Here is a 355,602-nt window from a genome sequence, read left to right on the forward strand (position 1 = left end):
ATTAATACTGGCAAAAATATTGTCAAAGATCCTTTAAATAAAATAGAAATTACAAAAAACAAAACTGATTTAACCAAATCTTTTTTGAATAAATAAAAAATAGAAATAAGTCCGAATAAATTTACAACCGAGTCAGTTTGCCCCCAAATTGCAGAGTTATAAAAACTAATTGGATTAAAAAGCCAAAGACAAGTCAAATATATTTTTTTTGTAAATTTGTAAATTAGAAAACCGATTCCCAAATCAGCAAAAATTCCAGGAAGTTTAAGTAAAATGACATTTCCATTTTGTTGCCAAAACCATATGAAAGCTGATGGGAAAAATCCAAAATGATTATTTAAATACCAGCTTAAATTATAAATTGTTTGATATATAAAAGACGTAAATCCAAAAAGTAAAATGTACAATGGCGGCTGATTGGGAATGGAATATGCAAAGCCTTTTCTTTCGTAAAACCCATTTAGACCTTTTAATGCCATCTGCCCCCAGGATAAGTTGTTATACAAATCTCCATGAAATGCTACAGAGATAAGTACCAACCTAATTATTAAAGCAAGTAAAAATATCAAGCTCAGCTTTTTAATCATATCTCTGATAAAATTGTATCACTAATGCTACGAAAAATTGGTATCTTTTTAATTTTAATTACTTGGCCACTCTTCTTATTTGTAAATAATACTTTCAAAGATTTTACTCATTATTTACTACCTCTTGATCCAAAATTCGCAATTTTGCCTCTTTTATTTGTATTAATATATTTCCAATTCAAAAAACCGAAACTACTTTTGATTTCTTTAATCCCTTTAATAATATTTTTTAGACCATTTTTCGGTCAGTCAATTTTTACTTTTGATTACCAAAGTCAGCAGAAGATTTTACAAGAACAAAAATTATATCCAAATATTTTTACAGCAAGATTATTCCAAAACAAACTACAAATTCCAGTCACAAAATTTGAAAATAACTTTTTTGCATTAATCGACCCAAATAATTATTTTTTTGGTTTCGCGCCAAGGCAAATATCATTAGACAATCAAAATCTAAAAAAATTTCCGTTTCTTTCATTGCTATTTTTATTAGTGGGATTATATTTCATAAAAAATTTTAAACACAAAAAAATACTACTCTCATTTTTATTTGCTGCAATTATTAATCTTAGTTTAGTAACAAATTTCGATAGAAACGATTTTATTTTATGGCTACCATTATCAATAATAATTATTTATGGATTAAGTGTTTTTGATAAAAATTTTAAATATGCAAAATATTACCAAATTATTTTCATTGTATTTGCCTGTTTTGAAATAACACGAATTATCTTACTTAAATGATAAAGAAATATTTACCATTCTTAATTTTTAGTCTCGCAATTTTACTTGCGTTTATTACAAGATTTTATTTATTAGGAAAAGCACCAGCAGGGCTTTATCTTGATGAGGCAGGTCAAGGCTACTCGGCATATTCTATTTTAAAAACAGGCAAAGATGAATTTGGCAGATCTTTTCCGATAGTTTTTAGAAGTTTCACAGATTTTAAAACTCCAGTTTATATATATTTAATAGTTCCATTAATCCCAATTTTTGGTTTAACAACTTTTACTGTCCGTTTTCCTTCCTTCTTTTTTAGTATGCTCACTTTTCCAGTTTTGTATTTGCTACTTGAAGAATTAATTCCACAAAAGGAAAAGAAAACTCATTTTTTGCTTTCATCAATTACTTGTTTGCTTTTAGCAATTTCTCCCTGGCACATTTTGTTTGGCCGCACCAATTTTGAATGCAATGTAGCATTATTTTTCTTTTTGACTGGCTGTTTATTTTTTTATCTTGCCATAGGCAAGACAAGCTCTGCTTACAAATCACATCGTCCCAAATTATTAATTTTATCAGCGCTTTTTTTCGCAATTGCGCTTCCTGCATATCATGCACAAAGAATCGTTACCCCTCTAATGATTTTAATTCTTATTATTCGTTTCAGAAAAACTTTGTTTTCTAAAAAATATTTTAAATATATAATAATTGCTGGAACTATTGGCTTCATTATTACCTTACCAACTTTATCCATCGCCACAACTCCTGGTTTTCTAGCAAGAGCGGGTGGTTTAAATATTTTTACTGTCAAAGAATCCGCAGGGTTTATTGAAAACTACAAAGGACCATTTGGCTTTATAATAAATTCCAAAATCTTTCTATCATTACAGGAATTTGGTTCTTTATATGTTTCTTATTTTTCTCCTCGAGAAATGTTTATTCTTGGTGATTCTGGCCCAAGGAGTTCTTTTCCAGAGCTTGCAACTTTTTTTGTCTGGCAATTTCCTTTTTATATTTATGGATTATATTTAATAGTAAAGAAAAAAGAATTAAAGGAACTAAGATTTTTTGTCATATCATTTTTATTAATCGCGCCAATCCCTGCTGCACTAACTCGAGATCCTTATTCAACAATCCGATCATTGCAAATGGTAATTCCATTAAATATTTTAATAGCACTAAGCATTGTAGAAATTTATAACAAAATAAGCAAAGCTTGCGGGACTTCGTCCGTGAAAAATAAAAATTATAAATTTATTTTTTGGCTAACTTTTATCTTTGTAATTATTTACTCTCTACTAAAATTATATAGTTCAGTAATTATCTTAAATGAACATTACAGAGGAGAAGATTGGGATTATGGATGGCAACAAGCAACAAATATCATCAAAACTTTTACATCGCAAAGCGATGGTTACTCTCAAAATTTACCAATAGTTGTAGATAATTCTCGAAACGAACCATATATTCAATTAGCATTTTTCTTAAAAGCAGATCCAGTAATTTATCAAAAAGAAAATTTCGAAGTACCATTAAACGAATATTATACAAATATGACAAGAAATAAAAACAAAATTATAGAAGTTCCAAATGGAAATAAAATAACAACTCGTCCGATTGATTGGCAACATGATTTATTAGTTAAACAATATCTAATTGGAGATGAACTTGCAATTTCCTTGCAACAAATCAAAGAACACAATTTAACTTTAATAAAACAAATAAACTATCCAGATGGAGATGTTGATTTAAGAATTGTAGAAACTAATCCAAAAACTCTTAAACACTAAATTTATCATCAAAAACACTAGGAGCTTTCACCACAATCATTTCAACACTTTCTTTAACCTCAAAATTACTCAAAATGGATTCCGGGTATACAATTAAGAATTCTCCTCTTACTAGCTCAACTTTTATTTTATTTACAACCATCGAACAACTGCCGTCAATAACTATATTAATTTCAACTCCGCCTTTATGATAATGGCCTTCAACATAACTATCTTCTGGTCCTAACTTTTTCCATGCAATTTCTACTTCATCTGTTTCCTGTAATGGAAATCCTTTATCATCCAAAAATCTCCCAACAAAATAACCTTTTACAGAATTATCTTTTATATTTCCTTTTACAAACTTATTTTTATTCCCCAATTTCATTTCCCAGTAAAAATGTAAAACGCAGGTTCTCCAGATGGATATGCAATTGCTTTTAGAAGTACTAAATCTTTCGGTACACGATTTGGTTCTTTTATAAAATCGACATTGCTTTCTTTTGCATCAGCAAGATATAAAGTTTGTGGACTAAGATCTTTACCAATGTTATAAATTCCAGAATCTTCTGGTGTTCCAAAATAAAACTTATCAATATGAGAAACTTTTCCAAAACCCTTTAATTCGACATCATTTCCAATTGGAAAATTCTTTTGCCAGTCTGCTGGCGGATAAGGATACCAAGCGGCAAAAAATATCCAAGGCGGTTCGTTCGCTGTCGAAATAACAACAGTTTTATAATTTTTTTGTAAATTTTTTACATCAGTTATCGCTTCTTGGTATCCAGCATGCCACCAAATCTCGCTATCCCAGGGATAATGCACGTAATAATTATGAATATACATTGCAAAACAAAGCAAAAAACCTCCTACATAAAAAATCAGAGCCAGTTTCTTGTAATTTCCTTTGAATAATTTAATGCCTTCAACAATTCCATAAGCAATTAAAAACGTTAATGGCGGCAAAATTAAAATAAGTCTTGTTGCATGATTTCCTCCGTCACGAGTTAATGCAGACGGAAGAACTCCAACAACTACCCAAAATCCAATTAACAGTTTTGCCTTTTTGTCTTTGTATAGCGCAAAAAATAAAACAATTCCTGCAATCATTGAAACTGCTTCAATTTTATAAAACTCCCCCATTCCAGTTGGCGACTGTCTCAAATTTGGATCTCCTTGGTTAAAGAAAAAATCAGCAGACAAAGTTTGTCCATAATGCTCTAGAACTTCTTTCCCCAAATATGTAAATTTATTTTCAAAAATCTTTGCAACAAAACTGCTTTCTCCCATCGCAAGATCTCGCTCTCTCAAAGTTCCGATATTTCCCTGCATTGTTGAATCACTAAAAACGCTGATATAATCAAATCTTTGTGGAGTTTTTAAAATTGAATAAGTAAGAGGCAATCCCATCAAAAGTCCTGCAATAATTGTATAAATAATATATTTTCGATTTAATTTAAAAATTTCTTTAAAATAAACAACAAATAAAAACACAAACAAAATCGGGATAAAAAGTTTTGCTGTACTATAAATCCAGGGACAAATAATAAAACAGATTACACTAATCCATAAATATTTCCCTTTGCCATTAATTGCCTTAAAGAAAAAGTAAAGTCCAATTATCAAAAAGAAAAGTAATTCTGTAACTTCAAAACCAGCTCTTGAATATTGTAAATCCCATGGAGAAAAAGTTAAGACTGCTGCAGCAACTAACGCTAGGTCTTCTCGTTTTGTTAATTCTTTAGTTAATAAATAAAGGGCCCAAATTCCCAGCAATCCAAAAATTACAGCCGGAAGTCTTACTCCAAGCGGAGAAATTCCAAAAATTGCAACTGTCGGCACAGCAGAATATAAATAAAGGGGCGTTCGATATTCAGCAATCGAATGAAATTGTAGAGGCCATGAGTTTCCATAATAATCTTTGCCAGTATGCAAGATTGAATATGCCTGATAACCCAAATCAAGTTCATCCCCAAAAAGACTTACAGGAACTTTATCTATTTGATAAATTCTTAAAATAAAAGCAATTATTAATACTCCAACTAAAATTAATTTTGAATTTTTAAATATTTTCATATTAATTCTAAAAGCTCTGGAAATTTATCTGTTTTCATATCCTCCAATGTAAAATGGCCTTTATCTTTAAATTCATGTATTTTCGCATTTATTAAGACTTTATTTATTATCTCAAATGATTTTAATATATCTTGATCATCGTCTTTAGAAAATAAAATATGAATTATATTTACACGATCGGTCATACCAAGATCTATATCAAAATTAAAAAAATCTTTTGACCATTTCTGGTTTGGATCTATCCAAGGTGCAACCAGAATTAACTTATCTATATATTTTTTATTTTCAGAAAGCCATCTAACTAAAAATCCTGCACCACAACTATGACCTATCAAAATAGAATTTTCATTTACGTCGAACTTCTCAAATACTTCTTTCCATTTTGAATAATCTAATTTCCAAGGCTCTAGCATTTCCGGAGTTTGGGTAAAAATATTTTTTATTAATAATTGTTTTTGCAGCCAAGGAAACCAATGAGAATTAGAAAGAGATGGATATTTTTCATTAAAATATTCTTCTTCGTCACAAACTCCATGAATAATTAGTGCATTTTTCATTTTCCTATCTTTTGTCCAATCCACATAATAAAAAACAAAATATAATATTTAACTAATCCATTATAAATTTTACTTGAAGGAATTAATCTTTTCCATTGCTGATCTTCATTAGCCAAACTTTTTCCGCTTGCACCTTTCAAATGAATTACTTCGGCATCAGGCAAATAGTAAACTTTAAGTCCGCTTTTCCAAATTTCCCTACAATAATCTAAATCCTCATAATAAAAAAAATATTTTTCATTTAATTTACCAACTTTCTCAAGTGCTTTTGGTGTAATTAAAAAGGCAGCACCAACAACTGCATCAACTTCAATTGGTTCATTAACTTTTGGAACATACAAACCAAATAGTCCTTTCTGGCCAAACCAAAATTCTTTTATTGCATTGACTATTGTTGGGAAATAAAAAACAGAATCTTGAACACTTCCGTCTTTATTTAAAAGTTTTGGAGCAATAACTCCGGCATCATCTTTTGTTTTTGCAAACTCTAGAAGTTTATCAATCGCATTTTTTTTAACAACAGTATCAGAGTTCAAAAGCAAAACATATTTCCCTTTTGCTTTATCAATTCCGATATTATTTGCCTTTGCAAACCCTTTATTATCAATACTGTTATCAATAACAATCACTTCATGTTTCACTTTTGTATTTTTTTTGATTGAGGCAACACAATCAGCAACCAATTTATCCGTTTTAAAATTAACAATAATTATGCTTAATTCCATTTTGCAAAAATTGCTTCATCACTAACCTTAGAATTTTTAAGTTCAATACTTCTTGATTTATGTAATTCCTTTCTTTTCGCCATTGCCATAAACACTATTCTTAAATATCCAGGATGCATAAATATTTTTTTCACCAAAGCAGTAAAATGTTTTCGTGATAAATTATTGCTCGTTATGTTTTTCCAGTTAAAAAGTAAATAATTTCTTTCGCGCATTCTCTTTACATAATTTTGATCCAATAATTTATAAGTTGATTCATGTTTATGTATCACATTGGTCTTTGAATCCCAGAGAATTTTATAACCTCTTTTTTGTGCTCTATAAGACAAGTCCAAATCTTCAAAATAAAATGGGAAAAGTTCTGAATCAAAACCATTAAGTTCGTCCCAAACATCTTTCCTAAAAACAGCGCTTCCTCCACTTGCCCAAAAACTTTCAAATACACCATTTCTTTCTGATTGACCTTCATGAATTATAAAACCATCTTTAAAAATTCCTTTTGCGTAGCCAAATCCTTTTTCATGTAAAGATACAGCAAAGACTTGATTATCTTCAAAATCTTTTTGAATAGTTTCCAAAAAATTTTTACCCACCACAACATCGCTATTCAACAAACAAACCAATTCTCTCTTTGCTTTTGTAACAGCATCGTTAACATTTGCTGCAAATCCGCCATTTTTTTCATGAGAAATTATTCTAACTTTTTTTTCATAATTTTTTTCTAAAAATTCGATGGAATCATCTGTTGAAGCATCATCAGAAATGATAATTTCTTTAATATTATTTTTCTTATTATTTTTAGCATCCAAAACAAAAGGTAAATTCTTAGAAAGCAATTCTTTTCCGTTAAAGTTTGGTATTACAATTGTAATATTCATTTATATACTTTTATTTATTAATTTTAACATTCCTATAACTTTCAAGGTAGAATTTTCAAGTTCTGTTTATCTCTTTCTTGTACCAAAATTGCGCCAAAACTTTTTTCGCCAACTATCTTTGAATAGGAATTCTCTTGACCCATAAATTCTGGCAAATACTGTGGCGGTATTCCGTCTTGCGGTTCAATAATTGAAAATCCCAGATTCCATTTGTTATTATCATCATTAAGTGCAATCACTTGTCCTTCCTGCCCTCTCCCGTGCCAAGTTGGAATGTAATTATACTTATCCTGCCCATACCATTTATATAAATATGACCAGACAATATTTACCCAAAGAGGAGATGTAAGAGTATTAACACTAAAAGGTTTTCCATTTGCATTACTATATGTATAATCAACTGCAGAAATTTCTTTATTTAAAACCATATCTTTTTGAATTGAAAAAAGTGTAGCAGCGTTTTTATTTTGAGAAATAGTCATCGAAATATTTCCATAGATTAAAATAATCAAAACAGCAAAAGCAAGTATGTAATATTTTTTATTTATCCATGTTCCAATAAAACTTGCAATCAAAATTGAAACAGCGGGACCAATTCCCACCATTAAAAATGGAGTAGAAGTTCCTCCAACTGTAACAACCGACAAATGAGAAAAAAGCCAAGTATCTAGAAATAATATTTTTCTATCATGTTTTATAATTCCTGTAATTGCCATTGCAATTACTAATACAAAACTCCATCCCACATTTCCCGGGTAGGAATTAAATGAAAATATTCTTCCAGTTTGATTCAAATATAGAATTAAATAATCACCAATCGATTTTTCATATGCCAAGTTTCCGTTATCTCCATTTGCCAAGCTTTTAACAGCGTTAATTGTTGGTACAATTCCAAATTTTAATTGCGCCAAAAACATAGTTAATAAAGTTAAAATTAAAACTCCGCCAAAAGTCATCAATTGCTTTCTTGTTACATTTTTTCGTCCAATATAAAGCCAAATCACTAAGGGAACGATATGATATGCCAGAAATATTTCTGATTGTATCGAGAGTCCTAATCCAAGGGCAGCAATAATAAGCCAATATTTTTCTTTACGATTAATCCATTCCCAAAGCCCCAGATACATTAATGGAACCGTTACAATCCCAAGTGTTGGATTTGAAAGCCAAGTTGCATATTGAGTGGCTTCAAAAGAAATTGCATAGAGAAAACCTGCAATCAAAGAAGTCTTAATGTTTTTAGTCATCAAAAATGTCAAATAAAAAACAATTAAAATTGTAAGTGAATTTATAAGAGCAATTCCGTAAGCTGCAACGATAGGACTTCCTCTTCCAATTAAATAAAATGGAGCTAAAACATAATAATAAAATACGCCATGAAAAAGACCTGGTTGGCTTGCCGGCGGTCCAAAAATCTTCAAGTGTCCGTGTGCAATCTCCAAAGCATTGACAGCATCTCGCGCCTGGTCATAACCAAAAGTTAAAATGTTATTATGCAAAAACATTATACGAAGGAAATATCCAAAAATAAAAATTAAAAAAAGTAAAACTAAAACACTCCGTTTCATAACTACTCAAGTATAAATCCCAAAAGTTAGTGAAGCAATATAAATTTATATCAATTGTTTAAACTTTTCCTCAAACTCTTCATAAGAAAAATTTTGTGCTGTTTTACTTGCAAAAAGAGCCATTTGTTTTCTTAAACTTTCATCATCCAAAATTTTTTTAGTATATCTATAAAGCTCATGAGCATCATCCCACAAAAAACCATTTACGGTATTTTGAACAATTTCCCGATGTCCTCCATCATTAAAAATAACAGGAACACAAGAAGCAGCCATTGCTTCAACAACAGTAATTCCAAAATGCTCTTTCTTTTGCGGAGTATCGCTGCCAAATCCGCTAGCAGACCAGAAAATTTTTGCCTTTGAATATAAATCTTTAAGTGTTTTAAAGTCTGGGCTTTTAATTATTTCAATAGGATAATCTTTAATTTGAAGTGTAAGTTCTTTTACATATTCTTCTGCGCCAACTTCAATTCCTCCAGCCAAAACAAGTTTATAACTTTCGTTCGCTTTACTAAAAGCTGCGAAAGTTTTTATTAAAACATCTTGTCTTTTGTTTTGCATTAAATTTGAAAATCTTGCAACATTTAAAATTATATTTTCTTTCTTTTTTCCTTTAAAATCATCGACAGCAACTGGAGGATATAAAACAAAGGAGTTTATTCCGAATTCCTTATCAATAATGTTTTTTGTAAAATTAGAATTTACAATTATTTTATTAATACGCATTAATTTAAATTTATTAAGAAGCGATTGTCCATTTACTCTTTGAAACGGTACTTGAAAATGAAGGAAATTCTTCCGTGCCCGAAGAGCTGGTACACTCCCATCAGAGACCCAAAAACAAATATCATACCCATCTCCTCTTTTAATATCTTTTACAAAATTAATTTTCTTTAAATCAATTCCAAATCTTTTTTCCAGCTTTTCTTTAATTTCGTTGTCTTTCCATTCAACATCAACAACATAATTATTTTTTAGAAGTGCAGTCGCAATCGCCATTGTATATCTCTCTCCTCCGCCAAGAGTATCTAAATAGGGATTAAAAATTGCAGCTTTCATTTGAACCTAAACCAAGCATAACATATAATACTGTTAACATGAAAGAATATTTGGAACATAAAATAGATTTTAAACCAGTACAAGTAATACGATTAACTAATAAAGTATCTGAGAGTTTGTTTACACTTGCATCAATAAGTTTAATCACAACATCTTATATTAGTAAAAATCCAAACCTGACCAGTTCCCAACAATTAGAATATTACAAACAAGAATGTTTATCTCTCGTTTTTGAAACATTTAGTTTAATATTAAGATTCCAAACTTTTTTAGCCGAATTAATCAACCAACACTGCTCTTAATTTGAAGTTCATAAAGTTTTGCATAACTCGTAAACTTACTAAATACCTGATAAATCGCGTAGATAATTCCTTCTGGCCCATCTAAAAACGCCATTTCCAAAATCATCCTTTTCCAAAATTCTCTCGCCATTGCTGTAAAAAATCTTGGCACATTCATTCTTGGATGTTTTGCATCATACATCAATTTCGCTTCTTTTTCAGACCAACTGTTTGTTTTAGCAACCATCTCGCTCAAAGTCATATTTTTTTTATGAATCATAGGATTTTCCATATGTCCTAATTCTCCTTCAAACTGAGGTTCTTCGTGAACATCTCCTGTCCACTTCTTAAAAGCACTTTTTCTAAAAATTCTCTTTTGATAATCTGGATATTGTCCGCTATGTTTAAACTCTTTTCCAAAAATAAAATTGCGCCTGGGAACTGCAAATCCGTTAAATCTTATATCAGAAAGTTTATCTAAGATTTCATTTTGAAGTTTATCAGCACATCTTTCATCAGCATCAATATAAAATACCCAGTCACTTTTTGCATTTTTAATTCCTAAGTTGCGCCATGCATCAAAACTTCCATTTCCCAAATATTTAATAATCTTTGTATGATATTTTTTTGCAATATCATTTGTTTTGTCAGTATTTCCAGTGTCAACTACAACAATTTCGTCACACCACCTAATTGATTTTAAACATTCTTCAATATGTTTCTCTTCATTTTTTGTAATTATAATTGCACTAATCATTCCCAACTCCCTTTTCTAAATTTTCTTAAATAAAAATCTCGTATTCCAACTCCCTGGAAGTGACGTCCCATTATAAATAATCTTAAAGATTCTCTGAATAATGCAAATTTTGCTCGCATCTTTGCATATTTAAATCCAAATAAAAGTCTGTTTCTGGAAATAAAATAATCATTTAGATCACTTCCTATTCCAGAGGATTGTGCTACTTTGTGCCACAAAAATGCCCTTGGCTCATAAATTATTTTGTAACCTTTTTTTCCTAGACGTACAGATAAATCTGCATCTTCTAAATACATAAAATATTTCTCATCAAAAAGACCAACCTCTTTTAAAGCTTTTATGTTAATCAACATACATGCTCCTGTTGCAAAATCGATTTCTTTCGATTTGTCGTATTGTTTTTTATCGATTTCATCAACTCCATTATTTGTCGCGTAAATATTCTTCCAATCAATTTTTCCTCCGGCGTACCAAATAACTTTCCCGAGTTCTGTTTTTTTGTATTTCTTATGAAATTCAAATCCCTTAGCAAAATAAATCTTAGGTGAGATTATCGCGTTATTTTTATTTTCTTCTGCTTTTTTTAGCAAATTCGTAAGCAAATTTGAGTCAACAATTACATCATTATTTACGAGAAGCACATAATCTGCATTTTTATCGATTGCATATTTCATTCCTAAATTATTTCCTGCAGCAAATCCTAAATTCCGCCCTGCTTCCATTATTTCCAAAGAAAATTTTCCCGGCTTTAACTTTCTAAATTCAGCAACAGAATTATCATTGCTTCCGTTATCAACAATTATAATTTTCACCTGAAATTCTTTTGTTACTTTTAGTTTTTGTAAACTCTGAAATGTCTCAATTGTTAATTTTGGCTGATTCCAATTCAAAACTATTATGAAGATCTTAGTCATACTTTAAATTTACGTCTTATCCTTGGAATTATACCGCCATTTTCTTTAATAATCACATCATTTTCCCAATAATTAAGTTCCCTTTTTTGTTTTGCAATTTCTCCTATCACATTACTGATTTGCATTTCTTCATCTTTAAATCCTTGCATTTGCCAAATTTTCAGATAAACAACAAGTTCAGAAAAAGCCTGCAAAGCAGATAATGCAAATCCAAAAATTCCATCTCTATATCCCTGTCCGGCAAAATATCTACTTAAAAATTCTGCTGAAGGTTTTGCAATTAAATCATGAGGACTAAAATTATAATCTTTTGCTTTTAGTTTCGCCTGAACGCTTGTGTACCTATTCATTCGTTCAATAAATTGTTCGATTGTTTCGTAGTGATGATGTGTTATTGCAAACTCGTTTTTTGCTTCCAAATCAATTCCGTTTCCTTCTGTCATTGGCACACTATGAATTACCTCGTCCCAAGTAACTTTTCCCTTTTTAAAAAATCTAATATTATAATCTGGCCACCAACGAGAATGATGAAGTATCTTTCCAAAAACAATATTTTCGCGCGGAATTCTTACGTAATCTGCTTCATTATTTTCTACAATCTCATTTAATCGCTCTTTTAATTCTTTTTTAATCTCTTCGTCTGGATCAAGTATTAAAATCCACTCTCCAGTTGCCTTAGATATTCCAAAATTTCGTACCGGTTCAACATAATTTACAAATTCATGAACAAAAATCTTAGCCTTATATTTTTTGGCAGCTTCAGTAATTTTCTTGCCTCCGCTCATATCAACAATAATTATTTCGCTTGCTATATTCTTAACCGAAGACAAACAAAGCGGCAAATACTTCTCCTCGCCGTCAACTGCAGTAATAACAACAGAAATCTTGCTTTTCACACTTAAATTGTAGCATTACTTAGCAGAAGCATCTATATCCTTATCAAGATCAATAAAATCATAAACAGAATAGGCCAAATTAAAAACATCTTCTCCATATTGATCTTCTAGTGCAATAGACAATTCATCAGCCTGAATGGCATCTTCCAAATCCTGTGCTTTTTTTAGTCTTCCAAATCTCTCATCAGACAATACTTCACCAACTTTTTCAAATACTCCAGAAAAATCATTAGTTCTAATTAGGTTAATCATATCGACAACATATTCTTCAGACTCTTCACCTGGTAAAAAAACTGTAGAATTAGGAAATAAATAACCACTACTTCGTGCAAGGTCAAATTCATCCGAAAGTGTTTGTCTGTATTGTTCTAAATCAATTGACACGATATATATTCACAATATTATTTTCAAAAATTTTTGTCAACCCTAGTTGTTTATCTCCCAACTTTGCCCTTTGTGGTTTTACCCAATAAATATATTTAATGTTATTTGTTTTCAAAAAGTTCACTGCAATTTTTTGATCAGTTGTATTATAAAATTGATTTTCTTCTGTAAGTCTATTTCTCCAATTAAAATTTGTAATATCAAGATTCACTTCATCTTCTAAAAAGGTTGTATGGTTTGAAAATGCAGAAACATAAGCAGTCGAGTCATATAAATATAAAGGTCGTGGCGGGTTGTTAATTGCTGCATTTGCAGCTTGTTGATCATACGGATAGGTTAAAACAATTCCATCAGATTGTTTACTCAAGAAATTTAATGCAGAAATTTCGTCGTTATCAATTTTTGCTGGAGGCCTTCCGGGAATATAAACTTGCATCAATGTAATCACTGTAGTTGGAATAGTTAGTAAAATAATTGTTATAGAAAAAATTATTTTAAAATTTTTCGATTTGCTTTTTAAAATTAAATTTATTCCAACTCCTCCCAAAATTGCTGAAAAAAATAAACTATAATAAAAAAATTGAATAGTATTCCATGGTGTTCCCTTTTGTACAAAAAACATTGGAATTGCTGCTCCTGAAATAACTATTGAAGTTACAAAAACATCAAGCGAAGAAATTGTTTTTGGATGCCTTAACCATCTTATTACTTCAAATTCTTTTAAAAGCCTTGTCCACATATTTCCAATCCAAAAAACAATGAATGCAATTATTAAAGCAGGCCCGAGTTTTATCCAGTTATGAGCCAAGTTATAATTTGTAATTGCACTTGCCAACTTTGGTATTAAAAAACGATCAAGATTAAATAAATTTTGCAAAAACCAAAACGGTTGAAAAATAAATAAATTTTCACTTCCGCGATTTAATAATAAAAATAAAATTAAAGTCAAAACAGAAGATCCAAAAAATATCTTAAAAATATCTATTTTTTTCTCTCGCAGATATTCCCAAGTTCCAACTAAAAACAAACTTCCTAAAATTAGGACACCAGCATAAGCTTTTGTCTCCAATAAGATCCCAAAAAACAATATTGGTAAGTATTTATTTTTCTTAAGTAAAAAATATAATCCCAAAAAGATAAATATTAAAGATAATGCAAACGGCGGATTAATTAATGTCGATATTCCTTGTTGCGCCCAAAATGTCGATTCCCCTTTTCCAAAAATCCATGAGATATCTCCTCCAAAGTAAATAAAAAATATTGCCCAAAACGATGCAACTTTTGATTTTGTCCACTGCATCATAAACAAATAACATGTAATGCCAATTAGAATGGCAAGTATTGGCGGTACAATTTGGAAATATAAATTCACAGTTGGAATTTGTGTAATTGTATGAATTGCTGCAAGCAATAAATCAAAACCAAGATGATAATTTTTAATTTGTTGGCCAGCAAAAACTGGCATTTCAAAACTTCCGCGAGCAAGAGAATTTATTAGCGCAATATGCCAAATTCCATCATGTCCATTAGCCCCCCAAAATCCCATTCCAAAAGAATAAATAATTCCCGATTTAATCATGGTAATAGACCAGGAAACAGTCCCTGCGATAAGAAGTAAAATTAAATAAATATTAGCGGTTAAATAATGTGTTAAACGATTTTTTCGCATCTTCAATTAAACTTTTACCAACTAAAAATAAAAGTAAAACAAAATAAAATAGACCACCGACAATAACCATTAATCCAATCGAATAAAAACTTGGCGTAAAAATACTTCGCAAAATTAAAAGTAAAATTGCCATTCCAGCACTTGCATATAGTGGTTTCAAAACACTTTCATTTAATGAAAAGTTTACATATTTTTTGGCTAAATATATTGCGATAATTGACGAAACTTCAACAATACAATATGCAAAAGCTGCTCCATCAATTCCAAATTTAGTGGCCAAAAGCGGCACAAAAATTAATGTGAGTACTGTCCACATAATCATTAAATATGATGTTATTTTAATTTTTCCAATTGCATTAAAAACATTTGTAATTTGCGTTGTAAAACTCGCGACTATTGAATTAAATCCAAAAAATATTAAAGGAATTATTGCTGGTGTCCATTTCACCCATTTAGGAACTACATGAATTAATTGTGGTGCCAAAATGATCATTCCTAAAACTGCCGGCATTACCAAAAAAGTTATAAAAAATATTGTTCTTGTAAGAGTTTTTGAAAGTTCACTTTTATCGTCCTGCATTCTTGCAAAAGCGGGAAAACTAACTCTTTGTACATTATCCATTACAATGCGAAGTGGTGCTTGTGCCCACCCTTGCGCCCAAGTTAAATAACCGACTCCTTCAAGCCCAACAATTTTTCCAAGTAAAAGTATTGGCGCTTGATCTTTAAGAAGAGCAATAAAAGTATTAGCTTGATATGGTATTCCAAATTTTAATAGATGTTTTAATGTTGGAAGTGAGAAACTTATTCCGATTTTCCAAGGTTGCATAAAATAAATAAGAATCACTCCAACTATCCCAGAAGCCAAAAACGAAACTGTATAAGATGTTATTCCAAGTCCTTTCCATGCCAAAAAAACTAAAATCAAATTGTAAATTAAATTTTCAATAATATTTACAAATGCTAGTCTTTCAAATTTTAAATGTCTTTCAAGAAGTACTGAAGGAATTGTTTTTAAAGATGAGAAAAAAAGCGAAATCCCAAGCGCATACATTAAATAAATTCCATCTTGTCCCAAATGATATGTATTTTTAATTACTGGAGTAATCAAAAATAAAATTATCAAAAGTAAAATAACCAGCCCCTGCTGGACTGTAAAAGCAGTTTGCAAATCTTTTGTTGTTAAATTTTCTTTTTTCTGAATAAGAGAAGCTGCGAGTCCTATATCAGAAAAATAACTCATGATAAGTTTTACAGTAGAAAGTATTCCAAAAATTCCAAATTCTGCAGGGCTTAGAAAAATAGTTAATGCCCCAGTTGTCAAAAAAGTTATTAAATACAAAACAAAATATTGAGAAGTTAAAGTCACAACTCCCTTAACCATTCTATCTTTCACAGTTTCCAGTGTTATCTCAGATGTAGGATCAAAATGCTCTTCTGGATGAATATCTTCCACGATTAAATTGTAACATTAAAAAGGCACCAAGTCCTATCCATGAGATAAGTGAAATAATATTTCCAATGGTTCTTATTGGTGTGTCATATAAATGAACTTGTACATGATGCGCCCCTACCGGAATCATGACATACATGCGCCCCCACTGCTCAGTCTTTGGCACAAAAGTTGGAATTTCTTTTCCATCAACGAAAACTTTCCAACCAGGAAATTCAAAAACGCCGAGACGAATAATCGCATTATCTGTCACGTTAATATCAAAACTATTATTATTTGTTCCTAAGTTTATATTGCTCGCTTTTGCATCTCCTCCAAGTACTTCTACAAAATTTGTCATTGGAGCTTTTGGCGCAGTTACAGCAGTAACAGGTAAATAATCATAAATTCCAGCAGTTCGCTGAAGGTCCCATGCAGCTCCTGTGAATTTTTGTGCATCAGTCAAAGGTCCAAGATGTCCAAACTCAGGGACAAAATAATTCCAGTTCATAATAAGAAGTCCTGCAACAGCAGCAAAAATTAAAAAGTAAAATTTATTTGGCAAAATTTTTGCCAAACTTCCAATAGCAAAAGAAAAACTAAAAACAACAATTGTTAAAAATCTCCAGGGAAATTGCACAAATCGAAGCGTATTGATATGTTCCCAAATTGGCGTTGATTTATTATGAATCATAAAAACCGCAACCCATCCAACAACAAAAAAGTATCCTACTATTAACATCCAATCTTGAATCTTTCTTTTTCTAATAAACCACAAAAATCCAATTCCCAAAATTATTATTGGTAGAATCCAGTACAAGTAACCTACTTGAAAAGTTAATCCATCATTTGCTCCCCAAACAGATGGCCCATATCCCCAAAATCTGGAAAATAAAAGTTGTTTTATCGTTGCAAAATGTGCCGAGAAATCATAATACCCTTCAATCAAAGTATTTGTTTGCACATATTTTTGTTCAAGCAAAACCGGAAGAGTAAAAAATGCTGCAAGCCCAAGTGACAAAATTCCAGCAGCTATAAAATTTAATACGGTCCTAATTGAATTTGTACCAAATATTTTTTTGTAATTATTTTTAATTAGCCAAATAGCACACCATCCAATAAATACAGGTGCAAAAATCATCGCTGTTAAATTATGAGAAAGCAAAATTCCAAACCAGGAAATTGCAAGCCAAATAATATTTCTTATTTTATTTTCTTTTTTTGTAATCAAATGATAGGAGCTTGCAAGTATTGAGGGTATCCATATCCAAGCCCAAGCTTCATCCATCGCTCCGCGAACATAAATGTCAACTGCATGGTATGGTGCCCAAACATAAAAAATGGATGAAACTATTCCTCCAAGTTTTCCCCAAAATTCTTTTGCAAGGTAATACATTGATATTCCGGAAAAAATAAAGGCTGAAATAAAAGTTAATTTAACTGTTTCAGTAAATGCAAAACCAAAAACTCTAAATATTTCTCCATATAAATACGGAAGTGGCGGATAAAAATTAAACAGAGGAAATCCAAATCCATACCCCATATCAGGTACCCAACGGCAAGGAATTTGCAAAGTCAAAAAACATTTTTCCATTTCAAGCTGCCTCATCATCTGCAAATCATCATGCATATTGAAATACCCCGAACCAATTAAACCTTTGCCTGCCAAAATCGCAAATAAAATTACAATTACCAGAGGCCAAAAATTAGAAGAATGATAAAGTTTTCTTAAAAAGCCCATATCCAAATCTTATCAAAATAAAGATTTTTAATCCACAAAAATGCTAAAATAAGTAATGAGTGATGAATCTTCAAAAGAAATTAACCAAGAAATTTCTGATTTAGAAGCACCAAAGTACTGGACAACTCTCTATCATGGTTCTAATCTCGGAAGAAAGGAGTGGGAAGGAAAAATTCAAACACTTGACCAGCCCACACTAAAACTTACACAAGGGCTGTCAACAATTACACAGCAAGACAAAGATTATTCTGGAAAAATCGGGTATTATGGAACAACAAAAACCTACCAAATTCCAACCAGGGGCACAACCAATCAACCACTAGAAATAAGAATTCTATTTCCAGATTTTCACAGCCGCTCCAAGTTATCCGATGAAGCGATTCCTTATTATGGTAATAAATATGGCAACGAAGAAGCAAAGAGAATTAAAGAACTATCAGATTCAGTACATTGGAGAAATATGCAAAAAGGCAGACACCCACTATTACCCAAAAATATGGAGTTAACCAAACTACAAGACAACAATTTAAATGGCATACGAATAGTTCAATACGTACCTACTGACTTATTGAAAATTTATAAACAGGAAATAAATTTAGAGTAATTATTTCTTATTTGGTTCTACAATTTGAAAAAATAATAACGCTTCCTGTGGTCCAAATCTTGCATATTCATCGCTATCCTTTTCTTTTATCATCGCTTTTGGATAGCTTGCAATTAATTTTAATCCCAATCTTTGATAATCTTCAGGCTTTATTAAAATTCTTGAAGTATTTACAACAAAAAATGTCTGATCGCCTGCTTTAAATGCAGCTTTTAACTGTTCTGGTACATCAGTAAAATTAAGCCCCGTCCCAACAACTGTAACTTTTGGATAATTATTAAGATACATTTCAAGTCCATCAGGAAGCGTTCCAAAAAATCCTTCTGTTCCAACTACAATTTGTGGAGCAGTCGGCAAACTTCTCAAATAGAAAGATATTTCCTTTATCCCTTGTCCTGCAGTCCATTCTTCCAAATATCCGCTTCGTTCGCTGTTTGGTAAATTTGCAGTTGCTGGATCAACAATTAAATCTTTATCAAAAAGCAAAGACTGTATTATAAAAACTACAAGAAGTGTTAGTGTTATTAGTTTCACCAATTGCTTTTTTGTATTCAAAAATGCAATTGAGATTAGAATTATAAAAAACGGAACTGTAAAAAGAATATATCTTACAGTTAAAACTTTTGCATACTCGCTTTGTACCAAAAGAGGAATTAAAAACCAGGCAAAAATAATTGCAACTTCTTTCCAATATTTTTTGTAATTTCTAAATATTCCAATTGCAGCTAAAATTAATCCAATTCCAGGCCCCATTTTAATAAGCCAGTCAGCAAAAACTTCAGTAATATAAGACGTAAACGGATCGCGCGGATTTGTCCAAATGTGAGAAATTGGATAAACATAATCCAAATTTCGCGATGCAATAAGTTCAAAATTTGGCCCAAGTCTTAAAATATTAAACATTCCAAAAGCAATTACATAAGTTACTAAAGTTAAGCCAATAAGTTTCAAAAGTTCTTTAAAATTACCCGCAAAAAGCCAAGTGACTGGAATTAATAAAATAAAAAATATAGCAGGAGATTTTGTAAGCCATGCAAAACCTAAACAAAATCCTGCAAGCATTGCTGTATCAAGTCTTTTAAATTTTGCGGTCAATAATGCAAAAAAGAATGTCCAAATACCAAACATACAAAGCATTGAATCAACTAATGCCATCCTGTCGAAGAAAAATGCTATCGGAACAATTGCCCACAAAAACGACGCAAGCAAAGAAATAATTTTATTTTTAAAAAGCAAATAAGAAGATGCAAAAATTCCAACTATAGTTCCTATTCCACAAATCACTGATTCCAATCTTCCAATCCACAACGGATCCTGAAAATGTCTAATTAAAAGCATCAAGATCCACATATAAAGCGGTTCTTTTCCGTCAGAAAGTGGCAAAAATCGCAGTGTTGACTCAGCTGCCATCACCTGGCTCCACCTTATATAAATTGCCTCATCAGCAAAAACAGGAAGAATTGTTAAATGAAGTATTCGAATTACAAAAGCAAAAATTAAAATTCCTATCAAAATTAGAATTTGCCAAAACCAATTCTTAATTAATTTCGTCATAATGTAATTATTACAAGCTTTGCTTATAATGGATATAAATTCCCGTCATATCTTAAAAATTTTCCATTAAATTCTTCTTTCCAGCTTTTCGTAATTGCGATTATTTTTTCTGCCTGTTCTGCCGGATCATCAGTTCCGTCTGGATTCATATCTGTTTTCATATCTCCCGGATGAACTGCAAAAGTTTTTACAGTATTCGGTAAGTCAGCAATGCTACAAAAAGTATACATATTTAAAGCCACCTTGCTTGCACGATATCCATAATTTCCAGTTTCACTTCCAAATTCGTCGTGAAAGGATGCACGATCAGACGAAATGTTAATTACAAAGCTTGGGTTTGAATTAAGAAGCGGCAAAAATTTTTTCAAAACAAAAAGCGGCGAAACTGCATTGGTATTAAACATTTTAATTAATATTTCTCTTTCCAGGTTTTCCAGTTTACAAGCAATATCCGGATTATTATTTGTTGCAGTATCTTTATTTATTCCAGCGTTATTAATCAACAAATCCAATACTTTGGTTTTTTTAGAAATCATCTTAAAAGCTTCATTAATTTGATCATCATCAGTCACATCAAGTGGAAAGTAATAAATGTTTGGAGGATTTTGTAATCTAAAATCAAGACTTCTTACACCAGCAAAAACAAAATAATTATTAGATAAATTTTTTACAAAAGCATCTCCAAGCCCGCGTGACGCCCCAGTTACAAATGCATATTTTGTCATGAATACAGCCCTTTCATATCATTCATTTTTACACGTATTATTTGCATTAGCATTTCCTCACTCTCCCGAAAATAACGCCCTGACCCATGCCCCTTAGTATTGCTGACATCACGGTCGTGCCACGAAACTTCAACTTCCTTAATTTTACATCCATTAATTTTCAAAATATGAAGTAGTTCCACATCATAAGATGTAACTTTCCACCCAGAAGTCCTCTGTTTTGTTTTAAAAAATTCAAGTTCTGGGAAAGCTTTCTCAATATCCGTTCTTTTAAATAGTTTAAATCCACATTGTGTATCTTTAATTTCTGGTAGTATTAAAATCCTTCTAAAAGTAAGAAATACAACCGATCCAATTCTTCGAAGTATTGAAAAATTATTTCGATTAAATCCTCGTGATCCAATTACAACTTCTGCATATTTTGTAAAAGGCAAAAGTTTATCAAGTTGATCAATTGGAGTTGACTGATCCATATCTGTAAACAGTACCCATTCACCTTTTGCTTGTTTTAATCCCGAAAGAAGAGCTGATGGTTTACCTCCATGTTCATTTTTTAATAACTTAAAATTCTTTAGAGTTTTAATTTGCTTTTCAATAATTTCTTTAGAATTATCTGTACTTCCATCATCGGAAATTATTACCTCAAAATTAAAATCCTTTTTAGATAAATATTTATAAACTTCGTCTAAAACTTTTCTTTGCAAATTTTTCTCTTCGTTATAACAAGGAATTATTACTGAAAGAAAAATTTTTTGCATATTAATTAGTAAATCCAAACATTGGATAAGTTAAATTATAATCTTTTCCTTCACAGGATGTATCAATTGTTTTCAGATTATACTTTTTATAGTCTGGCTTTATAAGTCCAAGTGCTCCATAACTTTTATCAAATCCATCAACGAGAGAGAGCGGGAAAACAATTGAGTAAACCGGAATATTATTTGATACTGGTTTTGTTTTTAAATTTTCCTCCCAAGTAAAATACCTGTATCCCAAATCATTTCCAGGTGTTGTTATAAAAGACAACGAAACACATGGATAATTATGAAGATCTGCATCTTCCTTTATTGCAGAAATTATTGCTTTTCTTTCTATATAACCATCAGCATTAACAGGTCTCGTAAAAAACTGGTATAAATTTAAAATTAAAAATATCCCAATTAATAAAAATCCAAAGTGTTTTCTTTTTTTATTTTTTATTAATTCATTAATTCCAATCGCAGCAAGTATTATATAAACAATATTCATACCGTTTAGATAATATTCTGAAACATTTAAAGATATTTTCGAAAAAAACAAAATATAAATTGAAAGCCAAATTAAAAAAATAACTCCTAAATTTTTTGAAATTATTTTTTTGTAAACAAAACAGAGAATTAAAACTACAAAAAACCAAAACATTATTCTTGTATCAAGATTTATTGTGTTTAATGCAAAAATATTCGTTGAATTTTTATAAACCAATTGCATGGTGCGGTCTAGTTTGGCAAAAAATCCCATCGAAGTGCCAGAAATATAATCTTTACTTGTAGTAAGAGATGCAAAAAGAGCCTTTGTTTGTTGAAATCCATGGCGGAGTTCAAAAGCAATAAAAGGAATATTCATCAAAAATGCAATTATTGATCCAACAATCAATTCTTTAAAATTAATTTGTTTTTTTGAAAATATTTGCGCCAAAATGACAAGTGGCATTAAAATAATAAGCTGCAAATTTAGACTCCAAACTAATCCAATTAAAATTCCCAAAATTATATAACCATACTTTTTACCTTTTAAAATTTGGTTTAATGAAAATAAAAACCATATTGTCCAAAGCATTACTGGCATCGTTGGAACAACTTCGCGATCCGTAAACACAACCAAAGACGATGTCGCATAAATTAAAGATCCAATTAATCCAACATTTTTGCTAAACATCTTTGTAAAAACAAAATAGACACTCCAAACAGAAAATATTCCCAAAATAATTGATAACAGTAATGTTCCTGCAGGATCCATTTTTGTTAAAAGAAAAAATGGAATTTGTAAATAATAAAAATATGGCCCGATAAAAATTCCATGTGACGAAGTTTCCTGTCCAATAAGCCTTAGATGATGATTAAACAAAATATCTCGCATAATCCATCCAGCAAGATCACTATCATGATCAAAATAAAAAAAAGTTAATGGCTTATAAACTCTTAAGAAGAGCCCCAAAATTAAAATTAAAAATAAAATTTTATTTTGTTTTAAATATTTAATCATTTCTAATCCTTCTCTGTACAGTTATTCCTCCAGTTGAATAAACTGCTTCTATTTTACCAATTCCATTTTGTCTCTTTAGCCAATCATTAAGAATACTCGGATGCTGATCGTCAACTTCATAAAGAGTATACAAAAGCGGAACATTTTCAGTTACATTATTTGGATTTGACCTCCAGGTAAGTATGTAATTATAAGCATATGGAATTTGCGGTGGTACATAAATATCTACATTAAACTTTTGCCCTGCAGAATTGTCATAAATCCAATTAATTGCTGTTTTTTCATTTGCAAAACAAATAGTTCCATTTCCCGTACAATTGTCATTTATTTTCGACCAGATAATTGGGAGGTTCCCGGAAAAAAATAAATATAAGAAATAAACTATAAATAATTTCCCAACAATATTAGCTTTCCAAATTTTCCCAAAAATAAGTCCGTAAAATAAAATAAAAATCAAATAATATCCTGTTAAATAATAATCATATAAAACTCCATAATTTCCTTGATAAAAATAAAGTCCTATTATTGGAGAAATTAATAGTAAAATTATTATTTTATATCCATCATTTTTAATTAGTTTTGGTAAATTAATTAAAAAGAAAATAGCAGCAATAACCATTACTATAATTTCAGGTTTTTCCCTCGCATCAAAAAGTTTATTTGTAAAAATGTCATAATACGATCTTGTTCTTTCAGCCATAAAACTTTGCGTTGGCAATTTAAAACTTCCGCCATCTCCTCCAAAAGTCGAAAACAAATTATGAAGCAAAATATGATCATGCTTTAAGTCAAATAAAACAAGTGGTGCAAATGTTAAAAAGAAAACAAAACCAGAAATTAATAAATATTTTAATGTGGGAAATTTCCTTCTTTGCCAAATTACAAAAATAAATAATGCAGGAAAATAAAAAAATTCCCCGGAAGATCCAAAATTAAATAAAGATAGTCCAGCAACAGCAGATATTATCGCCCACCAAATTTGCGCATCTTTTCTCTTATTTGTTTTAGCAATACGAAACATTGAATATACTAAAATCATAGATAAAATTAACATCGGCGTTGGGTTTGAAAGCCATCTCCCTGCAAGTACTATATAAAAAGAAAAACCGGCAATTACCGCAGCAATTATTCCAGAAGTTTTATCCTGTATCTTACTTGCGAGTAAATACATTAAATAAATTGCAATTACAGAAGTTAATGCAAGAAAATCAACAGGAACAACTGGGTTTCCGCCGCCCAAAAAATAAAATGGTGCAATTAAATAATAATAATAAGGTCCACGAAAAATTCCAGCAAGCCCTGTTGTCGGCCCAATTAAAAAAAACTTATGAAGATGAATCAAATCCCAAATTACCAAAGCATCTCTTCCTTGATCAAAATAAAACCCTAAAACTTGAGGTATTCTATAAACTCTTAAAAAAAGAGCTGCCACCAAAATTAAAATAATCAACCAATTTTTCTTAAGCACCTTATAAATTTTAACACAACTGATATTATCTCATCAGTATATCTGGGAAAATTATTTTAGTTACAGGCGGTGCAGGTTTTATCGGCTCTCATCTTTGTGAAATGTTGCTTGAACAAGGCAATGAAGTAATTGCTTTTGATAATTTATTTGCTAGAAGTAAAAGTAATTTAAAAAGTTTTTCAAAAAACAAGAACTTCAAATTTATAAAAGGTGATGTGCAAAATAAAACAGTACTTAAAAAATAATTAGAAATGTTGCAGAAATCGCATTAAGTGACAACAAAAAAATTCTTTTTACATCTTCATCTGAGGTTTATGGGAAAAGCACAAATTATTTCAAGATGGTCTTATGGTTTTGCGAAAGCTTTAGGAGAAGAATATTTATTTGGCCTTCACGATGAAGGTTTAAAATTTTCAATTGTTAGATATTTTAATTGCTATGGCCCAAGAGGAATTAATAAAAGATATCTAAATGTAATTCCTAAATTTATTTTACAAGCTCTTAAAGAAGAGTTCCTGATGTTTCAGTTTTACTCCAAAAACTTCTCTTGACGAAGAATTAACAGAAACTATTACTTGGACTCGTCAGCAAATTTCCTAGCTACTTCCAAAACCTTATTTACCGCTTCTTCAAATTTCATTCCTTCTATTTGTCCTCCGGCTGCCTTTTTATGACCTCCTCCGTTTAATTGTTCCGCCAGTTTTGAAACATCAATATTGCTTCGTGACCTAAAACTTATTTTTAATTTATTTTTCTCGTCTTCACACATAATTAATCCAAAATCAGATCCATCAACAATACTTGCATAATCAGTTGCAAAAACAGATGCAGCTTTTGGCGGAATTTTAAGTTTTAAATAATCTTCATAAGAAATAGCCGTCCATACAAATTTATGCTCCTTATCAAATTCCATTCGTGATAAAAACTCACCAAAAGACTTTATTAAGCTAAAAGGTTTTGTTCTAAAAAAATCATTTATAATTTTTTCTTTATTCGCTCCAAGTTCCATTAACTCTCCTGCAATTTTCATAACTTTACTGTCATTTGAAAAAGCAAAAACTCCACTATCTGCAATAATTCCAAACATTAATAAGCTTGCCATTTTACTATCTATAAAAAAATCCCAATCCTTAAATATAAGATAGATAATTTGTGAACAAGATACTGCAGATGAATCGATTAAATTAATTTTTCCAAATTTATCATTACTTGCATGATGATCGATAACAATAATTTTAATATCCAAAACTTTTATTTCCGGATTATCAACAATCTGCTGTAAGCTTCCGCTATCAGGACTTATAAATAAATCATATTTTGAAAAATCAATTTTTGAATAATCTACTAATTTAACTTTATCTGAATCATCAAACTTTTTAAGCTGATTAGATAATTCGCTTGTATTTGTTAAAACAATCGTAACGTCTTTATTTTGTGAAATTAAAAAATAATAAAGCGCAAAAGCGCAGGCATATGAATCAGGATCAGGCCCTCTGTGAAGATTAACTAAAATCTTTTTAGCTTTTTTAATCTCTTCTAAGATTTCGCCCGATTGAGGATAATTCATTTTATTTAATTTGTATGAGCAAGTTTGTATATTGTAACACCAAAAACATTATCATATTCTGCCACAATTTTAGTCCATCCAAATCCTGCAACTTCTGCTTTTGGATTATGCGTTGGATCACATTTATCTTTTTCTCTCTCACAAACAACAATTAATTGATCTGTAATTGTATCTTTAGTATCCTGGGGGTTTATATCAACTACTTTTGCATTATCCAAATCCATAAAATATCGATAAGCACTATCATAATTACTGTCAGCAATAAGGGCAAAATTAAATCTTTCTCCGTTTGCAATCTCTTCAACTTTTGTAGCAACAAATCTCGCTCGCTGCATTTGCATATTCGGAGCTGCGGCAAGAGGAGAATTTTGTATATCAACAAAAACAATTCCCAAAACTAAAATCGCAATTAATAAATATCCAATTTTGTATTTTAAATTATTTATTATTGCTCCAAGCATTATAAATGGAGTTACAAAAATAAATCCATAATAATGGTCATAAATATGTTGCTTATAAAGAGCAAGTCCAATAAGGCCAAAGAAAAGCCACATTGTTATTGTCAAAGTTACAGTTGTCTTTTTAAAATTATATTTTTCTCTTCTTATTAGATAAACAAATACAAAGGCAATTAAAATAAGTGCTGCAACAACAACTCCAACAATATTTGTTTTTGCTCCCACTAAATCTCCAGTAATATTTGCCAAAATCGGCCACATTCCTGGGATTGCTTTCCAAGGAAGTACTGAAACTGTCGTTTGACGGTCTGTAAAAAAGGCAAGAATTGCTTTGGAATTTATAAAGTTGTGTCTAAAATCAAAAATTGCAAGCGGCGACATAATGAGTAAAAACAAAAACAAACTAACAAATGAATAGCCCAAAAATTTCTTTTTTATAGGAGTTTTAATTAAAACCAAAAACCAGATTACTAAAATTGTAGGTGCTAAAAGTAAACCAAGATAATGAGATTGCAAACAACATGCATACGATATTCCTGTAATAATTAACCATTTAAAATTTTTCGTCACCCAAACTTTCCATATTGAATAAACTGTAAGAAGCGCAAAAAATGGCATTATATTTGGATTCCATGAACTTCGCGAATAAATAATAATGACAGGAGAAATTGCATACAAAAAACTCGCAACTAAAGCGCCGTAATTTATTTTTTTTGTAGGGAACCATTCTCTTATCACTTTCCATAAAAACAAAATTGTAATAAGACCAAGAATTGCAATAAATATTGCAGGCCCTACCGGATTAAAATTAAAAATTAAAAGCGGAAGCGCCATCATATAGTAATATGCTGGTCCTAAATACATATTTCCTATTGAAGTTCCAGGCCCAATTAAAGGCGGGTGAAGTTGTGTAAAAATTCTTCGGACAATTATTACATCACGTCCCTCATCACCCAAAAAGGTCATGTATTGGTCAATTTTATAAAGACGCGCAAATGCGCCAACCAATAAAACTGTTAATAATAAAACAAATTCTAATTTATTATTTACTATCCAAGATTTAATTTTGTCCATAATTTAAATAAATCAACAAAGCTTTTTATTATGACATTTATTTTTCGTCCAGTTGCTGCTCCTCCTTTTCTTGGATAATGAGTCACTGGAATTTCTACAATTTTAAATTTTTCTTTTTTAGCTTTTATAAGCAATTCGCTGGAGATAAACGCACCTCTTTCAGCAGTTAAATGTGGAATCTTTTCTATTACCTTTTTATTTATTAATTTAAAACCACAATCAATGTCAGTTACATGAAGTCCAAACAAAATAAAAACGGCAACTTCCCAAATTTTACTGGTCATAATTACAAAGTCCGATACTTGTCTTTTTTTATAATATCCAATTACAAGATCTGCTTTTGTAATTTTTTGTTCATTAATAAAATTATTTATTTCGCCAAAATCAAATTGTCCGTCAGAATCTGTAAAACTTATCCAATTGTATTTTGCATTATAAAGCCCAGTTTGAAGGGCTCCCCCATATCCTCTATTTTCCTGATCAATCACCTTAATTCTTTTATCTTCTTTGGCAAGTTTGTGTGCAATCTCTGAAGTATTATCTTTGCTTCCATCATTCACAATAATTATTTCCCATTTTTTTGCTGTTTTTTCTAAAACTTTTTTAGCTTTACTAACAGTTTCTTTTATATTTGCTTCTTCGTTATAACACGGAAAAAAGACAGAAAGTTCATCTATTAAATAACTCATGATATGATTATATCAATGAAAACTATCAAAAACATCTTCCCGCTTATTCTCCTAACTCTTATTCCTCCATTAATCATTTGGGGTATTTTTTATTTCAAAGTTCCGCAAATAGATAACATTCCACTTCCTCAAAACGGGCTTGAAACAATAGTTGCAAACTACGATGGCCCTCTTTATTTAGTTGTAGCAAAAACTTTATACAACACAAATCAAATTAAAAACAATTTTGAGTTTCCTTTGCCAGTTCAATATTATGCAGCCCATTTTCCGCTTTTTCCTTTATTGATTAGAGGTTTGGGATTAGTTACAAAAAATTTCCCTTATTCAATGCTCGCAATTACATTATTCACTTCTTTAATTGCTCTCTATTTTTTCAATAAATTAATGAAACTTTATGTAAACGAAATAGACGCATTATGGCTCACTGCAGTTTTTTCTATTTTTCCAGCTCGCTGGCTAATCGTCCGTTCTGTTGGATCTCCCGAACCATTATTTATCGGCGCAATAATTGCATCAATTTATTATTATGATCAAAAAAAATTCTGGGCTTCTGCAATTTGGGGAATTATTGCAACTCTGACAAAATCTCCAGGAATTTTGTTATTTGTTACCTATTTTGCAGCCACTTTTCTTCCAAGATTTAAATCTTTCGCAACAACAAAATTTGGTCCTTGGATCAAGTCCTTAAACCTCAAAAAATATCCATTAATTTTAATTCCAATTACCCTTCTGGTAATTTTTTATATTTATAAATTGCAATTTAACGATTTTTTTGCATATTTTCATTCAGGTGACAATATTCATTTGATGTTTCCTCCTTTTCAGATTTTTAATTACAGCGCCCCTTGGGTAGGCACATTTTGGTTGGAAGAAATTTTATTTATTTATTTATTTGCAAGCATTGCTTTTATGCGATTGATTAAACAAAAAGATTGGACTCTTGCATGTTTTGTTGGAATTTTTGGGTCAACTCTTTTATTTGTCGCTCATCGCGATTTAATGCGTTATGCTCTGCCAATCGTTCCTTTTATATATGCTGCATTTGCAAAGTACGCAAGTTCTAAAGAATTTAAAATAGCATTTCTTGTTTTAATTATTCCAACTTTTCTTTTTGCTTTAGCATTTATTAGTAACAATGCTATGCCAATCAGCAACTGGGGCCCACTCTTGTAAATGACCGATAATATTCCAGAACAGTTCACCGCTAACACTGCCACTGAAATATTGCTTCATTCTTTTAAACACTCACAGGGCGATCCATATCTTCAATCTCTTATGTTCGAATACATCCATTCTCTAAATCCATCTTGGAAAATAGACAAGCCAAACGAATTTAAAGAACAAACACAGCAAGTTATACATCGTTTCCTTTTTAGTCACATACCAACTAAACACAAAAGTATCTCCCCAAAAGATATTGACGATGCACTAAGACAGGAAAGACAAGAATTTACCTCATCGCTGATAAAAGATAGAGTTCAAAACAATCAATTACCATTCCTTATGGAAAAAATAATTAATCGGGACCACCATTTTATAATCTCAAAAGGTGGACGCCCTAGATCGACAAACACAATTTCTTACAACGATCCATATAAAAATCCTTTTATCAGTTACTTTTGTTATTATGGAATTGACAGTCATCCAACTGGCAATAAACTATTTGATGATATTTATAGAAACATTACTGAGTTACTAAAAGACAAACTACAGAACGATCAGGATATTAATCTTGATTTTCTAAATACGTTAATTCCAGTTATAGAACGGCATTATGAAAATTTTCCACACACAGAAAATGGCAACAAAATTTTAGAATTAGCAGAAAAAACTAGAAGAAATATTCTGTATTTGTAACCTCTGGTATAATAAGTTTCATGTCAGAAAGATTCCACAATCCTATCCACTGGCGATTAAATTCTCAAAGATATCGTCTCGAAGGAGTTCGTTACATAAACGGAGAAATAAGTCTTCAAACAAAATATAAATCTATCGATCAAAAACCAACACAAAAATTATCTAATTTAGTGACTTCGTCCTCCAAATAATTTTATTGTAAACAATATAATTTGTAATCATAACTATTACAATTGCACCCAAATAAAACGCATTAATAATTAATTTGTTTCCGTTTGCAACTCCTTCTCCAATTTTCAAAATTACAAATTGAATTCCAAGAGCTATAAAACTTGTTAAATTAAACTGTATAAACTTCCAAATTATTTTTACTCCTTTTACTTGATCAGACTTAAAAGTCCAAATATTATTTAAAGTAAAGTTGGAAATTACTGCAAGTTCTCCTCCAAGAAGAGTAGCAATTGATGGTGATAAAACTTTTGTAAAAACTCCCAAAACTTCAAAAACAACTGTTTGTATAACAAATCCAATTCCTCCAACAACAGCAAATTTTAAAAACTTTTGTTTATCTTTTATTCCAAGTATTATTGCAACGCGAAATGTGGAAATCATTTCTTTGTAATTAAATTTCGATTTTTCTTTTGTTCGTGATGCAAATTCAAGTGGCACTTCAACAGTTTTTTTAGATAATTTCAAAGATTGATAAAGCAAATCGACCTTATAAGCAAAACGGTTTAGTTCCATTAAATTATCTAAATCAATTTTATCTAAAATTCCTTTTACTTTTGAAAGTCTAAATCCAGTTGTAAGATCATGAATTTTGAAATTTAAAAGTGCCAAACGAATAAATAAATTTCCAAAAAAACTAGTTGCCTTTCTTGTTGTTTCCCATTCTTTTGGAACACTTCCGCCTGGGATATATCGCGATCCAATTACATAATCTGCTCCATTTAAATATGCCCCAACCATAGGCTTTACAAAGCGCGGAGGATGTTGAAAATCTGCATCCATTTCAAGAACGCCATCAGCTTTCATTTCACTCATTGCATGTTTAAATCCGCTAACGTATGCCCATCCAAGTCCTTTATTTTCTTGCTGAATTATTTTTACGTTTTTGTATTTTTTAGAATATTTTTCGACTGCCTCAGTCATTCCGTCAGTTGAATGATTATCAACAATTAGAAGTTGCATATCAGCTTTAATTGTTGGAAATTCTTTCTTAACCAAAGTCTCAATCATTTCCGAAATATTTCCTGCTTCGTTCCAGGCAGGCATAACAATTACGATTTTGTCCATAGTTCAAGTATAATATAGTATGGTTAAAATTGATATTCTAACTCTTTTCCCAAATATGTTTGTTGGTCCATTTGATGAATCAATGTTGCTTGCTGCAAAGAAAAAAGAATTAGTCGAAATAAATATTTATGATTTAAGAAAATGGGCAATTGACGCTCGTGGTAGTGTAGATGATAAAACATACGGCGGCGGTAAAGGAATGTTAATTAGAGTTGATGTAGTTGATGCTGCTCTAAAAGAAATTAAAAATAAAAATTCAAAAGTAATTTTGTTAGACGCGGCTGGTGTAAAGTTTACACAAAAAAAGGCAGTTAATTTATCAAAAGAAAAACATCTAATATTAATTTGTGGCCACTATGAAGGAATTGATCACAGAGTTCACGAAAATTTAGTTGATGAAATAATTTCCATTGGCGATTATGTTTTAACTGGCGGAGAAATCCCTGCAATGGTAATTACCGATGCAATTACCCGTTTAATTCCAGGAGTTCTTGAAATTGAAGCGACTCAAAAAGAAAGCCACACAATTGAAGGAGTTTTAGAATATCCACAATACACACGCCCCGATAATTACAACGGTTGGGTTGTTCCAGAAATTTTAAAATCTGGAAATCATGCAGAAATTGAAAAGTGGCGAATATCTAATCAGAAGAAAAATAGTTAGCTTTTTTGACTAGAAACTATTTCTACTCTCAAATCAAAAGTGTCACCATTATGAATTTCTACCAATCCATTTTCAGGATCATTAATAACAACTTTATTCCCGGGAAGAATCATCATCCCAAATTCTCTACCTTTTGAGTCACGAGCTTTCAAAACAAGATGACCGAAAGCTTCATCATCCATTTGTACAAAAAATTTACGATCACCCTCAATTGCCATAAAGTGGCCCATAATAACACTATGTGTGTTTATCTGCAACTGAGCTTGCTCCCCAACTGTATGGTTTCGTTTTTGCATTATATCCCATTCCATTCACCATTCCCACAAGTTCTTTAATCATTTCGCGTGTTTTCCCGTTTGGCCCAACATCAACATGAATTTCAAAATTATATTTATCTTTTTCAATTCTCTCACGAATCACTGGAACAATAATTGCAGCAGCTGAAAGGCTTCGTGCAGTTTCTTCATAAATTCTGTCTCTTAAAACTGGAGCTTTCTTAATAGTTTCTCTTTTCCAAAAATATCTTGCTCCATATCCATGACGGTGAACTACGATTGCAGTAACAAAGTCACATTCTGCGCCAGTTTTGCTGTGTTTTATTTGCGAATCAGATCCAATAATTACACTGTAAAGACTTTTCGAGTCGCTATCAACAAATTCTGCAATTTGTTCAACAATTTTACGAAAAGTTACAGATCCGTTTGTCGGACTATAAAAACCGTTTTTGTCCAGATCTGAAGTCATGATCTATAGATTATAGCAACTAAAGTTACAAATCCAATCAAAGAGAACATCGCATATTCAATCAAGATCTGCAAATTTAAATCTTTTTTAATAAAGTGATGTATTATTCCCCATACAAAATAAGAAAAGCTTGATGCTGTCACAACAGCAAGTTGAAAATCTTTATTATAAGAAAATGCAAAAAAACCAATAACTGTCGCAATTAGAATTCCTCCCAAACTAAAATAATCAGATAAGTGTTTTGTCACAAAATTCTCCCAACACCAATAAATATTAAAATAATTAATATCATTCCCAAAAATGCAATATGTGCTGGATAATGCCCTGCAACTCTAAAAATTTTACGTCTATTAATTAAAAATCCATCAACAGCAACAACTAGAATTAAAATCCCTACAAGTGAAAGAGAAATTATTTTTGTTAAATCAAAAGGCGTTACTTTACTTGACGCAACCAAAGTTTGAGGAATTAAACTCGCCACGGGAGTTACGACAGGAGTCGGAGTTGGCAAGACTGCCGCAATCACAGCCTGAGGCGTAGCGCCGGCTGACACAGTCGCTTTTGGTTTTGTTGTTGGGCTAGGTGTAAGTGTTGCTGCAGCAACTGGTTGAACTGGCAGCGCATCTCCCAATTTTGTTCCAAAAAATTGGACAATAATAGTTGTATCAACTCCGTTCAAATTTCCTTCAACAACCCCAATTCCAATATCTTTATAATTTGGACTAAGCATGTTTTCTCGATGTGTTGGCGAATTCATCCATGCAGTAACAGCGCTTTGTGCATCTGGAAAATCCCTCGCCAAATTTTCTCCAGCATACTGATAACTATATCCTTGCGCAACAAAAAAAGCCCAGGGTTGTGTGCCATCCGGTGCAACATGAGCCCAATATTGTTCTTTAAGCATATTCTGTCCTTTTGCAAGCGCTCCTGCATCAAGTTCAGGATTATCTGTCAAATCCCCTAAACCGTTTTGTTCTCTTTGAACATTTGTTAATCTTTCAACTTCAGATGGAGATATATTTGCAGCATAGCCTAAAACCTGACCGCTTTTATGACTTGTAATTTGTAAAGTAAATTGAAATATAAGAATTCCAAAAACAATTAATAAAAGAGATGAAGAATGTAGAATTTTTGCTTTGTGATTATTACTAACTCTCGGAACAAAAAGGTGGGCAAGTGCTTCCATTACTACTCAGCATACACTACCAGTCGCTTTTGATCAAAGCTGCCATCACAGGTATAAAGCGTTAAGCGGTTTTGTGTTCCAAGCACAGCATTTACATCCGTTGGCAAGACTGCATGTACCTGTGTAACTTTATAAATTATCCATTTGTTTGTATATATATCAATTTCATCTCCTGGTTTTAGATTTTTTAAATTAGCAAAAAGCCCAACTCTGTCATGTGCATACATAATTGTATTACCTTTTCCAGGAAGTGCTGAAGAACTAAGCCAAGCAACTCTGTCATCAAAAAGCTGCCACTCATTTCCCTTTAAAATCGCAGGTGATATTGCCAAATCCAAATTTATTTTAGAAATTTTTATATCAGTCGGGCTATTTGAGATAGTTGAAATAGTTGTTGGTTGCGGTTTGGTCCATTGCAAACTTGGATTAGTAAGTGCAAAAACAGCTGCTCCAATATAAACTGCAATTATTAATTTAAAGAGAATATTTTTTGATAACAAAGAAGGTAACTCCTGCAGCAATTATACCAAGAATAAATCTCGGCATTATTAAATCAGAATCTGTTGACGCTAAAACTGAAGTGCTAGCTCCTAAAACTTGTCCATTAGAGCTTGGTTGGCATCCATTTACAGAAAGTACATCAAAATAATATTTTAATTTCGGATTAAGTGAATTAATTGTATAACTTGTTACATTTCCAGTATCTGGCACTCCAAACTCTTCGCTACCAGGATCTGTTCCGTAAAAAATCACATAATGATTTGCCATATCAATTTTTGTCCAGGTTATTGTCGCTTTTGTTCCAATTTGTTTAACAGAAGTAATTATTGGCTTTGCAGGAACTGGATCTGTACAAACTGGTGCTCCAACATTTCCGTTTGGAGGAGTTGAATTATTTGGTGTGGAAGTTGGCTGTGTCGTTGGAGTTGGTGTTGGCACAAAAGTCGGCGTAGGAGTTGGTGTACTACATCCGCAAGTTATATCAAGCTCCACATCAGCTTTTACTATGTTTTTATTTGCAGCATGAACTGCAAGTATTGTAAGGAGGGCAGCTACCAAAATTAATGATAGCTTTCGCATAAAAGGATTATAAATGAACTAATAATTAATATCAAGCTCAAGAGCTTTTTTGTTCACAGGAATTTTCAATACATAAGCAAGGGTATTAGCAACAGCTACTCCAACTCTTATTCCAGTAAAACTTCCAGGCCCAGTTGCAACAGTTATTTCAGAAATATCTTTAATATCTTTCTTTTCTTTTTTTAATGTTTCTTCAATAAAAGGCAAAAGCTTCTGTGATGAATTTTCTCTTGCATTTGTCTCAAATTTTTTATCATCTAAACCGATAATTATTTTTTCTCTATCAGTTGTGTCAATAAATAGTTTCATTCTGTGATTGTAATTTTCCTTTCATTTTCATTAACATTCTCAAAATTAATAAATATAGTTTCTTTTGGTAAAATGCTTTTGACCTTCTCAGCCCACTCAATTGCAACAATATTATTTTTTTGTTTCCAGATATCAAAAAGTCCAAGTTCTTCAACTTGTCTTTCCACATTATTTTCGAGTCTATATAAATCCAAGTGATAAAAACTCCCATACCTTCTCATCAAAATAAAAGTTGGGGATTGTATTCTGTTTTTTATTCCAAGTCCTTTAGCCAAACCTTGCACAAAAACAGTCTTACCAGAACCAAGATCTCCAGAAAGCGCTATTGTTTGTGTTCCCGCCGACAGGCGAATTAAATCAGATCCAATTTTTTCGCCAAGTCTAAAAGTTTCTTCGGCATTTTTGGTAATAATTTCCATACTATTAAAACTCCGGCAGTCGCCCCTATTGTATCAATAAAAACATCGCGAAGGCGAGTCGTACGATGTGCTGTAAAGCTTTGATGAAATTCATCAGTAAATCCATAAAATCCTGCAATTAAAATTGCATAAATGACAGCTTCTGTAACATTTATTTTTTCCTGCCTCAAAGCTCTAAATAAAAGCACAGCAAGTATTGCATATTCAATTACATGTGCAGTTTTATGAGCTGCAAAATCCACTGTTACGTTATTTGTTACCGTCGGTGAGCTTACAGAAGATCCGGAAAAAATTGCAATCATCCAGATAATTATTGGCAAATAAAACCATAGAAATTTATTCTTACTAAGTTTAGCGAACATGTATTTTAGTATATATTAGATAAGCTCCCATTCCAATCAAAAATAAACCGATTGCAAAAATACTAGCTGCAAAAAATGGAAAATTATTTTTGGGAATTTCTTGAACGCTCTCAATACTTGGAATTGGAGTATTCGAAATTTGTTTTTGTGTTTCATCGGCTAAAATTTCAGGAGGGTTTGTCTTCAAAATTACTTCTTCTGGAATTGTAGTTGGGATAATTGTATCTAAAATAGTAGCAACTGGAGTTTGTGTTTGTGTTACTGCTGAAGGCGAAATACTTGGAGTTTGCAAAACATAATTAATATTTACAACTACGTTTTGCTCGCTATCATCAGCCGCGTTTCCCGATTGTGTATATCTTTTTATTTTCAAATCATAATTTCCAGGTCCTAAATAATTATTTGAATTATCTATCCTTCCTTGAATCATTGCAGAGGTGCTTGCAGACTTTATTTCAACGGGTAAATAAGATAGTCCATCAGTTCCCCCATACCAATCTTTGTTATTAAAAGTTTCTCCGAAATAATTATTTGTTCCATCCTTAAAGAGTTCGATTCTTAAATAATTTGTCCCGGATTTTGCGCCGTTTATTGTTACATCAACATTAAATGCATCAGAAGAAATAGTTTGCGGAAAACTATTAATGACTATCGAAGGCATTAATTTATACTAACACTATCAACTTCAAAAATTGAGGAAATGGAATAATGATCAGTAAAATTTAAATTTTTCCCGTTTGGTAAATATGGATCATTCATTACATAATTTCCATTACTTCCAGATTTTATAACCACAAAATGAGTTCCTCCATATGCATGAATTCCAACCACTACTGGGTTTCCTGTTGAAAGTGTTGAATCAATAGAAGAAACAGCACGAGTTGCTGTAACTCCATCAGCATGAATCACATAATTTAAATAAGCAGGGTAATAAGATGCAAAATTTGTTGGGTCAGAATTAATTGTTATTGGGGTAACGCTTTTATGCCCATAATGAGTCAGAATCATCGCCATCGAAGTAACCAAACATCCGTCAGATGCAATTGTGTATTGCGTTCCGTTTAATGGCAAAGATCCCCAGCTTGTATCACGCTGATTATAATAACATCCCCAGCTGTCAGAACAATCAGTTTGATTAGAAAGAAGTCCGCTCCCTCCAGCGCTTGCAGTAAATTTACTAAACGCTGCAAGTTGTGTTTGAGCTTGAGCAAGTAGTTTTTGATAATTCGCTTCGCTTCCTTGTGTTTGTGTCAAAAGCGCCTGTTTTTGAGACTTTTGTGTATTTAAACTATTTTCATCAGCTTGCAATTGTGTTTGTAAATCTTCAGATTGCTGTTTAGAATTTTCATAAGTTGTTTGTGCTGATTGCAATCTTGTAAGCAAAGTTTGGTCGCTAGCCTGTGCTTCTTGCAAATAATGAAACTTTGAGAGTGCATCATTTAAATCAGCTGACGATAAAATCAAATAAGTTGGTTCATTTGTTCGTGCCATTTCGTAAGTTGCAACAGCGCGCGCTGAAAATGCTTTCGTTAAATCATTCAAAGAACTTTGCACTTCTCCAATTCTTCCAGTTAATAAATTAATTTCATCTTCAGTTTGAGTAATTTTGAGTTCTGTCAAAGTAATTTGCGCATTAAATTGTGCAATTTGGTTCGATAATGTATTTGCTTGTCCGGCTAAAGTTGAAAGTTTTTGCTGATATTGTGTTATTTCATCTCGTATACATCCTTCGTCATTTGGATCACAATCTGCAAGTACAACGCTTTTTGTTGCAAAGAAAAATAAAGGCAAAATCAATAACAATAAAATCTTTTTCCGCATTACTTAGAAAGAGCTCGAGTTACTGCAGTAAATCCTCCCAAAAACGCAATAATAAAACCAATAAGAAGCTCGCCGCCAAACACAACTAAATTCAATTCAAAAAATTGCTGGGTATTATGTGGTAATACTGGAATTTGTGCAAAGTAGGAAATAATTGCAGGGCTGACATACAAAATCAAAATTAGTGCAAGGACCCAACCCAAAATAACTCCAATTGTTACATAAATAATTGCCTCAAGCATAATTGGAGTTCGTATAAAAGAGGAAGTTGCTCCCATTATTCTCAAAGTATCTATTTCCCCTTTTTTAGTAGCAATTCTCATACTTACAATCACCATCAAAACCAAAAATGAAGTGAACGCTAAAACAAACGCAAGTACTAATCCTCCAACTCTTATATAAAAAGTTATTTTAGTTAATCTGCTTATAACAGAACTCGCGCTTTCCCCTCCAATTGCAGCAGTAAATGAAACAGAGTCTACCGTCGGCTCTTTCTTTACTGAATTAATAATATTTTGCGCATCGCTTAAATCTTTTACAGAAAACTCCAAACTTGCAGGAAAAATAGAAGGAGAAACAAGCTGCCCAAGAAGCGGATTATCGCTTGTCGCATTTTTATAAATAGTAAGTGCATCTTCTTTGGAAACATATTTCAAATCTCTTATTCGCGAATCATTTCCAAGTTTAGTTTGTAAAGCGTTCACATCAGTATCTTTTGCATCAGTTTTCAAAAACACAATAATTTGCGGTTTTGTTTCAAAATAATTTAAAACTTGTGCAGAAGAATAAATTAAAATCGAAAATATTGTTGCAACAAAAAAAGTAACAGTCAAAACTAAAATCGCAGCAACCCCCTGGAAAGGTGATCGGCGTATATTTGATAGAGCAGTTTTTAAATACATCTATTTGCTTTCTACTTTCCCGTCAACTAATTTTATAGTTCTTTTCTTCATTTTTTTAATTATCGTTAAGTTGTGGCTTGTAACAATAATTGTTTTGCCGGCTTTATTAATCTTATCAAGAAGTTCCATTATAACTTCGCTTGTTTCCCAGTCAAGATTTCCAGTTGGTTCATCAGCAAAAATTATTTTTGGGTCCGTTGACATTGCTCGCGCAATAGCAACTCTCTGCAATTCTCCTCCTGATAACTGTGCTGGGAAAAGCTCACTGCGGTTTGCTAGCCCAACAAGTTTAAGTACTTCTTTTTTACGAGTTTCCCATTCAGATTTCGGAACTCCTTTGATAGCAAGCGCCATTTCAATGTTTTCCCCCACAGTTTTTTCTTTCAAAAGTTTAAAATCCTGAAATACAACTCCAATCGATTGGCGAAGAACTGGAATTTTGCTTTTGGAAAGTTTAGTTATATCAATTCCATCAAACATTATTTTTCCGCTTGTTGCCGGAAATTCTCTCAAAAGTAATCTTAAAACTGTCGTTTTTCCGCTTCCCGAAGGGCCAATAATAAAAACAAATTCTCCCTTTTCAATTTTAAAAGAAACATCATTAAGAGCGCTTATTCGTCCAAAATTTTTACTGACGTTTACAAATTCAACCATTCTCCTTAATGCTAACACATGAAGCAAACTACTGCACTACTTGTATTCGCACAACATCCATAAGCCACGGAGCGTAATGCGCTGAAAGTGTATCTCCCCAAACTTTCACTTTCTTCCCAACAAACTGGCTCATATCAACTGTAATTGAATTTAAATAAACCATGTGTTGTGGCCCATTTCCAGAATCCAAGTGGTATGTCCCTTCTCCTTTGATTCCCCCAGTCATCAAAATTCCAGTTGGCATTTTATTACTGTCATATTTTGAAACATCGGTAATTCCAGCTTCAGTCGGGGACACAGTTACACTTGAATTTTTGGTATTTGGATTAGGAGTCTTGGCATTTTTCTTAGAAACCAAAAATCCAACAGCAAGCCCTACTATTATTATAATGATGGCTCCGCCAATCATCATTGGCATTATATTTGAAGATTTAACAGGTTTAACTATATTGGAAGAACTATTGTTCTCCATAGCCCAATATACCACTATTTACAAAATTGTAAAATAAAAAAGATTATGTTAATATCGATTTATAAATGTCAAAACAAGAACGACCAATAAATACTGAAGTGGACGAAATATATAATCTTTTTTATCCAAACGATCAAACCCCAGTTGCTAGTTCTATACCCGAATTAAAAATAACAGAATTCTGTAGAAATTGTGATTGGTACAAAGCAGAAACAAATGGATGTCAAATCGTTGACAGTAACGACCAAGCAAGATACGCACTAAGAAGGTGGTGTGGATGGGCAAATGTAAACGGCAAACGCGGAGAAATGACAGAAGAAGGTTTTAAACCATACAAAGAATAAATTTATAACTTCAACTCAGCCTCTATAAATAGATCAATATCTCCATCCAAAACCGCTTCAGTATTTCCTGTTTCAATTTCTGTCCTTGTATCCTTCACCAATTTATAAGGATGGAGTACATAATTGCGAATCTGTGTTCCCCAAGTTGCTGGATGATAATCTCCTTTTAAATCTTTTTCATTTTTTGCTTCCTCTTCTTTTTTTCTCGCCCAAAGTCTTGAACGAAGCAAATTCATTGCAATTTTTCTATTTTGTTCCTGAAAACGTTCTGTTTGAGCAGTCACCACAATTCCAGTTGGTTTATGTGTTAGTCGCACAGCAGTAGAAACTTTATTAACATTTTGCCCTCCATGTCCTCCGCTTCTAAAAAATTGAATATCAAGGTCATCATCTTTTATTTCAATATCTGGCAAATCAACTTCTTCAAATTCAGGTAATACCTCAACCAACGAAAAAGAAGTTTGTCTTAATTTATCTGCATTAAAAGGCGATTGTCTTACAAGTCGGTGTGTCCCCGCTTCTCCTTTTAAATATCCATATGCATAATTTCCCATCACATTTATAACAATGCTTTTTATTCCCGCTTCTTCTCCATCAGTCTGGTCAATCACATCAGCCCTCCATCCCTTTCTCTCAAAAAATCTTAAATACATGCGAGTAAGCATAGAAGTCCAGTCCATGGCCTCAGTTCCCCCCTGCCCGGCATGAATTGAAAGTGTGGCATTTTTCTTATCATTTGGCCCGCTTAAATATTTTTTCAAAACTAATTTATCAAATCTCACTCGCACCTTCTTTAGTTCTTCGTTTACATCTTCTGAATTTGAAAGTTCATTTATAATTTTTATTTCTTCATCAAGATTTTTTACTTCATCAACTTCAGTTTTTAAATCAGAAATGTTTTGCATAAGAGTCTTAGCTTTACCCTGATCATTCCATAAATTTGGATCAAGTGATTCTTCAGTAAGTTTTTTTAAAGTTTCCTCTTTTTGAGAAAGATTATATGACTTCTTAAATTCATCAAATTCCTGTATTAATTCTTGCATGATTGAAGTATATCAAAATATATTTGTAAATAATTAAATTAATGCTATTATTCAAAAAATGTCAGCAAATGAACTAGACAGATTATCTATGCAAGAAGAACAAATCAAAAAAGTTCTTACCCAATTGCAAAACCAAAAACCACTCTCTCAAGCAGATTTCATATCAACAATATCTATAGTAAATGAACTTTTTGAATCAAGACAATCATTCTGTTATAAAACAATAGGAGCTTTTTCAGCAGCATCACTACTTGGAATGATAAAACCGGAACCAGACATAGAATTAGCAAAAAAATTAATATGGATAAAATCAAAGGCTCAAGCTTATTATGAAACAACACCAGGAATTCAAAAAACAGACCACTTATTAACAATGACAATGTGGAAATATTTAATTTCTGGAGCTTCACAACGACACTAATTTATTTAATCTTTGGCCAGCAAGCTTTTGGCACATTTAACTCCTCAAGAAACTGTGTATGTTCATATTGAAGCATATTTTTTATAATCGAATTCTTAGTTGTAATTGTTTTTCCATTTACTAGTAAAAATCCATCAGTAATTAAAATCATAATTAACCCAACAAAAAGTCCGCCTGCAAAAACAGGTATTGACCAGCTCAAAAAATTCCGAACAATGTAAGCAATAACCAGAATAAGTACAAAAAATAAAATAATAATTGCTGCTGCTTGCCATACATCCGGAGCAACCTTAATACTCTCAAGGTGAAGCTTCATAGCTTCAATATATCACAATTATGGAGTTGCAGTCGGTTCTGAAGTATCAGTTGGGCTTGCAGAAGCAGTATCGCCTTTTCGTGTTCCAGTTGTAATCTGAATATCAGTTCCTGATGGCAAGGCAGAACTATCAGTAGACACACTTGTATACATGTCATTTAATGTAGAATTAATTTCAGTAACAACATCCTGCGACACATTTGGCCCAAAGTCTACAGTTGTAGTTGTTGCATTTTGGCTATCTGCATTTCCAGTTGTCACGTTTGTATATCCAAGTGTTTTAAGTTTATCAGCTAAAATTCCTGCTTCCCCGGCAATTCCTGTTCCATTTAGTACTGAAACATTAAGAGCGGTTTTATCAGCTGGAGTTGGTGATGGCGTCGGTACTGGAGTACTAACTGTAGTTAAATCACTTGTTGGTTCTGGAGTTGGTTCGTCAGTCGAAGAACTTCTTGAGCTTTTGAAAACAAAAAATGTTACTCCACCAATAACAACTAAAAATAAAATTAAAATAACAAGCCATTTCCAATTTTTCTTATTTTCTTGTTGCTGAGGAACAGGAGTTGTTCCAGGAAAACCAACTGGTGGTGTTTGTGGATTATTCGTTTCTTCCATTTAAGAGCTAAGTATAAACATCTAATACAATAAATGTCAAATCTGATTAATGTCATTTTTTCTAGAACCACTTGATATTTTTGTTACTATATTTTACAGTGATTATAGAAAGATCTTTTCATCTTAAGGAGGTGATTTAAATGCCAGTTAAAAAACGAAAAACAGCAAAGAGAAAAACAACCCACAAGGTAACTCATAAAAGGAAGAAAGGTGGAGTTCATCGAAAGCGACGAAAGTAAGCCTGTCCTGCAAAAAACCTGTTACGATTTATTTCTTAGCAGGTTTTTTGTTGGTTAAAATAATTTGAGTTAAAATTCTTTTCTGGACATCAATTCCTCCAAACATTTTCTCTTCAATCAGTTTACTATTTTCATTTGCCCAATCAATCAAATTATTTTTATATTGCGGAGGAATTCTGTTTGTCGTATCCATTATTAAAAATAAAAATTTTTCGCTTCCGTTTGGTTTACTCAAAGTATTATACGGATAAAGTTGATCTCCCCCGGCAAAAGTTGGCAAATATTGATATTTATTTTTTCCATACCAATAATATTGATAACCCCAAACTGCATTTATATAAAGCGGGTTTGTTAGTGTATTAATTTCAAAATGTGCGCCATTTGCAGATTTATAAGTATAATCAACAACTTGAATTTGGTAATTCATGATGCTTGATAAATCAGGATCAAGTAAAGTTTGACCTTGTCCTTGAACATTCTCAATTGCATTCAAATTCATAAAAATAACTGCAATTAAAACTCCAGCAACAATAAATTTTGGTCGCACTTTAATAAGTACATAAGTAAACGCAAAAATAATTGCGATAGGTCTTCCAATTAAAAACCAGGGTTCATTAGAAGTTCCAAGTAAAAACATCAAAGCAGGCGACAAAAAATAAATTACTACAAATAAAATTTTGTCACGTTGTTTTTTTAATTTAAAATTTTTCACCAAATCAAAAATTAATACCAATAAAATTATTATTCCAATTATTTCTCCAATCTTTAAATTATTTGGAGAAAAATTATCTGAAAAAGAATTCCAGCTAACTAAAAAATTTCCAAAAAGTTTTACAAAAGGTTGATGTGATGCAGTTCCTCCTAAATATTTATTTGCAAAAAAAATACTTTTTATTCCCATGAAATGATTTTTAAATTCTGTTGCAACAAGTGTTGATGTTGTAATTAAAAAAATAATTATCGAAAGTAATAAATTCTTGGTTGTCGGCCATTTCATTTTTAAGAATAAAAATAATATTAAAAAAATTGGAATTAAATAAATAAAAAATAATTCAAACTCTATTGAAAAACCTAAAAATAAGACTGTAATAAATAAATAATTTTTCTTGGATGTATTGTAATATTTCCAAAGTGCATAAAAAAATATTGGTACAGTAAAAATCGTCGGCGAAGGATTTGAAAGCCATCCTCCATATTGAATAATTTGATAAGAAACTGCCGTTAAAATACTTGCAATAATTCCTGCATACTTATTTCTAAAAAAATCTTTTGCAAAAAAATAAACGACAATTATAGTTGATGCATTCACAAAAACATTTACAAAGACAACGCCCATCGGATTTCCTTTTGTAAAAATTAAAGGTGAAACCATGAAATACCACCAGGCGACACCATGATGCAGATAAGGATTATTTCCCGCAGTTGGTCCAATAATTGCCAAATGATGGTCGCGAAAAATCGAAGTTGCAGCAAAAAGGTCACGCGCCTGATCAAAACCAATTTCGGTATTATAAAAAGTTACCGACCATACTCTAATCAAAAATCCAAAAACAAAAATTACAAAAACTATTAAATACTCTTTTTTAATAATTGATTTTATGCCTCTCTTTACCATCTCTAATTAATTCTACCAAAGCTTTATACTGATCAATACTTTTAATTACAACTTTTGGATTATTTAACAAAATTAAATGTTTTACCCGATATGGAAGCTCACGCGAATTCAAAAAGTTTTTAGAGGCAAGAAAATTTCTCTCGTATACATAATAGCTACATAAATTATTTCTACATCTGATATTGTATTGCTTTGGATTTGCCTCTAAGATACCTGCCACAAAAGAAATATCACCATTTGTCGGATCTAAAAACCATTTGGGGAATGATTCTGATTTCTTGGTATCGCAAACTGTGAAGTTCTCCATGCTAAATCTTGGGCGTTTTCCGTTTGTCTAATTGATCCGCCTCTTCTTGCGTATTGGTAAGCTTTTTCGTTTGGAAAAGGATCAAGCCCATATATCCAATTAATATTATCTCGATCCCCAAAGATCCATATAGGGCCCTCACACAATATTAATCAAATACAAAAAGGTACTCTCCAAATTATTATTAGCTTCTCTAGCTAAAAGATCAAAAAATCGTACATTACTTGGTCCATATATTCTCTTGTAGAGAAAAACATAGAATTGTCTAGTCCGTACTGCAAACTTGTCCCAGCAGGCCCCTGCATCACTATTTTGCGATATTCTCTCTTCACATCGGAAACTGTATCTGCAATTGTTTTAATACGTGTCGCTACAAGTTCAAATGATTGCAGAGGTACACCTTTTGGTGTAGCAATAACTGGACGCCTCCCAAGCCGCAAAAAAGCAGCTTTTTCATCGAATGCATTTCTTCTAGCCTTGCCTAAATATGGAATAATAACATTATCCATTAACCAATCTTTGCCACTATCTGGCAATCCAAAGATTCCAACAACTCTTTGGACCTTAAGTAAACTTTGTTCTTCAAAATCAGATATCTCTTTATCAAAACTAAGAAGATCTTGAACTAAATTTAACGAATTACCTAAAAGGTCAGTAGTATATGGAAAAATTTGTAAACTAGAAGCTTTTTGCAATGCTAATTCTCTATTTGATAAATTAAACTGATTGTGTTCAACTCCTCCTATCATCTTTTTGGCAAAGTTATCACAACTGTAGTGCCTTTTCCAAGTTGAGATTTAACTTCAATCTCTCCTTTATGAGTTTTCATAATTTTTTTGGCCAGATATAGACCAAGCCCCATTCCGGTTTTTTTAGACGTACCTTTATAAAATCTACCAAAAATATTAGTCAAATTATTTTTCGATATCCCTTCTCCGTGATCAGTAACAGAAATATAAAATTTCCCATTTTTTTGTTTAGTCTCAATGTCTATTTCAGAAGCTTCTGGAGAAAACTTGATTGCATTATTTAGAACATTGATTAAAACTTCCCTTATTTTTTCTTGATCAATAAAAGTTTCAAACTCACGATTTTCGTTTAAATTATAATTAATATTTGGAGATAGTTTATCGTTTTTATACCATAACACAACAGACTTAATCAAATCATACAAATTAGTTCTATTAAATTTATAATGGAGCTCTCCTTTGTTATATGAATCAACTTCAAGAAATTCATTTACCAAATAATTAACTCTTTTTATTGCACTTTTTATCTTCTCAGCGTCTCTTTTTCCGCTTTCAGTTGAAACTTTCTTAGCCAAGCTGTCAGAGTACAAAGATATTACAGTAAGCGGAGTTTTAAGTTCATGTGAAGCAAGCGACATAAAAAGATTACGCGATTCAATAGCTTTTTTAAGATCTTCATTTAGAGTCATATTTCTTATCGCAAGTGTTGCAAGAGGTGCAAAAATCATTAATTTATCAAGTTCTTCTTCTTTTAGATTTTGTTTTTTTGATAAAATAGACAAAACCCCAACCGTCATTCCCCCATATAAAAGAGGAACAATTATCTCAGAACGTACTCCAAGAATCCGAAGCTCTGAATGGTCAGATTCTTTTGGTGAAGAAATCAAAACCGGAGTTCCATTTTTAAAGGCAGAATAGACTTTTCCTTTCGCTCTTGCTTCAACATTATATAAAGTCCTATACGAAGAAAAAACTCTTACAGGAACTTCTTTTTTTACCAGAAAAACAGATCCGTAATCTGCATCAACCAAATTAATTGCCTCTTTTACAACAAGATGATACATCTGTTCTTTGTCATGAATTGTTAAAAAATGAAGCGCCGAGTTATATATTCTCTCCCAAACACTATCCATAAATGTATTGATAGTATATATCCTAACCCAATATTTTTCCCAAAAGACGTGTGGACTTCTTAAATGCTTTTTCGATGTTTTCAATATCCCGCTTTCCAGTTTTTATCTGAATATTGAAAATATACGGATTATCAACTGCCCAGTTTGTCACTCCCTCATAAATCGCCTGTTTACATCCTGAATTAAGCTTAGTAATACAAAGATACTCAAGCATAATATGTTCAAACAAGTGTCCAAGCTCAGTTTGTCCACTCTCTTCTTTAAAATTTTTGTTTTCTTCATTAAAACATTCGCATTTAAAAATACTGGGTAAGTCAGAGCTTAAAACAGGAACAGTAGCAGGAATAGATTTGGTGTTAATGTACTTTTTATAATAAACCTCCATTATTAGATTCAATTTACCATATCTAATCTTGCCATCAATTGTGAATCTTCTATCCTGGAAGTTTAATAACATACTTATAGTAAGGCTTCTTACAGAAGTCTTACACAAGGCTTACATTAATCTTAATGAGTAAAAAAGTCAAGCTGAAGAATTTGATTTAGTCTAAACTTCGGAATATTCTTGAGAGCATTTCAAAATCTTAAAATATACAAAAGAAGCCCAATAATAATAAGAACAGCTGAATTTCTCCAAACGGGCTTGGCAGGCTGGTTATAAGCCAAACCACAATTACGAAAATAAGTAAATCCCCAAGAATTTTTATTCTCATAAAATTCTTACTATTTTTAATATAAGTTTCTGACTCATCTAGTAAAAAATAACTTTAGACTGGAGGTGAAAACAAGGTGGGAATAATTTTATGGATTATTTTTGGAGGAATTGCTGGCTGGATTGCCTCAGTCATTATGAAAAGCAGCCACGGAATGATTGCAGACATTGTAATCGGAATAATCGGTGCTCTTGTTGGTGGATTTTTAATGAGCATTCTAGGTTCATCTGGAGTTACAGGACTTAATTTATATAGCTTAATAGTAGCGGTAATCGGAGCTATCGTACTTATTTGGGTTTCAAGATTAATTTAAGTTAATTCTTGTAAGACTCTTACGTGAATTTCATTTCTTTATCACGAGAATAAATTAAAAAGAAATCATAAAAGAAAGGAGGTGAATAATTAATGGGAGACGACAACGATCAAAACCAAAATAGTTCTGGAAACAGTAATAAAGGTTTTGCTTCTATGGATCCTGACAAGCAAAGAAAAATTGCAAGTAAAGGTGGAAAGGCTGCCCATAAAAATGGCACAGCCCATGAATGGACGAGTGAAGAAGCAAAAGAAGCTGGCCGTGTAGGTGGCCAGAGGTAACTAAAGTAAGAAGGGCGGCCCGAAAGGGTCGCCTGTTTTATTGGTGCGCGGAATAGCCAAAACCGCGTACACTATGCAAAAGCTTTTTTGGATATTTATTATCAATTTTTTTGCGTAAATATCCAAAATATACATCAACCACTCGGCTTTCAACGTCAGCAGAATAACCCCAAATCCTATTCAAAATCATATCTCTGGAAAGAACAATTCCTTCATTATTCATCAAATATTCCAATAATTTAAATTCTTGTGGTGTAAGTTTAATTTCATTTCCGCCTCTTTTCACTTCAAACTTTTTAGGATCAAGTTCAAGGTCTCCAATTTTTAATTTATTTTCTCCAGGCACTTTTGCACGAAGCCTTGCCTTAATTCTCGCCAAAAGTTCCTCAACCTCAAAAGGCTTGGTAATATAATCATCAGCTCCAACATTGAAAAGTTTAACTTTATCCTGAGTATCTGTTTTTGCAGTAAGAACAATCACGGGAATATCTGGAAAAATTTTATACATTTCAGCACAAACACTTTCACCACTCATATCAGGAAGTCCTAAATCAAGAAGGACAAGGTCAGGTTCATGATTTTTAAAATACTCAAGTCCGGCAACTCCTTTGTCTGTTGTATATACATTAAAATCATTCTCTGTCAAAAAATCTTTAAGATATTCGTTAATGTCCTTATCATCCTCAATAACAAGAATGCTTGGAATCATGAAAGAAGTATATTAAAAACCTGGAAAATAATCCACTTTAACATTTTGTTTCGATAAACCAATGTTGTTTAGTTCTTTTTGAAAACCAGTAACCATTCCATGTGGGCCAGATAGATAAAAAATCCTATCTTTATAATCTGGAATCTCTTTTTTAATATCTGTTCCAATCATATGGCCCTGTTTTTCAGTTTCAAAATAAATTATCTTAAGCCCTATCTTTTTCTTTGCTTCTTTAAAAACATCTTTATAAACCATTTCTCTTTTATTTTTTTCAAAGTACACCAAAACAACATCACATTTTTCTTTTTTGTCAATTAAATATTTAATAATGCTGCGATACGGCGTCACTCCAATTCCCCCAGCAACAAAAACAAGTTTCCTTTCTGCATTTTCTTTTAATGTAAAATCTCCAGCTAAATTTCCAGCGATTATCTTATCTCCATTTTTCATTTCAAGAAGTTGTTTTTTATAACTGCTTAATACGCGTTTTGGAAATTTTATTCCAATCCTCAAATCATTTTCAGTAGGGCTGGAAGAAATTGTAAAATACCTTCTATTTCCTCGAGAATCGGTATTTTTATGTCCAAAAGTCCATTCCAGATATTGCCCAGCAGTGAAATTTATTTTCTTGTTTGACACAAACACAAAATCATAAATATCTGAAGTTAATTTTATCTTCTCTTTCAATTTAAGTGTCAATTTTTCTTTAGGACTTACCAAATAGGAGAAAACGTTTCCAATAGACAAAGCAATTTCAGGTGTAGTATAAAACCTTCCAAAGTAAAGTGGTGCAAATAAAAGTCCAACAAACACTCCATATAACGCCTGCAAGTTTGCAGTCGGCGGTGTTGTAAGTGGTTCTGTAAGCATCACAAATGCAAAAAATAATATTGGCGAATCCAAAAAAGTATTTTCAACTATCTTTAAGATTTCAAAATCTCCTCTACTAAAATAAACCATAAAAGTAGAAATCAATGCTCCTACAAAAAAATAAAATACTAGTGATTCTCTTCTTATTTTTCGCACAATCAAAAAACCAAGAAGCAAAAACGGAAACATCCATCTGGTTGCAATCCACCATGACGCAAAACCATTTATCGTAAAAGCAGTAATCACCAAAGCAATTGCTGCCGGGTTAAAAATATGCTTTCCCTTAATATTTAAAATATATTTTGCAAGCATTGATAAGATTGATGCAAAAATTAAAAATTCAATTTTTGAAACGGCAAGACCAGGAGTAATAATCAAAACAAGTATTAAAGCTGTAATCAAAAATGACTCATAATTCGTTTGTACTTTAAATAAATAGGCAAAAAATTTATTTGCCACATAACTAACTGCAACTAAAATAAAAGTTGAAACAATAAGCTCATTAGGGCCAAAGGGCAATACGTGAAAGATACTATATATAAAGGCTATAAAAAGAAGCCCAATCAAATAATAAAGTACCAGACGGTACATTGTTATTGAATTCAACAAATCATCAATTTTAGTTAACATATTTTTCAAACCCTTTTGTAAAAGTTGCAAATCCTTTCTTATCAATCATATAACCTTCCAAATGGTTTTTCTTTTCCAAAAATTTTATTCCCTCAAACCCCATTGCAAATAAAGGTGTAGCAAATCTATCAGCTTCATAAACATTTTTCCCAATCACCGTCAAACTTACAATTTCACTGTTAGATTTCCCAAGTGGATTATATATATGATTTCCTTTTTCATAATTTCCGCTGGTTGCAATTCCTTCTCCAGAAAGTTGCACAATTTTTATAATCTGATTTCTATTAAAAGGATTTTTAACCCCCACTTTCCATTTTTCGTGAGCCTCATTTAATCCATGGGTTTGTATATCCCCGCCTGCTTCAATATAAAAATCTTTATATTTCATTTCCTCAAGAATTTTAGATGCCTCCCAAATCGCCCAACCTTTTACTAATCCTGATGGGTCAAAAGTTCCCTCATAAAACACATCAAAATATCCATTTGTATCTTTTTTTGTTTGCGCGCATTGTTTTAAAATTTGTTTTAAATCTTTATCTTCAAAGTTAAGTTTGGTTACTTCACTATTTTGTTTGTAAGGGCTAAACTTCTCATCAACCCATCCAAAATACTCAAAAACTTTCTCAAAAGGTTTATTCTTTTTTTCACCAACAATTTCAACTATTACAGGCATTCCCATAATAAATCGCATCTGCTTCATAAGAAGTTAAATTTTTGCCTGATTAAGCGCATCCTGAAGAGATTGAATAAATCCTTGTGTATCTTGTGTTGCGCCGCTTACTATATTTACATTTGCACTTTGTGCTGCAATTGCTTCTTGCTTTAAAGCTGGCTGTGCCATTGCGGTAACTTCAGCTGTATGCCCTGGCCCGCTCGGAAAATCAACATACTGAATGTCAGTTATTTTTCCACCAGAAATAACAACTTTGACCTGTATATTTCCATATTGAGAAGCACTTCCAACTACTCCAGTATAAGTTCCGTCTTTATAACTTGCTGGCGTATTATTTGTTGTTTCTAAATTTGCAGAATTACTATTATCAGTTGTTGAAGGTTCATCTGATTTGTTCATTTTATAAAACAAAGCAAAACCTCCAATTACTGCCACGGCAACTAATGCAATAATTACTTTTTTCATAAGATTTATCCTAACTGAAGAAATATTATCTCGTCAACTCTGAAAAAATCCTGAAGTTACTTATTAGCCATCAATCTCTGATGTTCTTCAGTATTAAGAAGTCCGCACTTTTTAAACTTTTTACCACTTCCGCATGGGCAAGGATCATTTCTCCCAATTCTTGTTGATTTGATTTTTACTTGATTGTCTTTACTTGGCTTTTGTATTGCACCAGTTAATCCCATCATATCTGTTGTATCTGTATTAGTCATAGGATTCTGGGGAATTTCATTTGGCATTCGCCCGACATCAATTCTAAAAATTCTTCTTGAGAGTTCTTCATCAATTCTATCAATCAAAGTTTCAAAAAGATCGTATGCTTCGTTTTTAAATTCAACTACAGGATCGCGTTGTCCATAAGCCCGAAGCTCAATTCCCTGTCTAAGGTCTTCAATATGATCAATGTGATCTATCCAAAGATGGTCAATCGAAGATAAATATGCAAATCTTTCAATTTGCCTCATAATTTTTTCTCCAACTTGCTTTTCGCGTGCCGCGTGCGCTTGATGCACTGTATCTATCAAAAACTTCTGCATTTCTATCTTTTTGCTAATCCTTTTCGCCTGTGCTTCTATATTTTTCAAAGAGTTGTCATCAAATGGAACTATTTCGGCAAGCCCAGCAACTAATTCTTCAAAAATTCTGTCATCAGAATTTGTTATTCTTTTTGTCCTTTTATCATCGGGGTATTCAAACATAATCTTTTCAACTTGATGATCAAGTTTTTCTAAAACTTCTCTCTTCAAGTCTTCTGCTTCCAATATTCTTTTTCGCAGTTTATAAATAATATCTCGCTGTTGGTTAGCTACATCGTCATATTCAACAACACGTTTACGTGCATCAAAATGAAATCCCTCAACTTTTACTTGTGCCGATTCTATTGCTTTTGAAATTAAACGGTTTTCAATTGGTTGTCCTTCAGGAATTTTAAGTGTTTCCATTAAAGATCCGATTCTATCTCCTCCAAAAATTCTCATTAAATCATCCTCTACTGACAAATAAAATCTTGAAGACCCAGGATCTCCTTGTCGTCCAGACCTCCCTCGAAGTTGATTATCAATTCTTCGTGATTCATGTCGCTCTGTACCAACAACATGAAGTCCTCCCGATTTTACAACTTCTTCGTGATCTTTTTCCCATTTTTTAATTTCGCTTTTTTTCTCAGGCTTGCTTCCTCCCAAAATAATATCCACTCCTCTTCCTGCCATGTTTGTAGCAACGGTCACAGCTCCGCTTTTTCCAGCCTGTGCGATTATTTCAGCTTCCTTCTCGTGGTTTTTTGCATTCAAGAGTTGATGTGGAACTTTTCTTTTCTTTAAGAATTCAGAAATTATTTCATTTTTTTCAATTGACGTAGTTCCAATCAAAACTGGCTGTCCTTTTTTATGCATTTCAGCAACATCATCAGCGATTTGCTTATATTTTGCTTCAATTGTTTTATAGATTACATCAGCATGATCTTTTCGAATCATTGGCCTATGCGTTGGCACAACAACAACTTCAAGTTTATAAATTTTCTTAAATTCCCCAGCTTCTGTTGAAGCAGTTCCAGTCATTCCGGAAAGATGATCATACATTCTGAAATAATTTTGAAAGGAAATTGTGGCAAGAGTTTTGCTTTCTTGCTGAATCACAACTCCTTCTTTTGCCTCAACCGCCTGATGAAGTCCATCACTCCATCGTCTTCCAACCATAAGTCTTCCAGTAAATTCATCAACAATAATTACTTCGCCGTCTTTTACAACATATTCTCGATCTCTTAAATAAAGAGCTCTTGCTCGAAGTGCATTTTCAATATGATGAATTGCCTCAAAATCTTGTTCATAAAGATTATTTAATCCCAAAATTTTCTCAACTTGCTCAATTCCTTTCTCAGTTAAAGTTGCACTCTTATATTTTTCATCTATTGTGTAATGTGTTTCAGGATCAAGGTCCTTTATAATCTCAGCAAATTTATAATATTTATCAGTCGGGTCATTATCTGGAGCTGAAATAATAAGAGGAGTACGGGCCTCATCAATCAAAACTGAGTCAACTTCGTCTACAATTGCAAAATAATGCCCGCGTTGAGCCATTTCAGCAAGTGTTTGAACCATATTGTCCCTCAAATAATCAAATCCATATTCATTATTAGTTCCATAAGTAACATCAGCTTCATATGCGACTTTGCGTTCACATGGTTTAAGGTGATAAAGTCTTTCATCGCCGTGCGACTTATCAGTAAACTTTGGATCATAAATAAACGATTTGCTTTCTTGCACTATTACTCCCACTTTCATTCCAAGTAATGCAAACACAGGCCCATTCCATCCAGCTCCCAAGCGAGCCAAGTAGTCGTTAACTGTTACAAGGTGTACACCTTTTCCTGCAAGTGCTCGCAAATATAAAGGTGCAACAGCCGATAATGTTTTCCCTTCTCCAGTTTTTTGTTCCGCAACCCGTCCTTTAAAAAGTGCAATTCCAGCAACAAGCTGTACGTCATAAGGTTTTTGTCCTAAAACTCGAAAAGATGCCTCACGGGAAAGTGCGAATGCCTCAGGAAGTATTTCGTTTAAAGTCTTCTCAATATCGCTTGATGCTTGGATTTTTTTCTTAAATTCAGCAGTTTTTTTTGCAAAATCTGCTTCTTTCAGTTTTGCCATTTTTGGCTCAAGCTCATTTATTTTCTTAACTATTTTCTTAAACTCATCAAGCTCTCGTGCATTAACATCAAGTATCTTAGAAAATATATTCATATTAATTGAACCTAATTGTAGCAGACAAAGTCGACGTTTGCCATTGGGATTATATAATCTACTTTTTTAAAATATTTTTCAAGTACTCTTCCAAATTTCATAGATTGTGTGCGTCGATCAGCTCCATAAAGTCTATTAAAAACAACAATTCCTCCTTTTGTAAGCTTACTTTTAACACTTTTTATAAATTTTTCGCTTTCAAATTCTTCTGGAAATTTATCTCCATTATATAAATCAACCAAAATCAAATCATATTTTTTATCTGTGGTCAAAATAAATCCATATGCATCCTGAATTTGAATACCTATACTATTTTCATCAAGCTTCAAATATTTCTTCCCAAGCTCTACAATTTTTTTATTAATATCAACTCCAGTAATTTTTGAATTCACCCAGTATTGCGAAACAAGTTTTGCAGCACTTCCTCCTCCAAGTCCCAATATTAAAATATTTTCAGCTACAGGTTTAATATCAATTACTTTTTTCAAAGTTTCTTTCCAGATTTTAGTCACAATTCCTCCGCTTTGTGTAAGACCACCAGATTGGATATAAGTTCCCCAGGCAAAGTCTTTAATAACTTTCCATTTTTTATCTTGATATAAAACCCGTGTTCCTGAAAGAAGTTCGTTTACTTTCATAAATGATATTATACAATCATGCAAATTCCACTTCCTGAAAAAATGCGGCCAACAACTTTAGATAATTATGTTGGCCAAGAAAACGTTATTGGAACAATTAAAAAATTATTACTAGCAAAAAATTTCTTTCCATCATTAATTTTTTGGGGCCCGCCAGGATCAGGAAAAACAACTCTTGCTCGCATTATTGCTAAAGAATTAAAACGCGAATTTTACGAATTCTCAGCTGTAAGTACAAAAATAAAAGATATTGAAATTATTTTAAAATCAGCGACCAATCAACCAATAATTTTTATTGACGAAATTCATAGGTTTAATAAAGCTCAACAAGATAAATTGCTTCCGTATGTTGAAAAAGGATCAATCATTTTAATTGGAGCAACGACAGAAAATCCTTCATTTGAAATCATTTCAGCTCTTTTATCTCGCTGTAGAGTAATAGTACTCAAGGGACACAGCGAAGAAAACCTGAATGAAATTCTTACTCGAGGACTTAAATTGCTCAAAAAAGATATTAATAAAGATGCCAAACAATTTTTACTCGATTCCAGTAATGGTGACGCCAGAGTCTTACTTAATGTTCTAGAAATTGCATCCAATCTTTCAATAAACAAAACTTTAGATATAAAAGATATTGAAGAAGCACTTCAGCGAAAACAATTAACTTTCGACAAGCAAGGTGAAGAATTCTACAATGTTATTTCAGCATTTATAAAAAGTATGCGCGCAAGTAATGTTGATGCTGCTTTATATTATTTAGCCAGAATGATTGCAGCGGGGCAAGATCCTCTTTATATCGCAAGGAGAATGGTAATCTTTGCCTCAGAAGATATTGGTATGGCGCAGCCAACTGCATTAGTCGTTGCAAATGAAGTTTTTAGAGCATGCGAAACAATTGGGCTTCCAGAATGCCAGGAAAATCTAGCTCACGGAGTTGTCTACTTGGCGTTAGCAAAGAAAGACAGAAGAGCATATGAAGGTTATATGGAAGCTCTCCATGATGTAGAAAACTTTGGCAATCTTCCCGTGCCAATGATTATTAGAAACGCACCTACAAAATTAATGAAAAATTTAGGTTACGGTAAAAATTACGAAATGTATTCAAAAGAAAGCTTATTACCTGAAAAATTAAAGAATAAAAAATATTACAAATAACCATTTATTTGCTTCCATTTACATTCACATCAATTTGTTTTGGAACATTAATTTGAGCAGCAGGAGCTGGACTTGCAGCTCTTCTTAAAATTGGAACCAAAAAATATACAAAAAGAATAAAAAATAAAAGCATAAAGACAATTGCAACTAGTAAGTTCGCATTACTATTATTATCATTAGTTTGAGCAGGGACTTGGCTTGCCGTAGTTGGAGGGTTATTAATGATTGTTGCCATGATTGCAATTTAAACTCATGAGGTATGAACAATTTATGTTTCCTGTAAGAAAAATGCAAGAGCTTATCACAAAGTGACAAGCATTGCTTATTTGCTTATTTTATTTTTTCCCATCCACTTCTGAAGTACTTTAGGAATATCTACACTTCCATCCTCATTTTGATAATTTTCAAGTATTGCAACAGGAACTCGTGACGTCGCAATAGCAGTACCATTTAACATATGAATGTACTCGTTTTTATTTTGTTTTGTTCTATATTTAATATTTAAATTACGAGCTTGGTAATCTGTACAATTTGAAGTTGACGTAACTTCCCCATATTCTCCTCGTCCTGGCATCCACGCCTCAATATCATATTTGCGAGCTGCAATTGCGCCCAAATCTCCCGTACATTGTTTAAGAACTCGGTAGGGAATTCCTAAGCCCTGATAAATTTTTTCTTCCAACCCTAAAAGATAATCATGCATTTTATCTGAGTCTCCAGGCTTACAATATACAAACATCTCAGCCTTACTAAATTGATGTACTCGATAAAGCCCTCTGGAATATTTTCCATAAGCACCACCCTCCTGCCTAAAACAATGAGAATAACCAATATATTTAATTGGCAATTTATTCTCTGGAATAACTTCATCTGCATGACGCCCAGCAAGGGTTACCTCAGCAGTTGCAATTAATCCTAAATCTGAATCTTTTATTTCATAGGTCTGAGCTTCATCACCCTTTGGCAAATATCCAGTCCCCAAATAATATCTGGATTTCGCCAAATCTGGAGTAATTATTGGAGTAAACCCTTCTTTTGTTAAAATTTCAAAAGCATAATGAATAAGAGCAAGTTCAAGTAATGCTCCGTCTCCAATCAAATAATAAAATTGCGAACCTGTCACTTTAGCGCCACTTTCAAAATCTAAAATTCCTAAATTTGTTCCAAGAGTCAGATGATCTTTTGCTTCAAAATCAAATTTTTTAATGTCTCCCCATTTTTTAATTTCTTCATTTTCATCTTCACCTTTTCCAATTTTTACATCATCAGCTGGCAAATTTGGAACTTCATTTAGTTTTTGAGTAAATTCTTGATTTGCCTTTTCACTTTCTGGTTCTAATTTCTGAAGTTTTTCCTTTAAATCCTTACCTTTTTCAATATTCTTATTTTTTGCAGCATCATTTCGCTCAGCTCTTAGCTCTTCAATTTCAGTAAGAAGTTTTCTTCTATTTTCATCAAGTTTTAATACTTCATCAACAATCTTTGGATCAAAATTCTTGCTCGCAACTTTTTTCTTAACTTCTTCTGTATTTTCTCTAATATAATTAATATCAAGCATTTATAATCCAAGCTCCTCACTAATCCCTTGCATTGCTTTAAGTGCAATATCCATAAATTCCTCCAAAGGAATATTAAGCTCGTCTTCGCAAGTTGCAACTTGTTCGCGACTAACTCCTCCAGCAAAACTTTTTTCTTTCCATTTTTTCTGCATTGATTCAACTGTTACTTCAGCAAGAGTTTTATTTGGTCGAGTAAGAGCTACAGCTACGATAAATCCTGTAAGTTCATCACAGCAATACAAAGACCATTCCATTTTGTTATTTGGTTTTAGGTTTCCTTCAACAAATCCCCATCCATGAGCAAGTATTGCATTTTTAATATCATCCCCAGTATCATATTCTGCAAGCCATTCAATTACTTTTTTAGTATGGTCTTTCGTTGCAGTATCTTTTACTTTTTCATAATCAGCATCATGAAGTAGTCCTGCAATTCCCCAGGATTCAACGTCAGCATCAAATCTTTTTGCAAGTGCTCTCATAACTGCTTCAACTGCAAGGCAGTGCCTTCGCAAATTAGGCGACTGCATGTTTTTATATAACAAATCTAAAGCTTCTTCTCTTGTCATTTAATATTCTCCGGCCGTAGTAATGGAAATAAAACTGCTTCCCTTACTGGCAAATTTGCCAAAAAACTAAATAATCTTTCAGAAACTCCAAATCCAGTAACAGGAGGCATTCCATATTCAAGCGCTCGTACAAAGTCAGCATCCTGCATTTGTGCTTCTTCATCTCCTTTATCGCGCATTTCCTGTTGTTTAGCAAATCTTTCAGCTTGATCAATTGGATCATTAAGTTCGCTATATCCATTTCCCATTTCGCTTCCAGCAAGTATTATTTGATAACGCTCAACAAAATTATTACGATCTTCCATTCTCTTTGCAAGCGGTGACACTTCAACTGGGTGCCCTACTAAAAATACCGGTCCACTAATCTCTTTTCGCACTTGTTTCCAAATTAAATCAATCAATCGCCCTCGCTCATCATTCTTTTCAAAAGCCACTCTAAGTTCTTTAAGCCTATTTCTCAAATCCTCATCGCTTGCACTATTTATATCAATATTAAATTTACTTTTTATACTTTCTGTATAATCAATTCTCTTCCAAAACTTTCCCAAATCAACTTTATGTCCATTAATTTCAAATTTAAGTGTACCAAAAGCTTTCTCTGCAATGTATTTATAGAGTTCCTCAACAAGTTTCATAGAATCTTCATAGTTGTGATATGCCCAATAAAATTCCATCTGTGAATAATCCTGTAAATGTTCTCGGTCAATTCCTTCGTTTCTAAATTGCCTTCCAACTTCAAAAGTTTTATCAAATCCTGCTACCATAAGTCGCTTTTGCCAAAGCTCTCCCATAGAAATTCGAAGATATAAATCAATATCCAGAGCTTGATGATGTGTCACAAAAGGATTCGCATCAGCCCCTCCTGCAGTATTTTCAAGAGCTGGAGTTTCAACTTCAAGAAATCCTTTATCAATCATAAAATTGCGCATCGATTGCCAAAAAATTGCTTTTTTTCTAAATATTTCTTTTAAATTTTCATTCAAAATCAAATCAACATATCTTTGTCTGTATCTATCTTCTTCATCTTTTAGTCCAAACCATTCGCTTGGAAGTGGCCTAATAGATTTACTAAGTAATTGAAAATCATTTACCTCAACAGTTATCTCTCCAGCTTGTGTTTTCATTATTTTTCCAACAACTGCCAAAAAATCTCCAGCATCAATCAATTTTAAAATTGGATATTTCTCACTTAAATTTTTCTCGCTTGCCAAAAATTGAATTGTTCCCGTTTCGTCTCTAACATCTCCAAAAAGGATAGCTCCATGCCCGCGCATTCCCATAATTCGCCCAGCAACCATTACTTTTGACCCTTCTTTTTTACGGGCTTCATCAATCTCAATATGTTTTCCCTTTAAACTTATTTTTGATGGATAAGGATTAATATGAAGTTTTTTTAATTCTTCAAGCTTTTTAACTCTCTCTTCGCGAATACTATCTAAGCGTGTAGCCATAGTTGAAGTATAAACTCAGAATGAAAAATTAACAAGAAATTTCAAACATTCTTCATTGAAGATAATAATTTAATCAATATTTTAAAAAAGTTTTTTACTAAAAGGTGGTGATGGCAATTTAGACCAATTACTCTGAGTTTCTTGTTGCGGACTGGCAATTATTTCCCGCCGATTTTTTTCTTGTTCCTCAGTTAATACAACAAAAATCTCATCTTCAGTTTTAATCCACCCACACTCAACCATATAATGAGCAAGTTCAAAACTAGTAGTCTTGCTTTTAGGAAGGCGGGTCCAAGTATTTCGATCTGAATCTATCTGTTCTCTTGGCATAATTTATTCAATCTCAACAATCTCGTACATTACTTTTCCAGCTGGTGCTTCAACTTCAATTTTTTCTCCCTTTGATTTATCCATAAGCATTTGTCCAAGAGGAGAGCTTGGAGAAATTTTCTTATTTGCAGCATCCGCTTCCCATTCTCCAACAATTGTAAAAGTCTGCTCTTTTCCCCCAATTTTCACTGTAACTCTTGTCCCCATTCCCACTTTTCCAGTTTGTTTTGCATTGTCATTTGTTATTACAGCATTATTCACAACAACCGAAAGTTCATCAATACGCCCATCCAAAAACTCAAGTTCTTCTTTTGCATTATGATAGTCAGAATTCTCAGCAAGATCTCCCTCAGCCATAGCGTGAGACAATCTTTCAACCAATTTTGGTCTTTTTACATCTGTTAATTCTTTAAGCTCTTTTTGCAAATCTCCAAAAGCTTTTTCTGTTAATTGTACTGGTTTGTTTTGCATAAAACCTTTCAAAAAAATACCCCCAGGTATCTAAGTAAAGTGGTTTACCTTTTTAAAACTTCAGGTAGTTTATGACTTCCCACAATCGTTGTCAAGTGTACTAAATAAAATCAAACAACATCACTTTTGCCCCTTGACACGGGATAAAACATCCTTTTAATATAAATTATATTCAATGAAAAAAGCACTGCCTTGGCTTTTTGCAACATTTATTTTAACTGTTTTAATCTCATTCATTTCATCCCAAAATTCATCAGTTTTAGCTGAAACAGATCATGTTGATATTTATCAAATCCAAATAGCCGGAGCAGGAACAGGTCATTCTACCAATGAATTCATAGAACTTGCTAACCCTACAAACTCAGCAGTCGATCTATCTAATTGGAAACTCACTAGAAAAACAAAGGGCGGAACAGAAGGAGATTTAGTCGCAACTATGTCAGGAACAGTTCCAGCTAATGGTTTCTTCCTCATTACAAGCGATACATATCCAGGTCCTACAACCGGAGATCTAACATACGATGATGGATCGCCAACAGTTTCAACAAATAGCACAGTTTTACTTTATGGCAGCGACGGAACAACTGTTATCGACAAAGTTGGGATGGGAACAGCATCAGACTTCGAAGGAACTGCTACAGTCAATCCAGGCGACGGAAAAAGTATAGAAAGAATTAGCCCAAGTACGGATACAGATAATAACTCAAGTGATTTTGCTGTCCAAAACACTCCAGACCCAATGAATTCAACAGGGGGAACTTCAACGCCAACACCAACTGCCTCTCCAACTCCAACATCCACACCTACCGCAACTCCGACAGCTACAAGTACACCAACATCAACGCCTACCACGACACCAACACCCACTATGACTCCAACTTCAACACCAACAACTACACCAACTGTAAGTCCTATTGAAACACCAACAATGTCTCCAACGCCAACAAATTTTCCATTTCCTTTCCATCCATTAGTATTTACGTGCAGAGTAAATTACATAACTATTAACACAGGTTGGTTTATCCTCAGCGTTCCCCAAATCTTCTGTGGATTTAATTTATAACCGCAAATTTGGTAAAATATGATTATTGACCCCATCGTCTAGTGGCCTAGGACATCAGATTCTCATTCTGATAACTTGGATTCGAATTCCAATGGGGTCACAATTATTGGTAAGGTTTGATTACTTCAGTATCTGATAAAAGCGGAGTTAAACTTTCATATCTATTTCTTCCTGGAATTAAAATTGGAGGAAGGTTATCTTGAATTTTGTGATAGAAAAAGCCTAATATGGCTCCTTCCCAATTGTGGTGTGTGTATAAGATTGCGTTTTGAGCTTCCTGAGACAACTTACTTGGATTGGCGCCAATTTTAAACAGTGCATCTGATGTTAAAGGCATACGAGGTGATTTGTTGTCTATATGTAAATGTGAATTTTTTGCTTTATCTACATATTTACTGATAATGCCAACAGCTGGATCTGCAATACGCATCATTCTAATATGAACATTTATATCTTTTGCTCGGTCAAATAGTCTTCTTTCTGAATTCTTTCTAGCGTACCAGTCAAAAGCACCCAAGCAGCTTTCTAATTGTCTACCTGAATTGGCACTGTCATCACAAATAAAATAATGTATTCCATTTTTGCCTTGATTTTCTTTTGTATGAGTATTTATGTCAACACGTGTTGAAAGTAAACTTTCTACTCGATCTCTCAGATTTTCAGGTAATTTAGCTTTGATTTGATCGGATATGTATGGACCACTCCCACCCTCTTTGCCTAGACTTACGAAGTAAACTTTATCTTTTGTTTCTCTTTCTAATATAGATTGTATTTCTGAAGCTGTGTCTATGAAATATTTTTCTTCTTCTGATTTTGATACATAATCCATCGTTTGTAAAAGTTCGTTACCTAATCCTGGTATTCCAGATAGTTTATCTACGCCTGCCTTCCACTTTGGTATTTGTTCTTTAAGTTTTGCCGAAGAATTTGGATAATCTTCAGTAAGTTTGGTTAGAAAAGGGTAGTCTATTTTATCTGTTTTTTCTTCTTTAGCGATTAATATTTTGTCTGCTGGTTCCATATTAATATTATAAAGTAAAATTGTTAGTTTTTAAGATATTTTTGCCAAAATTAGTATAGCATTGGATGAGTTCAGGAATGACTTGATTCCGAATCGTATACAATAGGTTCACATTATACAGTAGCTACAGTTGGAGTTACAGTTTCCTTTTGTTTTATAGATTTCCATCCCTTTAGAGCAATTGGCGGAATTTCTTCATAATGATCTACAAAATAAAATTTTACATCGTCCTTGACGCTTTGCGGCACATCAACCATATCTTTTTCATTATCTTTCGGTGCAATAATTGTTTTTATTCCAGCACGGTGTGCTGCAATAACTTTTTCTTTTAATCCGCCAATTTCAAGCACGCGTCCTCGAAGCGTAATCTCTCCCGTCATTGCAACGTCTTTTCGAACAGGAATATGAGTCAATGCAGAAACCAAAGCTGTAGTCATAGAAACGCCAGCCGAAGGTCCATCTTTTGGAATTGCTCCTTCCGGAACATGTACATGGATATCCATATCCCTTGCAAAATTTTCAGGAAGACCTAGTTGTCTCCAATGAGATCTAGTCCAGGTATACGCAGCTTTAACCGATTCTTTCATTACACTACCTAATTGTCCAGTTAAAATTAACTTTCCAGTCCCAGGCATCAAAGAAACTTCTATAAATAAAATTTCCCCTCCAAAAGTAGTTACCGAAAGCCCAGTAACTATTCCTACATCATCCTTTTTCTCAGCAATTTGAGAGCTAAATTTTCTTGGTCCCAAAAACTTTACAACATCTTTCAAAGTAATGACTTTAGGATATTTCCCTTTCTCAGCAATTTCTCTCGCAACTTTTCTGCAAATTGTCGCTAAGTTTCGCTCTAAATTACGTACTCCAGCTTCTCTTGTATAACTTTCAATTATTTCTTTAAGCGCGCGTTTTTCAATTTTTATTTTCCTGTCATCAATTCCATGTAATTTCAAAACTTTTGGCCACAAAAATTTATCTCCAATTTCAAATTTTTCATCAGTTGTGTATCCAGCAAAGCGAATAACTTCCATACGATCAAGTAGTGGTCCAGGAATTGTGTCAGTCACGTTTCCTGTCGCAATAAATATTACTTTTGATAAATCAAATGGTACTTCTAAATAATGGTCAGAAAACTCTTTGTTTTGCTCAGGATCTAATATTTCAAGAAGCGCACTGCTTGGATCTCCTCTATAATCCATTCCCAATTTATCAATTTCATCAAGCATAAAAACAGGATTATTTGTACCAGCATTCTTCATTCCTTGAATAATGCGTCCAGGCATTGCTCCCACATAAGTTCTTCGGTGTCCTCTTATTTCAGCTTCATCGCGAATTCCTCCCAAAGAAACTCTGACAAATTTTCGCCCTAACGCTTTTGCAATAGATTTTCCAATCGATGTTTTACCGACTCCTGGAGGCCCGACAAAGCAAAGTATTGTTGGTTGTGAATCTTCAGCTTTCTTTGCTTTTTCTTTCATTTTCATGACAGAAAGATATTCCAAAATTCTCTCTTTAGTTTTATCAATTGCAAAATGTTCTTCATCAAGAATCTTGCCTGCCTTTTTGACTGAAACATTATTTGGAGAAGAATTGCTCCAAGGCATCTCAACAAGCCAGTCTAAATAATTTCTAACATATCCAGATTCTGGATTATTTGCAGACATCTGCTCAAGTCTTTTCAATTCCTTAAGAGCCTTGCTTTCAGTCTCCTTTGGCATTTTTGCTGCCTTAATTTTTTTCTTGTATTCTTTCAATTCGCTAAGATCGCTATCTTCATCTCCGCCTTCAAGCTCTTCTTCAATTACTCTTTTCTTCTCGCGAAGCATTGCTTTTTTCATCTGATCTTCCAATTTCTTTTGGGTTTTCATTGAAATTGTTTTTTCAAGATCAAGAACATTTACTTCATGCCCCATTAATTCAATAACTCTTTTAAATCGGTCTTTTACAGAGAGAATTTCTAATATTTTTTGTTTTTCAGCAGATTTCACATCAAGAAGAGATGAAACACTATCAACTAGTTCTATTGGCTCAATATTTCCAGAAAGAATCTTCATCACAGTTGTAATTTCTACTCCTTTTCCAAGATTTACAGCTCTTTTGAAAATGTCATAAAGTTGATTTGAAAGTGCAGTTACCTCATCTGTTTTAATATCTGTTTCGCTTAATTCTGAAACTTTTGCAATAAAATAAGGTTCCTCTGCAAGCACTTCATCAAGGCGAACTCTTGCTTGCCCTTTAATCATCGCATGAATTTCATCATCAGTGCTCATCATTTGAGTAACTGTCGCAATAGTTCCAATTTCGTATAAATCTTCAGGGGTTGGGTCAGTTACATTTGGATCTTTCTGATTAAAAATTGCAATTATTTTGTCATCTTGAAACGCAGCATTGACTGCATCAATTGATTTTGCTCGCCCAAAAGAAAGTATGGAATCAGTATGAGGAAAAACCACGCTATCACGAATCGCAACTACAGGGACAGTTCTTTGAAAACGAAGTTTATTAGTATCGTTTGCCATAAGTTGTTAGCAGTCTAACATTGCGATTGCTACCTTGTCAAGTGAATCTTTTCTATGAGAAGTGCGACAATACTTCCAATAATTGCTCCGCCCATTATATCTATTGGATAATGCACATTTGCAGCAACTCTCGCCCATCCAACTAAAATTGCCAAAATTATAAAGATCAAACCTACTTTATGATCATGCAACCAAATTGTAATCGAAAGCGCAAAAACGACCGTAGCATGTACCGACGGAAATCCAGGATCACTTGGAAGTGCAACAACTTCAGTTGCCAAATGGTTAACATCATATGGCCTTGGTGTATTAAAAACTCTCTTTAATATTTCAGCAATTGTAAAAGCAATAAAACTTGCAAGAAGAGCGTGTACAACTTGTTCTTTTTTAATTTTTCCGTCTATAAACCAAAGAACAACAAGAAGAGCAAACATAATCCAAATCAAAAAACTGGCAAGAAATGTAATCAATTCGTCCTGCATGATATATAATATTATCATGAGTGCCCGCCACAGTGGTTTAAAAAGTTTTGGTTATGCAGGAAATGGCATCAAAGAAGCTTTTCAAAACGAACCAAATTTCAGATTTCACACAATCGTTGGAATATTTGCTTTAATTTTAGGTTTTATTTTTAAGTTATCTGTTGAAAAATTCGCTTTGTTAATCCTGACAATTTTTCTTGTAATTATTTTAGAATTATTAAATACCGCAATTGAAAAAGTTGTTGACAAAATTAGCCCCAATTATTCACATTTAGCTAAAGTTGCAAAGGATGTTAGTGCGGCAGCTGTTCTTTTGTCTGCATTTGCTGCAGTTCTTGTAGGCTTATTGCTTTTTGGGCCGAATATTGTCCAATTTGCGTCCTCCTTAATTCATTAAGATAAGCTCCAGTTTTAAGTTTTTCTCCTAAATCTCTTGCAATGCTTCGTATATATGTTCCAGCAGAAACTTCACAAGTAATTTTAAGTACGGGATATTTGTAATCCTGTAATTTAATACTATATATAGTAACCTTTCTTGGTTCTAATTTCACATCTCCGCCCTGCCTTGCAAGCTCATAAGCTTTCTTGCCATTTACTCGGATTGCAGAATATTTTGGCGGCATTTGCATTTGCTCTCCTTCAAAATTTTTAAGTATTTGTTTGACTTCCTGTTCTTGTGGCTCAACAATTTGCTGTGCGAATTGAGTTAATTCACCATCAACATCATCTGTAGAAGAAATTTTACCCAAAACTATTTCAGCTTCATAAGTTTTAGTTGTGTTTTTTGTAAGCTCTCCTATTTTTTTAGTATCAGCTCCCGTTGCAACTATCAAAAGTCCTGTAGCATTTGGATCAAGCGTCCCCGCATGTCCCACTTTTTTCTCATGAAGAATGCCACGAACTTTCGCAACAACATCAAAACTCGTCCACCCCTTTGGTTTATCAATCAGTAAGATCATAACCATATTGTATAATAAATAGTGCCTAATGAACCAAAAAGAGAATCCAATTCTTCAACAACATCTTTCGAGACTATCGGTATAGAAAATAAATTTAATTTTATCCATAAAGATAGAAAGATAGAGTCTACGGACCTAATAGACTTAAATAATGAATTTTTAATCGGATGTATTAGAACTCCACAACGAGAAGGTTTTGGAAACTATTATTCAATAATTCTATTTGACCAAGAAGGGGTAGTTGGCCATGCGGATTTTCGTATTTTTTATGACGACCCAGCTGAAGCTCAAGCAACTTTTTCAATTTACTCAGGAATAGATCAAGATAATTTTGATAACTTACCCACACCAATTTCAAAAGGCATAAAAGAATTAAAATCAACAAATCCCATAAACGCATTTGAAATTTCAGACCAATATCAAGGCAAACATCTAGGAACACTATTGTGGGCAATTGGATGTGGTGTTATGGAAATGAATAATGTTAAAGAAATATACATAGGAGACACCACAAAACAAAAGACCGGAACAAGTTTTTACGAACATCAAGGCGCAGTACAAAAAGATAAAAAAATAACAGAAATGAAAATCGGAGAACCACTTAGAGAAAAAACAATAAAAGGATTATATCAACAAACCCATTTAACACTTCGCCAAGAAGACATAGTCAAAGCGGCTTTTGCTTAAAATATTCCGACACTTTTTCCCAATTCACAATATTCCACCAAGCCTTTATATAATCAGCTCGAACATTTTTATATTTCAAATAATATGCATGTTCCCAAACATCCAAGCCTAAAATCGCTCTCTCACTTTCCATTAATGGCGAATCCTGATTTGGAGTATCAACTATTGATAAATCAGTGAGTAGCCAAACCCAGCCGCTTCCAAACCTCCCAAGAGCCTTATTTGTAAATTCCTCCTGAAATTTTTCAAAACTTCCATACTTTTCATTAATTGCTTTTTTAAGTTCTCCATCAATATTCTTAAAATCTTTATTTGGGATTAATGTTTTCCAAAACATCGTATGGTTTGCATGTCCTCCTGCGTTATTTCGCACTTTTGTCCGAATATCCTCAGGTACCAGATCAAGTTTTATTAATAATTCTTTTACATCCATATTTAAAAATTCATCTTTTCCTTCAAGCGCTTTATTCAAATTATCAACATATGCTTGGTGATGCTTATCATGATGCAAATGCATTGTTTCCTCGTCAATAAAAGGTTCTAAAGCGCTATAATCATATGGAAGTTCAGGAAGCTTAAACATCATTTATTATAACACAAACTCTATTCAGCCTCTCTTCAGTATTCCATTTCATACTATACTTGAAATATGATAAATCGCATCAAAAACGTGATTCTTTCTCACAAGCGCATTGCTGTTGTTCTTGCTTTAATCATAATTGCAGTTTTCGTGTTCACACGCTCGCGAAGCGGCGCAAATAAAGTTACTTATGAAACAGCAACAGCAACTCGAGGTACGCTAATCTCAAGCGTCACAGCTTCAGGAACAATTGTTGCAACCAATAATATCGATGTCACATCAACCGCAAACGGCCAGGTAAATAAAGTTTATGTAAAAGAAGGAGATCAGGTTACAAAAGGCCAAAAATTATTCAATATCACTTTAGATGCAACTGGCCAGCAAAGAGAAGCCCAAGCTTACTCATCTTATTTATCAGCTCAAAATAGTGTAACTTCAGCAAACGCAAGTTACTACACACTACAAGCATCTGAATTTAGCGCAAATCAAAAATTTATAAACGATGCAGTCGCAAGAGGACTTGCAACAACTGATCCAACATATATTCAGGAAAATGATGCATGGCTTGCCGCCCAAAGCAATTTTAATAACGCCCAAAATTCAATTAGTTCTGCCCAAGCAAATTTAACTAATGCAAGTATTGCTTATCAACAAGCATCTTCCACAATTGTTGCTCCAGTCTCAGGAACTATTCAAAATATTACAGTTGTTCCGGGAATGGCAATTACCAATTCTACAACCACAAGTAGTTCAGGAAATTCCACAAGTTCGGTAACTGTTGCATCAGTTGAAACTCCAGGAAATCCTGTCGCTACTGTCTCAATAGCAGAAGCTGACGTTGATAAAGTGAAGGCAGGCCAAAAAGTAACTTTAACTTTTGATTCAATTGCAAACCAGACTTTTACAGGAGTTGTTGCCGGCATTAATAAATTAGGAACAACAAGCTCTGGGGTTACAAATTATCCTGCAACTATCCAATTTGATAGCGGATCAGATTCAATCTTGCCAAACATGACAGTTGAGGCAAGTATTATCACAGATATTAAAGATAATGTAATTACAGTTCCAACTTCTGCAATAACAACTCAAGGAGGAAATAAAGTTGTCAGGGAACTTAAAAACGGTCAACTCGACTTTGTACCAATAACAATTGGCGAAGCTTCCGACACTGATACTGAAATTGATAGCGGAGTAAACGAAGGCGACACAGTTGTCACAGCTATCATCAATCCATCTGCAAGTACAAGTACAGGAAACACAACTTCTCCATTTAGCGGCAACAGGGGTGGTGTAGGAGGATTTGGCGGAGCGGCTGGAGGCGGCAATGTCAGAGTCTTCACGAGAGGAGGTTAAATGGCAACATCTCCGATCATTCATCTCTCCAAAATTTCAAAAATCTACAACACAGGGGTAGTGGAAACTGTCGCTTTAGACAATATTTCCTTTGACATTCAAAAAGGAGAATTTGTCGCTATCATGGGTCCTTCAGGTTCTGGAAAATCAACATTAATGCATATTATTGGAGCGCTTGATACTCCGACATCAGGAAGCTATATCCTCGATGGCGAAGAAGTAAGTAAATTAACAGATGACGAATTGGCAAGCATTCGAAACCGCAAAATTGGTTTTATTTTCCAGGCCTTCAATTTACTTCCAAGGCGCACTACTTTACAAAATGTAATGTTGCCAATGTTTTATGCTGGCGTCGAAGATGAAAAAGCAAAAGAAATTGCAGCAAAATATCTTACTCTTGTTGGTCTTGGAAATAGGCTTAGTCATACAAGTAATCAATTATCGGGCGGTCAAATGCAGCGTGTCGCAATTGCTCGTTCTCTTGTAAATAATCCTGCAATTCTTCTTGCAGATGAGCCAACTGGAAACATTGCAAGTAATCAGGCAGAAGAAGTTATGGCAATTTTCCAAAAATTAAATAATGAAGGTCACACAGTCGTCATGATTACTCACGAGCCCGATATTGCAGAACATGCCAAAAGGGTAATCATGATTAAAGACGGAAAATTAATTTCAGATAAGAAAAATGCAAAACAAAAAATAGCCAAATTAAAAGTAGAAAACGATAGCATATAAATATGAAAAACAATTTCCAATTTAAACTTATAGAAGAAGCAATCGGCACACTATTTATAAATAAACTCCGAACAGGTCTTGCTATGCTTGGAATTGTTATTGGCATTGGTTCTGTTATTGCATTAGTTTCTTTGGGTCAGGCTTCTCAGGAAGCAATTCAGTCTCAAATCCAATCTCTTGGAGCTAATTTGCTTACAGTCCAGCCAGGAGCAGCAACAACTGGTTTTGTCCGTGGAGCTGCAGGCGGAAGTACCACTCTAACAAACGATGATGCAACTGCAATTGCAACAGATCCAACAGTCTTAGATGTACAGACAGTTTCTCCAGAATTATCAGGAAGGTCACAAGTTTCAACAGCTGGAAACAATAGCAACACTCAAATAATTGGAGTGACAGATACATATGCAGGAGTTCATAATATTCAAATTCAGGAAGGAAATTTTATTTCTTCAGACGAAGTTTCAAATCAAAGTAAAGATGCAGTTATCGGCCCAACTGCTGCAAGCAACATTTTTACAGATGGCAGCGATCCAGTTGGCCAAAAAATAAGAATCAAAGGCCAGATTTTTACCATTACAGGTGAAACAGTAAGTAAAGGTGGAACAGGTTTTAATAATCAGGATGATGTAATTTATATTCCCCTTTCAGTTGCCCAAAAAGAAATTTTCGGCGAAAATTATTTAAGCGCCATTTCTCTTCAGGCAAAATCAAGCGATGTCATGACAGCTGCGGAAAATGAAGTTGGTTATTTATTGCTTACTCGCCATAAAATTGATGATCCAACAAAAGCAGATTTTACAATTTTGTCACAAGCAGATATTTTAGGAACAGCTACAGCAGCTACAAGTACATTCACCACTCTTCTTGCCGGTATCGCAGCAATTTCATTAATTGTTGGTGGAATTGGAATTATGAATATCATGTTAGTAACAGTAACTGAAAGAACTCGAGAAATTGGTTTAAGAAAAGCTCTCGGCGCCAAAAAATCTATTATTATCCAACAATTCCTAATTGAATCAATTATTTTAACTTTCACAGGCGGAAGTTTAGGAATAGTTCTTGGAGTAATGGCATCTTTTCTCTATTCAAAAATAAACAATTCTGTCTTTTTCATTTCTCTTCCTTCGATTCTTATTGCTTTTGCAGTTTCAGCCTGCATTGGCGTTTTGTTTGGCTGGTATCCAGCGCGCCGTGCAGCGTCTCTGCAACCAATCGAAGCCTTAAGATACGAATAGACTACAGCCCTGAGCGTAGTCGAATGGGGGTGATAATTATGAAAAATAAAAATTTAATAATTGTTGGAGTAATAGCTTTAGTAATTGGAGGAGCAGCAGGTTTTTTCGGCGGTATGAAATATCAGGAAAGTAAAGCAACTACAGCAAGAAGTCAATTTGCAGCTAATTTCGGCGGCGGAGCCGAAGGAAACGGCGCAACCCGAAGGTTTGGAAGTGCAAATGGCGGAGCAAATGGTATGGCAGTACGCGGTCAAATCATAAGTGCAGATAATAATAGTATTACAGTCAAATTAAGCGACGGTAGTACAAAAATTATCATTCTTGGAAGTTCTGCAATGATTGCAAAAACAACAGCAGGAACTGCAGCTGACTTAACAACTGGCCAGGAAGTTACCATTTTTGGTACAACCAATTCAGACGGTTCAGTTACAGCAACTAATGTTCAAATTGGAAACGCGGGAATGTTTGGCGGACCTCGTCCATCAGGCACACCAGCAGCAAGTCCAGCAGGATACTAAATTTTACAAGTGGAGATTTGGAGGAGCTCTGCTCGCTCCAGTCTCCACAAAATTGATATACTTCAATCTATGTCTTTCAAATTTAAAAAGGATAGATATCAAAAAATCAGAGGAGGCAATTCAAAACTTTTAGATATTTACTGTTCCAGATGTAATAAACATATAGCTTATTATCAAAAAGACGGACCAGGAATTTTAAAAAGAATGTATTTAGACAGAACTATCAATGATCAGAATATTAATTTAAATTTAAAAGAGTTAATTTGTCCAAGTTGCAAACAAATTTTAGGTGTTCAAATAATTTATGAAAAAGAAAATAGACCAGCAATAAGACTATTTGCAGGCGCTGTTTCAAAAAAAATAGTTAAGAAAATTCCTACTTCTTTTTCTGAGGAAAAATAAATTCCAAAGCAGTAATTAAAATAAAAAGTCCAACTTCAGCAACTCAAAACTTTTGAAATTTTCACCCTTAAATTATACAATAGTTAAACATATGTCGGCAGAAAGAAACGAACCAGTTTTAGAGTTCACAAGTCTACAAGAAGCTACAAATCAGACATTAGACCATTTAGATAATATAGATGAATCAAGAATTAGAAAAATATTTAAAATAGAAAGTAAATATCAAAAAGCAAAAAGATTAATTGGCGATAATAATTGGACAGCTGCCCAAAATATTATTAAGCAGGAGTTAGAAAAATCAGCTAATGTTTTAGAATTAGCAAGAACATTCACAGCATTTCCTGATAAACATATTCCGATTGATACAAATTCATTTATTCTAAAAGAGGCAGCTTATTATGGAATTTTATCCTGGATGATAGACAAACATATAAAAACAAACAACTTACCAAGAAGACCTCAATTAATGGATAGTCTTTATCACTTATCAATACCAATTATTATACGAGAATATGGCGATAGCTTTATTAATTGGCCGACCGAAAGGTCTTTAAAAGAATTATCATCTCTATATAATGATATCTTTAAATAATGATAAATATTTTTCAAGCAATTATTTTAGGAAGTTTGCAAGGAATCACAGAGCTTTTCCCCATTTCAAGTCTCGGTCATAGCGTTGTATTACCCAAACTTTTAGGATGGAATATTAACCAAAACGATTCATATTTTTTAACTTTTCTGGTCGCAATCCATACCGCAACAGCTATCGTTTTATTTTTATTTTTTTGGAAAGACTGGTTAAAAATAATTCAAGGGTTTTTAAGAAGTTTATCTCGCCGAGAGATTAGAGATGACGACAAAGACGCTAAAATGGCATGGCTTTTAATTGTTGCAACCGTTCCCGCAGGAATTTTAGGTATCTTATTTCAGGATACTTTAAAAAATTTATTTGCAGCTCCAGCAATAGTTTCAATAGTTTTAATTTTAAACGGTCTCATGCTTCTTCTTGGAGATTATTTACAAAGAAAAGTTCATCAAATTCCTGCAAAACTAACCTGGGGAAAAGGTATTTTTGTCGGAGCTATGCAATGCCTTGCCTTAATTCCTGGTTTTTCAAGAACTGGCTCAACAATGACAGGAGGGCTTATAGCAGGTCTTGATCATGAAGACGCAGCTAGGTTTTCATTTTTACTTGCAACACCAATAATTGCAGGGGCAACTCTAGTAAAACTTCCAGACATCGCATCAATCAATTTGCCCATAAGCTTAGTTGGAGCATTTTTCGCAGGCCTTTGCGCATTCCTTTCAGTAAAATTTCTAACCAAATATTTTGAGACACAAAAGCTTTGGCCGTTTGGAATTTATTGTGTTATCGTTGGAGTTATTTTGTCTTTGGTTTTCCACTAAACCAGGCAAATGCAAAACAAAGAAGCCCCAAAAACAAACTTCCAATTCCGTGAGTAAAATGATGTCTCGTTAATAAAGCCGAATATCCAGGAATAAAATGCGGCAAATGATTCGCAGGAGTTATAAAATATAAAATCGAAATTAAAATAAACAAAACTCCCAAAACAATTCCCCCAAACATTAATAATTTGTTCATAAGATATAAAGTATTATTTCAAATATTTATCAAAAAAGCTAATGGTTCTCGCCATTGCAGTTTCAAAGCTCGGAGATGAAATATCATGATTTGCTCCCGGATATGAATAAAATTCCGTAGTTTTTCCCAAACTTTTTAAATCATTGTATAAATTCTCACCAAAGTCTGGAGGGACTTGATTATCGGCTGCTCCAACATGAATTTGTAAGGGGGTATTTATATAATTTAAATTCGTAGTTGGGTCAATTGAATTCCAAAAGCTTGGATTTTGTGTTGGAGTCCCATACATATTTACCAAATCCTCCGACCCTTGATTTCGAAGCCGTAAATCCTCCGCATCCGGTTGATAACTAACTCTATTTTGCCAGTTATACAAAATATCATTATAACTCCCCACAACTCCTCCCCAAATAACAGCAGCCTTAATATTTTTAGCTATTTCTAAGTCCATAAGTGTAATGTGCCCTCCCATAGAATGCCCCCAAATTCCAATTTTTCCGGGATTGACTTCATCAAACTTTTCTATACTCGCGATAGCATTAAGATCGTCAATATCATAATTCCTGGAAAAATACTCGCTGCCATAATCGCCTTGCGATTTTCCGTTTCCCCGATAATCCGGTTTAAAGACAACATATCCAGCTTTTGTTAAAGCATCAACATAAGCAACATAATTCCCGTCTGGTGTATAAAGTTGCGGAGTAATATATCCATGATTAAAAATAATTGCCGGAAATCCTCCGATTGGTTTTGTAGAATTTGGAACAGTTAAAAGTCCATAAATCTTTAAATTATCACTGTAATAATATGCAATATATCTTTTGTAATTACTTCCGGCTGATAAAGTTTGTGAAATAGTAATCGAGCTTCCTGGGTAATTTTGATCTCTCATATGTGCAATTTGTAATATGTTGCTTGGAGTGGGTTGTACTATATTATTAACAACTTCAGGAATTGTTTTCTGGTTTTTTGTAGCATATAAAAAAACAGCAAGCACTAAAAAAAGAACTATCAAAACAATAAAACCAATTCGTTTAAGCATCATTTCAGACTGTTATTTTATTATACATATATAAAGAAAAGAGGTGATTAATACGAATAAAAAATTAATACTACCGATCGTTCTTGTCGGGGCAACTGGAATTGTTGGATTAACAGTTTTGGGGGTGCCAAATGTAAACGCACAAACCACTAATCCCTTTTCCGGTCTCGCCCAGGCAATTGCCCAAAAATTTAATTTAAATCAAACTGATGTACAAGATGAAATTAATTCTTATATGCAAACTCAAAAGCAAAACATGCTAAAGGGAAGATTAGATAAATTAGTTTCAGCTGGCAAAATTACCAGTAATGAGGAAACTGCAATTTTAAATGAATTAGCAAACAAACCAAAACCGTCTGATTTTCAAGCTTGGCTTAAAAGCCAAAACATTGATCCAAAAACAATTGGTTTTGGAGGATTCAGAATGTGGCGAGGGCATTTTAAAGGAACAAAACCGTTAGTAAGCCCAACACCAACACCTACTCCATAAATGTTATAAAATGTTTTTATGGAAAGTATCTGCCCAAAATGTCATGTGGCGGTACGCCCCACAGATTATTTTTGTTTCAACTGTGGGGCGAGTATAAGACCAAAACCGCTTGAAACAACTTGGCAAAAACAACTCTTACTTTATTAAAGAAAAAACTAAAACTCATAAAATTATTGGAGTTATTTGTATTGTTTTAACAATTATTATTTTAAAAGATGTCGCAAGGCAGCTACAAACTTTAAACAATTACTGATTTAAGATCGCGAATTATTTCACTTGCATGTGTCAAAGGATTTACTTTTTCATATTTCTTATAAATCTCTCCTTTTGGATTAATCAAATAAGTAATTCTAAAAATTCCTTCATAAGTTTTTCCCAAAAATTTCTTTTCTCCCCAGGCATCATATGCTTTAATAACACTTAAACTTTCATCACTCAAAATTGGAAAATTTAAATTATATTTTTCAGCAAATTTCTTATGAGATTTTACGCTGTCTTTTGAAATTCCCAATATCTGTACTCCCATTTTCTGAATTTCACGAAAACTATCGCGAAAGCTACATGCTTCTTTAGTGCATCCAGGAGTATCATCTTTTGGATAAAAATAAAGAACAACCCATTTGCCTTTATAATCAGATAATTTATGGATTTCTCCATTTTGGTCGGCTAATTCAAAATCTTTCATATTACAATCTTACTCTATTTAAAAACGCAGCTAATTTTTCCGCTTCTCTCTCCATTTCTATACAAAATTAACCCTAAACCCTCTTTTCATAAAATGGATTTAATTGTATCATTAATTATGAAACTCCCTGCCAAATACCTTTTTCTCCTTTTAATCCCTTTACTCGCAATTTTTTACCTCTCAAAACCAGCTCCAGCAAATTCTTTTTGTGCTAATTCAGTAAGCTGCATTAAAAATTTAAACGTCAATGTAGAAAACAATGCTATTGGTACTTTCGATGGACAAAAAATTATTCCTCCAAAAATTGATTTAAGTACTGATAAAAAAGTCTTAGGTGATGAAACAGGCGTCGGCGAAAAACATATTTATGTCGATTTAACAACTCAAACTTTATATGCCTATCAAGGAAATAATCTTTTCATGCAAGCAGTTATTTCTTCAGGGAAATGGCATCCGACTCCAACAGGAGATTTTACAATTTGGGAAAAAGTTCGCGCGACTCGAATGACGGGCGGAGAAGGGGCAGATTATTATGATTTACCAAATGTTCCTTTCACTATGTTTTTTGCAGGCGGTGACGTCCCAGAAGGCGATGGGTTTGCGCTGCATGGAGCTTACTGGCATGACAATTTCGGTCATCCAATGAGCCATGGTTGTATAAACATGCGAACCGTTGATGCAGAAAAATTATACAATTGGGTGGAAGATCCGTCAGTTTCAAAAACGTTAGTGACTATTTATGGGCAAGCAAATATCTAAAATTTTAATTCTAACAATTATGATTACTTCAATTGGAGCAATCGCTTTGTATATTAAAGATTTCCAAAGCAGCAAAGTATTAGCAGATGTTTCTCTTCCAAGTAGTCCAGCGCCAATTATCATAACAACTTCCATGATTTCTCCAGACGGAAACGCAACACTAACAATGACTCAAAATAAAAATATATACATCTTTTCAAGTGACAAATTAAATTTCACAAAAGTAAGTTCCGGAAAATTTTCAATTCCTTTTAACACCTGGTCAATCGACGATAAACATGTTTTTATTAGAGAAGATACAGGAAGCATAATTAATTTTTATTTAGAACCGCAAGATTTAAATATTACTCAAAAATTCTCTGAGAAATTTCCGACTTATACTTTACAAGACGTAACCGGTTGGGCATCAGCAATTTATTTAATTGTAAATGCAAATACAGGAACCAAAGATGTTTCTTACTGGTTTGATATCACAACAAATAATTTTATTCCTTTAGCAACTCGTTTTAATTAGTTCGATTATTTAACCAAATAGTATAGTCTTCATTATCTACAATTCCGTCTCCGTTAAAATCACCAGTGTTTCTTCCAAGTGTTGTGTGTTGTCCGAAATGACTAAGCCAAATTACATAATCAGTTCCATCATAATTTTTTGCAAAAACAACTCCTTCTGCACTCCAAGGTGGAATATTTAATTAAAATTAGAATTTCCATTACTAAAATTTATATTTTGTGTAGAATTAACGCTTGCAGGATCATTATTTAAATTAGCAAGATAAATATTTGCAGTATAACTTCCGGAAAATCCTGTGTTATTCAAACTTATATTTAAGTTTTCATTATTCGCTGTACTATTTGAAAACATAAGCACTCTCTGACCACTATTATTGATGGCCGCAGTAGCATTTAAATTTGGAAAATTTGTCAAGGTTGTTTTATATACCTTACTGTTTCCATTTCCAAGCCCCAAATCTTTACTAAAAAGTTTAAAAATATGCGCTTCAGGCTCGCCAACCAAATCAATTCCAGTAAAATATCCTCCCGCAATCGCTCCCTGACTTTCTAAATCAATAAAATTTTTAGCATCCCAAGTAATTGATTCTTTCGTTCCAACGCTTCCGCTTCTGCCGCAACATGTATAGTTATATTCAGAAAGCACTATTGGAATGTCTGTTCTTGCCATCTGTGTTAATAAGTTTTTAATTGGGACAATTGAAGATGTTCCAGTTGGAAGTCCAAAAAATTGTGAACTTTCAATAATATATTCATGTACCTGGTCATAAAAATGATATGAAAGAAAATCTATTTTCTGATTGATTTGGGAATCACTTACATATATGTGATATTTGTCACAGCAGAATCAGGCTGATAATCAGCAGGTCCTCCTATTTTTCCGTTTGTATCAACTGCTTTTATCGCATTCCATGAATGTAAATAAAGCAAATCATATGCCTGATTTTTAGTCATTCCGCTATTTGTCACATCAAAAAATTGATCTTGGTAAGCGTCTCCTGGTTCATTCCAAATTTCATAATAGTCAGGAAGTGCATTTTGAGATTTAAAATAAGTAAGTGTATTTTTTACAATACTTTCCCAGGTTGTCCAGTTATTTGGCACTCCATTTGTTTGCCCGTTAAAAGAAAGCCATATTGGCGTGTAATCAATAATCATCATAGTTTTCATGTTGTGTGCTTTTGCCTGCAAAAATTTATTAGCAATATAATTCTCGCTTCCTTTATCCCAAGTGTTTGGATCAGCGCTTGTTACAAAAGTATCAAGGGAAAGATCTTGCCGTACAAATGTCACTCCGTCATTTTGTAAAATGCTCATACTGTTTGCATCGTCAGGAGTTTGCGTCACGCCAAAAATAGAAGAATATCCAGTCGCAATTTGCTGAGAGAAATCAACATTTACAGTGTCATTTACAGTTTGTGCAAATACAGAAAAATTTTTACTTAAAATTAAAAATAGAAACAAAAAAAATACAGCAAATATTTTTTCCACACTTCAGTATAACATCTGCTGCGGAACCTGGATTTGAACCAAGATACCATCCTCCAGAGGGATGTGTCCTACCATTAGACGATTCCGCATTATTCGGAATCGGATAATGTGCAAGCTTTGCTTACCATTAGACGATTCCGCAATATCTGTATTATATCAAAACCCTCTTGACTTTAAGTTATCTTTAAGCAAATACTTAAAATGTAAGGGGTTATAGCCCCAAGCATAGTCGGGGGTGATTTAGATGGCAAAAAGAAATTCAAGTAGTTCAGTAAAAATGGGTATGAAAATGGACACCTTAATGATGGTCTCCTGGGTATTAGTTACAGTAGGAGCCTTAAATTGGGGATTAGTCGGCCTTGCAAATGTAGATCTTGTTCAAATGCTTTTTGGCGCTTGGCCAGCACTTGTACAAATCATTTACATTCTTGTAGGACTTTCAGGTGTATATTCTCTTTGGGGAATGTTCATGATGAAAAAATAAAGTTTATTAACTCGGCGCCGAGTTTAACTTTTAATTTCACTTAATATTTCTTCTTCAACTTCGCTTAGAGTTGATTTCATTTTGTCTGTAATTTCTAGTCCGCATTTTTCTTCCAAATAGCTTATAGCTTCGCTCTCAAAATATTTCTTTTCAAACTTTGTCAAAAATTCTTCATGATGTTCGTTTGGTAAATTATCAAGCACACATCCCATTATTCTGTGATGAATTATCTCATCAACAATTTTCCAAAGCTCTTCTTTTTCTTCTTGAGAAAGAGCTGAATTTTTAATCAGATTTTCAATTTTAGATAGATTTAATTGCATAATTATTTATAACATTATTGTAATCTACTGGACCAAGAGGAATAGTGTTATCTGGATCATCAACAAAAAACAAAACTACAGGCCCCACTTTATATTTTGCACCGCCTAGTGAATTCATCACAGCAGGGCTTCCTCCAAAACTTTTCCCGGTCCAGCTTGCGGGCCCGCTATCTGCAATGTCCGCTACCACTGCATTTCCATTTAACGTATTAACAATTAAAACTTTTCGGTATTTATACCAATCCCTCAAATATACAGTTCTTTTATCCCAATCAGGCAAATAAAGTGTTTGTACGACTGCATACCATTTTTCATCTTCAACTAAGTCTGGTGTCAATTTATCTTTACTTGGCGCAAAATACCCCCAAGCTCCAAGTCCTGGCGCCATTCCTTCATCATACGGCCCAGTTGCATCAGCGTGCTGAGAAATTGTATCTCCAGGATAACGCCTCAAATGTTGTTCAGCTCCAATTAGTCCATATGTTGTATTCAAGTGTTCTCCTTCAAGATTCGCCTTTGCAGAAATCCCGATTACACTTTTAAACAAAGTTGCCAATTTATTTTCTTGGTCTGCAGTAAGAGGAGAAACTTTAGCAGGAAGTATAGCTTTTAAAGTCGAAAGTAAAACTTGATTTCCGCTTTCTGAAACAGCGCCATCTGCATGGGCTATTGGAATATCTGCAGGCGGCAAACTGGCAAATTTTCCGGCAGTTAAAAACAAAGTCGAAGCAATTGCAGCAGTTCCTAAAAATTTTGTAGCTTGTGGATGGCGTTCAAAAAGTTTTGCTCTTTCATTAATGGCTTTAAGCTTTAATTTATTTCTTACAAATTCAATATCAAGATCATGATATGTTTGTGAAGGCAGTTTCTTAGACATTTTATAAGGAAGATTTAAGTCTTTTTAAAGTTTCTTCTCTCCCTAAAATTATTATAGAGTCATTAATTGGCGGTGTAAATTTCTGCCCTGTAATAGCAATTCTAAGTGTCATAAAGAAATCTCCAGTTTTAAAATTATTTGTCTTTATTGCATCCATCAATTTATTATTAAGGTTTTCCAAATCAAAATCTTTAATATTTTCAATTACATTAATTGCCATTTTCAAATGCTCTTTGTAACTCTCTCCAAATAAATTTTTATCAATTTCAGGAGTCTCAAAAAAGAACTTTGCAAAATTATTTATATCTGTTAATTTCACAATTCTATCTTTAAGCAAACCAGTTATTGCTAATTGTTTATCTTCAGAAAGTTCTGCGAATTTTGAGTTTTGTATTTGCAGTTTTATTTTCAATTCATCATCTGAAAATTGACGAATATATTGTCCGTTAAACCAATCAAGTTTCTCACGATTAAAAACAGGATTAGATTTTTGCAATCCTTTTACGTCAAAAGCTTTAACAAATTCTTCAAGTGTAAATAATTCTTTATTATCTTTTGGTGCCCATCCAAGAAGCATAATAAAATTAAGTATTGCCCCAGGCAAATATCCTTCGGCAATTAATCCTTCGACAGACGTACTTCCTTTTCTTTTTGAAAGTTTCCCTCCTTCTGGATCTAAAATATCAGTCAAATGCCCAAGTTCTGGCATTTGTCCGCCCAAATATTTATAAACCAATAAATGAATTGGAGTCGAAGGCATCCAGTCATGTCCGCGAAGTACATGTGTTATTTTCATTTCCAAATCATCAGTCATTGCAGCAAGGTGATATGTCGGATATCCATCTGATTTCAAAAGTGTTGCATCCTGTACATCATTTGTATCCCAGGAAATATTTTTGTCCAAAACCAAATCGTGATAACTCACAGTTTCATTCTCAGGAACTTTTAATTTAATTGCTCCGCTTGTCTTATTTTTATCCCTGCATGGATCACGAAGTATTTTTGTAAATCCTTCAGTCTTTGCGTTTCGCGCTTTACAGTCACAATAAAATGCATGCCCTTCTTTTATTAATTTTTCTGCAGCTTTTTTATAAATATCTAATCTTTCGCTTTGTACATAATATTCATCCCAACTTATTCCAAAAAGTTTTAAGTTTTCGCCAATTTTCTCTTTGCTGCCGAGAACCTCTCTTTTTTTATCTGTATCTTCGATTCTCAAAATAAAATCTCCGCCATTACGTTTCGCTAAAGCATACGGATAAAGAGCTGACCTAAGTCCGCCAATGTGTAAATTTCCAGTTGGGCTTGGCGCAAATCTAGTTCTGACTTTCATAGCACAATTATATTATAATTAAGGTGAATATGGCATCTTTAACCCAAACTGCTATCCTCACAAGAAAAATTGTTCGTTACGGAATTTATTTAATTATTTTTCTTATTGTTGGCCGAGTTGTTCTCGGATTACTTATTGGTGTCGCTCAAAACCTTTTCCCAGCTCCTCCCCCTTCGCCCACAATTGCCTTTGGTAAATTGCCAAGTTTGCCTTTTCCAACCAATAAAGATATTCCATCATTAACCTATACGATTCAAACTCCAGACGGACAAATGCCATCAGTCGCAACCAAAGATTGGCTCAGTCAGGCAAAAGTTTATTACATGCCAAGTGAGCGTCCTGATTTATTAGATCTTGATAATACAAAATCTCTTGCTTCAAATATGGGCTTCTCAAGTAACCAGAATGAAATAACCCCAACAATTTACCAGTTTACAAATCCTTCAAATCCAAGTTCCATACAAATAAATATCGTCAACCAAACTTTTTCTATAGGCTACAACTTAAATTCTGATTCTTCTCCTCTTTCCGCCCGCCCGCCTGCAGCAGGAGACGCAGCTGGAACTGCAAAAAATTTCCTAAATTCATCTATTGGTCTTCCAGATGATCTTTCAGGCCCGGTTACACAGGAATATTTAAAAGTCCAAAATAAACAATTGGTAAGCGCCCTTTCGCTGTCGGATGCAAATTTAACAAAAATAAATTTATTCAGAAAAGATTACGACGACCTTCCTGCAGTAACACAGCAACCAGGAACTGCAAATGTCTGGTTTATAATAAGCGGCGATACTGATCAAGGTAAACAAATAATCGGAGCTCAATATTATTATTATCCAGTTGATACAACACAGTTCAGTACCTATCCGTTAATAACTTCTGATCAAGCTTTAAAAAATTTACAAAGCGGTCAGGGTTTCGTAGCCAATCTTGGTCAAAATCAAAACGGCAAAATTACAATCAGAAGAATTTATTTAGCCTACTTTGATCCGCAAAGTCCAACACAATTTTATCAGCCAGTTGCAGTTTTCGAAGGAGATAACGGTTTTGTAGCTTATGTCCCAGCAGTTACCTCAACATACTACGGACAATAGCTGCTTCACTAGACCATGCATAGCCATTATTCCTTGCAACAATCTTATTAGATAAACCATCATTAATAATATCTAATTTCCTGCGCACGCAATTAACTGTACTACGTACCTTAATCTCATTCGTGTCATCACTCCACAAGCTCCAACAAATATCCTGATTGTTAACTTTTACATCTAATTCTGACATTAGAACGTCCAAAAACAAACTTTCTCTTCTACTTAAGCTAGTTACATATAATCCCGAACTATCATAAATTTTAGAGTTATTATCATCTCTAAAAATATAATAACACTCATTTTCACAAACTATAAATGGAGTATAAATATTATTATTTAAATCTACTTTTCTATCTTTTGTCATTTTAATACCATCCCAATAGCTTTTTGCACATACCCTACATTCTGCCAGGAATAATTTCCATAAATCCAATTAATAAGTTCTGTTGTTTCCCCAAAACGGTCTTCGCTTCCAAGAAGTGCAATATAAACTCCATGCCCGTTTCTTTGCACTTCGCTAATTAAATTTTCGCGCGCACCTTCGGTCCATCCGGTTTTTATTCCAATAACTCCGGGAACTGTCCCAAGAAGTTCATTTACATTTTTTACATCATATGAAAATTTGCCGCTCATATCAGTCACTATTTTTTCTTTAGTTCCAACAATTTGGGAAAATATTGGATTTGTCATTGCAATTTGAGAAACTCTAACCATATCCCGGGCAGTTGTAACTTGTGATGGATCATCAAGCCCCACAGGGTTTGCAAAATGAGAATTAGTCAAATGAAGTGCATTAGCTTTAGCATTCATCGCATTTACAAACGCATCCCGTCCTCCAGGGTAATTGTCGGAAATTGTGACAGCTGCATCATTTGCACTATAAATCAAAAGTCCGTTTAACATATTTTGAAAAGTCATTTGTTCTCCAGCCATAAGTCCCATTTTTTGCCCATCAACTGTTGGATCAGCAGCTTGCACAGTCAAAACATCGTCCATTTTGTAGTAATCAAGCCCTACAAGTGCAGTAATTATTTTTGTAGTTGAAGCAGGATAAAGCGGTTCATCAGCATTTTTTTCAAAAAGGGTAACGTTTGACGAAGCATCTACCGCAATTATTCCTTCAGCAGAAAAGGTCGGAAAGTTAGCGCTTTGAGCCAACACTGGAAGCGAATTTGCTTCCCCTATATTATAAAGTTTCACATTTGTTTCCTCTGCAGAAACTTTCGCTCCCAGAAAAAAAGAGGCAATAAAAAAGGAGACAACAACTAAAACATAAAACACCTTAAAAGCAGTCGTTGTCAGGAGTTTCATAAATTATTTTTCTTTGGGTTGCAAAAGAGACAAGCGCATATCAACTCTTTCCATATCTCTTGGGAAAAGCGAAGCTTCGCGTACATTTGCAAGTTCCAAAAGTTTCATTGTAAGCCTCTCAAGTCCAAATGAAAATCCTCCTTCAGGCGGCATTCCATATTTAAATGCCATCAAATACATCTCAAAATCTGCTGGATTCATTCCTCGATTTTTAATTTCATCTGAGAGTTGTTGATAATCATTAATACGCTGGCTTCCGCTTAATATCTCAACACCCCTAAAAAGCAAATCATAAGAAAGTGAAAATTCCGGATCTTTTGGATCGGGCATTGTATAAAAAGATCTTTTCTTTGTTGGATAATGGGTTATTGTCACCAAATCAGAATCATGTTCTTCAAGTGCCCATCTGCAAATTTCTCTTTCATCTTCTGGCTCCAAATCTCGCTCTTTTCTATGATCTACTCCAGTTCTCTTAAAAATAATTTCCTGCGCCTCTCGCATTTTTAATCTTGGTATCTTTTTGGGAATCTTAAGAGCCGGAACTTTAAAAATTTTCATTTCTTTTGCACATTCTTTTTCTGCATATTTCAAAGCCGAACTTCCTACAAATTCAAGCGCATCCATGAGTTCCTCAAAAGTCACAAATGCCATTTCGCAGTCCATTTGTGTTGCCTCAGTTACATGTCTTGTTGTTATTGAAGGTTCAGCCCTGTAAGCTTTAGCAATTGTAAAAACTCTCTCAAAAACAGGGACAAGCATCTGTTTATAAAGTTGAGGGCTTTGAGTCATATATGCATTATAATCAAAATATTTAACTCTAAAAACTTCAGCTCCGCCTTCAGTTGCGGAAGCTGAAATCGTTGGCACAAAAATCTCAGTACAACCAAGTTCCGAAGAGCTTTGCCTAAAGCCTTCTGCAATTTTTGCCTGCACTTTAAAAATCGCCTGAACTCTTTTGTGGCGAAGAGTCAAACTTCTTAAATCAAGTAATGTAGGAAGCTCCACATCAAGTTCATCCTTACCCATATCAATTGGAAGTTCATGAGCTTTAGATAATATTTTTACTTCTTCAATCTGTAGTTCCACTTTTCCAGTTTCCAAATCCTTATTGATAAGTTTCTCAGGTCGTTCAACTACTTTTCCAAAAATCTCTACAACATCTTCACTGGAAAGTTTTGGTAAATTTGTCCCCACACATTGAATTAGTCCGGTGCGGTCGCGAAGATCAACAAAAGTAATTTTCCCATGGTCACGAACAATATTTACCCATCCTTGAAGCTCCACTTTCTCTCCTACTTTTTTCAGGGTCTCGTTCACCAAAGTTCTCTGCATGAGTGTATTGTACTTCATGTGTATTTTATTGACAAGAAAGCGCGTCAATTGCTAAAATACAGTCGAAATGTTAACAGTAAAAGTTTTCCCAACATTAATTAATCACCTCGCTTAAAGCGGGAGGTTAAGCGTGAATTTTAACCTCCTGAAAAGGAGGTTTTTTAATGGTTTTATGCCAAAAGAGACAATATCACCAACAACTATTAACGAAATTGAATACTTGTTACAAGCAAGAAGAAGAGCGTGTGAAGAATCATCCCTAGAGATAAATATAGATGTTCATCCTGACGGAACAAACACAATGGACATAAAAACAGAAACAAGTGGAATGAAAATTAGAAAAACAAAAGAAATCAAACCTGCTTCAAATCTCTAATTCTTAATTGTAAACTTTTTACTCCATTCCATTCATTTTCTTCAATGTTATAGCAAACATCTACCAGATCTCCTTTTTCTAAATTTGAAAAATCTTTCGCAATTCCAAATCCAATTGCATCAAAAAATTTACTATCCTTTGATAGTTTTAATTTCAAATGTGTTTTATCCTTCCCAAGTAATCTTTTATCAATAATTTTTACAGTTTGCGTTACAAAGCTTGGAGTTGGATTTCCGTTTCCAGTCGGTTCAAATTGTTTTATTTTCTTTACAAGTTCCCAATTAATCAATTTAAAATCAAGTAGAGAATCGATCTTTAATTTTCTCTGTAAAATTTCATCAGTTAAAAGTTTTTTGGCAGTTTTGTTTAATCTTTTTTGAAATTCCTCAATTTTCGAAGTTTTTATTGTAAATCCAGCAGCCATTGTGTGCCCTCCATGCGCTACAAGAATTTCAGCATGTTCCCGAATCATTTCAATAATATTTATCCCTTCAATGCTGCGGGCACTTCCTTTACTAAATTCGCGCCCCCGAGAGACAACAATTGCAGGTAAATAAAACTCTTCAACAAGTCGCCCTGCTGCAAGCCCTATTACTCCCTCATGATAATTTTTATCGCTTAAAAAAATTATCGAATCATTAAAGTTTTCCATCTTTCTTTGTGTACTTACTACTGTCTTTTCCACAATTTCTTGTCTTTGTGAATTTGTTTTAGAAATTAATTTTGCCAACTCTTTGGCACGCTTAGGATCCTTTACACAAAGAAGTCGTAGCGCTTCAATTGCATGTACAAGTCTTCCCATCGCATTGATTCGCGGCGCAATAATATAATTTATTTCATAAGTCGAAATATTTTCCATTTCTACTTTTGCGTCGTGGAGTAGTTCAATAAGTCCTGCTCTTTTAGTTTTCTTTAATGCTTCTATTCCATATTTTGCAAAAGATCTATTTGCAGCGGTCAGTGGCATTTGATCCGCAATTGTCCCAATTCCTGCAAGTTCAAGTCCAGTTGTTACTCCAAGTTCTCGTGCAACTATCCATGAGATTGCACTTCCGCAAATTTTTTTTGTATGAATTATTGCAAACGCTTTATCAGGATGACAAACTTGTTTATTTTTCTTTTTTTCCGCTTCGTGATGGTCTGTAACAATAATATCTATCCCAAGTTTTTCGGCAGCATCTATCGCTTCGTAAGCTACTATTCCGTTATCAACCGTGATTATAACTTTCAGGTTTTCGTTTTCCTGTTTTAACCGCGCAAGCGTTTTTTTATTAATTCCATATCCTTCAATAAATCTATCAGGAATATAAGGCATTGCATCAACTTTTAATTTATGAAGTGCTTCCCACATAATTGCAGTCGCAGTCACTCCATCAGCATCATAATCTCCATAAACAAAAACTTTTTCATTATTTTTTTTTGCCAAATTTATTCTTTTGATTGCTTTTTTAATTTCGCTTACATCAATTTCTAAATCTTTTAACTTGATGTCTTCTGGTTTAATTGGATCAAAAAAATCATCTTTCTCTTTTTTTGTTTTTAGATTACGGTTTTCAAGAAGTACATCAACAATATCTTTTTTTTCATCAGTGTTTAAAATCTGCCAGACTTTTTTAGGGTATAATTGAGATGCCATATGAATTTCAATATACCACAAGAAGTAAAAAATATTTTATCAAAATTTGAAAATGAAAATTTCGAGATTTATATTGTCGGCGGGGCAGTCCGTGATTTATTAACTGGAAAAATTCCCAACGATTGGGATTTCACAACCAATGCAACCCCTGATCAAATTTTAAAAACATTAGGGGAAGATGCATATTATGACAACAAATTTGGGACAGTTGGTTTCCCAAGTAATAGTAAAGATTTAGATCCTTTTGAAATTACAACTTTTCGTACAGAGTCTGGTTACAAAGATTCTCGCCACCCTGAAAAAGTTGAATGGGGAAAAACTTTGGAAGAAGATCTTGCAAGACGTGACTTTACAATTAACGCTCTCGCTTTAAAACAAAATAAAAACAATTACGAAGTAATTGATATTTATAATGGCCAAAAAGATTTAGATAGAAAAATAATAAAAGCAGTTGGTAATCCGGGAGATAGATTTACAGAAGACGCTCTTCGCATGATACGAGCAATTCGCATCGCTTCTCAATTAAATTTCAAAATAGAAAATAAAACTCTCGATGCAATAAAATCAAATGCAAATTTGATCACCAAAATTTCCAAAGAAAGAATAAAAGAAGAACTCTTCAAAATTTTATCTTCAAATCATTCATATGAGGGAATAATTTTGTTAAAAGATTCCATGTTACTTGAAATCATTTTGCCGGAAGTTTACAAAATGTTTGGCGTCGAACAAAAATCTCCTAATCGCCATCATATTTACGATGTTGGCACTCATTCTCTAATGGCATTAAAATCAAGTACTTCAAAAGATCCAGTCACCAATTTTGCCATTTTAATTCACGATATTGGAAAGCCTCAAACTTTTAAAAAATTAGAAAACGGCACTATCACTTTTTATAATCACGAAGTTGCCGGCACAAAAATCGCTTTTCAAATTGCAGATCGTTTGCGATTTTCCAAAAAAGAAACCGATAAATTAACAAAATTAGTAAGATGGCATCAATTTACTGTCAATGAATTTCAAACTGATTCTGCAATTAGAAGATTTATAAAAAATGTAACACCAGAGTATTTGGATGACATGTTAATTTTGCGCACTGCAGATCGAGTAGGAAGTGGAGCAAAGCTTACAAGTTGGCGAACAGAAGAATTTAAAAAGAGATTATTAGAAGTTCAAAAGCAGCCATTTTCAATTAAAGATTTAAAAATAAATGGTACTGATGTAATGAAAGAATTAAATCTAAAACCAAGCAAAAAAATCGGAGAGATTTTAGAAAGCTTGTTTAAAGAAGTTGAAGAAAAGAAATTAGAAAATACAAAAGAAGATTTATTAAAAAGAATTAAGACTCTCTAAGTTCAAAGAAAGGACAATTAATCTTTGCACACCAAACACCTGACTGTATTCTTTCCATTCTATAATCTCCACCAGCAACCATCTCAACTGCTTCAAAAACAACTTTACCAGATTTATTAGAGTAAGAATCAATCTTACGCCCGCTTTCCCTAGCAAGTTTAACAATATTCGGATCATCACAACTATAATCAGAATTAAACCCCTCTCTTGGTCCTTCACTCTGTCTTGGTTCTGAAAGAACATCTACTTGCGGAATTGCTTTTTTACAGTGAAGCCACATATCAATACCACTTCTTGGAGAGCCACCACCAGCTCTTTCTCTTTCAAATCTTCCTCGATCTGAATATTCTGATCCTTTTTCAATTTCTGACATATATTTTATCTAGCTAACTAAATCATCCTCATCACCAATAACCATAACTCTGCTCATTGAAAGTATTCCAGCAAGAAACGGATCACGTCGCTGTTTACGAAAAAGCAGTTCATCCCTTGTCATCACAGTATAATTAATTTCTCCTTTTCGCCTTGATTCTTCAGCTCTAATTAACGTTGCAAGCTCCGGAAGAGTAATATCTCCAACAACTAAAATATCAACATCATCATCTTTTTTGCGCTTCTTATGCCTTGCAAAACGTCCGCTAAACATAATATAAAGAGGTCTTCCAATTTTGCCTTTATTTGCAATTAAGTCTCTACCCAATCCTTTAGTTTTAGCTACCATAGAGATTAAATCTCCATACATTTCATAATCTTCTCTCAAAAAATAATAAACTCTATTTCCTCTCGCCTCTTTTTTAATAATTCCGGCGGATTCAAGTTTTGTAAGTTCTCGCCTTACTGCATTAATTTCTTCATTAATTTCGCGAACAATTCCTCGCACATGGTACATTTCTGTAGGATTGGAATAAAAAAGTTCCAAAATTTCAATTCTAACTTTTGAAGTAATAATATTCGAAAGATCTGCCATATGATAATTTAATTTACTCGATCATAACACAAAAGGGCAGACTTTACTAATTATAATTTACACTATTTCCTGATGGAATTTCCTCAACCCAGGTAACTCCTCTTACAAATGAAATTTCTTTTCCATTGCCGTCAGTAAACTTTGTTCTGCTTGTCCTGTCATTTTTGGTCCAGGTAATATTTGTAACTGTTCCGTTTTGGAAAAGTAGTGCTTTACCAGTTCCTATATTTTGCTCAATCATATGCTCCTCACTATCAACTGGCCCAGTTTCTTGTACTTGCATCACAATAATATTTTTTGCTGAAAGTTGTACATTATTATAATCTCCGTCAGTATGAGGCTGGCCTCCATCCCATCGAAGATAATCATTATTTTTAGCATCATATTTCCATTCAACGCTGTAATCAGGCTGACTGCTCCAAAAATCAAACTTAATGTCAGTTGCAGTAGGGCTGCTTGCTTTATTATCATCAACAAAATTATAAGGAACAAATCCTTTAGTCCAAGGAGTTCCGTCTTTTGCAGTATAGGCAAGTCCTCGTTTCTCGGCATCCTGATAAAGTGCATCAGTTGAAATTTCCATTGTGTGTTCAATAGCAATCGGATGTCCTAATCGTTCAAGATTCCTAAAAAATATTGGGTATCCCGCATCATAAGATGCATCATAATCATTTCCTCCAGGAATTCTCCAACCAATTTGTGTCAAAAGCCCAAGAGCATCAACTCTTGGATCAATTTCCCCGTTAGGCTTTGGCCCGCCATTTGCCCCGTAATCATTTGCCCCCCCTACGTGTACATAAAGCGGCCTATCTCCGTACTCAGAAGCGCTATTTATAAAGTAGACCCTGGAGCTACGAACTGGTGCAACAGTCACGTCTCCTGCAGCAGTTCCGCAATAAAATACAGCTCCAAATCTTGTAATTCCCCCTTCTGCTACGGCCTCATATACCCAGTCAGCCTTTGAAAGCCCGTTTGGTGGCCTTGAATCAACATGATTTTCAACCATTACAAATGCAGGACGTCGTCCATTCCAGATAGATTTTTCCTCAGAAGTATAAAGTTCACCATTAATAGGGCACGGTTCAGTTTTTGGAAGGCTTGCAATTTTGCTTCTTGCATCATTTACATTTGCACTGTTCACTCCAGGAGTATTTGCTTTAAATACAAATGAGAATAAAACCCATGAAAGTCCGACAGCAATCACAAAAAGAACAACAAAAAATCCAATCATTCCCCATTTTGTTTTCATTAATTTATTAAATTTCTGCATTATCTTTGTCTTATTCCTAAGCTTACCGCTGCTTGTTCTTCTTTAGATAGTTCAAATTTACTCTGTCCTTTTTCAATTTTTTTAGCATATATTCGAGTTTTATCTCTACTGTGGAGCCCTGTTATTACAATTCCGTTTGCTTCTCCATCAAGAAGTGAAATTGCAAAACTATTATCTCCTCCAGTTTCATTAAAGGGATTAAATCTTATCATACCAACTTTTTGAATATGAGTAAGTTCACGTCCTTCCAAATATCTTAATTTTTTATTAATATCAGAAACAATATCTTTATTTAAATCAAAATTAATTTGTTTTATTCCTTTATTAAACTCAGTTAACTGCTTAAAAATTTTGACTAAAAAAAACGTCAAACCGCCTAACCATAATAGTGTGACAAGAAATAAAATTATTATCAAGGGGTTAGTTTCCATCTAATAATTATACGGCCTGTCAAGTAGCATTTCAAAAATAAAATTTCATAAATTACAAATCGCGAATTTATTTGATCTTTCGGCAAATTTATTTTAATTGAAGCTGATAAAAACATATTTTTAAAAAAGTTAATTTCGTGCCTATCTTACTTCAGTGTTATACTGGTCTCATTCGAATGGGGGTGATTCATAAATGTCAATGTATTGCGTAAAGTGCAGAACAAAAAGAGAAGGAAAAGATGCACAAGAAGTTACCATGAAAAATGGTAAAAAGGCTACAAAAGCAGTTTGTGAAGTTTGTGGCACAACAATGTTTAAAATCGGAAGCAATAAATAATCTTTCATTTTAAAACACAAAAGTACTCCCGTTTATTCGGGATACTTTTGTTAGAGAAGGTTATGAATAATTACAAAGAAGTCTTTAAAATATTCAAAAAACATTACGTTTTAGTTCCCCTTGAAATTTTTACAGATCCCTACACTGCTTTAATTTCAACCCTGATGTCAGCAAGAACTCGCGATAGCGTAACAGTAAACGTCGCCAAAGATTTATTTAAAGTCGCCCCTGACTTAAAATCTTTAAAAAAATTAAGTCAAAATAAAATTGAAGAAATAATTAAACCAATTAGTTTCTATAAAACCAAAGCCAAACACATTTACGAATTAGCTCACACAATCGATAAAATTCCAGACACTCGTGAAGAATTAATGGAACTGCCAGGTGTAGGAAGAAAAACTGCTAATTTAGTTATTAATCGCGCCTTTAATACTCCCGCAATTGCAGTTGATACACATGTCTTTAAAATAAGCAACATGCTCGGCTGGGTTCACACCAAAACTCCAGAAGAAACAGAAATAAAATTAATGGAAGTTCTTCCAAAAAAATATTGGAGTGAAACAAACAAATTATTTGTCAGTATTGGCCAGCAATACCGAAGTGAAAGACTGGTCAAAGAATTTTTAAAAGAGAACAGGCTTATTTAGAAGCACTTTTCTTAACCGCATCTACTAACCACAAACCTTTGTGTTCTTCTTCCTGATCTCCAAAGAATAATGCACGATGAAACATGTTGTCAATTCCCAAATTAAATCCACTTTTAAGAGTTTCAAGATCAAGAGTTGAACTGACTAAAATAACTGGAAGATCAGGTTTTCTGATTTTAATTACACTAGCCAATTGCATACCTTCATGTCCATTTAACCAGCTATCAGAAAGATTATCTCCTTCAAAAACTACTACATCATACCGATCATCCGGCTTGGCAAGAAATTTTCTAAACTTCTTTGCGTTATACATTAATCTATCTGCTATATGAATATCACTATCGCGAACCAAAGAACGTCTAATCAAAATATCTGGAGTCTTACCGGCAACAAGAAGAACATTTACTTGTCCCTGCCTAATACTTTCAGGTGTTAATCTCTCATCTCTTAACATACAACAATTATATCATAATATATCATTTAGTTTTCTAAAACAATAGTCACTGGTCCATCAAGTTCAGTATCAATTTTCATATAATTTCCAAAGCTTCCAATTTCGCAATCAATTCCTAAATTCTTTATTATTTTTACAAAGTGTTCATAAATAACTTTTGCCTTATCAGGAGTTTCCGCATCCAAAAAACTTGGCCTGTTTCCATCTTTTGTGTTTGCATAAAGCGTAAACTGTGACACAGCCAGAATTTTTCCTTTTGCATCAACTAGGTTCAAATTCATTTTTTCGTTTTCGTCAGACATAATTCGCAGTTTAACAAGCTTATTTGCCAACTCTTCAGCTTGTTTTGTTGTATCTCCTTTTTTAACACCAACTAGTACAAATAGTCCTTTATCAATTTGTCCTGTCACCTCGGCAACTCTGATAACTTTGGCTCGATTTACTCGTTGAATAATTAATTTCATATAATTTGATTACAAATGATACCATATATCTGGTACTATCTTTATAAATGAAGAAGCTATTAGCCGTTTTTCTGGCCATATCCTTAATATTAATTCTCAAAGGTTCAGTGGAAGCTCAAGCCATAAAAGCTGACGCTAATCACGATGGCAAAGTAGATAGTGCTGATTACTCCCTCTGGCTATCAAACTTCAATAAATCAAATCTCACCGCCGGTGACTTTAATTCTGATGCTAAAATTGATGGCATTGACTACACTATCTGGTTAGCAGAATATGGTATGGTTGCACCAACTTCACCCCCATCACCCACTGCTGCACCAATTGGTACCTATATTCGTCCTTTTAATCCAAACAGTATCTGGAATAAACCAATAAATGAATCCAATCAATCAATTGCCGCAAATTCATCTCAGATGATTGCACTCCTTGCAAGCGAATCAGATAATCAAACAACTGCTCCTTTTGTCGTTTCGGGAACGGGCGAAAGCTGGTCAGTTCCTGTTTATTTTGCAGACTCCAATACTCCCAGGAAAAATGTTTGTGGATTACAAGACAATGGCTCTCTAATAAAATGTACTTTTGGGTTAATGCCCGTAGATAATAATTTTTATGCTTCATGGGATGGCGGAGGTGCTGGAGCAGATCACAAGATAGCAATCATAGATACTACTAACAACCATGGCTGGAGCGCTTGGTCCTTTAAAACAGCTAATCTAACATACCAAGGTCAGCATGTCGACTATACGGCAAACTATGCAGCTTACGGTTGGACAGATCTATCCCAAGTGGGAGATGGAATAACAATGCATGATGGCGGTGCCTGGGGCGGCCGTGCAAACGGTCTTTCTTATTTTGGAGGTCTAATTTGGCCAGAAGAAATTGCCGCAGGCCAAATAAATCATGCTCTTGCACTTAGTATCTCAGGGAGTGCTGTATCAAAAAACACTTATTGGTGGCCTTCAAGATCAGGCGACGGTTATTCTTCCAATCCGAATGCACTTCCATATGGAGCCCGTTTACAATTAGACCCGACATTTGATATAACCACTCTCCCTACAGGACCAGCAAGAATAGTCGCTAAAGCCCTTCAAGATTACGGTGCATGGCTTGTCGACACAGGTGGATCAGTTGGATTTTATGCTCGTGAGTTCATGGGAAGCGAAGGAACAAGTCTTGACACAACAGCATGGAAAAACGTTGGTGTATCTTCCTCTTACTTTTTGCGTAATTTAATTCCTTGGAGCAAATTCAGAATTCTCACTCAAGCAAGCTCTTCAAATTTCTATCTAAACCCTTAAAATTTGCTCTGAAGGCTAGTAAGCCAGGTTCTGTTTTAGGTAATCATCTGTCTATGCCTGCATCTTCGGAAACCGGTAAAGGCACCTTAAGTTCCATTCGTCAGTTGCAGCGAGGAGGATTGCCCGTTTCACCCGTTTTCAAGCTTTAGACTTGAATTCGACTCGTCTCTGTTGCTCTAACTAGTACTTACTTAGCCTTACGGCTAAATTCGTATCCCAGTTTACGCTGGGTCCTCTTCCTTTAAGCTGCCTGGACTTTCCTCTCTGAGCGACCTCTTGCGAAGTCGAACTGAGCGATCACCCTTCCTCCAGAGCATGACTATTATACCATTTATCAAGCCAAAAACCTTCTTTTTACAAGAATTTGAAGTGTAATAACAAGCGGAATAGAAATTAAAACTCCAACTATTCCTGCAAGTTTAAGTCCAATTGCAAGCGATAAAAGGGTTACAATCGGCGGAACTCCAACAGATTTCTGCATTATTTTTGGAGCAAGTATATAATTTTCAAGTTGTTGAATCAAAAACGCTAAAGCAGTAACAGCAACTCCCATAACTGGAGTTATTCCAAAACCAATCACAATTGCAGGGACTGCGCCAATAATAGGCCCTGCATAAGGAACTATTTCCATTAATCCCGCAAAAATTCCAAGCGGAAGTGCATAAGGTATTCCCAAAATTGTAAGCCCTATATAATTTAATATTCCTACAGCAAACATTAAAAGCACCTGCCCTCGAGCCCACCCACCAAGTTTTAATTCAAGTTCCTGTATAAAAAGAGCTATATCTTTTGCATGTTTTTCGCCAATAAAGTTAGTAAGTTGCAAATCAAGCTTATCAAGCGCCATCAAAAGATAAAAAGCGAAGGTTAAAATTGTAAGTATTGTAAATATATTTGACACAACACCAATTCCAATATTTAAAACACTGCTTGGGACATCCCCCAATCTCGCCAAAAATTGATTAGAAATCTGGGATGTAATTGCTGTAGAAATATGAAGATTCTCAATATAAGTAGGAAGTCCTGCAGCAAAATTTGTAGTTTGATCAATTAAGGCGGGAATAATTCCAGCAAGACAAACAATTAATATCCCAAAAAATGCAATATAAACTATAAAAACAGAAAGTGCTTTAGGAATTTTAAATTTAGATAATCTGCGCACAATTGGGTTTAATGTAACTGTAATCAAAATCGCCACAAACAAAATTACGATTATATCTCGAATAGTCCAGAGAAAAAGTATCGCCCCAATTACAAAAAAGGTAAATAAAATAGTTTTATGTGATATTTCAATTTTTCTAGGCATACCAGTTTCTTATCAAAATTTCTGCTTTATTTTGCCAGTTTTTATCCGAAATATCAAACCAGTTTATTCTTTCATCTTTTTTAAACCAAGTCACTTGTCGTTTTGCGTATTTTATTTCCTCAATTTCCCAGCGCTTTACATATGGCCAATCTTTGTACCCAATTGTTCGTGAAGGAGCATATCTCAAGTAATCCTTCTTTTTCAAAAACTCATATTCTTTCTCAAAACCATTTTTAATTCTCTCTTGGACTCTTTGTTTAATCCTTACTTCCAGTTTGTTTTTATCCAATTTCAAACCAATCCACAAAACACTGTCGAATTTTATTTTTTCAATATCTTTTCTAAGGTCTTTGTCTGCTTCTAAAACTTCAAGTAGTCTTATCAATCTTCGTGCGTTTTTTCTATCAGACTCATTCAGCTTTAAAGCTTCTTCAGGCTTAATCTTCATAATTAATGCATAAAGATCGTCAGCGGTTAAATTTTCAAGTTTTTTTCTGAGCTCTAAATTCTTTGGCACATGAACTCTATCTAAATTATCAACAACTGCTTTAATATAAAATCCAGTTCCACCAACAATTATTGGTAACTTTTTTTGGTTCTTTATTTTTTTAACCTCATTATCGGCAAACTTCACATAATCCGATACTGAAAATTCCTCATCCGGACAAACAAGATCATATCCAAGAATTTCACCGTATTTTTCAATATCTTTTCCTGTTCCAATATTCATGTACTTATATACCATTCGCGAATCAGCAGATATTAAAACTCCGTTATATTTAGATGCCAAATATGAAGCAAATTTAGTTTTCCCGGTCGCAGTTGGTCCACAAATTACGAGAAGTTTTGTGATAGTTTTTCCCATTGTTCTTTACGTAGCTTTAGGTCTGCATTTCCATCAATAATTTTCTTCGCTTCATCCAAATGTTTTCTTGCAAGATCTTTGTCTTCGTCTTTCAAAGCTTCAGCAAGCTTTATATGTGCACCACTCAACCAAACATCATAATTATACTTAGACACAGTTTCTTCGCCAGATTTTTGTAATTCTTCAATTGCAGATAAAACTTTTGGTAAAGCACTTTTGTCTCCAGCTTTATATTGGCAGGTAAACGCATGTATTTTCATATCAGCCAATACTCCAGGCCGATTATGATCCTGCGGTGGATTCTTCTGGAAAACTTCAAGTGCATCTTCATAAGTCTCAGCAGCTTCACCAACACTTCCCATTTCTTCTTGAACCTTTGCCAAATTATAAGTTGGTATAGCAACTGCATTTTCTAAGTTATTAAATTTAGCAATTTCTATTCCGCATTCTGCAGCGCTTTCTGCCAAAACCAAATAATTTTTATCCCCGGTTTGATTAAATAAATGCCTGTAGGTGAGAGAAATTGATCCCTCTAAATCAGAAAGTGAAGAATAATTTTTCTCATTTATATAAGCTGCGATGGCGTCATATGAAATTTTCAAAGCCTTCCAAAAGTGTCCATTTTCTCGAAGTTTCTCAACTTCCTCATGAAGTTCTTTTCCAGTTTTTGGAGTTTCGCTTTTATTTGCCATAAGGCAATTATATCATCACTTAGCTACTTGTCTTTTAAGTTTCTTCCCTGGAGTAAATCTTGGAGATCTATGAGATTTTATTGTTACAAATTTGTCAGTCTTTGGAATCCTCACAGTTTTTCCTTTCATAGAAATAACTCTGAAAGTTCCAAATCCGCTAAGTACTACTTTTTCTCCTTTTGCAAGAACGCGTCCAAGTTCATCTAAAAATACATCAACTGCTTCTTCTGCTCCTTTTTTTGTTAAGTGTGCTTTTCGTGCAACTTGTTCAACTAATTCTTTCTTTGTCATAATTTTTTAATTACAAGCTTCGCTTATCTTTGTAAGTTAGAGAATAATAAAATAATCTCAAAAAGTCAAGCTCTTTAATGTGCAGCAGTTGTATCGCTTGCGCGAACTTCTCGAATCACAGTTACTTTAATTTGCCCTGCATAGCTTGCTTCTCTCTCAAGTGCTTTTGCAATGTCATGAGCTAAAACTGTCATCCTGTCATCATCAACTTCGTCAGGGTTAACAACAACTCTCACATCGCGTCCTGCTTGAAATGCTATCGCTGAGGCAACTCCTTCAAATCTCCCGGCAACTTCTTCAATTTTAGTCATACGTTTTACATATTCTTCATGAGGTTCATATCGTGCTCCAGGTCGGCTTCCTGAAATGGCGTCCGCTGTCCAAACAATTACAGATTCAATTGAAGAAAATGGCTTATCTTCATGATGTTCTGCTACAGCATTCACTACTTCCTTTGGCATTCCAAATCTTTTCAAAGTTGCAACACCAGTTTGCACATGTGTTCCTTCCTCTTCTGTTACAACTTTTCCAATATCATGGAAAAGGCATCCAAGCCTTACGGTTTCCACATTTGCTCCAAGCTCTTCAGCAATATGTACCCCGATTTTTGTTTCTTCAATTGTATGAATTCCCAAGTTTTGTCCATAAGAAGTTCTAAATCTATATCTTCCAAGTAATTTAAGAAGCTCAACCGGTAAATTAAACACACCACATTCACTAGCAATTTTCTTACCTTCTTCAAGTAACACTTCTTCCATTTGAGAGCGAACTTGTGCTACAACTTCTTCAATTCTTGAAGGCTGGATTCTTGCATCTTTAATTAAAATCTCAAGAGCCCTTTTAGCAACTTCACGTCGAAGCGAATCAAACGAAGAAAGTCTAATTACATTTCCTTCATCCATTTCCACTTCAACTCCAGTTGTTGATTCAAAGCTGCGAATATTTCTTCCTTCACGTCCAATAATTTTTCCTTTAACTTCCTCGCTTGGAAGCGTTACTGTAGAAATAGAATATTCAGCACTGTAGCTTGTTGCTCCATGCTTCATTGCATCAACTATTACCTCTCGAGCTTTTTCGTTTGCTTCAGTTTTTATGCGTTCTTCTGCTTGCTTAATTTTCTTTGCAATTTCAGCAGTCAAATCTTTCTGGACTTCGTTAAGAAGTTCTCGCTTTGCCTCGTCGCGTGTCATTCCCGACACTTTTTCTAATTTTTCAATATATTCATCTTGTTTGTTTGCCATATTTTAAATTTGAAGACAGCAGAAATTATTTAATTTCGGTACTGAAGTTAAAACTAATCTTTAACTCATTCATCTTCGCCACTATTATATCTTTCTATGGTCTTTTTAGCAAGCTCAAAGGCAAATCCTCGGCCGGCCAAATAAGCAATCATTTTCTGTTTTCGTTTAGTTTTTTCAATATTTTCGAAGTGTATTTTTCTTTTTTGAAGTAAATTTAATGCCATTTTTTCTTCATCAATTTGAGTATTTTCAAGCATTTTATTCATTATTTCGTCATTTATTCCTTTCATTTTTAATTCCATCCTTAAAACTTTTTTTGGTTTTGCATTAAAACTGTTTCGTGATTCTATCCAAAATCTTGCAAATTCTTCATCATTAACTACTCCAAATTGGCTTAATTTTTCAAATAGATCTTTATATAAAACGTTAGGTACTTTTTTGCGTTTCAAATAATCTTTTATTTCTTTTTCGCTATGAGGTCTTGAAGTACTCCATTTAAAAACTCTATCAAACGTTTTCTGAAACTCAGCTTTTTTAATAATTTCCTCAATTTCTTGTTCATTTAACTCCTGATTTAGTTTTAAATTTAATAAAACAAAATTATCCAAATCAATTCCAAATCCAAATTTATTGTCCAAATAAACATTGACTCTGTTTTTATCTTCTTGTTGTTTTAGTTGGGTAATTATTGCCATAATTGCATTCTAACATCACAAGATTTATAATTCTCAAAATGATCACAGAAATTCGACCCACCACACAAAACGAGGCAGGCTTCAAGTTTAATCCAAATAAAACTAACACCTGGATAACTAACAATGACAACGAAGCTTTAGCTTTAGGACTTAGTTTAGGAAAATTACCAGGTGTAAAAATTGTAGAAGTAGTACGCGCTCAATTTCCTGAAACTGAAAGTAAAGTTATCTGCGAAACGAAATAGTTAACTATTCTTCCCCATCCTCTTTTTTCTCTTCCCCAATTTCTCTTGGAGTTTTGCCTGTTGTAGCTTTTTCGCGTATTTTCTTGTCAATTTCATCAGCAATATTTTTATTTTCTTTCAAATACGCCTTTGCTCCTTCTCGTCCTTGTGCAATAACAGCGCCGTTATAACTAAAAAAACTTCCTTTCTTTTCAATTATTCCAAGGTCCACTGCAACATCCATTAGTCCGCCTTCTCGACTTATTCCATCATTCATAATGTCAAACTCAGCAACACGAAGCGGCGGTGCTACTTTATTTTTAACAACTCTTACTCGTGTTCTGTTTCCAATTACATTATCTCCGTCTTTAATTGGCTCAATTCTTCTTACATCCAAACGAACAGATGCATAAAATTTCAAAGCCATTCCTCCAGTTGTTGTTTCTGGATTTCCAAACATCACTCCAATTTTTTGCCTTAATTGATTTGTAAAAATCAAAACTGTTTTAGATTTTGAAATTGCACCAGTAAGTTTTCGAAGTGCCTGCGACATTAAACGGGCTTGCATTCCCATCACAGCATCTCCCATAGCTCCTTCTATTTCGGCGCGGGGAACTAAAGCTGCAACAGAATCAACTACAATCACGTCAAGCGCTCCGCTTCTCACCAATGTCTCTACAATTTCCAAAGCTTGCTCTCCAGTATCAGGTTGTGAAAGTAGTAAATCATCCAAATTCACTCCAAGCTGTTCAGCGCGAACCGGGTCAAGTGCATGTTCTGCATCAACAAAAGCACATTGCCCGCCAAGTTTCTGTGCTTGTGCAATTGTAGAAAGAGCAAGTGTAGTTTTTCCAGAAGCTTCAGGCCCGTAAATTTCAATAATACGTCCTCGTGGAAATCCTCCGACTCCAAGTGCAAGGTCCAGTGCAATTACTCCAGTTGAAATAACTTCAATTTTCATTTTCCCGTCCATCTGCGCACCTAATCTCATAATCGAACCTTTGCCATATTGTTTTTCAATTTGGTCCATTGCAAGTTTAATAGCTTGTAATCTTTCGCTTGCACCCTCTTGTGGAACTGGAGCTTCTGTTAGGTCTTTCTTCGCCTTTGCCATACATCAAAATAACAATACTTATAGGAAATTACAAGAGGGAAATGTTTGTCGGGGTACCCAGAATTGAACTGGGATCACGTACACCCCATGCACGCATACTAGCCGTTATACTATACCCCGAGAATGATATATTCTAACAGAAATATGCTATAGTCGCATTGGCATGCAGTTCGTCAAAAAAAATAAATTCCTCTTCATAATATTTCTTCTTGCACTAATTATAAGGCTTTACAATTTAAACACTTTTCCTCTTGGCTTTCATGTTGACGAAGCAAAAGTTGCCTGGGAATCTTTATCAATTATAAAAACTCTAAAAGATGACCACGGAAATTTATTTTCTCTTTATTACAATTCTTTTGGAGATTATCGTCCCACAGGAATTTTTTATGCAAGCATTCCTTTTATAATTCTTTTTGGTAGAAATGTTTTTGCAGTTCGTTTTGCATCAAGTCTTTTTGGAGCACTAACAATTTTTCCTCTATATTTTTTAAGTTACCAAATTACCAAAAACAAAAAAATTTCTTTGCTTTCTTGTTTTCTTCTTTCAATAATTCCCTGGCATGTCGCAACTTCTCGTGCAACTTCTGAGGTCGTAATCTCTGGATTTCTAATCTTATCTTCTCTTGCATTATTAATCAGAAAACCAGTTCTCTCTTTTTTACTATTAGGGTTAAGTTTTTTGTTTTACCACTCAGCTCGAGTCATGAGCCCAATATTGATTTTCTTTTGGGTTTATTATTTACTCGCAAGTGAGTATAGAAAATTTCTTTACTCAAAAAAAACTTTTATCGGCTTATTTTTAGTAACTTTATTCTCTTCTTTTTTGCTATTTAGCCCACAAGGAGAAGCAAGGTTAAGTCAGGTAGCTCTCCCTAATCCCAATTTAAGAAATATAATAATAAATTACACCACCTATCTTGATCCAAACTTTTTTATTGGTGACATTGCGAAACCTTTCAGATATACAACTGCAAATGTGGGCATCATCTCAATTCCGATATTCGTATTATTCCTTTTAGGAATATATATCATTTTAAAAACAAATAAAAATAAAATCTTACTTTTGTTTTTTGCATTGGGCCCAATCCCAGCAAGTCTTACTTTAGAAGATTCCCCCAATCTTCACCGTGCTTTTTTTATGTTGCCATTTTTAATTATCATTGCAGCAATTGGCCTAAATTATTTTTACGAAAATCAAAAATTAATATTTAAAATTTTTCTCTTTTGTATCGCTTTCAGTTTTATAAGTTTTTGTATAAATTATTTTAATACTACAAATAATATTGCTTTTGAATATAGAGATCCCCAAACAAAATCTCTTTCAAATTATATTTATCAAAATAAAAATAACTACGATTTAATTTATGTAACTAATGACCCTGATAGCCCTTATCCTTGGTTTTATTTTTTCCATGGCTATAATCCAAAAGATGTTAATAAAGCTTTAGAAGCTGGATATAATGGCAAGTGGCAATACGAAAATATTGTTTGGGACAACACAAGATGCCCTCGAGCTAATGCTTTTGATGAAGCTTTAAAAAATAAAAATATAAAAAAGATTTTAGTAATTGATAACGGCCAGTGTACAACTGATCCGATTAAAACTCACGAAGATGCAAAAATAATTAAAGAGTTTAGTTATAATGGAACTGTTAATTACAGAGTCTGGGAATACAAACCAATAAGAATTTAATATAATTAATAAATGACAATCATAAATCCAAAATGGTCACAAAATACAAATCCGGTTTTAATTAACAATTTAAATATATTAAAACCTGGAACAGTATTAGATATTGGTGGTTCTGACGGAGTTAATGATTTATTCTTAGCAAAAAACAAATTTAAAGTTACAAACATTGATGTAGACAAAGAAGCGCTAGAAATTCTATCAAAAGAATCTAAGTTACAAAATTTAAAAATTGAAACAATAAACGCAGATCTAAATAATTTCCAAATAAATAATAATTACGACAACATTATCTGCTTTTATGTTTTACATTTTCTTGAAAAAGAAATTGCAATTAATTTAATTAAAGACATTAAAAATCACACAAACAAAAACGGAATTAATATAATTATCACCTTTACAAATAAAGGTGAATTTGAAATCAATAAAAAAAGATTTTATCCAACTTCAGAAGAATTTATCGAGTTTTACAAAGATTGGGAAATACTTTATAAAAATAATTTTATTGGTCAAACTAAATCAGGTAAAAACCAGCAAAGAATTATTTTAGTTGCAAAAAAGAATTAACGTTTTGGAGATTGCTTACGACGTCTCGCTTTTCCACCAGTGTTCATCTTTCTTCTTTCGCGTTCTCTTGAATCTCTTTTCAAGAGTCCTGCTTTTTTAAGAGGCTGACGGTGTTCTGTTTTTACTTTTGAAAGAGCTCTTGAAAGCCCATGAACTACTGCATCAAGTTGTCCTTCTTTTCCTCCTCCAGTAACTCTTGCTGTAAAGAAATATTTATCAGTTAACATCAGTAGTTCAAGCGGTTTGCTCCAGGAAACTCTTGCAGCATCTCCTGGAAAATATTTTCCGACAACTTGTCCGTTTACTGTATTTTCCTCGCTTCCTTTACCGGCATCGCCGTGCAAGCTTTGCTTATAAAGTCGCACTCTTGCAGAAGCGTTTTTTCGCTTACCTACTCCATAAGTGTAATTCTTTTTAGTTGCCATTATTTAAACATTTCCTTCTTTGGATTATTACTATCATTGCTTATAAAAAGTCTTGCCATTCTTTTATCTCTCAAACGATTTTCAGGTAACATTCTTTTTACAGCTAATTCAATTATTCTTTCTGGATGAGTTGCCTTCATATGAGCATAAGATATATCTTTAAATCCTCCAGGATATCCTGAATGTCCGTAATATCTCTTTTGTTCAGCTTTTTTGCCTGTTACAGTAATTTCTGCTGCATTAATTACAACCACATTATCTCCATTGTCCATATGTGGGCTGTAGGTAGCTTTAGTTTTACCCATAAGAGACATTGCTATTTGAGTTGCAAGTCTGCCAAGTACTTGATCTTTTGCATCAAATAGCTTCCAGTCTCTTTTTACTTCTTTTGCTTTAGGTTGGTATGAAACAAACAAATTCTTCATCATACAAATTCCATTCGCACCATTGGTGCATTATCTCCTCTTCTATTAGGAAGTACAGTAATTCTGGTAAATCCAGATTTCCTTTCTTCCGTTTTCTTTTTCAAAGAAAAGATCTTTTCCATAGCGACACTATCATTAGCAAGCTTTGATAAAACGAGTCTTCGATTTGCAACATTGTCTTTAGCTACAAGTGTAAATAGTTTATCTACATCAGCCTGAATAGCTTTCGCTTTAGTCTTTGTTGTCTCAATTTTTCCATTAAGAATCAAAGAGACAATCAAAGACCGAAAAAGAGCTTGTCTTGTATCAGTATCGCGGGAAAGTTTTTTCCCGTAAACTTTTTTATACATTAAACTCCACTCCTTTCTCCATTAATGCTGCGCGGATTATCTTCAAAGATTTCTCTCCAAGATTTCGTACATGCATTAAATCTTCGCGTTTGGCATTAACAAGTTTTTCAACTGTTTCATAACCGGCTTTTGCAAGAGCATTAGCTACTCTTGTTGGAAGTCCGATTTCTTCAACTGAAAGTTTTCCAACTTGTCCAAGTCCGGAAACTGTCTTTACTTCAGCATCAACTTTTTTGCTAACTTCTTTAGGGTTAACGATTTGATTAAAGCAAGAAACTAAAATATTTGATGCAGCTTTTACTGCTTCATTTGGTTTAATTGTTCCATCAGTCCAGACTTCCATTGAAAGTTTATCGTAATTGGTAATTCGTCCAACACGAGTTTCTTCAACTTTGTAGTTAACTCGAACAATTGGTGAAAAAAGCGCATCAAGAGCAATAACTCCAACGCCCTCTTTGACTCTTTCTTCAAATGGAGAATATCCAACTCCACTTTCAATAGTTAAGGCTGCTGATAATTTTGCTCCTTTTGAAAGGTTTGCCAAAACTAAATCAGGATTTGCTACTTTAACTCCTCCTGAGACTTTAATGTCGCCTGCTTTCACTTCACCGCTTGTTGTTACATCAAGTGTTGCTTTCGCAGTTTCGCTTACATTAGTAAATCTCACTTTTTTAAGATTAAGCAAAAAGTCTAAGACATCTTCTTTCATTCCTGTAAGGCTTGAAAATTGATGTTTAACTCCAGCAATCTTAACTTGAGTAATAGCTGATCCTTTAAGACTCGAAAGTAAAACCCTGCGAAGGGCTACTCCCAAAGTATTTCCATAACCATATGGAAGAGGAGAAATTATAAATTTAGAATAATTATCTCCTTGTTTTTCTTCTGTAATTTCAAACATTGGCTCCATAAAATTCACCTCTTTTCATCTAGAGTAAAACTCTATTATATCAGATTCATTAATTAATTCCTTAATATCGTCTCTTTTTACTGTTCTCTCGACTTTTCCAGCTCCTGCTTTTCTATTTAACCAGCCTGGAATTGTTGGTTCCTTATCAGCAAGTAACTTAGAAACATTAGGCACAGTCATTGCAGACTGATCAAGTGCAACTGTATCTCCAGGTTTCAATTGATATGATGGAATATTAACAGTTTTTCCGTTAACTAACACATGCCTATGTGATACAAGCTGGCGGGCCTGTGGGCGGGTCTTTGCAAATCCAAGTCTGTATACTACATTATCAAGTCTACTTTCAAGTAGCACGAAAAGTTCATTTGCAGAGTTTCCTTTAAATTTAAGTGCTGCCTCCATATATTTTGCAAATTGACGTTCCAATATTCCATACATTCTCTTTACTTTCTGTTTCTCGCGAAGTTGGCGTCCAAATTGAGATTGCGCTCTCATTTGTCCTTTTGGTCCGTGCATTCCAGGGGTCTGTGAAAGGCGAGTTAATTTAGCTCCCTTACTAAACAAATCGAAATTCTCTCGTCTGCTTAATCTGTCGAGTGGTCCTGTATAACGTGCCATATTACCCTCTTCTCCTTTTCTTTGGTCTCGGTCCGTCAAATGGCTGTGGTGTAAGATCAGCTATCATAGAAATTTTCATGTTAGCTGCTCGAATTGCTCGAAGTGCTGCATCTCGCCCTGGTCCAGGTCCTTTAATATAAACTTCAACTTCAGAAATTCCTTTATCTTTTGCTGTTTTTGTAACACTCTCAACTGCAGTTGTTGCTGCAAATGGTGTTGCTTTGCGTGTTCCTTTAAATCCGCTTTTACCGCTACTTCCCCAAGAAAGTGTTCTTCCTTCATCATCAGTAATAGTTACAAGTGTGTTATTAAACGAAGCATAAATATATGCTTTACCTTTATCTTGCGATAAACGCTTATCATTACTTCTTGGCATTTGCATCCTCCTTTGCGGTTGTGTCCATCTTTGTTAAAACTTCTTTCTTAAATGCTCCAACAGTCTTACGTTTTCCTCGCTTTGTACGTGCGTTTGTTCTTGTTCGCTGTCCTCGTACAGGAAGCGCTTTTGCATGTCTTGTTCCGCGGTACGTTCCAATTTCTCGAAGTCTTGCTATATTTCCTCTTATCTGTCTTACTAAATCTCCCTCAGTTGTATATTCATCAAGTTTTGTTGTAATTACAGAAAAATCATCAGGACCTAAATCTTTTAATCTTTTGCTTTCATCCATTTTTAAAGCTTTCATAATTTCCTCTGATTTGCTCCAGCCAATACCATTAATACGCGTTAACGCGTATGCGAGTCTCAAATTGTCGTTCATTTCTATTCCAGCTAGTCTTGCCATATTTTTTTAACCCTGTCTTTGTTTGTGCTTAGGATTTTTGCAAATCACATACAGAAATCCTTTACGTTTAACAATTTTACAATCTTTACACATTACTTTTATTGACGATTTAACTTTCATATATTTTCCTTTCTATCTCTTCCAAACTATACGTCCTCGATCTTTATCGTAAGGCGTCATTTCTACTTTCACTCTATCTCCCGGAAAAACTCTCACAAACCCTCTTCTCATTTTTCCAGTAAGTGTTGCCAGAATCACACGACCATCTGCCAAAACTATCCTAAACATTGTATTTGGCAGCGCTTCTCGTACTTCCCCTTCAAAAATTTCTGTATTAGTCGTTTTCATTCAGTTAACACAATAGGACCGCGGCTAGTTATCGCTACGGTCTCTTCCCAAAGTCCTGCTATTGTACCATCTTTTGTGCGTAGTGTCCACCCGTCTTTATCCTGCCGAATTTCGCCATCTCCAGGCGTATACATCACCTCAACTGCAAGCACCATTCCCTCTCCTATAACCAAATCCATAACAGGATCATCGCTAAAATAATTAGGAATAGAAGGCTCTTCGTGTAATTCATGCCCCACACCATGTCCTGTAAGTACCCAAATCGGCCTCAAATTATGTGCAATTAGTTCCTTCTCAATAGCTTTCGCTATATCTCCAATAGTTTTCCCTTTTTTCACTTGGGCAATCCCAGCTAAATCCGCCTTTCTTCCGTAAGCCAAAAAATCCTTTTTGCCCTGATCTTTACCTAAATATACAGTCAAAGCTGTGTCAGTATGAAATCCTTTATAATAAATTCCCACATCAACGCTCACAACATCTCCTTCTTTAAAAATAGTTGTTTCTTTTGGAATGCCATGAACAACTCCGTCATTTACATTAATACAAGTCACCCATTTATAGTGAGGTACTTTATCAAAGCTTCCCTTAGCCCCTTCTTCTTTAATAAGTTTGCGGGCTAGGTTTTCAATTTCCATGGCATTAACTCCAGGTTTTACTGCTTTACCCAATGCTTTTTTAACTCTTCCAAGTTTTTTGCCTCCTTCAAGCATTATTTGCATTTCTGCCTCTGTTTTTAAACTAATTTTTCGCATTTTCAATTATTCTTTCCAAATCTTTTTGTATTGCATCAACTGTTCTTTCTCCATCAACTTCAACAACTTTAGTATCTTTTCTTAATTCATCAATTAAAGGCACAGTCTGGTCATTATAAAGTTTTAATCTTTCTTTTATAGATTCTTCTGTATCATCTTCGCGCTTTCGCAAACTTAATCTATTAAGTGTTGTCTCTTCACTGATATTCAAAACTAAAACAAGATCTATTTTTACTTTTTTATCAGAAAGCCATCCCTTTACAAATTTATACTGTTCAAGCTGCCTTGGAAATCCATCAAAAAGAATATTGTCATAAACTTGTTTTTCATCCAAATATGCTTCAATATAAGCTACCAGCTCTTCGCTTGGGACCAATTTCCCTTCATCCATCATATTGCGAAGCACTTCATTATTTTCGGCTATCTGCCTTAGAAATTCTCCGCTCTCAAAATAAAAAAAACCAAATTTTTCAACAAGTAATTTTGCTTGTGTTCCTTTTCCGCTTCCTTGAGGTCCAAGTATTACTATATTCATAAAATTTATTCTGCCACAAATCTCTCATATTTCTTCATAGAAAGCTGCGCCTGAAGATCTCGAACCATTTCAAGAATTACTGAAACAACAATCAATACTCCAGTTCCTCCAATAACCAAATTGGAAATTTGTAATGTTGATTGAAGTATTGATGGTAAGATTGCAATAAATCCCAAAAATACCGCTCCAGCAAGAGTAACTCTGTTTACCACATATCCTAAATATTTCTGAGTCTGCATTCCAGGCCTTTTCCCGGGAATAAAAGCACCATTTCGCTGTAATCTTTCAGTAACTTTTTCAGGATTAAAAACAACTGTCGCAGTATAAAAATAAGTAAACCCAACCACCAAAAGAAAATAAAACACATTGTAAAGAATTGTATTTGGGTTCATATAAACCAGAAGCTGCGTAAAAAACTTCGAGACAGCTCCATGTGCAATTCCTCCAGCAAATTGAGCAATCAAAGAAGGCGCCGATACAAGTGCAATTGCAAAAATTATTGGAATTACTCCAGCTTGGTTTAGTTGTAATGGAATATAAGACGCCTGCGCAATTGGAGAAGAGCCGTTATTTCGTCTTGCATATTTAATCGGAATGCGCCTAACAGCTTCAGATACATAGACAACTAAAGTAATAATAAGAAGCGCAACTACTACAAATATTCCCACTTTTGTTAAGTCAGTTTTTGTAATTGTTCCAATTGAAGTTCCAAGTGCTACAGGAAGCCTTGAAATAATTCCTGCAAAAATAAGAAATGAAACTCCGTTTGTAACCCCGTATTCAGTAATAAGTTCCCCAAGCCAGACAGCAAACATTGTTCCAGCAACCAAAGTTAAAATAAATGCAAGCAACTGTACTGGTCCCAAAGTCCCAATAATTCCTTGTCCTTTAAGAAGCAAATAAGCACCCATTCCCTGAAGCGCAGCCAAGGGTACAGTTAAAAATCTTGTGTATTGATTAATTTTATCTTGTCCATACTCTCCTTCTTCTTGTAATTCTTCAATTGATGGAATCACATATCCAAGAAGTTGCAAGATAATCGAGGCATTAATATAAGGGTTAAGTCCAAGCGCCATAATAGAAAAATTTGCAAGTGTTCCTCCAGAAAAAACATCAAGAAGAGATAAAAGCGGGCTTCCATTAAAAAGTTGTTGAAGTGAAGTTCTATCAATTCCTGCAACAGGAACATGAGCTATAAAACGAAATACAACCAGAAGTAGGGCTGTTATAAAAATTTTCTTTCTGACGACGTCAGACTTTGCGCACTTTACAAAAAAATCTGCAATAGACTTAAGCATTTATTCGTTTAGCAACTGATTTAGACATCGGTAATTCTATTTTAAGTTTCTTCTTGAGTTCTCCTTTACCCAAAATTTTGACCCCAAATCGTTTTGCATCTTTAATGTCTACTATTCCAGCTTTTGCAAGCGTTTCAATTGTTACAGTTTCTCCATCTTTCATTAAATTAAGCACTTCTAAATTAATAATTAATGGCTTATCGTTAGCTTTAAATTTGCTTCTTCCTCTCTGCATTGGAAGACGACGAAGCAATGATTTCTTTACTTTATATCCTTCAAAAAGCACATTGATCGTTCTTCTTGTTTTTTGTCCTTTTTGTCCGCGCCCTGCAGTATGAAATCCCTTTCCACTTCCCCCTCCACGTCCAACTCTTTTATGGCGAGGCTTTACTAATTTTTGCAAATCATTTTGCATTTATGTTTTTCCTTTCTACAATATCACTTATTTTCTCAAGTGCCGAGATTGTCGCATATACATTACTAATTTTATTTTTTGTTCCCAAAATTTTTGCACTTGCGTCGCGCACTCCTGCGGCATCAAGTACAACTCGAATTGCTCCTCCTGCAATAATTCCGCTTCCTTGTGGTGCCGGCTTCAAAACTATTTTTGCTGCTCCATATTTCACATTAACTTCATAGGCAACTGTTGTTCCGCGAAGCGGAACTACAATCAATTTACGTTTTGCTGCAGTTATAGCTTTTTGGACTGCACTACGCACGTCTTTTGCTTTTGCAAGTCCGACTCCAACTTTTCCTTTTTTATCTCCAACAACTACAAGAGCTGCAAATCTCATTTGGTTTCCGCCTTTTGTTTTCTTGGAAATTCTATTTATTTGCACAACTGTCTCAGTAAATTCTTTTTCAGCCTGATAAAAATTATTATTTCTTCTATTGTTGTTTCGGTTATTGTTTTGCATATTAAAATTCTAATCCTTTCGCACGAGCTGCATCAGCCAAAGCTTTAACTTTTCCATGATATCTATATTTGCGTCTGTCATATGTAATCTTTTTAGCTTTTGCCTTAATTGCTTTTTCTGCAACTTCCTCTCCAACTTTTACTGCATCAGTTCCTTTTGCTGCTGCAATTGTATGTCCTTTAATATCATCAATCACTTGAGCATAAATAAATTTATTACTTCTAAATACACTAAGTCTAAATCTTTGTTCAGTTTTGTTAGTTTTTTTCATAGTATTAAATTTAAGCTGCTGTCTTTGCTGCCTGTTTTCCAGGTTTCAACTTCAAAACTTCTCCCAAATATCTTATTCCTTTTCCTTTGTATGGATCTGGTTCTTTTGCACGTCTTATATTTGCTGCAAGTTGTGTAACTGTATTAAGATCAATTCCTTCAACAGTAACAACATTTTTTTCTACTACAAATTTCACATTAGTTGGTGCAGTAAAAGTAACTGGGTGAGAAAATCCAATTGTCAAAACCAAATCATTTCCTCTTACTTCCGCGCGGTATCCTGTTCCTTGCAATTCAAGCTTTTTATTAAATCCATTAGTAACTCCCTCAATCATGTTAACTACATGGCTTTTTGTAGTTCCAAGTATGCTTCTTCCAAATTTAGTTTCTGTCTTTTCTTTTGAACCAAAACTTAATTCATTTTCTTTCATAGAAACCTGAACAGTTTCTGGAATTTCTCTTTCAAGATTTCCTTTTGCTCCGGTTACTTTAATCTTATTGGAATCCAATTGAATTTGAACTCCTGCTGGTATTGTTACTGGTCTTTTTGCAAATTTTGACATATTACCAAATCTCCGCGATTACTTCTCCACCAACATTCTCTTTAATTGCTTTTTTATTTGAAATAATTCCTTTTGGTGTCGTTAAAATTAATATTGACGATCCTTTCTTTCTAAGTTTTAGTTCATCGATATTGCGATAAACGCGTAGTCCTGGTTTTGAAATAAGTGTAAGATCCATCAAAACTGGTTTCTTATGAGAAATTGCAATTTTTGCTGTTAATTTTCCTTCATTTACAGAAACCTCGCTCAAAAATCCTTCAGTTTTTAAACATTCTGCAATTGCTTTTACAAGCTTTGTCGAATTAACTGTTAAATCAGTGCGATCAGCTCTTGCTGCATTCTTTACTCTAATTAAAAAATCTCCAACTGTATAATTTACCATATTACCAAGACGCCTTTCTAACTCCTGGAATTTCGCCTTTATTGGCAAGTTCCCTAAAACAAAGTCTGCAAATTCCGAATTTTCTCATATAACCACGGCTTCGGCCACAAAGCCTACATCGGTTTCTGTATTGAACCTTGTACTTTAATTTTTTATGTTCTCTTACTTCTTTAGCTGTTGTTGCCATAATTGTAATCAATTACAAGCAAATTCTTATTTGCTTATATTTCTCCTTTCAAGTTTTTCAAACGGCATTCCCATTAATTCCAATAATTTTCTCGATTGCTCTACATTTTTTACATTTGTTACAAAAGTGATTTCCATTCCTCGTGGATTTGTAACTTTTGCCAAATCAATTTCAGGAAAAACTGTATGCTCTACAATTCCCAAAGTATAATTTCCTGCCTGATCAAAACTTTTCAAAGGCACTCCTCTAAAATCTCTTAGTCTTGGAAGCACTATTTTAACCAATTTTTCGTAAAAATCATACATTCGCTTTCCGCGAAGTGTCACAACCATTCCCACATTCATTCCAAGTCTCAAATTAAATCCTGCAATCGAAACTCTTGCTTTAGTAATTTTTACTTTTTGCCCAGTAATTGTTGCTAAATCTTCTGCAATTTGTGTTGCAATTTCTTTACTCTTCAAAGCTTCTCCAGTTCCGCAGTTCACAACAATTTTAGTCAATTTTGGAATTGCCATCACATTTTTAATAGCAAATTCTTTAACTAACTCATCTTTAATTGTTTTTTTATAATCTTCTTGTAAACTCATATAGTTTTCCCGCACTTTCTACAAATTCGAACCTTCTTACCATCAACAATCTTTACTCCAACTCTTGTAATTTTTTTACAATTTGGGCAAATTAAAGCAATTTTTCCAAGTGTTAAAGGTCTGGAAAGTTCATAAACTCCACCTTTTCCGTCAGCTGTAAGCTGCGCTTTAACATGTTTCTTGTAAATATTTACTCCAGGAACTAAGACAGCAGATTTTTTTGGCATTACTTGTTCAATTTTTCCCGTCTTTCCTTTATCTTTTCCAGCTGTAATTTTAACTTCGTCTCCTTTTTTAAATTTAAACATTTAAATAACCTCCCTTGCTAAAGATGCAATTTTTGTATATCCAGCTTCTTTAACTTCTCTTGCAATAGGCCCCAAAATTCTAGTCCCTCTTGGTAATCCGTCTTTATCAATAACAACCCCTGCATTATCATCAAATCGTACATAAGTCCCATCAGCTCTTCTTGTTTCTTTGTGTGTTCGTACAATCACAACATTTACTTTTTCCTGATCAAGAACCACTCCGGCAGAATCAGCTCCATGGACAACACATTTCACAACTTGTCCTAAATGAGCTTTCTTTCCAAGTCTTCCAGGAACTCCCATTACCATTAATTTTTTAGCACCGCTATTGTCAGCTGGATTTAAAACTGTTCTTAGATATATCATTTCTTACCCTCCACATAAATTTCCCACTTTTTTGTCTTGCTATGTGGTTTACTCGCTATAAAATTCACAACATCCCCAACATTTACTCCAATTTCATCATGAACTTGGAAAGTTCGTGATCTTTTAATTTTCTTGTCATATATTGGATGCGTTACAAAACGTTCAACTTCAATAGTTGCCGTCTTTGCATTCTTAGTTGCTACTACTTTTCCTGTAAATATTTTCATACTTTATTTTTTCTTTACCTCCTTCATCTCTTTTGCAATTGTTAATAATTGTGCAATTTCTTTTCTCATATTTCTAGTTTTCTTTAAATTCTTTTCTTTTCCTGCATACATTTTTCCTGTTAAATTAATAAGTTCCATTTTTGCGCTCCTAACCATTTTCAATAATTCGCTTTTTTCTTTTGTTCTCAAATCTTTTAATTCTTTTGCTTTCATATCTTTAAAGTTCTCCCTTCGCAATAATTCTTGATTTAAAAGGCATTTTATAAGTTGCGCCTCTTAAAGCTTTGCGTGCTGTTAATTCATCAACTCCTGCAACTTCCAAAATCATTCTTCCTGGTCTTACAACCATAACATACCTGTCAATCTCTCCTTTTCCGCTTCCCATACGTTGTCCTGCAGCGCGTGCAGTAACTGGCTTATCAGGAAAGACTCTTAACCATACTCTTCCTTTTCTCTTCATATCTCCTGTTACAGTGCGCCTTACTGCTTCCATCTGTGCTGCACTCATCCAAGAATGTTCTAATGCTTTAATTCCAAATTCTCCAAAAGCAAGTGTCGATCCTCTTGAGGATAATCCTCTTCTTCTTCCTCTAAATGCTTTTCGATATTTACTTCTTTTTGGCTGTAACATTTATGTTTACACAAGCTTTCGCTTATTTTTCCTCCTTATAAATCCAAACCTTAACTCCTACATATCCTCTTTTCAAAAGCGCTGGCATTTCTGCATAATCAATTTCTTTTCTTAATGTTTGAGTTGGGACGCTTCCTACATGATAAGCTTCAGTACGTCCGATATCAGCTCCATTAACACGTCCTGCAAAAACTATTTTTACTCCCTTAGCTCCAGATTGCATTACTTTTTCCATCGCTTTTGTAGCAACTCTTCTTGATGGCATACGGCGTTCAAGATCTGAAATAACTCTGCCAGCTACTAAATAAGCGCTCAAATCTGGATTTTTGATTTCATTTACATGTAAATCAATTTTCGTTTGTACTGCTTTTCCGCCCCTTAATGTTCTCATCAAAGCAACAACTTGCTTTTTAATCTCTTCAATTCCGCTTCCGCCTCGTCCGATAACAACTCCAGGTCTTGCTACATAAAGAGTTATAACAATTGCCTTTGGCAATCTTTCAATTTCAACGGTTTCTATTCCAGCAAGCTTCAATTTTTCCATTAACATTTCGCGTAGTTTTACATCCTCAACCAAAAAGTTCTTATAATCAGTTCCCTCATCAAACCATCTTGATTTCCAGGATATAAATCTTCCTGTTCTAAATCCTATTGGATTAACTTTCTGTCCCATTTTATTTTTTTCCTTTCTTTACTGTTTTCTTAACTTCTTTCTTTGGCTCTTCAACTTTTTTCTCTTCCAATTTCTTAACTTCAACTGGCTTTGTTTGCAACACGACTCGAATATGGCTCATGCGTTTCATAATCGGATGATATCGTCCGCGAGGAGCTGCCATACCTCGCTTAAGTGTTGGCCCTTGTCCAATTTGTATCTCTTTAAAAACCAATTCCTCAACATTTGCTCCCTGCATTCGTGCATTGGCAATTGCTGTCTTTATAGTTTTTTGTACAGGCTCGCTTGCTCTTTTATTTACATAAAGCAAGACTTCAACAGCTTGGGTTGGTTTCATCTTTTTAACTGCATCAACTACTATCCTAATTTTCTTAGGACTCATTCTTAAAAATTTTTGTGTTGCTATATATTCTGCCATATTTCTCCTTATGTCTTATCCATTGTTCTCTTCACAATTTGTCCATGTCCATGGAATGTACGTGTTGGTGAAAATTCACCAAGGCGATGTCCTACCATATCTTCGCTTATAAATACTTCAATAAAAATATGACCATTATGTACTTGGAAATACTTTCCAACAAATGCTGGTGGGATTTGGCTATCACGGCTCCAAGTCTTAATTGCATTTCCTTTTGTTCCCATACCCTTGTCGACCTTCTTTAAAAGTCTATCGTCTACGTATGGTCCTTTTTTACTACTTCTGCTCATATTAATGATGTTTTCCTAACTTTCGTCCTGAAACAACAAGTTTATCAGAATATTTACCATGTCGTCTTGTTTTTCCAACAGCTGGCTTTCCCCAAGGGGTCTTTGGATATTTAAGTCCAACTCCGCTTCTTCCTTCTCCCCCTCCGTGTGGATGAGAATGAGGATCTTGAGCAACTCCTCTTACTGTCGGTCGTATTCCTCGTCTTATGTTAATTCCAGCTTTTCGAATTCTTTGGTTTGCAACCTCAATATTTCCAACCTGTCCAATGCTCGCCCATGACTGCGGATTAAATCTTTTAATTTCCCCGCTTGGCATTTTAACCAAGACATAATAATCTTCTTTTCCTTGTAAAATCGCAACTGATCCTGCTCCTCTTACAATCTGTCCGCCTTTATTTGGACTTATTTCAATATTGTGTATTTGTGTACCAATAATGATTTTAGAAAGGGCTGTTGCATTTCCTATTTCAAGAGATGCATTTTCGCTAGCCATTACTTTCTGCCCAATTTTAAGGCCATTAGGTGCAATTATATATCTTTTATCTCCGTCTGTATAATGGACAAGTGCTATCCTTGCATTTCGATTTGGATCAACCTCAATTGCAACTACAGTTCCCTGGACCCCTTCTTTAATATGCCTGTTAAAATCAATTTCTCTGAAAAATCTTTTGTTTCGTCCTCCTTGATGGCGAACAGTAACTTTTCCTTTAGATCTTCCGGAATGTTTCTTTAATACGAAGCGGCGCTTCGATAAACTCCCTATTATCATTTTGTACCTTCTTTCTTTGTTTTTGTTTTAGCTTTCTTTGTTACTTTCTTTTCCTCTTCAAAAAAATCAAGCTTTTGTCCTTCTTTCAAAACTACAATTGCTTTCTTGGCTGCTTTTACTTTCTGCTCTTGTCCTCTCATATTCCTGTGTTTGCGAGCTTTATAATTAACGGTTTTGATGTCAACTACTTCAACCTTAAAATTCTTAGCAATCAAATTTTTAATTTCTGTTTTGGTTAATGCTACAGGCATCCAAAAAGTATAAATATTATTTTTAGATAACTTCATTGATTTTTCTGTCATTATTGGCATTATTTTCATGATGTAATCGTCACAAGCAAATTCTTATTTGCTTATTTGTTTTCCTTTCTTTTCTTCTTTTCCAAAAATTGCTTTGTCCAAAACTATATTTCCTCCAAAATAAATATCATATGCATTAATGCTTGGAAAAACATTTACTCGTGCTTTTTCTATATTTCTTAAAAACTTTTCATTTTTAAAGTTATCTTTTGCAATTACAAAAGTAACCATCTTTGTATTTTTTCCTAAAACTTTTTCAATAAAATTATTTGCGTCTTTTGTCTTAGCAAAATTCATATCACTTACTATCACTCTTTTTTCTTTAACAGCCATTGTCATCGTTACAGCAATTGCTTTTCGCTTCAAAGCTGTCGATAAAGTTAATTCTCTTTTTACTGGTCGAGGTCCTAAAGCGACTCCTCCGCCAACAAATACAGGTGCTCTTCTTGATCCATGTCTTGCTCCTCCAGTTCCTTTCTGGCTGTAAAGTTTTTTACCAGTTCTTAAAACTTCAGCTCGAGTTTTTGCTTTACGAAGTCCAATATGATTTCGGTCATCGTAAACTCGAATTGCTTGTGCAAGTAAACTTTCGTTTGCTTCAGCTTCCCATTCTTTTGGCAAGTTTACCTGTGTTGTCCCTTTAATTCCTTTTGCTGAATATGAATCTACTTTAAGCATTTGCTTGTTCCTTTCTTTCTCCAATTCTTTCAAGAATTACTAAACCTCCGACTGTTCCTGGAATTGCTCCGCTTACAAGTATTTCATTCTTTTCTGCATCAACTGAAACTATTTTGAGTCCTTTAACTTTTATTTGTTCTACTCCCATGTGTCCTGCCATGTGTTTGCCTTTATAAACTCTTCCTGGAGTTGTTCCTTGTCCAATTGATCCTGGTGCTCTCCAACGGTCTGATTGTCCATGAGTCTTGCTTCCTCCTCTAAAGTGCCACCTTTTAACTCCTCCAGCAAACCCTTTTCCCTTAGAAACTCCAGTAACGCTAACCTTATCTCCAGAAACAAAAATGTCGGAAGCTTTTATTTCATTTCCGACTTTTTCCGTAGGTTCTTCTTGAGTTCTTATTTCTTTAATAAATCTTGGTAAATATTTTGGAGTTTCTTTTGCGTCTTTTGTTTTGAGAAGATGGCCTTTCATTGGTTTGGTAATATTCTTTGCTTTCTTGTGTCCTACACCAAGTTGGACTGACCAGTAGCCGTCACGGTCTTGTGTTTTGACTTCAGTCACAACACAATTTTCAATTGCAACTTTAGTCACAGGAACTCTTACTCCTTCGTTAAAAGTAGCTCCCATTTCTTTTTTAATTCCAAGGACTTTATTTATCATATTAGTCGTAACGCTAACATGCCTAGCTAGAGACAATAAAAAAGGTGTCTCGTCGACACCCAGTTACTGGTTTCAAATCAAGACTACCTCGAGGTTAGTTAGGCGGTTCCCCTCCTCATTTATTAAGTGAAATTATATCAAACTGAAGGCAAGCTTGCAAGCAAGGCTAAATGCTATGCGTTACAAAAAAATAAAATACTCTATTTAAACCTATAATAATAGAATTTAAGTTCGATTTATTGTATAATCATCAAATGTCTTCAGAAAAACTAGACAACACATCTTTCTGTCAAATATGCGGGGCATTTCTCCCAGCAGGAAGCGTCTGTCCAGATTGCAATAAAGTTGTAACTACCATGACAAAACCAAAAGAGGTTTTACCTTTTTGTGGCATAAAAGATACAAACAGTCCGGATGAATGCATATTAAGAGATTGTTGTAGATGTGGTAAATGCTGGAAATGTACTGCCAAAGAGTGGATAGAAGGACCATGCCCTCACTGTGGAGCAGTTGGTTTTGCAGGAATTAGACCAGAGAAATCAGAACAAAGCAAGTCTGGCTTTGGAAATCTAATTTCGGACCTAAATAAAGAACAATACACTCAAGAAATAGTCAATTTTCCAATCATTAAAGAAAAAATACTTAATAAAATTAAGAAGGATTTTAAGATATAAGCAATCTTACATCTTAATCTCAATGGAGACACCTGCTGGAAGATCTAAATTAGATAATGAATCAATTGTACGATCAGATGGATCCACAATGTCAATTAATCTTTTATGAACTAACATTTCATAATGATCTTGATGATTTTTAATTCCTCTTGAGGTTGATGGCACAATAGAAACTATACTTCTTTTTGTAGGTAAGGGGATTGGTCCAACGATTTTTGCGCCGGTTGCAATAGCAGTCTCAAGTATTTTACTTGCTGCTTCATCTAGAACGCGAGCATCATATGCTTTTAATTTGACTCTAAGTCTTCCAACTGGCATAAATCGTTTTAAAGTGCTTAGGCTATAATCTTGGTGATAACACCAGCGCCTACTGTTTTGCTTCCTTCTCGAATTGCAAAGCGTAGTCCCTCTTCCATAGCTACAGGGACTATTAATTTAACTTTCATTTTGGCATTATCTCCAGGCACTATCATTTCAACCCCTTCATTAAGTGTGACTTCTCCAGTTACATCAGCTGTTCTAATGTAAAATTGTGGTTTGTATCCTGTAAAGAATGGTGTATGGCGTCCGCCCTCTTCTTTACTAAGAATATAAACTTCAGCATCAAATTCTGTATGAGGTGTAATTGAGCCTGGCTTTGCCAAAACTTGTCCGCGTTCTATATCATCTTTTTCAATTCCTCGAAGTAAAAGTCCTGTGTTATCTCCAGCTTGTGCTTCATCAAGTGTTTTGCGGAACATTTCAATTCCCGTAACAACTGATTTTGCAGTTGCTTTAATTCCAACAATCTCAACTTCTTCATTTACTTTAAGCATTCCACGTTCAACGCGTCCGGTAACAACTGTTCCTCGCCCCTTTATAGAGAAGACATCTTCAACAGGCATTAAGAAAGGTTTATCTGTTTCTCGAACTGGATCTGGAATATATTCATCAACTGTATCCATTAATTTCATGATCTGCGCTTCAGCATCTTTATCTCCTTCAAGTGCTTTAAGAGCTGAAACTCTAACTATTGGAGTATCTTTTGGATATTGATATTTCTCAAGCAAGCTTCTGATATCATCTTCAACCAATTGTACAAGCTCTTCATCTTGAACCATATCAATTTTGTTAAGTGCTACAACAAGTGCTGGAACGTTGACTTGTCTTGCAAGGATTACGTGTTCTCTTGTTTGTGGCATTGCTCCATCTGGTGCTGAGACAACCAAGATTGCTCCGTCCATTTGAGCTGCACCTGTAATCATGTTCTTAATATAATCTGCATGTCCTGGAGCATCGATATGAGCATAATGTCTTTTCTTTGTTTCGTATTCGACGTGCGTAATGTTAATGGTGACGCCTCTTGCTTTTTCTTCAGGAGAAGAATCGATTTGGTCATAAGCCATAGCTTTTGATGTGTTTCCTGGTTGCTTTGATAAAACTGTAGCAATTGCTGAAGTTAAAGTTGTTTTTCCGTGATCAACGTGGCCAATAGTACCAATGTTGACATGTGGTTTGCTGCGATCAAAATGTTGTTTTACATCTCCTGCCATATTTATTTATTCTTGTATATTACCCTAATTCTAGGGAAAAGTAAATCCCGACATTTGCCGAGATAACTGTAGGTATTATATGAGGCTAGTTTAAGCCTGTCAACAGGCAATTAATCAACTTAATTTTCTTGGTGAAACCCAGTTATTAACAAACCCTCTGCCTTTTGTAGTCAAACGATATTCTTTAGCAGAAGGAATACCGGAAAGTATAACTCCACTATCCTTACCTGAAGGAACTAATAATCCATCTCTCAATAAATACATTAATAATATATCCAATCCTCCAACAACCCAAACAAATTCATCATTTGGACTTTCAGCAAAAAGTGTAAGTATTCTTTTCTCTAGGTCGCCATATCTATTATTAATTACCGAAAGATTAGCTTTATATCGAAGCATAGATTTCCTATCAATTTCATGTTTTTTATCATATCTATCATGACAATTTGGACAAAGAGCAATCAAATTTTCAAATCTATGCTCTTTCACTTTAAACCATGGATCTATATGAGCTATTTCTACGGGAGTTCTCTGACAAGTAGGAATCGCACATCTGTGACCAGCTTCAACTAGAACTTCACGTTCTAATTCCTTAGGAATTGAAGATCTTTTCATTTATTTTATGCTTTAGCTTTTCCACGTTAGAAATCTTCTTCAGAAAGACCTATAAATGAAGTTTTAACTGGTACGGCTGCCGTACCTCCGCCAAGATAAAAACCACTACCACCCTGATTCGCAAACCTCACCTTAATCATGGGATTACCTGGTTGTTTTTTTGAATCTTTACGATCCACAACCAAGACAACATAATTCATTGTCAATTGATCAACACTTCTTGGAACAATAGTAACTTCTTCGCCAATTTTGCGACTATCCAATCTAAATCCGACTCCTCTTCTAGAAATATTTTCCATATTTAGTTTATAGCTTTTCCGCTCTTCGCAACTATCTGTGCAGTAATATTTGCAGGAACTTCCTCGTAGTGAGAAGGCTCGATATAAGCTGAAGCTCTTCCTTGAGAAATTGATCTCAACTGTGTCGCATATCCGCTAAGTTCCATCAAAGGAGCTGTTCCATTAATTACAGTCATCATTCCTTTTTCTTCAGTTCCGCTAATTTGTCCACGTTTACTTGAAAGGCTTCCAATAATATCTCCCATAAACTCAGCTGGAGTTGAAACTTCAACTTTTACAATTGGTTCAAGAAGAATCATATCAGCCTTACGGCACGCAGCTTCAACTGCCATGCTTCCAGCAATCTTAAAAGCCATTTCTGAAGAGTCAACATCATGATAACTTCCGTCATAAACTGTAACTTTTATATCTACTAGTGGAAATCCTGCCAAAATTCCGTTTTCAAGCTTCTCTTTAACTCCTTTTTCAATTGGAGCAATAAACTCAGCTGGAATTGCTCCTCCTTTAATTGCATTAACAAACTCAAATCCTTCTCCTCTTCCCTTTGGCTCAACGCGAAGCAAACAGTGTCCATATTGTCCGCGGCCTCCAGTTTGCCTGACATATTTCCCTTCTCCTTCTCCTTCTTTCTTAATAGTTTCTTTGAAAGCTACTTGTGGAGCTCCGGTTGTCGCAACAACATTAAATTCACGTTTCATACGGTCAACCAAGACTTCAAGCTGAAGTTCTCCCATTCCTGAAATAATTGTTTGCCCAGTTTCAGGATTGCTTTTTATATGGAAAGTTGGATCTTCGTCAGAAAGTTTTGAAAGTGCAATTCCCATTTTCTCTTGATCTGATTTTGTAGCAGGTTCAATTGCCAAAGACACCACTGGCTCAGGAAAAGTAATTGATTCCAAATGAAGTGGATGTGCTGGGTTTGTTATTGAGTCTCCTGTGGTTGTATCTTTAATTCCAACAACAGCAACAATTTCTCCAGCATAAGCTTCGTTAATAAGTTCTCTCTGGTCTGCATGCATTAAAACCAATTTTCCAATTCTCTCTCCTCGAGATTTTGTAACATTATAAACTTCATCTCCAGGTTTCAAGGTTCCTGAATAAATACGGACATAAACAAGTCGTCCAACATGTGGATCTGTAATAACTTTAAATGCAAGCCCTGAAAAAGGTTCACTGTTTTCTGGCTTTCTTTCTTCTTCCAAACCAGTTTTTGGATTAATTCCTTTGACAGGAGGGACATCGTTTGGAGAAGGTAAGTATTCAACAACTGCATCAAGTAAAAGTTGGACAGTTGCCATACGATTGTCTCCGCCCAAAATTGGGAAGAATTTTCCTTGTACTGTTCCTTTTCGAATAGCTCGTTTTATTTCAACTTCTGTAAGTTCTTGTCCTTCCAAGTATTTAGAAAGTACTTCATCATCAAACTCCGCAACAGCTTCAATAAGTTTTGTTCTAAATTCTTTTGCTTTGTCCATTAAATCTCCTGGGATTTCTTCTTCGGTAAGATCTTTATCTTCAATTCCTTTGTATGTGTAAGCTTTCATTTTAATAAGATCAACTGCTCCACGAAGCTCGTGTTCATTGCCTATTGGAATATTAATTGGGCTTGCGTTTGCTCCAAGTCTTTCATGAATGGATTTTATGCTTCCTTCAAAGTCAGCTCCAATTAAATTTAATTTATTAAGAATACAAACACGCGGCACGTTATATTTATTAGCTTGCCTCCAAACAGTTTCTGATTGTGATTCAACTCCAGTTCGTCCATCAAAAACCATTACAGCTCCATCAAGTACACGAAGCGATCGCTCTACTTCAGCCGTAAAATCAATATGTCCTGGAGTATCGATAATATTAATTCTGTATTTACCGCCCTCTACTGCACTCTTGAAATCTTTAATTCGCTCGCTTGGATCCCAAAAAGTTGTGATAGCAGCAGAAACTATTGTAATTCCTCGTTCTCTCTCTTGAGGCATCCAGTCAGTTGCTGTTGTTCCGTCAGTTACATCTCCTTTTTTGTAAACTCTGCCTGTTTCAAAAAGAATTGTTTCAGTAGTTGTAGTTTTTCCAGCGTCAATATGGGCAATAATCCCGATATTTCGGATTTTTTCCATTGGAAGATTACGATCAGTAGTCGTACTCATCACCATCGCTGCCTTTTTCTTTGTTGCTTGTACCTGTGCCATATCAAATTCTTCCTTCTTTCACTTCTGTACCGTACACTTTATCTTGTCTAATACTTACATTAACAACTAAATATCTATTAGTAGAACTACCTCTATTTCCAAATATAACACCATAAACTTCATTCAAAATTAAAGGTTTAACCACCACATCGGAATCTGGATAATCATCTTGTAAACTATCTAATACTCTAGATACATTCGGTTCATTCATTTTAGCAACCCAACCTGCTGCTTCTTCTTCGTCAGGATTTAGTCTTAAATTCTCAGCCATATACTTACCACTTGAAGTGAGCAAATGCTCTATTTGCTTCTGCCATATTTTCAACGTCTTTCTTTTTCTTCATTGCCATTCCTTCACCTTTATATGCATCCATTAATTCTGAAGCCATCTTTTCTCCAAAACTATGAAATTCAGTGTTTGATTTTGTACGAGCTACAGTCACAAGCCATCTTATTGCAAGAGTTTCTCGTCTTGTTCCTCGTACACTCATTGGGACTTGATAAGCAGCTCCTCCAATTCTTCTTGGTCGCACTTCCATGTTTGGAGAAATATTTTCCATAGCAGCGTGGAAAATTTTCATTGGATCCTCTTTTGTTTGTTCTTTAATAATTTCAAAAGCTTTATAAATTTGAGTTTGGGCAACACTTTTCTTTCCATCGCGCATTGAACGATTAATAAGTTTACTTACTAAAACGTCATTATAAATTGGATCAGGGTTAAGCTGTCGCACTCGCGCTTGCTGTCTTCGCATTGGCGGATCCTCCTTCCCTCTTTGTACCATATCGGCTTCTTGCAGTCTTTCGTCCAACAACTCCTGTTGTATCGTTTTTGCCTCGTACTATATGATATTTAACTCCTGGTAAATCTTTGACACGGCCTCCGCGAACTAAAACAATTGCATGTTCTGCAAGCTCATGTCCTTCACCCATAATATAAGCTGTAACTTCTTGTTTATTTGAAAGTCGAACTCTTGCCACTTTTCTAAGAGCTGAATTTGGTTTCTTTGGAGTCATTGTACGCACAGATAGCACCACTCCTCTTTTGAAAGGAGAAGACTCTCTTTTAAATTTTCTGTCCTTTGCATTAAACCACCATTTTAAAGACGTTGCCTTTTGCTTTGTTGGTTTTTTGCTTCTTGGTTTTCTAATTAATTGTGCAATCGTTGGCATAGGCTAAATTATACAGCAGCAGGCTCAGCTTGTCCATGAAGAGCCGCTCTCTTTGGATCAATTGGAATTAGGCGGCCAATAATAACATTCTCTTTAAGTCCAAGTAAGCGATCTTTGCTTCCTTCTAGTGCTGACTCGGCCAAAACATCAGTTGTCTGTTCGAAAGATGCGCTAGATAGCCAGCTGTTTGTGTACAAAGCTCTCTTTGTGACTCCAAGTATAATTTGTCTTGCAGTTGCTGCTTCTCCGCCTGATGCGATAACTTTTTCAACTTCTTCTTCAAATGTTGATTTATCAGTAAGCTCTTCTGGCAAGAATCTGCTGTCTCCGCTTGTCAAAATGCGGACTGTATCACACATCTTGCGGACAATGATTTCAAAATGGCGATCATTAATTGAAATTCCCTGTGATTCATAAACTGCCTGTAATTCATTTACCAAATATTCTTGTGCTGCTCCAAGTCCTCGTACTTGTAATATTTCTTTAATATCAAGGTATCCGCTAGCTAGTTGTGTTCCTGCATCGATAAGTTGTCCATCCTCAACACTAATCTTGTTTGTCTTTGCGATAATATATTCTCGCTCTTCTTTTGGTTTGGTATTAACACTTGTGACTTTAACAACATTCCCGTCTTCGCTCTCTTTGATAGATACTTTTCCAGCTATTTCAGAAATTGGCGATACTGTTTTTGGAATACGAGATTCAAATAACTCTTCAACTCTTGGAAGTCCTTGTGTAACGTCAGCTCCAACAACTCCTCCGCTATGTTTGGTTCTAAGTGTAAGCTGAGTTCCAGGTTCTCCAATTGATTGTGCCGCAATAACTCCAATTGGCATTCCAAGTTCTACAACCTGTTTATTTGAAAGGTCCCATCCATAACACTTCTGGCAAACTCCAAATCTTGTCTTACATGTAAGAGGGGAACGAACTACAAATTCTGTAACATTTGCATCATCTGCCAGTTCTTTTGCTCGCTTTTCATCAATAAGTTCTCCGTTTGTATCAAATCTTCCAAAAATTCTCTTGTAGAAACTTCCTCCTCGTACTGATTTTTTAATAAGAATTCCGTCTTTTGTTCCGCAGTCTTCTTCACGAATTAATACATCATGAGTTACATCAACTAATCGACGTGTAAGATATCCTGCATCAGCTGTTTTCAAAGCTGTATCAGTAAGTCCTTTACGAGATCCGCGTCCTGATGCAACATATTCAAAAACTGAAAGCCCTTCTCTAAAGTTGCTTTTGACAGGAAGTTCAACGATTTTTCCAAGCGGATCAACGACCAAACCTCTCATTCCACCAAGCTGCTTAATCTGGTCACGGGAAGTGCGTCCCACTTTAGCATCAATAACTGTGCGAATTGGTGAATCAGCAGGTATTACATTCCAGGTTTTGTCAGCAATTTCTTCAGTTGTTTCAATCCAGATTTGTTGAATGCTTCTTTTCTTTTCTTCGTTTGTAATAAGACCTTGATGGAAACTTTTTTCAATTTCGTCGACTTTTTTATCTGCTTCCTTAATAATTTTTGCTTTTCCTTCAAATATTGCAGCATCCGACACCGCAAATGAAAGTCCTGAAATTGTTCCTCCAACAAATCCAAGGTTCTTAATATCATCAATAAGTTTTACAAGTCTCTCTTGAGATACTTTTGTATAAGCTTCAGTGACTAAATCTTTAATAATTCCAGAAGAAACGTTTTCGTTTACAAATCTAAATCCTTCTGGAAGTATTTCATTAAATAAAATGCGTCCAACAGTTGTTTCATTTACTTCATTATCAACTTTGACCTTGATTTGTTGTCTTAAAGCTACTTTTCCAATTTGATAAGCAAATATTGCTTCAGCTTTGTCAGCAAAAATTGTTTCAGAAGCTTTCATTCTTGTATCTAAACTTGTGAAATAATAAACTCCAAGCGCCATTTCCTTTGAAGCGGGCGTTGCAACAGGCGATCCGTCAGATGTCTTAAGTAAATTCTTATCAGACATCATAAGAGTCTTAGCTTCTTCGATTGCTTTCTTAGAAAGTGGGACATGTACTGCCATTTGATCTCCGTCAAAGTCAGCTCCAAACCCAGAACATACTGCTGGATGAAGTCTGATAGCGCTTCCTTCAATTAAAACTGGGTAAAATGCCAAAATTCCAAGTTTATGAAGTGTTGGTGCACGATTAAGTAACACTGGATGATCTTTTGTAATTTCTTCCAAAATATCAAACACTTCTGGTGGTCGGCGTTCAAGTAAATTCTTTGCAGATTTCACATTAGGTGCAATTTCTCGCTTAATAACTTCTCGAAGTACAAATGGCTTAAACATTTCCAGCGCCATTTCCTTTGGAAGTCCACATTGATTCAAATTAAGTTCAGGCCCAACAATAATAACTGAACGTCCGGAGTAATCCACACGCTTACCCAAAAGATTTGCTCTAAATCTTCCTTGCTTTCCTTTAAGCATGTCAGAAAGTGATCGAAGTGCAAGTCTTCCTCGTCCACGTCGCATAGCTTTTCGCTGAGATGCATCAATTAAAGAGTCAACAGCTTCCTGCAACATTCTTTTTTCATTCCTTAAAATAATATCTGGTGCACCAAGGCCAATAAGATGCTTAAGTCTGTTATTTCTATTTATTACGCGTCTATATAAATCATTCAAGTCAGAAGTTGCAAATCTTCCTCCAGCAAGTTGGACCATTGGTCGTAAATCTGGTGGAAGTATTGGGATTACTTTCAAAATAACGCTTGTTGGGCTTACTTTTGCCTCACGAAGTCCGTCAATAAGCTTAAGTCTTTTTGCAACTTTCAAATATCTTGCACCTTTTCCTTGCAATCCTTCAAGTTCTGCTCGCAAACTCTTTGAAAGTTCATCCAAATTAAGTTTGCTTAAGGCTATAAGAAGAGCTTCTGCTCCCATTTTTACTTCAAGAAAATCAGATACATCATAAGTTGAAAGCTGATCGTATTCATCCTCAGATAAAAATCCAAAAGGACTAATTTTCTTAACCAAATCAGTCATGCGATCAAAAAGTTCGGTTGTTTTCTCAATAGTTGCTTTTTCTTCTTCAACCAAAGTAGTTTCTTTCTTACGTACATCAAGATCAACTTCGCTGATTGCAAGAGCTGCTTGTTCTTTATCTTTGATTCTGTTTGCTATCTTTCCTTTACGATCTTCTCCGTCTTGTTTTATAAGTTCTCGGCGTTCTGCAGAAATCTCTCGAGTTTCTTTAATTTTTTCTTCTCGAGTCTTTATTAAGACATCAATTGCTTCTTTTCTCTTTTTATCATCAACGCTCATAACAATATATCTTGCAAAATAGACAACTTGCTCAATAGCGCGAGGAGGCAAATCAAGAAGTAAAGATACTTTGCTTGGTGCTCCTTTGAAAAACCATACATGAACTACAGGAGCTGCAAGTGCAATATGTCCCATTCTCTCTCGTCGAACTCTGCTTTCTGTAACTTCAACTCCACATTTATCGCAAATTACTCCCTTATAACGAATTCTTTTATACTTTCCACAGTAACATTCCCAGTCGCGTGTTGGACCAAATATTCTCTCATCAAAAAGTCCGTCTTTTTCAGGTTTAAGTGTTCTGTAGTTTATAGTCTCTGGTTTTGTAACTTCTCCTCGGCTCCAGGATCTTATTTCACCTTCGCTGGCAAGTTTAATTTGCAAAGATTTAAGATCTTCGAGTTCGCGAAGCTTTAAAAGTGGATCAGTAACTGGTTGTTTCTTTTCTTGGATTACTACTCCGTCATCAGTTGTGTGCTCTTCAGTAACTGCTGCCATTGTTCCATCAACATCAATTGCAAGTCCAAGTGCATTAAGTTCTCGAACCAATACTTTAAAGCTTTCAGGTATTTTAGCTTCAGGAATTTCCTGTCCTTTAACAATTGCTCCAAATGCTGCAGCGCGTCCTACAATATCATCAGATTTTATTGTCAACATTTCCTGCAAAGTATGAGCTGCTCTATGTGCTTCAAGTGCCCAGACTTCCATTTCTCCAAGTCTTTGTCCTCCCATTTGTGCTTTTCCTCCAAGTGGTTGTTGTGTAACAAGAGAATATGGACCAGTGCTACGTGCATGTGTCTTATCTTCAATCATGTGCTTAAGCTTCATGATGTATCCAATTCCAACAACTGTATCTTCAGAAAGTGCCTCTCCAGTTCTTCCATCAATAAGTCTTGTTTTTCCAGAAACTGGAAGTCCAGCCTCTTTAAGTTCATCGTGAATCTTGCTTTCTGGAATCTTATCAAAGACAGGTACGCTTGCTTTCGAATGATTCTTATCAAGTGCCCATCCCAAATGACATTCGAGTAATTGTCCAAGATTCATACGAGCAAGTACCGAAAGAGGTGATATAACCAAATCAACTGGAGTTCCATCTGGCAAGTAAGGCATATCAGCTTCAGGCATTATTTTTGAAATAACACCTTTGTTTCCATGTCGCCCTGCAATTTTGTCTCCTACAGTTACTTTACGAAGTTGTGCAACTTTAACAATTACAGAAGATATTACTCCAGGTGCAAGTTCATCTCCTTTTTCTTTGCTAAGTACTTGTACATCAATAACAATTCCTTCTTCTCCGTGTGGCACTCGAAGTGATGTATCTCGGACTTCTCTTGCTTTCTCTCCAAAGATAGCACGAAGAAGTCTTTCTTCTGCAGTAAGTTCCATTTCACCTTTTGGTGCAATTTTTCCGACCAAGATGTCATTTGGATGAACTTCAGCTCCGACAACAACAATTCCATCACTTGCCAAATTAGCTAATTGGTCTTCAGAAACGTTTGGAATATCTTTTGTAACAACTTCAGGTCCAAGTTTTGTTTCAACAACGTCAGCTGTATATTCACGAATGTTAATTGAAGTAAGTAGGTCATCCTTAACTATTCTGTCAGAAATCAAAATTGCATCTTCAAATCCGTATCCGGAAATTGATGCATAAGCTACAACTAAATTTTGACCCAGTGCAAGTTCTCCGTCTTCTGTAGCAGGTCCATCAATTATTAAGTCTCCAGGGTTTAATTTCTGTCCGAGAACTACTTTAGCTTTCTGGTTATAACAAGTTGATTGTGAAGTTCTCCAGAATTTAGTCAAATAATAAGTAATTGTTTTACCATCTCTAGACAAAACAGCATCGTCAGGCAATTTTTTATCAGCTTTAGCTGACAAGCTTTGCTTATCAAGTTTAATTTCAATTTTGTCTGCATCAACAAAAGAAACAGTTCCTGGATATTCAGCTTTTACAACTCTTCCCATTGAAGAGGCAACAGTCGCTTCCATTCCTGTTCCAACAACTGGTGAGCTTGGCGCAACAAGTGGAACAGCCTGACATTGCATGTTACTTCCCATAAGAGCACGGTTTCCTTCATCGTGGTCAAGGAAAGGAATTAAAGATGCAGATGCTCCAAATACCTGCCTTGGTGTCAAATCGATATATTGAACCAACTTTGAAGATCCTTCTGTAAAGTTTCCTGCATATCGGATAGCAACTCTGTCGTCTGTTATTTTTCCGCTGTCATCAATATTAATTCCGTTGTGAGTAATGTAATATTTCTCTTCATCGTCAGCAGTTAAATAAACAATTTCATTAGTAATTTTTCTATTATCAACTTTTTTGTAAGGTGTCTCAATAAATCCAAATTCGTTTACACGTGCATAAAGAGTTAAATAAGTAACAAGTCCAATGTTCATTCCTTCTGGAGACCTGACAGGATCAATTCTTCCATATTGAGAAGGATTAACGTCTCGGATTGAAAAGCTCGCACGTTCTCGATTAATTCCTCCAGGTCCTAAAACAGATACTCTTCGTAAATTATCTATTTCTGAAAGTGGATTTGTATTATCAAGTATTGTTGAAAGCTGATTGCTTCTGAAAAATTCATTCAAAGAAGCGATTAATGGTCTTGCGTTAATTAAAGCTGATGGATTTGGTTTTTCTTCTTGAGAAACCAAAGACATTTTCTCTTTTATAGATCTTTCAAGTCTTAAAAGTCCTGTACGAAATGCATGAGTTGCAACAAGTTCCCCGACACATCGAAGGCGTCTGTTTGAAAGATGGTCAATATCATCAACTCGTCCAATTCCATTTTGAAGTCCAATTAAATAATGAAGTGTTTGGACAATATCATCTTTTGTAAGTACCCAGTTTTGTTTATTATTTTCAACATTAAGTCCTAATCTCTTATTAATTTTATATCTTCCAACTTTTCCTAAGTCGTAATGGCGGTTATCAAAGAAAAGGTTATGGAAAAGTGTTTCTGCATTATCCAAAAGAGCTGGTTCTCCAGGTCGAAGTTTCTTGTAAATTTCAAGAAGTGCATCTTCTCTTGTTCTTGTTGGATCTTTTTCAATAGTCTTTTGTACATAATTATGATTTCCGTCTTTATTCACATCAGCAAAAATTCTTGTAATTTCATCATTTGAATAAATTCCAAGAGCGCGAAGTATGGTTGCGGCATTTACCTTTCGGCGTCGATCAATGCGAGCTGAAATAACATCGTTTCGTCCAGTTTCAAATTCAAGCCAGCTTCCGTGATGAAGTGGTCTTATTTCTGCTTTATAAAGCATACGGCCGCTTGCTGCATCCAAAGTTCCTGAGAAATATGCTCCTGGGCTTCGAACGATTTGGTTAATAACAGTTCTTTCAATTCCATTAATAATAAATGTTCCAACAGTTGTCATTTGTGGAATATTTCCAAAGAAAACTTCCTGTGTGACAGATGCTCCTGTTCTTTTATTTGTGAGTGTTGTTTCGACTTTAAATGGAGTTGAGTATGTTATTCCTTTTTCTCTTGCTTCTTTTGGGGTAACTTGAGAGGCTTCAAGAGTATGTTTACCAAAAGAAAGTTCCCAATTTTTTCCTGCAAAATCTTCAACTGGAGAAATATTTGTAAGTTCTTCCGAAATTCCTTCTTTTAAAAACCAATCCCAAGATTGTCTTTGAACCAAAGACAAATCAAGCTCAGGTAAATTGTTTTCTGTTCTGCCAAAATTGCGGCGATTTTGTTTATTTGCCATCAGACGAGAATTATGTCTACACTCCAAGTAGACCTAAGGTCGATTATACATGTATTTTGAAGTCTGTCAACACCCTATTGTAAATACTTCTGTATATTGGCATTATGCTCTTCCAAGGTTTGAGCAAAATGAAGTTTTCCATCAGAATCTGACAAATAATATAAATACGAAGTGTTCGGTGGGTTTGCTGCTGCTTCCAAAGCAACCAATCCTGGATTACTTATTGGTGTCGGCGGAAATCCGGCATTCGTTCTTGTATTGTAAGGCGAATCTAAAGCCAAATCGTCAACTGTTAGATCTTTTTTCCACCAGCCTCCGTCCGGTTGTTGTCCAAGTGCATATTCCAAGGTCACATCAGATCCAAGCGACATTCCAGAGTTGTAACGGTTCATTAGAACTGATGCAACTCCTCGCATATCCTCGGCAGTTATCGCTTCTCTCTGAACAATACTGGCCAAAATCACGATATCATTTTTAGAAAGGGGATTGGTTTTATTTTTTGCTGCCTCTGTGTATTGTTTATTAAAATTATCCGTCATTATCTTCACAATTGTGCTTGCTGTAGCATCTCTTGGAAGTAAATATGTATCAGGGAATAAATATCCCTCATCATTTTTAGTCAAATTTAAAAATTCCTGTTTATTAAATTTATCAAAGTCAGTAAACTTCTCAGCAATCTCTTCTTTACGAAGTCCTTCAGGAATTGTTACCCAAATTTCTGTCGGCCCATTTAAAAGCTTGGCAATTATTTGTGGCACCCACTGATTACTGCTCAAATCATAAGATCCAGGTTTAATTTTTCTGGCAGTTTGGGTAACTTGCGAATAAATTCTAAATGCCGTCGCGCTTTTTATTAAGTTATTTTTGGCTAAATCAATTCCTATTGCACTTGCTGTTTCTCCCTGATCAATCACAAATCTTTTTGTTTGCGAATTATTATCTTTTGGAGTAAGACCATTAACAAACCAGAAACCGGCAATAACAATTACAATTATAAAGGCCAAAAAAAGTAGAATTAACTTCTTCACGATAAGAGTATAAACTATTTAAACTTCAGAAAGAAGTGCTCGGCGATATTTGTTTGTTTTTGTTTCATGAACATAAATACGTCCACATTTCTTGCAAGTTACCTGCTCATTATCCCCTTTAAATTTTTTCTTTGAGCCTTCAGAAAGCGGAGTTCCGCATCCCACACATTTCCCTTGAGAAAGGAGCCATGCTTGTATTGGAGCAATTACATTCTTAAACATATTAATGTAGTTTAACAAATTGAAATCCTTATGCAACCATTAAACTTCTATGGGAATCTCTTAGACTCCCGAGCTTTTGCAAATAACTTTTGTCTCTCTTCTCTATTCATAGATAATGCCCAATCCCAAGCATCCGAATAATATTGAGGATTAATTTCTTTATCTCTTTCAACATGTTGCCTTGCAATCTCCTCATCACCGTTATAAAACTCACAAAAAATATCAAATAAAACCAAATCAAGAAGTTTGTGATTTACAAAACTCAAGTCTTCATCATTATCCGCTAGCACATCAATTTCATTATCATCCAAAATAATATGTCCTAATTCATGCATTAATGTTCTTTTTCTTCCCTTATCAATACCAAAACAAGAAAGTTGTAAAGGATGAGAATGACTAGTTGGCCCATCAATGATAGTAGCTTCTAAATGATCTTTTGAAAATTTAAGCCCAGTAACTTTTTCTATTGAAGAAATAATTCTATAACCATCTTTATTCCAAATGTCTTTATAGCTTTCAAATGCCTCAACAATTCTACGATCTTGAGATTTAGGTGTAAAGCTAATCTTCATAAGTTCAAATCAATAAAATTCTGTAGCATCACTGCTGCTGCATAAGCATCTTCCATTTCTTTTCTTTTTTTCCTCTTTAATCCCGCTGCAAGCGATAAATTCTGTGCATCTTGAGTTGAAAGTGTTTCATCTGAAAATCTCACCGGAATATTAAACACTTCAAAAATTTTATCTCCAAACTCTTTTGATTTCTCTTCCATTATTCCTTCAGATAAACCAACAACAACCGTTTCTGGTTTTTCCTTCTCTATTAGTTCTTTTAATTTTTTAAATAGCTCTTCCTGAGTTTCATATCTAATCACCACAAGCGGTTCTGCCAATTTCAAAGAGGCAATTGCAACTCCAACTTTTTTTAATCCAAAATCAAAAGCTATTATCATACTAATTCTCTCCTACTGGCATAATCCTTGCCTTAATTACTCCCCTATAAGTTGTAAGCCCGGGAGGTACACAAGTAACTAAAGTCAAAAACGAATCACTTTCATCCTGAGAAAGCACTTGCACGTCAGACGGATCCACTATATATTTTTGCTCAACGCTATATTTATAGGTTATTCCATCATAATTGACCGTTATAATATCTCCTTCATTAAGAGTTGGAATTGTAGAAAAAATTGTTAAATAATTTTTAGGGTTATAAAAAGCAGGCAAGACGCTATGCCCAAAAATTGTTGTATTACCTATTTGCCCGGGAAGCGCAGTCCCTGGGTATTGAATCAAAGATTGTGACAAATCCTCTCCTCCAATCGCAACTTTTGCATTAACTATTCCAAGTCTTTGTATTGTAATTGTATAAAAAGAAACAGGATCATTTGTAAATAAATTAGAAGCTTTAGTCGGAAACCAGGTGGCAGCATCAGTATCATTAATATTTGCATCTGTGTTTATTACACCGTCAGCTTGTGCAATCGGGGACAAAAAAGTCATTAATTTTGGTGCATTAATTTGATAAGCAACAATTGGGTAGAAAATCCATGCAATCACAATGAATCCCAAAAATCCGCAAACAGCTCCAATTATTTTAATTCTTTTTTTCTTAATCATTTCGCCACAAACTGAATTGTAATATGATCAACTACATGGGGCAAGAAGGGCAGCTGCAATAATTTTGGAGTCCCCGTTACTTGTACATCCTCAAGCCCTTGTATATTTCCCAAAACATTTTTCAAATCATTTATATTCTTTCCTAAAATTTCCTGTTTAATTTTGTTTGCATCAGTCACAGGCAGCAAGTTAATTATAAATTGTGTCGATGTTTTACCTGGCTGATAATCAATTGCGTCATCAGTTAATGTATAGCCGCTAGGAATTTCGCTTGCAAAAATTTGTTTTGCCAAATTATTCATATCGCTTTTTGTAAAAGTTGTTCCAGTAACTTTTGCACTTTCATTTAATTTTACAGTACTTGCCTGTGCTCCCACTTTGTTATCAAAAGTCGAAGAACTAATTGTCAAAGCTACAGAGTCAGGTATCAGTAAATTTCCTCCATTCAGTTGCGATTTCAAATTATTCGTTCCGTTTGTTGTCAGATCTTGTTTCAAATCGTTTTGAAGGCTAGTTGCATCATCGCTTGAAACAGCGGCAACTTCCTGGCTGCTTCCTCCTGCCAAATCATTTCCATTTTTTGCCTGAATAAGGCTTGATGAAAAATTTCCTACAGTAAAATAAGTTCCGCTTGCCAAATTTGAATCAGCACCAACTTGTTGGGCTGTTATATTTCCGTTTGCAGAAGAAGCCGCTGCCGCTCCCGAAGCGCTCGCTATTTGTACATCATTATCCAAACTAAAATTAAGGCTTGATGCAGAAAGAGTTGTCCCAGCAGAAATTGTTGTCGAACCTCCCACATTATAAAAAGTCACGCTTCCTTTAGATGGAGTTCCAACAACTGTCGTTCCAGTTGTGCTTTTTGTTTTTGAAGAACTGACAGAAGCTATTGCAATTTTCGCAGGAATTGTAAGTGTACTTGCATTAACTCCACTTGCATTAGTATCAAACTTCACCTGTTTTGTTTCATTTATTTTCTGTGGAGATATGAAAATTGTTACTGTTGCTTTTGGAACAAACCATACATAGCAAAATCCAATTACCAAAATAAAAAACAAAGCTATTACTCCTACAAACAAAAAGTTTTCTTTTAAAATTCTAGTGTTTTTAAATTTCGGCAATTTAAAGTCCTGCATTTTATTTTTAATTACTTGCGGTTCAAAATTCTGAATTGTATTTTGAATGTTTTCTTTTACTTCTTGTGGAGTTGTATTAAAGCCATTTCCAAATCCAAGCGATGCAGGATCAACACTGTCGAATTCGGATTCGAACAAACTCTTTTTACTTTCAGGCTCTGTCACATTATTGATGTCTTCGCTAAGCATCTCAGGCTTATTTTCTTTCGCAGTTTCCAGGGCTTGCTCAAAAACAATTTCAGTTGCAGTTCCTGTCTCGGCAGCTCCAGCAAGGCTTATTGCCGCCATTTTTGCAGTGGTATTAAAAATTTCCACTTGTGGGGTGTGTAAAAATTTAATATTTTCATTCGCACGCTCCCAGTCAGCTTTAATTAGCTCCTGTTTAAATTCTTCCAAATCCCCGTCATTACTTCCATAAACCAAAAATCTAGAAGGCAACGCATCTCCATTCTCAAATCTTGCAAGTCCTTCAGTAACATCGTCAGTAATACTCGTGCTTCTTGCAACATTGACAGAGCCTGTTAAATTTCCAAGGCGAAATATCGTGACGTCAATACTCTGCGCATAAACTCCCACCAAAATTGCCGAAAGCGGAGTTTTTTCCGTTGATTTTTCAAAATAAGAAATTGCCTCAGATAAAACTACAAATCCTGTTGGAGTTAAAGAAAGTTTATTGCAAATTAATTTTATTTTCTCAAGATGTGCTTTTTCAATTTGTCCATCAACAACCCAAGATGCTGAAACTCCAAAGACACATTTTGTCGGTTCTGCAATTTCCTCAGGAAGAAGTTGTACGCAGTTTGATAAAACTTCATCGGCAGCTTTCACCAAAGTCTCATCATCTTCATATACTACTGGATTTGAGGTACAAACAATCTGAGCACTGCCGTCTTTTACAGTCCAGATAGCAGCCTGAAGAGAGTTTATCTCCACACATAAAGACCAGAAGTACTCTTGCATTTAATTCATTGTAGCAGAACTTATTTAATTTTAAATTTATCCTCTGAAGATTTCCTTGAAAGCTCCTGATGTTCGCGAAGCATTTCTTCAAATTTATTTTTATCCAAATTAACTCCTTTTTTTCCAACCAACTCTTGTGTGATTTCAAATGGAAATCCCTCACTTTGCATCAAATCAAATGCAAATTTTTCATCTATATCTTTAATATCAGTTTTATTTATCCTTTTGACTCCGTTTTCCAAAGCTCTTCCAAACTTTTCAAGTTCAGAAGTTATTTCAGCTTGCACTTTTACCAAATCTTTTTTATCCAAATATAAAGAATAAATATCAAAAACTTTTTCTACAATAACAAACATTTCATTAAAATCTTTTTGAGACAAATCAATATTTAAATTTCTCATTTGAAGAGCCGCACGTCGCAGCAATCTTCTTAAAACATATCCTTGCAATTTATTACTTGGGGTGACCCCGTTTGCAATCAAAAATGTTGAAGCCTTAATGTGATCTGTAATAATTCTCATTGAAGATTGATAATCTTCATATTTCTTACCAGAAAGCTCTTCTATTTTTTCAATGACAGGCCAAAATAAATCTGACTTAAAAATATCAGGGTCATTACTTGTTGCAGCAGTTAATCTCTCAAGTCCTCCTCCAAAATCCACATTTTTATTTGGAAGCTCTACAAGTTTCCCGTCAACCTTTTTGTACTGGATAAAAACAGAATTCCCAATTTCCAAAAATCTACCACAGTCACAATTAGGATGACATTCTTTACCATATTTCGGATCGTGCTTTACGTTTTCAAACTCAAAAAAGATTTCACTATCAGGTCCTCCTACTTCTCCATCTCTCATATTTTCAGGTGGCCCTGAAATACTCCACCAATTTTTATTTTTATAATAATGAATTCTTTCATCAGAAATTCCCAATTCTCTCCACAATTTATATGTTTCCTCGTCTTTAGGTACGCTTTCATTTCCTTCATAAAGTGTTACATGAATATTTTCAGGATTAAGTCCAAGTTCTTTTATAATAAATTCCCAAATCCAGGGGATTTGCTCCTTTTTGAAATAATCTCCTAAACTCCAATTCCCAAGCATTTCAAACAACGTATCGTGTCGATTGTCACCAACCTCTTCAATATCTTGAGATCTAAAACAAGGTTGAGAATCTGTTAATCGTTTACCTTCATCATGAGCTTTACCCAAAAGATATGGAACTAATGGTTGCATTCCAGCTGACGTAAACAAAGTAGTTGGGTCGTCTTTCAAAACAAGCGGAGCAGGTTTAATTATTTTATGTCCTCGTTTTTCAAAAAACTCTAAATATTTTTTACGAACTTCGTTTCCAGTCATGAAGCTATTATAACACGCAGTGTTACAAGCTCAGCTTATACCTATCCTAAAATAATTAATCCAATCAGTCCAATAACTGCAAAGGCAAATATACAGGCTGCTGTATACATCACAGTTTCAATTGCTTGCGTTTTCTTACCGGCAAAAAACAATAAATAAGGTTTATAAAATACAATCAAAGCACATATAAGTGCAGATGCACAAAAAAGAGTTAAAACTACAATCGGAGTCAAAAACGAATCTTGTTTTGGCAAAAATTTATTTGCTTGTCCAAAGAAAAGTCCAACAGCTAAACAATATAAAGTTACGCCAGCAGCTTGAAGTAATCCTTGTTTCCTTGTATCCATTTAATATATTGTAAATCATATAAGCATCGGAGTAGTAGTTCTTTTAGTTGCAGTTTTCTAACTAGTCATATAACCTCAGAAAAACCACCAACTCAAACAAGTATCGAAACTAGTCCTAATACGCAAACAGACTCAAGCAATATTTACTTAACCAAAACTAATGCGTCATATGGAAATTACATGACAGATTTCGCAGGCATGACTCTTTATACTTATGCCAAAGATACAAACGGAGTTAGCAATTGCACAGGAGGTTGCTTGCAAGCTTGGCCAGCATATTCTTCAAAAGCAACAGCCCAAGGGAGTTTTCCAGACGGAATTACAGTCATAACAAGAAGTGATGATGATGGCAGCAAACAATTTGCGTGGCGTGGAATGCCTCTCTACTACTTTGCAAGTGATAAAAATCCAGGAGATATTACAGGCAACGGTGTCGATGGTTTCAATATAGTCAAACTTTAGAACTTCAATTTCGTCTATAATTAATTTATGAAAATAAATTTTACTATTCTTGTTTCTTTAATTCTTTCACTAATCTTCTATTATCTTTTTAAATCCACCTGGTCAAATTCTCTAATAACTATAGTAGGCGTTATTGCAACAGTTCCAGTAATAATTAGTGCGGCAGAATCCCTGAAGGACAAAAAAGTTTCTGTAGATTTACTAGCTTCAATTGCTTTGTTTGTTTCTCTTATTCATCAGGAATGGTCATCGGTTGCCTTTATTAATTTAATGATCACCAGTGCAAGAATTTTTGGAGATTACACGAGAAGCAAAGCAGATGATGCAGTTAAAAGTTTATTAAAGCTTCGCCCCGAAAAAGTAAAAATAAAAGTTGGCCGCGATATTAAAACTGTAGACATACAAAAAGTTCAAGTCGGAGATATTGTAGTTGTTGAAGCAGGAGATAGAATTCCAGTCGACGGAAAAATTATCGAAGGTGAAGGCAGTATTGATCAATCAAGCCTCACCGGAGAATCATTGCCAGTTACTAAAAGTGTTGGCCAGAAAGTTTTATCTTCCACTTTAAATTTATCAGGATCGCTTGAGATTAAAACAGAAAAAGTCGGCGCAGATACAACTTTTGAGAAAATCGTTTCCTTAATTAAAAATGCTCAAAACGAAAAACAGGGAATCCAGGGAGTTGCCGACAAATTCACAACTATTTATATAGTAGTAACCTTATCTCTTTCAATTATTATTTTCACGATCACTAAAAATATTGATTTAATTTTATCCATTCTTCTTGTAACATGTGCTGATGATATCGCAGTTTCTATTCCCATGGCTTTTTGGGGGGCTATCGCAAAAGCTGGGAAACAGGGAATAATTATCAAAGGTAGTGAATATCTTGAAGGTTTATCTAATTTAGAAACAGTTTTATTTGATAAAACAGGAACTCTTACCAAAGGCAATGTTAAAACAGAAAAAATAATTACCTTTAATAAATATAAAAGTCACGAAGCGCTCAAGCTTATCGCAGATCTTGAATCTGTTTCAGAACATCCAATAGCAAAAGCAATCATTGCTCACGCAAAAAACGATGGTCTAAAAATAGAATCTCCAGAAAAATTTGAAGAGTATGCAGGTTTTGGTATCAAAGCAAATTTTGGAAAGCGCGAGGTTATTGCTGGCAAACTTCAGTTTATGAAGAATGAAAAAGTAAAAATAACAAATGAAGAGATGAAAATTGCAAAAGAAAATCAAAGCCAGGGTTTCCAGGTCGTTTACCTGGCAGTTAATAAAAAATTAGCATCAATCCTCACTCTTGCAGATCAAATTCGTCCTGAAGCAAGAATTACTATCTCAGCTCTCAAAAATCAAGGTGTTAAAAATATTGTCATGATTACAGGAGATAATGACTTAGTCGCCGCTCGCGTTGCGAAAGTTGTAGGCATAGAAACATTTCATGCCAATCTTCTTCCTGAAGACAAATTAAATTACATCAAGTCCTACCTGAAATCCTCTAAAGGTAAGGTTGCCATGGTTGGCGATGGTGTCAATGACGCTGCAAGTCTTAAGCTTGCCGATATTGGAATAGCAATGGGAGCAATTGGAGCAGATAGCGCAATCGAGTCAGCAGATATTGCTCTAATGCAAGATAATTTGTTAAAACTCACGACTGCAATCAATTTAAGCAAATACACTAAAAACATTGCTCGCCAAAATTTCTTTTTATGGGGAGCAACAAACGCATTAGGGCTTGGGTTAGTTTTTGGAAATTTTATAGGTCCGCAAGGTGCTGCAGCTTATAATTTTGCAACTGACTTTCTTCCAATTTTTAACGCCTTAAGAGTTTTCAGATATAAAATAAATTAAATTTGCTGTCCGTGGCTGCCTGTTTCCCTTTTCTTTCTAAAAAACTCCAACACTCCAGTTAATTTATCAGGTCTTATTAATCCTCCACCCAAAATTGCATCTTCAAGTAAACTATTTAATCTTCTTATCGTGCGTCTTAAATCAAGTATGACTAAAGTCACTTGAACTCCCACAAAAATAAAAAGTATCGCTAAAGCTACAACGACAATTGTTAATAAAGTTTCTACTCCACTCATAATCTTATTGTAACAGGACCTTAATTGTACGCGCGACAGTGCTCACTTTTCCAGCCCTAGATTTTGCCGTAATATCAATTTCTTTTGTGTCAGTTGCAACATCAACTTGTGCCGCAAAGCTTCCGTCATCATTCACTATTACGCTTTGCCCATTAATAATGACAGTTGCATCAGGATCTGTCTTTCCATTTACATTCACTTCAGGTTGGTTAATTATTTCATTTTGTGTCGGATTGTTTACTATTAAATTTGGTGAACTATTAAATTTCCTATATTGAAATCCAAGGTATCCGACAACAATTAAAATAATAATTAAAACTCCAACAATAAAAGTCATACGCGGACCCCAGCTAAATCTCCGTCTTACTTCTTTAAAATTTTTTGGCTTATCAACTATTTTTATCAAAGATGGGGGATAGCTACGGCGAAAAATTGAAACTGCTTGATTCTCATCAATATCCAAAAAATGCGCAATTGATTTTACAAATCCATTTGTAATACTAAATGGCGGCAATTTCTCCCAGTTTGCTTCTTCAATTGCAGCAATAAATTCAGTACGTATATGAGTCATCTCTCCCAAATCGCTTCGAGATAGATTTTCTTTATAACGTGCCTGTTTTATTAAATCTCCAATAGTTTTCATGATGTCTCAGAAGTTATTCCGAAGCCGCTTGTCCGCCGCTTAAAAAGCTTTCTGCATCTTTTATTTTCACCTCGCGTGGTTTTGCTCCGTCAGCAGGTCCTACAACCCCAGCAGCTTCAAGTTGATCAAGTATACGTGCAGCTCTTGCATATCCAATTGAAAGTCTTCGCTGAAGTAACGAAGCAGAAGCTTTGTCATATTGGCAAATAAGTCTCACGCTCTCTGCAAATAAATCATCAGCATCAGCAGGTGCTCCAGGAACCGAAGAAGATGCTCCTCCAGGCCCAGCCTTAGACATCGATGTAACTTCTTCAGTATATTGTGTTGGCACTCCTTCATTTTTAATAAATGTCACCAAATCTGCAATTTCTTTATCAGAAACAAATGCTCCCTGAATACGTGCAGGCTTTGCAGATTCCGGTGGCAAATAAAGCATGTCTCCTTTACCCAATAATTTTTCAGCTCCTTGAGTGTCAAGAATAACTCTTGAATCAACTAAAGACGAAACAGCAAAAGCAATACGAGTTGGAACATTTGCTTTAATAAGCCCTGTAATAACATCAACTGAAGGTCTCTGAGTTGCAAGGACCATATGGATTCCCACAGCTCGTGACATTTGCGCAATACGAGTTATGGAGTCTTCAACTTCTACAGGTGAAAAAAGCATAATATCAGCCAACTCATCAATAAATAAAACTATATACGGAAGTGCTTGAAATCCGCTCATTTCATTATATCCGTCAATATTGCGCGCCCCAGCTTCAGCAAAAAGTTTATATCGCCTGTCCATTTCTGCCATCAGCCAACGAAGCGCCGAAACAACTTTTTCCGGCTCAACAATCACTGGCGTAAGCAAATGGGGAATATTATTATATCCAGTAAGCTCAACCCGTTTCGGATCAACAAGAATTAGTTTAAGTTCTGCTGGTGATGCTCTAAAAAGTAATGATGCCAAAAAAGTATTTATACAGACAGATTTTCCGCTTCCTGTTTGTCCAGCAATAAGTACATGTGGCATTTTTCCAATATCAGCAATTATTGGTTTTCCAGTCACATCAAATCCAAGAGCAACAGCAAGTTTGCTTTTAGCGTTTTGCATAGTCTCGCTATCCATCATTTTCTTCATTGGTACAAATTCAGCCATTCTGTTTGGAAGTTCAATACCCACTAAGTTTCGCCCGGGAATTGGCGCTTCAATTCTTATTGCTCCAGTTGGAGAAGATAGTGCTCTCGCCAAATCACGCTCAAGTCCTGTAATTTTTGCAAGTTTTGTTCCAAGAGCTACTTCAAGTGCATACTGAGTAACTGCAGGTCCCAAGTTTACTTCAACAACGCGCGCTGTCACTCCAAAAGATTCGAGTGTTTGCTCAATAATTTTTGCATTGCCTTTTATATCGCCTCGGTCAGCATGCCCTGCTTGAGTCTGAGTCAAAATAGATTTTGGAGGATACTTCCAAACTTTGGTTTCGCCAGGAACATTACTAATAATTTTCTGTTCCATTTCTGAAGTTTTTTGAGCAGGCGCTGTGTTCTGTTTTTGTGTTTGATTCTCTGTAGAAGAAGTGGCTCCTATGACTTTCAATTCACTTTTATCTTTCAAATTTATAGTCGCCAGAGTTTTATCTCCCAAAATATAACCCTTCAACTTTATTAGTCCTTTTGCAATCAAAGCAAGTATTGTATCAAGCGAAGTATCAAATAAAATGATTATTCCAATAATCATTACTCCCAGATACATTATAAATGCTCCAATATTTGTAAGAAGTGCAGCAACTGATCCAAAAGTAGTTTCCCCAATTTGGCCTCCTTGTACAATTGCATTTAATGAAATAAAAAAAAGCAAAAATCCTACAATCACATTTGGCTGTCCCAAAGGCCTTTTAAATTTCGATAGAAAGAAAGCGCAAGCAACAAAAATAAAAGGTAAAAAAATAGCAGTCCAGGAAAAAAACTGTAGAAGATAGTCGTTTAACTTAACAAGTATCAATCCTTCCCGAGAAAATGAAACAACAACAAGTCCTGCAAGTGCAAAAAAAAGTATCTGGGCAAGACTCTGAGCCGTCTCAGGCTTCATTTTCATTTTATAAGCGCGCTTATCCTTGCGCTTTTTTACGGGTTCACGAGCCATAATTCATTTTAGCACAAAGCTACATATTCAAATCATAATTTGTTATAATCCTTTCACAAATGTTAGAAAACGAACAACTACAACAAGCAGTTGAATTAGGAAAACTACAAGAGCAAAGCAAAACAAGAGGAAACGTTTTAATTATACAGGGAATAACACAACTCTCAGAATTTATGGCACTTTTATATAACAATCAATCTCACATTCCCACCTCTACATTTATCTATGAAACTGCTGTAATTACTTGGGGACTAAATACCACTTATGAAATAATAAATTTATTCATTCAAAACAGAATAAACAGTAAAGTAAACAAACTAAAACAATCATTAAACTATCAACCTGAAAAACCTAAACGAAAAAGTAGAGAAAAAATAAAATTAGGAGATGACGGAGAATTTCTTGAAGATTACGTTGACCCAAACAATAATATTTCTTCATACTTCCACAATCACAGGTAAAATCATTGGCCTTCTCTGCAGTTTCTCAAAGAAATATCTTTCAAGAAAATCAACGCTTGCATCCTTCGCCACCTTTCCATCCATCTGATTTTTCTTTTGTAAATTCTGCATCAGAGCCTTTCCTGCTTCCTGAAGTAGCCCAGTACTTTTTCCGCTGAATACAAATCCTCTTGAAATTATTTCCGGTGCATCTACAATCTTTTGCGTAGCAGAGTCTACTTGTATTATCGCAATTGCAACTCCTTCTCTCGCTAAAACATTGCGGTCTCGTAGTACTACATTTCCAACATCGCCAACTCCAAGTCCGTCAACTAAAACGCTTTTTACAGGAATATGTCCATTAATTTGTGCATTTTTGTTTATAAATTCTAAAACATCTCCTTCTTTTAATTGAAATACATTACGAATATCATTTCCCATATCTTCAGCTATTCGAGCATATTCTCTGTTATGTCTTATCGTTCCTCCAATTGGCACAAAATATTTTGGTTTAATTATTCCAAATAAAAATTTAATATCCTCAATACACCCGTGTCCTGATACATGAAGATCTTCCTGTAAATCATAATAATGCACATCAGCTCCGTCTTCGATAATATGATCTACTACAAAATCAACATTTGTTTTGCTCCCTGGCGGCGCAGGATCTGAAGAAAATATCACCACATCATCTTTAGCAATACTTAAAAATTCATGCTCATTTAAAGCAACACGATAAAGTGCACTTCCTGGCTGCCCATAACTTCCTGATATTATGTACATTATTTGATTATCACGAAGTGACAAGCTCCGCTTATCATTTAGCTTTCCTGCCTGCTTGGCACTTATAACTAAACCATTTGGATAACTCAAAAACCCTAAGTTCTTCGCAATATTTGCTTTTCGATCTATCGAACGTCCCACAAAAACAACTTTACGGTTTAGTTTTTGTGCCACATTAATTGCTTGCTGCATGCGCGATATGTTTGAAGAAATAGTTGTAAAAAATATTTGCCCTTTTGCTTTCTCAGCAATATTGTAAATTTTCCCCTCAAGCGAAGCTTCGCTTTCAGTATGGCCCGGGCTCGTCGCTCCAAGTGCATCAGATGCAAGCATTAAAGTATTTCCTCCCGCAGCCAAAATAGCAGCTCGTTGTACATCAAAAGGTCTTCCGTCAACTGGGGTCCAGTCAAATTTATAATCCGGTACATGGAAAGCTTTTCCTTCGGGAGTTTCTATACAAAAACCAACGCCGTCCGGAACGCTGTGTGAAATTCTAAAACTGCTTACTTTAAAAGGCCCTGCCGCAATCACATCTTTCTCCGGATCAATTATTGTGACTTTAGGAGCGGCAGTTTCATAGTCCTCAAATTTATCTTGAATAAAAGCTGCCACTAACTTAGTTGCATAAATCGGAGCTTGAACATCTTTAAGTAAAAAGGGGAGAGCACCAATATGATCTTCATGCCCATGAGTAATAAAAATTCCCTTCAATTTATTTTTATTTTCTTTTATATAAGTAAAGTCCGGAATAATTAAATCAACTCCGTACATTTCAGGTTCTGGAAAACCAACTCCGCAGTCAACTACAATCATTGAGTCACCTGACTCATAGACATAGCAGTTCTCAGTAACTCCAGTTGTTCCAGATATTGGTATAAATTTAAGACTCATATTAAACTATCTTGTTTCATTTCTTCTTTTGTATTCTCTTCAATAATTTTTGGTAATTTCAAAAAATCTTCTTTAAAGCTTGTCATCATATTTCCGTTTCGAAGTGCTGCTGCAGGATGATACATCGGCACCACAACTAAATTCAAGTTATGCCATTTTATTCTTTTTTCTTTTCCATGAACAGTGCTGATTTTTACTTCAGACAAAAATTTCCCCATACTAAATCTTCCCAAAGTCACAATCACCTTTGGTTTTATTATTTCAATAATTTTATCTAAATATTTTCCATAAGCACCAAGCTCTTCAGGAAGAGGATCGCGATTTTCCGGCGGCCGGTGATGCACCACATTTGTTACAAAGACATCTTTTCTATGTAGTCCTATAGATTCCAAAGTTTTATCAAGTAATTTTCCTGCCGCTCCCACAAACGGCAATCCTTGTTGATCTTCATTAAACCCTGGCCCCTCGCCAATAAAAAGTATTTTGCTGTTTGGTGTGCCGTTTCCAAAAACCAGATTCGTCGCGCCATTTTTAAGTGGAAGCAGATCATCCTTAAGCATTTCCTCTCGAAGTTTAGTAAGTTCTTCTCTTTTACTCATTGTGGTAAATAATTCTTGGCATTAGTAGGGGAGATCGTGACGCTTTGCGACTTTCCTTCCACAATTTCTCTCGCAACTTTACGGACAACTCCATCAATTGTTCTCTCAAGTGTACGAATTCCGCCGTCATAGCCAAGTGGTCTTACAATTTGCGGCCAAACATTTTCATCAAACGAAAGCTGTTGATCAGTTAATCCTGCTTCTTTCATTTTATGCGGAAGGACATATTGCCTTGCAATCATAATTTTTTCCTGATCTGTATAACTTGGCATTTGTAATGGCTCAAGGCGATCCAATACTGCTGTCGCAATATTTGTTGTATTATTTGCTGTTGCAATAAAAAGCACTTCAGACAAATCAAATGGGAAATCTATGTAATGATCAACAAATGCACTATTTTGTCCAGGATCAAGAAGTTCAACCAAAACTCCCATGATCGATGAACGTCCCTCAGCAGTTACACGATCAATTTCATCAAGAAGTATTACAGGATTCTTACTGCCGCAAGTGCGAAGTGCTTTTATAATTTTTCCCGGTTCTGCTTCAGGATGAAGTCTTGATTGTCCGCGAAGATCAAGCGGATCTCCCATTCCTCCAAAGGGAATTCTTGCAAACTTTCGTCCCATAGCTTCAGCAATGCTTAAAGCAATTGTCGTTTTTCCAGTTCCAACAAGTCCCACAAAGCAAAGAATTGGAGCTCTCGCTATATCTTTCGTATCGGCTCCTTTTAGTTTCATTACAGACAAATATTCAAAAATTCTGTCTTTAATTTCTCCAAGGCCATAATGATGTGAATCTAAAACTTTCTTTGCATAATCTAAATCTAAAATATCTTTCGTACGATTTTGCCAAGGTAGGGAAGTGATCCAATCAACATAACTGGTTAATCTGTCTACTTCAGTTAAAAATGCATCAGTTCCACTAAGTTTATCAAGTTGATTAAGTTTCACATTTACTTGAGATCTCAGTTCTTCAGGTAAATATGTTTTATTTATTTTATCTTCTAAATTATTTAAATCAGAATTATTGAGAGCCATATTCCAACTAAGCTTACCATAATTGATAAAACTTTATAATTAACTTATAATCTCATCTGTGGGAGAAAGAATACAATCAATAGGTAATGCCCAAAGTTCCCGTGTCAGAACTGAAGTTCAGCTTCCTTACGGTCAAGAAGATTCAATCGGCATAGACACAACTTATGCAACACAATTAATACATTTAGCAGGATTCCGACATTTAAAAATAGTAAGTAAAAATAATGGTGACGTATCTTCTGTCGAAGCTCAAATTATAGGCAGATCTGGAAACTCTGCAATTATGGGTGCAACTAAAGTAAACGAAGTTGCAATACAATCAAATGAATTGAATCCAGATAAACATATAAAGGGAAATAGTAAACATTACTCATGGCCAGAGTTACAAGTTAACTTAAACACAAGTGAAATAAGACAAAGAATAAACGACAAAGGTTTAGCAACCAAAAATTCCTCAGAATGGTCTAATCAAATTAATTTAGCTATAAAACAGGCAATTAGAAAACAAGGCACTGAACACTTACTTCTTAGTAAGACCACTCTAACTGACAAACTGGATGGATTTCAAATTGTATTATGTTTTGGAAGTATAATAGCCGGCGAAGCTTACCCTATATATCCTACCATAATAATTGGACTAACCCAGGGTGCAAGAATCGTGCGTTCTTTTGAAAACCTACAAGGACTTGAAAACTTCAAAGAAGGCCGTGGTTACAGACTTTCCTTAATTCCAGGAATTGAAATTGATAGATGGCTTCTTCTTCAAGCTTACTCCCGCGTTAAACCATTAGTTGCTCCTTTGAATAATAAATAAAATAGGGAAGTGGTAATAAATTTTTAAGGCTGAATAATTTTTTACAAAAATTTATGCAAATCTTCTGAAGTATTATGCCGAAGGCACAAGCTCTGCTTATTTGTTTTCTTCAACAAATCTGCTAGCTGGAAAATGAGGTCCGCCTTGTTCCCCATCATTTCTTCCTCGTGAAAATCCTCTATCGTTTCTGTGAAAATCTCTCCTCTGTCCGCCAAAACTTCTTCTTGGCCCTCGATCATCTCGTCTGCCAAAACCGCCCCGTCTGTCTCCTCCTCTGAAGCCTCCACGTCCTCCTCGATCTCCGCCGTTGCGGTCAGATTTTTGTTTATCAGTCGATGGATCCATTCTCATTGAAAGATTAATTCTGCCCATTTGATCAACTTCTTTTACTCTCACCTTTACTTTATCTCCTACTTTTACTTTGCTTTCAGCATTGTCGACAAATTCTTCTGGATTCTCGCTCATATCAGATACATGAACCATGCCGTCTTTGCCTGGAAGTATTTGTACAAAAGCTCCAAATGGCTGAATACGAACTACTTCTCCTTCATAAATTTCTCCAGGTTGTACTTCTTTTACAAGTCCTTCAATCCAATCTACTGCTTTCTGCATTGCCTCACTGTCAATTGCAGAAATATTTACGCTTCCATCATCTTCCACTTTTACATCAGCTCCAGTTTCTGCAACTATTTTCTTAATTGTTTTGCCTCCGCTGCCTACAACTTCGCCGATTTTTGCTGGATCAATTTTGATTGTCTTTATCTTTGGTGCATATTTTGAAACTGATTGCCTTGGTTCTGCAATTGCAGCTTTTATTTTATCCATAATTTCTTTTCTTGCTGCCTTTGATTGTTCAAGTGCTTCTCCCAAAATTTTAGGAGTTAATTGTAAAGTTTTTACATCAAGCTGAAGTGCAGTAATTCCTTTATCAGTCCCTGTAACTTTAAAATCCATGTCACCATTAAAATCTTCAAGTCCAATAATGTCAGTTAATACTGCATATTTTTTATCATCTTCAACAATTAAACCCATTGCAATTCCTGAAACTGGAGATTTTATTGGAACTCCGGCATCCATCAAAGCAAGTGTGCTTCCGCAGGTGCTTGCCATGGAAGTTGAACCATTTGAGCTCATGACTTCAGAATTTACTTGAATTGTATATGGAAAATCTTTCATAGAAGGAACAACTGGTTGCAATGCTCGCTCTGCAAGTGCCCCATGTCCAATTTCGCGTCTGTTTGGAGATCCTACTTTTCCGGTCTCTCCAGTTGTAAAAGGAGCCATTGTGTAGTAATGCATGTAATTTTTCTCTTCTTCTCCTTCTGCTGTTTCAAGCAGTTGTGATACTTGGCTTGTTCCAAGAGTTGCAATCGACAGGACCTGTGTTTGTCCTCTTGTAAATATTGCAGATCCGTGTGTTCGTGGAAGTACGCCAACTTCAATCCAAATTGGTCTTATTTCTGTGTGGCTTCGTCCGTCTGGTCGCTTTCCAGAAAGTAAAATTTCTCGTACTGCTTTCTTAAATAATTTTTCATAAACTTCAGCAGCTTCTATTTTTTCGCTATCTTTTTCAAAAGAATCAATTATTGCATTCTTAAGTTCAAAAAACATCCCCCCAGCCATTTCTTTTGTGGCCATTTCAGGAATAATTTCATCAAATTTGTTTCCAATTGCCTTTTTAACTTTCTCTTCAATTGTTTTATCGTATTTATGTTCAACTACAACTTGTTTTGTCTTCCCTACTTCTTTTGCAAATTCATTTATCAATTTTATTAAAACTTGTCCTTCATCCTGTGCAAAAGCAATTCCTTTTTGTACTTCTTCCTCGCTTACTTCTGCGGCGCCTGCTTCAACCATTACAACTGCTTTGTCAGTTGCAGAAACTACAAGATCAAGACTTGATTCTTGCATTTGAGAATCTGTTGGATTCAAAATGTATTGTCCATCTTTAAGTCCTACGCAGATTGGAGCAACTGGCCCCATCCAAGGAACAGTGCTCATCGCAAGTGCTGCAGAAACTGCAGTAGCTCCAACAATTTTTGGATCATTTTCTTTATCTACTGATAAAACTGTAACAATAACCTGTACTTCATTGCGGTATTCTTTTGGAAACAAAGGTCTAATGCTACGATCAATTACTCTTGAAGTTAAAATCTCTTCATCAGATGGTTTTCCGTCTCGTTTTACCCATCTGCTTCCTTTTATCCTTCCTCCAGCATAAAGTTTTTCCTGATAATCAACTGTTAGAGGTAAAAAGTCTACAACCATTTTTGGGGTTGCAGATACTACAGTCGCAAGCACTACTGTTTCGCCGTATGTAGCTAGAACTGCTCCATCAGCTTGTCCAGCTATTTTTCCTGTTTGAAGTGTAAGTTTTCGTCCGCCAAGATCAATGGACTTTTCTATCATGTTATCAGCTTTAGCTGACAAGCTCTGCTTATTTTTCTTCATTTTTATTTGATTTCTTTAATCCTAATCCTTGTGAGAGTTTATCAAATCTCTCTTTATCTCTTTTTTGGAGATAGCTTAAAAGTCTGCGTCGCTTTGCAACCATTGATAAAAGGCCGCGTCTTGAGTTTACATCTTTTCCATGTTCACCTAAATGTTTTACTAATTTCTCAATCTGAGAAGTAAGTAACGCAATTTGTACTTCAGGGCTTCCAGTATCGCCTTTTTCTCGAGCGTACTTTTTAATTATAGATTGTTTCTCGTCTATTTGTAATGCCATACATGTCATCAGTAACAAAGTAATGATATTTCAATCAAAACTGTGTTTACGATCTTAAGTAGTATATCACTACTTTGTTAAATCTGCAAAAGCCTTTGCTCTCTTCAAAAACAACTCTGTCTCTACTTTTTTGTGTAGTACTGTATGGCTTTGACCAAAACTGTTTAAGTCACCAAGTCTTTGTTTGTATTCAGGAAAAAGTATAGAAAGTCTTCCAACCAAAAAGTCCAAGCCATCTAATAATTCACCCATCCTTTCAATATTCATAGGCAGTACATTTCCAAAATCACGATAATATTCAGCAATAGCGAAAAATTCTTCATCATTATCTGCAATAAACTTCGCACCAGCTTCAATCAAAAACTCTGGATTGGTTAATCTCGAATTTAATTCTGCAGCTCCTAAATTTTGTTCGTTATCCGCTTTTGACATTTTAACTTACTGAAGTCCCTTTAAAAATCTTTGGTTCTGTCCATGAAGTTGGAACATCGCTTGGCATAGTTGGGATGGCTCCAGTTGGAAAATCTTCAGCTTGCACTTGTCCTTGATTCAATCTCTTCCCTCCGTCGCGCATTAATTCTGAAATAAGTGCAAATGTATCAGCAGTTACACCAGAATTTGCAAAATGGTTTGTTGTTTCTTCAATTCCCATAAGCAAGTTTGTTGCAATATCGTTTGTAATTTCGTATCCGCTTGCTTTAATTAAATTTGCTGTTAATTCTGAAATACTTGAAGCTTGTGATGCCAAAGATGCAATTGTTTTTCCGGTCAATGTTAATGGGTTAATTCCCACATGAGCAAGTGCTACACTTGCAAGCTCTTCTTTTTTCAAAACTGGGAAACTTTCATCTCCTTTTCCTCCAATTAAAATGACATAATCAGCTGCAATTCCTTCGTAGCCCACAATTACTTGATCCTGATTTGGCGGAGCAACATTCACTTTTGGAACTATTGTCAATTTAAATTGTCCATCGTCAATATCCCAGGAAACTTTCTCAATTCCTTGAGGATTATATCCTGAAAAACTTAAAGTAAGATTTTTATTTCCAAGTTCGCTTTTTATCTTATTTACGCCAATTAATCGGTTATATTCAACAATCATTGGGCTTGGGCAATATTCGTTTACCTCTTTATCTTTATCAGTTGTCATAGCTTGATAAAGAGCCGTAGCTGAAGCCACCTCATCAAAAGATGGATTCTCCGGTAATAAAATCAAAATAGATTTTGCTGTACTTATAACTGATTTAAGTGAATTTTGCATATTTCAACTTACGCGACCGATAGTAACATATCATGAGCCTCAAAATCAAGTTGCGGCAGCATTAAGATTCCACATTCTTCTCCCTGCTTTACTTCAAGCGCTTCTACTTTTTGTTTTCTTATCGAAGTGATCTTGACTCTCCCTAATTCTTTTTCTCCTCTCATTAGTTTCACGCTTGTTCCTTTAGTAATTTTCCCGCTTATAATTTTGCATCCGGCAACTCTTTTATCATTAAACGGAAAACTTGCAATTATTTCAGCCTTCCCTAAAATTTCTTCCTTTCCCTTTTCTAAAATTTCAGAAAGTTTATCAAGCAAATCGTAAATTACATCATATCTTTCTAATTTAACGCTTTCTGTTTCAGCAAGTTTCTTTATTTGATTTGAAAATTTTGATTCAAACAAATAAATATCAGCGTTTCCTGCTTTTGCAATAAAAATATCTGATTCAATAACATCGCCCACCCCTGACGCAACAACTTGAACCCCTGCTGGAACATTAGCAAGAAGTGCCTCAAGGCTTCCTGCCGTTTTTGCCTTCACAAATATTTTTAATTTAGCTTCTGTGTTATTAGAAATCTTATTTTCAACTTTCTTTTCTTCATGTACTTCAGAAGAAATAATACTACCTACTTTTGGAAGTTCATCAAATCCAAGCACCTGCGCTGGATACCCAGCAATCACTTCTTTAGTCGGTTTTTGATTGTCATCAAATAAACCTTTTACTTTTGCTTTTAAAGTATTTGCAAAAATTTCATCCCCTATTTTAATTTTTCCGCTCTTTAAAACAATTGATACAAGCTGTCCTCTTTTATCTTTTGCAGTTTCAATTACATATCCATTAAGTGGGTCATTTTCGTTCCCTTTTATTTCATTTACTTCACTTACTAAACTGATTAAATCCAAAAGTTCATTTATTCCTTCTCCAGTCTTCGAAGAAACGCCAATATAACTCACATCTCCTCCGCGTTTTTCAAAATAGACTCCTTCTTTTTCAAGCGATTGCAATGCTATTTCAATATTAGCTGTTGGTAAATCGATTTTTGTTACAGCAACCACAAATGGTGTTTGTGATTCTTGTAAAAGCTTTATTGCTTCTTTAGTTTGCGGTTGCGCTCCGTCATCCGCTGCAACAACCAAAATCGCAATATCTGCCATATTTACTCCCCGCGATCTCATGTTTGCAAAAAGTGCATGCCCTGGAGTATCAATAAAAGTTATTTTTGAATCGTTCGAAGTTGTAGCTACGCTTGCTCCAATTGATTGTGTAATTCCTCCAGCTTCCCTTTTTGTTACAGATGTTTTGCGTATTGCATCAAGCAGTGAAGTTTTTCCATGATCGACATGGCCGACTACAGTTACAATGGGAACTCTTGTATTCATAAATTGCGCCTATCATTTCTCTTGAGTTTCTTCTTTTGCTAAAAACTCTTCTTTTTTCTCATCGCTTTCTTTTGGTTTTTCTTCTTTTAGCTCTTCATGTACCTCTTCAGCTTTCTTCGTTTCGTCAGCTTTTATGTCTATCTCGTATCCAGTTAACTTCGATGCAAGGCGTACATTTTGCCCGTTTGCTCCAATTGCAATTGAAAGTGCATCGGCAGCTACTTCAACAGTAGCTTTTTTCTCTTTCTTCTCAAGTTTAATTGAAATTACTTCAACTGGAGAAAGTGATGCTTTTACAAAATCTTTTTCTTCATCAGTCCAAGCTATAATATCAATTCGCTCTCCTCCAAGTTCATTTGTAACAGCCTGTACACGCACTCCTTTTTGCCCAACACAGCTTCCAACTGGATCAACGCCGCTTTGATTTGAATAAACGGCGATTTTAGTACGAATTCCAGCTTCTCTTGAAATTGCTTTTATCTGTACATTGCCTGAGGAGATTTCAGGAACTTCTCGTTCAAATAATTTCTTTACAAACTCTTCAGAATTGCGCGATAATATTATTTCTTGTCCTCGTGGAGTTTCTTTTACTTCTTCAAATAAAAAAGTTAATCTTTGGTTAAGATTTAATCTTTCGTTTGGAATCCTTTTGTCATAAGGCATTATTCCTTCAGCTTTCCCAATTTCAACTCGCACATCTCCGCCATCAAAGCGAAGAACCATTCCTGAAACCAAAGTTCCCACTTTCCCTTCAAATTGTGCAATAACTGCTCCGTGTTCTGCTTCTCGAAGTTTCTGATGAATTACTTGTTTTGCAGTTTGTGCAGCAATACGTCCAAATCCAGGAGGAGTTACGTCTTCTTTGTTTTCTCCAGTTTCGACATCTGATGCAAAAATTCTCATTTCACCGCTTACTGGATGAATCTCGACATCATAATTTTTAATTTCTGTATCAATTCCTTCTTCTCTTGCATCTCGCTTATATGCAGCAATTATTGCTTGCTTTACTTGTTCAATAATTACATCTGCATCAAGCCCTGTTTGGGTAGCAACTGCTTTAAGTGCTTGTGCAAATTCTGTTCTAGCTGTTTGTGCTGGCATAATGTGTTAATAAAAAAGGCGGGAACTTTCCCACCTAACTAAAAGTAGTTTACGCTTATTACTTTTTGAAGTCAAACAAATGTTTTTTGTTTTATAATTAATTGTGTCAGAAACAGAAATCAATAACCGTGAACAGAGTTTTATATACTTTAAAGAGGGCCCAAAATTAAAACAAGTCCTCGACCATCCCGTTCCTCGAACCAATATGATCACATCAATTCCAGAAGGTGTTCCATTCAATCGAGGGTATGAAAATAAAATAACTGAAGCAGAAGGAATTAATCAAATTTCCAATTATATAAATGAGGTCAAAACAATTTCACAAAAAAATAGTAACAAAAATTCGCAGGAAACTCTCCAACTCGCAACATCGTTCGGAGAAAACTTAGTATTTCTTGGCGAACACGAACTCCAAGAAGCATCATATGGACTAGCACGACACATTATTGAAACCGCACAACAAGGAAAAACAGTCTACTTATATCCCTATCAAGACAGAAGCCCGCAATACATAACACTTAGAATTCTAGAAGAGATAGATTCACAAACAGAACAATTCCCTGAAATAAGAGGAAGGATTAAATTAGAAACAGACACTTCAGCAATAGCTAGGCGCTGTGCAATAGATCCAGACCATTCAAAGGTTCTCATACCAGACGATTTCATATTAAGTGGAACCAAACTAAAAGGAGCTATGGGTCAAGTTAACAGTGAACTTTTAAAAAAGGAGTTGGATCCTAAAAAAATAATTGAAGGAGTAGTTATAGCAAGCCCGATAAGAGATAACGAGAATCTTAAATCACTTACAGAATATGGCAATATTATCTCTTATTATGGAATTCCAGAAGTCAAAAATCCTTCAGGTGGATGGATGTTTGACTCAGGAGTTGCAATGACGGGAAGCTGGTGTTCTGTTGATTACGGATTCCAAACAACAATAAAGCGACTTCATGATTATCTGAGTAAACAAAACGATAATCTTCCAACACCAAAACTTTACAACATTCAAAGACCATACGAAAAAGATGAAAAAAGAACTACTGAATACAAAGATCTGGATTTACAACGAATGTGGGAAAAAGTGAAACGAAAGTATGCTCTTTATCCAGGCATTCATCCTTAATTTACTCATAAACCTTCTCTTTTCATCTCTTCCACAATTTGTTTCTGTTCCCTTGTTAAACGCGATGGAGTTTCAATATTTATTTTTATATATTCATCTCCTCGCCCTCGTCCGCTAATTCTCGGAGCTCCTTCTCCATGCAGTCTCATCATGGTACCAGCTTGTGTTCCATTTCTTATCTTTATTTTTATTTCCTTTTCAATTGTTGGCACTTTTATTTCTCCGCCTAAGATGGCCATCGAAAAAGGAATTTTTACATTCACCAAAATATCATCACCATCTCGTTCAAACATTTCATGTGGTTTAACATTCACTGTGACTCTAAAGTCGCGAAAATCAATTGTATTCCCATTATTAACTCCAGCAGGGATTTTAATTGTTCTCTTCTTTCCATCAATCTCTACATTTCTAGAAACTCCCTTCATTGCTTCCATAAAATCAATTGTTAATGAATAGCGAGGTTTTGCAGCTTGTCTTCCTCCAAACGGATTTCCCCCTCCAAAAAATTGAGAAAATATATCAAAAGGATCTCCAAAATCTCCAAAAGGGTTTTGCCCGTCAGCGGTACTATATGTATAACTATAGCTTCCGTTTCCCCCAAAAGGATTTCCCCCTGCAAAAGGATTGCCTCCTCCTCGTGCATTTGGGTCAGCTCCAGCATCAAACATTTGTTTCTTTTGTGGATTACTCAACACTTGATAAGCTTCATTTATTTCTTTAAATTTTTTCTCTGCAGCTTCTTTGTCATTCGGATGACGGTCAGGATGCCACTCCAAAGCAAGCTTACGGTAAGCCTTTTTTATTTCTTCTGCTGTTGCAGATTTTGATACCCCAAGTGTATCGTAATAATTAGCAGCCATATATTCCCAGTGCTAATTATACTACACAAACTATTCTTTTTCTGCAATAATAAAATTGATGAATTTAAAAACTGCCACATTTATTTCAATTCTAATTACATTGATAATTAGTGTTCTAACTCTTCCATATATAAATTACAAAAAACCAACTCTTCAAATAAATTACACTAAAATTGAGATCAACTCCTCAAATCCGCCAAAAGGTTGGGCAAAATACGATGCAGATGATTTTTCAATTTATTATCCTGCAGATAGAATCGAAAAACATGTCCAAGATGGCGAGGATCATGATGGTTTTGCTCTCTGTTTTGTAGGCGACGCTTCATGTAGTGTTAGTGAAGTTTCTGTATACCCAACAACTTTTAGCACTACAACAGATTGGCAAATAGCTTATGAAAAAGCAAATATAGATGCAACTTATCCACAAAAATATTTAATGATAATTTATCCAAATCTAAATTTCGACGGTAATCCAGGAATTGGAAGTATTTTTGGGCAAGCTTATAAATTTGATGGAATCCAAAATAAATTAGACACTGCAGTTATTGAAAATAAAAACAAAGTCTACGGAATCACTTATGATTCCACAAATCCTCTTGACATCCAAATCCTTTCTACTCTGAAGTTTAAATAATTATTTACCAATCAGCTTAATCTCAAGTTCTCTCATTCTGTTTACAGAGTTTTCATCAAAATCTATTGCACTGCATATATTTATACCGAGCAATAAATATTCTTTTGATTCGTCCGGTGTTAATTTCGGATATGGATTAAATCCTCCCTCTAAAAACTTAAGATTCCTTGCATAATACTGATCAAGATCTAATGATAAACCAACTGGGTGCGAAGTATGATGTTCTCTACTCATTCCACTACCTGTCCCTCTTCAGCTTTATCTTTTTCTGAAGCATTCTCATCTTTCTTTTCTTCTGTGTTCTCTTCTTTTTGTTCTCCAGAAGCTGGTTGTTGACCTTTATACATTGCCTGTCCTATTTCAGATAAAGTTTCAGACAAAGCTTTAGTTTTCTCTTCAATTTCATCTTTAGAGCCTTTTTCCATTACATCTTTAAGGTCTTTTATTTTGGCTTCAACTTTTTCTTTTACATCAGCTGGCACTTTATCTCCTCCATCTTTAAGTGCCTTCTCAGCGGTTGTAATCAAAGCATCAGCTTGATTTTTGAGCTTAATTTCTTCAGCTTTTTTCTCATCCTCTGCTTTATTTTTCTCAGCTTCTTCCTGCATTCGTTTTACTTCATCATCAGAAAGGCCTACAGCTCCAGTAATTTGAATATTTTGTGTCTTTCCAGTTGCTTTATCTTTTGCAGTCACCTTAAGAATTCCGCTGCTGTCCATATCAAAAGTAACTTCAACTTGAGGAACTCCTCTTGGTGCTGGTGGAATTCCATCAAGTGTAAATGTTCCCAAAGTTTTATTGTCATTACTGAGTGGTCTCTCTCCTTGAGTCACATGAATTTGTACCTGTGTTTGGTTATCGCTTGCCGTCGAAAAAGTTTCTGTCTTGCTTGTTGGAATAGTTGTATTTCTTGGAATCATTGGCGTTGCAACTCCTCCCATTGTTTCAATTGCCAAAGTAAGTGGTGTTACATCAAGTAACAAAATATCTTTTACTTCTCCTCCAAGAATTCCTCCTTGAATTGCAGCTCCAACAGCAACAACCTCATCTGGATTAACTGATTGGTTTGGATCTTTTCCAAAAAATTGCTTAACTGTTTCTACAACCTTTGGCATACGAGTCATTCCTCCAACCATAATCACTTCGTCAATATCTTTCGCGCTTAATTTAGAATCCTTCAAACACTCTTCGACTGGTTTAATTGTTTTTTGAATCAAATCATCAACTAATCCTTCAAGTTTGGCGCGTGTTAATTTCATTGTTAAATGAAGCGGCTGTCCGTCGTGTTGTGTAATATAAGGCTGATTAATTTCTACCTCTTCAGCAGCGCTTAATTCAATTTTTGCTTTTTCAGCTGCATCTCGAACTCTTTGAAGCGCTTGTGGATCTTTTTTAAGATCAACGCTCGTTTCTTTCTTAAATTCTTCACAAATATAATCAACTATCTTTGCATCAAAATCATCTCCTCCAAGGTGTGTATCTCCGTTTGTGGCTTTTACCTCAAAGACTCCGTCTCCAAGTTCAAGTACTGAAATATCAAAGGTTCCTCCTCCAAGATCGTAAACTGCGATTTTCTGATTTGCTTTCTTTTCCATTCCGTAAGCAAGAGCAGCAGCAGTTGGTTCGTTTATAATGCGTTCTACTTTAAGTCCTGCAATTTCTCCAGCTTGTTTTGTAGCTTGTCTTTGCGCATCATCAAAATATGCAGGGACTGTAATTACAGCGCGGTCTACAGTTTCCCCTAAATATTTCTCAGCATCTTTTTTGAGTTTCATCAAAACTCGTGATCCAATTTCCTGGGGAGTAAATGTTTTACCATCAACTTCAATATCAGCCATTTCATTTTTACCCTTAACAATTTTGTAAGGCACCATATCGATAGTTCTTTGTACTTCTTTGTCTTCAAATCGACGACCCATTAAACGTTTTGCAGAGTAAATTGTATTTTTTGGATTAAGAATCATTTGGCGCTTTGCAACGTCCCCTACAAGATTTTTAATTGGCTCAACCACAGAAGGTGTAGTATTTTTTCCAGTATCAACTCCAGGAATAACTTTTGGTCTTCCGGCTTCAAGTACAGCAACGCAGCTGTTTGTAGTCCCTAAATCAATTCCAATTATTTTCGACATATTTATTTAATAAAGCTCTATTAGCACTAATATATAACGACTGCCAATTCCTTGTCAAGAGGCTTTTTCAGCCTCATTTTTCTTAAAAACTTTTACTCTTGCATGCCTTACAACCATTCCGTCCATAAATTTCCATCCATTTGTTAAAACTTCAGCAATTTGATTATTCTTTTCTTTATCTTCAACTATTTCAATTGCCTCCATTGTATTTTCATCAAAAGTTTCATCAACTTTTGGATTTATCTCCTCAAGTCCTTCTTGTTTTAAAACATCCTTAAATTGTCCAACTGTTATTGCAAGCCCAGCATCTTTCAAATGTTTTTGTGCCATTTCAAAACCATCAAGCACAGGAAGTAGGTTTTGAATTAATTTTTCAGTTGCAAATTTTATCCATGTGATTTTTTCTTCTTGGGTTCTCTTTTGCAGATTATCATAATCAGCAAGAGTGCGAGCAAGTTGATTTTTAAGTATCTCAACTTCAATATTTTCTTTTTTATTTTCCTGTTTCTTTTGTTTCATATTTCTTTGCCGTATCTTTCTTTTAAAAGAAAGTACGAGTTATACTAATAATTCTTCAAGTAAAGTTCTAAAATACCGAACACTTGGAATCATATTTGGCGCCTGTCTAAATGGTCCAATTACTCCAATTGCACCGTGTCGTCCATTTATATCAAATCTTGTTGCAACAACTCCAAGGTCAGATAGCATTGGCCAAGAAAGCTCCTGTCCAAAAAGAATTTCAACCGGGCTCATTCCTGTAAGTCTCTCAAAAAAAAGTTCATGTACCAAATTCGCTTCTTCAATCATGGAAAAAATTCTCTGGCAAACTTCCAAAGTTTCAAATTCAGGATTATCAAAAACATTTTTCATTCCCGCTCTCCAAACATCTCCTTCGTCAGTTGCAGCTACAGCCAAGCTATGTGTTTTATTAGCTAGCGCTTGTGTTGCATTACTCATTAATTTATCAAAGTCATCCTTTGCACTTGCTACTTGTTCTTTTGCCTGCACTTCATCAACTACTCCCAGTTGTTTCTCTTCCATAAGTTGGTTTATATAAAATTTCATCGCCATTGGAGTAGGAATTCTTCCGCTTGAAGTATGAGGTTGCTTTAAATATTTCATAGCTGTCAAATTAACCATTTCAGCGCGGATTGTTGCAGGAGAAATTCCTAAATTATATTTTTTTTCAAGAGCATTTGACCCAACAGGAGTCGCAGTTGCAATAAACTCTTCAATAATCGATTTAAGTATCTGAGTTTGTCTCGAAGTTAAAGCACCAGTCATCTTAGCACTAATATAATACGACTGCTAGGACCTTGTCAAGCTCACGATACTCCGTTTTCAAGGTCTTCGGCTGGTTCTGTAGGTGTTCGCAAAATAAATCCTCTCTTCGACCAAATTGTCATCCATATGTCATTTAACTCCTGTGACTTCAAAACAAAAGACAATACTATATATATAACCATCCCAATAATTGCAACAAGCCCTGTAAGCACAATCAAATTAAGAGTATATCTTGTATCAATTACAAGCGTCTGAAATGCAATTGGTCTTGCTATTTTGATAGGATCCCATTTATCAAAAAACTTAAGTAAATAATACATTACTCCCCCTGAAACAATGCAAGCAAAGAATGTTTTTGACAATGGCAATATTACTTTGACCAAAGAAAAGTTTTTGATTTTACGTTTCAAAACAATCAGTAAAATTATTGTTTCAATGAAAGCGCCAATCGAATAAGCAAATCCAAGTGCCCAGGAAGACATGTGAAGGCTACTTACCAAAAATATACTTGATACAATCACAAACGAATCTCCAATTACAGAAATAATTACAGGAGTTTGCGTATCATGAAGTGCATAAAACCCTCTCGCAAGCATTGGCACAAAAGTCTGAAAGACGATCCCTACGCTAAATCCCGTTAATACCATCCCTGTCTCGACTGTTGCATCCCAATCAAATTTATAAGTTCCAAATAAAATTCTAACAATAGGAATACGAAGAACTATCAATAAAGTAACAACAGGAGCAACCAAAAAAAACATTTGGTAAATTGTCCTAAATAAAATATCGCGGAATTTTGGTAAGTTTTCATTTTCCCGAGTTAAAGTTGGCAGTGCTGCCTTTGCCAAACTTGTTCCAAAAAGCCGGACAGGCGCAGCCTGTAATGAATTGGCAAGGGTAAAATATCCATAAGAAGCAACAGAAATTAAAGATGCAAAATAAAGCACGACTGTATCAGCAATTTGTTGAAATCCCAAATCAACAAGCCTTGGAGCAGCAAGTTTTGCAATATCTTTCACTCCGTCGTTTGGTTTTATATTTTTTCCAAATCTAAATCCAAGCTGATAAGCAAGTGGTAATTGAATCAAAAAATGCGTTAATGCTCCAAGAACTACTCCAACAGCAGGTGCCATAAGCCCAAGTTGTTTATGAAGTAGCACTGTTCCAATTATTAATCCCAAATTATAAAATACAGGAGCAAGTGCAGGAATCAAAAATCTTCTCAAAGATTCAAGAACACTAGTTAATACATAACTAATCACAAAAATTCCTTGTGCAAAAAACATCACCCGTGCCAAGTTTGCAATTAAATGAATCTCAGCTCCTGTATATCCTGGTGCAATCAAAGAATAAAATTGGTCTGCAAAAATCCCAATCAGTATTGCAAAAAAGGCAAATGAAATTAAACAAATATTTACAGTGCGGCTTGCAGTCTCCCATGCTTCTTTATTCCCTCGTCGAAGTAATTTTGTAAAAATCGGTATAAAAGCAGAAGCAAACATTCCATAAACAAGAACAGAAAAAACAAGATCAGGCAATCTAAATGCTGCAGAAAAAAGCGAAAATTGGTCCTGATCAAAAAAGGTTAATATCACACGCTTTTGCAGCAATCCCAAAATAAGCGATGAAAATGTCATCACCATAATTACATTTGCAGCAGAAAGGATTGAAGTCTGCTCTGATAAAAATATTTTCTTGGACTTATTAAGAATTTGATTCATGCCTGAATTTATATTATACTTGAAGATATGCCAGTAACAGTATCAGCAAAAAGAGCGTTAAGAGGTTCCACAAAAAAAGGAATCATTAATTTATCTATTATAAAAAAGCTTGAGGCAGCAATTAGACAAGCAAAAAAATCAAAAAGCGATAAAGCAATTAAATCTGCAATGTCTCTTGCAGATCGTGCTGCTAAAAAGCACACTATTCATAAAAACAAAGCTGCAAGAATCAAATCCTCTCTCTCAAAGTTAAATAAAACTTCAAAGAAAAAATAAGCGAAGCTTGTCGCTTCGCGATAGTTCTTTCACATTCTTTCATATGGTATATTGAAATAACTATCCTGCCATGGCTAAAAAAATCAAAGAAAAACAAATTAATCTTCTTCCCCAAGAAGAATTTGAAGCTTCAACATTCGGCCGTACTCTAAAATGGGTCTTAACTACATTTCGTTATATTGTTATAGCTACAGAAATGATTGTTATGGCTGCCTTCTTGTCTCGTTTTGTCCTTGATGCCAAATCTTCGCAGTTGATAGACGATATAAACCAAAAAAAAACCATTGTCTCTTCATATTCCATTTTTGAAAATAAATTTCGTCAAACCCAGTCTCAAATTGCCCTCTTTGCAACTTATAATGTAGCATCCAATAATTTAAGCCCAATTCTAGACGAAATAAGCGGTAAAATTCCCTCAGATATTATTCTGACAGAAACAAATATTAACGGATCAAAACTAGAATTAACAGGCACCACCCAAAACCAAAACGACATTTCTTTATTTCTTCAAAGTTTAAATTCAGGAACAAATTTCACAAGCGCTGCCGTAACTTCAGTTAACGCAAAAGAAGGAAATCCTGATTTAACTTTCATGATAACTGCGACAATTAAAGGGAGGGCAAATGGCAACTAATAGTTTTCGAGAAGTTACTTATCAAAGATATTTTGCAAATATCTTTGCCTTGTATAGACAAAGACAGGATCTGAAATCTTATCTGGAAGTCCTTCTTTCTATCACTGCAGTTGCAATCTTTTTTGTGTTCGCAATTAAACCAACTCTTGTAACAATAAGCGATCTACTTACAAAAATACAAGCAGAACAGCAAACATCCGACGCTCTTGACACCAAAATTAAAAATTTAGGGATTGCCCAAAATCTCTTCAACCAAAACGAAGATAAAATCAAATTATTAGACCAGGCAGTTCCGTTTAATCCTGGTATACAAGATTACATTCGCCAAATTGTTGGTCTTGCGCAAAAAGAAAATGTTAGTATTCAAAGTATGCAAACATCAAATATTCCTTTAGTTGCATCATCAAGTGCAGCTCCTGCTGCTCAGTCCGCACAAATTACTTTCTTAGCTACAGGAGATTATTCAAGTCTTGAAAACATGATAAAAGATATTGAAAATTTAAGAAGACCGGCAAACTTTATCAAATTTGATCTTAGTATTCAAAATAATGTTTTGAATTTGACAATTACGCCACAAATTCCTTACATACAATAATATGAAAGCAAAAAAACCTGGAATATTAATAACAGCAATTCTTACACTAATAACAGTGATCTTTTGGACTGGATTTGAAGTTTATCACAGCCTTACAACCAAACCTGTCCCTCCTGTTCCCCAAGCAATAATTAATCCCCTTGATCCAACTCTTGATACAAAAAGTTTAGATGCAATACAAGCAAGAAACTATCTTACAGATGATCAAATAGGAAATACCGAAGCAGTATCAGAAACAGGAACACCAATTCCATCGCTTACGCCTTCTCCAACTCCAATATCAGTAAGTACGCCTTCAGCAAGTGTTACCCCGTCACCATCTGCAACACCATGAAAGCAAAAATTCCAAGTGTCCTAGCAATTTTTATTTTATTAACTGCTATTACTTCGTCTGTTTTTATAATCAACGAAGCAAAAGTTTTTACTTCAAATGCAGACACTCTCGACAATCCTCAAGATGTAAGAGTTACAAATATTGAAAGCAATTCTTTTACTGTCACTTGGCTGACAGATAATCCTTCAATTGGTTTTGTAGAATATTCAGGAAACGGCCAAACAAACGAAAGTGAAATCACAACCAAAACTCTAACTCATTTTGTAAAAATAACCAATCTGCAAAATAATACCAATTATTCATTTCGTATAAACTCAAGTGGTAGCTTTTTTGACAATTTGCCCGTTTCATCAGCGGTAACAAAAAATTCTTCAACAAATACTCAAATCATTTCTGGACAAGTCTTTGACAAAGATAATTTTCCAGCCAAAAACGCTTTGGTTTATATTGTCGAAGGAAATAGTAATTTTGCAAGTATTGTTACTCCAAGCGGAAATTGGATAGCAACAATTCCAAAAGTTGATGGTAATACTCTTTTACAAATCCTTGTTGAAAGCTCGGTAACTTCAATTGCATCCGCAAAAATTAATTTACAGGACGCAAATCCAGTTCCTTTAATAATTCTTGGAAACGCTTACGATTTCAGAAATCAAACTAATAACACAGGTTCAAATCAAGTTCCATCTGTACAGATAAATCTTCCCTAAACTGAAATTCTGCTTGACTCCACATAAGATACTGCAATATTATGAAATATATGGATAGTTCTGTTCCTCAAAACCCAACCGAGCAGGTAATTCCGCCAGTTTCTCAAATCGGCCCAACAGATCCAAATCCAGTTGTTACTTCATCTTCTACTCCAGGCCCAAAAAGTAATTTAAAAAGAGTCGTCGTAACTATGTTTAGCCTTCTACTTATGATTGGGGCATTAGTTGCAGGAGTCGCAGTTGTCAAAAATCAAAACAATAAACAATTAATTCCCCAGGAAGCAGCAGGAAATTGTTCCAATATCTGCAGTGATGCTGGATCTTGTGCGGGCAGAGGTGGATCGTGGTCTGCAGCATCAAGCAGTAATCATCCTGAATGCGCACCTCAAGGAGGGTTTTGTAATGGAGGAAACAATTGTGGCGGAGGCGGAGGAAGCGGTTCAAATTGGAATGCATCGGGAAGTTGTATTAATGTAACATCAGGCACAGTCCAGATCCAAAGATTCAGTGGTCCAAATTGTCCTACCTCTCAAAACAATCAAGGTACCCAAACAGTTGGTACTGGTACTTATTGTACAACCCCAGCTGCAGGTTCCTGTCAACAAATAGATGTTGTCGGTTCAGGCAATGGTGTTTGCAGTTGCGCCGCAGCTCAAACTCCAGCCCCAACACCAATACCAACTCCAGTTCCTCAATGTGGAAGTACTTGTACAACAAATGCTAACTGTGCAAATGGTATGACTTGCTCTGCAGGAGTTTGTCGAAATCCTTCTTGTATAACTTCCGCAACGTGTGTCTGTCAAACACCTACTCCAACACCATCAACAATTACTGCTTCCTGTTCAAATATACAAGCATATGACACAAACTGGGCACCTTTAACAATCGCCCAACTTTCTCAGCTTACTCCAGGTACAAACGTTAATCTTGCAGTAACCGGAACGACAACTGGTACTCTAGACATGGCAAGATTCACGATCAATGGCAGCCTCCAACCATCAGTTACATCAACAAAGCCGGGTGACGCTTCAACTTTTTATATGGTCTATACAATTCCATCAGGAGTTTCAAGTTTCAGTATTACAGCAGAAGTTCATGAAGCAAGCTTAAATCAATGGTTCTAATATGCAAGATTTTTTAAAGAAAAATATTATCACAATAATAATTGTCATCGCAACTCTTGTTTTAGCAGGAATTGCGGTCTTTACTGCTATCAAGCTTTATCAATCTCGCCAAACTGCAGTTGCACCAAATGCACCTGTCAGTGAGCCTCATGCAGCAACTCCAGCACCAGCTTGCACTGCCTTAACTTTCACTATTGCAACACCTACCCCAACAGCGTCAGCTAGCCCAACGCCAACAGTTTCTCCAACCCCCACCCCAACTCCAGTTCCCCAGTGTGGAACAACATGTTCAACCAATTCAGATTGTATATCAGGAATGGCTTGCTCAGGCGGAGTTTGTAGAAATCCATCATGTACTGATAGTACTTCCTGTGTTTGCCAAACAGCATCACCAACACCGTCACCAACGCCAACATCTACTGCAACAGCAACACCGTTTATCGCAACAGCGTCTCCAACCCCAGCCCCTCAATTGCCAAACTCTGGTACAGTTGAACCAACAATTATCGGTATTGGTGCAGGAGCTGTACTGTTAGTTATAAGCCTTGCATTAGTACTTTAATGCCAAACTTCATCAGTTACTCAGGTTTATTTGCAGCTCCTTTTTTAATCAAATTTTATTGGCTCCGGAATTTTATTTTCAACTTTCTGGGTTTTAAGTTTTTACCTTATTAAATAAAATTATATAATTCCAATATGGAATTGCCTTCTAATGTAAAAATCAAAACTTTTCCATGGACAGCTTTGCCACTTCTTGGCAAATATACAGCTCACGCAATTTATCCAAATATTTATATTCCAAAAAATATTTACGAAAACTTAAAGTCAAAAAATCCAAATCCAGAATACGTTTCAGTTTTATTACACGAACAAACTCACATCAAAAGACAAAAACAAGCTGGCTGGTTTATTTGGGGTTTAAAATACTGTTTCTCGAGAAACTTTCGTTTTAATGAAGAATTTGAAGCAATAAAAACGCAAATAAAATATCTAAAGAGTAAAAATATGAAATTCGATACAGCTCGCAGAGCAAAATATTTATCAGGCCCACTTTATCTTTGGTGTATTAGTTACAAAGAAGCAAAAGAAAAATTAGATTATCTCCAGCTTGGGAACCAGTAATATGAAGTATCAAGTTGCAATGGAATTTTAAGTCCCGCCCAGTGTGGATAAAAATAAATAAATAAAATTAGGGCAAGAACAAAAAATGGAATTCTCCATTCTTTAAATCTTCTTAAAACATATGCAATTAAAATCGCCATAAAGGGAATTGAGGGCAGATAGTGATACAAAAACATAATGCGCGGAGATAGTGCCCATGGCGTAAAGAAAACTAAATAAGAAAAAACAACCAGTCCTAGTTTTTTGTTACGTTCTTTAATTGCAAAATAAGATGTAACAACAACTGCAACTGCCCCTCCCCAAAAAACAATTGGATTTCCCATCATATAAATTCTTGACACTTGCCCATTTACTTCATCACTTGTATACAAATAGATTGGGCGTATTAGAAAAGGCCAGGTATACCACATAGATGAATAAGGATGAGTCGCTCGAAGGTTGGTATGATACCACCACATTTGTTTTTGTACATCAATCACCATATCCAAGGGAACTATTCCCGTCTTAAAATCGGTTCTTGTAGCATATCCAGTATTTTGAATATATTCAGTCTGTATTTGTTTGTTTGTAAAAATTGGAAAATAAGCAGATAAATAAATAATTGGCGGGATTATAAAAAAGAAAATATAAGTCCAGTTTAATTTTCGCTTATATACAAAATGAGCTACAAAAATAATTGGAGCAACCCAAAGCCCACTCCATTTAGAAACACATGCAAGTCCAAAAAATACTGCAGCCCAAAAATTTTTCTTTTTTAAGTAAGAATAGACCGATGCAAGGCTAAAAAACAATATATACGAATCATTCATTCCAATACGGCTTGTAACAAGCGCCAGCCCATCAAGAGAAATTACAGCTGATGCAATAAGCGCCAATAATTCATCGTCAAAAATTTCTTTTGCAATAAAAAAAGTAAGTATTACAGACCCCACTCCAAGAAGCGCTCCCGGAAATCTCCAACCAAAAGAATTCTCTCCCAAGAAAAGCATCCCGACAACCATTCCCTCTTTTGCCAATGGAGGATGTGTCCATTCGTATGCGAACCCCGAAGGGTTTGGATTCCACCATTCCCAGGCTTTTGTAATCCCATGCAACATATTTTGCGCGGTAAACGCATGATAAACTTCATCAAAATAATGAGTCTGAGGATAAGGCAAATTATAAAATCTCGTCACCGCCGCAAAAATGACCACCCCAATGAAAAGTATTTTTATTTTTTTACTTGAAATTTCTGGTTTTTCAAAAATAAATATACTTTCTTTTTTTTGCGAATTTCCAGCAAACGCCGCGACAGGCCAGGAGGTAATCCGACTCCGAAGAAGCAAGTTTGTGAAATTCGCAGTGTTATCTTTAATTTTTTCTGGAATCATAAATATTCCAAGTAATAAAACATTTATTAAACTTAAAAGCTTTACTACTCCATCTCCAAATACCTCCTGAAAATTATTCGTCACCCAATTCCAAGCCCAATAAAGATTAGCGATATAAACAAAAGAAAATCCAACAAGAGCAAGAATAAAAATTGGGTCAAGCGCAACAGCAATCGAAAGCGGAGCAAAAACAGGCAACATATGCCTCTCATGCATTCGCGTCATAAATAAAAAACTGGCCGCAAAAGTAAATGCAAGTAAAATATATTCACCACCTCTAATTTTTAAAAATCTAAACGCAAAAACAAAAAATAAGATAGCGAGTATTAATCCGCCCACTATATTTAAATACATGTCAGGCTTCCAGGTTCCAATTATCGCCCAAAAATTAAACGCGTTCACTGAAGTATACGGATATTGATTGAGGCTTACATTAAGTCGATCAATTATAAAATTAATAATATTACCCCCGTTTGCAAATGGAACAAATCCAAAAACAAAAATAACAGCTCCTTCCAAAATATAAGTGAATATTTTTTGTACTTTCCATTTTCGCTGAATCATTAAAATAAAAATAATTAAAGAAATGATTGCCATTTGCGGCTTTATTAAAGTCCCAAAGGCAAGTGCAGCGCTTGACAACCAAAAATTACTTTCTAGAGTATAAAAAGAAAACAAAGCAAAAAGCGAAGTTAATCCATCAACCTGTCCCCAAATTGTAGAATTAGCTATTACTGCCGGATTAAACAAATAAATAAAAGCAGCAATTCTTGCCCAAGTTTCGTCTTTTAAGTTTTTTGTAATTTTATAAATTAAATATCCAGTATCAATATCGCTTAATATTGCAGGCAATTTATAAATTGTTGTTTGTGGTGTTTGTGTTAATGAATTTGCGTTTGCAATTTGTGAAACAAATCGAAGTAAATATAAATATCCAGGCAAATAATCGCTCCATCCACCAAAATAAAATTTGGAAAATCCAACTGTTACAAGTCTATTTCCCCAAGCTATAAAAGTATTTTGATCAAGTGTAAGTGTCCCAAACGGTGATAAAATTAATCGTAAAATGAAAGCACTAAAGAGTAAAATTATAATATTCGGAATATTTTTAATTAGTTTCTGCATTTTTTATTTTAGTGGCAATGGTCCAACTCCTTACAACTATTTTACCCGTTTGGCGGATTCTTTTCTTCATGGAAGATATTATATTACAGATAATCCTCCTTGGCTAAGCGAATTAATTCTAATTGCGCGGGATAAATTTGCAGTTGTATATCCTCCTGCTCCAGCTATTTTATTAATACCTTTCCTTATTTTATTTGGCTCAAATTTTTCTCAAACTATTTTTGCAAATTTAATCGGAGCGGCAATTGTTTGTGTTTCTGCAATTCTTAGTTTTGAAATAACAAAAAATAAATTAAAAACTCTTTATATTATTCTTTTAACAGCTCTAGGAAACATTCTGTGGTTCATGTCATCAGTCGGATCTGTCTGGTTATTAGGCCAAACTGTCGCGATCTTATTCCTGCTTCTTGCAATACTGACTTTAGAAAAAAACAAAAATAGTGTTTTAGTTGGAATATTTTTAGGGATTGCTTTTTTGTCTCGAGTAGAAATAATTCTTGCTTTCCCATTTTTTTATTTTTTGCTTGAAAAGCACAAAACGAAATTTCTAATAGGCCTCTTCCCATCAATTTCGTTTTACTTATTTTATAATTTTCTTCGTTTCGGTAATTTTTTCCAAACAGGTTATTCTTTAATTCCAGGCGTTCTTCAAGAGCCATGGTATTCAAATGGAATTATTAGTCCTTTTTATATTTTAAGAAATTTGAAAATTATGTTTACTTCTTTACCAAGTTTCAAAAACACATTTCCTTTCATTGTTCCTTCTTGGGGAGGGTTATCTATTGCAATTACTTCTCCCGTTTTTATTTATGCATTTCTCAACAACTTAAAGAAAAAGGAAATATATCTTTCAATTATTTCAATAATTGCAATTCTATTTTTAGTTTTCATGCACGGGGAATCAGGTTATGCTCAGTTTGGATTTAGGTTTGCCGCAGATTTTTATCCATTTATTTTTTATTTAATTATTAAGTATCTGCAAAAAAACAATTTAAAATGGCATCACTGGCTGCTATTATTTTTTAGTATTTTAGTAAATTTCTGGGGAGTATTACTAATCAATAAACTAGGAATTGTCGCTCCGTAATATGCTGAATTTCTTACAAAATTTTGTCTCTCGTTGGGATGGCCACAGTTATTTATTTTTGGCACAAAATGGTTATGTAACAACCGGTGACGAAAAATATTTTATAGTTTTCCCCCCTCTTTATCCTTCGTTAATTAAAATTCTAAATTTATTAATTAACAATCCTTATTTATCAGCTTTTATAATTTCTCTTATTTCAATAATATTGGCCCTTTTCATTTTCTATAAATTGCTTTTACTTGATTACAATAAGTCAAAATCTATTTGGATAACATTAACTGTCGCAATCTTCCCGACAAGTTATTTCTTTTTAACAGCTTATCCTGAAAGTCTATTTTTTTTATTAATTGTTTTATCTTTATACTTTGCCCGCACCAATAAATTTAAATATTCAAGCATTGCTGCTTTTTTTGCGACTCTAACCCGTCCTTTTGGAATCTTAATCTGGCCAAGTATTTTAATAGAATGGTTCTTAAACAAAAAACGAAACTATTTAGATCTCATTTTAATTTTAAGTTTCTCATTTCTTGCAAGTTCAATTTATTTATCAATTAATTATTCTCTCTTTGGTAATCCTCTAATGTTTGAGGTTTTTCTAAAAACTCATTGGCAAAAATCATTTGCCTTCCCGTGGCAAGGAATTATTAGTAGTTGGCAAAGAGGGTTTAATACGCCGTCAACCAATCCAGAATATAAATATATTGTCGGATTCGCCGAAGCTTTTGCTTCAACAATTCCCTACACTTTTATTTTTTTAAATTTAATCTTTAAAAAAATTAGAATGCGTTTTTCCTATTTCGCTTATTTTATTTTGGCAACAATTATGATGACATCAACTTCCTTTCTCTTAAGTACTCCAAGATATTTATTATCTATTCCGCCTTTTTTTATAACTTTAGGAATCTTAACAAACAAAAAAATATTAAGAATTATTTGGGGAATTATTTCAATTAGTTTACTGATTTATTTTGGATACCTCTTTACAATTGGTCACTGGGCATTTTAATTTAAAACACTACTTACCCATTTTTGTATATCACTCCAGTCTTCGCTCCCGCTAATACTTTTTTTGTTATTTGGAATAAATACAAAAGCGTGAGTAAAAAACTGGTTGTGGTAAAGATATTCATTAGAAGGTGTATAAAGTAAATCATCAGGAATCGTATAACTTATTTTATTATTTTTTGCATCAATTATATATCTAGCAACACTCCCCGCATTTTTCAGTGTCATGTCAGTCAAAATATTATTTCGCAAAACATTAAACAATTTTTCATCTATTGAAGTATTTGTCAAAACTTGAGGTGTTACAATTTTTTTCAAAATTGCATCGATAATAAGTTGTTGTCTTGCTTCTCTTGCAATATCATTCCCTTCAACTCCGCTTGCATGTCGGCTTCGTACAAATTCAAGTGCCGTATCCCCATTCATTGTTTGCAAACCCTTCTGAAAACTTACAGTCATATAACGACAACTTATACACGGATTATTTTCTTGGCCGGCTACTGGATACTGTGTATCAGTAAAACTATTAGCTACATTAACTTGCACTCCTCCAATCGCATCAACTATATCTTTAAAGGAACTAAAATCAACGACAACTCCGTAATCAATCTGCTGTCCAGTAATTTCTTCAATAGTCGATTTGGCAAGTATTATTCCAGTTTGTGCCCCACCTTTCTGTTTCCCATACATATATGCGCTATTCACTTTATCCTTAAGGTCATCTACCCAAATATCCCGCGGTATGGAAATCAATGCCATTTTTTTGTTTTGAGTATTAATAGAAACTAAAATCATTGTGTCTGTTAAGTCTGGTCCGTCACCACTTTCTCCGCGTACACCCATAAGTAAAATATTTATTCGCTTATTTTGTGTATCAGGCAAAATAAAATTCTTTGCAGCAACAAGTTCCTCACCCAAAACGCTATTTGAAACAGTTTTAAAAAGAAACAAAAGAGAACCAATAATTAAAACAAAAAATGCCCCCAGTATTACAAATCTTGTAAGTTGAATGTGAGCGAAAATAAATCTTTTGAGTCTTTTAGTGTTAAAATTTTTCATATAGTATTGTTTCTATGGATATTTTAGCATCATTAAACGACAAACAATTAGAAGCAGTTACTTTTGAGGGGGATAAATTACTTGTCCTTGCTGGAGCAGGCTCAGGAAAAACAAAAGTCCTCACTCATCGCGCTGCTTGGTTTATTCAAGAAAAAAAAGTTTCCCCAAGTTCCGTAATTTTATTAACCTTCACAAATAAAGCTGCTTCCGAAATGAAAGAAAGAATCGGCAATCTAATTTCCGATATGCCTGGTTTTGCGGGAACTTTTCATTCTTTTTGTGTCAGAGTTTTGCGAATTGACGGCAAAAGTATTGGTATTGATAGCAATTTTATAATTTACGACGACTCAGATCAAAAAGAATTAGTAAAAGAGATAATCGAAGATTTTAATTTGCCTGATGATTCTTACAATCCAGGAAGTATTTTAAATGAAATAAGTAATTCCAAATCTCAAATGATAACAAGCCTTGAATATGGCGAAATTGCTCAAGGCGATTACCAGGAAAATATTTTTAAAATTTATGCTGCATATGAAAAAGAACTAAAAACAATTAATGCGCTCGACTTCGACGATATTTTAATGAAAGTTGTAGAAATTTTTCGCAATAATCCAGAAGTTTTATCTAAATGGCAAAAAAATCTAACTCATATTCTTGTAGATGAATGGCAAGATACAAATAAAATTCAATACAGTCTAACCAAATTATTAGTTGGCAAAACTGGAAATTTAACAGCTGTTGGCGATGCTTCTCAAAGTATCTATTCCTGGCGTGGTGCAGATTATAGAAATATAAATAATCTATCTTTGGATTATCCAAATTTAAAAACAATTAATTTGGAACAAAATTATCGTTCAACTAAAAAAATTCTTAGTGCAGCAAATTCTGTTATTAGTAAAAATACCAATCATCCAATTTTACAGCTCTGGACTAACAACGTTGACGGCGAAAAGATAAAATTATATGCCGCAAGAAACGGCCTTGATGAGGCAAGTTTCATTGTAAATACTTTGTACGAATTTAATCGCCCGTATAGCGACTATGCTATTCTTTATAGAACAAATGCTCAGTCTCGTGTTTTAGAAGAAGCTCTTCTTCATGCAGGAATTCCTTATGTTTTAGTCGGCGGCACAAAATTTTACGAAAGAAAAGAAATTAAAGATATTATTTCGTATTTGCGAGTTTTAGCCAATCCAAAAGATAAAATTTCTTATAAACGCCTAGAAAAGCTCGGAGTTCGCCGTCTTGCAAAATTTAATACTTTAAAAGATTCATTACAAAATCTGGATGAATTCTCAACATTAGATATTATGGATAAAGTTTTAAAAGAAAGCGGCTATCTGGATTTATTTAATAAAAATACTGAAGAAAATATGGCAAGATTAGAAAATATAAAAGAGCTTCGAAGTGTTGCAACTCAATTTCCTTTAATTAATGAATTTTTAGAAAACGTCGCGCTTGTTGAGCAGGAAGAAAGTTCTAAATTAAAGGGAGATGAAGGCAACCGTGTAACTCTAATGACTTTACATGCCGCAAAAGGTCTCGAATTTCCGGTTGTTTTTTTGGTTGGATTAGAAGAGGGAATATTCCCCCATTCACGATCTCTTTTTGATAGTGCGCAATTAGAAGAGGAGCGTCGTCTTGCTTATGTTGGAATAACTCGCGCTAAAGAAATTTTATTTCTAACATATGCTAATCAAAGATTGTTCTTTGGTCAAACAACAAGCAATCCTCCGAGCAGATTTATCATTGATATTCCAGAAAATTTATTAGAAGCAGCAGGTGTTAAATTAAAATACCAAAAAGAATATGTATTCGACGATGATAATGATGATATTAATTGGTAAATCTAAAAGTAGAAACTATTGTACTCAAAATATTCCATGTTGCTCCTTCATTTTGTCCAGTATCTATTTCAATAGAATCTTTCCCTTTAGGAAAAATATAATCAATTCCTAGAGAATTATACAACTCATGAGCCATCAAATTACCTACTACAACAGTTTTCTCATCAGCTCCAGGTGATTGACTTCTCAAAATATTAACAGTACTTTCCTCTGTTTGATTATTCCAGAAATTTATAATAAGCGGACTATCTAATACACCGCTGGTTGGAATTGGTTTAGGTGAAAAATGAACCCAAATTGGGGTACCACTACTTACCACAGAAAAATACCAGTTAGATGGATATTCTATAGAATATCCATAATCAGAGTTAATGTAATTTTTCCAGCCATCAGTTGACACAGAAGCAAAAATAGGAACAGGAGATGACTCTGTAACACTATTATTTTTACCAGGTCTCGCAACAAAATAAAAAGCCAGAATTGAAAAAGACACTACAATAAGAATTAGATAAACTTTTAAATTTAATTTCATGGCAAGCGAGTCTAAATAATTGTATTATATATTCATGCAAATAGTCCATCCACTTCAAACAAAAGAATGGGAAGAATTTAGAAGAGTTTGGGGCAACGAAGTTGTCCGCATTGATGGCAATCTTTTAACTCTCCATAAAATCCCTTTTTTAAATAAAAAATTAGGAATTTTTGAAAAAGGTCCTGCTCCAACCAAAGAAATGCTAGAAAACCTAAAAAAATTTGGACAAGAAAACAATTTAATTTTCATTAAATTAGAACCAAACGTTGAAAAATCAGATAAATTAATTTCTATATTAAAAAATTCTGGCGCAGTTTCTGGAAAAACAATATTTACACCATCCACCTTTGAAATCGATTTAACCAAAAGTGAAGATGAATTACTAAAAGGTTTTGAAAGCAAAACTCGATATAACATTCGCTTGGCAACTAAAAAAGGCGTTACAGTTCATGAAGACAATAGCGAAAAAGCTTTTGAAAAATACTTGGAACTCACAAAAGAAACCACTCAAAGAGATAAATTCTTTGCCCATAGCGAAAACTATCACAAACTAATGTGGAAATTCCTAAAAAATAAAATTGCTCACCTCTTAGTTGCAAAATATAATGGCGAAATTATTGTCACTTGGATTTTATTTGAATTCGATAAAGTCCTCTATTATCCTTACGGCGCCTCAACTCATAAATATAAAAATGTCATGGCTCCAAATTTAATGATGTGGAAAACTATAAAATTTGGTAAAAAATTAGGATGTACGAAATTTGATTTATGGGGACGTGAACCCGGAAAAGGATTCACCAAATTTAAAGAAGGTTACAAACCACGTGTTGTAGAATTTATTGGAACATGGGATTTAGTTATAGATAAAAATGCATATCAACTTTATAAATTTATGGATTTCATTCGCTGGCACACTTTAAGATTCAAATCTAAATTTATAAAACCCCAGTTTTAAATATGGCAGATCTTCGTCAATCCCCTGACTGGGCAAATTATCTAAAATCTATCAATTGGAAAATAGAAAAAATTAATAATATTTATATTTACATTAAGTATTTTCCAGTTCTCGGAAGTTTTGTCAAACTTCAACGCTCTGAAATTTTAAATCAAAAAATTATTACATTTATTGAAAATAAATACCATCCATTTCAATTCTCAATCGAACCTGGAGTGTACCCACGACATCCTGAGCGAGTTTTACGAGTCGAAGGATTTCATCCCTCAAACTCTCCATCCCTTCCAACCAAAACTTTAATTATTAATTTAAACAAATCAGAAAACGAACTACTAAAATCTTTCTCCCAAAAAGTTCGCTACAACATCACGCGCACATCCTTTTTAAAACGTGTTGAAATAGTTGAGAGTGACAACGTCTTAGACTTCACTAATTTTTGGAGAGAAAATTTCGAGAAAAATCGTTTTCCTTTTTTTAGTCAGCAAAAAAATATTATCGCTATGCAAAAATCCTTTGGAGAAAATTCAAAAATCCTTCTCGCTAAAAAAGATAACAAAATAATTGCAGTTCTATTTCTATTATTTTTTGATAAAGTCAGTTATTATATGTACGCCGCAGCAAATAATGAAGGCCGCAAAAATTTCGCCCCCACTCTTTTAACCTGGCATGCAATTTTACTGTCTAAAAAATTAGGAATGAAAACTTTCGATTTCGATGGCATTTACGACACAAGGTTTCCATTAGAGAGTTGGCAGGGCTTTACCAAATTCAAATCTGGTTTTAGTAAAACTGAAGTTAGTTATCCAGGCCTGTTTGTAAAATCCAAATTTAATATTAAAATATTCTAAATGAAAACAATTTATCCCTTTAGTCCCATCAAAAATGAAAAAGATTTAAACAAGGCTTTAGAATATATAACTTCAGAACTTGAAAAACTTTCATTAGAAATCTTTCAAGAGAAACTTCCCATTACAACCCTCAAAATATTTCCTCATTATTTTGATGAATATGATTATTTATATGATTTAATTTCCAAAAAAGGTCCAAGGGAACCGTTTAGTTCCGAAACTAGTTTATATATTAAAGTCCAAGAAAAAATACTAAATTATAATATTAATTATTTAGGTGTTCGAATCGTTGATCCATATCGTCTCCAAGTTGGTTGTGGTGATTATGAAATAGATAATTTTCAAGAATTCAAAAATAAATGGAAGGATAAATCACCATTCATTAGAAATTTCAAAGAAGACATGATTGAAATTTGGCACCCAGATTTCGATGTTTTGGGGTATGTTATCCCAAAACTATGAAAGCCATCTCTCTCAAACAGCCTTACGCTAATTTAATAAGAGATGGAATTAAAACAATTGAAACAAGGAAATGGAAAACAAATTATCGGGGAGACTTACTAATTTGCTCCTCACAAAATCCCAAAATAGAACCAGCTGGTTTTGCTCTTTGCATAGTCAATCTCTACGATATTCGAAGAATGAAAAAAAGTGATGAAAAAGCAGCATGCTTTAAATATTCTCCAAAATTATATGCTTGGTTAATTAGAAATTTAAGAGTAATAAAACCTTTTCCAGTCAAGGGTCAATTAAATATTTACGAAGTCGATAATCACTCTAAATCCGCCTGACAAAACATTTTGAACTCACAAAATTCACAAAGCATACTTCCACTACATTTAAACTCTGATTTCTCGATTTCTTTTTTTATTCTTAAAATCTCTTCTTTTGCTTTTATCAAATCGCTTTTTGTTCTCACTGTTGTAATTTTTTTTTGGTTCTCAAAATAGTACAAAGATAATTTAACCTTTTCTGGTTTTTTCTTAAACAAATCCTGTGCAGCAAGCGCATAAATAGTTAATTGCAAATTGCGATCTATCTCTTTTTGAGTTGGGACATTCATACCTGTTTTATAGTCCCAGATTTCAATAGTTCCATCAGGCAATTTATCAACACGATCAATTCTCCCTCCAACTTTCAAATCTTTGCTAATTGGTATAACAAAATCTTGTTCCAAAAATGTTGGCAATTTATTTTTATCAAATTGTAATTTGTAAAAATCTTTTAGATATTTTTTCCCTTTATCAAAAAATTCTTGGTTCTGTTTTTTATCCAAAAACCCTTCATGTATCCAGTTTTTCTTAAAAAGTTTAAGTAAATCTTTTTCAGCATTTTTTTTGCTTTCATAGAAATCACGAAGCGTATTGTGAATACTTGTTCCAAAGCTTGCTGCAGCAATTGGCTGTGTTGGAATTTTTAAAATATATTTTAATTTAAAATGAAGTGGACAAATCTCAAAAGTTTCAATTTGCGAATAAGACAAATAGTTAATTTTTAGCCTCGCATTATTCTCATCTTTTTTGTTTTCCGCAATTTCATTTTTGTTTGCAAAACTTAAAAAACTCAGTTGTTCTATTTTTGCGTTCTGCTTTACCGATGCGTCAGCATCGAGAGCTGATTTGCCCAGCGATTCGAATATAAAGGGTGACAACTTTTTTTCTCTTTTTGCCTCCCCGTAAAAATTGGCTGCGCTAAAATAAAGTTTATCTTTTGCACGTGTCATTCCCACATAAAAAAGCCTTCTCTCTTCTTGTTGGTGAAAATCTCCAGTTGGTAAAACTTCTTTTATGAGTGCATCAGGAATTGGAATCTGCTCGCGTCGCTCAATTGTTGGAAATCTTTGTGCCACCAAGTTAACTAAAAACACAACAGGAAATTCTAGTCCTTTAGAAGAATGCACCGTTAAAATATTTACAACGTTTATTTCATTCCAATCGCTGTCAGCGGCAAGCGGTGATTCCCCTACATCCATTGCAAGATTTATATAATCAACAACATCAAAAACACCTGTACTTCCTGGATGATCAACTTCATAAGTTTTTATTTTATCAAAAAATTTAGAAATATTATTTGCTCTCTTTGCAGCTTCAGCATTTTCTGGGTTTAATAAATCATTAAGTAATTTTGTCTCCTCCAAAAAATAATACAAAATTTGTCCCGCACTTTCTTTATTAACTAACCCCAAATGTTTGTGGACCATCTCAACAATTTTTTTAATTTTTTCTTTAGAGTCAATGCTTATGTTTATTTCACCTGCTTTTTCAGCTGCTTCAAAATAACTTAAGTTTTGCCTTCTTGCAAAATTACTAATCTTAGCCAAATCTCTTGAGTTAACACCAAACACTGATAAAGAAAAAATCCGAAACGCAGCCGTACTGTTATCAAAATCATAAAGAACTTGAAGATAAGAAATTAAATCAACTATTTCACTTTGCCGGAAAAGTTTTCCAGGTCCTAAAAATTGATAAGGAATTCCTTGTCTCTGTAATGCTCTAATGAATGGTTCTGCGTGATTATTCGCTCGCACCAAAATCGCAAAATCTCGATATTCATATCGATCCTGAGGGAGTTTTACGAGTCGAAGGATTTCTTTAGCAACCATTTCAGCTTCATTTTCAACCCGTCCTGTGTGAATAAATTCTATTTTCTCTCCATCTTTTTTGTTTGAAATTAATTTTTTGTTAACATTCTCAATTACTTCCAATCTATCTGGATTATTGTGTTGTATAAGTTCATATGCTCTATCCAATATCTCTTGTGTCGATCGATAGTTTTGAGTAAGAGTGACAACTTTTGTCTTAGGAAAATTTTTTCTAAATTGAATAATATTACTTATCGCCGCTCCCCGAAATCGATAAACGCTTTGATCATCATCACCCACTACTGTTATATTCTGTGTTTTGTTTTGTTTTGCCAAAATGAGCGCCAGCTCATTTTGAGAGAAATTCGTATCCTGAAATTCATCAATCAAAATATATTTAAATTGGCGTTTGTATTCTTTCAAAACATTTGGCCTGTCACGAAAAAGTTTTATAGTTTTTGTAATCAAATCTCCAAAATCCATAAAACCATTTGCAATTTTTAATTCCTCATATGTGCGATATGCATTGGCTAGTTCCAACCATTTTTTGTCCTCTTGTTTCCTTGCCCATTTTAAATATTCATCAGTTTTAATATCTTCATCTTGAAGTCTGGAAAAATGTTGTATCATCCCATCAATAAATTTATAAGGATTTCCAAGCGGTCGATAATAACTTAATTTAAATTTAAACAAATTTTGGCGAATCAACTGCACAGTCTCGCCCGTTGTCATCAATTTAAATCTTGGATCCATTCCAATCTGTAGCGCTTCCCTTCTTAAGATTCTCTCGCAAAATGCATGGAAAGTAAGAATCCACATATTGGTATATCCATATGGGAGTGCAATATCAATTCTCTCTTCCATTTCTCGAGCCGCCTTTTCTGTAAAGGTAAGTGCAAGTATCTCTTCGGGTTTTGCCAATTTTTTTTCAATTAAAAATTTAACTCGTTCAGTAATAACAGTAGTTTTCCCAGTTCCAGCTCCAGCAATTACAAGTAAGGGACCATTTTTATGTTTTATCGCCTGAAGTTGTTGTTTATTGAGAGTTTTCTCCACGAAGCCATTGTATCACTAGTTATTTAGTAACTTCATAATGAAGTTGTATTCCATTTTTTCCTACTTTTTTTGTTCCTATTAACTTCAAATTTAAGTTCATATCGGACTCTGCAAAGAGATTAATTCCTTTTCCAAAAATAAATGGTTCCACATCTAAAAATATTTCATCAATTTTTCCCGATTCCAAAGCAACTTTATTCATTTTTCCTCCACCTGCAATAAGCATGTTTTCAAACTTTTTTTCCTGAGAAACTTTAATTGCTTCATTAAAACTTTTTACAAAAATTGTATTTTTATTTCTTGGTTTGTCACCAGAAGTTGTTAAAACAACAATAAACGGATTTCTCAAATTATCAAAACCATTATCCTCAATAGTTAAATCATAAGTAGTTTTGCCAATTACTAAATTTCCAATTTCAATTACTTTGTTTTTATAACTTTCAAATTCATCATCACTCCATGGAGTGTCATGATCAGCTTTCGCAATCATTCCGTTTGCAGAAATAGCCATATATAAAATTATTTTCATAAACCAATTGTATCACGCTGTATAATTATCAAAGTAAGCCCATAAATTATGGAAGAATTTGTAATTTTTCTTTAAATAATAAAATCCATAATTTGAATTGGAAGGAGATTAATTGTCAGCCTCTCATTAAAAAGTCCGAAGAGTAAGATAAATTCGAACCGGTACTCCAATTCCTTACTAATCTAGATTTTTGTATCTTCTCCCAAATTCTTCGTTGCAGAAATTTTTCCACCTAACTTTCCAAATGAATTAAATACATCATTCATTTTATTAACTGCACTATTTAAATGTCTTTGCATAACATTTAAATCTTCTTCTGTCTTCTCATAATCTTGTTTTATCGCCCGAAGGGCGTTTAATATTTCTTTCGCTTTCGCTTCAATTTTTTGCCCTTCAAAACTCATCAGTATCGCTCGCATATATGCATAAAAAGTTGTTGGAGAAACCGGAAGTACTCTCATCTTTTGTGAATATTCAAACAAACTTACATTGTTTACAATTTCATAATAAATCGCTTCATTTGGAACATACATCAGTGCATAATCAATTGTTCCTTCATCAGTTAAAATATATTTTTTAGAAATATCATCAATATGATGTTTTACATCTCTCTCGAAATCTTTTTCAGCAATTCTTTTTTCAGTTTCTAATTTTGCACTATTTAATTTTCTGAAATTTTCTAATGGGAACTTGGAATCCACAGGAATTATTCCAGCAGAAGTTTTTATCGCAACGTCTACTTTCTGGCCATTTTTAAAGGCATACTGCAAATTAAAAGAAGATTTTGGCAAATTTTGCTCAAGTATTTCATTCAAAATATGTTCTCCAACATTTCCTCGCAGTTTTGGAGATTGTAAAAGTTCTTGAAAATCGCGCATACTGCGCCCTATTTCGCTCATCTCTCCGATGTTTTTTTGGACATCAGAAATTACGCGCGCTGCATTATCAAGTCTTTGATTAAAATCCATTCCTTGGCGATCTAATCTATTATTTGTAGATTTCAAATACTCGAGTAAATCGTTTGAAGTTTTTGGCTTTTGAATAAGCAAATAAATAACAATTCCAAATCCAATTATTAAAACTAATATCAGTAGTAATTCCATAGGTTATAATACATTATGCCTCCTTCTCGCCGAAGAAAACAAGAACAAAAAACCGAAACCAAGAAATTTAATTTCCCAATTTCAAAAATTCTAATTCCTCTTTTTTTCTGGTTAATTCTGGCGTTTATTATTTATTTTATAGACCCGAAAACTTTTGGCATTATTCCCTTTTTCTTTTTTGTATTTTTCTTATGCGTTTATTTTTCTATCAAAAACTTAATTATCACAATTGCCTTAACCATTTTTGTAATCTTGCGATATTTTGGTCTTGGTAATTTCGTAAACTTCTTTCTTTTAACGGCAATCGTGATTACAATACTCCTGTATGAATCCAACTCTAAAAAAGCAAATTGAAAAAACTTTAGCTCTTACCTTTTCGGACTTCAAAAACGAAGAAGAAACTCTAAATTTTTTAAAATCTTTTTTAACAGACAAAGAACTGGAAACTTTATCCAAAAGATTATCGGTTCTTTATTGGTTAAGTAAAAAAAGAACTCAGGAAAATATCAAAAATAATTTGCACGTAACTTCTAAATTTATTTCAGAAAACGAGAATTTATTAAATAAAAAAGAAGTCAAAGAAGTCGTAAAAAAAATTGACGCAGACGCCTGGGCAACAAAATGGAGCTCTCGTTTAAGAGAGCTCCTTAAAACTAAAAATTAGTTTTTTCCTGAGACTTATAACGCGACGTTTAATCCTGCAGCATTGGTAATATTAACAGTCGACGAACTATCTCCGCCTGTTACGCTAACATCGCCTGAGCCGGTATTTCCGTTTGCGCTATTATTGCTTCCTCCGTTTCCGGTGTTAACTGTATTATTTACAGTAGTAACATTTGTCTGGCTAACGGTTGTTACGCAGTTTGTCCAAACATTAACTCCGTTTGATGATTTTGCACCATTATTTTTAATGGTCACATCGCCTGTCGTGTTGCATGGGCAGCAAGAATTTGGATCAACGCTAACATTTACGCTTCCCAAATTTGTAATATTTACTTTGCTTGTTGAACTGCCTCCTGTAACTGTAACACTTCCTTTTCCGGTATTATTATTGGCACTGTTTTTTGTGCCTTTGTTTGATCCGGTAGTAACGTTATTCGTAAAAGTTGTTACATTAGTTTGGCTTGTCGACGAATAAGTCGAACTGCTTGTGTTCACATAATTGTGTGTGTCATAACCGTTTCCGCTTATTGTCACATTAGAAGCAAAAGCGCTTCCGGCAGTAAGCATAAGTCCGGCAAATGAAATAGCACCAGCTATTAAAAGTTTTTTCGTATTAATCACCCCCTTTTTAGCCCAAAAGGGTATGAATTTTGGGCAGATATTTATCATTGTTGTAGTTTTATTACAAGCTTTTCAAGTCCCCAAAATGTCTCATAATTAAGGCGTTTTGTATCTAGCGTTTGACAAGCAAATTAATTATTGTTTTAATATCAACTTAATATGCCAGAAAGAGAAATAAGATACAGCAAAGGAGACGGCTCAAAGGAAAATCCTTACACTTTCACACCTGGTTCTACAGCCATGGATGTTATTAAAGAAGGAGCAAAGTTCTCATGGAAAAATTGTCTTGAAAACAATGAATACATACACTTCGAAATAAATACAGCATCATTCCTCATTAGACGCTCAAACTATGATTCAAAAAAAGCAATATTTATCGCAGAATGGACAGATAAAGAAAATAGTGCAAACACAACAATAAGAGACTTAACTCTTTGGGGCAGTTATGCATCTTCTATTTTTACTTTAACCGCATTGTCAGCAAATTTCTGGGAACTGTCCGCAATGTTCGATCATCTTTCTTAAAATTCATAAAAATAGTCTTTTTTGCTTCAAAACTATATAATATGTGTTATGTCCGACAAAAATTTTTACATCACCACAGCTATTCCTTATGTAAACGGTAAACCTCATATCGGCCACACCTTTGAATATTTTATGGCTGATACAATCAGAAAATATCACCAGGCTTTAGGAGAAGATGTTTTATTGCTCTCTGGAGCTGACGAAAACGCTCTTAAAAATGTCCAGGCTGCAGAAAAAGAAGGCATTTCAACGAAAAAGTATTTAGATAAATATTCAAAAATTTGGCAGGAAACTTACGATGCAGTTGGTGTTCCTTTAGACGTTTTCCAAAGAGGGTCTGATGAAAAAAAACATTGGCCCGGAGTTCAGAAATTATGGGAATTGTGTAATAAAAACGGCGACATATATAAAAAATCTTACGAAGGTTGGTATTGTGTTGGCTGTGAATCTTTTAAAACAGAAAAAGAATTAGTTGACGGTCTTTGCCCTATTCACAATAAAAAACCGGATTACATAAAAGAAGAAAATTATTTTTTCAAATTATCCAAATACCAGGAAAAATTAATAGAATTAATTGAATCAGATATTTTGCAAATTATTCCTACAAACAAGCGGAATGAAACACTGTCATTCATCAAGGAAGGTCTAGAAGATTTCTCTATCTCAAGATCAAATGAAAGAGCGCAAGGAGTTGGTGTTCCAGTTCCAGGAGATGACACTCAAAAAATTTATGTATGGTTTGACGCTCTTGATATTTACATGACTGGTATTGGTTTCGGTTGGGATGAAGAAAAATGGAAAAAATATTGGCCAGCAAATATTCATGTAATAGGAAAAGACATCAACAGATTCCATACAGTTTATTGGCCTGCAATGCTTTTGTCGGCAAATCTTCCATTGCCAAAATTAATTTTGATTCACGGTTTCGTAAATATTGATGGCCAAAAAATAAGTAAGTCACTGGGAAATGTCATCGATCCAATAGAATTTATTAAAGAATTTGGCCTCGAGCCTTTAAGATACTATTTATTATCTCAAGTTTCTTTAGACGCCGACCACAATTTCACAATCGAAAGATTTAAAGAGGTTTACAATTCAGACCTTGCCAATGGTCTGGGCAATCTAATTGCCCGTGTCGCAGCTCTCTGCGAAAAATCTGGTTTTGAATTTCCTGTTTCAAAAAACTCTTTTGATATTGAATTAGAAATCCCTCTTAAAAAATATGAATTTAATAATTCTCTCAAAACAATTTGGGACAAAATAAGAGAACTGGATATTTTAATCAATCACAAAAAAGTCTGGACTTTAAGTGGTGAAGAACTTCAAAAGGTTTTAGAGTTTTTGGTTTCAGATATCAGGCAAATTGCAGTTGATTTAGAACCATTTTTGCCAGAAACTGCTCAAAAAATTCAAAAACAATTTAATACTGATAAAATTAAATCTGATAAACCATTATTCCCTCGCTTAAAATAATTTATGTTTAAAAAGTTTGCCCTCAAACATGCCCATGGAATCCAAAGAGCTCTTGAAATTCTTCCCGGGTTTGTAAGTTGGAATTTAATTTTATTTCCTTATTGGGGAATTTTTGTAATTCCAACTTTCGTCGCCTATTTTATTCTTCTTTTCAATATCTATTGGTTTTACCAAAGCTTTACTATTGGTATCACCATCATTATTTCCCATTTAAGAATTCAAGCTGCCATGAATTACGACTGGGTTGGTGATTTAAAATCTTTTCCCGACGCTGACAAGGTCAAACATGTAATTATTATTCCAACATACAAAGAGCCACTACATATCCTTCAAAGAACACTAAATTCTCTTAAAAACCAGGAATTAGATCGCAAACAATTAATCGTAGTTTTAGCGATGGAATTTAAAGAAGACGAAAAAGAGCGTCTTATAAAAGTTGATGCATTAAATAAAGAGTTTAAAAACATTTTTGGCGAATTATTAGTAACAGTTCACAAATTAACAGAAGGGGAGGTGGCAGGTAAAGCAAGCAATGAAAGATTTGCTGCAATTTGGGTAAGAGATAACTTCATCAAGAAAAATAAATTAAATATGGATTATTTCACAATTACAAGTTGTGATGCAGATCACGTTTATCACAAAAAACATTTCGCTTGTCTGACATATAAGTTTTTAGACAATCCAAAAAGATATAACTTTTTCTGGCAGCCAGGTGTCCTTTTTTACAACAACATTTGGGAAATTCCAGCAATTACAAGGGTGCAAAACACTTTAGGATCTATTTGGAATTTAAGTCAACTTCCCAGAAAGGACCGTTTAATAAATCAGCAAAACTATTCTTTATCTTTTAAGTTGGCAGACGAAGTTGATTATTGGGACGCAGATAAAATTCCAGAAGATTGGGGAATTTTCTTCAAGGCATATTTCAAAATGAAAGGCAAAGTCGAAGTCGAACCAATTTATCTTCCAATTTACGCTGACGCAGCTCAATCAACATCAACTATTAAAACTCTTAAAGTCCAATACGAACAACTAAAGCGTTGGGCTTGGGGAACTTCAGACGATCCATGGATTATAAAATATTACTTTTTAACTCCCGATGTTCCTTTTTGGGACAAAACCATGCGCTTGCTTTATATAATCCAATCTCATTTTTTATGGCCAGTTAACTGGTTTTTCATAACAATCGGATTAACCATTCCTACATTAATAAATCCTGCTTTTGGTCGTACAACTCTTGGCTTTTTAGTTCCTAAAATCTCCTCCACTATTCTAACAGTTGCCCTAGTCTTCTTAGTTTTAATGATTATTATTGATTATTTTTACAAGCCAAAACGCCCAGCAACTTTTCCTTTATGGCGTGCATTATTAACTCCGTTTGAGTTTGTATTAATGCCAGTTGCCGGCTTTTTCTTTTCGGCATTACCAGGAATTGATGCACACACTCGTTTAATGCTTGGAAAATACATTGAATACAAAGTCACAGAAAAAGTATAATAAATTATGTCAGAACCAAATTTTGATAAACCAGTAATGGGTAAACCCCGAATAATAAGAAATAGTGAACCTAGAATATCCCAACAAGAGACAATTTTAGTACAAGATAAAGATCTTAAATTCAAACCCATAGAAGAAATAAAAGATCCGAGAATAAAAACAAAAGCCGCAACACAAACATTTGAAGAAAAAACCAGTCGCCTTCAATACGATAAAACCCCAGAAATAATAGAAATTACAAAAAATAAATAAACTTATTGCTCCAAACAAAAATCCTTCATATAATGAAATATCTAATGCTCAAGAAAATAGATCGTTTTATCGCTAAAATCGAGCCACCAAATTGGGTCTTATTGATTTCAAGCTTTGTCTTTCTTCTTCGCATCCCTTCTCTTTTTGAGCCTTATTATTACGGTGACGAAATGATTTATTTAACTCTCGGAAATGCAGTTCGTAATGGTCTAACCCTTTACTCCCAAATCCACGATAACAAACCTCCTCTTATTTATATTCTGGCAGCAGTTGCTGGAAACCTAGCAATTTATAGAGCAATTCTTCTTTTTTGGATGTTGGTTACAATTGCTATTTTCTGGCATTTGACCAAAGTTCTCTTTGAAAAAAATGTTCGTGCCCAGCAAGTTGCAGTCACAATTTTCGCTTTTCTCACCACTCTTCCTTTACTGGAAGGCCAGATTGTAAACGCGGAAATTTTTTTAATTGGCCCGACAATTTTGGCAATTTTGCTTTTATTAAAAGATCCAACCAAAAAACACATAATTATTGCAGGGGTCGCTTTTGCTGTTGCAGCTCTCTTTAAAATTCCGGCAGTTTTTGATATTCCAGTTGTAATTATTTATTGGTTAATAAATGCAGTAAATTCTAAGGACATAAAAATTATTATTAAAAGAACTGTCACTTTATTTATCGCATTCATTATTCCCATCGCTCTTACATTTGTTTGGTACGCTCTCCATAATGCTGCCCTCGATTATTTCAAAGCTGCATTTTTAGAAAACATTGGATATCTTTCTTCCTGGAGTGGTAACAATCAAACATCTTTTGTTGTAAGAAATGCTCCGCTTTTTATAAAAGGAGGAATTGTTTTATTAGGTCTTATCATTTTGCGTATCAAGTCGTCAAAACTATCTAAAAGTTTTTTAATAGCGGCGATCTGGCTTTTAACAAGTCTCTTTGCAGCAACTCTTTCAGGTCGTCCATATCCTCATTACATGATCCAAGTTGTTCCAGCTTTTTCTCTTCTTATAGCAATTCTTGTTACTTCTCAAAAATTCGAGCAGGTCTTAGCAATTATTCCTCTGAGCTTAGTTCCATTAGCTCTTGTTTACTATCATTTTTGGTATTATCCAACCTTTCCTTACTATGAAAATTTCATTTCTTTTGCAACTGGTCAGGAAAGCAAATGGCAATATTTTAACAATATCGACAAAAGTACAGAAGATAATTACAATACTGCAAAATTAATAATGCTAACTTCTGCAAATAGCGATAAAGTTTTCGTTTGGGGTGAAGAAGCTCCTACAATTTACGCATTATCACATAGGTTACCTCCAATAAAATATGCAGCAGATTACCATATCACAGATTTTTCAAGCCTTCCTGCAACCGTTGATACATTATCTAATAATCCCCCAAAATTAATCGTCTTATTACATGGTTCACCCGAAATACCAGGATTAAATATATTACTAAATAAGGAATATGCGCAGATCTCAAACAGTGAAATAAATAGCCAAATTTGGAAACTCCTCAAAAACTAAGTAAAATTGTGTAAATGAGCAAAAGTTTCAAACTAGTAAGTATCACCTGCGCCTTTCTAAATGTTCTTAGTATTCTTTTTATTTTTATAAGTAAAAAAAGTCTTCCGCCAATAGTCCCTCTTCTTTATGGCCTTCCAGTAAGCCCAAATATTTTAGTTTCATCAACTTTTCTTTCAATCCCATCAATTGTCTCAATTATTTTAATAGTTATAAATACATCGGTAACTAAAATTTCAAAAGATAAGTTTTTAGAAAAAATATTATTAGGCCTTAATATCACGCTTACTGCTTTAAGTTTAATTACTATCATAAAAATAATTTTTCTCGTCGGCAGTTTCTAAATAAATGATTAATTTAATTATTGTACCGCTAATTATTTCCGCCATTATTTCCTTTTTATCAACTCCGCTTGTTATTAAGTTTGCGTGGATTTGCGGCCTCATAGATGATCCCAAAAAAAATAAACATCCCAAAGTTTTGCACACTCATCCAATTCCTCGCGGCGGCGGCTTAGCAATTTTCATTGCCATTTTAATTACAAGTCTGCTTTTTTTGCCATTAACTAAAGAATTCTCAGCAATTCTTATTGGTGCATCAATTATTTTAATAATGGGTTTATTAGACGATAAATATAATTTAAATCCCTATTTAAGATTAATCATTCAATTTATTTGTGCAGCTATTGTTGTCTTTTCAGGAACAACAATTAATTTTATTACAAATCCAGGAGGCGGAATTATAAATTTACCTTTTGCAATAGGAGCTGGAATCTCGGTTTTTTGGATAGTCTTTTTAATGAACGGTCTAAATTTTGGCGCCAAAGGTGTCGACGGTCAATTGTCAGGAGTTGTAGCAATAGCAGCTATTACAATTGTTCTTCTCACCTTAAAGCTTGGTGTAAACCTTACTCAAATCCCTGTTTTAATTTTAGGCAGTATTTTGGCAGGAAGTTTTTTAGGATTTCTTCCTTGGCATATTTATCCTCAAAAAATCATGCCAAGTTTCTCCGGGAGCAATTTAGCAGGTTTTTTTCTGGGGATCTTATCAATTCTCTCAACAGCAAAAGTCGGAACATTACTTGTGGTTCTAGCAATTCCCTTAATAGATACTGGTTATGTAATCATAAGGAGAATTATTTCCGGCAAGTCACCTTTTTGGGGGGATAGAGGTCATTTGCATCACAGATTATTGGATAGCGGCCATTTAACAATTCCGCAGGTGGCAATTTTTTATTGGGTAGGTACAGCTCTTTTAGGTTTAATTAGTTTAAGTTTGAATACCAGTACTAAGTTCTATACAATAATTGGGGCAGGAATATTTATTGGAGGTCTAATATTGTGGCTAACATACAAACCCAAATCATAAATGCAGTTAAGGTAACAAGACCAATCCAGTGGGTCAAAAATTTGAGTGTCTTCGCAAGTTTAGTTTTTGCAGGTGAACTTTACAATAAACCGCTTTTCATAAACGTATTCTGGACTTTTTGGATATTTTGTTTTGCAGCAAGTTCTACATACATTTTTAATGATATTTTCGATGCACCAAAAGATCGTTTGCATCCAATCAAAAAGAACCGTCCTATCGCAAGTGGAAAATTATCAGTTCCTGTGGCAATTTTAGAATGCATACTTTTAGCTGCAATTTCTTTAAGTCTTGCAAGCGCTATCTCAAGTCTTCTATTCATTTTGACCTTGACTTATTTAATAATCCAGGTTGCTTATTCTCTTTTCCTCAAAAAGTTGGCAATTATAGATATCATTATCATCGCTACAGGTTTTGTAATCAGAGTTTACGCTGGAGCTTTCGCAATCAACGCTCATTTATCTGTTTGGTTTTTGCTTTGTGTAATTTCAACAGCACTTTTTCTTGCATCAGGCAAACGTCTTGCAGAGTTGGGTAATCTTGGCAGAGATTCAAAAACTCGCGCAAGTCTTGGCCGTTATCCAAGAGGATTGTTAAGTTCATATGTGACAATGTTTGCAAATGCCGCTTGGATGTCCTGGGCGCTTTTTACTTTTTTCGAAACTCCAGCAGTTCCAAAAAATCTTTTACTTTTCCTTGCTGAGTTTAGTAAAACAACAACTATTTCCAAACTTCTGATGCTAACAATTCCTTTTGCTATCTTTGCTATTATGCGTTATCAGGGTCTTATTTTTGAAGGCCGCTCCGAAGCTCCTGAAAAAGTTTTACTGAAAGATATTTCTCTAATGGCCTCTGTTGGAATTTGGACACTTCTTGTCATTTGGATCCTCTACGGAGGAATCCAATTAGGTTTTAATCCTTAGTTTCTCCGGAACTCGTTGATGCATATACATTAGAAATCCATCCTGATTTGCTGGCCGTTAGTTGTATTTCAAACCATCCGCTTTTTTTGTCTATCGTGACAAGTGGAAATTTATCTCCTTGATGAACTCTCGCAATTTCGCTGCTTGCAGTATCTGGTTGGCTGCGTACTCTTAAAAATCCGTTTGGTGTTGATAATATTTCAACTTCAGCTTGAGTTAACTCTTGTTGCGTGACGTTTTGTAGCTGCGTCGTTACCTCAGGCGATAAATCTACCTGCAAAGTTAATTTATATCCATTGTACAAATTTATATTAAACTTTTTATCTTCATATCCTTGTAAATTTACCTCCAAACCATGACTTCCCTCCTTCAAATTATCAAGTTCGTAAGGCGTATTACCAATCACGTTTCCATCAAAACTAATAGACGCGCCTCCCGGATCAGTTATCACAACAAGTTGTGAATTATTTATTCCAGTTTTTTCAAAGGAAATAACGCTTCCAAAAGATTCTGATAAGTCATCATTGAAATCTCTCTGCACAATTGTTTTAATCATTGGTTGCAAGGTTACTTGTGTTTCATAACTTCCAATATCAAGCGTTATCTGTTTTGCAGCAATTATTTGCGTATAAGGAGTTTTCCCAACATTTTTCCCATCAATATAAACATCGACAGTTTTATTCGAATCAATTTCGATACTGGCAAGATCACTAACAAACACTCTTTTATAAAAAACAATTCCAACAACGACTAAAACAATAACTATAAAAATTAAAATAAAAATACGATTGCTTTTCATGGAATAGTCTAATTATATGCTAAAATACACTTGTTTAGTTGAGTCAAGGCCAGATGGCGAAGTGGAAACGCTGCGGTCTGCAAAACCGCCATGCGCGGGTTCGATTCCCGCTCTGGCCTCAGACTTTCGAAATAAAATATTTTCCTCCAATTTCGTTAACAATTCCTTTTATTGCCATCATTGTTAAAGTAGCGCTTATTTCAACAATATCCTTTCCAAGTTTCATAGAAATTTCATCAATCGACAAGTTTTCGTTTTCTATTATCGCATAAACTTCGGCTTCCAAACCGTCGAGTTTCAGCTGAATTTTTTCTTCAGTTTGTTTACTCAAAGATACAATATCAGCTGGACTAGTCGCCATTTTCGCTAGTCCTTTTTTGATAAGATAATTCGTTCCATTGCTCGACTTTGACGTTATTTGCCCAGGAATTGCCCATACATTTTTCTTCTGCTCGTAAGCTATCTTTGCAGTTATCATCGAGCCGCTATCAATATCTGCTTCTATTACTAAAACTCCAATTGTAGATAAAGCGCTCACAATTCTGTTGCGCGCTGGGTATGTCCAAAGTTGCGGTTTCATATCTTTTTCATACTCACTCATCACTATTCCCTTATTTTCCAAAATCTTCAGATACAATTTATCGTTTTCAGGAGGATAAACATAATCAAGCCCATTACCAAATATGGAGATCGTTCTACCTCCGTATTCCAAAGTTTTATTATGTACTTCAGTATCCACTCCATACATAAATCCAGAAATTGTTGTAACACCTTGAGAAACAAAGGCACTTACAAATTCATCAATCGCTTGCTTTCCGTAATTTGTCACTTGTCGTGTCCCAACAATTGCAATTGTTTTCTCCAAAATATTGTTGCTTAGCTCACCTCGATAAAAAATTTCCTTCGGCGGCTTCTTTATTTTAGATAAGTTTTTTGGATAACTTTTATCTCCAAACTTAATATTTTGAATCGAATAGTCAAGAAATGTTTTCATAATGATTTATTCTTATAATATTGTGATTTTCATCAGTTACAATACATATTGCATCTATTTGAAGTGATTCATAAAACTTCTCATATTCTGGATATTTTAATAAAAAGCTTTGTCCTGTCATCTCAATTTGTCTTATTTTATGTCTATTTATCATTTCCTCCGGAGTCCCAAAATCCTCCCCAACTTTTAATTTTACTTCAACAAAAATTAGTTTATTATTTTTAGAAAAAATTAAATCAATTTCGCCAAACCTTGTATGAAAATTTCTCGCAATCAATTTATAATTATTTTTCGTCAAGAAGTCCTCTGCAATTCTTTCCCCCAACTTCCCAGTTTCATAATTCTTCTGTTTCATTTATTAATTTATAATAATACAAATGCACGAGCACTTCGATGGAAATAAAACATATCAATATTCTAGTGACTTCATTTATTTAACATCAAGTTTCGAAACAGATATTGAAGATGTTTTTCTTGGTCGAAAAATGTTCAATGAATTAGTAAGTTTGTAGGAAAAAAGAACTGGACTATATCGACATATATGCTTCAAAGCGCATGGAACAGAAAGAAATAAAACCGAATGGACTTATATTGATAATGGAAATGAATTACCATTGCAAGAATGGGTGGACAGTCAAGATGGTAAGGGGTCAGTACTAATGTTAACTTGTTGTAATCCAAATGATTTTAATTTAACTTCAAAAAAATCTCTTCTAATCTATTTCAAAGACATTACCAGTTTATACAAAGCATCTCTGGGAGGTCACTTAAAATTATATATTCCAGAAATTGGATATTTCGATAAAAACTACAAAAATCTAAGAAAAGCAATTAATTCTCTACACGAATACGATACTGAAGTGCCTCAGCAACATGTTTATCCAAAATAGAATTTGCCATCTCAAGATCTGCAATAGTTTGGCTGACTTTTATTAATCTAAAATAAGTTCTTGCTGATAAATTATAAGCGTTTACTGCTTGCTTAAGAATTAAAAGGGCAGAAGGTTCTATCTTTAAATTCTTCACATGTTTATTCTTCATATGTGCATTCATAAAAATCTTCTCTTTTTTAAATCGATTCTGCTGAATTTTCCTGGCATTCATTACTTTCTCACGTATTTCTTTTGAAGTTTGCGTTTTTATATTTTGTTTTGTATCAATAAGTTTATCAACATCTACTGCCGGCACATTAATATGCAAATCAATACGGTCCATCAGAGGTCCAGAAAGTTTTGAAGTATATTTCATAATCATCCGTGGTGAGCATTTACATTCTCTTTTCGGATCACCTAAGTATCCACATGGACATGGGTTTGCCGCAGCAACTAGCATAAATTGAGCTGGATACGAAATACTTCCTGCAGCACGTGATATGTTTACAATTCCATCTTCCATTGGTTGCCTAAGCGCTTCCAAAGTTGATCTTGAAAATTCAGGAAATTCATCTAGAAATAAAACTCCCAAATGAGCAAGCGATATTTCCCCAGGATGAGGATTACTTCCTCCGCCAACTAGTCCAATTCTACTAGTTGTATGATGGCAGCTTCTAAAAGGTCTATCAAAAATAAGCGAAGAGCCGGATGGAATATTTCCGGTTACTGAATAAATTTTTGTAACTTCAAGACTTTCGTCAATAGAAAGTGGCGGAAGTATTCCAGAAAGCGCTCTTGCAAGCATTGTTTTGCCGCTTCCTGGCGGCCCTTGCATAAAAATATTATGTCCTCCAGCTGCAGCAATCATTAAAGCTCTCTTTGCCTGCTCCTGTCCAATAATTTCAGCAAAATCAAATTCAGGGTTAAGTGTTTTTGCACTTTCTTTTATTTTAATATTTTTAACAGGTTTTATTTGTTCTCCACCATTTAAATGAATTATTAATTGCTGAAGGGTTTCAACTGGATAAATATTCACACCGTTTACTGCAGATGCCTCATTGGAAGATTCTTTTGGAATAAAAACATTTTTAATATTGTTTTCTTTTGCACAAAGCGCGAGTAAAAAAGTTCCTTTCGTATGCCGAAGCGATCCGTCAAGCGAAAGTTCCCCAAAGAAATACGATTTTTCTTTCGGTAATTTTATCGCTTCCAAACTATTCAAAATTCCAATAGCAATTGCCAAATCAAAAGCACTTCCTTCTTTTGGAATATCAGCCGGCGCCAAGTTTACAATAATCTTTAAATTAGGAAAATCTACTCCAGAGTTTATTAATGCAGTTTTTACTCTCTCTTTAGCTTCTTCAATGCTTTTATTTGGAAGTCCAATAATTGTAAATCCAGGAAATCCTTTTTTGAAGACATTAACTTCCACTTCAATTGGAATAGTTTTTAGCCCAAAATTACTGGCAGAAAGTATCTTGGTTAACACGTATACTTTCATGTTAAACTTTCAATGTGACAGAAACAACATCTCAAATTGAAGAGCCAGAAACAACTTATTACTCAGGAATTTTGTATCACGGAGCAAAAGAGCCTTTTAATTTTGATCCAAAATATGATTACAATACAGCAACAACAGACGGAAGTTGGACTCTTGGTCCTGGTTTATATTCACTTCACACAGAAGAAGAGGCAAAAAAATACTCTCATGTAAGACAGGGTCATTATGACTATAGCACTCATAAAAAACCACCAACTCACGTTTATTCAGTCTATGCAAATGACTGCAAATTTCTAGATTTTAGAAACGAGGAAGGCGGAAATACATTTACTCCTCCAAACATAATCAAAAAATGGAAAAGTTATTTTGAAAAAAGATTTAATCAAGAAAAAGAAGAAAAGCCAGATTTAGGACCAGAAATAGCTCATGTTGAAGGTAAAAATGGAATAGGAAGAAGAATTATAAATAGAGCATATATCGATCGAGATAAAAAAGAAAAATATTTAAAATATCTAGAAGAAATAGAAGATAAATCTAATATTCACCTTCGAAAAATGTTAGGAACTCAGCCAATAATTAATTCACCATCAGGTTTCAACGGAAATAACTATGGAGTTCAATGGGGAAACTGGTTTGCAGATTTTGTGGTTAAAGATTTAGGATATGATGGAATAATTTACATAGAAGGAACAGAATACGAAAAAGGCGACGCATCAACTTTCATAATTTATAACCTAGATAGTATTAAAGTATCAGAAAAACCAATCCAATAATTTATCTATTATCCAAATTGCGCCATATATACCATGAAGCAACAGTTCTATAAGGCTTCCATCTCTCAGCAAATTTCTCCATTTCTTCAGGTTTCATTTCTTTTCCTGTTAACTTTTTAATTCCATTTTTAATTCCCAAATCGCCAGATGGAAATATGTCAGCTCGCCCTAAAGTAAACATCAAAAACATTTGTGCAGTCCATTTTCCTATTCCTTTTACTGCTGTAAGTTCTTTTTCGATGTTCTCATCGCTCAAATTTGATAAATTTTTTGTTTCCAAACTTCCCTCATGTGTTCTTTTTGCTAAATCTTTAATATATTTCACTTTTGCCCAAGACAATCCTGAATTTCTCAAAGCTTGATCCTCAACTTTCAAAATAGCTTCAGGTGTAATCTCTATCACAGTTTTCTTGAATTTTGCAAAAATAGCATCAGCCGCTTTTCCAGATAATTGCTGTCCAACAATTGCACTACAAAGATCTTCAAAATAATCGTCTTCTAACCTAACATTTATAGTACAATGCCCATACTTTTCTATCAGTTTTTTTAGGTATTTATCCTTAGACAATTCCTCCTCAGCTTGCTGCCACATTACTTGACATTATACCTTATTTTCCTTATACTTGTGCCTATCCCGATTAAAATCGGGATTTTTTGTGAGTTGAAGAGGCACGCAAGTAGGCGCCTCAACGATGATAAAAAAGACTGACATTTTGGGACGTGTAAAAACCTTTTTAGCAGGGAACCTTGCCTTTGCTTTAATCACTTTACCCATAGCTTCTCCTATAAATTCTATTTCAGGAAGCTCTCCAAGCATGGTAATTCCAGAGCAAAAGCTAGATATTGCCTTTAATATCGCAAATAAAACTGATACCCCTCAAATTCAAATTCCAGTCAATTTCTGGTACATTAGCCAATTTTTCACCAGTTATCATCCAGGGATTGATTTACCAAACGCTTATGGAAATCCTATTAAATCTATCGCATCAGGAACCGTTGAATTTGCGGGTTACACTACAGACGGTTATGGAAATGAAGTTTTAATAGATAATGGCAACGGTATGGAAAGTTTATATGCTCATTTATCAAAAATATTCGTTAAAAAGGGCGATACAGTTGATATGAATACTATTATTGGCCTTATTGGAGCAACAGGGCATGCAACAGGTCCTCATTTACATTTAGAAATTCATATAAACGGCAAAGCAGTAAATCCTTTGACTATTTTGCCGCCTTTTCCAAAAGCAGGTCCACACATGCTCACAGATAATATCACTACTTCGACCCAACAGTAATCACAATATCAAAATTACTATTTGCATCAAGTGGATCTCCCATAGCTACAGAATAATTTGCAGAGAGAGCGTTTTTAATTTTCTCAACTACATCGCTTGGGACAGTACTTTTTACTTGGACTAAGGTATCTGTAAAATTGAAATTATCAGCATTCCCAACATCCGTCACTGTAAATCCAGCTTTTTCAATCACAGCTTTTGCAGCAGTTGCTACACCAATTCCTCCATTACCGTTCAAAACTGAAATCTTGAAAGTTGAAAGATCTGCTGTCGGAGTAGGCGTCGGCGTAGGTTCAGTAATTGCCTCAGTTGTTGGAGTAGGAGTTGGACTAACACTTCCACCTTTTATCCCAGTCAAATAGACATAAATTCCTCCAGCAAGTAAAAATGCCAAAAGTGTAGCAAAAAAGGTGACAAAAAATATTTTTACAAAAGCTCCACGTTCTTCTTTTCTATTTAAATCAATATTTTGCGTCTCGCGTACTCCAAATCTCGGTTCGTCTTTACTCACTTCATCTACTGGTACCTCTTCAACTATTTTTGTTTCCTCTGGAGTTTCCATTTGCTTAACTTCTTCAATTTTCGCTTCAGGTTCCGCTGTTACTTCTTCAGTTACCACTCGAAGTTTTTTCTTGTATTCTTTTTCCTCTTTGGGCATAAAAAAATTATATCACCTTTTTCCAGAAGAATGCGATCTCAACATTGATCTTCTTACATCCTTACCAAGAGGTATATTATAAGCAAATAAATCATAAACTTCCTCCGACACATGTTTTAAATCTTTAGAATAATTCTTCCAAAACTTTCCTCTTGCAAAATGTCCGCCTTTATCAGAATAATGTCGGTTAAATTCAGCGGTCATAAAATATAGTAACTAAAAAAGGGATATTTATTCAAGAAGCAATTAATAATCCATTCCGCCCATTCCCGCAGGCATTGCAGGTTCTTTTTTCTCTTCAGGAAGGTCTGTTACCAAGCATTCTGTTGTAAGAACCATTTCAGCTACACTTGCTGCATTAGTTAATGCAGATTTTGTTACTTTATGTGGGTCCAGTATTCCCATTTTAAGCATTGATCCAAATTTTCCAGTCAAAACATCATATCCAAAATCCATTTCTTTAGATTCTTCAATCTTCTTAACTATATATCCATCATCTTCACCGGCATTTTTAATCAGCCACCTAAGCGGTTGGTCAAGCGCATCTCTTACAATTTGCACTCCCGTCTCTTCATCCTTGTTTTCTGTTCTCAGTGTAGCTAACGCGCTTTTAGCGCGAAGCAAAGCGACCCCACCACCCGGCACGATCCCTTCTTCAACTGCAGCCTTTGTTGCCCCAACTGCATCCTTCACTCTCTCTTTTTTCTCATTAAGTTCCACTTCGGTTGCAGCTCCGACATTAATAACAGCAACTCCCCCAACAAGCTTAGCAAGTCTTTCTTCCAACTTTTCTCGGTCAAAATCAGAGGTACTTTCTTTAATTTGGGTTCTAATATTATTTACTCTTGCATCAATAAGTTTTTTGCTTCCTTTTCCTCCAATAATTCTTGAATTATCCTTATCACACCAAACTTTCTCAGCTTGTCCTAAATCTTCGACTTCTACCGACTCAAACTTTCGTCCGGTATCTTCACTAATTACATTTCCGCCTGTTAGTATTGCAATGTCTTCAAGAAGTGATTTACGATTATCTCCAAATCCAGGAGCTTTGATAGCAAGAATATTTATCACTCCTTTAAGTTTATTAACAATTAAAGTTGCCAAAGCTTGTCCTTCAAAATCATCAGCAATAATTACCAAATTTTTAGAAACTTTTACAAATTTTTCCAAAAACGGCAATAGTTCTTCAATATTAGAAATTTTCTTATCAGTAATTAAAATGTATGGATTATCAATTTCGCTCTCCATCTTGTCAGCGTTCGTTGCAAAATAAGCTGAAGCATATCCTTTATCAAACTCCATTCCTTCTTTGTAATCTATTTCAATTTCAAATCCTTTTCCTTCTTCGACTGTAACAACGCCGTCTCGCCCCACTTTTTCAAGTGCTTCAGCAATTTTTGCTCCAATTTCATCATCTCCTGCAGAAATTTTAGCAACCTGTGCAATTTCTTCTTTTCCTTTTATTGGTTTTGCCATTTTACTTAAGGCGAGAACTGCAGCGTCAACTGCCTTTTCCATTCCCCGTTTCACAATCATTGGGTTTGCTCCAGCTGTAATATTTCTTAAGCCCTGTTGGCTCATTACATATGCAAGAAGTGTTGAAGTTGTTGTTCCGTCTCCTGCAGCATCGTTTGTTTTGCTCGCAGCTTCTTTTACTATTTGTGCACCCATATTTTCAAATGGATCGGGTAATTCAATATCTTTAGCAACAGAAACTCCATCATGAATAATTGTTGGAGCTCCCCATTTTTTATCAAGCGCAACGTTTCGCCCCTTTGGCCCAAGTGTAGTTACAACAGCTTTCGCCACAATTTCAATACCATTCAATAATGGTTTTCGTGCTTCATCTCCAAATTTTAATTGCTTCGCCATATTATTCTATCCCTTTCTCTCTTTTTTCTTTCCAATAATTAGCAAATGGAACAGATTGAGCTATTAAATATTCTCTTCGCAAACAATCTTCCCAAAAACTTATATCCTTAATACCTTTATCATAGGCTTCTCTTTCTGCACCTTGCATCACTCTAAAAGCAGCATTAGCACTAGCAACTGGACCAGAATAACCCAAATCTATAAATTTTTGCCTTTCAGGTACAAACTTTTCTCTAAATCCTTCTATTCTTGCCATAATTAATTACCAAACCTTTCTTTGGCTGCTCCCATTGCTCTAGAGTTCTCCACCAAATCTTTCCTTCTATCACATTCAGCAACAAATTCTCGATAAGAAATTCCAAAAACTTCATTAGCAATTCTTTTTTCTCCACCAATTTCAGAACCCATCAAACTCCAGAGTTGTCTAATTGCAGTTGGAAAAGCCAAGGCAGTTGCTTCTGCTCGCGTAAACCTACCATCCATTTCAACCATCAAGTCAGTAGTCTCATTCAAAATTTGTTTAAATCCATTTAATTTTTTCATATTACTTTATAATCGCTAGTATATCCTCAAACTTTATAAAAGTATATTCTTTTCCTTCATGTTTATATTCATTTCCTCCCCATTTTTTATAAACAACTTCGTCTCCTTTTTGAGCAGGAGATTCTTTTTTGCCGTCTTTTTCTCCAACTGCAAGTACTTTTCCTTTTTGTGGTTTTTCTGCGTTTACATTTTCTGCTAAATAAATTCCTCCAGAAGTTTTTGTTTGTACTTCCTGCGGTTCTATTAATAAATATCCTGGAGCAGGGGTGATATTCAATTTTGAAGTATTTGCTTTAGCCATATCTAGACTTGAAATTTATCAAATCAAATTAGCAAAGTCAATACCTAAGTGCTGCTATAGCCCTGAGTGTAGTCGAACGGATCAAGGAGTTGAAGACGGCACTGGAGCAACTAATCCATAAGAAGCAAGTATGAGCTGCAATGCTGTCTGCGCAGTTGCTATTGCACCATTTCCTCCAGAATTTCCATTTGCAGCATCAATTGCATCCGAATAGGCTTTAGCTACTTGTGAATTTATTCCGCTATCTCCGTCAAATGTTTTATCAGCAAGGTACCAGCTTTGTGCAAAGCTTGCTTGATAAGCAAATGCAGAAGCTGTCTGATCAGTTAATTGTACATTTTGCATATCAGCTCTCGGATAAATTATTCCATATCCCCTTGTTTGTTGTTCATTTTTATTAAGTTCTTGCAAAGTTTGCTGCGTAGTCAAAAATTGCAAGAATTTCCATGCCATAGAAGAATTCGCACTTTGTTTAGAAACTGCATCTGCAAAATAACTCGCATAAGAAACGCTTGGAATAGTCGATGCATCGCTTGGAAGTTGTGGAACTGGAACTATTTCAAAATGTAAATTTGGAAATTGTTTTCTTATCGTTTCAGCATCAGTATATTTCCCAAAATACATAGCAAGTTTCCCGTTTTCAAAATCAAGTGTTGATTGCGGCAAAGTATCATCCCAAACATGGTAAATATTAGAAAACTTAGTATAAAAAGTAAGTGCACTTTCTCCGTTCGTAGAATTTGGCTGATTAAGATTCACTCCATTTTGGAGTGCTAGTGTCGCAAATATATCCTGCCAATAATCAATATTACTTGTTGTCCCGATAGCAGCACCAGCTTGTGTAATATTCCCGCTTGCATCCCTTAGTGTTAAAGATTGCGCCAAATTTACAAAATCATCCCAAGTCTTGGGAGCAGTCTTTCCATAAGATTGTAAGATATCCTGATTTACAAAAAGGGCAATTCCATCATACGAAAGCGGTGCCGCATAAAATTTATTATTAACTTTAAAATTACTTCCAACTATTGCATAAAAATCATTACTAAAATCAGTATTTGAAGGACTCAAACTATTAATAAACATTGGCATCCAGCTATTATGTATTTCAAAAATGTCCGGTCCTTTCCCTTGCTGCAAAGCATTTGCAAGTCTTATTCGATAATCAGTTTGAGATTGTGATTCAAAATTAATGGTCACGTTCGGATTCTGCTGCTCAAATTCTTGAATAATTGGGTTAACTGCAGCTTGGTCTAAAGTCGTATTCCACCAGGTTAAAGTTACATTTTTGTTTTGGTTAACTTTTGTAAACAAAGCTTTTCCAATAAGTAAAATAATTAAAATTAAAACAACAGCTCCAAGTGCAATTAATATTTTCTTGCCTCCAAAACTTTTTGGCCCAGCAACATTTTGAATAATTCGATTCTTATCGTCCTGAGCCAGTCCACGAGTCGAAGGATCTTGCACATTTTGTCCAGAAGTAAAGATATTTTGATTTACTGGAACAGTAGGATTCGGTTGTTGAAGTGGTTGTGTTGGGTTTGGTTCATTCATATTCTGTATATATAATATCAAGTATGGCTAAAAAAAAGAAACCGAAGACAAAAATCCTTCTTCCAATTTTCTTAGGAGTTATCACCACTCTTATCATTCTTGTAATTAGTATTGTTATTTTTTTCTCAAATCGCATTTATCCAAACATTTATATAAATAGTGTCAATGTATCTGGAAAAACATTTAATGAAGTAAATAAAATTATTAATCCCAGTTTAAACATTCCCGTCTCGCTTACATTAACTTACAACGGGAAAGTTTATCAGATTGATACATCTTTATTAAATCTTACTATAGACAAAGAGTCAACCATAAATAAAGCATATAACGTCAGCAAACCTCAACATTTGATCAGCTTGTTGACACATAAAGTAAATTATCCTATAGAAATAAACTACGATCAAAATGTTTTGCAAAACAATCTAGATCAGATCGCCAATTCCATTAATATCTATCCTAAAAATGGCGTCTTCACAGTTTCAAATGGCAAGGTGACAGCATTTCAGGAAGATTCAAATGGTCAGGAAATGGATGTCAATAAACTCCAAACTGAAATTAATAATGCTCTTCAAAAAAACACAACTGATCCAATTGTTTTAGAAATTCCTGTAAATAAGATGAGTGCTCAAATAAAAACTTCAGACATCAATAATTTAGGTATCAAAGAATTAATAGGAAGCGGTACTTCTCATTTCGCTGGTTCCATTGCAACTCGCGTTTACAATATTGGTCTTGCTGCAAGCAGAATTAATAATACTTTGATAGCTCCAGGCGATATTTTTTCATTTGATAAAACAGTCGGTGATATTTCTTCCCTTTCAGGTTATAAACAAGCATATATTATTCAAAATGGTCAAACAGTCTTAGGTGATGGCGGCGGAGTTTGCCAGGTTAGTACCACTATGTTCCGCGCGGCCATGAATACTGGTCTCCCAATTACAGAGCGCCATGCACACGCTTATCAAGTTCATTATTACGAAGAAGATGCTCCAGCTGGATTAGACGCTACTATTTATAGTCCCACAGTAGATTTCAAATTCAAAAACGACACCGGAAATTACATTTTAATCGAATCAGATTTTGATGCCAAAAATGAAGTCTTAACTTTCAATTTCTACGGCACTTCAGATGGCCGTGTTGCAACAATCAGTAAACCAAAACTTTGGGGATATTCGCCTGCTCCGGATCCTTTATATACCGACGACCCAGATTTGCCAGTAGGAACTATTCAGCAAGTAGATTTTGCAGCAACAGGTCTAAAATCTCAGTTTGACTATACTGTCACCAAAGATGGAAATATAATTAATCAACAAACTTTTTACAGCAATTACCAGCCCTGGCAGGCAAAATATCTTCGTGGCACAAAAACTTCTTAATTTATAAAACTAATACGGGGCATACTCATCAAAATCATTTGGTTCTCCTCTAAGTTCTTTGTAATATTCAGCTCTATTTTCTTCAGCTATTTGAGCTCGTGATCTCATAAACCAAATATTGATTACATGCTGTACATCATCTGATCTTTTTTCGCCAACCGGACTCGTATCAATACTTCCGCAATATGCTCTTAATTCTTCAAGAGGCATTTCGTAAAGTTTCACATCTTCTTCTGAAAGTTGGTATTTATTTCTCTCGTCCGCCATTTATTTATAATATCATTCATGTCAAGGTATAATAAGCTATGAAAATCCTATCAATTGAAACCAGCTGTGATGAAACATCTGCAGCAATAATTGAAAAAGATAAAAATAATAATTTAAAAATTATTTCAAACATAATCGCAAGTTCTAGTGAAATGCACGCATTAACTGATGGAGTTATTCCTGAAAATGCGGCCCGCGAACAAATAAAAAGTATTATCCCTGTAATCGAAGAAGCAATGAAAAATCACTCTTCAAAAGATATCGATGCAATTGCAGTAACTGTTGGCCCTGGTTTAATTGGTTCTCTTTTAGTTGGCGTTGAAACAGCCAAAACTTTATCCATGCTTTGGAATAAGCCTCTTATTCCTGTGAATCATTTACTCGGCCATATCTACGCTAATTTTATAGACAATTCTCCCCAATTCCCTTTATTAGCTCTTGTTGTTTCAGGCGGTCATACTGATTTAGTTTTAATGAAATCTCACGACAATATTAAATTAATCGGATCCACTCGCGATGATGCAGCTGGCGAAGCTTTTGATAAAACTGCAAGATTACTCAATCTTCCTTACCCAGGTGGTCCTAATTTATCTAAACTCGCTGGAAAATTTATTGACAAAAATCCTGATGTAAAGTTAAATTTCTTTCCAAGACCAATGATTAACGAAAATAATTTTGACTGGTCTTTTTCAGGACTTAAAACTGCAGTTCTTCGCGAAGTACAAAAAGAAAAAAACATTGATAAAGAAAAATTAGCCGCCGAAGTCCAGGAAGCAATTGTCGATTCTCTTGTTATAAAAACTATGCATGCTGCAGAGAAATATAAAGTAAATTCTTTATTAATTGGCGGTGGTGTTTCAGCAAACTCACGACTAAGAAGCAAATTCAGTGAAGAATGCCTTCGGCATTCGGGTAAATTTAAAGACTTGCGTTTGTACGTTCCAGAAGTTGTTTTATGCACTGATAATGCCGCTGCAATAGGAGCCGCAGCATTTTTCCAAAATAAAAAAGTAAGTTGGGAAAATGTTTCAGCAAACCCTGAATTAATAATTACAGATTTGATATAATAGGCTCATAATGGACAAAACCTACAACCACAAAGATCACGAAGAAAAAATTTATTCTCTCTGGGAAAACTCAGGTGCTTTTAAAGAATCAAAAGCAGAAAAAAAATATACCATATTAATGCCTCCTCCAAATGCAAACGCTTCTCTTCACGCAGGCCACGCAATGTATACAGTTGATGATATTTTAGTTAGATGGCGTCGTATGCAAGGATTTTCTGCTCTTTGGATTCCAGGTCGTGATCATGCAGGTTTTGAAACTCAATTTGTTTACGAAAAAAATCTGGCAAAAGAAGGAAAAAGCAGAATGGATTATGACAGAAAAACTTTATACGAAAATATTTTCAAATTTGTCGAAGACAATTCTGGTTTAATTTTTAAACAAATGAAACGTCTTGGTTTCTCAGCCGATTGGGATAGAAGTGTTTTTACTTTAGATAAAAAAGTTGTCGATTACGTTTATCAAACCTTTATCAAAATGGAGTCTGAAGGTTTAGTTTACAGAGATGATTACATAGTTAACTTCTGCGTTTATGATGGAACATCTCTTGCAGAGCTTGAAGTAAAGCATGTAGACAGAATTGACCCTCTTTATTTTATTAAATATAAATTAGTGGATAGCAGTGGATTTATAACTGTAGCGACAACTCGCCCTGAACCAATTTTTGTCGACACTCACCTTGCAGTAAATCCTAAAGATAAGAAAAATTCTAAATTAATCGGTAAAAAAGTTTTAAATCCCTTAACGGATAAAGTCATGGAAATTATTAGTGATGATTTCGTAGATCCAGATTTCGGAACCGGAATTGTAAAGTTAACTCCAGCCCATGATGCAAACGATTATGCCGTCGCCAAAAAGCATGGTCTTCCAATAATCGCATGTATCGATACTTTTGGCCGCATCAAAGAAAATGGTGGCAAATATGCAGGGATGAAAGTTAAAGCGGCCCGTGAAGAAGTTTTAAAAGATTTAAAAGCAAAAGATCTAATTGATCATATCGATGAAAAATATAATCACAGTGTTTTAACTTGTTATAAATGTGGTCGTGATTTAGAACCCATGACTACTCCAAATTGGTTCATTAAAGTAGACAGTTTAAAATCAAAGGTTAAAGACATCGTCGAAAAAGAACAGGTAAAATTTCATCCAAAAAGATTCAAAACCCACATGCTCAATTGGCTTAATATTATGCACGACTGGCCAATCAGCCGCCAAATTGTTTGGGGAATTAGAATTCCAGTTTGGTATAAAGTTGATGAAAACCCAGAATTAGAAGTTACTTTTATAAATAAAAACGGCGAGAAAAAATTTGGCAAAGTAACAGATTTTGATTTTGAAGAAGTTGAAAAAGGTCTACAGTCAGTTCGTGCTAATGCAAATTCAAAATATGTAGTTAGTATAGATAAGCCAGAAGGAAAATATCTGCCAGAAACCGATACTTTTGACACTTGGTTCTCTTCAGGCCAATGGCCATTAGTCACCAATCCACCTGATTATCCAACAGATGTTTTAGGAACTTTATCAGACATTTTAAAATTCTGGGTTTCTCGTATGATTATGTTTAGCTTATATCTTAAAAATGAAATTCCTTTTAAAGATGTTTATATGTGGTCAATGGTCGCAGATGCCAAAGGCGTCAAAATGAGCAAATCAAAAGGCAATGTTATTAATCCGTTAGACCTTGTAGACAAATACGGAGCTGATGCGCTTCGCATGTCTTTAATGTATGGAACACCCGCAGGAAGCAAAGTTATTTTATCTGACGACAAGGTCCGCTCAATGAGAAATTTTTCCAATAAAGTTTGGAATGCCGGTCGATATCTTACAAGTGATTTTAAAAAAGATGATTCAGACACTAAAGATAAAGCATTCGCAAATACCAATAATCCAAAATCAGAGATTGAAATTAATAACAAAAAAGCAAAAGAAAAAATGCAAAAAAATATAAAAGAAATTACTGAATCTCTAGAGAGATTTAGATTAGATAAAGCGTCTGAGCAAGTATATGCAGAGTTCTGGCATTGGTTTTGCGATCAATTAATAGAACAAGAAAAGCAAAATTGGTTAAGCAAAGATATATTAAAAGAAATATATCTGGAATTTCTTAAGCTTCTTCATCCTTTCATGCCATTTGTTACAGAAAGTATTTATCAGGAGCTTTTTTCAAAAGGCAAGAAAGATTTACTTATAACCTCAAATTGGCCTAAATAATTTTAAATAAACAAGATCTAATCTATTTAGATTCTTCTCTATTCCATCCGGTACAAATAAATTTTGTCCCGAAGAATTTCTATTGTATGTCCCCCAAACTTTAACACCATTAAACTCATCAAAATACCAACCTTTACACAATTTTTCAGTAGTTCCTTGAATTGGTAAATATTTGTTATCTGAGATAATTCTTTCAACCATTTTCGTATTATACAACTAATCCCCTCTTGCATTTATTTTTCATGCCCGCTAAATTGGTAAATACAAATGCCCGCCAAAAAAACTAAAGTTAAAAGTAAAAAAAGCAAAAAAGTAAATTACAAAATCTATTTTATTCACTATAGCTATTGTCTAATAATTATTGTTTTACTTTTAGTAGCAGGATTTAATATTAATAATTTTTTAAATGATCAAAAAGTTCTTGGAGCATCAGTTGATGTTACACCACTTCAAAACGAAAAAAACTATTGGGAAAATTTAATTCACCAAAATCCTTCATATGTTGATGGTTATTTGCAAATTGCCAAAGTTGATGTTGAAATGTCAAACAAAAAAGAAGCCTATCTTTACATTCAAAAAGCTCTCGAATTAGATCCAAATTCCACTAAAATTCCTGAGGTTATAAAAGCATTAAGCCTTTGATTCTTCTGGTTTAGTTTCCTCTGCAGGAGCCGCTTCACCTTCGGCCGCTACTGGAGTTTCTCCTTCGGCTGGAGTTTCTGCAACTGGTGTTTCAATTACCTCTTCTTTCTGTGGTGGTTCTACTTTAACAACCATTGCCTCAGGATCTTCTTTAACTTCAACTTTTGTGCCATCAATTTTAAGACCTGAAACTTTTACAACTTGGTCAACTTGAGTCAACTCTTCAGCTTTGATTTCAAATTTCTCTGGAAGGTCAGTTGGAAGTGCTTCAACTTCAAGTTCCTGCAAAAGAAGAACTACTGTTCCCTCTCCGCTCTTTTCAACTGGGGATTCACCAGTAACTTCAACTGGAATTTGTGCAGTAACTTTTTCTTTCAAATTAACTTGCTTAAAATCGATATGAAGAATATCTCCGGTTGCAGGATGTGTTTGAATATTTGAAACCAAAACTGGTCTTTCATCCTTTTCGACCATCAAATAAACAATCGCAGTTTCTCCTGCTTTTTTAAATGTTTCTCTAAATTCCTTCTCATCAACTGTGATAGAAACGCTTTTTACGTCCTTTCCGTAGATGTTTGCTGGAACTTTTCCCGACTTTCGAAGGTTTCTGGCTTTTCGGCCAAGTTCTTTTCGCTTAGTTGCCGAAAGAGATATTTTTGTCATGTTGTAAGAATATATTATACCTTGTAGTATTATTAATTACAACCTGGATAGGAAAGTTATCAACTCCAGGCTGTTTCCTCAAATTTAAATTATTATTTTTAGGCAAACTCCAGCTGAAACTCAATTTTGTATTCTTTCCAGGATTTAATTGAAAATATTTCTCTTGTATATTATTTCCTTCAATTATTCTGACATCATCTTTATAAACTAAATCTTTTGAAAGGTTTGTATAATCAATCTCCAAACTGTAATTATTACTATTAGTATTTGTTTTAATATTTAGTACCGCATTCTCTTTAATCTGGTTATTTCCTGCGTTTCCTACATTAGCATCAATTATTCCAAAAGAATTTGCCAAAATTCCCCCGTCCCAATTAAGTTCTACTAGTGTTGTTTCATCGTCCGTTTTATTCATAAATACTTGTACATTTTTGCTATCTAAAAGAGAAATAATATTATCAAAATTAATATTATTAATATCCGTTGTTATTCCTATCACTCCATCAATATTTTGATTTGTTTCTTTATTAAAAAACCATTCTGCTTTTGCGGACGCTTGCGAAAAATCAGGATCCCAATTTGAATTTGCAAGGTTCCAGGAAGCAAGTCCTGCATAATTTTTTAATGCATCAGGTGGAGTTACAAATCCACGTAGTTGTGAATCAACATCATCGACATTAATTGCATTTTTGTTTATTAGTCTCCCATTATTAAAACTATAAACTATCAAATTAGTTATATATCCTCCAGTTGGTCGCAATTTATTTGGATCTTGCACAATAACCAAATAATTTTTCTGTCCGTTTATACCAAGTATGTTTGGTAAATCTTTTGCAAGTTTACGCAAACTCTGTAAATAAAAACTAATATTCGTAAGGTTTGTATCAGGTAAAAAATCTTTAGAATTACTGGAGGCAGATAAAAATGCAGTTTCGCTATAAAGACTATCAATATTTAAATAAAACTGGTTTGCTTGTGTCTTTAAATCATAATCGTTATTTCCGTTTACTTCATTAAAAATCCTCTGTCCTAATAAAATTGTTTTATAAGCTTGTATTCCAATTTCGTCATATTTCAAAATATCGCTAGCAATCTGTTTTCCGTTATTTGAAAACGTAAAACCAACACCAGCAATATTTGCAAACACCTTCGAAGTTTCAAAATAAATATTTGCTCCGTTTAAGTCCTTATTATTAATTTCATTAACACCGTTCTTTAATAAGAAAGATGATATAAACAAAGATAAAAATGGCGTAGCTATAATCCACAAAATAATTATTATTAATATTCCGAAAGATCTAATCTTATTTTGCTTTCTTCTTTTCCTTTGAACTTTAATTGGTTTATTCTCAGGAATCAAAATTTTTCTTATAACGATATCGGGTTGTGCTTCAATTAATTTTTCTTTAATTTCCTCAATTTTCTCAACTAATTTAAATCTATTTTCTCCAATTACAGTTTCGTTTTCTCCGTTATATCCAAAAAAACTATGCAATATTTTTTCAATCAATGCATCGTTAATTTCTGCTTCTCCTAAATAAATTATTTTAATTTTTAAGTTTCTTGCGTTCTCTTTTGCAAAATTTATCAATTCATTTTCAATTCCATACGGTAAAATAAGCACCGACTTTGGCTTCAAATTTTGGACATCTTCAAAAATGGCACGTAAGCGTGTCATGGTGAGCGAAGTCGAACCATCTCTAAAACCAACAATTAAAAAAAGATAAACAATATTATTTAAGTTTTCATCACGAAGTGACAAGCTCTGCTTATAAGAGGTGTGTAAGTGTTTGCGGGAAAGATTTTCAGAAAGTTTTTCTTGTAAATCTTTATAATCTGAAATAATTAACGCGAGTTGTAAATCATCTTTCATGGTGGGCTCTTATATCATATTAGAGCCTGAAAATTATATCCGCAAGCAGCTTGTGGTTTTGAAATATTATACACGCGCGTCTGTCTAAGTTTTCCCGTTCTAGTTGGCTCCGCGACGTGAAATTTCGTCCAACTTCACATTTACCATTTTATCCGCAATCGAATTCTCTTTTCGTGGAACATGAAGAAAAGTTATTTTTAATTTATTATCAGCAATTATTTTTTTAACTTCCATTGCTAGTGTTATCATGTTAACATCCTTGATTTTGTATTCCCCCTTTAGCTGTTTGACAACTAGTTCACTATCTAAGCGAAATTCTATTTCGCAATCCCGAGCGAAGTCGAGGGGCATTTTAATCAATGCTTCAAGTGCAAGTACTACACCATTATACTCAGCAACATTATTAGTAGTTATTCCAAGATATTCAGAATCTTTTTTTACAATTTCCTGACCAATATGAATTATATATGCACATGCAGCAGGTCCTGGGTTTCCCCTGCTCCCTCCATCTGAAAAAATAACTATTCTTGAAGAGTTCTCCACTTTATTTCTTTAACTTCGTGTTATGCCTTACAACTAAGTAGCGGTCAATTCCTTCTCCCTCAGAAACTGTCTCAATATCTTTTTCTTCAGCTAAAGTCATATGAATAATTCTTCTACTGTTTGCATTCAAGTTATAAAGTTTTTCTTCTCCAGTTTGTCGTGCGCGCTCTGCGGTTTGTTTTGCAAGTTCAACAAGTCTTTCATTTTGTTTTTCGCTCCAGTGAGCAACATCTAAAGATATCTTTACCCAATCCCCTGTTTTTTGTTTCATAGCTATAGTCAAAAATGATTGAATAGATGACAAAGTCATTCCGTGTGCACCAATAAGAAGTCCTGTACTCTCTCCTGGGTCAAGTTCTATTTTGTAAAGAGTTCCTTCTTCCTGTTTTTCCTCTGTGATTTCAGCTTTTACCTCAATACCAATAAGTTTAAATAACTCACTTAGAAGATTTTGTATTTCCTTTTGCGTTTCCATTCCCCGATTGTATCACACGAAGCGCTTTAATCCAAGATTTTAGGCCTCCAAGCCCAGTTGTTCTGTATTGTTGAAACGCCTGATAAATCGAAAATGTTACCCAATAAATGGCAACGCCAGAAGGAAAACGTCCTCCAACCAAAAGTGTCATAAGAGGTAGGGTATAAATCATTGAAGATTGCATAGCAACCATAGCATCATCCATTTCGCCTTTAGTCTTTTTTGCAATTTGTTCTTCTTTTTCAATATAAGGGCTGGCAATTTTTGCAGATATCATCTGTGAAACGCCGGCAAGAATTAGAAAAAGTCCCGGAATTGCAAAAGGAATTCCATGAATATTAAATGTATCAGGCTTAGTTAAATCTAAATATAAAAATTTTGTATTAATCATTTCGTGTGCGTCAAATTTAAGAGGTGAGTAGAGAATCGTATTAAATTTTGTAACGCTTGCATTTGAAAGGTATTGAATAAAAACTTCAACAAGTCCATAAAACACAACCAGCTGCAGAATAATAGGCAAACATCCTCCAAGTCCAGGGTTGACTCCATATTGTTTATAGAGCTCGCTTTGAGCTTGGGTTAATTTCATTCTATCGTTTTTATATTTCTTTTTTAACTTATCCAGTTGAGGTTGTATTTCGCGCATTTTTTTCATCGACTCCAATGATTTTTTAGTAAAGGGTCTAATAAGAAGTGCAAGTGCAATAGAAAAGCCAATAATAGCAAGTCCCATGTTATTTCCAAGTAAGCGATAGAAGATAACAAGCCCGTTTGCCAAAGGTTGTATTAAGTATGTAGTAAAAATATTCATATATTTTAAATTACCGGATCATAACCAGCTTTAGAAAGGGGATTACACCTCAAAATTCTCCAAGCACTCATAAACCCTCCTTTAACTATTCCATATTTCTGTATTGCCTGTGCAGCATATTCGCTGCAAGTTGGTGTAAATCGGCATGCATGTCCAAAATAAACCACAAAAATAGGGGATATATATTTTTTATAAAAATCTAAAAGCATTTTTCAACTCAGCCTCTATTCTACCATAATTAAGTCTAGTTATGCTGGGCTTGACAATAATTACATAGTCATACGATTTCTCCATCAGTTTATTAATACGAACCGCTTCTTTTATCTGTCTTCTTATTTTATTACGGGTTACTGCTTTTGTAGATATTTTTTTACTAACAATTACTCCAATTCTTGCTTCTTCCTCGTCGAGTCTATTCAAAAAATTAATTGTAAAGTAGGGGAATGTACGAAAATTTCCTTGCGATCGGACAACATCAAAGTCCTTTTTGTTCATTAATTAAATAGTAATTCTTTTGCGCCCAATAGAAGTTCTGCGCTTAATTACTTGGCGTCCGCTTTTAGTTTTATTGCGAGCCCTAAATCCATGAACGCGTTTCCTGTGAATTTTGCTTGGTTGATATGTTCTCTTCGTTGCCATACGAAAATTATATCAAAATATTTCTCTTTTTGCTAATATAATTTCCCCCTTGACCATTTGTGGATAACTCGTTAAAAGAAGTGGACAAGTATGAAGCAGGATAAAGTTCAAATCTGGCATGATGTTTTAGAATCTGTAAAAGTTTCAGTCTCCGCTGCAATCTTTTCAACTTGGATCTCTCAAACTGAATTAGGCAGTTTAAAAAAAGTAAATGACACTCGTTATCTTGCAACAATAGTTTGTAATTCTTATTTTGTTAAGCAAACAATTCAGGAAAGATATTTCGGCCTTCTTCAAGACTCTCTAATGAAAGCAGTTGATGCACCAGTCGATTTAGAATTCACAGTTGGAGCAGTCGCCTCAGTCGCTCCAAAAAAAGAAATTCCAATCGCGCCTCTTTTTGCCGAAGATGACAAAGATGAAGATCTAACTCAAAAACTAGTTTCAAGTAATATTCGTTTAGGTTTCACTTTCGAAAACTTCGCTGTCTCAGGAAGCAATCAAATGGCCTACGCCGCAGCCCAAAGCATTGCAGCAACTCCTGGTATTGCATACAACCCGCTTTTTATTTGGGGAGGAGTTGGAGTAGGCAAAACCCATTTAATGCAAGCAGTTGGATTTAAAATGATTAAATCAAATCCAAATGCAAAAGTATTATTGTGTTCTGCAGAAGAATTCACAAATGAAGTAGTGCAGGGAATTAGAAATAAAACAACGCAAGCAGTAAGAGATAAATACAGAAAGCTTCAAGGCTTGTTTGTTGACGATATTCAGTTTATAAGCGGCAAAGAAGGTGTCCAGGAAGAGTTCTTCCACACCTTTAATGCTGTAGTCGGTTCTGGTGGGCAAATTATATTAACTTCAGATACAGAACCTTCAAAAATTAAAAATCTCGAAGACAGATTAAAAAGCAGATTTGAAGCGGGCTTAACTGTTGATATAGGAAAAGCTGACTTCGAATTAAAATGTGCCATCATTCAAATTAAAGGAAAAGAAAAGGGAATTGAACTACCAATAGAACTTGTAAGTATTATTGCAGGCAATATCGAAGGGGCAAGACAAATTCAAGGTTTTCTGACTCGCCTCTTTTCAGAAAGTAAGATAAAAAATATTCCCATCGACGAAAATCTCGTAAAATCATTATTAAGTAAAGGAGGGGATGGTATAGAAAATTTAACTCCAAAAGAAAAAGTAAGCCCAGAAAAAGTTTTTGATGCAGTCTCAACTCATTTTTCTGTAAGCAAGAAAGCTTTATTAAGTCATGTCCGTTCTCAATCAGTCGCGCGTCCAAGGCAAATATTAATGTATCTTCTCAGGATTGAATTAGGTTTGCCTTTTGATGAAATCGGCCAAACAATTGGCGGCCGCGATCATAGCACTGTCATGCACGCTGTGGAAAAAGTAACTTCTCTAGCTTCAAGCGATGCCAAAACTCGTGAGGATATCATGGGGATAAAACAGATCCTTTGAGGTTGTCCTGTGGACAAACGCCAACAATTATCCACTTATCCACCATGAAAACTGCGTTATCCACAAAACTATCCACACCTCACCCGAAATTCACCTCAAAGCTATTATCCACATACCCACATTACTACTACTGCTTCTACTATTTAATTATATAAACTAACACTTTATTGACTAAAACTTATAAATTGCTATTATGTGGATTAAATGAAAGTCCAAGTACTTCAGGAAGATCTGAATAATAACTTACAAACAGCAATACGATTTATAGCGTCACGTACAACTCTCCCAATTCTTAGTAATTTCTTATTAGAAACAGATAAAACAAAACTAAAAATCTCAGCAACCAATCTTGAAATGTCAATTTCAACTTCGATTGGCGCTAAAGTCGAAGAGGAAGGAAATATTACAATTCCGGCAAAATATTTTGAGGAAATCATTTCTAATTTAAATAAAGGCCAAATAGATTTAATTGCACAAAATGAAAAAATGGAAATAGTTTCCCAAAATTCAGAAATTAATTTACCAGTAACACCTTCAAACGATTTTCCTAAAATCCCAAATGAAATAGATGATAAAAAAAGTTTTACTTTAGTTTTTGATGAATTAAAAGCTGCCTTAACTAAAATTCTTTTTGCAGTTGGAGCGGATGTTGCTCGCCCAGTTCTAACTGGTGTGTTATTTATATTTGAAAGTTCGAAATTAACTCTAGTAGCATCAGATGGCTTCCGTTTATCAAAAACCACAGTCAATTTATCCAAGGAAATATCCCTAAAGCCGGTTATAATTCCCAAAAACTCTCTTCTTGAGCTTTTAAAAATAGGAAACAATGCCAAAGAGATTTTAATTGAATCTAAAGAAACAGAAAATCAGCTTGTTATAAAAATAAACGATGTCTTTTTTACGACCCGTTTAATTGATGGTAACTTTCCTGATTTTGGAAAAATTATTCCCGTTTCATCAACTACTCTTGTAAGTGTTGATAAAAATGATCTTATTAAAAGTGTAAAGCTAGCAAGTATTTTTGCTAAAGACGTTGGCAATTTAATCAAAATGACCATAGGTCATCCTGAGCGAAATTCTGATGGAGTCGAAGGGTCTCTCACAGTAACAAGCGAAGGAAAGGCTGGCAATGAAAAAGGGAGTATTGAAGCAGAGATAAAAGGCCCGTCGCTTGAAGTCTTGTTTAATTATAAATTTGTAGAAGATTTCCTGAATAATGCAGAAGGGGATAGTGTTGAAATGAAATTAACAGATGCAGTTTCTCCTGTAATTTTTGTAGACAGTAAAAACGAAAACTTTCTTCATTTAATTATGCCAGTTAGAGTCCAAAGCTAATAATTTATTTACTAGGAACTACCCTGTAAGTATGTGTTGAAGGGTCAACTCCGTTTGTGCTTACCCATGTTTTTACTTGCGAAATTGCATCTTGTGAACTAATAGCACTTTTAAGATCTATTTCCAGTGTAAGTGGTGCACTGTAAACTACTTTAAAATCAGCAGTTTCGTAAGGTGTAAGTGATGCAAGGGGATAATCTTTATTAAGATCTGACTGTAATTGTTGTAATTGCCGCGGATCGTTTTGGTCTTGAGCTGTTTTAAAATTTAATATTCCAATAGAGACTCCGCTTTGATTAATTGAGAGTTGATATGATGTGTTTTCTTGAAGATAAAGTGTATGGTTAATTGTAATTGTGGCTGGTGAATTTTGAGAAATACTCCAGTTTTCGTTTGGAGTTGATGTAACACCAATCAAAGCAGGATTTATATTTTGATTAAAAGTTATTGTAATTGGATCAAAAACATTAACATTACTTGCTTGGTTGGAAGGTACTGAGCTTGTTATAGTAAGCGGTCCTTGAATTTGGTTTTTTTGAGTTGAAGTCAGAAAAGAAATAATTATAATAACTATAAAAATTACAACTCCAGCAATTATTATTTTCCATTTTCTACTCATATTCTATTGTTTTCTTAAATATCCAGTAATTTGTGATAACGCAAAACATCCATGAGCAACTCTCACCGCTCCAGGTCCAATATAATTAGCATCAGCACAGCTAATTAATGCTCCGTCAACTGATTCTACCACGCCAATATGCCCTGCTGTTCCAGAACTGCAATTTGGAGTTCCATCAATTATAAAAAAATCTCCTGCAGCAATTCCTGCGGTTCCGTGTATTGCTGTATAACCGCTTGGTGGTGTATAAAGATAACCGCAAGCTTTTGGGTGATTAAGTAAAAAGTTTTGACTATAAGCATAAGCGGCGCTTGCTGCAACCAGAGCTGTACATTGAAGATTAAAATTATTTGCAGTAACATCGTGAATTGGTTTTACTACAGGAGCTGGTAATGAACTTACAAAACCGCTCCAATTTGTGGATGTAAACATAGTCGAATTTAGAGGATTTAAATTAGATTGAATCAGGGCATCAACTATACAAACTGCAGCAGCAGCTGGATTTCCTGGAATAGAAGCAGTATCGCATGGCTCACTAATATTAACTCCTCCGCCTGTTCCTAGCGAAAAACCAGTCCCTTGAGGTACCACATAGGCTCCGCTATTTATAATAAATAAAATTAAAGCAACAATAACTGGAATTCCAATTAAAGCAGCAATAAATGGCCCAATAATTGCCGTCGCAAACGCTGTTCCAAGTGCTGCAATTCCTCCAGTAACTGTCGCTACAGCTCCTTCTATTGTTCCAGCTGTTAATCCTCCTGCAAGTCCTGCCCCAACTACTGCCCCTCCCAAAACTCCGAATCCTCCAAAAACAACTCCTCCAACTAATGCACCAATTCCGGCAAAAATAGGAACAATATATTTCTTAATTAAAGGTAGAATTTTACTAACCAAAAATCCTGTAATTAAAGCTCCAAGAGGTGTTGCAATAAATCCGGCAAGTGCGCCTAATGCTCCGGTGGCAGCTGTAGCAGCCCCAGCTGCAGTGGTTGCGGTAGCGGCTGCAGCTCCAGTTCCTGCAACTGCTAGTTCTGTTCCGCCAACTGCCGTAGCAGCAACTACTCCACCTTCTGCTCCAAGGCTTGCTGCAGTTGTTAATCCTTCAGCAAAAATTCCCGTTCCAAGCTCTGCTACACCACTTTCAGCGAGAGCTGCAACTGCTTGAGGAGCTCCCAAATAAAAAGTTGTTGCTCCTTCAGCAAGAAGTGTTGCTCCAGCCTGTCCTCCTGTAATAATAAAAACAGGTACCCCTTGCGCCCCTCCAAGTGATATGTACCCAGCAAGTTGTCCTACAACTCCTTCGCTTATCGTTACTCCTGTTGCACCAGGTAATGCAAAACTAGTTGATGGAAGCATTGCGTTTGAGATTTGCAGAAGTCGGGGATTAAAAACTTGTGTTGCTATTGCATTACTACTTGCTTCAGCTACAATTGACGATGCAATTGTAAATCCTGCATAAGATCCAATACTTGCATCAAAAATAAAAGGAATAATTTCAGGCTGCGCTAGTTGTATTGCAGTTTCAGCAGAAGTAATAATAGTTTCTTGGTTCCTAAAAAACTTTTGATATAAATCATATGCTTTATTAAAATCAAACTCATAACCTTTTTTATTTTCTTCTTCTTCAACTTCTTGAAATTTTTCAAGAGGATCTCCTCTCAAAGCAGTTATTATGTTTTTGTCATATTCTGCTGACAATCCATTTTCAATAAAATCTTCTTCAGTAGCAGCTCTTATTCTTAATTTCTCCATTTTCGCAGCTATAATTTGTGCATCTGGAATATTTTGATAGATAGACGATTTAGGGTCGGTTGCAGGTCCTAATATGGCAACTGGGTTAGCTGGTTTTTGTATTTGTGAAAGCAATACTTGTCTGTCTTCTATTGTTTTTCCTTCAACCTGCTTTGCTAAAGGTTCTAATTTTTCTGCATTGTCGCGAGAAATTTCTGTTGAAATCTGATTAACTTGTTTGGGAGTCAAATTTTTTACCAGCCCTGAATTTCTTAAGTTACTCGCAATTTTAGTTGCCTTATCTTCAATAAATTGTTCTCTGCTAGTTTGTAATTCTTGAAGATCGTTATCTAAAATTCTTACTTCTTCTTTATTTAAAACAACAGGCACAGTTTTTTGTTCTGGCGCTACAATAATTGGCTCAGCAAGCCTTACTCTTGCGACTACCTCATCGTTATCAATTTTTCTTCCCTCCTTAATAACTTCATCAACTAATTTATCTACTTTTTCTTGAGCTTCTGCTGTTAATTTTTCGCTTGCAGAACTAGTAACAGCCTGAATTATTTCCTCTCTTACTTCTTCTTTTGATTTAGGTTGATCTTCAAAAGCTTTTATTTTTCTTAAATCAGGAACAATTCCGCGATCAGTGTAATCATTTACAGCTTGTGTGATTCTTTCTTCTGTCTCTGCAGGAAGCACTTCATTTTTTACTGCAATACTTTTTCGCAGTTCTTCTGCAACTCTTGTTTTAAATTGAGGAGTTGTCTTATTTAAATTATTAATTCTTTGTTGAACTAACTCTTTTGCTTGTTCATTAGTTATTTTTTGTTGTTTTGCAGTTCGCTTTACAGTTTCCTGAATAAACCTTTGATCATCTTGACGGATCATTTGTCTGATTTGTGCTTCATCTTCAAGCTTCATTTGGTAAGCTTTTGCTTCCTCTTGTCTTTCAAAGCTGCCAACAAACTCATCGTAAAGTCTCGCTTGTTCTTTTTTGTCAGCAATATATTTATCAAGAGCTGCAACCAAATCTTTTGAATTAAGTGGAACTGTTACGCTTGGTTGCGGGGGAGGAGCTACAGGTTTATTTTCTTCAGCAAGTTTTTCTCTATAAAGCTTATTTAATACAGAAATTGCTTTATTAATATCTTCTTGATTGGTTACATCTAAGATAAAATCAATAAGTTCATCTTTTTTTATCTTCCCATAAGATATTTCTTGAGGATGTTGTGTAAAGTATGAAAAAGATTCTAAAGCAAGTCCTAAATTCTCTGAATTAATAAGTTCAAGCGGAACCATACCATATTATACCTTCTTGTCTATTACTTCGCTCGGCTTTGTAGTTATAAGTTTATATTCTTCAGGTGATGCAACCACGCGAATTGGTGCATGGTGTGGTCCTGCAAAAAATATTCCTTCGCCAACGTTTGCTGCCATGAGAAGTTGCCTTTCTCCTTGTGAAAGATAAAACAAATCTCCAACTTTATCAATTGCAGCAGGGGATTGTTTCAATAAAACACGAAGCGATGAATTTGTAACAATAGCTTTTCCAATATCTTGTCCCAAAAAATCTTCCACATCTTGAGTTATTGTAGTAAGCCCCAAAAAATATTTACGTGCCCGCTTCACAACGCTCCATAAAAACTGTGCCGTATCTGGATATCTCATCATAATCCAGGCTTCATCAACAATTAATAAGCGTTTCTTTTTATCTTTTTTCACTTTTGTCCATATAAAGTCTAATATTATAAACATTGCAATCGGTCGAAGTACTTCCTGAAGGTCTTGAATAGAAAATACAGTAAAAGGGTTTGTAATATCAATATTTGTTTGTTGATCAAAAATTCCAACAAATGATCCTTTTACATATTTTTCAATTCGTGCAGCAAGGTCAAGTGCTTCAGGTACTTCCATTCCAATCAATGTTTTATAAAGATCCTCAATAAGCGGCGGCTCTTTAGTTTGTGTCCCAGGGTCTTGTGTAATCCCTTTAGAGCGGTATGTCATTACAAGAGCGCGGTCAAGCATGGCATCCTGTGTTGCATTTAGTTCTCCCATAATAACTCTGAAAAGTGAATGCAGCGAAAGTATTTTAAGTCCAAGTTGGTTTTCTCCCTCTTCATAAATCTGCGACAAATCAAAAGGATTAATTTTAGCAGGACTATTAAAAGAAAAAGAAATATATTCTCCGCCCACTGCATCAGTTAAAGGTTTATATTCCGCCTCAGGGTCAATAATGATTATTTCGCTTCCAAGCATTAAAGATCGTACACTTTCAAGTTTCACAAAGAAAGATTTTCCAGCTCCAGAAGTAGCAAAGATTGTCATATTATAATTTTCCAAACTAAAGCGATCAAAAATAATAAATGATTCATTTTGAGGATTTATTCCATAAAGAATTCCTGTATCAGAAGACAATTCTGCAGATGTAAAAGGAAATGTTGTGGCAAGAGAAGTTGTATCCATGTTTCTCGTTATTGAAAGTCTGTCAAATCCAATCGGTCCTGTAGACAAAAACCCTCTCTCCATATCAAGAGAAGCTTTTTTGCCTACAATCAAAAGTGATCCAAGCGTTGATTCTACTTGTTTTGTTACATGGTTAAGTTCTTCCAAGGTTGCAGCAGGAATAGTTATATAAAATGAAAACTCAAAAAATCTTTCAGCTCCTTTCACAAGCTGCTCCTGAAGCGCTCGCGCATCTTCTAGTTTTGCCTCAGTTGATGGATTAACTATTTTCCCGCGCTGTATATCAGTTGATATTTCAGCTTCCATTTCTGTAATTTTTCTTTTCAAATCATCAAGTACATCTTTGCCTTCAACTGGATAAATATAAAAAGAAATATCCATTGAATGATTAAAATTAATAACAGGTTCAAGCCATCCTGGAGTTACAAATCTCGGATACCCTCCCACAAAAAGAGTTCGAAGATAAGTGTCTCCAATTTTTACATAATCAAAATCAATCTCAAATTCTTTTGGAGCAATAATATCTTGAACGCTCATTTCACCTTTTGCATATTCAATTAATGGATTCGAAATCTGTGGTTTAGAGTTTTTCATTTGATTCCTTTATCAGTAATTGCTGGCGGCGTCGGATTATAAAATTCATAAAATAATTCTATTAATTGGTTTGTATTTAATTGTGTTAATTTTATAGAAAGTCTTCCAGCCTGTCTTGTTAAATGATCTCGTTTTGGATAAAGCGCCACTTGTGCTTTTTTCAAAATATAACTTTTAGGAAAGGGAAGTGGCCCTCGTTTTGTGACTGTCGAAAAAGATTGTTTAGCTCCAAGTTCCAGTGGAGAAAATGGTACAACGATAAAAAATCGCTTTCCTAAAACATTTTTCTTTTTAACAATCTCAGCAATAAAAGTCCTATAAGAGTTCATAACAACCTGTAGTTTAGGATTGGAAATCTTGTTAGCAGCTTCAGCTAAATAAGTTAAATAATTGCTTATATCTTTTCGCTGAGATCTAACAAGTATTTGTATTGAAAAAGAAAGTGAATTAAGAAGTGCAGCATATGAATAAACTACGGCTTGTTGTTCTTTTTCAGATAACAATCCAAAGTTAAGTGAAGTAGTTTCCATGACCAAAGCTGCTCCTCCATCTTTAAATAAAACTAAATCGTCAGTTATATCAGCAATTGGAAGTTCATCCTGTGTTGTAGAAATAAGCGGTAAATCAGGAAGATTCAAAAAAGGAATCTTTCCAATCATGTTTTTTGCATTATCAACTGTTTTGTTGGGAGTTTTTTGTATTGGTTGAGACTGATTTTGTTGATTGTTGTTTTGCATTTTAATTTATTGCTTTTGCTCGAATAGCAATTGGCTGAATAATACCTCCGTTTACTTCAAATTCAATCGGTTCAAAATTATATCCTTCTTTTTCAAGTACGATATTATATTTTCCGTTAATTAGCGGTGTAACAATCAAAAAGTGTCCTGCCTTATTTGTGCGAAGTGCTCGTACAGCTCGTCCTTCAGCATCCTTTATTTCAAGTATAGCCCCTTCAATTATATGACTTGTTGAATCCATCACTTGACCAGAAATTGTATTAGGGATTGTAGGCAAAGAAGGTGGTGCAGCGTTCACTGAAAAGCTAGCTTGTTGTGCATCGCCAACTGCACCCCCAATAAGTGTTGGGTTTACAGCAGTTTGAGTGATATCAATCTTTTCAACAGGTCTTTTAATTTCTTGTACTACAATTTTTGGTCTCTCTTCAATTGTTGGTTCAACAGATATTGGTCCGCTTGTTGGAACAACAACTTCCTTGGGTTGTTGTACGGACGGCGTAGCTTGTATTGGAGTTTCTCCGCCTTGAATGTGTTCTGTCAAAATATCTCCTGAGCTATTTGTGTTAAAGCTTGCTGTGACATTTATTCTTGAATTGTCAGTGTTTGCGTTTATCTGTGGAATTGTTTGCGTGTTTGTAGTTTGTGTTTGTGTTGAATCGCTCTGCGAAGCAGAATTAATAGGGTTAGGATTAAAGCTTGGGTGATTGATCACTGTTTCGTTATGTGTTTGTATTTCTTGTTTTGTTTCTATAGCTGGAGTAGCGGTTTGTGAAACAGTTGGATTAAAAACCCCCGCAAGTTTAGATAGATACGAGCTCTCAGATGAATCGAGTTTATTCAAAAATGGAATATTTGAAACAGGGTTTGTTTTTGTATTTTGGGTTGATGCTCCAGTATTTTCAGTCGCGCTCTCATCTGCAAAATATTTAACGTCCTGTTTTTTATCCCAATGAAATTGAGTAGGCGAGTATACAGATCTAAAAAAGGCAAATATCCATTGTTCAAGTGGACGTTCCTCAAGTGGTACAAAAGCAAGTGCGGCGCCAAGTCCGCAAGATATTAAAATTAATGGAAGTTTAATTATCCCTGGAAGCCCAGTTGCATAAAATAAAACTGCAACCAAGACTCCTCCTCCAATTTCCAAAAACTGCTTCAGCGTCATGTCCCCCACAAGGTGAAACTGATAGCTACTAATATTTTGTGGTACTGGATGCTGTTCCATTTTAAAAAACTATGCCTTACTTTAACTTTACTCTGTGAAGCAGTTTAAGCAACCATTATAGCATTTTCACGCACAAAACACTCCTTGTTTTTAAAGAATGAAAGTTTAATATGAAAATTATCTTTGTGTTTAAGGAAGTAGGGTGTAATTCCCTCGCAGTGCCGCTACCGTATAGTCGGAAAACTAACAAGGGTTTAATTCCGAGCAGATATGGTAGATCGTCAAGAAAAAATAAATTCTCAATTTGACTTCACAGAAACAAAAAAAGTATTTGATACTGCAATCTATAAAAAATATTCTTTAAAAAAACGCAGCTGGGTTATTGCCCACGATCTTGCCGGCCTTGTCATTGAAGCAGGAGACAGAAACTTAGAAGAAAGAATTAATCCTTGGTATATTGCTATCACTCAAGAAGGTAAAATTATTAATCTAACCTCTCGCGAAGAAGTAGCTGTCAATTTTGGTAACAACAATGAATTATCATCTGCCGAGACTGCAGGCGCAATAGATTTTTATTATCAAAAAGCTAAGCAAGCAAAAGAAAATGAATTTATTATTTCTTTTAGTCCTTCAGGAGGTAATTCTCCCTATAAAGAATCAAGAATTAATATTGCTAAAGTAAGACATCTTTTGGGTATGAAAGTGCTGGAGTGTTACGGAATCCCTTCGAAATTGTCTCCCCAGGATTTATTATTACTTGCTGATAAATTATTAATTAAAGAAGGTAAAGATTTGATTTTTAATCCGGATGATTTGCGCCAAGCTGCCTTTTTAACCTCCAATTTAGATTTTTTAGATCTTGATTCGAAAGCGTTAGAAGAAATAAAAAAAGGCGCCCCAAGAAAAATTAAAAGTAGGGCAGTATGGGATGCCTTGCCAATTGCAAAGCAAATGAGTATTGAATTGGAATTTGCAGTTCACGAAAGAGATTATATCCGCTCCGGGGCGGCAGCAGAAAGGTTAATGCAGGAAAAAGGCTGGAAAATAAACACTTATGCTTGCCCAGGTTCGCTAAATCAGGAGCTTGAGTTTCGCTTTGGAAATTATGTCATGGACGGCATGGGCAATTTTAGACAAGCAAATTTAGGCGAGAAAAAAGCCAAATACGTCAAAGAATGCCCATATTGTCACAAAGTTATTGAAAAAAAGATTGAGCCAGGGTATCAATGTTCCTGTGGCCAGGTCTTTGAAGGTGTATGTTAAATTTTAACGGTAAGATAGAAAATTAACTAAACTTTGCTGAAGATTCTGCTTTGTACCACTCTCCGGAAAACTTACAGTTGTTCCGTTAAATTCAATTTTGTTTTCAAACAACCTTAGATTAAACACGTCGACATCTATATTTTCATCCCAACTGTCATTAATACCTGTTCCTGTTGTAGTTGTTATGCGCTTAGTAAGTTTTTGCATTGCAAAAACTTCCAAATATGTCGTCTTTCTTAACGAATCAAGTGTATAATTTTCCAAAAACTCCTTAATTTTAATATAGTCTCTGTGTGGACTAAACAATTTATACCCTGCGCTTGTAATTATATAGTCTCTATTAAAAGCAATCCCGAATTCAACATCAGAAACACTGTCAGCGTCCGGAAAAACATCTTTCAGTTCGTGTAATAAATTATTTACACCAAGAATTTGGCATCGCTCTCTTAATATATTTAGTCTTTTAGTTAAAGAGTATTTTGCTTCAATTTCTCCTCTAAACATATCCTTTTCTTTCGATTTAGCATTTTCTGAAGAAGTTTTGTTTAAAGTCTTTAGTTCAGCAACTTGTTGTAACCAGTCTGGTGTATCTATATTACTTTTTTGTTTGATATTATCTTTTGGTTTCTTTCCAAAAAGTCTTTCTATAAATCTCATGATCAGAATTATAATCCCATAATAAAAACTAGTCAATTTTTGCCAAAAATGGTAAAATACACTTATGCCCGATGGAGTTTCTCCAGATACAAACATGACACCAGAAAATATGGGTTTCAATCCTGATTTTGGAAAAAGGCCTGAAATGCCAAGGCCCAGTGGTCATCATGTTTTTGAAAGAGGCGGAAGTGGAGCAGAATCTAAACAAGAATTTCCTCGCCCTTTTAGCGAAGTCCAAAATGAATTAAAAACTTTAATTAACAATCCTGATCCACAAAAAGAAAAAACATTAAAAACAGAAAGAGCTCGTATTATTCGTTCTGCACAAGAACAAGGCGTCTTTAAACAACTTAAAAACGCATTAATAGATATCCAACTGAATAATGACTATAAAACTGCATACGGGAAAATAAACGCACTCAATGTTGAAGAATTAGAAGACTTTGAAAAAGGAGTAGAAGGCTGGAATGACGCTTATGATGGGATTCTAAGTGAATATAGAGATGTTGCTGTTTTAAATATGGCATTAGCTCTTGGAAGAGCAGGAGGAGCACCAGAAAACAGCCCCAAAATAGCACCTTTAAAAAGAGAAATCGGCGTTAGAGGTTGGGGTTTGCCACCACAAGCATTAGAAAGTCAGGCAAAATCATATCTTAATGAAGAACTTAAAAAACAACAACCTCCGAAACCAGATACTCAAGAACAATTAATGCAACAAATGATTGCTTATATACAAATGTTGCAGCAAGGTGGAGCGACAGGGCTTACAGCCGAAGATATTGCTCGTGGCTTTGCCATGGCCTCTGGAGAAGGTTCGCCGGAACAACAACTTGAAATATATGAAACAGTAGAAAGAGGTGCATATGCCCCAGTAGATATGACATTAAAAGTTCCAGCATTTTTACTTATTGGACATAATAATCCGAAAGAAAGAGAAATAATAACTAAAGAATGGAAAGCTCGTGCCTCTATATGGTCTTTTGCAGCTTATAAAAGAGCAGCAGTTTCATACGATAAACTAACAGACAACCAACTAGGATATCAGCTAGAGAATTCGACATTAGAAAATGGAATGAAAATAAATGGAGTATTTAACGCAGCGGCACTATACTCCACAGTCATCTCAGATGATAAGAGTATCAGATTTATACATATTCCAAATAATGACATGAATAACCCTGGCGAAATAAGGAGTGTTTTTGATATTAAAACAAACGAACAGTTTGACTCTTTTAGAAAGGGTATGTGGCAATTCCTAATGGATAAAACAGGAGTGAACGAAGAAGATGCTAAAAAAGCAGAAGCTGTCGCTTGGAACCTTATATATGCTACAAGTGTTCTTGAAGAATATGATAGTGTATATAACTACGATAATGAAGGCCACGTTGTAAAAAGAAATGATCGAAATAAACCAATTCCAAATGCAGCACCAAGTCATTTTAAAAGTCCAGCAATGTGGATGGTTATGCATCCACAAGAAAGGCTTTTTGCCAAAGCGACTGGTGGTACCCCTGAAGCTATGGGGCAAGCAGGTGAATGGTCATTACAATATAAAAATGTTAAAAATATCGATAAATTTCCTGTAGTTCTCCCTCGAAAAACTATTGGAAACGCTTTAAAAGCTATAACATTCAAACCAACTTCTGAAATTGATGCATATGGAATAACTAAAGACAAAGACGGAAAAGTAAATCTGTTTGAAGTTCTACAACATGTAGGAAGAGAAATTTGGAGTAATGGCTCAGCTTCGGTCTCAGCAAACAATATTCCTTGGAAAGAAGTTGGGAATACTCCGTTTTCAGGATATTATTTAGAAGATCTTGGCTCCGCAAAAAAATTATACGACGTTATTATGAAAGGACAAGGATCAGGGATAAACGGACAAGAGTTAAGCAACGTTGTCAAAAAACTAAAATTAGATAACTCTATTAGAGAAAATATCCTTAAGCTGTGGTTTGGAATTAAAAACAAATCAAAAGGTTTTAACTTCATTCAAAACGACGCATTTGGGCTTAACTGGATGCAAGCTAAATCTGCCTTTACATCTCAACACCGCGATTATTTTAAATAATCAATCTTTTACATAATGCCAGTTGATCGAAGGAATTGTGCGACTGGATCAACATATTTTGGATCGCCTCCTGGCAACGATCTCTTATAAGTTTCATAACTTGCAGCACGAGATGCGAGTAGAGCTCGAACTGGACCGTGAGATTCTTTAACAGCACCTCCAACATCCACACCTTTACCTTTAATTATTCCTTCAACTACATCTGCAGCTTTTGGAATTAAAAATACAATTATAAAAGCTGCAAAAAAACCAATTATAGATGTACCAATAGGCATGCCAGGTAAATTAATCACACCAGACGTCCCATTTATATTAAGAGCAGAAATGGCATAAGTATTAAAAGGATTATTGGTAGGAAAAATCTGTGTAAGTGCACCAGCTGCCCATCCCCAAAAGAAATAGTGAGCCAAAAAAATCATGATTGTTACAGTTGGATAAACGGCTAAATTAGCAGCAAGTGTTCTAAACCAACTTATAAATCCACCACCAATATCTAAAGTGTCACCTAAAATCATAAACGGAGAAGCAATAATTAAAAGAACAGTAATAACAGAGGTTTTAACCAAAAGCCAAATTAAACGCAAAATAATCCACCCTACAAAAATAACTCCAACCAATACAATAATAATACCAACTGGTATACCTAATACACTTATACCACCAGAAATCACACCAGCACTTATTGCTCCTAACGTTAATAAAGCTCCGCCGCCTACTAATAGCACGATAAAAATTAACATCCCGATAAAAAGGCTTGTTAGTCCGTTAATAGAATTAAGCTGACCAAAAAGATATAGAACCGAACCTGTACTTAAGGTAGAACCTCCTATTTTTACCATAACAGCAAACGCTCCAATAACTACATACATTAAATCAATCAAAAAACCAGCGATTGCATAAGAAAAAGTGATTAAAATTAATGCAACGGCAATACGTGGTAATATTGATTGAATAGAAGCTGTAAGCTGAGGAGACAATTTTAATCTAAACATTATTGCAAAGGCAGCAATAATTATTATTACAACCATTAAAGAATAAGAAATATCCCTCACTACTTGCCACAAAGATTGAACAGGAGAAAGCGTTGCAAAACCAGCGCTTGTGCTTTGAGCATAAGCTGGAGATATTACATGTAAATTAGAAGCGATTTGCTTGGTATAATTTACTCCAGATGCAGGTTTAAAATTCATTAATGTTCCACCTAAATAAGATAAAGCGGTAAAAGTTCCACCTTTCATTCCAGTATTATTACTTGTTTGGTTGCTTGGTAATAATTTTGCTGCACAAGTACCTATCGACGAGACGTTTCCGTTTGAGCCAGAAGAAATGCAGCTACTAATATCAGATCCAATAATCACCGCAATTAATGAATTAATAATCCAGTTAACCTGTGCGTATGTGTATCTTTCTCCAAATATCTCATTTGGGTTAGAAGAGTCAAAAACTTTTGCAGACCACTGTCCAAAGTTCTGGTTATACCATGGCCCTGGAGTTGCAGACGTAGTATTGGTAGAAGATTCTGGTGCTGCTCCTTGCAGTGCTTGTCCTACTCCTTGTGTTCCCACCTGTGCTGGATTTGGTGTTTGTGCCATTGCAGCAGGAACAATGCTGAAAACCAAAACCAAACTTGTAATTATAGAAATTAAAAATTTTGAAATTAATTTAGTCATTTATTAAAGGTTCACAACAATTATACAATAAAAAATTACTTACAGAAACTAAGCTTAGAAAGATTTGGACTGCTTGTAATGTTTAGATTTGAATAACTTCTTACTTCCACATTTAATTTACATGCAGTACTTTGCGATATCGAAAGCTTACTCACAAAATCTTGCTCTGCCAGGTTTTGTGAATTAGGGTCTGAAGATAAAATTGTTATTAAAAATTCTTGATTATTTGAAGTATATGCAATTTGGTAATAAGGGTTTTCGTCAATCACAGCATTTCCAGTAGGATAGGTAAAAGTATCGCTTTTGTAAAAATTATTTACTGTCTGGTTGTTAACATTAACTTTTACACCTGTTGGGGCTTTAAAATTATTTTGATCTGTCGAAACATTTTGTCCTCGTGAATTTAAATAAATAAAAACAAAAATAATTACAATAAAAATCCCCAATATTAAAATTAAAATTTTTCTATATTTAAATATAAATTCCTTCATAAATAAATTATATCTTAAAGCCCACATTGAGGAGCAGTACCCCAATATTTCCAACCAAATCTTTGTTCAAACGCAGCTGCATAATTCATATTATTTTGTGCATTAGAATAATATTGCACACATTTATCAACAATCGCCTGATCTCCAATAACACAAGGGCTAATCATGTGTCCGCTAGCATCAGCTATTCCAATTGTTGTAAATCCTTGTTTGCAGGTCCAATAATATCCAGCAGGTTTTCCTTCACTCTGTGCAATTGAATCAAATTGCTGTTTAAGATCAGGAGGAGTCAAAGCTTGAATAGCAGGATGAGCAAGTAAATTTATTCCAAAAAGTCCATAACTATAATCCTGTGTACCGCCAATTTTTAAACAGGATAAATTATGGTTATCAGGTATACATCTGCTTTCTGCATTGGCAATGCATGATGCATTTTTAGCTTGGTCTCCAAAAGCTGCTGCAAAATCATCAGGTGTACAGGAAATTGGCCCGGAACTGGAACTCGACGAATTAGAGGAGGCTGTTAATGCAGGGGATGTTCCCATTCCCTGAGGCCTAAGAGCTGTTTGTATTGCATCTAAAAAATAATCTTTTATCCCGCCCACATATGGAATATATAAATTTGCAGTTGCTGTCGCTCCGCCCCCGCCGCTATTTCCGGCAGTTACTTCATCATCTCCTCCAGCTTGATAAGTAATATTCGTTTGTGCTGGTGTTTCTGTGATTTGAGTAACTGGAGAGTTGGCTCCGGTTTGTGGGAAAAATCTTTTAAAAATTGATTGTGATCCGCCGACAAGCTGATCCCAGATGTTTCCGACTTCCGGGCTCTGCGTATAAATTGAAAGATTTGCAGTCGCTGATGTACATGTATATGTTAAGTTTCCGCTAATTCCTCCTCCGTTTTCAAACGTGCTGCCTGAGACACTAACAATTGGTTTAAAAGTACAAGTATAGCTTCCGGTAAAATTTACTGTTCCCGATATTTTTTGATCGTCTTGCGCATATCCTTGTGCTTTTGTTCTATCGATATCTCCATATAAATTATCTCCAGGATTTGTTCTAGTGTTTAAAATCGTACATCCAGGCCCGATTTGAGGCGCAGTATTGGTATCATGGCTGCTTGTTGCATCAATTGACTTAAAAGTGTTTTGCAATTGTGTTGCAAGCTCTGTATCTTCTTGTGCATGAGCAAAATATAAATTATGTATATTATTTGTCCCATTACTTGGTGTAAAAGTCACATCTCCAGGATTAGTTTGCCCAAAGCTTGTAGTATCTCCGTTATTTGATAGAGGAGTGCTGTTTACCGTACCGCACGCTTGTTGCGCCCACTGGCTGCATGAATCAAACGATCCGTTCCCAGGGCAGCTGTCGCTAAAAGTTTTCCCGTTAGCGCAAGTAGTTGAACAAGGAGCCCCTGTCGTTCTACAAGAATTATTTGCTGGCGTTGTGTTTGCTATTTGGTTGGTTCCAATAGTACCGACTCTGTCTTCGTTTGTAGAAAAAGGAACAAAGGCAAAAAACTTTGCCCACCATGTTGAGGGAGTTGTTGGGCAGCCAAAAATTGGTGTTATACAAATATTCCCAAGCCATTGTGAATAAGCTTGCAGCCATCCGCTTACAGTTGAAAAATCTTGTTCAAGTGGAGGGGTGTGGCCTACCCAATCAGTAATTCTTCTTATAGTAGACAAATTAGCAATAGCATCCCCTTGCCCTTGAGTCATTGTATTGTTAGGGCTTACTGCCTGAAGAAAACTTATAAATCTGGTTATTGTATATAAATAACATGGCATGCTTCCAGCTTGCTCAGGGAAATCGCATTCAACTATTTTATTGTGAAGCCCCTGTTCATCAGTAGAAGTTGCAGGTCCAGCTACAGAATTAGCTGCTCTAGTTATAATATTTTCTCTTGAAAGTATTTGCCCGACAAAAGGCAATAATTTATTAAGTGGCCCAGAGTAATTAACTAAATAGTTTGGATCGCTGCTTGAAAAATCGTTTTCCGCTTTATCAACAACTCCGTTTAAATACCAGCTCACATAATTATTTACCCGCTGAGCAGCATCTAAATTATTAGCGCTCGTGTTTGGGCTTGTCCAAGTCCCATTCGGCACATCTTGCGTGTTCCCGAGAATTGGCAATTGTGCTCCAGTTAAATCAATTGAAACTTGTGCGCTTTCTGGAACATTTGCGTAGTTACATGAATATGACCCATCGGCAGCAGGAGTAGTGCAACCTGTCTGATACGCAGAGTTAGGTGAAGTTTGTTTAATGACAACCAAATCATTTGAACAAAGAGCTGCCATTTCACTTGGAGGAGTTTGTTTGTAACATGGGCTTGCAGGATATGGCCTGAGAGAATGAAATTCGGTAGCTGCTCCGGTTCCTCCCGTACTTTTATAAATATCATAATTGGTTTCATTGCATGGTACATTTGTGGACAGGTCGTAAGGCTCGGTGTTTGTCGCCGGTTGAGTACTGCTTCCAGCAGTTACATATCCAGGCGGCACATCATTACAAACCCCAGGTGAATCAGAACTCCACCAGTCTTTAAATCTGGGGTCCATAAAGCTTCCCGTATCTCGAATAGATACAAACGGATCTCCGCTTGCAGTTCCTATCACGTAGCCACAGGGAATGGCAACAAGTTGTGTTCGCCCTTTTGCTTCATTATCGTTATACATCTGAAGTAGAGTGGGGTTAACATTAATATTTAAAAAATGAATTGTGTAGCCGCTAGCAACACTATCTTCCAGTCCGTTATGAATCACAATATCAGTTGAAGTGGCATATAAAATTGTGTAATTAAATCCGCTCCCAATGCTTCTCCCCACTACTGGTGCTTTTATGTCATCTCCTGATTGAAACGAAATCGTTGCAGCTCCAGGTGAATTAACATTTGAAGAGTCCGGGCTATTGCTCCCGACGGCATTAATTTGATAAAAATTTGTAAAGTTTGGAGACCCAAAAGTATACAAGAGCTGTGGCGCCCCGGTTAAATCTGTATTTTGCGGATGGTCTATTAATTGGTTCGGAAAATTAGCAGGTTTCCAATTTCTTAAGGTTATGTTTATATCAGGGTCGCTCGCAGCAGGTCCGCCGTCTCTGGCAAAAACATTTTTATTAATAAAAAGAAGTGACAAACTTCCTAAAATTAAAGACAACAAAACAACTAACTTCAATTTCATAAATATACTTGAATTATACAATAGGGAAGTAAAAGAGTCTCTCTTATGGATTTTGTTGGATTTGGAAATTTAATATTCCCGTTATTCCAGTGAAATCCGAAATAAGTTTTAATATTAAATAAGCAAGTGCTATTAAAACAAGTCCACCAATTGCATATGTAAGCGTTTGTCTTGCTCCTTGTACTTTTCGCTCATCACCGCCTGCTGTTAAGTAATTAAATCCTCCTACAACAAACATCACAAAAAAACCAATTCCAGCAAGCCCAATAGCAATTGAAACAATATTGCTAAAGATATTTTGTAGTCCAGTCAAAGGTTCTGGTGGGTTCATAATCAAATTGTAAATGAAAAAGAAGAATTAAACAAGGAATAGGCAAGAAATAAATCAAATTACTTAAAACTAGATATTGGAGTTATCTGCAAACTAAATATATTAATTCCAAACAAACTTCCAACCAAACTTGCAATTGCCCAAGCGGCAAATACTATTACCAAACCAATTAAAGCAGCTGTAATCCTTCCTCTTGCAGCTTCAGTTTGTCCTTTGTCTCCTCCAGAAAGGATCCACTGAACTCCACCAATCACAAGCATTATAAAAAAGATCAAAGCAGCAGCTACCAAAATTAAATTAATTGCACCACCCAGAAGACTACTTATTGTTATACCGCTAACACTGGGAACTAAACCAGCTTGTGGCTGTAAATTAATTGTTTGTTCACCTGTTGTTCCGCCTGTTCCACTTTGTGCTTGTGCGAGTAAATTCATCATTTGTATTTTATTATTTAATTATTAAAGGGTTAATGTCAAGAGTTAAAATATTAATTCCGAAAAACCCTTCAATGAGTTTTATTATAGCAAAAACACTAAAAAGTACAACTATTCCTACCAAAGCTTGTGCAATTCTTCCCCGTGCTGCCTCAACTGCTCCTTTATCTCCGCCGCTTGTCACCCACTGAATACCTCCGATAAGTAACATAAAGAAAAATAAAATTGCACCGGCAAGAAATGCAAGACTAATCAAAGAGGGGATAAGCTCTTGTACAAAACCTACTCCAGTATTGTTATTTAAACTCCCAATTGCAGGATTAGTTATCCCGCCATTACTAACTCCAGAACCTCCACTACCTCCTTGTGCTTGTGCTATTAAATTTTTATACATAATTAACAATTATTATTTATTATACAAATGGGGTTCAAAATATTATGCAACCCAAGTATTGTCCCAAGTAAGCTCACTATAAAGATTGCAGCAACAACAATCACAACTCCAATAATTCCAGTTGTAATTTGTTTGCGTGCTGCTTCAACTGCCCCTTTATCTCCGCCAGATGCAAGTATGCGAATAGCGCCAATTACCATTTGAAAAGTAAACCAAATAAAGGCAACCACAGTCATAACTCCAATTACTTTTGAAAGTGCGCTATTAAAGGTTGTTCCAGCATCTGATGCTTGTCCTGTCCCTAAAGGTCCCACTCCTTGAAACCCTGGTCCTAATGGTATGTCAGCAATTAAATTTTTCATATAATTGGAATTTGTGGATTAAGAATGAATGTCCAGTCGTTAAATATAAGTTTCCCAAATATCGCCGCAAGTACGAAAGCTCCTGCCATAAACAGTAATCCTATTGCAGTCTGCCAGATTCTTGCCCACGCACCCTCAACTTTTTTCGGGTCATCTCCTGCAGACAAAAATGCATATCCAGCTAAAACTAAATTAAAAAGAGCATAAATTCCGCCGCCAACAATTAGTAATTTAAGAACTAAATTTAAAAACTTCCCAATTCCGCCACCGCTCACATCACCAAAATTGCTTAGTGCTGTAGGAAGGGGAACATGTCCTATATCTGGTGCTGTTGCTTGAGCGATTAAGTTTCTCATTTATTGTGAAATAATAGGTACTTTAATTATAACCTCAATCAGTCTAACTATCCAGTAGGCTGCAAAAACAACAACGAAACCAATTACAGCGGCACTTGCTGCCTGCTGCCCGCGCTTAGCGGCATCTGGATTATTGCTTCCAGCTCCTTGAATAATTGAAAATCCTGCAAATACTAAAAAAAATAAAATTAAAACTCCCGAAACTACAAATCCAATTTTTACTATTAAAGATACTAAATTACCAAGCGTAGCTGTCTCTCCATATGGAGAGTTAAACTGTGAACCAATATCAACTCCTTGAGCTATTAATTTCATAATTATTTAAATATATTTGTTATCCCCGGTAAATAAAACACAATTCCAATAAGTTGTACAACCCAATAAGCAATAAAAATAATTATAAATCCAACTAACGCATTTGTAATGTGTGCTTTAGCAGCTCCGGCAGCTTTCGGATCGCCGCGAGATAACATTAATTGAATTCCTCCAAAAATTAAATAAACAAGCAGAACCATGCCGGCAATTGTAAATATCCAGGGGATAGCAGCTGCTAATATATCTCCAATTTTGGTACTGGCAGAAAAAGTTGCATCAGGCTCACCTTTACTTTGAATACCATTAAAATCAATAGGTGATTGTGCAAGTAAATTCATTTTTAAAGTCCTTTTATTTGTAGTATATCAACTCCAATGATTCGAAGAATTATTACTGAAAAAATTAACAGTAAAAGTCCTGCAATAGCAGAAGTCATAAGCTCTTGCCCAGCTTTAAGTCTGTTTGGATCTCCTCTTGAAGTCATAATCTGAAATCCTGCAAAAAGAATTAACAAAAACGCAATTCCTCCGCCAATTCCAATTGCCCAGCGTAAGAAAAAGCCAATCAAATCACTTTGATTATCAATTGGAATACAACCAACAGCTGTATTTATACCAGTTCCACCTCCATTTACTACACAAGTAGGGGTAATTCCAGGACCAGAATTCTGCCCGGGGAAAACATCACCGCTCGCATTTGTGGATGTGTCTGCATTTAAAGTACAAGAAGAAGATCCATCAATAAAAGTAAGACGAGCCGATTTTACTTCAGGATTTATGGTTGGTAATGTAAAACATCCATAATAAGTTCCAGGATTTGAATTATCTGGAACGGCACTAATACCAGATAAATTAGCATCTTGTTGGGAAAATGAACACTGAACAGTAGTACCGTTAACAATTCCAGCCCCAGAGCCTGTACAAGAAGCACTGAAACTAACTTTATTTATTTCATTTGCATTCGTGAAACCTCCTAAACAAATCTGCAAATTTCTAGAAGAATCAAAGCTGGTCTCGCTACACGTCATTGTTTCGGCATTAACCAACCCAGGTTTTAAAAATAATCCTAAAAACAAAAATATAAATAAGCCGACTATTTTCTTCAACATTTACCCCAATTTTAGCATACAACTGTCCTGTATAATAAGCATAGCTTGGTAAGCTATCATAAATCATGCCCAAATTTTTAAAATTTATTCTTGTTGTTTTTCTTTTCTTTGCCGTAACTTTTTCTTTAGAAGAAAAAGTACGAGTTGTAAAGGCAGATATTAATAGTGATTGTCAAAACGAAGATCCAGCCCAAATTGTTGCTGAAGGAAAAACTGATCAATGCACTCAAATTTTAAGTGGAATTGCCTCAAGTATTTCTGCAGCAAATCAAACTAATCAAAAAAACCTAAGCTCTCTTCAATCCCAATTAAATAGTATAAACTCTCGTCTTTCTGCAATGTCAGATCAATTGAAGATTTATTCTCAAACTATTGCAAGTAAACAAAGTGATTTGGGTTTTACTCAAACAATTCTTAATCAAAAAACTGTTGATAATTACACAAGGTTAAGGACAAATAGTGATCCGCTTTTTTTAATTCTTTTATCAAATAATGCCTATCAGGCTTTTCAGCAATTAATTTTAGAACAAAAGGTTCAAAGCGCAGATACTAATAGTATTATTTCTTACGCAAATCAAATTAATGATTTGAAAAACGAGCAGGATACTCTCAAAAAAAGCCAAGATGCTCTTAGTACAGTTCAAAAACAGGTAACAAGTCAGGCAACATTTTTAGCGGGTGAAGTTGCTAAAGCAAATGCATATCTTGCAAGTATCTCAGCAAGGCAACAAGCTTTTATTGCAGCAAAACTTGCAAGTCTTGGTATTTCTCGAAGTGCATATGATTTGAATGGAGGATGTAGTAGTGATATTTCTCCAACAATTAAATCGCCAGGCTTTAGTCCTGCTTTTGCATTTTTTAGTTATGGAGTTCCAAATCGTGTTGGCCTAAATCAATATGGAGCTTTAGGCCGTGCAAATGCTGGCCAGAATGCTCAAACTATTTTACAAGCTTACTATAATGCCGATTACACAACAAATTATAATGATGGAATTAATATTCATGTTGTCGGTACCAATGAATTTGGCCAAAGTTTTGACACCACTTGGAATATTGATGATTATCTGAAACACCTTTATGAAATGCCGACTAATTGGCCTGCTGAAGCTCTTAAAGCTCAAGCAATAGCGGCAAGAAGTTTTGCGTTAGCTTATACCAATAATGGTTCAGGAAGCATTTGTCCGTCACAATCGTGTCAGGTTGTAAAACAGGAATTAAATAACGATGCCTGGCAGCAAGCAGTTGACGCTACCAAAGGGATTGTTATGACAAATGGAGGAAATCCTATTAAAGCTTGGTTCTCTGCAACTCATGGCGGTTTTGAATTTACATCAAGTGACATCGGTTGGTCGTCAACTCCCTGGACAAAGCGTCTTGTTGACGCAAGCGGAAGTGTAAATAGTTTTTCAGATTTAAATAACAACGCATATGACAAATCTTCTCCTGTTTTTTATTGCGATTGGGGGTCGCGCGCTGAAAACAACCACACAGCCTGGCTTCGTCCATCAGAATTAGCAGACATTGTAAATTCTGCTCTTCTTGCTGAAAAGGACAATAGCACCGAGTCTCATCTTTACCAGATTGATAAACCAAATCCTGAAGGAACTGACACATGGAGTCCTGACCAGGTTAGAAGTCAGCTCCAAAGTAGAGGAGTAACGCCTTTTAATAATATTAGTAATATTTCTGTAAATGTAGATTTTTCAACTGGCCGCACAACAAGCATTACAGCATCAGGTGATGCAGGAAATGAGACTGTAAACGGTGATGATTTCAAAAATTATTTTAATCTTCGTGCCCCTGCAAATATCCAGATTGTTGGCCCTCTTTATAATATAGAGCACGACTGATATACTTTGAATATGCCAGATGTCTTTGTAAATGCGCCAGATACAGATCCAGTCGTAAACCCATCATCAGGAGAAACTCAAAAATTTAATATTAATCCTAGTAATGTCGAAGACTTGCCAAATCACACCCATAATCCTCTAAGTGCTTATTGTTACTTTCCCCATGGTGTTGGCTTTATAAATAAAGAGCCAGACGAAAAAATTATTCTCTTGGTAAGGCGCCATGTAATTACTAATTTAGGCTGGATAACGCTTGTCATTATAATGCTTGTAGCTCCTGCTATCTTAAATTATTTCCCTTTACTTGGATTTCTTCCTTTAAAATTTCAAACCCTTGCAGTTCTTTTCTGGTATCTTTTAACTCTTGCAATCGCAATTCAAGGTTTTTTAAGTTGGTTTTTTACAGTTAACATTGTCACAAACCTTCGTGTAATTGATATCGATTTTGATAATTTAATCTACAGAAAAGTAACCGATGCCAAGCTTGATCATATTGAAGATGCAACTGTAAAAATGGGCTCTGTTATTAGAACTCTTTTTGATTATGGTGATGTTCTTATTCAAACAGCAGCTGAAGTTCCGGAAGTAGAATTTTGGGCTGTTCCTCACCCGGATAAAATTGATAAACTTTTATCAGACTTAAGATTAGAAAGTCATCCTTAAAATGCCAGTAACAACCATAGCAATACCAGCAGCAGTAAATATTGATAGTATTTTAAAAATATTTTTCATTATCGGTCTTTCCGTATATTCCGTTTTTGCTCTAGTTGTTGTTCGTCAGATTGAAATCATGAGTGAGACAGTAAATTTAACTTTTGAATTACCAATCAAAATCTTAGGAATTGTTCATTTAATTTTTGCAGTTTCACTGCTCATTTTTGCCTTTACTCTGTGAATTTTAAAATTATCCGCGGTAAGTTTGCTGGAAATCCTGACCCTTCCGGTTGGGTATATTCTGCTGACTTCACGCCAATAAGCGAAGAATTATTTAACACTAAAGGCCGCATATTCACAGTTGTCTCGATGAATAATTCTCATCCAGAGCTTGGGAAAGAAATTACCACTCGCTTGGAAGAAATTTACATAAATAGTAATAGTGGAGATATTTTTAATCACTTCAAAAATTCTGTAGAAGAAATCTTAAAAACATTTTCAACTCCTTCAGATTCTTTACAAATCATATCTGCAGCAGTTATTGGAGAAAAAATTATTCTTGCAGGTGCTGGTAATATTGAAGGCTGGGTAAAAAGAGGAGAATCTGTTTCAAAGCTTATTGATAATCCGAATGAAATTACTGCAATTTCAGGAAATATTTTAAATGGTGATGAATTTTTCCTTGGAACCGCTTCCGTCTTTACCAAAAACACTTACGAGTTAAATGATAAAACTTTGCAAAATTCTGATTGTTTAATTTCTCTAAAATTTGAATCTATAAAAGAAGAATCAACAACAGCGCCTGTTCAGGAAGATTTGCCTGATATTCCAGTCCCCAAGATCGCACCAATTCCAAAAGAGAATATTAAAAAGCCAATTAGTCCAGTCCGCCTTGCCTTGGCAGGAATTATAGACAGGATTTTAACTATTCTTCCGTTTCCAAATAAAGAAGTTTATGTTAAAAGCGATTTAAACAATCCCGTCAGTTATAAAAAAAGAAAAATAGCAACAGGAGCAGGAGCAATTCTTCTTTTACTTTTATTTATAAGTATTATTTTTGGCAAAAAACAACAAAGCAAATTAAGCCTTCAAGCACAGTACCAGCCAATTTTAAGTTCAGCTCAACACGACCTTGATGAGGCTCAAAGTATTGCAAGTGTAAATAATGGTCAAGCTCGTGATTTAATTCTGCAAGCAAAGACCCAGGTTGATGGATTGATTGCAAAAAATATTAAAGATCCGGAAATTTCATCTCTTTCAAATAATATTAATAGTGCCCTTGGCCAAATCGCAGGAATTTATGAAGATACACCAAATATGTATCTGGATTTGACATTGTTAAGCAGTAATTTTCATGGTGATGATATTGCAGCTTCAGATGACAGAATGGTTGTCCTGGATAAAAATAAGAAAATTCTTGAAAGTATAGTGATCGGAACATCTCAGGCAACTCCTGTGGCAGGGCCTGATGTTATGCCAGATGCAAATATGGTTGCAGCTTATTCAGACCGCAATTTTGTCACAAGTAGTGGCGGCATTTGGGATATAGAAGTTGAAAGCGCAACAAATATTATTCCTCCAGACACAAGTGTTGGAAATAATAATTTAATTTATGCCTACACAGGAAATTTATATTTACTCGATAAAAACAATAGTGCAGTCTGGCGTTATGCAGGTGATGGTGGAAATTTCGATGCTAAAACAAATTGGTTTGGAGACGGCGTGAAGCCCGATTTATCAAATGTAATTGCTTGGACGATAGACGGAAATATTTGGTTGCTTTCAAGCGATGGAAATATTTTAAGATTTTCAGGCGGTAACCCAATTGATTTTTCTCTTAAAAATCCTGACGAACCCCTTAAAGCTACAGATATCTTTACCACCCAAGACTCAAACTATTTATATATTCTTGATCCTGGAAATAGTAGGGTATTGGTCGTAGATAAAGATGGTAATTATAAAGGTGAATATTTAAATGACAATATCAAAAACGCTACAAAATTAGTTGTTTCAGAAACCGACAAAAAAATAATTCTTCTTGAAGGAAGCAAATTATATTCCCTAGACGTTAAAAACCTCTAATTGGTGGAGACGGAGGGAATTGAACCCTCGTCCGTAAAAGTTTTTTGAAATTAGTTCTACAAGCTTATGTTGTTTAAAAATGTCCTCTAAATATTAAAATAACCAAATAAATTTAAAGTAAGATTTAATTTTTCGATATTTAATCCTAAATCGAAGATTAATATCTATCTCGTTCTTTCTTACACTCTTTTTAAATGGTCGAGATCAATTAAAAGAATGCCGCGCTTTGCTTAGTATTAAGCAAAAGCAAGTGCTGATTGGTTAGAACCAACACCAAGTAAAGCCATTAAAGGATTTACTTCAGAAGCTTGATCGTTAGATTTAGCTTTTGTTTTTTGAATCTAGGTTAAGACTTAGATTCAATGTCTGCTTGCTAATTTTCAAAGTACTTAAAACGTCGAAACCGATCGTCCCCAATGCAAATATTATATGTTTTTTGAACCTAAAAGTCAATTTTTCAGGTTCATTTCAATATCTCGTTCAATATCTTTTTGTTTCAAGCTTTCCTTCTTTTCATATTCATGTTTTGCCTTAGCAAGCCCAAGTTCAACTTTCACCAATCTTTGTTTTGTATAAACTTTTGTAGGCACTAAAGTTAGCTTTTTTTGCTTCATTTTTGTTTCCAAAGCTATTATTTCGCTTCTCTTCAGTAATAATTTACGGCTTCTTGATTGGTTATAATTTTTGGCGCCAGTTATAGGTACAACTGCATTCACTAAATAAACTTCATTAGAAAGTATTTTGGCATAAGCATTGCTCAAATTTATGTGTCCTTCGCGAATTGCACGCGCTTCGCCTCCGGTAAGTACAACTCCGGCTTCGATTCTTTCTTCGATAAAATAATTAAAAAATGCTCTTTTGTTTTCAACTTTCATGACCTTATTATATATCAGGATGGATCTTTTAGATCTTGTTTTCCCTAAAACTTGTCTTAATTGTAATAAATCTGGAAAATATTTCTGTGAAGATTGCGTTTCCAAAGTCCATATTTTAAATAGATTTGATCCGGCAACTAAAACTTTTTCAGTTTTTGCCTATGATGGAATAATTCAAAAGGGAATAATAAAACTAAAATATAAATTCGCCTTTGATTTGGGAAAAGAGTTAGCAGATTTGACAGTTGAAAATTTTAAACATTCTTTTCCTCAAAAGTGTGTTTTATTGCCAATTCCATTGCACAAATCCCGTGAGAATTGGCGTGGCTTTAATCAATCAGAAATAGTAGGAAAATTGTTATCAGAGAAGCTAAATTGGGGATTTGATAATAATATTTTAACAAGAACCTCACAAGGCAAAACCCAAGTTGGTTTAAAGTCAATTGAACGGGTACGGAATATTCGCGGAAAATTTGCGGTAAATGACGAGGCTCTGCGAGCCATCCTGAGCGCAGTCGAAGGATCTGATCCAACTTTCATAGTTTTTGATGACGTCGCAACAACCGGCTCAACTATCCAGGAAGCAATAAGAATTTTAAAGAAAAGTGGGGCTCAAAAAGTCTTTGGCTTAACTATTGCAAGATAAACTAATCATAATATCCATCCATGAATTTTTGATAGAGTTCGCTTATTCCAATATCATGATTTTCATTCCACGCGATTTCGATATCTTTACTTCTCAACCACTCAATCGGTTGTTTAGTAGCTTGCTGCTGTTCTTGGTATCTCCATGCCATATGACTTAAAAAAGACGCTTTTCTCCATAAATCTACAGATAAGAATATCGGCATTCTTTCAGAAAATAAATCATCAACAATTTGAGGAAACTTCACCAATTTATCATTGATTTCATTAAAAGCCGCAAATAATAATTGCCATTCAGGAATTTGTTGATCCTCCTCTGATAATTCTTCGCCAAGAGAATTAATCATCATTCCCACTTTTTGCGCTCTTTCTCCGGCTTTCTCGGTATCGAAATCCTCCAAAGCTTCAAAATATTCTTCTTCTGTCCAATCTCCTTCGGAAGTTTTTTCTAATCCTAGACTTTCTGCCGCTAAACCCATAAAAAAAGGACTTAAACCTCCAATACTATCTCGAATCACTTTCTTTGTAACTTGTAATTTATCTAACTCTTCTTGAATTCTTTCTTCTTCAGTTTTTGCCATAACTAAGCGGTGAGGGAGAGATTCGAACTCTCGATAGGGAAATTCCCTATATTGGTTTTCAAGACCAACGCACTAGGCCACTATGCGACCTCACCGAGCTTGCGAGGTGGGTCGCCACAAGCTTCGCTTATGCGACCGAACACCTTGGGCGGAGGCGGTGAGATTCGAACTCACGAGACCCGATTAGGGGTCGAAGTTTAGCAAACTTCTGCCATAGGCCACTAGGCGACGCCTCCTTTCAAACCTACCGCATTATATCAAATTGACGTATAATATTCCTGATGCCCGAAGTAGTAACAACAGTACAACAAAACGTTCCGGAAAAAGATTTAATTGTATGGTCTGCACCTTCTCGTCCCTTCAAAAGGCGAAATCGTGAATTTTATATAAATATTATTGCAATCGCTGCAGTTACAGGTTTAGTCGCATTTTTAATTGACGGTTTTCTTCCAGTAATTTTAATTATTTCTATTGTTTTTTTAGTGTATGTTATGTCAACAATTGAGCCTGAAAATATTGAATATAAAATTACAAATAAAGGAATCAAAATTGCGGGGCGCCTAACTGATTGGAATATTATGAATAGATTTTGGTTTGCAAAGCGTCTTGATAACGAACTATTAATAATCGAAACAAGAGTTTTGCCAGGGCGTTTGGAATTAGTAACAAAACCGGAATTAAAAGATCAAATTCAAAAAGCTTTAAGCGAATATCTTGTTCATGAAGAAGTCCCAGCTTCAGGTTTAGATCGTGCAACCAACTGGTTTAGTAATAAAATGCCCGGTTTAAAATAAGCAAAGCTTGTCGCTTCACGATAAAAAAGCTTCAATTTGATATAATTCGAGTAAGCTATAGCTCTGAGCGTAGTCGAAGAGTACTCGTAGTTCAATGGACAGAATAAGGGATTGCGGATCCTTTGATCTGAGTTCGATTCTCAGCGAGTACACAAGTTATTTATTGGCGGGTTCGCATAGCGGCCAATTGCATCGGTTTCGAAAACCGAAAGGAGCAATCCTTACGCAGGTTCAAATCCTGCACCCGCCGCCTACAGCCCTGAGCGAAGCCGAATGGGTGAATTCGTGATATAATTCAAGCACAATGAAACAAAAATTAATTCTTGTTGGTGGTGCAGTTGTCTACAAAAAAGTTAAAGATAAGCCAGTTTGGTTTGTAGTGAAACAAAAAGAAGACGGAGATTGGGAAATTCCAAAAACAAATGCCAGGCGTGGTGAATCTTCAGTTCGTGCAGTTATTCGTATGATGGGTGAGCAAGCCGCAATGAATGTTAAAGTCCAAGAAGAAGTCGGCCGGGTTAATGGAGCAGCTCTTGTTGGTGGTAATACTATTCCTCAAAGAACTCTCTACTATTTAATGATTTGCAAAGAAGCAAAAGAAGTCTTGGCATTTTTAGATTTCGAATGGCTTGACTACACAAAGGCTGCAAAAAAAATTAAAAATAAAAAAGATTTGGCAATGCTAAAGTCGGCTCGCGACCTCCTTAAAGAATTAGACAAAAAGAAAAAGGCTAAGAAAAAATAATTCTGGAGGCGTCGCCTAGTGGCCTATGGCACAAGTTTGGAAAACTTGGACTCGTAAGAGTCTCGTGAGTTCGAATCTCACCGCCTCCGCCAAAAAAAATAATGCTAGAAAACGAAAACCATAGCAATAAATTCGGAGGACTCGGTTTAGCAATTCGTTTTACAGAAATCCTTCAAGATCATTTACCAATTCCTCGGCCAAAAGTCAGTTTAGATGAAGAAAAAATAATTATAGAAAAATATACATCAGGAAAACATTCAAAAGAAATTGGAAGAGAAACAGGGCATCATCCAAGTACAATTCTTGATGTATTACACCGCAATAACATAGAAGTTGCAAAAGCGGGTAGACCAAAGAAAAATAAATAATAAGTTTGTGTTAAACTGGCTTCATGCCAGACTCCCAGGTAGAAGAAGTTAAATCTAAAATTAATATTGTTGATATTATTGGTGAGCATGTAAAGCTTAATAAATCAGGCAGTAATTACAAAGGTCTTTGTCCTTTTCATCAGGAAAAATCTCCTTCGTTTATGGTTTCGTCAGACTTACAAATTTATAAATGTTTCGGCTGTGGTGAAGGAGGAGATGTTTTTACTTTTCTTGAAAAATATGAAGGCATGGAATTTCCCGAAGCTCTCAAATATTTAGCCGACAAGGTTGGTATTAAATTAACTAATCAAAATAATTTTGTTTCATCAAACAAAGATGTCTTGTACGAAATAAATAATTTATCTGCTAAGTTTTATAATTTTTTATTAACTTCTCATCCTGTAGGAAAAGTTGCTTTAAATTATCTTAAAGAAGAGCGAAAAATAAATTCAGATTCTATTAAAACTTTTAATATTGGTTTTGCTCCTCACAAAAAAAATTATTTATCAGATTATCTAATTAAGAAGAAAGGTTATAAAAAAGAAGATTTACAAAAAGCAGGAGTAGTTTTCATTTCAAAGGGAGGTAATATTTATGATCGTTTTGCTGGTCGAATAATCTTTCCAATTAGTGATCACCGCGGAAATGTAATTGCGTTAGCTGGCCGCCAAATCCCTCCAGCCGATCCAAATACAGGTAAATATATTAATTCACCGCAAACAGAAATTTACAATAAGAGTTCAAGTCTCTATGGATTAAATCTCACCAAAGATTTTATCAAAAAAGAAAATAAAGCTATCGTTGTTGAAGGGGAAATAGATTTAATAAGTAGTTTTCAAATTGATATAAAAAATATTGTTGCGATTAAAGGCTCTGCTTTTACAATTGACCAGGCCAAGTTTTTAGGAAGATTCACCAAAGAAATTGTTTTATGTCTTGATAGCGATTTTGCAGGAATTAAAGCTTCGATTCGAGGAATTAAAATTCTTGAAGATGAAGATTTTGAAGTAAATGTTGTGACATTAGGAATTTATAAAGATCCAGATGAGGCAGCAAAAGCGAACCCTGAATTTCTTAAAGAAAAAATAAATAAAGCAATTCCAGTCTGGGATTTTATAATTGATTCAGTTGTTAATGAATTTGATAAAAATACTGCTTCTGGCAAGGCAAAAATAAGTAAAGAGCTAACTCCGTTAATGGCAAATATTAAAAATAAAATTGTCCAGGAACATTATATCCACAAATTAGCTCGCATCTTGGATTCTTCAGATGAAGCAGTCACAGAAGAAGTGGAAAAAGTTGTTCCAGAGAGTGTTGCGCCAGTTTCCGAATCATTAAATCAAATTCTCCCCAAATCTCTTACAGAATTAAGAGAAGAAAACTTAATCAGTCTTATCTTAAAAGTAAACCCGGAAATTTTAAAAAATAAAGAGATTCTTGATCTTGTTCAAACTCCTGTCTTAAAAAAATTAATTAGAGAGTTTACGGGCAATCCAAAAGATTTGCCACAAGAATTATTTGAAAAATATGGAGAGCTAACTTTAAAAGAGAGTTCTGACAGCGATTCTGCAATCAAAAAAGAAATAAATAATTTATATAAGCTTTTAAATCTGGATATCTTAAAAAAGAAATACAAAGAAGAATCTGATAAAGAAAAAGCGTTACTTTATCAAAAACAATACAAAGACTTTGAATCCGGAGCTTTTGAGCGTATAATACATTAGGAATATTCTCCAATGCTCAGAAAAACCACTCTTGATTTAATTAAAAAGGCCAAAGATCAGGGCTTTATTACCCAGGATGAAATCTTGGAAAGCTTTCCAGACGCAGAAAAACATTTAGATGAATTAGATAATTTGTATGCTTTACTTCTTGAAGAAGGAATTGATGTCTTTGAGTCAGTTGCTCCTGAAGAAGGCGAAGAAGAAGAAAGTTTAGATCTAGAAAAAGAAATTCAGTTACTTTCAAAAATTGACGGTTCAGAATCAACTGATCCAGTAAGACAATATTTAAGAGAAATTGGTAAATATCCTTTGCTTGAAGCAGAAGACGAAATAGAGCTCGCCAAAAGGTTTGAAAAAGCTGATAAAAAAGCCAAAGACAAGCTTACAGAAAGCAATCTTCGTTTGGTTGTCTCAATTGCAAAAAAATATATCGGTCGCGGATTGTCTTTGCTTGATTTAATTCAGGAAGGTAATCAGGGTTTAATCAGAGCGGTTGAAAAATATGATTGGAGAAGAGGATTTAAGTTTAGTACTTATGCAACTTGGTGGATCAGGCAGGCAATAACCAGAGCAATTGCAGATCAAGCTCGTACTATTCGTATTCCAGTCCACATGGTCGAAACGATAAATAAAATTTATCGAACCTCTCAACGATTAATGCAACAATTAGGAAGAGAGCCAACTCCTGAAGAAATTGGAGAAGAATTAGATTTAACAGGCGACAGAGTTAGAGAAATTTTCAAATTATCCCAAGAAACTACATCTCTTCAGACTCCTGTCGGAGAAGATGAAGAATCAATCTTAGGCGACTTTATTGAAGATGAATCTCAAATGTCTCCAGTTGACGCAGCTTCCCGCGAATTGTTAAAAGATCATTTGCGAAATGTTTTGGGAAATCTTCAAGAACGAGAAGCCAAAGTTTTGGCTCTTCGTTTTGGAATTAATCTTGACGGTGAAGGCGAAGAGGGAGAAGCAAAAACCCTTGAAGAAGTTGGTAAAATTTTCGGCGTCACAAGAGAAAGAATCAGGCAAATTGAAGCTAAAGCATTAAGAAAACTCCGCCATCCAAGCAAGAGAATTAACCTTAGAGATTATCTAAATTAGGTGATATAATAGCCATGTTCTTGAATTATTCCCCTGTAGCTCAGCGGTAGAGCGGGTTCCTGTTAAGAACAAGGTCGTAGGTTCGAATCCTACCGGGGGAGCATGTTAGTACGGCAGTCAGGGATGAGTAGTATGTCATAAGGTTTTTTGAAGCTAAAATCAAGCCTTTCATCTTCCAAAAAGAAGTTCTCACCCACAGTCATAATCAAATTCCGTTTTTCGTCTGGTTTTCCACTTGTTATCAAGTCTCGTGCGTAAAAAGCAGTATTTAAGAAATCTTCAGCAAGTTCTAACCAAGTATGTTCTGAACTTTCAGTGTCATTTAGTAAGCTTTTGACTCGTGCTTGTTCTCCTAACAAAAGCTCTTTTTGTGTTATAAATTCTTGTTTTGTAATTTCTTCTTCTGATCTCATGCTTATTAACCGGTTAAGTCTGTCCTGGTACGCATTATATTTTGTTTGATATTGCAATCTTTGGCTGGTATTTTGTTCGATTTCGTGACTATGTTTGGCTTTGAGTAATTTAATTCCAAGAGACCACACCTCTTCGTCTATGGATATTTTTGAGATTCGATCTAAAAGCTGTTTTTCAAAGCTCTTGAGGGTAATAGGTTTTTGAGTACAACTTCCTTTTCTGTGTGTACAGTGCATATAAACATAATCGACTGTTCTTTGAGTCCTTTTGTAATTTTTTGTCTTGAAAGTCGTAGTAATAAAACAACCACAATTTTTACACTTAAAAATTCCGTTATAAGTAGCATTCCAAATCTTAGTCTTCGGTCTCGACCGACCGCTCAAGGCTGTTTGTACTGCGTCATAAAGCGTTTTAGATACGATCGGGGTATAAATACCTTTGTAAATCTCTTCCCTGTAATAAAAATAACCGTAATAAGCAGGATTTGTTAATATCGCATACCAATGACTTTTGCTGATTTTCTTCCCTCGTTTAGTGGTAAGCCCTTTTTTATGAAAGTATTCCGATAAATATCCAAGAGAACACGCTTTATAAGCAACCAATTCATAAGCCTCTTTTATTAAAGGCGCTTCAAAAGAGTGGGGAACCATATTTCTTTTTCCACGCACACCTTCTCCTTCATAACCCAAAATTGCTTGTCTCGGAAATTCACCGCGTTCACTTTTGTGCAACAGACTTCTTCTAACATTTCTGCTTATATCCCTTGAATATTGATTAGCGATTCCAAAGTGAATCTGCAATATAAGCTGATCGCTTTCAGAAGTATAAATATCGCCAGCAGTTGTTCTTATCTCTTTCAAAACCCCATCTTGTAGCAGTTGAAGTAACATTCCACCCTCTTTCGGGTTACGACACAATCTATTTGCATGCCAAGTTAAAATTGCATCAATCTCACCAGCTTCAATCAATTTAACCATTTTATCGAACTCTGGTCGATTACTTGGCTTATAAGCAGAATGACTCTCTTCTAGCTTTAATACAACATTCAAATGCTCTCGTAGCGCGTAATTTTCGCATTCCAAGTTCTGATCTGAAATCGAAAGAGCTTGTTTTTCTTTCGCTTCAGATGATTTTCGCGAATATCTTATATATTTTAGCTTATTATTCATGTTCATATTAACAAATTAACCTCACACTTATAAGTAATCGTATAGTTACTATATATTAACTATAACTATATAATTACTGGTTATTAAAATCAGCGTCAACCTCATCTAAGTCAATCTTCTCGTTTTCCTGTATTTTAATACGCTTTTCCAAAAATTTTCCGTAAAGTCTTCTCTCTAATTCAAACCAACTCTTCTCGTTTTCTAAAAAAACTATTTTGAAATAATGTCCATACATTGGTTTAGATGGAGGTGTGATATTTATGGATTCTTGCAATCTTGAATTTTGGACTTCACTTTTCCAAATTTGAAACCCCTTTATTGTTATAAAACCAAAGGAAACTGTCTCGATAGATATATTTGCATTCGCAATCAAATTTCCTTTATCTTTCCACAAAATTGTTATTTTTACATCTTCATCTTGGTATGACATATTTATTCTCTTGCAAAAATTCTACTTTTTAGTAAATCGATTGCTTCCTTGTATTTTCTTGCGTTAACCAAAAGGTCACCAAAGAAAAATTTATCTGAAATTTGTTTAGAAGATGAGAAGTTGGAAAATACAAACCAACAAGTTCGACCCTCTCTTTTAAGAAATAATAACGATTGACCTTCTACAATTAACGCCGCCGCTTCTGCTAAATCCTTTGTTTTGTATTCAGTTTGCATTTTCTACTCTCCATCTAAACTTTGAAGCATTCTCAATATATGAAGTCAAACCAAATGCAATTTGTAAAATTTCTTGTTTAGATAGTTTTCTGTTATAACGAGGCTCAAAAACCTTTTTAATCTCACTTTTCAATTCTTCTGTAAGCCAACTGTTCATTTTCATATAAGGAAATGATAAAAAGAATCGCTTTTGAATATGAGTTGTTGATTTAAAGAATCTTCAAAACCACACTATTTAGAGGCTTTAATTAGAGAAGAATATGTCCTAATCCCACTTATAATAGTTTCAAGTGGTATTGCAGTTGCCTTTGCTATTTTGCGATAACCCACATCTTTGTGCATCCAGTACCATTTTCGAAATTCGACTATGTTGCTATAAACATCAACAACGGGTTTAAATCGCTCGCTCTTTGATAATTTAATTGGCCTCTTACGCTTAAAATGCTCCTTATAAATTTGTTTAAACACATTTTCCACCTCTTCTATTGTTGATTCTCTACTGATGATTATAGCCGTGTAATCGTAAGATCCCTCAAATAATTCACTACGTAAGGTATAAGGATTGAGTGCAAGGGAGTAAGTGTTGCTTGAGTAATCCTTACTACCAATTTCACCACAAAGCATCGCAACCATAATGGCTTTCATAAAACAAACACTCTTGTTATATTTTCGCATCAGTTGCACTGATTCTTCGATCGCTTTTTTGACTGTTTCATCTAGGGGAACTGAATTGTCCAAAATATGGTATCGTTTTGACAATCTATCGAGTACGCCCTTGAAATCGTCTTTGCGAATGGCTCCAATTTTGAAACCAGTATAATATTTATATAGTTCTTCAACCAATTTCCTTTTATATAATTTAGACATTCCTAGTTTTTCTTCTCTAATATGGCTAATATCATTTAAGAAGTCGTCTCTGTCAACAAAGGAGAGAAGCACACTTAGCAGGTGGGAATTTTTAACAGTAACCTTGATTGGTTCAATCTTCATATTCATATATTCGGCAATTATATTATAAGACAGACCTATTTTTTTATTGTTTTCTGTTTTCTATAATTTCAACCCTAACCTTTGATATTTTATTTTCAGCATTTTCAGTTGCAAATCTCGGTTTCCCTTCTGTTATATCAGCAATTTCTTTGAAACTTTTCAGATTATTTCTGGCTGAAACAATCATCAGAAAAGCTAATTCGGCAGCTACTGTTCTGTCTTTGTTTGAGATTTCTTTCTGCCAACACAAAAATTCATCTACTGACATTTTTTTGAAATAATCAAGCCAGTATTTAAAAGACTCAAGATTCTTTGGTCTTCCACCGGGATTTCTATTCTCTGGGTGATCTGCAAAACCACCACGTCCAGTTTTGTTAGCCTTGTTACCGAAAGCAAACCTGCCATCAGCGGTGAAATCTTTTTCCGCCTTACCGTCTTGTTTTGTAGTCGGATCCATATATAAGATTATACAGCTAGGATAGAAGTTATGAATCGAGTAATTTCTTTTTTTTAGTATCAAATTCTTTTTGAGTAATAATGCCTTTTTCTTTTAATTCGTTTAACTTAGTTATTTCATCAGCAACACTCATAGTATTTCCGCCATTATCCTTCTTATCGTTGAAAGCGTCTTGAGCCGCATAAATTGCATTTCTTACTCCTTCTTTGTCTCCACAAGGAATTTTGTATTTTCGCCCACCTGTCGTTTCAATAATTATCTGCATATACATGAACATTCCAAGTTGCACACTTGCTATTTGGTTTATTGCGACTGTTTCCATGCCTGGTCCACTCTTAAATTCCACTCTTGTCGGATAAACCTTTATCCAAAAACCCATATAATTATTTTCGTAAATAGGAACACTGTTTTTCATTAAATATATTATAGCATAAATAAGACTTATCGTCTCTGGATACATAGTCTTCTTTTCTTCATGCTTACTTTATGTCAGACATAAGGATAATTTTTGGAAAGCATTTAAGAAAACTTCGAGAAGAAAGAGATTTAACTCAAGAAGAGTTGGGGGATCGAGCAGGTTTACATTTTACCTATATAGGGCAAATCGAGCGGGGAATAAGAAACCCATCACTTATAAATTTACATAAACTAGCGAAAGCATTGAAAATTACAGGTGGAAAATTGATGCCATTTTAGCTTCAAATCGACCAAGCGAGTTACAAAAGAACAAGTCTTTCTTTACTGGTGTATAATCTGTGTGTCTTTTTAATAACAAAATTTTAATAAGGACGAGGCTCGTTTTAAGATGAAGATTAAAAGAATAATTATAGAAAATTATAGAAGTATAAAGAAAACAGAAGTCAGCTTCAGTGATTTATTAGCCTTAGTTGGTCCCAATAACGTTGGTAAGTCAAATATTATAAAAGCTTTATCTATAATACTAGGCAAATCGTACCCTACTTATACAAACCTAGAAATTGGCGATTACCACAGAAACAATACCAAATTACCAGTTAAGATTATATTAACACTCGATCAGTTATCAGAAGACGACTTAAAATTTTTTAGATCAAAGGCAAGAGGCTATCTACGTGTCAGGGGATCAGAGCCTGTTAGAGGAAATTATTCAACAAAGCTTAATGTCTGCCTTGAGTTGCCTTATGGTGAACCTGGTAAATTTTATTATCTAGGTGACGATCTTGAACCATTAAGATATTCAGTAGGCGGAAATGAGATAGTTGTTAAAAACGACGCAAGAGAACTGTTCCCGCAGTTAATACTTATACCAGGACAGAGAGATGCAGATAAATACTTTTCTGATTCTCAAAAATACGATTGGGGAAAACTATTAAATAAACTAAGATCAAATGCGAATAAGAATATAGATATAAAATCTATCCTTGAAGAGCTAACAATAAAAGTTGCTGGAAGTAGCGACTTTGTAAATCTTAACGAAGAAATAAGAAAACAAATCTTAGAATTTTTAACAGACGATTACACATCAACTCATATATCATTATTGCCTGTAAATCCAGGAGATATAATGAAAACTGTTCATCTAAACCTCGATGATGGATTTTTAAGTGAACTAAACACAAAAGGTGACGGAATAAAAAGTTTGGCAGTAATAGCGCTGGTATTACTGGTTGCTAAACAGGAAAATAATCTAGTAATTTGTCTCGAAGAACCAGAGTTGTTTTTACATCCGCTGGCATTATACGTACTTAATACAGCAATGCAAAATCGCAGTAAAACTAACCAAGTGGTTTTTTCCTCTCATTCTCCATTTCTAGTGAACGTAACAAGACCTAAAAACATAGCACGGGTGTTTAGAAAAAATGGCGAAACCGACGTTGTCCAGCTCCCCGAAGAATCTCACTGGTTAACTCCCGCAGGGGAAAATAAAATTGAACGCGATATTGATGCTCAAAGAAACCTTCTTTTTTTTGCCAACTCTGTAATTTTAGTGGAAGGACCAACAGAGTATCTATCACTTCCCACCTTTGCTAATAAGTTGAACGTAGACTTATCTAAAAAGGGAGTAGTTTTGGTTGAAGTAAACGGTAAACCAAATATAAAAAACTATTCAGACTATCTTACAAGTTTCAAAATTCCACATGTTGTGGTCTATGACGTCGACGATCCCGGTTCTGGGTTAAATGAAACAATAAACTTGATACAAGCGCCAAAGTTTCCAATGGATGTAGATTTTGAAGCAGTTCTTGTAAAAGACATTGGATTACAAAAGACAGATGTTTTACTGAACCAAGCTTATGGCATCAGCTACACAAATTATAAAAACCACCCCAGAATTATAAATAAGAGTTTGGAGGAAAAAGTTAGGCATTTCTTAATAAAATCAAAGCCTTTTGCGGCTAAATACTTAGCAGAAACAATCGCGAAAGAAGAAGTTCCAACTACCATCAAAAACATTATTAACAAATCAGTGGATATAGCTAACGAATAATTTTTATAAGGTATGAATATTCCCTTTACCCCTGCATCATTTCGTAAGTTGGACATACTACAACAGTTGATGGAATACGAAAGCCATAAAAAGGAGAAATCTTTGTGGAATGGCGTAAAAGCAGTCCTAATTTGGGCTGCTAGTGTACACCATCAACATCTAGGCTCGTATATAGGTCCAAATCATGTAAAATCTGCTTTGGATTATTGTAGAGATGAAAAATTTATTTCCGAAGACGAGAGGAACCGGTTAGTAAATAGTTGTTCCCATATCCTGCAAAGCTTGCCAGTGTATGGTTTTGGTGATGAAGACCCAAATTCTAACCAGTCGGTAAAAATAAATAGAAACGGAGTCTTGGCGGGTCGTATTCTAGTAGAAACAAATTTCCTGAAGAATACTTGGTTGAGATATAAAGTATGGATTGTTGTTTGGTGGATAATACTTATCGCCGCATCAGTAATCCTAATATCACAAGTAATAAGTACCCTTAAAAATATATCTGGTGTTTCCTTAACAGATAACTACACAACACAATACACACACCAATTACAAGGAAAACACAGGTTTTATCATAAAAGAAAACCTTTTTAGATATGTCCAAATTTCAAACAGAGATATACATAATAGCCATTTTTCAAAACCATGAATATCCTTTTATAAAAATACAAACATCAATCCTAACTGACGGACGCAAAGATATAAGACTATCGTTCATCGGTACTCATCATCACTATTCTTTCCATGAAGCAAAAATAATTGAAGACAGAGAAACAAAATTCTTGCTAAATATGCACAACGAAGAAGAAGAGTACCCAAAAACTTTTACTGGAAGAACTCCGATAGTCTTCACGAGTTTTGACTTAGATAAATCTCCAAGCATATGGGATGAAGAGATAAAAACAATCGCTGAAAAACTTAATTTAGACCCAGATAAACACACCAGGTATTATTTGAATAATGTCTTACCTCTTGGAGATACAGAAGAACGCCATTTGGGTGGCAGAAAAATAAACTTGAAAAGTGAAAAAAAGTATCCAAAAGAAAAATGTCTATTCTGCAAAATTGACAAGAATCCATTCAATATCGAGATATATTTTGTAATTAACAAATTTGTTAAACCAATGGATCTAAAAATAAAGACATCTCTTGGCAAGATTGGTCTAATTTTTAAATATTAAATACAAAAAAAGGGGCAAGTAATTAGAACTTTGGTATACTTCAGATATGAATACCGAAGAAATAATTAAGAAAATTAGAAAAAGCCTCAATGATGAAGATTGGATTAACCCAGACACAGAAATAAGACAATCTAAAATTGGTGGGAAAGGTCTTTATGCAGTAAAACCAATTAAAAAAGGAGATTTAGTTGTGGTTTGGGGTGGAGAATATGTCAACTCAAAACAAGCTAATAAAGCCGAAAGGAGTGGTAAGTTGGTTATGCAATGGGACGATGATCTTTTTAGTATTGAAGATAGAGGGGAAGGATCTGGCTACTTCGTAAACCATTCTTGTGAACCTAACTTATATATGCAAGGTGCTTATGCCCTAGTAGCTATGCGTGATATTTCAAAAGATGAAGAACTTACTGCCGATTATGCAATTTGGGAAGCAGATGAAAATTATATCTCAAAATGGGATTGTAATTGTGGCTCAAAAAGTTGTAGACACAAAGTTACAGGCAAAGACTGGCGATTATCAGAACTTCAAGAAAAATACAAAAATCACTTTTCACCCTTAATTAACAAACGAATTAAAAATAATTAAAATATATCAACTTACAACAGGACTTGAACATTTTTATCTTTTTTAGTCTATAATTATTGTAATGTCAGAAGATAAGAACCTTCCAATTCCACAAGACAATGAACCAAATCTGTCAGCTTTTGAAGATGCGTTACATGATGTAGATATGGAAGGGATTGAAGAGCCAAAAAATGAACGACAAGTAATTAGAGATGTCTTAGATAGATTGTCAAAAGAGTATGGTATAGAATTTAGCATCCATGATGGGAAAGCATTAGGCTCTCCAATGGCACTCAATCATAGATTAAACTCGCTTGACGTGTCATCCCCCCAAAGCTTATCTCAAGAACTTACAGACGCAATACAATCTAACAAGATGACTTATGAACTAGGTGATAAGCTCACAGACAAATTGACAGACGAAGAAGAACTCGAACTATTTGATTATGAACAACTAGAAGGTTTGTTGTACGATGTCTATCAAGTTACCGAAGTTGTTCTCTATCTAGAAGAGCCAAAAACAGGCGAAGAAGATGACTTTGTGCAACAACAGCATGAAGATGTAATAGCTGATATTAAATCTCACGACATTCTGTTGGGGTCTCTACATAAAGCCGGTCAAAAAGTAGAAGAATATATTCAAACTAAACCACAAAGAGACAACGAACCCGTAAATGTTACCGAAAAACTTAGTGGATACTTAAACAGATGGAGCGATAAAAGCGCCGCTAATTTACAGGATCTTGTACCTGACTCTCAAGCGACGATAGGGCAAGTAACTCAAAGATTAAATCGGGCAATATCTAAGTTACCGCAAAACACAACTACCAGACGTGTAGAAGTGAACAATATTATAAAAAGAATCAGAGGTTGTATAGGAATAAGTCCTTCTATTGACACAGATGAGTGGAAGTTGGTTGTAAATGATCAGGCGATCAAAGATGTGGAAATAATGATTGAAGATATATCTTTGTAATAAGTTCTTACATTTTCGACCAGAGAGAGCTTAGTCTAGTCCAGACAGGACGATTTTAGAAATTAACTTTCATTTGAAGACCTCATTTTTACCAATAAATTAAATAATGGCCCCAGTTCTTTATCTTGTAAATATTTCTCAGCATTCTCCCAAAACTCATTTAATTTTTCAGAAGGATTTCCTTCTCTCTCATATTCATAAGCTTGAATTGCCATCTCTAATTTATCTATTTGTTTTAGAACCTGCGCCTCTTTAGAAGTTTGCAATTCAAATTCTTCCCAAAGTTCAACATATTCTTTGTTATTTGTTTTATCAAAAATTTGTTTGACAGCTTCGCCTTCGTCTTTGTGTTTTTCGCTTTGAGAACCAATTATCTTTTTACCTTTTTCCCAAATAACATCTCCAATAACTGCTTCTCCTAAGTCGTGTAGTAAAGCCATTTTTATCAACTTGGCCTGATCTAAATCGAGTAGTGGTGCAACAAGCATTGCAATAACAGCGACACGGTAAGAGTGATCAGAAACAGATTCTGGATTTTTAACTCCCTTTTTTACCCAACCTGTCCTGTCAATTCTTTTTAAAATCCCTGTTGTAAGAATGGTTTTTATTAAATCTTCATCCATTGTTAATCCTTTTAAGTTCTTGAATGATGATATCAAGTTTTTCTAAAATTTCATCAGTCTTATCCTTTCCTTCATTTTCAGAAAAGAATTGAAGGTATTGATTAGTCGCGTTAGCGATTCTTTGTAAAGTAGGGGAAGGCGGCGTTGCTCTGCCCTTCTCATATGCACTAATTGTCTTCTCAGATAAATTAAGTTTTTCTGCTAATTCTTTTTGCGATAATCCCACCAAAACTCTAGCTGTCTTAATTTTCTTGCCCAATAAGTTACCGTGCATTTGTATATTATACCATTCTAATATCTATTCACAGTAGTATTTACCTATTGACAATAGTTTTAAGCAGTACTATATTCTACTTAATGAAAAAATACATATTCATTGATATAGGCTCTTCAACAGTTAAAGCTTACGAAAAGGCAGGCGACTCTCTTAACTTATTTTTAACAAAATCAATTCCATTTAAAACGGACTTCGATCCAATAAAGGGTATCTCTGATAATAACAAAAAAGAATTATATGGAATTATCGAAGAGATAAAAAATAAATATCCAGAGACTACTATAAAAATATTTGCAACTGCTTTATATAGAAAACTTGAACCAAAAACAAAAAGGGAATTTGTAGATGAGTTCTTTCTCACGACTGGTTTATTTTTCAATATAATTCCACAAGAATTAGAAAGTTTTTATCTCCAAGTGGCATTAGTTGGTAAATATCAAACCAACGATCCAGTTTTACTTATAAATATCGGTGGAGGTTCAACAGAACTTGTTGTTATTAAAGATAATAAAGAAATAGAAACTAAAAATGTTGACTTAGGAGTAGGAACAATATTAACAGAATTTGAAAATATAAATGAACAAAAAGCTGCTGCATCTCTTGAAAAAGTAAAAGCTTTTGTTTCTGAAAAATTACCGACACTAAACAATAAAGTCAAAATTGGACTCTATTCAGGTGGAGAATTAAATTACATGCAATTGGCAAAATATAATTTGCAGAAAAATAATCTATTTAACGACGAAGACCATCCGTCTCTTATATCTACTAAAGATTTCTCTTCAAAAAATGAAGAAGTATTCGAAAAAATAACATTAAAAGAATTAGAAGACCTTATGCCAGACAATCCAAGCTGGATGCATGGAGCTAGAGCTTGTAGTGCAATAGCTCAAACAATATGCGAAAAATACGGAATAGAAACTATAATTCCTTCTAATTCAAATCTTATAAACGGTGCCGCAAGACAAGAATTTAGAAATGTTACCTTAAGTGGAAGTTTTCGAAAACACTTAGATTATATTCTAAAAATTAGGAAAGAACTCGTAGAAAATAATGTAGAGGTATTAAGTCCGAGGTTTACAGAACCCAAAAATCCTGGAGAAGAATTTGTGGTATTTTCAGGAGAAGAAAAGATGACACCTCTTGAATTGGAAAGACATCATTTGGATTCTATTGAAAAAAGTGATGCATTAATTATTTGTGATCCAGAAGGTTATGTCGGCGCATCAGCTTTAATAGAAATCGGATACGCTCAATCATTAGGTAAAAGAGTAATTTTTGCAGAAAAACCAGAAGAGTTTATGCTTAACACCTTGCCAGCAGAGTTTGATCTCTGATAATGTCAGAGAGAAAACCTATGGCGGAGCATCTTCAATTGTTGTCTCAAGATTTTTTTATTAAAGAATCACTTACAGTCGCACCTGCATTAATTGGCTGCGTAATTGAAACCAATAAAGATGGACTGGTAACTTCTGGTAAAATTACAGAAACAGAAGCTTATCCATCACACGATGCAGCTTCTCATGCGTTCAAAGGAAAACGTACCCCAAGAACAGAAATACAATTTGCACAAGGAGGACGGTTGTACATGTATCAAATCATGGGTCTTCACTTTATGACATCCATAGTTGTTGGCGAAGAAAATAATGCCGATGTTGTATTTATTCGTTCCATTGAGCCTCTTTCCGGTGTAGAAAAAATGAAAGAAAGAAGAAAATATATTTCAGAAGATATAAAACGTTTAGCATCAGGGCCAGGAATGCTATCTGTTGCACTTGGATTAAATAAAGACGATAACGGTCTTCTTGTTTACAATAACGATTCTAAAGTCAAAATTTATAAAGACAAAAATTACACGGCTGAAGTAGCAACAGGCAAGCGAATTAATTTAGGTATTCATGGTGCAACTCCAGAAGAAGGAAGAGCGGCTATAGAGCAGCTTTGGAGATTTTTTGATAAAAATTCAAAATTTTTAAGCAGATGAATATTGCAAAATTATGCAGTAACTTTTCTAAAATCATCCCAGTAAGCGAGCAAGCATCCTAACAGCACTAGAAATAGTACGATTTTAGAGCTCCTTTGATATAATCAAATTACAAATGACTGCAAACAATTCAGGAGAATTTCTACAACAAAAATATGAAACAGCTCCTAAATTTTTGGAAAGACGGCAAGCAGATAGAATTCATATTGCTGAAATTAGAAAAGATGAAAGACCTGAAGATTGGTCTATTGGTGTTGGAGATTATTTTTCACCTTTCTCAGATAAACAAAAATTAGTTTTTCCTCCGAGAAAAGACACTTCTGAATTATTAGGAACAGAAATTACATTATATGAAGCGATGAAAAAAATAATTGATAGACGAACTCATGATAAAGTAGCCGACCCTGCCATATTTTTAGATTTTGGAGGAATGTGGGGAACAACATGGGGGAGGTTAGCTAATAAATTTAAAAACGAAGTCGAAGATGGAAAAGTTTGTTTTGTGGTAAGTAACATACAACTTAACCCAAAATTAAGTCTGCCTGATTCTGAATCATTTAATGAAGGAACTATTGATGCCGTTAATAAATATCGACATTTAGTTAACTTTATACAATGTGACGCAAATGAATTATCAGGAATAAAAATTATGCTTCCAAATGGAAACGTAATTTCCTTGAATAATCATTTAGCTTTAATCCACGAAAAAATGGCTTTAACTCACGGAAGTATACCGGATACAGACCTACCTACGTTGGCAGAAAATTTGGAAGAAGGAGGTATTTTAATGTTCGCTAGCGATACTATGCATACAAATATTCCAGAAAGAAACTTGCTTCAAGATGAAATTAATAAAGCGTTTGTTGTTGGCAAGAAAAATCTTCAAAAATTAGGTTATAAAGATCAAAATATTAGAAATGAGTGCGGTTATAAAATTTATTCTAAAAAAGAATCAAGACTGTTGTTTGTGTAATATTTTAAAACCATGCCAATAAGAAAGGAACTTCCTATAGTTTGTAAATATTCCCAATTTCTGTTATAATACTCTCACTGCTTAATAATTAAGCTAATTTGAGTTTGTAAGATAAGGTACCCCAATTTTTATTTTTTGTATCTTTTCTTCAGATTTTATTTTCATATTAGGCAGCAAATTATGTACAACAAAAACAGAAATCATAAAGACAGTTTCCGTGGAGGAAATAGAAACTTTAGGAATAATAATCATTTTAGGTCTCGCGGAGGCGCTCGCGCTCGTTTTCGTGCCAAAAATTTTGACCCAACAAACATGATTAATAATCTTAATAGCATGCCCCAGGAAGAAGTTGTTGTAAAAGAATTTATTGCCAAAAATAAATTTTCAGATTTTAAGTTAGATAGGCGCCTGGAAACAAATATTATTAATAAAAATTATATAAATCCAACTCCTATTCAAGATGCTGCTATCCCAGAACTTTTAAGAGGCCATGATTTAGTCGGTATTGCCAAAACCGGTTCAGGTAAAACTGCAGCTTTTCTTATTCCTTTAATTAACAAAGTTTTAAGAAATCCTGATCAAAAAGTTTTAATTTTAGCTCCCACTCGTGAGCTTGCAGTCCAAATCAGAGATGAACTTCGTGAATTTACTTACAATACAAATTTACAAAGTGTTCTTTGTATTGGAGGAGTTAGTATGCACGGCCAGATTAAAATTTTACGAAGAAATCCTCAATTTGTTATTGGTACTCCTGGCCGCTTAAAAGATCTTGAAGATCAACACCAAATAAATTTTAATAATTATAGAAATATCGTTCTTGACGAAGTCGACCACATGCTTGATATGGGCTTTATCCAGGATGTAGATTACATCATTAATAAACTTCCATACGCCCGTCAGTCTTTATTTTTCTCAGCAACGATAACGGACGGTGTCGAGAGAGTTATGAAAAAGTTTCTTAAAAATCCGGTGACAATAAAAATTGAATCAAATGCCCCTACAGCAAATGTTAGTCAGCAAATTGTAAAAACAAACGGCAAATCAAAAATAGAAGTTTTACATGAATTACTTATCAGTCCTGGTTTTGAAAAAGTATTAATTTTTGGCCGCACAAAGTTTGGAGTAGAGAAACTCTCTAGAGAATTGATTGATAGAGGATTTAAAGCTGCTTCCATTCATGGAAATAAAAGCCAAAATCAAAGGCAAAGAGCATTAAGCGAATTTAAAGATGGGTATGTAAAAATATTACTTGCAACAGATGTTGCTTCTCGTGGTCTTGATATTCCAGATGTCACTCACGTCATAAATTACGAATTACCAGAAAGTTATGAAGATTATATCCATAGAATTGGAAGAACTGGTCGCGCAGACAAAAAAGGCACAGCTTTGACTTTTGTTAATTAATTTTCTAGTATTCTTAATACTATATGGTAGAACAAAACAACAAACCAAAATTATCTGCAGAAGAAAGTTATAATAAATTTATGCAAGAATTAGAAGAATTAAATGAAAAACTGGGCAGCTCAACTGTGGAAATTATTCGATTAGTTAATAATGCAATTTCAGCAGGATCACAAACACAAGGAACACCAGAAGAGGTTCATAATAAAATAGCAAGTGCATACTCATTAGGAATTCACAAACTTACTTTCAGACTAAATTATTCTGATGAATTGGCTCCTATTATTGCAGCATATATAACTCAGCAGGGTGAGCATCGTAGAGAAATTATTAAACTCCAACAAACAAATAAATAACTTGTCATCTTTGATAAAATATATTTATGACTCAAATTTCAGGAGGTACAGTCCACACCTTACCAAAAGATTTGCATGATGCTTTATCAAAAGACGCCAAAGCTCTTTTAATTTGGGAAACTTTAACTCCTCTTGCCAGAAATGAATGGATTTGTTGGACAACTCTAGTTAAAAAGCAGGAAACAAGAAATGATCACGTCAGAAGAGTAGTGAGTGAATTAAAAGATGGTATGCGCCGTCCGTGTTGTTGGCTTGGTTGTATTCATAGAAAAGATAAACCTCTTAGTAAGTCAGTTAAGTATGTTCTTAGCAAACGTAAAATTGCTTAGAGTGTTATAATTAATCTGTGTTAAATTTTAATTCCATTCTTCTTTCAACAGAAAATCACAAAAAGCTTGCAGAATTTTATATCAAAGTTTTTGACATGAAACCAACGATGGAAGATAAAGGTTATACTGGTTTTTTAGTTGGTAGTTGTTTCTTTAGCATTGGCGCGCACGACAAGATCCGCGGTAAAAATACCAATCCTGACAGGATCTTATTTAATTTTGAAAGCAAAGACGTTAAGGAAGAATTTGAAAGAATAAAAGAAATTGAAGGCGTAAAAATTATCAAAGAACCATATTCAATGGGAGAAGATAATAATTATTGGATTGCAACTCTTGCAGATCCAGATGGAAATTATTTTCAGCTAATTTCTCCTTGGGAAGGTTAAATAAATTTATTTAGTTTCAAGAAGCGAGATTATTTTATCTAATTTTGCATTTAATTCACCAAAGTCTTGTGTTGGAGCAGATCTAAAACTTGGCCTGTCATTTCTTCGATTTCCTCGGTCTGAATTGCGTCCTCCCATTTTTTCAAAACAATCACTGCAGTACACTGGTTTACCTTCAGTTGGTTTAAATGGAACTTCGCATTCTTTTCCACAGTTATCGCATGTTGCTTTGAACATCTCTCGAGGTCCTCGATCATTGCCAAAAGATCTGCCTCTAGAGAAGCCTCCTCGCCCGCGATTACGATCTCCAAATGAAGATCTTTTTCTGTCTCCGTCAAATGCCATAAGGCTATTATAACAGATTCAAAAATAATATGTTAAAATCTCTTTATGAGTAAAAATCCAATAACTTCTTTTGTAATTGCAGTCGAAGATCTAAATAAAATGAGCTTGCTTCAACCAAAAGGAATGTAATTAAATATTAAATTCTATTAATAAATCTTTTGGAGATAATCTAAACCAGCTTTCATAATCTCTTCTTGCAGATTCATATTCATAATATCTAGGATGATCACTGGGTATCCACATTGGAGTATTGGCAATTGCCGTCTGAACTTCCATTACAAAATTCCACCTGGCCTTTTTATCAGTATCAGTTAATTCTTCACTTAATTTATTTAACCAGGGGGCATTTTCAGGTGGTTGAGGTAGAGGATAAACCTCTCTTTGTATCTCAAGCATGATATCTAATGGATTTCTTTTTGTTTGTTCTTGGCTCTCAGTAGTCATAGTTCATATTCCAACAAGTAAAAGTCCTTGTCAACTGATATAATTGAAGCTGATTCAAATGCAAAATATTTTAAAAATCATAAAATTAAGTAAACCTCAGCATAAATGGATTATTGTTGACTGTCTATTAATTGTTGTTCAATCTGTTTTGCAGCAGGCAACTCCAATTATTTTGATGTATGTCGTAAACGATTTAACTACTCAAATAACAACTGGAAAAGGCAATTATCAGGAATTAACTCTTCTTTTCGCCTTAATTTTTGCAGTTAATGTCGGCTTGGTAATTATTAATGTAGTCAATCAAAGATTGGGGGATCATATTGCAAGTCGTCTTGGAAAGTATCTTACAGAGGTTTTCTACAAAAAAATCTTTACTCTTCCTCAAGTTTATTTTGATAGTGAATTGTCTGGAAAAATTGTCAACGAATTAAATAGAGGAATTATTTCTATCCGTGATTTTATTGGAAATGCCAGCAATTTTATTTTGCCAGGAATTTTGCAGGCAATTTTTGGAATTATAGTTCTTGCATATTTTGACAAATTAATTGCTCTTTTAGCAATTGCTGTTTTTCCAGTTTATATTTTAATTTCCAGTTACTCAACCAAAAAATGGGGAGAGATGCAAGCAAAGAAAAATATTCATGAAGACGCTTCTCGCGGCCGCATTGGTGAAGTTATCGGAAATATTAAATTAGTAAAAACATATAACACACAAAAAAGAGAATGGGATTATGTAAGGGATGAATATCAGACCCTTAATGATTTATATGACAAGCAGTCTACTCAATATCATGTCTTAAATTTCTTCCGTGAATTTGGCCTAGAAATCGCTTTTGTTTTTATCCTTTATATTATTTTTACTAAAACTTTTAATCGCAGCTTAACTCTCGGAGAAATGGTTTTAATTATTCAAATCTTAAATCAATTAAGATGGCCACTTTTTGGAATGAGTTTTATTTTAGAGCAAGTACAAAGAGCTGAGGCAGATTCTAAAGAATTTTTCGCAGTTTTAGATTTGGAGGGTACAGAAAAGTTCCAGGATAAAAAATTACCAAAACTTTTAAGTAAACCTGAAATTAATTTATCAAATGTTGATTTTGCATATTCTGAAGGAGGGAAAGTTTTAAATAATATTAATTTGCATTTAAATAATCCAGAAAAAGTTGCTTTTGTTGGTCATAGCGGTGCGGGTAAAACCACTTTAGTTAATCTAATATTAGACCTTTATGATCCAACTTCAGGTGAAATAACCATTGGTAATAAAAACTACAAAGAAGTTAGCCATGCTTGGGTTCGCGAACACATGGCCTTAGTTTTTCAAGATAATGAATTGTTTTCATCAACAATAAGAGAAAATGTTGCATATGGCGCAGAACATGCAACTGATAAAGAAATTATAAAAGCCCTAAAAGACGCAAATGCTTATGAATTTGTTATGAAATTTAAAGACGGCCTTGATGCCAAAATTGGAGAGCGGGGAGTAAAGCTCTCTGGCGGCCAAAAACAAAGAATTCAAATAGCGCGGGCAATTCTTCATGATAAACCAATTTTAATTTTAGATGAAGCAACTTCTTCTCTTGATTCTCGCTCTGAAAGTTTAGTCCAGGATGCATTAGAAAAATTATTTAAAAATAGATTAGTAATTATTATTGCTCACAGATTTTCAACCATTCAAAATGTTGATCGAATTGTAGTTCTTGATGCTGGAACGATCGTTGATGAAGGTAAACCGAAGGAATTAGCAAAGAAAAAAGGATTATATTCAGAACTTCTCAATTATCAAATCGAAGGAAATAAAAAACTTCTTAGTGAATACGAATTACGATAAAATAAATTATGAAGCTTAAATTAGTTTCCAAACGCCAAGAAATCCTAGACGTAACCACTTTTATTTTTGAGCCACAAGAAAAAATAAAATGGATTGCAGGCCAATATCTCCACTGGGTTTTACACCATGAACCAACTGACGACAGGGGATCTGACCGTTGGTTTACGATTTCGTCCGCTCCTTTTGAAAAAGAAATCCATATTACAACCAGATTTAATAAAGAAAGATCAAGTTCTTTTAAAAATAAATTATTCAGTTTAGAAATCGGCAAGAGCATTGAAAATTCCTATCTCGAAGGTGATTTTATTGTTACTGATCCAAATAAGAAATATATTTTTCTTGCAGGCGGGATTGGAATTACTCCATTTAGAAGCATAATCAAACAATTAGATCACGACAAATTACCAATAAATGTAGATTTGCTTTATGCAAATCACGATCAAAATATTGTTTTCAAAAAGGAATTAGAAGAAATCTCAAAGAGAAATCCCAATTTTAAAATTACTTACATATTTTCACCAGAACATATTGATGAAAATAAAATCAAACAAATTGTAAGCTTTCAAAACAAAATAATCTATGTTTCCGGTCCTGAACTAATGGTTGAAGATTTAATAAAAATGTTAAAAGAAATAGGAATAAAAGAAGAAAATATAAAAGGCGATTGGTTTCCAAATTACCCAAAGTTTTAAAGAAATTTTAAAACAATAAAAATTCCAATCAACCCTCCAATCCCTCCAAGTATCACAGATGAAAAAGATAAAAATCCTGCACCCCAAAGATTTGGAATCAAACTTCCAATTGTCCCTCCAATAAATGCTCCAATATAAACCAGTGTTTTTTGTGACATAATCTGTATATGAAAAAGTTTCTAACCATAATTATCTTAATCCTTTTTGTAACTGCCTGGTATCTTCTTTTTTACACCAAATCAAAACCAGTTTCTGTAAAAGTTAGTCCAGCCGAAAATAATTTGCAGCTTTTTATCGAGCCGGATTCTGGAAATAAATTCTTAATTGACGCAATCAATAGTGCTTCAAAAGATATTCTAGTAGAAGATTATTTGTTATCAGACAAAGACACAATTACATCTATTGAAAATGCCAAATCTCGCGGTGTTGATGTGCAAGTTTTGCTTGAAGAGCATCCTTTTGGCGGCAGCGGTTTAAATCCTAAAACCAAAACTGATTTAGAATCTCATAACATAAAATTTGAATGGACAAGCTCTAGTTTTGCATTAACTCACGAAAAGTCTCTAATTATAGATGACAAAGAATTATTTATTTTAAGTCAAAATTTAACAACTAGTAGTTTTACCAAAAACAGAGAATACGATATCGAGGATACTAATCAAAATGATGTAAACGAAGTTAAAAATATTTTTTCAAACGATTGGAATAGAACAACTTTTAATCCATCTCAAACTGATTTAGTAATTAGTCCAAACACGTCTCGTCCGTTATTAACTTCATTAATTGAAAGTGCAAATAAAGAAATTGATATAGAAGTAGAAGACATTGATGATCCATCAATATTAAGTTTATTATCGCAAAAATCTCAGGGCGAAATAGTTAATTTGTTAACACCAACTCTTAAACAAGTTAGTTCAAATAAAAAAGCTTTTGATGAATTAAAAAACTCTAAAGTAAATATTAAAACATTATCTTCGCCATATATTCACGGCAAATTAATTTTAATAGATAATCAAAAAGCTTATGTTGGCTCTATTAATTTTTCAACTCAAAGCATTGATGAAAATAGAGAATTGGGAATTATTTTAAATCAGTCCGATATTATAGAAACTTTATCCCAGACATTTGCTGGCGATTGGCAAAAAGCGATGGATTAAATAAGCAACAGAAAAAGAAATTATAGAAACTATTCCAAAAAATACCAAATCATTTTTCGGCGATAAATATTTCCAAACATTTTCTAAAATAATTACGTGAATAAAGAAAACAAAGAAAGAGAGTCTAGAAAGTTCTGACAAAAAATTAATTTTAATTTTGCTAAAAATAAAATACAAAATTCCAAAAACAAAAATTGTATAAATTAAAATAGAAGGTCGAAATTGTATGTAAAATGCTGCAACATTCCATGTTTGATAATATCTGTTAAATCCTTCTTTGAAAATAAAATAAGCTAAATAAATTGTTACAGGAATTAGTAAAACCCATATTTTATTAAGTATTTTTTTAAAATCATTAATATTTCTCACTAAATAAATTCCCAGTATAAAAACAAAAAAATTAAAAACTGCTACAGCAATTGGATAAGGTAGAGGAAAAGTAAAATATTTATAAACATAATTTAAAATTAAAATTTGTATTACAAATAAAACAATCAAGATATATTTTTTTAATTTAATTTTATGCAATATTGGAAAAATTAAATAAAAAATAAATAAAGAAGGGATAAAATAAAGTTGATAAGAAGAGCTCCCATCAATTAATGCATGTATCAAATCTTCACTATGATTTGTGTAGATAAAAAAATAATATATTAAACTCCAAATCAGATATGGCAATAATATTTTCGATAACCTTCTTTTTAAATAATTAAAATAATTTTCATTTTCTCGATATGATAATTCCAAAACAAATCCTGATATCAAAAAAAATAAAGGTACTGCAAATCTTGCAGCCTGATTTAAAAATAAACTAATTTGATTATTAATTAAATCATAATGAGTTACTTCCAGTTCTCGTGTTGTCGTGTGAATAAGGACAACTGCAAAAATTGAAATTAATCTCAAAACATCAATTGTGGTATCATAGTTTTTGCGCATGGGCTTTACTGATAAAGTTTACAAAATAGTTAGTAAAATTCCAAAAGGCAAAGTGGCAACTTATGGTCAAGTTGCAAAACTTGCCGGAAGTCCGCTCGCTTCTCGCGCTGTTGGATTAGCAATGAAAAATAATCCCAATGCTCCGATTGTTCCTTGTCATAGAGTTGTCGCCGCAGACGGAAGTTTAACGGGTTACTCAGGTGTCGGTGGAGTAGAAGGCAAAAGAAAAATGCTCATTAAAGAAGGCGTAGAGTTTAAAGGAAATAAAGTCGACCTTGAAGAATCTCAGTGGAAAAAGTGAGTTGGTTTAGAGAGGATTTTATCCATTACCAATTCTGGCTTACTCCGTAAATCAACATCATTAGTAATATAACAACTTCTTTCAAACTCTTGAATATATGCAGCAATTAATTGCGGATAATGCAATATATTCCAGAATGCTTCTCCAAAACCATTTTTATCCCAATCAAAACTTGAAATTAATCGCACATCAAGCTCAGTTAGGTAATTAGCTCCTCCAGATAAAAAATTAACTTTATTGCCATTGTTATAAGAATTAAATTCTGTAACAGCAATTGGAGTATTGGGTGCTAATTTATGCATATGTAGAATATCTGGGCCCAAAGAAATTTTGTAAGAATAATCAGGATCGATATAATGTTCCAAATCTATACTGCTTGGAGAATATTTATTATAAGTATCAACAGCAAAGACATGCATAAAATTTTCTCCAGGAAAGCCTTTAGTAAATGGCTCACTATTGAAAGGATCAGTATAAATACTCGAATTTACACAATAAATCACTTTCGCCAGATTACTCGAATTTACGACCTGTTTATACATTTTTCTCCAACCGCTATCAAAATCTCTATAACTCATATCTCCAAAAGCATCTTTCGTCCAGGGAGTAAAAGGTTCCCAAAATGGTCTCAAAAAATATGGTTTACCAAAACTATCCATTTTTTTAGTAATCCCTCCCAAAAATTTACTAAACTCCTCAAAATTAGTTGTTAAACCAAATTGGTATCCCAAAGCAAGAACGGGAATTATCCCATGATCAGTTGCTAATTTAATTTGATCGTAAATAAAAGGCATATAGCGCTCATCAATAAAAAAGTTAAAACACTGAGGAGAGGTTTTTAGAGCAGTAGCAACTCTCAAACCTTCACTTGTAAAATTAGTTTGTGGCGAAAAGCCTAGTGCAATAGAACCATCTTGAGGTGTATAAAAAGTAGTTGGCAATCTTGCAGATCTATTCTCGATAACAGCTTGTTTGTAAAATTCACTACCAACTTCAGCAATTTTCTGAAGAGTAAACACGCTCAAAAACAACCCTCCTGCTTTTAAAATCTCTCTTCTTGATACTCCCGAATTTTTTTGTTCAGCTGACAAACTGATCAATTATACTCGTCCTGACAAAATAAATAACATTTATAATTATTCCAAAAAAAATTACAAAAACTAACTCATTTTGTTTAATAATTAATGCATTTACGTTGCTAAGAATTTGTAAAGGATGAATAAAAACATCCCAGCTTTCAGCTCGCTGTATTTTTCCAAGTACCACTCCAAAAGAAATTAAAAAATTAAAAACAAAAATAAAATAATTTAAATTATGTTTCTTATATCTTTTCTTTAAAAATTTAATAAACGGATCCAATGCATAAAAATAGGTGACTATTCCAAGTGATACTAAAATCAAATATTCAAAAATAAGCAGCAAATCACGATAAAATTCTCCATTTATTTGTCCTGGCAAATATTGAATATCTGTTATTAAATAAATACTGTTTGGTAGAAATAAAAACCAGAAGACAAAAAAGATAATTTTTTCTAAATTTATTTTTGATTTTGTAAATAAAATTATAAAAACAACTGGTAAAACTGCTAACACCACATTCCAAACCATCCAGCTTAAATTATTAAATAATGTATCCATACATTATTTTTGCACATTCTTTAGTTTTTTAGAATACAAATCAGCAATTCTCGTTGGTTCTGGTAATTTATAACCTTTAAGGCAAGAAAGAGTTATTGATAAACTGCTTTCCAAATCACAAAACGTCCCAGGACTAACAAAAATTGGATTAGCTCTTGCTTTTGTTTTTACGCTAAAACCCAATTGTTCATTTGTTTTAGGGTCAATTATCTTGTCACTAACAATATTTCCATAAAGTTTTTTCTTAGCAATTCCCATGTGTCTTGGATGAATTAGTCCTGATCCGTCAACCATTATTAAATCAGGCTTATTTTCAATTTTTTTATAAACCTTTAATAAATTTGGAATTTCTCGAAATGATAAAAATCCTGGAATATAAGGAAAAGTAAGCGGCGAAATATTAGTTTGTACTTCAATTTCCTGAAGTTCTGGATATGTAAAAACAACAAACACACTAAAAATTTGAGTATAATTTCTATAGCTTCCGATTAATGAACTATCGCATCCTGCAATTAAATTTATTTTCGGCAGTTTATTTAGTTTTATTTGTTTTTGTAAACCTAATTGTTCTTGCTTTAATTTTTTTAAATCGATCATTAAAAAGTAATGTCAGTTCCGCTTCCGTAGGGAGCTCCATAAACTTGAGGTGTAACATGATATGTTCCGCTTGCAGCAGTTGCACTAAAAGTAGTATTTCCGTTAGAGCAATCGTTATTTGATGTAAAATTTACGCCGGTTGGATCCGAAACCAAAGAAACGCTTTCCCCGCAATCATTATTATTATTTTTTGTAACATTTACTGTTATCGTTGCCGGGGTTCCAATTGTTACATTAGTTATGCTTGCATTATAATTATCAGGAACTGGAGTTGGGCTTGGAGTCGGTGTTGGAGACGGAGTGTCTGTTGGTGAAACAGTTGCTACAGGAGGATTGGTTGGAATATATCCTTCAGATGTTTCATCGGTTGCGGGAACTGGAGTTTCAGCAATTTGATTAGGATCGGCGGTAGGGTATGGTGTATCAGTTGGAGATATAGTATCTATAGGTGTTGCCTGGGTCAGGTCTCCTTCAACTTGCCCGGTTGTCGTGTTTGTCGAATTGGCGTTCATTGCTCTAATTCTTAGCCCCATTCCAACCATAACTCCTGAAAAAATAATTACTATTCCAAATGCGATTACTGTTTTGTTTGAATTACTAAGCTTATTTTTAAGTTTATTAATAAACTTTTCTTTTTGCGGAGGTTGAAATTGTACTTGTTGTTCCTGTTTGAATGGATTAAAAACTTGATAATTATTCTGCATCCTATCATTATACAGGGTAGTCAACTGAAAACTTGCTTTAAGATTCAGGTGTTTTTAAACTATCAGTTTGCTAAAATAAGTTAGATGCTTAAGAAATTTGATAAAAAATATTTATTTTATATCTCCTGGATTCAGGCAATCGTTGCTATGGCTGGCAGTTTATATTTTAGTGAAATAAGAAAATTTCCTCCCTGTATTTTATGTTGGTATCAGCGAATTTGTATGTACCCTTTAGTTGCTTTGATTGCAATTGGCATCTATAAAAAAGATAAGAATTTGCCGTATTATGTTTTGCCTCTTTCTTTAATCGGGACGGCAATTGCTGTATTTCACAATCTTTTATATTTCAACATTATCCCGGAAAGTGCTGCTCCCTGTATTGCAGGCGTTTCTTGTACCACAAAATTTATAGAATATTTTGGTTTTATAACTATTCCGTTTTTATCTTTATGTGGATTTTTAATTATTGATATTTGCATGATATTATATTTGAAATGGGGGAAGCTAAAGGTTTAATCATTACTGCAGCAGTTACGCTTCTTATTTTAATAGGAGGAGTTATTCTGTTGTCAAAAGGCGGGACAGCAAAACCCACTCCGGTCGATTCAAGCTTTCTAGTAAAGTCAGACAGTCATCAAACAAATCCAGGCGCAAAAGTTACAGTTGTGGAATTTGGAGATTACGAATGTCCGGCTTGTGGCGCAGCTTATCCAATCACAAAACAGGTTTTATCAACATATGGCAGTCAAATAAACTTTGTCTTTAGAAATTTTCCTCTTCCTCAACACAAAAATGCACCTATGGCTGCAGAAGCAGCAGAAGCTGCAAATGCACAAGGAAAATTCTGGGAAATGCACGACAAATTATATGACACTCAAAATGATTGGGCTGATTTAGATAATCCCTTTAATACTTTTGTTGGATATGCAAAAGATTTAGGTTTAAATACAGATCAATTTAAGTCCGATGTCCAGGGAAATAAATATGCAAATGTAATCTCGACAGATACGAATGACGGAAATGCAATTGGAATTAATGCAACCCCAACCTTTTATGTAAACGGAATTGCCTTAAGCGGAGTCCCAAGTTTTGACGACTTCAAATCAGCCATCGACCCTCTTCTGAAGTAAAGTCGGCTTTACTAGATTTTGCGCTTTTAATATTTAATAATACTTTCAAATGGAATTAAAAATTCACGAATTTCAAGGAGCGATACTGCGAACACTTTTATTCAATCCAAAAGCAAGATTCAGAGATTTGAATAAAGTTGATATTACAAATGATCATTTTACATTCCACCTTAAGCAATTAATTAAAGAAGGCCTGGTTGCTAAAAATGGAATTTACTACAGCCTGACAGATTCTGGAAAAGAATTTGCAAATCGGATGGATACAGATTCTTTAAAATTGGAACGCCAAGGTAAATTAGGAATCGCAATTCATGCCATACGAATAAAAAACAATCAAAAAGAATATCTAATTCATAAACGTCTAAAAGAACCGTTTTACGGTTTTTACGGATCTCAGAGTGGGAAAATAAGATGGGGAGAAATGCCAATTGATACTGCAAAAAGAGAATTCTTTGAAGAAACAGGTTTAAAGGGGACATTTAAATTAAAAGCAATTGTTCATTATCATAATTTTCACAAGGACGGAAAACTTTTAGAAGATAAATATTTCTGGGTATTCGAAGTTATAAACACGAAAGGTTTACTAAAAGAAAAAATTGAGGAAGGAGAAAATATTTGGATGACTGAAAAAGAATATAGAAAACTTAAAAATACCTTTGCAACTTTTGAAGAAATGCAAGAAGTATTAAAAGCTAAGAAATTATTGTACCTAGACAAAATAAAATTTGTAGATAACTTTTAACATGACAGAAAATCCTGTAGAAATATGGCGAGAATGTAGAAATTCCTGTTCTTTTGGTTTGTTTGCGAACGATGAAGCAGGCTATGCTCTCGCTGAAGAAGGTTATAACGAAAATTACGGATGCGAACATTCAGAAATAGTTAAAAGCGGTAAATACAAAAACATGGAATTTATGGAAACAAATGGAAGTTTTACAGAAGCTGCAATTTTACATGGATTTGGTAAAGATACAGACGAAAAAACCATAAACGATCTCAAAAATTCTTGCGCAAATTGCAAATATTTTCAAAGAAGAATCTAATTATTTAGTTATATAATGTCTTATAAAATCCAAAAACTTTTCATAATGGTGATAAATTAAATATCCATTAGTTACAAGAAGTAGTGGAAATACAAATCCTCGCTCTACAATACTTCCGGTTGTTACCCTCCAGGCTTTTATCGGTGGGATTCCAAATCTTATTGGAATTGGAAAAAGCCAGGGTACGCCTTCCTTTGTAAATGTATCCATAACAAGATGTGAAATTACTCCAAGCATAAAAGCAATCCAGACTATTTTTATATCTACAAGTAAAAATGTATGAATATAATTAAGCAATTTAGAAGATAAAAATCCAAAAATTGCCATTCCCAGAAGTGAGTGGGAAATAGAGCGGTGGCTTCCGGTAAATTGATGTGCAATTTTGCCGAAAATTCCTCCAGCAGGTATTTTGTGCCATATTTTTCCAGTTGGCTGGTCAATATCAGGTGCAATTCCTCCAATCATATTTGCTGCAATTGCGGTAAAAGCCGTCGCCAAACTCATTTGTATTAACGGTTGTGTTGCAATAATGTAAGTTAATGTTGTAAAAGCTGCAAGGTCATGAGTTCGCCCAGTCATTGTAAAATATCTGTAAATCTTAATGGACAACCTTGGGGTATAGAATGGCAATTTTCTTCGATGACATTATTATTTACTTTATTGGCATCTTCTACGGAAGATAACCCCAGTGTTCTTTCGCGCATTATATTATACAAACCACAAACTGGTTCTCTACTTATAATTGTTTTTCTAAACAAAGGACAATTATTGTTTTGGCAATAATATGCATCGTTATTACTTATAATTCCGTCAGTAGAATGTAATTGTTTAATAGAAGCGTCTATAACTGCAGTAACAACTTCAACACTCATATTTCATAATACACCAAACTTTGCCAATTGACTAAATTGCTTTAGGTGCTAAACTAATCACATGTCAGATAATGCAATAGAAGTAAAAAATCTTGTTAAAAAGTTTGATAAATTTACAGCAGTTGATGATATTTCTTTTGATGTAAAAAAAGGAGAAATCTTTGCTTTCCTGGGTCCAAACGGTGCAGGTAAATCAACAACTATTAAAATGCTTACAACTCTTCTTAATCCAACTTCTGGTGTTTTAAAGTTAAACGGAATGGACGTTACGAAAGATCAGGATAAAGTTCGCAAATCTTTTGGAATCGTTTTTCAGGATCCTTCTCTTGACGATGAACTGACTGCTTTCGAAAATATGCAATTTCATGCAGTGCTGTATGGAGTTTCAAAAAATGGTTTGGAAAATAAAATCAAAGATCTTTTAAGCTTTGTTGAATTGTGGGACCGCAAAAATGATTTGGTCAAAACTTTCTCCGGGGGAATGAGAAGAAGATTGGAAATTGCTCGCGGACTTTTGCATCACCCGGAAATTTTGTTTTTAGACGAGCCAACTCTCGGTCTTGATCCTCAAACAAGAAATAGTATGTGGAATTACGTCGGTAAACTAAATAAAAGTGACAAGTTAACAGTTTTCTTTACCACTCATTACATGGAAGAAGCAGAAAAAAACGCCCAAAGAATAGCAATTATTGATCACGGAAAAATTATTGCAATTGGGGGAGCTGATGATTTGAAAAAGAAAACTAAAACAAAATCCTTAGAAGATGCATTTCTAAAATTAACTGGAAATTCAATTCGTGAAGAAAAATTTGGTGCGGCAGATCATATGCGCCAAATGGGGAGAATGTGGGGAGGACGACGATGAACGCAATTTATATTCTGTGGTTAAGATCATTAAAGAGATATTTTAGAAATCGCTCACGTATCATTGGTTCTCTTGGGCAACCTCTTTTGTTTCTGGTAGCTTTAGGCTTGGGGTTTGGCCCAATTTATGCCAAAGCAGGTGGAGGAAATTATATTAATATTTTAGCCCCAGGCGTTATCGCCATGAGTATTTTATTTACTGGTATTTTTAATGGCGTAGAAATTATTTGGGATCGCCAGTTCGGATTCCTTAAAGAAACAATGGTGGCTCCAGTTTCTAGATTTGAAATTATGTTAGGTCGAACTCTCGGGGGAGCAACTGTTGCAATTATTCAAGGCATTGTTGTCTTAGTCTTAACAGTTCTAATAGGTTTTCGTCCAAATCTTCTTGATGTCCCTTTGTCAGTTTTGTTTATGCTTTTAATTGCACTTTTATTTACAGGATTAGGGACTGCAATAGGGAGTATGTTAAATGATATGCAGGGTTTTCAATTAATTATGAATTTTATTGTCCAGCCAATTTTCTTTTTATCAGGAGCACTTTTCCCCTTAAACGGTTTAACTGGGCCAATTGAAATTATCACTAAAATAGATCCTCTTGCTTACGGAGTTGACGGTCTTCGTGCAACTCTTGCAGGGACTGGAGGTTATGGAGTTGGTCTAGATTTATTAGTTTTAAGTGTTTTATCAGCAATTCTTTTGGGAATTGGAAGTTACCTCTTTAGTAAAATTCAGATATAATAAATTATGTCAAAAGATATTAGCAAAGTAATCAAACTTCAAAATGAAGAAGACAAAATTCTAAAAGAAGAAAAAGAAATTAAAAAAGAAAACGAAGAATTAAAAAAATTAATTAAAAAAGATATTGCTTACGATAAAAAAACAAAAGAACTAGAAGTACAGGAGGTAAACTTCATCCAAAAATTTGCAATAAAAAGTGCAAAAAAACACAAACTTATTTTCGCTGTTCTTGTTGCTACAGCAGCTATTCTTGTTTGGCACAGTGCGTGGACGCTTCTAGATAAAGTGCCTGCATATTTTTCACTAACCTTTATTATTGTCGGTATTATAATTCTCTGGATGTTCAACCAGTTTAAAAGATTATGACACTTCGCTGCTTATGAATTATGAACAATACCTTTCCGACGACGAAAAATTAAAGTTGGTTACAGGTTATAGTACCATCCATCTTCGTGAGATTTTTTTGACTAAAGTTTTTTTTCCTGGATTTGTTTTTATAATTCTTGGTGCTCTTTCTTCTTATTTGACAAGTATTAAGCTCTGGGAAGGTCTTTTAATTGGGCTCATCTTTTCATTTATTCCCGCATTAATAATTACAGTTATTATTAACAATTCTCACAAATATTTACTAACAACCCGTCGTGTTATTGTTAAAGAAGGTTTTTTTCGTATCAACTTAGCATCCATTCTTTTTGATAAAATAACCCATATTACCGTTGATCAAGGTTTTCTGGAAAGATTTGTTTTGGGTTATGGAACTCTGCGCATCGATACTGCAGGCAGCAGTGGAGATGAGATTACATTAATGTTTGTTGCAGAACCGATTAAATTAAAAAATCGTCTTGAAGATTTAATTCATAAACATGCAATTGCTCCGGTCAATAAAGAAAAACCAAAAAAAGTAGGCAAAAAATTAATTCACCCTCTTAATTTCTAGAAGTTTTTTCAATTTAATAAAAGGAGCAAAAACAATTGCCACAAGGTCATCGCTTAATCCAAAAAGCAGTATCAACCTTTTCAAGCCAAATCTGATTATTTTAAATACTATCTGTAATGTTCTTGTAAGTATTTTTAATAAAAAGCGAATAGCACGAAAAAGTAATTTAAAAGGCAAAAAAATAAGCTTAAACATAAAACTATTTTAAGCAATCGGCAGGTATTTTCATTACATTTATCACCTCTTGTTTGCTTCTGTTTATAATATTTTGTATCGGCTCCGGAGCATTTTCTACAGAAAGAAGTGATAATATTGCAGTTCTGTTGTTTATAATTAAAAACCCTTCAAGTACAATTCCTAAAATAAATCCTGATAATATCCCATTTAATATTCCTGACCTTGGTTTATCCTTACTTCCGAATATCATATGTTTTTATTCTATAATGTAATCATTACAATATAAAGTTTTTCTGTTTTTTTTATCTTATTTTATCTGGTACCTTACGTTTTTCAATTTCAATGTTTCCAACTTTTGTTTCATCAACCAAGATTGTTTGTTCTCTAAAATCATTAATCCAATTTTTGTTTTCATTCCCATTTGTTTTTGAGTCAACTATTAAAAATCTAAATTTATCACAACCCAAAGTAGGGGAATTGTATTTTTCAGCTACTGGAATATATAAATATTTATGACTTAAAGGAAAATTTGAATATTCGCAGGGATAAAATCCATATTTTGGTAAGCCGTACCAGGAAATCAAATATTGATAACCATAATCATAAAAAGAATCAGTATATGTGTATAAATCAAAACCATTATTTTCATTATGTCTATAAATCCAGTCAATCGCTTTTTCTTGATTATAAAGTAAGCTTCTGTCGTTCGATGGCTTTAGGTAATTAATATAATTTTGAGAAAAGTTAACAATATTTAAAAACAAAATTCCAAAAATAAACAATTTTCCTGTTTTGTTTTTCAGTTCATAACACATTAGGAGCGTAGCGACTAATGTGATCACAGGTAAGTATACAGTATGCCATTCTCTCCATCCGTGATTACTTCCAAAAAATAAATAACTTACAAAAATCAAAAATAAAGTTAAATACACAAAACGTTTTGTAAATTCTTTTTTGTGCTTTCGCTTTAAATACACAATTACAATAGCAATTGTGAGAATTAATCCCAAAATATAATTTTGTGGAATAGTTACAGATCCAATTATTTTTACAAACTCCACAAATATTTGTTTAAAATTTGTTCCAAGAAAAACCTTTAGTCCTGAGCCTGTCGAAGGATTTTTCCCAGCTCTAATATAATCTGTAATTATTTTAATTAATCCAATTGCAGGAATTATAAATGCAAACACAAGAAAATTTCGCCGAGAAATTTTTTTATAAAGTACTAAATAAAATCCAACCAAAATATAAAATAAAAGAAAAACAACTGCTCCAGCAAGTTCTGTATTAAATGCTAAAAGTATTGGAATTAATGCAAGTCGATATTTTTCTTTCACCAAAAATAAAATTAATATTATCGATAAAACTACAAGCGGAAATGGATTAAATCCATAAAGGCTTGTATTAAAAAATGGCCAGAAAATCATTAATCCAAAGAGAGTTATCAAAGCAATTTTTTTGTTTATTTCTTTTTGTATTTCATAAATTAAAGCTAAACAAATTCCCAAATTTAGAATTATCAACATTAAAACACTTCCATAAGGACTGCCTTTTAAGATGACATAACCAATCGAAATAAAGTAATACCAAAGCGGGCCTGTATAAAGTCCAGCAACTGAAGATTGAGGACCTTTTGTAAAAAGCGCATGAGAGTTTAGAATCTCTCTTACATAAACTGCATCTCTTCCTTCATCAGCTGTAAAATATAAATTATTATTTTGTATTATAAAAATTCTAGTTATAAAACCAAACAATAAAATTACGCCAACTAAAATCCAGAAATATTTTTTCACTTGAAGTTATTTTATCAGATACAAGCTTTGCTTATATCAAGGAGTTGCAGTAGGAGAGGATGTGCCTTGTGTTTTTAATTGATTAATAATTGTCTGAAAATCAGTTTTTGCAGTTTGCAAATCTTTAAGCGCTGTTTGCAAATCTGCTCTTGCACTTTTAAGTGCTGCAGTATTACTTGCAGATGTTGCTGTATTTCCCTGATCTGGCGCCAAATTAATTACCAAGTTTGTCGCATTCGTTTCCTGCGTTGTTGCATCAGTTAATTTTGTATTTGCATCGTTTAATGTATTTTGTAAATTTGCATTTCCGTTTATACGCCCGGCAATTTTTGTTGACACCTGGTTCATTAAATCAATTGTTTCGCTCTCGCGTTCTGCTGCAGAGAGAATTCGTGTCTGTGGTAAATAAAGCATATAGATTCTATATTCATCAAAGATAGATTTCTGGTCAGCTCGAAGAGTTTGCATATCAGTATCTGCATCAATCTTAGTTTTTAAATTATTTAAATCACTTATTTGTGTATTAATTGAAGTTACAAAATTCGTTTTCTGTGAATCGTTTAGTTTCTTAAACCCATTTACCAAACTAATTGCATTTGTTAGCGATGTAAGTCTTCTTTCAATTTCTGCATCAGCTTTTTGTTTAACTATGGTAATTCTATTGTTTGTAGCTGTTGGAGTTTGTGCTAATACAACTGTTGGACTAAGTATTAATAATCCCGAAATTAAAGTAATAAAAAAAGTTTTCTTCATTTAATAATTTGGTTGTGGAATTGGTGTATCGTTTGCTGCTGCATTTGCACTATTCACTGAATTACTTGAGTTTGTAAAACTTTGATTAATCGTATCCATATCAGTTTGTAAATCGTCATTACTATTTCCAGAAGTTACATTATATGTCGAAGAAGCAGTTGTGTTTGTTGTTAAGTTGTTGTTTGTAGCATTCTTTTTACCAAAAATAAAAATTCCTATAGCAAGTATTACAACAGCAGAAGCGACTAAAATTAAATTATTATTGTTCATCCGTATTAGGATAAATTATAACACCTGAAAAAAGGCTTAAGTCAAATTTTCGATTTTATAGTGTATAATAATGCAATGACAAACTTTAATAAATTAGCTCCAGACGCTTTGTTAGATAAAACAGTTAAAAACTTAAAAGTAAACGGCATTGAAAGTTTCGTCTTCGAGAATACTGATGAAGCAAAGAAAAAACTTTTTAAATTAATTCCTGAAAACTCGGAAGTAATGACGATGTCTTCAGAAACTCTTCGTTTGTCAGGAATTACCAAGGAAATAAACGAAAGTGGTAAATATAATTCCGTAAAAAATGAGCTAAATAAAATGAATCGCGAGACTGATAGTTTAAAAATGCAAAAGCTTGGATCAGCTCCGGAATATTGTCTTGGAAGTGTTCATGCCGTTACTTCAGACGGCCACGTCTTTATTGCAAGCAATACTGGAAGTCAGTTGTCAGCTTATGTTTACGGCGCAAGTCATGTTATTTGGGTTATAGGTACTCAAAAAATAGTTAAAGATGATAAAGATGCAATAGCACGTATTTATGATTATATCCTGCCAAAAGAATCTGTGAGGTTGGCCGAGCAGTATGGAAATCCCGAAATAAAAAGTAACGTCAGTAAAATATTAATAGTAAATAAAGAATTTAATCCAGACAGAGTTAAAATTTTATTTGTTAAAGAAGAAATAGGTTTTTAAGAAGACTACTTCAGTTTACACTCCGTTTTTAAAAAATTACAGGATTGAATTTATTTCTGTAACAGTTAAATATTAATTTATGAAACAAGAACGTCTTTGGATAGAAAGAATGCAAGATACCTATAAACCAGAAATTAGAAAAGAAAATCCCATAAATGCTCAATATGGGATTAAAACAAATTTAACTCCCTGTCAAATTATAAATATTTATGAGTCTCAAAATCGACCTTTGAAAAAACAAAAGCATCACCATTAAAAAGTAGTATAATGTTCTCATGGAATTAGCTATCTTAGCTGTAATAATTATTTTAGTTTTACTTTCTCTTCGCGTTAATCAGGAATATGAAAGGGCAGTTGTTTTTCAGCTCGGTCGTTTTAAAAAAGTTGCAGATGCTGGAATATTCTTTTTAGTTCCAATTCTTGAAACTGCAACTAAGGTTAGTCTTCGTACCATTACAATGGAAATTCCTTCCCAAAAAATTATTACTAAAGATAATGTTTCTATAGACATCGCAGCTGTTGCTTATTATCACATTGTTGATCCTCAAAAAGCAGTTATTGCAATTGAAAATGTACACTCAGCAGTTAATCAAATAAGCCAAACTACAGTAAGAAATGTAATTGGCCAATTTGTCTTAGATCAATTATTATCTAAAACTGCTGACATTAACGACCAAATTAAAAATGTTATCGACAAACACACTGAAGGTTGGGGAGTGCAAGTAACAGCAGTTGAAATAAAAGATATTCAGCTTCCAGATAATATGCAAAGAGCGATGGCGCGTGAAGCCGAAGCAGAGCGAGACAAAAGAGCAAATATTATTGCAGCAGAAGGAGAAATGCTCGCAGCGACTAAATTAGGAGAGGCAAGCGATATTATTGCAAAGCACCCAATTGCATTACAACTTAGAACGCTTCAAACCATGTCAGAAATTTCTACAGAGAAAAATTCCACCATCATTTTCCCAGCTCAATTTATGACAAGCATTCAAGAAGTAATGAAAACTGTAGCAGGGGATCTGATAAATACGCGCTAAAAGCGACGAACTCATTTATCTTACTTTCTTCATGAAAAGTGGAATCAAGTGTCCTACAACTGCTATCACAAAAAATATTGCTGCAAGCTGTAATGGATGTCCGCCGTCAAGTGGCCTTGCAATAATTATTCCAAGAGCAATTCCTCCAGCAGCGTGAACCAGTGAATTATAAAAAGGATATTTGGAAAAATACTTCATTTGTTTATCTATAATCTTGTTCATATAATTAATACTGATGAAAAAGAAAAAGTTTGTCAAGCGTCCTTGTCCTGTTTGTGGCTCTCCAATTGGAGTAGTCGCAGGTAGTCGTGACGCAATCTGTAAAAATTGTGGTTTCAAAGACTCTTGCTGTGAATAATCTCTCCATAATAATTCCGGTTTTAAATGAAGAAAAATATATCGGTAATCTTTTGCAAATTTTAGTTAACCAATCTTTAAAAAATTTTGAAGTAATTGTTGTTGACGGTAAATCAACTGATAATACAATTAAAGTTGTAGAGAAATTTAAAAATAAACTTAATTTAAAAATAATTAAAGCTCCTCATAAAGGTGTTTCATTTCAAAGAAATCTTGGAGCATCAAATGCTTCCGCAGAAATTTTATTATTTTTAGACGCTGATGTTAGTTTTGAAAATAATTTTCTAGAAAAAATAGTCAAAGAATTTAATACTAAAGATTATGGAGTAGGGACAGTGGCAAGTTTCCCAGATGATCATAATTTTTTAGATACTTTTTTAAGTACTATTTATAATTTTTATCAAAGGCTCACAGCAAATTTTAATCCAGTTGTTTATGGTTTTATTATTTTGTCAACTAAAATTGCTCACAAAAGCATCAACGGGTTTAATGAAAATCTAATTTTTGCAGAAGACACAGATTATGTAAAAAGGATTGTTGAAAAGGGTTTTAAATTTCAAATAATTGATTCAATAAAAATCTATTATTCAACAAGAAGAATAAAAAGAGAAGGTCGGCTTGTTTATGAATATAAAATGATCAAGTATTTTTTTACAAAAAAAATTAAATACGATTGACTTCTTAATTTCAGTCTGTTACTATCGGACAAAATGAATCCTCAAAACACAAGTTCCACAAGAAACATCCTTGTAGGTGTCGTAGTAATTATTATTGTTATTCTTTTTGCAGTTTTTCTTATTAGAAGAAACCAAACAAATAATTTAATAAATACAAATTCTGCTTTGCCTACTCCAGTTGCAACTTTTAATCCAACTCTTCCAAACAATTTTGGAATTACAGTTCCATCTGGAGCAACTACAGCAAACTTGCATGATGTAACAGGAAGTAATCAAATGGGCCTTGCAACTCTTGATACCTCAAACGGCTTAAATAAATATACAATTGTTGCAAATTTAAATGATCCTTCAGCTGGATATTTCTATCAAGCCTGGCTTGTAAACGGTACAAATTATATTTCCCTTGGAAAATTATCAGTCACAAAAGCAGGATATTTATTAAATTATAATTCCCCAGTTAATATATCTGACCATAAAGTAGTTTGGATAACTCTTGAAAAGGTTTTTGACGCGACTCCAGAAACCCACGTCCTAGAAGGCAGTTTCTAGTTTCACCTTATTCCTGTTACAATTACTTGTGAAGAAAACACTATTATCTCTCGCTGCAGCGTTTGTTGTAATTACTCCTCAAGGAAAAACTGTTTACCAGGTTTTAGGAGATTCAACATCTCTCCAAATTCCCGCCAAATCTCAAATTCAAGTCAAAAATATTGCTGAAAATGTAAACAGTAATGAAATTTCTCTTGCAAACAATAACGGCAAAATTGAGCTAAATGGCGTAGATGTAACAAATATGCACGAAACTTTAGTTGATATAGAGTCACGTCCAAATTCTAATGAAATCCAAATTGGAAATTCAAATGGAAAGTTTTCAATCACAGAAAATAATATTACAGCTTTAACTTCTTTTCCAATTACAATCGATCCCTCCCAAAACGAATTATCTGTACAAACAAATTCCGGAAATCGTCTTGTCAGTATTTTGCCTTATGAAGCAAGTCTTACTTTAATGCGTGCAGGTACTGTAGACTCAATTAAAAATAATCAAATTGCGCTGGAAGAATCAAGTAACGGTGAGCTTCAATATAATATTGATGGAGTTAAAAATTTAAATTTATTTAATGTTGTTAGTTTAAAAGAAGATATTGCAGCGAGTGTTTCTGCTTCAACTGGAGCGGTTCTAAATACAAATGAACCAGTGTGGTTACATTTTCTTACATTCATGTTTTCTAAATGATAAAAAAGATAATTTTGTTTCTTGTTTTATTTCTTGTTATTTTTCAAACCGCCGGTAGGCAGAATATATTCGCCCAGTCAAAAGAAGAATTTGAAAAAGCTCAGGTTATATCTGTTGATAAAGAAGGAGTAAACAATTCTTTTGGTGCCAAATTAAGATTTCAGGATCTTACTTTAAAAATAATTGACGGAAGTGATGTTGGCAAAACTATTGAGTTAGAAAACGGTGGCGATTCCTTTCTTACAGATAGTCAATTAGCAAAAGTAGGGGATATTTTAATTCTAGATAAAACTGATAACGGTATTAATATTCTTGATAAATATCGCTTAAATAGTATTCCGTTTTTAATAATTGGTTTTGTAATTTTGCTTCTATTAGTCGCAGGTCTTTCTGGAATTGGTTCAATTGCAGGTTTAATAATAAGCCTTGCAGTTATTTTGTTATTTATAATTCCGCAAATTCTTCATGGCGCAAATCCGCTTTTCGTAACAATTATTGGCTCTCTTGTTATATTAGTTGTTTCAACATATCTTGCCCATGGTATAAGTAAAAAGACAACCATTGCATTAACTTCAACTTTCATTGCCCTAATTATTGCAAGCATTCTTTCAATTGCTTTTGTAAATTTCACAAATCTTGCAGGAATTGGAGATGATGAGGCAGTCTCTCTCCTGACAGCAGGAGCTACTCAAAATATTAACTTACAAGGTCTACTTCTCTCAGGAATTATTATCGGTACTCTTGGAGCATTAAATGACATAACAACAACCCAATCAGCAACTATTTTTGAATTACACGAAACAAATAAAAATTTATCATTTGACGATCTAGTCAAAAAGGGAAGTAGAGTAGGCCGTGAACATATCGTTTCCTTGGTTAATACTTTAGTTTTGGCTTATGCAGGAAGTGCCTTAGCAATTTTTATTTATTTTGAATTAAATCCTGGCGGTCAGCCTCTTTGGGTAGTTTTAAACAATGAAATCATAATTGATGAAGTCGTCCGCACTATCGCAGGAACATGTGGTTTAATTTTAGCAATTCCTATTTGTACTTTCCTTGCAAGCTGGTGGGTTAAAAGAAAATAATGTGATATTATTAATTTCTTAAAGGAGGTGATAATTATGTGTACTAATTGCGGTAAATCTTTAACTAACGAAAATATGTGCGACTGTGATGGACAATGTTTTTGTAATGAGGAAAATTGCGACCATAAAAAAGGGAAACATTGTAAAGAGTGTCATCAAAACAAAAATCAAAATTAATTCTTAAATAGCTGTATGCCATTTATTAATTTGATTATTGGTTTTTAGATATTCACTGTCCTTCCATTTTTTCATAAATTCTGGATTATCCAAAAGATCCACGATAATCTTCTGTTTATATAAATTAATTAGCAACATATCATCTGGAAATATATTTTTATCCTCCAGCACATTATTTAAATAGTTATTTAAAAATCTGAATCTGTTTGTACAGATATAACCATCTGGCTCACAATGTTTTCTGAAATCTCGCATTGTTTCTATTTCTTTAGAGGTATTTTTATAAGCTTCATTTTTATACATCATCCAAATAATTGGATTGCTAAATGTCATTTCATCTGAAATTTGTTGTAAATCAAGTTTCAGTAAATTTATTTTTTTATCAAGCTCTTTTATTTTTTTATTATCCTTTTTCAAAATTAATTTAAATTTTTCGTTTTCAAATTTTTTAATTTCTTCATTTAATATTTCATATTCTTTGTACTGTAAAATTAATCTTTTAACTGTCTTTTTAGCAAAATCTAAGTTATTCATATTTTTTTATAAAATCATTAAAAACATTTTTATCTAATTTTTCGCCAATGAAAACTAGATAATCTTTTTCTGGTTTTGCTTTTAATTTCACATAATTTATCTTTTTTGGTGTTGCTTGAATTTCATAATTTAATTTATTTTTCGTCTCAAAAGTTCCTTTAACTCTTTTTAAATTTATTTTCTTATCATATATTTGCTTAATAAATAAATTTATACTTGCAATTTCAATATTTTTATTTGGATTTACAACAATATAATCAATATTTTTTGTATGATCTTCATTTAATATTTTTGTTAGCTCTGCAAGATGTTTAAGAAGTTTATCGCTTGATTTTGATTCATCTCTCTCCGCAATTTTTTGAGGATTTATTTCTACTTTTGAATTAATTGATATTATAAATTTCTTCATTTTTCTTACAACTTGAGCATCAACTAAATCAATTTTTGATAATATGACTATATCAGCGAGTTCTATATCTAATTTTTTATTTTTCTTTAAATAATCTATTGAATTTTCAAGAGAGTCGATAACAAGAATATTTCTACTTAAATAAAAATTATCATCAAATTCGCTATTAAGCATAAACTGTTGAATAAGTTTTACAGAGCTTGCTACACCAGTTGTTTCAATTATCAAAGATTTAACATTTTCTAATTTTGCTATCTTATCAAAAGCATCGAAAAGTTCACGTCCTGATGAACAACAAATACATCCTCCAGCAATTCCGTAAATATCAATATCACATGTATCTTTTAAACTTGCTTCGTCTATATTTATATTCGCAAACTCATTCTCAATAACAACTGAATTTTTAAAATCATCTGTTTTTAACATTCCTTTTATGAAGGTAGTTTTACCGCTTCCTAAAGATCCGTGTATTAAATATGTTGGTATTTTGTGTGTCATATGTTTTGAAAAATAACAAAAGAATTAACAATGTCGTTCATAGGTTTTACCTCCATTACTGGCTTAAATATCTTGAAAGAATGTTTAGATAAAGGTTTATACAAAATCCGTCTTGCCCCCCACGAAGATCTTGCAAGTATGTGAGTATTTTTCAAAGTTTGTTTTTTAATTTTTTCCAAAATTTTATCTTTTATATTTGAATTAATACCAGCCAGTGCTGCCACAAAAATAGCATTAAAATTTTTATAACCCTCAAAATCTAATGCATCCACCTGGATAACTTTAATTTTATTTTGTAATTTAAGTTCTTTTATTAAACTGCTTGAAAGATCAACTGCCTCTTTTTCTTTTTCCAATATTGTAACTTTTTGCCTGTAGATCTTTGCAAGCATTATTGCGGTCATTGGTAATGGCCCTCCACCAACAAAAAGTATTTTATGTTTCTTGTGAACACTACAACTTTTTAAACTAAACCACTCCAGTTTGGTAAGTTTTAAGTAATTTTCAAAATAGGGGAATTTGTAAATATTTTTTTGAGACCAATATTTTTCTAGTTCGTATTCTGCGCTACTGCAAACTTTTTGTAAATTTTCAATTTGCTTTTTGTTTAAATTATTTTTTTCCTCTTTTAATGTATTTTCAACAAGGGTACTAAAAAGTCTATTAACTTTTTCGCTTGGTAAGTAGTTATCTAAATTAGTTATTTCGTTATACAATTTTTGCATTTTCCAAAAAACTCTAAACTATGACTCTCAATTAAAAAATTTTTATTTGTAATACTTTTTATTAATTTCTTCTCGTCAACTTTGACATCCTCAATCTTGCCGCAAGTTTTACAAATTAAATGATGATGATGTCCGTGATCTTTCCATTCATATCTTTTTTTTCCATCTCCAAATTCAATTTCTGTTATAAGCCCGTCTTTTATAAAAGATGTAAGTTCTCGATAAATTGTAGTTTTATTTGCATCAATTTCTTCCAAGATCTCTGGAACAGAAATAGGAGATTTAGATTTCGCAAGTAATTTTTGTAATTTCGTTTTTATCATTCATGTATTATATGCAACCAAGTTGCATAAGTCAAATTGTGTTAAAATTAAAAAATGGCAATATTCTTTACAATCTGTACTTTCTTCTCGACCCTTATAGGTGGGCTTGTGGGTCTAAAGTACAAAGATAAACTACATCTCATCTTGGGGTTTACGGCTGGAGTGCTTGTGGCAGTTGTTGCTTTTGATATTTTTCCAGAAATTTTTGAATTAGTTGAAAAAACCAAAGTTGAATCAGTTTATCCAATGATAGCTCTTGTTTTTGGTTTTCTGCTTTTCCATGTATTCGAAAAAACAATTCTTATTCATCACGAAGAAGAAGACGCATACGGTTCCCATCACCATCCGCAAGTGGGTATTGCATCAGCCATTGCTTTATCAGGTCATTCTTTTATGGACGGAGTTGGAATTGGTTTGGGTTTTCAAGTAAGCCCTGCAATTGGAGTACTCGTTGCAATTGCGGTAATTGCTCATGATTTCTCAGATGGACTAAACACTGTAACCTTAGTTCTAGTCAATAAAAATAAAGACAAACAGGCTCTTTATTTATTATTATTAGATGCGATTACGCCAGTTATTGGTGTAATTTCAACATTATTTTTTAAAGTTCCAGATAGTTTTCTTGTTTTATATTTAGGTTTTTTTGCGGGGTTTTTGCTTTATATTGGATCTTCTGATATCTTACCAGAAGCTCATAGAGAGCATTCTTCTTATTTAACCATTCTTATGACCCTTATTGGAGTTGCATTTATTTTTCTAATAACTAGAATAGTCTAAAGAGAAATGATTTTTGTAAATTACAAAACATATGAAGAGTCTTCAGGAGACAACGCTCTTTCTTTAACAAAAATAATCGAAGAAGTAAGTAAAGAATCTCAGATAAAAATCATTCCAGTTGTTCAAGCTCTTGATTTGAAAGAAATAGTTTCTGAAAGTAATTTAGAAATTTGGGCTCAAAAAGTTGATCCAGTTGATTTTGGTGCTCACACAGGAAGTATTCTGCCAAAAGAAGTTCGCGAAGCGGGTGCATATGGAACTTTTTTAAATCATTCAGAAAATAAAATTTCAGATTTTAATGTATTAACAAACACTGTTAAAGTCTGTAAAGAAGTTGGTTTAAAAACTTTAGTATTTGCGGCAGATCTGGAAGAACTAAAAAGGAACCTCGATATATCTCCAGATTTTATTTCTTACGAGCCTCCTGAGTTGGTTGGAAGCACTGATACTTCTGTTAGTCAGGCAAAGCCAGAAGTTATAAAAGATGCCGTCGCGCTGGCAAAAGATGCTGGCATTCCTCTAATAATTGGAGCAGGAGTAAAAAGCGAAGAAGATATGAGAATTGGTTTACAATTAGGCGCTGCAGGTTTTGCAATCGCAAGCAGCATTGTAAAAGCCGAAGACCCAAAAAAAGAATTACTCCAATTGGTAGAAGGCTACAAATGAACGAAAATTCAATAAAAGGTGTCAACTGGAGTCGAATTGAGTTTAGTAGTGGAACTGCGGTTCGAGTTTTGGGTTTCCTGGAAATTTTAATACCTGGTTCTATTTTATGTTTAATGATTATTGGAAAATGAAAATATATCTTGGATCAGACCATAGAGGTTTCGCTTTAAAAAATAAAATAGCAACATGGCTTGAAAGTTGGAATTACGAATTTGAAGATTTAGGTCCGGATAAATTAAATCCGGATGATGATTACACAACTTATGCTTCATCAGTTGCCAAAAAAGTAAGCGAAGAAAAAAATTGTCTAGGTATTCTTCTTTGTGGCAGTGGAGTAGGGGTAGACATCACTGCAAACAAATTTCATGGAATTAGAGCTGGAATTGGTAAAACACAAGATCAGGTAAAGGCAGCGAAAAATGACGACAATATAAATATTTTAGTTCTTGCAAGCGACTTTACGACAGACGAAGAGGCACAAAACATGCTTAAAGTTTTTTTAGAAACAAAATTTGATAATTTACCTCGTCACGAAAGAAGGCTGGAAGAAATCAAGAATATAGAAGATAATAAATCATGATCTCTCTTCCCAAGCTTTCTGATTTTAATTTAACAGGCAAACGCGTAATTGTTCGCGCTGATTTGGATATTTCCCCGGAAGATATAAATAATATTCGTTTAACTTCGCTTTCTCAAACTCTCGATTATCTAAAAAATCAAAATGCATTAATTACAATTATTGGACATCGCGGCCGCCCACAAGGGCTTGATGAAAGCTTAAGTCTAAAGCCTTTTGAACAATATTTTAAAAAATGGGAAGCAAGAGTTTTGGAAAATCTTCGTTTTGACGAAAGAGAAGAAAAAAATGACGAAAGCTTTGCCAAAGAATTGTCAGCAGGTCAGGATTTTTATGTTAATGAAGCTTTTGGCGTAAGCCACCGCGAACACGCATCAATTGTCGGTTTACCGAAATTACTTCCTCATGCAGCAGGCTTTAGGTTTGTTTCTGAAATAGAAAATCTTTCCAAAGTTTTAGAAAACCCGCAAAGACCATTAATTTTTATCATTAGCGGATTAAAAGACGACAAGCTTTCATATATGGAAAGTTTTTTAAAATTATCAGATAAAATTTTAATTGGAGGAAGAATGCCGGATTATATTCACGATGACAGTCCTCTTCGACATAATGAGAAAGTTGTTGTTGCCGACTTATTACCAGACAAAGAAGATATCACTATTCATTCAATTGAAAAGTTTGAAACTGAAATAATAAAATCTAAAACAATAGTTGTAAGTGGCCCAATTGGAAAATTTGAAGAAGAAGGCCACAGGCAGGGGACTTCCCGAGTTTTCTTTAATGTTACAAATAGTAATTCATTTAAAATTGCAGGAGGGGGGGATACAGAAACTGCAATTAATTTACTTAATCTAAAAGATAAATTTAATTGGATAAGTGTCGGCGGAGGAGCAATGCTAGAGTTTCTTGCCAAAGGCACTCTCCCTGGAATTGTTTCCCTTCTTGAAAAATAACTTATGCCAAAGCGTTTTATAAATCCATCATTAGCTGACGTTACTGAAGATATCGCAGGCGCTGTTCCCTTAGAAATTATTCAGAAATGGATTACAAGTAATAAAACAAAAAAACTTCACGAAGATATTTTAAAAAATTATTTAGTTGAAGGAACCGTCGTTGCATCAGACTCCGCGGGCCTTAGTAAATTAAGTGAAGAATTAGATTTATTGGAAGTTATGAAAATAGTAAGTCATCCTAAAGATTTAGTTTATAAATACGGCAGCGAAATTGGAGGAGTTGGAATTGGAATATGGGCAGCAGACAATACAGAAATGTTTTATCCAAAATCTGTTTCGCCTAAATTAATTTATGAGAAAATGCAACAAGTCCAAAAAGAATTAGAAAATTTCTCACTTCACATCGGCATGGCGATTCACTACGGAAAATTTATTAAAATCGGTGGAGGTTTATTTGGTGATGAAGCAGATTTTGTTGAAGATTTGGCGGAAAATCATACTGAAGGAGGAGAAATAAAATTAACTAAATCCTTTTCTAAATTACTAAATGACAAACATATATCCAATACCATTTAACAAAGACTTTTACGACGATTTGACTAAAAATTTATCAGATAAAAAAGTTTATGATGCAGTCTATAAAAAATATTCTTTTACAAAAACAGTTATTTTAGTCAAAATCCTTCACCCAAAAAGAAAATTTTTATTAGATGAATTAAGCGATTGGTTGCTTGCAAATTCATTAATTGAAAAATTATTAGAATTTCATGAAGTCCAAAAAATTAAATCAAACGGAAGTTTAGGGATTTTTGTTACAGATAAAAATGAAGTAGCAATTAATTTTGCCAAAGATTTGCAGGATAATTTAAGTGACAATTTTAATATTAGTATTGGTTTATGTCGTGGCAATGTTTTATTATTTGATCTTCAAAAAGAAGGATGGGAAATTGCCGGCGGACCGGTAAATGTCGCCAGTAAAATCGCAGAAGATAGTGGAGTTGTAAATAAAATTTTAATTGAAGAATCAGTTAAGCTGCCAAAAAATATCAAAGGCGAAAATTTTAAATTTGAAATTTCTCATATTGAGATTTCAGGAGTTGCTATCTGAAAGTTTCATTCTCTCTATAACTTGTTCTGGAAAAATAGGAACTCTTGCCTGTGCTAGGTCTATTATTTTCATAAGCTCGGTAAAATTTTTAGCATTTAAATCTTTTAGTCTCTCTAGAGAAACCTCATTTATATCTAACCTCTCCAATTCTTCTCTTTGCATACGAGACATGAATATGGCCGACATTCCAATCATAAATTTAAAATCCATTTCTAATATAGAAAGTTGTGAACTTCTAGCTTCTGCAAAGAAAGCGTCTGCGCTAGACTTTATACTGTTAATATCTTCATCTCTAAAACCAGATTTTTGAACTAACTCTTTATATTCTTTACCATCTGCAAATAGTGAATTGGAATTCGCTTGTGTTAAACTTCTCCTAAAACTAATGATAAACTTTAAACAATCTCCACCAGCCTCAGTAATTGCACCATTTTTTATAAGTTCCGTTATAAATCTCTCGTCTTCTTGTCTTAGCATTTCATTAGCTCTTTGTTCTGACATATTTTTTTATTAAAAAAATTATAGTATAGTGAATACAAATGGTCAAAGTTGGCATAAATGGTTTTGGTAGAATTGGGCGTTTAGCTTTTAGAATTGGTTTATTAAAGCACACTGGCGAAATCGAATTTGCAGCAATTAATACTTCAGGCAGCATGCCGACAGCAAGTTGGGCACATCTTGTAAATTACGACACAACATATAGGAAATTTGCAAAAGAAATTAAATCTGAGGAATTAAAAGATCCAAAAGAAGCAACAGATGAAAATCCCCAAATTGGAAATCTAATTGTTGATGGTGTAAAAATTCCAGTTCTTGCTCAAAAAGATCCCGAAAAACTTCCTTGGAGCAAATACGGAGTTGACGTTGTAATTGAATCTACTGGCCATTTTACAGATGCAGAAGGCGCCGCAAAGCACGCCAAAGGTGGCGCAAAGCGCGTAATTATTTCAGCCCCTCCGAAGGGGAGTAATGTTAACACTTATGTAATTGGGGTTAATGAATATGACGGTAAATCACAAGTTGTTTCAAATGCCAGCTGTACTACAAATTGTATTGCTCCAGTTGCAGCAGTAATGCATGCAAAATTTGGAATTGAAAAAGCTGCAATGACAACAGCCCACGCATATACAGATGACCAAGTTTTGGAAGATGGATCTCATTCAGATTTGCGCCGCGCGCGCGCTGCTGCAGTTAATATTGTGCCCACAACTACAGGAGCAGCAATTTCAACAACTGAAACCATTCCCGATCTAAAAGGTTTATTTGACGGCCGTGCTTTAAGAGTCCCAGTTGTCACAGGATCCATTACAGATTTTGCAATTATTACCAAAAAAGTTACTTCTATAGAAGAAGTTAATCAGGCATTTATCGACGCTTCGGAAAATGCGTTATACAAGGGCATTCTTGCAGTAAGTAACGAGCCTTTAGTTTCATCAGATATTATTGGCAGAAGCGAATCAGCAATTGTTGATTTAGGATTAACGCAGGTTATTGGCGGCAATTTAGTTAAAGTTTTTGCCTGGTATGATAACGAATGGGGTTATACAAATCGCCTCGTTGAGCAAGTAGTCCGTGTTAGCAGAAGTTTAAATAGTAACACGGCTCCAACTGATCCAATAACTCTAAGTTTCACTCCTCAAAAATAATCTCTTCGTGCTAAAATGAATTTATGAAGATCATTCCTGCCATTTTAACTGATGACATTAGCGAATTAACGTCCCTTGAAAATAAAGCTGAAGGCATTGTTGATCGAATTCAAATTGATGTTATTGATAATAAATTTGCCAACAATTCCACAGTTGATCCAGCAGTTTTAAAAAATATAACAACTGTTTTAAATTTGGATTTTCATTTAATGGTCAAAGATCCAGTTGAATGGGTAGAGCATTGTGTGCCAAATAGCGCCAATAGAATGATTGGCCAAATTGAATTTATGCAAAATCAAATGGAATTTGTCGATAAAGTAAAGGCAACGACCACAGAAGCTGGTCTCGCAATTGATTTGGATACACCAATTGAAAAAGTGAGTCAAAATGTTTTACCCAAATTAGATGTCTTGCTTTTAATGAGTGTTAAAGCTGGTTTTGGCGGTCAGGAATTTGATCTTTCAGTTTTTGACAAAATAAAAGCAGCTAATGAATTACGACACAAACTAAATTTAAATTTTAAATTATTGGTTGATGGCGGAGTAACAGTTGAATTAGTTCACGAAATGGAAAGTTTGGGAGTTGATGAAGTTGCAGTCGGAAAAAGAATATTTGAACCAAGTCTTGTAGATAATCTAAAATTATTCAATGGTCAAAATTAAACACATCTCTTATTTTGGTTTTGCAGACACAGCGCCGTCCGACCCGTTGTACAAAGAAGCTTACGAATGTGCAAAATTTTTAGCGCAAAAAGGATTTGTCACAATAAACGGCGGCGGTCCGGGAACTATGCGTGCTGTTTCTGAAGGCGCTAAAGCTGGCGGCGGGACAACAATTGGAGTTACTTTTTATCCAAAAGATATTACAAATTTTGAAGGACGCGACCCGAATAATCCAATTGATCAGGAAGTTGTCACTAAAAATTATCTTGAGCGAACACTTAAACTTCTTGAATTAGGAGATTTGTATGTTATTTTCGCAGGGGGAACAGGAACAATTTCAGAATTTGGAATGGCTTGGGGATTAGCAAAACTTTATTATGGTCATCACAAACCTTTAATTTTGTATGGAAAATTCTGGAAAGCAATCATTGATTCATTTATTAATAATATGAGAATTCGTCCTGAAGATTTAAAAGTTTATAAAATTGTAGAAACTCCGGAAAAGGCATATGAAGAAATTCTAACTTTTGAAAGGTTAATTAAAGATAAAGAAAACGCAAATAGCAACGAAAAAGCTTTCGAGCTATAAAAGATCTACTGCCATGGATTTAGAATTAGCTGCCAACCAAATAAGAATTGATATTATCACTATGCTTGAGCGCGCCGGTTCTGGTCATCCCGGCGGCGCTCTTGGAATGGCAGATATTTTTGCAAGTCTTTATTTTAGTATTTTAAATCACGATCCAAGTAATCCTGATTGGGAAGAACGCGACAGATTAATTTTAAGCAATGGCCATATCGTACCTGTGCGTTATGCAGCCATGGCAGAAAGTGGTTATTTTGACGTTAAAGAATTAAAAACACTTCGCAAATTAAATTCTAGATTGCAAGGTCATCCGGAACGCGGTAAATTGCCAGGTTTAGAAACAACTTCTGGCCCATTAGGTTCTGGTTTGGGCCAAGCTGCTGGGATTGCTCTTGGTGCGAAATTAGATAATAAAAGATTTAGAGTTTATTGTGTCATGTCTGACGGGGAGCAGGATGAAGGAAATACTTGGGAGGCAGTTTTATTTGCAGTCAAATACAAATTAGGAAATTTAACTGCAATTATTGATAGAAATAAAATTCAATTAAGTGGTAACACAGAAGAGATAATGCCCATTAATTTTTTAGTTGATAAATATAAATCTTTTCATTGGAATGTTGAAGAAATTGATGGGTCTAATTTCAAAGAAATTGCGACTGCTATTAAAAAGGCAAAAGATATTTATGATAGACCAACAGTAATTATTGCAAATACTATTCCAGGTAAAGGAGTTAGCTTTATGGAAAATAAATATGTATGGCATGGCAAAGCTCCAAATAAAGAAGAGGCAAAATTGGCATTAAAGGAATTAGAAAAAACGCGTGATGAAATTAAAGAAAGGATAAAAGAAAATGATTAATCCCAAACAAAATCTTTCAGAAAATATTTTCAAAAAAAATATTGAACAAGCTTCCACTCGTATTGGTTTTGGCGAAGGATTATTAATTGCAGGAGAAAAAAATATAAATGTTGTTGCCTTATCTGCAGATCTTGAAGAGTCCGTTCATGTAAATTTATTTAAAGAAAAATTCCCGCAACGTTTTTTTGAAACCGGTGTTGCCGAACAGGCAATGATAACAGTTTCATCAGGTCTTGCAAATTACGGTAAAATTCCTTTTGCAGCAAGTTATTCTGTATTTTCTCCAGGTCGCACCTGGGAACAAATTCGTACCACTATTTGTATTAACAATGTTCCAGTAAAAATTATCGGCAGTCATACAGGATTAACTGTTGGCCCAGACGGTGCAACTCACCAAATGCTTGAGGATTTTGCTTTAATGAGAAGTCTTCCCAATATGATTGTAATTTCTCCTTGTGACGCCGAAGAAGCCAAAAAAGCAACGCTTGAAATTGCCAAAAATAATAAACCAAGCTATCTTAGATTAACTCGCGCCAGTACTCCTGTTTTTACAACTGATAGAACCCCATTTAATATTGGTAAAGCTGAAACTTTTTGGGAAAGCAAAAATCCATTAGTTGCAATAATTGCAACAGGTCCATTAGTTTATGAAAGTTTACTTGCCGCTAAAGGGTTGCAAAATAGAATGGATGTTTTAGTTATAAATTGTCACACGATAAAACCTCTTGATGAATTAGCAATAATTAGAGCCGCCAAAACTTGTGGGGCAATTATTACAGTAGAGGACCATCAAATTAATGGAGGACTCGGCTCTGCAGTTGCTGAGTGTTTATCAAAAAATTTCCCAACTCCAATTGAAATGGTTGCAGTTGAAGACAAATTTGGAGAAAGTGGAAGTCCAGATGAATTATTAGAAAAATATAATTTAACTAAAGAAAATATAATTGAAAAAGTTAAAAAAGTTATCGCGCGCAAAAACTCCTGACGTGTTATAGTTAATTTATGGACGAATTAGAAAATTTAGCCAAAGCCTTGGTCACAAAAGGAAAAGGTATTTTGGCAGCTGATGAATCTTTCCCGACAATTGAAAAAAGATTTACTGCAGTCGGAATAAGCTCAACCCAAGAAGCAAGGCGCGCTTATCGCGAAATGCTTTTTACAACTCAAGGCATTGAAAATTTTATAAGCGGTGTGATAATGTTTGATGAAACTTCAAGAGATAAAACATCAACCGGAGAAAACTTTACAGATGTTTTAATTAAAAAAGGAATTATCCCAGGAATAAAAGTTGATCAGGGTATGGAAGACATGGCAGGCTATCCGGGAGATAAATTAACAGACGGTTTAACAGGTCTAAAAGAAAGATTGGTAGATTACAAAGAATTAAAACTACAATTTACCAAATGGCGTGCAGCTTTTTCTATTTCCGAAGTCAATCCTTCAATTCAATGTGTTGAAGAAAATGCCAATCGTCTGGCTGAGTATGCATCCATCGCACAAAGCTCAGGTTTTGTCCCAATAGTTGAGCCAGAAGTTTTAATGGACGGAAGTCACACTATTGATAAATGCTATGAAGTGACTCGTAGTGTTTTGCGAATTGTTTTTATGAAACTAAAAGACAAAAATGTAAATTTTAGAGCAATGCTCCTCAAGCCAAATATGGTTCTTCCTGGAAGTGGATCGGGCACTGCAACTTCAGAAACTGTTGCCCAAAAAACCATTGAAGTTCTTAAAGATTGTGTACCTCAAGAAATTCCAGGTATTGTCTTTTTATCTGGTGGTCAGTCTGAAGAAGAAGCTGCAAATAATTTAAGAGAAATGAATAAAAGAGATGACGTTCCTTGGGAATTATCTTTCTCTTTTGGAAGAGCTCTTCAAAATTCAGCTTTAGAAATTTGGAAAGGAAATCCTACAATGGTTAAAGATGCTCAAGATAAATTTTTAGAAGTTGCTAAGGTAAATTCTAACGCTCGAAATGGCAAATAATTTCACTCTTCTTAGTATTGGTGATGCCTCGCTTGATACTTTTATAGAACCAAGTGAAGTTGATACAACTTGCGAAATTGACAATAAAAAATGTCTGATTAGTTTTACTTATGGAGATAAAATTCCAGTTAAATCTCTTGATTATTCAGTCGGCGGCAATGCTGCCAATAACGCAGTTGGTGCAAGTCGTTTAGGTGTCGAGACTGCAATTCTTCTAACAATTGGTCAGGATAATTCAGGTAATCAAATATATGAGACACTTGAAAAAGAAAGAGTTTATACAGGTTTTATTAAAAAAGATGAAAACACAACTTCAAACTCATCAATTGTAATAAGATATCTTGGCGAGCGTACTATTTTTACATATCATTCTCCAAAAATCTATCAATTTCCGGTAGATGTTCCCATTCCTCAGTGGATCTATTTAACTTCAATGGGGGAAAATTTTGCAGAATTTTATGAATCGGTTTATGAGCTTTTAGCGCAAAATCCAAACATAAAGTTAGGTTTTAATCCAGGCAGCTGGCAACTAAAAGCCGGAATAGAAAGTTTAAAAAACATTTTATCTCGTACCGTATGTTTATTTGTAAACAAAGAAGAAGCCGAAAAATTAACAGGGATTGAAAAATCTGAAAATAATCACAAAAGTTTATTAGATGGTTTATCAAATCTTGGAGTCCAAATTCCAATTATCACAGATGGCGGAAATGGCTGTTTTGCAAAAGCCGATGGCAAATATTGGAAGTTAGGAACTCTTAATATTCCAGTGATTGAAAGAACTGGTGCAGGAGATGCATTCGGAAGTGGCTGTTTATCGGCACTAATTAAAGGTAAATCTTTAGAAGAAGCCCTAGTTTGGGGGATGTGTAATTCTAGTTCTGTGATAAGTTTCATCGGTTCTCAAAAAGGATTATTACATGATAGTGAAATTCCATCTTGGCTTGAAAAAGTAAGAAGTAGTAACATTAAAGTAGAAGAATTATGAAAATTTTAGTCACAAGAAAAATTCCCGGCAATCATATTCAAAAATTAATTGATGCACATCACGATGTAGTTGTCTCTGATTTTGACAGACCATTAACAGCCGAAGAATTAGTTGAAAAAATTCGCGGGGTTGATGTTATTTTAAGTCAATTAACAGACAAAATTGACGCCGAAGTAATGGACGCAGCAGGTCCACAATTAAAATTAATCAGTAATTATGCAGTCGGTTTCGATAATATTAATTTAGACGATGCTAAAAGAAAAAATATTTACGTAACCAATACTCCCTGCGATGAAGTAAATGTTGCGGTTGCCGAGCATACAATTGCCTTAATTTTAAATATTGCCCGCCGCGTTAGTGAAGCAGATCACGCAGTGCACGAAGGCGCATATCATGGCTGGGAACCTGATCTTTTTGTTGGCGAAAGTTTAATGGGAAAAACCTTGGGAGTAATCGGACTTGGCCGTATTGGAAAAATGGCAGCAGTTCGCGCCCATGCTTTTGGAATGAATGTTATTTATAGTCAGCACCACAAAGATGAAAACGAAGAATTTTGTGTTATGTGTGGAAGTCTTGACGAATTATTTATGAAAAGCGATTTTATAAGTCTTCATGTTCCTTTAAACGAAGAAACCCGTCACATAATAAATGAATTAGCTTTTTCAAAAATGAAAGACGGAGTATTTTTAGTTAATACCGCTCGCGGTCCAATTGTCGACGAACATGCTCTAGTTCAGGCATTAAGAAGTGGAAAAGTAAAAGGTGCTGCTCTTGATGTTTTTGATAATGAGCCGGAAATTAATCCAGAATTAATGGGTATGGAAAATGTAATATTAACTCCACACATAGCATCCGCCACAAATGAGGCCAGAAACAAAATGGGAGAGTTAGCAGTTAATGCAATTCTTGATGTTGCTTCAGGTAAAGTTCCGCAAAACTTGGCAAAATAGTACTTCAGGTATAATAATCTTATGAATTTACCTTTCAGAAAAAAGAAAGAAGAAAATGAGGAATTAGATCCAATTCCTGAAATAAAACCAGTTAGGCGTAGAAAGAAAAAAGAAGAACCTCCAAAACCATGGGGAAGAATAGAACGACTAATTATTTTTATTTTTCTAATTGGTCTCCCTGTTTTATCAATCATTTTCTTTATTAAATCAAAAAGTTCGCGCACTGCCGTTCCTGCCAAAATAAATGCTCCAATCATAAATAATTTTGTCCCTCTTGCAACTCCTGACACAGATGAATTAAATACCACATTAAATAATGAAATTTCCAATTTAACAGGGACTTATGGAATTTATTTGAAGTCAGTCGATGGCAGTTACTCCCTTGGAATAAATGACAATATTGAGTTCGACGGCGCTTCTCTTTTCAAGCTTCCTTTGATGATCGCTTACTATCAGGCAGTTGATAATGGCAAAATAGATCCACAAACTTCATATACTTTAAAATATTCCGATGATGAGGGAGGTGCAGGTATTTTAGCAAGCATGGCTCCGGGGACAGTTGTAACCTACAAAGATATTGTCCAGGCAATGGGAAAAAATTCCGATAATACAGGTTTTCAAATTATGGAAAATGTATTGGGCCAGGATGCAGAGACAAACGAAATATCCAATCTAAATATGAATAATACAGATTTTAGTCAAAGTGAAACAACTCCTTATGATATCGGTTCGCTTTTTTATCAATTAAATAACACCAATTTAATTTCCAATTCTTCAAAAGATGAATTTTACTCCTTTTTAACAAATACAGATTTTGAAAATTTAATTCCAGCTGGAGTTCCATCAAACATTAAAGTAGTTCATAAATATGGAGCAGACGATGGAGAATTAAATGATGCAGGTATTGTTTATGCCGCAAAGCCGTATATTTTAGTAATCATGTCCAAAGATATTGACGAAGACCAGGCCGATGTAGAAATTCCTAAAATATCAAAAATAGTGTATGATTGGAGTACGCATGAATAAGATAGTAAAAAAGATAAAATTTTTCTTCGACGTATTAGTAAAAAGTTTAACCAAGTTTCAATATTATAAAGAAATTAAAAAAGCAAAATTTTCTTTTTCAGTTAAATACTTATTCTTTCTTTTTTATTTAGTTTCATTAATCGGCAGTATTGTTTTTGCAGGCTCTCTTGGTGCAATTGTTTTGCCAAAAGTTCCAGGATTTATAAATACTTTTGAATCAAAAGCAAATTCGCTATATCCAACAGGGTTAGTCGTAACGATCAAAGACGGAAAAGTTAGCACAAACGAAAAGGAGCCAATTTATATTGATTCCTTAAATCAATTTGGCTTAGCAAAAAATTATGCTCATTCTTTAACAATAGATACTAATGCCAGTCCGTCAGATATTAAAAATAAAAATACAGCAGTTTTAGTAACGGCAGATACAATTGTTACAGTTGATAATACAGGTACTGGTTTTCAATCTTATCCAATAGATAAATCTACAAATACCACAATCAATCAAGGAGAATACAATAAATTAATCACACAAATCTCTCCATATTTAAAATATATAGAGCCAGGAATAATAATTTTAATTATTTTATCAATTGTAATTTGGCCATTTATTGCTGCAGGTTTGTCTCTTGCAGGGCAATTAATTTATCTTTTAATTTTCACTGCAATTTTTTATTTAATCTTAAAGTTAATGAAAAAAGAATATACATTCAAAAAATTATTACAACTTGATATGCACGGAAGTACATTGCCAATTCTTTTAAGTTTTATAGTTGCAGCTGTAGGAATTCAAATGCCTCCGCTTTTAGGAAGCGCAATTCTTTTTGTCTTCATGATGATTGTAATAAATCAAATTTAATTATTTAGCGTAGCGCTTGGCGTCGCAATTTTATTAAGCCCTGCACAAATTTTATTAACATCAGTTCCGTTTAAAAATAAATCATTTTTGCTGCAAGGTGCAGCTATTAGTCCATCAGGTACATTCCAATTTATTGGTTTATCGCTTCCAATTAATTTACCTTCTATCTCATTCCAAATTGGTGCAGCTCCAGTAATTCCTGATGCAATTCTTGCCATTGGCGAATTATCATTGTTGCCAACCCATACAGCTGTTAAATAATTCTGATTAAATCCAATTGTAAGATTATCTCTTAAATCGTTACTTGTTCCAGTTTTTACAGCAACTTCCGGATGGCCATTAATAACTAGAGATGAATGTTCCCCAAATTCTGGAGCCCGTGCATTATTATCAGACAAAATATTAATAAGCTGGTAAGAAACTCGTGGATCAATTACATTTTCGCTTTCGCAGTTTCCCGTATCGCAATCAAATGGCAAATTGTTTCCTTTATAATCAGTTACTTTAAGAAGTGAATTTATGGCAGGCCTATTTCCAGAATCTGCAACCGTTGCATAAACTCGCGCCATATCAATAAGTCTTGTGCTTCCTCCTCCAAGTGTTAATGAAAGCCCATAAGTATTCTTTTCATTCCAGGTTGTAATTCCCATTGCTTGTCCTAAATTAATCATGTTCTGCACTCCGTATGACGCCAAAACTTTTACCGCCGGAATATTTCTCGATTGTGCAAGTGCATTCCTTAAAGTTATCGGCCCGACAAATTTTCCATCATAATTTACAGGAGTATAAGAAGGTGATCCAGCAAATTTAAAAGTAATAGGTGAATCATCAATTACAGATAGCGGCGTATATCCATGTCCCAAGGCATATGCATAATTAACAATTTTTATTGAGGACCCAGGTGGCCGAAGTGCAGTTGTAACATTTACCTCACCATCATTAGTTGCATTAAAATAATCAGTCGACCCGACCATTGCAAGTATATCTCCTGATTTTGGATCAAGTACAATTGCGGCTCCGTTTGTAACATGCAATCCTTTTAAGTTTGCAACTTGTGATGTAACAGCATCTTGTGCAATTTGCTGGATATTATAATCAAGTGTTGTAATTACGTTTAGTCCTCCGCGTTCAACTTCATCTTCTCCATATTCATCAACTAATTTTTGCCTGACATACATTACAAAATGTGGCGCTTTAATATTAGTTTGGTTATTTGCAAAATTAAGTTTTTCGTTAATTGCTTCGTTGTATTGGTCAGCGGTTATAAATTTATCTTGTTTCATAAGTCCAAGCACTTCCTGTTGTCTGTTAATTGCAAGGTCTGGATCTGCACCAAACGGGGAATATGTGGTTGGTGATTTTGGAAGTCCGGCAAGAAGTGCCGATTCTGCGGTTGTCAGTTGCGATACATCCTTTCCAAAATATTGTTCGGAAGCAGCTTCAATTCCATAAGCGCTTCCGCCGTATGAAACTTCATTCAAATACATGGAGAGAATTTGATCTTTACTAAATTCACGTTCAACTTCAATTGATAAAACTAATTCTTTAATTTTGCGGCTCCAGGTTTTTTCAGGGGAGAGAAGTGTGTTTTTTACAAGTTGTTGTGTAATCGTGCTCCCTCCTTCTGTTAAATCTTGATTTGTAATATCAGCAAGTAAGGATCTTATGATTCCTTTCCAGGAAAATCCATATTCGTTATAAAAATTTGAATCCTCAGCAGCAAGTGTTGCTTTGCGAGTAATGTCAGGTACTTGAGGAAGGGCAACCGGAGTCCTGTTTTGGTCTTTGTAGATTTGATAAAGAAGTATTCCATTGCGGTCATATATTTTTGTAGAAACATCAACTTTGCGATTAATAAGCTGATTGGGTGATGGAAGTCCGCGAAAAACAAAATACCATATACCAGCAACAATTATTAAAATAAAAATAACAAATGCAAATAATATTTTTATCCGCGTAGTAATTCCAATTTTTCGGTAGAAAGTGATTTTAATATGGAAAATTTTCGGCTTTCTTTTCTTCCTATAATCTTTAGATTGATAGATAACTTGTTCCCTTGGCTCTTTAATAATTCTAATAGCTTCTACGATCAAAAAACTACAAAAACTCCCAATAAATAGGACAATAAAGTATAAGGACTTAAAAAATCTACGAAGCATTAGTTGGAACGTATTGTATCATTTATCTGTTCGAATGAATATTCGAAATGACAAGAACTGTAATCAGTTCTTAATTAGTAAATTTGAAAGTAGAATTAATATCCTTAATTTCTAAAGCCCTTTGACATTGAAAGGCATCATAAGGTACAGGTATATTGCAATTAACATTATCTATATTGTTGTCGCTTATAAAATAATAATTATTTTTAACACCAAGAATTTTACCTCCACCACGGGAATTAGTCCAATCTTGCCATTGTTTTGTAGAAAAAATAGATATTGATAAAATACACGCTGAAGCATAAGTTGGTCTATTAAAATGAAAACAAATTTGTGCAGTACTTGCAAAACCAGGATCTTTATATTTATTTAAATCATCAGTTTCATCAACTAAATATCCATTCCAGGTTGAAGGAAACTTTAATGTAAAACCCCAATTTGTATTTGTATAAAATATCGGGGAATTAGAATTATTTTGTAACACTAAATTACTGTGTAAATTTTCCTGGTATTTAATTCCCAAAAAAAATGCAATCACAGGAATAATTACAAAAAATGAAAGTGCAATGTATCTTAAGGTTCTATATTTTCTATAATTCTTCATTTCATTAATTGAATCATTTCAAAATACCCCCCAAGTTCAAATGCAATTACAGGCATTGTAAAAAATAAAATTAAAGCAAGTAATTTAGAAAAAGTGGTAACAGTAGTTAAATATTTTGGCAGTTTCATATTTATTGTCCGCTTGGAGTTGGCGTTGCAATAGGTGTTGGTGTAAATTTCGAATTATCGCTTACTCCAAATATTGGATAATTTATAGTCACATTATAAGTTGGAAGCGGGCAATCAAGACAAAGAATTGTTCCGAGTGGATCTTGAACAATCGGATGTTGCTCTTGTTGTACTTGGTCAGGAGTTGCGCTGCTTGATGCAATCATATGTGTATCTTTATAAACAGTTAAATTTTGTGTCATTGTAGGAATTGCTTGTGGTTGTGTTCCGTCAATAAAATAATCAAATCTTGCTGGGCACCCAGGATTATTTGGATCGCCGCTTGTTGGTGCAAGTCCAGTATCAGCGCAAATTGTCATGCCCTTAACATCAGACGGTTGTGTTGGCCAGGCATGCCCGTCATCGGACTTATTATAAAACCCTTTCTCGCTTTTGTTTAGCGCATATGCAATTACTTTATTAAAAATAGGGGAAGCTCCAGTTATTCCCGAAACGCTTCCGTTCATTGGTGTATTGTCATTGTTACCAACCCAAACAACTGCGGCAATCTGCCCCGTATATCCGTCAGTCCAATTATCTCGTCTGTCATTGGTTGTTCCAGTTTTTACGGATACTTCAGGGTGCCCGGAAACTACCAAGTAAGATGAAGTTCCAAATTCCTGCGCTCTTGCATTATTATCAAGTAGTATTTGTGAAATTAAAAATGAAACATCTTGCGGAACGACTCTATTTCCAGTCAAATCATCAAGTTTATTATCTTCAAGTACATTTCCTTTCCAGTCTGTAATTTTTGTAATTGCCACAAGCGGTTCTTTTATTCCGCCGTTTGCCAGAGTTCCGTAAGCTTCAGCCATATCATAAGGTGTAACTTCTCCTCCTCCCAATGTTAAAGAAAGACCGTATTTTGAAGGGTCTGTAAAAGTTGTAATTCCAACGCTTGTCGCAAAATTTATAAAATTATTAAGACCATTGAGTGCCAAAACTCGAACAGCAGGAATGTTAAACGAATTTCCCAGTGCAAATCGCACAGCTTCGCCTCCATGAAATTGCCCATCATAATTTACTGGACAATAAGGTTGCTGTCCCGCAACATCAAAACAAGTTGGCACGTCAGCAAGTATTGTTGCAGGAGTTATTTTGCGGTCGCGAATTGCAAGTGCGTAATTAAAAGGTTTTATTGAAGACCCGGGTTGTCGGTCAGCAAAAATAACATTTACATTTCCGTCATTTTTTGCATCAAAATAATCTTTGCTGCCGACCATTGCAAGTATTTCTCCGTCAGCGGGGCGGGTTACTATTACGGCTCCATTTTTTACGTTTTGATTAACAAGTTTTCCAACTTCTGTAGCTACAGTTTGTTGTGCAAAATTCTGTAAATCTAAATCAAGCGTTGTATAAACTCTTAACCCTCCTTCGTTTACCATTTGTTCGCCGTACTGTTGTACCAGTTGATCTTTTATCCAGAGTGCAAAATGCGGCGCCTGTATTTGCGATGGTTCTGCATAAATAAGAGGTTCTGCTTCAGCTGCATCAGCTTGTGCTTCGGTAATATATTTATTAGTTACCATTGATTTAAGTACTTCAATTTGTCGCTGTTTTGCAAGTTCCGGATGCGCTCCAAAAGGGGAGTAATAAGTCGGCGCTTGTGTAAGTCCTGCAAGAAGTGCTGCCTGTGCCAAATCTAAATCTTTAGCGCTTTTGTTAAAATATTGTTGCGATGCGCTTTCTATTCCGTATGCATCTCCTCCGTATGGCACTTGATTTAAATAAGCTTCCAAAATTTGTTGTTTTGTATAAATAGATTCAATAATCATTGCAAGGAATAATTCCTGAATTTTTCGCTTTATAGTGCGGTCTTGTGTCAAAAATGCATTTTTAACATATTGTTGTTCAATAGTACTTCCGCCTTGTAAGTCTCCTTTAAAAACAGTGCTATAAGCAGCTCTAATTATTCCAGTCGGCGAGAAAGCACTGTGTTTATAAAAATCTTTATCTTCAATAGAAACAGTAGCATTCCCTACATAGGGAGGGAGGTCAGATAATTTTATTGGGTCACGTTTTTTATCAGCAAATATTTCGTAAATTAGTTTACCCGAGCGGTCAAAAATTTGTGTAGAAACTGGTTCTTTTTGCCCAAGGCTTGTTGGTAAAGGAATTCCAGAAAAAAGATATACCAGTCCTGCAATAACAACTGTAAAAAAAATAATTTTTTTTCTAAAATGTGTATCTCTAAAAAATCTTTTTTTCTTTTCTTGAATTGGTTTCTCAATTAATTTTTCAAGAGTTTGTTTTTTCTCTGTACTATCTTTGAAAGTTTTTTTCTCCGCCATTACTAATTATAACTCAAACCATCTTTACGGATAAATAGATAGACTTTTGCGAAGATGTTGTTGAAGATCTTCAGAAAATTCTACATTTTTGACACTAGACTTAACTAAATCAAATATATGGCCACTCATATTATATTGAGTTAAAACCTCAACTTTATTGACTGCAGTTTCCTCTAACAATTCCCTGGCTTCAACATTACTAAGATGTAAGCGGACAAACATTAAAGAAGAATGAAATTCTACTTGAACTGGATTGCAATCTTTATCAGGAATATTTAATAAATCTAAATCAACAGGAAGCTGGCCTTCTTTATAATATTTAAACCACGAAGTTTGTCTTGTTCGTTTATTTCTGCAAACTACTTGAACTAAAGACTCTTGGAGGTTATTGTGAATGCGAAAACCTTGCGTACGAAGTTCGCCTAAAGAATGATTAACAGCTTCTAAAGTAGTTCCTAAATCAGAATTACACTTCCATCTTACCCAAGTAGCACGGCCATTATCACTAATTTCTAAATTATTTTCTAAAAATTCTTGTTCGTGACTTGTTGGATTCAATCTATCAATAGTCATCTGTTTTCGTGATCTTATTATATTTACAATCATAAATCAATGAAGTTATACTTTTTAAGTAATGCAAGATAATTTAAAAAATAAACCCTGGTATGATTATCTTGAAGAAGATTTAGTTGAGCTTCTTGAGGAATCTTTTGAGCTCCTGGCCGTCGTTCCTTTATGGAAAGACACTTTCCATGATTATTCTTTTATAGTTTTCCCAGCAGCAAAAGCTTACGAAGGTTTTCTTAAAAAATTATTTTTGGATTTAAATTTTATAACAAGTGAAGATTATTACGGCAAACATTTTAGGATTGGTATGGCTTTAAATCCGTCGCTTGAAGAAAGATTTCGCTCAGAAAGCGTTTACGATAAATTAACAGCAATGTTTAATGGTGATAAAACTCTAAGTGCCAATCTTTGGGAAGCCTGGAAAAATTGCCGCAATCTTTTATTTCATTGGTTCCCGGATGAAAAACGGGCAATTGATTTTAATGAAGCAAAAAAGAGAGTAGAGATGATAATTGGTGCTGTTGATGAAGCTTACGATAAGTGTAAAATGAAGTTAAATGAAGGTAAGTAAAACTACATTAATTAAGCATGTTACGCTTCTTTTTACTTTCCTTTTGCTTGTGTGGGGATTTTACCGCATCCTTTTTCAGCTCCCTGATTTTGTTGAAGAAATAATAATTAAGCCAGTTATTTGGATCATTCCAGTTTTTTATTTAGTAAAATTGGAAAAAAATAATTTACAAAGTATTGGCATAACCTGGAAAAATCTTTTTAAAGGCATTTATTTAAGTTTATTTTTAGGAGCACTTTTCACAATCGAAGCAGTAATTGCTAATTTTTTCAAATACGGTCAATTTAATTTTGCAGCAAATTTAGGAAATGAAACTCTTTTCACATCGCTTGCAATTTCCTTTGCAACAGCAATTTCAGAAGAAATAGTTTTTAGAGGTTATTTTTTTACTCGCATCTGGGCAGTTCTTGGAAACGAATGGCAGGCAAATATTATTACAACAATTGGCTGGACAATAATTCATATTCCAATCACTATTTTTGTAAATAAACTAGATCCGCTTTCGGCTGCAGTTTATCTATTTTTAACTTTTGTATTTGGACTTGGATCTGCATTTGTTTATGCTCGCACCAAAAATATATCTTCATCAATTTTTCTTCACGTTCTTTGGGAATGGCCCATTGCTCTCTTTAGATAGTTTGATATTTTCACGACAGTAAGTGTTCGCATTTGTTTTGTCTTGACGTACTTGCACTTAGTTTGTACTATTATTCTTACCCAATGCTTAAGAATTTATTACTCTTTTTCGGGAGTTCACTTCTAGCTTCGTTAATACTAATAATTTCAATACTTAGGGTCTCTCAGGTTCAAGCTTTTTCTCAAGATCTTCCAACTCCTTCACCGGTAAAATCTACAAATTTAACAATAGTTAGCAATCTTCCTTATCCAGGCCATATTTTGCCTGATAGTCCTTTTTGGCCAATGATCGCGTTAAGAGATAAAGTCTGGAGTTTGTTAACAATAAATCCCGCTCAAAAAGCAAATCTTAATTTAGCTCTCGCCAACAAAAGGTTGGCAGCAGCAGTTGTCTTATTTGAAGAAGGTAAATCAAATTTAGGTTTTTCTGTTTTATCAAAGGCTGAAAATTATTTAAGCGAATCAAATAGGGAAGAATATTTAGCTTCACAAGAAGGTAGTGACATGAAAGATTTTTTACAAAAATACACACTTTCAACAATTGAGCATGCAAAAGTTATAAATAGTCTTGCAACTGTTGCTCCGGAAAATGTTAAACCGTTAATTATTAAAATTGAAAATTCTCCAAATACTCTTTATGGTTTTGGCCGCGATAATTTAAACGAAGTACATCTTCCAGTTCCTCAAAATCCATATCTTTTAAATTGACCTCTTTTGAATTATTAAAATCCAGTTGACGAAAAATTTTGAGAAGATAATATGAATTTATCTTAAAAAGTTTTCATATATGAAAACTTTTAATTTTTTTCAAATATGCCAACAGTTGTTCCAACACAAAAAGAAAAAGAAGTAAAAGAAACTAAGAAAAATTTATTAAATAAAGATTTTGTTTTTGCCTCTCCAGTAAACCCTACTGTATTAGATGGCTTTAGACAGGAAATTTTTCTTGATAGATATTCTCTCAAAGACGAAGAGGGAAAAGCTCTCGAGAAATATCCAGAACAAATGTGGAGGCGTGTTGCATGGGGAATAAGCCAACAAGAAGCTACAAAACTTCAAAAATTCTGGGAAGAAAAGTTTTATCAGGCAATGAAAGATTTCAAATTTATTCCAGCTGGAAGGATTTTATCCGGCGCCGGAACTCCTTATGAAGTTACTTATTATAATTGTTATGTAATTCCGTCTCCTTCAGATTCTCGTGGAGGAATTATGGAAAATATAACTACAACTGTTGAAATTCAATCCCGTGCTGGTGGAGTTGGTTTAAATTTAAGTACACTTCGCCCTCGCGGCGCCCGAGTTAAAAAGGTAAACGGCACATCAAGCGGTCCTGTTAATTGGGCTTCTCTTTATTCAACTGCAAATCACGATGTTATCCAGCAGGGAGGTTCTCGCCGCGGTGCATTAATGTTAATGCTTAATGATTGGCATCCAGATATTGAAGAATTCATTACAGTCAAAGAAGATCTAAGTAAAATTCCTGGAGCAAACCTTTCAGTCTGTGTTTCAGATGATTTTATGGCTGCCGTTAAGGGAGATTTAGACTGGGAATTAAAATTCCCAGATACTTCATTTGAAAAGTATGATGACGAATGGGATGGAGATATAAAATCTTGGCAGAAAAAAGGTTATCCAACCAAAGTTTATAAAACAGTTAAAGCAAAAGATATTTGGGAAATGATTGCAAAAGCGGCCTGGAGATCTGCAGAGCCCGGAGTTGTTTTCATTGATCGCTACAACAAAATGAGCAACACTTGGTATTTTGAAAAAATTATTGCAACCAATCCTTGCGGTGAGCAAGGCCTTGGCCCCTGGGGAGTTTGTAATTTAGGTCATCTTAATTTGCCAATGTTCGTTAAAGATGGGCAAATGGATTACGATGCTTTAAAAGAGCACGCAGCTATTGCAACTAGATTTTTAGATAATGTTGTTGATGCAAATTATTATTTCTACAAAGAAAATGAAGAAGCTGCTAAAAAAATAAGGCGCACAGGCCTTGGCACTTTAGGTCTTGGCGATGCTTTAATCAAAATGGGAATCAAATATGGAAGTGATGAAAGTTTGGTAGCAATTGATAAAATTTATAAAACAATTCGCGATAGCGCTTATTCTACCTCAGCATCTCTTTCAAAAGAAAAAGGACCTTTTGGTGGATTTATTAAAGAAAAATATATGAAAGGCCAGTTTATTAAAAAGCTTCCAGTCGAATTACAGGAAAAAATAGAGAAAAATGGCATTAGAAATGCAGTTATCCTAACCCAAGCTCCAACTGGTACGATCTCTATATTGGCGGGAGTTAGCTCAGGTATTGAGCCAGTTTACGAATTTACTTTTAAGCGAACTGATAGAACAGGAGTACATGTAGTCAACCATCCTTTATATCAGGAATGGATTGATAAACATCCAGGCGATAAGGTTCCAGATTATTTTGTAAGCGCCAGTCAATTAAGTCCTGAAGAACATGTCAGAGTCCAGGCAAAAATTCAAGAATATGTTGACTCATCAATAAGTAAAACTGTGAATGCTCCAGAAAGTCACAGTGTTGAGGATGTCAAAAAGCTTTACAACTTGGCTTACGAATTGGGTTGTAAAGGTGTCACTTATTTTAGAGATGGAAGCAGAACTGGAGTTTTATCAAAAGTCGATGAAAAGAAAGAAGAGGCACCTGTAGCTCTTGAAATTAAACCTCGCCCAACCAAAGTTGAAGGAGCAACTTATAGAATTCCAACCCCTATGGGAAGTGCATTTATCACAGTAAATCAAGATCAAAATGGCAATCCCTTTGAAGTTTTCGTCGCAATCGGCAAAGCCGGCTCGGAAGTTGCAGCAATGGCAGAAGCGATTGGAAGATTAATTTCTACAACTTTAAGATTTGGAAATCATATGCCTCCTCTTGAAAGAGCAAAAGATTTAGTGGAGCAGTTGCAGGGAATCGGCGGCGGAAGTTCTGTTGGCTTTGGTCCAAACAAAGTGAGAAGTCTTCCCGATGCTGTTGCCAAAGCAATCTCAATGCATTTTGGTCTTATGCCAGTCCATAAAGATGAAACTCAGGCGGTTCAGCAAAGTTTAGAAATAACAGTTGAATCAGCCCAGTTAACTATTAATAGTAGCCCAAGTCTTAAAAAAGATTTATGTCCAAGCTGTGGCCAGGCAAGTCTAGTCCTCGAAGAAGGTTGTAAGAAGTGTTATAGCTGTGGTTATTCTGAGTGTTAATGTCTCATACTCCATTTGATGTTCTTGAAGAAAAATTAAACAAAGGAATTAAAAAAGTTAAAGTTGGCGGTATTTATTTTCATTATAAAAATCCAAACCATTATTATGTTATTGAATCAGTTGGTTTTATAGAAAGCTCTGAAGAAGTTGCAGTAGTTTATCGCGCCTTATATGGCAAAGGCATTGTCTGGGTCCGCCCTCTTGAAGAATTTTTACAAAAGTTTACTATTGTAAAATAAATGCCAATCTATACTAAAAAAGGTGATAAAGGAGAAACTGGATTATTTTCTCATAACCCTGAGCAAAAAATCAGAATTTCCAAATCATCTTTAAGGGTTCGAGCAATTGGCGCAATTGACGAATTAGATTCCTTTATTGGTCTAGCCAAGAGTTTTACTAACGATAAATCTTACACAAAACTTCTTTCAGAAGTTCAAAGAAATCTTTTAACCATTGGATCCCATCTCGGTGGTTCTGGTTTAAAATTTTCAAAATCCAAAACTAATTTTCTGGAGAAAAAGATTGACGAGTGGGATAAAGAGCTTCCCAAACTTAGTAATTTTATTTTGCCTGGTGGAACAAATTTAGGAGCTCAATTACATGTTTGCAGATCAGCTACAAGAAGAGCAGAAAGAGAAATTACTGCATTAAGCGAATTAGAATCTGTTCACGGTAATATAAAGATGTATATAAATAGACTAAGCGATTTTATGTTTCAGTTTAGTCGCTATGTAAATTTTAAAGAAAATATTAAGGAAGAAATATGGGTTGGCCGTGCTACAATAAATCATGCCCGTGACTCCGGAAATTCCAGTAGATCAAAAAGTAGTTGAGCACCCGTCTGAAATTTTTTCGGAAAATCTAGCTAGTGCAGGTATCGCTTCTACTCCTCAAACTCCCAAAGCCACTTTAAATAGTAATAATCAGCCTATAACGCAAAATGGAACTCAATCTGCTAAAATACAGATTCCATCCGATAGAAATTCACTAATTCAAAAAGCGGGAGGTTCTATTAATGACGCTGCTACTTGGCTCGCTAGATTTTTCTTGAGGATGTTAGCAAAAGAAAATGCCAATAACTAGTTCATCAGTTCCAGTTTCTGTATCTTCTTTGCCGGCAATAAACTTTCCGGTATTATTTTTTGCTGCTCTCTTTTTTTGTATCGCAGTTTTAATTCTCGCAGTTTTAGGTTTCATTGGTTTTACTTTTTACAAAAATCGTCACCGAGAAGAGAGATCTTTAAAATCAGTTCTACTTCAAATTGCAGTTCCTCAAACAAATGACATCAAAATTGACGCCATGGAACAGTTATTTTCTAGTCTTAATTCCATTAAAAAAGGAGGTTGGAAACAAAAATACGATGTTCAGCCTGTTGTTTCATTTGAAATTGTAGCGCGCCCCGAAGACATTAGGTTTTATATTTGGACGCCAAAAAAATTAGTAGATTTAATTGAAAAACAGGTTCACGGCGCTTACCCTCAAGCTGAAGTAAAACAAGTTGATGAATATAATATTTTTACAGAAGATGGAAAAGTTGCATACAAATCTTTTCAATTAAAAAAGCCAAACTTTAATCCAATTAGAGTTTACAAAGATCTAGCAACCGATCCGCTTTCAAGTTTGACTTCAGCTCTTGCCAAAATGGGAGCAGGTGAGGGCGCTGCAATCCAGATTGTAATCTCTCCTGCAGAAATTCCCTGGAGCAAAGAAGGAAAAGATTTCATTAGTAAGACCAAAAAGCAGGAAAGTGATCCTGAAAAAGCAAAGTTTAGTGTTTCTGGAAAATCTCTTGAAAATGTAGAAACCAAAGTTAATAAACCAGGTTTTGAAACTTCAGTTCGTATTGTTGTCGTTGCGGCAACCGAAGAATCAGCCAAAGCCCATTTAAGCAATATTAGTAGTACCTTTGAACAATTTAACGGTGAATTAAATGGCTTAGGAGGGCGTAAAATTTTTAATAAATCCATGTTTATGGAAGATTTTCTGTATCGCTATCAGCCAGAGTTCAATGTCCGCGGCAATCACAAGTCAGTTTTAAATTCAGAAGAACTTGCAACTCTTTATCACTTTCCAAATCGCGCAATCACAACTCCTCATATTTTTTGGGTAAATGCAAAAACTGCTCCGGCCCCAGCAGAAATTCCAACCAGTGGTTTATATCTTGGCAAAAGCGTTTACCGTGGCGTTGAAAGGCCTGTTTATATCGGCAACGAAGATCGTCTTCGCCATATGTACATTATTGGAAAGACAGGAACAGGCAAGTCAGAATTTTTAAAGCAAATGATTCTTCAGGATATTAATGAAGGCAAAGGTTTATGTTTTATGGATCCGCACGGCGATGCTGTTGAGCAGATCCTTGAAATGATTCCTCCAGAGCGCGCCGAAGATGTTATTTACTTTAATCCTTCAGACACCGAGCGTCCTGTTGGTCTAAATTTAATGGAAGCAAAAACAGAAGACCAAAAACATTTTGCAGCTACGGCCGTTATTAACATGATGTATAAACTTTTTGATCCCTATAAAACTGGTATTGTTGGTCCTCGTTTTGAGCACGCAGTCAGAAATGCCATGCTTACAGCAATGTCCGCTCCAGAAACTTCTTTTATTGAAGTCATGCGCATTTTGACAGACGCCAGATATGTTCAAGAATTATTGCCTCAAGTTACTGATCCAATTGTCAGGCGTTACTGGACAGACCAGATTGCTCAAACAAGTGATTTCCATAAATCAGAAGTTCTTGATTATATTACTTCCAAATTTGGAAGATTTGTTACCAATAAATTGGTGAGAAATATTATTGGTCAGTCGCAATCTTCGTTTGATTTAAGAGAAGTAATGGACACCGGAAAAATTTTGCTAATTAATTTATCAAAGGGAACTTTAGGAGAAGAGAATTCTAATTTCTTGGGATTAATTTTAGTTCCTCGCATTCTTATGGCTGCAATGTCTCGAGCTGATACTCCTATGGAAAATCGCCGCGACTTTTTCCTTTATGTTGACGAGTTTCAAAACTTTGCGACTCCTGATTTTGCTGTCATTTTATCAGAGGCAAGAAAATATCGTTTGGGATTAACAGTTGCCAATCAGTTTATCGGCCAGGTTGAAGAAGAAGTTAAAGCTGCTATTTTTGGAAATGTCGGTTCAATTATTTCTTTTCGTGTCGGTGTAACTGATGCCAGTTATTTGTCTCATGAATTTACGCCTGTATTTTCAGAAGACGATTTATTAAATGTCGAACGATATCACGCTTTTATGAAAACAATTGTAAATAATGAGCCCGTCGCGCCTTTTTCAATTGATACCACAAAAGATATTAAAGGAGATAAAGAAAAAGCCAATAAACGTGTCGCAGAAATAATTAAAGAAATGAGCCGACTTCGCTATGGCAAAGACGCAAGGTTAGTCGAAGCCGAAATTACAAGACGTGCAAAATTGTAAACTAATATTGTTTCGTCATTGAAAACTTAATTTCTTCTCCAAATAAACCATTAAGTGTTCCGCGAACTGCATTATATTTATATTCAGGATGTTCATTATGATCATCATATTCAAACTTCCAATCAGTTTCTTCAATATTTGGAGGGCGCATTGGATTTAAACTAAGCATGCTAAAAGCTTCTGCCAATTTAGACCGATTGTGATTAAATAATCTCTGTGCTTGTTCTAAATTAGGTGTTTCAATGTTAATCCCTCCAGGATAAATTCCTTCTGTAAAATTACAATTAACAGAAACAGTTGGGTGATATTCTGTTGGTTTAGATAAAGACCATTGACCATTTTTTGCAAAAATGTTTTGCCCTTTTTCTTTAGCTAGAGCTCTCTCAACTGCGTCTCGATAGTCTGTCATTTGATATGATTATATCAAATGACCTTTGAATTATGAAAAATGTAAAAACAATTGACGAATATATCGCTTATTATCCAAAAGAAGTTCAAGAAATTTTAAATAAATTTCGTAAAACAATTCATGACATTGCACCAAATGCAACCGAGTCAATTAATTATGGAGTCCCAACTTTCAAATTAAATGGCAAAAATTTGGTTCATTTTGCAAGCTTTCCTGATCATTACAGTTTTTTCCCAACTTCATCAGGTGTTTCCCACTTCCAAAAAGAATTAAAAAATTATAAAACTTCAAAAGGCACAATTCAGTTTCCAGTAAACAAAGAAATCCCTTGGGATTTAGTAAAACAAATTACAGAATTTCGAGTAAAAGAAGTAATGAAATGATATAATAGCTTCAGTTTGGGCCCTTCGTTCATCGGCTAGGACGGGTCTCTTATAAAGACCAAAGGATGGTCCGACTCCATCAGGGCCCACCAATATGAAAGATCAAAAATCCAAACCAGAAAAATTAAAAGAACTTCACACTAAACGTGATGAAATTATTGCTCATCTTGAAATTTTGCATAAAAACTTTAGGGGAGTGCACCATGAAGATTCAGCATCTGAAATTAAGTACGCTCAAATCAAAGTTTATGAAAGTTTTGTTGAGTCTTTAAATACAGAAATAAAACAATTAGAATCAGAAGATAATGCAGACAAAACTGATTCTCATTGATGGCAATGCAATTTTGCACCGTGCCTTTCACGCTCTTCCTTCAAATTTAAAAAGTAAGAGAGGTGAGCCGGTTAATGCTGTTTACGGCTTTGTAGCGATTTTGATTAATTTAGTAACAGCTCAAAATCCAACTCACATTGCAGTTTGTTTTGATACGCCGGTTGAAACCTTGAGAAAAGCTCAATATGTCGGTTATCAAGCAACTCGTCCTCGCCTTCAATCAGATTTATCAAGTCAATTCGAGTTAACTTATAAAGTTTTAAAAGCGATGAATATTCCAATTTACAAAAAAGAGCGTTATGAGGCAGACGATTGCATCGGCACAATTGTTCACCAATGCGTTGGTTTGGTCGACGAAGTTGTAATCGTTACAGGTGATCGTGATATTTTGCAATTAGTAAATGATAAAAATAAAGTTCAAGTTTACATGCCAGTCCAGGGAATAAATAAAGCAAAGCTTTATAATGAAAAAGAAGTTTTTGACAGGATGGGTGTCAAAGCTTCACAAATTATTGATTACAAAGGTCTTGCAGGGGATTCATCAGACAATTATCCCGGAGTCCCAGGAATAGGCCCGGGGACAGCAACAAAGTTATTAAGGCAATATAAAACTCTTGAAGATATCTACAAAGACATTTCAAATATTCCCGAGAAAATTTCCAAAAAATTAGCTCTTGGTGCCGAGTCCGCTGTAATGTCTAAAAACTTAGCAACTATTATGGTTGATGTCCCAATAACTTTTAATTTAGAAGATTCCGGGAAATGGAGTTTAAATAGTCAAAAAGTCCTAGATGAATTTGCCGAAATTGGTTTTAAAACTTTAACCGCTCGTGTTAAACAACTTCCTCTTATTTAAATTCGCCTATCTTTTTATAAGCATAAATTCCAGCATTATATTCCTCCAAAGCAGGCCAGCTTTTTATATATGCAAAATAACATCCGGTTTCTGCCATATAAGAAAATAAAAAATGTTTATTAAAACCTTTCTCTTCAACAATTTGTCTGCTCAATTTCGTTCTTTCCTGTTCTTTTAGTTTGTATTCAATCTCAAAAATCTCACTTTCGTTTAATGTTTTAATGTCATTCAAAAAATGCCAGTTCCCCGGGACAAAAAAGAACAAAACGTCGCCGGTTTCATGTTGTTTTGTAATTTCTCCGTTTACTTCAAATGAATAACCAACCCCAATATTTTCCGGCATCAATTGCTTATATAATTTCTATTTTTAGAAGTCAAATATAAAAGATATAATAGTTAATATGAAAGTAGCTATTGTCCATGATTATTTAATAGATTTCGGCGGCGCAGAGCGCGTTCTTTTAGCTCTCCATGAAATTTATCCTGATGCGCCGGTATATGTTTCTATTTACAGACCAGACAAATTAGGAAAATTTAAAGAAGATTTTAAAAACATAAAAATTATCCAAAGTTGGTTTGGAAATCTTCCTTTTGCAGACATTTTAATTTCTCCTCTTCGCTTTTGCTTACCAATTATTTGGAAAGAATTTGATTTAAGCGATTACGATTTAATTATCGATAGTTCCGCCTGGGCAATTACTCGTGGTTTTAAAACAAAAGATAATCAAATAGAAATTTGCTATTGTCATACTCCTCCTAGATATATTTATGGTTTTGATACTTCGAGATCTTGGAAAAATAAATGGTACGGACCGTTAATAAAAATATATGCAGGTTTTGTGAATGAATTTTTAAGAAATTATGACTCCAAAATGTCTCAAAAAGTAGACTATTTTATAGCCAATTCCAAAAATGTAGCAAATCGCATCCAGGATTTTTATCACAAAGATTCTGTAGTAATTTATCCGCCAGTGGAATTGCAAAGTGAGAATCCAGTAAAAACGAGTCGACTGGCCACGAAGTCCGAAGGAGCGAGTTTTTACGATTCGAACGAGAGATATTTCCTAGCTGGAGGAAGATTGGTCGCTGCTAAAAATTTTGATTTAATAATCAAAGCTTGTATGAAAGCAAATGTTAAATTAAAAATCTTTGGTACCGGGATTTTAGACAATGAATTAAAAAGTCTTGCCAATAAAAATATGAGCAAAGCTCGCGCAACTTCGTTGGTAGAATTTTTAGGGAAAGTAGACGACAAAAATTTATATGATTTATATGCAGGTGCATCAGGATTTATTGTTGCCCAAAAAGACGAGGATTTTGGAATCACTGCAATTGAATCTCAAATCACAGGAACTCCTGTAATTGCATATCGTGGAGGTGGTTATTTGGAAAGTGTTATCGAAAATAAAACTGGAATTTTCTTTGATGAGTTAACAATTGATAGTTTATCAAAAGCAATTTCGAAATTTGAAAAAATAAAATGGAATAAAAAAACAATTCAAGATAATGCCAAGAAGTTTTCAAAAGAAAAATTCAAACAAAAAATTAGAAGCTTTATTAAAAAAGTTACTTAACTTTTTTGGTAGAATCAACAAATCTCGTCCCATCGATAATAAAAGTTGTTGCTGTTATTATTAACCCAGAAAAAAATAAAGGTCCAAATAGATTTATATTTACAATTACTCGTTCAAACGATCCCACCATCAAACCAATACCGCTACCCAACGCCTCCGGATGATATCTCCTTTCTTTAGTTACCACAAAATTATAATATGAAAATTTTTGTTATAATGCAACTATGCCAGAGCTTCCAGAAGTTGAATCAATTCGTTTACAATTAGAAAAGTTTTTATTAGGACACAAAATTATTTCCTTAGAAGTTAAAGATAGAAGAATTTTTCAAGGAGATGAAAAAGAAATCATTGGCGCAAAATTTATTAAAGCAAGGCGTTTTGGCAAAGTCACAGTATTGGATCTTGATAACAATAAATCTTTAATGATTCATGTCAAAATGACCGGCCAAGTTATTTATAGAGGTCCGAATTTAAAAAAGCCATTATTATCTCCAAAAATTTCTGGAGGTCTTGGCGGCCCTCATACTCATGTAATTTTTACTTTAGATAACGATGGGAAAATTTATTACAATGATTTTCGAAAATTTGGTTGGTTTAAAATTGTCGACACAAAAGATGTTGAAAAAACTGATTTAGTGGGCAAAATGGGTCCAGAGCCTTTTAAAAATTTAACCTTAGAATATTTCAAAAATGTCTTATCAAAAACTCGTCGTCCAGTAAAAGTCGTAATTATGGACCAAAGCAAAGTTGCAGGGGTTGGAAATATTTATGCAAACGATGCTCTTTATTTATCAAAAATAAATCCTGCTCGTCCTGCAAACTCTTTAAACGAAAATGAAACTAAAAAACTTTTTGATGCTATTCATGAAGTTTTAAACGAGGGAATGAAACACGGTGGTTCTTCAGAAAATACTTTTGTAACTCCAGACGGTGGAGAAGGAGGATATCAGCGTCACACCTTGGTTTATGGAAAACAAGGTATTTTATGTCCTGTCTGTAAAAAAGAGAAGATAATCAAAATAATGCTTGGCGGCCGCGGTACTTATTATTGTCCATATTGTCAGCCCGAAACAAAAGAAAGTAAACTATTTTAATGCAATACATAAAAGCTTTAATTGTTTTAATAATTTATGTTGTTTTTACTAGAAGCTTATTTATTGCAATGGTTTTATTTCCAAACACTCCAGCAGCTTTCTTAATTGAAGTCTCCTCAGCTTCTTTTTTTGGATTTTTATGGCTTTATTTTTTTGAACACGAAAACCTTTTCTCGTTTGTAAAAATTATTAAAAACAAGAAAAAATCTGCAGAACAAAAATTTCTGGATAAATTTATAAAATTTGGAGCAGTTACAGCAACAATTCTTATTGGTTATATTGGTGGCCCGCTTTTTGCAAGTTTAACTTCCCATTTAATTTTAAAAGATTTTAAATATAAATATTTATTAGTTATTTTCATTTGCGCCACATCTTCTTTCGTTGCTCTTGCACTTGCGCGCGGTGTACTGCATTTGGTAATACGTTTAGTATGATCCAAAAAGTCCGTCTTCAAAATTTTAGAAATCTTCCTGATGATGTTTTTACGTTTGCAAAAGACACAACAGTTATTGTTGGCCCAAATGCAGCAGGTAAAACAAATCTTTTAGAAAGTATTTTTATGCTTTCTATTGGTAAATCTTTCAAATCCAATTTAGAAAATGAAATAATTAAAGAAAAAAAAGACTTCGCAAGGATAAAGGGGCTGTTGTCTGATAATGCAAAATTAGAAGTTATTTTAAGTAAAATATCTCACAAAAAGTTTTTAGTAAACGCAGTTAATAAACGAATGGTTGATTTTGCAGGTAATTTAAAAACAGTTTTATTTGCTCCTTCTGATTTAGATTTAGTTACTTCCTCTCCTTCTTTAAGAAGAAAATTTTTGGATAATGCATTGTCGCAAGTTGATAGAGAATATCGCAGACAATTATTGTCTTATGAAAAAGGTTTGCGATCAAGAAATAAATTATTATTTAGAATTCGCGAAGAGCATTTGCCTTCATCTCAATTACTTTTTTGGAATCAACTTTTAATAAAAGCTGGAGATTATATAAGTATGTCAAGAGAAAATTTTATTAATTTTATAAATGAAAATAATTCTTTAAGTGGTGAATATAAAATTACATACGATAAAAGTGTAATTAGCGAAAAAAGATTAAGCGACTACGAAATAGCTGAAATAGCATCCGCTACAACTTTAGTTGGCCCCCATAGAGATGATTTTATTTTTCAATATAAAGGAAAAAATTTAAGTTCTTTTGGAAGCAGAGGAGAGCAAAGAATGGGAATTTTGTGGATCAAATTGTCGGAGTTAGAGTTTATTTTTAACAAAACAAATAAAAAGCCAACTCTTTTATTAGATGATATCTTCTCAGAATTAGATGAATTCCACAGAGAAATTGTTTTTAATGTAACCAAAAATCAACAAACTATTATTACAACTGCAGACCCGGAATTTTTAGAAAACTTCAAAGTTGACGAAAAAATAGAGTTAGGAATATAATTCATTAAATGCCTGAAATAAAAGAAGGTATTATTAAACAAATTGCTCCAGGTTTTCAAGAAGCTGCTCGACTCAATAAAACAGAAAAATTAAAAAACCCATCCAAACAAGTTTCCAACGAGAAGCCTGATTATTTAAAACATCCAACACCAACGCCTGTTTGGTTTGAAGACCCAGATAAGTATTAATCTTTCTTCAGTCTTGCCACAAAATAGGTAACAAGTACTGCAAATACCGTCACAATTACTGCATAAATAAGCAGGCTGATTAAGCCTGAATCCTTACCAAAAAATGGTTTTACATAGTCAGTAATTATTTCTTGTATAACTTGGTTCCATGCAAGTGCTGCAACAAGCCCAAAAGCGCTGGTTATAAGAGTTAGCATTTGCTCAACTGTCTGTTCTCGCAAATTCTTTTCTTTCTGTGTTTCCTTGTCAGCCATATTTAAGAATATGTATAGTATAGTTGATATATGATTTTCGACAAAGCTCAGCTTAAAAAACTATATTTCCCGCACAAGGACAGTAGTGGGGAAGATAACGGTCAGGTAACAATCATAGGTGGATCCTCGCTCTTCCATGGTGCTCCGCTTTTTGGCTTAATTGTAGCTTCTCGAATTGTTGACATGGTCTTCTTTTCATCTCCTGAAAAAAGTGTTGGCATGATTGCAGAAAGCTTAAAAAGTAAATTATTTTCCTTCATTTGGGTTCCTTGGAACGAGGTAGAAAGCTATGTAGAAAAATCAGATGCTATTTTAATTGGTCCTGGTTTTATGCGTTACCACAGCGAAAAAACTCCCTATGATAAACGATTCGAAATCTGCGATGAAGTTTGTATGGAAACAAAAAAAATCACAGAATCTTTACTTAAAAAATTCCCCAATAAAAAATGGGTCATTGATGCCGGCAGTCTGCAAACAATAACTCCTGATGTTATTCCAGAAAATGCAATTCTCACCCCTAATAAAAAAGAATTTAAATTATTATTTGGCGCCGAATTTTCTCATGATGTCGCAAGTAAAAAAGCCAAAGAATATAACTGCATTATTGTTGTTAAAGGCCCGGTGACTTTTGTTTTTTCCAAAGACGAAGTTTTTGAAATTCATGGCGGGAATGCTGGTCTAACCAAAGGCGGAACAGGAGATACTCAGGCTGGTTTAACAGTAGCTTTGCTTGCCAAAAACGATCCTGTTTTAAGTGCATGTGCTGGAAGTTTTATCATTAAATACACAGCCGACGAATTGCAAAAGAAAGTTGGGTTTTATTACAACTCAGATGATCTCGCCTCTAAAATCCCAGAAGCTTTGAATAAATTAATAAATTAAGATAAAATACTATTTCTATGCAAGAAAAATGTATTTGTATTTATCAAGAAGAACAAGGCACTCACGATTTATTAAATCTGGAATCATTAACAAAACAAGAACAAACATTAATAATTAAACACATGTTTGAAGTTGGAAGATCTTCAGAAGAACATCCTGACTATTGTTATATGGGGTTTCTAGGCAGAAATGTTAACAGATATCCTGGCATAAGATATGCAATAACAACCATGGGAAGTCCATTCCACAAGACAATACTTCAAGAAAAATAACTTCTTGTTTCCCGCATTCTTTGCGGTTAAAATAAGCATAGCTTGTGAACAAGTTCATAATTTATGTATTCTCCAAAATTTGCGATTTCAAACAAAATTCTAAAAAATATTTCAGCAGCTGAAGCTTCCAAAGAAGTTATCGAAAACGCACCCTTAGTTCCTTCATTCGAAAAACAATTTCAATCAGATGCTTTAGTTCGCACTGTTTATCACGGAACTCATATTGAAGGAAATGATCTTACTATGATCCAAACCAAAAAAGTTTTGGAAGGAGAAGAAGTATATGCCCGTGACCGCGATATTCAGGAAGTTATTAATTACAGAAACGTTGTAAATCTTTTGGGGCAGTTATCAGAAAGAGAAAAATACGACACAGCCGAATTAAATTTAATTCACCAAAGCACAGTTGATAAATTAATTGATCCATCAAAAGTTGGCCATCTTCGAAATACTCAAGTTGTTATCAAAGAAGAGGGAACTGGAAAGATTATTTTTTCTCCTCCCAATTTCATCGAAGTTCCTTATCTTTTAGAAGATTTTTTTGAATGGCTTAATTCGGCAGATGCAAAAGATATTCATCCAATAATCAGAGCTGGTATCACTCATTATGTTTTAGTTTCCATACATCCTTATGTTGAAGGAAATGGTCGTACTGTTCGCGCTTTCACAACTCTTGTCATGCTGAAAGAAGGTTATGATATCAGGCGCTTTTTCGCTCTTGAAGAACATTTTGATAACGATTTGGGAGCTTATTATGAGGCGCTTGGTAAAGTAGACTCTGCAAATGAAAATTTGGGATTAAGAGATCTGACTCCTTGGCTTGAATATTTTACTTTGGTTGTTGCAAGCGAGCTTGCAAAAATAAAAGAAAGAGTCAGAAAATTGTCTGTTGACACTCGTCTAAAAACAAAAATCGGCAATCAAGTTGCCCTTTCTGAAAGGCAAATGAAATTAGTAGAATTTTTATCTGATGAAGAAAGCGCTGGTATGAAAGAATTAAAAAGCGTTTTGAATTTTGTCTCAGAAGATACAGTTTTAAGAGATCTTACAGATTTGATTAAAAAAGGTATTATTAAAAAGGAAGGGCAAACAAAATCTGCCCGTTATGTAATTATAAATGCCAATAAGTGATCCGCAATTTTTATTCATGATTTTAGTTTTGCCAGGTCTTTTTGGTCTAACAATGATTGGTGAAGGAGTTCACAAAATCACAACAGAAGATAATAGTGGTTTAATTAATATTATTTTTGGTCTCGTTTTTCTCGGTGTCGTTGCTATTGCATATATTTTCTTCACTCGTTATTATCAAAAATAATGAAATTTAATGAATTTTCAAAATATCTCGAGAAATTAGAAGAAACTTCTTCCAGATTAAAAATTACGGATATATTAGCAGATCTTTTAAAAAAATCTGACAAAAATGAAATCGATAAGGTTATATACTTATCGCTTGGCATTTTAGCGCCAAGTTTCAGAGGAATTGTTTTTAATGCTGCAGACCAGATGATAATTAGAAGTATCTCCTTGGCATTTAATGAAAAAATAGAAAAAGTTAAAGATGAATATAAAAAGCTTGGAGATCTTGGTCTAGTATCAGAAAAACTTTCCAAAAATAAAGATAGTGGTTTAAGCGTTTCAGAGGTGTTCAACCGATTGCGCGAAGCGGCAATCGAAGAAGGAGTTGGTAGTCAGGAAAGACGTGTTAATAAAATTGCAGATATTCTAAAATCAGTTGATCCGCTTTCCGCAAAGTTTATTACTAGAATTCCTCTTGGAAAACTAAGATTAGGTTTTTCAGAAAAAACAATTATTGATGCTCTTGCCATTAGTAAGTTTGGTGACAAATCCAAAAAGTCACGCCTTGTAAAAGCTTTTGAAGTCATGCCCGATATTGGTTTGATTGCAAAAGAACTGCCAATGCACCCATCTCCCAAAATTGGTATTCCAGTTTCTCCCATGCTTGCTCAAAGATTAAATAGTCCACGGGAAATGTTGGAAAAAATGGGAGAAGTGGCAGTTGAGCCAAAATTTGACGGGCTTCGTGTCCAAATCCATTTTAAAGATGGCGAGTACTTTGCGTTCACTAGAAATCTTCATAATATTTCTCTAATGTTTCCAGAATTAGCAAACCTAAGTAAACATTTAAAAGCAAAGGAGGTAATTTTGGATTCTGAAGGAATTGGTATCGATGAAGAAACAAAAAAGATTTTAGATTTTCAGACAATAATGACTCGTCGCCGCAAACACGATATTGCAGAAATTGCAACAAAAATTCCTGCCAATTTTTATTGTTTTGATATTTTATATAAAGATGGCGTTAATTTAATGGACAAACCATATTTAGAAAGGCGAAAAATCCTAAGAGATACAGTTAAATCAGGCGAATTATTAAAAGTCGATGAAGAAATAACAACAACAGATCCAAAAGAAATCGCAAAATTGCACGAAGATTATATTAAAAAAGGATTAGAGGGAATTATGGTCAAAAAAGCAGATAGCACATATGTTCCAGGCCGTACAGGTTGGCGATGGGTAAAAATGAAGCAGGCCGAGTCTGCTCAAGGTAAACTATCAGATACTGTTGATTGCGTTGTCATGGGTTACACAGTCGGAAAAGGGAAAAGAGCAGGTTTTGGTATTGGCCAATTTTTAGTAGGAATTTTAGATGGTGACAAGATTAAAACTATCACAAAAGTTGGAACTGGTTTAACAGACGAACAGTTTAAAGAACTAAAAACCAGATTGGAAAAGTTAGTAGTAAAAGACAAACCAAAAGAATATGAGGTAAATAAAATACTGGAGCCAGATTATTTTGTCGAGCCAAAAGTGGTTGTTGAAATTGCAGCCGATGATTTAACAATTAGTCCAAATCACACAAGTAAGTATGCTCTTCGTTTCCCTCGCCTCGTCAACTTTCGTGATGACAAAGAAGTGAAAGATGCAACTACATTAAAAGAAGTTGAAAGTTTATACAAACTTCAAAAGAAATAATCAGCCTAATCTCTCCGAACCACCAATTGTTCCATTTCGTCTTATTTCATCAATAATATACAAATTTCCTTCGTCAGAATCCGCTTCTAACATTTCTTCTATAGTGGTGAATATTAAATCTGCAATATCTCTTCTTCCTAAATTAAGTAAGTCGTGATTTTTCGCCAGTCCGCCAATCGGTAAATAATTTATATCATTTTTTATTCTTTCTCGTGCTCCATTAGCACTTTCTGCAATCTGTATGTTTTTGGTAAAACTACCATCAGTAGAATTTATAGAATTAAGCTCGTTCCAGCTCTCACTTACAGATAAATATCCATCTCTACTAATTTTTATACAACCACCACCATAAAGATTGATATAATTTTTTAAAGTATGCTTGGTAATTCCAAATTTATTACAAACATCTTCTACTAACTCTCCATTGTATAAGCCAATATTTGCCACAAACATGGCTTTTTTAGAATTCTTCATGTTGAAATTATATCACGTTTTTTTATTCTTCCTCTTGACCAACCAACATTCAAGTCATTATTATTAAGTCATGGCAGCAAACCCAACAGGTTTAGGTAAAAACGAAGAAGCAGCACTTAGCTACATTATCCCTCTTCTTGGCGGAATAGCATTTTTAATGATCGAAAAAGATAAATACGTCAGGTTTCACGCTATGCAATCAATCGTTTTCTGGGTTGCAACTACTTTAATTTGGATGGTTCTTGGATTTACAATTATTCTCTTATTTTTCGCTCCAATTTTCTTTATTGCAGCATTTATTCTTTGGTTAGTCTTGGTTTACAAGGCCTGGCAAGGAGAGGAATGGGAAATCCCAGTTTTGGGAAAATTTGCTCGTCAGTTTCTCTCAAAAGTTAACAATTAAAGTTCTTCAAGGTACTGTTTCTTTCCTGTTTCTTTTATCTCAACAAGTTCCAAATAGCGCTCTGTTGTAGAAAGTCTTTTGTGTCCTGCAACTTGACTTATAGTAACCAAATCAACTCCGCGCTTTAAGTTTTCAATAATAAAAGTTGTTCTTAAGTCATTTACTGAAAATTTTCCAATTCCAGCTTTTTGAATATATCTGTCAACCGAAGCGCGAATATTCCTGATAGCAAGTTGCTTCCCGTTTTTGCTTATAAAAACAAAAGTAGAATCTTTTGGAACTTCAATTAAATAGTTTGTTAATGCCATTTTTGCAAGTTTATTTAAAGGCACGTTTCTGGTTGGTTGTGTTGCGTATGCTTCAATAGTTATCTCTGCATCTTTAACGTTTGCAACTTTTAAGTTTGCGACCTCTGAAATACGAAGTCCTGTTTGTAAAATAAGTTCTACAATTGTTGCAATTCGTCTGTCTGCTCGTACTACATCTCGAAGTGCTCTATACTCAAGTTCACTCAAAAACTTTGGATTACTTACAGTTAATTTTGGATGAGTTACTTCTTTGCTTGGGTCAACCAAAATTATTTGTTTCTCAACCATCCACCTAAAAAAGGTCTTTACAGCGTTTAATTTTCGGCTTGTAGATTTTGGTGTATATTTTTGTGAAAGCAAATAATCCCTAAATCCTTCAATATCCTCTTTTTTAACATTTTCAGGCATAGCCTTATTCTTTTCAGTCAAATAATTAATTAACTGGTCAAGGTCTGCTCTGTAAGCTAAAATAGTAGCAGGTGATCGATGTTTCTCTTTTAAATCATCGATAAATTTAGGTAATATATTATTAATAGGCTCTGTGTTCGCCATATCCTATATATTAGCACAATGTTAACCAGAATCAAATCATTATTACAAGTTTTATCGCTTTTTTTAGCCGTTTTATTGGCTTTTTCTCTTATCAAAAGTATTGTAAAAATCACTGGTTCTGGAAGTAAAATAACTGATGAAGAAGTAAAAGTAATAGCACTCCAAAAGCAAAACGAAATTTTAAATAGTGAGCTTCAAAGCGTCCAAACCCCGCAATTTATCGAAAGTCAAGCTCGGGATAAACTTGGTTTAGCCAAAAAAGGGGAAATTGTAGTGGTTCTTCCCGATGAAAATAGTCTCAAAGCTCTTGCCCCAAAAGTAGAAGTTAAGACTTATTCTCTCCCAGATCCAGTTTGGCGTGATTGGTTGAAGCTATTTTTGTGATATAATACGCTCACATGCGGGGTAGTGTACAGTGCACGGGAGGCTCATAATCTCTCAGGCTAGGCGCAACTCCTAGCCCCGCAACACGAATGATTGAGGTGAAAGAACTTAAAAAAGGTGAGGACTTCATAGGAAATTGCGTAGTTTTTTTCTGCCATGATGGCAAAGGAAACGTCGTTATGTCAAAAAGAGGACAAAACGCAAGAGACGAAAAAGGAGTATGGGATATTGGCGGCGGTGGAATTGAATTTGGTGATACCGTTGAAAATACCTTAAGACAAGAAATACAACAAGAATATGGCACAGATGTTTTGGATTACGAATTTTTAGGATATAGAGATGTTCATAGAATTAATAACAATAAACCAACTCATTGGATTGCTTTAGATTTTAAAGTTCTAATCGATCCTTCAAAAGTAAAAAATGGCGAACCGCATAAATTTGATGACGTAAAAATGTTTTCTGTTAAAGATTTACCAAAAGAAATTCATTCTCAATTTCCACTGTTCCTTAAACTTTATAAAGAAAAGTTAGGAATTTAACTCTTTTTTTAGTAAAATACGCTTATTGCCAACGTAGCTCAGTGGTTAGAGCACAGCATTCATAACGCTGCGGTCGGTAGTCCGATTCTACCCGTTGGCACTATTTGATTTCAGTAAAATAAATTCTATACTTCAACTAATGTCACCAAGTATTAACGATTTTTTAGAAAGCGAAACAATTAAACCTAAAAAAGGGACACAATTTGTCTTTTCAAAAGAAGGAGCAGAAAGAATAAACAAAGAATCTCGACTTTTTAATTTCAAAGAAGGAGATAAATTAACATACCCAGCTCTTTCTAATAATGACGGAAATCACATTTACAGATATTTACAAATGCACCATGAAAGAACCGGTGGTTCGTTGCCGATTTACCGAGACCAAGACTTGTTCGCAAAGATGTTGCCGTTTTCTAAAGAAAGATAACTTCCAATTCTTCCTTCAATCAATTACAATCAGGTCATGGACAAAATTGTTTTCTCGGGTATTCAGCCATCTGGAAATCTTCACATTGGAAATTATATCGGCTCTATTAGTCAATGGGTCAAAGGCCAAAATGATGGGTTAAATATTTTTTGCATTGTGGATATGCATGCAATCACAGTTCCGCAGGAGCCAGAAAAGTTGCATAGCAAATCTTTAGAATTAGCAAAAATTTATTTGGCATCAGGAATTGATCCGGATAAAAATATTTTATTTCTTCAATCTCATAACCCGGACCATGCAAATCTTGGTTGGATTCTAAATTGCTTCGTTTCAATGGGCCAACTTAATCGCATGACTCAGTATAAAGACAAAAGCGAAGGAAAAGATTTTGTAAGCGCTGGACTTTTTGATTATCCAGCCTTAATGGCAGCAGATATTTTGTTGTATGACACGACAGAAGTTCCAGTAGGCGAAGACCAAAAACAACATGTTGAATTAACAAGAGATATTGCTGAGCGCTTTAATTCAAAGTTCGGTGAAACTTTTGTAATTCCTAAGCCAGTGATTCCGTCCGCAGGAGGTAGAATCATGAGCTTAGTTGATCCAACTAAAAAAATGAGCAAATCAGATACTAATCCAAATGCAACTATTTATTTATTAGATGATCCATCAATTGCAAAGAAAAAAATTATGTCAGCAACAACTGATAGCGATAATCAAATTAAATATAATTGGAAAGAAAAACCGGGAATTTCTAATTTAATAGAAATTATGAATCAATTATCAGGCCAAAGCATCGAAGAAATTGAAAGTGAATTTGCTGGTAAGTCATATAAAGAATTTAAAGAAGCAGTTTCAATTATTGTTGGCGATTTTCTTTCAGATTTTCAGGAAAAATACAGTGAATTTGACGATAATAATAAAGTTCTAGAAATATTAAAAGCAGGAAGCGAGAAATCATTTAAACTTTCTCATCCAAAATTACAAGAAACATATAAGAAATTAGGTTTTGTCGTTAATAAATAATATGGATCACATTACAATTCAGGATTTTGGCAAAGTTGATATTAGAATTGGAACTGTAAAAAAAGCAGAAGTGCCAGAGTGGTCTCATTGGGTAATAAAGCTTACAATTGATTTTGGATCAGAAATTGGTGAGAAAATTATTTTTTCTGGAATTATGAAGTTTTATAAAGCCAAAGATTTGGAAAATAAACAATTTCCATTTGTTGTAAATTTAGTTCCCAAAAAGATAGGACCGCAAGGAGATTATAGTAATGGAATGCTCATGGCAGTCTCTACTGGCGAGACAGAAGAAGACAAACCAGCTTTATTTAATCTAAAAGAAAAAGTGGAAAACGGCAGTAAAGTACTCTAACTAGCGCTTGTCTACTTTGTGTGCTAATATAACTCTCGCAAGCTTAGCTTTTAATAAATTATGGAAGACGAAAATAAAAAAAATAATTCAAAAATTCCCAAGATTCCCCAGAAAGGCATCAAAGTAAAAATAAATTTATTTCGAGTTGGTATTGCAATTTTAATTTTCCTAACGATTGCTCCTTTTGTTTTAGCTTTTTTCCAGAATCAAATCCAAAGTTCAGAAATTCCTTTATCGGTAGGCTTAGATGATATTAAAGGTGGAAAAGTAAGTAAAGTTGAAGTTGATAATGATACTTTAACTTTTGATTACAAAAACGGCAGTACAAAGACTGCAACCAAAGAAGACACAATTAGCTTTACAGAAATTTTAAGCAGAGCAAACATCGATCCTTCAAGTGTAAATTACACTATTCAAGACCAAACAATAAGTAAAACTCTTGGCGATGTTGCAGGAATTGTTTTACCGGTTTTATTCACAGGCGGAATTATTTATTTACTTTTTAGAATGCAAACCAGAAATGCAGGAGACATTTTTTCCTTTGGAAGAAGTAAGGCAAAATTATTTGCTAAAGGCAAACAAACTATTACTTTTAAAGATGTTGCAGGAGTTGATGAAGCCAAAAAAGAATTAGAAGAAATTGTTGATTTTCTAAAACATCCTGCAAAATACCGCGCTATTGGTGCCAGGACTCCAAAAGGAGTTTTATTATTTGGCCCGGCAGGAGTTGGAAAAACTTTGCTTGCAAGAGCAGTAGCAGGTGAAGCAAATGTTCCGTTTTTCAGCATGGCAGGTTCTGAATTTATGGAAATGCTTGTTGGAGTTGGTGCAAGCCGCGTTAGAGATTTATTTGCAAATGCCAAAGCAGCTGCTCCTTCTATAATTTTTATCGATGAAATTGATGCAATTGGCCGTCAACGAGGTCGAAGCGGTTTTGTCGGCGGTCATGATGAAAGAGAACAAACTTTAAATCAAATCTTGGTAGAAATGGACGGCTTCACTCCAAATGACAATGTTATTGTTATGGCAGCAACCAATCGTGGAGATTTGCTTGATCCGGCGCTTTTAAGGCCTGGCCGTTTTGATAGAAGAATTACTCTTGATATGCCAGATAAAGACGGCAGAAAAGCAATTTTGCAAATTCATGCTCGTGGTAAAAAATTTGTCAAAGATATTAATTGGGACAGAATTGCAGACCGTACAGTTGGTTTTTCAGGAGCTGATTTGGAAAATATGCTAAATGAAGCAGCAATTGCTGCAGCTCGTGCAGACAAAAAAGAAATTAATATGGAAGATGTAGAAGAAGCTGCAACTAAAGTTAAAATGGGCCCAGCGAGGCATCGTCTTCAAAGTGAAGAAGATAGGCGTATTACTGCTTATCATGAAGGCGGCCATGCTATTGTCACAAATTCAATTCCCAATATGGATCCAGTTCATAGAATTTCAATTGTGGCACGCGGTATGAGTTTAGGTCACACCTTAATTCCGCCAGCAGCAGATCGCACTCATGAAACTAAAAAACATTTTGAAGCACAGCTTGCAGCAATGATGGGAGGCCGGGCTGCTGAAGAAATTATATTTAACGATATAACTGCAGGAGCGAGCAATGACATTGAAAATGCCACAAGACTTGCAAGAGCCATGGTCACAGATTTTGGAATGAGCGATTTAGGCCCAATCAATATGGGTGCCCAAACAGGTTATGATGACTTTGGAAATGTAAACTGGACCGAAGCTTCAAGTGTTTCACCAGCTATGCAGGAAAAAATTGATTTGGAAGTTAAAAAGTTTATGGATACCGCTCATAAAACCGCAGTTGCAGTTTTGAAAAAAGAAAGAAAGAAATTAGACGCAGTTGCTTTAAGCTTATTAAAAGACGAAACTCTAGACCGTGATCAATTTGAAAAAATAGTTGGAGATAAAAATAAGTCCAAGGCAGGTGAGAATAAATGAGTCAAGAATATAATATTCACTATCATGAGCATGTTTTTCAGATCAACGAACAAGAAGAAATTCTTTTAAAACAAAAGAATCTGCCAGAGAATTTAGACCTCAAACAACAACACAGGAAGATATAATACAAACTAATTCAGACATCTTAATAAATGGAATAGTAAGTTTGTGTAGCAAAGAAATAACTATTGATGGAAAAACATAAACCATTTAATTTAACAACAGAAAGCGACTTAAAAATTGCTTTTGATTTTTCTCTTAGACATTTAACCAACCCAGAATACGTCAAAGTAGTTAAAACTTTTCAAAGAGATACCGATGAACAAGACAAAAGACATAATTTCCAAATAGCACATTCATATCGAATCTGTGCATCAAAAGGAATCGTAATGGGACAAGCAACAAGAAACATTCCTTTTCATGAATTCGTAGAATAATTTAATTCCTGCCCAATTAACTGGAGTTACTCAAACTCTGTCTATATTCATTAATTGCATCTTGTATGGTCTGTTCATCTTCGTAAACTAATTGACAGGCTTTTTCTCGCATCTCCTCCTCATTAAAAGTTCCATTTGCTTTTAATGAATCTCGAGCTTCAAGTTTAGCAAGCCCAAGATCCAATCCTTCCTCCCAATCAAGTTTTGAAAGTTCTTTTAGTCTTTGTATTAATCCGGGAAATGTTACGTCTATAGCTGTGTCCAAAAAATCACAATAAATGTTATAAGATCTCACAGATTTCTCATAAGTTCCTTCAACTGTCATAATTTAAATAATATATACAAATTCGTTTTCTGTTACAATACCCATATGAAACTTCTTGTTGGTCTTGGAAATCCAGAAGCCAAATATTTTAATACTCGTCATAACATTGGCTACAAATTTATTGACGCAATGAACGAAAACCTTAAAACAAAATATAAAAGAAAACCAGGAGCAAATTCTGAAAAATTTCTACAAAGCATTATTTGGGATTATTCTCCGTTTGCATGTCTTGCAAAGCCCTTAAAGTATATGAACGATTCAGGTATTTCAGTTAAAAAATTAGTTGATGCATATAAATTAGATTTAAAAGATCTATATATCGTTCACGATGATTTAGATATAGCCCTCGGTGAATATAAAATCCAGTTTGGAAAAGGTCCAAAAGTCCATAATGGCATTCAAAGTATTATCGATGAATTAGGAACTGATCAATTTGGAAGAATTAGAATTGGAATTGAAAACCGTCAGGCCTTGAGTGAACAAAGTGAATCGAAAGGTCGCATTCCTGGAGACAAGTATGTTTTACAAGACTTCACAGCTGATGAAAAACCTGTTATAAATTGGACTATACAAAAGTTAATCCATGACGAATTTTTCGAATCTCTCCGATACGCTTAAAAAATATCAATTAACTGATAAAGATAAATTCATTTCCGCTGAATTCCAAAAATATGCATACGATTTAGCAGTTGAATTAGGAGATTTAGAACATAAATCTCTTTATATGAAATTAGCAAAAACGACTCCAAGAATCTTGCTTGAAAATGCCCGCACTTTTGTCAAAGATGCAGATAACGCTAGAAGTAAAGCAAGACTTTTTATGTGGAAGTTAAAACAGTTAAAAGAAGAAAAGAAAAAGTAGTTATCTAAAAAATATTACTCCAGGAGTATTAGCAACTGTAATTGAGCCTTTTTCATAAATTCCTTTCATATTTTTATGGTAAGTATTACCATCTTCGTCAGTAACTATTGTAGAAGCTAAAGTTACAATTTTCCCTCTAGCAATAATTTCATTATTTTGTCTTATTTCGCCATTAGGCGCGGACGGCAATTGTATCAATATGCGAGCTTGTTGAAATAGAAAAAAAGAATTATGTAATACACCACCCTTAATAGCTCTGAAATATTGTTGTCCTTTTTCTTTGAAACTCATTGCATCAGGATTTATAATTGTAATTTCTCCTGTTTCATAATCTCTTTCTATGCCTGAGCTCATAATTAAATCTATTATATAATATAAACATGAATTTTTCTGGTAATTGGGTAGATCTTGTAATAATTTTAGTTTTAATCATTTTTACTTACCAAGGTTTTGTAAATGGTTTCTGGTCAATTCTTATTGATTTTATTTCCTTTTTTGGTTCGCTTTTATTATCTTTAAAGACTTATCAATTTATAAGCAGTATTCTCCAGAAAAATTTTGCAATTAATTTACAAATCGCAAACGCAGTTGGTTTTTTAGTTTCTGCAGTTTTTATTGAAATTATTATTAGTTATTTTCTAACTTTACTCATTTCAAAAATCCCCACAAAAATTCTTCATCATCCAGTAAACAAAATTATTGGCTGTATTCTTTCTTTTGCTCAAGGAGTTATTTTAGTTGCCTTTGTCATTACTTTAGCAATTGCTCTTCCAATAAATCCTAAAATTAAAACAGATATCAGTAATTCTCAAATTGGAAATTATATCCTCAGCAAAACCGCTGGTTTAGAAAAAGAAATTGATAATGTTTTCGGAGGAGCCATAAACCAGTCGCTCACTTATTTAACTGTTGAGCCAGAAAGTAAAACTTCAGTTCCCCTTGATGCCCCAAGTAATAATTTAACGATTGATCGCGATGATGAAACAAAAATGTTTCAGTTAGTTAATGAAGAGCGAACTATGCGCGGAATACAAGCTCTCACATGGGATATAAAATTAGTAGTTCTTGGGGAAAATTATGGAAAATTTATGTGGCAAAATCATTATTTTGGCCATTATGATCAAGAAGGCCACGATGTTGCTTACCGTATGCAACAAGCAGAAATTAGCTATCAAGTAGCAGGGGAAAATCTGGCGCTTGCTCCAACAGTCGAAGTTGCCCACACTGGATTAATGAATTCTCCCGGTCATAAGGCAAATATTTTAGATAAAGATTTCAAAAAAATTGGAATCGGAGTAATTGATAATGGTTTTTACGGCAAAATTTTTGTGCAAGAATTCACAAATTAGTTTAAAATGATTTAAATGAAAAAAGAGCTTGCCCTCCATTTAATTACAACCATTCTATTATTTATTCCAGTTTTTCTTTTGCGCTTTTTGAATCTACAAAATCTTTCTAATAATTTAATTTTCCTTCCATATTTAATTGGCGGTCTTATTGGCGCAGTCTTGCCAGATATTGATCACGTGATTTATGTTTATTATTTAAAGCCTTATGAGTTAACCAGCCAGCGTGTAATGTATCAAGCTCAAAAAGGAAATTTAACAGAAAGCTGGAACATTTTATCAAACACTCGAAGCGAGCGAACGAATTTAATTTTTCATTCCATATTATTTCAAATTATTTTTGTAATTTTAAGTTTTCTTGTCATTACTTCATCAAGTAGTTTGCTTGGGAAAGGTCTTGTTATAGCTTTTTTACTACATCTTCTTTTAGATGAATATCTTGATTTAAAAACTAATATAAATTTACAAAACTGGTTTAAAAATATTCCAATTCAATTAGACCAAAACCAGTTAACAATTTATCTTCTTACAAATTTCGCGATCATTTTAATTTTTGCATTTCTGATGTAAAATCCTCTTGTGACCAAACTCCAGGAAAAATATAAAGAAATTTCTCTTCTTTCTGATATCCAAGCGATTTTAAGCTGGGATGAAGAAGTTAATATGCCAGAAAAAGCTGCTGAAAACAGAGGAGAACAAACTGCGTTTTTAGTTTCACTACTAGCTGATAAATGGCAGGATAAAACTTTTCAGGATTTAATTTCAAAAGAAAAAAACAAAAATACAAAAAGAATTTTAGAGAGATCATTAAAAATTTACAATAAAATCCCAAAGAAATTATTAATAGAAGAATCAAAATTAATTTCTGAAAGTTTTACAGCTTGGGTTGAAGCGAGAAAGAAAAAAGATTTTAATATTTTTGCTCCGTATCTGGAAAAATTAATTTATATAAGTAGAAAAAAAGCGAAATATTTAGGATATAAAAATAATCCATACGATGCATTATTAGACCTCCACGAGCCAGGTTTAACTGCAGAATTTGTCGAAAATTTATTTTCTAAATTAACTCCACAGTTGTTAGAAATTATAAAAAATATAAAACAAACTAAAAAACATACTAAATTTAATATGAATATTAATAAACAAAAAGAAATTGCTGGATTTGTTTTGCAAAAAATGGGTTACGATTTTAATGCCGGAAGAATGGATGTTGCTCCTCACCCTTTTGAAACGACTTTGGGAAGGTTTGACGTTCGTATTACAAATCGTTACGACGAAAAAAGTTTGGAAAGTTTAACTGGCGCAATGCATGAAGGCGGCCACGCCTTATACGAGCAGGGAGCAGACCTTAAATACGAAAACACTCCCTTAGATCACGGTGTCTCCCTTGGGATTCACGAAAGTCAGTCCAGATTCTGGGAAAATATGATTGGAAGAAGTAGACAATTTTGTAAATATATTTCATCAAAATATAATTTAACTCCGGATGAAATTTATAATTTATTAAATAAAGTTGAAAAAAGTTTCATCAGAGTTGATGCAGATGAGGTAACTTACAATTTACATATAGCAATTCGTTTTGAAATTGAAAATGATCTAATTAACGGAAAAATAAAAGTTAAAGATTTGCCTGAAGTCTGGAATTCGAAAATGAAAAAATATTTAGGAATCACTCCAAAAAATAATTCCGAAGGAGTTTTGCAGGATATTCATTGGGCTCACAATTCTTTTGGCTATTTTCCAACATATACTTTGGGAAATTTGTATGCAGGGCAATGGTATTATTTTCTTAAAAAAGATATTAAAAATTTTGATAAGTTGGTCGAATCTGGAAACTTCAAACCAATTTTAAATTGGCTAAGAAAAAATATTCACCAGTATGGAAGTTTTTATTATCCAGATGAATTAGTTAAACGCGTTACAGGAGAATCTCTTAATCCAGATTATTTTGTAAATTATTTAAAAGAAAAATATGAAAGTTAATTGGTTAAGAGTAATCAAAACTTTAAACTTAATTTTTTGGTTCCCAATCGCAATAATCTCTCTTCTATTTCCAATAGAAGAAGCAGTTTCTTATTCTAAGATCAGTTATTTTTTTGTTGGAATCCTAATAATGCTTATTCTTCTTTGTGGATCGTTTTTAATAAATATTTTTAATATAATTTTTGTTATTTTAGGAAACTTATATTTAGTTAAATTCAAGAAGATAATTAACTCTAATATTTATATCACCTTTATTGCAGCTCTTTTAAATTTATTTTTATTCATTGTCTTAGAATTAACTTGCAACACTAACCCTGTTTGTTATGAAGAAGGTTCATTGATAAGTGGAAGCGGAATAATTTTATTTATTTTTGCGGGAACCATTTTTTGGACTTTACCATTTTCTTATATCTGCAATAAGGTAATTTTAAGGTTCTCAAAAAATAAATTTATCTCTTGACTTCATTAATAATTTAAAGATATAGTGTGGACAGCTTAAAATATGGCAACTATTAATATTGCGGACAGTGATTGGGAAGAAAAAGTTTTAAAAAGTTCGACTCCTGTATTGGTAGATTTCTGGGCAACATGGTGCGGCCCATGCAAAATGGCAGAGCCGGTTTTAGAAGAACTGTCAAATGAATATGCAGGTAAAGTTACAATTCTCAAGGTTGATGTTGATGCAAATCCGCTCGAATCAGGAAAATTAGGAATAATGTCAATTCCGACAACTGTTTTATTTAAAGACGGAAAAGAAATTGGTAGACAAGTAGGTTTTTCAGGTAAAGGAAGCTTTGAAGATTTAATCAAAAAAGGAATTTAATTTTAAGGAGGTGATTTAAATGCAACAAGATCAAAATAACGGCGGACAAATGCCAGGACAGCAACCAACAATGCCAGCTGATCCAAATGCACCAGTCATGCCACCTACACCAGAACCAACTCAACCAGCAACACCAGCACCAGCACCAGAAGGACAACCAACTGGAATGCCAGGTGAAATGCCAAAACCAGAAGGTCAAGGTGATTCAGGAGTAAACATGCCACCAGCAAACGGTGGACAAACAATGTAATAATGAATGAAGTTTTTGATATAGCTGTGATCGGATCCGGCCCAGCCGGTCTGACCGCAGCTATTTACACTACAAGAGGATCTGCAAAAACTATTCTTTTTGCAGGAGAAAGTTGGGGCGGGCAATTAATGCTTACCACGTTAGTTGAAAATTACCCTGGCTTTCCTGATGGAATTCAGGGCCCGGATTTAATGGCCAATATGAGGAAGCAAACAGAAAATGTTGGCGCAAAAATTGTAAACGAAAAAGTAACTTCAGTAGATTTTAGTAGTAAGCCCTTTACTATCAATAATTCATATAAAGCAAAAGTCGTGATTATAGCAACTGGCGCCGAAACTGTGTGGTTGGGAGTTCCTGGTGAACAAAAATTAATTGGCCGCGGTGTTTCTTCTTGTGCTCCCTGCGATGCACCGTTTTTTAAAAATAAAAAAGTCGCAGTAGTTGGTGGAGGAGATTCAGCAATGGAAGAAGCCTTAGTTTTAGAAAAAGTTGCAAGCGAAGTAACAATTCTTTGTAGAAAAGATGTTTTTCGTGCATCAAAAATAATGCAGGAAAAAGTTTTAAAAAATCCAAAAATAAAAGTGATGTTTAATACAGAAATTAAAGAAATGGTAGGAGATCAAAAACTGGAAAAATTAATTTTAAACAACGGAGAGTTAGTAGTTGATGGAGTTTTTGTAGCAATCGGTCATTCGCCGTCATCCAATATTTTCCAAGGAAAAATTGAATTAGATGAAAAAGGTTTTATAAAAATGTTTGAAAAAGATGGATATCACACATTAACTTCTGTTGAGGGAGTTTTTGTTGCAGGCGATGTTCATGATTATCATTATAAGCAAGCAATCACAGCGGCAGGTTTGGGGTGTATGGCTGCTCTTGACGCCTTGAAATATCTCGGCTAAAATGCGCATATGGCTAAGGCAAAACAAAAAGAAACTGTTACTACAAAACAAAACAGTATTTTAGAAAACTTAAAAAAGTTTAATATAAAATCAATTTTAATTGTTGCAGTTATCTTAATGGCATTTGTAATCGGCCGCCTCACTCAAAAAGTTGAAGATCTTACAGGAGTTTCTGCAACAACAAATACTACAGCTACAACAACTGGAACAGGTACAACTGGTACAACCACTCCAACAGTTTCGCTAGATACAATTAAAGGTTTATGGGATAAAAACATCATAAAATTGGGTAATGCAAACTCTAAATTATTATTCGTAGAAGTTGTTGATCCTAGCTGTCCATATTGCCATGCCGCCGGTGGATATGATCCCGAAGTTGGTCAACAAATGGGGACTCAATTTACTTATTCAGCTAATGGAGGTAGTTACCAACCACCAGCAAGCGAAATGGAAAATTTAGTAAAACAAGGAAAAGCCTCAATGGCATTTGTTTATTATCCTGGCCATGGTGATGGAGAAGTTGGAATGACAGCTTTATATTGTGCAAACGAACAGAGTAAATTTTGGCAGGTTAATAACCTTCTTATGTCAAATGCTGGCTATAATCTAATGAATAATACGAAAATTAAATTTAATCCAACACAAACTGATATAACTAATGGTTTTAGAGCTTATCAACCACAAGACGCTACAACAATGGCAAACTTCTTGAAATCCGCTGTTGATACCAATTTCATGACTTCGTGCATTAATAGCAAGAAATATGTTTCTCAACTTACTGATGATACAAATTTAGCAACATCACTTGGAGTAACAGGAACTCCAGGTTTTTTTGTTAATTCAACCTTGTATCCAGGTGCATATTCCTGGACAGACATGCAGTCTACAGTAAATTCAGCTCTCAAGTAATTCAGTAATTTTGTAGGCCACCACTGCAGCAGCCCCCCAGACATTAAATGAATGATTTATTCCGTACATTGGCAACTCTACAATGATATCAGCTGTCTCCAAAACCTCTTTCTTAACTCCACCAGTTTCATTTCCCACCACAATCGCACAGGGGAATTTAACTTTAGAACTTAACTCTTTTATTGGTATTGATCTTTTATCTTGTTCTACAGCAATTATCTGTACACCCTCACTTTTTAATTTATTAATTACCTCCATTATGTCATCAATCTTGCTCCAAGGTACCCAATTTTCTGTTCCCACTGCCGCTTTATGGATTCTTGAAGATGGGGGATATTCGCTCTCGCCACAAATAAACAGTCTTTTTGCAGAAACCGCATCAGAAAGTCTAAAAAGAGATCCAATATTATATGTATCAATCACATTATCGCTTACTATATAGATAGGATTATGTCTGATCGTTTTTAAATCCTCTTCAGAAGGTGTCTGATGACGAAGCACTCCAGGTTTTAATTTTTGCATATTGCTATTTTACCAAAAACAAGCCGCTTTTAATAATTCGGCGCCACGTAAGAAGAAGTAGTTGGAGAAATGTAGCCATTATTCATATTATTTCTTGCTATAAAAAAATAATAAATTACAAAATAAACTACCGCACCAATAACTAAATAAATCACAATCCATTGCCAGAGAGGCCTTTTCCCATAACCTTTCGTGTATGACTTAGAATAACTTTTCTTTGCTGAAGTTTTCTTTGTTGTTTTCTTGCTTTTCTTCTTTGTTGCCATAATTAAATATAAAAAGTTTCAAAAAGACTTGTCAAGATATAAAATCATCATTCTAACATAGTCCCTTTAGGAACTAATTGTGGGATGCTAAAATCTTTTTCTCTAATTTGGTCTGCCAATCTGTGGAAAGTTGCCTTTATGTCTATTTCTTTTGGTAATTCTTCCACAGTCATAAAACCTGCTGCTTTCATTCTTGCATCATGGTCGTCAATTCTATCTCTACTTGGATAACTAGCCCTTACTAATTTCCCATCCCCAGTTGCTTGATACATAAGTTGCTGTTCACCATACATACTTTTATCAGGAATTGTAAAAATTGATATATTTTGTTGTTCTGGTGTATTTATGCAATTCAGCATTTCAAACCATCTTCCTCCCAATTTAACACTAAATTCAATAACATCAACCTTATAGGAACCAGAATGTCTTTCAAAAACAAATTTCCTGTCTTTTGAATCATTCAAATATTCTACTTTTCTCACACCTGGAGCTTCTACTAAAAAATCTTCCGCCATAATTAACTAAATTCTAACATATTATTTACAAATACAACCTACTCATATCTAAGTGCTTGAATTGGATCAAGCTTTGAAGCTCTTATTGCTGGTGCTACTCCAAAAACAACTCCTACAATCATTGAAAATCCAAAAGATAAAATTACAGACCAAAGGGGAACAGATGTTGTTATAAAATGATTTATTATTTGCGAAAATAAAAACCCAAGACCAATTCCCACAATTCCACCAATGCTTGACAAAATTACAGCTTCAACTAAAAATTGATTTCTTATATCATCTGGCTTTGCTCCAAGCGCTTTACGAAGTCCTATTTCTCGAGTGCGTTCTGTAACGCTAACTAACATAATATTCATTACTCCAATTCCTCCAACAAGAAGTGATATCGCCGCAATTCCTCCAAGTGCAATTGTAAGTACGCCTGTTATTTGTGCAACAGTTGAAAGCGTTTCGCTTTGTGTCATGACGCTAAAATCATCTTCTTTAAGCCGCCGAAGTAGTATTTCTTTCACTTTATCTTGTATTTGGTTAACATTATCAGTCGAGTTTGCAGAAACATAAATTGCATTAGGGTTTGTTATCCCAAATTGTTTTTGTGCAGCAGTTAAGGGAATAAAAATTGCATTATCCATATCAATTCCAAATGTACTTCCTCGTGCTCCCATTACTCCGATTACTGTGTATTTTATTCCTCCAACATCAATTTGTTTGTTAATTGGATCAGAGTTAAAAAGTTTTGTAACTACAGTTTTTCCTATTACTGCAACATGTCTTGAACCATCTTCCTGTGATTGGCTGAAAAAATTTCCTTCATCAAATTTTATTGCCGTAATTAGTTTTGTATAATTTGCATCAACCCCGCCAATTGTTACTCCTTTATCAATTTTATTTCCATTTTTAAGCGTTCCAACGCTTTGTATTGAAGCTGAAACTTCAGCTTGCCCTTGAAGTTTGGTTTTTAGGTTACTTGCATCAGTTAGTAATAATTTATTTGCTTGCACTCCTCCAGGGCCTCTTCCTCCGCCAATAGTTCCAGGAATTACAAACATTAAATTAGATCCTAATCCCTGAATTTGCTGAGTTATATAAATCTGAAGTCCGGAAACGACAGATACAAGTAAAATTACAGACATGACTCCAATAACAATTCCAAGAATTGTCAAAAAACTTCTAAGTCTATTTGCAAGTATTGCAGTCAGTGAACTTGATAATGTTTCGTTAATGTCCATACAAATGCCCGTCTTTTATTGTCACGCGTCTTTTTGCTTCTTTTGCTATTTCGTCGGAGTGGGTGATAAGTATTATTGTTCGCCCTTCCTTATTTAAATCTTTAAATATTTGCATCACTTCTTCTCCTGTTTTGCTGTCAAGGTTTCCAGTTGGTTCATCAGCTAAAATTATCTCCGGGTTTGTTACCAGTGCTCGTGCGATTGCAACTCTTTGTTGTTGCCCTCCAGATAATTGATTTGGTTTTGAATTTAATTTTTCCCCAAGCCCAACAGATTGCAAAGCTTTTGCTGCTAAGCTTTTTCTCTCGCTAGCATTAACTCCGCTATAAATAAGTGGAAGTATTACATTATCAAGAGCGCTTGTTCTTTTTAATAAATTAAAAGATTGAAATACAAATCCAATTTTTTTATTGCGTATATTTGCAAGTGTAGTTTCTTTAAGTTTAGAAACATCTTGTCCATCTAAAAAATATTTCCCGTTTGTTGGATGGTCCAGTAGTCCCAAAATATTCATTAGTGTAGATTTGCCGCTTCCAGAAGGACCAACGATTGCTACAAATTCTCCTTTTTTAATATCTAAGTCAATATCATAAAGAGCTTGAAAAGTTACTCCTTCGGCTTCAAAAATTTTATTTACCTTTTGTAAATCAACAGAAAGTTTGGACATCATTTGACATCTTGTGGGTTAGTAACTATCTTGTCTCCAGCGTTAAGTCCCGACAATACTTCCACATCAGTATCAGATTTTATACCAGTTGTTATTGTTCGCTTTTCGACTTTTCCGTTTGCGTCTTTTATATACACATGTGTGTCATCAATTAATGCATCTTGTGGAATAGTTAGTGTATTTTGTTTTTGCGCAGTAATTATATTTGCATTTCCATTAAGTCCATAAATTTGGGAAATTCTTGGATCGCTGACTTCTATTTTGACAGTTACTGTAACTGCTCCAGTTGTATCAGTTTGAGTTGTTGGTTCTATTTCAACTACTTTTCCGTCAAAAGTTGTGTCTCCGTAAGCGTTTAGTGTTATTTGTGCGCTCTGTCCAACCTGCACACTTGCAATATCACTTTCGTCAACTGTTGCATCAAAGTCTTTAGAACTAAAATCAACGACTTGAGCTATCACATCAGTAGGAGTTACATTTTGTCCTGTCGCTAAATTTCCTTGAGTTACAACAATTCCTGAAATCGGCGAAGTAAGATTTGTTTGGCTTAATGCATCTTGTGCTGCAAGCAAGGTGTTCCATGCATTATCGTTTGCAACTTCAGCCGCAGTTCTTGCAGCTTTTTGTGCAAATGTTTCATTACTTCCGTTATTTTTATCTGCATCATGTTCTGCATCAACTGCTGCCTGTGTTTCTCTTCTATTATTTAATGCATCCTGATAAGTAGCATTTGCTTGTGTCGAATCAAGTGATGCAATTGTCTGTCCCTTTATGACAGTATCCCCATTATTTACTGCTAAATAATTTAATTTTCCAGCTTGATTAAAATGAAGTGTTGCAACTGTTTTTCCGCTAAGCACGCCTGATGCACTCACACTGCTTGCAATATTATTTGTTTCGGCTGTTGTATAAGTTAATTGTGCTGGTTTTTTGCCACCGCGCAAAATTAAAAACAGGAAAAACAAAATCACAACAATTCCAATTATTTTTGTTCTTCGTCCGCTGTTTTTAATTTTCTGCCAAATATTTTTAAGAATTTGCATCTGTGGATATTTTATCACGAATGTGTCGTAATCACCTTTTTAAGTAAATTTATAAACTGCTCTAATTCTTCATCGCTAAAATCATTAAATCCGCTGGAAATATTTTTTAAATAATTTGTTTTTATTTCCCTAATTCTGTTTTTTGCAAAGCGCGACAAACTTATATTAAAAACTCTCCTGTCTTTTTTATCTTCCATTCTTTCAACCATTTTTTTCTCGACCAATTTATCAACAAGTTGAGTAACAGCTCCAGGAGTGACATTAAGTTTCATTGCAAGTTCTTTAACAGGGACACCGTCTTGGTTCTTTTCAAGTGCAAATAAAAGTCTTGCTCTCTGATGTCCAAAATGAAATTCTTTTTTAAAATTTTTTGCTTTGTGTTCATTGTGCATTTGGCGAAGTGGACCAACAAAAACGTCAGCCAATTGTTGAGAAGCTTCCTGTAGTAATTTCTCTCTTTTCTTACTCATTTTGTTTAGATATTAAATATTTTAGTACCTAAAGCGATTTTGTCAAGTATTTGCAAATAGGGTATACAATATAATTACATTATCAGAAGTTTACCTTATATTTTTAAATTTGTGAGGCCCTGCCAAGGGCCTTTTTTGTTAAAAGGGGGTGAAAATTGTGAAAGAAAAATTTCCTTGTTTACATTGTCCTTTTGCGAACGAAATTGGTTTAACTAATCGTGCAAGCGGACGCGATCTTGTTACCAAAGCAGTCATGGCTGGAGATCCTACGACTCTTAATAAGCTTGTAGGTGCGGCATGCCATTGCACAGTTAAATGGGAAGAAAGAGTCAAGCCGCAGTGTGTCGGTTTACATCCTAAAGTAGCTTAAAACTTATGGGCAAAGAGAGAAATTCTGGTCTTTGCGGTAAGTGTCCCTTTGCGCTGCAAATGGAAGCTACCATCTTGCATAAACACCGTAATGATCTATTGGTAATTATAAAAAACACAGTTCATCCAGATTATCTTTTGGATCAAGTTATTCGTCAGTGCCAAGCAAATGGCGGCTCACTTGCCAGAGAAGGAAAAAAATTTCCTAATTGCACCTTTAGATGATAAAATAGGCGTGGCTTTGCCGTATAATACGGCCCCATCGTCTAGAGGCCTAGGACACAAGACTTTCATTCTTGTAACCTGGATTCGAATTCCAGTGGGGTCACAAAATAAATATAGGAGAGTATAATATGTTTCTTGGGTTCGTAAGCAAAGCTTGCGGTACCCTTCGGGTTCGTAGCTCAGTGGTAGAGCAACTCCCTTTTAAGGAGATGGTCGAGGGTCCGATCCCCTCCGAACCCACCGAAGGTGGGTGTTATTCCTCCCACTCATCATTGCGGGATCGTCTAATGGTAGGACAGCAGACTTTGGATCTGTTAATTGGGGTTCAATTCCCTGTCCCGCAGCCAAATGTGGTTTGTCTACATTCTTCTTTGCCAAGATAATTCTTTTTATACAGGCATTACAAATAATTTATCCAAAAGATTTAAGGCTCATAAAAACGGAAAAGGTGCAGCTTACACAAAATCTCACAAACCTGTAAAAATTATTTACCAAGAAAAATTTCCTGATAAATCTTCTGCTTTAAAAAGAGAAATAGAAATTAAGAAATGGCCAAAGAAGAAAAAAGAACTTTTAATTTCTTCTTAATAAAACTCCAATGGTTTACCAGCAAAAAAACCGTTGTTGCATAAATTGCCCCAAACAAAACATCTGTAAAATAATGTTCTCCCAAATAAATTACTGCAATCCATACTCCAAACAAATATGGCAAAAACAAAAGTGCGCGCTTTTTATATTTTTTAAATAAAAACAAAAATATAAGTGTCGGAACAGCTGCATGAAGAGAGGGGAATGCAGCAACGGGGTCAGCTGAAACCAATTGATAAACGGTAGGAAGAGATAGTTGTGACGGCAAAAAATGGGCCATGACATGTCCTGTTACTTCTTCAATTGGCGGCAAATATCCTTGTCCTGATGCCATCCAAGGTGGCATTGCGGGGAATATTATAAAAGTTATAAAACATGCATAAGCTAGTAGTACAAAAGCAAGCGAAAACTTTTTAAAAAAAGCTCTATCTTTTATCCAAAAATAATATCCAACAAGCATCGGCATAACAAAGTAGGCGATATAGCAGGTAACCAAAAAATAATCATACCACTGTAAATGATTTGGATTATAAAAAAGCTGTTGCAGTTTTATTGTTGGCACAGTCCCAAAAATAAATCTATCAATACGTATCATTGTTAAAATATGCACATTGCTATTAATATGCGGCACTATTCCTCTTAAAAATTCGTATCCAAAGAAAAAAAGTAAGAAAGGAATCCAGTCAAATAAAAACATTTTAATTCGCCCGGCAAGTAGTGCTCCAAATATCGCAAACGCAAAAAATTGATCAGGAGAAAACCATGACCGATGAATTATCATATAAGCACAAACTCCAATAAGATAAACAAAAGAGATAATTAATAAACTTTTCTCGTGCTTTTTAAAAAATATTTTTAATTTTTTAATCACAGTGGTAATGATATCTCAAAAGTACTTCCTTTATTTATTTCTGATTTTACATTGATACTTCCGCCGTGCTCTTCAACAATTTTTCTTGCTATTGAAAGACCAAGTCCGTATCCTCCTGTTGCTTTACGGCTTCGAGCCATATCAGTCCTGTAAAATCTGTCAAAAATATGTGGCAGATCCTCTTTAGCAATTCCTATTCCGTGATCAGTAACTGATATTAGAACATGATGATCAGATTTTGCTGTCTTAATTTCAATACTGCTTTCCTTTGTACTATATTTAATCGCATTATCTAATATTATTACCAGAAGCTGTTCTAAAGAATCTTTATCTCCATAAACTTTCACATTAGATATTAGTTTTACAACGTCATCGCTGCAAGCTATGCTTATTTCTTTTTCGTGAGCCATGTTGTTTACCTGTTTAACTGCGCTGTTTACAACTTCTTTCAATGAAATTTTTTCTATCTTTGTATTTACAATTGGCTTTTCATGTCGTGCAAGTGTAAGCAGGGAAGAAGAAAGTGTTTGCAGTTTATTTACTTCTTCAATGCTCTCAGTGGCAAGTGTTTTGCTTTCTTCAATTGTTGGCTTTTTCTCCCGCAAATATACTTCAAACGCAGTTTTAAGTGAGGTAAGGGGTGTCCCAAGTTCGTGGCTGGCGTCCGATATAAACCGATTTTGCTCATCAATCATTTCTGAAATTGGCGCAAGTGTAATACCTGCTAAAAAGTATCCGATAAGCCCTGAAACAGCCAAAATTATGACATTAATAAATACAAGTGTTACTACGATTCTTCGCTCAGTTTCTTCAATTAACGATGGGTCGACTGTAACTGTTGGTGCAGCATAACCAAAACGTATTTCAATCCTTGTCCTTTGTATTTGGTCAAATCTTTCTACTTCGCTGACAAGCGAACGATAAATCACAACACTAAAAGAAATGCTAATTACCATAATAATTAGCAGGTACCATAAGGTAAGCTTTATCCGTGCATTTTTAAACATTATTTAGAAGATAATCTATATCCAAATCCTCGTTCGGTTTCAACATCAATTCCTTTTTTGCGAAGATTCCTTATATAAACTTCAACTGTGTTTGGCAAAATATCTGCATCATAATCCCAGACATGATTAATTATGGTGTCCTTTGAAATAATTTTATCAGGATGTCTCATAAAGTATTCCAGTAAACTAAATTCTTTGCTTGAAAGCTTTACTCTTTTGCCTTTTTTAGTAACCTTGAAATTCTCTATATCAAGCTCCAAGTCAGACGCTTTGAGTACATTAGAAACTACATTTTTAGGTCTTCGTGTAAGAGCTCTTATTCTGGCAAGCAATTCTTCAAAAGAGAAAGGTTTTGTCAAATAATCATCAGCTCCAGCGTTTAGTCCTGCAATTTTGTCTTCTATTTGTCCTTTCGCCGTAAGAATTAAAATTGGTGTTTCAACTTTTGCAGTTCTTAAATTTTTGCAAATTGTCATCCCATCAATTCCAGGAAGAAGCAAATCAAGAAGTATTAGATCATAATCTTCGCTGCTTGCAAGATCATATCCGCTAGTCCCGTCATAAGCTGTGTCAACTGCATATCTTTCTTGCTCAAGTCCTTTTTTGATAGTATTTGCAATGCGTCTTTCATCTTCAATAACAAGTATTCTCATAGTTCACATATTATACATTAGACCCTGAAAACTAACTTAAAATTTTATTGTCACTTGTATTTATGAGTTTCTTTCTATACAATTTGGCCAATGTTAAAAAACATTTCATCAAGAATTTTTCCTCCAAAATTGCTTTTAATTCCCGCTGCCGTTATTCTTGCAATTCTTCTTTATCATTTCAAAGGCGTTTTTGTCGCGGCAACTGTAAACGGTGAACCAATAAGTAGATATGCAGTTGTTAGTGAACTTGAAAAAGAAGGTGGACAATCAGTTTTGGATAATTTAGTTACCAATGATTTAATTTTACAGGAAGCTAAAAAAGAAAAGGTTACAGTTACTCAAAGTGAAATAAACGATCAGATAACCCAGATTACAGATAATCTTAAATCTCAAGGAGAAGATTTAAATACTGCTCTTGCAGCTCAAGGAATGACACAAAAAGATTTGCAAGATCAAGTGAAATTACAGCTTTTAGTTCAAAAAATGGCAGGTAAGTCTGTTACGGTTTCAGACCAGGAAATCTCAGATTATTTCAATCAAAACAAAAGCACATATCCAAAAGGAGCAACTTTGGCAAGTGAGCAAGCAGATATTAAAAACACTTTGCAACAACAAAAATTGCAGCAAGCTGAAAGTACTTTTATCGATGGTCTTAAATCCAAAGCAAAAATTAACTATTTTGTTGGTTATTAATAATTTTTAAATTTTCTTCCTTTTCTTTTTTTATTTGTTCCAAAAATTCTATCTCAGCTAATTCTTCAGGGTACTCAGGTTCGTTTGCGGGGAAAATATAGGTTCTTATTTTAATTTTGATTTCCTGTTTGTTAGAATTAACTTCAATCATAATCAAACTATAACCCTTCTATTTAAAAAGTAAATATTTTTGCTATACTATGTCCATGCTTTTAAAGTCGCTATTAAACCCCTTTTCAATTCTTTTTCCATTTTTTATTTTGTTTTTTGCTCTGGATCTTGTTTTCAAAGCCATGGCTCTTTGGAAAGCGGCTCGAAATAGTCAAAAAATTTGGTTTGTAGTTTTATTAATAGTTAATTCAATAGGAATTCTTCCAGTTATATATCTACTTTTCTTCCAAAAAAAGAATTCAAAATAAGTATGGAAAGATCTGATGGTTGGATACCAGCATCCATGAAAGAAAAATCAAAACCGAGAGTTTTTGAAGATGCAGCACAAAATATCCAAAACGCAGGTAAAAACACAAGACCCTTTACTGATTGATACTGTACAAATGATTACACCAATCATAGATGAAAATTAAAGCTCTCTTTGGTCACAGGCTTCAGGGAAATAAATTCATGCAAAAAATGGTTTTGCAAACTCTCGAAAAATTTCCCAAAGATATTCAAGAATTTATTGCAACTCACGTTTGGTTTGTAAGTAGTTTTGAAGATGGTTGGGCATTTACTTTGCGGGGTGATGAATTAAAGAAAAATGAATATTTAATTTTTCTTTCCGACGAATTATTAAAAGAAAATCCTGGACAAATAACTTGGACAATTGCGCACGAAATTGGACATGTTGTCTTAGGCCACAGAAATTCAATTGGAAAATTACAAACCAAAAAAGAAATTAGTGAACAAGAAAAAGAAGCTGATCGATTTGCAAAAAAATATTTACAAGTTGTCTCTTAATGCATTTATTCTTGAATAACTTAATTTTTTGCGAATCCGATTGAAAGTTTCCATAGGATGTATTATTTCATTTCCTGCAAGAATTTGTACAACAACTGCATTGCTGTCTAAATTTATAAATGTCCAAAAACTTCTTTCATTAGAGGTGGCATACAAAGGTATGTTTATTTCTCTAAAATTAACTATAAAATGAGGAGAATTCGGATCATCAGAAGATTGTCTTTCAAATTTACGAATCATATGCTCTTTTTCCAATTTTTCTAAAACTATTCCGCACAAATAAATGGATAATTGTTGACGATCTGAATTTGATAATCCGTCTGGTAGAAGGCGAAGTGATTCCATAATTAAGCAAATATATCTTAATAATTTCATTAATTCAAATTCTCTTCAATTTAATTTCCAAAAGGTGTAAAATCTAAAAATGTCGGAACGACAAAAACATGTCGTTTTAATTGATAACGATGAAAAGTTATTGAGAAATAAAACTGCAATATTGGCGAAAGCCGGATTCAGATGTTCTCAAATAAACACAAGTATAGTTCGAGAAAAGGGAGTTATTCCCGAAATTGAGACAATTCAAGCTTCAGGCGATCAAATAGATCTGGTATTAACTGATTTTCATGCAATAAACGATCTGGATTCAACAGATTATAGTGGTTTCAGAATAGCAATGGCTTTAAAAGAAATGAAACAAAATACTGTAATTTTTAGTTCAGAAGATCACGCAGATCTAACTCAAAAATATGGAGTTATTTTCTTGAGTAAAATGTTAGAAGAATCAGAATTCATTCAACAAGTTAATAATCTAATAAAATAAGTTTGACCTTTCTTGACTTCTTCAATTTTTAGGACTATAACAAGGCAAATGAGTTGTGAATGTGCAATCCTAACACGAGCTGAACAATTAGCTCATCAAAAAGGTCTTTTGCCTCATGATGAGCATTTAAAGTGCGAATTTAAAAATGTTTGTGAAGGTCAAATCTGTTTCAAAGAATATTTTGCAGAAACAAGACATATTAATATAAACGGCCAGGAGGCACATCCTCTTAATGCCCAAGAAGCTTTCAATTCCAGACTTCAAAAAACACATGATATAAATCACATTCAAAGTCTGGTTTCTATCGGGCTTCCTAATGTTAGTTTAAATTAGTTTTAGCCCCAAAAAAGTAAAAGGTAATTAAACACACTTCCAAACTCTTTTTCCATCAATAATTGTGTATCCGCAAGGAGGGAATTCTTCAGACATGTCATAATAAAAATAATTCTTGGCCCAAATTAAACCGCCAATAACAAGAACTGCAACAATAATTAACATGAGGCGTCTATCACATCTCGATTATATCATTGCAATTCTATTTAATTCAGCTTCAGAAAAGAGTAGAATAACTGATTATGAAAGAAATAGGTAGTCAAGACATCTCCGAAGTAGAAATATTAAGTGATGATAAAAAAAGAAAATTTGTTATAACGGATAATTACGGCATCCAAAGCATATCTTTCTCTGTACTTGTGGATAGAAAGTGGTTCAATATGTTTACATTTATAAAAGATAAAGATAATTCCTTATATAGTATTTTTGTAACTACTATACCAACAGAACCTATCTATTCAGAAGAAGGATTTTCCTACCGAAGCATCAATGGTGGAAAACGTACGGTTATCAACTCTCGCACCACTGAAAGAAAGTTAAGAAACCATGAAGAGAAAATGGCAAAATCAGGCTTCAAATCATATCCAGATTTTCCAGAGGAAGTTGATATGATAGAAACATTTGAGCAATTTGTGTCACAAGTAAAAAAGCGAGAGTTTAAAATACCTATTTTAACGATTAAAAATCCACATCAAGAGTTAGTCGATTAGTAAGATCTATTGACCTTTCTTGACTTACCATATATAATATCTTCACAAAGTTAACTTGTTGGAAAGTTCGAAAGAATACTACCAGTTAACAACTTCATAAGTCCATTTTGGACAAGCACTTTGACAATCAAGATATAACTGTAAGCGTTTCTGGCCCTCCATTCAAACGTCAACGAATGGAGACAAGTCAATTTATGGCTATTTGTCACTTACGATTTTGAATTTATTCAAAATCCGCAAGTTGACGTAGTCAACTTATTTGAGGGTTTGATCCTGGCCCAGGACGAACGCTAGCGGCGTGCTTTAAGCATGCAAGTAGAGCGAGTAGTAGCAATACTACTAGCTGCGAACGGCTGAGTAATTCAATAGGAATCTTTCCTTTAGTGGGGAATACCTCATCGAAAGATGAGCTAATACCGCATAATATCTCCGGATGAAAGCGATTAACTTCGCGCTGATTGAGGAGCCTATTGCCCATCAGGTAGTTGGCAGGGTAAAAGCCTACCAAGCCTACGACGGGTACCCGATCTGAGAGGATGACCGGGCAGAATGGGACTGAGACACGGCCCATACACCTACGGGTGGCAGCAACTGGGAATCGTACACAATGGAGGAAACTCTGATGTCGCGACGCCGCGTGAAGGATGAAGGCGTTTTCGTTGTAAACTTCTTTTGCCATAAGTGAGAACTTATGGAGAATAAGCACCTGCTAATCTCGTGCCAGCAGCCGCGGTAATACGAGAGGTGCAAGCGTTGTCCGGATTTATTGGGCGTAAAGCGTTTCTAAAGGCTCTTTTATAAGTTATTCTTTAAAGCCCGAGGCTCAACCTCGGAAAGGGGAATAATACTGTAAGAGTTGAGATATTTCGGGGTTACTAGAACTATCGGTGTAGGGGTGAAATCCGTTGATATCGATAGGAATTCCAAGGGCAAAGGCAGGTAACTAGGAATATTCTGACGCTGATGAACGAAAGCTAGGGGAGCGAAAGGGATTAGAGACCCCTGTAGTCCTAGCCGTAAACTATCTTCGCTAGAGATGGGATTTTTTCCGTCTCGTAAGTTAACACGTTAAGCGAAGCGCCTGGGGAGTACGAACGCAAGTTTAAAACTCAAAGGAATTGACGGGGAGGCGCACAACCAGTGGAGCATGTGGTTCAATTCGAGACGAACCGAAGAACCTTACCAGGGTTTGACATGTTATCGTGTTAGTTCACTAGAAATAGAGAATGATCTTTGTGAAAACAGAGATGATAACACAGGTGTTGCATGGCTGTCGTCAGCTCGTGCCGTGGGGTGTTCCCTTCAGTGGGGTAACGAGCGCAACCCCTGCCATATATTAGATATTTATATGGGACTTTTTATCCTTGTGATAGAAGGAAGTGGGGACGACGTCAAGTCAGCATGGCCCTTATGTCCTGGGCTACACACATGCTACAATGAAGCCGACAATGGGTTGCCAAGTTGTAAGACGGAGCTAATCCCATCAAACGGCTTCTCAGTGGGGATTGAGGGCTGCAACTTGCCCTCATGAACGCGGAATTGGTAGTAATCGCAAATCAGCTATGTTGCGGTGAATACGTTCTCGCCTCTTGTACACACCGCCCGTCAAGTCAGCAAAGTTAGGGGCACCCGAATGTCTAGTGATAGGCAGAAGGTGACACTAGCGATGAGGATTAAGTCGTAACAAGGTATCCGTTCTGGAAGGAGCGGATGGATCACCTCCTTTCTAAGGAGTGTGAATACACACCCGGTTTTTAAATCTGCCGTTTTTAACCAGATTTGTAAAAATTTATTTTTACAAATAATAAAACGGATTTCGTTTACAGTTATATCTTGGTTGTCAATTTGAGGAAGTCTTCAAAGTTTGAAGTAATATATTTCTCCTATTTATATTTTATTTTTATTTGAGAATGCAGACTACTTCTGCTTTGAAGAATTAATGTGAGTAAAACGAATTTTTCTTTCTATTGGACTAATATCTGTTTTTATTTTCATTTCATAAGACCCACTTCCCAAAGTTAATCTTTTTATTTCTTTCGCTTCTTTTAAATTTTCTAAAGAAATATTTCGAAAATAGTTAAGAGTTAGGTCAAAACCTTCTGGCAATATTTTAATTACAGAATATTTATCGTCTGGCGAACAAAAAAATATAAAAATATCTCTATGTCCACTAGGTAGATTATCAGAAATCGAACCAAAAGGATCATGAGGCCCAATTATTCCGATTTCACTCCAACCTTTACTTGAATGAAAAGCTTCAATTCTAAGAGGCGACATAAGTGGGTGATGATGGAATCGGACCATCGACCTCGTTCTTATCAGGAACGCGCTCTACCATTGAGCCAATCACCCTAAAGTATGTGTATTTTATCACGAATCAATCTAAATTTGAATTCAAAACAATTTAGTGTATAATATTTCAAATGGCAGATCCTATGTCTGAACAAAATCAATTAACTCCAGAAGCTAGACTCACTCAAGAATCAGATCAAGCACGTATAGCTCTCGAACAAAAATTAGGTCCTGAGAATAAGAATTATATCGGTCAATTTACCAGAACCGAGACAGCTTTAAATAAACTATTAACAGCAGTCTTAAAAGATAGCAACGGAAGAGATATTAATGAAGCTAAAATACGGGCAGTTTCTAACGGAGCCTTGAAAGACTCAATTTTAAACTCACCTTATGGACAAAAACTCTCTCCAGAAACAGCAGAAGGTCAATGTTATGAAATTGCAGAATTAACAGGCCAAGCGAACGAAACAGCTCGCAAACTAAATCGATATATAGCTACAAAGGCAAAATAATACGCTTTAAGCTTTCTCTTGACTCCTAAATCTAACTCCTATATACTATCCATACCTTTTAAGGTCTGTCACGCTTAATGAAAAGAAATTTATTTAACTTAAACAAAAGTCACAAGCGTCTTGTGGCCTAAGTAAAATTAAAAATCTAATCATTGTAACCGACCTTATAGGTCGGTTTTTAATTGCCAAACGGGCCCGAAGTTTAACTGGCTGAATGCTTCATTTGCAATGAAGAGGTAGGCGGTTCGACCCCGCCCGGGTCCACAACTAAAAATCCGTTGAAATTGCACATTGAAATCTAAATCTTGTTGGTTGCTCTGGGAGAGCAATCAACATTATTCAACTAGTTGTCATGTTATCTCGACAACATAGTTGAAGAGAAAGGTCGCAAATCATAACCAACGCAGACAGTGAATGCCTTGGTCTTTTCTACCGATGAAGGACGTACATGGTCGCGAAAGTCGACGGGGAGCTGCCACGAAGCTTTGATCCGTCGGTATCCGAATGGGACAACCCACCTCTTTATGAGGTAACTTATTACCAAATTTCTAGATTTATCTAGATTACTAATAGTAAGTAGGGCACCCTGGGAACTGAAACATCTAAGTACCGGGAGGAATATAAATTAATAAAGATTTCGTTAGTAGCGGAGAGCGAAACCGAAATAGTCTAAACTTTGTTCGTACTTGTACGAATGAGGAGTTGCGGGACTCAAATGTGAGATTTTACCAAAATAATTGAATAGCCTGGAATGGCAAACCAAAGAAAGTGAAAGTCTTGTAAATAAAATTGCGGTAAACTCTATGAGTATCCCAAGTACTATGCAGCAAATTCTGTGTGGGAATCCGGGAGAACCATCTTCCAAGACTAAATATAGAAAAGGACCGATAGTGAACTAGTACCGTGAGGGAAAGGTTAAAAGTAGAGCGAGACGCTCAGTGAAATAGTACCTGAAACTGTTTGCGAACAAACCGTGAGAGCTGGATTTATCCAGTGATCACGTGCCTATTGAAGAATGAACCGGCGAGTTGCCATTATGCACAAGTCTAAGATTTTTTGAATCGAAGGCATAGCGAAAGCAAGTCCGAAAGGGCAATTAGTGCATCGTGACAGACCCGAAACGGGATGATCTAACCATGAGCAGGGTGAACACTGTAGAAGTACAGTGGGAGGCCCGAACCGATGTTTGTTACAATAAGCTCGGACGACTTGTGGTTAGCGGCAATATACCAACCGAATCCCGAGATAGCTGGTTCTCCCCGAAAGGTCTATGGGGACCGTGGCCATTATTAATTTACAGGTGGTAGAGCTACTGAATGGGCAAGAGTACGTTAAGTACTGTTGTTTAATCAAACTCCGAATAACTGTAAATACAAGTGGTTAGACAGCCGTGTCGGGCTAAGCCGATACGACTAAAGGGAAAGATCCCAGATTTTCGTCTAAGGCCTCTAAATTTATCCTAAGTTTCAAAGGTAGTGTTATTCCATAGACAGCCAGGAGGTTGGCTTAGAAGCAGCCATCCTTTAAAGATAGCGTAACAGCTCACTGGTCAA

General features: G+C 34.2%; 447 protein-coding genes, 16 tRNA genes, 2 rRNA genes, 1 other RNA gene and 1 pseudogene (1 of these 467 cut by a window edge). 204 read left to right on the forward strand and 263 right to left on the reverse strand.

What is annotated here, in order from left to right; all coding sequences use genetic code 11:
• Positions 1–587: the start of a hypothetical protein gene (locus tag VG895_03210; GenBank protein HWA52034.1), read on the reverse strand. Its footprint begins 628 nt before the window's first position; only the first 587 of its 1,215 coding nucleotides appear in the window; it begins with the start codon at positions 585–587; the stop codon falls past the left edge of the window.
• Positions 588–611: 24 nt separating this feature from the next.
• Between VG895_03210 and VG895_03215 the strand changes: the two genes are divergently transcribed.
• The gene (locus tag VG895_03215) at positions 612–1,331 is read left to right on the forward strand and encodes a hypothetical protein (protein HWA52035.1); all 720 of its coding nucleotides are present in this window, start codon (positions 612–614) and stop codon (positions 1,329–1,331) included.
• The gene (locus tag VG895_03220; GenBank protein ID HWA52036.1) at positions 1,328–3,097 is read left to right on the forward strand and encodes a glycosyltransferase family 39 protein; all 1,770 of its coding nucleotides are present in this window, start codon (positions 1,328–1,330) and stop codon (positions 3,095–3,097) included. Before VG895_03215 ends, VG895_03220 begins: the two co-directional genes overlap by 4 nt.
• Here the strand turns inward: VG895_03220 and VG895_03225 are convergent.
• From VG895_03225 to VG895_03255, 7 genes are read right to left on the reverse strand one after another with little or no spacing between them, the layout of a single operon-like run.
• Positions 3,087–3,464, reverse strand: a complete 378-nt coding sequence (locus VG895_03225; GenBank protein ID HWA52037.1) for a hypothetical protein — start codon at positions 3,462–3,464, stop codon at positions 3,087–3,089. The genes VG895_03220 and VG895_03225 overlap by 11 nt on opposite strands.
• The gene (locus VG895_03230; GenBank protein HWA52038.1) at positions 3,461–5,152 is read right to left on the reverse strand and encodes a glycosyltransferase family 39 protein; all 1,692 of its coding nucleotides are present in this window, start codon (positions 5,150–5,152) and stop codon (positions 3,461–3,463) included. Before VG895_03230 ends, VG895_03225 begins: the two co-directional genes overlap by 4 nt.
• Positions 5,149–5,709 carry an alpha/beta hydrolase gene (locus VG895_03235; protein ID HWA52039.1) on the reverse strand — a complete coding sequence of 187 codons (561 nt, stop codon included), beginning with the start codon at positions 5,707–5,709 and terminating at the stop codon, positions 5,149–5,151. Before VG895_03235 ends, VG895_03230 begins: the two co-directional genes overlap by 4 nt.
• Entirely contained in the window at positions 5,706–6,434 is a 729-nt protein-coding gene (locus tag VG895_03240; protein HWA52040.1) for a glycosyltransferase family 2 protein, read from the reverse strand. Before VG895_03240 ends, VG895_03235 begins: the two co-directional genes overlap by 4 nt.
• Positions 6,425–7,312 carry a glycosyltransferase family 2 protein gene (locus tag VG895_03245; GenBank protein HWA52041.1) on the reverse strand — a complete coding sequence of 296 codons (888 nt, stop codon included), beginning with the start codon at positions 7,310–7,312 and terminating at the stop codon, positions 6,425–6,427. The genes VG895_03240 and VG895_03245 overlap by 10 nt, the downstream gene beginning before the upstream one ends.
• Before the next feature lie 41 nt (positions 7,313–7,353).
• The gene (locus tag VG895_03250) at positions 7,354–8,880 is read right to left on the reverse strand and encodes a hypothetical protein (protein HWA52042.1); all 1,527 of its coding nucleotides are present in this window, start codon (positions 8,878–8,880) and stop codon (positions 7,354–7,356) included.
• A 45-nt stretch (positions 8,881–8,925) separates the two neighbouring features.
• On the reverse strand, positions 8,926–9,939 hold the full coding sequence (locus tag VG895_03255) for a glycosyltransferase (GenBank protein ID HWA52043.1): 1,014 nt from the start codon (positions 9,937–9,939) through the stop codon (positions 8,926–8,928).
• A gap of 38 nt (positions 9,940–9,977) precedes the next feature.
• Between VG895_03255 and VG895_03260 the strand changes: the two genes are divergently transcribed.
• Entirely contained in the window at positions 9,978–10,241 is a 264-nt protein-coding gene (locus VG895_03260; GenBank protein ID HWA52044.1) for a hypothetical protein, read from the forward strand.
• Here VG895_03260 and VG895_03265 read toward each other — a convergent pair.
• The 7 genes from VG895_03265 to VG895_03295 are packed head-to-tail and all read right to left on the reverse strand — an operon-like array spanning position 10,222 to position 18,013.
• Positions 10,222–10,977 carry a glycosyltransferase family 2 protein gene (locus tag VG895_03265; GenBank protein ID HWA52045.1) on the reverse strand — a complete coding sequence of 252 codons (756 nt, stop codon included), beginning with the start codon at positions 10,975–10,977 and terminating at the stop codon, positions 10,222–10,224. The genes VG895_03260 and VG895_03265 overlap by 20 nt on opposite strands.
• On the reverse strand, positions 10,974–11,891 hold the full coding sequence (locus VG895_03270) for a glycosyltransferase family 2 protein (GenBank protein ID HWA52046.1): 918 nt from the start codon (positions 11,889–11,891) through the stop codon (positions 10,974–10,976). The genes VG895_03265 and VG895_03270 overlap by 4 nt, the downstream gene beginning before the upstream one ends.
• On the reverse strand, positions 11,888–12,787 hold the full coding sequence (locus tag VG895_03275; GenBank protein ID HWA52047.1) for a glycosyltransferase family 2 protein: 900 nt from the start codon (positions 12,785–12,787) through the stop codon (positions 11,888–11,890). The genes VG895_03270 and VG895_03275 overlap by 4 nt, the downstream gene beginning before the upstream one ends.
• 15 nt (positions 12,788–12,802) lie before the next feature.
• Positions 12,803–13,171: a hypothetical protein gene (locus tag VG895_03280; GenBank protein HWA52048.1), complete on the reverse strand. Its 369-nt coding sequence runs from the start codon at positions 13,169–13,171 to the stop codon at positions 12,803–12,805.
• Positions 13,161–14,840, reverse strand: coding sequence for a hypothetical protein (locus VG895_03285; GenBank protein HWA52049.1), 1,680 nt, complete (start codon positions 14,838–14,840; stop codon positions 13,161–13,163). The genes VG895_03280 and VG895_03285 overlap by 11 nt, the downstream gene beginning before the upstream one ends.
• On the reverse strand, positions 14,803–16,296 hold the full coding sequence (locus VG895_03290; protein HWA52050.1) for an oligosaccharide flippase family protein: 1,494 nt from the start codon (positions 16,294–16,296) through the stop codon (positions 14,803–14,805). Before VG895_03290 ends, VG895_03285 begins: the two co-directional genes overlap by 38 nt.
• Complete coding sequence (locus tag VG895_03295; GenBank protein HWA52051.1) at positions 16,265–18,013, reverse strand: hypothetical protein; 1,749 nt, start codon at positions 18,011–18,013, stop codon at positions 16,265–16,267. The genes VG895_03290 and VG895_03295 overlap by 32 nt, the downstream gene beginning before the upstream one ends.
• 55 nt (positions 18,014–18,068) lie before the next feature.
• Here VG895_03295 and VG895_03300 point away from each other — a divergent pair, with 55 nt between their 5' ends.
• Entirely contained in the window at positions 18,069–18,617 is a 549-nt protein-coding gene (locus VG895_03300) for a hypothetical protein (protein HWA52052.1), read from the forward strand.
• Here the strand turns inward: VG895_03300 and VG895_03305 are convergent, their stop codons facing one another.
• From VG895_03305 to VG895_03325, 5 genes are read right to left on the reverse strand one after another with little or no spacing between them, the layout of a single operon-like run.
• Positions 18,618–20,171, reverse strand: coding sequence for a glycosyltransferase family 39 protein (locus VG895_03305; protein HWA52053.1), 1,554 nt, complete (start codon positions 20,169–20,171; stop codon positions 18,618–18,620).
• A gap of 23 nt (positions 20,172–20,194) precedes the next feature.
• The gene (locus VG895_03310; GenBank protein HWA52054.1) at positions 20,195–20,896 is read right to left on the reverse strand and encodes an SDR family NAD(P)-dependent oxidoreductase; all 702 of its coding nucleotides are present in this window, start codon (positions 20,894–20,896) and stop codon (positions 20,195–20,197) included.
• Positions 20,893–21,654, reverse strand: coding sequence for a glycosyltransferase (locus VG895_03315; GenBank protein ID HWA52055.1), 762 nt, complete (start codon positions 21,652–21,654; stop codon positions 20,893–20,895). Before VG895_03315 ends, VG895_03310 begins: the two co-directional genes overlap by 4 nt.
• Before the next feature lies 1 nt (position 21,655).
• Positions 21,656–23,140: a glycosyltransferase family 39 protein gene (locus VG895_03320; GenBank protein HWA52056.1), complete on the reverse strand. Its 1,485-nt coding sequence runs from the start codon at positions 23,138–23,140 to the stop codon at positions 21,656–21,658.
• Complete coding sequence (locus VG895_03325) at positions 23,133–24,608, reverse strand: glycosyltransferase family 39 protein (protein ID HWA52057.1); 1,476 nt, start codon at positions 24,606–24,608, stop codon at positions 23,133–23,135. Before VG895_03325 ends, VG895_03320 begins: the two co-directional genes overlap by 8 nt.
• Before the next feature lie 53 nt (positions 24,609–24,661).
• Between VG895_03325 and VG895_03330 the strand changes: the two genes are divergently transcribed.
• Both VG895_03330 and VG895_03335 read left to right on the forward strand, forming a co-directional pair.
• Positions 24,662–24,853 (forward strand): SDR family NAD(P)-dependent oxidoreductase, encoded by a 192-nt coding sequence (locus VG895_03330; GenBank protein ID HWA52058.1) that lies wholly within the window; start codon positions 24,662–24,664, stop codon positions 24,851–24,853.
• A 69-nt stretch (positions 24,854–24,922) separates the two neighbouring features.
• Positions 24,923–25,159, forward strand: a complete 237-nt coding sequence (locus VG895_03335) for an NAD-dependent epimerase/dehydratase family protein (protein HWA52059.1) — start codon at positions 24,923–24,925, stop codon at positions 25,157–25,159.
• 20 nt (positions 25,160–25,179) lie between these two features.
• Here the strand turns inward: VG895_03335 and VG895_03340 are convergent, their stop codons facing one another.
• Genes VG895_03340 through VG895_03350 form a run of 3 tightly spaced genes read right to left on the reverse strand, consistent with a single transcriptional unit; the run spans position 25,180 to position 28,396 of the window.
• Positions 25,180–26,175, reverse strand: coding sequence for a DHH family phosphoesterase (locus VG895_03340; GenBank protein HWA52060.1), 996 nt, complete (start codon positions 26,173–26,175; stop codon positions 25,180–25,182).
• 5 nt (positions 26,176–26,180) lie between these two features.
• Positions 26,181–27,707, reverse strand: a complete 1,527-nt coding sequence (locus tag VG895_03345; protein HWA52061.1) for a glycosyltransferase family 39 protein — start codon at positions 27,705–27,707, stop codon at positions 26,181–26,183.
• The gene (locus VG895_03350; protein HWA52062.1) at positions 27,683–28,396 is read right to left on the reverse strand and encodes a glycosyltransferase family 2 protein; all 714 of its coding nucleotides are present in this window, start codon (positions 28,394–28,396) and stop codon (positions 27,683–27,685) included. The genes VG895_03345 and VG895_03350 overlap by 25 nt, the downstream gene beginning before the upstream one ends.
• Before the next feature lie 15 nt (positions 28,397–28,411).
• Here VG895_03350 and VG895_03355 point away from each other — a divergent pair, with 15 nt between their 5' ends.
• From VG895_03355 to VG895_03365, 3 genes are all read left to right on the forward strand, one after another.
• A complete protein-coding gene (locus VG895_03355) occupies positions 28,412–29,569 on the forward strand; it encodes a hypothetical protein (protein ID HWA52063.1) in 1,158 nt (385 codons plus the stop codon).
• Between the two features lie 102 nt (positions 29,570–29,671).
• Complete coding sequence (locus tag VG895_03360) at positions 29,672–30,253, forward strand: hypothetical protein (protein HWA52064.1); 582 nt, start codon at positions 29,672–29,674, stop codon at positions 30,251–30,253.
• 20 nt (positions 30,254–30,273) lie between these two features.
• Positions 30,274–30,444 carry a hypothetical protein gene (locus VG895_03365; protein HWA52065.1) on the forward strand — a complete coding sequence of 57 codons (171 nt, stop codon included), beginning with the start codon at positions 30,274–30,276 and terminating at the stop codon, positions 30,442–30,444.
• On the opposite strand, the gene VG895_03370 is transcribed toward VG895_03365, so the two are convergent.
• Entirely contained in the window at positions 30,416–31,549 is a 1,134-nt protein-coding gene (locus tag VG895_03370) for a glycosyltransferase (GenBank protein ID HWA52066.1), read from the reverse strand. The genes VG895_03365 and VG895_03370 overlap by 29 nt on opposite strands.
• 19 nt (positions 31,550–31,568) lie before the next feature.
• On the opposite strand from VG895_03370, the gene trmD reads away from it, so the two are divergent.
• Complete coding sequence (gene trmD / locus VG895_03375; protein ID HWA52067.1) at positions 31,569–32,213, forward strand: tRNA (guanosine(37)-N1)-methyltransferase TrmD; 645 nt, start codon at positions 31,569–31,571, stop codon at positions 32,211–32,213.
• On the opposite strand, the gene VG895_03380 is transcribed toward trmD, so the two are convergent.
• The 14 genes from VG895_03380 to VG895_03445 are packed head-to-tail and all read right to left on the reverse strand — an operon-like array spanning position 32,210 to position 40,162.
• On the reverse strand, positions 32,210–32,431 hold the full coding sequence (locus VG895_03380) for a hypothetical protein (protein ID HWA52068.1): 222 nt from the start codon (positions 32,429–32,431) through the stop codon (positions 32,210–32,212). The two genes, trmD and VG895_03380, sit on opposite strands and share 4 nt — an antisense overlap.
• A 19-nt stretch (positions 32,432–32,450) precedes the next feature.
• Entirely contained in the window at positions 32,451–32,957 is a 507-nt protein-coding gene (locus VG895_03385; GenBank protein HWA52069.1) for a ribonuclease H-like YkuK family protein, read from the reverse strand.
• Positions 32,954–33,205: a hypothetical protein gene (locus tag VG895_03390; GenBank protein ID HWA52070.1), complete on the reverse strand. Its 252-nt coding sequence runs from the start codon at positions 33,203–33,205 to the stop codon at positions 32,954–32,956. The genes VG895_03385 and VG895_03390 overlap by 4 nt, the downstream gene beginning before the upstream one ends.
• Positions 33,202–34,143, reverse strand: a complete 942-nt coding sequence (locus VG895_03395; GenBank protein ID HWA52071.1) for a CAP domain-containing protein — start codon at positions 34,141–34,143, stop codon at positions 33,202–33,204. Before VG895_03395 ends, VG895_03390 begins: the two co-directional genes overlap by 4 nt.
• A gap of 2 nt (positions 34,144–34,145) precedes the next feature.
• On the reverse strand, positions 34,146–34,643 hold the full coding sequence (locus tag VG895_03400; protein ID HWA52072.1) for a sortase: 498 nt from the start codon (positions 34,641–34,643) through the stop codon (positions 34,146–34,148).
• A complete protein-coding gene (locus tag VG895_03405; protein ID HWA52073.1) occupies positions 34,618–35,223 on the reverse strand; it encodes a fibronectin type III domain-containing protein in 606 nt (201 codons plus the stop codon). Before VG895_03405 ends, VG895_03400 begins: the two co-directional genes overlap by 26 nt.
• Before the next feature lie 18 nt (positions 35,224–35,241).
• Complete coding sequence (gene tsaB, locus VG895_03410) at positions 35,242–35,532, reverse strand: tRNA (adenosine(37)-N6)-threonylcarbamoyltransferase complex dimerization subunit type 1 TsaB (protein ID HWA52074.1); 291 nt, start codon at positions 35,530–35,532, stop codon at positions 35,242–35,244.
• Positions 35,529–35,951 carry a tRNA (adenosine(37)-N6)-threonylcarbamoyltransferase complex ATPase subunit type 1 TsaE gene (gene tsaE, locus VG895_03415; protein ID HWA52075.1) on the reverse strand — a complete coding sequence of 141 codons (423 nt, stop codon included), beginning with the start codon at positions 35,949–35,951 and terminating at the stop codon, positions 35,529–35,531. The genes tsaB and tsaE overlap by 4 nt, the downstream gene beginning before the upstream one ends.
• Positions 35,885–36,253 (reverse strand): VanZ family protein, encoded by a 369-nt coding sequence (locus tag VG895_03420; protein HWA52076.1) that lies wholly within the window; start codon positions 36,251–36,253, stop codon positions 35,885–35,887. The genes tsaE and VG895_03420 overlap by 67 nt, the downstream gene beginning before the upstream one ends.
• 49 nt (positions 36,254–36,302) lie before the next feature.
• A complete protein-coding gene (locus VG895_03425; protein HWA52077.1) occupies positions 36,303–36,974 on the reverse strand; it encodes a hypothetical protein in 672 nt (223 codons plus the stop codon).
• Positions 36,974–38,134, reverse strand: coding sequence for a C39 family peptidase (locus VG895_03430; protein HWA52078.1), 1,161 nt, complete (start codon positions 38,132–38,134; stop codon positions 36,974–36,976). The genes VG895_03425 and VG895_03430 overlap by 1 nt, the downstream gene beginning before the upstream one ends.
• Complete coding sequence (locus VG895_03435) at positions 38,134–39,036, reverse strand: permease-like cell division protein FtsX (GenBank protein ID HWA52079.1); 903 nt, start codon at positions 39,034–39,036, stop codon at positions 38,134–38,136. Before VG895_03435 ends, VG895_03430 begins: the two co-directional genes overlap by 1 nt.
• Entirely contained in the window at positions 39,037–39,690 is a 654-nt protein-coding gene (locus VG895_03440) for an ATP-binding cassette domain-containing protein (GenBank protein HWA52080.1), read from the reverse strand.
• Positions 39,691–39,718: 28 nt separating this feature from the next.
• On the reverse strand, positions 39,719–40,162 hold the full coding sequence (locus tag VG895_03445) for a hypothetical protein (protein ID HWA52081.1): 444 nt from the start codon (positions 40,160–40,162) through the stop codon (positions 39,719–39,721).
• 65 nt (positions 40,163–40,227) lie between these two features.
• Here VG895_03445 and VG895_03450 point away from each other — a divergent pair, with 65 nt between their 5' ends.
• Positions 40,228–40,506, forward strand: coding sequence for a hypothetical protein (locus tag VG895_03450; GenBank protein HWA52082.1), 279 nt, complete (start codon positions 40,228–40,230; stop codon positions 40,504–40,506).
• A gap of 2 nt (positions 40,507–40,508) precedes the next feature.
• Here the strand turns inward: VG895_03450 and prfB are convergent, their stop codons facing one another.
• Positions 40,509–41,549: a peptide chain release factor 2 gene (gene prfB / locus VG895_03455; protein HWA52083.1), complete on the reverse strand. Its 1,041-nt coding sequence runs from the start codon at positions 41,547–41,549 to the stop codon at positions 40,509–40,511.
• A gap of 58 nt (positions 41,550–41,607) precedes the next feature.
• Between prfB and VG895_03460 the strand changes: the two genes are divergently transcribed.
• A complete protein-coding gene (locus VG895_03460) occupies positions 41,608–41,970 on the forward strand; it encodes a hypothetical protein (GenBank protein ID HWA52084.1) in 363 nt (120 codons plus the stop codon).
• 1 nt (position 41,971) lies between these two features.
• Here the strand turns inward: VG895_03460 and VG895_03465 are convergent, their stop codons facing one another.
• The 7 genes from VG895_03465 to VG895_03495 form a co-directional block, all read right to left on the reverse strand.
• Complete coding sequence (locus VG895_03465) at positions 41,972–42,286, reverse strand: hypothetical protein (protein ID HWA52085.1); 315 nt, start codon at positions 42,284–42,286, stop codon at positions 41,972–41,974.
• Positions 42,287–42,304: 18 nt separating this feature from the next.
• Positions 42,305–42,901 (reverse strand): LytR C-terminal domain-containing protein, encoded by a 597-nt coding sequence (locus VG895_03470; protein HWA52086.1) that lies wholly within the window; start codon positions 42,899–42,901, stop codon positions 42,305–42,307.
• Positions 42,902–43,168: 267 nt separating this feature from the next.
• On the reverse strand, positions 43,169–44,755 hold the full coding sequence (locus VG895_03475) for a glycosyltransferase family 39 protein (protein HWA52087.1): 1,587 nt from the start codon (positions 44,753–44,755) through the stop codon (positions 43,169–43,171).
• The gene (locus VG895_03480) at positions 44,724–45,062 is read right to left on the reverse strand and encodes a hypothetical protein (GenBank protein HWA52088.1); all 339 of its coding nucleotides are present in this window, start codon (positions 45,060–45,062) and stop codon (positions 44,724–44,726) included. The genes VG895_03475 and VG895_03480 overlap by 32 nt, the downstream gene beginning before the upstream one ends.
• 197 nt (positions 45,063–45,259) lie before the next feature.
• A complete protein-coding gene (locus VG895_03485; GenBank protein HWA52089.1) occupies positions 45,260–45,811 on the reverse strand; it encodes a hypothetical protein in 552 nt (183 codons plus the stop codon).
• Positions 45,808–46,944, reverse strand: coding sequence for a GAF domain-containing sensor histidine kinase (locus tag VG895_03490; GenBank protein ID HWA52090.1), 1,137 nt, complete (start codon positions 46,942–46,944; stop codon positions 45,808–45,810). The genes VG895_03485 and VG895_03490 overlap by 4 nt, the downstream gene beginning before the upstream one ends.
• 22 nt (positions 46,945–46,966) lie before the next feature.
• Positions 46,967–47,401, reverse strand: a complete 435-nt coding sequence (locus VG895_03495) for a hypothetical protein (GenBank protein ID HWA52091.1) — start codon at positions 47,399–47,401, stop codon at positions 46,967–46,969.
• A 332-nt stretch (positions 47,402–47,733) separates the two neighbouring features.
• On the opposite strand from VG895_03495, the gene VG895_03500 reads away from it, so the two are divergent.
• Positions 47,734–47,970: a GlsB/YeaQ/YmgE family stress response membrane protein gene (locus tag VG895_03500; protein ID HWA52092.1), complete on the forward strand. Its 237-nt coding sequence runs from the start codon at positions 47,734–47,736 to the stop codon at positions 47,968–47,970.
• Between the two features lie 92 nt (positions 47,971–48,062).
• Positions 48,063–48,251: a KGG domain-containing protein gene (locus VG895_03505; protein ID HWA52093.1), complete on the forward strand. Its 189-nt coding sequence runs from the start codon at positions 48,063–48,065 to the stop codon at positions 48,249–48,251.
• A gap of 37 nt (positions 48,252–48,288) precedes the next feature.
• Here VG895_03505 and VG895_03510 read toward each other — a convergent pair whose 3' ends face one another.
• The 6 genes from VG895_03510 to VG895_03535 are packed head-to-tail and all read right to left on the reverse strand — an operon-like array spanning position 48,289 to position 55,010.
• Positions 48,289–48,960 carry a response regulator transcription factor gene (locus VG895_03510; protein ID HWA52094.1) on the reverse strand — a complete coding sequence of 224 codons (672 nt, stop codon included), beginning with the start codon at positions 48,958–48,960 and terminating at the stop codon, positions 48,289–48,291.
• 12 nt (positions 48,961–48,972) lie between these two features.
• Positions 48,973–50,460 (reverse strand): oxidoreductase, encoded by a 1,488-nt coding sequence (locus VG895_03515; GenBank protein HWA52095.1) that lies wholly within the window; start codon positions 50,458–50,460, stop codon positions 48,973–48,975.
• Positions 50,450–51,160, reverse strand: coding sequence for an FAD:protein FMN transferase (locus VG895_03520; protein ID HWA52096.1), 711 nt, complete (start codon positions 51,158–51,160; stop codon positions 50,450–50,452). Before VG895_03520 ends, VG895_03515 begins: the two co-directional genes overlap by 11 nt.
• 6 nt (positions 51,161–51,166) lie before the next feature.
• Complete coding sequence (locus VG895_03525) at positions 51,167–51,598, reverse strand: FMN-binding protein (protein HWA52097.1); 432 nt, start codon at positions 51,596–51,598, stop codon at positions 51,167–51,169.
• A 56-nt stretch (positions 51,599–51,654) separates the two neighbouring features.
• Entirely contained in the window at positions 51,655–54,372 is a 2,718-nt protein-coding gene (gene secA / locus VG895_03530) for a preprotein translocase subunit SecA (protein ID HWA52098.1), read from the reverse strand.
• A gap of 11 nt (positions 54,373–54,383) precedes the next feature.
• Positions 54,384–55,010 carry a fused MFS/spermidine synthase gene (locus tag VG895_03535; protein HWA52099.1) on the reverse strand — a complete coding sequence of 209 codons (627 nt, stop codon included), beginning with the start codon at positions 55,008–55,010 and terminating at the stop codon, positions 54,384–54,386.
• An 18-nt stretch (positions 55,011–55,028) separates the two neighbouring features.
• Here VG895_03535 and VG895_03540 point away from each other — a divergent pair, with 18 nt between their 5' ends.
• On the forward strand, positions 55,029–56,165 hold the full coding sequence (locus VG895_03540; protein HWA52100.1) for a replication-associated recombination protein A: 1,137 nt from the start codon (positions 55,029–55,031) through the stop codon (positions 56,163–56,165).
• A gap of 4 nt (positions 56,166–56,169) precedes the next feature.
• Here VG895_03540 and VG895_03545 read toward each other — a convergent pair whose 3' ends face one another.
• From VG895_03545 to greA, 6 genes are all read right to left on the reverse strand, one after another.
• Positions 56,170–56,400 (reverse strand): hypothetical protein, encoded by a 231-nt coding sequence (locus VG895_03545; GenBank protein ID HWA52101.1) that lies wholly within the window; start codon positions 56,398–56,400, stop codon positions 56,170–56,172.
• A gap of 87 nt (positions 56,401–56,487) precedes the next feature.
• Positions 56,488–57,723: a serine--tRNA ligase gene (gene serS / locus VG895_03550; GenBank protein ID HWA52102.1), complete on the reverse strand. Its 1,236-nt coding sequence runs from the start codon at positions 57,721–57,723 to the stop codon at positions 56,488–56,490.
• The gene (locus VG895_03555; GenBank protein HWA52103.1) at positions 57,724–58,290 is read right to left on the reverse strand and encodes an HDIG domain-containing protein; all 567 of its coding nucleotides are present in this window, start codon (positions 58,288–58,290) and stop codon (positions 57,724–57,726) included. It abuts the gene before it with no gap.
• Positions 58,287–59,741: a lysine--tRNA ligase gene (gene lysS / locus VG895_03560; GenBank protein HWA52104.1), complete on the reverse strand. Its 1,455-nt coding sequence runs from the start codon at positions 59,739–59,741 to the stop codon at positions 58,287–58,289. The genes VG895_03555 and lysS overlap by 4 nt, the downstream gene beginning before the upstream one ends.
• 81 nt (positions 59,742–59,822) lie before the next feature.
• Positions 59,823–60,071, reverse strand: a complete 249-nt coding sequence (locus tag VG895_03565; protein ID HWA52105.1) for a hypothetical protein — start codon at positions 60,069–60,071, stop codon at positions 59,823–59,825.
• 3 nt (positions 60,072–60,074) lie between these two features.
• Positions 60,075–60,542, reverse strand: a complete 468-nt coding sequence (greA, locus tag VG895_03570) for a transcription elongation factor GreA (GenBank protein HWA52106.1) — start codon at positions 60,540–60,542, stop codon at positions 60,075–60,077.
• 175 nt (positions 60,543–60,717) lie between these two features.
• Here greA and VG895_03575 point away from each other — a divergent pair, with 175 nt between their 5' ends.
• Together VG895_03575 and VG895_03580 are read left to right on the forward strand one after the other, a co-directional pair.
• Positions 60,718–61,605, forward strand: coding sequence for a lamin tail domain-containing protein (locus tag VG895_03575; protein ID HWA52107.1), 888 nt, complete (start codon positions 60,718–60,720; stop codon positions 61,603–61,605).
• A 27-nt stretch (positions 61,606–61,632) separates the two neighbouring features.
• A tRNA-Glu gene (locus VG895_03580) sits at positions 61,633–61,705 on the forward strand.
• 3 nt (positions 61,706–61,708) lie between these two features.
• On the opposite strand, the gene VG895_03585 is transcribed toward VG895_03580, so the two are convergent.
• The 4 genes from VG895_03585 to truB form a co-directional block, all read right to left on the reverse strand.
• Positions 61,709–62,626 carry a hypothetical protein gene (locus VG895_03585; GenBank protein HWA52108.1) on the reverse strand — a complete coding sequence of 306 codons (918 nt, stop codon included), beginning with the start codon at positions 62,624–62,626 and terminating at the stop codon, positions 61,709–61,711.
• A gap of 113 nt (positions 62,627–62,739) precedes the next feature.
• Positions 62,740–65,145, reverse strand: coding sequence for an endopeptidase La (lon, locus tag VG895_03590; protein ID HWA52109.1), 2,406 nt, complete (start codon positions 65,143–65,145; stop codon positions 62,740–62,742).
• 29 nt (positions 65,146–65,174) lie between these two features.
• Positions 65,175–65,627 (reverse strand): phosphatase PAP2 family protein, encoded by a 453-nt coding sequence (locus VG895_03595; GenBank protein HWA52110.1) that lies wholly within the window; start codon positions 65,625–65,627, stop codon positions 65,175–65,177.
• A 293-nt stretch (positions 65,628–65,920) separates the two neighbouring features.
• Complete coding sequence (gene truB, locus VG895_03600) at positions 65,921–66,586, reverse strand: tRNA pseudouridine(55) synthase TruB (protein HWA52111.1); 666 nt, start codon at positions 66,584–66,586, stop codon at positions 65,921–65,923.
• Between the two features lie 21 nt (positions 66,587–66,607).
• On the opposite strand from truB, the gene VG895_03605 reads away from it, so the two are divergent.
• Positions 66,608–67,273 carry a hypothetical protein gene (locus VG895_03605; protein ID HWA52112.1) on the forward strand — a complete coding sequence of 222 codons (666 nt, stop codon included), beginning with the start codon at positions 66,608–66,610 and terminating at the stop codon, positions 67,271–67,273.
• Here VG895_03605 and VG895_03610 read toward each other — a convergent pair.
• Positions 67,254–67,859 carry a superoxide dismutase gene (locus VG895_03610; GenBank protein HWA52113.1) on the reverse strand — a complete coding sequence of 202 codons (606 nt, stop codon included), beginning with the start codon at positions 67,857–67,859 and terminating at the stop codon, positions 67,254–67,256. The two genes, VG895_03605 and VG895_03610, sit on opposite strands and share 20 nt — an antisense overlap.
• A gap of 63 nt (positions 67,860–67,922) precedes the next feature.
• On the opposite strand from VG895_03610, the gene VG895_03615 reads away from it, so the two are divergent.
• The 7 genes from VG895_03615 (at position 67,923) to VG895_03645 (ending at position 73,503) form a co-directional block, all read left to right on the forward strand.
• The gene (locus tag VG895_03615; GenBank protein HWA52114.1) at positions 67,923–69,206 is read left to right on the forward strand and encodes an efflux RND transporter periplasmic adaptor subunit; all 1,284 of its coding nucleotides are present in this window, start codon (positions 67,923–67,925) and stop codon (positions 69,204–69,206) included.
• Positions 69,207–69,941 carry an ABC transporter ATP-binding protein gene (locus VG895_03620; GenBank protein ID HWA52115.1) on the forward strand — a complete coding sequence of 245 codons (735 nt, stop codon included), beginning with the start codon at positions 69,207–69,209 and terminating at the stop codon, positions 69,939–69,941.
• Between the two features lie 2 nt (positions 69,942–69,943).
• Positions 69,944–71,176, forward strand: a complete 1,233-nt coding sequence (locus VG895_03625) for an ABC transporter permease (protein ID HWA52116.1) — start codon at positions 69,944–69,946, stop codon at positions 71,174–71,176.
• A gap of 38 nt (positions 71,177–71,214) precedes the next feature.
• Entirely contained in the window at positions 71,215–71,694 is a 480-nt protein-coding gene (locus VG895_03630) for a hypothetical protein (protein HWA52117.1), read from the forward strand.
• Between the two features lie 69 nt (positions 71,695–71,763).
• Positions 71,764–72,096, forward strand: a complete 333-nt coding sequence (locus VG895_03635) for a hypothetical protein (GenBank protein ID HWA52118.1) — start codon at positions 71,764–71,766, stop codon at positions 72,094–72,096.
• A gap of 91 nt (positions 72,097–72,187) precedes the next feature.
• Positions 72,188–72,688 (forward strand): hypothetical protein, encoded by a 501-nt coding sequence (locus tag VG895_03640; GenBank protein ID HWA52119.1) that lies wholly within the window; start codon positions 72,188–72,190, stop codon positions 72,686–72,688.
• A complete protein-coding gene (locus VG895_03645) occupies positions 72,688–73,503 on the forward strand; it encodes an undecaprenyl-diphosphate phosphatase (GenBank protein HWA52120.1) in 816 nt (271 codons plus the stop codon). Before VG895_03640 ends, VG895_03645 begins: the two co-directional genes overlap by 1 nt.
• On the opposite strand, the gene VG895_03650 is transcribed toward VG895_03645, so the two are convergent.
• Positions 73,478–73,699, reverse strand: a complete 222-nt coding sequence (locus tag VG895_03650) for a hypothetical protein (protein ID HWA52121.1) — start codon at positions 73,697–73,699, stop codon at positions 73,478–73,480. The two genes, VG895_03645 and VG895_03650, sit on opposite strands and share 26 nt — an antisense overlap.
• Before the next feature lie 13 nt (positions 73,700–73,712).
• Complete coding sequence (locus VG895_03655) at positions 73,713–74,744, reverse strand: alpha/beta fold hydrolase (protein HWA52122.1); 1,032 nt, start codon at positions 74,742–74,744, stop codon at positions 73,713–73,715.
• A 40-nt stretch (positions 74,745–74,784) separates the two neighbouring features.
• Here VG895_03655 and VG895_03660 point away from each other — a divergent pair, with 40 nt between their 5' ends.
• Together VG895_03660 and VG895_03665 are read left to right on the forward strand one after the other, a co-directional pair.
• Positions 74,785–75,231 (forward strand): hypothetical protein, encoded by a 447-nt coding sequence (locus VG895_03660; GenBank protein HWA52123.1) that lies wholly within the window; start codon positions 74,785–74,787, stop codon positions 75,229–75,231.
• 109 nt (positions 75,232–75,340) lie between these two features.
• Complete coding sequence (locus tag VG895_03665; GenBank protein HWA52124.1) at positions 75,341–75,484, forward strand: hypothetical protein; 144 nt, start codon at positions 75,341–75,343, stop codon at positions 75,482–75,484.
• On the opposite strand, the gene bcp is transcribed toward VG895_03665, so the two are convergent.
• Positions 75,470–75,916: a thioredoxin-dependent thiol peroxidase gene (gene bcp / locus VG895_03670; GenBank protein ID HWA52125.1), complete on the reverse strand. Its 447-nt coding sequence runs from the start codon at positions 75,914–75,916 to the stop codon at positions 75,470–75,472. The genes VG895_03665 and bcp overlap by 15 nt on opposite strands.
• Before the next feature lie 93 nt (positions 75,917–76,009).
• Between bcp and VG895_03675 the strand changes: the two genes are divergently transcribed.
• Complete coding sequence (locus VG895_03675) at positions 76,010–76,675, forward strand: L,D-transpeptidase (GenBank protein HWA52126.1); 666 nt, start codon at positions 76,010–76,012, stop codon at positions 76,673–76,675.
• Positions 76,656–77,189 carry a hypothetical protein gene (locus tag VG895_03680; GenBank protein HWA52127.1) on the forward strand — a complete coding sequence of 178 codons (534 nt, stop codon included), beginning with the start codon at positions 76,656–76,658 and terminating at the stop codon, positions 77,187–77,189. The genes VG895_03675 and VG895_03680 overlap by 20 nt, the downstream gene beginning before the upstream one ends.
• Positions 77,190–77,366: 177 nt before the next feature.
• Here VG895_03680 and VG895_03685 read toward each other — a convergent pair whose 3' ends face one another.
• From VG895_03685 to VG895_03695, 3 genes are all read right to left on the reverse strand, one after another.
• Positions 77,367–77,858: a hypothetical protein gene (locus VG895_03685; protein HWA52128.1), complete on the reverse strand. Its 492-nt coding sequence runs from the start codon at positions 77,856–77,858 to the stop codon at positions 77,367–77,369.
• A gap of 146 nt (positions 77,859–78,004) precedes the next feature.
• Positions 78,005–78,679, reverse strand: a complete 675-nt coding sequence (locus VG895_03690) for a hypothetical protein (GenBank protein HWA52129.1) — start codon at positions 78,677–78,679, stop codon at positions 78,005–78,007.
• Between the two features lie 18 nt (positions 78,680–78,697).
• Positions 78,698–78,768: transfer RNA gene (locus VG895_03695), tRNA-Gln, on the reverse strand.
• A gap of 200 nt (positions 78,769–78,968) precedes the next feature.
• Between VG895_03695 and VG895_03700 the strand changes: the two genes are divergently transcribed.
• Positions 78,969–79,163: a DUF378 domain-containing protein gene (locus tag VG895_03700; protein HWA52130.1), complete on the forward strand. Its 195-nt coding sequence runs from the start codon at positions 78,969–78,971 to the stop codon at positions 79,161–79,163.
• 23 nt (positions 79,164–79,186) lie between these two features.
• On the opposite strand, the gene VG895_03705 is transcribed toward VG895_03700, so the two are convergent.
• The 3 genes from VG895_03705 to gltX are packed head-to-tail and all read right to left on the reverse strand — an operon-like array spanning position 79,187 to position 81,696.
• Positions 79,187–79,486 carry a hypothetical protein gene (locus VG895_03705; protein ID HWA52131.1) on the reverse strand — a complete coding sequence of 100 codons (300 nt, stop codon included), beginning with the start codon at positions 79,484–79,486 and terminating at the stop codon, positions 79,187–79,189.
• Positions 79,467–80,363 carry a hypothetical protein gene (locus tag VG895_03710; protein HWA52132.1) on the reverse strand — a complete coding sequence of 299 codons (897 nt, stop codon included), beginning with the start codon at positions 80,361–80,363 and terminating at the stop codon, positions 79,467–79,469. The genes VG895_03705 and VG895_03710 overlap by 20 nt, the downstream gene beginning before the upstream one ends.
• Before the next feature lies 1 nt (position 80,364).
• Positions 80,365–81,696 carry a glutamate--tRNA ligase gene (gene gltX, locus VG895_03715; GenBank protein ID HWA52133.1) on the reverse strand — a complete coding sequence of 444 codons (1,332 nt, stop codon included), beginning with the start codon at positions 81,694–81,696 and terminating at the stop codon, positions 80,365–80,367.
• Between the two features lie 29 nt (positions 81,697–81,725).
• Here gltX and VG895_03720 point away from each other — a divergent pair, with 29 nt between their 5' ends.
• A complete protein-coding gene (locus tag VG895_03720; protein ID HWA52134.1) occupies positions 81,726–82,787 on the forward strand; it encodes a hypothetical protein in 1,062 nt (353 codons plus the stop codon).
• Here the strand turns inward: VG895_03720 and VG895_03725 are convergent.
• The 3 genes from VG895_03725 to aspS are packed head-to-tail and all read right to left on the reverse strand — an operon-like array spanning position 82,762 to position 85,427.
• Positions 82,762–83,148 (reverse strand): hypothetical protein, encoded by a 387-nt coding sequence (locus VG895_03725; protein ID HWA52135.1) that lies wholly within the window; start codon positions 83,146–83,148, stop codon positions 82,762–82,764. The two genes, VG895_03720 and VG895_03725, sit on opposite strands and share 26 nt — an antisense overlap.
• The gene (locus VG895_03730; protein ID HWA52136.1) at positions 83,145–84,095 is read right to left on the reverse strand and encodes a D-alanyl-D-alanine carboxypeptidase family protein; all 951 of its coding nucleotides are present in this window, start codon (positions 84,093–84,095) and stop codon (positions 83,145–83,147) included. The genes VG895_03725 and VG895_03730 overlap by 4 nt, the downstream gene beginning before the upstream one ends.
• 3 nt (positions 84,096–84,098) lie before the next feature.
• Positions 84,099–85,427, reverse strand: a complete 1,329-nt coding sequence (aspS, locus tag VG895_03735; GenBank protein ID HWA52137.1) for an aspartate--tRNA(Asn) ligase — start codon at positions 85,425–85,427, stop codon at positions 84,099–84,101.
• A 172-nt stretch (positions 85,428–85,599) separates the two neighbouring features.
• Here aspS and VG895_03740 point away from each other — a divergent pair, with 172 nt between their 5' ends.
• Positions 85,600–85,803: a hypothetical protein gene (locus tag VG895_03740; GenBank protein ID HWA52138.1), complete on the forward strand. Its 204-nt coding sequence runs from the start codon at positions 85,600–85,602 to the stop codon at positions 85,801–85,803.
• On the opposite strand, the gene recJ is transcribed toward VG895_03740, so the two are convergent.
• A complete protein-coding gene (gene recJ / locus VG895_03745; GenBank protein ID HWA52139.1) occupies positions 85,781–87,439 on the reverse strand; it encodes a single-stranded-DNA-specific exonuclease RecJ in 1,659 nt (552 codons plus the stop codon). The genes VG895_03740 and recJ overlap by 23 nt on opposite strands.
• Here recJ and VG895_03750 point away from each other — a divergent pair, their 5' ends adjacent.
• Positions 87,440–88,789 carry an HD domain-containing protein gene (locus VG895_03750; protein HWA52140.1) on the forward strand — a complete coding sequence of 450 codons (1,350 nt, stop codon included), beginning with the start codon at positions 87,440–87,442 and terminating at the stop codon, positions 88,787–88,789.
• Here VG895_03750 and VG895_03755 read toward each other — a convergent pair.
• Genes VG895_03755 through VG895_03770 form a run of 4 tightly spaced genes read right to left on the reverse strand, consistent with a single transcriptional unit; the run spans position 88,776 to position 91,457 of the window.
• Positions 88,776–89,162: a hypothetical protein gene (locus tag VG895_03755; protein ID HWA52141.1), complete on the reverse strand. Its 387-nt coding sequence runs from the start codon at positions 89,160–89,162 to the stop codon at positions 88,776–88,778. The two genes, VG895_03750 and VG895_03755, sit on opposite strands and share 14 nt — an antisense overlap.
• A gap of 9 nt (positions 89,163–89,171) precedes the next feature.
• Complete coding sequence (locus tag VG895_03760) at positions 89,172–89,756, reverse strand: winged helix-turn-helix domain-containing protein (protein ID HWA52142.1); 585 nt, start codon at positions 89,754–89,756, stop codon at positions 89,172–89,174.
• Between the two features lie 46 nt (positions 89,757–89,802).
• Positions 89,803–91,005 carry a DUF3048 domain-containing protein gene (locus VG895_03765; GenBank protein ID HWA52143.1) on the reverse strand — a complete coding sequence of 401 codons (1,203 nt, stop codon included), beginning with the start codon at positions 91,003–91,005 and terminating at the stop codon, positions 89,803–89,805.
• A 20-nt stretch (positions 91,006–91,025) separates the two neighbouring features.
• Positions 91,026–91,457 (reverse strand): DUF4446 family protein, encoded by a 432-nt coding sequence (locus tag VG895_03770; protein ID HWA52144.1) that lies wholly within the window; start codon positions 91,455–91,457, stop codon positions 91,026–91,028.
• 193 nt (positions 91,458–91,650) lie between these two features.
• Between VG895_03770 and VG895_03775 the strand changes: the two genes are divergently transcribed.
• Positions 91,651–91,794, forward strand: coding sequence for a DUF5679 domain-containing protein (locus tag VG895_03775; protein HWA52145.1), 144 nt, complete (start codon positions 91,651–91,653; stop codon positions 91,792–91,794).
• Positions 91,795–91,856: 62 nt separating this feature from the next.
• Complete coding sequence (gene nth / locus VG895_03780; GenBank protein HWA52146.1) at positions 91,857–92,441, forward strand: endonuclease III; 585 nt, start codon at positions 91,857–91,859, stop codon at positions 92,439–92,441.
• Here the strand turns inward: nth and VG895_03785 are convergent.
• Positions 92,434–92,895: a hypothetical protein gene (locus VG895_03785; protein HWA52147.1), complete on the reverse strand. Its 462-nt coding sequence runs from the start codon at positions 92,893–92,895 to the stop codon at positions 92,434–92,436. The genes nth and VG895_03785 overlap by 8 nt on opposite strands.
• Before the next feature lie 26 nt (positions 92,896–92,921).
• Positions 92,922–93,359 (reverse strand): D-aminoacyl-tRNA deacylase, encoded by a 438-nt coding sequence (dtd, locus tag VG895_03790; protein HWA52148.1) that lies wholly within the window; start codon positions 93,357–93,359, stop codon positions 92,922–92,924.
• A 47-nt stretch (positions 93,360–93,406) separates the two neighbouring features.
• Here dtd and VG895_03795 point away from each other — a divergent pair, with 47 nt between their 5' ends.
• Complete coding sequence (locus VG895_03795; GenBank protein ID HWA52149.1) at positions 93,407–94,657, forward strand: dockerin type I repeat-containing protein; 1,251 nt, start codon at positions 93,407–93,409, stop codon at positions 94,655–94,657.
• A 334-nt stretch (positions 94,658–94,991) separates the two neighbouring features.
• Here VG895_03795 and VG895_03800 read toward each other — a convergent pair whose 3' ends face one another.
• The 6 genes from VG895_03800 to VG895_03825 all read right to left on the reverse strand — a co-directional run bounded on the left by VG895_03800 (position 94,992) and on the right by VG895_03825 (position 99,747).
• On the reverse strand, positions 94,992–95,963 hold the full coding sequence (locus VG895_03800; protein HWA52150.1) for an AI-2E family transporter: 972 nt from the start codon (positions 95,961–95,963) through the stop codon (positions 94,992–94,994).
• Positions 95,956–96,828 carry a tRNA (adenosine(37)-N6)-dimethylallyltransferase MiaA gene (gene miaA / locus VG895_03805; GenBank protein HWA52151.1) on the reverse strand — a complete coding sequence of 291 codons (873 nt, stop codon included), beginning with the start codon at positions 96,826–96,828 and terminating at the stop codon, positions 95,956–95,958. The genes VG895_03800 and miaA overlap by 8 nt, the downstream gene beginning before the upstream one ends.
• A complete protein-coding gene (locus VG895_03810) occupies positions 96,798–97,520 on the reverse strand; it encodes a hypothetical protein (protein ID HWA52152.1) in 723 nt (240 codons plus the stop codon). The genes miaA and VG895_03810 overlap by 31 nt, the downstream gene beginning before the upstream one ends.
• Before the next feature lie 15 nt (positions 97,521–97,535).
• Positions 97,536–97,811, reverse strand: a complete 276-nt coding sequence (locus VG895_03815; protein ID HWA52153.1) for an HU family DNA-binding protein — start codon at positions 97,809–97,811, stop codon at positions 97,536–97,538.
• A gap of 74 nt (positions 97,812–97,885) precedes the next feature.
• On the reverse strand, positions 97,886–99,052 hold the full coding sequence (gene rny, locus VG895_03820; protein HWA52154.1) for a ribonuclease Y: 1,167 nt from the start codon (positions 99,050–99,052) through the stop codon (positions 97,886–97,888).
• Positions 99,053–99,117: 65 nt separating this feature from the next.
• On the reverse strand, positions 99,118–99,747 hold the full coding sequence (locus tag VG895_03825) for a RecX family transcriptional regulator (GenBank protein HWA52155.1): 630 nt from the start codon (positions 99,745–99,747) through the stop codon (positions 99,118–99,120).
• Positions 99,748–99,785: 38 nt separating this feature from the next.
• Here VG895_03825 and VG895_03830 point away from each other — a divergent pair, with 38 nt between their 5' ends.
• Positions 99,786–99,992 carry a hypothetical protein gene (locus VG895_03830; protein HWA52156.1) on the forward strand — a complete coding sequence of 69 codons (207 nt, stop codon included), beginning with the start codon at positions 99,786–99,788 and terminating at the stop codon, positions 99,990–99,992.
• A 4-nt stretch (positions 99,993–99,996) separates the two neighbouring features.
• On the opposite strand, the gene recA is transcribed toward VG895_03830, so the two are convergent.
• Positions 99,997–101,085: a recombinase RecA gene (gene recA / locus VG895_03835; GenBank protein ID HWA52157.1), complete on the reverse strand. Its 1,089-nt coding sequence runs from the start codon at positions 101,083–101,085 to the stop codon at positions 99,997–99,999.
• A gap of 163 nt (positions 101,086–101,248) precedes the next feature.
• On the opposite strand from recA, the gene VG895_03840 reads away from it, so the two are divergent.
• Together VG895_03840 and VG895_03845 are read left to right on the forward strand one after the other, a co-directional pair.
• Positions 101,249–102,778, forward strand: coding sequence for a glycosyltransferase family 39 protein (locus VG895_03840; GenBank protein ID HWA52158.1), 1,530 nt, complete (start codon positions 101,249–101,251; stop codon positions 102,776–102,778).
• A gap of 12 nt (positions 102,779–102,790) precedes the next feature.
• Positions 102,791–103,342, forward strand: coding sequence for a methyltransferase domain-containing protein (locus tag VG895_03845; GenBank protein HWA52159.1), 552 nt, complete (start codon positions 102,791–102,793; stop codon positions 103,340–103,342).
• On the opposite strand, the gene rpsI is transcribed toward VG895_03845, so the two are convergent.
• The 31 genes from rpsI to rplC are packed head-to-tail and all read right to left on the reverse strand — an operon-like array spanning position 103,339 to position 118,008.
• Positions 103,339–103,767 (reverse strand): 30S ribosomal protein S9, encoded by a 429-nt coding sequence (rpsI, locus tag VG895_03850; protein HWA52160.1) that lies wholly within the window; start codon positions 103,765–103,767, stop codon positions 103,339–103,341. The genes VG895_03845 and rpsI overlap by 4 nt on opposite strands.
• Positions 103,767–104,192 carry a 50S ribosomal protein L13 gene (gene rplM, locus VG895_03855; GenBank protein ID HWA52161.1) on the reverse strand — a complete coding sequence of 142 codons (426 nt, stop codon included), beginning with the start codon at positions 104,190–104,192 and terminating at the stop codon, positions 103,767–103,769. The genes rpsI and rplM overlap by 1 nt, the downstream gene beginning before the upstream one ends.
• Positions 104,192–104,542, reverse strand: coding sequence for a 50S ribosomal protein L17 (gene rplQ, locus VG895_03860; GenBank protein ID HWA52162.1), 351 nt, complete (start codon positions 104,540–104,542; stop codon positions 104,192–104,194). The genes rplM and rplQ overlap by 1 nt, the downstream gene beginning before the upstream one ends.
• The gene (locus tag VG895_03865; protein ID HWA52163.1) at positions 104,535–105,449 is read right to left on the reverse strand and encodes a DNA-directed RNA polymerase subunit alpha; all 915 of its coding nucleotides are present in this window, start codon (positions 105,447–105,449) and stop codon (positions 104,535–104,537) included. The genes rplQ and VG895_03865 overlap by 8 nt, the downstream gene beginning before the upstream one ends.
• Before the next feature lie 15 nt (positions 105,450–105,464).
• Complete coding sequence (rpsD, locus tag VG895_03870; protein HWA52164.1) at positions 105,465–106,067, reverse strand: 30S ribosomal protein S4; 603 nt, start codon at positions 106,065–106,067, stop codon at positions 105,465–105,467.
• Position 106,068: 1 nt separating this feature from the next.
• On the reverse strand, positions 106,069–106,443 hold the full coding sequence (gene rpsK / locus VG895_03875) for a 30S ribosomal protein S11 (protein ID HWA52165.1): 375 nt from the start codon (positions 106,441–106,443) through the stop codon (positions 106,069–106,071).
• Positions 106,430–106,849 carry a 30S ribosomal protein S13 gene (gene rpsM / locus VG895_03880; protein HWA52166.1) on the reverse strand — a complete coding sequence of 140 codons (420 nt, stop codon included), beginning with the start codon at positions 106,847–106,849 and terminating at the stop codon, positions 106,430–106,432. Before rpsM ends, rpsK begins: the two co-directional genes overlap by 14 nt.
• A 6-nt stretch (positions 106,850–106,855) precedes the next feature.
• A complete protein-coding gene (gene rpmJ / locus VG895_03885) occupies positions 106,856–106,969 on the reverse strand; it encodes a 50S ribosomal protein L36 (GenBank protein ID HWA52167.1) in 114 nt (37 codons plus the stop codon).
• A gap of 12 nt (positions 106,970–106,981) precedes the next feature.
• Positions 106,982–107,197 carry a translation initiation factor IF-1 gene (infA, locus tag VG895_03890; GenBank protein ID HWA52168.1) on the reverse strand — a complete coding sequence of 72 codons (216 nt, stop codon included), beginning with the start codon at positions 107,195–107,197 and terminating at the stop codon, positions 106,982–106,984.
• Entirely contained in the window at positions 107,194–107,949 is a 756-nt protein-coding gene (map, locus tag VG895_03895; GenBank protein HWA52169.1) for a type I methionyl aminopeptidase, read from the reverse strand. The genes infA and map overlap by 4 nt, the downstream gene beginning before the upstream one ends.
• Complete coding sequence (locus VG895_03900) at positions 107,936–108,484, reverse strand: nucleoside monophosphate kinase (GenBank protein HWA52170.1); 549 nt, start codon at positions 108,482–108,484, stop codon at positions 107,936–107,938. Before VG895_03900 ends, map begins: the two co-directional genes overlap by 14 nt.
• 5 nt (positions 108,485–108,489) lie before the next feature.
• Positions 108,490–109,782 carry a preprotein translocase subunit SecY gene (gene secY, locus VG895_03905; protein ID HWA52171.1) on the reverse strand — a complete coding sequence of 431 codons (1,293 nt, stop codon included), beginning with the start codon at positions 109,780–109,782 and terminating at the stop codon, positions 108,490–108,492.
• Positions 109,775–110,197: a 50S ribosomal protein L15 gene (gene rplO, locus VG895_03910; GenBank protein ID HWA52172.1), complete on the reverse strand. Its 423-nt coding sequence runs from the start codon at positions 110,195–110,197 to the stop codon at positions 109,775–109,777. The genes secY and rplO overlap by 8 nt, the downstream gene beginning before the upstream one ends.
• On the reverse strand, positions 110,187–110,699 hold the full coding sequence (rpsE, locus tag VG895_03915) for a 30S ribosomal protein S5 (GenBank protein HWA52173.1): 513 nt from the start codon (positions 110,697–110,699) through the stop codon (positions 110,187–110,189). Before rpsE ends, rplO begins: the two co-directional genes overlap by 11 nt.
• 1 nt (position 110,700) lies before the next feature.
• Entirely contained in the window at positions 110,701–110,970 is a 270-nt protein-coding gene (rplR, locus tag VG895_03920; protein ID HWA52174.1) for a 50S ribosomal protein L18, read from the reverse strand.
• A gap of 10 nt (positions 110,971–110,980) precedes the next feature.
• Positions 110,981–111,532: a 50S ribosomal protein L6 gene (gene rplF, locus VG895_03925; GenBank protein HWA52175.1), complete on the reverse strand. Its 552-nt coding sequence runs from the start codon at positions 111,530–111,532 to the stop codon at positions 110,981–110,983.
• 1 nt (position 111,533) lies between these two features.
• Positions 111,534–111,914 (reverse strand): 30S ribosomal protein S8, encoded by a 381-nt coding sequence (rpsH, locus tag VG895_03930; GenBank protein ID HWA52176.1) that lies wholly within the window; start codon positions 111,912–111,914, stop codon positions 111,534–111,536.
• Position 111,915: 1 nt separating this feature from the next.
• On the reverse strand, positions 111,916–112,101 hold the full coding sequence (locus VG895_03935; protein ID HWA52177.1) for a type Z 30S ribosomal protein S14: 186 nt from the start codon (positions 112,099–112,101) through the stop codon (positions 111,916–111,918).
• A gap of 26 nt (positions 112,102–112,127) precedes the next feature.
• Positions 112,128–112,688 carry a 50S ribosomal protein L5 gene (gene rplE, locus VG895_03940; GenBank protein ID HWA52178.1) on the reverse strand — a complete coding sequence of 187 codons (561 nt, stop codon included), beginning with the start codon at positions 112,686–112,688 and terminating at the stop codon, positions 112,128–112,130.
• Positions 112,685–112,996, reverse strand: coding sequence for a 50S ribosomal protein L24 (rplX, locus tag VG895_03945; GenBank protein ID HWA52179.1), 312 nt, complete (start codon positions 112,994–112,996; stop codon positions 112,685–112,687). The genes rplE and rplX overlap by 4 nt, the downstream gene beginning before the upstream one ends.
• Positions 112,997–113,362: a 50S ribosomal protein L14 gene (gene rplN / locus VG895_03950; protein HWA52180.1), complete on the reverse strand. Its 366-nt coding sequence runs from the start codon at positions 113,360–113,362 to the stop codon at positions 112,997–112,999.
• Positions 113,359–113,589: a 30S ribosomal protein S17 gene (gene rpsQ / locus VG895_03955; GenBank protein HWA52181.1), complete on the reverse strand. Its 231-nt coding sequence runs from the start codon at positions 113,587–113,589 to the stop codon at positions 113,359–113,361. Before rpsQ ends, rplN begins: the two co-directional genes overlap by 4 nt.
• 3 nt (positions 113,590–113,592) lie before the next feature.
• Entirely contained in the window at positions 113,593–113,802 is a 210-nt protein-coding gene (gene rpmC, locus VG895_03960; GenBank protein ID HWA52182.1) for a 50S ribosomal protein L29, read from the reverse strand.
• 4 nt (positions 113,803–113,806) lie between these two features.
• Positions 113,807–114,220 carry a 50S ribosomal protein L16 gene (gene rplP, locus VG895_03965; GenBank protein ID HWA52183.1) on the reverse strand — a complete coding sequence of 138 codons (414 nt, stop codon included), beginning with the start codon at positions 114,218–114,220 and terminating at the stop codon, positions 113,807–113,809.
• Between the two features lie 22 nt (positions 114,221–114,242).
• The gene (gene rpsC / locus VG895_03970) at positions 114,243–114,893 is read right to left on the reverse strand and encodes a 30S ribosomal protein S3 (protein ID HWA52184.1); all 651 of its coding nucleotides are present in this window, start codon (positions 114,891–114,893) and stop codon (positions 114,243–114,245) included.
• 1 nt (position 114,894) lies between these two features.
• The gene (gene rplV, locus VG895_03975) at positions 114,895–115,311 is read right to left on the reverse strand and encodes a 50S ribosomal protein L22 (GenBank protein ID HWA52185.1); all 417 of its coding nucleotides are present in this window, start codon (positions 115,309–115,311) and stop codon (positions 114,895–114,897) included.
• A gap of 8 nt (positions 115,312–115,319) precedes the next feature.
• Positions 115,320–115,601 (reverse strand): 30S ribosomal protein S19, encoded by a 282-nt coding sequence (gene rpsS, locus VG895_03980; protein ID HWA52186.1) that lies wholly within the window; start codon positions 115,599–115,601, stop codon positions 115,320–115,322.
• A gap of 1 nt (position 115,602) precedes the next feature.
• Entirely contained in the window at positions 115,603–116,370 is a 768-nt protein-coding gene (rplB, locus tag VG895_03985; GenBank protein ID HWA52187.1) for a 50S ribosomal protein L2, read from the reverse strand.
• Positions 116,367–116,690 (reverse strand): 50S ribosomal protein L23, encoded by a 324-nt coding sequence (rplW, locus tag VG895_03990; GenBank protein HWA52188.1) that lies wholly within the window; start codon positions 116,688–116,690, stop codon positions 116,367–116,369. The genes rplB and rplW overlap by 4 nt, the downstream gene beginning before the upstream one ends.
• Positions 116,691–116,714: 24 nt before the next feature.
• Entirely contained in the window at positions 116,715–117,347 is a 633-nt protein-coding gene (gene rplD, locus VG895_03995) for a 50S ribosomal protein L4 (protein HWA52189.1), read from the reverse strand.
• Positions 117,340–118,008: a 50S ribosomal protein L3 gene (gene rplC, locus VG895_04000; protein HWA52190.1), complete on the reverse strand. Its 669-nt coding sequence runs from the start codon at positions 118,006–118,008 to the stop codon at positions 117,340–117,342. Before rplC ends, rplD begins: the two co-directional genes overlap by 8 nt.
• Positions 118,009–118,262: 254 nt before the next feature.
• Here rplC and VG895_04005 point away from each other — a divergent pair, with 254 nt between their 5' ends.
• Positions 118,263–118,682, forward strand: coding sequence for a hypothetical protein (locus tag VG895_04005; protein HWA52191.1), 420 nt, complete (start codon positions 118,263–118,265; stop codon positions 118,680–118,682).
• A 6-nt stretch (positions 118,683–118,688) separates the two neighbouring features.
• Here the strand turns inward: VG895_04005 and rpsJ are convergent, their stop codons facing one another.
• The 17 genes from rpsJ to VG895_04090 form a co-directional block, all read right to left on the reverse strand.
• Entirely contained in the window at positions 118,689–119,000 is a 312-nt protein-coding gene (rpsJ, locus tag VG895_04010) for a 30S ribosomal protein S10 (protein ID HWA52192.1), read from the reverse strand.
• A gap of 17 nt (positions 119,001–119,017) precedes the next feature.
• Positions 119,018–120,214: an elongation factor Tu gene (gene tuf, locus VG895_04015; protein ID HWA52193.1), complete on the reverse strand. Its 1,197-nt coding sequence runs from the start codon at positions 120,212–120,214 to the stop codon at positions 119,018–119,020.
• Between the two features lie 114 nt (positions 120,215–120,328).
• Entirely contained in the window at positions 120,329–120,829 is a 501-nt protein-coding gene (locus VG895_04020) for an HNH endonuclease signature motif containing protein (protein ID HWA52194.1), read from the reverse strand.
• A 26-nt stretch (positions 120,830–120,855) separates the two neighbouring features.
• Positions 120,856–121,128, reverse strand: a complete 273-nt coding sequence (locus VG895_04025; protein ID HWA52195.1) for a hypothetical protein — start codon at positions 121,126–121,128, stop codon at positions 120,856–120,858.
• 2 nt (positions 121,129–121,130) lie between these two features.
• Entirely contained in the window at positions 121,131–123,269 is a 2,139-nt protein-coding gene (fusA, locus tag VG895_04030; GenBank protein ID HWA52196.1) for an elongation factor G, read from the reverse strand.
• A 43-nt stretch (positions 123,270–123,312) separates the two neighbouring features.
• Positions 123,313–123,582 (reverse strand): hypothetical protein, encoded by a 270-nt coding sequence (locus tag VG895_04035; GenBank protein HWA52197.1) that lies wholly within the window; start codon positions 123,580–123,582, stop codon positions 123,313–123,315.
• Between the two features lie 4 nt (positions 123,583–123,586).
• Complete coding sequence (gene rpsG / locus VG895_04040) at positions 123,587–124,063, reverse strand: 30S ribosomal protein S7 (GenBank protein ID HWA52198.1); 477 nt, start codon at positions 124,061–124,063, stop codon at positions 123,587–123,589.
• Complete coding sequence (gene rpsL / locus VG895_04045) at positions 124,029–124,481, reverse strand: 30S ribosomal protein S12 (GenBank protein ID HWA52199.1); 453 nt, start codon at positions 124,479–124,481, stop codon at positions 124,029–124,031. Before rpsL ends, rpsG begins: the two co-directional genes overlap by 35 nt.
• An 8-nt stretch (positions 124,482–124,489) precedes the next feature.
• Positions 124,490–131,491: a DNA-directed RNA polymerase subunit beta' gene (gene rpoC / locus VG895_04050; protein HWA52200.1), complete on the reverse strand. Its 7,002-nt coding sequence runs from the start codon at positions 131,489–131,491 to the stop codon at positions 124,490–124,492.
• Between the two features lie 74 nt (positions 131,492–131,565).
• The gene (gene mltG, locus VG895_04055; protein ID HWA52201.1) at positions 131,566–132,519 is read right to left on the reverse strand and encodes an endolytic transglycosylase MltG; all 954 of its coding nucleotides are present in this window, start codon (positions 132,517–132,519) and stop codon (positions 131,566–131,568) included.
• Positions 132,520–132,537: 18 nt separating this feature from the next.
• Positions 132,538–132,741, reverse strand: a complete 204-nt coding sequence (locus VG895_04060) for a hypothetical protein (GenBank protein ID HWA52202.1) — start codon at positions 132,739–132,741, stop codon at positions 132,538–132,540.
• A 47-nt stretch (positions 132,742–132,788) separates the two neighbouring features.
• The gene (locus VG895_04065) at positions 132,789–133,313 is read right to left on the reverse strand and encodes a hypothetical protein (protein HWA52203.1); all 525 of its coding nucleotides are present in this window, start codon (positions 133,311–133,313) and stop codon (positions 132,789–132,791) included.
• The gene (gene ruvX / locus VG895_04070; GenBank protein ID HWA52204.1) at positions 133,310–133,693 is read right to left on the reverse strand and encodes a Holliday junction resolvase RuvX; all 384 of its coding nucleotides are present in this window, start codon (positions 133,691–133,693) and stop codon (positions 133,310–133,312) included. Before ruvX ends, VG895_04065 begins: the two co-directional genes overlap by 4 nt.
• A gap of 1 nt (position 133,694) precedes the next feature.
• Positions 133,695–134,357, reverse strand: a complete 663-nt coding sequence (locus tag VG895_04075) for a sortase (protein HWA52205.1) — start codon at positions 134,355–134,357, stop codon at positions 133,695–133,697.
• Positions 134,354–136,453, reverse strand: a complete 2,100-nt coding sequence (locus VG895_04080) for a baseplate J/gp47 family protein (GenBank protein ID HWA52206.1) — start codon at positions 136,451–136,453, stop codon at positions 134,354–134,356. Before VG895_04080 ends, VG895_04075 begins: the two co-directional genes overlap by 4 nt.
• 20 nt (positions 136,454–136,473) lie before the next feature.
• Entirely contained in the window at positions 136,474–137,808 is a 1,335-nt protein-coding gene (locus tag VG895_04085; protein ID HWA52207.1) for an alanine--tRNA ligase-related protein, read from the reverse strand.
• Positions 137,809–137,849: 41 nt separating this feature from the next.
• A complete protein-coding gene (locus VG895_04090) occupies positions 137,850–138,155 on the reverse strand; it encodes a hypothetical protein (GenBank protein ID HWA52208.1) in 306 nt (101 codons plus the stop codon).
• Here VG895_04090 and VG895_04095 point away from each other — a divergent pair.
• Together VG895_04095 and VG895_04100 are read left to right on the forward strand one after the other, a co-directional pair.
• Positions 138,138–138,617 (forward strand): hypothetical protein, encoded by a 480-nt coding sequence (locus tag VG895_04095; protein HWA52209.1) that lies wholly within the window; start codon positions 138,138–138,140, stop codon positions 138,615–138,617. The genes VG895_04090 and VG895_04095 overlap by 18 nt on opposite strands.
• Positions 138,618–138,644: 27 nt before the next feature.
• Positions 138,645–140,474, forward strand: coding sequence for a cation-translocating P-type ATPase (locus VG895_04100; GenBank protein HWA52210.1), 1,830 nt, complete (start codon positions 138,645–138,647; stop codon positions 140,472–140,474).
• Here the strand turns inward: VG895_04100 and VG895_04105 are convergent.
• The 3 genes from VG895_04105 to VG895_04115 are packed head-to-tail and all read right to left on the reverse strand — an operon-like array spanning position 140,471 to position 143,481.
• Positions 140,471–140,710: a hypothetical protein gene (locus VG895_04105; protein ID HWA52211.1), complete on the reverse strand. Its 240-nt coding sequence runs from the start codon at positions 140,708–140,710 to the stop codon at positions 140,471–140,473. The genes VG895_04100 and VG895_04105 overlap by 4 nt on opposite strands.
• Positions 140,711–140,714: 4 nt before the next feature.
• Positions 140,715–141,353, reverse strand: a complete 639-nt coding sequence (locus tag VG895_04110) for a helix-turn-helix domain-containing protein (protein ID HWA52212.1) — start codon at positions 141,351–141,353, stop codon at positions 140,715–140,717.
• A 13-nt stretch (positions 141,354–141,366) separates the two neighbouring features.
• Positions 141,367–143,481 carry a DNA translocase FtsK gene (locus tag VG895_04115; GenBank protein HWA52213.1) on the reverse strand — a complete coding sequence of 705 codons (2,115 nt, stop codon included), beginning with the start codon at positions 143,479–143,481 and terminating at the stop codon, positions 141,367–141,369.
• Positions 143,482–143,540: 59 nt separating this feature from the next.
• Here VG895_04115 and VG895_04120 point away from each other — a divergent pair, with 59 nt between their 5' ends.
• A complete protein-coding gene (locus VG895_04120; GenBank protein ID HWA52214.1) occupies positions 143,541–143,942 on the forward strand; it encodes a hypothetical protein in 402 nt (133 codons plus the stop codon).
• Here the strand turns inward: VG895_04120 and VG895_04125 are convergent.
• From VG895_04125 to VG895_04135, 3 genes are read right to left on the reverse strand one after another with little or no spacing between them, the layout of a single operon-like run.
• Positions 143,919–145,595 carry a ribonuclease J gene (locus VG895_04125; protein HWA52215.1) on the reverse strand — a complete coding sequence of 559 codons (1,677 nt, stop codon included), beginning with the start codon at positions 145,593–145,595 and terminating at the stop codon, positions 143,919–143,921. The genes VG895_04120 and VG895_04125 overlap by 24 nt on opposite strands.
• Complete coding sequence (locus VG895_04130; protein ID HWA52216.1) at positions 145,592–146,194, reverse strand: uracil-DNA glycosylase; 603 nt, start codon at positions 146,192–146,194, stop codon at positions 145,592–145,594. Before VG895_04130 ends, VG895_04125 begins: the two co-directional genes overlap by 4 nt.
• A complete protein-coding gene (locus VG895_04135) occupies positions 146,191–147,231 on the reverse strand; it encodes an AAA family ATPase (protein HWA52217.1) in 1,041 nt (346 codons plus the stop codon). Before VG895_04135 ends, VG895_04130 begins: the two co-directional genes overlap by 4 nt.
• A 58-nt stretch (positions 147,232–147,289) precedes the next feature.
• Here VG895_04135 and VG895_04140 point away from each other — a divergent pair, with 58 nt between their 5' ends.
• Positions 147,290–148,045: a hypothetical protein gene (locus tag VG895_04140; protein HWA52218.1), complete on the forward strand. Its 756-nt coding sequence runs from the start codon at positions 147,290–147,292 to the stop codon at positions 148,043–148,045.
• A 96-nt stretch (positions 148,046–148,141) separates the two neighbouring features.
• Here VG895_04140 and pnp read toward each other — a convergent pair whose 3' ends face one another.
• The 6 genes from pnp to nusA all read right to left on the reverse strand — a co-directional run bounded on the left by pnp (position 148,142) and on the right by nusA (position 154,517).
• Positions 148,142–150,496: a polyribonucleotide nucleotidyltransferase gene (gene pnp / locus VG895_04145; GenBank protein ID HWA52219.1), complete on the reverse strand. Its 2,355-nt coding sequence runs from the start codon at positions 150,494–150,496 to the stop codon at positions 148,142–148,144.
• Positions 150,483–150,773 (reverse strand): 30S ribosomal protein S15, encoded by a 291-nt coding sequence (gene rpsO, locus VG895_04150; protein HWA52220.1) that lies wholly within the window; start codon positions 150,771–150,773, stop codon positions 150,483–150,485. The genes pnp and rpsO overlap by 14 nt, the downstream gene beginning before the upstream one ends.
• Before the next feature lie 69 nt (positions 150,774–150,842).
• Positions 150,843–151,205 carry a hypothetical protein gene (locus VG895_04155; protein ID HWA52221.1) on the reverse strand — a complete coding sequence of 121 codons (363 nt, stop codon included), beginning with the start codon at positions 151,203–151,205 and terminating at the stop codon, positions 150,843–150,845.
• Position 151,206: 1 nt separating this feature from the next.
• The gene (locus tag VG895_04160) at positions 151,207–152,034 is read right to left on the reverse strand and encodes a hypothetical protein (protein ID HWA52222.1); all 828 of its coding nucleotides are present in this window, start codon (positions 152,032–152,034) and stop codon (positions 151,207–151,209) included.
• An 8-nt stretch (positions 152,035–152,042) separates the two neighbouring features.
• Entirely contained in the window at positions 152,043–153,416 is a 1,374-nt protein-coding gene (locus tag VG895_04165; GenBank protein HWA52223.1) for a translation initiation factor IF-2, read from the reverse strand.
• A gap of 12 nt (positions 153,417–153,428) precedes the next feature.
• Entirely contained in the window at positions 153,429–154,517 is a 1,089-nt protein-coding gene (nusA, locus tag VG895_04170) for a transcription termination factor NusA (protein ID HWA52224.1), read from the reverse strand.
• A 103-nt stretch (positions 154,518–154,620) separates the two neighbouring features.
• On the opposite strand from nusA, the gene VG895_04175 reads away from it, so the two are divergent.
• Complete coding sequence (locus VG895_04175) at positions 154,621–155,640, forward strand: hypothetical protein (protein ID HWA52225.1); 1,020 nt, start codon at positions 154,621–154,623, stop codon at positions 155,638–155,640.
• Between the two features lie 5 nt (positions 155,641–155,645).
• Here VG895_04175 and VG895_04180 read toward each other — a convergent pair whose 3' ends face one another.
• A complete protein-coding gene (locus VG895_04180) occupies positions 155,646–156,500 on the reverse strand; it encodes a DnaJ C-terminal domain-containing protein (protein HWA52226.1) in 855 nt (284 codons plus the stop codon).
• 58 nt (positions 156,501–156,558) lie between these two features.
• Here VG895_04180 and VG895_04185 point away from each other — a divergent pair, with 58 nt between their 5' ends.
• Positions 156,559–157,134 (forward strand): hypothetical protein, encoded by a 576-nt coding sequence (locus VG895_04185; GenBank protein HWA52227.1) that lies wholly within the window; start codon positions 156,559–156,561, stop codon positions 157,132–157,134.
• Here VG895_04185 and VG895_04190 read toward each other — a convergent pair whose 3' ends face one another.
• From VG895_04190 to murJ, 5 genes are read right to left on the reverse strand one after another with little or no spacing between them, the layout of a single operon-like run.
• The gene (locus VG895_04190) at positions 157,135–157,368 is read right to left on the reverse strand and encodes a hypothetical protein (protein ID HWA52228.1); all 234 of its coding nucleotides are present in this window, start codon (positions 157,366–157,368) and stop codon (positions 157,135–157,137) included.
• Complete coding sequence (gene dnaK, locus VG895_04195; GenBank protein HWA52229.1) at positions 157,365–159,263, reverse strand: molecular chaperone DnaK; 1,899 nt, start codon at positions 159,261–159,263, stop codon at positions 157,365–157,367. The genes VG895_04190 and dnaK overlap by 4 nt, the downstream gene beginning before the upstream one ends.
• A 54-nt stretch (positions 159,264–159,317) precedes the next feature.
• On the reverse strand, positions 159,318–159,782 hold the full coding sequence (locus VG895_04200) for a nucleotide exchange factor GrpE (protein ID HWA52230.1): 465 nt from the start codon (positions 159,780–159,782) through the stop codon (positions 159,318–159,320).
• Positions 159,783–159,821: 39 nt separating this feature from the next.
• Positions 159,822–160,547 carry a hypothetical protein gene (locus VG895_04205; protein ID HWA52231.1) on the reverse strand — a complete coding sequence of 242 codons (726 nt, stop codon included), beginning with the start codon at positions 160,545–160,547 and terminating at the stop codon, positions 159,822–159,824.
• Between the two features lie 41 nt (positions 160,548–160,588).
• Positions 160,589–162,268, reverse strand: coding sequence for a murein biosynthesis integral membrane protein MurJ (gene murJ, locus VG895_04210; GenBank protein HWA52232.1), 1,680 nt, complete (start codon positions 162,266–162,268; stop codon positions 160,589–160,591).
• A 27-nt stretch (positions 162,269–162,295) separates the two neighbouring features.
• Between murJ and rpsT the strand changes: the two genes are divergently transcribed.
• The 8 genes from rpsT to VG895_04250 all read left to right on the forward strand — a co-directional run bounded on the left by rpsT (position 162,296) and on the right by VG895_04250 (position 167,060).
• Positions 162,296–162,544: a 30S ribosomal protein S20 gene (rpsT, locus tag VG895_04215; GenBank protein ID HWA52233.1), complete on the forward strand. Its 249-nt coding sequence runs from the start codon at positions 162,296–162,298 to the stop codon at positions 162,542–162,544.
• 70 nt (positions 162,545–162,614) lie between these two features.
• Complete coding sequence (locus tag VG895_04220; protein HWA52234.1) at positions 162,615–163,178, forward strand: PilN domain-containing protein; 564 nt, start codon at positions 162,615–162,617, stop codon at positions 163,176–163,178.
• Positions 163,168–163,773 (forward strand): hypothetical protein, encoded by a 606-nt coding sequence (locus VG895_04225; GenBank protein ID HWA52235.1) that lies wholly within the window; start codon positions 163,168–163,170, stop codon positions 163,771–163,773. Before VG895_04220 ends, VG895_04225 begins: the two co-directional genes overlap by 11 nt.
• Position 163,774: 1 nt before the next feature.
• Positions 163,775–164,107, forward strand: a complete 333-nt coding sequence (locus VG895_04230) for a hypothetical protein (protein HWA52236.1) — start codon at positions 163,775–163,777, stop codon at positions 164,105–164,107.
• Positions 164,104–164,814: a fibronectin type III domain-containing protein gene (locus VG895_04235; protein ID HWA52237.1), complete on the forward strand. Its 711-nt coding sequence runs from the start codon at positions 164,104–164,106 to the stop codon at positions 164,812–164,814. Before VG895_04230 ends, VG895_04235 begins: the two co-directional genes overlap by 4 nt.
• A 41-nt stretch (positions 164,815–164,855) precedes the next feature.
• Positions 164,856–165,938 (forward strand): hypothetical protein, encoded by a 1,083-nt coding sequence (locus VG895_04240; protein HWA52238.1) that lies wholly within the window; start codon positions 164,856–164,858, stop codon positions 165,936–165,938.
• A gap of 1 nt (position 165,939) precedes the next feature.
• Positions 165,940–166,500 carry a hypothetical protein gene (locus VG895_04245; GenBank protein HWA52239.1) on the forward strand — a complete coding sequence of 187 codons (561 nt, stop codon included), beginning with the start codon at positions 165,940–165,942 and terminating at the stop codon, positions 166,498–166,500.
• A gap of 134 nt (positions 166,501–166,634) precedes the next feature.
• Complete coding sequence (locus VG895_04250; GenBank protein HWA52240.1) at positions 166,635–167,060, forward strand: hypothetical protein; 426 nt, start codon at positions 166,635–166,637, stop codon at positions 167,058–167,060.
• Here VG895_04250 and VG895_04255 read toward each other — a convergent pair.
• A complete protein-coding gene (locus tag VG895_04255; protein ID HWA52241.1) occupies positions 167,036–169,555 on the reverse strand; it encodes a phospholipid carrier-dependent glycosyltransferase in 2,520 nt (839 codons plus the stop codon). The two genes, VG895_04250 and VG895_04255, sit on opposite strands and share 25 nt — an antisense overlap.
• Between VG895_04255 and VG895_04260 the strand changes: the two genes are divergently transcribed.
• Positions 169,497–170,642, forward strand: coding sequence for a hypothetical protein (locus VG895_04260; GenBank protein HWA52242.1), 1,146 nt, complete (start codon positions 169,497–169,499; stop codon positions 170,640–170,642). The two genes, VG895_04255 and VG895_04260, sit on opposite strands and share 59 nt — an antisense overlap.
• A 1-nt stretch (position 170,643) precedes the next feature.
• Positions 170,644–171,648: a hypothetical protein gene (locus VG895_04265; GenBank protein ID HWA52243.1), complete on the forward strand. Its 1,005-nt coding sequence runs from the start codon at positions 170,644–170,646 to the stop codon at positions 171,646–171,648.
• Here the strand turns inward: VG895_04265 and VG895_04270 are convergent.
• On the reverse strand, positions 171,645–172,706 hold the full coding sequence (locus VG895_04270) for an LCP family protein (protein ID HWA52244.1): 1,062 nt from the start codon (positions 172,704–172,706) through the stop codon (positions 171,645–171,647). The two genes, VG895_04265 and VG895_04270, sit on opposite strands and share 4 nt — an antisense overlap.
• A 14-nt stretch (positions 172,707–172,720) precedes the next feature.
• Between VG895_04270 and VG895_04275 the strand changes: the two genes are divergently transcribed.
• A complete protein-coding gene (locus tag VG895_04275) occupies positions 172,721–174,553 on the forward strand; it encodes a UvrD-helicase domain-containing protein (protein ID HWA52245.1) in 1,833 nt (610 codons plus the stop codon).
• Here the strand turns inward: VG895_04275 and VG895_04280 are convergent.
• Positions 174,543–175,085, reverse strand: coding sequence for a hypothetical protein (locus VG895_04280; protein ID HWA52246.1), 543 nt, complete (start codon positions 175,083–175,085; stop codon positions 174,543–174,545). The two genes, VG895_04275 and VG895_04280, sit on opposite strands and share 11 nt — an antisense overlap.
• Positions 175,086–175,119: 34 nt before the next feature.
• Here VG895_04280 and VG895_04285 point away from each other — a divergent pair, with 34 nt between their 5' ends.
• The 4 genes from VG895_04285 to VG895_04300 are packed head-to-tail and all read left to right on the forward strand — an operon-like array spanning position 175,120 to position 177,679.
• Entirely contained in the window at positions 175,120–176,040 is a 921-nt protein-coding gene (locus tag VG895_04285) for a peptidoglycan bridge formation glycyltransferase FemA/FemB family protein (GenBank protein ID HWA52247.1), read from the forward strand.
• Between the two features lie 2 nt (positions 176,041–176,042).
• A complete protein-coding gene (locus VG895_04290; protein HWA52248.1) occupies positions 176,043–176,888 on the forward strand; it encodes a peptidoglycan bridge formation glycyltransferase FemA/FemB family protein in 846 nt (281 codons plus the stop codon).
• The gene (locus VG895_04295; protein ID HWA52249.1) at positions 176,889–177,350 is read left to right on the forward strand and encodes a hypothetical protein; all 462 of its coding nucleotides are present in this window, start codon (positions 176,889–176,891) and stop codon (positions 177,348–177,350) included. It begins immediately after the preceding gene.
• Positions 177,347–177,679 carry an ASCH domain-containing protein gene (locus tag VG895_04300; protein ID HWA52250.1) on the forward strand — a complete coding sequence of 111 codons (333 nt, stop codon included), beginning with the start codon at positions 177,347–177,349 and terminating at the stop codon, positions 177,677–177,679. Before VG895_04295 ends, VG895_04300 begins: the two co-directional genes overlap by 4 nt.
• On the opposite strand, the gene VG895_04305 is transcribed toward VG895_04300, so the two are convergent.
• The 3 genes from VG895_04305 to VG895_04315 all read right to left on the reverse strand — a co-directional run bounded on the left by VG895_04305 (position 177,661) and on the right by VG895_04315 (position 182,157).
• Entirely contained in the window at positions 177,661–180,525 is a 2,865-nt protein-coding gene (locus VG895_04305) for an ATP-dependent DNA helicase (GenBank protein HWA52251.1), read from the reverse strand. The genes VG895_04300 and VG895_04305 overlap by 19 nt on opposite strands.
• A gap of 19 nt (positions 180,526–180,544) precedes the next feature.
• Entirely contained in the window at positions 180,545–181,054 is a 510-nt protein-coding gene (locus VG895_04310; protein ID HWA52252.1) for a dihydrofolate reductase family protein, read from the reverse strand.
• Positions 181,055–181,236: 182 nt separating this feature from the next.
• On the reverse strand, positions 181,237–182,157 hold the full coding sequence (locus VG895_04315) for a DNA recombination protein RmuC (GenBank protein ID HWA52253.1): 921 nt from the start codon (positions 182,155–182,157) through the stop codon (positions 181,237–181,239).
• Positions 182,158–182,172: 15 nt separating this feature from the next.
• On the opposite strand from VG895_04315, the gene VG895_04320 reads away from it, so the two are divergent.
• Together VG895_04320 and VG895_04325 are read left to right on the forward strand one after the other, a co-directional pair.
• Positions 182,173–182,511: a hypothetical protein gene (locus VG895_04320; protein HWA52254.1), complete on the forward strand. Its 339-nt coding sequence runs from the start codon at positions 182,173–182,175 to the stop codon at positions 182,509–182,511.
• Positions 182,483–182,821 (forward strand): Trp family transcriptional regulator, encoded by a 339-nt coding sequence (locus VG895_04325; GenBank protein HWA52255.1) that lies wholly within the window; start codon positions 182,483–182,485, stop codon positions 182,819–182,821. Before VG895_04320 ends, VG895_04325 begins: the two co-directional genes overlap by 29 nt.
• A 14-nt stretch (positions 182,822–182,835) precedes the next feature.
• Here the strand turns inward: VG895_04325 and VG895_04330 are convergent, their stop codons facing one another.
• The gene (locus tag VG895_04330; GenBank protein HWA52256.1) at positions 182,836–183,489 is read right to left on the reverse strand and encodes a hypothetical protein; all 654 of its coding nucleotides are present in this window, start codon (positions 183,487–183,489) and stop codon (positions 182,836–182,838) included.
• Positions 183,490–183,600: 111 nt separating this feature from the next.
• On the opposite strand from VG895_04330, the gene VG895_04335 reads away from it, so the two are divergent.
• Genes VG895_04335 through VG895_04370 form a run of 8 tightly spaced genes read left to right on the forward strand, consistent with a single transcriptional unit; the run spans position 183,601 to position 190,999 of the window.
• A complete protein-coding gene (locus VG895_04335; protein ID HWA52257.1) occupies positions 183,601–183,966 on the forward strand; it encodes a hypothetical protein in 366 nt (121 codons plus the stop codon).
• 48 nt (positions 183,967–184,014) lie between these two features.
• Positions 184,015–185,439 carry a methionine--tRNA ligase gene (locus tag VG895_04340; protein HWA52258.1) on the forward strand — a complete coding sequence of 475 codons (1,425 nt, stop codon included), beginning with the start codon at positions 184,015–184,017 and terminating at the stop codon, positions 185,437–185,439.
• A gap of 3 nt (positions 185,440–185,442) precedes the next feature.
• The gene (locus VG895_04345) at positions 185,443–186,936 is read left to right on the forward strand and encodes a glycosyltransferase family 2 protein (protein HWA52259.1); all 1,494 of its coding nucleotides are present in this window, start codon (positions 185,443–185,445) and stop codon (positions 186,934–186,936) included.
• Positions 186,937–186,942: 6 nt separating this feature from the next.
• The gene (locus VG895_04350; GenBank protein ID HWA52260.1) at positions 186,943–187,188 is read left to right on the forward strand and encodes a hypothetical protein; all 246 of its coding nucleotides are present in this window, start codon (positions 186,943–186,945) and stop codon (positions 187,186–187,188) included.
• A gap of 44 nt (positions 187,189–187,232) precedes the next feature.
• Positions 187,233–188,714 carry a hypothetical protein gene (locus VG895_04355; GenBank protein ID HWA52261.1) on the forward strand — a complete coding sequence of 494 codons (1,482 nt, stop codon included), beginning with the start codon at positions 187,233–187,235 and terminating at the stop codon, positions 188,712–188,714.
• Positions 188,715–188,728: 14 nt separating this feature from the next.
• On the forward strand, positions 188,729–189,055 hold the full coding sequence (locus tag VG895_04360; GenBank protein ID HWA52262.1) for a hypothetical protein: 327 nt from the start codon (positions 188,729–188,731) through the stop codon (positions 189,053–189,055).
• A gap of 4 nt (positions 189,056–189,059) precedes the next feature.
• On the forward strand, positions 189,060–190,079 hold the full coding sequence (locus tag VG895_04365) for an MraY family glycosyltransferase (GenBank protein ID HWA52263.1): 1,020 nt from the start codon (positions 189,060–189,062) through the stop codon (positions 190,077–190,079).
• Positions 190,052–190,999 (forward strand): decaprenyl-phosphate phosphoribosyltransferase, encoded by a 948-nt coding sequence (locus VG895_04370; GenBank protein ID HWA52264.1) that lies wholly within the window; start codon positions 190,052–190,054, stop codon positions 190,997–190,999. The genes VG895_04365 and VG895_04370 overlap by 28 nt, the downstream gene beginning before the upstream one ends.
• On the opposite strand, the gene VG895_04375 is transcribed toward VG895_04370, so the two are convergent.
• Positions 190,989–191,798 (reverse strand): PEGA domain-containing protein, encoded by an 810-nt coding sequence (locus VG895_04375; GenBank protein HWA52265.1) that lies wholly within the window; start codon positions 191,796–191,798, stop codon positions 190,989–190,991. The two genes, VG895_04370 and VG895_04375, sit on opposite strands and share 11 nt — an antisense overlap.
• Before the next feature lie 47 nt (positions 191,799–191,845).
• Between VG895_04375 and VG895_04380 the strand changes: the two genes are divergently transcribed.
• Positions 191,846–191,917: transfer RNA gene (locus VG895_04380), tRNA-Cys, on the forward strand.
• Here VG895_04380 and dprA read toward each other — a convergent pair.
• Both dprA and VG895_04390 read right to left on the reverse strand, forming a co-directional pair.
• On the reverse strand, positions 191,917–192,792 hold the full coding sequence (gene dprA, locus VG895_04385) for a DNA-processing protein DprA (protein HWA52266.1): 876 nt from the start codon (positions 192,790–192,792) through the stop codon (positions 191,917–191,919). The two genes, VG895_04380 and dprA, sit on opposite strands and share 1 nt — an antisense overlap.
• Positions 192,776–193,147: a YraN family protein gene (locus VG895_04390; protein ID HWA52267.1), complete on the reverse strand. Its 372-nt coding sequence runs from the start codon at positions 193,145–193,147 to the stop codon at positions 192,776–192,778. Before VG895_04390 ends, dprA begins: the two co-directional genes overlap by 17 nt.
• Positions 193,148–193,169: 22 nt before the next feature.
• On the opposite strand from VG895_04390, the gene VG895_04395 reads away from it, so the two are divergent.
• On the forward strand, positions 193,170–193,304 hold the full coding sequence (locus VG895_04395; protein ID HWA52268.1) for a hypothetical protein: 135 nt from the start codon (positions 193,170–193,172) through the stop codon (positions 193,302–193,304).
• 319 nt (positions 193,305–193,623) lie between these two features.
• Here VG895_04395 and VG895_04400 read toward each other — a convergent pair whose 3' ends face one another.
• Positions 193,624–195,153: a YifB family Mg chelatase-like AAA ATPase gene (locus tag VG895_04400; protein ID HWA52269.1), complete on the reverse strand. Its 1,530-nt coding sequence runs from the start codon at positions 195,151–195,153 to the stop codon at positions 193,624–193,626.
• Between the two features lie 26 nt (positions 195,154–195,179).
• Here VG895_04400 and VG895_04405 point away from each other — a divergent pair, with 26 nt between their 5' ends.
• Entirely contained in the window at positions 195,180–195,938 is a 759-nt protein-coding gene (locus VG895_04405) for a hypothetical protein (GenBank protein HWA52270.1), read from the forward strand.
• 1 nt (position 195,939) lies between these two features.
• Here VG895_04405 and VG895_04410 read toward each other — a convergent pair whose 3' ends face one another.
• Positions 195,940–196,530: a DNA-3-methyladenine glycosylase gene (locus VG895_04410; protein ID HWA52271.1), complete on the reverse strand. Its 591-nt coding sequence runs from the start codon at positions 196,528–196,530 to the stop codon at positions 195,940–195,942.
• 100 nt (positions 196,531–196,630) lie between these two features.
• Between VG895_04410 and VG895_04415 the strand changes: the two genes are divergently transcribed.
• Complete coding sequence (locus VG895_04415; protein HWA52272.1) at positions 196,631–197,233, forward strand: M23 family metallopeptidase; 603 nt, start codon at positions 196,631–196,633, stop codon at positions 197,231–197,233.
• On the opposite strand, the gene VG895_04420 is transcribed toward VG895_04415, so the two are convergent.
• The 7 genes from VG895_04420 to VG895_04450 all read right to left on the reverse strand — a co-directional run bounded on the left by VG895_04420 (position 197,214) and on the right by VG895_04450 (position 202,158).
• The gene (locus tag VG895_04420; GenBank protein HWA52273.1) at positions 197,214–197,891 is read right to left on the reverse strand and encodes a LytR C-terminal domain-containing protein; all 678 of its coding nucleotides are present in this window, start codon (positions 197,889–197,891) and stop codon (positions 197,214–197,216) included. The genes VG895_04415 and VG895_04420 overlap by 20 nt on opposite strands.
• 12 nt (positions 197,892–197,903) lie before the next feature.
• Positions 197,904–198,095 carry a hypothetical protein gene (locus VG895_04425; protein ID HWA52274.1) on the reverse strand — a complete coding sequence of 64 codons (192 nt, stop codon included), beginning with the start codon at positions 198,093–198,095 and terminating at the stop codon, positions 197,904–197,906.
• 42 nt (positions 198,096–198,137) lie between these two features.
• A complete protein-coding gene (gene groL / locus VG895_04430; GenBank protein ID HWA52275.1) occupies positions 198,138–199,763 on the reverse strand; it encodes a chaperonin GroEL in 1,626 nt (541 codons plus the stop codon).
• A 1-nt stretch (position 199,764) separates the two neighbouring features.
• The gene (locus VG895_04435; protein ID HWA52276.1) at positions 199,765–200,019 is read right to left on the reverse strand and encodes a hypothetical protein; all 255 of its coding nucleotides are present in this window, start codon (positions 200,017–200,019) and stop codon (positions 199,765–199,767) included.
• A 2-nt stretch (positions 200,020–200,021) separates the two neighbouring features.
• On the reverse strand, positions 200,022–200,306 hold the full coding sequence (locus VG895_04440; GenBank protein ID HWA52277.1) for a hypothetical protein: 285 nt from the start codon (positions 200,304–200,306) through the stop codon (positions 200,022–200,024).
• Position 200,307: 1 nt separating this feature from the next.
• Positions 200,308–200,607: a co-chaperone GroES gene (locus VG895_04445; GenBank protein ID HWA52278.1), complete on the reverse strand. Its 300-nt coding sequence runs from the start codon at positions 200,605–200,607 to the stop codon at positions 200,308–200,310.
• 81 nt (positions 200,608–200,688) lie between these two features.
• Positions 200,689–202,158, reverse strand: a complete 1,470-nt coding sequence (locus VG895_04450; GenBank protein HWA52279.1) for an extracellular solute-binding protein — start codon at positions 202,156–202,158, stop codon at positions 200,689–200,691.
• A 23-nt stretch (positions 202,159–202,181) separates the two neighbouring features.
• Here VG895_04450 and VG895_04455 point away from each other — a divergent pair, with 23 nt between their 5' ends.
• Entirely contained in the window at positions 202,182–203,534 is a 1,353-nt protein-coding gene (locus VG895_04455; GenBank protein HWA52280.1) for a VanW family protein, read from the forward strand.
• 9 nt (positions 203,535–203,543) lie between these two features.
• On the opposite strand, the gene VG895_04460 is transcribed toward VG895_04455, so the two are convergent.
• Entirely contained in the window at positions 203,544–203,801 is a 258-nt protein-coding gene (locus VG895_04460) for a hypothetical protein (protein ID HWA52281.1), read from the reverse strand.
• 38 nt (positions 203,802–203,839) lie between these two features.
• Here VG895_04460 and tsaD point away from each other — a divergent pair, with 38 nt between their 5' ends.
• On the forward strand, positions 203,840–204,868 hold the full coding sequence (tsaD, locus tag VG895_04465; protein ID HWA52282.1) for a tRNA (adenosine(37)-N6)-threonylcarbamoyltransferase complex transferase subunit TsaD: 1,029 nt from the start codon (positions 203,840–203,842) through the stop codon (positions 204,866–204,868).
• Between the two features lie 10 nt (positions 204,869–204,878).
• On the forward strand, positions 204,879–207,077 hold the full coding sequence (locus VG895_04470) for a valine--tRNA ligase (GenBank protein ID HWA52283.1): 2,199 nt from the start codon (positions 204,879–204,881) through the stop codon (positions 207,075–207,077).
• On the opposite strand, the gene VG895_04475 is transcribed toward VG895_04470, so the two are convergent.
• Complete coding sequence (locus VG895_04475; GenBank protein ID HWA52284.1) at positions 207,060–207,278, reverse strand: hypothetical protein; 219 nt, start codon at positions 207,276–207,278, stop codon at positions 207,060–207,062. The genes VG895_04470 and VG895_04475 overlap by 18 nt on opposite strands.
• A 66-nt stretch (positions 207,279–207,344) precedes the next feature.
• On the opposite strand from VG895_04475, the gene VG895_04480 reads away from it, so the two are divergent.
• Entirely contained in the window at positions 207,345–207,719 is a 375-nt protein-coding gene (locus tag VG895_04480) for a hypothetical protein (GenBank protein HWA52285.1), read from the forward strand.
• On the opposite strand, the gene VG895_04485 is transcribed toward VG895_04480, so the two are convergent.
• The 8 genes from VG895_04485 to rpmH all read right to left on the reverse strand — a co-directional run bounded on the left by VG895_04485 (position 207,708) and on the right by rpmH (position 212,723).
• Positions 207,708–208,382, reverse strand: a complete 675-nt coding sequence (locus VG895_04485; protein ID HWA52286.1) for a 50S ribosomal protein L25 — start codon at positions 208,380–208,382, stop codon at positions 207,708–207,710. The genes VG895_04480 and VG895_04485 overlap by 12 nt on opposite strands.
• Positions 208,354–210,255: a DUF4012 domain-containing protein gene (locus VG895_04490; protein HWA52287.1), complete on the reverse strand. Its 1,902-nt coding sequence runs from the start codon at positions 210,253–210,255 to the stop codon at positions 208,354–208,356. The genes VG895_04485 and VG895_04490 overlap by 29 nt, the downstream gene beginning before the upstream one ends.
• A 99-nt stretch (positions 210,256–210,354) precedes the next feature.
• The gene (locus tag VG895_04495; GenBank protein ID HWA52288.1) at positions 210,355–210,798 is read right to left on the reverse strand and encodes a ribonuclease HI family protein; all 444 of its coding nucleotides are present in this window, start codon (positions 210,796–210,798) and stop codon (positions 210,355–210,357) included.
• A gap of 1 nt (position 210,799) precedes the next feature.
• Positions 210,800–211,273: a R3H domain-containing nucleic acid-binding protein gene (locus tag VG895_04500; protein HWA52289.1), complete on the reverse strand. Its 474-nt coding sequence runs from the start codon at positions 211,271–211,273 to the stop codon at positions 210,800–210,802.
• A complete protein-coding gene (locus VG895_04505; GenBank protein HWA52290.1) occupies positions 211,236–212,084 on the reverse strand; it encodes a YidC/Oxa1 family membrane protein insertase in 849 nt (282 codons plus the stop codon). Before VG895_04505 ends, VG895_04500 begins: the two co-directional genes overlap by 38 nt.
• 5 nt (positions 212,085–212,089) lie before the next feature.
• Positions 212,090–212,293 (reverse strand): membrane protein insertion efficiency factor YidD, encoded by a 204-nt coding sequence (yidD, locus tag VG895_04510; GenBank protein HWA52291.1) that lies wholly within the window; start codon positions 212,291–212,293, stop codon positions 212,090–212,092.
• Positions 212,274–212,579 (reverse strand): ribonuclease P protein component, encoded by a 306-nt coding sequence (rnpA, locus tag VG895_04515; protein ID HWA52292.1) that lies wholly within the window; start codon positions 212,577–212,579, stop codon positions 212,274–212,276. The genes yidD and rnpA overlap by 20 nt, the downstream gene beginning before the upstream one ends.
• 3 nt (positions 212,580–212,582) lie before the next feature.
• Positions 212,583–212,723, reverse strand: coding sequence for a 50S ribosomal protein L34 (gene rpmH, locus VG895_04520; GenBank protein ID HWA52293.1), 141 nt, complete (start codon positions 212,721–212,723; stop codon positions 212,583–212,585).
• Positions 212,724–212,813: 90 nt separating this feature from the next.
• Between rpmH and dnaA the strand changes: the two genes are divergently transcribed.
• Both dnaA and dnaN read left to right on the forward strand, forming a co-directional pair.
• Positions 212,814–214,193, forward strand: a complete 1,380-nt coding sequence (gene dnaA, locus VG895_04525; protein HWA52294.1) for a chromosomal replication initiator protein DnaA — start codon at positions 212,814–212,816, stop codon at positions 214,191–214,193.
• Between the two features lie 204 nt (positions 214,194–214,397).
• Positions 214,398–215,528: a DNA polymerase III subunit beta gene (gene dnaN / locus VG895_04530; protein HWA52295.1), complete on the forward strand. Its 1,131-nt coding sequence runs from the start codon at positions 214,398–214,400 to the stop codon at positions 215,526–215,528.
• Positions 215,529–215,532: 4 nt separating this feature from the next.
• Here the strand turns inward: dnaN and VG895_04535 are convergent, their stop codons facing one another.
• From VG895_04535 to VG895_04555, 5 genes are read right to left on the reverse strand one after another with little or no spacing between them, the layout of a single operon-like run.
• The gene (locus VG895_04535; GenBank protein HWA52296.1) at positions 215,533–216,147 is read right to left on the reverse strand and encodes an Ig-like domain-containing protein; all 615 of its coding nucleotides are present in this window, start codon (positions 216,145–216,147) and stop codon (positions 215,533–215,535) included.
• 3 nt (positions 216,148–216,150) lie between these two features.
• A complete protein-coding gene (locus VG895_04540) occupies positions 216,151–219,180 on the reverse strand; it encodes a hypothetical protein (protein ID HWA52297.1) in 3,030 nt (1,009 codons plus the stop codon).
• A gap of 6 nt (positions 219,181–219,186) precedes the next feature.
• On the reverse strand, positions 219,187–220,941 hold the full coding sequence (locus VG895_04545) for an ATP-binding protein (protein HWA52298.1): 1,755 nt from the start codon (positions 220,939–220,941) through the stop codon (positions 219,187–219,189).
• Complete coding sequence (locus tag VG895_04550) at positions 220,938–221,678, reverse strand: hypothetical protein (GenBank protein HWA52299.1); 741 nt, start codon at positions 221,676–221,678, stop codon at positions 220,938–220,940. Before VG895_04550 ends, VG895_04545 begins: the two co-directional genes overlap by 4 nt.
• A 1-nt stretch (position 221,679) precedes the next feature.
• Positions 221,680–222,900, reverse strand: a complete 1,221-nt coding sequence (locus VG895_04555) for a PrgI family protein (protein HWA52300.1) — start codon at positions 222,898–222,900, stop codon at positions 221,680–221,682.
• Between the two features lie 210 nt (positions 222,901–223,110).
• Here VG895_04555 and VG895_04560 point away from each other — a divergent pair, with 210 nt between their 5' ends.
• Complete coding sequence (locus VG895_04560) at positions 223,111–224,103, forward strand: hypothetical protein (GenBank protein HWA52301.1); 993 nt, start codon at positions 223,111–223,113, stop codon at positions 224,101–224,103.
• A 3-nt stretch (positions 224,104–224,106) separates the two neighbouring features.
• Here VG895_04560 and VG895_04565 read toward each other — a convergent pair whose 3' ends face one another.
• Complete coding sequence (locus VG895_04565; GenBank protein ID HWA52302.1) at positions 224,107–224,760, reverse strand: hypothetical protein; 654 nt, start codon at positions 224,758–224,760, stop codon at positions 224,107–224,109.
• Between the two features lie 64 nt (positions 224,761–224,824).
• Between VG895_04565 and VG895_04570 the strand changes: the two genes are divergently transcribed.
• Positions 224,825–226,831: a hypothetical protein gene (locus tag VG895_04570; GenBank protein HWA52303.1), complete on the forward strand. Its 2,007-nt coding sequence runs from the start codon at positions 224,825–224,827 to the stop codon at positions 226,829–226,831.
• A gap of 8 nt (positions 226,832–226,839) precedes the next feature.
• Here the strand turns inward: VG895_04570 and VG895_04575 are convergent, their stop codons facing one another.
• The 11 genes from VG895_04575 to VG895_04625 are packed head-to-tail and all read right to left on the reverse strand — an operon-like array spanning position 226,840 to position 235,480.
• Positions 226,840–228,501, reverse strand: coding sequence for a hypothetical protein (locus tag VG895_04575; GenBank protein ID HWA52304.1), 1,662 nt, complete (start codon positions 228,499–228,501; stop codon positions 226,840–226,842).
• A 35-nt stretch (positions 228,502–228,536) separates the two neighbouring features.
• Positions 228,537–228,992, reverse strand: coding sequence for a hypothetical protein (locus tag VG895_04580; GenBank protein ID HWA52305.1), 456 nt, complete (start codon positions 228,990–228,992; stop codon positions 228,537–228,539).
• Between the two features lie 14 nt (positions 228,993–229,006).
• Positions 229,007–232,180 carry a hypothetical protein gene (locus tag VG895_04585; protein ID HWA52306.1) on the reverse strand — a complete coding sequence of 1,058 codons (3,174 nt, stop codon included), beginning with the start codon at positions 232,178–232,180 and terminating at the stop codon, positions 229,007–229,009.
• A gap of 43 nt (positions 232,181–232,223) precedes the next feature.
• On the reverse strand, positions 232,224–232,511 hold the full coding sequence (locus VG895_04590; protein HWA52307.1) for a pilin: 288 nt from the start codon (positions 232,509–232,511) through the stop codon (positions 232,224–232,226).
• 59 nt (positions 232,512–232,570) lie between these two features.
• Positions 232,571–232,945, reverse strand: coding sequence for a hypothetical protein (locus VG895_04595; GenBank protein ID HWA52308.1), 375 nt, complete (start codon positions 232,943–232,945; stop codon positions 232,571–232,573).
• 13 nt (positions 232,946–232,958) lie between these two features.
• The gene (locus VG895_04600) at positions 232,959–233,339 is read right to left on the reverse strand and encodes a hypothetical protein (GenBank protein ID HWA52309.1); all 381 of its coding nucleotides are present in this window, start codon (positions 233,337–233,339) and stop codon (positions 232,959–232,961) included.
• A gap of 2 nt (positions 233,340–233,341) precedes the next feature.
• Complete coding sequence (locus VG895_04605; GenBank protein HWA52310.1) at positions 233,342–233,701, reverse strand: hypothetical protein; 360 nt, start codon at positions 233,699–233,701, stop codon at positions 233,342–233,344.
• Positions 233,698–234,057, reverse strand: a complete 360-nt coding sequence (locus tag VG895_04610) for a hypothetical protein (protein ID HWA52311.1) — start codon at positions 234,055–234,057, stop codon at positions 233,698–233,700. The genes VG895_04605 and VG895_04610 overlap by 4 nt, the downstream gene beginning before the upstream one ends.
• The gene (locus VG895_04615; protein HWA52312.1) at positions 234,058–234,372 is read right to left on the reverse strand and encodes a hypothetical protein; all 315 of its coding nucleotides are present in this window, start codon (positions 234,370–234,372) and stop codon (positions 234,058–234,060) included.
• Between the two features lie 2 nt (positions 234,373–234,374).
• Positions 234,375–234,710 carry a hypothetical protein gene (locus tag VG895_04620; GenBank protein ID HWA52313.1) on the reverse strand — a complete coding sequence of 112 codons (336 nt, stop codon included), beginning with the start codon at positions 234,708–234,710 and terminating at the stop codon, positions 234,375–234,377.
• Between the two features lie 2 nt (positions 234,711–234,712).
• Positions 234,713–235,480, reverse strand: a complete 768-nt coding sequence (locus tag VG895_04625; protein HWA52314.1) for a hypothetical protein — start codon at positions 235,478–235,480, stop codon at positions 234,713–234,715.
• A gap of 65 nt (positions 235,481–235,545) precedes the next feature.
• Between VG895_04625 and VG895_04630 the strand changes: the two genes are divergently transcribed.
• Genes VG895_04630 through VG895_04645 form a run of 4 tightly spaced genes read left to right on the forward strand, consistent with a single transcriptional unit; the run spans position 235,546 to position 240,066 of the window.
• On the forward strand, positions 235,546–237,330 hold the full coding sequence (locus tag VG895_04630; GenBank protein HWA52315.1) for a SpoIID/LytB domain-containing protein: 1,785 nt from the start codon (positions 235,546–235,548) through the stop codon (positions 237,328–237,330).
• Between the two features lie 12 nt (positions 237,331–237,342).
• Positions 237,343–237,993, forward strand: coding sequence for a PH domain-containing protein (locus VG895_04635; protein ID HWA52316.1), 651 nt, complete (start codon positions 237,343–237,345; stop codon positions 237,991–237,993).
• A gap of 1 nt (position 237,994) precedes the next feature.
• The gene (locus VG895_04640; GenBank protein HWA52317.1) at positions 237,995–238,225 is read left to right on the forward strand and encodes a DUF5657 family protein; all 231 of its coding nucleotides are present in this window, start codon (positions 237,995–237,997) and stop codon (positions 238,223–238,225) included.
• Positions 238,222–240,066: a hypothetical protein gene (locus tag VG895_04645; GenBank protein HWA52318.1), complete on the forward strand. Its 1,845-nt coding sequence runs from the start codon at positions 238,222–238,224 to the stop codon at positions 240,064–240,066. The genes VG895_04640 and VG895_04645 overlap by 4 nt, the downstream gene beginning before the upstream one ends.
• A gap of 1 nt (position 240,067) precedes the next feature.
• Here the strand turns inward: VG895_04645 and ssrA are convergent.
• Both ssrA and smpB read right to left on the reverse strand, forming a co-directional pair.
• Positions 240,068–240,481, reverse strand: a transfer-messenger RNA (tmRNA) gene (gene ssrA, locus VG895_04650).
• 34 nt (positions 240,482–240,515) lie between these two features.
• Positions 240,516–240,941 carry an SsrA-binding protein SmpB gene (gene smpB / locus VG895_04655; protein HWA52319.1) on the reverse strand — a complete coding sequence of 142 codons (426 nt, stop codon included), beginning with the start codon at positions 240,939–240,941 and terminating at the stop codon, positions 240,516–240,518.
• Between the two features lie 19 nt (positions 240,942–240,960).
• Here smpB and VG895_04660 point away from each other — a divergent pair, with 19 nt between their 5' ends.
• Positions 240,961–241,587, forward strand: a complete 627-nt coding sequence (locus VG895_04660; GenBank protein ID HWA52320.1) for a ComF family protein — start codon at positions 240,961–240,963, stop codon at positions 241,585–241,587.
• Between the two features lies 1 nt (position 241,588).
• On the opposite strand, the gene VG895_04665 is transcribed toward VG895_04660, so the two are convergent.
• From VG895_04665 to VG895_04675, 3 genes are all read right to left on the reverse strand, one after another.
• Complete coding sequence (locus tag VG895_04665; GenBank protein ID HWA52321.1) at positions 241,589–242,167, reverse strand: hypothetical protein; 579 nt, start codon at positions 242,165–242,167, stop codon at positions 241,589–241,591.
• A gap of 7 nt (positions 242,168–242,174) precedes the next feature.
• Positions 242,175–242,262: transfer RNA gene (locus tag VG895_04670), tRNA-Ser, on the reverse strand.
• A 54-nt stretch (positions 242,263–242,316) separates the two neighbouring features.
• A tRNA-Ser gene (locus VG895_04675) sits at positions 242,317–242,403 on the reverse strand.
• 45 nt (positions 242,404–242,448) lie between these two features.
• Between VG895_04675 and VG895_04680 the strand changes: the two genes are divergently transcribed.
• The 9 genes from VG895_04680 (at position 242,449) to VG895_04720 (ending at position 247,003) form a co-directional block, all read left to right on the forward strand.
• Positions 242,449–242,961, forward strand: a complete 513-nt coding sequence (locus VG895_04680; GenBank protein ID HWA52322.1) for a hypothetical protein — start codon at positions 242,449–242,451, stop codon at positions 242,959–242,961.
• 80 nt (positions 242,962–243,041) lie between these two features.
• A tRNA-Arg gene (locus VG895_04685) sits at positions 243,042–243,113 on the forward strand.
• Positions 243,114–243,126: 13 nt separating this feature from the next.
• Positions 243,127–243,211 (forward strand) — tRNA-Ser (locus VG895_04690).
• Between the two features lie 54 nt (positions 243,212–243,265).
• On the forward strand, positions 243,266–243,706 hold the full coding sequence (locus VG895_04695; GenBank protein HWA52323.1) for a hypothetical protein: 441 nt from the start codon (positions 243,266–243,268) through the stop codon (positions 243,704–243,706).
• A 4-nt stretch (positions 243,707–243,710) separates the two neighbouring features.
• Positions 243,711–243,798, forward strand: a tRNA-Ser gene (locus tag VG895_04700).
• 9 nt (positions 243,799–243,807) lie between these two features.
• The gene (locus VG895_04705; protein ID HWA52324.1) at positions 243,808–244,074 is read left to right on the forward strand and encodes a hypothetical protein; all 267 of its coding nucleotides are present in this window, start codon (positions 243,808–243,810) and stop codon (positions 244,072–244,074) included.
• 23 nt (positions 244,075–244,097) lie between these two features.
• Positions 244,098–245,798: a DNA primase gene (gene dnaG, locus VG895_04710; protein HWA52325.1), complete on the forward strand. Its 1,701-nt coding sequence runs from the start codon at positions 244,098–244,100 to the stop codon at positions 245,796–245,798.
• 12 nt (positions 245,799–245,810) lie between these two features.
• Positions 245,811–246,902: an RNA polymerase sigma factor RpoD gene (gene rpoD / locus VG895_04715; GenBank protein ID HWA52326.1), complete on the forward strand. Its 1,092-nt coding sequence runs from the start codon at positions 245,811–245,813 to the stop codon at positions 246,900–246,902.
• 29 nt (positions 246,903–246,931) lie between these two features.
• A tRNA-Asn gene (locus tag VG895_04720) sits at positions 246,932–247,003 on the forward strand.
• Here the strand turns inward: VG895_04720 and VG895_04725 are convergent.
• The 7 genes from VG895_04725 to VG895_04755 form a co-directional block, all read right to left on the reverse strand.
• Positions 246,992–248,485 (reverse strand): recombinase family protein, encoded by a 1,494-nt coding sequence (locus tag VG895_04725; GenBank protein HWA52327.1) that lies wholly within the window; start codon positions 248,483–248,485, stop codon positions 246,992–246,994. The two genes, VG895_04720 and VG895_04725, sit on opposite strands and share 12 nt — an antisense overlap.
• Positions 248,486–248,558: 73 nt before the next feature.
• Positions 248,559–248,915 (reverse strand): hypothetical protein, encoded by a 357-nt coding sequence (locus tag VG895_04730; protein HWA52328.1) that lies wholly within the window; start codon positions 248,913–248,915, stop codon positions 248,559–248,561.
• Positions 248,916–248,917: 2 nt separating this feature from the next.
• The gene (locus VG895_04735; GenBank protein HWA52329.1) at positions 248,918–249,151 is read right to left on the reverse strand and encodes a hypothetical protein; all 234 of its coding nucleotides are present in this window, start codon (positions 249,149–249,151) and stop codon (positions 248,918–248,920) included.
• Positions 249,141–249,314 carry a hypothetical protein gene (locus VG895_04740; GenBank protein ID HWA52330.1) on the reverse strand — a complete coding sequence of 58 codons (174 nt, stop codon included), beginning with the start codon at positions 249,312–249,314 and terminating at the stop codon, positions 249,141–249,143. The genes VG895_04735 and VG895_04740 overlap by 11 nt, the downstream gene beginning before the upstream one ends.
• 68 nt (positions 249,315–249,382) lie before the next feature.
• Entirely contained in the window at positions 249,383–250,141 is a 759-nt protein-coding gene (locus VG895_04745; GenBank protein HWA52331.1) for a hypothetical protein, read from the reverse strand.
• 43 nt (positions 250,142–250,184) lie between these two features.
• Entirely contained in the window at positions 250,185–250,598 is a 414-nt protein-coding gene (locus VG895_04750) for a hypothetical protein (GenBank protein ID HWA52332.1), read from the reverse strand.
• A gap of 28 nt (positions 250,599–250,626) precedes the next feature.
• Entirely contained in the window at positions 250,627–251,013 is a 387-nt protein-coding gene (locus tag VG895_04755) for an SHOCT domain-containing protein (GenBank protein HWA52333.1), read from the reverse strand.
• 71 nt (positions 251,014–251,084) lie between these two features.
• On the opposite strand from VG895_04755, the gene VG895_04760 reads away from it, so the two are divergent.
• From VG895_04760 to VG895_04785, 6 genes are all read left to right on the forward strand, one after another.
• Positions 251,085–251,294, forward strand: coding sequence for a helix-turn-helix transcriptional regulator (locus VG895_04760; protein HWA52334.1), 210 nt, complete (start codon positions 251,085–251,087; stop codon positions 251,292–251,294).
• 109 nt (positions 251,295–251,403) lie between these two features.
• Positions 251,404–253,065: an AAA family ATPase gene (locus VG895_04765; protein HWA52335.1), complete on the forward strand. Its 1,662-nt coding sequence runs from the start codon at positions 251,404–251,406 to the stop codon at positions 253,063–253,065.
• Positions 253,066–253,077: 12 nt separating this feature from the next.
• Positions 253,078–253,656: a hypothetical protein gene (locus VG895_04770; GenBank protein HWA52336.1), complete on the forward strand. Its 579-nt coding sequence runs from the start codon at positions 253,078–253,080 to the stop codon at positions 253,654–253,656.
• A 2-nt stretch (positions 253,657–253,658) separates the two neighbouring features.
• Complete coding sequence (locus tag VG895_04775) at positions 253,659–254,243, forward strand: hypothetical protein (GenBank protein ID HWA52337.1); 585 nt, start codon at positions 253,659–253,661, stop codon at positions 254,241–254,243.
• A 46-nt stretch (positions 254,244–254,289) separates the two neighbouring features.
• Positions 254,290–254,829 carry an SET domain-containing protein-lysine N-methyltransferase gene (locus VG895_04780; GenBank protein ID HWA52338.1) on the forward strand — a complete coding sequence of 180 codons (540 nt, stop codon included), beginning with the start codon at positions 254,290–254,292 and terminating at the stop codon, positions 254,827–254,829.
• A gap of 61 nt (positions 254,830–254,890) precedes the next feature.
• On the forward strand, positions 254,891–255,784 hold the full coding sequence (locus VG895_04785; protein HWA52339.1) for a hypothetical protein: 894 nt from the start codon (positions 254,891–254,893) through the stop codon (positions 255,782–255,784).
• 62 nt (positions 255,785–255,846) lie between these two features.
• Here VG895_04785 and VG895_04790 read toward each other — a convergent pair whose 3' ends face one another.
• Together VG895_04790 and VG895_04795 are read right to left on the reverse strand one after the other, a co-directional pair.
• A complete protein-coding gene (locus VG895_04790; GenBank protein HWA52340.1) occupies positions 255,847–256,407 on the reverse strand; it encodes an HD domain-containing protein in 561 nt (186 codons plus the stop codon).
• Positions 256,400–256,681: a helix-turn-helix transcriptional regulator gene (locus tag VG895_04795; GenBank protein HWA52341.1), complete on the reverse strand. Its 282-nt coding sequence runs from the start codon at positions 256,679–256,681 to the stop codon at positions 256,400–256,402. Before VG895_04795 ends, VG895_04790 begins: the two co-directional genes overlap by 8 nt.
• 83 nt (positions 256,682–256,764) lie before the next feature.
• Here VG895_04795 and VG895_04800 point away from each other — a divergent pair, with 83 nt between their 5' ends.
• The 7 genes from VG895_04800 (at position 256,765) to VG895_04830 (ending at position 262,110) form a co-directional block, all read left to right on the forward strand.
• Positions 256,765–258,018, forward strand: a complete 1,254-nt coding sequence (locus tag VG895_04800; GenBank protein HWA52342.1) for a hypothetical protein — start codon at positions 256,765–256,767, stop codon at positions 258,016–258,018.
• Between the two features lie 2 nt (positions 258,019–258,020).
• Positions 258,021–258,665, forward strand: a complete 645-nt coding sequence (locus VG895_04805; GenBank protein HWA52343.1) for a DNA-3-methyladenine glycosylase — start codon at positions 258,021–258,023, stop codon at positions 258,663–258,665.
• Between the two features lie 115 nt (positions 258,666–258,780).
• Complete coding sequence (locus tag VG895_04810; GenBank protein HWA52344.1) at positions 258,781–259,638, forward strand: hypothetical protein; 858 nt, start codon at positions 258,781–258,783, stop codon at positions 259,636–259,638.
• 180 nt (positions 259,639–259,818) lie between these two features.
• Positions 259,819–261,042 (forward strand): DEAD/DEAH box helicase, encoded by a 1,224-nt coding sequence (locus VG895_04815; GenBank protein ID HWA52345.1) that lies wholly within the window; start codon positions 259,819–259,821, stop codon positions 261,040–261,042.
• A gap of 23 nt (positions 261,043–261,065) precedes the next feature.
• Entirely contained in the window at positions 261,066–261,395 is a 330-nt protein-coding gene (locus tag VG895_04820) for a hypothetical protein (protein ID HWA52346.1), read from the forward strand.
• A gap of 26 nt (positions 261,396–261,421) precedes the next feature.
• Positions 261,422–261,724: a YdeI/OmpD-associated family protein gene (locus VG895_04825; GenBank protein HWA52347.1), complete on the forward strand. Its 303-nt coding sequence runs from the start codon at positions 261,422–261,424 to the stop codon at positions 261,722–261,724.
• Between the two features lie 17 nt (positions 261,725–261,741).
• The gene (locus tag VG895_04830; protein ID HWA52348.1) at positions 261,742–262,110 is read left to right on the forward strand and encodes a VOC family protein; all 369 of its coding nucleotides are present in this window, start codon (positions 261,742–261,744) and stop codon (positions 262,108–262,110) included.
• 147 nt (positions 262,111–262,257) lie between these two features.
• Here VG895_04830 and VG895_04835 read toward each other — a convergent pair.
• Both VG895_04835 and VG895_04840 read right to left on the reverse strand, forming a co-directional pair.
• Positions 262,258–262,347 (reverse strand): annotated as a pseudogene (locus VG895_04835) (CxxC-x17-CxxC domain-containing protein).
• A 237-nt stretch (positions 262,348–262,584) separates the two neighbouring features.
• Positions 262,585–262,899 (reverse strand): hypothetical protein, encoded by a 315-nt coding sequence (locus tag VG895_04840; GenBank protein HWA52349.1) that lies wholly within the window; start codon positions 262,897–262,899, stop codon positions 262,585–262,587.
• A 58-nt stretch (positions 262,900–262,957) separates the two neighbouring features.
• Between VG895_04840 and VG895_04845 the strand changes: the two genes are divergently transcribed.
• Entirely contained in the window at positions 262,958–264,727 is a 1,770-nt protein-coding gene (locus tag VG895_04845; GenBank protein ID HWA52350.1) for an ABC transporter ATP-binding protein, read from the forward strand.
• Positions 264,728–264,735: 8 nt separating this feature from the next.
• Complete coding sequence (locus VG895_04850; GenBank protein ID HWA52351.1) at positions 264,736–265,419, forward strand: FAD-dependent oxidoreductase; 684 nt, start codon at positions 264,736–264,738, stop codon at positions 265,417–265,419.
• On the opposite strand, the gene VG895_04855 is transcribed toward VG895_04850, so the two are convergent.
• Complete coding sequence (locus tag VG895_04855) at positions 265,416–265,577, reverse strand: hypothetical protein (protein HWA52352.1); 162 nt, start codon at positions 265,575–265,577, stop codon at positions 265,416–265,418. The genes VG895_04850 and VG895_04855 overlap by 4 nt on opposite strands.
• 9 nt (positions 265,578–265,586) lie before the next feature.
• Here VG895_04855 and VG895_04860 point away from each other — a divergent pair, with 9 nt between their 5' ends.
• Positions 265,587–266,576, forward strand: a complete 990-nt coding sequence (locus VG895_04860) for a phospholipase D-like domain-containing protein (GenBank protein HWA52353.1) — start codon at positions 265,587–265,589, stop codon at positions 266,574–266,576.
• Here VG895_04860 and VG895_04865 read toward each other — a convergent pair.
• Complete coding sequence (locus tag VG895_04865) at positions 266,532–267,515, reverse strand: acyltransferase (protein HWA52354.1); 984 nt, start codon at positions 267,513–267,515, stop codon at positions 266,532–266,534. The two genes, VG895_04860 and VG895_04865, sit on opposite strands and share 45 nt — an antisense overlap.
• Here VG895_04865 and VG895_04870 point away from each other — a divergent pair.
• Entirely contained in the window at positions 267,514–267,816 is a 303-nt protein-coding gene (locus tag VG895_04870; protein HWA52355.1) for an MGMT family protein, read from the forward strand. The genes VG895_04865 and VG895_04870 overlap by 2 nt on opposite strands.
• On the opposite strand, the gene VG895_04875 is transcribed toward VG895_04870, so the two are convergent.
• From VG895_04875 to VG895_04890, 4 genes are read right to left on the reverse strand one after another with little or no spacing between them, the layout of a single operon-like run.
• Positions 267,801–268,907, reverse strand: a complete 1,107-nt coding sequence (locus tag VG895_04875) for a hypothetical protein (GenBank protein HWA52356.1) — start codon at positions 268,905–268,907, stop codon at positions 267,801–267,803. The two genes, VG895_04870 and VG895_04875, sit on opposite strands and share 16 nt — an antisense overlap.
• On the reverse strand, positions 268,897–269,454 hold the full coding sequence (locus VG895_04880; GenBank protein HWA52357.1) for a DUF1361 domain-containing protein: 558 nt from the start codon (positions 269,452–269,454) through the stop codon (positions 268,897–268,899). The genes VG895_04875 and VG895_04880 overlap by 11 nt, the downstream gene beginning before the upstream one ends.
• Before the next feature lie 3 nt (positions 269,455–269,457).
• The gene (locus VG895_04885; GenBank protein HWA52358.1) at positions 269,458–270,051 is read right to left on the reverse strand and encodes an endonuclease V; all 594 of its coding nucleotides are present in this window, start codon (positions 270,049–270,051) and stop codon (positions 269,458–269,460) included.
• Positions 270,051–270,755, reverse strand: coding sequence for a hypothetical protein (locus VG895_04890; GenBank protein HWA52359.1), 705 nt, complete (start codon positions 270,753–270,755; stop codon positions 270,051–270,053). Before VG895_04890 ends, VG895_04885 begins: the two co-directional genes overlap by 1 nt.
• Before the next feature lie 84 nt (positions 270,756–270,839).
• Between VG895_04890 and VG895_04895 the strand changes: the two genes are divergently transcribed.
• From VG895_04895 to VG895_04910, 4 genes are read left to right on the forward strand one after another with little or no spacing between them, the layout of a single operon-like run.
• Positions 270,840–271,271, forward strand: a complete 432-nt coding sequence (locus VG895_04895; protein ID HWA52360.1) for a disulfide oxidoreductase — start codon at positions 270,840–270,842, stop codon at positions 271,269–271,271.
• On the forward strand, positions 271,250–271,885 hold the full coding sequence (locus tag VG895_04900; GenBank protein ID HWA52361.1) for a thioredoxin domain-containing protein: 636 nt from the start codon (positions 271,250–271,252) through the stop codon (positions 271,883–271,885). Before VG895_04895 ends, VG895_04900 begins: the two co-directional genes overlap by 22 nt.
• Positions 271,886–271,934: 49 nt before the next feature.
• Entirely contained in the window at positions 271,935–272,627 is a 693-nt protein-coding gene (locus tag VG895_04905) for an NUDIX domain-containing protein (protein ID HWA52362.1), read from the forward strand.
• A gap of 1 nt (position 272,628) precedes the next feature.
• Positions 272,629–272,928 carry a hypothetical protein gene (locus tag VG895_04910; protein HWA52363.1) on the forward strand — a complete coding sequence of 100 codons (300 nt, stop codon included), beginning with the start codon at positions 272,629–272,631 and terminating at the stop codon, positions 272,926–272,928.
• Here the strand turns inward: VG895_04910 and VG895_04915 are convergent, their stop codons facing one another.
• Entirely contained in the window at positions 272,929–273,507 is a 579-nt protein-coding gene (locus VG895_04915) for a metal-dependent hydrolase (GenBank protein ID HWA52364.1), read from the reverse strand. It abuts the gene before it with no gap.
• Entirely contained in the window at positions 273,504–273,800 is a 297-nt protein-coding gene (locus VG895_04920; protein HWA52365.1) for a hypothetical protein, read from the reverse strand. Before VG895_04920 ends, VG895_04915 begins: the two co-directional genes overlap by 4 nt.
• 61 nt (positions 273,801–273,861) lie before the next feature.
• Here VG895_04920 and VG895_04925 point away from each other — a divergent pair, with 61 nt between their 5' ends.
• From VG895_04925 to VG895_04940, 4 genes are read left to right on the forward strand one after another with little or no spacing between them, the layout of a single operon-like run.
• Complete coding sequence (locus VG895_04925) at positions 273,862–274,665, forward strand: ATP-binding cassette domain-containing protein (protein HWA52366.1); 804 nt, start codon at positions 273,862–273,864, stop codon at positions 274,663–274,665.
• Positions 274,662–275,405 (forward strand): ABC transporter permease, encoded by a 744-nt coding sequence (locus VG895_04930; GenBank protein ID HWA52367.1) that lies wholly within the window; start codon positions 274,662–274,664, stop codon positions 275,403–275,405. The genes VG895_04925 and VG895_04930 overlap by 4 nt, the downstream gene beginning before the upstream one ends.
• Before the next feature lie 6 nt (positions 275,406–275,411).
• Complete coding sequence (locus VG895_04935) at positions 275,412–275,771, forward strand: hypothetical protein (protein ID HWA52368.1); 360 nt, start codon at positions 275,412–275,414, stop codon at positions 275,769–275,771.
• A gap of 13 nt (positions 275,772–275,784) precedes the next feature.
• Positions 275,785–276,342, forward strand: a complete 558-nt coding sequence (locus VG895_04940) for a PH domain-containing protein (protein HWA52369.1) — start codon at positions 275,785–275,787, stop codon at positions 276,340–276,342.
• A 199-nt stretch (positions 276,343–276,541) separates the two neighbouring features.
• Here the strand turns inward: VG895_04940 and VG895_04945 are convergent, their stop codons facing one another.
• The 4 genes from VG895_04945 to VG895_04960 are packed head-to-tail and all read right to left on the reverse strand — an operon-like array spanning position 276,542 to position 279,335.
• On the reverse strand, positions 276,542–276,769 hold the full coding sequence (locus tag VG895_04945) for a hypothetical protein (GenBank protein ID HWA52370.1): 228 nt from the start codon (positions 276,767–276,769) through the stop codon (positions 276,542–276,544).
• Between the two features lie 52 nt (positions 276,770–276,821).
• Entirely contained in the window at positions 276,822–278,312 is a 1,491-nt protein-coding gene (locus VG895_04950; protein ID HWA52371.1) for a hypothetical protein, read from the reverse strand.
• Between the two features lie 36 nt (positions 278,313–278,348).
• Positions 278,349–279,065, reverse strand: a complete 717-nt coding sequence (locus tag VG895_04955) for a hypothetical protein (protein HWA52372.1) — start codon at positions 279,063–279,065, stop codon at positions 278,349–278,351.
• On the reverse strand, positions 279,066–279,335 hold the full coding sequence (locus VG895_04960; protein HWA52373.1) for a hypothetical protein: 270 nt from the start codon (positions 279,333–279,335) through the stop codon (positions 279,066–279,068).
• Positions 279,336–279,410: 75 nt separating this feature from the next.
• Between VG895_04960 and VG895_04965 the strand changes: the two genes are divergently transcribed.
• From VG895_04965 to VG895_04975, 3 genes are all read left to right on the forward strand, one after another.
• Positions 279,411–280,031, forward strand: coding sequence for an LUD domain-containing protein (locus VG895_04965; protein ID HWA52374.1), 621 nt, complete (start codon positions 279,411–279,413; stop codon positions 280,029–280,031).
• A gap of 79 nt (positions 280,032–280,110) precedes the next feature.
• Entirely contained in the window at positions 280,111–280,287 is a 177-nt protein-coding gene (locus VG895_04970; GenBank protein ID HWA52375.1) for a hypothetical protein, read from the forward strand.
• A 19-nt stretch (positions 280,288–280,306) separates the two neighbouring features.
• Positions 280,307–281,068 carry a slipin family protein gene (locus tag VG895_04975; protein ID HWA52376.1) on the forward strand — a complete coding sequence of 254 codons (762 nt, stop codon included), beginning with the start codon at positions 280,307–280,309 and terminating at the stop codon, positions 281,066–281,068.
• Positions 281,069–281,083: 15 nt separating this feature from the next.
• On the opposite strand, the gene VG895_04980 is transcribed toward VG895_04975, so the two are convergent.
• A complete protein-coding gene (locus VG895_04980; GenBank protein ID HWA52377.1) occupies positions 281,084–281,290 on the reverse strand; it encodes a hypothetical protein in 207 nt (68 codons plus the stop codon).
• An 86-nt stretch (positions 281,291–281,376) separates the two neighbouring features.
• Between VG895_04980 and VG895_04985 the strand changes: the two genes are divergently transcribed.
• The 4 genes from VG895_04985 to VG895_05000 are packed head-to-tail and all read left to right on the forward strand — an operon-like array spanning position 281,377 to position 284,424.
• On the forward strand, positions 281,377–282,102 hold the full coding sequence (locus VG895_04985) for a glycosyltransferase (protein ID HWA52378.1): 726 nt from the start codon (positions 281,377–281,379) through the stop codon (positions 282,100–282,102).
• A gap of 33 nt (positions 282,103–282,135) precedes the next feature.
• Entirely contained in the window at positions 282,136–282,651 is a 516-nt protein-coding gene (locus tag VG895_04990) for an anti-sigma factor (protein HWA52379.1), read from the forward strand.
• A gap of 28 nt (positions 282,652–282,679) precedes the next feature.
• Positions 282,680–283,339: a hypothetical protein gene (locus VG895_04995; GenBank protein ID HWA52380.1), complete on the forward strand. Its 660-nt coding sequence runs from the start codon at positions 282,680–282,682 to the stop codon at positions 283,337–283,339.
• Positions 283,336–284,424 carry a YibE/F family protein gene (locus tag VG895_05000; protein HWA52381.1) on the forward strand — a complete coding sequence of 363 codons (1,089 nt, stop codon included), beginning with the start codon at positions 283,336–283,338 and terminating at the stop codon, positions 284,422–284,424. Before VG895_04995 ends, VG895_05000 begins: the two co-directional genes overlap by 4 nt.
• Before the next feature lie 180 nt (positions 284,425–284,604).
• Here the strand turns inward: VG895_05000 and VG895_05005 are convergent, their stop codons facing one another.
• From VG895_05005 to VG895_05020, 4 genes are read right to left on the reverse strand one after another with little or no spacing between them, the layout of a single operon-like run.
• On the reverse strand, positions 284,605–285,135 hold the full coding sequence (locus VG895_05005; protein HWA52382.1) for a hypothetical protein: 531 nt from the start codon (positions 285,133–285,135) through the stop codon (positions 284,605–284,607).
• Complete coding sequence (locus tag VG895_05010; GenBank protein ID HWA52383.1) at positions 285,128–286,042, reverse strand: GTP-binding protein; 915 nt, start codon at positions 286,040–286,042, stop codon at positions 285,128–285,130. Before VG895_05010 ends, VG895_05005 begins: the two co-directional genes overlap by 8 nt.
• On the reverse strand, positions 286,039–286,767 hold the full coding sequence (locus tag VG895_05015; GenBank protein HWA52384.1) for a nicotianamine synthase family protein: 729 nt from the start codon (positions 286,765–286,767) through the stop codon (positions 286,039–286,041). Before VG895_05015 ends, VG895_05010 begins: the two co-directional genes overlap by 4 nt.
• Positions 286,743–287,090 (reverse strand): transcriptional repressor, encoded by a 348-nt coding sequence (locus VG895_05020; protein HWA52385.1) that lies wholly within the window; start codon positions 287,088–287,090, stop codon positions 286,743–286,745. Before VG895_05020 ends, VG895_05015 begins: the two co-directional genes overlap by 25 nt.
• A 54-nt stretch (positions 287,091–287,144) precedes the next feature.
• On the opposite strand from VG895_05020, the gene VG895_05025 reads away from it, so the two are divergent.
• The 7 genes from VG895_05025 to VG895_05055 are packed head-to-tail and all read left to right on the forward strand — an operon-like array spanning position 287,145 to position 291,171.
• The gene (locus VG895_05025) at positions 287,145–287,867 is read left to right on the forward strand and encodes a ZIP family metal transporter (GenBank protein ID HWA52386.1); all 723 of its coding nucleotides are present in this window, start codon (positions 287,145–287,147) and stop codon (positions 287,865–287,867) included.
• Positions 287,868–287,873: 6 nt separating this feature from the next.
• Complete coding sequence (locus tag VG895_05030) at positions 287,874–288,533, forward strand: triose-phosphate isomerase (GenBank protein ID HWA52387.1); 660 nt, start codon at positions 287,874–287,876, stop codon at positions 288,531–288,533.
• Complete coding sequence (locus VG895_05035; protein HWA52388.1) at positions 288,530–288,664, forward strand: hypothetical protein; 135 nt, start codon at positions 288,530–288,532, stop codon at positions 288,662–288,664. Before VG895_05030 ends, VG895_05035 begins: the two co-directional genes overlap by 4 nt.
• Positions 288,661–289,113 (forward strand): RpiB/LacA/LacB family sugar-phosphate isomerase, encoded by a 453-nt coding sequence (locus VG895_05040; GenBank protein HWA52389.1) that lies wholly within the window; start codon positions 288,661–288,663, stop codon positions 289,111–289,113. The genes VG895_05035 and VG895_05040 overlap by 4 nt, the downstream gene beginning before the upstream one ends.
• Positions 289,110–290,063 carry a phosphoglycerate kinase gene (gene pgk, locus VG895_05045; GenBank protein ID HWA52390.1) on the forward strand — a complete coding sequence of 318 codons (954 nt, stop codon included), beginning with the start codon at positions 289,110–289,112 and terminating at the stop codon, positions 290,061–290,063. Before VG895_05040 ends, pgk begins: the two co-directional genes overlap by 4 nt.
• Before the next feature lie 3 nt (positions 290,064–290,066).
• On the forward strand, positions 290,067–290,639 hold the full coding sequence (locus tag VG895_05050) for a hypothetical protein (protein HWA52391.1): 573 nt from the start codon (positions 290,067–290,069) through the stop codon (positions 290,637–290,639).
• Positions 290,611–291,171: a hypothetical protein gene (locus tag VG895_05055; GenBank protein HWA52392.1), complete on the forward strand. Its 561-nt coding sequence runs from the start codon at positions 290,611–290,613 to the stop codon at positions 291,169–291,171. Before VG895_05050 ends, VG895_05055 begins: the two co-directional genes overlap by 29 nt.
• On the opposite strand, the gene VG895_05060 is transcribed toward VG895_05055, so the two are convergent.
• The gene (locus tag VG895_05060) at positions 291,154–291,672 is read right to left on the reverse strand and encodes a hypothetical protein (GenBank protein ID HWA52393.1); all 519 of its coding nucleotides are present in this window, start codon (positions 291,670–291,672) and stop codon (positions 291,154–291,156) included. The two genes, VG895_05055 and VG895_05060, sit on opposite strands and share 18 nt — an antisense overlap.
• 38 nt (positions 291,673–291,710) lie before the next feature.
• Here VG895_05060 and gap point away from each other — a divergent pair, with 38 nt between their 5' ends.
• From gap to VG895_05110, 10 genes are read left to right on the forward strand one after another with little or no spacing between them, the layout of a single operon-like run.
• Complete coding sequence (gene gap, locus VG895_05065) at positions 291,711–292,817, forward strand: type I glyceraldehyde-3-phosphate dehydrogenase (protein HWA52394.1); 1,107 nt, start codon at positions 291,711–291,713, stop codon at positions 292,815–292,817.
• 23 nt (positions 292,818–292,840) lie between these two features.
• Entirely contained in the window at positions 292,841–293,479 is a 639-nt protein-coding gene (locus VG895_05070; protein HWA52395.1) for a hypothetical protein, read from the forward strand.
• Positions 293,466–294,068: an LOG family protein gene (locus VG895_05075; GenBank protein ID HWA52396.1), complete on the forward strand. Its 603-nt coding sequence runs from the start codon at positions 293,466–293,468 to the stop codon at positions 294,066–294,068. The genes VG895_05070 and VG895_05075 overlap by 14 nt, the downstream gene beginning before the upstream one ends.
• Positions 294,069–294,081: 13 nt before the next feature.
• Positions 294,082–294,924: a transketolase gene (locus tag VG895_05080; protein ID HWA52397.1), complete on the forward strand. Its 843-nt coding sequence runs from the start codon at positions 294,082–294,084 to the stop codon at positions 294,922–294,924.
• Complete coding sequence (locus VG895_05085) at positions 294,917–295,909, forward strand: transketolase C-terminal domain-containing protein (protein HWA52398.1); 993 nt, start codon at positions 294,917–294,919, stop codon at positions 295,907–295,909. Before VG895_05080 ends, VG895_05085 begins: the two co-directional genes overlap by 8 nt.
• A gap of 17 nt (positions 295,910–295,926) precedes the next feature.
• On the forward strand, positions 295,927–296,910 hold the full coding sequence (locus VG895_05090; protein ID HWA52399.1) for a class I fructose-bisphosphate aldolase: 984 nt from the start codon (positions 295,927–295,929) through the stop codon (positions 296,908–296,910).
• A complete protein-coding gene (locus VG895_05095) occupies positions 296,900–297,895 on the forward strand; it encodes a carbohydrate kinase family protein (GenBank protein HWA52400.1) in 996 nt (331 codons plus the stop codon). The genes VG895_05090 and VG895_05095 overlap by 11 nt, the downstream gene beginning before the upstream one ends.
• Positions 297,892–298,845, forward strand: a complete 954-nt coding sequence (locus tag VG895_05100; GenBank protein HWA52401.1) for a D-glycerate dehydrogenase — start codon at positions 297,892–297,894, stop codon at positions 298,843–298,845. The genes VG895_05095 and VG895_05100 overlap by 4 nt, the downstream gene beginning before the upstream one ends.
• 21 nt (positions 298,846–298,866) lie before the next feature.
• The gene (locus VG895_05105; GenBank protein HWA52402.1) at positions 298,867–299,871 is read left to right on the forward strand and encodes a serine hydrolase; all 1,005 of its coding nucleotides are present in this window, start codon (positions 298,867–298,869) and stop codon (positions 299,869–299,871) included.
• Positions 299,864–300,727, forward strand: coding sequence for a DUF1189 family protein (locus VG895_05110; GenBank protein HWA52403.1), 864 nt, complete (start codon positions 299,864–299,866; stop codon positions 300,725–300,727). The genes VG895_05105 and VG895_05110 overlap by 8 nt, the downstream gene beginning before the upstream one ends.
• Here the strand turns inward: VG895_05110 and VG895_05115 are convergent.
• From VG895_05115 to VG895_05135, 5 genes are all read right to left on the reverse strand, one after another.
• Entirely contained in the window at positions 300,724–302,820 is a 2,097-nt protein-coding gene (locus tag VG895_05115) for a transglycosylase domain-containing protein (GenBank protein ID HWA52404.1), read from the reverse strand. The genes VG895_05110 and VG895_05115 overlap by 4 nt on opposite strands.
• A 136-nt stretch (positions 302,821–302,956) precedes the next feature.
• On the reverse strand, positions 302,957–303,490 hold the full coding sequence (locus VG895_05120) for a hypothetical protein (protein HWA52405.1): 534 nt from the start codon (positions 303,488–303,490) through the stop codon (positions 302,957–302,959).
• Positions 303,487–303,618 carry a hypothetical protein gene (locus tag VG895_05125; protein ID HWA52406.1) on the reverse strand — a complete coding sequence of 44 codons (132 nt, stop codon included), beginning with the start codon at positions 303,616–303,618 and terminating at the stop codon, positions 303,487–303,489. The genes VG895_05120 and VG895_05125 overlap by 4 nt, the downstream gene beginning before the upstream one ends.
• Before the next feature lie 2 nt (positions 303,619–303,620).
• Positions 303,621–305,948, reverse strand: a complete 2,328-nt coding sequence (locus VG895_05130; GenBank protein HWA52407.1) for a transglycosylase domain-containing protein — start codon at positions 305,946–305,948, stop codon at positions 303,621–303,623.
• 24 nt (positions 305,949–305,972) lie between these two features.
• Positions 305,973–306,521: a hypothetical protein gene (locus VG895_05135; protein ID HWA52408.1), complete on the reverse strand. Its 549-nt coding sequence runs from the start codon at positions 306,519–306,521 to the stop codon at positions 305,973–305,975.
• A gap of 61 nt (positions 306,522–306,582) precedes the next feature.
• On the opposite strand from VG895_05135, the gene VG895_05140 reads away from it, so the two are divergent.
• The 8 genes from VG895_05140 (at position 306,583) to VG895_05175 (ending at position 314,374) form a co-directional block, all read left to right on the forward strand.
• Complete coding sequence (locus VG895_05140; protein HWA52409.1) at positions 306,583–307,086, forward strand: hypothetical protein; 504 nt, start codon at positions 306,583–306,585, stop codon at positions 307,084–307,086.
• The gene (locus VG895_05145) at positions 307,073–307,723 is read left to right on the forward strand and encodes a CPBP family intramembrane glutamic endopeptidase (protein ID HWA52410.1); all 651 of its coding nucleotides are present in this window, start codon (positions 307,073–307,075) and stop codon (positions 307,721–307,723) included. The genes VG895_05140 and VG895_05145 overlap by 14 nt, the downstream gene beginning before the upstream one ends.
• 83 nt (positions 307,724–307,806) lie before the next feature.
• The gene (locus VG895_05150) at positions 307,807–308,430 is read left to right on the forward strand and encodes a DUF5667 domain-containing protein (protein ID HWA52411.1); all 624 of its coding nucleotides are present in this window, start codon (positions 307,807–307,809) and stop codon (positions 308,428–308,430) included.
• Between the two features lie 105 nt (positions 308,431–308,535).
• Positions 308,536–310,935 (forward strand): adenosylcobalamin-dependent ribonucleoside-diphosphate reductase, encoded by a 2,400-nt coding sequence (locus tag VG895_05155; GenBank protein ID HWA52412.1) that lies wholly within the window; start codon positions 308,536–308,538, stop codon positions 310,933–310,935.
• A complete protein-coding gene (locus tag VG895_05160; protein HWA52413.1) occupies positions 310,935–311,174 on the forward strand; it encodes a DUF1653 domain-containing protein in 240 nt (79 codons plus the stop codon). Before VG895_05155 ends, VG895_05160 begins: the two co-directional genes overlap by 1 nt.
• Complete coding sequence (locus tag VG895_05165) at positions 311,175–311,768, forward strand: cob(I)yrinic acid a,c-diamide adenosyltransferase (protein HWA52414.1); 594 nt, start codon at positions 311,175–311,177, stop codon at positions 311,766–311,768.
• The gene (locus VG895_05170) at positions 311,731–312,018 is read left to right on the forward strand and encodes a hypothetical protein (protein ID HWA52415.1); all 288 of its coding nucleotides are present in this window, start codon (positions 311,731–311,733) and stop codon (positions 312,016–312,018) included. The genes VG895_05165 and VG895_05170 overlap by 38 nt, the downstream gene beginning before the upstream one ends.
• Complete coding sequence (locus tag VG895_05175) at positions 312,005–314,374, forward strand: type IV secretion system DNA-binding domain-containing protein (protein ID HWA52416.1); 2,370 nt, start codon at positions 312,005–312,007, stop codon at positions 314,372–314,374. Before VG895_05170 ends, VG895_05175 begins: the two co-directional genes overlap by 14 nt.
• A gap of 1 nt (position 314,375) precedes the next feature.
• On the opposite strand, the gene VG895_05180 is transcribed toward VG895_05175, so the two are convergent.
• Positions 314,376–314,783 carry a hypothetical protein gene (locus VG895_05180; protein HWA52417.1) on the reverse strand — a complete coding sequence of 136 codons (408 nt, stop codon included), beginning with the start codon at positions 314,781–314,783 and terminating at the stop codon, positions 314,376–314,378.
• Between the two features lie 32 nt (positions 314,784–314,815).
• On the opposite strand from VG895_05180, the gene VG895_05185 reads away from it, so the two are divergent.
• The 4 genes from VG895_05185 (at position 314,816) to VG895_05200 (ending at position 316,353) form a co-directional block, all read left to right on the forward strand.
• Positions 314,816–315,166, forward strand: a complete 351-nt coding sequence (locus VG895_05185) for a DUF1801 domain-containing protein (GenBank protein ID HWA52418.1) — start codon at positions 314,816–314,818, stop codon at positions 315,164–315,166.
• A gap of 17 nt (positions 315,167–315,183) precedes the next feature.
• Positions 315,184–315,258 (forward strand) — tRNA-Ile (locus VG895_05190).
• Positions 315,259–315,260: 2 nt separating this feature from the next.
• Complete coding sequence (locus VG895_05195) at positions 315,261–315,497, forward strand: hypothetical protein (GenBank protein HWA52419.1); 237 nt, start codon at positions 315,261–315,263, stop codon at positions 315,495–315,497.
• Complete coding sequence (locus tag VG895_05200; GenBank protein HWA52420.1) at positions 315,472–316,353, forward strand: 5'-3' exonuclease H3TH domain-containing protein; 882 nt, start codon at positions 315,472–315,474, stop codon at positions 316,351–316,353. The genes VG895_05195 and VG895_05200 overlap by 26 nt, the downstream gene beginning before the upstream one ends.
• On the opposite strand, the gene VG895_05205 is transcribed toward VG895_05200, so the two are convergent.
• Positions 316,346–316,696, reverse strand: a complete 351-nt coding sequence (locus tag VG895_05205; GenBank protein HWA52421.1) for a hypothetical protein — start codon at positions 316,694–316,696, stop codon at positions 316,346–316,348. The two genes, VG895_05200 and VG895_05205, sit on opposite strands and share 8 nt — an antisense overlap.
• Positions 316,697–316,754: 58 nt before the next feature.
• Between VG895_05205 and VG895_05210 the strand changes: the two genes are divergently transcribed.
• Complete coding sequence (locus VG895_05210) at positions 316,755–317,927, forward strand: glycosyltransferase (protein HWA52422.1); 1,173 nt, start codon at positions 316,755–316,757, stop codon at positions 317,925–317,927.
• Here VG895_05210 and VG895_05215 read toward each other — a convergent pair.
• On the reverse strand, positions 317,920–318,114 hold the full coding sequence (locus VG895_05215) for a hypothetical protein (protein HWA52423.1): 195 nt from the start codon (positions 318,112–318,114) through the stop codon (positions 317,920–317,922). The genes VG895_05210 and VG895_05215 overlap by 8 nt on opposite strands.
• A gap of 37 nt (positions 318,115–318,151) precedes the next feature.
• Here VG895_05215 and mutM point away from each other — a divergent pair, with 37 nt between their 5' ends.
• From mutM to VG895_05235, 4 genes are read left to right on the forward strand one after another with little or no spacing between them, the layout of a single operon-like run.
• Positions 318,152–319,021 (forward strand): bifunctional DNA-formamidopyrimidine glycosylase/DNA-(apurinic or apyrimidinic site) lyase, encoded by an 870-nt coding sequence (gene mutM, locus VG895_05220; protein ID HWA52424.1) that lies wholly within the window; start codon positions 318,152–318,154, stop codon positions 319,019–319,021.
• Positions 319,021–319,455 carry a hypothetical protein gene (locus VG895_05225; protein HWA52425.1) on the forward strand — a complete coding sequence of 145 codons (435 nt, stop codon included), beginning with the start codon at positions 319,021–319,023 and terminating at the stop codon, positions 319,453–319,455. The genes mutM and VG895_05225 overlap by 1 nt, the downstream gene beginning before the upstream one ends.
• Positions 319,452–320,462, forward strand: a complete 1,011-nt coding sequence (gene recF, locus VG895_05230) for a DNA replication and repair protein RecF (protein HWA52426.1) — start codon at positions 319,452–319,454, stop codon at positions 320,460–320,462. Before VG895_05225 ends, recF begins: the two co-directional genes overlap by 4 nt.
• Before the next feature lie 8 nt (positions 320,463–320,470).
• Positions 320,471–320,650: a hypothetical protein gene (locus tag VG895_05235; protein HWA52427.1), complete on the forward strand. Its 180-nt coding sequence runs from the start codon at positions 320,471–320,473 to the stop codon at positions 320,648–320,650.
• Here VG895_05235 and VG895_05240 read toward each other — a convergent pair.
• Complete coding sequence (locus VG895_05240) at positions 320,647–320,904, reverse strand: DUF5654 family protein (GenBank protein HWA52428.1); 258 nt, start codon at positions 320,902–320,904, stop codon at positions 320,647–320,649. The two genes, VG895_05235 and VG895_05240, sit on opposite strands and share 4 nt — an antisense overlap.
• A gap of 30 nt (positions 320,905–320,934) precedes the next feature.
• On the opposite strand from VG895_05240, the gene VG895_05245 reads away from it, so the two are divergent.
• The 5 genes from VG895_05245 (at position 320,935) to VG895_05265 (ending at position 325,049) form a co-directional block, all read left to right on the forward strand.
• Positions 320,935–321,786 carry an NAD(P)H-hydrate dehydratase gene (locus tag VG895_05245; protein ID HWA52429.1) on the forward strand — a complete coding sequence of 284 codons (852 nt, stop codon included), beginning with the start codon at positions 320,935–320,937 and terminating at the stop codon, positions 321,784–321,786.
• Positions 321,787–321,803: 17 nt separating this feature from the next.
• The gene (locus VG895_05250; GenBank protein ID HWA52430.1) at positions 321,804–322,058 is read left to right on the forward strand and encodes a hypothetical protein; all 255 of its coding nucleotides are present in this window, start codon (positions 321,804–321,806) and stop codon (positions 322,056–322,058) included.
• 63 nt (positions 322,059–322,121) lie between these two features.
• Entirely contained in the window at positions 322,122–323,189 is a 1,068-nt protein-coding gene (locus VG895_05255) for a Fic family protein (GenBank protein HWA52431.1), read from the forward strand.
• Positions 323,176–323,373 carry a hypothetical protein gene (locus VG895_05260; protein HWA52432.1) on the forward strand — a complete coding sequence of 66 codons (198 nt, stop codon included), beginning with the start codon at positions 323,176–323,178 and terminating at the stop codon, positions 323,371–323,373. The genes VG895_05255 and VG895_05260 overlap by 14 nt, the downstream gene beginning before the upstream one ends.
• Entirely contained in the window at positions 323,373–325,049 is a 1,677-nt protein-coding gene (locus VG895_05265; GenBank protein HWA52433.1) for an ATP-dependent DNA ligase, read from the forward strand. Before VG895_05260 ends, VG895_05265 begins: the two co-directional genes overlap by 1 nt.
• Here VG895_05265 and VG895_05270 read toward each other — a convergent pair whose 3' ends face one another.
• A complete protein-coding gene (locus tag VG895_05270) occupies positions 325,050–325,523 on the reverse strand; it encodes a hypothetical protein (GenBank protein HWA52434.1) in 474 nt (157 codons plus the stop codon).
• A gap of 70 nt (positions 325,524–325,593) precedes the next feature.
• Here VG895_05270 and VG895_05275 point away from each other — a divergent pair, with 70 nt between their 5' ends.
• Positions 325,594–325,926: a DUF4870 domain-containing protein gene (locus tag VG895_05275; protein ID HWA52435.1), complete on the forward strand. Its 333-nt coding sequence runs from the start codon at positions 325,594–325,596 to the stop codon at positions 325,924–325,926.
• Here VG895_05275 and VG895_05280 read toward each other — a convergent pair.
• On the reverse strand, positions 325,923–326,786 hold the full coding sequence (locus tag VG895_05280) for a tyrosine-type recombinase/integrase (GenBank protein ID HWA52436.1): 864 nt from the start codon (positions 326,784–326,786) through the stop codon (positions 325,923–325,925). The two genes, VG895_05275 and VG895_05280, sit on opposite strands and share 4 nt — an antisense overlap.
• An 18-nt stretch (positions 326,787–326,804) precedes the next feature.
• On the opposite strand from VG895_05280, the gene VG895_05285 reads away from it, so the two are divergent.
• The 8 genes from VG895_05285 to VG895_05320 all read left to right on the forward strand — a co-directional run bounded on the left by VG895_05285 (position 326,805) and on the right by VG895_05320 (position 331,904).
• On the forward strand, positions 326,805–327,170 hold the full coding sequence (locus VG895_05285) for a septum formation initiator family protein (protein HWA52437.1): 366 nt from the start codon (positions 326,805–326,807) through the stop codon (positions 327,168–327,170).
• A gap of 98 nt (positions 327,171–327,268) precedes the next feature.
• Positions 327,269–327,712: an NUDIX domain-containing protein gene (locus VG895_05290; GenBank protein HWA52438.1), complete on the forward strand. Its 444-nt coding sequence runs from the start codon at positions 327,269–327,271 to the stop codon at positions 327,710–327,712.
• A gap of 27 nt (positions 327,713–327,739) precedes the next feature.
• Positions 327,740–327,812 (forward strand) — tRNA-Met (locus VG895_05295).
• Between the two features lie 39 nt (positions 327,813–327,851).
• Positions 327,852–328,136 carry a hypothetical protein gene (locus tag VG895_05300; GenBank protein HWA52439.1) on the forward strand — a complete coding sequence of 95 codons (285 nt, stop codon included), beginning with the start codon at positions 327,852–327,854 and terminating at the stop codon, positions 328,134–328,136.
• Positions 328,137–328,172: 36 nt separating this feature from the next.
• The gene (gene trpS / locus VG895_05305; GenBank protein ID HWA52440.1) at positions 328,173–329,162 is read left to right on the forward strand and encodes a tryptophan--tRNA ligase; all 990 of its coding nucleotides are present in this window, start codon (positions 328,173–328,175) and stop codon (positions 329,160–329,162) included.
• Position 329,163: 1 nt separating this feature from the next.
• Positions 329,164–329,514, forward strand: coding sequence for a methionine--tRNA ligase (locus tag VG895_05310; protein HWA52441.1), 351 nt, complete (start codon positions 329,164–329,166; stop codon positions 329,512–329,514).
• A gap of 60 nt (positions 329,515–329,574) precedes the next feature.
• Positions 329,575–331,467: an ATP-dependent zinc metalloprotease FtsH gene (gene ftsH / locus VG895_05315; protein ID HWA52442.1), complete on the forward strand. Its 1,893-nt coding sequence runs from the start codon at positions 329,575–329,577 to the stop codon at positions 331,465–331,467.
• A 191-nt stretch (positions 331,468–331,658) separates the two neighbouring features.
• Positions 331,659–331,904, forward strand: coding sequence for a hypothetical protein (locus tag VG895_05320; GenBank protein ID HWA52443.1), 246 nt, complete (start codon positions 331,659–331,661; stop codon positions 331,902–331,904).
• A gap of 16 nt (positions 331,905–331,920) precedes the next feature.
• Here VG895_05320 and VG895_05325 read toward each other — a convergent pair whose 3' ends face one another.
• Positions 331,921–332,229, reverse strand: a complete 309-nt coding sequence (locus VG895_05325) for a hypothetical protein (GenBank protein HWA52444.1) — start codon at positions 332,227–332,229, stop codon at positions 331,921–331,923.
• Between the two features lie 45 nt (positions 332,230–332,274).
• On the opposite strand from VG895_05325, the gene pth reads away from it, so the two are divergent.
• Complete coding sequence (gene pth, locus VG895_05330) at positions 332,275–332,847, forward strand: aminoacyl-tRNA hydrolase (protein HWA52445.1); 573 nt, start codon at positions 332,275–332,277, stop codon at positions 332,845–332,847.
• Positions 332,813–333,091 carry a hypothetical protein gene (locus VG895_05335; GenBank protein ID HWA52446.1) on the forward strand — a complete coding sequence of 93 codons (279 nt, stop codon included), beginning with the start codon at positions 332,813–332,815 and terminating at the stop codon, positions 333,089–333,091. Before pth ends, VG895_05335 begins: the two co-directional genes overlap by 35 nt.
• On the opposite strand, the gene VG895_05340 is transcribed toward VG895_05335, so the two are convergent.
• Positions 333,092–333,445, reverse strand: a complete 354-nt coding sequence (locus VG895_05340) for a hypothetical protein (GenBank protein ID HWA52447.1) — start codon at positions 333,443–333,445, stop codon at positions 333,092–333,094.
• A gap of 26 nt (positions 333,446–333,471) precedes the next feature.
• On the opposite strand from VG895_05340, the gene VG895_05345 reads away from it, so the two are divergent.
• Genes VG895_05345 through VG895_05380 form a run of 8 tightly spaced genes read left to right on the forward strand, consistent with a single transcriptional unit; the run spans position 333,472 to position 339,304 of the window.
• Positions 333,472–334,440, forward strand: a complete 969-nt coding sequence (locus tag VG895_05345; protein HWA52448.1) for a CvpA family protein — start codon at positions 333,472–333,474, stop codon at positions 334,438–334,440.
• A 15-nt stretch (positions 334,441–334,455) separates the two neighbouring features.
• Positions 334,456–335,007, forward strand: coding sequence for a metal-dependent hydrolase (locus VG895_05350; GenBank protein ID HWA52449.1), 552 nt, complete (start codon positions 334,456–334,458; stop codon positions 335,005–335,007).
• Between the two features lie 9 nt (positions 335,008–335,016).
• Entirely contained in the window at positions 335,017–336,420 is a 1,404-nt protein-coding gene (locus VG895_05355) for a carboxypeptidase M32 (protein ID HWA52450.1), read from the forward strand.
• Entirely contained in the window at positions 336,410–336,880 is a 471-nt protein-coding gene (locus VG895_05360) for a hypothetical protein (protein HWA52451.1), read from the forward strand. The genes VG895_05355 and VG895_05360 overlap by 11 nt, the downstream gene beginning before the upstream one ends.
• Before the next feature lie 42 nt (positions 336,881–336,922).
• A complete protein-coding gene (gene trxA, locus VG895_05365) occupies positions 336,923–337,243 on the forward strand; it encodes a thioredoxin (protein ID HWA52452.1) in 321 nt (106 codons plus the stop codon).
• Positions 337,244–337,262: 19 nt separating this feature from the next.
• Positions 337,263–337,493, forward strand: coding sequence for a hypothetical protein (locus VG895_05370; GenBank protein HWA52453.1), 231 nt, complete (start codon positions 337,263–337,265; stop codon positions 337,491–337,493).
• Positions 337,494–337,495: 2 nt separating this feature from the next.
• The gene (gene trxB, locus VG895_05375) at positions 337,496–338,395 is read left to right on the forward strand and encodes a thioredoxin-disulfide reductase (GenBank protein HWA52454.1); all 900 of its coding nucleotides are present in this window, start codon (positions 337,496–337,498) and stop codon (positions 338,393–338,395) included.
• A 9-nt stretch (positions 338,396–338,404) separates the two neighbouring features.
• Entirely contained in the window at positions 338,405–339,304 is a 900-nt protein-coding gene (locus VG895_05380; protein ID HWA52455.1) for a DsbA family protein, read from the forward strand.
• Here the strand turns inward: VG895_05380 and VG895_05385 are convergent.
• The 7 genes from VG895_05385 to VG895_05415 are packed head-to-tail and all read right to left on the reverse strand — an operon-like array spanning position 339,290 to position 344,016.
• Entirely contained in the window at positions 339,290–339,826 is a 537-nt protein-coding gene (locus VG895_05385; GenBank protein HWA52456.1) for a TrmH family RNA methyltransferase, read from the reverse strand. The two genes, VG895_05380 and VG895_05385, sit on opposite strands and share 15 nt — an antisense overlap.
• A gap of 29 nt (positions 339,827–339,855) precedes the next feature.
• The gene (locus VG895_05390; GenBank protein HWA52457.1) at positions 339,856–340,092 is read right to left on the reverse strand and encodes a hypothetical protein; all 237 of its coding nucleotides are present in this window, start codon (positions 340,090–340,092) and stop codon (positions 339,856–339,858) included.
• Positions 340,093–340,139: 47 nt separating this feature from the next.
• Positions 340,140–340,607 carry a hypothetical protein gene (locus VG895_05395; protein HWA52458.1) on the reverse strand — a complete coding sequence of 156 codons (468 nt, stop codon included), beginning with the start codon at positions 340,605–340,607 and terminating at the stop codon, positions 340,140–340,142.
• 38 nt (positions 340,608–340,645) lie between these two features.
• Positions 340,646–341,836 (reverse strand): ABC transporter permease, encoded by a 1,191-nt coding sequence (locus VG895_05400; protein ID HWA52459.1) that lies wholly within the window; start codon positions 341,834–341,836, stop codon positions 340,646–340,648.
• Complete coding sequence (locus tag VG895_05405) at positions 341,826–342,506, reverse strand: ABC transporter ATP-binding protein (GenBank protein ID HWA52460.1); 681 nt, start codon at positions 342,504–342,506, stop codon at positions 341,826–341,828. The genes VG895_05400 and VG895_05405 overlap by 11 nt, the downstream gene beginning before the upstream one ends.
• Entirely contained in the window at positions 342,503–343,546 is a 1,044-nt protein-coding gene (locus tag VG895_05410; GenBank protein ID HWA52461.1) for an efflux RND transporter periplasmic adaptor subunit, read from the reverse strand. Before VG895_05410 ends, VG895_05405 begins: the two co-directional genes overlap by 4 nt.
• Positions 343,547–343,560: 14 nt before the next feature.
• Positions 343,561–344,016 carry a MarR family transcriptional regulator gene (locus VG895_05415; GenBank protein HWA52462.1) on the reverse strand — a complete coding sequence of 152 codons (456 nt, stop codon included), beginning with the start codon at positions 344,014–344,016 and terminating at the stop codon, positions 343,561–343,563.
• Positions 344,017–344,173: 157 nt separating this feature from the next.
• On the opposite strand from VG895_05415, the gene VG895_05420 reads away from it, so the two are divergent.
• From VG895_05420 to VG895_05445, 6 genes are all read left to right on the forward strand, one after another.
• Positions 344,174–344,386: a hypothetical protein gene (locus tag VG895_05420; GenBank protein HWA52463.1), complete on the forward strand. Its 213-nt coding sequence runs from the start codon at positions 344,174–344,176 to the stop codon at positions 344,384–344,386.
• A 5-nt stretch (positions 344,387–344,391) separates the two neighbouring features.
• Positions 344,392–344,610, forward strand: a complete 219-nt coding sequence (locus VG895_05425) for a hypothetical protein (GenBank protein HWA52464.1) — start codon at positions 344,392–344,394, stop codon at positions 344,608–344,610.
• 30 nt (positions 344,611–344,640) lie between these two features.
• Positions 344,641–344,713: transfer RNA gene (locus VG895_05430), tRNA-Glu, on the forward strand.
• Positions 344,714–344,778: 65 nt separating this feature from the next.
• A tRNA-Lys gene (locus VG895_05435) sits at positions 344,779–344,850 on the forward strand.
• A 33-nt stretch (positions 344,851–344,883) separates the two neighbouring features.
• A tRNA-Gln gene (locus VG895_05440) sits at positions 344,884–344,957 on the forward strand.
• Position 344,958: 1 nt separating this feature from the next.
• On the forward strand, positions 344,959–345,198 hold the full coding sequence (locus VG895_05445) for a GIY-YIG nuclease family protein (protein HWA52465.1): 240 nt from the start codon (positions 344,959–344,961) through the stop codon (positions 345,196–345,198).
• Here the strand turns inward: VG895_05445 and VG895_05450 are convergent.
• The 3 genes from VG895_05450 to VG895_05460 are packed head-to-tail and all read right to left on the reverse strand — an operon-like array spanning position 345,152 to position 347,729.
• A complete protein-coding gene (locus tag VG895_05450; protein ID HWA52466.1) occupies positions 345,152–346,069 on the reverse strand; it encodes a phosphatase PAP2 family protein in 918 nt (305 codons plus the stop codon). The two genes, VG895_05445 and VG895_05450, sit on opposite strands and share 47 nt — an antisense overlap.
• The gene (locus tag VG895_05455) at positions 346,066–347,025 is read right to left on the reverse strand and encodes a HAMP domain-containing sensor histidine kinase (protein HWA52467.1); all 960 of its coding nucleotides are present in this window, start codon (positions 347,023–347,025) and stop codon (positions 346,066–346,068) included. Before VG895_05455 ends, VG895_05450 begins: the two co-directional genes overlap by 4 nt.
• Before the next feature lie 50 nt (positions 347,026–347,075).
• A complete protein-coding gene (locus VG895_05460; protein ID HWA52468.1) occupies positions 347,076–347,729 on the reverse strand; it encodes a response regulator transcription factor in 654 nt (217 codons plus the stop codon).
• Between the two features lie 90 nt (positions 347,730–347,819).
• Here VG895_05460 and VG895_05465 point away from each other — a divergent pair, with 90 nt between their 5' ends.
• Positions 347,820–348,422: a SurA N-terminal domain-containing protein gene (locus tag VG895_05465; GenBank protein ID HWA52469.1), complete on the forward strand. Its 603-nt coding sequence runs from the start codon at positions 347,820–347,822 to the stop codon at positions 348,420–348,422.
• Here VG895_05465 and VG895_05470 read toward each other — a convergent pair.
• The gene (locus tag VG895_05470; GenBank protein HWA52470.1) at positions 348,400–348,573 is read right to left on the reverse strand and encodes a hypothetical protein; all 174 of its coding nucleotides are present in this window, start codon (positions 348,571–348,573) and stop codon (positions 348,400–348,402) included. The genes VG895_05465 and VG895_05470 overlap by 23 nt on opposite strands.
• Positions 348,574–348,628: 55 nt before the next feature.
• On the opposite strand from VG895_05470, the gene VG895_05475 reads away from it, so the two are divergent.
• The 3 genes from VG895_05475 to VG895_05485 are packed head-to-tail and all read left to right on the forward strand — an operon-like array spanning position 348,629 to position 349,379.
• On the forward strand, positions 348,629–348,841 hold the full coding sequence (locus VG895_05475) for a DUF5652 family protein (GenBank protein HWA52471.1): 213 nt from the start codon (positions 348,629–348,631) through the stop codon (positions 348,839–348,841).
• Positions 348,842–348,843: 2 nt separating this feature from the next.
• Entirely contained in the window at positions 348,844–348,966 is a 123-nt protein-coding gene (locus VG895_05480; protein HWA52472.1) for a hypothetical protein, read from the forward strand.
• 29 nt (positions 348,967–348,995) lie between these two features.
• Positions 348,996–349,379, forward strand: a complete 384-nt coding sequence (locus VG895_05485; GenBank protein HWA52473.1) for an ImmA/IrrE family metallo-endopeptidase — start codon at positions 348,996–348,998, stop codon at positions 349,377–349,379.
• On the opposite strand, the gene VG895_05490 is transcribed toward VG895_05485, so the two are convergent.
• Entirely contained in the window at positions 349,362–349,724 is a 363-nt protein-coding gene (locus VG895_05490; protein ID HWA52474.1) for a hypothetical protein, read from the reverse strand. The genes VG895_05485 and VG895_05490 overlap by 18 nt on opposite strands.
• 79 nt (positions 349,725–349,803) lie before the next feature.
• Between VG895_05490 and VG895_05495 the strand changes: the two genes are divergently transcribed.
• Positions 349,804–350,199, forward strand: a complete 396-nt coding sequence (locus tag VG895_05495) for a hypothetical protein (GenBank protein HWA52475.1) — start codon at positions 349,804–349,806, stop codon at positions 350,197–350,199.
• A 48-nt stretch (positions 350,200–350,247) separates the two neighbouring features.
• Complete coding sequence (locus tag VG895_05500) at positions 350,248–350,532, forward strand: hypothetical protein (GenBank protein ID HWA52476.1); 285 nt, start codon at positions 350,248–350,250, stop codon at positions 350,530–350,532.
• 27 nt (positions 350,533–350,559) lie between these two features.
• Here the strand turns inward: VG895_05500 and VG895_05505 are convergent, their stop codons facing one another.
• Positions 350,560–350,697 carry a hypothetical protein gene (locus VG895_05505; protein ID HWA52477.1) on the reverse strand — a complete coding sequence of 46 codons (138 nt, stop codon included), beginning with the start codon at positions 350,695–350,697 and terminating at the stop codon, positions 350,560–350,562.
• Positions 350,698–350,774: 77 nt separating this feature from the next.
• On the opposite strand from VG895_05505, the gene VG895_05510 reads away from it, so the two are divergent.
• Together VG895_05510 and VG895_05515 are read left to right on the forward strand one after the other, a co-directional pair.
• Complete coding sequence (locus tag VG895_05510; protein HWA52478.1) at positions 350,775–351,242, forward strand: hypothetical protein; 468 nt, start codon at positions 350,775–350,777, stop codon at positions 351,240–351,242.
• Positions 351,243–351,497: 255 nt separating this feature from the next.
• Positions 351,498–352,968 (forward strand): 16S ribosomal RNA (locus VG895_05515).
• Positions 352,969–353,159: 191 nt separating this feature from the next.
• On the opposite strand, the gene VG895_05520 is transcribed toward VG895_05515, so the two are convergent.
• A complete protein-coding gene (locus VG895_05520; protein HWA52479.1) occupies positions 353,160–353,519 on the reverse strand; it encodes a hypothetical protein in 360 nt (119 codons plus the stop codon).
• Positions 353,520–353,522: 3 nt separating this feature from the next.
• Positions 353,523–353,594, reverse strand: a tRNA-Ile gene (locus VG895_05525).
• Between the two features lie 71 nt (positions 353,595–353,665).
• On the opposite strand from VG895_05525, the gene VG895_05530 reads away from it, so the two are divergent.
• The 3 genes from VG895_05530 to VG895_05540 form a co-directional block, all read left to right on the forward strand.
• A complete protein-coding gene (locus VG895_05530) occupies positions 353,666–354,049 on the forward strand; it encodes a hypothetical protein (protein HWA52480.1) in 384 nt (127 codons plus the stop codon).
• A 191-nt stretch (positions 354,050–354,240) separates the two neighbouring features.
• A tRNA-Ala gene (locus VG895_05535) sits at positions 354,241–354,313 on the forward strand.
• Between the two features lie 123 nt (positions 354,314–354,436).
• Positions 354,437–355,602, forward strand: a 23S ribosomal RNA gene (locus VG895_05540); the annotation flags it as partial.

Source organism: Patescibacteria group bacterium (genome assembly GCA_035549555.1).
Lineage (GTDB): Bacteria > Patescibacteriota > Microgenomatia > UBA8517 > UBA8517 > Co84-156.

Excerpts from the sequence above, each read along its gene's own strand:
- VG895_04235 (HWA52237.1), top strand. The coding sequence starts at position 164,104 with ATGAAAGCAAAAATTCCAAGTGTCCTAGCAATTTTTATTTTATTAACT.
- VG895_04915 (HWA52364.1), bottom strand. The coding sequence starts at position 273,507 with ATGACTGGGCGAACTCATGACCTTGCAGCTTTTACAACATTAACTTAC.
- VG895_03265 (HWA52045.1), bottom strand. The coding sequence starts at position 10,977 with ATGATTAGTGCAATTATAATTACAAAAAATGAAGAGAAACATATTGAA.
- VG895_05225 (HWA52425.1), top strand. The coding sequence starts at position 319,021 with ATGCAATACATAAAAGCTTTAATTGTTTTAATAATTTATGTTGTTTTT.
- VG895_04090 (HWA52208.1), bottom strand. The coding sequence starts at position 138,155 with ATGGATACAAGGAAACAAGGATTACTTCAAGCTGCTGGCGTAACTTTA.
- VG895_04275 (HWA52245.1), top strand. The coding sequence starts at position 172,721 with ATGGATATTTTAGCATCATTAAACGACAAACAATTAGAAGCAGTTACT.
- VG895_03565 (HWA52105.1), bottom strand. The coding sequence starts at position 60,071 with ATGCCAAGAGAACAGATAGATTCAGATCGAAATACTTGGACCCGCCTT.
- VG895_03770 (HWA52144.1), bottom strand. The coding sequence starts at position 91,457 with ATGGAAACTAACCCCTTGATAATAATTTTATTTCTTGTCACACTATTA.
- VG895_05485 (HWA52473.1), top strand. The coding sequence starts at position 348,996 with ATGAAAATTAAAGCTCTCTTTGGTCACAGGCTTCAGGGAAATAAATTC.
- VG895_04770 (HWA52336.1), top strand. The coding sequence starts at position 253,078 with ATGAATATTCCCTTTACCCCTGCATCATTTCGTAAGTTGGACATACTA.
- VG895_03615 (HWA52114.1), top strand. The coding sequence starts at position 67,923 with ATGATAAATCGCATCAAAAACGTGATTCTTTCTCACAAGCGCATTGCT.
- VG895_04120 (HWA52214.1), top strand. The coding sequence starts at position 143,541 with ATGTTAGAAAACGAACAACTACAACAAGCAGTTGAATTAGGAAAACTA.
- rpmC (HWA52182.1), bottom strand. The coding sequence starts at position 113,802 with ATGAAAGCAAAAGAATTAAAAGATTTGAGAACAAAAGAAAAAAGCGAA.
- tsaE (HWA52075.1), bottom strand. The coding sequence starts at position 35,951 with ATGGAAATTATTACCAAAAATGCCGAAGAAACTTTTAGACTTGGCGAA.
- VG895_04505 (HWA52290.1), bottom strand. The coding sequence starts at position 212,084 with ATGAATATTTTTACTACATACTTAATACAACCTTTGGCAAACGGGCTT.
- VG895_03575 (HWA52107.1), top strand. The coding sequence starts at position 60,718 with ATGAAAAAAGCACTGCCTTGGCTTTTTGCAACATTTATTTTAACTGTT.
- VG895_04585 (HWA52306.1), bottom strand. The coding sequence starts at position 232,180 with ATGAAATTGAAGTTAGTTGTTTTGTTGTCTTTAATTTTAGGAAGTTTG.
- VG895_05385 (HWA52456.1), bottom strand. The coding sequence starts at position 339,826 with ATGCAAAAATTAAAACCTGGAGTGCTTCGTCATCAGACACCTTCTGAA.
- VG895_05505 (HWA52477.1), bottom strand. The coding sequence starts at position 350,697 with ATGTTAATTATTGTTGCAGTTCTTGTTATTGGCGGTTTAATTTGGGCC.
- trxB (HWA52454.1), top strand. The coding sequence starts at position 337,496 with ATGAATGAAGTTTTTGATATAGCTGTGATCGGATCCGGCCCAGCCGGT.
- VG895_04245 (HWA52239.1), top strand. The coding sequence starts at position 165,940 with ATGCAAGATTTTTTAAAGAAAAATATTATCACAATAATAATTGTCATC.
- rpsI (HWA52160.1), bottom strand. The coding sequence starts at position 103,767 with ATGGCAACTAAAAAGAATTACACTTATGGAGTAGGTAAGCGAAAAAAC.
- VG895_04180 (HWA52226.1), bottom strand. The coding sequence starts at position 156,500 with ATGGCTGCTAATTATTACGATACACTTGGGGTATCAAAATCTGCAACA.
- VG895_03470 (HWA52086.1), bottom strand. The coding sequence starts at position 42,901 with ATGGAAGAAACGAATAATCCACAAACACCACCAGTTGGTTTTCCTGGA.
- VG895_04725 (HWA52327.1), bottom strand. The coding sequence starts at position 248,485 with ATGAATAATAAGCTAAAATATATAAGATATTCGCGAAAATCATCTGAA.
- VG895_04695 (HWA52323.1), top strand. The coding sequence starts at position 243,266 with ATGAAACAAAAATTAATTCTTGTTGGTGGTGCAGTTGTCTACAAAAAA.
- VG895_04160 (HWA52222.1), bottom strand. The coding sequence starts at position 152,034 with ATGCAAAATTCACTTAAATCAGTTATAAGTACAGCAAAATCTATTTTG.
- VG895_04125 (HWA52215.1), bottom strand. The coding sequence starts at position 145,595 with ATGAGTCTTAAATTTATACCAATATCTGGAACAACTGGAGTTACTGAG.
- VG895_05490 (HWA52474.1), bottom strand. The coding sequence starts at position 349,724 with ATGGAATCACTTCGCCTTCTACCAGACGGATTATCAAATTCAGATCGT.
- VG895_04540 (HWA52297.1), bottom strand. The coding sequence starts at position 219,180 with ATGGTTCCGCTTGAACTTATTAATTCAGAGAATTTAGGACTTGCTTTA.
- pgk (HWA52390.1), top strand. The coding sequence starts at position 289,110 with ATGATCTCTCTTCCCAAGCTTTCTGATTTTAATTTAACAGGCAAACGC.
- VG895_03535 (HWA52099.1), bottom strand. The coding sequence starts at position 55,010 with ATGAAAGTAAACGAACTTCTTTCAGGAACACGGGTTTTATATCAAGAT.
- VG895_04840 (HWA52349.1), bottom strand. The coding sequence starts at position 262,899 with ATGACTACTGAGAGCCAAGAACAAACAAAAAGAAATCCATTAGATATC.
- lysS (HWA52104.1), bottom strand. The coding sequence starts at position 59,741 with ATGGCTACACGCTTAGATAGTATTCGCGAAGAGAGAGTTAAAAAGCTT.
- VG895_04020 (HWA52194.1), bottom strand. The coding sequence starts at position 120,829 with ATGAAAAGATCTTCAATTCCTAAGGAATTAGAACGTGAAGTTCTAGTT.
- VG895_04100 (HWA52210.1), top strand. The coding sequence starts at position 138,645 with ATGAAAATAAATTTTACTATTCTTGTTTCTTTAATTCTTTCACTAATC.
- VG895_04360 (HWA52262.1), top strand. The coding sequence starts at position 188,729 with ATGAGCAAAAGTTTCAAACTAGTAAGTATCACCTGCGCCTTTCTAAAT.
- VG895_04545 (HWA52298.1), bottom strand. The coding sequence starts at position 220,941 with ATGAAAAACTCTAAACCACAGATTTCGAATCCATTAATTGAATATGCA.
- VG895_04340 (HWA52258.1), top strand. The coding sequence starts at position 184,015 with ATGTCCGACAAAAATTTTTACATCACCACAGCTATTCCTTATGTAAAC.
- VG895_04295 (HWA52249.1), top strand. The coding sequence starts at position 176,889 with ATGAAAACAATTTATCCCTTTAGTCCCATCAAAAATGAAAAAGATTTA.
- rpsT (HWA52233.1), top strand. The coding sequence starts at position 162,296 with ATGCCAGTAACAGTATCAGCAAAAAGAGCGTTAAGAGGTTCCACAAAA.
- VG895_03250 (HWA52042.1), bottom strand. The coding sequence starts at position 8,880 with ATGAAACGGAGTGTTTTAGTTTTACTTTTTTTAATTTTTATTTTTGGA.
- rpsM (HWA52166.1), bottom strand. The coding sequence starts at position 106,849 with ATGGCAAGACTAGCTGGAATAGAAATGAACGACAATTTGAGACTCGCA.
- VG895_04870 (HWA52355.1), top strand. The coding sequence starts at position 267,514 with ATGGGCTTTACTGATAAAGTTTACAAAATAGTTAGTAAAATTCCAAAA.
- VG895_04580 (HWA52305.1), bottom strand. The coding sequence starts at position 228,992 with ATGAAGGAATTTATATTTAAATATAGAAAAATTTTAATTTTAATATTG.
- VG895_03640 (HWA52119.1), top strand. The coding sequence starts at position 72,188 with ATGTCGGCAGAAAGAAACGAACCAGTTTTAGAGTTCACAAGTCTACAA.
- rplP (HWA52183.1), bottom strand. The coding sequence starts at position 114,220 with ATGTTACAGCCAAAAAGAAGTAAATATCGAAAAGCATTTAGAGGAAGA.
- VG895_03440 (HWA52080.1), bottom strand. The coding sequence starts at position 39,690 with ATGGTTGAATTTGTAAACGTCAGTAAAAATTTTGGACGAATAAGCGCT.
- VG895_05255 (HWA52431.1), top strand. The coding sequence starts at position 322,122 with ATGTATTCTCCAAAATTTGCGATTTCAAACAAAATTCTAAAAAATATT.
- VG895_04190 (HWA52228.1), bottom strand. The coding sequence starts at position 157,368 with ATGAGTAGAGAACATCATACTTCGCACCCAGTTGGTTTATCATTAGAT.
- VG895_05185 (HWA52418.1), top strand. The coding sequence starts at position 314,816 with ATGAAAAATGTAAAAACAATTGACGAATATATCGCTTATTATCCAAAA.
- VG895_03360 (HWA52064.1), top strand. The coding sequence starts at position 29,672 with ATGTTCGAATACATCCATTCTCTAAATCCATCTTGGAAAATAGACAAG.
- rpsK (HWA52165.1), bottom strand. The coding sequence starts at position 106,443 with ATGCCAAGAAGTAATGATAAGCGTTTATCGCAAGATAAAGGTAAAGCA.
- VG895_04535 (HWA52296.1), bottom strand. The coding sequence starts at position 216,147 with ATGAGTAGAAAATGGAAAATAATAATTGCTGGAGTTGTAATTTTTATA.
- VG895_03445 (HWA52081.1), bottom strand. The coding sequence starts at position 40,162 with ATGGAGAACAATAGTTCTTCCAATATAGTTAAACCTGTTAAATCTTCA.
- VG895_03765 (HWA52143.1), bottom strand. The coding sequence starts at position 91,005 with ATGAAAACAAAATGGGGAATGATTGGATTTTTTGTTGTTCTTTTTGTG.
- VG895_04300 (HWA52250.1), top strand. The coding sequence starts at position 177,347 with ATGAAAGCCATCTCTCTCAAACAGCCTTACGCTAATTTAATAAGAGAT.
- VG895_04800 (HWA52342.1), top strand. The coding sequence starts at position 256,765 with ATGAAAAAATACATATTCATTGATATAGGCTCTTCAACAGTTAAAGCT.
- VG895_04060 (HWA52202.1), bottom strand. The coding sequence starts at position 132,741 with ATGTTTAAGAATGTAATTGCTCCAATACAAGCATGGCTCCTTTCTCAA.
- VG895_05300 (HWA52439.1), top strand. The coding sequence starts at position 327,852 with ATGTCACCAAGTATTAACGATTTTTTAGAAAGCGAAACAATTAAACCT.
- VG895_05310 (HWA52441.1), top strand. The coding sequence starts at position 329,164 with ATGGATCACATTACAATTCAGGATTTTGGCAAAGTTGATATTAGAATT.
- VG895_03235 (HWA52039.1), bottom strand. The coding sequence starts at position 5,709 with ATGAAAAATGCACTAATTATTCATGGAGTTTGTGACGAAGAAGAATAT.
- gltX (HWA52133.1), bottom strand. The coding sequence starts at position 81,696 with ATGAAAGTCAGAACTAGATTTGCGCCAAGCCCAACTGGAAATTTACAC.
- murJ (HWA52232.1), bottom strand. The coding sequence starts at position 162,268 with ATGAATCAAATTCTTAATAAGTCCAAGAAAATATTTTTATCAGAGCAG.
- VG895_04895 (HWA52360.1), top strand. The coding sequence starts at position 270,840 with ATGCTTAAGAAATTTGATAAAAAATATTTATTTTATATCTCCTGGATT.
- VG895_04560 (HWA52301.1), top strand. The coding sequence starts at position 223,111 with ATGGTAGATCGTCAAGAAAAAATAAATTCTCAATTTGACTTCACAGAA.
- VG895_04965 (HWA52374.1), top strand. The coding sequence starts at position 279,411 with ATGACAAACTTTAATAAATTAGCTCCAGACGCTTTGTTAGATAAAACA.
- VG895_04905 (HWA52362.1), top strand. The coding sequence starts at position 271,935 with ATGGAATTAAAAATTCACGAATTTCAAGGAGCGATACTGCGAACACTT.
- VG895_04500 (HWA52289.1), bottom strand. The coding sequence starts at position 211,273 with ATGGAAACGCAAAAGGAAATACAAAATCTTCTAAGTGAGTTATTTAAA.
- VG895_04365 (HWA52263.1), top strand. The coding sequence starts at position 189,060 with ATGATTAATTTAATTATTGTACCGCTAATTATTTCCGCCATTATTTCC.
- VG895_05410 (HWA52461.1), bottom strand. The coding sequence starts at position 343,546 with ATGCAAATTCTTAAAAATATTTGGCAGAAAATTAAAAACAGCGGACGA.
- rplC (HWA52190.1), bottom strand. The coding sequence starts at position 118,008 with ATGATAAATAAAGTCCTTGGAATTAAAAAAGAAATGGGAGCTACTTTT.
- rnpA (HWA52292.1), bottom strand. The coding sequence starts at position 212,579 with ATGAACAAAAAGGACTTTGATGTTGTCCGATCGCAAGGAAATTTTCGT.
- VG895_04115 (HWA52213.1), bottom strand. The coding sequence starts at position 143,481 with ATGGCTCGTGAACCCGTAAAAAAGCGCAAGGATAAGCGCGCTTATAAA.
- VG895_05240 (HWA52428.1), bottom strand. The coding sequence starts at position 320,904 with ATGGCTGACAAGGAAACACAGAAAGAAAAGAATTTGCGAGAACAGACA.
- VG895_05050 (HWA52391.1), top strand. The coding sequence starts at position 290,067 with ATGCCAAAGCGTTTTATAAATCCATCATTAGCTGACGTTACTGAAGAT.
- VG895_05445 (HWA52465.1), top strand. The coding sequence starts at position 344,959 with ATGTGGTTTGTCTACATTCTTCTTTGCCAAGATAATTCTTTTTATACA.
- VG895_05425 (HWA52464.1), top strand. The coding sequence starts at position 344,392 with ATGGGCAAAGAGAGAAATTCTGGTCTTTGCGGTAAGTGTCCCTTTGCG.
- VG895_04740 (HWA52330.1), bottom strand. The coding sequence starts at position 249,314 with ATGAAAATGAACAGTTGGCTTACAGAAGAATTGAAAAGTGAGATTAAA.
- VG895_05470 (HWA52470.1), bottom strand. The coding sequence starts at position 348,573 with ATGATTGAAGTTAATTCTAACAAACAGGAAATCAAAATTAAAATAAGA.
- VG895_04635 (HWA52316.1), top strand. The coding sequence starts at position 237,343 with ATGCCAGATGTCTTTGTAAATGCGCCAGATACAGATCCAGTCGTAAAC.
- VG895_03525 (HWA52097.1), bottom strand. The coding sequence starts at position 51,598 with ATGAAAAAAGTAATTATTGCATTAGTTGCCGTGGCAGTAATTGGAGGT.
- VG895_05250 (HWA52430.1), top strand. The coding sequence starts at position 321,804 with ATGCAAGAAAAATGTATTTGTATTTATCAAGAAGAACAAGGCACTCAC.
- VG895_05530 (HWA52480.1), top strand. The coding sequence starts at position 353,666 with ATGGCAGATCCTATGTCTGAACAAAATCAATTAACTCCAGAAGCTAGA.
- VG895_04250 (HWA52240.1), top strand. The coding sequence starts at position 166,635 with ATGGAATTGCCTTCTAATGTAAAAATCAAAACTTTTCCATGGACAGCT.
- rpoC (HWA52200.1), bottom strand. The coding sequence starts at position 131,491 with ATGGCAAATAAACAAAATCGCCGCAATTTTGGCAGAACAGAAAACAAT.
- VG895_04765 (HWA52335.1), top strand. The coding sequence starts at position 251,404 with ATGAAGATTAAAAGAATAATTATAGAAAATTATAGAAGTATAAAGAAA.
- rpsS (HWA52186.1), bottom strand. The coding sequence starts at position 115,601 with ATGAGCAGAAGTAGTAAAAAAGGACCATACGTAGACGATAGACTTTTA.
- dnaK (HWA52229.1), bottom strand. The coding sequence starts at position 159,263 with ATGTCGAAAATAATTGGAATTGATTTAGGGACTACAAACAGCTGCGTT.
- miaA (HWA52151.1), bottom strand. The coding sequence starts at position 96,828 with ATGGGAAAAACTATCACAAAACTTCTCGTAATTTGTGGACCAACTGCG.
- trpS (HWA52440.1), top strand. The coding sequence starts at position 328,173 with ATGGACAAAATTGTTTTCTCGGGTATTCAGCCATCTGGAAATCTTCAC.
- VG895_04330 (HWA52256.1), bottom strand. The coding sequence starts at position 183,489 with ATGATAAATATCTGCCCAAAATTCATACCCTTTTGGGCTAAAAAGGGG.
- VG895_03310 (HWA52054.1), bottom strand. The coding sequence starts at position 20,896 with ATGACAAAATATGCATTTGTAACTGGGGCGTCACGCGGGCTTGGAGAT.
- rplF (HWA52175.1), bottom strand. The coding sequence starts at position 111,532 with ATGTCAAAATTTGCAAAAAGACCAGTAACAATACCAGCAGGAGTTCAA.
- VG895_05025 (HWA52386.1), top strand. The coding sequence starts at position 287,145 with ATGGCAATATTCTTTACAATCTGTACTTTCTTCTCGACCCTTATAGGT.
- VG895_04205 (HWA52231.1), bottom strand. The coding sequence starts at position 160,547 with ATGACTGGTGCTTTAACTTCGAGACAAACTCAGATACTTAAATCGATT.
- VG895_05195 (HWA52419.1), top strand. The coding sequence starts at position 315,261 with ATGAAAGATCAAAAATCCAAACCAGAAAAATTAAAAGAACTTCACACT.
- VG895_04395 (HWA52268.1), top strand. The coding sequence starts at position 193,170 with ATGCACGAGCACTTCGATGGAAATAAAACATATCAATATTCTAGTGAC.
- VG895_04485 (HWA52286.1), bottom strand. The coding sequence starts at position 208,382 with ATGACAAAAATATCTCTTTCGGCAACTAAGCGAAAAGAACTTGGCCGA.
- VG895_05510 (HWA52478.1), top strand. The coding sequence starts at position 350,775 with ATGAAAGAAATAGGTAGTCAAGACATCTCCGAAGTAGAAATATTAAGT.
- tsaD (HWA52282.1), top strand. The coding sequence starts at position 203,840 with ATGAAAATCCTATCAATTGAAACCAGCTGTGATGAAACATCTGCAGCA.
- VG895_04805 (HWA52343.1), top strand. The coding sequence starts at position 258,021 with ATGTCAGAGAGAAAACCTATGGCGGAGCATCTTCAATTGTTGTCTCAA.
- VG895_05520 (HWA52479.1), bottom strand. The coding sequence starts at position 353,519 with ATGTCGCCTCTTAGAATTGAAGCTTTTCATTCAAGTAAAGGTTGGAGT.
- VG895_04255 (HWA52241.1), bottom strand. The coding sequence starts at position 169,555 with ATGCAGAAACTAATTAAAAATATTCCGAATATTATAATTTTACTCTTT.
- VG895_04390 (HWA52267.1), bottom strand. The coding sequence starts at position 193,147 with ATGAAACAGAAGAATTATGAAACTGGGAAGTTGGGGGAAAGAATTGCA.
- rpsL (HWA52199.1), bottom strand. The coding sequence starts at position 124,481 with ATGCCAACGATTGCACAATTAATTAGAAAACCAAGAAGCAAAAAACCA.
- VG895_03215 (HWA52035.1), top strand. The coding sequence starts at position 612 with ATGCTACGAAAAATTGGTATCTTTTTAATTTTAATTACTTGGCCACTC.
- VG895_04745 (HWA52331.1), bottom strand. The coding sequence starts at position 250,141 with ATGAAGATTGAACCAATCAAGGTTACTGTTAAAAATTCCCACCTGCTA.
- VG895_04860 (HWA52353.1), top strand. The coding sequence starts at position 265,587 with ATGAAAAAGTTTCTAACCATAATTATCTTAATCCTTTTTGTAACTGCC.
- VG895_05020 (HWA52385.1), bottom strand. The coding sequence starts at position 287,090 with ATGATAAAAACGAAATTACAAAAATTACTTGCGAAATCTAAATCTCCT.
- VG895_04880 (HWA52357.1), bottom strand. The coding sequence starts at position 269,454 with ATGGATACATTATTTAATAATTTAAGCTGGATGGTTTGGAATGTGGTG.
- rny (HWA52154.1), bottom strand. The coding sequence starts at position 99,052 with ATGGCAAACAAACAAGATGAATATATTGAAAAATTAGAAAAAGTGTCG.
- VG895_03705 (HWA52131.1), bottom strand. The coding sequence starts at position 79,486 with ATGCAATTAAATCTATCTAAAATTGAAAATCTGATTAAAAATTCAGCT.
- VG895_03355 (HWA52063.1), top strand. The coding sequence starts at position 28,412 with ATGAAAACTATCAAAAACATCTTCCCGCTTATTCTCCTAACTCTTATT.
- rpsQ (HWA52181.1), bottom strand. The coding sequence starts at position 113,589 with ATGAAAATATTTACAGGAAAAGTAGTAGCAACTAAGAATGCAAAGACG.
- VG895_04135 (HWA52217.1), bottom strand. The coding sequence starts at position 147,231 with ATGGCTCTCAATAATTCTGATTTAAATAATTTAGAAGATAAAATAAAT.
- VG895_05275 (HWA52435.1), top strand. The coding sequence starts at position 325,594 with ATGGCAGCAAACCCAACAGGTTTAGGTAAAAACGAAGAAGCAGCACTT.
- tsaB (HWA52074.1), bottom strand. The coding sequence starts at position 35,532 with ATGAAACTATTTATTGACACAACTGATAGAGAAAAAATAATTATCGGT.
- VG895_04595 (HWA52308.1), bottom strand. The coding sequence starts at position 232,945 with ATGAATTTACTCGCACAAGCACAAAGTGGAACAGGCGGAACAACAGGT.
- VG895_04185 (HWA52227.1), top strand. The coding sequence starts at position 156,559 with ATGAATTTAAAAACTGCCACATTTATTTCAATTCTAATTACATTGATA.
- VG895_04935 (HWA52368.1), top strand. The coding sequence starts at position 275,412 with ATGTCAAAAGATATTAGCAAAGTAATCAAACTTCAAAATGAAGAAGAC.
- rpmJ (HWA52167.1), bottom strand. The coding sequence starts at position 106,969 with ATGAAAGTTAAATCGTCAATAAAAGTAATGTGTAAAGATTGTAAAATT.
- VG895_03655 (HWA52122.1), bottom strand. The coding sequence starts at position 74,744 with ATGATGCTTAAACGAATTGGTTTTATTGTTTTGATAGTTCTTTTTTTA.
- VG895_05400 (HWA52459.1), bottom strand. The coding sequence starts at position 341,836 with ATGGACATTAACGAAACATTATCAAGTTCACTGACTGCAATACTTGCA.
- VG895_04110 (HWA52212.1), bottom strand. The coding sequence starts at position 141,353 with ATGAAAACTATTGGAGATTTAATAAAACAGGCACGTTATAAAGAAAAT.
- VG895_04940 (HWA52369.1), top strand. The coding sequence starts at position 275,785 with ATGAATTATGAACAATACCTTTCCGACGACGAAAAATTAAAGTTGGTT.
- VG895_03425 (HWA52077.1), bottom strand. The coding sequence starts at position 36,974 with ATGCCTTCGATAGTCATTAATAGTTTTCCGCAAACTATTTCTTCTGAT.
- rpsC (HWA52184.1), bottom strand. The coding sequence starts at position 114,893 with ATGGGACAGAAAGTTAATCCAATAGGATTTAGAACAGGAAGATTTATA.
- VG895_05010 (HWA52383.1), bottom strand. The coding sequence starts at position 286,042 with ATGACACACAAAATACCAACATATTTAATACACGGATCTTTAGGAAGC.
- VG895_03620 (HWA52115.1), top strand. The coding sequence starts at position 69,207 with ATGGCAACATCTCCGATCATTCATCTCTCCAAAATTTCAAAAATCTAC.
- VG895_04930 (HWA52367.1), top strand. The coding sequence starts at position 274,662 with ATGAACGCAATTTATATTCTGTGGTTAAGATCATTAAAGAGATATTTT.
- VG895_05110 (HWA52403.1), top strand. The coding sequence starts at position 299,864 with ATGAATAAGATAGTAAAAAAGATAAAATTTTTCTTCGACGTATTAGTA.
- VG895_05500 (HWA52476.1), top strand. The coding sequence starts at position 350,248 with ATGAGTTGTGAATGTGCAATCCTAACACGAGCTGAACAATTAGCTCAT.
- VG895_04955 (HWA52372.1), bottom strand. The coding sequence starts at position 279,065 with ATGAAGAAAACTTTTTTTATTACTTTAATTTCGGGATTATTAATACTT.
- VG895_04350 (HWA52260.1), top strand. The coding sequence starts at position 186,943 with ATGTCAGAACCAAATTTTGATAAACCAGTAATGGGTAAACCCCGAATA.
- groL (HWA52275.1), bottom strand. The coding sequence starts at position 199,763 with ATGGCGAAGCAATTAAAATTTGGAGATGAAGCACGAAAACCATTATTG.
- VG895_04315 (HWA52253.1), bottom strand. The coding sequence starts at position 182,157 with ATGGAATTACTACTGATATTAGTTTTAATAATTGGATTTGGAATTGTT.
- rpsO (HWA52220.1), bottom strand. The coding sequence starts at position 150,773 with ATGGCATTACAAATAGACGAGAAACAATCTATAATTAAAAAGTACGCT.
- VG895_05165 (HWA52414.1), top strand. The coding sequence starts at position 311,175 with ATGCCAATCTATACTAAAAAAGGTGATAAAGGAGAAACTGGATTATTT.
- mutM (HWA52424.1), top strand. The coding sequence starts at position 318,152 with ATGCCAGAGCTTCCAGAAGTTGAATCAATTCGTTTACAATTAGAAAAG.
- VG895_05405 (HWA52460.1), bottom strand. The coding sequence starts at position 342,506 with ATGATGTCCAAACTTTCTGTTGATTTACAAAAGGTAAATAAAATTTTT.
- VG895_04625 (HWA52314.1), bottom strand. The coding sequence starts at position 235,480 with ATGTTGAAGAAAATAGTCGGCTTATTTATATTTTTGTTTTTAGGATTA.
- VG895_04605 (HWA52310.1), bottom strand. The coding sequence starts at position 233,701 with ATGAAAAATTTAATTGCTGACATACCATTAGGACCAGGGTTTCAAGGA.
- VG895_04225 (HWA52235.1), top strand. The coding sequence starts at position 163,168 with ATGGCAACTAATAGTTTTCGAGAAGTTACTTATCAAAGATATTTTGCA.
- VG895_05070 (HWA52395.1), top strand. The coding sequence starts at position 292,841 with ATGAAGATCATTCCTGCCATTTTAACTGATGACATTAGCGAATTAACG.
- VG895_05320 (HWA52443.1), top strand. The coding sequence starts at position 331,659 with ATGGAAAAACATAAACCATTTAATTTAACAACAGAAAGCGACTTAAAA.
- aspS (HWA52137.1), bottom strand. The coding sequence starts at position 85,427 with ATGCAGAGAACTTTGGTGAACGAGACCCTGAAAAAAGTAGGAGAGAAA.
- VG895_04575 (HWA52304.1), bottom strand. The coding sequence starts at position 228,501 with ATGACTAAATTAATTTCAAAATTTTTAATTTCTATAATTACAAGTTTG.
- VG895_03225 (HWA52037.1), bottom strand. The coding sequence starts at position 3,464 with ATGAAATTGGGGAATAAAAATAAGTTTGTAAAAGGAAATATAAAAGAT.
- VG895_05340 (HWA52447.1), bottom strand. The coding sequence starts at position 333,445 with ATGAGCTCAGGCATAGAAAGAGATTATGAAACAGGAGAAATTACAATT.
- VG895_04970 (HWA52375.1), top strand. The coding sequence starts at position 280,111 with ATGAAACAAGAACGTCTTTGGATAGAAAGAATGCAAGATACCTATAAA.
- VG895_03480 (HWA52088.1), bottom strand. The coding sequence starts at position 45,062 with ATGGAGAACTTCACAGTTTGCGATACCAAGAAATCAGAATCATTCCCC.
- VG895_04730 (HWA52328.1), bottom strand. The coding sequence starts at position 248,915 with ATGTCATACCAAGATGAAGATGTAAAAATAACAATTTTGTGGAAAGAT.
- VG895_04980 (HWA52377.1), bottom strand. The coding sequence starts at position 281,290 with ATGAACAAGATTATAGATAAACAAATGAAGTATTTTTCCAAATATCCT.
- VG895_04925 (HWA52366.1), top strand. The coding sequence starts at position 273,862 with ATGTCAGATAATGCAATAGAAGTAAAAAATCTTGTTAAAAAGTTTGAT.
- VG895_04230 (HWA52236.1), top strand. The coding sequence starts at position 163,775 with ATGAAAGCAAAAAAACCTGGAATATTAATAACAGCAATTCTTACACTA.
- VG895_05040 (HWA52389.1), top strand. The coding sequence starts at position 288,661 with ATGAAAATATATCTTGGATCAGACCATAGAGGTTTCGCTTTAAAAAAT.
- VG895_05495 (HWA52475.1), top strand. The coding sequence starts at position 349,804 with ATGTCGGAACGACAAAAACATGTCGTTTTAATTGATAACGATGAAAAG.
- VG895_04780 (HWA52338.1), top strand. The coding sequence starts at position 254,290 with ATGAATACCGAAGAAATAATTAAGAAAATTAGAAAAAGCCTCAATGAT.
- lon (HWA52109.1), bottom strand. The coding sequence starts at position 65,145 with ATGGCAAACGATACTAATAAACTTCGTTTTCAAAGAACTGTCCCTGTA.
- VG895_04705 (HWA52324.1), top strand. The coding sequence starts at position 243,808 with ATGCTAGAAAACGAAAACCATAGCAATAAATTCGGAGGACTCGGTTTA.
- VG895_03710 (HWA52132.1), bottom strand. The coding sequence starts at position 80,363 with ATGTCTAAGAAACTGCCTTCACAAACATATCATGATCTTGATATTGAA.
- nth (HWA52146.1), top strand. The coding sequence starts at position 91,857 with ATGAATAATTACAAAGAAGTCTTTAAAATATTCAAAAAACATTACGTT.
- VG895_05130 (HWA52407.1), bottom strand. The coding sequence starts at position 305,948 with ATGGCGGAGAAAAAAACTTTCAAAGATAGTACAGAGAAAAAACAAACT.
- VG895_04910 (HWA52363.1), top strand. The coding sequence starts at position 272,629 with ATGACAGAAAATCCTGTAGAAATATGGCGAGAATGTAGAAATTCCTGT.
- rplR (HWA52174.1), bottom strand. The coding sequence starts at position 110,970 with ATGAAAAAAACTAACAAAACTGAACAAAGATTTAGACTTAGTGTATTT.
- VG895_04570 (HWA52303.1), top strand. The coding sequence starts at position 224,825 with ATGCCCGATGGAGTTTCTCCAGATACAAACATGACACCAGAAAATATG.
- rplX (HWA52179.1), bottom strand. The coding sequence starts at position 112,996 with ATGTTTAAATTTAAAAAAGGAGACGAAGTTAAAATTACAGCTGGAAAA.
- VG895_04960 (HWA52373.1), bottom strand. The coding sequence starts at position 279,335 with ATGAACAATAATAATTTAATTTTAGTCGCTTCTGCTGTTGTAATACTT.
- VG895_03545 (HWA52101.1), bottom strand. The coding sequence starts at position 56,400 with ATGGCAACAATCATTAATAACCCTCCAACTACGGCAAGCCAAGTCCCT.
- VG895_04320 (HWA52254.1), top strand. The coding sequence starts at position 182,173 with ATGCCTCCTTCTCGCCGAAGAAAACAAGAACAAAAAACCGAAACCAAG.
- VG895_04085 (HWA52207.1), bottom strand. The coding sequence starts at position 137,808 with ATGACTGGAAACGAAGTTCGTAAAAAATATTTAGAGTTTTTTGAAAAA.
- rplV (HWA52185.1), bottom strand. The coding sequence starts at position 115,311 with ATGGCAGAATATATAGCAACACAAAAATTTTTAAGAATGAGTCCTAAG.
- VG895_05245 (HWA52429.1), top strand. The coding sequence starts at position 320,935 with ATGATTTTCGACAAAGCTCAGCTTAAAAAACTATATTTCCCGCACAAG.
- VG895_03270 (HWA52046.1), bottom strand. The coding sequence starts at position 11,891 with ATGACTAAGATCTTCATAATAGTTTTGAATTGGAATCAGCCAAAATTA.
- VG895_05180 (HWA52417.1), bottom strand. The coding sequence starts at position 314,783 with ATGACAGACTATCGAGACGCAGTTGAGAGAGCTCTAGCTAAAGAAAAA.
- VG895_05415 (HWA52462.1), bottom strand. The coding sequence starts at position 344,016 with ATGAGTAAGAAAAGAGAGAAATTACTACAGGAAGCTTCTCAACAATTG.
- VG895_04885 (HWA52358.1), bottom strand. The coding sequence starts at position 270,051 with ATGATCGATTTAAAAAAATTAAAGCAAGAACAATTAGGTTTACAAAAA.
- VG895_05270 (HWA52434.1), bottom strand. The coding sequence starts at position 325,523 with ATGAAGAATTCTAAAAAAGCCATGTTTGTGGCAAATATTGGCTTATAC.
- VG895_04775 (HWA52337.1), top strand. The coding sequence starts at position 253,659 with ATGTCCAAATTTCAAACAGAGATATACATAATAGCCATTTTTCAAAAC.
- VG895_04165 (HWA52223.1), bottom strand. The coding sequence starts at position 153,416 with ATGAATACAAGAGTTCCCATTGTAACTGTAGTCGGCCATGTCGATCAT.
- trxA (HWA52452.1), top strand. The coding sequence starts at position 336,923 with ATGGCAACTATTAATATTGCGGACAGTGATTGGGAAGAAAAAGTTTTA.
- VG895_03840 (HWA52158.1), top strand. The coding sequence starts at position 101,249 with ATGCAGTTCGTCAAAAAAAATAAATTCCTCTTCATAATATTTCTTCTT.
- VG895_04435 (HWA52276.1), bottom strand. The coding sequence starts at position 200,019 with ATGGCAAGAATAGAAGGATTTAGAGAAAAGTTTGTACCTGAAAGGCAA.
- VG895_05280 (HWA52436.1), bottom strand. The coding sequence starts at position 326,786 with ATGGCGAACACAGAGCCTATTAATAATATATTACCTAAATTTATCGAT.
- VG895_05060 (HWA52393.1), bottom strand. The coding sequence starts at position 291,672 with ATGTCAGAACAAAGAGCTAATGAAATGCTAAGACAAGAAGACGAGAGA.
- VG895_03800 (HWA52150.1), bottom strand. The coding sequence starts at position 95,963 with ATGCCTAGAAAAATTGAAATATCACATAAAACTATTTTATTTACCTTT.
- VG895_03725 (HWA52135.1), bottom strand. The coding sequence starts at position 83,148 with ATGACAAAAGATAGAAAAGTAGATTTAAATAATAATATTTATACTCCA.
- VG895_05015 (HWA52384.1), bottom strand. The coding sequence starts at position 286,767 with ATGCAAAAATTGTATAACGAAATAACTAATTTAGATAACTACTTACCA.
- VG895_04470 (HWA52283.1), top strand. The coding sequence starts at position 204,879 with ATGGACAAAACCTACAACCACAAAGATCACGAAGAAAAAATTTATTCT.
- VG895_05210 (HWA52422.1), top strand. The coding sequence starts at position 316,755 with ATGAAAGTAGCTATTGTCCATGATTATTTAATAGATTTCGGCGGCGCA.
- VG895_05055 (HWA52392.1), top strand. The coding sequence starts at position 290,611 with ATGACAAACATATATCCAATACCATTTAACAAAGACTTTTACGACGAT.
- VG895_03475 (HWA52087.1), bottom strand. The coding sequence starts at position 44,755 with ATGGTAAAGAGAGGCATAAAATCAATTATTAAAAAAGAGTATTTAATA.
- VG895_03635 (HWA52118.1), top strand. The coding sequence starts at position 71,764 with ATGTCTTTCAAATTTAAAAAGGATAGATATCAAAAAATCAGAGGAGGC.
- VG895_05455 (HWA52467.1), bottom strand. The coding sequence starts at position 347,025 with ATGGTAATTAGCATTTCTTTTAGTGTTGTGATTTATCGTTCGCTTGTC.
- tuf (HWA52193.1), bottom strand. The coding sequence starts at position 120,214 with ATGGCAGGAGATGTAAAACAACATTTTGATCGCAGCAAACCACATGTC.
- rplO (HWA52172.1), bottom strand. The coding sequence starts at position 110,197 with ATGCAAAATGATTTGCAAAAATTAGTAAAGCCTCGCCATAAAAGAGTT.
- VG895_05105 (HWA52402.1), top strand. The coding sequence starts at position 298,867 with ATGAATTTACCTTTCAGAAAAAAGAAAGAAGAAAATGAGGAATTAGAT.
- VG895_04640 (HWA52317.1), top strand. The coding sequence starts at position 237,995 with ATGCCAGTAACAACCATAGCAATACCAGCAGCAGTAAATATTGATAGT.
- VG895_03775 (HWA52145.1), top strand. The coding sequence starts at position 91,651 with ATGTCAATGTATTGCGTAAAGTGCAGAACAAAAAGAGAAGGAAAAGAT.
- VG895_04620 (HWA52313.1), bottom strand. The coding sequence starts at position 234,710 with ATGAATTTACTTGCACAATCACCTATTGATTTTAATGGTATTCAAAGT.
- VG895_03755 (HWA52141.1), bottom strand. The coding sequence starts at position 89,162 with ATGTCAGAAATTGAAAAAGGATCAGAATATTCAGATCGAGGAAGATTT.
- truB (HWA52111.1), bottom strand. The coding sequence starts at position 66,586 with ATGATCTTACTGATTGATAAACCAAAGGGGTGGACGAGTTTTGATGTT.
- VG895_03830 (HWA52156.1), top strand. The coding sequence starts at position 99,786 with ATGATCACAGAAATTCGACCCACCACACAAAACGAGGCAGGCTTCAAG.
- rplM (HWA52161.1), bottom strand. The coding sequence starts at position 104,192 with ATGAAGAATTTGTTTGTTTCATACCAACCTAAAGCAAAAGAAGTAAAA.
- VG895_03785 (HWA52147.1), bottom strand. The coding sequence starts at position 92,895 with ATGTTAAGAGATGAGAGATTAACACCTGAAAGTATTAGGCAGGGACAA.
- VG895_03300 (HWA52052.1), top strand. The coding sequence starts at position 18,069 with ATGAGTGATGAATCTTCAAAAGAAATTAACCAAGAAATTTCTGATTTA.
- rplD (HWA52189.1), bottom strand. The coding sequence starts at position 117,347 with ATGCTTAAAGTAGATTCATATTCAGCAAAAGGAATTAAAGGGACAACA.
- VG895_03795 (HWA52149.1), top strand. The coding sequence starts at position 93,407 with ATGAAGAAGCTATTAGCCGTTTTTCTGGCCATATCCTTAATATTAATT.
- VG895_05135 (HWA52408.1), bottom strand. The coding sequence starts at position 306,521 with ATGACTATTGATAGATTGAATCCAACAAGTCACGAACAAGAATTTTTA.
- VG895_04265 (HWA52243.1), top strand. The coding sequence starts at position 170,644 with ATGCTGAATTTCTTACAAAATTTTGTCTCTCGTTGGGATGGCCACAGT.
- VG895_03720 (HWA52134.1), top strand. The coding sequence starts at position 81,726 with ATGGCATCTTTAACCCAAACTGCTATCCTCACAAGAAAAATTGTTCGT.
- VG895_04820 (HWA52346.1), top strand. The coding sequence starts at position 261,066 with ATGGTAGAACAAAACAACAAACCAAAATTATCTGCAGAAGAAAGTTAT.
- VG895_03255 (HWA52043.1), bottom strand. The coding sequence starts at position 9,939 with ATGAAAGCTGCAATTTTTAATCCCTATTTAGATACTCTTGGCGGAGGA.
- VG895_03730 (HWA52136.1), bottom strand. The coding sequence starts at position 84,095 with ATGAAACTCCTGACAACGACTGCTTTTAAGGTGTTTTATGTTTTAGTT.
- VG895_03465 (HWA52085.1), bottom strand. The coding sequence starts at position 42,286 with ATGAAGCTTCACCTTGAGAGTATTAAGGTTGCTCCGGATGTATGGCAA.
- VG895_04220 (HWA52234.1), top strand. The coding sequence starts at position 162,615 with ATGGCTAAAAAAATCAAAGAAAAACAAATTAATCTTCTTCCCCAAGAA.
- VG895_05265 (HWA52433.1), top strand. The coding sequence starts at position 323,373 with ATGAAATTTAATGAATTTTCAAAATATCTCGAGAAATTAGAAGAAACT.
- VG895_03825 (HWA52155.1), bottom strand. The coding sequence starts at position 99,747 with ATGGCAATAATTACCCAACTAAAACAACAAGAAGATAAAAACAGAGTC.
- VG895_05150 (HWA52411.1), top strand. The coding sequence starts at position 307,807 with ATGCTTAAGAATTTATTACTCTTTTTCGGGAGTTCACTTCTAGCTTCG.
- VG895_03630 (HWA52117.1), top strand. The coding sequence starts at position 71,215 with ATGAAAAATAAAAATTTAATAATTGTTGGAGTAATAGCTTTAGTAATT.
- VG895_05080 (HWA52397.1), top strand. The coding sequence starts at position 294,082 with ATGGATTTAGAATTAGCTGCCAACCAAATAAGAATTGATATTATCACT.
- VG895_03365 (HWA52065.1), top strand. The coding sequence starts at position 30,274 with ATGTCAGAAAGATTCCACAATCCTATCCACTGGCGATTAAATTCTCAA.
- VG895_04420 (HWA52273.1), bottom strand. The coding sequence starts at position 197,891 with ATGCCCAAAGAGGAAAAAGAATACAAGAAAAAACTTCGAGTGGTAACT.
- VG895_05085 (HWA52398.1), top strand. The coding sequence starts at position 294,917 with ATGATTAATCCCAAACAAAATCTTTCAGAAAATATTTTCAAAAAAAAT.
- VG895_05325 (HWA52444.1), bottom strand. The coding sequence starts at position 332,229 with ATGACAGTTGAAGGAACTTATGAGAAATCTGTGAGATCTTATAACATT.
- VG895_04425 (HWA52274.1), bottom strand. The coding sequence starts at position 198,095 with ATGACCGCTGAATTTAACCGACATTATTCTGATAAAGGCGGACATTTT.
- VG895_05035 (HWA52388.1), top strand. The coding sequence starts at position 288,530 with ATGAACGAAAATTCAATAAAAGGTGTCAACTGGAGTCGAATTGAGTTT.
- VG895_04130 (HWA52216.1), bottom strand. The coding sequence starts at position 146,194 with ATGAGTAAAAGAGAAGAACTTACTAAACTTCGAGAGGAAATGCTTAAG.
- VG895_03540 (HWA52100.1), top strand. The coding sequence starts at position 55,029 with ATGCAAATTCCACTTCCTGAAAAAATGCGGCCAACAACTTTAGATAAT.
- VG895_05145 (HWA52410.1), top strand. The coding sequence starts at position 307,073 with ATGAAGGTAAGTAAAACTACATTAATTAAGCATGTTACGCTTCTTTTT.
- rplW (HWA52188.1), bottom strand. The coding sequence starts at position 116,690 with ATGAAAATAATGCCAATAATGACAGAAAAATCAATGAAGTTATCTAAA.
- VG895_05480 (HWA52472.1), top strand. The coding sequence starts at position 348,844 with ATGGAAAGATCTGATGGTTGGATACCAGCATCCATGAAAGAAAAATCA.
- VG895_03610 (HWA52113.1), bottom strand. The coding sequence starts at position 67,859 with ATGATGTTTAAGCTTCCTGAACTTCCATATGATTATAGCGCTTTAGAA.
- VG895_04240 (HWA52238.1), top strand. The coding sequence starts at position 164,856 with ATGAAATATATGGATAGTTCTGTTCCTCAAAACCCAACCGAGCAGGTA.
- VG895_03240 (HWA52040.1), bottom strand. The coding sequence starts at position 6,434 with ATGGAATTAAGCATAATTATTGTTAATTTTAAAACGGATAAATTGGTT.
- VG895_04310 (HWA52252.1), bottom strand. The coding sequence starts at position 181,054 with ATGAAAATAATTTTATATATGGCTATTTCTGCAAACGGAATGATTGCG.
- VG895_03405 (HWA52073.1), bottom strand. The coding sequence starts at position 35,223 with ATGCGAAAGCTATCATTAATTTTGGTAGCTGCCCTCCTTACAATACTT.
- VG895_04945 (HWA52370.1), bottom strand. The coding sequence starts at position 276,769 with ATGATATTCGGAAGTAAGGATAAACCAAGGTCAGGAATATTAAATGGG.
- rpsD (HWA52164.1), bottom strand. The coding sequence starts at position 106,067 with ATGGCACGTTATACAGGACCACTCGACAGATTAAGCAGACGAGAGAAT.
- VG895_05390 (HWA52457.1), bottom strand. The coding sequence starts at position 340,092 with ATGGCAACAAAGAAGAAAAGCAAGAAAACAACAAAGAAAACTTCAGCA.
- VG895_04665 (HWA52321.1), bottom strand. The coding sequence starts at position 242,167 with ATGGCAAAAACTGAAGAAGAAAGAATTCAAGAAGAGTTAGATAAATTA.
- VG895_03490 (HWA52090.1), bottom strand. The coding sequence starts at position 46,944 with ATGGATAGTGTTTGGGAGAGAATATATAACTCGGCGCTTCATTTTTTA.
- recF (HWA52426.1), top strand. The coding sequence starts at position 319,452 with ATGATCCAAAAAGTCCGTCTTCAAAATTTTAGAAATCTTCCTGATGAT.
- VG895_05460 (HWA52468.1), bottom strand. The coding sequence starts at position 347,729 with ATGAGAATACTTGTTATTGAAGATGAAAGACGCATTGCAAATACTATC.
- VG895_03810 (HWA52152.1), bottom strand. The coding sequence starts at position 97,520 with ATGGCAAATAAAAGCGAAACTCCAAAAACTGGAAAAGAACTTCATGAG.
- VG895_03485 (HWA52089.1), bottom strand. The coding sequence starts at position 45,811 with ATGATAGGAGGAGTTGAACACAATCAGTTTAATTTATCAAATAGAGAA.
- VG895_04075 (HWA52205.1), bottom strand. The coding sequence starts at position 134,357 with ATGATTAAGAAAAAAAGAATTAAAATAATTGGAGCTGTTTGCGGATTT.
- VG895_03700 (HWA52130.1), top strand. The coding sequence starts at position 78,969 with ATGGACACCTTAATGATGGTCTCCTGGGTATTAGTTACAGTAGGAGCC.
- map (HWA52169.1), bottom strand. The coding sequence starts at position 107,949 with ATGCGAAAAATTAGTTTAAAAACAGAGGCAGAAATGCAAATAATGCTT.
- greA (HWA52106.1), bottom strand. The coding sequence starts at position 60,542 with ATGCAAAACAAACCAGTACAATTAACAGAAAAAGCTTTTGGAGATTTG.
- VG895_05090 (HWA52399.1), top strand. The coding sequence starts at position 295,927 with ATGGACGAATTAGAAAATTTAGCCAAAGCCTTGGTCACAAAAGGAAAA.
- infA (HWA52168.1), bottom strand. The coding sequence starts at position 107,197 with ATGAAAACGACTAATACAGAAATTTTTGAAGGGGAAGTACGAGAAGCG.
- VG895_03370 (HWA52066.1), bottom strand. The coding sequence starts at position 31,549 with ATGGACAAAATCGTAATTGTTATGCCTGCCTGGAACGAAGCAGGAAAT.
- VG895_03650 (HWA52121.1), bottom strand. The coding sequence starts at position 73,699 with ATGAACAAATTATTAATGTTTGGGGGAATTGTTTTGGGAGTTTTGTTT.
- VG895_04260 (HWA52242.1), top strand. The coding sequence starts at position 169,497 with ATGAAAGCACTAAAGAGTAAAATTATAATATTCGGAATATTTTTAATT.
- VG895_03320 (HWA52056.1), bottom strand. The coding sequence starts at position 23,140 with ATGATTAAATATTTAAAACAAAATAAAATTTTATTTTTAATTTTAATT.
- VG895_03495 (HWA52091.1), bottom strand. The coding sequence starts at position 47,401 with ATGTTATTAAACTTCCAGGATAGAAGATTCACAATTGATGGCAAGATT.
- VG895_03555 (HWA52103.1), bottom strand. The coding sequence starts at position 58,290 with ATGACAAGAGAAGAAGCTTTAGATTTGTTATATAAAAACATGCAGTCG.
- VG895_03295 (HWA52051.1), bottom strand. The coding sequence starts at position 18,013 with ATGGGCTTTTTAAGAAAACTTTATCATTCTTCTAATTTTTGGCCTCTG.
- rplE (HWA52178.1), bottom strand. The coding sequence starts at position 112,688 with ATGAGTTTACAAGAAGATTATAAAAAAACAATTAAAGATGAGTTAGTT.
- VG895_04795 (HWA52341.1), bottom strand. The coding sequence starts at position 256,681 with ATGCACGGTAACTTATTGGGCAAGAAAATTAAGACAGCTAGAGTTTTG.
- VG895_04440 (HWA52277.1), bottom strand. The coding sequence starts at position 200,306 with ATGAAAAAATTAAATGGATTTAAACAAATTTTGAATGAGACTACTGAC.
- rplN (HWA52180.1), bottom strand. The coding sequence starts at position 113,362 with ATGATATATCTAAGAACAGTTTTAAATCCAGCTGACAATAGCGGTGCT.
- VG895_04290 (HWA52248.1), top strand. The coding sequence starts at position 176,043 with ATGGCAGATCTTCGTCAATCCCCTGACTGGGCAAATTATCTAAAATCT.
- VG895_04460 (HWA52281.1), bottom strand. The coding sequence starts at position 203,801 with ATGGCGGACGAGAGAAATAAATACCAACTTTCAGAAGAAGATGTGAAA.
- VG895_04345 (HWA52259.1), top strand. The coding sequence starts at position 185,443 with ATGTTTAAAAAGTTTGCCCTCAAACATGCCCATGGAATCCAAAGAGCT.
- VG895_03865 (HWA52163.1), bottom strand. The coding sequence starts at position 105,449 with ATGGAGCCAATGTTTGAAATTACAGAAGAAAAACAAGGAGATAATTAT.
- rpsE (HWA52173.1), bottom strand. The coding sequence starts at position 110,699 with ATGCAAAACAATAACCGAAACAACAATAGAAGAAATAATAATTTTTAT.
- VG895_04615 (HWA52312.1), bottom strand. The coding sequence starts at position 234,372 with ATGAAATTAATAGCTCAAGGAGTTGATATTGGTTCACAGTTTAACTCT.
- rpmH (HWA52293.1), bottom strand. The coding sequence starts at position 212,723 with ATGGCAACGAAGAGAACATATCAACCAAGCAAAATTCACAGGAAACGC.
- VG895_03460 (HWA52084.1), top strand. The coding sequence starts at position 41,608 with ATGTCAGCAAATGAACTAGACAGATTATCTATGCAAGAAGAACAAATC.
- VG895_05140 (HWA52409.1), top strand. The coding sequence starts at position 306,583 with ATGCAAGATAATTTAAAAAATAAACCCTGGTATGATTATCTTGAAGAA.
- VG895_03510 (HWA52094.1), bottom strand. The coding sequence starts at position 48,960 with ATGATTCCAAGCATTCTTGTTATTGAGGATGATAAGGACATTAACGAA.
- VG895_05160 (HWA52413.1), top strand. The coding sequence starts at position 310,935 with ATGTCTCATACTCCATTTGATGTTCTTGAAGAAAAATTAAACAAAGGA.
- VG895_03315 (HWA52055.1), bottom strand. The coding sequence starts at position 21,654 with ATGCAAAAAATTTTTCTTTCAGTAATAATTCCTTGTTATAACGAAGAG.
- VG895_04285 (HWA52247.1), top strand. The coding sequence starts at position 175,120 with ATGCAAATAGTCCATCCACTTCAAACAAAAGAATGGGAAGAATTTAGA.
- dnaG (HWA52325.1), top strand. The coding sequence starts at position 244,098 with ATGCCAGACTCCCAGGTAGAAGAAGTTAAATCTAAAATTAATATTGTT.
- VG895_05285 (HWA52437.1), top strand. The coding sequence starts at position 326,805 with ATGTTAACCAGAATCAAATCATTATTACAAGTTTTATCGCTTTTTTTA.
- VG895_04450 (HWA52279.1), bottom strand. The coding sequence starts at position 202,158 with ATGAATGAACCAAACCCAACACAACCACTTCAACAACCGAATCCTACT.
- VG895_05345 (HWA52448.1), top strand. The coding sequence starts at position 333,472 with ATGAATTTTTCTGGTAATTGGGTAGATCTTGTAATAATTTTAGTTTTA.
- VG895_04990 (HWA52379.1), top strand. The coding sequence starts at position 282,136 with ATGAATCCTCAAAACACAAGTTCCACAAGAAACATCCTTGTAGGTGTC.
- VG895_04680 (HWA52322.1), top strand. The coding sequence starts at position 242,449 with ATGCCCGAAGTAGTAACAACAGTACAACAAAACGTTCCGGAAAAAGAT.
- VG895_04600 (HWA52309.1), bottom strand. The coding sequence starts at position 233,339 with ATGTATAAAAATTTAATAGCACAAGCACAAGGAGGTAGTGGAGGTTCT.
- VG895_04335 (HWA52257.1), top strand. The coding sequence starts at position 183,601 with ATGCCAGAAAGAGAAATAAGATACAGCAAAGGAGACGGCTCAAAGGAA.
- VG895_03385 (HWA52069.1), bottom strand. The coding sequence starts at position 32,957 with ATGACTTCAGATCTGGACAAAAACGGTTTTTATAGTCCGACAAACGGA.
- bcp (HWA52125.1), bottom strand. The coding sequence starts at position 75,916 with ATGAAAGATTTTGAATTAGCCGACCAAAATGGAGAAATCCATAAATTA.
- VG895_05155 (HWA52412.1), top strand. The coding sequence starts at position 308,536 with ATGCCAACAGTTGTTCCAACACAAAAAGAAAAAGAAGTAAAAGAAACT.
- VG895_04155 (HWA52221.1), bottom strand. The coding sequence starts at position 151,205 with ATGTCAAAAGCGGATAACGAACAAAATTTAGGAGCTGCAGAATTAAAT.
- VG895_04900 (HWA52361.1), top strand. The coding sequence starts at position 271,250 with ATGGGGGAAGCTAAAGGTTTAATCATTACTGCAGCAGTTACGCTTCTT.
- VG895_05175 (HWA52416.1), top strand. The coding sequence starts at position 312,005 with ATGCCAATAACTAGTTCATCAGTTCCAGTTTCTGTATCTTCTTTGCCG.
- VG895_04375 (HWA52265.1), bottom strand. The coding sequence starts at position 191,798 with ATGAAAAGCAATCGTATTTTTATTTTAATTTTTATAGTTATTGTTTTA.
- dprA (HWA52266.1), bottom strand. The coding sequence starts at position 192,792 with ATGAAAACATTTCTTGACTATTCGATTCAAAATATTAAGTTTGGAGAT.
- VG895_05370 (HWA52453.1), top strand. The coding sequence starts at position 337,263 with ATGCAACAAGATCAAAATAACGGCGGACAAATGCCAGGACAGCAACCA.
- VG895_05000 (HWA52381.1), top strand. The coding sequence starts at position 283,336 with ATGATAAAAAAGATAATTTTGTTTCTTGTTTTATTTCTTGTTATTTTT.
- VG895_05120 (HWA52405.1), bottom strand. The coding sequence starts at position 303,490 with ATGAAGAATTATAGAAAATATAGAACCTTAAGATACATTGCACTTTCA.
- VG895_03350 (HWA52062.1), bottom strand. The coding sequence starts at position 28,396 with ATGAGTTATTTAATAGATGAACTTTCTGTCTTTTTTCCGTGTTATAAC.
- VG895_04855 (HWA52352.1), bottom strand. The coding sequence starts at position 265,577 with ATGTCACAAAAAACACTGGTTTATATTGGAGCATTTATTGGAGGGACA.
- VG895_05475 (HWA52471.1), top strand. The coding sequence starts at position 348,629 with ATGCTTTTAAAGTCGCTATTAAACCCCTTTTCAATTCTTTTTCCATTT.
- VG895_03750 (HWA52140.1), top strand. The coding sequence starts at position 87,440 with ATGAATTTCAATATACCACAAGAAGTAAAAAATATTTTATCAAAATTT.
- VG895_03505 (HWA52093.1), top strand. The coding sequence starts at position 48,063 with ATGGGAGACGACAACGATCAAAACCAAAATAGTTCTGGAAACAGTAAT.
- secA (HWA52098.1), bottom strand. The coding sequence starts at position 54,372 with ATGAATATATTTTCTAAGATACTTGATGTTAATGCACGAGAGCTTGAT.
- VG895_05360 (HWA52451.1), top strand. The coding sequence starts at position 336,410 with ATGAAAGTTAATTGGTTAAGAGTAATCAAAACTTTAAACTTAATTTTT.
- ruvX (HWA52204.1), bottom strand. The coding sequence starts at position 133,693 with ATGATAATAGCTTTTGATTTTGGATTAAAAAAAGTTGGAGTTGCAATT.
- VG895_04455 (HWA52280.1), top strand. The coding sequence starts at position 202,182 with ATGGCTAAAAAAAAGAAACCGAAGACAAAAATCCTTCTTCCAATTTTC.
- gap (HWA52394.1), top strand. The coding sequence starts at position 291,711 with ATGGTCAAAGTTGGCATAAATGGTTTTGGTAGAATTGGGCGTTTAGCT.
- VG895_05380 (HWA52455.1), top strand. The coding sequence starts at position 338,405 with ATGGCTAAGGCAAAACAAAAAGAAACTGTTACTACAAAACAAAACAGT.
- VG895_05235 (HWA52427.1), top strand. The coding sequence starts at position 320,471 with ATGCCTGAAATAAAAGAAGGTATTATTAAACAAATTGCTCCAGGTTTT.
- VG895_03435 (HWA52079.1), bottom strand. The coding sequence starts at position 39,036 with ATGTATTTAAAAACTGCTCTATCAAATATACGCCGATCACCTTTCCAG.
- rpoD (HWA52326.1), top strand. The coding sequence starts at position 245,811 with ATGCTCAGAAAAACCACTCTTGATTTAATTAAAAAGGCCAAAGATCAG.
- VG895_03345 (HWA52061.1), bottom strand. The coding sequence starts at position 27,707 with ATGGACAAAATTAAATCTTGGATAGTAAATAATAAATTAGAATTTGTT.
- VG895_04445 (HWA52278.1), bottom strand. The coding sequence starts at position 200,607 with ATGGCTAAAGCAAATACTTCAAAATTGAATATCACCCCTGCTCCAGGA.
- VG895_04890 (HWA52359.1), bottom strand. The coding sequence starts at position 270,755 with ATGCAGAATAATTATCAAGTTTTTAATCCATTCAAACAGGAACAACAA.
- VG895_05395 (HWA52458.1), bottom strand. The coding sequence starts at position 340,607 with ATGGCGGAAGATTTTTTAGTAGAAGCTCCAGGTGTGAGAAAAGTAGAA.
- VG895_05205 (HWA52421.1), bottom strand. The coding sequence starts at position 316,696 with ATGCCGGAAAATATTGGGGTTGGTTATTCATTTGAAGTAAACGGAGAA.
- VG895_03230 (HWA52038.1), bottom strand. The coding sequence starts at position 5,152 with ATGAAAATATTTAAAAATTCAAAATTAATTTTAGTTGGAGTATTAATA.
- VG895_04975 (HWA52376.1), top strand. The coding sequence starts at position 280,307 with ATGGAATTAGCTATCTTAGCTGTAATAATTATTTTAGTTTTACTTTCT.
- VG895_04565 (HWA52302.1), bottom strand. The coding sequence starts at position 224,760 with ATGAGATTTATAGAAAGACTTTTTGGAAAGAAACCAAAAGATAATATC.
- VG895_03450 (HWA52082.1), top strand. The coding sequence starts at position 40,228 with ATGTCAAAACAAGAACGACCAATAAATACTGAAGTGGACGAAATATAT.
- dnaN (HWA52295.1), top strand. The coding sequence starts at position 214,398 with ATGAAAGTCCAAGTACTTCAGGAAGATCTGAATAATAACTTACAAACA.
- nusA (HWA52224.1), bottom strand. The coding sequence starts at position 154,517 with ATGCCAGCACAAACAGCTAGAACAGAATTTGCACAAGCACTTAAAGCA.
- VG895_03740 (HWA52138.1), top strand. The coding sequence starts at position 85,600 with ATGCCAAAAGAGACAATATCACCAACAACTATTAACGAAATTGAATAC.
- VG895_03430 (HWA52078.1), bottom strand. The coding sequence starts at position 38,134 with ATGCGGAAAAAGATTTTATTGTTATTGATTTTGCCTTTATTTTTCTTT.
- VG895_04490 (HWA52287.1), bottom strand. The coding sequence starts at position 210,255 with ATGAAAGATGATTTACAACTCGCGTTAATTATTTCAGATTATAAAGAT.
- VG895_04550 (HWA52299.1), bottom strand. The coding sequence starts at position 221,678 with ATGCAAAACAACAATCAACAAAATCAGTCTCAACCAATACAAAAAACT.
- VG895_05005 (HWA52382.1), bottom strand. The coding sequence starts at position 285,135 with ATGAATAACTTAGATTTTGCTAAAAAGACAGTTAAAAGATTAATTTTA.
- rpsH (HWA52176.1), bottom strand. The coding sequence starts at position 111,914 with ATGGTAAATTATACAGTTGGAGATTTTTTAATTAGAGTAAAGAATGCA.
- VG895_03845 (HWA52159.1), top strand. The coding sequence starts at position 102,791 with ATGACAATCATAAATCCAAAATGGTCACAAAATACAAATCCGGTTTTA.
- VG895_03645 (HWA52120.1), top strand. The coding sequence starts at position 72,688 with ATGATAAATATTTTTCAAGCAATTATTTTAGGAAGTTTGCAAGGAATC.
- pnp (HWA52219.1), bottom strand. The coding sequence starts at position 150,496 with ATGAAGAAAAATAAGCAGAGCTTGTCAGCTAAAGCTGATAACATGATA.
- VG895_04105 (HWA52211.1), bottom strand. The coding sequence starts at position 140,710 with ATGAGTGGAGTAGAAACTTTATTAACAATTGTCGTTGTAGCTTTAGCG.
- VG895_04760 (HWA52334.1), top strand. The coding sequence starts at position 251,085 with ATGTCAGACATAAGGATAATTTTTGGAAAGCATTTAAGAAAACTTCGA.
- recA (HWA52157.1), bottom strand. The coding sequence starts at position 101,085 with ATGGCAAAGGCGAAGAAAGACCTAACAGAAGCTCCAGTTCCACAAGAG.
- VG895_05030 (HWA52387.1), top strand. The coding sequence starts at position 287,874 with ATGATTTTTGTAAATTACAAAACATATGAAGAGTCTTCAGGAGACAAC.
- VG895_03675 (HWA52126.1), top strand. The coding sequence starts at position 76,010 with ATGGATTTAATTGTATCATTAATTATGAAACTCCCTGCCAAATACCTT.
- VG895_03685 (HWA52128.1), bottom strand. The coding sequence starts at position 77,858 with ATGGCAAGAACAGACATTCCAATAGTGCTTTCTGAATATAACTATACA.
- VG895_04270 (HWA52244.1), bottom strand. The coding sequence starts at position 172,706 with ATGAAAAATTTTAACACTAAAAGACTCAAAAGATTTATTTTCGCTCAC.
- rpsG (HWA52198.1), bottom strand. The coding sequence starts at position 124,063 with ATGCGAAGACAGCAAGCGCGAGTGCGACAGCTTAACCCTGATCCAATT.
- VG895_04080 (HWA52206.1), bottom strand. The coding sequence starts at position 136,453 with ATGCAAGAGTACTTCTGGTCTTTATGTGTGGAGATAAACTCTCTTCAG.
- VG895_03680 (HWA52127.1), top strand. The coding sequence starts at position 76,656 with ATGGGCAAGCAAATATCTAAAATTTTAATTCTAACAATTATGATTACT.
- secY (HWA52171.1), bottom strand. The coding sequence starts at position 109,782 with ATGCTTAAGTCTATTGCAGATTTTTTTGTAAAGTGCGCAAAGTCTGAC.
- VG895_03515 (HWA52095.1), bottom strand. The coding sequence starts at position 50,460 with ATGTTAACTAAAATTGATGATTTGTTGAATTCAATAACAATGTACCGT.
- rplQ (HWA52162.1), bottom strand. The coding sequence starts at position 104,542 with ATGTATAAAAAAGTTTACGGGAAAAAACTTTCCCGCGATACTGATACA.
- VG895_04785 (HWA52339.1), top strand. The coding sequence starts at position 254,891 with ATGTCAGAAGATAAGAACCTTCCAATTCCACAAGACAATGAACCAAAT.
- VG895_04850 (HWA52351.1), top strand. The coding sequence starts at position 264,736 with ATGAAGCTTAAATTAGTTTCCAAACGCCAAGAAATCCTAGACGTAACC.
- VG895_04280 (HWA52246.1), bottom strand. The coding sequence starts at position 175,085 with ATGAAATTAAATTTAAAAGTTTATCTAATTCTTATTGTAGTGTCTTTT.
- VG895_04415 (HWA52272.1), top strand. The coding sequence starts at position 196,631 with ATGATAAAAAAGACTGACATTTTGGGACGTGTAAAAACCTTTTTAGCA.
- VG895_03380 (HWA52068.1), bottom strand. The coding sequence starts at position 32,431 with ATGGCAATTGAGGGTGATCGTAAATTTTTTGTACAAATGGATGATGAA.
- VG895_05100 (HWA52401.1), top strand. The coding sequence starts at position 297,892 with ATGAAAATTTTAGTCACAAGAAAAATTCCCGGCAATCATATTCAAAAA.
- VG895_03900 (HWA52170.1), bottom strand. The coding sequence starts at position 108,484 with ATGAATATAGTAATACTTGGACCTCAAGGAAGCGGAAAAGGAACACAA.
- smpB (HWA52319.1), bottom strand. The coding sequence starts at position 240,941 with ATGAAAGTTGAAAACAAAAGAGCATTTTTTAATTATTTTATCGAAGAA.
- VG895_05260 (HWA52432.1), top strand. The coding sequence starts at position 323,176 with ATGCCAATAAGTGATCCGCAATTTTTATTCATGATTTTAGTTTTGCCA.
- VG895_04200 (HWA52230.1), bottom strand. The coding sequence starts at position 159,782 with ATGAAACAAAAGAAACAGGAAAATAAAAAAGAAAATATTGAAGTTGAG.
- recJ (HWA52139.1), bottom strand. The coding sequence starts at position 87,439 with ATGGCATCTCAATTATACCCTAAAAAAGTCTGGCAGATTTTAAACACT.
- VG895_04790 (HWA52340.1), bottom strand. The coding sequence starts at position 256,407 with ATGGATGAAGATTTAATAAAAACCATTCTTACAACAGGGATTTTAAAA.
- VG895_03260 (HWA52044.1), top strand. The coding sequence starts at position 9,978 with ATGAAAGAATATTTGGAACATAAAATAGATTTTAAACCAGTACAAGTA.
- VG895_05095 (HWA52400.1), top strand. The coding sequence starts at position 296,900 with ATGGCAAATAATTTCACTCTTCTTAGTATTGGTGATGCCTCGCTTGAT.
- fusA (HWA52196.1), bottom strand. The coding sequence starts at position 123,269 with ATGAGTACGACTACTGATCGTAATCTTCCAATGGAAAAAATCCGAAAT.
- VG895_04475 (HWA52284.1), bottom strand. The coding sequence starts at position 207,278 with ATGGTTGAAAGAATTATCTCAGATAACAAATATTTACCAATTCAAGGA.
- VG895_04025 (HWA52195.1), bottom strand. The coding sequence starts at position 121,128 with ATGGAAAATATTTCTAGAAGAGGAGTCGGATTTAGATTGGATAGTCGC.
- rplB (HWA52187.1), bottom strand. The coding sequence starts at position 116,370 with ATGATAATAGGGAGTTTATCGAAGCGCCGCTTCGTATTAAAGAAACAT.
- VG895_05465 (HWA52469.1), top strand. The coding sequence starts at position 347,820 with ATGTTAAAAAACATTTCATCAAGAATTTTTCCTCCAAAATTGCTTTTA.
- VG895_04610 (HWA52311.1), bottom strand. The coding sequence starts at position 234,057 with ATGAGAAACTTAATCGCTCAAGCAACAGCACCAGATATAGGACATGTT.
- VG895_03340 (HWA52060.1), bottom strand. The coding sequence starts at position 26,175 with ATGAATTATCCTCAATCGGGCGAAATCTTAGAAGAGATTAAAAAAGCT.
- VG895_04325 (HWA52255.1), top strand. The coding sequence starts at position 182,483 with ATGAATCCAACTCTAAAAAAGCAAATTGAAAAAACTTTAGCTCTTACC.
- VG895_05335 (HWA52446.1), top strand. The coding sequence starts at position 332,813 with ATGACGAATTTTTCGAATCTCTCCGATACGCTTAAAAAATATCAATTA.
- prfB (HWA52083.1), bottom strand. The coding sequence starts at position 41,549 with ATGCAAGAATTAATACAGGAATTTGATGAATTTAAGAAGTCATATAAT.
- VG895_03760 (HWA52142.1), bottom strand. The coding sequence starts at position 89,756 with ATGGCAGATCTTTCGAATATTATTACTTCAAAAGTTAGAATTGAAATT.
- trmD (HWA52067.1), top strand. The coding sequence starts at position 31,569 with ATGGTTAAAATTGATATTCTAACTCTTTTCCCAAATATGTTTGTTGGT.
- yidD (HWA52291.1), bottom strand. The coding sequence starts at position 212,293 with ATGCTTTTAGATTTTTATAAAAAATATATATCCCCTATTTTTGTGGTT.
- VG895_05200 (HWA52420.1), top strand. The coding sequence starts at position 315,472 with ATGCAGACAAAACTGATTCTCATTGATGGCAATGCAATTTTGCACCGT.
- VG895_04355 (HWA52261.1), top strand. The coding sequence starts at position 187,233 with ATGCTCAAGAAAATAGATCGTTTTATCGCTAAAATCGAGCCACCAAAT.
- VG895_05350 (HWA52449.1), top strand. The coding sequence starts at position 334,456 with ATGAAAAAAGAGCTTGCCCTCCATTTAATTACAACCATTCTATTATTT.
- VG895_03285 (HWA52049.1), bottom strand. The coding sequence starts at position 14,840 with ATGCGAAAAAATCGTTTAACACATTATTTAACCGCTAATATTTATTTA.
- VG895_04660 (HWA52320.1), top strand. The coding sequence starts at position 240,961 with ATGGATCTTTTAGATCTTGTTTTCCCTAAAACTTGTCTTAATTGTAAT.
- VG895_03335 (HWA52059.1), top strand. The coding sequence starts at position 24,923 with ATGGGAAAAGCACAAATTATTTCAAGATGGTCTTATGGTTTTGCGAAA.
- VG895_05075 (HWA52396.1), top strand. The coding sequence starts at position 293,466 with ATGGTCAAAATTAAACACATCTCTTATTTTGGTTTTGCAGACACAGCG.
- VG895_04810 (HWA52344.1), top strand. The coding sequence starts at position 258,781 with ATGACTGCAAACAATTCAGGAGAATTTCTACAACAAAAATATGAAACA.
- VG895_04845 (HWA52350.1), top strand. The coding sequence starts at position 262,958 with ATGCAAAATATTTTAAAAATCATAAAATTAAGTAAACCTCAGCATAAA.
- VG895_04825 (HWA52347.1), top strand. The coding sequence starts at position 261,422 with ATGACTCAAATTTCAGGAGGTACAGTCCACACCTTACCAAAAGATTTG.
- VG895_04480 (HWA52285.1), top strand. The coding sequence starts at position 207,345 with ATGCCCGCCAAAAAAACTAAAGTTAAAAGTAAAAAAAGCAAAAAAGTA.
- dtd (HWA52148.1), bottom strand. The coding sequence starts at position 93,359 with ATGAAATTAATTATTCAACGAGTAAATCGAGCCAAAGTTATCAGAGTT.
- VG895_03625 (HWA52116.1), top strand. The coding sequence starts at position 69,944 with ATGAAAAACAATTTCCAATTTAAACTTATAGAAGAAGCAATCGGCACA.
- VG895_04555 (HWA52300.1), bottom strand. The coding sequence starts at position 222,900 with ATGGAACAGCATCCAGTACCACAAAATATTAGTAGCTATCAGTTTCAC.
- serS (HWA52102.1), bottom strand. The coding sequence starts at position 57,723 with ATGCTTGATATTAATTATATTAGAGAAAATACAGAAGAAGTTAAGAAA.
- VG895_03815 (HWA52153.1), bottom strand. The coding sequence starts at position 97,811 with ATGACAAAGAAAGAATTAGTTGAACAAGTTGCACGAAAAGCACACTTA.
- dnaA (HWA52294.1), top strand. The coding sequence starts at position 212,814 with ATGAAGCAGGATAAAGTTCAAATCTGGCATGATGTTTTAGAATCTGTA.
- VG895_03420 (HWA52076.1), bottom strand. The coding sequence starts at position 36,253 with ATGATTGCAATTTTTTCCGGATCTTCTGTAAGCTCACCGACGGTAACA.
- VG895_04005 (HWA52191.1), top strand. The coding sequence starts at position 118,263 with ATGTCTTCAGAAAAACTAGACAACACATCTTTCTGTCAAATATGCGGG.
- VG895_04865 (HWA52354.1), bottom strand. The coding sequence starts at position 267,515 with ATGCGCAAAAACTATGATACCACAATTGATGTTTTGAGATTAATTTCA.
- VG895_04755 (HWA52333.1), bottom strand. The coding sequence starts at position 251,013 with ATGAAAAACAGTGTTCCTATTTACGAAAATAATTATATGGGTTTTTGG.
- VG895_04065 (HWA52203.1), bottom strand. The coding sequence starts at position 133,313 with ATGAAGATTAGCTTTACACCTAAATCTCAAGATCGTAGAATTGTTGAG.
- VG895_03245 (HWA52041.1), bottom strand. The coding sequence starts at position 7,312 with ATGAATATTACAATTGTAATACCAAACTTTAACGGAAAAGAATTGCTT.
- VG895_04735 (HWA52329.1), bottom strand. The coding sequence starts at position 249,151 with ATGCAAACTGAATACAAAACAAAGGATTTAGCAGAAGCGGCGGCGTTA.
- VG895_04815 (HWA52345.1), top strand. The coding sequence starts at position 259,819 with ATGTACAACAAAAACAGAAATCATAAAGACAGTTTCCGTGGAGGAAAT.
- VG895_04920 (HWA52365.1), bottom strand. The coding sequence starts at position 273,800 with ATGAGTGTTGAAGTTGTTACTGCAGTTATAGACGCTTCTATTAAACAA.
- VG895_04035 (HWA52197.1), bottom strand. The coding sequence starts at position 123,582 with ATGGCTGAGAATTTAAGACTAAATCCTGACGAAGAAGAAGCAGCAGGT.
- VG895_04630 (HWA52315.1), top strand. The coding sequence starts at position 235,546 with ATGCCCAAATTTTTAAAATTTATTCTTGTTGTTTTTCTTTTCTTTGCC.
- ftsH (HWA52442.1), top strand. The coding sequence starts at position 329,575 with ATGGAAGACGAAAATAAAAAAAATAATTCAAAAATTCCCAAGATTCCC.
- VG895_03220 (HWA52036.1), top strand. The coding sequence starts at position 1,328 with ATGATAAAGAAATATTTACCATTCTTAATTTTTAGTCTCGCAATTTTA.
- VG895_05125 (HWA52406.1), bottom strand. The coding sequence starts at position 303,618 with ATGAAACTGCCAAAATATTTAACTACTGTTACCACTTTTTCTAAATTA.
- VG895_04590 (HWA52307.1), bottom strand. The coding sequence starts at position 232,511 with ATGAACCCACCAGAACCTTTGACTGGACTACAAAATATCTTTAGCAAT.
- VG895_03520 (HWA52096.1), bottom strand. The coding sequence starts at position 51,160 with ATGAAGCAGATGCGATTTATTATGGGAATGCCTGTAATAGTTGAAATT.
- VG895_03595 (HWA52110.1), bottom strand. The coding sequence starts at position 65,627 with ATGCAGGACGAATTGATTACATTTCTTGCCAGTTTTTTGATTTGGATT.
- VG895_03935 (HWA52177.1), bottom strand. The coding sequence starts at position 112,101 with ATGGCAACAACAGCTAAAGAAGTAAGAGAACATAAAAAATTAAAGTAC.
- rpsJ (HWA52192.1), bottom strand. The coding sequence starts at position 119,000 with ATGCCAGTTGGAAGACTTAGAGTCAAATTAAAAGCATATGATGCTCGC.
- VG895_03305 (HWA52053.1), bottom strand. The coding sequence starts at position 20,171 with ATGACGAAATTAATTAAGAATTGGTTTTGGCAAATTCTAATTTTGATA.
- VG895_04410 (HWA52271.1), bottom strand. The coding sequence starts at position 196,530 with ATGTGGCAGCAAGCTGAGGAGGAATTGTCTAAGGATAAATACCTAAAA.
- VG895_03585 (HWA52108.1), bottom strand. The coding sequence starts at position 62,626 with ATGGAACCAGCAGACAAAATATTAATCGCTAAAGAAGAAAAAACAGAT.
- VG895_04750 (HWA52332.1), bottom strand. The coding sequence starts at position 250,598 with ATGGATCCGACTACAAAACAAGACGGTAAGGCGGAAAAAGATTTCACC.
- pth (HWA52445.1), top strand. The coding sequence starts at position 332,275 with ATGAAACTTCTTGTTGGTCTTGGAAATCCAGAAGCCAAATATTTTAAT.
- VG895_03395 (HWA52071.1), bottom strand. The coding sequence starts at position 34,143 with ATGGAAGCACTTGCCCACCTTTTTGTTCCGAGAGTTAGTAATAATCAC.